Annotated in this window: 415 protein-coding genes, 1 tRNA gene, 1 other RNA gene and 6 pseudogenes (1 of these 423 running past the window's edge); 234 read left to right on the top strand and 189 right to left on the bottom strand. The window is 41.2% G+C overall.

The window, feature by feature from the left end:
• Window positions 1-139 precede the first annotated feature (139 nt).
• The 4 genes and pseudogenes from ACWIUD_RS02460 to ACWIUD_RS02445 form a co-directional block, all read left to right on the top strand.
• Window positions 140-697, top strand: coding sequence for a hypothetical protein (locus ACWIUD_RS02460; protein ID WP_454135987.1), 558 nt, complete (start codon window positions 140-142; stop codon window positions 695-697).
• A gap of 142 nt (window positions 698-839) precedes the next feature.
• Entirely contained in the window at window positions 840-1,433 is a 594-nt protein-coding gene (locus ACWIUD_RS02455) for a glycosyltransferase 61 family protein (protein WP_454146336.1), read from the top strand.
• A gap of 37 nt (window positions 1,434-1,470) precedes the next feature.
• Complete coding sequence (locus tag ACWIUD_RS02450; protein WP_454146334.1) at window positions 1,471-2,796, top strand: protoporphyrinogen/coproporphyrinogen oxidase; 1,326 nt, start codon at window positions 1,471-1,473, stop codon at window positions 2,794-2,796.
• A gap of 328 nt (window positions 2,797-3,124) precedes the next feature.
• Window positions 3,125-3,358: pseudogene (locus ACWIUD_RS02445) on the top strand (BRCT domain-containing protein); the annotation flags it as partial.
• A 53-nt stretch (window positions 3,359-3,411) separates the two neighbouring features.
• Here the strand turns inward: ACWIUD_RS02445 and ACWIUD_RS02440 are convergent.
• Window positions 3,412-3,594, bottom strand: a complete 183-nt coding sequence (locus ACWIUD_RS02440) for a hypothetical protein (RefSeq protein ID WP_454146332.1) — start codon at window positions 3,592-3,594, stop codon at window positions 3,412-3,414.
• Here ACWIUD_RS02440 and ACWIUD_RS02435 point away from each other — a divergent pair.
• Window positions 3,567-4,031, top strand: a complete 465-nt coding sequence (locus ACWIUD_RS02435; protein WP_454146330.1) for a hypothetical protein — start codon at window positions 3,567-3,569, stop codon at window positions 4,029-4,031. The two genes, ACWIUD_RS02440 and ACWIUD_RS02435, sit on opposite strands and share 28 nt — an antisense overlap.
• 321 nt (window positions 4,032-4,352) lie before the next feature.
• Here ACWIUD_RS02435 and ACWIUD_RS02430 read toward each other — a convergent pair whose 3' ends face one another.
• The 3 genes from ACWIUD_RS02430 to glmS are packed head-to-tail and all read right to left on the bottom strand — an operon-like array spanning window position 4,353 to window position 8,937.
• Entirely contained in the window at window positions 4,353-5,009 is a 657-nt protein-coding gene (locus tag ACWIUD_RS02430; protein ID WP_454146328.1) for an RBBP9/YdeN family alpha/beta hydrolase, read from the bottom strand.
• A 14-nt stretch (window positions 5,010-5,023) separates the two neighbouring features.
• Window positions 5,024-7,003 (bottom strand): GGDEF domain-containing protein, encoded by a 1,980-nt coding sequence (locus ACWIUD_RS02425; protein ID WP_454135977.1) that lies wholly within the window; start codon window positions 7,001-7,003, stop codon window positions 5,024-5,026.
• A gap of 35 nt (window positions 7,004-7,038) precedes the next feature.
• Complete coding sequence (gene glmS, locus ACWIUD_RS02420; protein WP_454146326.1) at window positions 7,039-8,937, bottom strand: glutamine--fructose-6-phosphate transaminase (isomerizing); 1,899 nt, start codon at window positions 8,935-8,937, stop codon at window positions 7,039-7,041.
• Window positions 8,938-9,008: 71 nt separating this feature from the next.
• Between glmS and pseH the strand changes: the two genes are divergently transcribed.
• A complete protein-coding gene (gene pseH, locus ACWIUD_RS02415) occupies window positions 9,009-9,635 on the top strand; it encodes a UDP-4-amino-4,6-dideoxy-N-acetyl-beta-L-altrosamine N-acetyltransferase (protein ID WP_454146324.1) in 627 nt (208 codons plus the stop codon).
• A complete protein-coding gene (gene pseI / locus ACWIUD_RS02410) occupies window positions 9,632-10,639 on the top strand; it encodes a pseudaminic acid synthase (protein WP_454146322.1) in 1,008 nt (335 codons plus the stop codon). The genes pseH and pseI overlap by 4 nt, the downstream gene beginning before the upstream one ends.
• A 122-nt stretch (window positions 10,640-10,761) precedes the next feature.
• On the opposite strand, the gene ACWIUD_RS02405 is transcribed toward pseI, so the two are convergent.
• From ACWIUD_RS02405 to ACWIUD_RS02390, 4 genes are all read right to left on the bottom strand, one after another.
• Entirely contained in the window at window positions 10,762-10,947 is a 186-nt protein-coding gene (locus ACWIUD_RS02405) for a hypothetical protein (RefSeq protein ID WP_454146320.1), read from the bottom strand.
• Between the two features lie 303 nt (window positions 10,948-11,250).
• Window positions 11,251-11,949, bottom strand: a complete 699-nt coding sequence (locus ACWIUD_RS02400; RefSeq protein ID WP_454146318.1) for a hypothetical protein — start codon at window positions 11,947-11,949, stop codon at window positions 11,251-11,253.
• Window positions 11,949-12,473: a hypothetical protein gene (locus tag ACWIUD_RS02395; RefSeq protein WP_454146317.1), complete on the bottom strand. Its 525-nt coding sequence runs from the start codon at window positions 12,471-12,473 to the stop codon at window positions 11,949-11,951. The genes ACWIUD_RS02400 and ACWIUD_RS02395 overlap by 1 nt, the downstream gene beginning before the upstream one ends.
• Window positions 12,474-12,531: 58 nt before the next feature.
• Complete coding sequence (locus ACWIUD_RS02390) at window positions 12,532-12,666, bottom strand: hypothetical protein (protein ID WP_454146315.1); 135 nt, start codon at window positions 12,664-12,666, stop codon at window positions 12,532-12,534.
• A gap of 39 nt (window positions 12,667-12,705) precedes the next feature.
• Here ACWIUD_RS02390 and ACWIUD_RS02385 point away from each other — a divergent pair, with 39 nt between their 5' ends.
• On the top strand, window positions 12,706-12,828 hold the full coding sequence (locus ACWIUD_RS02385; protein ID WP_454146313.1) for a hypothetical protein: 123 nt from the start codon (window positions 12,706-12,708) through the stop codon (window positions 12,826-12,828).
• Window positions 12,829-12,996: 168 nt separating this feature from the next.
• Here ACWIUD_RS02385 and ACWIUD_RS02380 read toward each other — a convergent pair whose 3' ends face one another.
• Window positions 12,997-13,944: a glycosyltransferase family 2 protein gene (locus tag ACWIUD_RS02380; RefSeq protein WP_454146311.1), complete on the bottom strand. Its 948-nt coding sequence runs from the start codon at window positions 13,942-13,944 to the stop codon at window positions 12,997-12,999.
• Window positions 13,941-16,979 (bottom strand): valine--tRNA ligase, encoded by a 3,039-nt coding sequence (locus tag ACWIUD_RS02375; protein WP_454146309.1) that lies wholly within the window; start codon window positions 16,977-16,979, stop codon window positions 13,941-13,943. The genes ACWIUD_RS02380 and ACWIUD_RS02375 overlap by 4 nt, the downstream gene beginning before the upstream one ends.
• Before the next feature lie 93 nt (window positions 16,980-17,072).
• Here ACWIUD_RS02375 and fliW (ACWIUD_RS02370) point away from each other — a divergent pair, with 93 nt between their 5' ends.
• Entirely contained in the window at window positions 17,073-17,450 is a 378-nt protein-coding gene (gene fliW / locus ACWIUD_RS02370) for a flagellar assembly protein FliW (RefSeq protein ID WP_454146307.1), read from the top strand.
• The gene (locus ACWIUD_RS02365) at window positions 17,451-19,970 is read left to right on the top strand and encodes an ATP-dependent helicase (RefSeq protein WP_454146305.1); all 2,520 of its coding nucleotides are present in this window, start codon (window positions 17,451-17,453) and stop codon (window positions 19,968-19,970) included.
• Here ACWIUD_RS02365 and ACWIUD_RS02360 read toward each other — a convergent pair.
• Entirely contained in the window at window positions 19,928-20,122 is a 195-nt protein-coding gene (locus tag ACWIUD_RS02360) for a hypothetical protein (RefSeq protein ID WP_454146303.1), read from the bottom strand. The two genes, ACWIUD_RS02365 and ACWIUD_RS02360, sit on opposite strands and share 43 nt — an antisense overlap.
• Window positions 20,123-20,142: 20 nt before the next feature.
• On the opposite strand from ACWIUD_RS02360, the gene ACWIUD_RS02355 reads away from it, so the two are divergent.
• Both ACWIUD_RS02355 and ACWIUD_RS02350 read left to right on the top strand, forming a co-directional pair.
• Window positions 20,143-21,114, top strand: coding sequence for a hypothetical protein (locus tag ACWIUD_RS02355; RefSeq protein ID WP_454146301.1), 972 nt, complete (start codon window positions 20,143-20,145; stop codon window positions 21,112-21,114).
• Window positions 21,115-21,384: 270 nt separating this feature from the next.
• Window positions 21,385-22,323: a methyltransferase FkbM gene (locus ACWIUD_RS02350; protein ID WP_454146299.1), complete on the top strand. Its 939-nt coding sequence runs from the start codon at window positions 21,385-21,387 to the stop codon at window positions 22,321-22,323.
• Between the two features lie 105 nt (window positions 22,324-22,428).
• Here ACWIUD_RS02350 and gltX read toward each other — a convergent pair whose 3' ends face one another.
• From gltX to ACWIUD_RS02280, 14 genes are all read right to left on the bottom strand, one after another.
• Window positions 22,429-23,805: a glutamate--tRNA ligase gene (gltX, locus tag ACWIUD_RS02345; protein ID WP_454146297.1), complete on the bottom strand. Its 1,377-nt coding sequence runs from the start codon at window positions 23,803-23,805 to the stop codon at window positions 22,429-22,431.
• 10 nt (window positions 23,806-23,815) lie between these two features.
• Entirely contained in the window at window positions 23,816-24,076 is a 261-nt protein-coding gene (locus ACWIUD_RS02340) for a type II toxin-antitoxin system RelE family toxin (RefSeq protein ID WP_454146295.1), read from the bottom strand.
• Window positions 24,073-24,288, bottom strand: coding sequence for a hypothetical protein (locus ACWIUD_RS02335; RefSeq protein WP_454135959.1), 216 nt, complete (start codon window positions 24,286-24,288; stop codon window positions 24,073-24,075). Before ACWIUD_RS02335 ends, ACWIUD_RS02340 begins: the two co-directional genes overlap by 4 nt.
• A 31-nt stretch (window positions 24,289-24,319) precedes the next feature.
• Window positions 24,320-25,003 carry a hypothetical protein gene (locus ACWIUD_RS02330; RefSeq protein ID WP_454146293.1) on the bottom strand — a complete coding sequence of 228 codons (684 nt, stop codon included), beginning with the start codon at window positions 25,001-25,003 and terminating at the stop codon, window positions 24,320-24,322.
• Window positions 25,000-25,812 (bottom strand): MlaD family protein, encoded by an 813-nt coding sequence (locus tag ACWIUD_RS02325; RefSeq protein ID WP_454146291.1) that lies wholly within the window; start codon window positions 25,810-25,812, stop codon window positions 25,000-25,002. The genes ACWIUD_RS02330 and ACWIUD_RS02325 overlap by 4 nt, the downstream gene beginning before the upstream one ends.
• Window positions 25,797-26,792 carry an ABC transporter ATP-binding protein gene (locus ACWIUD_RS02320; RefSeq protein WP_454146289.1) on the bottom strand — a complete coding sequence of 332 codons (996 nt, stop codon included), beginning with the start codon at window positions 26,790-26,792 and terminating at the stop codon, window positions 25,797-25,799. Before ACWIUD_RS02320 ends, ACWIUD_RS02325 begins: the two co-directional genes overlap by 16 nt.
• 3 nt (window positions 26,793-26,795) lie before the next feature.
• Window positions 26,796-27,920 (bottom strand): MlaE family ABC transporter permease, encoded by a 1,125-nt coding sequence (locus tag ACWIUD_RS02315; protein WP_454146287.1) that lies wholly within the window; start codon window positions 27,918-27,920, stop codon window positions 26,796-26,798.
• Window positions 27,901-28,563, bottom strand: a complete 663-nt coding sequence (locus ACWIUD_RS02310) for a hypothetical protein (protein WP_454146285.1) — start codon at window positions 28,561-28,563, stop codon at window positions 27,901-27,903. Before ACWIUD_RS02310 ends, ACWIUD_RS02315 begins: the two co-directional genes overlap by 20 nt.
• 1 nt (window position 28,564) lies before the next feature.
• The gene (gene plsY / locus ACWIUD_RS02305) at window positions 28,565-29,233 is read right to left on the bottom strand and encodes a glycerol-3-phosphate 1-O-acyltransferase PlsY (protein ID WP_454146283.1); all 669 of its coding nucleotides are present in this window, start codon (window positions 29,231-29,233) and stop codon (window positions 28,565-28,567) included.
• 185 nt (window positions 29,234-29,418) lie between these two features.
• Window positions 29,419-29,583, bottom strand: coding sequence for a hypothetical protein (locus ACWIUD_RS02300; RefSeq protein ID WP_454146281.1), 165 nt, complete (start codon window positions 29,581-29,583; stop codon window positions 29,419-29,421).
• Window positions 29,580-29,720: a hypothetical protein gene (locus tag ACWIUD_RS02295; protein ID WP_454146279.1), complete on the bottom strand. Its 141-nt coding sequence runs from the start codon at window positions 29,718-29,720 to the stop codon at window positions 29,580-29,582. Before ACWIUD_RS02295 ends, ACWIUD_RS02300 begins: the two co-directional genes overlap by 4 nt.
• A gap of 32 nt (window positions 29,721-29,752) precedes the next feature.
• A complete protein-coding gene (locus ACWIUD_RS02290; RefSeq protein ID WP_454146277.1) occupies window positions 29,753-30,649 on the bottom strand; it encodes an HTH domain-containing protein in 897 nt (298 codons plus the stop codon).
• Window positions 30,646-31,113 carry a hypothetical protein gene (locus ACWIUD_RS02285; RefSeq protein WP_454146275.1) on the bottom strand — a complete coding sequence of 156 codons (468 nt, stop codon included), beginning with the start codon at window positions 31,111-31,113 and terminating at the stop codon, window positions 30,646-30,648. The genes ACWIUD_RS02290 and ACWIUD_RS02285 overlap by 4 nt, the downstream gene beginning before the upstream one ends.
• Window positions 31,114-31,128: 15 nt before the next feature.
• Window positions 31,129-31,404 (bottom strand): DUF6150 family protein, encoded by a 276-nt coding sequence (locus tag ACWIUD_RS02280; RefSeq protein ID WP_454146273.1) that lies wholly within the window; start codon window positions 31,402-31,404, stop codon window positions 31,129-31,131.
• A gap of 178 nt (window positions 31,405-31,582) precedes the next feature.
• Here ACWIUD_RS02280 and ACWIUD_RS02275 point away from each other — a divergent pair, with 178 nt between their 5' ends.
• Window positions 31,583-31,813: a transcriptional regulator gene (locus ACWIUD_RS02275; RefSeq protein ID WP_454146271.1), complete on the top strand. Its 231-nt coding sequence runs from the start codon at window positions 31,583-31,585 to the stop codon at window positions 31,811-31,813.
• Window positions 31,794-31,973: a hypothetical protein gene (locus tag ACWIUD_RS02270; RefSeq protein ID WP_454146269.1), complete on the top strand. Its 180-nt coding sequence runs from the start codon at window positions 31,794-31,796 to the stop codon at window positions 31,971-31,973. Before ACWIUD_RS02275 ends, ACWIUD_RS02270 begins: the two co-directional genes overlap by 20 nt.
• 384 nt (window positions 31,974-32,357) lie before the next feature.
• Here ACWIUD_RS02270 and mfd read toward each other — a convergent pair whose 3' ends face one another.
• Complete coding sequence (gene mfd, locus ACWIUD_RS02265) at window positions 32,358-35,333, bottom strand: transcription-repair coupling factor (RefSeq protein WP_454146267.1); 2,976 nt, start codon at window positions 35,331-35,333, stop codon at window positions 32,358-32,360.
• Window positions 35,334-35,442: 109 nt separating this feature from the next.
• On the opposite strand from mfd, the gene ACWIUD_RS02260 reads away from it, so the two are divergent.
• Entirely contained in the window at window positions 35,443-36,162 is a 720-nt protein-coding gene (locus ACWIUD_RS02260) for a hypothetical protein (protein ID WP_454146265.1), read from the top strand.
• Window positions 36,104-36,337 carry a hypothetical protein gene (locus tag ACWIUD_RS02255; RefSeq protein WP_454146263.1) on the top strand — a complete coding sequence of 78 codons (234 nt, stop codon included), beginning with the start codon at window positions 36,104-36,106 and terminating at the stop codon, window positions 36,335-36,337. Before ACWIUD_RS02260 ends, ACWIUD_RS02255 begins: the two co-directional genes overlap by 59 nt.
• Window positions 36,338-36,496: 159 nt before the next feature.
• Here ACWIUD_RS02255 and ACWIUD_RS02250 read toward each other — a convergent pair whose 3' ends face one another.
• From ACWIUD_RS02250 to yajC, 11 genes are read right to left on the bottom strand one after another with little or no spacing between them, the layout of a single operon-like run.
• Window positions 36,497-36,868, bottom strand: coding sequence for a bactofilin family protein (locus ACWIUD_RS02250; RefSeq protein ID WP_454146261.1), 372 nt, complete (start codon window positions 36,866-36,868; stop codon window positions 36,497-36,499).
• Entirely contained in the window at window positions 36,772-37,719 is a 948-nt protein-coding gene (locus ACWIUD_RS02245) for a M23 family metallopeptidase (RefSeq protein ID WP_454146259.1), read from the bottom strand. Before ACWIUD_RS02245 ends, ACWIUD_RS02250 begins: the two co-directional genes overlap by 97 nt.
• A 30-nt stretch (window positions 37,720-37,749) precedes the next feature.
• Window positions 37,750-38,796, bottom strand: coding sequence for a M23 family metallopeptidase (locus ACWIUD_RS02240; protein ID WP_454146257.1), 1,047 nt, complete (start codon window positions 38,794-38,796; stop codon window positions 37,750-37,752).
• Window positions 38,735-40,312, bottom strand: a complete 1,578-nt coding sequence (locus ACWIUD_RS02235) for a Mur ligase family protein (protein WP_454146255.1) — start codon at window positions 40,310-40,312, stop codon at window positions 38,735-38,737. The genes ACWIUD_RS02240 and ACWIUD_RS02235 overlap by 62 nt, the downstream gene beginning before the upstream one ends.
• Before the next feature lie 2 nt (window positions 40,313-40,314).
• Complete coding sequence (gene lptE / locus ACWIUD_RS02230; protein ID WP_454146253.1) at window positions 40,315-40,818, bottom strand: LPS assembly lipoprotein LptE; 504 nt, start codon at window positions 40,816-40,818, stop codon at window positions 40,315-40,317.
• Window positions 40,815-43,409 (bottom strand): leucine--tRNA ligase, encoded by a 2,595-nt coding sequence (gene leuS, locus ACWIUD_RS02225; protein WP_454146251.1) that lies wholly within the window; start codon window positions 43,407-43,409, stop codon window positions 40,815-40,817. The genes lptE and leuS overlap by 4 nt, the downstream gene beginning before the upstream one ends.
• 10 nt (window positions 43,410-43,419) lie before the next feature.
• Entirely contained in the window at window positions 43,420-43,758 is a 339-nt protein-coding gene (locus ACWIUD_RS02220; RefSeq protein WP_454135937.1) for a DUF6394 family protein, read from the bottom strand.
• A gap of 8 nt (window positions 43,759-43,766) precedes the next feature.
• On the bottom strand, window positions 43,767-43,922 hold the full coding sequence (locus ACWIUD_RS02215) for a hypothetical protein (RefSeq protein ID WP_454146249.1): 156 nt from the start codon (window positions 43,920-43,922) through the stop codon (window positions 43,767-43,769).
• On the bottom strand, window positions 43,903-44,874 hold the full coding sequence (gene secF / locus ACWIUD_RS02210) for a protein translocase subunit SecF (RefSeq protein WP_454146247.1): 972 nt from the start codon (window positions 44,872-44,874) through the stop codon (window positions 43,903-43,905). The genes ACWIUD_RS02215 and secF overlap by 20 nt, the downstream gene beginning before the upstream one ends.
• Window positions 44,874-46,571, bottom strand: a complete 1,698-nt coding sequence (gene secD, locus ACWIUD_RS02205) for a protein translocase subunit SecD (protein WP_454146245.1) — start codon at window positions 46,569-46,571, stop codon at window positions 44,874-44,876. Before secD ends, secF begins: the two co-directional genes overlap by 1 nt.
• Window positions 46,572-46,593: 22 nt before the next feature.
• A complete protein-coding gene (gene yajC, locus ACWIUD_RS02200) occupies window positions 46,594-46,884 on the bottom strand; it encodes a preprotein translocase subunit YajC (protein ID WP_454146243.1) in 291 nt (96 codons plus the stop codon).
• Window positions 46,885-46,920: 36 nt separating this feature from the next.
• On the opposite strand from yajC, the gene ACWIUD_RS02195 reads away from it, so the two are divergent.
• A complete protein-coding gene (locus ACWIUD_RS02195) occupies window positions 46,921-47,220 on the top strand; it encodes a hypothetical protein (protein WP_454146241.1) in 300 nt (99 codons plus the stop codon).
• A 102-nt stretch (window positions 47,221-47,322) separates the two neighbouring features.
• Here the strand turns inward: ACWIUD_RS02195 and ACWIUD_RS02190 are convergent.
• Window positions 47,323-47,644 (bottom strand): annotated as a pseudogene (locus tag ACWIUD_RS02190) (helix-turn-helix domain-containing protein).
• A 122-nt stretch (window positions 47,645-47,766) separates the two neighbouring features.
• Between ACWIUD_RS02190 and ACWIUD_RS02185 the strand changes: the two are divergent.
• From ACWIUD_RS02185 to ACWIUD_RS02165, 5 genes are read left to right on the top strand one after another with little or no spacing between them, the layout of a single operon-like run.
• Entirely contained in the window at window positions 47,767-48,342 is a 576-nt protein-coding gene (locus ACWIUD_RS02185; protein WP_454146239.1) for a TerD family protein, read from the top strand.
• A 9-nt stretch (window positions 48,343-48,351) separates the two neighbouring features.
• Window positions 48,352-48,954 (top strand): TerD family protein, encoded by a 603-nt coding sequence (locus tag ACWIUD_RS02180; protein ID WP_454146237.1) that lies wholly within the window; start codon window positions 48,352-48,354, stop codon window positions 48,952-48,954.
• A gap of 7 nt (window positions 48,955-48,961) precedes the next feature.
• Window positions 48,962-49,276, top strand: a complete 315-nt coding sequence (locus ACWIUD_RS02175; protein ID WP_454146235.1) for a hypothetical protein — start codon at window positions 48,962-48,964, stop codon at window positions 49,274-49,276.
• 10 nt (window positions 49,277-49,286) lie between these two features.
• Entirely contained in the window at window positions 49,287-50,285 is a 999-nt protein-coding gene (locus ACWIUD_RS02170; protein ID WP_454146233.1) for a TerC/Alx family metal homeostasis membrane protein, read from the top strand.
• Between the two features lie 36 nt (window positions 50,286-50,321).
• Window positions 50,322-50,528, top strand: a complete 207-nt coding sequence (locus ACWIUD_RS02165) for a hypothetical protein (RefSeq protein WP_454146231.1) — start codon at window positions 50,322-50,324, stop codon at window positions 50,526-50,528.
• Between the two features lie 11 nt (window positions 50,529-50,539).
• Here the strand turns inward: ACWIUD_RS02165 and ACWIUD_RS02160 are convergent, their stop codons facing one another.
• The 13 genes from ACWIUD_RS02160 to ACWIUD_RS02100 all read right to left on the bottom strand — a co-directional run bounded on the left by ACWIUD_RS02160 (window position 50,540) and on the right by ACWIUD_RS02100 (window position 65,678).
• Entirely contained in the window at window positions 50,540-50,683 is a 144-nt protein-coding gene (locus ACWIUD_RS02160) for a type II toxin-antitoxin system RelE family toxin (RefSeq protein WP_454146376.1), read from the bottom strand.
• Window positions 50,684-50,794: 111 nt separating this feature from the next.
• On the bottom strand, window positions 50,795-51,016 hold the full coding sequence (locus ACWIUD_RS02155) for a hypothetical protein (protein WP_454146229.1): 222 nt from the start codon (window positions 51,014-51,016) through the stop codon (window positions 50,795-50,797).
• 39 nt (window positions 51,017-51,055) lie between these two features.
• The gene (nhaA, locus tag ACWIUD_RS02150; protein WP_454146374.1) at window positions 51,056-52,357 is read right to left on the bottom strand and encodes a Na+/H+ antiporter NhaA; all 1,302 of its coding nucleotides are present in this window, start codon (window positions 52,355-52,357) and stop codon (window positions 51,056-51,058) included.
• A gap of 109 nt (window positions 52,358-52,466) precedes the next feature.
• Window positions 52,467-53,906 carry an O-antigen ligase family protein gene (locus tag ACWIUD_RS02145; protein ID WP_454146227.1) on the bottom strand — a complete coding sequence of 480 codons (1,440 nt, stop codon included), beginning with the start codon at window positions 53,904-53,906 and terminating at the stop codon, window positions 52,467-52,469.
• Window positions 53,907-54,033: 127 nt separating this feature from the next.
• On the bottom strand, window positions 54,034-55,137 hold the full coding sequence (locus ACWIUD_RS02140) for a glycosyltransferase family 4 protein (protein WP_454146225.1): 1,104 nt from the start codon (window positions 55,135-55,137) through the stop codon (window positions 54,034-54,036).
• Between the two features lie 79 nt (window positions 55,138-55,216).
• Window positions 55,217-56,617, bottom strand: a complete 1,401-nt coding sequence (locus ACWIUD_RS02135; protein ID WP_454146223.1) for a phosphonoacetaldehyde reductase — start codon at window positions 56,615-56,617, stop codon at window positions 55,217-55,219.
• 42 nt (window positions 56,618-56,659) lie between these two features.
• Window positions 56,660-58,192, bottom strand: a complete 1,533-nt coding sequence (locus ACWIUD_RS02130; RefSeq protein WP_454146221.1) for a thiamine pyrophosphate-dependent enzyme — start codon at window positions 58,190-58,192, stop codon at window positions 56,660-56,662.
• Between the two features lie 20 nt (window positions 58,193-58,212).
• Window positions 58,213-58,956, bottom strand: coding sequence for a TylF/MycF/NovP-related O-methyltransferase (locus ACWIUD_RS02125; protein WP_454146219.1), 744 nt, complete (start codon window positions 58,954-58,956; stop codon window positions 58,213-58,215).
• Complete coding sequence (locus tag ACWIUD_RS02120) at window positions 58,953-59,117, bottom strand: hypothetical protein (protein WP_454146217.1); 165 nt, start codon at window positions 59,115-59,117, stop codon at window positions 58,953-58,955. Before ACWIUD_RS02120 ends, ACWIUD_RS02125 begins: the two co-directional genes overlap by 4 nt.
• A gap of 310 nt (window positions 59,118-59,427) precedes the next feature.
• The gene (gene aepX, locus ACWIUD_RS02115; protein ID WP_454146372.1) at window positions 59,428-60,723 is read right to left on the bottom strand and encodes a phosphoenolpyruvate mutase; all 1,296 of its coding nucleotides are present in this window, start codon (window positions 60,721-60,723) and stop codon (window positions 59,428-59,430) included.
• A 37-nt stretch (window positions 60,724-60,760) separates the two neighbouring features.
• Complete coding sequence (locus ACWIUD_RS02110; RefSeq protein ID WP_454146215.1) at window positions 60,761-61,486, bottom strand: class I SAM-dependent methyltransferase; 726 nt, start codon at window positions 61,484-61,486, stop codon at window positions 60,761-60,763.
• 66 nt (window positions 61,487-61,552) lie between these two features.
• The gene (locus ACWIUD_RS02105; protein ID WP_454146213.1) at window positions 61,553-64,285 is read right to left on the bottom strand and encodes a YidC/Oxa1 family membrane protein insertase; all 2,733 of its coding nucleotides are present in this window, start codon (window positions 64,283-64,285) and stop codon (window positions 61,553-61,555) included.
• Entirely contained in the window at window positions 64,275-65,678 is a 1,404-nt protein-coding gene (locus ACWIUD_RS02100; RefSeq protein ID WP_454146211.1) for a CDP-glycerol glycerophosphotransferase family protein, read from the bottom strand. Before ACWIUD_RS02100 ends, ACWIUD_RS02105 begins: the two co-directional genes overlap by 11 nt.
• A 100-nt stretch (window positions 65,679-65,778) precedes the next feature.
• On the opposite strand from ACWIUD_RS02100, the gene ACWIUD_RS02095 reads away from it, so the two are divergent.
• Entirely contained in the window at window positions 65,779-67,110 is a 1,332-nt protein-coding gene (locus tag ACWIUD_RS02095; RefSeq protein ID WP_454146209.1) for a ComEC/Rec2 family competence protein, read from the top strand.
• On the opposite strand, the gene ACWIUD_RS02090 is transcribed toward ACWIUD_RS02095, so the two are convergent.
• The 5 genes from ACWIUD_RS02090 to ACWIUD_RS02070 all read right to left on the bottom strand — a co-directional run bounded on the left by ACWIUD_RS02090 (window position 67,105) and on the right by ACWIUD_RS02070 (window position 72,696).
• Complete coding sequence (locus ACWIUD_RS02090; protein ID WP_454146370.1) at window positions 67,105-67,839, bottom strand: hypothetical protein; 735 nt, start codon at window positions 67,837-67,839, stop codon at window positions 67,105-67,107. The two genes, ACWIUD_RS02095 and ACWIUD_RS02090, sit on opposite strands and share 6 nt — an antisense overlap.
• Window positions 67,839-68,879 (bottom strand): AAA family ATPase, encoded by a 1,041-nt coding sequence (locus ACWIUD_RS02085; protein WP_454146207.1) that lies wholly within the window; start codon window positions 68,877-68,879, stop codon window positions 67,839-67,841. The genes ACWIUD_RS02090 and ACWIUD_RS02085 overlap by 1 nt, the downstream gene beginning before the upstream one ends.
• Window positions 68,876-69,994: a DUF262 domain-containing protein gene (locus ACWIUD_RS02080; protein WP_454146205.1), complete on the bottom strand. Its 1,119-nt coding sequence runs from the start codon at window positions 69,992-69,994 to the stop codon at window positions 68,876-68,878. The genes ACWIUD_RS02085 and ACWIUD_RS02080 overlap by 4 nt, the downstream gene beginning before the upstream one ends.
• Window positions 69,995-70,060: 66 nt before the next feature.
• A complete protein-coding gene (locus ACWIUD_RS02075) occupies window positions 70,061-70,927 on the bottom strand; it encodes a DMT family transporter (protein ID WP_454146203.1) in 867 nt (288 codons plus the stop codon).
• Window positions 70,924-72,696: a sugar phosphate nucleotidyltransferase gene (locus tag ACWIUD_RS02070; protein ID WP_454146201.1), complete on the bottom strand. Its 1,773-nt coding sequence runs from the start codon at window positions 72,694-72,696 to the stop codon at window positions 70,924-70,926. Before ACWIUD_RS02070 ends, ACWIUD_RS02075 begins: the two co-directional genes overlap by 4 nt.
• Window positions 72,697-73,007: 311 nt before the next feature.
• On the opposite strand from ACWIUD_RS02070, the gene ACWIUD_RS02065 reads away from it, so the two are divergent.
• The 4 genes from ACWIUD_RS02065 to ACWIUD_RS02050 all read left to right on the top strand — a co-directional run bounded on the left by ACWIUD_RS02065 (window position 73,008) and on the right by ACWIUD_RS02050 (window position 75,739).
• Complete coding sequence (locus ACWIUD_RS02065; protein ID WP_454146199.1) at window positions 73,008-74,435, top strand: hypothetical protein; 1,428 nt, start codon at window positions 73,008-73,010, stop codon at window positions 74,433-74,435.
• Window positions 74,420-74,554 (top strand): hypothetical protein, encoded by a 135-nt coding sequence (locus tag ACWIUD_RS02060; RefSeq protein ID WP_454146197.1) that lies wholly within the window; start codon window positions 74,420-74,422, stop codon window positions 74,552-74,554. The genes ACWIUD_RS02065 and ACWIUD_RS02060 overlap by 16 nt, the downstream gene beginning before the upstream one ends.
• A complete protein-coding gene (locus ACWIUD_RS02055; RefSeq protein WP_454146195.1) occupies window positions 74,547-74,732 on the top strand; it encodes a hypothetical protein in 186 nt (61 codons plus the stop codon). The genes ACWIUD_RS02060 and ACWIUD_RS02055 overlap by 8 nt, the downstream gene beginning before the upstream one ends.
• Window positions 74,733-74,845: 113 nt before the next feature.
• Window positions 74,846-75,739 carry a homoserine O-acetyltransferase/O-succinyltransferase family protein gene (locus ACWIUD_RS02050; RefSeq protein ID WP_454146193.1) on the top strand — a complete coding sequence of 298 codons (894 nt, stop codon included), beginning with the start codon at window positions 74,846-74,848 and terminating at the stop codon, window positions 75,737-75,739.
• Here the strand turns inward: ACWIUD_RS02050 and ACWIUD_RS02045 are convergent.
• From ACWIUD_RS02045 to rsmA, 5 genes are all read right to left on the bottom strand, one after another.
• Entirely contained in the window at window positions 75,699-75,932 is a 234-nt protein-coding gene (locus ACWIUD_RS02045) for a hypothetical protein (protein WP_454146191.1), read from the bottom strand. The genes ACWIUD_RS02050 and ACWIUD_RS02045 overlap by 41 nt on opposite strands.
• Before the next feature lie 40 nt (window positions 75,933-75,972).
• On the bottom strand, window positions 75,973-76,944 hold the full coding sequence (locus tag ACWIUD_RS02040) for a hypothetical protein (RefSeq protein ID WP_454146189.1): 972 nt from the start codon (window positions 76,942-76,944) through the stop codon (window positions 75,973-75,975).
• Entirely contained in the window at window positions 76,877-77,512 is a 636-nt protein-coding gene (locus tag ACWIUD_RS02035) for a hypothetical protein (RefSeq protein ID WP_454146187.1), read from the bottom strand. The genes ACWIUD_RS02040 and ACWIUD_RS02035 overlap by 68 nt, the downstream gene beginning before the upstream one ends.
• A 305-nt stretch (window positions 77,513-77,817) precedes the next feature.
• Complete coding sequence (locus tag ACWIUD_RS02030) at window positions 77,818-80,226, bottom strand: RNase J family beta-CASP ribonuclease (protein WP_454146185.1); 2,409 nt, start codon at window positions 80,224-80,226, stop codon at window positions 77,818-77,820.
• Complete coding sequence (gene rsmA / locus ACWIUD_RS02025; protein ID WP_454146368.1) at window positions 80,219-81,052, bottom strand: 16S rRNA (adenine(1518)-N(6)/adenine(1519)-N(6))-dimethyltransferase RsmA; 834 nt, start codon at window positions 81,050-81,052, stop codon at window positions 80,219-80,221. Before rsmA ends, ACWIUD_RS02030 begins: the two co-directional genes overlap by 8 nt.
• 144 nt (window positions 81,053-81,196) lie before the next feature.
• Between rsmA and hisF the strand changes: the two genes are divergently transcribed.
• The 11 genes from hisF to ACWIUD_RS01970 all read left to right on the top strand — a co-directional run bounded on the left by hisF (window position 81,197) and on the right by ACWIUD_RS01970 (window position 90,502).
• Entirely contained in the window at window positions 81,197-82,000 is an 804-nt protein-coding gene (gene hisF / locus ACWIUD_RS02020; RefSeq protein WP_454146183.1) for an imidazole glycerol phosphate synthase subunit HisF, read from the top strand.
• Window positions 82,001-82,070: 70 nt separating this feature from the next.
• Entirely contained in the window at window positions 82,071-82,700 is a 630-nt protein-coding gene (locus tag ACWIUD_RS02015; RefSeq protein WP_454146181.1) for a phosphorylase family protein, read from the top strand.
• The gene (rlmN, locus tag ACWIUD_RS02010; protein ID WP_454146179.1) at window positions 82,697-83,785 is read left to right on the top strand and encodes a 23S rRNA (adenine(2503)-C(2))-methyltransferase RlmN; all 1,089 of its coding nucleotides are present in this window, start codon (window positions 82,697-82,699) and stop codon (window positions 83,783-83,785) included. Before ACWIUD_RS02015 ends, rlmN begins: the two co-directional genes overlap by 4 nt.
• A gap of 135 nt (window positions 83,786-83,920) precedes the next feature.
• The gene (locus ACWIUD_RS02005; RefSeq protein WP_454146177.1) at window positions 83,921-85,015 is read left to right on the top strand and encodes an epoxyqueuosine reductase QueH; all 1,095 of its coding nucleotides are present in this window, start codon (window positions 83,921-83,923) and stop codon (window positions 85,013-85,015) included.
• A 45-nt stretch (window positions 85,016-85,060) separates the two neighbouring features.
• Window positions 85,061-85,378: a hypothetical protein gene (locus ACWIUD_RS02000; RefSeq protein ID WP_454146175.1), complete on the top strand. Its 318-nt coding sequence runs from the start codon at window positions 85,061-85,063 to the stop codon at window positions 85,376-85,378.
• Between the two features lie 5 nt (window positions 85,379-85,383).
• Window positions 85,384-85,713 (top strand): hypothetical protein, encoded by a 330-nt coding sequence (locus ACWIUD_RS01995; protein WP_454146173.1) that lies wholly within the window; start codon window positions 85,384-85,386, stop codon window positions 85,711-85,713.
• A 118-nt stretch (window positions 85,714-85,831) separates the two neighbouring features.
• Complete coding sequence (gene fabZ / locus ACWIUD_RS01990; protein WP_454146171.1) at window positions 85,832-86,284, top strand: 3-hydroxyacyl-ACP dehydratase FabZ; 453 nt, start codon at window positions 85,832-85,834, stop codon at window positions 86,282-86,284.
• A 56-nt stretch (window positions 86,285-86,340) separates the two neighbouring features.
• A complete protein-coding gene (gene lpxA, locus ACWIUD_RS01985; protein ID WP_454135893.1) occupies window positions 86,341-87,129 on the top strand; it encodes an acyl-ACP--UDP-N-acetylglucosamine O-acyltransferase in 789 nt (262 codons plus the stop codon).
• Window positions 87,130-87,144: 15 nt separating this feature from the next.
• Window positions 87,145-88,431: an ATP-dependent Clp protease ATP-binding subunit ClpX gene (gene clpX / locus ACWIUD_RS01980; RefSeq protein ID WP_454146169.1), complete on the top strand. Its 1,287-nt coding sequence runs from the start codon at window positions 87,145-87,147 to the stop codon at window positions 88,429-88,431.
• A gap of 10 nt (window positions 88,432-88,441) precedes the next feature.
• Entirely contained in the window at window positions 88,442-89,479 is a 1,038-nt protein-coding gene (locus ACWIUD_RS01975) for a rod shape-determining protein (RefSeq protein WP_454135891.1), read from the top strand.
• A 6-nt stretch (window positions 89,480-89,485) separates the two neighbouring features.
• The gene (locus tag ACWIUD_RS01970) at window positions 89,486-90,502 is read left to right on the top strand and encodes a rod shape-determining protein MreC (protein WP_454146167.1); all 1,017 of its coding nucleotides are present in this window, start codon (window positions 89,486-89,488) and stop codon (window positions 90,500-90,502) included.
• Here ACWIUD_RS01970 and fliI read toward each other — a convergent pair.
• A complete protein-coding gene (gene fliI / locus ACWIUD_RS01965) occupies window positions 90,495-91,811 on the bottom strand; it encodes a flagellar protein export ATPase FliI (protein ID WP_454146165.1) in 1,317 nt (438 codons plus the stop codon). The two genes, ACWIUD_RS01970 and fliI, sit on opposite strands and share 8 nt — an antisense overlap.
• 82 nt (window positions 91,812-91,893) lie before the next feature.
• Here fliI and tig point away from each other — a divergent pair, with 82 nt between their 5' ends.
• From tig to ACWIUD_RS01950, 3 genes are read left to right on the top strand one after another with little or no spacing between them, the layout of a single operon-like run.
• Window positions 91,894-93,267, top strand: a complete 1,374-nt coding sequence (gene tig, locus ACWIUD_RS01960; RefSeq protein WP_454146163.1) for a trigger factor — start codon at window positions 91,894-91,896, stop codon at window positions 93,265-93,267.
• Window positions 93,233-93,871 carry an ATP-dependent Clp endopeptidase proteolytic subunit ClpP gene (gene clpP, locus ACWIUD_RS01955; RefSeq protein ID WP_454146366.1) on the top strand — a complete coding sequence of 213 codons (639 nt, stop codon included), beginning with the start codon at window positions 93,233-93,235 and terminating at the stop codon, window positions 93,869-93,871. Before tig ends, clpP begins: the two co-directional genes overlap by 35 nt.
• Entirely contained in the window at window positions 93,868-94,965 is a 1,098-nt protein-coding gene (locus ACWIUD_RS01950; RefSeq protein ID WP_454146161.1) for a GGDEF domain-containing protein, read from the top strand. The genes clpP and ACWIUD_RS01950 overlap by 4 nt, the downstream gene beginning before the upstream one ends.
• Before the next feature lie 10 nt (window positions 94,966-94,975).
• Here the strand turns inward: ACWIUD_RS01950 and ACWIUD_RS01945 are convergent, their stop codons facing one another.
• Window positions 94,976-95,122: a hypothetical protein gene (locus tag ACWIUD_RS01945; protein ID WP_454146159.1), complete on the bottom strand. Its 147-nt coding sequence runs from the start codon at window positions 95,120-95,122 to the stop codon at window positions 94,976-94,978.
• A gap of 177 nt (window positions 95,123-95,299) precedes the next feature.
• Here ACWIUD_RS01945 and ACWIUD_RS01940 point away from each other — a divergent pair, with 177 nt between their 5' ends.
• The 6 genes from ACWIUD_RS01940 (at window position 95,300) to ACWIUD_RS01915 (ending at window position 100,039) form a co-directional block, all read left to right on the top strand.
• Window positions 95,300-95,530: a YdcH family protein gene (locus ACWIUD_RS01940; protein WP_454135886.1), complete on the top strand. Its 231-nt coding sequence runs from the start codon at window positions 95,300-95,302 to the stop codon at window positions 95,528-95,530.
• Between the two features lie 71 nt (window positions 95,531-95,601).
• Window positions 95,602-97,236, top strand: a complete 1,635-nt coding sequence (pyrG, locus tag ACWIUD_RS01935) for a glutamine hydrolyzing CTP synthase (RefSeq protein ID WP_454146157.1) — start codon at window positions 95,602-95,604, stop codon at window positions 97,234-97,236.
• Window positions 97,229-98,812, top strand: a complete 1,584-nt coding sequence (locus ACWIUD_RS01930; RefSeq protein ID WP_454146155.1) for a single-stranded-DNA-specific exonuclease RecJ — start codon at window positions 97,229-97,231, stop codon at window positions 98,810-98,812. Before pyrG ends, ACWIUD_RS01930 begins: the two co-directional genes overlap by 8 nt.
• Window positions 98,812-99,417, top strand: a complete 606-nt coding sequence (locus ACWIUD_RS01925; protein ID WP_454146153.1) for a DUF1796 family putative cysteine peptidase — start codon at window positions 98,812-98,814, stop codon at window positions 99,415-99,417. Before ACWIUD_RS01930 ends, ACWIUD_RS01925 begins: the two co-directional genes overlap by 1 nt.
• Window positions 99,335-99,616, top strand: coding sequence for a hypothetical protein (locus tag ACWIUD_RS01920; RefSeq protein ID WP_454146378.1), 282 nt, complete (start codon window positions 99,335-99,337; stop codon window positions 99,614-99,616). The genes ACWIUD_RS01925 and ACWIUD_RS01920 overlap by 83 nt, the downstream gene beginning before the upstream one ends.
• A gap of 51 nt (window positions 99,617-99,667) precedes the next feature.
• Entirely contained in the window at window positions 99,668-100,039 is a 372-nt protein-coding gene (locus tag ACWIUD_RS01915) for a hypothetical protein (protein ID WP_454146151.1), read from the top strand.
• Here ACWIUD_RS01915 and ACWIUD_RS01910 read toward each other — a convergent pair.
• Genes ACWIUD_RS01910 through ruvC form a run of 4 tightly spaced genes read right to left on the bottom strand, consistent with a single transcriptional unit; the run spans window position 99,970 to window position 101,446 of the window.
• Window positions 99,970-100,206 carry a hypothetical protein gene (locus ACWIUD_RS01910; protein WP_454146149.1) on the bottom strand — a complete coding sequence of 79 codons (237 nt, stop codon included), beginning with the start codon at window positions 100,204-100,206 and terminating at the stop codon, window positions 99,970-99,972. The two genes, ACWIUD_RS01915 and ACWIUD_RS01910, sit on opposite strands and share 70 nt — an antisense overlap.
• A 58-nt stretch (window positions 100,207-100,264) precedes the next feature.
• Window positions 100,265-100,642, bottom strand: a complete 378-nt coding sequence (locus tag ACWIUD_RS01905; RefSeq protein WP_454146147.1) for a hypothetical protein — start codon at window positions 100,640-100,642, stop codon at window positions 100,265-100,267.
• 21 nt (window positions 100,643-100,663) lie between these two features.
• The gene (locus ACWIUD_RS01900) at window positions 100,664-100,921 is read right to left on the bottom strand and encodes a hypothetical protein (RefSeq protein WP_454146145.1); all 258 of its coding nucleotides are present in this window, start codon (window positions 100,919-100,921) and stop codon (window positions 100,664-100,666) included.
• 51 nt (window positions 100,922-100,972) lie between these two features.
• On the bottom strand, window positions 100,973-101,446 hold the full coding sequence (ruvC, locus tag ACWIUD_RS01895; RefSeq protein WP_454146143.1) for a crossover junction endodeoxyribonuclease RuvC: 474 nt from the start codon (window positions 101,444-101,446) through the stop codon (window positions 100,973-100,975).
• A gap of 126 nt (window positions 101,447-101,572) precedes the next feature.
• Between ruvC and dnaA the strand changes: the two genes are divergently transcribed.
• From dnaA to gyrB, 3 genes are all read left to right on the top strand, one after another.
• Window positions 101,573-102,886, top strand: a complete 1,314-nt coding sequence (gene dnaA / locus ACWIUD_RS01890) for a chromosomal replication initiator protein DnaA (RefSeq protein WP_454135875.1) — start codon at window positions 101,573-101,575, stop codon at window positions 102,884-102,886.
• Window positions 102,887-103,043: 157 nt separating this feature from the next.
• On the top strand, window positions 103,044-104,156 hold the full coding sequence (dnaN, locus tag ACWIUD_RS01885; RefSeq protein WP_454146141.1) for a DNA polymerase III subunit beta: 1,113 nt from the start codon (window positions 103,044-103,046) through the stop codon (window positions 104,154-104,156).
• 63 nt (window positions 104,157-104,219) lie between these two features.
• Window positions 104,220-106,547: a DNA topoisomerase (ATP-hydrolyzing) subunit B gene (gyrB, locus tag ACWIUD_RS01880; RefSeq protein ID WP_454146139.1), complete on the top strand. Its 2,328-nt coding sequence runs from the start codon at window positions 104,220-104,222 to the stop codon at window positions 106,545-106,547.
• A gap of 326 nt (window positions 106,548-106,873) precedes the next feature.
• Here gyrB and ACWIUD_RS01875 read toward each other — a convergent pair whose 3' ends face one another.
• A complete protein-coding gene (locus tag ACWIUD_RS01875; RefSeq protein ID WP_454146137.1) occupies window positions 106,874-107,284 on the bottom strand; it encodes a PepSY-like domain-containing protein in 411 nt (136 codons plus the stop codon).
• Between the two features lie 137 nt (window positions 107,285-107,421).
• Between ACWIUD_RS01875 and def the strand changes: the two are divergent.
• The 5 genes and pseudogenes from def to miaA form a co-directional block, all read left to right on the top strand.
• Window positions 107,422-107,928, top strand: a pseudogene (gene def, locus ACWIUD_RS01870) (peptide deformylase); the annotation flags it as partial.
• 218 nt (window positions 107,929-108,146) lie between these two features.
• Window positions 108,147-109,664: a YifB family Mg chelatase-like AAA ATPase gene (locus ACWIUD_RS01865; protein WP_454146135.1), complete on the top strand. Its 1,518-nt coding sequence runs from the start codon at window positions 108,147-108,149 to the stop codon at window positions 109,662-109,664.
• 11 nt (window positions 109,665-109,675) lie between these two features.
• Window positions 109,676-110,140, top strand: coding sequence for a flagellar assembly protein FliW (fliW, locus tag ACWIUD_RS01860; protein WP_454146133.1), 465 nt, complete (start codon window positions 109,676-109,678; stop codon window positions 110,138-110,140).
• A 12-nt stretch (window positions 110,141-110,152) separates the two neighbouring features.
• Window positions 110,153-110,974, top strand: coding sequence for a pyrroline-5-carboxylate reductase (locus ACWIUD_RS01855; RefSeq protein WP_454146131.1), 822 nt, complete (start codon window positions 110,153-110,155; stop codon window positions 110,972-110,974).
• Complete coding sequence (gene miaA, locus ACWIUD_RS01850) at window positions 110,971-111,885, top strand: tRNA (adenosine(37)-N6)-dimethylallyltransferase MiaA (protein WP_454146129.1); 915 nt, start codon at window positions 110,971-110,973, stop codon at window positions 111,883-111,885. The genes ACWIUD_RS01855 and miaA overlap by 4 nt, the downstream gene beginning before the upstream one ends.
• A gap of 8 nt (window positions 111,886-111,893) precedes the next feature.
• On the opposite strand, the gene ACWIUD_RS01845 is transcribed toward miaA, so the two are convergent.
• On the bottom strand, window positions 111,894-112,151 hold the full coding sequence (locus ACWIUD_RS01845) for a hypothetical protein (protein ID WP_454146127.1): 258 nt from the start codon (window positions 112,149-112,151) through the stop codon (window positions 111,894-111,896).
• A 360-nt stretch (window positions 112,152-112,511) separates the two neighbouring features.
• Here ACWIUD_RS01845 and ACWIUD_RS01840 point away from each other — a divergent pair, with 360 nt between their 5' ends.
• The 22 genes from ACWIUD_RS01840 to ACWIUD_RS01735 all read left to right on the top strand — a co-directional run bounded on the left by ACWIUD_RS01840 (window position 112,512) and on the right by ACWIUD_RS01735 (window position 132,351).
• Complete coding sequence (locus tag ACWIUD_RS01840) at window positions 112,512-113,105, top strand: uracil-DNA glycosylase family protein (RefSeq protein WP_454146125.1); 594 nt, start codon at window positions 112,512-112,514, stop codon at window positions 113,103-113,105.
• Between the two features lie 11 nt (window positions 113,106-113,116).
• Complete coding sequence (locus ACWIUD_RS01835) at window positions 113,117-113,977, top strand: TM2 domain-containing protein (RefSeq protein WP_454146123.1); 861 nt, start codon at window positions 113,117-113,119, stop codon at window positions 113,975-113,977.
• Window positions 113,978-113,992: 15 nt separating this feature from the next.
• Window positions 113,993-115,189 (top strand): penicillin-binding protein activator LpoB, encoded by a 1,197-nt coding sequence (lpoB, locus tag ACWIUD_RS01830; RefSeq protein WP_454146121.1) that lies wholly within the window; start codon window positions 113,993-113,995, stop codon window positions 115,187-115,189.
• Window positions 115,190-115,267: 78 nt separating this feature from the next.
• Window positions 115,268-115,663: a hypothetical protein gene (locus ACWIUD_RS01825; RefSeq protein ID WP_454146119.1), complete on the top strand. Its 396-nt coding sequence runs from the start codon at window positions 115,268-115,270 to the stop codon at window positions 115,661-115,663.
• Window positions 115,664-115,751: 88 nt separating this feature from the next.
• Complete coding sequence (locus ACWIUD_RS01820; protein WP_454146117.1) at window positions 115,752-116,243, top strand: hypothetical protein; 492 nt, start codon at window positions 115,752-115,754, stop codon at window positions 116,241-116,243.
• A gap of 61 nt (window positions 116,244-116,304) precedes the next feature.
• Entirely contained in the window at window positions 116,305-117,753 is a 1,449-nt protein-coding gene (gene gatB / locus ACWIUD_RS01815) for an Asp-tRNA(Asn)/Glu-tRNA(Gln) amidotransferase subunit GatB (protein ID WP_454146115.1), read from the top strand.
• Window positions 117,754-117,760: 7 nt separating this feature from the next.
• A complete protein-coding gene (locus ACWIUD_RS01810) occupies window positions 117,761-118,810 on the top strand; it encodes a WlaTC/HtrL family glycosyltransferase (RefSeq protein ID WP_454146113.1) in 1,050 nt (349 codons plus the stop codon).
• A gap of 12 nt (window positions 118,811-118,822) precedes the next feature.
• Complete coding sequence (locus ACWIUD_RS01805; RefSeq protein WP_454146111.1) at window positions 118,823-119,104, top strand: hypothetical protein; 282 nt, start codon at window positions 118,823-118,825, stop codon at window positions 119,102-119,104.
• Window positions 119,091-119,249: a hypothetical protein gene (locus ACWIUD_RS01800; protein WP_454146109.1), complete on the top strand. Its 159-nt coding sequence runs from the start codon at window positions 119,091-119,093 to the stop codon at window positions 119,247-119,249. The genes ACWIUD_RS01805 and ACWIUD_RS01800 overlap by 14 nt, the downstream gene beginning before the upstream one ends.
• A 252-nt stretch (window positions 119,250-119,501) precedes the next feature.
• Window positions 119,502-120,233, top strand: coding sequence for an LEM-3-like GIY-YIG domain-containing protein (locus tag ACWIUD_RS01795; protein ID WP_454146107.1), 732 nt, complete (start codon window positions 119,502-119,504; stop codon window positions 120,231-120,233).
• Entirely contained in the window at window positions 120,230-120,646 is a 417-nt protein-coding gene (locus ACWIUD_RS01790) for a hypothetical protein (RefSeq protein ID WP_454146105.1), read from the top strand. The genes ACWIUD_RS01795 and ACWIUD_RS01790 overlap by 4 nt, the downstream gene beginning before the upstream one ends.
• An 80-nt stretch (window positions 120,647-120,726) precedes the next feature.
• Window positions 120,727-120,858 (top strand): hypothetical protein, encoded by a 132-nt coding sequence (locus ACWIUD_RS01785; protein ID WP_454146103.1) that lies wholly within the window; start codon window positions 120,727-120,729, stop codon window positions 120,856-120,858.
• A 79-nt stretch (window positions 120,859-120,937) separates the two neighbouring features.
• Complete coding sequence (locus ACWIUD_RS01780) at window positions 120,938-122,272, top strand: sodium-dependent transporter (RefSeq protein WP_454146101.1); 1,335 nt, start codon at window positions 120,938-120,940, stop codon at window positions 122,270-122,272.
• Between the two features lie 7 nt (window positions 122,273-122,279).
• The gene (locus ACWIUD_RS01775) at window positions 122,280-122,450 is read left to right on the top strand and encodes a hypothetical protein (protein WP_454135832.1); all 171 of its coding nucleotides are present in this window, start codon (window positions 122,280-122,282) and stop codon (window positions 122,448-122,450) included.
• Window positions 122,451-122,554: 104 nt separating this feature from the next.
• Window positions 122,555-126,181: a DNA polymerase III subunit alpha gene (gene dnaE / locus ACWIUD_RS01770; RefSeq protein WP_454146099.1), complete on the top strand. Its 3,627-nt coding sequence runs from the start codon at window positions 122,555-122,557 to the stop codon at window positions 126,179-126,181.
• Window positions 126,178-127,017, top strand: a complete 840-nt coding sequence (locus ACWIUD_RS01765) for a pseudouridine synthase (RefSeq protein ID WP_454146097.1) — start codon at window positions 126,178-126,180, stop codon at window positions 127,015-127,017. The genes dnaE and ACWIUD_RS01765 overlap by 4 nt, the downstream gene beginning before the upstream one ends.
• Window positions 127,014-127,724 (top strand): hypothetical protein, encoded by a 711-nt coding sequence (locus ACWIUD_RS01760; protein ID WP_454146095.1) that lies wholly within the window; start codon window positions 127,014-127,016, stop codon window positions 127,722-127,724. The genes ACWIUD_RS01765 and ACWIUD_RS01760 overlap by 4 nt, the downstream gene beginning before the upstream one ends.
• Window positions 127,709-129,262, top strand: a complete 1,554-nt coding sequence (gene thrC / locus ACWIUD_RS01755; RefSeq protein WP_454146093.1) for a threonine synthase — start codon at window positions 127,709-127,711, stop codon at window positions 129,260-129,262. The genes ACWIUD_RS01760 and thrC overlap by 16 nt, the downstream gene beginning before the upstream one ends.
• Before the next feature lies 1 nt (window position 129,263).
• A complete protein-coding gene (locus ACWIUD_RS01750; protein ID WP_454146091.1) occupies window positions 129,264-130,280 on the top strand; it encodes an NTP transferase domain-containing protein in 1,017 nt (338 codons plus the stop codon).
• On the top strand, window positions 130,281-131,351 hold the full coding sequence (gene flhB, locus ACWIUD_RS01745; RefSeq protein WP_454146089.1) for a flagellar biosynthesis protein FlhB: 1,071 nt from the start codon (window positions 130,281-130,283) through the stop codon (window positions 131,349-131,351).
• 166 nt (window positions 131,352-131,517) lie between these two features.
• A complete protein-coding gene (locus tag ACWIUD_RS01740) occupies window positions 131,518-132,018 on the top strand; it encodes a hypothetical protein (RefSeq protein WP_454146087.1) in 501 nt (166 codons plus the stop codon).
• 159 nt (window positions 132,019-132,177) lie between these two features.
• Entirely contained in the window at window positions 132,178-132,351 is a 174-nt protein-coding gene (locus ACWIUD_RS01735; RefSeq protein WP_454146085.1) for a hypothetical protein, read from the top strand.
• Window positions 132,352-132,354: 3 nt separating this feature from the next.
• On the opposite strand, the gene flgG is transcribed toward ACWIUD_RS01735, so the two are convergent.
• The 3 genes from flgG to ACWIUD_RS01720 form a co-directional block, all read right to left on the bottom strand.
• The gene (gene flgG / locus ACWIUD_RS01730) at window positions 132,355-133,146 is read right to left on the bottom strand and encodes a flagellar basal-body rod protein FlgG (protein ID WP_454146083.1); all 792 of its coding nucleotides are present in this window, start codon (window positions 133,144-133,146) and stop codon (window positions 132,355-132,357) included.
• A 29-nt stretch (window positions 133,147-133,175) separates the two neighbouring features.
• A complete protein-coding gene (locus tag ACWIUD_RS01725; RefSeq protein ID WP_454146081.1) occupies window positions 133,176-134,015 on the bottom strand; it encodes a flagellar hook-basal body protein in 840 nt (279 codons plus the stop codon).
• Between the two features lie 143 nt (window positions 134,016-134,158).
• On the bottom strand, window positions 134,159-137,749 hold the full coding sequence (locus ACWIUD_RS01720) for a type IIG restriction enzyme/methyltransferase (RefSeq protein ID WP_454146079.1): 3,591 nt from the start codon (window positions 137,747-137,749) through the stop codon (window positions 134,159-134,161).
• Window positions 137,750-137,911: 162 nt separating this feature from the next.
• Between ACWIUD_RS01720 and ACWIUD_RS01715 the strand changes: the two genes are divergently transcribed.
• The 14 genes from ACWIUD_RS01715 (at window position 137,912) to ACWIUD_RS01650 (ending at window position 147,779) form a co-directional block, all read left to right on the top strand.
• Window positions 137,912-138,475: a DedA family protein gene (locus ACWIUD_RS01715; protein WP_454146077.1), complete on the top strand. Its 564-nt coding sequence runs from the start codon at window positions 137,912-137,914 to the stop codon at window positions 138,473-138,475.
• Window positions 138,475-138,828 carry a hydrogenase/urease nickel incorporation protein HypA gene (hypA, locus tag ACWIUD_RS01710; RefSeq protein ID WP_454135809.1) on the top strand — a complete coding sequence of 118 codons (354 nt, stop codon included), beginning with the start codon at window positions 138,475-138,477 and terminating at the stop codon, window positions 138,826-138,828. The genes ACWIUD_RS01715 and hypA overlap by 1 nt, the downstream gene beginning before the upstream one ends.
• Window positions 138,825-139,349 carry a nickel-binding protein Mua gene (gene mua, locus ACWIUD_RS01705; protein ID WP_454135807.1) on the top strand — a complete coding sequence of 175 codons (525 nt, stop codon included), beginning with the start codon at window positions 138,825-138,827 and terminating at the stop codon, window positions 139,347-139,349. Before hypA ends, mua begins: the two co-directional genes overlap by 4 nt.
• Window positions 139,346-141,667, top strand: a complete 2,322-nt coding sequence (locus ACWIUD_RS01700) for a hypothetical protein (RefSeq protein WP_454146075.1) — start codon at window positions 139,346-139,348, stop codon at window positions 141,665-141,667. The genes mua and ACWIUD_RS01700 overlap by 4 nt, the downstream gene beginning before the upstream one ends.
• A 48-nt stretch (window positions 141,668-141,715) precedes the next feature.
• Window positions 141,716-142,498: a tetratricopeptide repeat protein gene (locus ACWIUD_RS01695; RefSeq protein WP_454146073.1), complete on the top strand. Its 783-nt coding sequence runs from the start codon at window positions 141,716-141,718 to the stop codon at window positions 142,496-142,498.
• Between the two features lie 9 nt (window positions 142,499-142,507).
• Window positions 142,508-142,993, top strand: coding sequence for a transcription elongation factor GreA (greA, locus tag ACWIUD_RS01690; protein ID WP_454146071.1), 486 nt, complete (start codon window positions 142,508-142,510; stop codon window positions 142,991-142,993).
• Window positions 142,990-143,418: a dUTP diphosphatase gene (dut, locus tag ACWIUD_RS01685; RefSeq protein WP_454135800.1), complete on the top strand. Its 429-nt coding sequence runs from the start codon at window positions 142,990-142,992 to the stop codon at window positions 143,416-143,418. Before greA ends, dut begins: the two co-directional genes overlap by 4 nt.
• Window positions 143,399-144,451 (top strand): hypothetical protein, encoded by a 1,053-nt coding sequence (locus ACWIUD_RS01680; RefSeq protein WP_454146069.1) that lies wholly within the window; start codon window positions 143,399-143,401, stop codon window positions 144,449-144,451. The genes dut and ACWIUD_RS01680 overlap by 20 nt, the downstream gene beginning before the upstream one ends.
• Window positions 144,448-145,074: a hypothetical protein gene (locus ACWIUD_RS01675; RefSeq protein WP_454146067.1), complete on the top strand. Its 627-nt coding sequence runs from the start codon at window positions 144,448-144,450 to the stop codon at window positions 145,072-145,074. Before ACWIUD_RS01680 ends, ACWIUD_RS01675 begins: the two co-directional genes overlap by 4 nt.
• Window positions 145,071-146,063: a hypothetical protein gene (locus ACWIUD_RS01670; RefSeq protein ID WP_454146065.1), complete on the top strand. Its 993-nt coding sequence runs from the start codon at window positions 145,071-145,073 to the stop codon at window positions 146,061-146,063. The genes ACWIUD_RS01675 and ACWIUD_RS01670 overlap by 4 nt, the downstream gene beginning before the upstream one ends.
• A gap of 2 nt (window positions 146,064-146,065) precedes the next feature.
• Window positions 146,066-146,686, top strand: coding sequence for a type III pantothenate kinase (locus ACWIUD_RS01665; RefSeq protein ID WP_454146063.1), 621 nt, complete (start codon window positions 146,066-146,068; stop codon window positions 146,684-146,686).
• On the top strand, window positions 146,683-147,294 hold the full coding sequence (gene hisG / locus ACWIUD_RS01660; RefSeq protein WP_454146061.1) for an ATP phosphoribosyltransferase: 612 nt from the start codon (window positions 146,683-146,685) through the stop codon (window positions 147,292-147,294). Before ACWIUD_RS01665 ends, hisG begins: the two co-directional genes overlap by 4 nt.
• Window positions 147,266-147,526, top strand: coding sequence for a hypothetical protein (locus ACWIUD_RS01655; RefSeq protein WP_454146059.1), 261 nt, complete (start codon window positions 147,266-147,268; stop codon window positions 147,524-147,526). The genes hisG and ACWIUD_RS01655 overlap by 29 nt, the downstream gene beginning before the upstream one ends.
• 91 nt (window positions 147,527-147,617) lie before the next feature.
• Window positions 147,618-147,779 (top strand): hypothetical protein, encoded by a 162-nt coding sequence (locus ACWIUD_RS01650; RefSeq protein ID WP_454146057.1) that lies wholly within the window; start codon window positions 147,618-147,620, stop codon window positions 147,777-147,779.
• Window positions 147,780-147,795: 16 nt separating this feature from the next.
• Here the strand turns inward: ACWIUD_RS01650 and ACWIUD_RS01645 are convergent, their stop codons facing one another.
• Window positions 147,796-148,047 (bottom strand): hypothetical protein, encoded by a 252-nt coding sequence (locus tag ACWIUD_RS01645; RefSeq protein ID WP_454146055.1) that lies wholly within the window; start codon window positions 148,045-148,047, stop codon window positions 147,796-147,798.
• A 57-nt stretch (window positions 148,048-148,104) separates the two neighbouring features.
• Between ACWIUD_RS01645 and ACWIUD_RS01640 the strand changes: the two genes are divergently transcribed.
• The 9 genes from ACWIUD_RS01640 to ACWIUD_RS01600 all read left to right on the top strand — a co-directional run bounded on the left by ACWIUD_RS01640 (window position 148,105) and on the right by ACWIUD_RS01600 (window position 153,976).
• Entirely contained in the window at window positions 148,105-148,236 is a 132-nt protein-coding gene (locus ACWIUD_RS01640; protein ID WP_454146053.1) for a hypothetical protein, read from the top strand.
• Between the two features lie 27 nt (window positions 148,237-148,263).
• Window positions 148,264-148,548, top strand: a complete 285-nt coding sequence (locus ACWIUD_RS01635) for a hypothetical protein (RefSeq protein WP_454146051.1) — start codon at window positions 148,264-148,266, stop codon at window positions 148,546-148,548.
• Window positions 148,484-148,840, top strand: a complete 357-nt coding sequence (locus ACWIUD_RS01630; protein WP_454146049.1) for a hypothetical protein — start codon at window positions 148,484-148,486, stop codon at window positions 148,838-148,840. The genes ACWIUD_RS01635 and ACWIUD_RS01630 overlap by 65 nt, the downstream gene beginning before the upstream one ends.
• The gene (locus ACWIUD_RS01625; RefSeq protein WP_454146047.1) at window positions 148,837-150,090 is read left to right on the top strand and encodes an EAL domain-containing protein; all 1,254 of its coding nucleotides are present in this window, start codon (window positions 148,837-148,839) and stop codon (window positions 150,088-150,090) included. Before ACWIUD_RS01630 ends, ACWIUD_RS01625 begins: the two co-directional genes overlap by 4 nt.
• Window positions 150,090-151,565, top strand: coding sequence for a GGDEF domain-containing protein (locus tag ACWIUD_RS01620; RefSeq protein ID WP_454146045.1), 1,476 nt, complete (start codon window positions 150,090-150,092; stop codon window positions 151,563-151,565). The genes ACWIUD_RS01625 and ACWIUD_RS01620 overlap by 1 nt, the downstream gene beginning before the upstream one ends.
• A 10-nt stretch (window positions 151,566-151,575) precedes the next feature.
• The gene (locus ACWIUD_RS01615; RefSeq protein ID WP_454146043.1) at window positions 151,576-151,956 is read left to right on the top strand and encodes a winged helix-turn-helix domain-containing protein; all 381 of its coding nucleotides are present in this window, start codon (window positions 151,576-151,578) and stop codon (window positions 151,954-151,956) included.
• A gap of 191 nt (window positions 151,957-152,147) precedes the next feature.
• Window positions 152,148-152,786: a superoxide dismutase [Fe] gene (gene sodB, locus ACWIUD_RS01610; protein ID WP_454146041.1), complete on the top strand. Its 639-nt coding sequence runs from the start codon at window positions 152,148-152,150 to the stop codon at window positions 152,784-152,786.
• Window positions 152,787-152,940: 154 nt separating this feature from the next.
• Window positions 152,941-153,108, top strand: a complete 168-nt coding sequence (locus ACWIUD_RS01605) for a hypothetical protein (protein ID WP_454135777.1) — start codon at window positions 152,941-152,943, stop codon at window positions 153,106-153,108.
• The gene (locus ACWIUD_RS01600; RefSeq protein ID WP_454146039.1) at window positions 153,083-153,976 is read left to right on the top strand and encodes a hypothetical protein; all 894 of its coding nucleotides are present in this window, start codon (window positions 153,083-153,085) and stop codon (window positions 153,974-153,976) included. The genes ACWIUD_RS01605 and ACWIUD_RS01600 overlap by 26 nt, the downstream gene beginning before the upstream one ends.
• Window positions 153,977-154,101: 125 nt before the next feature.
• Here ACWIUD_RS01600 and ACWIUD_RS01595 read toward each other — a convergent pair whose 3' ends face one another.
• Window positions 154,102-154,332: a hypothetical protein gene (locus ACWIUD_RS01595; protein ID WP_454146037.1), complete on the bottom strand. Its 231-nt coding sequence runs from the start codon at window positions 154,330-154,332 to the stop codon at window positions 154,102-154,104.
• A 98-nt stretch (window positions 154,333-154,430) separates the two neighbouring features.
• Here ACWIUD_RS01595 and ACWIUD_RS01590 point away from each other — a divergent pair, with 98 nt between their 5' ends.
• A complete protein-coding gene (locus ACWIUD_RS01590; protein ID WP_454146035.1) occupies window positions 154,431-156,752 on the top strand; it encodes an outer membrane protein transport protein in 2,322 nt (773 codons plus the stop codon).
• A 131-nt stretch (window positions 156,753-156,883) separates the two neighbouring features.
• Here the strand turns inward: ACWIUD_RS01590 and ACWIUD_RS01585 are convergent, their stop codons facing one another.
• Complete coding sequence (locus ACWIUD_RS01585; protein WP_454146033.1) at window positions 156,884-157,051, bottom strand: hypothetical protein; 168 nt, start codon at window positions 157,049-157,051, stop codon at window positions 156,884-156,886.
• Between the two features lie 99 nt (window positions 157,052-157,150).
• Here ACWIUD_RS01585 and ACWIUD_RS01580 point away from each other — a divergent pair, with 99 nt between their 5' ends.
• Window positions 157,151-157,318 carry a hypothetical protein gene (locus tag ACWIUD_RS01580; protein ID WP_454146029.1) on the top strand — a complete coding sequence of 56 codons (168 nt, stop codon included), beginning with the start codon at window positions 157,151-157,153 and terminating at the stop codon, window positions 157,316-157,318.
• A 19-nt stretch (window positions 157,319-157,337) separates the two neighbouring features.
• Here ACWIUD_RS01580 and ACWIUD_RS01575 read toward each other — a convergent pair whose 3' ends face one another.
• Both ACWIUD_RS01575 and ACWIUD_RS01570 read right to left on the bottom strand, forming a co-directional pair.
• Complete coding sequence (locus tag ACWIUD_RS01575; protein ID WP_454146027.1) at window positions 157,338-159,320, bottom strand: sulfatase-like hydrolase/transferase; 1,983 nt, start codon at window positions 159,318-159,320, stop codon at window positions 157,338-157,340.
• A gap of 19 nt (window positions 159,321-159,339) precedes the next feature.
• Window positions 159,340-159,427, bottom strand: a tRNA-Ser gene (locus ACWIUD_RS01570).
• Between the two features lie 204 nt (window positions 159,428-159,631).
• Between ACWIUD_RS01570 and ACWIUD_RS01565 the strand changes: the two genes are divergently transcribed.
• Genes ACWIUD_RS01565 through ACWIUD_RS01550 form a run of 4 tightly spaced genes read left to right on the top strand, consistent with a single transcriptional unit; the run spans window position 159,632 to window position 161,530 of the window.
• Entirely contained in the window at window positions 159,632-160,180 is a 549-nt protein-coding gene (locus ACWIUD_RS01565) for a hypothetical protein (RefSeq protein WP_454146025.1), read from the top strand.
• Window positions 160,181-160,197: 17 nt separating this feature from the next.
• A complete protein-coding gene (locus ACWIUD_RS01560) occupies window positions 160,198-160,869 on the top strand; it encodes a hypothetical protein (RefSeq protein WP_454146023.1) in 672 nt (223 codons plus the stop codon).
• A gap of 23 nt (window positions 160,870-160,892) precedes the next feature.
• Window positions 160,893-161,270 (top strand): hypothetical protein, encoded by a 378-nt coding sequence (locus ACWIUD_RS01555; protein ID WP_454146021.1) that lies wholly within the window; start codon window positions 160,893-160,895, stop codon window positions 161,268-161,270.
• 11 nt (window positions 161,271-161,281) lie between these two features.
• Window positions 161,282-161,530, top strand: a complete 249-nt coding sequence (locus tag ACWIUD_RS01550; RefSeq protein WP_454146019.1) for a hypothetical protein — start codon at window positions 161,282-161,284, stop codon at window positions 161,528-161,530.
• Here ACWIUD_RS01550 and ACWIUD_RS01545 read toward each other — a convergent pair.
• Together ACWIUD_RS01545 and ACWIUD_RS01540 are read right to left on the bottom strand one after the other, a co-directional pair.
• Window positions 161,527-161,724 carry a hypothetical protein gene (locus tag ACWIUD_RS01545; protein WP_454146017.1) on the bottom strand — a complete coding sequence of 66 codons (198 nt, stop codon included), beginning with the start codon at window positions 161,722-161,724 and terminating at the stop codon, window positions 161,527-161,529. The two genes, ACWIUD_RS01550 and ACWIUD_RS01545, sit on opposite strands and share 4 nt — an antisense overlap.
• An 11-nt stretch (window positions 161,725-161,735) precedes the next feature.
• Entirely contained in the window at window positions 161,736-162,467 is a 732-nt protein-coding gene (locus ACWIUD_RS01540; protein WP_454146015.1) for a TerC family protein, read from the bottom strand.
• 35 nt (window positions 162,468-162,502) lie between these two features.
• Between ACWIUD_RS01540 and ACWIUD_RS01535 the strand changes: the two genes are divergently transcribed.
• Window positions 162,503-162,685, top strand: coding sequence for a hypothetical protein (locus tag ACWIUD_RS01535; RefSeq protein WP_454146013.1), 183 nt, complete (start codon window positions 162,503-162,505; stop codon window positions 162,683-162,685).
• 184 nt (window positions 162,686-162,869) lie between these two features.
• Here the strand turns inward: ACWIUD_RS01535 and corA are convergent, their stop codons facing one another.
• The 3 genes from corA to ACWIUD_RS01520 form a co-directional block, all read right to left on the bottom strand.
• Window positions 162,870-163,832, bottom strand: a complete 963-nt coding sequence (corA, locus tag ACWIUD_RS01530; protein WP_454146011.1) for a magnesium/cobalt transporter CorA — start codon at window positions 163,830-163,832, stop codon at window positions 162,870-162,872.
• 108 nt (window positions 163,833-163,940) lie between these two features.
• Window positions 163,941-165,143, bottom strand: a complete 1,203-nt coding sequence (locus ACWIUD_RS01525) for a phosphoglycerate kinase (RefSeq protein ID WP_454136875.1) — start codon at window positions 165,141-165,143, stop codon at window positions 163,941-163,943.
• A gap of 29 nt (window positions 165,144-165,172) precedes the next feature.
• Window positions 165,173-165,937, bottom strand: a complete 765-nt coding sequence (locus tag ACWIUD_RS01520; RefSeq protein ID WP_454146009.1) for a methyltransferase family protein — start codon at window positions 165,935-165,937, stop codon at window positions 165,173-165,175.
• Between ACWIUD_RS01520 and ACWIUD_RS01515 the strand changes: the two genes are divergently transcribed.
• Complete coding sequence (locus ACWIUD_RS01515) at window positions 165,932-166,126, top strand: hypothetical protein (protein WP_454146007.1); 195 nt, start codon at window positions 165,932-165,934, stop codon at window positions 166,124-166,126. The two genes, ACWIUD_RS01520 and ACWIUD_RS01515, sit on opposite strands and share 6 nt — an antisense overlap.
• 53 nt (window positions 166,127-166,179) lie before the next feature.
• Here ACWIUD_RS01515 and ACWIUD_RS01510 read toward each other — a convergent pair whose 3' ends face one another.
• The 6 genes from ACWIUD_RS01510 to ACWIUD_RS01485 form a co-directional block, all read right to left on the bottom strand.
• The gene (locus ACWIUD_RS01510) at window positions 166,180-167,388 is read right to left on the bottom strand and encodes a hypothetical protein (protein ID WP_454146005.1); all 1,209 of its coding nucleotides are present in this window, start codon (window positions 167,386-167,388) and stop codon (window positions 166,180-166,182) included.
• Window positions 167,389-167,400: 12 nt separating this feature from the next.
• Window positions 167,401-168,261 carry a pantoate--beta-alanine ligase gene (gene panC, locus ACWIUD_RS01505; protein WP_454146004.1) on the bottom strand — a complete coding sequence of 287 codons (861 nt, stop codon included), beginning with the start codon at window positions 168,259-168,261 and terminating at the stop codon, window positions 167,401-167,403.
• Between the two features lies 1 nt (window position 168,262).
• Complete coding sequence (pyrF, locus tag ACWIUD_RS01500; protein WP_454146002.1) at window positions 168,263-169,027, bottom strand: orotidine-5'-phosphate decarboxylase; 765 nt, start codon at window positions 169,025-169,027, stop codon at window positions 168,263-168,265.
• Window positions 169,028-169,124: 97 nt separating this feature from the next.
• The gene (locus tag ACWIUD_RS01495) at window positions 169,125-169,247 is read right to left on the bottom strand and encodes a hypothetical protein (protein WP_454146000.1); all 123 of its coding nucleotides are present in this window, start codon (window positions 169,245-169,247) and stop codon (window positions 169,125-169,127) included.
• A 70-nt stretch (window positions 169,248-169,317) separates the two neighbouring features.
• Window positions 169,318-171,165, bottom strand: coding sequence for an aminopeptidase P family protein (locus ACWIUD_RS01490; protein WP_454145998.1), 1,848 nt, complete (start codon window positions 171,163-171,165; stop codon window positions 169,318-169,320).
• On the bottom strand, window positions 171,162-172,739 hold the full coding sequence (locus ACWIUD_RS01485) for a peptide MFS transporter (RefSeq protein ID WP_454145996.1): 1,578 nt from the start codon (window positions 172,737-172,739) through the stop codon (window positions 171,162-171,164). Before ACWIUD_RS01485 ends, ACWIUD_RS01490 begins: the two co-directional genes overlap by 4 nt.
• A 241-nt stretch (window positions 172,740-172,980) precedes the next feature.
• Between ACWIUD_RS01485 and ACWIUD_RS01480 the strand changes: the two are divergent.
• A pseudogene (locus ACWIUD_RS01480) lies at window positions 172,981-173,265 on the top strand (glycosyltransferase family 2 protein); the annotation flags it as partial.
• Between the two features lie 626 nt (window positions 173,266-173,891).
• A complete protein-coding gene (locus tag ACWIUD_RS01475; protein ID WP_454145994.1) occupies window positions 173,892-174,476 on the top strand; it encodes a hypothetical protein in 585 nt (194 codons plus the stop codon).
• A gap of 81 nt (window positions 174,477-174,557) precedes the next feature.
• On the opposite strand, the gene ACWIUD_RS01470 is transcribed toward ACWIUD_RS01475, so the two are convergent.
• The 3 genes from ACWIUD_RS01470 to ACWIUD_RS01460 all read right to left on the bottom strand — a co-directional run bounded on the left by ACWIUD_RS01470 (window position 174,558) and on the right by ACWIUD_RS01460 (window position 177,605).
• Entirely contained in the window at window positions 174,558-176,645 is a 2,088-nt protein-coding gene (locus tag ACWIUD_RS01470) for an RNA degradosome polyphosphate kinase (RefSeq protein ID WP_454145992.1), read from the bottom strand.
• 36 nt (window positions 176,646-176,681) lie between these two features.
• Entirely contained in the window at window positions 176,682-177,269 is a 588-nt protein-coding gene (locus tag ACWIUD_RS01465; protein ID WP_454136863.1) for a TetR/AcrR family transcriptional regulator, read from the bottom strand.
• Between the two features lie 141 nt (window positions 177,270-177,410).
• Complete coding sequence (locus ACWIUD_RS01460; protein WP_454145990.1) at window positions 177,411-177,605, bottom strand: hypothetical protein; 195 nt, start codon at window positions 177,603-177,605, stop codon at window positions 177,411-177,413.
• A gap of 210 nt (window positions 177,606-177,815) precedes the next feature.
• Between ACWIUD_RS01460 and ACWIUD_RS01455 the strand changes: the two genes are divergently transcribed.
• Window positions 177,816-177,974 carry a hypothetical protein gene (locus ACWIUD_RS01455; RefSeq protein WP_454145988.1) on the top strand — a complete coding sequence of 53 codons (159 nt, stop codon included), beginning with the start codon at window positions 177,816-177,818 and terminating at the stop codon, window positions 177,972-177,974.
• Between the two features lie 17 nt (window positions 177,975-177,991).
• Here the strand turns inward: ACWIUD_RS01455 and ileS are convergent, their stop codons facing one another.
• The gene (gene ileS / locus ACWIUD_RS01450) at window positions 177,992-180,853 is read right to left on the bottom strand and encodes an isoleucine--tRNA ligase (protein ID WP_454145986.1); all 2,862 of its coding nucleotides are present in this window, start codon (window positions 180,851-180,853) and stop codon (window positions 177,992-177,994) included.
• A 111-nt stretch (window positions 180,854-180,964) separates the two neighbouring features.
• On the opposite strand from ileS, the gene ACWIUD_RS01445 reads away from it, so the two are divergent.
• On the top strand, window positions 180,965-182,062 hold the full coding sequence (locus tag ACWIUD_RS01445) for a glycosyltransferase family 9 protein (RefSeq protein ID WP_454145984.1): 1,098 nt from the start codon (window positions 180,965-180,967) through the stop codon (window positions 182,060-182,062).
• A gap of 94 nt (window positions 182,063-182,156) precedes the next feature.
• Here the strand turns inward: ACWIUD_RS01445 and ACWIUD_RS01440 are convergent, their stop codons facing one another.
• On the bottom strand, window positions 182,157-182,585 hold the full coding sequence (locus ACWIUD_RS01440; protein ID WP_454145982.1) for a Dps family protein: 429 nt from the start codon (window positions 182,583-182,585) through the stop codon (window positions 182,157-182,159).
• A 203-nt stretch (window positions 182,586-182,788) separates the two neighbouring features.
• On the opposite strand from ACWIUD_RS01440, the gene ACWIUD_RS01435 reads away from it, so the two are divergent.
• On the top strand, window positions 182,789-182,914 hold the full coding sequence (locus tag ACWIUD_RS01435; protein ID WP_454145980.1) for a hypothetical protein: 126 nt from the start codon (window positions 182,789-182,791) through the stop codon (window positions 182,912-182,914).
• Between the two features lie 31 nt (window positions 182,915-182,945).
• Entirely contained in the window at window positions 182,946-183,077 is a 132-nt protein-coding gene (locus ACWIUD_RS01430; protein ID WP_454145978.1) for a hypothetical protein, read from the top strand.
• 3 nt (window positions 183,078-183,080) lie between these two features.
• Here ACWIUD_RS01430 and ACWIUD_RS01425 read toward each other — a convergent pair whose 3' ends face one another.
• The 8 genes and pseudogenes from ACWIUD_RS01425 to ACWIUD_RS01390 form a co-directional block, all read right to left on the bottom strand.
• Window positions 183,081-183,794: a R.Pab1 family restriction endonuclease gene (locus ACWIUD_RS01425; protein ID WP_454145976.1), complete on the bottom strand. Its 714-nt coding sequence runs from the start codon at window positions 183,792-183,794 to the stop codon at window positions 183,081-183,083.
• Entirely contained in the window at window positions 183,791-184,828 is a 1,038-nt protein-coding gene (locus tag ACWIUD_RS01420) for a hypothetical protein (protein WP_454146364.1), read from the bottom strand. Before ACWIUD_RS01420 ends, ACWIUD_RS01425 begins: the two co-directional genes overlap by 4 nt.
• Window positions 184,829-184,878: 50 nt before the next feature.
• Entirely contained in the window at window positions 184,879-186,171 is a 1,293-nt protein-coding gene (locus tag ACWIUD_RS01415; RefSeq protein WP_454145974.1) for a (Fe-S)-binding protein, read from the bottom strand.
• 80 nt (window positions 186,172-186,251) lie between these two features.
• On the bottom strand, window positions 186,252-187,619 hold the full coding sequence (hemN, locus tag ACWIUD_RS01410) for an oxygen-independent coproporphyrinogen III oxidase (RefSeq protein WP_454146362.1): 1,368 nt from the start codon (window positions 187,617-187,619) through the stop codon (window positions 186,252-186,254).
• Window positions 187,606-187,950 (bottom strand): DUF2603 domain-containing protein, encoded by a 345-nt coding sequence (locus ACWIUD_RS01405; protein WP_454145972.1) that lies wholly within the window; start codon window positions 187,948-187,950, stop codon window positions 187,606-187,608. The genes hemN and ACWIUD_RS01405 overlap by 14 nt, the downstream gene beginning before the upstream one ends.
• Window positions 187,947-188,882, bottom strand: a complete 936-nt coding sequence (gene argF / locus ACWIUD_RS01400; protein ID WP_454145970.1) for an ornithine carbamoyltransferase — start codon at window positions 188,880-188,882, stop codon at window positions 187,947-187,949. The genes ACWIUD_RS01405 and argF overlap by 4 nt, the downstream gene beginning before the upstream one ends.
• A gap of 212 nt (window positions 188,883-189,094) precedes the next feature.
• The gene (locus ACWIUD_RS01395; protein ID WP_454145968.1) at window positions 189,095-189,622 is read right to left on the bottom strand and encodes a hypothetical protein; all 528 of its coding nucleotides are present in this window, start codon (window positions 189,620-189,622) and stop codon (window positions 189,095-189,097) included.
• Window positions 189,623-189,985 (bottom strand): annotated as a pseudogene (locus ACWIUD_RS01390) (LPP20 family lipoprotein); the annotation flags it as partial.
• 573 nt (window positions 189,986-190,558) lie between these two features.
• On the opposite strand from ACWIUD_RS01390, the gene ffs reads away from it, so the two are divergent.
• Window positions 190,559-190,656: signal recognition particle sRNA small type (ffs, locus tag ACWIUD_RS01385), an RNA gene on the top strand.
• 368 nt (window positions 190,657-191,024) lie between these two features.
• Here the strand turns inward: ffs and ACWIUD_RS01380 are convergent.
• From ACWIUD_RS01380 to ACWIUD_RS01365, 4 genes are read right to left on the bottom strand one after another with little or no spacing between them, the layout of a single operon-like run.
• On the bottom strand, window positions 191,025-191,498 hold the full coding sequence (locus tag ACWIUD_RS01380; protein WP_454145966.1) for a hypothetical protein: 474 nt from the start codon (window positions 191,496-191,498) through the stop codon (window positions 191,025-191,027).
• Window positions 191,461-191,679, bottom strand: coding sequence for a hypothetical protein (locus ACWIUD_RS01375; protein ID WP_454145964.1), 219 nt, complete (start codon window positions 191,677-191,679; stop codon window positions 191,461-191,463). Before ACWIUD_RS01375 ends, ACWIUD_RS01380 begins: the two co-directional genes overlap by 38 nt.
• Window positions 191,680-191,689: 10 nt before the next feature.
• Window positions 191,690-191,890: a hypothetical protein gene (locus ACWIUD_RS01370; protein ID WP_454145962.1), complete on the bottom strand. Its 201-nt coding sequence runs from the start codon at window positions 191,888-191,890 to the stop codon at window positions 191,690-191,692.
• A 6-nt stretch (window positions 191,891-191,896) separates the two neighbouring features.
• Window positions 191,897-193,390, bottom strand: coding sequence for an SH3 domain-containing protein (locus ACWIUD_RS01365; RefSeq protein ID WP_454145960.1), 1,494 nt, complete (start codon window positions 193,388-193,390; stop codon window positions 191,897-191,899).
• Window positions 193,391-193,451: 61 nt separating this feature from the next.
• Here ACWIUD_RS01365 and ACWIUD_RS01360 point away from each other — a divergent pair, with 61 nt between their 5' ends.
• The 8 genes from ACWIUD_RS01360 to ACWIUD_RS01325 all read left to right on the top strand — a co-directional run bounded on the left by ACWIUD_RS01360 (window position 193,452) and on the right by ACWIUD_RS01325 (window position 197,590).
• Window positions 193,452-194,537: a metallophosphoesterase gene (locus tag ACWIUD_RS01360; RefSeq protein ID WP_454145958.1), complete on the top strand. Its 1,086-nt coding sequence runs from the start codon at window positions 193,452-193,454 to the stop codon at window positions 194,535-194,537.
• Window positions 194,538-194,540: 3 nt separating this feature from the next.
• Complete coding sequence (locus tag ACWIUD_RS01355; protein WP_454145956.1) at window positions 194,541-195,269, top strand: hypothetical protein; 729 nt, start codon at window positions 194,541-194,543, stop codon at window positions 195,267-195,269.
• Complete coding sequence (locus ACWIUD_RS01350) at window positions 195,266-195,640, top strand: hypothetical protein (protein WP_454145954.1); 375 nt, start codon at window positions 195,266-195,268, stop codon at window positions 195,638-195,640. Before ACWIUD_RS01355 ends, ACWIUD_RS01350 begins: the two co-directional genes overlap by 4 nt.
• A gap of 267 nt (window positions 195,641-195,907) precedes the next feature.
• Window positions 195,908-196,213 carry a hypothetical protein gene (locus ACWIUD_RS01345; RefSeq protein ID WP_454145952.1) on the top strand — a complete coding sequence of 102 codons (306 nt, stop codon included), beginning with the start codon at window positions 195,908-195,910 and terminating at the stop codon, window positions 196,211-196,213.
• Window positions 196,171-196,326 carry a hypothetical protein gene (locus ACWIUD_RS01340; RefSeq protein ID WP_454145950.1) on the top strand — a complete coding sequence of 52 codons (156 nt, stop codon included), beginning with the start codon at window positions 196,171-196,173 and terminating at the stop codon, window positions 196,324-196,326. Before ACWIUD_RS01345 ends, ACWIUD_RS01340 begins: the two co-directional genes overlap by 43 nt.
• Window positions 196,327-196,509: 183 nt before the next feature.
• Complete coding sequence (locus ACWIUD_RS01335; RefSeq protein ID WP_454145948.1) at window positions 196,510-196,665, top strand: hypothetical protein; 156 nt, start codon at window positions 196,510-196,512, stop codon at window positions 196,663-196,665.
• A gap of 21 nt (window positions 196,666-196,686) precedes the next feature.
• Window positions 196,687-197,196 (top strand): hypothetical protein, encoded by a 510-nt coding sequence (locus tag ACWIUD_RS01330; RefSeq protein WP_454145946.1) that lies wholly within the window; start codon window positions 196,687-196,689, stop codon window positions 197,194-197,196.
• Between the two features lie 13 nt (window positions 197,197-197,209).
• Window positions 197,210-197,590 (top strand): hypothetical protein, encoded by a 381-nt coding sequence (locus tag ACWIUD_RS01325; RefSeq protein WP_454145944.1) that lies wholly within the window; start codon window positions 197,210-197,212, stop codon window positions 197,588-197,590.
• Between the two features lie 241 nt (window positions 197,591-197,831).
• Here the strand turns inward: ACWIUD_RS01325 and ACWIUD_RS01320 are convergent, their stop codons facing one another.
• The 9 genes from ACWIUD_RS01320 to hemE all read right to left on the bottom strand — a co-directional run bounded on the left by ACWIUD_RS01320 (window position 197,832) and on the right by hemE (window position 204,493).
• Window positions 197,832-198,503: an MqnA/MqnD/SBP family protein gene (locus ACWIUD_RS01320; protein ID WP_454145942.1), complete on the bottom strand. Its 672-nt coding sequence runs from the start codon at window positions 198,501-198,503 to the stop codon at window positions 197,832-197,834.
• Between the two features lie 123 nt (window positions 198,504-198,626).
• Window positions 198,627-199,448 (bottom strand): SurA N-terminal domain-containing protein, encoded by an 822-nt coding sequence (locus ACWIUD_RS01315; protein WP_454145940.1) that lies wholly within the window; start codon window positions 199,446-199,448, stop codon window positions 198,627-198,629.
• A gap of 44 nt (window positions 199,449-199,492) precedes the next feature.
• Complete coding sequence (locus tag ACWIUD_RS01310; protein WP_454145938.1) at window positions 199,493-200,422, bottom strand: tRNA dihydrouridine synthase; 930 nt, start codon at window positions 200,420-200,422, stop codon at window positions 199,493-199,495.
• A gap of 19 nt (window positions 200,423-200,441) precedes the next feature.
• Complete coding sequence (locus ACWIUD_RS01305; RefSeq protein WP_454145936.1) at window positions 200,442-200,651, bottom strand: hypothetical protein; 210 nt, start codon at window positions 200,649-200,651, stop codon at window positions 200,442-200,444.
• 33 nt (window positions 200,652-200,684) lie between these two features.
• Window positions 200,685-201,506: a hypothetical protein gene (locus ACWIUD_RS01300; protein ID WP_454145934.1), complete on the bottom strand. Its 822-nt coding sequence runs from the start codon at window positions 201,504-201,506 to the stop codon at window positions 200,685-200,687.
• A gap of 29 nt (window positions 201,507-201,535) precedes the next feature.
• Window positions 201,536-201,826: a glycosyltransferase family 2 protein gene (locus ACWIUD_RS01295; RefSeq protein ID WP_454145932.1), complete on the bottom strand. Its 291-nt coding sequence runs from the start codon at window positions 201,824-201,826 to the stop codon at window positions 201,536-201,538.
• A complete protein-coding gene (locus ACWIUD_RS01290; RefSeq protein ID WP_454145930.1) occupies window positions 201,804-202,502 on the bottom strand; it encodes an ankyrin repeat domain-containing protein in 699 nt (232 codons plus the stop codon). The genes ACWIUD_RS01295 and ACWIUD_RS01290 overlap by 23 nt, the downstream gene beginning before the upstream one ends.
• A gap of 47 nt (window positions 202,503-202,549) precedes the next feature.
• Window positions 202,550-203,461, bottom strand: coding sequence for a radical SAM protein (locus ACWIUD_RS01285; RefSeq protein ID WP_454145928.1), 912 nt, complete (start codon window positions 203,459-203,461; stop codon window positions 202,550-202,552).
• Window positions 203,462-204,493 (bottom strand): uroporphyrinogen decarboxylase, encoded by a 1,032-nt coding sequence (gene hemE / locus ACWIUD_RS01280; RefSeq protein WP_454145926.1) that lies wholly within the window; start codon window positions 204,491-204,493, stop codon window positions 203,462-203,464.
• 120 nt (window positions 204,494-204,613) lie between these two features.
• Here hemE and ACWIUD_RS01275 point away from each other — a divergent pair, with 120 nt between their 5' ends.
• Both ACWIUD_RS01275 and ACWIUD_RS01270 read left to right on the top strand, forming a co-directional pair.
• Entirely contained in the window at window positions 204,614-205,411 is a 798-nt protein-coding gene (locus ACWIUD_RS01275; RefSeq protein ID WP_454145924.1) for an SIR2 family NAD-dependent protein deacylase, read from the top strand.
• 59 nt (window positions 205,412-205,470) lie between these two features.
• Window positions 205,471-206,367: a DMT family transporter gene (locus ACWIUD_RS01270; protein WP_454145922.1), complete on the top strand. Its 897-nt coding sequence runs from the start codon at window positions 205,471-205,473 to the stop codon at window positions 206,365-206,367.
• Here the strand turns inward: ACWIUD_RS01270 and ACWIUD_RS01265 are convergent.
• Window positions 206,362-206,655 (bottom strand): type II toxin-antitoxin system RelE family toxin, encoded by a 294-nt coding sequence (locus ACWIUD_RS01265; RefSeq protein WP_454145920.1) that lies wholly within the window; start codon window positions 206,653-206,655, stop codon window positions 206,362-206,364. The genes ACWIUD_RS01270 and ACWIUD_RS01265 overlap by 6 nt on opposite strands.
• Entirely contained in the window at window positions 206,645-206,965 is a 321-nt protein-coding gene (locus ACWIUD_RS01260) for a hypothetical protein (protein WP_454136173.1), read from the bottom strand. Before ACWIUD_RS01260 ends, ACWIUD_RS01265 begins: the two co-directional genes overlap by 11 nt.
• A gap of 95 nt (window positions 206,966-207,060) precedes the next feature.
• On the opposite strand from ACWIUD_RS01260, the gene ACWIUD_RS01255 reads away from it, so the two are divergent.
• Entirely contained in the window at window positions 207,061-207,816 is a 756-nt protein-coding gene (locus ACWIUD_RS01255) for a TSUP family transporter (protein WP_454145918.1), read from the top strand.
• Here ACWIUD_RS01255 and ACWIUD_RS01250 read toward each other — a convergent pair.
• The 3 genes from ACWIUD_RS01250 to ACWIUD_RS01240 all read right to left on the bottom strand — a co-directional run bounded on the left by ACWIUD_RS01250 (window position 207,813) and on the right by ACWIUD_RS01240 (window position 210,071).
• On the bottom strand, window positions 207,813-208,349 hold the full coding sequence (locus tag ACWIUD_RS01250) for a phosphatase PAP2 family protein (protein WP_454145916.1): 537 nt from the start codon (window positions 208,347-208,349) through the stop codon (window positions 207,813-207,815). The genes ACWIUD_RS01255 and ACWIUD_RS01250 overlap by 4 nt on opposite strands.
• A gap of 99 nt (window positions 208,350-208,448) precedes the next feature.
• Window positions 208,449-209,606: an alanine racemase gene (alr, locus tag ACWIUD_RS01245; RefSeq protein ID WP_454145914.1), complete on the bottom strand. Its 1,158-nt coding sequence runs from the start codon at window positions 209,604-209,606 to the stop codon at window positions 208,449-208,451.
• A gap of 24 nt (window positions 209,607-209,630) precedes the next feature.
• Complete coding sequence (locus tag ACWIUD_RS01240; protein WP_454145912.1) at window positions 209,631-210,071, bottom strand: GatB/YqeY domain-containing protein; 441 nt, start codon at window positions 210,069-210,071, stop codon at window positions 209,631-209,633.
• Between the two features lie 72 nt (window positions 210,072-210,143).
• On the opposite strand from ACWIUD_RS01240, the gene ACWIUD_RS01235 reads away from it, so the two are divergent.
• Genes ACWIUD_RS01235 through ACWIUD_RS01220 form a run of 4 tightly spaced genes read left to right on the top strand, consistent with a single transcriptional unit; the run spans window position 210,144 to window position 212,728 of the window.
• The gene (locus ACWIUD_RS01235) at window positions 210,144-210,848 is read left to right on the top strand and encodes a flagellar basal body L-ring protein FlgH (protein ID WP_454145910.1); all 705 of its coding nucleotides are present in this window, start codon (window positions 210,144-210,146) and stop codon (window positions 210,846-210,848) included.
• Complete coding sequence (locus ACWIUD_RS01230) at window positions 210,826-211,074, top strand: hypothetical protein (RefSeq protein WP_454145908.1); 249 nt, start codon at window positions 210,826-210,828, stop codon at window positions 211,072-211,074. The genes ACWIUD_RS01235 and ACWIUD_RS01230 overlap by 23 nt, the downstream gene beginning before the upstream one ends.
• Window positions 211,074-211,760, top strand: a complete 687-nt coding sequence (gene pseF / locus ACWIUD_RS01225) for a pseudaminic acid cytidylyltransferase (protein WP_454145906.1) — start codon at window positions 211,074-211,076, stop codon at window positions 211,758-211,760. Before ACWIUD_RS01230 ends, pseF begins: the two co-directional genes overlap by 1 nt.
• Window positions 211,761-211,786: 26 nt before the next feature.
• Window positions 211,787-212,728 carry a hypothetical protein gene (locus tag ACWIUD_RS01220; RefSeq protein ID WP_454145904.1) on the top strand — a complete coding sequence of 314 codons (942 nt, stop codon included), beginning with the start codon at window positions 211,787-211,789 and terminating at the stop codon, window positions 212,726-212,728.
• Window positions 212,729-212,738: 10 nt separating this feature from the next.
• On the opposite strand, the gene ACWIUD_RS01215 is transcribed toward ACWIUD_RS01220, so the two are convergent.
• The gene (locus ACWIUD_RS01215; RefSeq protein ID WP_454145902.1) at window positions 212,739-212,945 is read right to left on the bottom strand and encodes a hypothetical protein; all 207 of its coding nucleotides are present in this window, start codon (window positions 212,943-212,945) and stop codon (window positions 212,739-212,741) included.
• 171 nt (window positions 212,946-213,116) lie between these two features.
• On the opposite strand from ACWIUD_RS01215, the gene ACWIUD_RS01210 reads away from it, so the two are divergent.
• Window positions 213,117-213,257, top strand: coding sequence for a hypothetical protein (locus ACWIUD_RS01210; protein ID WP_454145900.1), 141 nt, complete (start codon window positions 213,117-213,119; stop codon window positions 213,255-213,257).
• A gap of 74 nt (window positions 213,258-213,331) precedes the next feature.
• Here the strand turns inward: ACWIUD_RS01210 and ACWIUD_RS01205 are convergent, their stop codons facing one another.
• The 5 genes from ACWIUD_RS01205 to bcp form a co-directional block, all read right to left on the bottom strand.
• A complete protein-coding gene (locus ACWIUD_RS01205) occupies window positions 213,332-213,763 on the bottom strand; it encodes a (R)-mandelonitrile lyase (protein ID WP_454146360.1) in 432 nt (143 codons plus the stop codon).
• A gap of 104 nt (window positions 213,764-213,867) precedes the next feature.
• The gene (locus tag ACWIUD_RS01200; RefSeq protein WP_454145898.1) at window positions 213,868-214,935 is read right to left on the bottom strand and encodes an aldo/keto reductase; all 1,068 of its coding nucleotides are present in this window, start codon (window positions 214,933-214,935) and stop codon (window positions 213,868-213,870) included.
• A 212-nt stretch (window positions 214,936-215,147) separates the two neighbouring features.
• Window positions 215,148-215,663, bottom strand: coding sequence for a threonine/serine exporter family protein (locus tag ACWIUD_RS01195; RefSeq protein WP_454145896.1), 516 nt, complete (start codon window positions 215,661-215,663; stop codon window positions 215,148-215,150).
• Between the two features lie 2 nt (window positions 215,664-215,665).
• On the bottom strand, window positions 215,666-216,496 hold the full coding sequence (locus tag ACWIUD_RS01190; RefSeq protein ID WP_454145894.1) for a threonine/serine exporter family protein: 831 nt from the start codon (window positions 216,494-216,496) through the stop codon (window positions 215,666-215,668).
• A gap of 17 nt (window positions 216,497-216,513) precedes the next feature.
• Window positions 216,514-217,020, bottom strand: a complete 507-nt coding sequence (gene bcp / locus ACWIUD_RS01185; protein WP_454145892.1) for a thioredoxin-dependent thiol peroxidase — start codon at window positions 217,018-217,020, stop codon at window positions 216,514-216,516.
• A 186-nt stretch (window positions 217,021-217,206) separates the two neighbouring features.
• On the opposite strand from bcp, the gene ACWIUD_RS01180 reads away from it, so the two are divergent.
• The 7 genes from ACWIUD_RS01180 to ACWIUD_RS01150 all read left to right on the top strand — a co-directional run bounded on the left by ACWIUD_RS01180 (window position 217,207) and on the right by ACWIUD_RS01150 (window position 222,672).
• Entirely contained in the window at window positions 217,207-217,971 is a 765-nt protein-coding gene (locus ACWIUD_RS01180; protein WP_454145890.1) for an MATE family efflux transporter, read from the top strand.
• Window positions 217,931-218,536, top strand: coding sequence for an MATE family efflux transporter (locus ACWIUD_RS01175; protein ID WP_454145888.1), 606 nt, complete (start codon window positions 217,931-217,933; stop codon window positions 218,534-218,536). Before ACWIUD_RS01180 ends, ACWIUD_RS01175 begins: the two co-directional genes overlap by 41 nt.
• Window positions 218,537-218,632: 96 nt before the next feature.
• A complete protein-coding gene (locus ACWIUD_RS01170) occupies window positions 218,633-219,631 on the top strand; it encodes a DNA adenine methylase (RefSeq protein WP_454145886.1) in 999 nt (332 codons plus the stop codon).
• A 10-nt stretch (window positions 219,632-219,641) separates the two neighbouring features.
• Entirely contained in the window at window positions 219,642-220,244 is a 603-nt protein-coding gene (locus tag ACWIUD_RS01165; protein ID WP_454145884.1) for a type II restriction endonuclease, read from the top strand.
• Window positions 220,245-220,248: 4 nt separating this feature from the next.
• A complete protein-coding gene (gene coaBC / locus ACWIUD_RS01160) occupies window positions 220,249-221,595 on the top strand; it encodes a bifunctional phosphopantothenoylcysteine decarboxylase/phosphopantothenate--cysteine ligase CoaBC (RefSeq protein ID WP_454145882.1) in 1,347 nt (448 codons plus the stop codon).
• Window positions 221,592-222,308 (top strand): hypothetical protein, encoded by a 717-nt coding sequence (locus tag ACWIUD_RS01155; RefSeq protein WP_454145880.1) that lies wholly within the window; start codon window positions 221,592-221,594, stop codon window positions 222,306-222,308. Before coaBC ends, ACWIUD_RS01155 begins: the two co-directional genes overlap by 4 nt.
• Before the next feature lie 88 nt (window positions 222,309-222,396).
• Window positions 222,397-222,672: a DUF362 domain-containing protein gene (locus ACWIUD_RS01150; RefSeq protein WP_454136191.1), complete on the top strand. Its 276-nt coding sequence runs from the start codon at window positions 222,397-222,399 to the stop codon at window positions 222,670-222,672.
• Between the two features lie 34 nt (window positions 222,673-222,706).
• On the opposite strand, the gene ACWIUD_RS01145 is transcribed toward ACWIUD_RS01150, so the two are convergent.
• Window positions 222,707-223,819: a hypothetical protein gene (locus ACWIUD_RS01145; RefSeq protein WP_454145878.1), complete on the bottom strand. Its 1,113-nt coding sequence runs from the start codon at window positions 223,817-223,819 to the stop codon at window positions 222,707-222,709.
• Between the two features lie 68 nt (window positions 223,820-223,887).
• Between ACWIUD_RS01145 and ACWIUD_RS01140 the strand changes: the two genes are divergently transcribed.
• Genes ACWIUD_RS01140 through ACWIUD_RS01110 form a run of 7 tightly spaced genes read left to right on the top strand, consistent with a single transcriptional unit; the run spans window position 223,888 to window position 230,199 of the window.
• Window positions 223,888-224,583 carry a triose-phosphate isomerase gene (locus ACWIUD_RS01140; RefSeq protein WP_454145876.1) on the top strand — a complete coding sequence of 232 codons (696 nt, stop codon included), beginning with the start codon at window positions 223,888-223,890 and terminating at the stop codon, window positions 224,581-224,583.
• A 4-nt stretch (window positions 224,584-224,587) separates the two neighbouring features.
• The gene (gene fabI, locus ACWIUD_RS01135; RefSeq protein WP_454145874.1) at window positions 224,588-225,418 is read left to right on the top strand and encodes an enoyl-ACP reductase FabI; all 831 of its coding nucleotides are present in this window, start codon (window positions 224,588-224,590) and stop codon (window positions 225,416-225,418) included.
• Between the two features lie 2 nt (window positions 225,419-225,420).
• Window positions 225,421-225,570 carry a hypothetical protein gene (locus ACWIUD_RS01130; protein WP_454145872.1) on the top strand — a complete coding sequence of 50 codons (150 nt, stop codon included), beginning with the start codon at window positions 225,421-225,423 and terminating at the stop codon, window positions 225,568-225,570.
• A 6-nt stretch (window positions 225,571-225,576) separates the two neighbouring features.
• On the top strand, window positions 225,577-226,449 hold the full coding sequence (locus ACWIUD_RS01125) for a carbon-nitrogen hydrolase (protein ID WP_454146358.1): 873 nt from the start codon (window positions 225,577-225,579) through the stop codon (window positions 226,447-226,449).
• Window positions 226,449-228,029 (top strand): MATE family efflux transporter, encoded by a 1,581-nt coding sequence (locus tag ACWIUD_RS01120; RefSeq protein ID WP_454145870.1) that lies wholly within the window; start codon window positions 226,449-226,451, stop codon window positions 228,027-228,029. The genes ACWIUD_RS01125 and ACWIUD_RS01120 overlap by 1 nt, the downstream gene beginning before the upstream one ends.
• A 42-nt stretch (window positions 228,030-228,071) precedes the next feature.
• Window positions 228,072-229,736, top strand: a complete 1,665-nt coding sequence (locus ACWIUD_RS01115; RefSeq protein WP_454145868.1) for a saccharopine dehydrogenase family protein — start codon at window positions 228,072-228,074, stop codon at window positions 229,734-229,736.
• 10 nt (window positions 229,737-229,746) lie between these two features.
• The gene (locus ACWIUD_RS01110) at window positions 229,747-230,199 is read left to right on the top strand and encodes a restriction endonuclease (RefSeq protein WP_454145866.1); all 453 of its coding nucleotides are present in this window, start codon (window positions 229,747-229,749) and stop codon (window positions 230,197-230,199) included.
• A 30-nt stretch (window positions 230,200-230,229) separates the two neighbouring features.
• Here ACWIUD_RS01110 and ACWIUD_RS01105 read toward each other — a convergent pair whose 3' ends face one another.
• Entirely contained in the window at window positions 230,230-230,412 is a 183-nt protein-coding gene (locus tag ACWIUD_RS01105; RefSeq protein WP_454145864.1) for a hypothetical protein, read from the bottom strand.
• A gap of 111 nt (window positions 230,413-230,523) precedes the next feature.
• Here ACWIUD_RS01105 and ACWIUD_RS01100 point away from each other — a divergent pair, with 111 nt between their 5' ends.
• The 8 genes from ACWIUD_RS01100 (at window position 230,524) to ACWIUD_RS01065 (ending at window position 236,827) form a co-directional block, all read left to right on the top strand.
• Window positions 230,524-232,278 (top strand): nitrite/sulfite reductase, encoded by a 1,755-nt coding sequence (locus tag ACWIUD_RS01100; protein WP_454145862.1) that lies wholly within the window; start codon window positions 230,524-230,526, stop codon window positions 232,276-232,278.
• Window positions 232,279-232,289: 11 nt separating this feature from the next.
• A complete protein-coding gene (locus ACWIUD_RS01095) occupies window positions 232,290-233,318 on the top strand; it encodes a sulfate ABC transporter substrate-binding protein (RefSeq protein WP_454145860.1) in 1,029 nt (342 codons plus the stop codon).
• A gap of 122 nt (window positions 233,319-233,440) precedes the next feature.
• Window positions 233,441-233,728, top strand: a complete 288-nt coding sequence (locus tag ACWIUD_RS01090) for a type II toxin-antitoxin system RelB/DinJ family antitoxin (protein ID WP_454145858.1) — start codon at window positions 233,441-233,443, stop codon at window positions 233,726-233,728.
• Between the two features lie 3 nt (window positions 233,729-233,731).
• Complete coding sequence (locus ACWIUD_RS01085) at window positions 233,732-233,998, top strand: type II toxin-antitoxin system RelE/ParE family toxin (RefSeq protein ID WP_454145856.1); 267 nt, start codon at window positions 233,732-233,734, stop codon at window positions 233,996-233,998.
• 17 nt (window positions 233,999-234,015) lie between these two features.
• Window positions 234,016-234,468 (top strand): hypothetical protein, encoded by a 453-nt coding sequence (locus ACWIUD_RS01080; protein WP_454145854.1) that lies wholly within the window; start codon window positions 234,016-234,018, stop codon window positions 234,466-234,468.
• A 3-nt stretch (window positions 234,469-234,471) separates the two neighbouring features.
• Window positions 234,472-235,320 carry a sulfate ABC transporter permease subunit CysT gene (gene cysT / locus ACWIUD_RS01075; RefSeq protein WP_454145852.1) on the top strand — a complete coding sequence of 283 codons (849 nt, stop codon included), beginning with the start codon at window positions 234,472-234,474 and terminating at the stop codon, window positions 235,318-235,320.
• Window positions 235,317-236,165, top strand: a complete 849-nt coding sequence (gene cysW, locus ACWIUD_RS01070) for a sulfate ABC transporter permease subunit CysW (protein WP_454145850.1) — start codon at window positions 235,317-235,319, stop codon at window positions 236,163-236,165. The genes cysT and cysW overlap by 4 nt, the downstream gene beginning before the upstream one ends.
• 101 nt (window positions 236,166-236,266) lie before the next feature.
• Window positions 236,267-236,827: a L,D-transpeptidase family protein gene (locus ACWIUD_RS01065; protein WP_454146356.1), complete on the top strand. Its 561-nt coding sequence runs from the start codon at window positions 236,267-236,269 to the stop codon at window positions 236,825-236,827.
• Window positions 236,828-237,040: 213 nt separating this feature from the next.
• On the opposite strand, the gene ACWIUD_RS01060 is transcribed toward ACWIUD_RS01065, so the two are convergent.
• Window positions 237,041-237,166, bottom strand: a complete 126-nt coding sequence (locus tag ACWIUD_RS01060) for a hypothetical protein (RefSeq protein WP_454145848.1) — start codon at window positions 237,164-237,166, stop codon at window positions 237,041-237,043.
• Between the two features lie 24 nt (window positions 237,167-237,190).
• Here ACWIUD_RS01060 and ACWIUD_RS01055 point away from each other — a divergent pair, with 24 nt between their 5' ends.
• The 14 genes from ACWIUD_RS01055 (at window position 237,191) to ACWIUD_RS00990 (ending at window position 247,414) form a co-directional block, all read left to right on the top strand.
• Window positions 237,191-237,772 (top strand): acyloxyacyl hydrolase, encoded by a 582-nt coding sequence (locus ACWIUD_RS01055; protein WP_454145847.1) that lies wholly within the window; start codon window positions 237,191-237,193, stop codon window positions 237,770-237,772.
• 109 nt (window positions 237,773-237,881) lie between these two features.
• Window positions 237,882-238,346, top strand: coding sequence for a MerR family transcriptional regulator (locus tag ACWIUD_RS01050; RefSeq protein ID WP_454145846.1), 465 nt, complete (start codon window positions 237,882-237,884; stop codon window positions 238,344-238,346).
• 139 nt (window positions 238,347-238,485) lie between these two features.
• Window positions 238,486-238,992, top strand: a complete 507-nt coding sequence (locus ACWIUD_RS01045; protein WP_454145844.1) for a hypothetical protein — start codon at window positions 238,486-238,488, stop codon at window positions 238,990-238,992.
• A gap of 146 nt (window positions 238,993-239,138) precedes the next feature.
• On the top strand, window positions 239,139-239,375 hold the full coding sequence (locus tag ACWIUD_RS01040) for a hypothetical protein (protein WP_454145842.1): 237 nt from the start codon (window positions 239,139-239,141) through the stop codon (window positions 239,373-239,375).
• Window positions 239,372-239,632, top strand: a complete 261-nt coding sequence (locus tag ACWIUD_RS01035) for a type II toxin-antitoxin system RelE family toxin (protein ID WP_454145840.1) — start codon at window positions 239,372-239,374, stop codon at window positions 239,630-239,632. The genes ACWIUD_RS01040 and ACWIUD_RS01035 overlap by 4 nt, the downstream gene beginning before the upstream one ends.
• 41 nt (window positions 239,633-239,673) lie before the next feature.
• On the top strand, window positions 239,674-241,044 hold the full coding sequence (locus tag ACWIUD_RS01030) for an ankyrin repeat domain-containing protein (RefSeq protein WP_454145838.1): 1,371 nt from the start codon (window positions 239,674-239,676) through the stop codon (window positions 241,042-241,044).
• Window positions 241,041-241,379 carry a hypothetical protein gene (locus tag ACWIUD_RS01025; RefSeq protein WP_454145836.1) on the top strand — a complete coding sequence of 113 codons (339 nt, stop codon included), beginning with the start codon at window positions 241,041-241,043 and terminating at the stop codon, window positions 241,377-241,379. Before ACWIUD_RS01030 ends, ACWIUD_RS01025 begins: the two co-directional genes overlap by 4 nt.
• Window positions 241,380-241,392: 13 nt before the next feature.
• The gene (locus ACWIUD_RS01020) at window positions 241,393-242,376 is read left to right on the top strand and encodes a hypothetical protein (protein ID WP_454145834.1); all 984 of its coding nucleotides are present in this window, start codon (window positions 241,393-241,395) and stop codon (window positions 242,374-242,376) included.
• Window positions 242,373-242,603 carry a hypothetical protein gene (locus ACWIUD_RS01015; RefSeq protein WP_454145832.1) on the top strand — a complete coding sequence of 77 codons (231 nt, stop codon included), beginning with the start codon at window positions 242,373-242,375 and terminating at the stop codon, window positions 242,601-242,603. The genes ACWIUD_RS01020 and ACWIUD_RS01015 overlap by 4 nt, the downstream gene beginning before the upstream one ends.
• A gap of 12 nt (window positions 242,604-242,615) precedes the next feature.
• Window positions 242,616-243,683 carry a sulfate/molybdate ABC transporter ATP-binding protein gene (locus ACWIUD_RS01010; protein ID WP_454145830.1) on the top strand — a complete coding sequence of 356 codons (1,068 nt, stop codon included), beginning with the start codon at window positions 242,616-242,618 and terminating at the stop codon, window positions 243,681-243,683.
• Complete coding sequence (locus tag ACWIUD_RS01005) at window positions 243,673-244,404, top strand: phosphoadenylyl-sulfate reductase (RefSeq protein ID WP_454145828.1); 732 nt, start codon at window positions 243,673-243,675, stop codon at window positions 244,402-244,404. The genes ACWIUD_RS01010 and ACWIUD_RS01005 overlap by 11 nt, the downstream gene beginning before the upstream one ends.
• A gap of 64 nt (window positions 244,405-244,468) precedes the next feature.
• Complete coding sequence (locus tag ACWIUD_RS01000; RefSeq protein WP_454145826.1) at window positions 244,469-245,641, top strand: restriction endonuclease subunit M; 1,173 nt, start codon at window positions 244,469-244,471, stop codon at window positions 245,639-245,641.
• Window positions 245,641-246,198 (top strand): hypothetical protein, encoded by a 558-nt coding sequence (locus ACWIUD_RS00995; protein ID WP_454145824.1) that lies wholly within the window; start codon window positions 245,641-245,643, stop codon window positions 246,196-246,198. Before ACWIUD_RS01000 ends, ACWIUD_RS00995 begins: the two co-directional genes overlap by 1 nt.
• Window positions 246,199-246,211: 13 nt before the next feature.
• Window positions 246,212-247,414, top strand: coding sequence for a DNA-methyltransferase (locus ACWIUD_RS00990; protein ID WP_454145822.1), 1,203 nt, complete (start codon window positions 246,212-246,214; stop codon window positions 247,412-247,414).
• 106 nt (window positions 247,415-247,520) lie between these two features.
• Here the strand turns inward: ACWIUD_RS00990 and ACWIUD_RS00985 are convergent, their stop codons facing one another.
• From ACWIUD_RS00985 to ACWIUD_RS00955, 7 genes are all read right to left on the bottom strand, one after another.
• Window positions 247,521-247,781: a hypothetical protein gene (locus ACWIUD_RS00985; RefSeq protein WP_454145820.1), complete on the bottom strand. Its 261-nt coding sequence runs from the start codon at window positions 247,779-247,781 to the stop codon at window positions 247,521-247,523.
• A 45-nt stretch (window positions 247,782-247,826) separates the two neighbouring features.
• The gene (locus ACWIUD_RS00980; protein ID WP_454145818.1) at window positions 247,827-250,640 is read right to left on the bottom strand and encodes a hypothetical protein; all 2,814 of its coding nucleotides are present in this window, start codon (window positions 250,638-250,640) and stop codon (window positions 247,827-247,829) included.
• A gap of 213 nt (window positions 250,641-250,853) precedes the next feature.
• On the bottom strand, window positions 250,854-251,009 hold the full coding sequence (locus ACWIUD_RS00975) for a hypothetical protein (RefSeq protein ID WP_454145816.1): 156 nt from the start codon (window positions 251,007-251,009) through the stop codon (window positions 250,854-250,856).
• Window positions 251,010-251,142: 133 nt separating this feature from the next.
• Window positions 251,143-251,706, bottom strand: a complete 564-nt coding sequence (locus ACWIUD_RS00970) for a hypothetical protein (protein WP_454145814.1) — start codon at window positions 251,704-251,706, stop codon at window positions 251,143-251,145.
• A gap of 7 nt (window positions 251,707-251,713) precedes the next feature.
• Window positions 251,714-252,289 carry a hypothetical protein gene (locus ACWIUD_RS00965; protein WP_454145812.1) on the bottom strand — a complete coding sequence of 192 codons (576 nt, stop codon included), beginning with the start codon at window positions 252,287-252,289 and terminating at the stop codon, window positions 251,714-251,716.
• A gap of 13 nt (window positions 252,290-252,302) precedes the next feature.
• Window positions 252,303-253,523, bottom strand: coding sequence for an NAD(P)/FAD-dependent oxidoreductase (locus tag ACWIUD_RS00960; RefSeq protein ID WP_454145810.1), 1,221 nt, complete (start codon window positions 253,521-253,523; stop codon window positions 252,303-252,305).
• Window positions 253,524-253,593: 70 nt separating this feature from the next.
• Window positions 253,594-253,797, bottom strand: coding sequence for a hypothetical protein (locus ACWIUD_RS00955; RefSeq protein ID WP_454145808.1), 204 nt, complete (start codon window positions 253,795-253,797; stop codon window positions 253,594-253,596).
• 26 nt (window positions 253,798-253,823) lie between these two features.
• On the opposite strand from ACWIUD_RS00955, the gene proB reads away from it, so the two are divergent.
• The 15 genes from proB to thiF all read left to right on the top strand — a co-directional run bounded on the left by proB (window position 253,824) and on the right by thiF (window position 268,514).
• Window positions 253,824-254,621: a glutamate 5-kinase gene (gene proB / locus ACWIUD_RS00950; RefSeq protein WP_454145806.1), complete on the top strand. Its 798-nt coding sequence runs from the start codon at window positions 253,824-253,826 to the stop codon at window positions 254,619-254,621.
• The gene (locus tag ACWIUD_RS00945) at window positions 254,603-255,589 is read left to right on the top strand and encodes a methionyl-tRNA formyltransferase (protein ID WP_454145804.1); all 987 of its coding nucleotides are present in this window, start codon (window positions 254,603-254,605) and stop codon (window positions 255,587-255,589) included. The genes proB and ACWIUD_RS00945 overlap by 19 nt, the downstream gene beginning before the upstream one ends.
• An 11-nt stretch (window positions 255,590-255,600) precedes the next feature.
• Complete coding sequence (locus tag ACWIUD_RS00940) at window positions 255,601-256,263, top strand: biotin--[acetyl-CoA-carboxylase] ligase (RefSeq protein ID WP_454145802.1); 663 nt, start codon at window positions 255,601-255,603, stop codon at window positions 256,261-256,263.
• Between the two features lie 114 nt (window positions 256,264-256,377).
• Entirely contained in the window at window positions 256,378-257,919 is a 1,542-nt protein-coding gene (locus tag ACWIUD_RS00935; protein ID WP_454145800.1) for a flagellin B, read from the top strand.
• Window positions 257,897-258,028 carry a hypothetical protein gene (locus ACWIUD_RS00930; protein ID WP_454145798.1) on the top strand — a complete coding sequence of 44 codons (132 nt, stop codon included), beginning with the start codon at window positions 257,897-257,899 and terminating at the stop codon, window positions 258,026-258,028. The genes ACWIUD_RS00935 and ACWIUD_RS00930 overlap by 23 nt, the downstream gene beginning before the upstream one ends.
• Window positions 257,985-259,865: a motility associated factor glycosyltransferase family protein gene (locus tag ACWIUD_RS00925; RefSeq protein WP_454145796.1), complete on the top strand. Its 1,881-nt coding sequence runs from the start codon at window positions 257,985-257,987 to the stop codon at window positions 259,863-259,865. The genes ACWIUD_RS00930 and ACWIUD_RS00925 overlap by 44 nt, the downstream gene beginning before the upstream one ends.
• 112 nt (window positions 259,866-259,977) lie before the next feature.
• Entirely contained in the window at window positions 259,978-260,970 is a 993-nt protein-coding gene (thrB, locus tag ACWIUD_RS00920; protein WP_454145794.1) for a homoserine kinase, read from the top strand.
• Between the two features lie 27 nt (window positions 260,971-260,997).
• Window positions 260,998-261,249 (top strand): DUF448 domain-containing protein, encoded by a 252-nt coding sequence (locus ACWIUD_RS00915; RefSeq protein WP_454145792.1) that lies wholly within the window; start codon window positions 260,998-261,000, stop codon window positions 261,247-261,249.
• The gene (gene infB, locus ACWIUD_RS00910; RefSeq protein ID WP_454145790.1) at window positions 261,231-263,978 is read left to right on the top strand and encodes a translation initiation factor IF-2; all 2,748 of its coding nucleotides are present in this window, start codon (window positions 261,231-261,233) and stop codon (window positions 263,976-263,978) included. Before ACWIUD_RS00915 ends, infB begins: the two co-directional genes overlap by 19 nt.
• Window positions 263,938-264,768, top strand: coding sequence for a 30S ribosome-binding factor RbfA (rbfA, locus tag ACWIUD_RS00905; protein WP_454145788.1), 831 nt, complete (start codon window positions 263,938-263,940; stop codon window positions 264,766-264,768). Before infB ends, rbfA begins: the two co-directional genes overlap by 41 nt.
• The gene (locus ACWIUD_RS00900) at window positions 264,761-265,189 is read left to right on the top strand and encodes a ribosome maturation factor RimP (protein ID WP_454145786.1); all 429 of its coding nucleotides are present in this window, start codon (window positions 264,761-264,763) and stop codon (window positions 265,187-265,189) included. The genes rbfA and ACWIUD_RS00900 overlap by 8 nt, the downstream gene beginning before the upstream one ends.
• Entirely contained in the window at window positions 265,180-266,202 is a 1,023-nt protein-coding gene (gene ribD, locus ACWIUD_RS00895) for a bifunctional diaminohydroxyphosphoribosylaminopyrimidine deaminase/5-amino-6-(5-phosphoribosylamino)uracil reductase RibD (RefSeq protein ID WP_454145784.1), read from the top strand. Before ACWIUD_RS00900 ends, ribD begins: the two co-directional genes overlap by 10 nt.
• A complete protein-coding gene (locus tag ACWIUD_RS00890; protein ID WP_454145782.1) occupies window positions 266,184-266,990 on the top strand; it encodes a tRNA1(Val) (adenine(37)-N6)-methyltransferase in 807 nt (268 codons plus the stop codon). The genes ribD and ACWIUD_RS00890 overlap by 19 nt, the downstream gene beginning before the upstream one ends.
• A complete protein-coding gene (locus tag ACWIUD_RS00885; protein ID WP_454145780.1) occupies window positions 266,987-267,676 on the top strand; it encodes a YkgJ family cysteine cluster protein in 690 nt (229 codons plus the stop codon). The genes ACWIUD_RS00890 and ACWIUD_RS00885 overlap by 4 nt, the downstream gene beginning before the upstream one ends.
• Before the next feature lie 37 nt (window positions 267,677-267,713).
• Window positions 267,714-268,514 carry a sulfur carrier protein ThiS adenylyltransferase ThiF gene (gene thiF / locus ACWIUD_RS00880; protein ID WP_454145778.1) on the top strand — a complete coding sequence of 267 codons (801 nt, stop codon included), beginning with the start codon at window positions 267,714-267,716 and terminating at the stop codon, window positions 268,512-268,514.
• A gap of 65 nt (window positions 268,515-268,579) precedes the next feature.
• Here thiF and ACWIUD_RS00875 read toward each other — a convergent pair whose 3' ends face one another.
• From ACWIUD_RS00875 to ACWIUD_RS00835, 9 genes are all read right to left on the bottom strand, one after another.
• Window positions 268,580-268,762, bottom strand: coding sequence for a hypothetical protein (locus tag ACWIUD_RS00875; RefSeq protein WP_454145776.1), 183 nt, complete (start codon window positions 268,760-268,762; stop codon window positions 268,580-268,582).
• Window positions 268,743-269,108, bottom strand: coding sequence for a hypothetical protein (locus tag ACWIUD_RS00870; protein ID WP_454145774.1), 366 nt, complete (start codon window positions 269,106-269,108; stop codon window positions 268,743-268,745). The genes ACWIUD_RS00875 and ACWIUD_RS00870 overlap by 20 nt, the downstream gene beginning before the upstream one ends.
• A gap of 31 nt (window positions 269,109-269,139) precedes the next feature.
• Window positions 269,140-269,694, bottom strand: coding sequence for a hypothetical protein (locus ACWIUD_RS00865; RefSeq protein ID WP_454145772.1), 555 nt, complete (start codon window positions 269,692-269,694; stop codon window positions 269,140-269,142).
• A gap of 5 nt (window positions 269,695-269,699) precedes the next feature.
• Window positions 269,700-270,050, bottom strand: a complete 351-nt coding sequence (locus ACWIUD_RS00860) for a glycosyltransferase family 2 protein (RefSeq protein ID WP_454145770.1) — start codon at window positions 270,048-270,050, stop codon at window positions 269,700-269,702.
• On the bottom strand, window positions 270,037-270,405 hold the full coding sequence (locus ACWIUD_RS00855; protein WP_454145768.1) for a hypothetical protein: 369 nt from the start codon (window positions 270,403-270,405) through the stop codon (window positions 270,037-270,039). The genes ACWIUD_RS00860 and ACWIUD_RS00855 overlap by 14 nt, the downstream gene beginning before the upstream one ends.
• Entirely contained in the window at window positions 270,386-271,303 is a 918-nt protein-coding gene (locus tag ACWIUD_RS00850) for a glycosyltransferase family 2 protein (RefSeq protein ID WP_454145766.1), read from the bottom strand. Before ACWIUD_RS00850 ends, ACWIUD_RS00855 begins: the two co-directional genes overlap by 20 nt.
• Window positions 271,300-273,114, bottom strand: coding sequence for a translational GTPase TypA (gene typA / locus ACWIUD_RS00845; protein ID WP_454145764.1), 1,815 nt, complete (start codon window positions 273,112-273,114; stop codon window positions 271,300-271,302). The genes ACWIUD_RS00850 and typA overlap by 4 nt, the downstream gene beginning before the upstream one ends.
• 87 nt (window positions 273,115-273,201) lie before the next feature.
• Entirely contained in the window at window positions 273,202-276,627 is a 3,426-nt protein-coding gene (locus tag ACWIUD_RS00840; RefSeq protein ID WP_454145762.1) for an Eco57I restriction-modification methylase domain-containing protein, read from the bottom strand.
• Window positions 276,624-278,279: a C-terminal helicase domain-containing protein gene (locus ACWIUD_RS00835; protein WP_454145760.1), complete on the bottom strand. Its 1,656-nt coding sequence runs from the start codon at window positions 278,277-278,279 to the stop codon at window positions 276,624-276,626. Before ACWIUD_RS00835 ends, ACWIUD_RS00840 begins: the two co-directional genes overlap by 4 nt.
• Window positions 278,280-278,628: 349 nt before the next feature.
• On the opposite strand from ACWIUD_RS00835, the gene alaS reads away from it, so the two are divergent.
• Genes alaS through ACWIUD_RS00810 form a run of 5 tightly spaced genes read left to right on the top strand, consistent with a single transcriptional unit; the run spans window position 278,629 to window position 284,666 of the window.
• Complete coding sequence (gene alaS / locus ACWIUD_RS00830) at window positions 278,629-281,217, top strand: alanine--tRNA ligase (RefSeq protein ID WP_454145758.1); 2,589 nt, start codon at window positions 278,629-278,631, stop codon at window positions 281,215-281,217.
• Between the two features lie 12 nt (window positions 281,218-281,229).
• Window positions 281,230-281,484: a cbb3-type cytochrome oxidase assembly protein CcoS gene (gene ccoS / locus ACWIUD_RS00825; RefSeq protein ID WP_454145756.1), complete on the top strand. Its 255-nt coding sequence runs from the start codon at window positions 281,230-281,232 to the stop codon at window positions 281,482-281,484.
• Between the two features lie 41 nt (window positions 281,485-281,525).
• Complete coding sequence (locus tag ACWIUD_RS00820; RefSeq protein WP_454145754.1) at window positions 281,526-282,497, top strand: NAD(P)-binding domain-containing protein; 972 nt, start codon at window positions 281,526-281,528, stop codon at window positions 282,495-282,497.
• Window positions 282,498-282,499: 2 nt separating this feature from the next.
• Window positions 282,500-283,390 (top strand): DUF2156 domain-containing protein, encoded by an 891-nt coding sequence (locus tag ACWIUD_RS00815; RefSeq protein ID WP_454145752.1) that lies wholly within the window; start codon window positions 282,500-282,502, stop codon window positions 283,388-283,390.
• Between the two features lie 16 nt (window positions 283,391-283,406).
• A complete protein-coding gene (locus ACWIUD_RS00810; protein ID WP_454145750.1) occupies window positions 283,407-284,666 on the top strand; it encodes a tetrahydrodipicolinate N-succinyltransferase N-terminal domain-containing protein in 1,260 nt (419 codons plus the stop codon).
• Here ACWIUD_RS00810 and ACWIUD_RS00805 read toward each other — a convergent pair.
• Genes ACWIUD_RS00805 through ACWIUD_RS00780 form a run of 6 tightly spaced genes read right to left on the bottom strand, consistent with a single transcriptional unit; the run spans window position 284,663 to window position 287,141 of the window.
• Window positions 284,663-284,800, bottom strand: coding sequence for a hypothetical protein (locus tag ACWIUD_RS00805; RefSeq protein ID WP_454145748.1), 138 nt, complete (start codon window positions 284,798-284,800; stop codon window positions 284,663-284,665). The two genes, ACWIUD_RS00810 and ACWIUD_RS00805, sit on opposite strands and share 4 nt — an antisense overlap.
• Window positions 284,801-284,823: 23 nt before the next feature.
• The gene (locus tag ACWIUD_RS00800; RefSeq protein ID WP_454145746.1) at window positions 284,824-284,961 is read right to left on the bottom strand and encodes a hypothetical protein; all 138 of its coding nucleotides are present in this window, start codon (window positions 284,959-284,961) and stop codon (window positions 284,824-284,826) included.
• A 45-nt stretch (window positions 284,962-285,006) separates the two neighbouring features.
• A complete protein-coding gene (locus tag ACWIUD_RS00795) occupies window positions 285,007-285,693 on the bottom strand; it encodes a tetratricopeptide repeat protein (protein ID WP_454145744.1) in 687 nt (228 codons plus the stop codon).
• Between the two features lie 20 nt (window positions 285,694-285,713).
• Complete coding sequence (locus ACWIUD_RS00790) at window positions 285,714-286,457, bottom strand: hypothetical protein (RefSeq protein WP_454145742.1); 744 nt, start codon at window positions 286,455-286,457, stop codon at window positions 285,714-285,716.
• A complete protein-coding gene (locus tag ACWIUD_RS00785; RefSeq protein WP_454145740.1) occupies window positions 286,454-286,585 on the bottom strand; it encodes a Sel1 repeat protein in 132 nt (43 codons plus the stop codon). The genes ACWIUD_RS00790 and ACWIUD_RS00785 overlap by 4 nt, the downstream gene beginning before the upstream one ends.
• Window positions 286,575-287,141, bottom strand: coding sequence for a tetratricopeptide repeat protein (locus ACWIUD_RS00780; protein WP_454145738.1), 567 nt, complete (start codon window positions 287,139-287,141; stop codon window positions 286,575-286,577). Before ACWIUD_RS00780 ends, ACWIUD_RS00785 begins: the two co-directional genes overlap by 11 nt.
• A 202-nt stretch (window positions 287,142-287,343) precedes the next feature.
• Here ACWIUD_RS00780 and ACWIUD_RS00775 point away from each other — a divergent pair, with 202 nt between their 5' ends.
• The 3 genes from ACWIUD_RS00775 (at window position 287,344) to ACWIUD_RS00765 (ending at window position 289,468) form a co-directional block, all read left to right on the top strand.
• Window positions 287,344-287,955 (top strand): tetratricopeptide repeat protein, encoded by a 612-nt coding sequence (locus ACWIUD_RS00775; RefSeq protein WP_454145736.1) that lies wholly within the window; start codon window positions 287,344-287,346, stop codon window positions 287,953-287,955.
• A 105-nt stretch (window positions 287,956-288,060) separates the two neighbouring features.
• Window positions 288,061-289,110 carry a glycosyltransferase family 10 domain-containing protein gene (locus tag ACWIUD_RS00770; RefSeq protein WP_454145734.1) on the top strand — a complete coding sequence of 350 codons (1,050 nt, stop codon included), beginning with the start codon at window positions 288,061-288,063 and terminating at the stop codon, window positions 289,108-289,110.
• A gap of 1 nt (window position 289,111) precedes the next feature.
• Complete coding sequence (locus ACWIUD_RS00765; RefSeq protein ID WP_454145732.1) at window positions 289,112-289,468, top strand: hypothetical protein; 357 nt, start codon at window positions 289,112-289,114, stop codon at window positions 289,466-289,468.
• On the opposite strand, the gene ACWIUD_RS00760 is transcribed toward ACWIUD_RS00765, so the two are convergent.
• Both ACWIUD_RS00760 and ACWIUD_RS00755 read right to left on the bottom strand, forming a co-directional pair.
• A complete protein-coding gene (locus ACWIUD_RS00760) occupies window positions 289,452-289,616 on the bottom strand; it encodes a hypothetical protein (RefSeq protein WP_454145730.1) in 165 nt (54 codons plus the stop codon). The two genes, ACWIUD_RS00765 and ACWIUD_RS00760, sit on opposite strands and share 17 nt — an antisense overlap.
• The gene (locus tag ACWIUD_RS00755) at window positions 289,617-290,648 is read right to left on the bottom strand and encodes a glycosyltransferase family 2 protein (protein WP_454145728.1); all 1,032 of its coding nucleotides are present in this window, start codon (window positions 290,646-290,648) and stop codon (window positions 289,617-289,619) included. It abuts the gene before it with no gap.
• Window positions 290,649-290,729: 81 nt separating this feature from the next.
• Between ACWIUD_RS00755 and ACWIUD_RS00750 the strand changes: the two genes are divergently transcribed.
• From ACWIUD_RS00750 to ACWIUD_RS00730, 5 genes and pseudogenes are all read left to right on the top strand, one after another.
• On the top strand, window positions 290,730-292,229 hold the full coding sequence (locus ACWIUD_RS00750) for a TolC family protein (protein ID WP_454145726.1): 1,500 nt from the start codon (window positions 290,730-290,732) through the stop codon (window positions 292,227-292,229).
• A gap of 1 nt (window position 292,230) precedes the next feature.
• Window positions 292,231-293,499 carry an efflux RND transporter periplasmic adaptor subunit gene (locus tag ACWIUD_RS00745; protein ID WP_454145724.1) on the top strand — a complete coding sequence of 423 codons (1,269 nt, stop codon included), beginning with the start codon at window positions 292,231-292,233 and terminating at the stop codon, window positions 293,497-293,499.
• Between the two features lie 49 nt (window positions 293,500-293,548).
• Window positions 293,549-294,220 (top strand): annotated as a pseudogene (locus ACWIUD_RS00740) (ABC transporter ATP-binding protein); the annotation flags it as partial.
• 448 nt (window positions 294,221-294,668) lie between these two features.
• Window positions 294,669-294,893 (top strand): hypothetical protein, encoded by a 225-nt coding sequence (locus ACWIUD_RS00735; protein ID WP_454145722.1) that lies wholly within the window; start codon window positions 294,669-294,671, stop codon window positions 294,891-294,893.
• Window positions 294,890-296,119, top strand: coding sequence for an ABC transporter permease (locus ACWIUD_RS00730; protein ID WP_454145720.1), 1,230 nt, complete (start codon window positions 294,890-294,892; stop codon window positions 296,117-296,119). The genes ACWIUD_RS00735 and ACWIUD_RS00730 overlap by 4 nt, the downstream gene beginning before the upstream one ends.
• Window positions 296,120-296,239: 120 nt before the next feature.
• Here ACWIUD_RS00730 and ACWIUD_RS00725 read toward each other — a convergent pair whose 3' ends face one another.
• The 7 genes from ACWIUD_RS00725 to mqnP form a co-directional block, all read right to left on the bottom strand.
• The gene (locus ACWIUD_RS00725) at window positions 296,240-297,238 is read right to left on the bottom strand and encodes a methionine ABC transporter ATP-binding protein (protein WP_454145718.1); all 999 of its coding nucleotides are present in this window, start codon (window positions 297,236-297,238) and stop codon (window positions 296,240-296,242) included.
• Window positions 297,239-297,277: 39 nt separating this feature from the next.
• The gene (locus tag ACWIUD_RS00720) at window positions 297,278-297,817 is read right to left on the bottom strand and encodes a queuosine precursor transporter (RefSeq protein WP_454145716.1); all 540 of its coding nucleotides are present in this window, start codon (window positions 297,815-297,817) and stop codon (window positions 297,278-297,280) included.
• A gap of 112 nt (window positions 297,818-297,929) precedes the next feature.
• On the bottom strand, window positions 297,930-298,085 hold the full coding sequence (locus tag ACWIUD_RS00715; protein ID WP_454145714.1) for a hypothetical protein: 156 nt from the start codon (window positions 298,083-298,085) through the stop codon (window positions 297,930-297,932).
• A gap of 168 nt (window positions 298,086-298,253) precedes the next feature.
• On the bottom strand, window positions 298,254-298,709 hold the full coding sequence (locus ACWIUD_RS00710) for a hypothetical protein (protein ID WP_454145712.1): 456 nt from the start codon (window positions 298,707-298,709) through the stop codon (window positions 298,254-298,256).
• 20 nt (window positions 298,710-298,729) lie between these two features.
• Window positions 298,730-299,032, bottom strand: coding sequence for a hypothetical protein (locus ACWIUD_RS00705; RefSeq protein ID WP_454145710.1), 303 nt, complete (start codon window positions 299,030-299,032; stop codon window positions 298,730-298,732).
• Complete coding sequence (locus ACWIUD_RS00700) at window positions 299,029-299,550, bottom strand: hypothetical protein (protein ID WP_454145708.1); 522 nt, start codon at window positions 299,548-299,550, stop codon at window positions 299,029-299,031. The genes ACWIUD_RS00705 and ACWIUD_RS00700 overlap by 4 nt, the downstream gene beginning before the upstream one ends.
• Complete coding sequence (gene mqnP, locus ACWIUD_RS00695; protein ID WP_454145706.1) at window positions 299,547-300,440, bottom strand: menaquinone biosynthesis prenyltransferase MqnP; 894 nt, start codon at window positions 300,438-300,440, stop codon at window positions 299,547-299,549. Before mqnP ends, ACWIUD_RS00700 begins: the two co-directional genes overlap by 4 nt.
• A gap of 91 nt (window positions 300,441-300,531) precedes the next feature.
• On the opposite strand from mqnP, the gene ACWIUD_RS00690 reads away from it, so the two are divergent.
• From ACWIUD_RS00690 to ACWIUD_RS00675, 4 genes are all read left to right on the top strand, one after another.
• Complete coding sequence (locus ACWIUD_RS00690; RefSeq protein ID WP_454145704.1) at window positions 300,532-300,984, top strand: hypothetical protein; 453 nt, start codon at window positions 300,532-300,534, stop codon at window positions 300,982-300,984.
• Window positions 300,926-301,435, top strand: a complete 510-nt coding sequence (locus ACWIUD_RS00685) for a hypothetical protein (RefSeq protein ID WP_454145702.1) — start codon at window positions 300,926-300,928, stop codon at window positions 301,433-301,435. Before ACWIUD_RS00690 ends, ACWIUD_RS00685 begins: the two co-directional genes overlap by 59 nt.
• 175 nt (window positions 301,436-301,610) lie before the next feature.
• On the top strand, window positions 301,611-302,150 hold the full coding sequence (locus ACWIUD_RS00680; RefSeq protein WP_454136553.1) for a DUF502 domain-containing protein: 540 nt from the start codon (window positions 301,611-301,613) through the stop codon (window positions 302,148-302,150).
• 150 nt (window positions 302,151-302,300) lie between these two features.
• The gene (locus tag ACWIUD_RS00675) at window positions 302,301-302,441 is read left to right on the top strand and encodes a hypothetical protein (protein WP_454145700.1); all 141 of its coding nucleotides are present in this window, start codon (window positions 302,301-302,303) and stop codon (window positions 302,439-302,441) included.
• On the opposite strand, the gene ACWIUD_RS00670 is transcribed toward ACWIUD_RS00675, so the two are convergent.
• Window positions 302,421-303,506: a bifunctional chorismate mutase/prephenate dehydratase gene (locus tag ACWIUD_RS00670; protein WP_454145698.1), complete on the bottom strand. Its 1,086-nt coding sequence runs from the start codon at window positions 303,504-303,506 to the stop codon at window positions 302,421-302,423. The two genes, ACWIUD_RS00675 and ACWIUD_RS00670, sit on opposite strands and share 21 nt — an antisense overlap.
• A complete protein-coding gene (gene lysA, locus ACWIUD_RS00665; RefSeq protein ID WP_454146354.1) occupies window positions 303,490-304,881 on the bottom strand; it encodes a diaminopimelate decarboxylase in 1,392 nt (463 codons plus the stop codon). The genes ACWIUD_RS00670 and lysA overlap by 17 nt, the downstream gene beginning before the upstream one ends.
• Before the next feature lie 107 nt (window positions 304,882-304,988).
• Here lysA and ACWIUD_RS00660 point away from each other — a divergent pair, with 107 nt between their 5' ends.
• From ACWIUD_RS00660 to ACWIUD_RS00650, 3 genes are read left to right on the top strand one after another with little or no spacing between them, the layout of a single operon-like run.
• The gene (locus ACWIUD_RS00660) at window positions 304,989-305,825 is read left to right on the top strand and encodes a pilus assembly FimT family protein (protein WP_454145696.1); all 837 of its coding nucleotides are present in this window, start codon (window positions 304,989-304,991) and stop codon (window positions 305,823-305,825) included.
• Between the two features lie 6 nt (window positions 305,826-305,831).
• Window positions 305,832-306,608, top strand: a complete 777-nt coding sequence (locus ACWIUD_RS00655; RefSeq protein ID WP_454145694.1) for a hypothetical protein — start codon at window positions 305,832-305,834, stop codon at window positions 306,606-306,608.
• A gap of 13 nt (window positions 306,609-306,621) precedes the next feature.
• The gene (locus ACWIUD_RS00650) at window positions 306,622-308,877 is read left to right on the top strand and encodes a heavy metal translocating P-type ATPase (protein WP_454145692.1); all 2,256 of its coding nucleotides are present in this window, start codon (window positions 306,622-306,624) and stop codon (window positions 308,875-308,877) included.
• Between the two features lie 160 nt (window positions 308,878-309,037).
• On the opposite strand, the gene ACWIUD_RS00645 is transcribed toward ACWIUD_RS00650, so the two are convergent.
• Window positions 309,038-309,283 (bottom strand): hypothetical protein, encoded by a 246-nt coding sequence (locus ACWIUD_RS00645; protein ID WP_454145690.1) that lies wholly within the window; start codon window positions 309,281-309,283, stop codon window positions 309,038-309,040.
• Between the two features lie 7 nt (window positions 309,284-309,290).
• Between ACWIUD_RS00645 and ACWIUD_RS00640 the strand changes: the two genes are divergently transcribed.
• Window positions 309,291-310,313 carry a cytochrome-c peroxidase gene (locus ACWIUD_RS00640; protein ID WP_454146352.1) on the top strand — a complete coding sequence of 341 codons (1,023 nt, stop codon included), beginning with the start codon at window positions 309,291-309,293 and terminating at the stop codon, window positions 310,311-310,313.
• Here ACWIUD_RS00640 and ACWIUD_RS00635 read toward each other — a convergent pair.
• Window positions 310,282-310,431 (bottom strand): hypothetical protein, encoded by a 150-nt coding sequence (locus ACWIUD_RS00635; RefSeq protein ID WP_454145688.1) that lies wholly within the window; start codon window positions 310,429-310,431, stop codon window positions 310,282-310,284. The genes ACWIUD_RS00640 and ACWIUD_RS00635 overlap by 32 nt on opposite strands.
• 89 nt (window positions 310,432-310,520) lie before the next feature.
• Here ACWIUD_RS00635 and ACWIUD_RS00630 point away from each other — a divergent pair, with 89 nt between their 5' ends.
• Genes ACWIUD_RS00630 through ACWIUD_RS00620 form a run of 3 tightly spaced genes read left to right on the top strand, consistent with a single transcriptional unit; the run spans window position 310,521 to window position 313,713 of the window.
• A complete protein-coding gene (locus ACWIUD_RS00630; RefSeq protein WP_454145686.1) occupies window positions 310,521-310,670 on the top strand; it encodes a hypothetical protein in 150 nt (49 codons plus the stop codon).
• A 32-nt stretch (window positions 310,671-310,702) separates the two neighbouring features.
• Window positions 310,703-311,326 (top strand): NAD(P)H-dependent oxidoreductase, encoded by a 624-nt coding sequence (locus ACWIUD_RS00625; RefSeq protein ID WP_454145684.1) that lies wholly within the window; start codon window positions 310,703-310,705, stop codon window positions 311,324-311,326.
• 11 nt (window positions 311,327-311,337) lie between these two features.
• Window positions 311,338-313,713 (top strand): ribonucleoside-diphosphate reductase subunit alpha, encoded by a 2,376-nt coding sequence (locus ACWIUD_RS00620; protein ID WP_454145682.1) that lies wholly within the window; start codon window positions 311,338-311,340, stop codon window positions 313,711-313,713.
• Window positions 313,714-313,987: 274 nt separating this feature from the next.
• On the opposite strand, the gene ACWIUD_RS00615 is transcribed toward ACWIUD_RS00620, so the two are convergent.
• Both ACWIUD_RS00615 and ACWIUD_RS00610 read right to left on the bottom strand, forming a co-directional pair.
• Window positions 313,988-314,146, bottom strand: a complete 159-nt coding sequence (locus ACWIUD_RS00615; RefSeq protein WP_454145680.1) for a hypothetical protein — start codon at window positions 314,144-314,146, stop codon at window positions 313,988-313,990.
• Window positions 314,147-314,309: 163 nt separating this feature from the next.
• Window positions 314,310-314,459, bottom strand: coding sequence for a hypothetical protein (locus ACWIUD_RS00610; RefSeq protein ID WP_454145678.1), 150 nt, complete (start codon window positions 314,457-314,459; stop codon window positions 314,310-314,312).
• 172 nt (window positions 314,460-314,631) lie between these two features.
• Between ACWIUD_RS00610 and ACWIUD_RS00605 the strand changes: the two genes are divergently transcribed.
• Together ACWIUD_RS00605 and fumC are read left to right on the top strand one after the other, a co-directional pair.
• Window positions 314,632-315,297, top strand: coding sequence for a hypothetical protein (locus ACWIUD_RS00605; RefSeq protein WP_454145676.1), 666 nt, complete (start codon window positions 314,632-314,634; stop codon window positions 315,295-315,297).
• Window positions 315,298-315,747: 450 nt separating this feature from the next.
• Window positions 315,748-317,148 (top strand): class II fumarate hydratase, encoded by a 1,401-nt coding sequence (gene fumC, locus ACWIUD_RS00600; protein ID WP_454145674.1) that lies wholly within the window; start codon window positions 315,748-315,750, stop codon window positions 317,146-317,148.
• A gap of 421 nt (window positions 317,149-317,569) precedes the next feature.
• Here fumC and ACWIUD_RS00595 read toward each other — a convergent pair whose 3' ends face one another.
• Together ACWIUD_RS00595 and ACWIUD_RS00590 are read right to left on the bottom strand one after the other, a co-directional pair.
• Complete coding sequence (locus tag ACWIUD_RS00595; protein WP_454145672.1) at window positions 317,570-317,761, bottom strand: hypothetical protein; 192 nt, start codon at window positions 317,759-317,761, stop codon at window positions 317,570-317,572.
• Window positions 317,762-317,781: 20 nt separating this feature from the next.
• Window positions 317,782-318,150, bottom strand: a complete 369-nt coding sequence (locus tag ACWIUD_RS00590; protein ID WP_454145670.1) for a hypothetical protein — start codon at window positions 318,148-318,150, stop codon at window positions 317,782-317,784.
• 140 nt (window positions 318,151-318,290) lie between these two features.
• Here ACWIUD_RS00590 and ACWIUD_RS00585 point away from each other — a divergent pair, with 140 nt between their 5' ends.
• Together ACWIUD_RS00585 and ACWIUD_RS00580 are read left to right on the top strand one after the other, a co-directional pair.
• Window positions 318,291-318,572 carry a helix-turn-helix domain-containing protein gene (locus tag ACWIUD_RS00585; RefSeq protein WP_454145668.1) on the top strand — a complete coding sequence of 94 codons (282 nt, stop codon included), beginning with the start codon at window positions 318,291-318,293 and terminating at the stop codon, window positions 318,570-318,572.
• A 28-nt stretch (window positions 318,573-318,600) separates the two neighbouring features.
• Window positions 318,601-318,744: a hypothetical protein gene (locus ACWIUD_RS00580; protein ID WP_454145666.1), complete on the top strand. Its 144-nt coding sequence runs from the start codon at window positions 318,601-318,603 to the stop codon at window positions 318,742-318,744.
• 174 nt (window positions 318,745-318,918) lie between these two features.
• Here the strand turns inward: ACWIUD_RS00580 and ACWIUD_RS00575 are convergent, their stop codons facing one another.
• Window positions 318,919-319,434, bottom strand: a complete 516-nt coding sequence (locus ACWIUD_RS00575) for a hypothetical protein (protein WP_454145664.1) — start codon at window positions 319,432-319,434, stop codon at window positions 318,919-318,921.
• 75 nt (window positions 319,435-319,509) lie between these two features.
• Here ACWIUD_RS00575 and ACWIUD_RS00570 point away from each other — a divergent pair, with 75 nt between their 5' ends.
• From ACWIUD_RS00570 to ACWIUD_RS00515, 12 genes are all read left to right on the top strand, one after another.
• The gene (locus tag ACWIUD_RS00570; RefSeq protein WP_454145662.1) at window positions 319,510-320,418 is read left to right on the top strand and encodes a 3'-5' exonuclease; all 909 of its coding nucleotides are present in this window, start codon (window positions 319,510-319,512) and stop codon (window positions 320,416-320,418) included.
• A 22-nt stretch (window positions 320,419-320,440) separates the two neighbouring features.
• Window positions 320,441-321,061: an imidazole glycerol phosphate synthase subunit HisH gene (hisH, locus tag ACWIUD_RS00565; protein WP_454145660.1), complete on the top strand. Its 621-nt coding sequence runs from the start codon at window positions 320,441-320,443 to the stop codon at window positions 321,059-321,061.
• A gap of 21 nt (window positions 321,062-321,082) precedes the next feature.
• Window positions 321,083-321,796 (top strand): 1-(5-phosphoribosyl)-5-[(5-phosphoribosylamino)methylideneamino]imidazole-4-carboxamide isomerase, encoded by a 714-nt coding sequence (hisA, locus tag ACWIUD_RS00560; RefSeq protein ID WP_454146350.1) that lies wholly within the window; start codon window positions 321,083-321,085, stop codon window positions 321,794-321,796.
• A gap of 40 nt (window positions 321,797-321,836) precedes the next feature.
• Window positions 321,837-322,217, top strand: coding sequence for a chemotaxis response regulator CheY (locus ACWIUD_RS00555; RefSeq protein ID WP_454136529.1), 381 nt, complete (start codon window positions 321,837-321,839; stop codon window positions 322,215-322,217).
• Entirely contained in the window at window positions 322,204-323,607 is a 1,404-nt protein-coding gene (locus ACWIUD_RS00550; RefSeq protein WP_454145658.1) for a 50S ribosomal protein L11 methyltransferase, read from the top strand. Before ACWIUD_RS00555 ends, ACWIUD_RS00550 begins: the two co-directional genes overlap by 14 nt.
• 78 nt (window positions 323,608-323,685) lie before the next feature.
• Window positions 323,686-325,596, top strand: a complete 1,911-nt coding sequence (ftsH, locus tag ACWIUD_RS00545) for an ATP-dependent zinc metalloprotease FtsH (protein WP_454145656.1) — start codon at window positions 323,686-323,688, stop codon at window positions 325,594-325,596.
• A gap of 40 nt (window positions 325,597-325,636) precedes the next feature.
• Complete coding sequence (locus ACWIUD_RS00540; RefSeq protein WP_454145654.1) at window positions 325,637-328,150, top strand: AIPR family protein; 2,514 nt, start codon at window positions 325,637-325,639, stop codon at window positions 328,148-328,150.
• Window positions 328,151-328,186: 36 nt separating this feature from the next.
• The gene (locus ACWIUD_RS00535) at window positions 328,187-329,191 is read left to right on the top strand and encodes a hypothetical protein (protein ID WP_454145652.1); all 1,005 of its coding nucleotides are present in this window, start codon (window positions 328,187-328,189) and stop codon (window positions 329,189-329,191) included.
• A 30-nt stretch (window positions 329,192-329,221) separates the two neighbouring features.
• Window positions 329,222-329,941, top strand: coding sequence for a CDP-diacylglycerol--serine O-phosphatidyltransferase (gene pssA, locus ACWIUD_RS00530; protein ID WP_454145650.1), 720 nt, complete (start codon window positions 329,222-329,224; stop codon window positions 329,939-329,941).
• Window positions 329,938-331,455, top strand: coding sequence for a 2-isopropylmalate synthase (locus tag ACWIUD_RS00525; RefSeq protein WP_454145648.1), 1,518 nt, complete (start codon window positions 329,938-329,940; stop codon window positions 331,453-331,455). The genes pssA and ACWIUD_RS00525 overlap by 4 nt, the downstream gene beginning before the upstream one ends.
• Before the next feature lie 174 nt (window positions 331,456-331,629).
• Window positions 331,630-331,836 carry a hypothetical protein gene (locus ACWIUD_RS00520; RefSeq protein WP_454145646.1) on the top strand — a complete coding sequence of 69 codons (207 nt, stop codon included), beginning with the start codon at window positions 331,630-331,632 and terminating at the stop codon, window positions 331,834-331,836.
• Window positions 331,837-332,118: 282 nt separating this feature from the next.
• A complete protein-coding gene (locus tag ACWIUD_RS00515; RefSeq protein ID WP_454145644.1) occupies window positions 332,119-332,721 on the top strand; it encodes a BspA family leucine-rich repeat surface protein in 603 nt (200 codons plus the stop codon).
• 116 nt (window positions 332,722-332,837) lie between these two features.
• Here the strand turns inward: ACWIUD_RS00515 and ACWIUD_RS00510 are convergent, their stop codons facing one another.
• From ACWIUD_RS00510 to ACWIUD_RS00490, 5 genes are all read right to left on the bottom strand, one after another.
• On the bottom strand, window positions 332,838-333,260 hold the full coding sequence (locus tag ACWIUD_RS00510) for a hypothetical protein (protein ID WP_454145642.1): 423 nt from the start codon (window positions 333,258-333,260) through the stop codon (window positions 332,838-332,840).
• A gap of 10 nt (window positions 333,261-333,270) precedes the next feature.
• A complete protein-coding gene (gene pflB / locus ACWIUD_RS00505) occupies window positions 333,271-335,520 on the bottom strand; it encodes a formate C-acetyltransferase (protein ID WP_454145640.1) in 2,250 nt (749 codons plus the stop codon).
• A 204-nt stretch (window positions 335,521-335,724) separates the two neighbouring features.
• Entirely contained in the window at window positions 335,725-335,895 is a 171-nt protein-coding gene (locus ACWIUD_RS00500; RefSeq protein ID WP_454145638.1) for a hypothetical protein, read from the bottom strand.
• Between the two features lie 6 nt (window positions 335,896-335,901).
• Window positions 335,902-336,882 (bottom strand): DUF6056 family protein, encoded by a 981-nt coding sequence (locus ACWIUD_RS00495; protein WP_454146348.1) that lies wholly within the window; start codon window positions 336,880-336,882, stop codon window positions 335,902-335,904.
• A gap of 43 nt (window positions 336,883-336,925) precedes the next feature.
• Window positions 336,926-337,426, bottom strand: coding sequence for a DUF6056 family protein (locus ACWIUD_RS00490; RefSeq protein ID WP_454145636.1), 501 nt, complete (start codon window positions 337,424-337,426; stop codon window positions 336,926-336,928).
• Between the two features lie 2 nt (window positions 337,427-337,428).
• On the opposite strand from ACWIUD_RS00490, the gene ACWIUD_RS00485 reads away from it, so the two are divergent.
• A complete protein-coding gene (locus ACWIUD_RS00485) occupies window positions 337,429-337,596 on the top strand; it encodes a hypothetical protein (protein WP_454145634.1) in 168 nt (55 codons plus the stop codon).
• Between the two features lie 170 nt (window positions 337,597-337,766).
• Here the strand turns inward: ACWIUD_RS00485 and aspA are convergent, their stop codons facing one another.
• A complete protein-coding gene (gene aspA / locus ACWIUD_RS00480) occupies window positions 337,767-339,173 on the bottom strand; it encodes an aspartate ammonia-lyase (protein WP_454145632.1) in 1,407 nt (468 codons plus the stop codon).
• Window positions 339,174-339,291: 118 nt separating this feature from the next.
• On the opposite strand from aspA, the gene ACWIUD_RS00475 reads away from it, so the two are divergent.
• A complete protein-coding gene (locus ACWIUD_RS00475) occupies window positions 339,292-339,981 on the top strand; it encodes a hypothetical protein (RefSeq protein WP_454145630.1) in 690 nt (229 codons plus the stop codon).
• Window positions 339,982-340,242: 261 nt separating this feature from the next.
• On the opposite strand, the gene ACWIUD_RS00470 is transcribed toward ACWIUD_RS00475, so the two are convergent.
• The 3 genes from ACWIUD_RS00470 to ilvC all read right to left on the bottom strand — a co-directional run bounded on the left by ACWIUD_RS00470 (window position 340,243) and on the right by ilvC (window position 341,704).
• Window positions 340,243-340,410, bottom strand: coding sequence for a hypothetical protein (locus tag ACWIUD_RS00470; RefSeq protein ID WP_454145628.1), 168 nt, complete (start codon window positions 340,408-340,410; stop codon window positions 340,243-340,245).
• 84 nt (window positions 340,411-340,494) lie between these two features.
• Window positions 340,495-340,656: a hypothetical protein gene (locus ACWIUD_RS00465; RefSeq protein ID WP_454145626.1), complete on the bottom strand. Its 162-nt coding sequence runs from the start codon at window positions 340,654-340,656 to the stop codon at window positions 340,495-340,497.
• Window positions 340,657-340,681: 25 nt separating this feature from the next.
• The gene (gene ilvC, locus ACWIUD_RS00460) at window positions 340,682-341,704 is read right to left on the bottom strand and encodes a ketol-acid reductoisomerase (RefSeq protein ID WP_454145624.1); all 1,023 of its coding nucleotides are present in this window, start codon (window positions 341,702-341,704) and stop codon (window positions 340,682-340,684) included.
• A gap of 100 nt (window positions 341,705-341,804) precedes the next feature.
• Between ilvC and ACWIUD_RS00455 the strand changes: the two genes are divergently transcribed.
• From ACWIUD_RS00455 to rpsR, 7 genes are all read left to right on the top strand, one after another.
• Entirely contained in the window at window positions 341,805-342,623 is an 819-nt protein-coding gene (locus ACWIUD_RS00455) for an HDOD domain-containing protein (protein ID WP_454145622.1), read from the top strand.
• Window positions 342,620-342,823: a hypothetical protein gene (locus tag ACWIUD_RS00450; protein WP_454136717.1), complete on the top strand. Its 204-nt coding sequence runs from the start codon at window positions 342,620-342,622 to the stop codon at window positions 342,821-342,823. The genes ACWIUD_RS00455 and ACWIUD_RS00450 overlap by 4 nt, the downstream gene beginning before the upstream one ends.
• Window positions 342,824-342,826: 3 nt before the next feature.
• Window positions 342,827-343,102, top strand: a complete 276-nt coding sequence (locus ACWIUD_RS00445; protein ID WP_454145620.1) for a type II toxin-antitoxin system RelE/ParE family toxin — start codon at window positions 342,827-342,829, stop codon at window positions 343,100-343,102.
• Window position 343,103: 1 nt separating this feature from the next.
• Window positions 343,104-344,096, top strand: a complete 993-nt coding sequence (holA, locus tag ACWIUD_RS00440; RefSeq protein WP_454145618.1) for a DNA polymerase III subunit delta — start codon at window positions 343,104-343,106, stop codon at window positions 344,094-344,096.
• A 124-nt stretch (window positions 344,097-344,220) separates the two neighbouring features.
• On the top strand, window positions 344,221-344,655 hold the full coding sequence (rpsF, locus tag ACWIUD_RS00435; protein WP_454145616.1) for a 30S ribosomal protein S6: 435 nt from the start codon (window positions 344,221-344,223) through the stop codon (window positions 344,653-344,655).
• Window positions 344,648-345,103: a single-stranded DNA-binding protein gene (locus tag ACWIUD_RS00430; protein ID WP_454145614.1), complete on the top strand. Its 456-nt coding sequence runs from the start codon at window positions 344,648-344,650 to the stop codon at window positions 345,101-345,103. The genes rpsF and ACWIUD_RS00430 overlap by 8 nt, the downstream gene beginning before the upstream one ends.
• A gap of 13 nt (window positions 345,104-345,116) precedes the next feature.
• Window positions 345,117-345,371: a 30S ribosomal protein S18 gene (gene rpsR, locus ACWIUD_RS00425; RefSeq protein WP_454136723.1), complete on the top strand. Its 255-nt coding sequence runs from the start codon at window positions 345,117-345,119 to the stop codon at window positions 345,369-345,371.
• Here rpsR and ACWIUD_RS00420 read toward each other — a convergent pair.
• Window positions 345,368-345,589 (bottom strand): hypothetical protein, encoded by a 222-nt coding sequence (locus ACWIUD_RS00420; protein ID WP_454145612.1) that lies wholly within the window; start codon window positions 345,587-345,589, stop codon window positions 345,368-345,370. The genes rpsR and ACWIUD_RS00420 overlap by 4 nt on opposite strands.
• A 136-nt stretch (window positions 345,590-345,725) precedes the next feature.
• Between ACWIUD_RS00420 and ACWIUD_RS00415 the strand changes: the two genes are divergently transcribed.
• The 3 genes from ACWIUD_RS00415 to ACWIUD_RS00405 all read left to right on the top strand — a co-directional run bounded on the left by ACWIUD_RS00415 (window position 345,726) and on the right by ACWIUD_RS00405 (window position 348,151).
• Window positions 345,726-346,550, top strand: coding sequence for a radical SAM protein (locus tag ACWIUD_RS00415; protein ID WP_454136726.1), 825 nt, complete (start codon window positions 345,726-345,728; stop codon window positions 346,548-346,550).
• On the top strand, window positions 346,541-346,741 hold the full coding sequence (locus ACWIUD_RS00410; RefSeq protein ID WP_454136727.1) for a hypothetical protein: 201 nt from the start codon (window positions 346,541-346,543) through the stop codon (window positions 346,739-346,741). Before ACWIUD_RS00415 ends, ACWIUD_RS00410 begins: the two co-directional genes overlap by 10 nt.
• Before the next feature lie 120 nt (window positions 346,742-346,861).
• Window positions 346,862-348,151 carry an O-acetylhomoserine aminocarboxypropyltransferase/cysteine synthase family protein gene (locus ACWIUD_RS00405; protein ID WP_454136728.1) on the top strand — a complete coding sequence of 430 codons (1,290 nt, stop codon included), beginning with the start codon at window positions 346,862-346,864 and terminating at the stop codon, window positions 348,149-348,151.
• A gap of 13 nt (window positions 348,152-348,164) precedes the next feature.
• Here ACWIUD_RS00405 and ACWIUD_RS00400 read toward each other — a convergent pair whose 3' ends face one another.
• The 11 genes from ACWIUD_RS00400 to cysN all read right to left on the bottom strand — a co-directional run.
• Entirely contained in the window at window positions 348,165-348,380 is a 216-nt protein-coding gene (locus ACWIUD_RS00400) for a hypothetical protein (RefSeq protein ID WP_454145610.1), read from the bottom strand.
• A 140-nt stretch (window positions 348,381-348,520) separates the two neighbouring features.
• Window positions 348,521-348,694 (bottom strand): hypothetical protein, encoded by a 174-nt coding sequence (locus ACWIUD_RS00395; RefSeq protein ID WP_454145608.1) that lies wholly within the window; start codon window positions 348,692-348,694, stop codon window positions 348,521-348,523.
• A gap of 11 nt (window positions 348,695-348,705) precedes the next feature.
• A complete protein-coding gene (locus tag ACWIUD_RS00390) occupies window positions 348,706-350,331 on the bottom strand; it encodes a M48 family metalloprotease (protein WP_454145606.1) in 1,626 nt (541 codons plus the stop codon).
• A gap of 66 nt (window positions 350,332-350,397) precedes the next feature.
• Entirely contained in the window at window positions 350,398-350,994 is a 597-nt protein-coding gene (locus ACWIUD_RS00385; RefSeq protein ID WP_454145604.1) for a LemA family protein, read from the bottom strand.
• A 203-nt stretch (window positions 350,995-351,197) separates the two neighbouring features.
• On the bottom strand, window positions 351,198-352,565 hold the full coding sequence (cobA, locus tag ACWIUD_RS00380) for a uroporphyrinogen-III C-methyltransferase (RefSeq protein ID WP_454145602.1): 1,368 nt from the start codon (window positions 352,563-352,565) through the stop codon (window positions 351,198-351,200).
• Between the two features lie 10 nt (window positions 352,566-352,575).
• Window positions 352,576-353,208, bottom strand: a complete 633-nt coding sequence (locus ACWIUD_RS00375; protein ID WP_454145600.1) for a hypothetical protein — start codon at window positions 353,206-353,208, stop codon at window positions 352,576-352,578.
• A 3-nt stretch (window positions 353,209-353,211) separates the two neighbouring features.
• Window positions 353,212-353,829: a hypothetical protein gene (locus ACWIUD_RS00370; protein ID WP_454145598.1), complete on the bottom strand. Its 618-nt coding sequence runs from the start codon at window positions 353,827-353,829 to the stop codon at window positions 353,212-353,214.
• 4 nt (window positions 353,830-353,833) lie between these two features.
• Window positions 353,834-354,526 carry a hypothetical protein gene (locus ACWIUD_RS00365; protein ID WP_454145596.1) on the bottom strand — a complete coding sequence of 231 codons (693 nt, stop codon included), beginning with the start codon at window positions 354,524-354,526 and terminating at the stop codon, window positions 353,834-353,836.
• A 46-nt stretch (window positions 354,527-354,572) separates the two neighbouring features.
• Window positions 354,573-355,463, bottom strand: coding sequence for a hypothetical protein (locus tag ACWIUD_RS00360; RefSeq protein WP_454145594.1), 891 nt, complete (start codon window positions 355,461-355,463; stop codon window positions 354,573-354,575).
• A complete protein-coding gene (locus tag ACWIUD_RS00355; RefSeq protein WP_454145592.1) occupies window positions 355,423-356,157 on the bottom strand; it encodes a hypothetical protein in 735 nt (244 codons plus the stop codon). The genes ACWIUD_RS00360 and ACWIUD_RS00355 overlap by 41 nt, the downstream gene beginning before the upstream one ends.
• A 140-nt stretch (window positions 356,158-356,297) precedes the next feature.
• Window positions 356,298-357,419, bottom strand: the 3' portion of a protein-coding gene (gene cysN / locus ACWIUD_RS00350; protein ID WP_454145590.1) for a sulfate adenylyltransferase subunit CysN. The gene runs 345 nt beyond the window's last position; the window shows 1,122 of its 1,467 coding nt (coding positions 346-1,467); the start codon falls outside the window, past its right edge; its stop codon occupies window positions 356,298-356,300.

Here is a 357,419-nt window from a genome sequence, read left to right as displayed (position 1 = left end):
CAAAAACTCCGCGCCATTAAAATTTGCGTTTGTGTATGGAAAATTAGCGGTTTTACTCATTTTAAAAGTCCTTAAATGTAAAATAAAATTTGGATTATATTATAATTTCGCCTTAAATTTAAAATAAAGGAAGGTAAAAATGGAAACATTGAAAGTTCGCATTTCGCCCTTAGTGGCGGATGATTCGAGGGAATTTGCAAGTATATTTGATATGCAGAAATTTGGCAATTTGGCGCATTTTAATGAGTGTGTGCTAAATACACGAGGGACGCCAAATGCGCCTGTTAAAATGGCGCGGGAAATGGAGTTTAAGTTAAGTGCGTTTGATATTTTGCATTTTGAAAATATTGAGATTGTGACAACGAGTGGCGGGGCGTTTAAGGATGGCGAGATGATACAGGAAAATGCCGCTGGATTTGGCAAACATACATTTGTGCGTAAAAATTATAGCGATTTTAAGAGATTGGCAAGGCGATTTTTTATCCCGCTAAATTTTGTGGAGTTTAAGCAAAGTGTAAAGGTGCTTTTAAGTGCGATTTTTGGCGCAGAATCTAAGCGATTGCAAAATAATCATCCAAAGATTTTATTCCACTCGCCAAATTGGGATTGTTTTAGTCATTTTAGTTTTGAGGAATTTCCTAGACTTTTAGCGACACTTAAAGCATTTTCTAAAATAGGGGGGGGGCAGCACAAGTAAAAACGCAGATTTTGAAAATCTCATAATAATCGCTCCCATCCGCCACTCTTGGCAGTTTAATCAATACATTTATCCCGCACTTCTTTCTCTTACAAAAGAGCATAATCCCACTTGCCCATTTGCCATAAAAAAGGAAAATATTGTGTGCGTGAATAATGCCAAACTCCCGCAAAAAGCGGTGCTAAAAGCAAAAAATGTCTTTATCCCCACGCCTGTAAAATGCAATAAAAAATATTTGGTGGATGCGATGGAGTTTTTACGCGAATTTTATTTTGATGAAAATTTCACGCGTGGAGTGGAGCGCATTTACATTTCACGGGCAAAAAGTGCAAAGCGATTTTTGGTGAATGAAAATGAAGTGCGAGAGATTTTGGAGCAAAAATATGGGTTTAAAACGCTTTTTATGGAGGAAGTTAGTTTCAAAGATAAGATAAATTATCTCTCCCGCGCAAAGGTGCTTTTAAGTGTGGATGGCACTTCTGTGATGAATTATGGATATATGAAGGCAGGTAGCAAAGCAGTTGCGTTGCGTCCATTTAATATGGCGGAATATCCCATCGAAAATATTTTTGGCGTGGAGTTTTTACCCATAATTTGCGAGATTGATAAAAAAACGGAAAAAGATACCGACCATTTGGATGGATTTATCGGGTCGTGGTGGGCGAGTAATTTAATCGTGGATATTAAATATTTGGAGGATAGATTGAGTGCTTATGGAATTTGCCCCATAAATTAGTTAAAATCGCAATTTTATTTCAACAAATGGAGGATTTATGAAAAAGCAAAAGGCACTTGTGCTTGGCGCGGGGATTGCCGGGATTTCTGCGGCATATCACTTGCAAGATGGCGGAAAATATGAAGTTTATGTGTATGAAAAAAATAGCGATTGGGGCGGATTATGCGGAGGGTTTTGGGTAGATTCTGCGAAGGGGAAATTTTGGTTTGATAATGCTGTGCATTTAAGTTTCACAAGCGATAATTACGCAAAATCCACCTTCCACACAAACGCCCCACCCCTAACGCACATCCCAAATCCCATAAATTATTACGAAAATATCGCAATAAAGCACCCCGCGCAAAATAATCTCTGCCACCTCCCGCTTGATATCAAAATAAGTGCGCTAAAAGATATGATTGAAAACAAAAATAAAAAGAAAATTTGCAATTATGAGGATTGGTTGAGGGCGCAATATGGCGACTTTTTCACGGAAAATTTCGTCAAAAAATACACGCGAAAATATTGGACGCTTGAAGCGAGGGAGTTAAGCACGAGTTGGGTGGGTGGGCGATTTTATATGCCAAATTTGGAGGAAATCTTGCGTGGAGCGATGAGCGATGAGACGCCAAATACCTACTACGCCCAAAAAATGCACTATCCAAAAGAGGGGCAATATCGCTCTTTTGTAAAAAATCTAGCGCGAAATTTAAATATCGCATACAAAAAAGAAGCAGTGGAAATAAACGCAGAATCTGTGACTTTTAGCGATGGCAGTGGCGCGAAGTTTGATAAACTCATCTCCACGCTACCTATAAATGAGATTGTAAAACTGCTAAAAAATGTCCCGCAAAAGGTTAAAAATGCAGCGGCAAAATTGCACGCCACTTCGGTTGCAATCGTTAGTTTTGGATTTCAAAAAGCGGATGTGGCGAAAAATCTTTGGTTTTATTCCTATGATGAGGATAAATTATTCGCGCGGGTGTATTCGCCATCGCTAAAAAGTCCAAGCAACGCGCCCAAAGGTTGCTCATCATTACAAGCAGAAATTTATTTCTCCGCATTTAAACCGCTGGAAAATATGCTTGGCATTTATAAAAATCCCCCCCCCCAATTCGATTATAAACAAATCTTAATTTTCCACACAAAAGAGCAATTTGTAAAATTAGACATTTGCAAGGATAACGATATAATTTGCGAGGATTGCAGAATCTTACCCTTTGGCAATGTCATTTTCACGCACAAAATGGAGCATTATCGCAAAATCGTATTAGACTTTATCAAATCTCGTGGCATAATCTCTTGCGGGCGATTTGGCGCGTGGGATTATTTATGGAGCGACCAAAGTTTTTTAAGCGGGAGGGATGCGGTGAAAAATCTTTAATTTTGTAGAATTTTATTTAGATTGTCATTACTAGCGCGAGGCGAAGAATCTCTTTTTAGATTCTGTGATTTTGGCATTAGATTCTGCGTTTTTCGTGCAATTCGCAGAATCTCGCACGAAAATTGCAGAATCTAGCACGAAAATTTCCCTTGCGGAGGGCAATCCCAAAAATCCCCCCTCCCCTGCGGAGATTGAATCGAATTTTTCCCCATCCCTTGCGGAGGGGGTTAGGTGGTGGGTATCAAAATCCCCCGCAGATTCTGCGAATTTTGAAGGCAAACCAAATTTAGATTCTGCTGATTTTTGTCATTTTGACGAAAAATCTCAAAAAAATACTTCGGCGATTGCAGGGAAAATTTTTGTGATAACAGGCACGCTTTCTCGCCCACGAGATGAGTTTGTGGAGATTATCGAGCGTTTAGGCGGGAGGGTGAGTTCGGCGATTTCATCTAAAACGCATTTTTTGCTTTGCGGGGCAAACGCGGGTAGCAAACTCACAAAGGCGCGGACTTTGGGCGTAAAATGTATCGATGAAAGCGAATTGTTTGAGATGATAAAATAGCGCAATGGCGTTAATGCGCCAAATTCGCAGAAACTACGCTAGATTCTACAAAATCACACGCAATTCGCAGAAACTAAAACAATACAATTATTTCGCAGAATCTGCTCGTTTATGATAACGAAATGCACCAAAATCGCAGAATCTGCCACCACTTCGTCATTGCGAGATTTTGCGAATCTTGGATTAGATTCTGCGATTTGCGTGTGATTTGCAGAATCTGCATTGCGTTCCGTCATTGCGAGATTCTGCGTTAGCAAAATCGTGGCAATCTATGCTAGATACTGCGATTTTTGTGAGATTCTGCGCCATACTTCACGCTAGATTCTGCGAAATTTGGATTAGATTCTGCGATTCTGCGATATTTTTGCTATCGCAAAAATTTTGGATTGCCACGAAAATCCTTGCGGATTTTCTCGCAATGACGAAGTGGGGGCAGATTCTGCGAATGAAGTTTTTACGCTATTATTTTTTTGATTATTTTACCCACCCCTTTAATCCCCCTCCGCAAGGGAGGGGGAGCAAGTTGATTCAATCTCCGCAAGGGAGGGGGAATTTTTTGGAATTGTCCTCCGCAAGGGGTTTTGGAGTTAGATTCTGCGGAGCAAATTTCGTGCGAGATTCTGCGTTTTTGTGCGATTCGCAGAATCTAGCGCAGAATCCCTTTTGTCACTGAGTGAATGCGAAGTATCTAAAAAATAAAAGAGATTCTTCGCTACGCACTTCGTGCTACGCGCGAGAATGACAATATTATAGATTGCCACGAAAATCCTTACGGATTTTCTCGCAATGACGAAGTGGTAGGCAATTCGCAAAAACTACGCTAGATTCTACAAATCACACTCAATTCACAGAATCTGCTCGTTTATGATAACGAAATGCACCAAAACGCAGAATCTACGCTAGATTCTGCAAATCTCACGCCATTCGCACAATCTAAAACAACGCAATTATTTCGCAAAATCTGCGAATAAAATAAAAATCGCAGAATCCACCCTTATTTCTTATCGCTTTTTTCCTTTGGCAAGTCCGCGTCAATCATCGCCTTTGTCTCGCTGTAAATTATGCGCGGACTTACATAATCATCCTTGCCTTGCTTGATTTTCCCGCCTTGCTCTAAAATAAACTTCGCATTGAGCTTATTTGCCAAATCCTCGCTTAATTTATAGGGCGCGATTTTATCATCGCGCGTGGAAAGAAGCGTAATGTGGCGGATATTTTTCATCAAATTTTTGTAATCTAACTCCACCGCATTAAACGCAGAAGCACTCTGCCCCTGCGGTGCTTGCCCGACAAATCCACTCACAAGCACAATCCCGCCGACTTTTTTCCCGCTCTCTTCGATGAATTTCAGCACCGCAATCCCGCTAACCCCGTGCGCCACGAAGTAAGTCGCCTCATCAATCTCCCCTGCGACTTCCTTAATCTTATCTTTCCAAAGTTGAATGTCCGCACTTTTTGGCATATCCGGCAGTGCGATATTTTCCGCCTTTATCGCCTTGCCAATCTCGCTGCTTAGCTCGCTTTTTAGCCACGGATACCAATAAGATTCTGCATTCGCCTCGAATCCGTGAATGATATAAATCCTTATATCCTTCGCAAACGCCCCACTCGCAAGTCCAAACGCCAATAGCGCAATTCCAAAAACTCTCATTTTTGTTACCTCCGTTAAATTAAATTATTGAGTTTCAAACTCTCTATAAACTCGTCATCATCGCTAGATTCTGCGTTTTTATCCGCAGAATCTCCCAAAATCGCAGAATCTGCGTCTTTTTTCGCGTTAGATTCTGCGAGTTTCTTACTTTCCGCCTTTTTTGCATCGGCATTTGCTTTTAAATCCAAGTTGTAGGTTACCACTTGATTTCTACCGCCTTCTTTTGCCTCATACAACGCCAAATCCGCTTGATTTATGCACTCCCACACATCGTGCGAAAATTCAGGCATTGCACTTACGCCAATACTCACGGATTTGCTGAACTTCAACTCACCGCGCGAGCATTTTTTCGCCATTGCAAAGGCATTGCGGATTTTATCAGCAACTCTTGTCGCTTCATCAATATCGGTTTCATCCAAAATTACCACAAATTCCTCACCACCATAGCGGATGAGTTTATCCACCGGGCGAATGATTTTGCGAATAGTCTCCACTAAAAGCACAATCCCCGCATCGCCGATTGCGTGTCCGTAAGTGTCGTTGATATTTTTAAAGTGGTCGATATCAAGCATCAAAATGCCGAAATTCGCGTGCTTTTCTAGCTTCGCCTTAATCTCGCTAGAATATTTATCCAAAAAGAAGCGGTTAAATGCCTTTGTGAGCGGGTCTGTGAAGGAATTTTCCTCGATTTCTTTCATAAGGATTTTTGTATTTATAATGTGCCGTGCCTCGCGCATATAGTTGTAAATTCGCGTGATTGACTTTTCTTTTTCAATGAGTTCTTTTTTGGAATCTAGCGCGATTGAGTAGAGCACCTCTAATTTATTTGAGATGACAAACTTCAAATCAATCACATTTAGTCCGCCAAGCGAGGTTGAGACGAAAACGCTCCCCTTGTCATCGTGGAAAATGATATTTTTATTATCCGCGTTTAGTCGCTTTTGAATGGTTGTGATTTCGCCTGAAATGATTTTCATCGTCACATCATTTTCGATTTTATATCCGCTAACCACCTCGCCATTTGATATTTCGGCGAAAGTGAGATTTTTGTATTTGATATATTTTTGGATTACGAGTTGTATTTCTTTGTAAATGTCCGCTGTTTGCTTGAAAGAATCAATCTTATTTTTGAAAGAAAACAGCACGACAATTTCATTTATCACCTCGCTCAAACGAATAAGCGGATTTTTATTATACACAGAGCGATTGTAGGTGAAAATTTGGGCGATTTTGGTGTCGATTGCCGAGATATTTTTATCTAACCCTTCAAGTAGGCGGTTTGTAAGCTTTGTAATCTCACTCATCCCCACAAGGTGCGTTTTTACCCGCAGTGTGAAGTCTCCATTTATCGCTGCTAAAATCGCAGAGCGGATATTTGCGCTAAGGCGCGTAAATTGCCCGATGCTAATCATCAGCATAATCATCAAAAATAAAGTCGCCATCCCCAAAAATACCAAAAATTCATTTTGCATAGTTGTGGCGATATCGACAATGTTATCCGTCAAAAGCAAGCTAGCATTCACCGCGCCGATGACATCGCCGGACTTTATTTGCGAATGGCAGGTGACACACTTTTGATTTGCGATGATGGGGATGGAAACCCTAGCGGTGTGATTATTTGTGCCTTCATTTTTTTGCAAAGAGATTTCGGCGCGATTTTTGGAGAGGTAGATATTTCGCTCGATTTGGTCGCGCAGTGTGGATTTTGGCTTTTTTAGTGCGGCACTAAACTCATCACTGCGACTAATCCACAAATCTTTGACTTGCCTTTGATATTTTATGGAGTTGATAATGTCATAAATATGCGCATTTACTCCCTGCCCTGTGGTGTATGCAACATCAAATGCAGCAGATGAAGTGCTGATAAGTTGCGTTTTGATTAACTCTAAATCTTTTTCTTTGTTATACAAATCCACTTTGTATAAGATAAATCCGCTACTTGCGATAATCGCAATCGCTGATAACAAAATAATTTTTATGCGTAAAAGTAACATTTTTCCCCCTTATTTTTTGCTAAATCGCAGAATCTTTACTCAACCGTTACGCTTTTTGCCAAATTTCGTGGCATATCGACATCATTGCCTAACCTTATCGCCACTTCTAATGCCAAAACCTGCAAAATCACCATCATCGCAAAAAATTCCTCCATATAGCTATCAAATTTTTTGATTTTCACCATATCATCAGCCAAAGCGCAATCCTCTTGACTAATGACACAGATTGTCGCATCGCGGGTGCTTAGCTCGGCGGTGTTGTTTTTGATTTTGTCAAAAAGCAAATGTTTTGGCATAAGGCTAATGGTAAAAAGCTCGGAGTCCGCCAAAGCAATGGGTCCGTGCTTCATCTCTCCGCTTGGATAGCCCTCAGCGTGTAAATAACTCAACTCTTTTAATTTTAGCGCACCCTCTAATGCAAGTGGATAAAAAATATCGCGCCCGATAAAGAAAAAGCCGTGTCCGTGCAAATATCGCTTGGAGAGTTTTTTAAGTCTATCGTGCATTGCTTCATCGATTTTTGCGGCATTTGTGGCGTCTTTCATATTTTTAATGTGGGCTTTTAGTTTGTCGCCTGAAATCACTCCGCGTTTTTTGCCCAAATACACGCCCAAAATCCATAACAACATTACCTGCGTGGCAAATGCTTTTGTCGAAGCCACGCCCTTTTCAATCCCCGCACGGGTAAGCAAACTACACTGCGCCTCTCGCACGATTGAGCTATCCTCCACATTGCAAATCGCTAGGGTTTTAAGATTTGCTTTTTTGGCAAGTTTGAGTGCCTCCAAAGTGTCCGCCGTTTCGCCACTTTGTGAGATTACGATAAAAAGTTCGTTTGGATTCATCACAGGCTCTGCGTAGCGAAATTCACTTGCAATCGCCACGCTAGTTTTGATTTTTGCTTCTCTCTCAAAAATGTATTTTGCCACTAGTGCGGCATTGTGGCTTGTTCCACAGGCGCAAAGTGTGATAGATTCAACACCTTCTAAAAAATCATCATCGATTTCAAGGTTTATTTTATCATTTGTGATTCGCCCTGCCAAAGTGTCCTTTAACACCGCACTTTGCTCATAAATCTCTTTTTCCATAAAATAGCGATAGCCCTCTTTTTGCGCAGATAGCTTTGTGCCGACTAATTTTTGGATTCGCGGTAACGCGCTAAAATTTGTAGTGTCCATAAAGCCACATTCGCCGTCCTCCAAATAGCAAACTTCATCAGCGATACCCAAAAGTGGAGATGAACTAGACGCAAAGTAAATATCTCCCACATTGTCATTGCGAGATTCGGCGATAGCCGAATCGTGGCAATCTATGCTGTTTTTTTGGATTGCCGCACTCGCTTCGCTCGTTCGCAATGACGAATCTTGTGATTTTGCTCGTCCTATAATAAGCGGTGAGCCATTTTTCGCATAAAAAATCTTATCATTCTCGCCCTTTGTGATTAAAAGCAACGCATAAGAGCCAATTAGTCGCTCAATAGTTGCCTTAAACGCGCTCAATGCAGAATCTGCGCCATTTAGATTTTCCTCAAATAAATGCACGATGATTTCAGTGTCTGTTTGCGAACTAAATTTATGCCCTTTTTGCTCCAAATCCGCGCGAATTTCGCTGTAATTTTCGATGATTCCATTATGCACCACCGCGCTAAATTCCGCGCTTTGCGGGTGTGCGTTTGTATCGCTAACTTTGCCGTGCGTAGCCCAGCGCGTATGCCCGATTGCCACACCAAAGCCACTACTTTGAAAATCAGCGCATTTTGCAGTTAGATTTTTTAGCTTTCCCGCACTTTTAAAAACGCTCAAATCGCCGCCATTTTCTCCGCAAAGCACCGCGATTCCCGCGCTATCATAGCCACGATATTCTAATTCGCTAAGTCCATCTAATAAAATCTGCTTTTTCTCGCTATTGCCTATGTAGCCTATGATTCCGCACATTTCATCTCCAAAATTAAGCAAAAATTTTATAAAATTCGCAATTTTAGCCAAATTTTATTTAATGGAGTCAAATGTTGAATTTTGCGTTTGAAAATTTGGTTGCGGTGAATTTTGTGAATTTGGATAAATCGCGTGCTTTGGCGGTTTTGGAGGCGCGAAATATGGTGAGAGAATTTATGCTAACTTCGCGTGAGATAGGCGAAGCGGAGCATTTTAGATTTATCGAATCCTTGCGTGATGACAAGAAAAATGCCTATTTTGCGGTGTATGCAATAGATTCTGCGAACGCAGAATCTAGCGCATTTTTAGGCGTAATCTGCCTAAATCAAATCGACTTTGCAAACAAAAACGCATTTTTGGGGATTTATGCGAATCTAACCGCGAATCCCGCCACGAATCACACCACAAATCACACCACAAACAACGGCGCGAATCTACTAAAAATCCTAAAATTCATCGCATTTGATGAGCTAAATTTACACATTTTATACGCCAAAGTGCTATCCACAAACTCCCGCGCATTGCGATTTTATGACAAAAATGGCTTTGTGCGCTGTGGCAAACTCATCGAAGCAATAAAGCGCGGTGATAAATTTTTGGATTTGGAGATTTTGGCATTGAAATCACAAGTCCCGTCATTGCGAGGAAGTCCGCAAGGACTGACGAAGCAATCTAAACAAATTAAGGAATTAAAATGAGCGTTTTTATAGTCGCTGAACTTAGCGCAAATCACGGAGGCGACTTGCAAGTCGCAAAGGACACGATTAAGGCTGCCAAAGAATGCGGAGCAGACGCAATCAAACTCCAAACCTACACGGCGGACTGCCTAACGATTGATTGCAAAAGCGAAGTTTTCAAAATCACCGATTCGCCCCTGTGGAGCGGAAAATATCTCTATGATTTGTATAAAGAAGCCGCGATGCCTTGTGAGTGGAATGCCGAGCTTTTTGCTTATGCGCGCCAAATTGAGATAGAGTGCTTTTCAACGCCATTTTCGCGCGGTGGCGTGGATTTATTGGAGTCTATCGGCAATCCCATCTACAAAATCGCAAGTTTTGAAGTGGTGGATTTGGATTTGGTGGATTATGTCGCAAGGCAGGGCAAACCTGTGATATTATCAAGCGGAATTGCCACAAATGACGAGCTAAAAACGGCAATAGAGCTGATAAAATCGCGTGGCGTGAGTGATATAACGCTTTTAAAATGCGTGAGTGCCTACCCTGCGAACATTGCGGATATGAATCTCCGTGAAATGCGCTTTTTGGGCGAAAAGTTTGGCGTGAAATTTGGACTAAGCGACCACAGCTTGGGCAATATGGCGGGGATTATCGCAACTAGCTTGGGTGCGAGTATGATTGAGAAGCATTTTATTTTGGATAAGAGCATTCGCAGTGCTGATAGCGCGTTTAGCTTGGATAGGGCGGAGTTTGCGGAGTTTGTAAGGGCGATTCGAAACGCAGAATCTGCTTTAAACGCAGAATCTACCGCAGATTCTGCGAATCAAAAGCAAGGCAGGACATTTGCGCGAAGCCTTTTTGTGGTAAAGGACATAAAAAAAGGCGAGATTTTAAATGGCGAAAATATTCGCGCGATTCGCCCAAATGCTGGACTGCCTCCGAAATTTTTAAATGAAATTTTAGGCAAAAAAGCAACGCATAATTTACCCTTTGGCAAACCGCTAGAATGGAGCGATTTTGAGTAGATTCTGCGATTTTCGCACGAATCGCAGAATCTGTGCTGTTTTCTGTCATTGCGAGATTTGACGAAGTCAAATCGTGGCAATCCATTTTGTCGTTCTGAGCGAGTGAAACGAGCGAAGAATCTCTATTTAGATTCTGTGATTTTTGTGCGATTCGCAGAATCTGCAATAGTTTCGCCATTTTTATCATTTGATTCGATAGTTTTTTCTCGCAAAAGGGCTGCGCCCCCCCGCCCCGCTCCCCCTACGCGCCAAAAAGCAGCCGCTTTTTCGCTTTTAGGGGGAGAGCCTCGCTTTTCCGCTTCTAGCAAAAAATCGGCACTCGCACTACTGCTCGTTTGCTCCCGATTTTTTGCACCACGAAGCGGGCGAGATTTTGGTGCTTCGCACGGATTATTTTTTATGGATTGCTTCGCCTTGCTGTCGCAAGGACTCGCAATGACGAATCACTCGCTAGATTTGCCCTTATTTCAATCGCATTTTTAGCGAGGGATATAATTTGTTGTGCGATTGCCAAGAATAATGCGATTAGAATCTACTTTTTGACTTAAAATCTTGCACACAATAATAAAAGGCTTGTTTTTCTTTGTCGCTCAAAGTTTGCTCTTGCAATGCTATACTTTGTGATTTGCAAATAGGTTTAGTGGCTTTTTGCCTAATATTTGCTGATAATATGGATTTTCATCGCTAATGCCAAAATAAAATCCACAGCCATTAGCCATCTCTCTAAATTCCCATTTTAACAGATTGTAGATGACTTCGTGCAACTCTTTGTGCTCCCATTTTCTAATCTTTATTTTTTTAGGTTTTATGCGATACATTGCTAGGATTTTTTCTCGTTGCTCTTTGATTGTAAGCCCATCTAAATTCACACTTTCCCAAGTATTTTCCAAGCCTTCATTTTCTAACTCATACTTTGCATCACTGATTCGCAGATACCTTAAAACATAAACATAATCTTTAAATCTAAGTCGCTTTCTATACATAGCAGTGTGCGAAATACCACTATTTAGATTATCACACTTGCAGTGGATATTGTTTAGATAAATATTAGCTTCTGCTACCCATTGCGCTATCTTTTGCTCTCTATTAGATTCATCATAAATAGCGATTTTATGCAATGCCAATGCTATTTTATCCAAATACGATTCCACATACTCTACGCCCCTTTGCCTACCTGTGAGCGTTAATCCCAAATCATACACAAACAAGCTAGGCGAATAAAATAGCCAATCAGGCAATTTATAATATATATTCCAGCGATACCAATGGCAAATTCGCTTAAAAATGTTGCTTTTGTTGTTTGTTTTCATTATGGCATCCTTAACTTCAAATCTAAATATAAACAATAGCGCGTGAATGTCTTTTCTGCCCACTGCAACTGACACATTTCACAAAATTGATGACTTAAAATAAGCTTTATGTGATATATATCGCGCTCATTATGCCTTATATAGGTAATCCTTTTATGATTGTAGCCATCATTGCTGTCGTGCAAGTCTTTATCGCTCTCATATAAATCCCTATCATCAAAGCCATATAACGCAGTTTCATACACAATCTTTGGATTCCAAAAGGCATTTTTAATCGCCTCATCATACTCACCATAAGTGATTTTGCCATCATATTTGAGATTTTCACATTTGCGGTAAATCTCGCCTAACCACGCGACAATCTCACGCTCCCACACCGCGAATCGCGCCTCTTTGTCGCGCTCTATGACTGAAATTCGCACTAGGTTTGTAATGATTTTTGCTGTGTTTTCATCTAGCAATTTTAAGGCTTCGTTTTTTGCTTTGATACGCGCTCTGCGCTTTTGTAAAAAGTCAAATATCATTTTTGCCTCCATTTGTTTGAATGCTTATCGTCTAAAAAATGGACAGATTTTTGTCTATTTAAAATGGCAAGTTGCTTTTGTGTGAATCTAATCGCAATAAATCGTCATTGCAAAGAAATGCGTAGCGACTAACGAAGCAATTCACACCCACGCCGTCATTGCGAGGAAGTTTGAGCGAAGCGAAATATCTCAAAAAACAAAAGAGATTTTTCGCTCACTTCGTTCGCTAAGAATGACAAAGTTGTATTGCCACGAAGTCGCCCAAAGTGCGACTTCTCGCAATGACGAATCTTTTTTAGATTCTGCGATTCGCAGAATCTTGGATTGCCACGCTCGCTTTGCTCGCTCGCAATGACAAATCTAACGCAGAATCTGCAAGCGTAGCGAAGCAACAATCGAAGTAATGGCGGTGGAGGTTTTGTAGTTTTTGCTAATTTTTGGGAGCGAAGCTAGACTTGCGGTCTGTGAGCCTCCCAAAAATTAGCAAATCTACGAAAGATGCACCCCAGAACAAATTGCCACATTAAGATTCATATTCCACAATATAATGCGGTCTCCCCTTGCCCTGCTCATAAATCCGCCCTATATACTCGCCGATAATGCCTAACATTATGATTTGCAGTCCGCCAAAGAATGATATTAGCACCATTAGGCTAGGATACCCTTTCACAGGGTCGCCGAAAATCAGTGCTTTTAGCAAGATATAGCTTCCCCACGCGCCTGATAGCGCAAAAATCACAATGCCGATGATTGTGATTGCGCGAAGTGGCGTGATTGAAAAGCTCACAATCCCGCCAAGCCCGTATCGTAGCAACTTTAAAAAGCTCCATTTAGATTCGCCACCCTCTCTTGCGACATATTCATACTCCAAATACCGCTTCTCAAAGCCCACAAACTCAAAAATCGCCTTTGAAAAGCGATGATATTCATTCATAGCCAAAATCGACTGCACCACTTCGCGCTCCATTAGGCGAAAATCTCTCACGCCAGAGACAATCTTTACGCTTGATAACGCATTATTGACTTTGTAGAAAATCTCGCTCAAAAATGCGCGGATTTTACCCTCGCCACTGCGATTTGCGCGTTTGGCGACTATCATTTTGACGCGCCCATTTTGGTTTGAAGTAACATTTGCATTATAAATCTCAATCATTTTGCTTAAAAGATTCGGCGGGTCTTGCAAATCGCAATCCATAAGCGTGATAAGCTCATTTTTCGCGCCTTTTAGCCCTGCAAGTATCGCGCCCTCTTTGCCAAAATTGCGCGAAAATTTGATAAGGCGGATATTTTTATCGCTTTTTTGTAGCTTTTTGATTTCATCAATCGTGGCGTCCGTGCTACCATCATCAATGAAAATCATCTCATAATCGCTCACCATTTCACGCCATTTTTCGCCCATTATTGTTTTATAAAATCTCGCGACATTTTGCGCTTCATTAAAGCAAGGGATTATGATGCTAAGGGTTTTCATTGATTTCCCCCTAAATTGCGTAGATTCTGCAACTCTTCGGTGATTTTATTTAGGCGCGAATTTGCTTCATTGAGCGCGTTTTGGTTTGAATCTACCAAATTTTTGGGCGCATTTTTGATAAAATTTGCGTTATTTAGCACAAGTTCTAATTTGGTGATTTCTTTTTGTGTTTTTAGCATTTTGGCTTCTAATTTCGCAGTGAGTGCGCCCAAATCCACAGCATTTGCGGGGATATAGACTTCGCAGGATTCGCCTATTTCAAAAATGCAATTTGGCATTTTAGACTTTACAAAGTCGATTTTATCGCATTTTGCGAGTTTTTTGATGAAAATTTCAGCTAAATTTGTATCATTTAGATTCGCTTTGATAAATGCCCTTGATATAGGCTTATTTGCCAAATCAATGCTAATTTTTGCGCGTCTAATGGTAGTTACAATATCTCTAATCACTTCAAAGTCGCTATTTACGGATAGATTCGCGCTAACACTATTTTCACATTCGGGGAATCTTTCAATCATAATCGAATCCGCATTTTCAATCTCACTGCCACGCAAACTCTGCCACACAAACTCACTCACAAAGGGCATAAATGGGTGAAGCAATTTCATAGTCTCTCTCAAAACCGCGCCCACTTCAAAAACTGCCTCTTTTTGCGCCTTTACCGCCTCAATACCAAAATCGCAAAAATCATTAAACAAAAAGCGATAAAGCGCGTTTGCGCCGTCATTGAAGCGATATGAAGTAAGCGCATTTTGCACTTCTTTTGCGCAAATGTTGAATTTTGCGTAGATATAAAGCCCAAGCGGAGATTGTATCGAATCAAGCGTGGCAAAGGGGCGTTTTGCGTTAGATTCGGCGTTTTGTTGCTCTTTATACATTTGCAAAAATGACAGCGCGTTTATGATTTTTATAACAAGCGCATTGCCGATAGTTAGGCTATTTTCGCCGATTTTTATATCTCGCCCTTGAATGCAATTATATGCAAGTGAAAAGCGCAAAATATCGCTACTATGCGTCTCAATCAGCACTAGCGGATTTATGACATTGCCCCGTGATTTGCTCATCTTTTTGCCATTTTCATCACACACTAGGGCGTGGAGATAAATATCCTTAAAAGGCAGTTTGCCAAGCAACGATTCGCCACTAAAAAGCATTCGCGCTACCCAAAAGAAGAGAATATCAAAGCTGGTGATGAGAAGCGAATTTGGGTAGAAATCCATCAAGTCTGATTCGGTATAGAGCGCGTTTTGCGGGCAATTTGTTCTGGGGTATTCATTTGCGTTGTTTTGATACGAAACTTCGCTCAATGGACTTTTTTGTCCTATTTTCGCTCGTTCCGCATCAAAACAACGCAAAGCAACACCGCCATTACTTCGATTGTTTGATTGTGAATCGTGCGCTGTGGGAGATTCTGCGATTTTCGTGCGAATCGCAGAATCTGTATTATTCTCCGTCATTGCGAGATTTTGCGTAGCAAAATCGTGGCAATCTATATGATTATTTTTTGTGGATTGCTTCGTTGTGGCTTCGCCACTGCCTCGCAATGACGAAGTGGGGGTAGATTCTGCGATTTTTGTGCGATTCGCAGAATCTAGCGCAGAATCTGCGGAATGACTACCCGAGAACGAATTGCCAAAGCCCAAAGACAAATTACCCCAGCCTAATGTGCTAAACGCCCACAACCCCGAACTAAACCAAGTATCCAGCACATCTTCATCTTGCCTCATCTCCGCGCCACATTTCGCACAAATTTCAGCGTCCTTTTCACTAGCCACCTTAATCCCGCATTTATCGCAGTAAAACACAGGGATTCGATGCCCCCACCAAAGCTGCCTAGAAATGCACCAATCGCGCAAATCATTCATCCACGCATTAAAATTATTTAGCCACGCATTTGGATAAAACTTGCATTCTCCCGCATTCACGCGCTTTATCGTCTCTTTTGCAATGTCCTTTTTCACAAACCACTGCTTTGAAATATAAGGCTCTACGACATTTCCGCAACGATAGCATTTGCCTATTTGATTTGTATAATCCTCTATTTTTTCTACAAATCCACCGCTTTCAAGTCGTGCTACGATTTTATCTCGCGCCTCCAATCGCTCCAATCCCGCAAACTCCCCGCAGTGGCTATTTAAAATACCATTTTTATCAAAAATCGTTATAAATTCTAACTTGTGGCGCAATCCCACTTCGTAGTCGTTATTATCGTGTGCGGGGGTTACTTTTACCGCGCCCGTGCCAAATTCCATATCCACGATTTCATCAGCGATGATTTCAATCTCTCTCCCAATCAAAGGCAACACCACTTTTTGCCCGATGAGATGGGCGAATCGCGAATCATTTGGATTTACCATTACCGCCGTATCGCCAAAATATGTCTCAGGGCGCGTAGTTGCCACCACCACGAATTTATCGCTATCTTTCAAAAAATATCGCAAATAATACAACTTGCCCTTATTTTCCTCAAACTCCACTTCTATGTCGCTAAGCGCACCATCGTGGGTGCACCAATTCACCATATAATCGCCCTGAAAGATTAGCCCCCTATCATACCACGCGACAAATGCCTTTTTCACGGCATTTTGCAAGCCTTTATCCATCGTAAATCGCGTTCTACTCCACGCCGCACTTGCGCCCAAACGCTTTAATTGCGCGATAATATCGCCACCGCTTTTTTCTTTCCAATCCCACACTTCGGCTAAAAACGCTTCTCTACCAATTTGCTCTTTTTTTATCCCCTTTGCTAAAAGTTGCCGTTCAACTACATTTTGCGTAGCAATCCCCGCGTGGTCGATGCCGGGCTGCCAAAGTGTGCGAAAGCCCTGCATTCGCTTGAATCGCACGATAATATCTTGCAGAGTGTAGGTTAGCGCGTGTCCTATGTGAAGCGAACCTGTGATATTTGGCGGTGGCATCATAATGCAAAAATTTTTGCCATTTGCGATTTTGGCATTTGAATCTACTTCAAAATATCCCCGCTTCTCCCAAATCTCATAGCATTTTTTCTCAAAATCCTGCGCATTGTAATCCATAGCATAACCTTTTAACGATAAATTTGTGGCATAAAATTTGCTTTTAAAAAAGTAGGATTTTATCCAAAATATATTAAATTTAGGATTAGCAAAGTGAAATTTGAAGTCGTTGCGCCCATAATGGGCTTTGAGGATATTAAGGCGTTGGAGTTTATGCGAATCGATGATAACTTTGCCACGATTCGAGCAGAAAATGGCGTAAGTTGGAGTTTGGCAAATCCTTATGCCTTGCGCGATTACAAACTTGCGCTCTCTGTCAGCACACAAGCATTGCTTGATGTGGCGCAGGATTCGCATTTAGAAGTGTGGTGTATGATGATAATCCAAAAGCCACTAGAAGATTCGCGTGTGAATTTTTTGTCGCCACTAATTTTAAATTTTAGCAACAAAAAATTATTGCAATTTCACTGCCATCTAAGCGACTATCCGCAGTATTTTAAGTTAGAATCATTACGCGCTTTTATAAATTAAGTGCCGTTACGCAATCTAAATGCCGAGCAGCTATCGGCGGTAAATGCGCCATTTGGGCATAATCTAATCATCGCATCCGCTGGCACGGGCAAAACTTCAACGATTGTAGGGCGCATCGCAAAATTGCTAAATGACGGGATAAATCCGCGTGAGATTTTATTACTGACATTCACAAACAAAGCTGCAAATGAGATGATTTCGCGCTTGGAGCGACATTTTAGCCCTACGATTACAAAGCAAATAAATGCGGGGACTTTTCACGCAGTGGCTTATCGCTACTTAAAAGAGCATGTCCATATCACGCTAAAACAGCCCCGAGAGCTAAAAACGCTACTAAAATCGATTGTAAATGTTCGGCGATTTGATGAAAGCGTGGCGCATTATAAGGCGGAGTATTTATACGACTTAATGTCGCTATATGTGAATACAAATGCGCCCCGTGCGGACAATTCGTCTTTGGAGTCGCGCAATTCGCTCCGTGGTAGTCATTCCGCAGATTCGCTAGATTTGGAGCGTTCGCAGACCGCTAGTCTAGTCTCACGCCCCAAATCTAGCGAAAACTACGAAAGCACTACTGCGATTCCTTCCGTTGTAGATTCTGCGAAAATCGCAGAATCTAATGAAAAAAATGTAGATTCTACGACAGATTCTGCGATTCGCACGAAAAACGCAGAATCTAATGAAAAAAATCCGTCATTGCGAGAAAATGAGCGTAGCGAATTTTCGTGGCAATTCGCAGAATTGAATAAAGAAACTTCGGCTTCGCCTTGTTTTGCGAGCAAAGCGAAGCAACCATCCAAAACAAATTGTCATATTGAGCGAAGCGAAATATCTCAAAATAAAAGAGTTTCTTCGCTTTGTGCTTCGCACTCCGCTCAGAATGACAAAATAATCGCAGAATCTCAAAATCCCCCCTCCCTTGCGGAGGGGGCTAGGGGGTGGGTAGATTCGCCACAATCCTTCTCCGACTTCATTACCGCACGAAACGATGACCAATCAATCCACAGCGCAATCTATGACGACATTTTCGCCGAATTTATGGAGGTAAAAAAGCACTATCACTATGCAAGTTACGATGATTTATTGCTTTTGTATAGAGAGCAGATTTTAGCGCGTGGCGTGGGATTTTGCGAAGTTTTGGTTGATGAATACCAAGATACAAATCCCTTGCAAAATAGCATTATTAGCGCGTATTGCGCAGATTCGCTATTTTGCGTGGGCGATTATGACCAAAGCATTTATGCCTTTAATGGCGCAGACATCGGCATTATAGCTAGTTTTTCTGCGCGTTACAAAGATGCGCAGATTTTTAGCCTAAACAAAAATTACCGCTCCACGCGCAAGATTCTAAATGTCGCAAACAAAGTCATCGCAAACAACCCGCGAATCTACCCAAAAAGCCTCCAAGTTGTCCGGAAAAGCGATGATTCGCGCGTGGAGATTTTGCGCTTTAAGCAAACAAAAGAGCAATATAGCTTCATCGCCAAACATATAGCCGATTCTGCCTTGCACGGCGCAAAACTCGGCGATATTGCGGTAATTTTTCGCAACAACACTAGCTCGGATTTGATTGAAGCAGGATTGCGCGAATATGGCATTGCGTGTCGCAAAAAGGGCGGACGCAGTTTTTTTGAAAGCCGTGAAATCGCCCTATTTATCGATATTTTGAGCCTTTTTAGCAATCGCGCCGATATGATGGCATTTGTGAATATTATCTCAAATGGTGCGCAAATCGGGGAAGTTATCGCAAAAGAGATTTATGAAGCGTTAAGTTTTTTAGGCGGTGGCGATATTATTAGCGGTTTGATTCACCCAAATATCACACAGGGCGCAAATCCTTACAAAAGCCGTGCGCGAAATGCGCAACTTGGGCTATTTGATGAGATTTTTGTCAAAGAAGATTCGGCGCGATTTAATAGCGCAATTAGCAAAAATTTTCACTCTCACCCCATTCTTTGCCACCCAAAGCTAAATAAAAAAAGTGCGATTTTTTTAAATAATTTTTATCAGTTATTTGAATTTAAAAGCAGAGATTTAAACGCGCTTTTTGCCCACATAGAAAAGTCTGCATTTTGGAGCGATTTAAAATCACAAATCGCCACTACTCGCGCAAAGGGCGCAGATTCAAGCGCAATCGATGATTTTACCAAAGCCATCGACAAAAAATTATCCATTTTGCAAAACTTGTCCCAAAAATACGACACTTTGACGCATTTTTTAAACCAAATTATCCTAAATAGCGCGGAATCAAGCAGTGGCGATGGCGTCCATCTACTTACAATCCACGCCTCCAAAGGATTAGAATTTGAGAGCGTTTATATCATCGATTTGATGGACGGACGATTCCCAAACTTTAAGTTAATGGCTAAAACAGGGAGTTTGGAGGAAGAGCGCAGACTTTTTTATGTCGCTACCACACGCGCAAAGCGCAATCTCTACTACTGCTTTGCGTATTTTGATTCGGCAAAAAATACAAATTATTTGCCATCGATTTTTTTAAAAGAAGCGGGATTGATTTGAGATTCTGCGCTTTTTGTGGTGGTTTCTGCGAAATTGTCGCCATTCGCAGAATCTGCGATAGATTCTGCATTTTTTGCGGTAGATTCTGCAAATTGAAGTAAAATCGCAGAATCTACCTTTATTTTATTTTTAATTTCGCTATAATTTCGCATTTTTTTAAAAAGGAATATTTTTGCAAAATAGTTTGATTTCCCCAGCACCCATCGCACTTTTTGCCTACAATCGCCTTTGGCATTTGAAAGAGACTTTGAGTGCATTAGCGCAAAATAATCTTGCAAAAGATTCTGCGCTATATATTTTTTTAGACGCGCCAAAGGCAAATGCCTCGCAAAAGGAAGTCCAAACGCATTGCAAAATCACCGCATTTTTAGAGCATTTCGCAGAATCTAGCGCAGATTTTAAGCGCATTATTTTAGTTAAACGAACGCAGAATTTTGGTTTGGCAGATAATATTATCGATGGCATAAGTGCCGTGATGAGCGAAAATAACAGGGCGATTATTTTGGAGGATGATATTGTTGTTAGTCCTGCGTTTTTGGAATATATGAATTTAGGACTTGCAAAATATCAAAGCGAACCAAAGGTTTTTAGTATTGATGCGTGGGTGCCAAAGATTTGCGATGATAGTTTAAGTGACTGCTTTTTCTCTCGTGCGTTTTACTGCTGGGGATGGGCGAGCTGGGCGGATAGATGGCAGTTGTTTAAGCGAGATATTGCGTGGATTAGGGCGAATTTTAATGAAAATGACATTTATGGCGCGAATTTAGATGGATTTACAAATGCGTATGGCGACTTTATTTTAAATGAAAAGGGGAAAATTAAAAGCTGGGCAATATTTTTTTACCTCATCGCATACAAGCATAGCGGACTTCATCTAGTGCCAAAAGTGCCATACATTCGCCAAATTGGATTTGATGGAAGTGGAGTGCATTGCGGAAAGAGCGATATTTATGAAAATGACGCGCTAAATCTTGCGCTTCCGCAAACTTTTCCCCATTATTTGGAGGAAAATAAAATCGCTCTAACTCGCTTTCAAAACTTCTATGCAAGTCTTAAAAAACCACTGCCTACGCGTATTAAAAATAAAATCATCAAAGTCGCTACTAATTTAGTTCGCGCAACGAGAGAGAGAGAGAGAGAGTAGGCGCGCCTGCGCAAACTGCCGCTTAAATCCATATTTTCTTAACTTCCATTTTTTTGCTTCATATTTTGCTTCCCAAAATTATCTTAAAACCTTAAAAAACGCAGAATCTACGGAGATTTCATTAGATTCTGCGATATTTGCCAAAATCTATTTTAAAAATTCTCCCATTTTTCACACTGCAAAGCAAGCAAAGTTTTTAGCATATTCACGCAAATTATCTTTAATAGATTCTTGCACACATCATTTTTATCCCATTAAAAAGGTCGCATAATGAGTTATTTAGTCCAAAATCCCATTTTGTTTTTAATCTTTAATCGCATTGAGACCACAAAAAAAGTCTTTGAAAGCATCGCAAAGGTCAAGCCAAAGAGATTATACATCGCGGGCGATTCTGCGCGAAATCACGCAGAATCGCAAAAAGTCACAGAATGCAGGGACTTTGTATTGCAAAATATCACTTGGGAGTGCGAAGTCAAAACACGCTTTTTAGAGCAGCACTTGGGGTGTAAGCACTCGCTAAGTAGCGCGATATTGTGGTTTTTCTCCCACGAAAAGCAAGGCATAATTTTAGAGGATGATGATGTGGGGAATGAATCTTTTTATAGATTCTGCGATGAGATGCTAGAAATATATAAAGACGCACCTCAAATCTCAATGGTTAGCGGGTGGAGCGCGCTAGACTTCGCGCCAAAGGCAAAGGAAAGTTTGAAAGAGAGTTATTATTTCTCAAAATATAATCACATTTGGGGATTTGCCTCGTGGGCGCGTGCGTGGGAAAAATATGAGTTAGAGAATGCAAACTTTGAGTGTGACTTTGCAAAACTTACATTTGATAGCAAGGCGGAGCAAAAATATTGGCATAAAACCTTTAAAAGTTACTACGCTGGGGAGATTGACACTTGGGACTATCCTATGAGCTTTTGCAACTGGCAAAATGAAATGCTTTGCATTTATCCAAAACATAATTTAATCCAAAATATCGGTCTAAATCGCGCCGATGCAGCGCATACCACAGGGGAAAGCAAGTTTGAAAATATGCGCGTAGAAGAAATGCCATTTCCCCTAACGCACCCTTGCGAAATCAAGCGCAATGTAGAGATGGATAAGGCGAATTTTAAGGCGGTTTTCGCTCCGCCAAATATCCTTGTGCGTGTGATAAATAAACTCTCGCGAATGATTTTTGGGCGAAATGCGATTAAGGTGAGCTGAGATTCTGCGATATTTGATGTATTTCGCAGAATCTAGCAGAATCTATTTGCAGAATCTTAAAAAATCTCGCAAAATCTCGTAGAATTTGGCGCAAAATCGCAGAATCTAGCGGGATTTAAAGCAGTGGATTCTGCGAAGTGCCTCATTTTTGCCGATGATAAACAAGCATTCACGGACGCCAATCCCGCTACTTGTCCCTAGCATTATTAAGCGCAAACTCATCATAATTTTGCCAATTTTTATGTTGCTTTTATCGGCGTAGGCGTGAAGCGAATCGCTGATAGCCTCCACGCTACCAAAATCCACGCACTCAATAATCGCGCCAAAATCCAAATTATTGTGGTGCAAATCGCATTTTTTCATCATCTTTTCATCGTAATTTTGTGGCGCATTTAGCACCGAATCTATCATCGCACCAAAATCTTTTAGTGTCTCAACACGCGGTTTGATTTCGCTAAAAAGCACCGCTTTTTTCGCAGAATCTAATGCAATTTCACAGCCCAAAAAATCCCCCAAAAGTCGCTCCAATCGCGAATCATCGCACTCTTTTATGTAGTGATTGTTTAGCCAATGCAGTTTTGAGAGATTATACGCGCTAGGCGAGTGGCTTAACGCGCCTAAATTAAACAGCTCTATCATTTCGTGCAAACTAAAAATCTCTTTGTCGTTGTGGCTAAAACCAAGTCGCAAGAGAAAATTTAGCAACGCTTCGGGCAAAAATCCCATAGCCTTGTAATCCATCACATTCATCGCACCATCGCGTTTGCTTAATTTATGCCCTTTTTCATTTAAAATCATCGGTATGTGGCAGAATCTTGGCACTTTAAAGCCTAACGCATTGTATGCAATCACCTGCTTTGGCGTGTTGCTTAAATGGTCATCGCCACGAATCACATCGCTAATCCCCATCTCCGCGTCATCAATCGCCACGACAAAGTTGTAAGTGGGCGTTCCATCGCTTCGCATAATGATATAATCATCGATTTCTTTTGCACTAATCGCCACTTCGCCTTTTAGCGCGTCATAAAAGCGCACTTCGCCTTCCATCGGAGCTTTAATACGAATCGCGGGGGCAACCCCCTTTGGTGGCGTCCCGCTAAAATCGCGGTAGCGATTGTCGTAACGATAGATTTTGTTTTGCTTTTGCGCCTTTTGTCGCTCGGCGTCTAACTCATCCTTTGTCATATAGCAAAAATACGCCTTGCCATTTTTTACCAAATCCTCCGCATATTTGCGGTAAATCTCTAACCGCTTGGATTGAAAAACGACTTCTTTATTGTCATATTCTAATCCCACCCAGCTAAACGCCTCCAAAATCGCACCCACCGCCTCATCGCTATTGCGCGAAAAGTCTGTGTCCTCGATTCGCAAGAGAAATTTTCCGCCGTTTTTTTTGGCGTAGAGATAGTTAAAAAGTGCCGTGCGAAGCCCACCGATATGCAAAAATCCCGTAGGGCTGGGTGCAAAACGCGTTGTTGTCATTTGAAGTCCTTTATTTATAGATATCGCCTCGTGAGCCTATTTTGTATGCGTAAATTAAAATTTGCTGTTCGATAATCTCATAAAGCAAGCGATATTTGCCGATTCGCAAGCGATATTTGTGCGTTTCGCCTTGCAGTTTTTTAATATCAAGCGCATTTTCATAAGGATTTTGCGCGATTGTTTCTAATGCAGATAAAATTTTCGCCTGCAATTCTTTGTGGCTGTCTAAAAATTTTTCTACCTGCTTTGAATATTGTATTGTGTAACTCATAGTCCATACTTCTTTTTCAATGCTTCGTGGCTTATCGCTTCGCCGCGTTCTAATTCCTTTCGTGCCTTTTTCCACGCTTTGTAATCCGCCTTTGTTTCGATGGGTAGTTTTTCATCATCGCTCTCTTTTACTTCGCGCACACCGCGCAAAAGGCGAATTGCACTCATAATCTCGCTTTTATTTTTATCGCTAATTTGGACGCTCAAAGTCATATTTTCCCCCTTAAATTTTTAGAATTTTACACTATTTTGGAATGATTTTATTTGCTAAATTTGCAATTGCGCTATTTGCCGAATCTTGCAATGCTTTGACAATCGCTTCGCTTTTAAAGTCGCTAATTGCGCTAGATTCTGCGATTATGTCGCTTTGCAAAATACTGCCATTTTGGTGTAGCAAAAAGGCAAAATTTACATTTGCATAAGATTTTGCATTCGCTGAATCTATCGCCGAATCCGCCCCATTTTTCGCTGAATCTACCGCCGAATCTTCATTAGATTCTACGATTTTCGTGCGATTCGCTGAATCCACCGCTGAATCCACCCCAAAATCAAGCACCTTTATTCGCAAAAATTTCTCCACTTTTATCCCGCTAAAAGGCGGTGTGATGATTTTTAGGCAATGTTTTGCAAAAGTCTTTATTAGCATTGATTCAAAGCTAGATTTTATGCCTTCATTTAGGCGCACACCATCCACGCTCCGCACCAAATCGCCATTTTTTCGCAAGATATTTTTACCCGCCAAGCTCTGCGGGATTTCAATACCTTCAAGCGCGATAATCTCCCACGCACCGCACTTTGGCACTTCAACGCGGACATTATCTAGCTCATAATACTCCACCTTTGGCAACTCGCTTTTTAGGTTTATATCCACGCACGCGGACATTAGAGCCGCGCAAAGTGCCATAAAAATCATCGCAATTTTTCTCATTTCTCATCCTTTCGATATCCAAAAATCGTGTTATACGGGTCATTATCCAATCGCTCGACAAACGCATTGCCATTTTTGGCAAACGCGCTAATATCATTCATCGCACTCTCAATCGCCCCAAGCATCGGCATAATCGTAGTTTTCAAATCATATTCGCCATTTGTAATTTTGGCATTTAGCAAGTCTGTGATTTTGCTGATATTTGCGATGATTTTATCGATGTCTTGCGTGTTTTTGCCTAGCGTCTGTGCCAAAATGTTGATATTTTTTGTCGCTTCATTTATGGAGAGCAAAATCGCGGTGATATTTTTGGCATTATCCTCGCTTAAAACCTCATTTGCGTTATTTAGCAAGTAATCAACTTTGCCTGTGATACTTGGGATAGCCTCCATAATTTGTGATAGCGAATCACCGCTAATCTTTAAAGTCGCGCCAGATTCTGCGATTTTAGTGCTTTTTTCATTTTGCATTAGCGTTAAGAAACTCGCCCCCAAAATCCCGCTTTGCTCGACTTTTAGCGCAGAATCTACTCTCACCGGCAAATCTTTTAAAATCTCTACAATTATCTCAATCTCGCTAAAACTCTCATCGCGAAATCTCACCGCACTCACGCGCCCGACATTTATGCCCTTATATTTCACCGCTGAATCTACCTTAATATTTAGCGGTTGCATCGTGTAACTTTTATAAATTTTTGTCGAATCTTTAAAAATCCCACTATCGCTAAACCAAAATATAAACACCACAAACCCCACAAGCGAGAGCATAAAACACGCGCCGATGAAAATATAATTTACCCCTCTCTCCATAATCGCTCTCCTCTTTTTGATTTTAAAAGTGTCTCTTTGTGTGCGACTTCGCTCATCTTAAAATCCTCCAAACTGCCTTCAAACAGCACTTTTCCGCTATCAAGCAAAATAAATCTATCCGTTGCATCTTTGATTGAATCCAAATCGTGCGTAATCATAACGATTGTTAGGCGAAACTCATCTTTTAGTCGCTTTATAAGTTTATCGAAATTCTCCGCACTTTTGGGGTCAAGTCCGCTTGTGGGCTCATCTAAAAATAAAATTTCAGGGTTATAAACTAATGCCCGTGCAAGTCCCACGCGCTTTTTCATACCGCCACTTAACTCGTAGGGATACATTTCTTTCACGCTTTGGGGCAGTCCTACGGCGTTAATGTAATATGCGGCGATTTCATTTATGACGCTTTTTGGATAGTTGCTATATTCTTCAAGCATAATGCCGACATTATCAAGCACACTTAAACTTGAAAAAAGCGCACCAAATTGAAACAAAACGCCACAGCGATTTAGGATTTTATGGTGCGCGGAGGTTGAATCAACTTGTCCCCCCTCCCTTGCGGAGGGGGTTAGGGGGTGGGTAGAATCGCTATTTGAAAATTTCGCACCACTATTTTTTTGTGAATCAACCCACCCCCTTTGTCCCCCGCGCGCATTTGGGAGGGGGAAATTTTGAGAACAATCGTCTCCGCAAGGGAGGGGGATAGATTGAGATTTATTCTCCGCAAGAAATGGAGATTTAAAATTGCCACCCCAAATATCCTCCCCAAATATGCGAATACTCCCGCTTTCAGGCTTTTTTAGGCGAATCATCGCACTCAAAAGCGTGCTTTTACCGCTCCCACTACCGCCCAAAATGCCAAAAATCTCGCTTTTAGCGACACTAAAACTCACATTTTCTTGGATAAAAGTATCCTTATATTTCGTGTAGAGATTTCGCACTTCAATAATATTTTGAATGTTTTTTTGCGTATTTTTTTGCATTTTTTAAAACCTTAACTCCGTAAAAATCAGCGAAAAAAGCGCGTTTATTATTATCACGCCAAAAAGTGCGCAAACCACGCTTGTGGTTGTTTTCTCGCCCACGCTTTGCGTATTGCCCTCCACGCGAAACCCGATAAAACAGCCAATTATCACCACCGCAGCGGCATAAAACGGCGCTTTGATAATGCCTGTCCAAAAGCTATTCATCCCCACAGAACTCTTAATCTGCGCCACATACTCGCCAAATCCAATCTCAAATCCAAAATGCAAAAACACCATACACCCAAAAAGACTAATCAAATCCGACAAAAACACCATCAGCGGGAAGCTAATCACAAGCGCGTAAAATCGTGGCAGAACGATAAAATTCATCAAATTTAGTTGCATTGTTTTCATCGCGCTAATTTCTTCTGTCATTTTCATAACGCCAATTTGCGCCGTGTAGGCACTTGCACTACGCCCCGCTACAATCATCGCCACGACAAATGGACCAATTTCGCGCAAAGTGAGCTTTGCTGTCATCTCTACGCTTAGATTCACAAAGCCCATTCGCTCCAAAGTCGCCGCCCCTTGATAGGCGATAACCCCGCCCACGACAAAAGAGACGATAAAAATCACAGGCATCGCGGCAATTACGCTATTAAAAATATGGTAATTTATCGCGCGTAGGCGGATTTCTTTTGGGTGCAAAATGGACTTTGAGAGAAAATAAAGTAGCACCCCCGTGAAGTTTAGAAACTCTACAAACGCAGCCCACCAGCCATAAAGTAGCACGCCAATCTCGTGCGCGGATTTGATGAAAATATTTTCTTTTGGCGGGGGTATGATTTGCGCTTCTTTTATCTCGATTTCGCGCAAAAGATTTGCGATGTGCTTTGCCTTGTCAGTGGTGGCGGTGAGCGTGATTTCGCCCCCGCGCTTGGTGATATCCTGCCCCAAAGTGTAGATAAAAATTAGAAATGAAAAATCAAAAGAGTTGATAAAATCCAAATTTAGCGCATAGTGCTTTAATTGCAGATTCTGCGATAGATTTTGCAAGGCTTCGATATCGGCTTTTGGGATATTTTTACCAAAATCGCCGTGAAGTGTGATATTTGCGGAGTTATTTTTAATCGCTGAATCTATCATTTGCACTCCACTTCAAGCGCACTCTTGGCACACAATCATCAAAAATCTCTAACTTCGCAATGCCTATCTCTAATCGCAGAATCTGCGGATACTTCGCCAAAATCGCTTCTTTTATCGCCACCAGCGCATTTTCTAAATAAAAAAATTGATTTGCTTTCAAAGTCGCCAAAATCATCTCACGCAAGATGGCATAATCGATGATATTTGTAGAATCTAGCGCAGATTCTGCGGATTTTGGACTTTTTTTGCTAGATTCTGCGTTTTTCGCAGAATCTACATTTTCTCCCCCCTCCCTTGCGGAGGTTGAATCAATTTGTTCCCCCTCCCTTGCGGAGGGGGTTAGGGGGTGGGTAAAATCGCTATTTGAAAATTTCGCACCACTATTTTTTTGCGAATTAACCCACCCCCTTAATCCCCCTCCGCAAGGGAGGGGGAGAGATTGAGACTTGCCATCCGCAAGGGAGGGGAGATTATTTTCTCGCAATGACAAATATAGCGAATCTGCGGAATGATTACCCGAGAACGAATTGCAAAACTCTACCCTTAAATCCACTTTCAGATTCTGCGCTTTTGTCCGCTCACTTGGCAATATGCCTATAATCGCACTTACCCTAAAATCCTCCAAGCAAATCTCAAAGCGCATTTTAGAGTATCTTGCCCTCTTGCCGCTTGATTAGTCGCATAATATTTGGCGCGTGCGTGTATAAAATGAGCGCCAAAAGCACGATTAAAGGCGTGTGTGTGCCGATTTGGTGCATTATCGAAATGCTCGGCGGTAAGTCCATATACGGCGTGATAAAAGTCGCCAAAATCCCCACACTCACGCCAATCAGCGATGAAAGCGAACTCACCTTAAAAACCTTGCCGATGAGATACCACGCCAAAAGTCCCACCGCCCCTTCAAATGGCACAAGCAAAATCACCGCGCCAATGCTTGTCGCCACGCCCTTACCGCCGTTAAATCCCAAATACGGGCTATAACAATGCCCTAGCACGGATAGAAGTGCCACTGCCCACTGCGTTTCAAAGCTCAAATCCGCGATTTTAGCGCAAAACACGATGATTAGCCCCTTTGATGAATCTAGCAAAATCGTTAAGATAGATAGCGTTTTTGCGCGGGGCGTGATATCTTTGAGTGCGCGATAGACATTTGTCGCGCCAATGCTACCGCTGCCGATATTTAGCAAGTCGATTTTATAGCCCCACCGCACGATGATATAGCCAAATGGTAGCGCCCCAATCAAATACGCCAAAAGGTAAAAAATCACATTTATGTTGCTAAATGCGTTTGTGAAAAAGTCGATTACGCCCATAGATTCTGCCTTTTTTGGATTTAAAATGCGTATTTTAGCAAAAAATATTTAGATTCTACGATTTTGTTATGATTCGCAGAATCCAAAAATTCCCCCTCCCTTGCGGAGGGGGATTAAGGGGGTGGGTTTCGTCATTGCGAGATTCGGCAACGCCGAATCAAAGCAATCCACGAATCGAAATGGCATCACCACGCCGTCATTGCGAGAAAATGCGTAGCATTTTCGTGGCAATCCAAAACACGCGAATCTAAAAGATAGAAAAAATCAATGACCCAAAAGCGAATCAATAAATTATTTTTAGAATCTACCCACAGATTCACCTTAAAGTCCGCGATTCGCATTTGATTCACAAGTCCCCTAAATAGATTGCTTCGTTGTTTTCGCTACGCTCAAACTGCCTCGCAATGACAATGTTTTCACGCAAATCAAAGCAATCCGTAGGATTTACTAAAGAAACTTCGTTTTGCGAGCGTAGCGAAGCAACCATCCAAATCACGCGAATCTAACCGCACCTAACCCCTAATCATATTTATCCCTAGCGATTCGTGCCGTATCCCCCGAAGCCAAATAAGTTTCTATGTCCTTATTTACATTTTCGATAAATTTCCTAAAATCCGTATTTTTCGCCACAAGCATATTTAGCGTTCTAATGTCTAGCTCCCTCTCTCGCGCTTCAAACATAATCTTTTCACTTTGTAGCTCAATCACGCCTATCCCAAAACTCGCATTTAGTCGCTCCAACTCGCCCTGTGCGCTCTCATCTATTTGATATGCTACCAAATAACCCCAATTTGCCCAGCTAGAATTTGAGACAGCTTGAAAATAGCATTCTTTTAGATTTGCATTGTTTATCACGCGTTTCAGTTCAAAAGAGTAGAGTTTATAGTCTGCCTTGCTAAATTTGCCTAGCAAGTCAAATGTGGCACTCTCATAGTCATCAAAGGGAAAATAAATGCCCACAATATCAGGGTGAATCCACTCATTTAAGCCCTTTTGTGTGGATTTGCTCGTGTTTGCATTGATAGTTTTGCAATAAAGTCCAAAATTTTCACTCGCAAACTTCACAAGCAACGGGTGCAAATCAATCTCCAAAAAGCCCTTTTCTTTGCTTTGCAACTCTTTTGCGTAAGATTCTTGTCGTTTTTGCTCAATTTCGCTCTCTTTATCCACAATCTCACTTTTGCGCGAATCTAGCCAAAATGTCATAGGGTGCTTACTGACAATGCAAAATGGCGAATCGGCGTGGTTTTTTATGTCATTTGTGAGTGCCACGCGTAGCGTATGCTGTGGCGTTTTTCCCTCGCTATTGATTTGCTTATCAAGTCCCATAGCCTTTGCGGTTTCCCATATTTCGCTATAATTCAGCGGAATCTCCGCCTTTGAAAGCACTTCTTTGGCTAATGCTAAGAATGTCATTTTATGCCTCCCCTTAACATTTGCTCTATGTCTATGCCTAAACTATCTCTACTAAACCCATCTATTTTGTATCTAACTTTACCGCTACCACTTTCGCCACATTCTTTGCAACGCCAATACACCATTACATTTCCTTCAACGACCGTATCTGTATCGCTTGATGAGATAAAATCGCTTACTATTTCTTTGTCTGTATGCTCAATACAAAATGTCTTTTTGCAACTTGGACACATTGTGTCTTGTTTAAATTCATCAAATCTTTTTATTTTTTTCTTTATCAAAAATCTAGCTTCCTCTTCGGTGATAGGCGATGGCACTCCCTTACTTGCATCATAGGTGCAAAGTGGCATCCAAGTTTTGCTTTTAGACAACGATGGACTCATAAGCCAAAAAATGTATCCACTAATGCCCTTATTCCAACCAAGCACTTCACATTTTTCCATAAAACAACTTACTGCGCTCATTTTATCCTCCTTATATTAAAGCTGATTTTGTAGATTGTGTGGTTTATTCCACTTTGCTTTATTTTCTCTATCCACAAAAAACACTTTAAGTTGCGCTTTATTTTCGCTACCAACCCAGCAAATAGTGCTAGTTGCCTTACTATCCTTTTGCTCCATATACCAAATCGCATCGCCCTTTGCCTTTGTGTCTTTATCAACCACAAACACAAGCAAATCCGCTTTATTGTCCCTATCAACCTTAAAGGCTTTAATTTTCGCCTTTCTCTCATCTACTACGCAAATTTTTGCCATAATTTTCTCCTTTTGTTTTAAAAATAAAATAAAATCATATTAGATTTTCTCTTAATTTTTACTAAAAAATAAGAAAATATTACTTAATATTTAAATTTTATCGGTAATAATTCCTTTGTTAGATTTTATAAGAAATCCTACTACATTCCTTAAAAAATTCACATTTTAAGGAATCACAATGGCGACAAAAAATTTCAGCACCGCACCCAAAAAACTCTCACAGCGCGACATTGCAGGGATTTTGCAAATCGATACAAAGACGCTTTATAATTGGCGCAAAAACAAGCCCGAACTCTACAAAATCGTGCTACTAGGCTTCCGCTTCAAAGAGCTAGTGCGTTTGAGCCGCGAAATCTGCGATGAATTAGAGAGCATCGAAAAAGAGTTAGATGATAGATTGCGAATGTGAAGTCGCAAATCTTATCGTCATTGCGAGATTTGGCATTAGCCGAATCGTCATTGCGAGGGCAAATACCCAAAGCAATCCACGAATCACGCTCCACCCTGTCATTGCGAGGCAGTTTGAGCGAAGCGAAAACAACGAAGCAATCTATTTAGGGGACTTGTGAATCAAAAGGCGAATCGCGGACTTTAAGGCGAATCTGTGGTTAGATTCTAAAAATTATTTATCGATTCGCTTTTGGGTCATTGATTTTTATATTCTTTTAGATTCGCGTGATTTGGATTGCTTCGCCTTGCTATCGCAAGGACTCGCAATGACGGGCGGTGGCGATTCACTTTTGATTCGTAGATTGCTTCGGCGAATCTACGATTCGCCTCGCAATGACGATAATTTTACACTTTGATTCGCCTTGCGAATCACAATCGAAGTAATGGCGGTAGTGCTTTGCGCCGTTTTTATGCGAAACAAGCGAAATAGAACTAATGGTTCATTGAGTGAAGTTTTGCGTGAAAACGGCGCAAATGATTACCCCAGAACAAATTGCCACGCATTACCGCAAATATGTCAAAATCGCCTCCATTATACTCTCATCATCGCGCTCCTCCGCCTTTAAGCTAACTTTTTCGCCATTTTCAAGCGTTAGCGTGATATTTTCATTGTAGTTTGTAATAGCCCTTAATCCACGCGCATTTGCAAGGATTTTCACTAACATTAGTTGCAAAAATCGCCGTGTGTAGCTATCGATTTTGCCAAATCGCTCCGCAATCTCGCCTTCAATCTCATAAATCTCGCCCTTATTTGTGGCGTTTGAGAGCCTACGATACAAATCAAGCCTTATCCTATCGCTATTTATCAGCTCGGAGTTCAAAAACGCCGAAATATTTAACTTCAAATCCACGCCCTTTTGAATCGCCAAATCGCCCTTGCCACTTAAAAAATTGATACTATCCTCTAACATTTTTAGATACAAACTATACCCGATATTTTCGATATGTCCGCTTTGCGCCTCGCCCAAAATGTTCCCACCACCGCGAATCTCCAAGTCATTGTAGCTCAAAATCCCACCCGCACCCAAAAATGAGTTTGATTCAAGCGAAATGAGCCGTTTTCGCGCCTCTGCCGTGATATTTTCTTTGCTATCCACAAAGAAATAACAATAGCCCTCTTTGTCTCCGCGCCCGATTCGCCCACGAAGCTGGTGCAAATCCGCCATACCAAAGCAATCCGCGTTATCGACAATAATCGTATTTGCGTTTGGCAAGTGAATGCCCGATTCGACAATCGAAGTGGAGAGTAGCACATTAAACGCGCCATTTGCGAAGTCTATCATTATGTCCTCGCTTTGCGTTTGCGGGATTTTGGAGTGCAAAATGGCGATTTTTAGGTTTGGCATTAGCTTTAAAATATCGCGCTTTCGTTGCTCCATACTTGCGATATTGTTGTGAATGTAAAAAATCTGCCCATTTCGCTTTAATTCACGCAAAATCGCATCACGCAAAACCTCATCGCTGTAATTTTTCACAAAGGTTTTTGGCGCGATTCGCGAATCTGGCGGGATATTTAGGTGCGATTGCGTTTTGATTTTGGATAGCGCGAGATTTAGCGTGCGCGGGATTGGTGTCGCACTCATCGATAAAATATGGACATCTTTTGTGAGATTTTTTAGCTTTTCTTTTTGCTTTACGCCAAATTTATGCTCTTCATCAAGCACTACAAGGGCTAGATTTTTAAACTCCGCATTTAGCAAACTATGCGTCCCCACGACAATATCCACGCCACCATTTTTCAAACTATCCAAAATCGCGCTTTTTTTAGTGGCAAATCTATCTAATTTGGCGATTTTTAGCCCGTGTGGTGCGAATCGCGCCGATAAAGTTTTAAAATGCTGGTTGCTTAAAAGTGTCGTAGGCACGATTAGCGCGGATTGAAAGCCACTTTTTGCACACGCAAAAATCGCATTCATCGCAACCTCCGTTTTGCCAAAGCCCACATCGCCCACAAGCAGTCTATCCATAACCCTCCCACTACCCAAATCACGCAAAATCTCATCAATGCTCTTATCTTGGTCTGCGGTTAGCTCAAATCCCGCACTTTGCTTAAAAATCGCTAATTCGACATTGTCTTTGTCAATAATCTTGCCTTTGATTAGTTCGCGTGCTGCGGCAATATCGATGATTTCTTGCGCGATTTGAAGCAGTTTTGGGCGAATCTTTTCTTTGATTTTTGCAAAACTGCCCTTGCCTAGCTTATCCAAAGTCGGCACACTTGCGGTATTTGCGATATATTTGTCGATTAGATTTAAGTTATGCACAGGCAACAGCAACTTATCATCGCCCAAATAAATAATCTCAATAAAATCGCTGATATTGCCAAGCACTCGCGTTTGTGTGATACCACTAAATCGCCCGATACCATACTCGCTATGCACGATATAATCGCCCACATTTAGCTCATTTAGGCGGATTGTGGTGGGTTTTTTGGCGCGTTTTTTAGGTAGTGAATTTAGCGATAAAATGATTTCATTTGGCGTTATGATATTTAGGGCGATTGATTCGCGCAAAATTGTCGTGTTTGGCGGGATTTGAAGCGAATCTAAAATCAGCTCATTTTGGCTAATAATAGTGATTTTTTTGTCTTTGTGAAGTGGCAAAATTTTGTTTATAATCTCCGCACCACTCGCGCTAATGTCGCTAAATGATGGATTTAATGCTATCAAATCTAATGCTTTAAACGCGCTAAAATCTATGTAATTTAACGATTCAAGCGATTCTAATTCAGCGATTTCATCAAGCGCAGTGGGCGAAATAATGCTTTTATATTGCGCAATCAGTGGTTTTTGGCGGATAAACCAAAATCCAAGCGAATGAATATCCTTTGTAAATGCGTCAAAGGGCGATTCAAGTGCCAATCGCTCCAAATCCGCATATTCGCCTGAATCAAGCGAAAACAGCGCGGGGAAAATTTCAGCAGTTTCGATTCGCTCAATGATTTTTTGCGTCTCCGCGTCAAAGGACGCAATATCCTCAATCTCATCATCAAAAAATGAGATTCGCAAGGGATATGGCGCATTTTGCGGAAAAATATCGATTATATCGCCGTGAATCGCCATTTCTTTTGGCGCATACACCAAATCCATATTTTCAAATCCAAAATTTAAAAGCGTCTCTTTTAGCTTTGCAAAGTCGCATTTTTGCGCCTTTTTTAGCGATATGGATTGAAGCCATTTTGGCGGTGGAAGCGGGTGCAAAAGCGAATGAATTGGCGCAAGTAAAATGCCGTTTTTGTTATTGTAAAATCGCGCCAAATTTAGCAAAAGTTCGCCCAATTCAAAGGCGTAGCTACGCAAATCATCGCCTTTTTTTGCACGAAAATCATTTAGTAAATACGCATTTGGGAAGTGTGAATCTTTGATTTTGCAAAATCTGCACACTTCACGCGCTTCTAACGCTTCGCCGTAGTCCTTAAAAATGGCGATTTTAAAATCAAATTTGCTTTGCAAGATTTTATAAAAATTTGAGTTTAACAAATGGTATCCTTATAAAAAGTGCGAATTATATCTAAATTTATGAGTTAGATTCTGCAATTCGCAGAATCTGCTATAATCACACTTTTAATTTTAATGTAAGGGAGCAACAATGAGACAAAAAATCAAGCAGATTCTGCTAAAAATGAAGTTAGGATGGGTGATTGCGCTAAAAAATCACATTTTGGCGTATTTGAATGCGGATACTCTAAAAGTGCCATATCCGCAAACTATGCGAATTAGCGCAGAATCTAGCGATGAAAATACGGCAAAAAAGGCACTTGTGCGGGAGATTTTATGGACGGAATATAATGAAAATATCGATAAAACTCTGCATAATTATTTTTTAAACAACAAGCACGAGGCGATTCATAAATGGTATGGGTATTTTGATGTGTATGAGAAGCATTTCTCGCGTTTGCGCGGGAGAGATGTGAATATTTTAGAGATTGGTATTCAAAATGGCGGAAGCACGAAAATGTGGAAGCATTATTTTGGCGTAAATGGCGCAAAGGTAAATATTTATGGCGTTGATATTGACCCCAGATGCAAAAAGATGGAGGATGAGAATATTAAGATTTTTATCGGTTCGCAAGAGGATAGGGGATTTTGGCGTAGTGTAAAAGAGCAAATTCCAAAGGTTGATATTTTGATTGATGATGGCGGACATACGATGCGACAGCAAATCGTTACTTTTGAGGAAATGTATCCACATATCAAACACGATGGAATTTATTGGTGTGAAGACTTACATACAAGCTATTGGAATGCTTATGGGGGGGGGGGCAAAACGCAAAACTTCTTTCATAGAATACACAAAACACTTAATTGACGAATTAAACGCATATCACGCTACAAAAAGCGATAATCTAAATATTACCAAATTCACAAATACCACATTTTCGATACATTACTACGATAGCATTATAGTGATAGAAAAGCGACTACGAGATAAAAACTCGGTGGCAACAGCAATTATAGGCGATGATAAATTTTGTTTTGTATGAGATTTTTTTAGTGTTGCAAAAATCGCAGAATCTAGCGGAGATTCTGCGATATTTTCATATTAGATTCTGCGATTTTAGTAATTTTTCACACTAGATTCTGCGTTTCCCGCCAAATTTCGCAGAATCCAAGACAAAATCCCGCCAAATTTCGCAGAATCTCTATTCGTAATTTTTTGCCTTTATTTTGCTCTCTCCAATAAATACGCCCTTTTTCTCTACATAAAGTTCGTTGCAGATGATTGTGCCTTCGATTTTCCCCTCCGGCAAAATCTCTATAAACTCCGAATCCACCACCCCTTTTGTGATACCGCCTACGATTACGCGTTGCGCGAAAATATCGCCATTTACAATGCCATTTTTGCCTACCATTACGGTGTTTGTCGAGTGGATATTCCCGTCAAACTCGCCATCGATGTGAATGTGGCACTCGCTATTTAACTCGCCTTTGATTTTTGTCCCAGCAGCGATGATTGTTGCGCCATTGGCGTGTGCTGCATCAAATTGTTTATCGTTTGAAGTAAAGATTGCCATGCTATGTTTTTCTCCTTTTTGAATATTATATCAAAATTTCCCATATTCCATTCCAAGAAATTTTTAGGATTGATATGCGCTCCTAAAAATCGCACTTCATAATGCAAATGATTGCCCGAACTCGCCCCCGTGTTCCCCACATAGGCGATTAACTGCCCCTTGCGGACAAACTCGCCTTTTTTCACAGCGATACCATTTAGGTGCGCATAATAGGTGCGAAATCCAAAACTATGGTCGATTTTTACAAGCGTCCCATATCCGCCATTCCACCCACTTTGCGCGAAATCCACCACGCCATCGGCGGTGGCATATACAGGCGTATCTTTATCCGCCGCCAAATCCGTGCCCGTGTGAATCTCGCGCGTGTTTGAAAGCGGGTGAATGCGGTAACCATAGGGCGATGAAATGCGCTTATATGAAGTTAGCGGGATACCATTTGGGATAAACTTCATAATAAAAAGTTTTTGTAACCCCGTGATACTCGCCGTCTCAACCCGCCCTTTTAGTCCGTAACCTTCGCTTTTGCTAATGCCAATCTCGCCTTCTAACTCTTCGATTTTATCTGAGACAAGTAGCGTTTCTTCTTTTTTTGCCGTGATTTGCGCGGTTAAGTCGATGTGGTGGGAGACTAATTTCGCGTATTCTTCTTGAATATATTTGTATTTGTAATCAATATCCTTAATCTCCGCGGAGAATGAATACAGCACCACAAGCGATAAAAACGCCATCGAAGCGATAAATACCGCAAGATAAATAAGTGAGTGTTTGAAAAATGCGTTGATATTGTAATATTTATATCCATACGGACTTGAAATCATCAAAATCAGTCTATCATCAATCTTGCTTTTCATTTTAAACCTTTTGTCGCCCCTTTTTTCGCGCTACTTTTTCATTTTTGGCGCAGAATCTGAGAGCACCTTATGCGAACTAATCTGCACCATATCATTGAATGTCCATAGCAAACTATCCCAATTCACGATACTTGGCGCATTCATCATATCATCAAAGTTGCCAATATCCCACTTCAAAAACGCCTCCATATTCACCTTGCTCCCAAGAAAGCGGATATCGTAATAAAGCATATTTTTGTTGTTGTGCGTCCCGCTGTAACCGATGATTTGCCCCTTTTTCACGACATCGCCCCGCTTTACGCTAACCTTTGAGAGATGCCCATAGATTGAGTTAAATCCAAAAGTATGGACGATTTTGACAAATTTGCCAATGCCCTTTGTATCATTGCCCCGCGTTAAATCCACGATACCATCGGCGGCAGCGATGATGGGAGTTGATTTTGGCACTTCAAAAAGGACGCCGATTCGCTGAAATTGCGCTTTTGTAGAATCTTTTTGATTCGCAGAATCTGTGGGCGATTTTTTCGCAGAATCTTTTGGATTTTTCGCTTCAGAATCTACGCTAGATTCTGCGTTTTTATTTTTAAATGGCGTAGAGTGTGGGATTATCTGTAAAATCATCTTTTTTTGCGCGAGTGTGAGTGTGCTAATGTCAAATGGATTTGTCTCTTTTGCCTCAATTATCGCATTTTTCATCGAGATGACATCCTCCAAATCCACGATTTTTTGATTTATCTCTTCTAAATGCTCTTTGCTTTTTTTAATCTCGCCCTTTAAAGCGAGATTTTCTTTATACACTTCGGCGTATTTATCGAGCGTATCGTCCTTGTGCCCTTGCATACTTTTGAGCTCATCTGCCAAAAATCGAATGGTGAAAAACAGCACCACAGAGGCAATCACAAAAAATCCCACAAAATACGCAAAAACCTTTGTGATAAAGCGATGCACATTAAACTGCCTAACGCCGTCATTATCGATGATTGAGATGATGAACTTTTCGCGGATATTTTTCATTTTAGATTCGCTTTGCCTTTGCAAAATCACGCATAAATGCCTCCACCACGCTAAAACTACCAAACACCAAATAATTTTGCGTTAAATCTTTGATAGATTCTACGCCACCAAACTCGCAAAATTTGATTTTTAGATTTGTCAAAATGCCCTCCAAAATATCCCTTTTTATAATGCGAGGATTACCCGCCACAGGCAAAATCTCCACACGCAAAATGTTATCTTTCAAAATGCCTAAAATCTCGCTAATATTTTTTTGAAAATAGCTATTATACACTAAAATCACTTTTTTGTCGCCCAAAAGTTGCTTAATCGCAAATGCGGCGTTTTCATTATGCCCCACATCGATTGTGATATTTGGCGCAATGCGCTCGAATCGCCCGCGCAAGTCGAGCTTTGGGAGTGTTTTGAGATTTGCATTTATGCCAAAAATCTGCGTTGCCTTTAAGGCAAGAGCGAGATTCTGCGCCAAAAACGGGGCGAGATTGTAGCGGGTGAGATATGAATCTATTGTCATTGCGAGATTTTGCATAGCAAAATCGTGACAATCCAAAAATCCCCCCTCCCTTGCGGAGGGGGTTAGGGGGTGGGTAAAGTCGCTATTTACAAATTTCGCGCTACTATTATTTTGTGAATCTACCCACCCCCTTAATCCCCCGCGCGCATTTGGGAGGGGGAGAGAATTGGAGTTACCCTCCGCAAGGGATGGGGAATTATTGTATTCACGCGAATCTAGTGCAAAAATCTCCACTCTGTGCGCCTTTGCAATAGATTCTGCGATTTGCTCTACAATCTCATATTTTTGCGCTCCCAAAAGCATTTTTGGCACTTTGTTTGGGTAAAAAACGGCATTTAATTTTGTCGTGGCAATCGCTTCTATGCAATCGCCCAAAATATCCGTGTGGTCGCAGTCAATCACGCTAAACACACACAAATCACGGCGAACAACGCTAGTGCTATCCAACTCCCCGCCAACTCCCGCCTCCAAAATCGCAAAATCCACGCCCTGCGCTAAAAAGAGCGCCAAAAATGTCGCATACTCAAAATAACTGCATTCACTTGCAAACGCAAACTTTTGCAAAAATCTATGCGCTTTTGTGAGATTTTCATCGCTCACAACGCCAAGACTTTGTTCTATATTTGCGTAAAATCGCTCATTAAAGCTAAAAATATGCGGACTTGTAAAATGCAAGATTTTATAGCCACTTTGCGCCAAAATCTGCGCAATAAATCGCCCCGTGCTACCCTTGCCATTTGTGCCAAGCACTTGAATGACACGCTTTGGCGGGGCGATATGCGTTTTTAGCTCCGCATAAATGCGCCCCGCACGGCTTTTATCGATTGTGCGATATTCTTGCCCTTTTTTTGTCATATAAATTTCAACTTCGTTTAGATTCTGCGAATCTGCCACAAAATTCGCAAAATCTACCCACCCCCTTAATCCCCCTCCGCAAGGGAGGGGGAGAGAATTGGAGTTGCCCTCCGCAAGGGAGGGGGAGAGAATTGGAGTTGCCCTCCGCAAGGGAGGGGGATAAGAATTTGATAGCGCATTTCGCGCAAAATCTACCCTATTTTTCGCCATTTTCATTGCCAAAATGCCACTTGCGCGATGAATTTATCAATCGCGCTAATGGAGGCTTCTTTTATCGCGTTGAAGCGGGTTTCATCGGTGATTGTGGAGATTACATCGACAGGGAAGTCATAAAAGCCGTAGTTTTGAAATCGCCTTGCATTGCCGTTTTTGTCCGTGTAATCAAAGCTCATAGTCACACTTGCGCGATAAAAGTTCGCAAATCCCGCGTCATTATCAGCGATTGAATCCACGCTAACGGCGGTAATCTCCGTGCGAATAATGGTGTCGGCACTTTCTTTATCCACAAGGCGCAAGTGAAATTTTTGTGCGATGGCTTGATTTAGCGCGTCTTTGGCGATTAGCGAGTTTTCAGGGTCGGATAGATTTACCACAGATTCGACATAGATATTTTCGCCAAGCGATTTTTTGACAAAATATGACATTGGGTAATATCCGCAACCAGCGAAAATTATGGCGGTTGTGGCGATAAAAAGTGCGAATCTAACAGCTCTCATTTTAGGACGAAATTTATTAGTTTATTTGGGACGATGATTTCTTTTGCGATTTGGGCGTTTTCAAGCCACTTTGCCACCGCGCTTTTTGCCGAATCTAAAATGACTTCTTTTGATGAATCCGCGCTAATGCTAATTTCAGCGCGGCGTTTGCCGTTGATTGAGACGGCAAGGGTGATTGTGTCGCTTTTTAGCGCGGATTTGTCGATTGCAATATTGCGAAAATTTTTGCAACCAAAATATTTATCGCTTAATTCATAGCAAATATGCGGGATTATCGGCTCTAAAATGTTTAGCAAAATGTAATATGATTCATACCAAACTTTCACAGATTCTTGCCAAACTTTTTGCGATTCGGCGTTAGATTCGTTTGAATCGCACTTTGAATCCGCATTTGATTTAGCCGTATCCATCGCAACTAGCGCATTTAACGCCTCCATACAAGCAGCAATAAGCGTATTAAATGGATAATCTTTATTGCTAAAAACGGCGTTGCTTTTTTGCAAAGCCTCATAAACCTTGCGCCGTGCGAGTTTTTGAGCATCATTTAGATTGTCAAATTTAAGCGATTCAAAATCCGCATTTTTTAGCAAATCCAAATGCGAAGCGTTATTATAAAGGCGATTTAAAAAGTTATACGCGCCTTTTAGCGCATCATCATTCCATTCTAGCTCTTTTGTCGGTGGCGCAGCAAAAAGGATAAAAAGTCGCGCCGAATCCGCGCCATAGCTCTCAATAATGCTTTTTGGCTCAACGACATTGCCTTTGGATTTGCTCATTTTCGCGCCACTTTTTAGCACCATTCCTTGCGTAAGAAGCCTAGCAAAGGGCTCATCAATATCCAAATATCCCAAATCGCGCAAAACTTTCGTAAAAAACCGCGCATAGAGCAAATGAAGCACCGCGTGTTCGATGCCACCGATATATTCATCGACATTTAGCCAATATCGAAGCGAATCCGCATCAAACGCGCTTTTTTCCCACAATTCACGGGGCGTTGTGTAGCGCAAAAAATACCAGCTAGATTCGACAAAAGTATCCATCGTATCTGATTCGCGCTCCGCGTCTGCGCCACATTTGGGGCATTTCACGCAAAGCCACTCTTTGTTTGACAAAAGCGGATTGCCCTCCGCACTAAAATCTACGCGCTCTGGCAAAATCACGGGCAAATTTGGCTCTTTGACAATGCCACATTTGGGGCAGTTTATCAGCGGTATGGGCGTCCCCCAATATCGTTGCCTAGAAATGCCCCAATCGCGCAGTTTGTAATTTATCACGCGCCGTCCCAAATCGCGCGCTTCAAAATGCGCTATGATTTTCTCTTGCGCCTCTTTTACGCTTAAATTGTCAAACTCAAAGCTATTTTTTAGAGTGCCATTTGCCTCGAATCGATTGTCATTTTCGATTACATCAATGATTTTAAGTCCATATTTTTTGGCAAACTCAAAGTCTCTCTCATCGTGCGCGGGGACGCACATAATCGCCCCGCTACCATAATCCATAAGCACGAAATTTGCCACAAAAATCTCTAACTTTTCATTTGTCAGCGGGTGAATGGCGTGAATCCCTAACTTAATGCCGATTTTTTCTTTGCTCAACCTATCCCGCGCACTTGTGTTTTGAATGGCTTTAATCTCTGCGATTTTTGCTAAATCAATCGCATTTTTTTCAATCAAATGTCGCACTAGCGGGTGTTCAGGCGAGAGTGCGCAATAAGTTACACCATAAATCGTATCAGGGCGCGTGGTAAAAACGGGCAGTTCGGTAAAAAATTCGCTAGATTCGCACGAATCTGCATTTAGATTCGCACTAAAATCCGCGCCATTATTCGCATTATTAGCATTTAGATTTGCGCCAAAATCCCCAAAATCGCCAAAATCCAATTTAAAGCTAAACTCCAAACCACTAGATTTGCCAATCCAATTTTTTTGCATTGTTAGCACTTGATTGCTCCACTCCAGCTTGTTAGATGAAGTGTCGTCCAAATCGCGAAGCAACTCATCAGCATAATCCGTAATTTTTAAATAATATTGATACATCTCTTTTTGCACCACAGGGCTATCACAACGCCAACATTTGCCTTCAATCACTTGCTCATTTGCAAGCACCGTCTTATCCTGCGGACACCAATTTAGAGGCGCCTTTTTGCGATATACAAGCCCTTTGTCCCACATTTGGCAAAAAAACTCTTGCTCCCATTTTGTGTAAATATTATCGCTTGTGGCAAATTCTCGTTCTTTTGAAAATGAAAATCCAAGCGATTGAAGCACTTTTTGCATAGCAGCGATATTATCATAAGTCCAAGTTTTTGGGTGGAGATTGTGCTTTATTGCGGCATTTTCGGCGGGCAATCCAAACGAATCCCACCCAATGGGGTGAAGCACATTAAAGCCCATTTTGCGATAATGCCTTGCAATCGCATCGCCAATCGTGTAGTTTCGCGTATGCCCCATATGGATATTTCCGCTAGGATAGGGGAGCATTGAGAGAATGTATTTTTTTGGTTTGCTAAAATCATCATTTGGCTCAAATGCGTTTGAATCAGCCCAAATTTTCTGCCATTTTTGCTCGATTATTCTTGCGTTGTAGCTCATTTTACGCCCTTTATTGATAATCTTTTGCCTTTGCGCTTTCGATTAAAATTATCATAATAGAAAACGCATTTGCCGCCAAAGCACCGATAGCAAGGGCATACGCCACTTGCAAGTCGCCCAAAATTTGAAACCACAAAAACGCAGGGATTAGATGAAAATCCGCCACAATCGAGCTTGCAAAAAGCTCCGCGCTCAAAAGTTTGCGAGTGCCGATACGCAAAGTCGTAGAGATGAAATTTATCGCCGCTGCCAAAAACAAAAGCACGATATTTGGCTCATACAAAAAGCCGATGGTTGAAGTTAAACTCATCAGCGTGAAAAATATAAAAAAGATTCTACCCCAATCCATTTTGCCCCCTAATTTTGGTTAGATTCTGCGAATCGCAAATCTACGAATCGCAAATCTGCGATAAATTCGCGTGTGAGATTCTGCGAATTTAGCGAAAAATGCGCTAGATTCTGCGAATCAAATATTAGATTCTGCGATTTCATTTTAGATTCGCCCGCTTTCATACATTTTTCGCATTCGCTCTTTTTCTTGCGCTTTGGCTTGTTTTCGCGCTTCTTTTGCGTAGTATTCTTTTATGTCAAAGCCAAGCATTATGGCAAGTTTTGGTGCGACAAACATCGAGCTATAAGTCCCTACAATCGCCCCCACAAGCATTGGCAAAGTAAATCCTTTCAAAATCTCACTGCCAAACGCATACAAAATCGCAATCACAAAAAACACCGTTAGCGAAGTTAGCAAAGTGCGCGAGAGCGTGCGCGAAACGGCGTCATTTATCACTAATTTCACATCATTAAAGCTCCGCGCAATCATCTGCTCCCTGATTCTGTCAAAAATTATAATCGTATCGTTAATTGAATATCCAATGAGTGTGAGAAGCGCGGCAATCACATCTAAACTCAAATCCACATCAAAAAGCATTATCGCAGCCCCGCTAATCGCCACATCGTGGATTAGCGCGATGATACTAGCAAGGGCAAACCGCCACTCATAGCGAAAACTCACATAAATCATCATCGCAACAAGCGCGAGTGCAATCGCAATAATGCCCTTTTTGGCGAGCTCGCTACCCGCCTTTGGACCGACATTTTCGATTCGGCGAATCTCAAAGTCGCCCGTGTTTTTCAGTGTATTTTTCAGCTCATCATCGATTTTCACACTTGAATCTTGCACAAAAGCAAACTTTATAATAATCTCATTTTTCGCGCCAAACTCGGTGATTTGCGCGTCTTTGAAATATGGATTCGCACTCAAATCTTCGCGGATTTGCGATATTGGCGCTTCAACTTGCGCGTATTTTATCTGTGCCACGCTACCGCCGGCAAAGTCTATGCCTAAATTCACGCCCTTTGTGAAAAACACCACCACAAGCGCGAGTATAACTAGCGCACTTGCGATAATGCCATAATTGCTATATTTTACAAAATCATAAATTTTATCGTGTTTAAAAAAATCCATTATTTTGCTCCATTTTTAGTGGGATTTGTGGGGCGATTTTTGGTGCGATTTGCGGCGTGATTCGTGGATAGATTCGCGCTTTTATCTTTTGGATTTGCCCCTTTTGGATTATAATTTTTTAGGCGAATCCCAAACCAAAAATTGATATTTTTCGTATTATTTATTTTTTCGCCTAGCCATATATAAATGCCCTGTGTGCCGATGATTGCCGTGATTATTGACGCCAAAATGCCAATCCCCATCGTAACCGCAAAGCCCTTAATGGGACCTGTGCCGTAAATATAAAGCAATAGCGCGATAATCAAAGTCGTATTATTTGCATCAAAAATCGCGCGTGTGGCGTTAATGTAGCCAAATGAAATGGATTGCACGATATTTTTGCCACTGCGCAAAGCTTCACGAATGCGCTCATTTATGATGATATTTGCGTCAATCGCCATACCAATCGTTAGCACAATCCCCGCCATACCGGGCAAAGTTAGCGTTGCGCCAAAAAGGCTCATAACTGAAATAATCGCCAAAATATTCACAAATAGCGCACTTACCGCAATCACACCGGCAAATCCATAATACACCACCATAAAAGCGATAATAATCCCAAATGCACCAAATAGCGCGATTAAGGACGATTTAATCGAATCTGCGCCCAAAGATGGACCAATGCTTCGCTTTTCTAGCAATTCTAATGGCGCAGAGAGCGCACCAGAGCGCAAAGCGATGGCGATATTTTTCGCCTCTTCTGCGCTAAAAGAACCGCTGATTTGTCCGCTGCCTCCGCCGATTCGCTCCCTTATCACAGGCGCAGAATAGACTTTGTTGTCTAACACCACTGCCATTCTCTTGCCGACATTTGCGCCTGAAAAATCGCCAAAAATTTTCGCCCCGATTGCATTTAGTGAAAAACTAATCACAGGTTGCCCCCGCTCATCATACGCCACACGCGCATCGGTAATCATACTGCCATCTAAAATGGGGATTTCTTTTAGCAAAATTTTATCATTTGATTCGCCACTGACAAAATCCACAAAAGGCAAAATCACATCGCCATAGCTACTTGCCTCCGATTCGGTAATCACGCTAATTCGCGCATTTCTATCCTCATCAACTGCCATCATTTTAAGCTGTGCGGGGCGGATAATCAAATCTAGCGCGTTTTGCTCTTCTTCTTGATTTTTAATGCCGGGTAGTTGCACCAAAATATTTTCTTCGCCCTGCTTTGTAATGCTAGGCTCGGTAAGCCCGTAAATATCAAGGCGATTGCGAATCGTATCGATTGCTTGGTCGATTGCGGAGTTTTTGATTAAAATCATCTCTTCTTTGCTAAAAGAAATCTCATAAACCCCGCTACTCTCCGCAATTATAATGCCTTTGATATTGTCTAAAAGTTTCTCTAACTCATCTCTTTGCGCCGAATCCAACAGCTCAAATCGTATCCCATCATCAAGCGTTTTTAGCGAATCAATAAGGATATTTTTATCGTGTGTCTCGTAATTTATCTGCGTGGCGATGAGTGAATAGCGCGATTTTATGGCTTCATTTGCATCAACGCCCAAAAGAAAATAAATGCCACCTTGCAAATCAAGTCCTAGCGTGATTTTATAGCCCTTCGTGTCAAAAATGGATGGGATGCTAAAAATCGCGCCAAACACAAAAAGTGCCAAAAAAACAAGTGTGCGGGGATTAAAAAACTTTTTCATTGTGCTTTGTGAATCCTTTGCGCTATTTTTTGGCGTCCGCCTCTGTGGGCTCTTCCCACTTGTATGCGACAAATTCTTTTGCCAAGCGGACGATTGTGTCATCGTTTAGTTTGATTGTGAAAAAGTGATTTTCAACTTTGACAACCTCGCAGATTAAACCGCCGTTTATGACGATTTTGTCGCCTTTTTTTAGGTTTGCAACCATTTCTTTATGCTCTTTTTGCTGTTTGATTTGTGGGCGAATGATGATAAAATAAAAGATTGCAAATAGCACGATTAAGGGCAGAAGTTGCATCAAAATGTCGTTATTCATAATGTGTCCTTTTGTTGATTTTTAGATTTTAAAAATGTGGATTGTAGCATTTTTTGCTTAAAAATTTGCGATTTTAAATTTTTAGGATTAGATTCAGGCGAAACTAATAAAAAATCCCCCTACCCTTGCGCGAGAACCCCACCCCAAACCCCTCCCGCAAGGGGAGGGGCTTTCTCTATATCCCCCTCCCTTGCGGAGGATATTTTTTTGAACTCTCCCCCTCCCAAATGCGCGCGGGGGATTAAGGGGGTGGGTAAAAATCCAAAAAAATTTCGTCATTGCGAGAAGTCGCACTTTGGGCGACTTCGTGGCAATCCAAAAAAATTGTCATTCTGAGCGAAGCACTTGTGCGTAGCGAAGAATCTCTATTTTAAAATTTTAGAGATATTTCGACTTTTTCAAAGTCTCAATATGACAATTTTAAGTAATTCGCAGAATCTAATCAAATCTCTCTCCACCTTCTCCAAGCAAAGCGCAAATTTCGCTCGAATCGCAGTCTTTGAAAAGCTCACATATCGGCACTTGCAGGGCTTTTGCAAGTTTAGTAGATATGCTCCAAATTGAAGTGTTTGCCGTAGCGATTGCACTCGCAGTTTGAGTAGAATGCTACGGATTTTATGCCGATTTCTAACGCCAAGTCAAGCTGTGAAATGCCCTTGCCCTCGCGCAAGATTCGCACATTTCGCGCAAGATTTGCATAAAACCTTGCAATCTCATCGCTACTCGCATTACCGAAATTTTTATCATCTTTGTCATTCACGCCTTTTATCCTATGGGATATTTATTTTGAAAATTTACAAAGATAAAATGCGTTTTTATATATCCTATGGGGTAATTCTACTTCTTGGGATATATAAATTTTTATTTTTTAAGGAGTTTAAAATGGCAGTAGCATTAACAAAAGGCGGAAGAGTTTCGCTAAACAAAGAAGCACCGGGATTAAAGAAAATCTTGGTTGGTTTAGGCTGGGATACAAATGCCGGCACGGGAGCAGAGTTTGACTTGGATGCAAGTGTATTTTTGCTTGACGAAAATGGCAAGGTAAAAAGTGATAAAGATTTTGTGTTTTACAATAATCTAACTAGCGCAGATGGTAGCGTAGTGCATTCAGGCGATAATCGCACGGGTGAAGGCGATGGCGATGATGAATCCGTTAGGATTGATTTAAGTAAAATTGCGTCATCTGTAAAAGAAATCGCAGTTGTAGTTACAATCCACGATGCAGTGCAAAGAAAGCAAAATTTTGGAATGGTGCGAAATGCTTTTATCCGTTTGGTAAATGATGAGACAAATGCCGAAATCGTTCGCTATGATTTGGAGGAGGACTATTCAACAGAGATTGGGTTGCTTTTTGGGCGACTTTATTTTAAAGACAATGAATGGAAATTTTCCGCAGTAGGCAGTGGGACAAAAGATGGCATCGAAGGATTTTGCAAGCAATTTGGCGTAAGCATTTAAGGGCATAAAATGGCAGTTAATTTAACAAAAGGACAAAAAGTCTCGCTTAAAAAAGATGACGGCTCGAATTTGGTTGAATTTTGCGTTGGTGCAAATTGGGGTGCTATAACACAAAGTGGGCTTTTTAGAAATAAAGTCGTGCCTGTGGATTTGGATTTAAGTGTGGTATGCGTGGGTGCAAATAAATCAATACAAAATATCGTGTATTTTGGCAACAAATCCGCACCGGGAATCGTCCATAGTGGCGATGATTTGACGGGTGATGTGGATGGCGATGATGGATTGGATAATGAGATTATTTCAATCAACTTAAATAGAGTGGATAGTAGCGTAGAGCAGATTGTATTTGTGATTAACTCATATAATCAAATCGACTTTGACAAGATTCCATTTGCAAGTATTAGACTTTATGAAGGCACTCCCACGCGCGTAAATAAGATTTTTGCATCGTATAATATCGCACACGACCACAATTTCGCATATAAGGTTGCGATGATTTTGGGGAAACTTTATAAACGCAATGGCGAGTGGAAATTCTCAGCCATTGGCGAACCTACGGCGGATAGAACGCTCAATGATTTGATTGCGCTATCAGTTGTGAAGTATTTATAGGTGGGCTGTGATGATAAAAATTGCATTATTATTTCTATGTGTTGCAAGTTATATTTTTGCAAACAATGGATATAAAGTTCCGCCTAGCAGTTCTACATTTGGATATGTGCCTGTCATTAGTGATAGGCAAATGGAGGAATGTGTGAGAGTCTATAATAACATATTGCGTATGGAGCGTAGTTTAAGCGGTTCAGCATCACAATACAATAACTCTGTGGATTGGTATAACAATAATTGCGCAGGTAAGCAATCTCAATCTGCGTTCGAAGCGACAAATAGGCTAAATAGAGCGCGTGGGTTGCCTACGCAAAATTGTTATTAGGGGGTGCGAAATGTCAGACATTAAAACTGCGATAATATTTGCAATTTTTGTGATAGTTGCCCTAATGATTGACTTTTTTGCTCATAGAAAAGATGAGAAAATCTCTTTGAAAAGCGCAAGTATTTGGTCGGTCTTTTGGATAGCGGTATCAATCGCCTTTGGAATCTACTTATATTATGCAAAAAGCGCAGAGATGGCGCATCTATTTTTCGCAGGATATATATTAGAAAAGTCACTATCTGTGGATAATTTATTTGTCATAATGGCGATTTTTTCTTGGTTTAAAATCCCGGATGGTTATAGGCATAGAGTGCTTTATTTTGGGATTTTAGGGGCGATTGTATTTAGGCTGATTTTTGTTGTGATTGGTAGCGAACTCTTTGCTTTGAGTCATTGGGTGCAAATTATCTTTGGCGCAATTATTTTATGGACTGCGTTTATGATGCTAAAATCAAACGATGATGATGAGGAAATAGAGGATTATTCTAATCATTTGGCGTATAGATTCGTGCATAAATATTTTAGCGTTTTTCCTAAAATGGTGGGGCATAATTTTTTTGTCAGCAAAAAAGTCGTAGATTCCGAGTTAGCAAAAAATCCATCGTTAAATTTCGTCAATAAAGGCACATTTTTAATCGCCACGCCGTTATTTTTGTGTCTTTGTGTGATAGAAGTTAGCGATGTAATGTTTGCCTTTGATAGCGTGCCGGCGGTAATTGCAATTAGTCAAGAACCACTTATAATCTACTCGGCGATGATTTTTGCGATACTTGGATTGCGAACGCTATATTTTATGCTTGAAGCATTAAAAGACTATTTGGCATATTTGGAAAAATCCGTAATAGTTTTGCTGTTTTTTATCGCTGTAAAGCTTATAAATAACGCACTTCATTCAATCTATGGCATTAGCGTTGAAATCTCATCATCGGTTAGTTTGTATGTAATCGCTGGTGTGCTAATATGTGGCGTCCTTTTAAGTATTTTTGCAAGAAAAAAGGAAGTTGCGTAGTGGATTTTTGAGATTTTATTTAGATTCTGCGTTTTTTTGTGTGAATCGCAGAATCTCACACGAAAAAATTCGTCATTGCGAGACTTGCGAATGCAAGTCGTGGCAATCCACGATTCTGTGAAATTTGGATTAGATTCTGCGTTTTTTATATTTTTCACACTAGAATTCTGCGAATCGCCCAAATTTCGCAAAATCTCGCAAAATCCCGCACTAGATTCTGCGATTCAAATCAATTTCGCATAATCTAGCGCAATTTATTTATAAATCTTATCTCGTTTGTCTAATTTGATACACAAAATAAGCATTTGAGTATCAAAAATTTCGCACACAAGGCGATAATCTCCCACACGATAACGCCAATATTCGCTTAACTCTCCCTTTAATGCCTTGCCCTTTATGCGTGGATTTTCTATTTTCTCTCAATTCGTTTGTAAAGTCTGCTATGCGCTGTTTGGTGGCGTTATCAAGCTTTGAAAAAGATTTTAGAGATTGCTTCGTGTAGGCAAATCTCATTTCAATCCCAAATCGCCATAAACTTCACTCGCCAAAAAAATCTCGCCATTTTGTATGAAATCTCTATGCGCTTTATCGGCGTCCTGCGCGTCTTTGAAGTCTTGTATCCACTCGATTATCGCTTCTTTTGCTAGCAAATCCTGTGTGATATTTTTTTCTTGCGCGATGGCGATAAAAGTGCTTTGCAAATCCTTTGGTAAATCTATGCTTAAAGTCATATTATCCCCTTTGGTGGTTTAGATTCTGCGATTCGCATTTTACGATTTTTTTCTATGCTCTATAATATGCTCGATGATTAAGAAAAGTGAGCCTAAAATCCCCGCCGTTAGCGAAGCGATGATGATTGAGAGCTTCGCTAAATCCGTGCTTGGGATATTATTTGGAAATGAAAGATTTGCCACGAAAATCGCCATCGTAAAGCCAATCCCCCCTAGCATACCCGCGCCAAAGATATTTATCCAGCTCACAGATTCAGGCTTTTTGGCGATTTTGATTTTGTCACAGATGAAGGTAAAAGTCGTAATGCCGATTGGCTTGCCGATGACTAGCCCCAAGATTATCCCAAGCATTATGTGGTCGATGTGAAAGTTTATGTCGCTACTTATCGCCACTCCCGCATTCGCAAAGCCAAAAAGTGGCATAATGAAAAAGTTACTCCACGGCGCGATTGCGTGCTCCAAGCGTAAAAATGGATTTTGCACGGCGTTTGCATTTTTGATAATATCGTGTGCGCACTCCATCTGCTTAGCGCAAAGCATAAGATTTTCTCGCTCTTTTTCTTTGCCTAAAAAGCGCGCCACAGCGTCATTTACCGCCACGCCAAAGGACTTGCTTTCTATCTTTGGGCGCACGGGGATGGTAAATGCGAGTGCCACAGCGGCGATTGTAGCGTGTATGCCTGTATTATGCACCGATAGCCACAGCAAAACGCCCACCGCAAGGTAGGGGAAAAGTGCGCGAATATCAAGCTTATTAAACAAAATCAGCACCAAAAGCAACCCAAGCGACAATCCAAACCACATAAACGAAAAGTCGCTCGTGTAAAATAGCGCGATTACGATGATTGCGCCCAAGTCATCGGCAACTGCCAGCGTTACCAAAAAGACTTTTAGCGCGACAGGCACGCGTTTGCCTAGCAACATCATAACGCCAAGCGCAAAGGCGATGTCCGTTGCCATCGGTATCCCAAAGCCATTTTGAGACGCCGTGCCAAAGTTTAGCGTGAAATAAATAATGCCCGGTGCAATCATACCGCCAAGTGCCGCAAACACGGGGAACGCCGCCTTTTTAAAGCCGACTAACTCGCCAAAGAGAAATTCTTTTTTGATTTCAAGTCCTACCACAAGGAAGAAAAACGACATCAAAATATCATTTATAAAGTGGTGCAAACTCATACCGATGAAAGTTTCGCCGATTTTCACGCCCACAGGTATCTCCCATAGGTGAAAATATCCGCTAGACAAAGGCGAGTTTGCCACTATCATCGCCAAAACCGCGCACACAAAAAGTAGCACACCCCCCGCAATCTCACTACCAAAAAACGCCTTAATCTTACTCATAAACTGCCTCCAAGAAATGTAAAAAATGGGAATTTTATCATAAAATACGACAGATTCTGCGAAATGTGTGGGGATTCTGCGAAATTCACGCAAATCGCAGAATCTAAAATCACTCACAAGATATTTTGCGCCACATTAGTCCTATTAAAATGCCTTGAATTATAAAAATAGTCTCCAAAATATTATGATAAAACCCATCAAAAAAACTCTGCGCACACATTCCACACACAAAAATACACAATCCCAATCCTATAAATTTTGTTTGATTATCGCTTGTTTTAATCGCCCTTGTGCCACTATAAAACAAAAATCCCTGCAAAATCGCAATGCAAAGCAATCCAATAATGCCATAGCACAGCGCAAGACTTGCGACAAAATTATGCGGATGATTGTATCCATTTTGCTGATAATTTGAATTTTCATTTGAGAAAATAATATATGAGCGATTTTGCGGATTGTATAAATTATAATAATGCCATAAATATTCGCCCACTTGAAATGGACCTACAATATGCGGTTTGAATGGATTATCCCAAAATGCCAAAAGCGTGGATTTTGTCATATTTAAGCGAGAAAGTGTGGAGTGGTCTAAATTGATTTCGCTAAGTCCGTTTTTCGTGCTTTCTTCCTCGCAATCTAACCATTTTGCACCAAAGCAAAGCGGGTCATATTTCCCCATCTCAACGGGCGTAGTTTGCCACACTTCGCTGACATTGCTAATAATATTATAGGCATTATACCGCATCGGCAAATCCTTGCTAAAATGCAACAAACCATAAATCGCAACACTTGAAATCCCCAAAAACGCAAGCAAAATCCACTTTTTATAATGATATTTATAAACAATAAATGGCACAAAAATCATCACGCCAAACGCCACAAAAAAACTTCGCTCACCATTGCCAATCATCGCCACTATGCTAAAAATAAAGCACAGCACAAAAATCCATCGCCATAAATTTTTAAACACAAAAATCCCCGCCAAACTTATCGCAATCGGCGCTAAAATCCAAATATTATAAGTAAAAATCGCCTTAAAGAAAAACGGAATATTTTGGATAAAACTCTCGTGATAAAATCCATTTTTACCAATCAAATAACACATCGCAATCACATTTACCACGCACATCAGCGCGAAAAAATGCACCGCCCTCCACGCTACTTTTTGACTTGCATATTTGCCAAAAAAATAGCACAGGCAAAATAGCGCAAAATATCCCACAATATGCTGATTTATCGCTCTAAGCAGTGCGCCAAAATTCTTTGGCGGCAATACGGAGTTAAAATAAGTTATAAATCCAAGTGTAATCAAAATCCCAATGCAAATCGCTGGAATTCGCAGAATCTGCCAATCTTTTTTAGAAAATCGCCTAAAATTACACAGCGCAAAAATCGCCCCAGCGATAAAAATAAAACTTTGCGCGCGAAAATTATTCAAAATTTTGCTAACGCCGATAGCATAGAAAAATATACCCACGCAAAGCAAAGTCAGCACAATAATTTCATTATGATTTTTTATAAACTGCAAAGTGCGTTTTAGACTATCCAAGCAATGCTCCCAAAATTGAATTTTATGAAAATTGTATCAAAAATTTAGTGATTTTTCACCCATTCGCAGAATCTGCTTTAATTTGTCATTATGAGCGAAGAAACTCTGTCATTGCGAGGCGCAGAATCTAATGGATTTTTTCGCTAGATTCTGCGAATTTTCGCAATAATTCCTCCCACTTCTCCATCACCACCTCTTTGCTAAATCTCTCCCCCACAAGCCTTTTGGCTTTGCCTCCAAATGCAATGCGCATAGATTCATCACTCATTAGCGCAATTAAGTGCTTTGCGTAAGCCTCCAATTCATTATCGCTCACCAAATAGCCACTTTTATTATGCTCTATAATATCGCTAGGTCCTGTGGCGATGTCAAAAGCAATGCAAGGCAAAGCATAGCTACTTGCCTCCGCCAAAACCATACCAAAGCCCTCAAAGTGCGAAGCCATCGCATAGATACTCGCGCCCAAATATTCGCGCTCTATTTCTTTGGTAAATGGCTTTAAGATTATAGAATCTTGCAAGTTTAGGGATTTGATTTTGGATTGTATCTCGCTTTTTAGGGGACCATCGCCTACGATAATAAGTCGCCATTCTTTATCGGTGAATCCTTTGTCTTGTGCAACAATGTGCCAAATATCAATCAATCGCAAAAAGCCTTTTTGGTCGCCATTATCCATTCGCCCCACGCTTAACACCACTTTTTGCGCAGAATCTGTGCTTTTTTGCGGGATTTGTGGCAAAAAGTTTGGGATTACAAAGACATTTTTATGATATTTTTGCCAGATAGAGAGTTCATTTTTGCTTAAAATGATAAGAGAGTCAAACATATCATTTCGCTTGTTATATTTTGCAAATCGCAAATGATGCAATTTAAGATATTTTGTCCGCTTTCGCCTAAAAAACGGCGCATAAGTCCAATCATTTGTGATAATCATATCGGCGCGTTTGTATCGCCTCCATATCTTAAAGCTGATGAAAATCTTATGAAAATTTTTAAAATACAGCTTCAAAAGTGGATTTTTGCAGAATCTATCTCGCATACTATTTTCATCGCACTCATATTCAAAAGAACACTTCGTTTTTATAGCATAAGGCAGGGATTTATGCGCCCTATAAAAACTCAAAATTTCGACATTGTGCCCAGATTCTGCGAGGGCATTTGCGAGATTGACGCACACGCGCTCCGCCCCGCCTGTGATAGAAATGTCATTTATGGTGAGTAAAATTTGCATTTTTGTCCTTTTCAAAGGCGCGATTTTAGCACAAAATTTGCCATAATCGCAAATGAAAATGCAAGTAGATTCTGCGAATTTATAGATTTTTTACGATTGCCTTTTTCGCAGAATCTATATCAAAAATGCCATTTTTTGCTCTGGCGTTTAGCGTGGCGAAAATCTCATCGATAAAAGTAGAATCTAGCCCATAATCTTTTGGATTTGTAGAAATTTCTAGCTTGTCAAAAAGATTTAAAAGTCGCTTTTTAAAAGGCGATAAAAGCGCGTTCGCATTGCTTGACTTTGGCAGACAATCTAGTAGCAAAGGCAGACTAAAACTACACGCCAATCCGTGTGGTGTGCCAAAGCGCATAGTGAGCGGATAGCTTAGCGCGTGTGCTAGGGCGGTTTGTGTGTTAGAAAAGGCAAGTCCTGCGTAAATGCTAGCTTGCATTATGTTTGTGCGTAAGGGCAGCGAATCTAAATTGCGACTTAAATCCACCAAATCACGCAAAATAATCTCTATCGCATTTAGCGCGTAATGCGTGGATATGGGATTTGCATTATTATTCCAAATAGATTCAAAGCTATGACTTAGCGCGTCAAGTGCTGTGTGTATAGTGGTTTTGCGTGGCAGACTTAGCGTCAAGTGCGGGTCATAAATCGCCTCTTTTGGATAGAGAATTTCATCGCTTAAAGAATGCTTAATAAAGGCGTCATTGTCCCAAATGGTCGCCCAATGCGTGAGCTCGGAGCTAGTGCCGGAGGTGGTGGGGATGGCGTAGATGGGTATGTTTTGTGTTTTGTGGCAATTTGTTCTGGGGTATTCATTTGCGTTGTTTTGATACGAAACTTCGCTCAATGGACGATTCAGTCCTATTTTCGCTCGTTCCGCATCAAAACAACGCAAAGCAACACCGCCATTACTTCGATTGTTTGATTGCGAATCGTGCGATGTGTGAGATTCTTTGTCTTTTAAATTATTCGCAATTCTAGTATCTTGCGCGAGATTGGATAAAGAAACTTCGGCTTTACCTTGTTTTGTGGGTTGTGCCGAAAAATCCGTGCAAGATAAGGCTGGACGCCTATCGAGTGCGGATTTTTCAATCTCCCGCAAAGATGGTTGCTTCGAGCTTTCGCCCTCGCAAATTCTACGCTTTGCTACGAATTGCGTAAGAGACGAATTGCTTTTTAAAAATTTCGCGCTATCAATTACGCTCCCTCCACCAAGCGCAATAATCGCGTCAAAATCTGCTAATTTAGATTTTATATCTAGCAAATGCTTTAACTGCGGATTTGGCGTAATCTCATCGACAATGTCGACAAGTTGCGTCCCTAGCGCGTTTGCAATCTTATCGCTTAACCCCCTTTTGCTAAATCCCTTGCTTGTAACGAGCAAAAATCGCACACCTTGCAAACGATTCGCCACGCCTTTAATCGCCTCTAAATAATCCACGCCAAAGCGGATTTTCACGGGATTAAAATAAGTAAATTGCATTTTCTTCCTTAAAATAAGCCTAAATTTAACACGCTTTAAAATTTAAACTTCTTTATTATTTAGCCACGCGCCAAATCGTTGTGCCACTTGCTTTGGGGTGATTTTTGGGCGTCCTAAATCCTTTTTGCTCCCCTTTGCAATATCAAGGTAAATAAAATATGCCCCGCCATTTTGTGCGTCCAAAAATTCACCCAAAATCGCGCTAAATTCATCTAAATTTTGCGCCCTTTTTGCCACTTCGTAGCCACAGGATTTTGCGATTGCCACAAAATCCACAAATGGCGAGAGATTAAACTGCCCACCCGTGCTATCGTGGCTTTGATTATCTAGTAAAATATGACAAAAATTTCCTTTATTTGTAATCTTTGCATAATACGCATTGCCAGCAAGTGTGCCAAGTCGCATTAAAAGCGCGCTATCGCCATCGATGGCTATGACTTTTTTGTGCGATTTTAGCGCGATTCCAAGCCCTAACGCGCTTACACAGCCCATAGAGCCTACCATATAGAGCTGATTTTCTTTGTCGCCTAGCTCGTAGAGTTCGCGCCCCGCTTTGCCTGTGGTGGCGAGTAGGGCGCAATTTTGCCCTAAATTTTGAATGATTTGCAGGGCTTGCAATCGTGTGGGTTTGGCGTCGTGCCTTATTTTGTCATTCTGAGCCGTAGGCGAAGAATCTCTCTTGTTTTGAGATATTTCGCTACGCTCAATATGACAAAGTATAGGCGAATTTGTCAAAGCGACTTTTTCAAAGCAATGATTTCGCACGATAAAAAAGAAACTTTTATTAGATTTTAACACGGCTTTTGCGTGGGATAACTGCTCACACGCCACTTCTAAATTAGAATCCAAAAACGCACATTCCACCTCGCAAGTTTGTAAAAGTTTATCGGTGATTTTTCCTAGCAATTCGTGCTGTGGCTCATCGGTATTAACTCCGCTCTCATTTGGCTCACCACGCAGGGAGACAAAGCCAAGTATAGGGATATTAAAAGTGTGATTTAGGCTTGTAAGCGGAGATAACGCATTGCTTAATCCGCTATTTTGCATTAGCACCACGCCAAATTTTTGCGCGTTTGTCTCTTTGGCACTTTCGCGGGATTCTGCGCACTCAACTGCTCGATGAACCTCTAGTTCTATCTCGCAGTTTCGTGCTTGAAAACCCACGAAATTATCCAAAGATACTTCCGCGCAGTCGCTGGTTGTTTTGGATTGCTTCGGTGAATCTTGCGATTCGCCTCGCAATGACGAATCGTTTCTAGATTCAGCATTTAAAACAATTCTAGTATTTGCGGTAGTGCTTGTGGAGTTTTTGCAAAATTTTGGGGCTGAGACTAGACTAGCGGTCTGCGAAGTCTCAAAATTTTGCAAATCTACGCAATGGTTACCCAAAGACGAATTGCCCACAAGGCTAATCCCGCTAGCAATCGCCACCGCCTCGCCTTCATTATTTGCCATTATAAAGGCATTTTCATTGATTGCCCAATTTATCAGTGGCGCAAGATAGCTACACGGCACACCTGCAAAATCGCTAAATCCTAGCCTTTTTAGCTCCGCTCCAAAATCCTCTGTCCGCATTTTGTCCCTTTTTTGAAATGTTAATTTTTTATTATCGCTATGCTTAGATTATCGCCTATGGGGAGTTTTTGGGCGTTTGATAAGCCACATTCACTCATAAACTCGCTCACCGCTTCTCTCACGCCCACATATCCAGCCGAAAAATATTCGTGGATTAGTATCACGCCACCGCGCACCATTTTGGGGTAGAAAAATCTTAGCCCCGCCAAAATCGGCTCGTATAAATCCGCATCAAGATTTACAAAGCAAAATTTCTCATTTTCTAAACTATTTTCTGCGCTTTGTGGAAACCAGCCCTTTTTTACCACGCATTGCTTTGGGTAGGGCATTTTGCCTAGCACGAGTTCTACGCTTGTGTTTGAAAAGTGCTTTTTGCCTAGACTTGCGCCCATTGCGCCATCTTTGCTTTGCGCTAAATCTTTGTCCTCAAAGCCCTCAAATGTATCAAATAAATACAAAATTTTGTCCTTGAAGCATTCATTTATACGCCGTGCAAAATCCCCACGATAGACGCCTAGCTCTGCGACATTGCCTGCTAGATTTTGCGCTTTTATTTCTTTGGCGAAATTTTCTAAAAATATTTCTCTTGCGCGAACGCTTAGCTCGATATGGCTTACATCGATTTTATCCCGCGCTATGCCTAGCGATTCAAGCTGTGCGCGGATTTCATAAAATCCCGTGAAAGTGCCGATGACAATAGAATCAAAATCTAGTTTTTGTAGCACTTCGCTTGGGTGGATTTGAAAGGTTAATGGCGCACTCAAAGCACTATTCCCCCCCCCCCGTTAGAATCTAGCTTTATACTAGAATTTGCTTTTAACGGGTCATTATCAATAAAGCACAAAATTTGCTCACCTTTTTGGGCTAGATTTTGCGCGATTAGCCGTCCGCAGTTGCCTGCACCAAAAATTACTATTTTACTCATTGTATGTCCTTTCGCGCTTGTCTTTTAGGCTAAAATCGTGGATTTGCAAGTGTGGGTCGGTGCTACGCACAGACACTTCAACTCGCTTCCTCGATGGACTATCTGTCCTATCTTCGTTGCTCGTTTCGCAAAACCCCGATTTTATCTCTAAAATACTTCGCGCACTTGCTTTTATAGATTTTTAGTTTTACAAGTTTTCGCTTGTGAATCTAAATTACCCACCCCCTTAATCCCCCTCCGCAAGGGAGGGGGAGATAGAGAAAACCCCTCCCCTTGCGGGAGGGGTTTGGGGTGGGGTATTTTTAATTTGTCATATCGTGCCCGGGATTAGTGAGAGAATCTCTTTCACACTCATACATTGCCCCTCTACCTCTGCGCTTCTATCATTTTCCAAAATCCCCTGTGCGACTTGCTTCATCGCTACAAAACTAGCTCTAAGCAAGTGATTTGCGTAAATGATGATATTTGCCCCAGCCTCTCCCAACTCACGCGCAGTGATTTCATTAAAACTTGTCGGCACGACTACGATAGGCGTTAGGCTATTTTTGGCGCGAAATTTAGCGATAAACTCCAAAATCTCATTTGGGCTTTTGTGGCGCGAGTGTATCATTATCCCATCAGCCCCTGCATCGACATAGGCAAACGCCCGATTTAGCGCGTCCTCCATTCCTTTATCCAAAATCAGCGATTCAATCCGCGCGATAATCATAAAATCGCTTGTGATTTGGGCGTCTTTGCCTGTGCGAATCTTGTCGCAAAAGTCATTGATATTATCCTGCGTTTGCGCCACTTCATTGCCTAAAAGCGAGTTTTTCTTTAATCCTGTCTTATCCTCGATGATACACGCACTCACCCCCGTGCGCTCCAAGCTCCGCACCGCAAAGGCAAAATGCTCGATTTTCCCACCCGTATCGGCATCATAAATCAGCGGTTTTGAAGTAACCTCAAAAATCTCATTTATCGTATTTAGGCGACTTTGTAGCTCCACAGCTTCGATGTCTGGCTTCCCACGCGAAGTAGAATCAGTGAGCGAACTACTCCAAAAACCATCAAATTCGATTTTTGTGCCGTTTTGATTCACAAAGGCATTTTGCGCGATGAGTGCCGAAATCGCCGAATGGGTTTCGATAAATCGCAATGGCGTTTTAGCGTGAATCAATCGGCGCAGTAGCGATAATCTAGCATTTGTGCTAATGCCTATGGCACGGGCATTTTCGTTTAGCTGCGTGGAGCTAATGCCCTGCGTGTAATGAGGCTCAACTAGCTCCCCGTAACCTAGCTCATTTAGCGTATCTATCACATTTTGGCGCGTTTTTGCCTGTGTGCCACTTCGCCAATCATCGCCGTGAATGACAAATGCGGGTCGCAAAGCGCGGATATTGCCCTCATAGCTTAGTGTGTCTTGCGGGATTACTCTATCGATTAGCGCAATTGATTCTAGCACGGCTTTGCGCTGGTCGTAGTTCATATAGGGCAAGCGTTTGTAAGAGGCGATTGCTTTGTCTGTGAGCAGTCCCACGACTACTTCACCACACACTTTGTCGGCGTAATCTCTGGCGATTTTTAGGATATTGATATGTCCGGGGTGGATTAAATCTGCGCTCATTGCGACATATACGGATTTTGCGTTATGGTTGCTAGATTCACGCGACATAAGAAACCCTTTTGTCGCTAGAATCTAGCTTGATAAAGGCAATAAAGACTACAAATCTAGTGGCGCGTTTTACTCTCTCTCTCTCTCTCTCGTGGCGCGTTATGCCAACTATGCGGAAAAAGTAATCATCTTCGCCATTAAATGGTGCAAAGCCCTTGTCCTCTTTGGCAAAAAGCACTTCATAATCATCGCTTAAAAACTCGCACAACGCTTCAAAATCCACAAATCGCCTATAATGATTGTCATAAATAAATGCGTCTTTTTCTACCATTTCACCGCGTCCATAAAGTGAGTTTTTGTATCCTCTGCATTCGATTGCCAAAATCCCGCTTAGATTCTGCGCTATCCATTTAAAGAGATTGCTTTGCTGTGTGGCGTTTATCGAGTGAAGCGTAAAGCGTGAGTATATTGCGTCAAATGCAAATTCTGCGTTTGGCAATGCCGTAAAATCCCCGCTTTGAAACGATAGATTTGCGCTTTTGTGGCGTTTGTTTAGCGTGGCAATCATATTTTCGCATTGGTCTATGCCTAGAACGCTTATGCCTTGCTTTGCGAAATACACACTATCGCGCCCATTGCCACAGCCTAATTCGATAAGTTTTAAATTATTACCACGCAATGCTAGGTAATTCTCCCATACAAACTCCGCGAATAATGACGGCTTTTCGCTCCCGCTGTGCTTTGCATAAAATTTACTCCAATAACTTTTGTCCATATTTACCCCTATTCTCTCACATTTACGATTCCATAAGATTCATCGCTAATGTCAGTCCAATTTTTCTCAACATAAATCCCCCCCCCCCGTTACGCTATTGCTATTTATTTTGTAAGCACCATAAATTAGCCATTTATTTGGCTCGTGTTTGAAGCTGTCATCTGGTCTTGCGTGGATTATTTCGCGTGTTTTGGGATAGTTTTGCAAGATATTTTTTCCGACTTTTTGGCAACCATTTGGCAGATTTTCGCAAAAAATGGTAGAAATATCATAGTTTGCCATTAGGCGATTATCCACTTTTAGTGCGCCTTTTGCGTTAAAATCTTTGAATAAGAAAATTATATCCGGTCCTATGGTGCGGGGTTTTAGCTTATCCATCGGTATATTTATGCTATCATCCCCAGCGTGGTCGCTTACAATAAAAATCTGCGTGTTATCATAAATGCCCTCATCTTTTAGCCACGCGATGTAGCGTGAAATATATTGCAGTGCGCAAACTTCCGTATCAAAATGCTGATAGGAATAACGCCCTTTTTGCATTGATGGCTTGTGGGGATTATTATTTTCCCAAATGGTATTTTGATTTAGATAGTTGCACTCTCCATTATTTGCATAAATTCCATAAGGTGCGTGCGTCATAAAACTATGAAAAAATTTAAATGTAGGTTTTGTAGCGTTTGTATCGCCTATGTGCGTGGCAGCATAAAGTGTGGAAATGTGATTTATAACCGTATTATTATCTATGCCCTTTTGCCTATGAGATTGCATTCTATTATAAATACGCACTCTAAAATACGCCTCAGGCATAAACTTAAACAGCCCAAAACCAAACATCTGCCATATATCAAAGTATTTGCCACTATTTAGCTTTTCGCTCAAAGATGGATTTTGCGATAAAAAATACTTTTTAAAATGCTCGTGATTGTCTAACCAAAATATATTAGATTCTGCGATTAGCGCATTTCTATTTTGGATGTGAAACATCAAAAATCCCACCAAATATCCCGCATCCGCGAAAGATAATCCTATATTTTTATAGGCGTTTGCGCTAGATTCTGCGGTATTATCGCCACGCGCATTCATATTATAAATCGTATAGTAGGGACCCGCCACAAGCGAAGGTAGCGAATAAATCGTAGCATTCGCACTAGAAATCGCATTTGGAAAAAGTGTAAATCCATCAAGCGCGGTGTTAAAATGCGGAAATCGCTCCAAAATATAAGGCATATGCGACCCGCTAAACATATCCAATACAAAAATTACGATGTTTTTTTGCGTTTTGGAATACGAAAAAAGTTCGTTTTGATATGGCGCAGTAGGAGATTCTGCGAAATTATTTGCAGAATCTTGCGTAGATTCTGCGATGTTTGATTGAAGTGCAGAATCTAATCGCTTATTTAGGATTTGCGCCACATTTAGCGCACTTACAACAAATAGTGTGGCAAAAATTATTTTCATCGCAAGGCGTAATTTTTTTAGCATAAACAGCAAAAATATCGCCCCCACAAACGCCACAATGCCAAACTCCACAAAGCGTTTAAGGCGCATTTGCGGGTCATTAAATGGCAATAATGTTTTTTGGAAGACAAATCTATCCATCGCGCCATAATCGCCCACCAAAACAAAACTATACACAATGCCGACAAACAGGGCAAAACTCATCATAAAAGCATAGATTTTGCAAATGCGCTTTGGGATGAAATTAAGCACATAAATCGCAAAAACACTAATTAACGCAAATGCCCCAAATAGCGCGGAGAGCGTGGCAATCGTTTGCGATGAATCAAACTGCGAAACATCGCTTTTATAAAGTGTGTAGGGATTAAAAACGCAAATAAGAAACGCAATGCAAAGGACGGCGTAAGTGGCGATTTGGCGGTATATTTTGTAATCATCGCCATTAAATAAAATGCGAAAAATAGCAAGGATTTTCCTAAAAAATGTGGTAGATTCTGCGATATTGCGCGTTTTTTCGTCATTGCGAGATTCTGCGAATTTTTCAATTTTGTCATTCTGAGCGAGTGAATCGAGCGAAGAATCTCTATTTAGATTCTGCGTTTTTGTGCGAGATTCTGCGAATTTTGTGCGATTCGCAGAATCTGCGGAATGATTACCCGAATTGCTAGAATTGCTAGAATTGCCACGCCATTTCGCCCACAATGCCCGTAACAACGAAAACATCATATTTGTCGTCCAATATAACACTAATGCACTAGGCATTTGATAAAGTAGCACCAAAAATATTAGCGCAATCACCACACCTTGAATCTTCGCACCCCTATCTTTTGCCACAATCCACACATTTACAAGCGAAATGATTGTCATTAAAATAGGGAGCAAATGCACGCCAAGCACATTATCAGGCGCACTTAAATCAGCAATCCAAAGAAATGAAACGCCCCTAATCCCATCAAATTCATTCAACAAACACAGCACTGCAATAAAAAACGGCACTTGCAATGCCAAACCACCAAGCGCAGATAGCGCGAAAATGGGGTGATAATGCTTTTGGCGATAAAGCGTGCGGATATAGCTTTGCAACTCCGCGCCCTTAAATACGCGCTTAAATTCAGCGATTTTTTTGTCGCATTGCGCTTTGAGTGCGCTAAATTTACCTGCCTTTTTATCCGCCCAAATGAAAATTTTTAGCAAAAAAATATTGACAAACAAACTCAAAAGAATAATGCTTATCCCCCACGACTTCACAAACGCGAAAATATAACCTAGCGCGAGATTTAGAGTGAATTGCAATGGGAAAATAAATAAAAAATATAACGCTTCAATAATATCAAACTGCATTTTTGTCCTTTAATGTAGAAATGGCGGTATTTGCAAGGTCGCGCTGTGCTAAAATGGATGGATTTAGTTGCGCCTCTAAAATCTCTTTTTGGATTTGCAGAATCTCTAATGCGGCGTTTTTACCGGCGCAAAATGGATGCTTCCAAAGTAGATTTGCGATGGATTTTTGCGCTAGATTCTGCGAAAGCGCAGAATCGATGATAGTTTGCAAGTTTGCAAAATCATTTTCATTTATTTTGCCACCGATTTGCTTCAATGCCTTAAAAGTCCAAAATTCGCCTATATTAGTCGAATCATAAATATCTGCCAAATCATATCCCGCGCTATCAAAGGCAAAATCCATCGTAATCACAGGCTTGCCCTCCAAACACACAAAATCAAAAATCACACTTGAAAAATCACTAATCATTAAATCCGCTTTTGCGAATGCGATGACATTTGGCGTGCCGATGTCCCATTCGACATTTTTGTAGTTTGAGAGTGTGCTTTGGAGGTGTTTGATATTTGCGCTTTCAGTTTCGCCTATTAGGCTTTGTGGGTGAGGGCGGATAACGATATTATAGGGGGATTTTGCCAAAGGCTCTAAAAGTCGCATACCATATTTGCTAAGTAGCGTTTCTTTGCCCCAAGATGGCGAAACTAAAATGGTAGGTTTGCCTTTTTTGTGTGCTTTTTCTTTGATAGATTCACGCAAAATCGCTAATTCATCTAAATATGTCGAGCCGACAATGGCGATATATTTGCGTTTAATATTATGTGCCTTTTCAACTTCGCGCACGAAATTTTCTTGCACTTCATTTGTAACTAGCACCGAGTCAAAATAATCCACCCCAAAGGTGCGATAAGTCATCGGCGTAAGTGAATGCACGATATGGCAATAATGCTTTACGCCACGACTGCGCTTAATCTGCAAGACTTGGAGGCTAGGCGTTGTGAGAACGCAAATATCGGCATTTAGCATATTTAGGCGCGTATATGCCTTATTGCCAACGCCGATAAATTCTTTAATGCTAAAATTATTAGATTCGCGTTTGAATGCGGGGTCGGATTCATCGCTGGCGAGATAAGTATAAGGGTGATTTAACGAATCTAGCGTGTCTAAAATGGGCTTAAAAGTGCCATAATATCGTGCTCCCTCGCAGTAAAAAGTGATAGATTCTGCGTTTAGCGCAGAATCTGCGCAATTAGTGCTTCGCCCCCCCCCCGTTTTAGTTAGCGAAAATCTCAATCCCTGTGATGAAAAACTAGTGATTTTATAAAATAGGTTTTTGAAAAAATAAATAGCAGAGGCAAATATCGCCACAAGCGAACTCAACAAAAGCGAACCCGTCCCCGGGTCCAAATATGCGTGTAGATTCTGCGAAAAAAGCAAGATTGCAAAAATTAATGGCAAAATATGTCCTTTTTTTGAAAAATAAAAATCAAAATTGTAGCATAAAAATTTTTAATGTAAAATTCATATTTTTTTAAGCGAGTTTTTCAAGCGAGGCAAAATGACATTTTTCAACTCTTTCAAATCCAAAAAGCGCGGAAAGTCAAAGGATTCGCCTTACAATATCCCGCTAATTAGCGGGGCGAAGCAGTGGATTGCCACGATTTGCGTGATTTTGCTAGTTTTCATCGCTAGGGTAGGGTGGGAGTATCACAAATACGCAAATCTGCCCTTTGAAAATCCCGCCGAAATCCAAGCGCAGGTGCTTTTGCAATATCAAAAGACAAAGCCTGATAAGCCTGATAAGCCCTATTTTGTGATGAAGCTAGATTCGCAAGGGCATATTTTTTATATCACTTCGCGCGATGATTTGAAGGATTTGCAGGGGCGATTCGTGCGTGTGTGGGGCAAGGTGGATAAAAAATGCGACTTTGTGGATTATTTTAAATCCTGCTTTTTTATCGCGTTTTCGATTTCTCTAATGCCACAGCGCGAGTTTAGTGCGCCTTTGAAAGAGTATTTTGCCACGCAGCACGAAAATGTAATTCAAGCAAGTCTCTTTGGTGCGCTATTTTTCGCGAATTCATTGCATAAAAAGTGGCGCGATGTCGCAAATCGCTTGGGTTTAGCGCATATCATCGCTATAAGTGGCTATCATTTGGGCGTTTTGAGTGCGTTTTTGTTTGCGATTTTTGCGCCTGTGTATCGATTTTTTCAGGCGCGATTTTTTAGCTACCGCAATGAATTTTATGATTTAGGCGCGATTATTTTGCTTTGTATGTGCGGATATTTGGTGCTTTTGGATTTTACGCCTAGCTTTTTACGCGCGCTTGTGGCGGGGATTGCTGGATTTTTATTGCTATTTTGGGGATTAGAGCTTATTAGCTTTAAAATGCTAGGGTTAGTGGGGCTAATCTGCGTTGCGATTTTCCCCACCGCGCTTTTTAATATCGGCTTTGCGCTATCGATGGCGGGGGTGTTTTATATATTTTTATTCGTGCGCCACTGCCCAAAAATGCCTATCTTGCCGTATTTTGCGCTATTTAATTTGGCAATATTTTTTACCATAACGCCAATCGTGCATTATTTTTTCCCCTATTTTTCGCCATATCAATTAGTCAGCATTCCTGTAAGCGTGGCGTTTGTGGTGTTTTTCCCGCTTGTGATTGTGCTACATATTTTTGGATTTGGCGGGATTTTTGATAGATGGCTTGATATGGTGGTAAATGCGGAGATTCCTAGCATTGATTATTATCTGCCCTTGCCGTTTGCGCTAATTTATGTGGCACTCAGTTTTTGCGCGATTGGCTCTAAAAAAATCTATGTGATTATGCTACTTTGTGCGCTAGGCTTTTGGGGATTTCTTTTGGTGCGATTTGTGCAGAATTTATAGATTCTGCGTATTGACGCTATTTTTGTGTGTTCTAACAATATATGTAAAATCTTTGTTGTTATCCATTAGATATTCTATCCCGCTTGTAAATATTATTTCAATTTTATCATCAATTATCAAATATCTATCGTGTAAATTTGCAAAATTATGATGAATCCTATCGGCTTTAAATCTCCATTTTGAATTGCTGATTTGACTAAATTGTGGGGTTCGCCCCATAATTGATTGCGGATAAAATATATTTAAGATTTTGTTTGGAAAGCATTGTGTGGCAAAATCAATAAATGCACTCCATACATTGTCGCTAAAAAGATAAGCATCGTATATAAAAATACAATTTGCATTTTTAAGTAAGGCACTTAAATGTTCTAATGCTTTTTGTCTAGATTCTCCAATAAAAAAAGTTGCTGTAAAATTATTTTCTATTTTATCAGTATAGATAGAAATATAGGGAAAATCTACACGCTTTTTGCTGGATAATATGACTTTATAAATAGTGCTTTTAGCGATTGTTTCTATGGAATCCCAATTTATAGATGAGTTAGACTGCAATAATGCTTGCTGTGTATCGCGTGAATAGTATTGCAAAAAATAGTTTTTTGTAAAAATTGGGTAATCTTTATAGTAATGCAGTATTTTTTCTATTATTTTTACATTACAGTGTTGATTGTTTTTAAATTTGCAAAGTTCGCTAGCTAAATCATCATCTATTGCCAAAGAAAAATTCATCACATCATCTCTAATAATTCATCTAAATCGCTATCGAAAAATCCAGCTGGAAATTCTATAATTTCATTGTTTTTATTGATATATTTACCACTATCATTGATTTTTATACAATCAAAGGGCATATCAAAATTTTCTTTATAATAGATTTGTATATCATCTTTTGAAATTTGCTGTTTAAACACGCAATATCTTATTTTGTTGATTATATGCTCGGAGTGTGTTTCTAAAATCACTTGAATTCCACCATTAACCAAAAATACAAAAAACTCTGCAAACTTAGAAATAGCTTTTGGATGCAAATGCACTTCGGGATTTTCTACGATGAGTATATCCCCCTTTTGTAGAGATAGTCCTAAAATAAGAATTTTTGCAAGATAACTCACGCCTGCACCGAGATTAAATGGAGATAATCTAAATTTTTCTAAATCTATATTTTCATATACAAGCTTAATGTTTGTGTTGGTGATTTTTTCCGTTCTTGGGATTAAATTCAATGCCAAAATTCTCTTTAACCAATAATTAACTTGCAATTCTAATATGCTTCCATCTGCTTTATTTGATATTAGAGATTGATTTTGCAATGATTGACCTTTTTGCTGTTCATAAAAGCCGAAAATATATTCCCCATTAACACCACATTTTTCATCATTGTCGTTTTTGGGTAAATTTTCTTGTCCAATACGATTTGCAGAGATATAATATAAGGTTTGCTCAAAAGCGATTAAAGATGTTTGCTTTATTGTGTTCCATTGCTCATTAAATATCAATGCTTCCATATTTTTATTATTAGTTTTGGGTTGAATTTTTATTTGTTGATTTTGACTAGATTTTTTAATGAGAGATTTACTATCGCCAAGTTCTTTGATGTATTCTTTTAGGGAATTATTATTTTTAGCAGAATGATAAGAATACAATAATATAGCTTGTATTACACTTGACTTACCTGATGAGTTTGTGCCTGTAAGTATAGTTAGTGGTTTAAGGTCAAAAATTTGTTTCTCTATGCTTTTAAAATTTTGTATATTTACACTTTGAATCATTTTATATTGCCTATTAGATTTTTTGCTTGTTTAAAGCGGTTTTCTACATTTGTGGTCACATCAAGACCACTTTTAAAGTTGCCAGATTTATCAAATGTATCTTTTAAGGCATCTAGTGCTTTTGCATCTATTTTTAAATTATTTTGAACGCATATAGCAAAAGCAAATCCTAAACATTCAAACAACGCCATATTAACGGGACGCTTATTTTTATTATCATCATTATTAAAGCGAAAAACATCACTTCCAAAATATTTATAGGCAAACTTCATAGTTTTATCAAAAATATCTTTTAACTCTACAAGAATCGCAGAATCTGCTTTATTTAAAAACTGCATCGTATCTGCTAAAAAATCATCTATATTGCCTTTATATTCAATGTCGCCAAGCTGTTTTGAAAAATACAGATAAAAACTAATAAATCTTAGAGCCACATACCTATCTTTCATTTGTTTTGGATTTAACGAATTGCCGGTAGCTTTTTTAAAACTATTTAATTCGCTTAATTCTTTTATCAATTTTGTTGATTGTCCATAATATAAAGCATTACGCATTTCTTGGTTGTTTAGCTTTGTTCCGCCACGATTAACTCTATCAAATATGTCAAATTTTACTCGTTCGGGTGTTGGCGGCTGTATTATATATATGTCTATTTGATAATCTTCTATTTTTCGTTGTTGTATAGGCTCTAATTCTTTAAATTTGGCTTCCTTTTTTATGTTTTTCATTATTGATAATTTAATTAACCCAAATTTATTATTCATAAAATCAATTGCTGTTGCAATTCTCTGTCTTCCATCGACAACTTGAATATACCCATATCGTGCTTGAAAAAGATATATAATCGGTATAGGAATGCCCATTAAGATAGATTCTATAAGTTCAGATTCTTGTTTTTTATCCCAAACTTTATTTCTTTGAAATTCTGGATTGAGAATAATATCGCCTCTCTCACAACGCCTTTTGATTTCAAAAAGACTCATTCTACCCTTTTCTATGCGAATAGATTCTAATGGATAAACTTCATCGCTATAACAAAAATCATTATATAGAGTTTCCTCACCTTCAAGTTCTTTACTCGCAAGTTCTTTACTTGCGCTAATATTTTTACCCATTAAAATTCCTTATTTTTTTAATATCATATCATAATTTTATCAACTTTCACTTTTGTTTTTAAATTGCTAATGCGATTTTTGGCGTAGCTCTGAGATAAATACGCCAAATAAAACTAAAACAACCCCCGCAAATGCGACAGCTCCAAGTCGCTCATCCAAAATCAAAATGGACGCGATTATGGTAAAAACGGGCGTGAGATAGACATAGATATTTGTGCGAACAACGCCAATTAGTTGTGTCGCTTTATTCCACATTATGAAGCATAGGGCACTTGCAAAAAGAGCGACAAAAAATAAATTTAGGGCGATTGTGGGATTTTCTAACGCGTGAAAATTGGGCGAAAAATCTAACCACAAAAAACTAGGAATCATAAAAACAATCCCCCAAAATAAGATTCTACGAGTGGTGAGAAAAATATCGTATTTTAGATTCATCACTTTTGCTACAAGCACCGCATACGCGCCCCACCCAGCCGCAGAAATGATAGCCAAAATATCGCCTAAAATGTGTATTTTCACGCCCCCGCTTAACAAATACACGCCAATAATCGATAACGCAAATCCTGCGAAAAAATTTAAATATGGCTTTTCTAACTTAAAGCAAAAGCTAAAAATCCCAGCAAATAGTGGCGCAGTGGTGATGATAACGCTGACATTTGAAGCGAGAGTGCGCTCCATTGCGAGATTTAAAAAGAGATTATAAATCGTAATGCCAAATAAACCGCACAAAGCGAAATACAGCTCATTTTTTAGTGGGATTTTTAGGCGTTTTGGCTTCATAATCCACAAAAACACATATCCCAAAATAGATTGCAAAAAGAGCAATTCAAGCGGATTGAACGCTTCTAGTAAGATTTTCACACTCACATAAAGGCTAGACCAAATCCCCACACTCCCTAGCGCAAGGGCGTGTCCTAATGTTTTGCCATTCACGCTAAATCCTTTAAATTTTTATCAAATCTCGCCAAATAATCCCTTCCTAAGTCGATTCGATGATATATCCAGCTCCACAACGCCCAAATGTAGTTTGAGAGCAACTGCCCTTGCAGAATCTCAACTTCGCTTATGTCGCCATAGATTGTTGATAGAGTTTTGATTTGCGATTCACTTAAAAGAAGTTCCGCACTAAAATTGCCTAATTCCCAAGCGATGGGAGAGAAACCAGCATATTCAAAATCAACGAATTTTATTTGCGGTGCGCTCTCTTGCGTGCAATGTGATTTTGCGTGTAGATTCTGCGAAATTGCGCTAGATTTTGCGATTTTCTTGTCATTGTGAGACTTGACGCAGTCAAGTCGTGGCAATCCAAAATTTGATTCGTGGATTGCCACGCTCGCTTCTCTCGCTCGCAATGACGATAAAGTGGCACGATTCGCAGAATCTCCCAAAACAATTCTAGTATTTGCGGTAGTGCTTGTGGAGTTTTTGCAAAATTTTGGGGCTGAGACTAGACTAGCGGTCTGCGAAGCCCCGAAATTTTGCAAATCTACGCAATGATTACCCAAAGACGAATTGCCACTTACCATAATATTTGGCAGTTGCAAGTCGCGGTGGCACAGCACAAATTCGCTTTTATCCAATTCCCTTGCGATATTGAGCAAAATTTTATGCTCTTTTGGCGTGGTAAGTGGGATTTTGCATAGATTTTCATATTTTTGGATTTCGCCTAGCATTGTGATTCGTGGGATATTTAGATTTTTGTCGTATTTTATGGCGTGGAGTTTTTTCATTTGTGCTACCACCGCGCGTAAAAATGCGTCATTTATATCGCTAAATTCCGCACTTCTAAACTCGCTTAGAAAATCACTCATTTTTATATCGCTTGCATAAAAGTCGTTTTTTGGTGTGAGATTTAGCGGTGCGATAATCTCTAAAATGCGTTTTTCTGCACTTCTATCGATACATTTATCCGTGTTTGGACTTGGGATTCGCAAGACTTGTTCTTTGCCATTGAAGTTTATTTTGTAATTGATATTTGTAATGCCCTTTAATCGCTCTGCCTTGCCGTCCGTAGCGCATTGCTGTGCGATTTCTTCGGGTGTGAGTAAATTTGCATTGAGTGCGTCTTGAATCGAATCAATTTCTATATAAAATGGCATTTGCGATTTGAATGCGTAAAAATTGATTTTATCCAAAATGCCTAAAATGCACGATTCCCAATACTGCTTATCATCGCATTTATTTAGCGAATCTTTGATAACGCCTAAATCTGCTTCATTGTCAAAAAATGCGATTCCATCGCCAAATCCGCTTGTCGCATTTGTGTCAATATCCATCAATTTGGCATTTTCATCGGTGATATAACCCCAAAAGTTCCCTTGCTTGATTTCTTGTCCTAAAAATTGCGAGTAGCCAAAATGCAGATTCTGCGTGAAGTCTTGCGTGATAAACAAATCACCATTTAGGATAAGCGTCCCTTTGGTGATACAATCGCTCACAAATTTTAGACTTGCCGCACTATTTTTGGTAGCAAAATGCGGGAAAATTACTTGTTGAAATTTGAGCTTTTCGCGCAATGGCTCAAACAGCTCAGCCTTATAGCCACAAACGACAATAATATCATCGATATTTGCGCTATGCAGGTGCTCGATGGTGTTTTGCAAAATGCTTTTACCACGAATTTCAAGCAATGGTTTTGGTTTAGTTAGTGTGATTGGCGTTAGGCGTGTGCCAAGCCCAGCACAAAGGATTATCGCTCGCATTTGTGCTGTCCTGCAAATATATTTTTAAAACGCAGATTCTGCGATTCGCAGAATCTATCGCATTTATCGCAGAATCTAATAAAGGCGCAGAATCTTGCTAAATCAAATAGGGGGGGGGGATTTATAGGAATTGGTATTTTTGTAATCAAAGTCTGCCTTTTTTTGGAAAAATAAAAGTTGAATTTTAGGGAAAATAAACTTAAAAAAACGGATTTTTGATTGAATTTATGGCGATGAAGTTTGGGTGGATTCTGCTGATTTAATATTTTATGACGATTTTATTATAATTTGTAAAAGTTAAGGTTGGTGCTATGCGATGGATTTTTATGGCGATTTTTGTTTGTCTTGCAAACGCAGAATCTTCCGCAGATTCTGCACCAAAAATCACATTAGATTCTGCAAATCAAAACGCAGAATCCACATTAGATTCTGCACCAAAAATCGCAGAATCTCCCACAAAATTCGCAGAATCCACGCTAGATTCTGCGCTCTATAATGATTTGCAATGCCCATTTATCCCGACAAAATATTTTATCCATAATTTCATCTTCGCTAAAAACGCGCAATCCTCCCAAAGCGCACTAGATTCTGCGCCTAAAAAACCAAATTCCACTTTTTTGATAAATCCAAACTTAATGCCACTAAAACCACGCCGTGCGAGCGTCAAAGTGCGTGGCAAAAGCAAAAATGGCGTATTTTTGAGCGACATTGCGCTAGATTCTGCGCGTAGAGCGGCATTTTCACGCATTGATGAGGTTAGCATATCCCAAGCATACACGCTTCCCTTTCAGCAACTGCAATTAACAAGCGCATACACAATGCTTTCAAACACCGAGCACCACATAAAGGCAAACCTCGCGCGTAGTTTTTACAAATGGGATTTTTTGCTTGGGTATGATTTTAGCAATGCGGATTTGTCATCAAATGCAATCTACACAAACCACGCACTCCGCGCAAGATTTGGACTAAATCATAACAAAAAGCACAAATACAGCATAAACTTCACCTACCAAAAGGGCGAAAAAAGCGGACTTTTAAAAACCTACGGCGACTTCCAAAGCGTGTGGCACACGCCACATTATGACAAAATATCTGCGTATATTGCCGGAGATTCTGCGATTTTGCCATCCGTCCGCTTGAAATCAAAACTTTACTATAATAGTTTTCTTAACATCTCTCGCAATGAGCGCATTATCGGCGGGGGCGAAGGGCGCATTTACGCAAATATCCCGTATCAAAATAGCACGGATAATTATAGTTGGGGATTTATAGGAAGTGTGGCGTTTATGCCGATGGATGGGATGGAACTGCGACTTGGCGTAAATGGACGGAGGGATAATCTCAAATACACAAGTATGAAATGGGGCGAGGAAAGGGAGATTTTGCGAACTAGCAGTGCCACTAGCGACATTAGCACAACTATTTTTGCCGAATATACGCAGCGCGTGAATAGCAGAGTGCGATTTTTGCTAAATGGCAGTTATGATAGAAATGACTTGTTTCACTCGGTGGTGAATAACACTATTTCGCAGAATCTCGCCACGCAGGATTGGTCTTTGCAGGGCATTATTTACTTTGATATAAATAATGCGTGGTTGCTTTATCTAAACGCGATGAAAACCTCGCAAGTGCCGACACTAAAAGACAGCAATATCGGTTCGTGCGCGATAAAAACGACAATCCCATATTCACTAGAATCAAACTTCATTTACAGCGTAGGCGCGTGTATGCAGTGGTAAATGGGATTTGGTTCGTGGGGAATGTGGTAGATTCTGCGATTTACCTAAATCCGTCATTGCGAGAATTTGTGCGTAGCGCAAATTCGTGGCAATCCAAACGAAATTGTCATTTTGGGTGACAGCGAAGAATCTAAAAAAATTCGTCATTGCGAGATTCTGCGAATCGCCACAAAAACGCAGAATCCATCAAAAATCAACGCAGATTCTGCGATTTGCGGTGCTTTTTCCACGCTAGATTCTGCGAAATTCTTGTTTTCCTGCGCTAGATTCTGCGAATTTCATTTTGTTACCACTTAACACATAGTTTTGATTTTTTCGTGTGCGATTAAGCGCGATTAAGTGAAAATTTTTATAACTTTATGCTAAAATCTCAAAATACGATATGTAAATTTAAAAAATAAGGATTTTTTATGCCAATTATTATCCCAAAGGACATTCCTGCGTTTAGTGAGCTAGAAAAAAGCGCGTTTGTGATGGATACGGCGCGTGCCAAGCACCAAGACATTCGCGCGTTAGAGATTCTCATCATTAACCTAATGCCTACCAAAATCCAAACCGAAAATCAGCTTTTATCGCTTTTGGCAAATTCGCCTTTGCAAATCAATATCACGCTTCTTACCACGCAAAGCTATGTGGGGAAAAACACGCCACAAAGCCATTTGGATAAATTTTATGTGCATTTTGAGCGCGTGAGGGAGCGCAATTTCGATGGTGCGATACTCACAGGTGCGCCTATCGAGCATTTGGAGTTTGAGGAAGTGAAGTATTGGGCTGAGCTGCGTGAGATAATGGACTTTTTACGCGCTAAATGCACTTCTACGCTCTATCTATGCTGGGGGGCGATGGCTGGGCTCTATCACTTTCACAAAGTCCCAAAAATCGCGCTAAGCGCGAAGCTATCAGGCATTTATGAGCACTCTATCATCACGCCAAATGTGCTACTCTCGGGGCTAGGCGACATTGTGAAAATCCCGCACTCAAGGTATAGTGGCGTAGATGAAGCAGTGGCGGAGCGCGTGGCTGGGGAATCAAACTTAGATATTTTGCTAAAAGGCGCGGAATCTGGCATAAGCGTGCTAAAAGATGAAAAAGACATCTTTATGCTAGGACACCCCGAGTATGGCAAACTCACATTGCAGGGCGAATATGAGCGCGACAAGGCAAAGGGCATAGAGATTAGCGCGCCGATAAATTATTTTGACACAAACGGCGCGGTGCGCTATGATTGGCGAGCAGATTCTAGTGTGATATTTGCAAATTGGCTCAACTTCTGTGTGTATCAAGATACGCCTTATGTGCTGTGAGTTTGTGAAAAATTTGTGCGGTGAGATTCTGCGAAATTTGTGCTTTTTTTGTGCTTTTTGTGCGGTGAGATTCTGCGATTTGCGCTTTGTAAATCGCTTCGGCTTTGCTTCGCATTTCATTAAAAGAAATTCGCGCCTTTTCACGCCCCACTCGTGCGTTCGCAGAATCTAAAATCTTTCTTAAAAAATCCATAATTTTCCTTGTGATTTTGGTGTGCGATTGTAGCGTAAAATTATTTTTCTTTGGCTGTGCTAGATTTGACAAAGCGCACTTTTAGGCGTTTTTTGGTGATGCCATAAGTGTAAAGCGTGCGCGAGAAGCTATCCCAAAGCCACGATTGCTGGTGCAAATGTGCAAAATTATCTGGCACTTCAAAATCCACAACATCAAATCCCGCACTATCGGCATTTTTCGCAGAATCTAGCCACTTTTGCACCCACTGCCTATGCGCCTCATAAGACGCCCTTGGACGCTCATCATACGCCTTAAATCCACCTTGCAAAAGCGCGTAAATTAGCAAAAATGGAATGATAAAAGAAAAGATTTTATGCACTCTAAAACAAATGCCAAGCCACACGCCAAGCGCATAAAATAGCGATAAAAATAATCCACTAACCAAATGATAAGTCGCCCCACATTTACTGCAAATCCCCAAAAACGCCACGCACAGCAAAATAATCCACGCTAGGCTCATAAAAAATATAATGCGCTCCCACGCACTGCGCTTTATCGCAAAATAAATTGCCATCAAAATGGGAAATGCAATCAAAATAATGCGCCAAAATCTGCTGATTTTTCTAAATTGAGCGATTAGAAACTCCGCCCCAAAGGCAAAGTTCATCCCGCTAAACTCGCAGTAATCCGCCCTATCGCTTTTGATTTCGCCCAAAATCGCAAACGCGCTAAATGCCAAAATCGCCACGCACACCGCTTCAAATGCGCCAAAATTTGCGATGGATTTAAAGACTGCTTTTATAGAAACGCCATTTTTAAAAGCGCAAAAAGCAAGGCACACAAAGGCGAAGCACGCGCCAATCACACTTGCAGACGCGATTGAGAAAGCGCAAAAATATACAAAATAAATAATAACGCTTAAAAAAAGATATTTGTGCGATGAAAAAAGCGAGTAAAACGCGCTAGATTCTGCGATATTTAGCGAATTGGGGGGGGGCAGAATGAGTATTAAAGGCGCAGAATCTAACACGATAAATTAGCGCAATCATAAGTCCGCCCACAAGCACCAAATTACACAAATAAGGCAAAAGATACCAATTTGCAATATTCATCGAATAATGATTTTGTGTGTAATTTTCCGCTGGGAGCAAAAGTGGCATTGCGCTAGGTTTCATCGCAAATGCCACGCAAAGCATAAACACAAAAGACGCAATCAGCGCATAAACACGCGCACAAAGCGATGAAGCGACCTTATATAGGCAAAAATGCGCCACCACAAACCCACCACTGGTAAAAATCGCGTGTGAAATATTTAGCGCATCTAGCAAATTTAGCGCAAATAGCGGAGACAAAAGATACGCCGCCACAATCCCCACAAGCGCATCAAAATAGCTCGGCAGCACGCGCGTAGGCACCCATCCGCTCATCGTAAAGCGAATTTGCGCTTGATTTCCCGCATAATCGCTCAAATGTTGCAAATCATCGCCCCAAAAGGGAGTGTATGGATACAAATACGCATAAAATAGCATAAGCAGGGCAAATTCAAATGCAAAGATTGCAAAAATGGCGTATTTTGCGGATTTATTTGTGTGCTTCAAAGATTGTGCCCTTTAATTTTATTTGCGAAATTTTAGCAAAAAATATTAGAGATTCTGCGAAAATTAAAATAGATTCTGCGATTTGCAGAATCTTGCAGAATCTCGCGTAAATTCGCAGAATCTGCCACATTTTGCAATTTAGATTCTGCGATTTTCGTGCAAAACGCAGAATCTAATACGAAAAATACTTACCCTAGCCCCATCTGCAAGGGATGGGAATAAATCACAGATTCTGCAAATTAAGCGCAGTTTTATGCAAAATCATTCAAACGATTGCCAAAAAGACTTAAATAACGCCCCAAAATCTACACAAAATACACATTCAAAATAATTGTCGGGTAGCGTTTAAATTTCTTAAATGCAAATTTACGCAAATGCTGTTTTAGTCCCATTTCAAGCGTTTTGACAATCGATTCGGGCTTCGCGCCCGTGATATAGAGCTGAATCTCATTTTCGACTTCTTTGGCGAAAAATCTATCATCAAGCCCCATTATTTGAATCCTCGCGTCATATTTTAGAGTGGATTTTTGCACCTGCATTGCGATGACGATTAGCCCGTCTTCGGCTAGTTTTTGCCTATCTAAAATCGTCATATTATCCACGATTTTATCAGCTTGATTATCCACAAAAAGTTTGCCCGTTTTCACGCTACGCACCTTTTTCATATACGCGGGGCAGACTTCAATCTGGTCGCCATCCTCCATAAGCAAAATGTTGCGTTCAGGCACACCGCACTTTATCGCTGTGTCTTTGTGCTTTGCGATGTGGTTGTATTCGCCGTGCACGGGGAGGAAAAATTTGGGTTTGATTAGGCGAAGCATTAGTTTTTGCTCTTCTTGGGCGGCGTGTCCGCTTACGTGAATCTCGCTAAAATCCTGATATGCGACTTTTGCGCCACTTTTCATTAGAAAATTTATGACTTTTGAGACAGAGCCTTCGTTGCCCGGGATTGGCTTCGCGCTTAAAATTATCGTATCGCCCTCGCGGATTTTGATGTGGCGATGCTCATCAGTTGCCATTCGATAAAGCGCACTCATCGTCTCGCCCTGCGAACCTGTGGTAACGATAAGCACTTCATTGTCGCTATATTTCTCCACTTCGTGTGCTTCGATGAAAACATTTTGCGGGATATGAATATAGCCTAACTGACGGGCAATTTCTAAGTTTTTCTCCATAGAACGCCCGATTACGCACACTTTGCGATTGTATTTTATGCCGTGCTCGATTGCCTGATAAACGCGGTGGATATTTGAGCTAAAAGTGCTCATAATTATCCTATCTTGCGTGTTTTTAAAGACATTTTCAAATGATGGTCCCACGCTTGATTCGCTTGGCGTATAACCTGCGCGGTGCGAATTTGTCGAATCGCTTAGCAAAAGCATAACACCCTGCTCCCCATAATGCGCGATTCTATGCAAATCTGTGGGAAAATTATCCACAGGCGTGTGGTCGATTTTAAAATCGCCCGTGTGAAAAATCACCCCCGCCTCCGTGCGAATCGCAAGCGCACTTGCATCAATCACAGAGTGCGTGATATGAATCCACTCCACTTCAAATTCGCCGATTTTTATGGGCTTTCGCTTCTCAACGATACGAAACGATGAGCGGAATTTTTTTAGCCCACATTCATCAAACTTATTGCCAATCATACCAAGAGGCAACGGCGTCCCATAAATAGGGAATTGTAGCTGCTTGAAAAGGTGCGGAACTGCGCCTATGTGGTCTTCGTGGGCGTGAGTTATGATAAGCCCCGCGATTTTATCCTTTATGCTATGCAAATAGCTAAAATCAGGCACTAAAATATCCACGCCGTGCATATCCGCATCAGGGAAGCTCATACCCGCATCCACGATAATCGCGGAGTTTTGGCTCTCAATGACCGTGATATTGCCCCCGATTTCGCCAAGCCCTCCCAAAGGCGTAATGCGAATCTTTGCCTTTGTGTTTAAATCCAGCTTGTAGTGAGGATTTAGCGATGATTTGTGGTTTTTGCTATTTAGCTCGACAACCTTTTTCAAATCCTTATGAAGCCCCAAATTTGACTTCTCGTTTAGCCCCTCGCTCACGCTACTAATGCCATCTTGCAAGGTTTGCGATTCGCCTAAATTTGTGCTTTGATTTGCATTGTGATTCGTGGCAAAATTCGCATTTGTATCCCTAAAACTCCGCGAATTGCGATTAGATTCGCGATTTGATTCGTGTGTGAAATGTTGCGAATCGCGCCCTGCCCTATTATAAGGTTTGCGATTTGCGCTGTGCGAATGTTTGCCATCTGCATTTTGCGCTAGATTCTGCGAATTTTTATGATGGGGCTTGAAATGCCTTGCATTGCTTCTAGATTCGCCTAAATTCGCAGAATCTGCCTTTGAATGTGGCGCAGAATTCGCAGAATCTGCGGATAAATTCAAACCTCCCCTTGCGGAGTTTGAGCGTGCTTCTCCCCCCTCCCTTGCGGAGGGGGCTAGGGGGTGGGTATTTTTATTATTTTGAGATTTTAACCCACCCCCTTTATCCCCCTCCGCAAGGGAGGGGGAGATTTTAGATTCTGCGTTTTTCGCAGAATCTCGCCCCATCGCAGAATCTATCGCAGATTCTGCGCTATTTCGCCTCCATCGCCCAAAAAATGACTTTTTTTCGGGTTTTGATTCGCCTTTTACTTCGCGAGAATCGTTATTTTGCGCCCCATTTGGCGCGTTGTTTCCATTGTTATCCATAATTCAATCCTTTCATTTTTATAAAAATTTTTTGGTAATTTTCTGTGCTAATTTGATGCGCCCTTGCGTTTTGAGAAATCCCCAAATCCGCAAAAATCGTGCTAATTGCGCTAGATTTGCCATTAGATTCGCCAAAAATTTCGCACCCATTAGATTCGCCAAAAAGCAACTCCAAATTTTTCATCGCTCTTTTGCGTGGCGCAGAAAATGCGATTTTTAGCATTTTTTCAAAATCCGCGCTCCATTTTTTGTCATTTTTTTCTACGCAAAAAACGCTAGACTCCACCTTTGGCGGTGGCGTAAATGCGCTTGGCGGGACATTTGCCACAAGATGAACGCTTTTGCTTAAAGTTTGCGTCATCACAGATAGCGCACAAAACTCGCTATCCCCCACAGAAGCGCAGAATTTCTCCGCGACTTCTTTTTGCGTCATCACCACGAATCCTGCGCATTTATCGTCTTTTAGCGCGTTTAAGATGATTTTGGTAGCGATATAATAGGGCAGATTTGAAACCAAAATATATGGCATCTCACAAAGCCACCCGCTTTTTAGCGGAATCTCCAAAACATCTTTGTTTATCAATTTTGGGATTTTATCCGCCAAATACTCGCATAATTGCGCATCAATCTCATAAGCTATCAAATCAAAATGATTTAACAGCTTTGCACTTAAATCACCCAAGCCGACTCCAATTTCGACAACTTCTGGCGCGAATCCCGCGCTTTGTGTGATGTCGCTTCGTAATTTGGAAGCAGATTCGATGATTTGATTTAAGTAAAATTCATCTTTTAAAAAATTTTGTCCCAAGTGTTTTTTTGGTTTAATAGCATTTTTGCTTTTGTGTAAAAATTTGGATTGCGATTTTATAGAACGCCCCCTTAAAACTATGCTTTGGGAAAAATTTCGCGCATTTTATCTTTTTTTTGATAAAATATCAAGTCAAATTTTAAAGGAATTTTTGGAGATTTTATGGAGCAAAAAAATTGCGATTCAAGCAAACACAATAATAGTAATTTAGCCTTTCGCATAATCCCCTGCCTTGATGTGAAAAATGGTAGCGTGGTAAAGGGTGTGAATTTCGTAGATTTGCAAAGCATAGGCGACCCTGTGGCAATCGCAAAGGCGTATAATGACAAAGGCGCAGATGAGATTGTGTTTTTGGATATTACGGCGAGTGTGGAAAATCGTGGCGCGATTTTGGAGGTGGTAAAAAAAGTCGCAAAAGAAGTTTTTATCCCTTTTAGCGTGGGTGGCGGTGTGCGAAATTTAGATGATATTTACGCGCTTTTGAATGCGGGGTGCGATAAGGTTAGCATTAACTCTGCTGCGATTAAAAATCCGCATTTGATTGAAGAGGGCGCGAAGCGATTTGGCTCTCAATGTATCGTGGTGGCGATTGATGTCAAACGCGTAGATTTTGGCGAATCGCAATGGAGCGTTTTTATAAATGGTGGGCGAATCGATACGGGGATTGATTATTTTAAATGGGCAAAGCAAGTCGAATCGCTTGGCGCAGGGGAGATTTTGCTAACGAGTATGGATAGCGATGGCACGAAAAATGGCTATGATTTGCCCTTGCTACAATGGAGCGCAAAAAATGTGAAAATCCCGCTGATTGCAAGTGGTGGTGCTGGAAAAATGGAGCATATTTTGGAGGCATATCAAAATGGCGCGAACGCAGCATTGGCTGCGAGTATATTTCACTACAATGAAATCCAAATCGCTGATTTGAAAAAATATTTGGCAGACAATGGTGTGCCGATTCGGCTGTGAAAATTTTGGTGCAAAATCTGTGAATCTTGGTGGCGCGAATCTAAAATCACAAATCTAAAAAAGGACAAAAATGTTTATCTGTGCTAGGGGTGAAAATTTTAACTTTGCCAAAGATATTGGCGTGGGCTTGGTGGAATCTGCCATCGAGCTAACGGCGATTATTTTGCGCGAAAATCCGCAATATTTGGTTTTCATCGGCAGTGCGGGAGCGTATAGCAAGGATATAAAATTACTAGATATTTTTGTAAGCAACTCCGCCACGCAAATCGAATCATCATTTAGCAAGGGCGAATCTTACACGCCATTAGATAACAAAATCGAAATTGTTTCATATGAAACATTGGGCGAATCTAATGGCAAAAATTTGGGTGCGAATTTTGGCGCGAATCTAGCTGCGATTTTGGATTCACGCCCCCGTGCGATTGTCAATAGTAGCAACTACATTTGCACGGACGAAATTTTAGCACACAAAATGACAAATGCGGGGATTTTACTAGAAAATATGGAGTTTTTTTCCGTGCTCAAAGTCGCAGATTATTTTAAGATTCCCGCGCTTGGAATCTTTTGCATTACAAATCACTGCGACAAAGACGCGCATAAAAATTTCATCGCACTTCACAAAGACGCGCATAAAAAGTTAGAGGCATTCGCACGAGATATTTTGGCAAATTATGGGGCGAATCCAAAGGCGATTTTATGACAAAAAATATCTTTGATTTCACGCTTGATGAGCTAAAAGTAAATCTAAATCCGCCCTTTCGTGCAAAGCAAATTTGGCGATGGCTTTATGTGAATTACGAAAATGATTTTGACAAAATGATAAATATCCCAAAAGATTTGCGTGAAAAATTAAGCCAAAATTTTAGCGCGAAAAATTTGCAAATCGAGCAGATTCAAAAAAGTAATGACGGCACAAAAAAATATCTTTTTAAAACGATTGACAATCAAACCTTTGAATCCGTGCTAATCAAAATGCGCGAATCGCAAAGCGATGAAAATGGCAAAATTGTGTCAGGCGAAAAATGGAGCATTTGCGTTAGCTCACAAATCGGGTGCAAAATCGGGTGCAGATTTTGCAAAACAGCGGAGGGCGGATTTAAGCGAAACCTTGCCACAGGCGAGATTGTAGAGCAGATTGTCGCAATCAAACGCGACAACTACATTCCGCCCCAAAAGCGCGTAAATATCGTGTATATGGGTATGGGCGAACCGCTGGATAATTTTGAGTGCGTAACAAAGGCGATAAAAATCATCAGCGACATTGATGGGCTATCCATTTCGCCAAAACGGCAGACGATTTCTACAAGTGGCATTTCGCCGATGATTGAGCGGCTTGGGAGTTTGGATTTGGGCGTAAATCTTGCAATTTCGCTACACGCGGTAAATGACGCTGTGCGCGATAAACTTATGCCGATAAACAAAAAATACAATATTGAAAGCATAATTGAGAGTGTGCGAAAATTCCCAATAAATACGCGCAAACGCGTCCTTTTTGAATATCTAATGATAAAGGACATAAACGATGATTTGGCAAATGCGCGGGATTTGGTGCGACTGCTAGATGGCATAAAGGCGAAGGTGAATATCATTTTGTTTAATGAATTTAGTGGCGCGAGATTCGCGCGTCCGTTAAAAGAAAATGCGGAGAGATTCGCGGATTTTTTAATCAGCAAGGGCATAATGGCTACGATAAGACAATCAAAAGGCGCGGATATTGACGCGGCGTGTGGGCAGTTAAAGGCAAGGCGAGATTTGGATTTGCGTGTGGATTCGCACGAATCTTAAAAATGTTTCATATGAAACAAAATTTTAAATGGAGTGAAAAATGACATTGGATTATGGTTTGTTTATATTTTTGGGCGTAGTTTTTGCGGTGGGCATCGCTGGATTTTTACTCTATGCGTATAAAAAGGATTTGTAATGCTAGTGCATATTTGTTGCTCTGTGGATAGCCACTATTTTTTGCAAAGACTGCGCGAAATCTATCCGCACGAAAATCTCATCGGCTTTTTTTACAATCCAAACATTCACCCAAGCGATGAATACGATTTGCGCCTACAAGAAGTCCACCGCAGTTGCGAAAATCTGCAAATTCCGCTAATTTGTGGCGAATATGAAATAGATTCGTGGCTTGAATCCGTAGCGGGATTTGAATGCGCTGACGAAAAGGGCGAGCGTTGCAATATTTGCTTTGAATCGCGCCTAAACAAAACCGCGCTTTTAGCATTAAATTTAGACGAATCCAAAATCACAACCACACTTCTAACAAGCCCGATGAAATCCCAAAATGAGCTTTTTGCGCTAGGCGATAATGTCGCCAAAAAATACGGATTAGAGTTTATCAAAGTGGATTTTCGTAGCAATGGTGGGACGCAGATTCAGGCGGATTTGGCAAAGAGCGCGAATCTCTATCGGCAGAATTACTGCGGGTGTGTGTTTGCGCTTACCAAGCAAAGGGAGCGCAAAGGTGCAATCGCGCTTGAATTATTTGATGAAATCGGGGGCAGGGCGTTAAAAGGGAGCGCGAAATATCATAGTGAGATTTTTGCCAAAGTGTGGGATTTGGAGCGCAAGGGTAGGGCGTTTATCTTACAAAAAAATACCATAAATGCGTGGCGATTATTAAGCGGGAGCGTAAAAAAAATCGGTGGCGAAGTGATAAATTCATATATTTTTGCGCATTCAAAGGCAATGAAAAATCAAAAGATTCACAATATAAAATGGCACGAAATTAGCGTGGATAGCAAAAAGATTTTAGCGGGATTCTCCGATAACGCGCTATTTTTGAGTGTCGAATCTGTAAATAAAATCTTTGGCACAAATCACAAAAACACGCTTTCTTTGCGCTACAATCCGCCAAAATTTGATGATGAGCTAAATTTGCGCACAAAACTTTTGGGGGTAGATAGCATAAAGCCCATAATTGCGGTGGATTTGGCAACAGCTGAAAATCTCACTATAAACATAAATGCCATTTTTCAAAGCACAGATATATTTGAAGTGGTGGAGTTGTGAAGCCAAAATTTTGCGCTATAATTTGGCTTTTTTAAGGAGTGAAAAATGAGTGATTTGGTTACAGCTATAATGTTTATTGTATTTTTATTGTTTGTCGCTATCGTGCCTTTGATTATAGTCTTTGGTGAAAATCTACTCAAAGCAAAAAGTTTCGCTTCTCGCGTAGCTGGGTGGATAATCATCGTAGCTTCAATCATCGCCATCGCTTCGTTTGTCATATCGATTATTGCTACATTTGAAGTGCAATCGGGCATTGCTTTGGCATTAGGTTTGGTTAGTGTGCCGATAATCTCGTGGGGCGGGGCATTCATTGCGTGGATTGTATATCTAATTATGCCAAAAGATTTAGGCACGAAAAAGTAAAAAATATGGAAGAAATATTTAATTTAATAGTCGGTATATGCCTTATATTGCTATTGTTTGGGACGATTTTTTATCCATTTTTTATGGGTAGAAAACTCGCCAAAAGCGACAATCCATCAAAGCAAGAAGAGGGCAAAATAATAATGGGATTTGCGATTGTAGCGATTGCCTTGCCTATCGCGATATTTTTGTATGGTTTTACCTTTGGCACAAGAGCTGGTGGCGATGGCAATGTCTATGCTTTTGCGATGGCTTATGTTTTAATAATACTCTCCCCGTTAATCTCGTGGGGCGGGGTAGTAATCGCTAAAATCTTATCCAAACAAAGCAAATAATGCTTTGATTCGCGCAAAATCGCAGAATCTGCGACAAAAATCCGCAATTTTAGCGCAATTTAAGGATTTTATGCTACAATTACCCTTTTTTGCAAAATATAATTTTGGAGAGTGAATTATGGAGAGGACAATCGATATTCAAGAGATTATGCAGATTCTGCCCCATCGATATCCCATTTTGCTCGTGGATAAAATCACGCATTTAGAGCTTGGCAGGTGCATTGAAGGCTACAAAAATATCACTTTTAATGAGCCGATTTTCGCGGGGCATTTTCCCACAAGTCCCATTTATCCGGGCGTTTATATCATTGAAGGGATGGCGCAAACAGGCGGGATTTTGGCGTTTAAGAGTGCGTTTGGCGAAGATTCTGTGAATGATGGTTCGCGCTTGGTGTATTTTATGAGTATCGATAGGGCGAAATTTCGCTCAATGGTAAAGCCGGGCGATAAGCTCGTATATAAGGTTGAAGTGCTAAAAAATAAAGGCAAGGTTTGGGTGATTGACGGCAAGGCGTTTGTGGATGATAAACTCGTAGCAGAAGCGGAGCTAAAAGCGATGATTGCGGATTAGGCAAAATCTAGGGCGAAAATCGCAGAATCTAAACACAGAATCTTTTAAGGACAAATATGACAAAAACTTCGATTATAAAATCAAAAAATATCGGCGAAGGCACGGAGATTGGGAATTTTTGCGTGATTGGCGAAAATGTCAAAATCGGCAAAAATTGCAAGATTTATGATGGCGCCATCATCGATGGCTACACGACAATCGGCGATGGGACGAAGGTTTTTTCTCACGCCGCACTTGGCAATGAACCGCAGGATTTGAAATATAAAGGCGAAAAGACAGAGCTAATCATCGGCAAAAATAATTTGATTCGCGAATTTACAATGTTTAGCCCGGGCACTAGCGGTGGCGGGGGCAAAACCATTATTGGCGATAATAATTTATTTATGGCATACACGCACATTGCGCACGATTGCATTATAGGCAATAACTGCATTTTGGCGAACTGCGCGACTTTGGGCGGACATATCACAATCGGCGATGATGTGAATATCGGCGGGATGAGTGCCATTCATCAGTTTGTCAAAATCGGCGATGGAGCGATGCTTGGCGGGGCGAGCGCGCTAAGTCAAGATATACCGCCATTTTGCATAGCGCAGGGCAATCACGCCGTGATTCGCGGACTAAATAAATATCGTTTGCGAAAACTTTTTAAGCGAGATGAGATTGATGAAATTTCGCAAACTTATAGAGTGCTTTTTTCGGGTAAAGCACCAATAAAAGAATTGGCACAAGATTTGCTTAAAAACGCAGAATCTGAAAGCATAAAAAAAATATGCGAGTTTATAATTAGCACCAAGCGGGGGATTCCTTTCGTGCGTGGCGAGTTAAATGACGATGACAACTAAAAAAGGCGAGATTTTATGAAAAAAGAATGCTATTTTTGCCACTGCAAGGATTCAAACAACAATCCAATTTATTTCAAAAAAGGCGTTTTTGTTTGCAAAAGTTGCTATTCAAATAAAGAAATCGAGGCGATTTTCGCAAGCGAGGATACGCTGCGAATGTTTATGGCGCAAATCGCAATGCAGGGTAATTTTCGCACACACGAGCACGAAGAAGTTGATTTTAGCACCATTTCGCCAAAGGATTTGAAAGCTGCGCTAGATGATTATGTAATCGGGCAGGATAGGGCAAAAAAGTTGCTCTCAGTCGCCGTTTATAACCACTACAAGCGAATCTCACAAATAGACGCAGAATCTAGCGCAGAAGACGATGTAGAAATCGCAAAATCAAATATTTTGCTTCTCGGTCCCACAGGCAGTGGCAAAACGCTTATGGCACAGACTTTTGCGAAATTTTTAGATGTTCCTATTGCAATTTCAGACGCTACGAGCTTAACTCAGGCGGGATATGTGGGCGAAGATGTGGAAAATATCATCACACGCCTTTATCAAGCGGCAGATTACGATATAGAGCGCACAGAAAAGGGCATAATTTTCATCGATGAGATTGATAAAATCGCGCGTGTTAGCGAAAATCGCTCCATTACCCGCGATGTCTCTGGCGAGGGCGTGCAACAAGCATTGCTAAAAATAATTGAAGGCAGTTTGGTAAATATTTCTCCGCAAGGTGGGCGCAAACATCCGCACCAAGAGTTCGTGCAAATAAACACCGAAAATATTTTATTTATCTGCGGAGGCGCGTTTGATGGGTTAAATGACATTATCAAACGCCGTTTGGGTAGCAATATGTTAGGATTCACCACTGAGAAAAAGGCGATTAACAATGACGAAAATTACTTTCACTTGGTAGATTCAAGCGATTTGATGAATTATGGAATGATACCTGAGCTAATCGGGCGACTTCACATTATCGCTACGCTTGATGAGATTGATGAAAGGGCAATGCTAAATATTCTCTTAAAGCCCAAAAACTCGCTCATCCGCCAATATCAAAAGATTTTTGCGTTGGATAATGTCGCGTTGGAGTTTGAGGAAAGCGCGCTAAAACTAATCGTCCAAAAGGCAATCGAACGCAAAACGGGCGCAAGGGCGTTGCGTGCGATTATGGAGGGCTTAATGGTTGATTTAATGTTTGATATTAAAGACTACGCAAATGCGAAATTAGTCATTACAAGCGACTTTGTGACGGGCAAAAGTGCGCCTACGCTCATAAAAAACAAAGCAAAGAAAAAAGAAATTATTTGAAAGGAAAAAGATGATTTTAGATAGTATCATAGGGCTATTTTCACAAGATATTGCGATAGATTTGGGGACGGCAAATACGATTGTTTTGGTGCGCGGCAAGGGCATTGTGATAAACGAGCCTAGCATTGTCGCGGTGCAAAATAACAAATATGGGCGAAGCAAAGTCCTAGCAGTCGGCAAAGAAGCAAAGGAAATGTTAGGCAAAACGCCAAGTGGCATTGAGGCGATTCGCCCTATGCGAAATGGCGTGATTGCGGACTTTGAGATGACAGAAAAGATGATTCGCTATTTCATTGAAAAGACGCACGATAGAAAGCGATTTATCCGCCCTCGCATTGCTGTTTGCGTCCCTTATGGACTTACAAGCGTGGAAAAAAAGTCCGTCATTGAGTCCGCTATGAGTGCTGGTGCTAGAAAAGTAGGAACGATTGATGAGCCGATGGCAGCGGCAATCGGCGCGGGTTTGCCTATCAAAGACCCGCAGGGAAGTTTGATAGTGGATATCGGCGGGGGGACTACTGAAATTGGCGTGGTTTCGCTTGGCGGACTTGTTATAAGCAAATCTATTCGCGTGGCAGGGGATAAAATGGATGAATCGATTGTCGATTATGTCCGCAAAAAGTATAATCTTTTGATTGGCGAGCGCACAGGCGAGGAAATCAAGCTGAAAATCGGCTGTGCCTACCCACTTGAAAAAACCATCAGTATGCAGGTAAAGGGGCGCGACCAAGTTAGCGGACTGCTAAATACGATTGAATTAACTAGCGAGGACATAAGAGACGCGATAAAAGAGCCACTGCGCGACATTGTCGATGTGCTAAAATCTGTGCTTGAAGTTATGCCACCGGATTTATCGGGCGATATTGTGGAAAATGGCGTGGTGCTAACGGGTGGCGGGGCTCTTATTCGCGGACTTGATAAATACATAAGCGAGATTGTGAAACTGCCCGTTTATGTCGCAGATGAGCCACTTTTAAGCGTGGCAAAAGGCACAGGCAAGGCGATGGAGGATGATGAGATTTTCGAGCAATTATTCTATGAGGACTAATGACGCTTGAAAAAACGGAGCAGAATCTGGCTGTGGAGCTGTATTTTAGCTGTTTTTATTTTATTTTTGGCGGGAGTGAATAACGATATTTTTCGCTACGGCGTGGCGTTTGGGAACAAAATTAGAGACAATATAAATGACGCCACCTCCGCAATCGGCGAGACTTTCGCCACCTACAAAAATCAAAGCGCGCAAATTAGCGAACTTAAAAACATAAAAATCCAAAAAGAGCAAAACGACATAATCATCGCAAATCTACAAAGCGAAGTGGCGAAAATGCGCTCCCTAACGCAAACAAACATAAAGCCACTCGAAGTCAGTGCAACGCTCGTGCGCGCGTATTCATTCGTAGAGATGGGGCAGTATTTGCGAGTGTGGCTAAAAGTGCAAAATCCCACGAAAATCGCAGAATCTGCGGTAGATTCTGCGCCAAAATTAGATTCTGCGAGTGCGCGAGATTCTGCGAATAATTTTTCGGTAGATTCTGCGAAATCAGATTCTACACCAAAAATCGCAGAATCTAGGCAATTTTTCACGCCAAACACGCTAAATTCTGCGAAAAACCCCACACTAGATTCTGCGAAAAACCCCACACTAGATTCTGCGAAAAAAGTTTCCACACCAAATCCCACAAAACCCCCCGCAAAAGAAAAGATTTACGGACTTATAAAAGACGGCTACACCGCCGGTATCGCCCTTTACAAAGATGGATTATTGCAAGGGATTTTGAATGGCGACTCAAAAGTCAGCTACGGCGTATTTGTGGGCGAAAACAAAAATATAGGCATTTTACAAACCGACATCAGCGGAAATGTCGTAGTGAAATACATCGCCGCGTGGCAGGACATAAAAGAGGGTGATGAAATCATCACAAGCGGATTGGATGGCATTTTTTTTGAGGGCATTGGCGTGGGGAGAGTGAAAAATGTGCGCGATGAGTTTAGCTATATCGTGGCGGAGGTGGATTTGTATAATCAAAATGATGAAATTGGGTATTTTTGGATGGTGGATTTATCTAACTAAAAATCGCCTCTAACTGCCTATAAATCTCATCAAAATCGCTGAGATTCTGCGAATCTTGCTCTAAAAATCGCTCCATCCTCTCTTTTTTCTCAATCGCAGAATCTAGCTCTTTGTCGCTGCCTTTTTGATATGAACCAATGCGGATTAAAATCTCATTATCCTTCAAAAGTGCGTAATTCTTGCGGAATTTCGCCACGCTCTCCAAATGCTTTTGCGAAACCAAGTCTTTTGTCATCACACGCGAAGTTGAAGCGAGAATGTCGATAGGCGGGTAAATTCCCTTTTCGCTTAACTCACGCGATAGCGCGATATGCCCATCCAAAATGCTTCTGCTATGGTCGGCGATTGGGTCGCTCAAATCATCGCCCTCAACCAAAATCGTAAAAAACGCCGTAATCGAACCTTTGCCCCTTTCCTTTCCCGCTCGCTCCATCAACTGCGGAAGCAAAGAAAACACCGATGGCGGATAACCTTTACTCGCAGGCGACTCGCCTAAAAATAGTCCAATTTCCCTCTGCGCTTGGGCAAATCGCGTGACGGAATCCATCATAAAAAGCACATCGTGCCCTTTATTTTTGAAATACTCCGCAATCGCCATCGCGCTAAATGCACCATATTTTCGCATAAACGCAGAATCATCGCTAGTCGCCACGACAATTATTGTGTTGCTTAAATCTCCGCCCAAATTTCGCTCTACAAACTCAGGCACCTCCCGCCCTCGCTCGCCGATGAGCGCGACAACTTTGATTTGCGCTTTGCTTCCGCGCACTATCATTCCCATAAGCGTGGATTTCCCCACGCCACTTCCCGCGAAAATCCCCATTTTCTGCCCTTTGCCACAAGTCAATAATCCATCAATGCTTTTTATCCCCACGCTAAAAATTTCATCGATTAGTCCGCGCTTCATCGCCATTATCGGTGCGCTTAAAATGGGGACAAACTCATCTTTTTTAATCTCGCCTTTGCCATCGATGGGATTTGCAAAAGTATTTACAATTCGCCCTAAAAGCGCGTCTCCCACGCCGATTTTAAGTCCTTTTTGCGAGAGAAAAACCTTATCGCCGATTTTGTATCCGTGCGTGGAGGTAAATGGGATAATGGAAAATGTATCGATATTTATCGCACTTACAATGCCATTTAGCGCGTCACCTGCGGTAGATTCTGCGTTTTGAATGCGGATTATATCGCCGATTGAGGTTCTCAAACCTCGCGCTTTGATTACATCTTCATTTATTTGCACGACTTCCCCAAAATAGGGCGATAAGTCGATTTTATCTTGCAGTTTTTCTTTTAACTTTGAGAGTGGCATTGAAAATCCTAAAATATTTTTTGGAATTATAGATAATATTTGTGATAAAATGCCACTTTATTTTTAAAAATAGGATTGAAATATGATTGAGAAAATAGACAGCGCAAATATCGCAATTAAGGACAAAATCGATTGTAGCATAGTGGATTTAAAGCGAAATAAAATCGCGCAAAATCTCGCAAAAAATCTAAAAATCGATGGTTTTAGAAAAGGCAAAGTTCCCCTAAAAGTCGTAGAATCGCGCCACAAAGAGCAAATCACGCAAGAGGCGCAAAACGAAGCATTAAATGACTGCATTCAAAAGCACCTAAAAGACGCAAATATCGCGCAAAATAGCGTGATTGGCAGTGCGATTTTTGATAAATTTGAAGTGGCGGATGGAAATATTGAGTTTGAGGCGAAATTAGGACTTTTGCCTGAAATAAATTTGGCAGATTTGAAAAAGTCCATCCCGCAAATAAATCTCAAAAAAATCGACAAAAAGGCGGTTGATGAGCGATTAGCGATTTTTGCAAAAAATAGTGGCGAGTTAATCGAAGTGGATAAAAACGCAGAATCTGGCGACATTGCAAATATCGACTTTGAAGGATTTATCGATGGGAGCGCATTTGAGGGCGGAAGTGCGAAAGGATTTGATTTGGAACTCGGCAGTAAATCTTTCATCGATGGATTTGAAAGCGGACTGCTTGGCGCAAAAAAAGGCGATGAAAAAACGCTAAATTTGGAGTTTCCAAAGGATTATGCGGAGCATTTGGCAGGGAAAAAATGCGAATTCAAAGTCAAAATCAACGCCATTAAAAAGCGAGATTCTGCGCCGATAGACGATGATTTAGCAAAAAAAGTGCTTTCAAATAACGCAGAGGCGAAGTTAGAGGATTTGGAAGCGTTTATCAAAACGCAGTTAGAAAGCGAGGCGAAAAGCACCGCATTTAACGAGGCAAAACCCGCGCTTGTCGAAAATCTGCTAAAAGATTTCACATTTGATTTACCGCAAAATATCATCGAGCAGGAAATGGATATAGTGTTTAGAAACGCCCTGCACAAACTAAATGAAGGCGAGTTAAAAGAACTGCAAGAAAACAAGCAAAAGGCAAAAGAGAAGCGCGAGACGCACCGCGCGGAGGCGGAAAAAAGCGTGCGATTGACTTTCATAGTCGATACCTACGCAAAGGCGAATAATATCAAAGTCGCGGATGGCGAACTTTATCAAATGCTTTATTACGAAGCGATGATGAGCGGGCAAAATCCAAAGGATTTGGCGGATAGTTACGAAAAAAGCGGAATGTTTCCGGCGATAAAAATGACGATTTTGGAAAATAAAGTGCTAAATCATATTTTAGATTCTGCGGATTTGGCGAAAAAAGCAGATTCTGCGAAAAGTGCGAAAAACGCAGAATCTAGCGCAGAATCTCGCACGAAAATTGCAGAATCCACCGCAAACGCAGAATCTAAATAAAAAAAGGGGCGAAAAAATGAATTATATTCCTTATGTGATTGAGAAAACTTCTCGCGGGGAGCGCAGTTATGATATCTACTCGCGACTTTTAAAAGATAGGGTTGTAATGCTTAGCGGGGCGATTGATGATTTTGTGGCGAGTTCGATTGTCGCGCAGTTGCTATTTTTGGAGGCGGAGGACCCGCAAAAAGATATTTTTCTTTACATAAATTCGCCCGGTGGCGTGGTTACAAGCGGATTAAGTATTTATGATACGATGAATTATATAAAACCTGATATTTCGACAATTTGCATTGGGCAGGCGGCGTCAATGGGCGCATTTCTTTTGAGTAGCGGGACGAAGGGCAAGCGATATGCTTTGCCAAATGCTAGGATTATGATTCATCAACCGCTTGGCGGAGCGAGCGGACAGGCAAGCGATATTCAAATCCACGCACAAGAGATTCTGCGAATAAAGGGCGAGTTAAATAAAATTTTGGTGAAAAACACGGGGCAGAGCATTAAAAAAATCCAAACCGACACCGATAGGGACTTTTTTATGAGTGCCAAAGAGGCGAAGGATTATGGCATAATCGATGATGTTTTGGGAAAAAGTTTGAAATGATTAGACTGCAAACGGAAGTAGATTTAGGCGCAGAATCCACCGCAGAATCTGCCGAAATGGCGGATAAAGTTTGCGAGTTAGATTCTGCGGATTTGGCGAATTTAGATTCTGCAAATGGCGGAGATTCTGCGAATTTTAGCGCAGAATCTCCGCAAAACGCAGAATCTATCGAGGACTTTTCTACCCAAGTTTTCAAAACGCTTCTTAGCAAAAATATCCCGCCACTTCCGCTAAATTATCAAACTTATTTTGAGACGCTTTTAAATACGAAAAGCATCGAGTTTCAAAAACAAATTAGCGCGATGACTGAAAGTGGCGTGGAGAATGACGAGCGGAACATAACCTTTGAAAAGAGCATACACAGCGCATTTGCAAACACTCGCGATATTTTGAAATGCACGCAAAACATCTATAAAAATCTCATCATTATGAATGATATTGAGAAAAAGTGGAGTTTGGATTTAGCGCACAATAGAAGCGCAAATCACTTTTCAAAGGAAACTCAAAGCATTCAAAATGAGATTGATTTGCAAATAAATCAGTTGAAAAATCTCTACCAAAAATGCAATCAAATTTTGGAAAATATCAATACAAACACGATGTATGACCAAAATTTCGACACTTATAACAAGCGATATTTTATTTATTTAGTGCAAAATGAGCAAAAAATGGTGGAGAAGTTCGCCCACGCGAGCACGATTATAATGATGTCGCTTCCGCTTGGCGTCACGAGATATTTGCAAAACGACCAAACAACCGCCCTTGTGGTGATGAAAACCGTCGCAAAACTACTGCTAAAAACCTCCCGCCGAAGCGATATTATTGGATATATCGGCAATGGGATTTTTGCTATGCTGCTGCGCAACTGCGATATTTTGGCGAGTAAAAACGCGAGCGAGCGACTTCTTGCGCTAATGCAAAATACGAATGTATTTTTGGGGAGGCGAGAGATTTGCTTGGATTTGAATATTGGCATTGCAAAATTACTCCCAAATCGCAACGCAGAATCTACGCTAAACTTCGCCATAAACGCCCTACGAAAGGCACAAAGGGAAAATGCACCTTATAATATTTATGAAGAGGATGGCGGGTAGATTCTGCGAATTATTCCCCCTCCCTTGCGGAGGGGGTTAGGGGGTGGGTAGATTCTGCGAATTGCCCTAACTCCGTCATTGCGAGAATCGCGAAGCGATTCGTGGCAATCCGCAGAATTTGCGAGCGAAGCGAAGCAACCATCCAAAACCTTGTCATTCTGAGCGAAGCACGAAGTGCAAAGCGAAGAATCTCTTTTATTTTTTTTGAGATTTTTCGCTTCGCTCAAAATGACAAACAAAGTAGATTCTGCGAATTTTATACGAATCGCAGAATCTACAAATATTTTTAAGTTTCACAAAGTATAATTTCGCATTTTAAAAATTGGAGGTAAAAATGCTACACGAATATCGAGAAGAAATCGCGCAATTAAAGGCGCAAAATCCACATTTTGCTAGGATTTTTGAAGAGCACAATGAGTTAGATGATAGGATTAAAGAAGTCGAAGCAGGCGGGGGCGAATATGTCGATGAGTTTGAGTTAGATACGATGAAAAAGCAAAAATTGCGCCTAAAAGACGAAGCTTACGCGATGGTGTTAGAGTTTAAGAAAAATCAGGGCAAGTAGATTCGCGCTAGATTTTAGTAAAGATTCGGCACTATTTAGGCAAGATTCGCGTTAGATTTGGTTAGATTCAAATGCAACCCAAATATATTTTCGTTACAGGCGGTGTGCTTAGCTCTCTTGGCAAGGGCATATCCGCTTCGTCAATCGCCACACTTATCAAACACGCAAATCACAAGGTTTCTATCCTAAAAATCGACCCTTACATAAATATTGACCCAGGCACGATGAGTCCGCTTGAACACGGCGAAGTTTTTGTAACTTATGATGGCGCGGAGACGGATTTGGATTTGGGGCATTATGAGCGATTTTTGGATATAAATTTAAGCGCGAAGCACAATTTCACCACAGGGCAGATTTATCTATCCGTCATCGAAAAAGAGCGCAGTGGCTTTTATTTGGGCAAAACGATTCAAATCGTCCCGCATATCGTTGATGAAATCAAAGAGCGCATAAAAGACGCAGGGAAAAACAGCGAGTTTTTGATAGTTGAGCTTGGCGGGACGGTTGGCGATATTGAGGGAATGCCATATTTGGAAGCGATGAGGCAACTCAAACACGAGTTAGGCTCATCGATGGTGATTAGCATTCACGTAACGCTAATCCCGCTTATCAAAGCCGCAGGTGAGCTAAAAACAAAGCCAACACAGCATTCTGTGCAGGAACTTCGCCGAATCGGCATTAGTCCGCAAATCATTTTGGCGCGGTGCGAACGCCCACTCTCACGCGATTTAAAGCAAAAGCTATCAATGTCTTGCGATGTGGATAATGACTGCGTTATCGTGGTAGAGGACGCCGATAGCATTTACAAAGTCCCGCTAAATCTAATGAGAGAAAATATCCTAACGCCCATTGCGCGTTACTTTAATATCCCACCGATTGAACCACAAATGCAAAATTGGGATTTGCTAGTAAAGCGAATCATCGCCCCAAATAGCGAGGTTCAAATCGCATTTGTCGGCAAATATTTGGATTTAAAGGAATCCTATAAAAGCCTAATCGAAGCTCTCACGCACAGCGGGGCGCACACGGATACAAAAATCAACATTAAGTGGATTGATAGCTCTAATCTTAAATCCAAAAATATCGATGATGAAATGCGCGATATTGACGGGATTTTAATCCCCGGGGGCTTTGGAGAGCGCGGGATTGATGGCAAGATTTTGGCGATTGAATACGCTAGGACGCACAATGTGCCGTTTTTGGGGATTTGCCTTGGAATGCAACTTGCCTTAATCGAATTTGCTAGAAATGTGCTAGGGCTAAAAAACGCTAACAGCGCGGAGTTTGACAAAGGGACGAGCGAACCTATCATCTACCTCATTGAAGATTTCATCGACCAAAATGGCAAAAGTCAATTTAGGACGCACAATTCGCCTATGGGAGGCACTATGCGACTTGGCGAATATCCCTGCCACCTAAAAAAAGGCACAAAGATTCATAGCGCATACAATAGCGATTTGATTAAGGAACGCCACCGCCACCGCTATGAAGCAAATGTCAAATACCGCGAGATTTTTGAAAAAAATGGCGTCATCATTAGTGGCGAATCAAATGGGCTTATTGAGGCAATCGAGCTAAAAAATCACGCTTGGTTTGTCGCCGTGCAGTTTCACCCCGAATTTACCTCCAAACTCCAAAGCCCAAATCCTATCATTTTGGAATTTATAAAGCAGGTAAAATCCCTAAAATGCGACAAAAATGAGTGATTTAAAAGATAAAATTTTAAGCATTTTCAAATCGCGCAATTTAGGCGAACTGCAATCCAAAAATATCCCCGCCCCTGCCACGATGAGCGGTATCGCTGAAGCTAGTGAAATAATCGTTAGCGCGATTGAATCAAACAAAAAAATCGCAATCATAGGCGACTATGATGTCGATGGCGTAAGCTCATCTTGCATAATGGAGGGCTTTTTTAAGGCTTTGGGCTACCAAAATTTCATCATAAAAATCCCAAATAGATTCATTGATGGCTATGGAATCTCCACGCGAATGGTAAAAATTTACAATGCAGACATTTATATTAGCGTAGATAACGGCATTACCGCATTTGAAGTGGCGGAATTTTGCGCGGAGCGTGGCAAGATTCTAATCATAACCGACCACCACAAGCCTTTGATTGAAAATGGCGTTGAGATTCTCCCAAAGGCAAGCGTGATTATAAACCCAAATCAGCGCAAATGCAACTTTTTGCAAAAGGAAGTCTGCGGGGCGGTTGTGGCGTGGTATCTTTGCGCTGGGATTAAGTGTGAGTTCGCAAAGCGCGGGATTTCACGCGCAAAAAATATCGATTTACTCGCATTTACGCCGTTTTTGAGTTTGGCGATTATTAGCGACATTATGCCTTTGACTTCGCTAAATCGCACACTTTATAAATTAGGTGTGAAGCGAATCAATAGCGAAAAAAACGGCGTTTTTGCGCTTTTGCGAAATGAGTTTGGCAATAAATTCGCAGAATCTAGAAAAACTATCGATTCGCAGAATCTTGCCTTTTATATCACGCCCCTTTTAAACTCCGCTGGGCGCGTAAAAAATGCGCGTTTGGCATTTAAATTTCTAACCGCCAAAAATCCCAAAATCGCGCTAAATTTGCTACAAATTTTAAGAAAAACAAACGAATGGCGCAAAAAACTAACAAACGAAGTTTTCACCGAATCTTTGCAATGCGCCGTTGAGCGCGAAAAAATCGCCTACGCCATAGGACAATGGAATGACGGCGTCATAGGCATTGTAGCAGCGCGAATCGCCGATAAATTTGGCAAAAGCGCGTTTTGCTTCAATCTAAAAGACGGCGAGTTAAAAGGCTCTGGACGCGCAAGAGATGGCGTGAATCTCATCGCTTCGATTCAACAATGCAGTGCGCATTTATTGCGATTTGGCGGACATAGCGGGGCGGTTGGGCTAAATTTGAAATGCGAAAATTTGGAGTCTTTCATAGATTCGCTTGAATCAAATCTAATTTTTAGCGAAAAAAATGCCGAATCCGCCACAATAAGCGCGAATCTAAATGAAATAAATATGGAGATTTTAGAGATTTTAGAGAGATTTGAGCCGTTTGGCAATGAAAATGCGATGATTAGCTTTGAATCGATTGCTGTGGTGCGCGATTCGCAAATCATCAAAGATTTGCACCAAAAGTTAAGCTTTAAAAATGCGACATTTAGGGCTATTTTGTTTAATAATACGCAAGATTTTATCGGGCAAAAAGTGCGAATCCGCTACCACATAAAGCGCAATTTTTATAACGAAATCGAAGCGCAAATCAGCGATATAAGGCAAATATAATGAATCCATATCCTTTTTTGCTCTCAATCACGCTTAAAATTTTTAAAATCATCTCCGCACTCATTCCAAATGCAAATCTACGCCGAAATGCGCGAAATCTGCCCTTTATCATCTCACGCCACGCTTACCAAATATCAAAGCAAAATCTAATCAAAGCAGACATTTTTATAAGCGTAGGCGATGCGTGCAAACCCGCACTTCATTTGAGAGAATATGGATTGCGAAAATTATCATCTCCGCTTGATTGGATGTGGAATTATTCGCTAGATGAGGCGCATAGGTGCTTTTGTGTGGAATTTGGCGACTTTTTTGAAAAATGCTATGATAGTGGAGGGGCGGAGGGCAAAGAGCGCAATGTCGTTTCGATTAGCAATGATGAAATGATAAGCATTCACGCATTTCCTAAAAATGTCGCGTTAGATGAATATTTGCCGACATTTAGGGCAAAAATGCAAAGGCGATTTCAAAAAATCAAAGCAAAGATTTTGGATTCGCAAACCATCGCTTTGGTGGCGTCAAGGAATGATAGCGTGGATAAAATCGCTGATTTTGGGTGCAAAATGCAAATGTTGTTTAAAAATTGGGGGGGGGGAAAAAATTTGTAAAAAATCGCTCATCATTGTAAATATTTGCCACAAAGATGATTTTGCAAAAAATCGCGTGGAGCGAAAAATACACAATATTTGCGATGGATTGTGCGTGGTGGAATTTCTTTGCAATGATACAACTATCAATGGCAAACGCCCACATTTGGGCAATACCCTTGCGTGGCACAAAATAATGTGCCAAATGGCGATAAATTAAGCAATTTTTATTAAAATCTGCGTTGATATTTTTTTACAAAAAAGGGGATTTATGAGATTTTTTGGGGCGATTTTGGCGGTATTTTTTGTTGCGTGTGGGGGATTGTCGCCTTTGGCGGAGAATATTTTGCTTTTGAGCGAGAAGCCAAATGACTGCAAAATGCTTGAAAGCGCAAAAGGTGCGATTGTGGATGTCTCTGGCGCGATGAGCGATGCGGCGATGAAAGAAAAAGCGATGAATTATTTAAGAGAGCGAAGTGTAAAAGTGGATGGCGATGCGTTGCTGATTTTAAGTGCGGAAAAAAAGTGGGATTACGCGCTTGGCGGATGGGAGATGGAGATAAAAGGCGAGATTTATAAATGTGCGGGGGATTTGGCGGAGAATGAGATAGATTCTGCGCTAGAAACTAAGAATCTACAATGATTTTTTTGGATTGCTTCGCCCTTGCCTTTGGCAAGGACTCGCAATGACGGAGATATTAAAGCTGATTTGCTATCGCAAATCACAATCGAAGTAATGGCGGTGTGGCTTTCGTAGTTTTTGATAATTTTTGGGAGCGAAGCTAGACTAGCGGTCTGTGAGCCTCCCAAAAATTATCAAATCTGCGAAATTGCATACCCCAGAACAAATTGCCCCAAAGATTCTGCGTTAAATTAACTTAATCATCGCTAGCAGCAACCCCGCAATCGCAAGTTGTGCCGTTACTAACCACTTTAATAAATCATATTTTGATTCGATGATTTTTAATTCTAACTTTTTGATTTCATCTTTTGTCTCGCTTCGCACAAGCGCAATTTCGTCTTTTGTTTCGCTTCGCACAAGCGTAATTTCATCTTTTAACATCGCAATGTCGCCCTTTGTGGCGAGTTTATCCAAATCCTTATTGTTCTGCTCCAAAATCGAATCTGCGATTTCTACGACACTATCTCTAATTTTCGCGCGATTATCGTTTGAGACGCTAGAAAAATATGTGCTTACGAAATTTTCTATCAAAATTTGAGTGCTTCTACTTACCGCCACTGCCATTTTAAAATCCTTAAAATTTTTTTAAGATTTTAGCATAAAAATTTTGAGATTCTGCGAAATTTGAGATTCTTCGCTCACTTCATTCGCGCGAGAATAACAATTTTTTTTGGATTGCCACGAGAATTCGCTTCGCTCATTCTCTCGCAATGACGGAGATTTTTCGCTTCGCTCAAAATGACAATTAGCGTTAAAAACAATCGAAGTAATGGCGGTGTGGCTTTCGTAGCTTTTGATAATTTTTGGGAGCGAAGCTAGACTTGGGGTCTGTGAGCCTCCCAAAAATTATCAAATCTGCGAAATTGCATACCCCAGAACAAATTGCCACACCACCTAACAGAATCGCACATTGTAGTAATGCGTTATCGCCACTGCTATCGCGTCTGTAATGTCTAGCGGTTTTATTTCTTTGCTAATCCCCAAAATCTTTTTTACCATAAATGCCACTTGAATCTTATCCGCTTTGCCGTTGCCTGTGAGCGTTTTTTTGACTTGCAAAGGCGTGTATTCGGCAAAATTGCCTAACTCTTGGATTATTTTAAAGCTAATTGCGCCACGAAATTGCGCAAGTTTTATGACAGATTTTGGATTATACGCGTAGAAAATGTCCTCCATCGCCACTGAATCAATCTTATGATTTGCCAAAATGAGATTAAATCCTTCGTTAAACTCAGCGATTTGGTGTTGTAACTTGGTTTCTTTCATTTTTATTAGTCCCGCTTCTAAAAGTGATAATTTATTTTTCTCCCCGCAAATCACGGCATATCCGCAGTTTTTCGTCCCCGGGTCAATGCCTAAAATATTCATACCTATCCTTTTTTTAAACTTATTTCACATATAATTCACATCAAATTCAACATAATTCACATCAAATTCACAGGTTTTTCACATAGTTTGGATTGTGAATTTTATCGAATATTAGCGGAGATTCAAATGATTTGGGATATTATTTTAAAAGATTTGGGTAAAAAGTTAGATTCTGCGATTTTCAATCGTTATATTAAGAATATAAAATATAACGAAGAGCAGTCAAATGCCAATGTGCGCGTGTTAGAAGTGGATAATGTGTATTTGCAAAATTGGCTAAAAACGCATTTTGCAAATCGCATTTCGTTACTTTTTGAAACACATACGGATATCAAACCAGAAATCAAATTTATTTTAAAACAAAATTTCGCTGAATCTACCGCAGATTCTGCGATTTTCAAAGAAAAAATTATGTATAAAAATTCCGTTTTGAACGCGAGTTTTACATTTGATAACTTTGAGATTGGCAAGTCAAATGAGCACCCGCTAAAACTCGCAAAACTCGTGGCAAAAGAGCAGGGCAAAAATTACAATCCGCTTTTTATCAGCGGTAACACGGGCGTTGGCAAAACGCACTTGCTAAACGCCATCGGCAACTACAACGCCGGGCAAAAAAATGTCATTTTAATCACAAGCGAAGAATTTTTGAATGATTATATGATACATTTGAGTAACAAAACTATGGAGCGATTCCGCGAGAAATACCGCAAGTGCGATTATTTGCTGATTGATGATATTCAATTTTTCAGTGGTAAAAGTAAGATTCAAGAAGAATTTTTTCAAACATTTAATATTTTGAAAAATAATAATTCGCAAATCGTGCTAACCTCCGATAAACCCATAAAAGAGCTAAATGGCATCGAAGAGCGACTAAAATCCCGCTTTGAATCAGGCATAATTTCGCGCATAAATCCGCCTGAATTTGAGCTAAAAAAATCCATCATTAAGAAAAAATGCGAGTTAGATTTGATAAAAATTAGCGATGAAATCATCGAATATATCGCAATAAATATAAATGACAATATTCGCACGATTGAGGGCATTTTAACCACTATAAATTCATTTTCATCGATTATGAATCAAGAAATCACCATCGATTTGGTGCGAAATGAGATTGAAAACAGCAAGCGAAGTAGAATCGGGCGAATCACCCTTGATGAAATCATCTTAAACACCGCAAAGCACCTAAATATCAAACCAAGCGACATCAAAAGCAAAAAGCGCACAAAGGACATTTTACTAGCGCGAAAAATCGTAATTTATTTAGGGCGCAATATCTCATCAAACTCGATGCCCGAGCTCGCCAAAGCATTGGATATGAAAGACCATAGCACAATCAGCAAAGCAGTCAAAAAAATCCAAAGCGATATTGAGAAAGATTCTGCGCTAAAACAAAAAATTTTAGAAATTCAATCAAAAATTAAAGAAATTAAAAAATAATCAAGCAAAATTATGCCAAAATATGCACATTATTTTCACATAAATAAAAACAAAAGATTCTGCGTATTTAGCGGTAGAAATTGATAGAAACGATGAGATTTTCACATATTTCACATCTCTACTACTATTACTAAGAATCTTAAATAAAGGAGAAAAAATGAAAATAGAAATCGACAAATCCACCCTTGAATCTGCCATCAGCAACATTCAGCCATTTTTAGAAAAGCGAGATAATAGCACGATAACTTCTTGTATTCTAATCATCGCTGAATCGCAAAATTTAATCCTAAAAGGCACAGATTACGAAATGGGACTTGTTATAAAAATAGAGTGCGATGTGAAAGAAGAAGGCATTTTAGCGATAAATGGTAAGAAATTTTTAGATTCGCTAAAAAGTCTAAAAGATGAGATTATCAAAATCGAAAAGAAAGATTACGGCGAAAAGGGCGAAAAATTAGAGATTAAGCAAGGCAAATCTACGATAAAATTGCCAAGCTTTATCGGCGATAATTTCCCTGAATTTCCGCAAAATTACGAAAAATCAAAGCTAAATATTGATTCAAAAAATCTCATAGATTCGCTAAAACGGCTACTTCCTGTAATTGAAATCAACAATCCGCGCACAGAATACCGCAACGCGTTAATTGACATCAAAGAATACAAATTCAACTTCGTAGCCACCGATACAAAGCGACTTGAAGTCATTAGCTTTGATAGCCAAAGCGTGGATAAAATGAATTTTATGTTCCCCAAAAAGTCCATTATGGAGGTTCAAAAGCTTTTTAGCGAAGATTCAAATATTTATTTTAATGACAAACATATCATAATCGAAAATGAAAAATTCACCTTTTGGACAAAAATCCCAAATGGCAACTTTATCGATTATGAAAAAGTCATACCAAAAGACATAAAATACCGCGTCCATATTGACAAAGACAAAATCGCAGAAGCGTTAAAAATCATCAACTCCGTGTGGTTTCAAGCGCGTCTTACATTCAAAAAAGACAGCATTTTCTTTGAAGTGGTGTATAGCGACAAGGATTTTGAAGCAAATGCGGAGATTGAGCTTGATAGCGAACTAAATAAAGAATTTGCAGAAAAATTAGGCGATGAATCATTCTCAATAACGGTCAATTCAAAGCATATTTTGGATTTTGTAGCGCATATCAATACGCAAACATTTGAATTTGGCATAAATGAAAATTTACACGCCGCTTCAACGCTAAAAAGCGATAATTTCTTACTGACATTTATGCCTATTATTGATTAGATTCTGCGATAGATTCTGCGATTTTGGCGCAGAATCTAAATATTTTTAAAGGACTTTGCAAAGATGAATGAATACAGCTCAAAAAATATTAAGGTTTTAAAGGGTTTAGAAGCGGTTAGAAAACGCCCGGGAATGTATATCGGCGATACGAATATCAACGGACTTCATCATATGGTTTATGAAGTGGTGGATAACTCTATCGATGAAGCGATGGCGGGATTTTGTAGCAAAATTAATATTACCCTTACAAAAGATGGTAGCGTCATAGTCGAAGATAATGGGCGCGGAATCCCTATCGATTTGCACGAGGGCGAAAATCTCCCCGCTGCAACCGTTGTGCTAACCGTGCTTCACGCTGGGGGTAAATTTGACAAAGACACTTACAAAGTCTCTGGCGGACTTCACGGCGTGGGCGTTAGCGTTGTAAATGCTTTAAGCAAAAAGCTCATTATGACAATTCACAAAAATGGCAAAATCTACCGCCAAGAGTTTGCCAAAGGAATCCCACAAACACCCCTTGAAATCATCGGCGATTCGACTAAAAACGGCACGACAATCGAATTTTTCCCAGATGGCGAAATAATGGAAATTACAACATTTGATAGTGATATTTTATGCAATCGATTCAAAGAAATGGCGTATTTAAACAAAAATATTGAGATAAATTTTAGCGATGAGATTGCGGGGCGAAGCGAAAAATTTCACTTTGAGGGCGGATTAAAACAATTTGTAGAGGATTTGAATAACAATGAGCTAATCTCACAAGTCATCTTTTTTAGCGACCGAGGCGATAATGGGGATGGCGAAAAGGGCAATGAAGTAGAGATTGACATCGCATTAGCTTACAATAGCTCATATAGCGAAAAATTGTTGAGTTTTGTGAATAATATCCGCACGATTGAGGGCGGGACGCACGAAGCAGGGTTTAGAATGGGGCTTAGTCGTGCGATTATGAACTACATAAATCTAAATAGCAAAGAAAAAGACTCTAAGATTCAAGGTGATGATGTCCGTGAGGGGCTTGTGGCGGTGGTGTCAGCGCGAGTTATGGACCCGCAATTTGAGGGGCAGACAAAGGGCAAATTAGGCAATTCATTTGTGCGAAATATCGTGCAACGGCTAACTTATGAAAAAATCTCTAAATTTTTCGAGGAAAATCCAAATGACGCAAAGGCGATTATTCAAAAGGCACTTTTAGCGGCAAAAGGGCGCGAGGCAGCAAAAAGAGCGAGGGAACTCACACGCAAAGAAGTAAATAGCTTTGGCACTCTCCCGGGAAAACTTGCAGATTGTCAAAGCAAAGACCCGACAATTTCTGAAATATTTTTAGTAGAGGGCGATTCGGCTGGGGGAAGCGCGAAAACAGGCAGAGATAGGGCTTATCAAGCGATTTTGCCACTGCGCGGTAAGATTTTAAATGTCGAAAAAAGCAATATCAACAAAATCCTAAAAACCGATGAAATTATCAATATGATTACCGCATTTGGCTGTGGCATCGACAATGAATTTGATTTGGCGAAGCTCCGCTATCACAAAATCATCTTAATGACGGATGCCGATGTCGATGGTAGCCACATACAGACGCTACTTCTTACATTTTTTTACAAATATTTGCGCCCACTAATTGACAATGGGCATATTTATATCGCGCAACCGCCACTTTATCTTTTTAAAAAGGGTAAAAAATCCATTTATTTGAAAGATGAGCGACATTTGAGCTCATTTCTCATCGAAAATGGCATTGAAAATTTCAACTTTGAGGGCATTGGCAATGTCGAGCTAATCGATATTTTGAAAAATATTTCGCATTATCGCGCGATTTTGAAGCGATTAGAAAAGCTGTATTTTTCAAGCAATATTTTGCGCTTTTTTATCGAAAATGATGGATTGAGAGATTTGAGTTTGGGTGATTTATCCGCGCGTGTGGAGAAATTTTTAGGCGAATCAAATTGCAATATTTTAAACAAAATGCAAGGCGAATCTTATATTATGCTTTATGTGCAGACAAAATTAGGGCTAAATGAGCTAAAAATCAGTTATGATTTGTTTGATGACAAATATTTTTTGGATGCGCAAAAAATCTATGGGCAAATCAAAGATAGAGATTTAGAATTTTTGGCGAATCGCGACATAATCGAATTTTTAGAGGAAATCGAAAATAGCGCGAAAAAAGGCGCAACGATTCAACGCTATAAGGGGCTTGGCGAGATGAATCCCGAGCAACTTTGGGAGACTACAATGACAAAGGAAAATCGCACTTTACTTCGCGTCCAAATCGGCGATGAGGTAGAGAGTGAGGATAAGATTCGCCTATTTATGGGAAGCGAAGTCGAACCGCGCCGAAATTTTATACAGGCACACGCCAAAGAAGTTAAAAATTTGGATATTTAGATTCTGCGTTTTTATATTGAATCGCAGAATCTGCACTATAAATTATTTAAAATTTGCAGAATCTGTGCTAAATTTTGTCATTGCGAGATTTTGCGAAGCAAAATCGTGGCAATCCATTAGATTCTACGATTCACACGAAAATCGTAGAATCTAAAAAGAGATTTTTCGCTCATTTCATTTATTCAAAATAACAATTTTAAAATAGATTCTGCGATTCGCAGAATCTAAATCAAAATCTTCCCAAAATCGCAGAATCTAGCGTGTGAAAATAAACATTTATTTATTGTCATTGCGAGATTCTGCGAAGCAGAATCGTGGCAATCTATCTAATCATCATATTTCTGTCCCATCAAATTCCCATTCGCATCAAAATACGCTTTTATGCGGTTTGCTAATTTGACTTCAAAGTTATTCCACTCTTTTTTTACTTTGATGATTTGCGCACCAGCAAAGGATTTTGCGATTCCTGCTGCCACAGGCGCAGGGAGCAAAGCGGGATTCACACCTGCATAGCTTTTGATTTCCTTCCATTCGCCATTTGTAAAAAACTCGATTTGGACGCCGTTGCTTAACATTGCCTCAAACTCATCGTAGTCCATTTTCACATACATTATATTCGCGCCTTTGAAATTTTGGGTGATGAAACTTTGCGCATTTGGCGGTAAATTAGTCGCAGGGACTACCATATCCGCAAACGCCACGCCCAAAAATGCTACTAACAAAAACAACTTTTTCATTGTTTCTCCTTTAAAATTTAAGATTTAGCTTAAAAAAGCGATGAAATTTTATGTGCCAAAAGTGAAATATTTGTGAAATTTTTAAATTTTATAGTAGAATCGCGCAATTTTTTCAAAGATTTTTTTTAAGGTTTTTTATGCTTTTAGAAATCATAACTTATCCAAATTCGCTCCTGCGCCAAAAATCAAAGATTGTTGAAAATTTTGACGCGAATCTGCACGAGATTTTAGACAATATGTATGAGACGATGTTAGAAAAAGGTGGCGTGGGTTTGGCTGCGATTCAAGTAGGCATCGCTAAACGAATGCTTGTAATAAACCTGCCACGCGATGATAAAGAATTTCACAAAGATGACTTGCTTGAAATCATAAACCCAGAGATTTTGGAGGCAAAGGGCGAAATTTTATTTCAAGAGGGCTGTTTGAGTGTGCCAAACTTTTTTGAAATGGTGCAACGATTTAGCAATATTGTCTTAAAGTATTGCGATAGATACGGCGTTGAGTGGATTTTAGAGGCGGAGGATTATTTGGCTGTTGCAATTCAGCACGAAATTGACCATTTAAATGGTGTGCTTTTTGTGGATAAGCTATCGATTTTGAAGCGCAAAAAGTTTGAAAAAGAATACAAAAGATTGCAAAAAGAGGGATTCCAAAGCGTTCATTTACCCGAAATGAGCGAGGATTTCCGCGAATCTTATGAGTTAAAATTACTCCACAAACCGCCAAAGATTTACAAAGCAAAGGATTTGGACGAAAAAAAGGCAAAGATTCGCGCCAAAAAGGGTGATTTAAAGGGCGATTCAAAGGGCGATTCGCACGAATCTAATCGCAACAAAAAGAGCGATTCAAAAGGCAAATCCTAATGGTAAAAAAGCTGCGTTGTGCCACAGCTTACGGCGTGGGCGCAAAGGTGATTCAAGTAGAAGCGACATTTTCGCGCGGACTGCCTAGCTTTGTGATTAGCGGTTTGGCTGGGAGTGCGATTCAAGAGGCAAAGCAACGAGTGCAAGGTGCGTTAGCACACAACAATTTTCAAACGCTAAATTTTAAAATCACCATAAATTTATCGCCATCGGATTTATCCAAAAATGGCAGTCATTTTGACTTGCCCATCGCCCTTTTAGTCGCACTCCAAAAGCAAGAAGTGGATTTAAAAAATTGGTTTGCCTTTGGCGAATTGGGATTAGATGGCTATATCAAAAACACAAATGCGATTTATCCGCTTTTGCTTGAAATATCCAAATCCTATCCAAAAAGCAATGTTTTGCTCCCAAAAGAGGGCGAAAAACTCTACTCAAACATACCAAATCTAAATATTTATTATGCAAGTGATTTGATGGAGGCAATCGCAATCCTAAAAAATCCCCACAACAAAGCAAAGCAATACGAATTTAGCTTTAAAAATGTCGAAATTAAGGGCGAAAAATATTATTATGATGAATCGCAAAATGGCGCAATGGATTTTAGCGATGTCAAAGGGCAGATTGTCGCCAAAAGAGCCGCGCTAATCGCAGCTGCGGGGTTTCACAATATCATCTTTGAAGGTAGCCCGGGCTGTGGTAAGTCAATGATAGCTAAACGAATGCGCTATATTTTGCCTCCAATTAGCTTTGCTGAAATGTGCGAGTGTGCTAGTATTAGCGCGTTAAATAATGCCGAAAACTCTTACACTGCGCTTCGCCCATTTCGCAATCCACATCAAAGTAGCTCAAATGCGTCCATTTTAGGCTCTGTCATTCAAAATGATGCCAAACCGGGCGAGATTTCACTAGCGCATAATGGCATTTTGTTTTTTGATGAATTGCTAAATTTTCAAAAAACTGCATTAGAATCATTGCGCGAACCGCTAGAAAACGATGAATTAAGCATTTCGCGTGTGAATATTAAGGTAACTTATCCTGCCTCCGTGCTATTTATTGGCGCGATGAATCCCTGCCCGTGCGGGAATCTTTACAGCCTTACCAAAGAATGTCGTTGCAAGGATATGGAGATTCGCAAATATCGCAATAAATTAAGCGAACCACTGCGCGATAGGATTGATATTTTTATCAAAATGGATGAGAGCAAAAGCGAAGAGCGCGTGAGTTCGGCTGAGCTTTTCGCGCAAGTGCTAGTTGCGTTTAAAGCACAGATTTCACGCGGACAGCGCAAGCTAAATGGCAAATTAGATGACAGCGAGATTGAGCGATTTTGCGCTTTAAAAAATGCGGAGGCAGAATTGCTAGATTTGGCTACGCAACGATATGGTTTAAGCTATCGTGGGCGACAAAAGATTCTAAAAGTAGCGCGAACGATTGCCGATTTGGAAACGAAAGATTGTGAAAACAGCATTAAAAAAGAGCATTTATTAGAAGCGTTAAGCTATCGAATCATAAATTAAGAGGACGCGCAATGGAAACAAGCGAATTTATCGTAAAATCGCCCATTTTAGGCTTTGAAGAAGTTACCAAAATGAAGTTAGAAAAAATCGATGATATTTTTTTGAAATTAAGCAACGCCGATGCGCCAACGCCCTGCTTTACGCTGGTAAATCCATTTGCGCTTTGGGATAAATATAGCTTTGAGATTCCTAGTGCTATTCAAGTTTTGCTTGACTTGCAAGAGGGCAAAACGCAAGACATTTTAATCGCAAATATTATGGTTGTGTATAAGGAAATCATCGATTCGACTATCAATTTTATCGCGCCTATCGTATTTAACTTTGATAATAAAACAATGGCGCAAGTGGTGTTAGACGCGCCAAAATATCCGCATTATAGCATTGCTGAGCCAATAGCGACATTTTTAAAGGGCGATAATTCAAGTGGCGAATCTGGCGAATCTAGCGCAGATTCAAGCGCGAATCGCACAAAATAAAGGGCAAAATCAATGCAAAAAATCTCAATCATCGGCTATGGCAAAATGGCAAAGGCAATCGCAGTCGCGCTAAATGGCAGATTCGCCCTTGAAATCATCGGGCGCAACGCCAAAAAAATGGAGCGATTTATCCGCGAAAATGCCTTGCAAAATGCCGAAATTACGCCTTGCGCCGAATCAAATGCGATTGACATTGCAAATAGATGCGTGATTTTGGCAATCAAACCTTATGCGTTCGATTCGTTTCGCTATCGTGGCAAAGCACACGCGATTTATAGCATAATGGCTGGGATTAGCATAGAGCGACTGCAAAAATGTGCGGAGGCTGGGATTTTCGTGCGTGTAATGCCAAATGTCGCTTCGCTTGTGGGGCAAGGCGTGAGCGTGATTTATGCCAAATCTGCCAAATCGTGCGAATCTAGTGGCGAATCCGCCGAATCTAAAAGCAAAAATTTAAAGCAGATTCAAAGCGAATGTGAATCCATTTTTGCCCCGCTTGGCAAGTGCATTTTTGTGGATAAAGAGAGCTATATCAATCCATCGGGCGCAATTTCAGGCAGTGGGACGGCGTATTTGGGCTTAATCGCGGAGGCGATGATTGATGCCGGAGTGCGCGAAGGATTGAGTTTGGAGGTTAGCAAAGAATTAACGCGTGGGCTTTTTAGCGGATTTAGCGCACTTTTTATGAGCGCGGAGGCGCAAACCATTCGCACAGATACCACAAGCCCCGCTGGGATGAGCGCTGAGGCGTTAGCGATTTTGGAAAATAGGGGCGTTCGTAGCGCATTTATGGACGCAATTCACGCCGCAAACAAAAAAGCAAATAGCATTTGACAAAAAAGATTTACAAAATCCCCGCAATAATAGGCACTACGGCAAGTGGCAAAAGCGCGTTAGCCATTCGCCTAGCGCGAAAATTTGGCTTAAAAATCTTTTCGCTAGATTCACTTAGCATTTACAAAGGCATAGACATTGCCTCCGCAAAGCCAAGCGTGGCAGAACTGCGCGAGATTCGCCACTATGGCATAAATGTGCTAAATCCAAGCGAAAAATGCAACGCTGGGATTTTTTTAAAGCTTTTGTGTGAAGCTATGGAGTGCGAAAATCCCCAAAAATTGCTAATCGTAGGCGGTAGTAGCTTTTATCTAAAAAGCATAATTGATGGCTTGTCAATCGCACCAAAGGTAAGCGAAATCGTTGAGCGATTCATCGCAAAAATGTCGCAAAATAGGGCGCAATCTTACGCGCTTTTGCGACAAATCGACAGAGATTTTGCCGACAAAATTAGCCCAAATGATAGATTTAGAATCGCAAAAGGTTTGCAGATTTATTTTGCCACACGCCAAGCTCCAAGCGCGTTTTTCGCGCAAAATCTGCGCCAAAAATTGCCTTGTGAGATAAAAATCTTTGAGCTAATAAAGGCGCGTGAAATTTTGCGAGATGACATACAAACGCGCACAGAGCGAATGTTTCACGCAGGATTAGTAAGCGAAGTGCAAAGTTTGCGCGACAATTTCTCACACTCACAGGCACTAAAAGCAATCGGCATTAAAGAAATTTTGCCGTTTTTAGATGGCAAAATCACGCAAGATGAAGCAAAGAGCGCGATTATCAAAAATACTTTGGCTTTGGCAAAGCGACAGCGGACATTTAATCGCACACAATTTGGCGAAATCCCGCATTTAGACGAATCCACACTTGAATCTGCGCTGATAAAGCATTATGAATCGCTAGGTTTTGCGTAACAATTTATCTAAAATTCCGTCATTGCGAGAAAATGTGTAGCATTTTCGTGGCAATCCGCAGGATTGGATAAAGAAACTTCGACTTCGCCTTGTTTTGCGAACGAAGTGAAGCAACCATCCAAAAAAAATAATAGATTGCCAAGATTCTGCGAATCGCAGAATCTCGCACGAAAATCGCAGAATCTTGCAATGACTGCGTGGGGCGTTTTTAGATTCTGCGTTTTTTGCGATTCGCGTAAATCTAATATTTTTTCGCAGAATCTCACAGCATTTTTCTTTAAGTTTATTTTTTATAAAATTTCGCATTTTTTTAAAAAGGGCAGAGTTTGAGCGTATTTAGCAAAATATTTAGCGAACTTCGCAAAGCACTTATTGCAAGGCGTTTTAGGCAAATCCCCCCCCCCCGTTTTTAACTACACACTTAATTAGATTCTACGAATCTTCGCGCAATTTCATCTTTTCATTACCACGATTTTTCTCACAAACTAGGCAGATTCTGCGTTTTCACATTTTTCTAAAAGGCGTGAAAATAAATATTTAGATTTTTTCACGCGAGATTCTGCGCTTTTATTCGCAGAATCTAGGATTTTTAAGCAAGCAACAATTCAATAAAAAAGGATAAAAAAATGAATACAAAAGCACAAAAGCACCCGTTTGCGCCTGTGTTTGAGAGCGATTCAAAGGTGCTGATTTTGGGCTCATTTCCGCCCAAAAGCTCGATAGAAGCGGGATTTTATTATGGCGATTCAAGCAATCGCTTTTGGGATATTTTGGGCGCGTTATTTGGCGATAGCGATTTAAAAAGCAAGTCAAAAGATGACAAAATCACATTTTTGAAGTCGAATCGTATCGCGCTTTGGGATATTTGGGGACATTGCTACAAAAATCCACAAGATAGCGCATACGATAAGCATATTTTGCCCGAGCCTGAGAGCGAAAAAGTGGATTTAAGCGAGATTTTGCGCACGGCAAAAATCCAAAAGATTTTTACGACAATCGGCGGTAGCGAAAATAGCACAGAGCCACGAGGCAAAAACTTTAAAAAGTGGGGCGTAGAATCTTGGCTTTGGGAGAATTATGCGAAATATTTTCCGCATTGCAATGATTCGCGCCAAATCGTTTGTCCGCTTTATTCGACTTCGCCATTGTCAAAGTTGCGCGTGAGCGATGAAAAAATGCTTGATGATTACAAGCAAATCAAAGAAATTTTAGAAAAATAAAGGAGACAAAAATGAGCGAAAATGTAAAAAATGAAAATGTAAAAGTAGTCGTGGCGAATCTAAAATCCCCTGTGATAGGCTTTGTCCTAGCAATCTTTTTGGGCGGATTTGGGATTGATAGGTTTTACAAAGGCGGGATTATTAGCATTTTGCTTGGGATTATCAAGCTTTTTGGGATAATCGGGGCGTTGGTGGTGTTTTTTGCCGTTGGCACGGAGGCTGGAATCGCGTATGCTATTTTATATGGCATTGTTTATTTTTTGGATTGGTTTTTAGTGCCACTTGGCATTGTGCTTGACAATAGGGCAAAGCTCAAAACCGCACAAGACGGACAAAAGCGATTTTTAGGGAAATCGGATTTGATTGGATTTGCGATTGTTTTGCTACTGCCCTTATCGGCAATTATTGTGCCTAGATTTGTAGCAACAAAAAGCGATGCGCAGGTGGCGGTAGCTAGAAGCGATATGGCAAGTGCGCAAAAGGCGATTGTGGCAAAAATATTCGCAGATAGTATCAATCCAAAAGTTGCAAAGCCAACCGACCCAAATATGGCGTGGGGCAAAGGCAAAAGATTAAAAGGCGGCTGGGGCGAGTGGATTATAAGTGTCGCGGGACTTGATAGCAATAGATGGCATTACGAAAATAACGGCGTTTATCCCATTTATAAAGATGGCGCAAAGGACAAGCTATGTTTTAATGAAAGCAAACTACCATTGCTTTGGATAAACACGCGCACGGGGAATTTGCACTTTAATCCTAGCAAATTAGGCGATGGCGAATTTTGCCAAAAACTGCGTGAGAGTTATGTGAGCGATAAAGGCAACGGCGATAAGATTATCCCACTACAAAGCACAGGCGTAGTTGAATTTTAAGGCACGGGGTGAATTTTGCGAATCTATGCGATGATTTTATCCGCCCTTTTCTTTGTCGCGTGTAGCACAAATCAACCGCAATATGTCGATTCGCGCGATTTTGTTACCTTTGGGCTGGATAATCACGACATTGGCGATGTGTTGCAAAAGCAAGTGGATTCATTGCTAAATCACCCCACCATAAAAAAGCAAAATGAGCCAAAAGTGCTAACAATCGGCGCGATAGAAAACAAAACCAATGACAACATTGACATTGAAATCATCTCAAATGAGCTGACAAGGCATTTAAGCAATAGCGGGAAATTTGTCATCGTAAATGCGGGGCGAGACAAAAAAATCGAGCAAATTATCACAGATTCGCGCACACTGCGCCAAAACGCCGAGTATAATCAATACACCACAATCGAGCAAGGCAACCTAATCGCGCCACATTACGCGCTCACAGGGACAATCACGCAACGAAATAAGCGAATAATCGATGATGAAATCAACGAATATGTGTTTTCATTCACACTCACTGACTTGCAATTAGGCGCAGTGCGATGGGTAGGGAGTGAGCAAATCTCTAAAAAATTACCCAAAAAAGAAGTGGCAAAATTCGCAGAATCTAAATTCGCAGAATCTCACAAAAGCGCAGATTCTACGAATCGCACAAATCCCGCAGAATCTCCCACAAAAAGCAACGATAAATCCAAAAATCACTTCATCTTTGGCTTTGACTTTTCGCTTTTAAATGTGGGATTTGTGGATATTGGGACGATTCGCACAAATGCAAATGGCAAAAACTACGCCATCATCGCAACGCACAAAAAGGCGGACGGAGGCGAGTTTAACCCCACCTATCCGCTAAATTTTCGCATTGGATATTTGCGCGACTTGGGTGAGCACTTTGGCATCGCGCTAAATGCGCTCTACCACTTCACCTACAAAAAGGCGGGCAAAGAGCATTTCACGCTAGAAAATGTGACAGATTACCACAGGCGCGAATATATGAGCGATTTGGATATTAGCGGCGAGTTTTTGGCGCAATTTGTGTCTTTGGTAATCTTTACGCGTTATTTTGGCACAAAATTTCGCTCGGGTGTTCCCATTAGTTCTATCTCGCTCATTTCGCGCCAAAACAACGCAAGCACCACCGCCATTACTTCGATTGTTGCTTCGCTTCGCTCGCAAATTCTGCGAATTGTAATTTGCTGTCGCAAATTATTTTAATATTCTCGTCATTGCGAGGCGAATCGCAAGATTCGCCGAAGCAATCCAAAAAATTGTCATTCTGAGCGAACGAAGTGAGTGAAGAATCTCAAAAACTCTCCCATTCCCTTGCGGAGTGGGACAAAGGGGGGGGGTGGGTTAGATTCTACGAATCGCAGAATCTTGCATAAAATCCCGCTTTGTCATATTGAGCGTAGCGAAATATCTCAAAAATTTGTCATTGCGAGACTTGCTTGCAAGTCGTGGCAATCCACTAATGCGACTTGTGAATCAAATGCAAATCGCTTACTTTTTGCGAATCTAAATGCAACTTATTTATCGATTCGCTTTTGTATCATTTATTTTCATTTTCTTTTAAATTCACTTGATTTGGATGGTTGCTTCACTTCGTTCGCAAAACAAGGCAAAGCCGAAGTTTCTTTATCCAATCCTGCGGATTGCTTCGATTCTGCGAATCGCAGAATCTCGCAATGACAAAATGCGGTGCGATTCGCCTTTGATTTGTGTAGATTTATGTTACAATTTCGCCTTTGAAATTTTGCATTTTTAAGGATAGATTATTTTGGCGCAAAAAAATAAACATTATGATTTATTGCTAATTAGCGTGGATTCGCCCATAATGCTTGGCATTTATGAGGACAAAATGCTAACGCGCTCTTTTGCAAAAGAGGGCAAATTTAGCGATACTCTGCCAAAACTTTTTGGCGAGATTTTGCGCGATATAGGCGAAGATTTTGATATTTATTATGCAAATGGACCGGGCAATTTTAGTGCGCTCAAACTCACGCATATTTTTTTGCAAAGCCTAATCATCGCGCGAAATAGTGTGAATCAAAATCGCAAAATACGCCTTTTTTGCGCGGATTCGTTTCATTTTAGTGATAGTGAGTTTATAAACGCTTATGGCAAAATCCACTTTTTTAAGGAAAATGGCGCAATTCGCACCACCACGCTTGAATCCAAACGCCAAAATGCTTTTACGCTCCCGATGAGGCTAGATTCAAGCATTTTTAGCGACAAATGCGAACCGCTCTACATTCTACCTGCTGTATAAATTTGTGATTTTTGGCGCAAAACCTGCTATAATCGCGCTATTTTTTTGATAAGGAAAATCAATGGAATTTGAAACAATCATCGGGCTAGAAGTCCATGTCCAGCTAAATACCAAAACCAAAATCTTTTGTAGTTGTGCGACAAGCTTTGGCGAAGAGCCAAATAAAAATGTCTGCCCCACTTGCCTTGCACTGCCCGGGGCACTGCCCGTGCTTAACCGCGAGGCGGTAAAAAAGGCTATTCAATTTGGCACGGCGATAAATGCGGTTATTAACCAAAATTCGATTTTTGCGCGAAAAAACTATTTTTACCCCGATTTGCCAAAGGCGTATCAAATCAGCCAATATGAGATTCCAATCGTGGGACGGGGAGAAATTGAGATTGAGCTAGATTCTGAATCCACCCGTAAAATTATCGGTGTAACTCGCGCACATTTAGAAGAAGACGCGGGCAAAAATATCCACGAAAGCACATACTCCAAAGTCGATTTAAACCGCGCCTGCACGCCATTGCTAGAAATCGTAAGCGAGCCAGATATGCGCAGTAGCGATGAGGCGGTGGCGTATTTAAAGAAACTCCATTCAATCGTGCGCTTTTTAGGCATTAGCGATGCGAATATGCAGGAGGGGAGCTTCCGCTGTGATGCGAATGTCTCAATCCGTCCGCGTGGAGATTCTACGCTTTACACACGCGTGGAGATTAAGAATCTAAACTCGTTTAAATTTATCCAAAAAGCGATTGAATACGAGGTGCAAAGGCAAAGAGAGGCGTGGGAAGATGGCAAATATGAAGCCGAAGTGGTGCAAGAAACGCGCCTTTTTGACACGCAAAAGGGGCAGACGCGCTCTATGCGGGGCAAGGAGGAAGCGGCGGATTATCGCTATTTCCCCGACCCTGATTTGCTCCCCGTGTTTATCGATGAAAATCTAATGCGCGAAGGGCAGCAAATCGCTGAAATGCCTGATGAGAAGCGCGCGCGATATATCAATGACTTTGGATTGAAGCCAAAAGATGCGCAAATGCTGACAAATGAGCTAGAACTCGCGCAATACTTTGAATCTATGATAGAAAATGGCGCAAGTGGCAAGGGGGCGTTTGTGTGGCTTGGTAACGAGCTTTTGGGGCGATTAAAGGGAGAGAATACTCTGCAAACTTGCGGGGTGGATTCTGCGACTTTGGCAAATCTAGTAAAAAGCGTAGAATCTAACGCCATAAGTGGCAAAAGTGGCAAGCAGATTTTGGATTTGCTAGTAGAGAAGCGTGGCGTAGATGAGAGTGGCAAAAAGCTAGAAGTAGATAGCCTTATACAATCACTTGGACTTGCGCAAGTAAATGACGATGGTGCGATTTTGGGCGCGATTGAATCCGTGCTAAGCGCAAATGCCGATAAAGTCGCGGAGTATAAAAGTGGTAAAGATAAACTTTTTGGCTTTTTTGTAGGGCAAGTGATGAAAAACGCCAAAGGCGCAAATCCTGCGAGGGTAAATGAATTACTAAAAGAGAAATTGTGAGGCGAAAATGACAATAATCACGGCATATTACAAATTAGACTTAGCAAAAACTAGCGCACAATCTTACAAAGCAAAGCGCACAACGGCGGATTATTTGGCATTTTTTGGCTTTTGGGCGGGGCTGAAAAATGACATTGTGATTTACACGGATTTGGATATTGAAGATGAGATTTATATGATGAGAAGTGCGCGAGGTGGGGGTAAAACGCAAATTATCAAAAAGTCGCTTTTAGATTTTGCGCCAAATGATTATGAGGCGATTAAGGGCACATTTGCGAGATTTAATCAAACGCAGGGGCGATTTGACCCTACGCATCCGCCACATACGAGCGCAGAGTATGATTATTTGATGTATTGCAAGTCGTTTTTTGTGTGCGATTTTGTGCGAAATTATGCAGAATCTAGGGACGGCGTATTCCTTTGGTTAGACTTTGGATATAACTTTAATGGATATTATTTTGCAGATTCTACGCAGTTTGACTTTGAACTTGCGCCAGATTCTGCGATTTGTGCGACTTTGGCGGAGGATAAAATCCATCTTTTTTCGCTTGGTGCGATTGACTCGAATACAATGCCACATATTTTAACGCAGGGCACGGAGCATTTTCTAATTGGCAATGTTATGGGGGGGGGGGGAAATGCTTGGTTGAAGTTTAACTCCCGCCTAAAAGAAGCACTCCGCGCGTTTGTGAGCTTTCAAATAATGGATGATGACCAAAAGCTGTATTTGTGGGTGGCAAGAAACTATCCAAAAGAATGCGCGATTTATGCGGTGGATGGGTGGTTTGGTGCGCTATTTTATTTTATCCCGTCACATTTGCGAAAGGCGATTAAGACAAAAACGCCTTCGATTTTTCAATGCGAAGTGCTAAATGTGGCGGATTTGGCGGGCGAAGTTTATGCGCCAAAGTTTTTAGAATCGCCAAAAATCGCAGAATCTCCGCAAAATAAGTCATATTCGCAGAATCTGCGAGAGAATTTTAGGGCGATTAGGGCGAATGCAAAAGAACTGCGAAGGGCGATAAAGCGATTTATAAAGGCGATTTTTGGGCGATAGATTCTGCGAATTTTGGTATTTTTTATGGCAGATTCTGCGATGTTGCGAAAATCCGTCATTGTAAGATTCTGCGAAAATCACACGAAATTCGCAGAATCTACCACCACTTCGTCATTGCGAGGCACGAAGTGCCGAAGCAATCTATGTATTTTGTTTTGTAGATTGCCACGATTTGCATTCGCAAATCTCGCAATGACGGAATTAGGGCAGAATCTCGCGCAGCATTTTTTCTTTAAGTTTATTTTTTATAAAATTTCGCATTTTTTAAAAATGGTAGAGTTTGAGCGCATTTAGCAAGGCATTTAGCAAAATATTTGACAAACTTCACAAAGCACTCATCGCAAATCGCAAAGCATTTGGCGAAATATTTAGCGAATATCTAGCAAAACATTCAGCGCATTTTAGACATTTTAGGCAAATCCCCCCCCCCCGTTTTTAACTACACACTTAATTAGATTCTACGAATCTTCACGCAATTTCATCTTTTTACTTCTACGATTTTCACCACCACGATTTTTATTATTGCGATTTTCTCCGCAAACTAGGCAAATTCTTTGCATTTTTCTAAAAGGCGTGAAAATGAATATTTAGATTTTTCACGCAAAGATTCTGCGCTTTTTAAGGCGTCGGTTAGGCAAGATTCGCCCCAAAATCAAAAGGGGCAAAAAAATTTAATTTTAAGGAGCAAAAAATGACAATCGATAGATTCAGCAATGAAGTGTGCGAGAAATTAGGGCACTATGTCTATGGACTTATTGACCCGCGCAATGGGCGATATTTTTACATAGGCAGGGGGCAAAATAATCGAATCTTTCAGCACATAAAAGAAGCGCAAAATATGGGCGAAAATGCCGAAAAAGATAAGCACAAAATCATCAATCAAATCAAACAAGAAAATTTAGAGGTAATGCACCTTATTTTGCGACACGGATTAAGTGCGAAAGAAGCCGAAGTTGTAGAAGCGACTTTGATTGATTTTTATGGTTTAGAGTTTTTGGCAAACGAGCAAAGTGGCGCAGATAGCGATGATTATGGTATTGCTAGGGCTGAAACCTTGCAAAAAGTGTATTCTTGCGAGGAATTTAGCGATTGCGACAAACCGCCTTTTATGATGATTAAAATCAAGCAAAGATTTTTAGATGAGCGCGGAAGCTATTATGAAACCTGTCGCTATGCGTGGAAAATCTCGCCAGAAAAAGCCAAAGATAGATTTGTGCTATGCGTGATGGATGGCATAGTCAAAGAAGTCTTTGAAGTGGAAAAGTGGCAAGAATCAAACCTAAAAGGACGCTATGAATTTGACGGCAAAGTCGCAAGGCAAGAGATTCGCGAACTTTTTATAAATAAGCGAATCCCCGAGCATTACCGCACAAAAGGTATGGCAAATCCTGTGTTGTATTCTAAAAATGGAGGTGAAAAATGAGAAAGTTATGTTTGATAATGGCGATATTTGTAAGTTTTGCATTTGGAGAAAAAGTTACCATATCAGATAGAATTTTTGGTTGGGAAGCAAAAGATGATAAAAATAAGGTAATCTTAAATGTCAAAGGTAACAATAAAAGAATAATGAGCGAAGAATTAGTGGTTGGCTGTATCAAATATTATAAAAAGAAAAAAAGATACAGAATTGGTGAAGAAATAAAATATTATGTTCGCTATTCTGACAATGACGATACGATAGCTGATTGTAATTTGGGAGATTCTGATAGAGATGCTAGTATTTATAATATAATAATTAGGTGGTATGATAAGTATAGCGTATATCATTTTAGAGCGTGGGAGGATAAACAAACCAAAAAGTTAGAAATAGAATTGATAGATGCGGATTGGTTATAAATATCAATTCAATTTTTTGTCATTGATTTTCTTTGCTTTTTAGATTTGTGCCCTTTGGATTACTTTAATGTGATGAGATTTTGCGATTCGCACGAAAATCGCAGAATCTCACAATGACGAAATTGAACGCAGATTCTGCGTTTTTAACAAAAATCGCAGAATCTATCACAAAACCACCCAAATTTCGCAGAATCTACACGCAGAATCTATAATTTTTCATCCACTTAACGCAAACTTAAAATATTTACAATAAAATTTCACTCTTTTTTATCAAAAATTGCAAGGCGAATTATGAATAATTTCAGCAAAATCGGGTTTATTTTGGCGACTTTGGGGAGCTCCATTGGGCTTGGGCATATTTGGCGGTTTCCGTATATGGCGGGAGAATACGGCGGTGGCGCGTTTGTGGTGCTGTATGTCGCGCTAACCATTGCCATCGGCGTGCCAATCCTTGTGGCAAAGATGATTATCGGCAACAAAACGCAGAAAAACGCCGTAGCCGCGTTTAGAGAGCTTGATAAAACCACGCGCGGACATTGGAATAAGGCGGGACTGATGATTGTAGGCGGTCCTATCATTTTGACATTTTATGCTGTGGTGCTTGGGTGGGTGTTTTACTATCTTTTTGTGGGTAGTTTTTCTCTGCCACAGGACGCAAAGGCGAGTGGAGAAATGTTTGCTAATCTTACCGAGCATAATTTTTTGGCGTCTTTGATTTCGTTTGCATTTTGTATATTTTTCACAGGATTTATCGTCTCAAAGGGCGTAAAAGATGGTTTGGAGAAGTATAATTTGGTGCTTATGCCCTTGCTTTTTATCATCTTTATCGGGCTGTTTTTTTACGCGATGAGTATGGATAAATTTGTAGATTCTGCGAAGTTTTTATTTGAATTTGAGTTTAGCAAAATCACGCCAAGCGTGGTGATTATCGCACTCTCGCAGGTCTTTTTCTCGCTGTCTTTGGGCGTAGGGACGATTATCACTTATAGCTCATCCGCCAAAAAGGGCGAAAACTTGCTAACAAGTGCCATTTGGATTGCGCTATCTGGCATTGTGGTCTCAATCATCGCGGGGTTGGTGATTTTCACATTTTTATTTGAAAATGGACAGCCCGCAAGCTCGGGTCCGGGGATGCTTTTCATTAGTCTGCCGATTGTCTTTGGCGATATGGCGCAAGGGTGGATTATTTCTGTGTTATTCTTTTTGGCGGTGCTTTTTGCGGGTATCACTTCGACAATCAGCATTTTAGAGCCGCCTGTGGCATATCTCTCAAACACCTACAAAATCTCGCGCACAAAGGCGTCTTATGCTTTGTGTGTGATGATATTTTTGGTAGGGGTTTTGGTGATTTTATCGATGAATGAAGGGACAAAGGCGTATCTTACATTTTTTGGTAAGAATTTTTTTGATTGGATGGACTTTATCACAGCGGCGATTATTATGCCTTTGGGGGCGCTTTCTGCGTTGATTTTTTTGGCGTATTTTGTGCGAAAAGAAGTCGTGTATAAATTTGCGCGTGGGTTTATGAGCCGAAAGCTATTTAATGTGTGGTATGTGATTGTGAAATATGTCGCGCCGATAGTAATCGTAGCGGTGTTGATATGGAAATTTATCGATAGCTTTTAGGGGCAATTTGTTCTGGGGTATGCAATTCACACGAAGTTTGCCCCATTGCGTCGTCAATGAACCACTAGTTCTATTTCCTAGCAACGGGGCAAACTTCGTGCAAAGCCACACCGCCATTACTTCGATTGAGATTCTGCGAATGCAGAATCTAATACAAAAAACGCAGAATCTGCGCTAGATTCTGCGTTTTTTGTTTGTTTCGCAGAATCTCGCATAAAATTCGCAGAATCTAATAATGATTTTGCTAAAATTCGCAGAATCTAAAATCAAAAAGGACACAAAATGAGCAATTTTTCAGGCAATTTCACGCATTTACACTTGCATACCGAATATTCTTTGCTTGATGGCGCAAATCAAATCAAAAAACTCGCAAAACAACTCAAATCTTTTGGTATGGATTCTGTGGCGATTACCGACCACGGCGTCCTTCACGGCGCGATTGATTTTTATACCACAATGCTAAAAGAGGGCATAAAGCCCATAATCGGCATTGAAACCTATATCCACAACGGCGAATCGCTTGACACCAAAGACCCGCAATCCCCCGCATTTCACTTGTGCCTTTTTGCCAAAAACGAAGTGGGCTACAAAAATCTAATGTATTTAAGCTCGATGGCGTGTTTAAAGGGCTTTTATCGCAAACCGCGAATCAACAAAGCGATTTTAAGGCAGCGTTGTGAGGGGCTTATTTGCTCATCGGCGTGTTTGCAAGGCGAAGTGAATTATCACCTAAACACAATCGGGCGCAAAAATACAGGCGCAAAAGGCTATGACTACGCAAAGCAAGTCGCGTTAGAATACAAAGACATTTTTGGCGATGATTTTTACATAGAGATTATGCGGCACGGCATTGCAGAGCAGAAATTTATCGATGAGCAGGTGATAAAATTATCGCGTGAATGCGACATTAAACTCATCGCCACAAATGACGCGCACTACACGCAAAAAGAACACGCATTTAGCCAAGAAATCCTAATGTGTATCTCCACAGGCAAAAAACTCCAAGATTCAAACCGCTTGAAGCACTCTGTGAATGAATTTTATGTGAAATCCCAAGCAGAGATGCGCAAAATCTTTGCTGACATCCCCGAAGTCCTAGAAAATACGCAAGAAATCGCAGATAAATGCAATCTCATCATTGACTTAAAAAGCATTGAGCTTAAAAATGACAAAGGCGAAGTGATTATCCCATACTCCGCGCCCACGCCACCTAGCTTTAAATTCACAAGCGAATACGCCAAAAATGATGGGTTAGATTTTAGCGATGATGAGCCATATTTTCGCTACAAATGCCTAAAAGGGCTTGAATCGCGCCTAAAAACTATCGATGAATCTATGCACGAAACCTACAAAAAACGGCTAGAATATGAAATGCAAGTCATTGCGACAATGAAATTTTGCGGATATATGCTTATTGTGTGGGATTTTGTAAGAGAAGCAAAGGCGCGAAAGATTCCTGTGGGACCCGGGCGCGGTAGTGCGGCTGGGAGTTTGGTGGCGTTTTGTTTGGAGATAACGGACATTGACCCATTGAAGCACGATTTGCTTTTTGAGCGATTTTTGAACCCTGAGCGCGTGAGTATGCCTGATATTGATATGGACTTTTGCCAAAGTAGGCGGGGCGAAATCATCGAATATGTCGAGCAAAAATATGGCAAATACAATGTCGCGCACGTGGTTACCTTTAACTCAATGTCGGCAAAGTCTGTGATTCGCGATGTGGCGCGGGTTTTTGATGTGGAGTATAAAAAGGCGGATGAATTTGCAAAGCTAATTCCAAATGAGTTGAAGATTCACCTAAATGACGCCTTTGAAAAAGAGCCAAAAATCGCAAATGCGATAAATGGCGATGAAGTTTTGCGCAAAGTGTGGGATATGAGCCTAAATTTGGAGTCCCAAAAGCGCAACACAAGCACCCACGCCGCAGCGATTGTCATCGATAGCGAAAATGAGCTTTGGGACAAAATCCCACTTTGCCTAATCAATAACGAAGTCGTTACGCAGTATTCGATGGATTATTTGGAGAAGGTGAATCTCATCAAATTTGACTTTTTGGGACTAAAAACGCTAACGGTGATTCAAAACGCACTTGAAATTATCCCGCAAAAGATTGACTTTAACAATGTCGATTTGAATGACAAAAAAGTCTATGATGAAATTCAAGCGGGCAATACGCTAGGTATGTTTCAAATTGAATCAAGCGGTATGCGCTCGGCGGCAAGGATTCTGCGTCCTAATACTTTTGAGGATATTTTGGCGATGATTGCGCTCTATCGCCCCGGACCGATGGGGACGATTGATGAGTTTAGCGCACGCAAGCACGGACGGCAAAAAATCGAATACATTTTCGATGAGCTAAAACCCATTTTAGAAAAGACTTATGGCGCGATAATTTATCAAGAGCAAATTATGCAAATAGTCCAAGTCATTGGCGGATTTTCACTTGGAGAGGCGGATTTGATACGCCGTGCGATGGGGAAAAAGGACGCCAAAATTATGCAGGACAATAAAGAGAAATTTCTAAATGGCGCAGAATCTAAGGGCTTTGCACGGCAAAAATGCGAATCTCTTTGGGAGCTAATCGTAAAATTCGCCGAATATGGATTTAACAAATCTCACTCCGCAGCTTATGCCTTTGTCACCTTTCAAACGGCGTATTTGAAAACTTACTACCGCTATGAATTTATGGCAGCGTTGCTTACAAGCGAAAAAAACAAGCCCGATAATATCAACAAATATATCGAAGAGTGCCGAAATATGGGGATTGAAGTGCTCCCACCGCATATAAATTATTCAAATAGAGATTTTAGCGTGGTTGAAATCGATGGCACTAAAAAAATCATTTATGGATTTAGCGCGATTAAGGGCATTGGCGAGAAGCCTATCGAAAATATTTTGGAGGCACGGGCGAAAAATGGCGGTAAATTCAATAATTTAGAAGAGTTTTTAAGCAAAATGGATAGCAAAGTCATAAATAAACGAGTGCTTGAATCTCTCGCAAAATCCGGCTCTTTGGGTAATTTGGGCTACAATACGCGCACGATTATTGAAAACTTAGATTTACTCGCTGACAAAGTGCGCGAAAATTCAAGCTATGATACTTCAAACGCGCTATTTGTGGAGGAAACGCCAAGCATTTCGCTTGATATTAAGGCGGTGGATGAGTTTAGCAAAGCGGAGCTTTTGGACTTTGAATACGATATGATAGGCATTTTTATGAGTGGCAACCCGATGGAGGATTACAAGGACAAAATCAAAAAAATTAAAGGCGTGGTGCTTGGGTATCAAATACAGGATTTGCAAGACCGCTCACGGGCGTTTATCGTGGGCGTGATTAAGGATATAAAGTTTCGCATAAGCAAAAAGGGGACGCGATTTGCCGAAGTGCTGATAGTTGATAGCGTGGGAAATGTGCAAATTAGCGTGTTTGAAAAGGACTTGCCCGTGATTGAAAACGCCGCGCAGGGAGTGCCGCTGTGCTTTTTGTGCCAAGCAGGGGAGGATAGCAGGGATAAAAGCATTTCACTGCGACTAAGCGGTGTTTTGAGCTTTGAAGAGGCGCAAAAGCGAAAGATTATCCCTGAGTTTAAAAAAGACGCAGAATCTAGCGCAGAATCAAACGCGCAAAACGCAGAATCTAGCGTAGATTCTGCGAATTTGGCAGATTCTGCGATAAATGCAAATGCGCTAAATGCAAATGCCTTAAATGATAGTTGCCTAAACTTTACTTTTGCCTTGCCCTGCGATATTTCGTATGCGAAGCTAAAAGAGATTCAAAATCTTGCGCTAAATAATGTCGGCGATGAAGTGCTGATTTTTATGGTAAAGGACGGCGCACACACGCACAAAATCACCACTGCGCTAAAAATAAATGATAATTTTAAAAGCAAAGTGAAAGAAATCGCGTGAGAATAAATCAATTTTTATCGCACAACACGAAGTTTTCTCGCAGAGAAGCGGATATTTTGGTGCAAAGTGGCAGGGTAAAAATAGGGCGCAAAGTCGCGGTTTTAAGCGACAAAGTAGGCGAAAATGACAAAGTTTTTGTCGATTCGCGCCAAATTAAGCCACAAAATCAATACACCATAATCGCATACAACAAGCCAAAGGGCGAACTTGTAAGTCGCAAAGATGACAGAGGGCGCAAAGTGATTTTTGATTCGCTTGAAACTCGCTTCAAGCATTTTACGCCTGTGGGGAGGTTGGACTTTGCGAGTAGTGGGCTTTTGATTTTAAGTGATAGCGTGAAAATCGCCACCGCGCTTACAAAAAGCGATTTGGTGCGAATCTATAATGTCAAAGTGAGTGGAAAAATCACGGATTCTACGCGCTCAAAGATTTTGGATTCGGCGCAAAATGGTTTGAGTTTGGCGGATGCTAGGGCTGGAGGGCATAAAAATAGCAAGATTGTGGGAATGGATTTTGCGCCATTTGCGTTTTTTGAGATTGTGCGGACAAGTGGCGGATACACGAAAATCAAAGTCGGCATAAATGAGGGGCAAAATAGGGAATTGCGCCGATTTTTCGCGCACTTTGGGTTGGAAGTGGTGGATTTAGAGCGCGTGAGTTTTGGCTTTATCCACTTAAATGCCCTGCCTTGTGGCAAAAGCCGCTTTTTGAATAAAAAAGAATATAAAAAAGTGCGAGAGTTTTTAAAAGATTCTGCGAATCAAACAAAAATCGCAGAATCTAGCGCGAAATCCCAAAAAATCGCAGAATCTAGCGCGAAAAAGGCAAATAAATGAATGAAATATTGTTATTAGATTCTGCAAATTGCAGAATCTTGCGTAAAATCGCAGAATCTGCCAACACTTCGTCATTGCGAGGCGCACGAAGCGAAGCGAGTGCAACGAAGCAATCCAAAAAAAATAATTTGTGCGAAGCACCCAAAACTCGCCCGCTTCGTGGTGCAAAAAATCGGGAGCAAACGAGCAGTAGTGCGAGTGCCGATTTTTTGCTAGAAGCGGAAAAGCGAGGCACTCCCCCTAAAAGCGAAAAAGCGGCTGCTTTTTGGCGCGTAGGGGGAGCGGGGCGGGGGGTGCAGCCCTTTTTGCTAGAAGAAACAAGCGAATCTAATCTAAAAAATGGCGTAGATTCTGCGATTTTTGCGTCAAAAATCGCAGAATCTAATGTGAAATCGCAGAATCTGAATTTAGATTGCCACGATTCTGCTACGCAGAATCTCGCAATGACGGAAAATGACGAAGATTCTGTGAATCGCAGAATCTCGCACGAAAACGCAGAATCTAAAATAAAAAATACCCACCCCCTAACCCCCTCCGCAAGGGAGGGGGGACAAAAGGTAGAATCTGCCCCCACTTCGTCATTGCGAGGCAGTTTGAGCGAATCGAAAACAACGAAGCAATCCACGCTCATTTCGTCATTGCGAGGCGATTCATCGCCGAAGCAATCCAAACAAAACACACGGAGGCAAAAATGCAAAAAATGTTAGTAGAAACACGCGGAAATGACGGGATTAGAGATAAAAAGAGCGATTTTTTTAGTGCGGTGCTAAACCCAGAGGCGAGTTTTGGCGGATTATGGACTTTACCAAATGAGCCAAAATCGCTCCCAAAAATCGACTTAAACGCCATTAAAAATCTAAATTATAATGAGCTAATTTCTTATATTTTTGAGCGAATCGGCATTGATTGGCGCAAAATTAGCCTTGAATCTTACAAGAATTTTGACAATCCAAACTTGCCTTTAAGCTACACAAAAATCGAGCCAAATATCTTTTTGCAAAACCTTTTCACAGGACCTACACGCGCATTTAAGGATATGGCAATGCAACCTTTTGGTGCGCTTCTTTGCGATTTAGCCAAGCGTGAAAATAGTCTGCAAAATAAAAGATATTTGATTTTGAGCGCAACAAGTGGCGACACGGGACCAGCGACTTTGGAGGCAATCAAAAATAAACCAAATATTTTTGGAATATGTATGTTCCCAAAAGATGGCACAAGCGCGGTGCAACGGCTTCAAATGACTACAAATGACGCTAAAAATATCGCCGTTTTGGAGGTTGATGGCAACTTTGATGACACGCAAAACGCGCTAAAAAATTTGCTAAATGACAGCGATTTTCGCGCATTTTTGAGCGCAAAAAACTTGCATTTAAGCGCGAGTAATTCTGTGAATTTCGGGCGAATCGCATTTCAAATCATTTATCACATTCATAGTTATATTTTCTTGCGTGATTTGGGTGCGATTACAGAGAGTGAAAGCTTTGATATTGTCGTGCCTAGCGGGAATTTTGGCAATGCTTTGGGTGCGTTTTATGCCAAACTTATGGGTGTCCCTATTGCTAAAATCATCATCGCCACAAATGCGAATAATGTGCTTGAAACGCTAATGGCGCGGGGCGTTTATGATATTTCAAATCGCACACTGATTAAGACAAACTCCCCTGCGATGGATATTTTGAAAAGCTCAAATGTCGAACGGGTGCTTTTTGCGCTATTTGGGGCGAATCGGACAAAAGATTTGATGAGCGATTTAGAAGCCAAAAAATGCTATAAATTAAGCGATAATGAACTCTCAAAAATACAAGAAATTTTTGACGCATTTAGCTTTGATGATGAATCTGTGCTAGAAATCATCGCGCATTATGCAAAGCAAAATATTATCATCGACCCGCACAGCGCAAATGCGATTTTGGGCGCAAAAAAGGCGGATTCAAGCCGAAAAATTATCGTCTGTTCTACGGCAGAATGGTGCAAATTCGTGCCGACAATCAAAAGCGCACTCGATTCGGCAAATCTAATGAATCTAAACGCCGAATCCACCCCTATTTGTCATTCTCGCCGAAGCGAAGAATCTAAAAAATCCGAAAAAGATGCAATGCTAAAAATCAGCCAAAAATTCAACCTAAAAATCCACAAAAATATAAGAAATTTATTTGACAAAGATGAAGTGAATTGCACCCAAATTAGCAAAGATGAAATAAAAAATGCTATCGTTTCAATCTGCAATAAATTTTTAGAGATTTGATATGGCGCAAAATATCGATACTTGCGTGATTTTATGCGGTGGGGCAAGCAAACGCATAAAGACGAAAAACGCAGAATCTAAAATCTTTTTGCCTTTTGGCGGTGCGAGTTTAGTCGCATATCAATTTAAAAAAATGCAAGAAATTTTCCCAAAGGTATTTATTTCGTGCAAGGAAAATCAAAGGGAAAATATTAAAAAAAGTTTGGTGGATTTTGCGATAAATTTGGCGGGAGATTCTGCGGAAAACGAGAAAAACGCAGATTCTGCGAATTTTGATTTTACCCACCCCCTAACCCCCTCCGCAAGGGAGGGGGAACAAAAGGCGAAAACCTCCGCAAGGGAGGGGGAATCTAATTTGTCGTTGATAGATTCTGCGGATTCGCAGAATCTAAATGATATTTTTATTTTGGAAAATGGCGATATTTTCGCGCCGATTTTTGGCATTTATAATGCGCTAAATCATCTTTTTGACGCAGAATCCACCGCAGAATCTAGCACGAAATTCGCAGAATCCACCGCAAAAATTTCAGATTCTGCGAATTTTGATTTTACCCACCCCCTGCGCCACCCTAGCGCAAGGGAGGGGGAACAAAGGGCGAAAACCTCCGCAATGGAGGGGGAACAAAAGGCAAATCCCGCAGATTCTGCAAAAATCGCAGAATCTCCCACAAACCCCGCAGATTCTGCGGATTCGCAGAATCTAATCGCAGAATCCAAAAAAGCATTTTTCATAAGCTGCGATTCCCCGCTCATTAGGGCAAAAACCATCGATATTTTATGTAAAAACTCAAAGGATTATGAGATTACTTGCGCGAGAGATTCTTTGAATGTGCATTATTTGGTGGGCGTGTGGAGTGCGTCATTAGCGCAGATTCTGCGCCAAATGATTGAAAAAGGCGACTTTAAATTGCAAAATATTCCTACCCACATAAAGTCGATTTTTTTCGACAGGGCGGAGTTTTTGAATATCAACACAGCTAGCGATTACAAAGTCGCGCTAAAAGCGTTAGGCGCGTAAATGGCGCAGGGCGAAGAGCGCACCGAGCTACCTAGCGAGCACAAGCTCCAAAAGGCGCGCGAGGAAGGCAATGTCAAAAAGTCCCAAGAAGTCGTGGGATTTTTGGCACTGCTTTTTGGATTTGGCGCGATTTTTGCCCTGCTTCCCTACCTTGCGGGGCGCGTGCGAAATTTATTTATTTTGGTGATGGATTTTAATTTAGAGGATTTTGATAGTGGCGGGATGGCAAATCTCGCGCTTAGCGTGATTGGCGAGAGTTTGCTAATCGTTGCGCCGATATTTTTGGCGTTGATTTTAGTCGGCATTGGCGGGAATATTTTGCAGTTTGGATTTTTAGTTACCATCAAAACCATCATTCCAAAATTTTCAAAAATAAATATGATAAATGGACTAAAAAATCTCTTTTCGGCGAAAAAACTGCTCGATGGCGCGCTCATCACGCTAAAAGTCGGCATCGCGCTGTGTCTTGGATTTTTCATCTTTGCGACATTTTTGAGGGAGTTAGAGGGCGTTGCGTTTCTAAATATTTTTAAGCAACTTTTGTGGCTGAAAGATAAGGCGTTAATCCTCGCATCCGCGCTTCTCGTGCTGTTTTTCTTTATGGCGGTTGTGGATTATTTTGTAAAGCGAAGGCAATATATAAATTCGCTAAAAATGACAAAGCAAGAAGTCAAAGATGAGTTCAAACAACTGCAAGGAAACCCGCAAATCCGCGCCCGCGTGCGCCAAATGATGCGTAAGATGGCATCATCAAAAATGCTTTCAAGCGTCAAAAAGGCAAAGGTTGTCATCACAAATCCCACGCATTATGCTGTGGCGATTTATTTGGATGTGAAAGAGGGCATACCTCCGCAGGTGGTGGCAAAGGGGACGGATTTGCTCGCCGTGCGGATAAAAGAGATTGCAAGGGAGAATAATATCCCCATTCGCGAGAATAAGGAACTTGCGCGCGAACTGTATCGCCTCGTGGAAGTGGATGAGTTTATCCCGCGAGAGTTTATGATGGCACTCATCCGCGTGCTTCAAACGATTGAAGGATTTAATGAGGATATGAGGCGATATGCGAGGTAGATTCTGCGAAATTGCGTGAAAATCGTAGAATCTCGTGCGAAAAATCGTAGAACCTCATTTGAAATTCGCAGAATCTGCCATAAAAACACAGAATCTCGTGCGAAAAATCGCAGAATCTAAAAAGAGATTCTTTGCCTACGGCTCAGAATGACAATTTTGTTGTGGATTGCCACGATTTTGCTTCGCAAAATCTCGCAATGACGGACAACAACGCCCCACTTCGTCATTGCGAGGCAGTTTGAGCGAAGCGAAAACAACGAAGCAATCCAAAAATGATAAAAATCAATCGTGCGATAGCACCAAATCTCGCCCGCTTCGTGGTGCAAAAAATCGGGAGCAAACGAGCAGTAGTGCAACCGCCGATTTTTTGCTAGAAGCGGACAAGCGAGGCTCTCCCCCTAAAAGCGAAAAAGCGGCTGCTTTTTGGGAACACAATTTAAATGAAGTCGGGGGGAGCGGGAGCGGGGTGCAGCCCTTTTTGCGAGAAAAAACAAGCGAATCAAATCCAAAAAACGGCGAAAATGACGCAGATTCTGCTAATCAAATAAAAAACGCAGAATCTTGCACGAAAACGCAGAATCTAACAATGGATTGCCACGATTTTGCTTCGCAAAATCTCGCAATGACGGACAAAAACGCCTCATTTCGTCATTGCGAGGCAGTTTGAGTGAAACGAACACAACGAAGCAATCCAAAATTTTGCGAATTAAAGGGACAAAATGACAAAAATCTCGCAGATTCTGCGAATCAAATAAAAAACGCAGAATCTAAATGCAGAATCTAAAAAACCCACCCCCTAGCCCCCTCCGCAAGGGAGGGGGGATTTTTGAGAATTTTCTCTGCAAGGTATGGGGGATTTTTGGATTGCCACGATTTGACTTCGTCAAATCTCGCAATGACAGCAAATATCGCAGATTCTGCGAATTATATTAGATTCTGTGAATTTCGCGCGAGATTCTGCGGAGTGTTAAGGCATTTTTTATTTAAGATTCTGCGTTAAAATCTATACTCTTTTTAGCGTATTTATCGTTTGCAACATTGAGTCGGCGGTTTGGATGGATTTTGAATTTGCCTCATACGCCCTTTGTCCTGTGATTAAGTCCGTCATTTCCTCTACTAACTTCACATTGCTCATCTCAATAAATCCCTGCCGAAGCGCGCCAAATCCCTCCATTCCCGGCACGCCATTTATCGGCTCACCCGAAGCATTTGTGTTTAGGTAGAGATTATCGCCTAGTGAGTGAAGCCCCGCTGGGTTTATAAAAACGGTCGTTTCAATCTGCCCAAGCGTATTTATCTGCGTAGAGTTCGCCTGCACCACGCTTACAATTCCGTCCGTGCCGATATTTATGTGTGTGGCGTCTTCGGGGATTGTGATATTTGGCACAAGGCGGTAACCCTCGCTATTTACGATATTGCCCTCGTTATCAAGCTTAAAACTCCCATCGCGCGTGTAGGCAATCGTCCCATCTGGCAACTCGATTTGAAAAAATCCGCGCCCTGTGATTGCGATGTCTAAATTATTTTCCGTCTCTTTTGGGTTGCCTTGCGAGAAATGCTTTGCGATGGCGACATTTCGCACACCAAGCCCCATCTCAATGCCTGTTGGCGAAATCGTAGTCTCGCTTGTCGAAGTCCCCGCGTATTGCATTGTCTGGTAAAACAAATCCGCAAACTCCGCGCGCTGCTTTTTGTAGCCGATGGTATTGACATTTGCGATATTGTTTGAAGTGGTATCCACTTGCGTTTGCATTCCTATCATTCCCGTAGTAGCCGTGTATAATGCTCGAATCATATTATCCTCCCTTTATTTATGCTCCAAAATTATGCTCTGTGTTGCGCTAGTTTGTTTATCGCCTCTGGAGCCAAATCATCTTGATAAGTTTTCATCACCTTGCTATAAATATCCACAAGGCGGTTTGTGGTGATAAGCGCAGTCATCTCTACCACAGGATTTATGTTGCTTTTTTCGATAAATCCACTCGCCACGACATTGTCATCGTTGATATTTACGCGCTCATCTATGCGTTCAGTTGGCAATTCGTAGAGATTGTCGCCGATTTTTTTCAAATATTTTGGATTCACAAAGCTCACAATCGCAACCGCACCGATAGGCTCAGCAACGCCCACGCTGTCATTTGTGATACTTCGCACGAAAATATCGCCATTTGGATTCACCTCAACATTGCTAACCGCCAAATCAATGGTGATTGTGCCACGCTCATCAATGCCCTCGCGTGAAAGCACGGGGTGTCCTTGCTTTGTTACAAGGACGCCGTTATTATCTAGCGTGAAAGCCCCATCTCGCGTGTATTTCACGCCATTTGGGGTAAGAATTGCAAAAAATGCGTCCTTATTTTTAAGTGCCAAATCTAGCGGATTGTCCGTCTTCTCAAAGCTCCCCACGCTCATATCGCTGTATTCTTCAACTACGCCGGGCACACGATTTATCGTGCGATTTAAAAATTTGGACGCCTCGCGTGTGTGATTATGCAATGGCAACTCGTGCTTAAACTCTTGGTAAAGGCGCAAAAAGTCGCCGATTACGACATCATCGCGCTTGTAGGCATTCGTATTTGCGTTTGCAAGGTTGTTTGAGATGGTATCAAGGCGGTTAAATTGCGCTATCATACCGCCTGTCGCGCCGTAAAATCCATTTAGCATTTATCAAATCCTATAAAAAAATGTGAAAAAAATATGAAAAAATTTGTAGTTTTTAAGCAAGATTCGTGCCATTCGCGCGATTTGTGCTAAAAGTGCGTGGATTGCTTTACGCGAAACTAGATTCGCCAAAGCAATGACGAAAATTATTTAGATTCGATGATTTGGATTTCGTGCGAATCTAGGGCGTAGAGTTTGTAGATTAAATCATCGATTTTGGATTCAAATGCGGATATTTCTTTGCCTTGCGCTTTTAGTGCTAAAATTTTATCCACTAAATTTATGATTTCATTTGTGATTTTTTGATTTTTGGCGGTGAGTTTTGGGAGCGGTATTTTATCGGTGGCTGTGGTGTTTAAGTGCATTGTCCTAATAGAATTTGAAAAGATAAATTTATAAACATACCAATTTATCAAAGTTGAGTTAAAAAGTGCCCAAGCAAAGCGCGAATCTAACTCCGTAAATACAAGTTGATTTATCGTATTTAGTAAAAATACTTTTTGCGAATCAGGCAATGTAGCGATAATTTTTATATGCGGTTTTGGGTTTTGAATGTGTGCGACAATATCTTGCACCAAAATCGAATTTGGCACTATTCTAGCGCAATTTGGCAATTTTGAAATATCATTGCAAAATCCTTTAAAAGATTTGATTCCATATCTGCCGATTTCTTTTCCGCCAATAAATGCGTGTTTGCCACGCTTTTTTAGTTTGTTTTGATATGATGAACCGCCGATATTTTTACAATATTTCCCCATCATTTCCCCTGTATTGCGAATCTTTACGCCCAAATCGATTTCCTTTTGGCTCAAACCATTCACAAAAAGCCCAAATAAATCAATGAGATTCTTATCCACGACAATGCCCAAATCTCGCTCATTTACGGGCTGATTTAGCGGTGGCAAAAATGTATTTGTATAAGATTCATATTTGTGATTTTTGCGAATCGCATAAATCACCATTTCAAGCAAAACATAGCTCCACGCCTTGCCACAATCGGTCAGCAAAAAGAGATTTGGTTGCAAAAAATCGCGCAGTGGCTTCCATTGTGCGACATAGACAATGGATTTTGGCACGATAAAGGTATTTATGCCGTTTTGACTTGCGATTTTGTCGGCAAGTAGGATAAAAAGTTGCGCTGTGTTTGTAGAGATGAGATTGTAGATGGCTTTATATTTTTGCCTATCCTCCGCGCTTAAATCCACGCCATAGGGCGGATTGCCGATGACTAAATCAAAGCCCATAAAGTCGCCATTTTCATTTAAAACTTCGGGGAACTCAAATCGCCACTCAAATGCGTTGCCATAGCCATTGCCATTCGAATCTAATTTGTCGCGCAAAAAATTGATATTTGCGGCACTTGCGAATGCTGCTCTTTTTTCATTTTCGTTTAGATTCACACCCGCAAATGAATTGCTAATGCCACAATCCAATCCCACAAATAGCGATTCGCCCTCCAAAGCAAATAGTCCATAAAGCGCGGTGTGATTTTTTATCGCCTTTTCTAACTCTTTTTTCGTCTTTGAATCTTTTAGCGTTAGGCGAAATGTCGCTTTTAGATTGTCAATCTTTTTTTCTATGTCGTTTTTGTTTGGCTTCAAAATCGCGCTGTCGGCGTTTTTGTAATCAAAAACGAGCTTTTTGTATTCGCTAATTTGATTTTTGATATTTTGCGTAGTGGGGAGCGAATCATTTAGGCTAAAACGCGATAAAAGCGAATTGCCGCATTTGATATTTATGTCAATGTTTGGGAGTGTTTGCATTTGGTGAATCTTATCGCTTAGATTCGCATCAAATCCCTCCGCCGAATCCACCAAATAATAGCTATTTTTTAGCAATTCTATCCAAAGGCGGAGCTTGCAAATCTCCACAGAGTTTGGATTTATATCCACGCCAAAGAGATTATTTTCGATTATGGATTTTTTGAGATTAAAAATGGCGACTTGAATCTTGTGATTTTCACTATTTACACGGGGTTTTTGATAGGTGAAAATTAGCCCCAATCTATCGCGCACAATGATTTCATCGCCGATAATAGCAACATTGCCCGAAGCGATATTTTCAATAAGCCCAAGTGCGTCATAAATCCCTATCATCGCATTTAGGGCGGATACCAAAAAATGCCCACTGCCCACCGCAGGGTCGCAAATCTTTACTTCGCGCAAAATTTGCAAAAAATCATCTTTGTGTTTGTTGAAATTTCTATCCACTTGTATGCGCAAATCAGTGAGATTCGCGCAATCCCACGCGAATCTTTCATTAAACTTTTGCACTACGATTTTTTGCAATCCAACTTCGCACATATAGCCTGTAATCGCGTTTGGCGTGTAAAAAGAGCCTTCTTTGTAGGCGTTTATTCGCTCAAAGACATTGCCTAAAATACTCGCATTTATGAGCGTATCGGCTTCGTATTCTTCGCCACTGCCAAAATCATAGCTATTCAAAAAATCCAAAAGATAGCGCAAAAGGTTGATTTTGGTTTGCGATTTGTATGAAAGCAACTCTTTGTCATTGCTTAAAGCGCGAATGTGGATTAGATTTTGCTCGATTTGACTTGGTGAAAAAAGCGATGAGTTAAGATATGGCAAGGCAAAAAATGGCGAATCCTTGTCGCGCTTGTCGTGCGATTTTGCAAAAACTTCAAAAAACAAATGCTCCAAACTTTGAAAATCTTTTATGTTTGCGTTGGTTAAAAATTTGTTTGCATTTTTGTCAATCCTATTTGTGCTAAAACGCACCAAATTTGCTTCAATCAGCTTTAAAAATAAGATTCGATTAAGCCACACGATGATTAGTGAGATGATATTTTCTTGCGTTTTATCAGCGTCATTTGGTAGCGAATCAGCGATATTGTGATAGAGCGTTCCGCTTACATTATTTGGGATAATTTTGTTTCTATCCTTGCCAGATTCGATAGTTTTTAGCCCCAAAATGTAGAGTAATTCTTTATAAAATGCTTCGTTGATTTCATCTTTGTGGATATATCTATCAAGCAAAAAATCAGGCGCAAACGCCTTTATAAAGGGCTTAAAATCGCTTGAATCTGTGGCATTTGCAATATTTCGCAAATTTAGGTGCAAGGGCATTAGATTTGCGCCAAAAGATTCAGCCCCAAAATACGCCTTTAACTCGTCATAAAAGTCGATATTTCGCTTTGAATCGTGCGCCAAATCACTTTTGATTAGCGATTTGTAGCGCGAATAAAGGCTTTTTATAAACTCATCTTTGTAAAAAACGCGCTCAAATTCGCTCTCTTTGAAAAAGAAAAATTCATAAAAATCGGTGATGATGATATATTTTAGCTCGAATCTTTTGCCTTGCAAAATCGCGCGTTCTTTTTCTCTCAAATAATACAAAATCGCTTCGTGCAATGCGGTTTTGTTGGGATTGTCCGCGCTTATCATTTCGGTATTTTGGGGCTTTTTTGCTTCAAAAATCACAGCGACATTATTTTCTTGATTGTTTTCTTGTGTGATGATTAAGTCAATCTCGCTTCTGCCTTGCGATTTTTGCTTTATTGCGGTGGTGAATCCTAGCGATTGCAAAAGCGGATTTAGCGCGTTTGCGACTAAATAATCTTCGTTTTGATTTAAGTCTAATTTGGGCAAATAATCGTTGATTTTTTGTCGAAAATCTTCGCACTGCTCGGGCTTGATTTTAGAGCCATAATACAAATCGCCACCCAAAAAACTTTTGATTTCTAATGGCGCATATTGCGGATTTAGTGTAATCATCATTTGTCCTTAAAAAAGCGAAATTGTAGCATAAAATATTAGATTCTGCGATTTTCGTGCAATAAATGCGAGTTTGCAGAATCTATGCCAAAAATTCGCAGAATCTATGCTAAAATCCGCGCTTAAAATTTATGTAATTTTATGCAATTTATGCAAAGGACTTTTATGGATTCACTTTTGCAAACTTTAAGCGAATCGCTTGGCTTGTGGGGCTATGTGATTTTGTTTTTTTACTCGCTTGGCGGGGGATTTGTCGCGCTTTTGGCAGCGGGGATAATTTCTAGCGCAGAATCTCTAAATATTTTCCTTTGCATTGTTGTGGCAGGATTTGCAAATCTCATCGGCTCGTCCGCACTTTTTTATCTCTCGCGCTATCAAAAAAGCGAAGTTATGCGATTTCTAAAAAATCACCGCCGAAAGATTGCTTTAAGCCACATTTGGATTAAGAAATTTGACTTTTGGATTATTTTCATTCACAAATATTTATATGGCATAAAGACGATAGTGCCGATGGTTGTGGGGTTTAGCAAGTATAGCGGGAGAAAATTTATGGCGTATAATATCCTTGCGTCATTTCTTTGGGCGGGGGCGATTGGCGGGAGTGCCTTTGTGATGGGCGAGACTTTGCGCCGTTTGTATGAGAAATATTCAAATCCTTATATTTTCCCGGCAATAGGCATTTGCGTGATTTTAATCATCATTTTTCTAGCAAAAAAAGCGACAAAATAATGCACGAATACTCCATAGTCCAGCACTTAATCGAGCTGAGCGAGCAAAACGCCCGCCAAAATAACGCAAAGAAAATCCACAAAATCACAATCGCCGTAGGCGAGCGAAGCGCGGTGGAGGTGGAGTTATTAAAAAGCGCGTTTGAGGTGTTTAAAAAAGAAAGCGAAATTTGCGTAGATTCTGCGTTAGAAGTCCGCAGAATCGCAGTTGAGTTGCGCTGCCAAACTTGCAATGCAAACTTTAAGGCAAAGGGATTAGAATACGGACTTTGCATTTTTTGCGGAAGCAGAAGCGTTGAGATAGCAAAAGGGATGGAGTTAGATTTGCTAAGATTAGAAATGGAAGGTGGATGATGGGTAATCAAAAGTTTGATGGTGTGTTTGAGCGATTTATACAAAATGTCGAAAATATCCGCGAGTCGTGGCAGATTGTCGAGTTTTTTGAAAATGAGATGCAGAAGTTTAAAGATGAGTTAAATGACTATGAGTTCAACATTAGCAAAGAGCAAAACGCGCTAAAAGACTTGCGAAGCGAGTATTTGGCACTGCAAGAGGAAATAAAAAGCGCAAAAGATGAGTTAGAATTGCTAAAAGATAGAAGCGAGAAAATTAGGGAGAGCGTGCCGGACTCGATTGATAACCTGCGGAAAAATCTCCCGCTTACGCCACTTGCAAAGGTTGATATTCGCTTGAAAGATGGCATTGTCGTGAAGGCAAATCCCGCCGATGATGTGTATAGCAGGGAGATTGCGGAGAAATATTTGCAGTGCCTCTGGGAGTTGAAGTCCATAAAGGCGCAGTTAGTTGATAGCGATTTGGAAAATACGAAGTTGCGGAAAGAAATTAGGGATTTGAAAGATAAAAGTGCGAAATGAAGCTATTTGTAAGCGCGCTTGAATACTCGGCAAATGTGCATTTGCGATATTTGCTGATGGAATTGGCGAAGTATGAAAATGTCGAACTATGCGGGATTTTTGATGAAAATATTTTAGATTCTGCGACTCGTGCGGGAGATTATAAAAACGCAGAATCTCAAAATCCCCCCTCCCTTGCGGAGGGGGCTAGGGGGTGGGTAGATTCTGCGTCTCAAAAAACATTCGCAATCAACGGCAAATCCATCTGCGATATAAACAAAGTCGCCGTGATGGGGTTTGTGGATGTTTTGAAAAAAATGCGATTTTTTTTGGACTTGCGGAAAAAGTGCCTAAATCTCGCCATTTCCGCCGATAAAATTTTGCTTATGGATAGCAGTTCGTTTAACCTCCCCCTTGCAAAAAAGATTAAAAAAATCGCTCCGCAAAGAAAAATTATGTATTACATTCTCCCGCAGGTGTGGGCGTGGAAGGCTTGGCGTGCGAAGGCGGTGGAGCGATATTGCGATAAACTTTGCGCGATTTTGCCCTTTGAGGTGGAGAGATATGCGAAAAAAGCGGAGTTTGTGGGGCATCCGCTGATGGATGAGATAGAATATTTTAGAGATTCTGCGAATACAGAATCTAATACAAAAAACGGCGAAAATCTCGCAGAATCTGCTTCACTTCGTCATTGCGAGGCACAAAGTGCCGAAGCAATCCACGATTCTGCGAATGCAGAATCCAAAATAGATTCGTCATTGCGAGGCAGTGGCGAAGCCACAACGAAGCAATCCAAAAAAAAATGTCATACTGAGCGAAGCGAAGTATCTCATTTTAGATTCTGCGATTCTGTGAATCCGTCGCCAAAACACTTTTTGAAGTTCATTTCTTTTTCGCAAAAAGGGCTGCACCCCCCTACCCCGCTCCCCCCTACGCGCCAAAAAGCAGCCGCTTTTTCGCTTTTAGGGGGGAGAGCCTCGCTTAATCCGCTTCTAGCAAAAAATCGGCACTCGCACTACTGCAACCTTGAATCCGATTTTTTGCACCACGAAGCGGGCGAGATTAAGGGTGCTTCGCACGGATTAGATTTTAATGTGGATTGCCACGATTCTGCTTTGCAGAATCTCGCAATGACGGAAAAATCGCAGAATCTAGATTCTGCGAATTATGCAAAAAACGCAGAATCTACCGAGATTTTTGCCTTTATGCCCGGCAGTCGATTGAGTGAAATTCGGCGCATTTTCCCCATTTTTCGGCAGGTAAAGGATATTTTAAAAAAGCGAGCAGATTCTGCAAATCAAGCGCAATTCGCAGAATCTAAAATAGATTCGTCATTGCGAGGCAGTGTGAGCGTAGCGAACACAACGAAGCAATCCAAACAAAATTTAGTCGCGCAAAGCGCACCCGAATCTCGCCCGCTTCGTGGTGCAAAAAATCGGATTCAAGGTTGCAGTAGTGCGAGTGCCGATTTTTTGCTAGAAGCGGAAAAGCGAGGCACTCCCCCTAAAAGCGAAAAGCGTGAGCTTTTGGCGCGTAGGGGGAGCGGGGCGGGGGGTGCAGCCCTTTTGCGAAAAGATTCAAGCGAATCAAATGATAAAAATAGCGAAACTATTGCAGATTCTGCGATTCGCATAAAAAACACAGAATCTAACGCAAAATCGCAGAATCTAAAAAGAGATTCTTCGCTTCGCACTTCGCACTTCGCTCAGAATGACAAAAATCCTATGGATTGCCACGATTTTGCTACGCAAAATCTCGCAATGACGGAAAATGACGCATTAGATTCTGCGAATGAAACCAAAATTGCCAAATCTTGCAATGACGAAAAAAATCAACAATTCGCAGAATCTAGCAACAAAAATCAGCATTCCCCCCGCCGCGCTCCGAAGTTTTATTTGATTATCCCACACAAATTCGCAGGGCAGAATCTCGCCGAAATTTACGGCGATTTGAGCGATTTTGAGATTAGTTTTGATGCGCATAGGACGCTTTTTCAAAGCGATTTTGCCTTTATTTGCTCGGGCACGGCGACTTTGGAGTGCGCGCTCATTGGGACGCCATTTGTGCTTGGGTATAAAACTCGCGCATTTGAGGCGTTTATCGCGAGGTGCTTTTTGAAAATCAAATACATTGGTTTGGCGAATATTTTGTATGAGAAAATCGCGGAAGATTCTGCGTTTCACACGGAATTGGTGCAGGATGAGATGAGCGCGGAAAATCTGCTAAATGCGCTAGATTCTGCGAATAAAGATGAATTTTTGCAAAAATCTATTGCACTGCGAAAATACTTGCAAAAAGGTAGCGCACAGGCGGTTGCAAAACTGCTTTATGATTTATAAATGAAATTTATGCTATAAATCTCATAAATTTTTGTGAAGGAAGTAGAGATGGAGTCAAAAAAGAAGATAATTTATGCGGTTGTTTTAGTTGTGGTGCTGGGCGTTGCGGGGTTTTTGTATAAGGATAGTTTGCTCTCACTTGTGGGATTTGGCGGTGGAAGTCAAATAGTGGAGGATTTGGAAATGCCACTGCCACAAGCACCGCAAGGCTCAGAATCTGCGGATTTTACGCCAAATGCGATGGATTCTGCGCCAAGTGAGACTTGCGCGATTGATGAGTGTGGGGCAGATTCTGCGACACAAACACTTGCCCCCTCCACAAATAAGGGCGGACAAAGCGCAGATTCTGCGAAAAATCCACTAGAAAAAAAGTCTCCCGTAAAAGACAGCACAAAAGAAGCGAAAAAACCAAAAAAGTCCCCAAAACAAGCAATAGATGCGATAAAATCGCTACTTGAACCCTGCCAAAATAAGGACGCAAAATCTTGCGCGAATATTGCTGAAATTTATGGCGATGATTTGGGCGATTATGCGCTTGGCGTGGCGTTTGCCAAAAAGGCGTGTGATTTAAAATCGCTTGATGGATGCTATGTGCTTGGCGTGAAATATTATCGCGGAGATGGCGTTAAGCGCGATGTAAAGCAAAGTTTTTCGCTATTTAAGCAAGTGTGCGATGGCGGGAAAATGCAGGGGTGCAATAATTTGGGCGTGATTTACAACAACGATGAGGGTGGTATAAAACGCGATAAAAAGAAAGCACAGGCACTCTTTAAAAAGGCGTGTGATAGCGGATACAAGCCAAGTTGCGAGAATTTAGCGAAAATCAAATAAGGGACAAAAATGCGACAAGAGCCAATGACTGAGCGCGGATACAACGCGATTTGCGCGAAATTAAAGGAATTAAAAGAGGTTGAGCGACCAAATATCGTAAAAGAGATTGATATCGCGCGCTCACACGGCGACTTGAAGGAAAATGCCGAATATCACGCGGCGCGCGAGAAGCAGGCGTTTATCGAAGCGCGGATTGCCGAGCTGAGCGAGATTTTGGCGAATATTAAGATTATCGACCCATCAAAGAGCGCGCATAAAAGCGTTAGCTTTGGGAGCACGGTGCGGTTAGTGGAGGTTGAGAGCGAAAAGGAATTTGAATATACGATTGTAGGTTCGTATGAAAGTGCGCCGGAGAAGGGCTACATTTCCTTTCACTCGCCCATTGCAAAAAGTATCATTGGGAAAAGTGTGGGCGATGAGGTGAGTATCAAACTGCCACGCGGTGAGAGTGAATTTGAGATTGCGGAGATTTTTTATAGGGAGATTGAGCTGTGAAAATAAAGGTGAAAAAATTGGTAGATTCTGCGATTTTGCCAAAGTATCAAAGTGCGGGTGCTGCGGGATTTGACTTGCATAGCGTAGAATCTAGCGAGATTTTGCCCGGCGGATTTTGCGCGGTGAAAACGGGACTTGCCTTTGAAATCCCGCAAGGTTACGAAGTGCAGGTGCGCCCACGAAGCGGACTTGCGTTTAAAAACGGCATTAGCGTTTTAAACACGCCCGGCACGATTGATAGCGACTATCGCGGGGAAATTATGGTGATTTTGTTTAATTTTGGCAAAGAAAAGTTTGAGATAAAAAAGGGCGATAGAATCGCGCAGGCGGTTTTGGCGCAGGTGTTTTTGGCGGACTTTGCGTTAAGCGATGAGCTAGATTCTACGAAAAGAGGGGAGGGCGGATTTGGTAGCACGGGGATTTAGGTGTGCGCCGTTTGGGACGCTTAATGTGTCTTTATGGGACACTGCGCCTTTTTTGCTTTTATGGAAGAGTTTGGCAGATTTTGCGAATCGTGCGAAAAACAGCGACTTTATCGCAAAATCGCAGAATCTCATAAAAATCGCAGAATCTGCGCTCAATTCGTCATTGCGAGTGAGTGAAGCGAGCGTGGCAATCCATAATACAGATTCTGCGAATTTAGATTCTGCGACTCGCACGGGAATTTTTGCGAATACTTTGTCATTGCGAGATTCTGCGTTTAACGCAGAATCGTGGCAATCCAAATCAATTTGTCATTTTGAGCAAAGCGAAAAATCTCTTTTTAGATTCTGCGATTCTGCGAATCTATCGCCAAAACCTATTTCAAAGTCTCTTATTTTTTCGCAAAAGGGCTGCACCCCCCACCCCGCTCCCCCTACGCGCCAAAAGCTGCCGCTTTTCGCTTTTAGGGGGAGTGCCTCGCTTTCTCCGCTTCTAGCAAAAAATCGGCACTCGCACTACTGCTCGTTTGCTCCCGATTTTTTGCACCACGAAGCGGGCGAGATTAAGGGTGCTTCGCACGAATTAGATTTTAATTTGGATTGCCACGATTTGACTTCGTCAAATCTCGCAATGACGAAAAAAATACAAAAAAACGCAGAATCTAGCACAGAATCGCAGAATCTCAACGCAGAATCTAATTCGCAAATTACCCACCCCCTGCGCCACCCTAGCGCAAGGGAGGGGGAACGATTCGATTCAAATTCCGCAAGGGAGGGGGATTTTTGGATTGCCACGAAGTCGCACTTAAACGCGCGACTTCTCGCAATGACGGAAAAAATCCAAAAAAACGCAGAATCTAGCACAGAATCGCAGAATCTCAACGCAGAATCTAATACAAAAAATACCCACCCCCTAACCCCCTCCGCAAGGGAGGGGGAACAAAAGGCGAAAACCTCCGCAAGGGAGGGGGAACAAATTGCAGAATCTGCCACAAAAACGCAGAATCCAAAAATCACATTTAAGGAACTAAAATGAGCATAAAAAATAATCTAAATTTCATAAAAAATGAATTTAGCAGTGATGAGAAAATCATCGAAGGTGCGTTTAAATTAGAGATTTTGTATCGGCGGTATCGGCATATTATTTGGGGCGCGGTAATTGCGGTAATTGCGCTGTTTGCTGTGCTTGGGATAAAAAATTATATCGCAGAATCTAATGCAAAAAAATCAAGTGCGATTTTGGAAAAACTGCTTGAAAATCCAAGCGATGAAACTCTCCGCGCGGACTTGCAAAAAAGCAATAAAAATTTATATGAATTATTTTTGCTAAAAGACGCGCTAAATAATGGCAATATCGCGCAACTGCAAGAAGTCGCGCAAAATGCGGACAAGAAAAACGCAAATGAAAGCGATTTGGCGCAGTTTTTGGCGAACTATCATTTCGCCTCTTTTGAGCGAGATGTGGAAAATCTAAGCAAAAGCGGGAAGTTTGCCATCGGCGATTTTGCCAAAGTGCAGGAAGCATATCTCTTGCTAAAAGATGGCAAAATTAGCGAGGCGAAAAATATTTTAAGTGCTATCCCAAGCGATTCTACGTTAAAAGAATTGGTGGATTTGCTCTACCACTCGACAATCAACTTGCATAAGGAACATAAATGAAAATAGTTTTTTTGGCGATTGCGCTTTTGTTTTTTGGGTGCAGCGAAAAGCAATATTTCACGCCACAAAAGGAAATGATAAGTGGCGAATTTGAGATTTATGACAAACTGCCAAGCGATATTATTTTGGCAAATAAAAATGGCGCGGTTTTGGAAAATGGCGCACTTGTGACAAAAAAAGGCATTGTTGAGGCGAGATTAAATGAAAACTATTTATTTTTAAATGTGGCAGATTCTGCGATAGTTGTGGGAGATTACAGCAATAATAGTGTGCATTTTTTAAGCAGTGATGGGAAGATTTTGAAAAGTTTTGAATTTGAGTTTATGCCGTTGAGTGCGAGTGTGAAGGGCGATATTTTGGCGGTGGTGCTTGCGAATAATACTGCGATTTTGTGGGATACAAAGACAAATGAGCAACTTTTCATCGATAAAGGCGGAAGCGTTTATGCCATAAGTGCGAAAAATGCCTCGCCGTATTTTTTGGATTCTACGATTATTTTTCCTATGTTAGATGCGAGACTGCTCGTGGTGAGCGCGAATAACTATAAGATTCTGCGAAATATTACGCTAGGCGGGGGAAATTATTTTGGCAATGTCATTTATTTAAGCGTAAAGGGCGAAAATCTAATCGCCGCGACAAATAGCAAGGTTAGCACGATAGTGAGCGGAAAAGAGTTTAATTACGCGGTGAATATCAATGACATTTTGCATAAAAATGACAAAATTTATATTTTGAGTTTGGAGGGCGAAGTGATTATGCTAGATTTGCTTTTAAATGAACTTAATAAAAAGAAATTCCCCTTTGCCACGCTATCTTCGCTTACGGTGAATGAATATATTTACGCATTAGAATCGCAGGGATTTTTGATAAAAATCCATCCAAAAGATTTTAGCGATAGCATTTATAAAATCAACATTGGCGCGTATAAAAGCAGTTTTGCGACTGATAAAATCATCTATTATGATAACAAAATCATAAAAGTGAAGTAGCGATGCTTTTGTGCGATATTGGGAACTCATTTTTTCACTTTTATTACAAAGGCAGAGTTTGGAAAGAGGGATTTAACGCCCTAACCAAAAAAAATGAAAATTACCGCATTTACTACATTTCCGTAAATCCTAGAAGTGAAAAAAAGTTATTAGAAACGCACAATAATTGCGAAAATATCGCCCCGCTGATTGCGCTTGATACGATTTATGAAGGTTTGGGGATTGATAGAAAGGCGGCGTGCTTTGGCGTGGATGAGGGCATAATAGTGGATGCCGGAAGTGCCATCACAATTGATATCATCCGCAAGGGAGTGCATTTGGGCGGATATATAATGCCCGGCATTGAGAGTTATAAAAGAATGTTTTCAAAAATCGAGGTGCTGAGCGTTGATTTTAATTTAGGTGTTTCGCTTGATTGCATTCCGCAAAATACGCGAGATGCGATTAGTTACGGGACGCTAAAAAGCATTGTGCTAAATATTGGCGATATTGCAAAAGATTCTGCGATTTATTTCACAGGGGGCGATGGGAAATTTTTAGCGCAGTTTTTTAGCAATGCGATTTTTGATAGCACGCTAATTTTCAAAGGGATGACAAAAGCAATAAACAAGGGGAAAAGATGACTACAATCGCACTGCCAAAGGGCAGAATCGCAGATGAAGTTTTGGCGATGATTGGGCGGATATTTGATGATGAATTTTGCTTTTTGGATAGGAAACTCATTTTGCAAAAGGGCGATTTTCGCTTTTTGCTCGTGCGAAATCAAGATGTGCCAAGTTATGTTTTGCACCAAGCGGCGGATTTAGGCATTGTGGGATTGGATGTTTTGGAGGAAAATAAATGCGATATTATTCGCCTTTTGGATTTGGAAATCGGCAAATGCAAGGTTGTGCTTGGTTCAAAAAATGGCGAAGTTTTGGACTTTAACAAACCGCAGATTAAAATCGCTACCAAAATGCCAAACATAACTCGCGAATTTTTCTCCAAAAAGGCGGTGGCGACAGAGATTATAAAACTTTATGGTTCGATTGAACTTGCGCCACTTGTGGGATTGGCGGATGCAATCGTGGATATTGTGGAAACCGGAAGCACGATGAAACAGCACAATCTAAAAGTCGATGAAGTTATTATGGAGTCAAGCGCGTATTTAATCGCAAATCAAAATAGTTTTTACGCGAAAAAAAGGGAGATTTTGGACTTATATGAGAAATTGGAAAATGCAAAGAGATGATTTGTTTTTAGATTCTGCGAACGCACAAAAAACGCAGAATCTAATGCAAAAAATCCGTCATTGCGAGATTCTGCGAATGCAGAATCTAAAACTACCCACCCCCTTAATCCCCCTCCGCAAGGGAGGGGGAATTTTTGGGAATTTTCTCCGCAAGGGAGGAAAAATATATTCGTCATTGCGAGTGAGCGAAGCGAGCGTGGCAATCCATAATTTTTGCGATAGCAAAAAATGATAAAAATCAATCGTGCGAAGCACCCAAAACTCGCCCGCTTCGTGGTGCAAAAAATCGGGAGCAAACGAGCAGTAGTGCGAGTGCCGATTTTTTGCTAGAAGCGGAAAAGCGAGGCACTCCCCCTAAAAGCGAAAAAGCGGCTTCTTTTTGGCGAGTAGGGGGAGCGGGGAGGGGGGTGCAGCCCTTTTTGCGAGAAGATTCAAGTGAATCAAAGGGACAAAACGGCGAAAATCTCGCAGATTCTGCGATTTAAGCGCAAAACGCAGAATCTAATCAATTTTGTCATACTGAGCGTAGCGAAGTATCTCATAATTTAAAAAAAAGAGATTCTTCGCTTCGCACTTTGTGCTACGCTCAGAATGACAAAATGGATTGCCACGATTTGGCGTTGCCAAATCTCGCAATGACGAAATGGAAAGCGAAAATTCGCAAAATCTCGCAATGACAGAAAAAGGGCGTAGGCAATGACGGCGCAAGTGAAATTCGCAGAATCTTACGCAAAATTCGCAGAATCTACCCACCCACTTAATCCCCCGTGCGCATTTGGGAGGGGGAGAATTTGCTAGATTCTGCATTTTGTGATAAAATCGCAGAATCTAAAAAGAGATTCTTCGCTTCGCATTTCGACTTCGCGCGAGAATGACAAAATGGATTGCCACGATTTGGCGTTGCCAAATCTCGCAATGACGGAAAAATGGCGTAGGCAATGACGGCGCAAGTGAAATTCGCAGAATCTTATGCAAATTTCGCAGAATCTTTTGGCAGATTCTGCATTTTGTGATAAAATCGCAGAATCTAATAAATCTTGTCATACTGAGCGAAGCGAAATATCTCAAAACAAAAGAGATTTTTCGCCTACGGCTCAAAATGACAAAATAATGGATTGCCACGATTTTGCTACGCAAAATCTCGCAATGACGGCGCAAGGGAATTTCGCAGAATCTTTGGAGGAACATTATGAAAATATTGATTTTTGTGGCGGTGGTTTGGACGCATTTATTTGGCGCGTGGGTGATGTTTAATGATGGCGAGGACACTTACATTTACAACAATATAAGTGGCGATATTTTCATCCGCCATAGGGGCGAGGGGAAAAATTATGAGGATAAATTCATCAAAATGCCTGCGGGCGAAATTCCGCCAAATCTTAAAAATTCGCAGAATCCGCCAAAAGATTCTGCAAAAAAGTCGCAAAATTCATCTACAAATAGTTATAATAACACACAGCAACCCATCCAAAAAGAGCAAGTTGATGCGATGCGAATGCGATTTCAAGAGTTAGAAAGCAATCTTTTAAATAAGGCGTTAGAATGATACCATTTAGGCAGGGCGTAAAAGGGCGAGAATTTTTTGATTATTTGTTTGATAGGCAGGCGTTGCTGCATTATTTGGCGGACTATCCGCGCGATAAGGAAGTAATGCTGCTACTTTTTGAGATGGAGGATTTGGATGAGTGGTTTTCCATCTATGCGCCAAATATCGTGACAAAAGCAGGTGAAGAGATTTTGGGTGTGATAAATGAAATCTTGCCTTTGGGGGCGAAGTTTTTCCAAATTTCTGATGATAAATATTGCATTTTGTTTGGCGAGGTGGATGCGAGGCGAGGCATCGAATTTGCGCATATTTTAAAGACGCTAATAATCGAGCGAAAGTCCTGCACGAATTTAAGTGAAGTGGATGTGACGATTTCTAGCGGACTTGTGATTGGTGGGGCGGATATCATTATGCCAAAGGCGTTTAGCGCGATTAAATATGCCAAAAAGTTATTTTCAAAAGTGTATTTTTTGGATATAAATGATGAGATTTTCAAAGAGCAGCAAAGCAAAGAGATTGAGTATAACGCACTTATAAAAAATGCCGTGCAGAGTGGAAATATCATCCCATTTTATCAACCGATTTTCGATAATGCTTTGCAAAAAGTGACGAAATTTGAGTGCTTGGCAAGACTGCTTGATGAGAAAAATGATAGAGTTTTGTATCCATTTGATTTTTTGGAGCAAGTGCGGAGAATGGGATTTATGCGAAGTATTACATATTCGATTATAAATCATAGTTTTCAAACTTTTTCAAAAAATAATTTTGAGTTTTCAATCAATATCACAGAAGAGGACATCCGCGATACGCAGATGATTGACTATATCCGCAATCGTTGCAAAAAGCACGGCATTAACCCAAAACGCATAATTATTGAGTTGCTTGAAGATATTGAGTTTGATGATGATGATTTGATAATTAACAATATTTTGATTTTGAAAGATATGGGATTTAAAATCGCGGTGGATGACTTTGGGTATGCAAACTCAAACTTTGGGCGGTTAATCAAAATGCAAATTGACTACATAAAAATCGATGGGCGATTTATCAAAAATATGGACGCAAATCCCATCAGTCACAAAATCGTCCGCTCGGTTACGGAGTTTGCGCGAAATATCGGCGTGCAGTGCATTGCCGAGCACGTGCACTCAAAAGTCACGCAGAATCTAACGCAGAATCTAGGCATTGAATTTTCGCAAGGATTTTTCATCGGCGAAGCAATCAGCAATCCCATCACAAAAGGCGCATAATGAGACGCTCAATCGCAAGGCAATATATTCATATTTTAATGTTTATCCTAACGGCATTTACGATTTTTTATTTGATTTTATTTTACATAAATCGAACTGACGCAATTAAGGCGGAGCTAAACCGCAAAGAGCAGTTGATATCCACTCACATTTCCCGCACGACAAATATCGCAGAATCTGTGAATTTCCGTCAATTGCGATATTTTATAGACACTGCGCGATTATTGGAGCATATTTACAAAAGCGATAAAGAGAAGTTGATTAAGTTTTTGCCAAAAAGTGTGATGTATGATTTTGTCGGTATTATGAATAATGATGGGAAGTTCATCTACTCAAACAACCCAAATCTAGCGAAAATCTTTACTTTCAAACCACATAAAAAAACGCAAACCATAAAATCCACCATTCTTTATGACACACACACGCTTACAACTTACCGCATTTTGAGTTATCCAATCGTCACAAATGGCGCAATTGAAGGATATATCGTAGGATATTTGGATGTGAATGCGTTTATCGATATTAGCGATATGTATCTTATCTCGCAAGATAGTTTTGTGCTAAATAATAGCGATATAAACAGCATTTATTTGGGGAATAAAACATTTGGATTTTTATATCCAAAAGAGTGGGAAAAAATACAGGAAAAAAATGAAGGGCAGTTTAGGACAGATTCTGCGCTTTTCACATATAAACTGCTCGTGCCGGAGAAAAAGGTAAATGAATTTGTAATCGAAACGGGGGATTTGTATTTTTTATCGATGATGACGATTGATAAAAAAGATAGTCCATATCACATCGATAGCATTCGTGCGTTTGTGAAATATGTGGATTTCAAAGATAGGATTTCATATTGGATTATTGGATATTTTTTCATAACATTTACAAGCGTTGTGATGTATATTATCATCATCGGGCGGATTAAAAATAGTCTGCTTGTAAACACCGACCAGCTCACCGGCGCATATAATCGCAGACGCGGATTTCAACTATTAGAAAAACTTACGCATTTTTATAGTTTGGCAAATAAAAGTGCGCTAAATCGCTTTTTTGTAAGGGGGATATTTTTTAGGCGATTTTTCAACTCTCTTCATATTTGCCTAGTGGATATTGATAATCTAAAAAAGACGAATGATAAATTAGGACATAAATTTGGCGATGAACTCATCTCAATCACCATTGCCACGATAAAATCGCATATTAAAAAAGATGAGATGATAATCCGCATCGGCGGAGATGAATTTTTGATTATTTTCATAAATCGCAAGATGAGCGATATTGAGCGCATTTGGAAGGCAATCCAAAGCGATTTTGACAACAAAAATGTAAAAGGCAAGTTTCCATACACAATCAGCGTAAGCAAGGGCGTGATTGAATATCGCAGTGGCGCAAATATCCAAGACTGCATAATCGAAGCAGACGCACTAATGTATAAAGAAAAAAAGCGACACAAAGTCAATTTATTTTTCGACTAAAAGGCGCAAAATGCAAGTTTGTAGCAGAATCTGGGTGAAAAAAGATAATAAAAATTATTTAGGCGTGGGGCGAGTTGAGATTCTGCGAGGTGTGGCGCAAATGGGTTCAATCTCCCAAAGTGCCAAAAAAATGAAGATGAGCTACAAAGCGGCGTGGGATAGTGTTGATGCGATAAATAATCTAAGCGACGATGCGCTTGTGGAGCGATTTATCGGTGGGAAGGGCGGCAGCGGAACGAGGCTAACAAAAGATGGCATTAAGGCAATAGAGGCGTTTGATGCGCTAGATTCTGCGAAAGAGGCGTTTTGCGAGTATTTTGGCGAGTGCAAAGATTTGGATGAGTTAAAAAAGTGCGCGATGAGATTGCGCGAGTTGATTAAGAAAAGTTGATTGAAAAAAGTTGATTTGGTAGGGGCGAGATTCTGCGATTTATCGTGCATTTTCGTGTGCGAAATTGCAAAATTTTGCAAAAAATTATCGCATTTCAAAGAAAATGCAAGGAATTTTGCCTATAATTGCAAATTTTAGTCGCAAATCTTAACGCGCTAAAAAAATATTTTTTAAAGTTAAGGAGAAAAATAATGTTTGAACTACGAAAATTACCCTACGAAAAAGACGGCTTTGGGGACTTTTTAAGCCCCGTTACCTTTGATTTTCACTACGGCAAACACCACCAAACTTATGTCAATAATCTAAACAACCTTATCAAAGGTGGCGAGTTTGAGGGCGCAGAGCTGTATGATATCATCAAAAAGGCAAGTGGAGGCGTCTTTAACAACGCGGCGCAGGTGTATAATCACGATTTTTATTGGGATTGTATCGCACCAAAGGGCGATTTGGCGATGAGTGCGGAGCTAAAAAGCGCGATTGAGGCAGAATTTGGCAGTGTGGAGGCGTTTAAAGAGAAGTTTTTGAACGCTGCCACTACGCTTTTTGGCTCTGGCTGGTGCTGGCTTGTGTATAATGTGGCAAGTAAAAAGCTAGAAATTATCCAAACTAGCAACGCGCAAACGCCCATCACAGAGGACAAAATCCCCGTGCTTGTGGTAGATGTGTGGGAGCACGCATACTATATCGACCATAAAAATGCGCGTCCTGCGTATTTGGAGAAATATTTTGCGCACATAAATTGGGCATTTGTAAGCAAATCTTATGAGTGGGCGCAAAAAGAGGGCGTAGAATCTGTTAGATTCTACACAAATGAGGTTCATAAACGATAAAATTTTTAGATTCGCGCAAATGCGTGAATCTAAACGAAATCTAAACGAAATCCAAACCAATCCAAACCGCGCGTTTGGTGGTTTTTAGATTTGCGTGAAGTTTTGCTTATTGTTGATAAAATTGCCATTTATTTTTTTGAATTTGGAGTGTTGTATGAAATCATTTTTAATGCGTATAAAGCGCAGAATCTACCATTTTTTCACCCGCGAAATCAATGCTAAATTAGACAAAATTATAATGTTAGATTCTGCGATTTTGGCGCGAAAAAATATGGAATTTTTGCATAATTTTTTAAGTGCAAATAGGGGGGGGGCAGAATAGATTAAAAAACGCAGAATCTAGCGCAGAATCTCCCGCAAAATCCACCAAATCCGCAGAATCTTCCACCAAATCTCCCGCAACAATCAGCATAGAAAACTTCGAATTTAGCGCGTATTCACAAAATGGCGAGGATGGCATAATCGACTTTTTAATCGAAATTTTGGATTTGGAAAATAGCGCGTATCCAAGGGCGTTTGTGGAGTTTGGTGTGCAAAATTACAGCGAAAGCAACACGCGATATTTGCTTAAAAAGCGAAATTTTATGGGATTAGTCATCGATGGGAGCGCAAAAAATATTGATTTTATACGGAATGATGAGATTTATTGGAAGTTTGATTTATGCGCGAAGTGCGCCTTTATCACGCGTGAAAACATAAATGAGATTATAAAAAATTGGATGGACTCTGCGAAATTATCAAATGTCGCGGTTTTGAGTGTGGATATTGATGGCGTGGATTACTTCGTGTGGGAGGCGATAGAGTGCGTCCGCCCTGCGATTGCGATTGTGGAATATAATGCGCTTTTGGGTAGCGCAGAATCTAAAAGTGTGCCTTACAGCGCGAACTTTGAGCGATTTAGCGCGGATTATAGTGGATTGTATTTTGGGGCGAGTATTTGCGCGCTTATCGCACTTGGCGAGCAAAAAGGGATGAAATTTATCGGCGCAGAATCTAGCGGAACAAATCTATTTTTTGTGGATTCTGCACTCGCGAAAAAGGTGGATTTTTTGCAAATTCATAGTTTGGAGGAATATTGCAAAAGGCACAATGCAAGGCAGAGCAGGGACAAAAATGGCAATCTTAATTTTATGGGTGGCGATGAAAGGGCAAAATATTTGGCGGATAAAAAATTTGTAGATTTGAGTTAGAAAATATCGCAGATTCTGCGAATTTGCGCGAATCTAATCCTTTAAATCCCCGCCCACAGCGTAAGCGATATAAAATAGCGACCAAGCACACGCCACAAACGCAAATATCAAAACAAAAATTCCAATCATTTTAATTTCCTTAATTTCTTTGTATATTGCAAAAATAATTTCACAAAAATCCAAATCGCAATAGATAATAGGACAATGCCTATTGCAACGCCTATTCCTAACGCCAAGTCAAATTCTTTGTAATGTGTCGCCGTGTAGCCAAATATCGCAAACAGCGTGGCTACAAACAACATAATAAAACCTTGAAAAAATTTGACTTTCGCCTTAACATCGTCTTTTTTACTCATAACTGCGGATTATAGCGAAAATAATTTTATTTTGCTATAATGCTTAACTTTTTTGCAATTTTTTTGGAGATAAATTTTTGGGGAGATAAAGCGCAAAAATGTTTCGAATAGCTCTTGTGATACTAGCTTTATTGTCGGTGCAACTTCACGCTTCTGGCTTTAAGATAAATGAGCAAAGTCTGCGCTCTATCGCGCTTAGTAGCGCGTATGTGGCGGCTGCTTATGGGGCGGATTCGAGTTATTTTAATCCCGCGAATATGGGCTTTTTGGACGGGATTCGAAAAGACAAGCACGATTTGGAGGTGAGTTTAACTGCGATTTATATTCCCGGCTTCAACTTTACCACTGACACGCGCACAAAGCAAATCGGGGAGGGTAGCATAAATTGGGGGCTTACTTCAAGCACTTATATGGGCTATTTGCAAAATGACGGCTCTATGAAGCCCCCAATAGATGATAATCTGGCGGCGGTTGCGAAGTTTTTTGGGATTAACGGATTGGATACGCTGAAAAATCCCATTGTCGTGCAACACGCCGTCCCAAATCAGCACGGCACATTTGGTTACAGCGCAAATGGTGCGATGGTCGATGGGAGCGCGGATACGACTATTTTCCCCGTGCCAAAGCTATTTTATAAGAGCGAGAGTTTTTTAAACTACGGCGGGGGCGGATTCAACGCTGGACTTGCATTTACTGCGCCTAGTGGCTTGGCGATGACTTGGAATGGCGAAGCGGGGGACTTTCTAAAAGATGTGATGATTGCGATTTTGGAGCTTAGCCCTGCGATTTCTTATCAATTTCGCGAGATGATTTCGATTGGTTTTAGCCCGCGAATCTTATATGGAATGGGGAATTTTAATAACACCGTTTATGTCCCACTGCAAGGCGATGTGTTGCTGAAATTGCAAGACTTTGAATCCATACCTGACGCGCTAATCCCGCCTGTGATGAAAGAGCTGATTGACAATATCAACAACGCGCAAAATATGGGCGGATTCGCGGGATTTTTTGTCGGTGGCGGGGCGCATTGGAATAATAGAGAGCGATATAATAATCCTACGCTTTTTAGCCCCGAGCGGTGGTTTGGAATCCCTGCGCCTGAGTATATGGGCGATTATAAAAACATTTCATCATACAATAAAAAAGTGCGTGAAGCAAATGCGATAATGAAGGCAAATTGGAATCATTATCAAAACGAATGGGCAAATGGGCATTTAGAATGGCGATATAATGACAAAACTTGCGCAAGTCAGGATTCGATTTGTTTGCCTACGGTATTCAATCCCGTGCCAAATCAAACATATAAAACCACCTTACCAAATGGCATAGAAACCACAGGATTCAAATTCGTAAATGGCATAAATTATTGCATAAAAAATGGCTACACAACTTCTTGGTTTTTTGGCTGTCAAAATATGAATTATGGCGAACTAAATAAAATTAAAGCTAAACACGGGCATACGGGCGATTTATATGTGAATTGCTACACGGGGACATTTTATAATTTTGATGGCACTTTACAAACGACAAATCCGGGACCTTGCAACTATCCAAACCCCACCGAAAAAGATGAAAACGGCGCACCGCGCGGATATAATTATCTATGGGGCGCAAAAGAAGTCGCAAACGCCTTTGGTATGGGCGATATGGATATAAAGACGATTTTGCAAGGCTCTACCAAAGTCGAGCAGCGAAGCAATGGAGCGGATTTGGCGTTTGGCTATCGCGCTGGGATAACATATCGCCCGATAAATACCAAAAACTACGCGCTTACGGCAAGTGTGGTGTTTGATTCGCCTGTGAAGTTTAAATTTAAGGGCAAATTGGACGCGGATACTTACATAGGCGACCCCATTGGCGATGTGAATATGAAAGCGGATTTGGCGTTAGAAACGCAACTCCCCGCACAGCTCAAAGTAGGCATTGCACAGCGAATCTACAATCTAACCATCGAATTTGTCTATGAAAAAATCTGGTGGAGTGGCGGGAAAAAGTTTGATTTTAGTTTCAGCAATCCCACATTTACCGCGCTAAACCCCGATAGCCTTGTCGCGCAACTCATAAAGGCGGGGAAAATCGATAGTATGATGGATATGGCAAATTACAACGCAGTTGCGATGGGCAACGGCTGGAAGGATACAAACGCCTATCGCTTGGGATTTACATATCGAATGGATAATGGCATCACAATGATGTGGAGCGTGGCGTATGATGAAAGCCCCGTCCCGCAAGAGCAAATCGGTATCCCTGATAGCACTGCGTATATCGTGGGCGGTGGCATAAACTTCCCCGTTACAGAAAATCTCACGCTTGGCGCAAGTGCGACAATGTATCTAAAAGACGGCTCAAAGAGTATTTATCAGTCAGGCGATTTGGGGAGGTTGATATTGGCGAATCTATCAATGGGGTATTCGTTTTAGTTTGGCAATTTGTTCTGGGGTAATCATTTGCGTTGTTTTGGCACAAAATTTCGCTCAATGAACCCATCAGTTCTATCTCGCTCATTTCGCGCCAAAACAACGCAAAGCACTACCGCCATTACTTCGATTGTTTAAAAAGACATAAAACGCAGATTCTGCGACTCGCACGAAAAATTATAAAATCGCAGAATCTGCCCCCATTTCGTCATTGCGAGGCAAATCGATAGATTCGCCGAAGCAATCCACAATAAAATCAAATCCGTGCGAAGCACCAAAATCTCGCCCGCTTCGTGGTGCAAAAAATCGGATTCAAACGAGCAGTAGTGCGAGTGCCGATTTTTTGCTAGAAGCGGAGAAAGCGAGAGCCCTCCCCCTAAAAGCGAAAAAGCGGCTGCTTTTTGGGGACACAATTAAATGATTGGGGGGAGCGGAGCGGGGGTGCAGCCCTTTTGCGAGAAAAAATAAGCGAATCCAAACAAAAAAATGACGAAAATATCGCAGATTCTGCGAATCAAACAAAAATCGCAGAATCTAATGCAAAAAATCCAAATTTTCGCAGAATCTAAAAGCAAAATCCGCACAAATCTACTTCATATTCACAAACTCCCAATTCTCCGCCTTATAAATATCGCCCCGCACTTTGAGCGCATCGCTAATTATCCACCGATTTGCCTCATTTTGCTCCAATCGCCACGAATACAAAATCGTGTGAAGTAACTCCCGATTTTGCGGATAATTTTGCAAAATATTTGGCGGCACATTTGGACATCCGCCTTTTAGATTCGCACAAAAAATGCTCGCCACATCGAAGTTTGCCATCAAACGCTTATCCACCTTCAACTCCCCACGCGCCCCAAAATCTTTGAATAAAAACAGCACATCCGCATTGCCGCTTGGCATATTTATCGCATCATATCCCCCGTGGTCGCTCACAACCAAAATCTGCGTGTTATCATAAATCCCCGCATTTTTGAGATTTTTCACGAAATCGCGCAAATAATGCAGGGCACACGCTTCGGTGTCATAATGCTGATATGAATTTCGCGCATCCATCGCATTTTCATAATTCATCTGCGCTGTGTGCGGATAATCATCCCACGCCGTTTTTGTGCTAAAAAAGTCGCAACTCCGCCCATCAAAATACCGCGAGAGGGGATAATGCGTAATTAGCGAGTGGATAAACTTAAAAGTCGGTTTCGCAGAATCTACGCGCAGATTTTGCGTAAATGCGTAAAAACTAGCAGAGTAACTTATCGCACTCATCGCATTTAGCGTCCTTTGCTTCGCAGAATCTACCATCCAACCATCCACATCTCGATAAATTTTTGCGCGAAATGGATACTCTGGGGCGAATTTGAATAGTCCAAAGTTCAGCAGTAGCGCGATTTGCGTCCCTAAAACGCTTCGATAAATATCTTTTTTAAGCAGATTTTCTCTGCGCTGATAATACTCATCAAACGCCCTGCTACTCGCACTAATGGCGAAAACCTCACTGCGAAACTTTGGCGCAATATTTTGAATATTTGTCGCTACAAATGGCAAAAGCGAAGTTTGAAATCCGCCCTCCGCAAAGGCATTTGCAGTGCTTATAAACGCAGAATCTATTTGCTCTGCGAGATTCTGCGCCCTTTTATTCATATTATAAACTGCGTAATGCTCCCCGCCGATGAGCGTTGCCATCGTTTGCATTGTCGCATTGCCCGAAGAAATCGCGTTTGGATAGAGCGTCCATCCATCTAACGCGCTTTTTAGGTGTGAAAACTGCTCAAAAATAAAAGGCGTATGCGAACCGCTAAACATATCAAGCACGATTACCACGATATTTTTGCCCGTTTTGGAGTATGAAAAAAGCGGAGATTCTGCGTAGGGTAAATTTGCGTTATTTACGATTTGGGGGGGGGCAGAAGTGTTAGATTCTGCGATTATTGCTTGATTCGCAGAATCTACATTTTGTTCCCCCTCCCTTGCGGAGGGGGTTAGGGGGTGGGTAGATTTTATTTTAGATTCTGCGAAATTCGCAAAATCTATGCGTTTTTTAGCGATTTGCACCGCATTCACGCCACTTACAACAATCAGCGTAACAAAAATGATTTTCCACACAAAGAGCAAATATTTTAGCGCAAACGCCACAAAAAGCGCACCCCCGCAAAGCACCAAAACAAACTCCCTTGCGGCACTCACAAGCGCATTTTTATCGTCAAATGGCGTCCTTTGAAACACAAAGTGGTCCATCGCGCCATAATCGCCCGTTAGAACAAAACTATACGCAATGCCGATAAAAAGTGCCACACTTAACGCAAAGGCGGGGATTTTCTGCCACTTTTGCGGGATAAATGAAAGGGCATAAATCGCGCTAAAACTCGCCAATAAAAACGCCCCAAAGAGCGCACCAAGCGTCGCTTTTGTCTGCGTGCTATCAAACTGCGTAATATCGCTATTATAAAGCGCGTAGGGATTAAAAACGCAAATTAGAAGCGCAATGCAAAGGGTAGCAAAAATGGCGATTTGGGGGTAGGGATTCGCAGAATCTAGTGTGGGATTTAACTTCGCTAAATTTGGTAATTTCAACTAAATGCCTTGTGTAAAATGGCAGAGAGGAAGGGATTCGAACCCTCGAACGATTGCTCGTTACACGCGTTCCAGGCGTGCTCCTTCAACCACTCGGACACCTCTCTATCCTCTAAAAAAAATGCGATGATAGCAAAATTTTGTTAAAAATTTATGTTTTCTACGCTAGATTCTGCTATTTTCGCATATTTCGCAGAATCTACCCACAAAAACACCAATTTAAGCAAACTTTAATATTTTTTTAAGAAAACTTTAAGGGGGGGGGGCAGTTATAATTTTCTCTTTTTTAAATCAAATTTAGGGAGAAAAAAATGCAAGATTTGCTAGATTGTTTTAAGAAATCAGAGATAAAAAAGATGCTTAAATACGCCCCATTAGCCTTTATGGCGTATGGATTTGTGGGCTGTGGTGGAAGTTATGCTATCACCTATAATACTAGCCCAATAGGTGCAAATATTGTTTGTAGTGGCGTGGGTAAGGGGCTTTCGCCACTTACGCTATACTATGATAGAGATGGCATAAATGATGATGGATTTTTATATACTGAGCCTTGCAAAGCTGTGTATTCTAGCGGATATGAGGAATCTTTTAGCAATAAATGGAATACAAATCAATTCCCAAATGGTGTCCAGCAAACACTCACTAGACCGCAAGGCAAAGGCTATAAACAAGATGTAGCTTTTGGTATGGAACACCAAAGAACGCTAATTATGCAGCGACAAGCGGAAATGCAAATATTGTTACAGCAACAGCAAATACAGCAACAACAAATGCAATATCAAAATCAGCAAATGCAAAAATGGCTACCAAGACAACCCGTTACTTGTTTTACAACGGGCAATATAACAACTTGTCATTAGATTAAAAAGAGGCGATTATGAAAAAGATAATTTGCATATTGTTAGTTTTATTTGCTTTTAGTGGCGAATGCTTTGGCGTTGAGTATGCCTATGGGAGCAAAAGTAGCGGATTTTTTACAGGTGAGCAATCGGGCTGGATTGTAGGGGCTGGGCTTGGGATTGCAAATGTGAAGTATAAAGATTATGTCTATGAGCGATATAGCTATTATGGCAATCAAGCTTTCATTGAAACACTTGCAACAAATACCGATAAGGCAAATAGATTTCAAACGGAGCTACTAGCTGGAATGCAACTATTTTTCAGCGATAATTACGCAAATAGAATGTATTTCACATTTGCATATTTGCCAAATGATATGAGTTTTGGACTTAGCTATGACCCTATCGTAGTAAATTTTGTGAATAAAAGTCGCTTTAATATGGGATTTTATATCGGCGTTGCACTCGGTGGCGATATATTTTCAGTTAAACATATTGACAAAAAATCTGGCGATACAATAAAGAGCGTAGAGACAGGCGGTATGTATGTCTCGCCAAATCTTGGTTTAAGATTCGTTATAAGTAAAGTTCATCAGTTAGATTTATCGTTTCAATATAGATATATAGTGGTAATTGGCGATTACGAAAGCGATGTGGGGCGACAAACAATAGCTGGTTCATTGCGCTATATCTATAACTTTGCGTGGTAGATTTATTTAGGGGAGGTTAATTTATGCAAAAGATATTTTTAATAATTCTGTTTATAATATCATTTAGCTACGCTAAAACCATTGGCGATTCGACAACAATATTAACCGATGCTATGATAGATTGTTTTAATAAAGACCCAGCAAAAGGGTATTTGATATTTTCAATCCCTAATGTTTATGATTATAAATCTTTGGATATTTCTATGAAAATCGTAAGCGAGTATATGTTTCAAAATTGTCGTTATCAATCAAATATAATGGTAGATGAATTGGCTGAATGGGGCAATCAAAGTGATAGATATATTATTTATCTTTATGCAACAGGTAGAATGTTAAGAACTATTGCCGATAAATTAAGAGAAAAGGCTAATAGTTTTATTGAGTTAGGAAATAATTTATAGCGGAGGATAAAATGCTACGAATCTTACTTTTAGTGATATTTATGCTAAATGCGGCTATTGCAAGAGATGTTTATATCAAAGGCTACACGGACAAAAACGGCAGATATGTGCCACCGCATTATAGGACAAAGCCAAATAAATCACAAATGGATAATTACTCAACCAAAGGCAACACAAACCCATACACAGGCAAAAAAGGCACGATAGAACCATACAAAAAGCCAAAGAGCAATAAACAAAAGCGATATTTGGGCTTTTAGGGAGATTTATGCGCTAGATTCTGCGAAATCGCACGAAAAACGCAGAATCTGCCTAAAACTTCGTCATTGCGAGGCGTGGCAAAGCCACAACGAAGCGTCTGTGCGAAGCACCGACCCACACTTGCAAATCCATAATTTAAAAATATGGATTGCCACGAAGTCGCCCTTAAACGCGCGACTTCTCGCAATGACAACGGCAATCCCGCTAATTTCTCCGACTTTTCTTGCTAATATAAATATTGATTGATTCGACAGCCAGAGAAAACGCCATCGCAAAGTAAATGTAGCCCTTTGATATGTGAAAGTCAAACCCATCGGCAATCAGCGTCACGCCCACCAAAATCAAAAATGCCAGCGCGAGAACCTTAATGCTTGGATTGTCATCGACAAATCGCGCGATATATTTGCTTGCAAACATCATCACAAAAACCGCGATAATCACCGCTAAAATCATCACAGGCAAGTCCTTTGCCATCCCCACCGCCGTGATAACTGAATCAAGCGAAAACACAATATCCAAAATCGCGATTTGCACCAAAATCCCCGCAAAACTCGCCTTTTTGGCGGTGTCGAAATTATCGTGCGCTTCGCCTTGCGTTTGCGCGTGAATCTCGTGTGTGCTTTTCCAAATGAGAAACAACCCGCCACCGATTAAAATCAAATCTTTGCCCGAAATCTCATTGCCAAAGACGCTAAATAGCGGATTTACAAGCTTCATAATCCAAAAGATTGACGCAAGAAGGGCGATTCGCGTAATCATCGCTAGTGCAAGTCCCAAAATCCGCGCCCTATCCCGCTGCTCGCTAGGCAGGCGCGTAACCAAAATGGCGATAAAAATGATATTATCAATGCCAAGCACAATCTCTAAAAGCGTCAGCGTAACAAGCGCAATCCACGCTTCCGCCGAGAAAATCCAAGAGAAATCAAGTAATTCCATTTTTGTCCTTTTTTTAAAAATGCAGATTCTGCGATTTGGGGCAAGATTCTGCGAATCAAACAAAAACGCAGAATCTAAATGCAAAATTCGCAAAATTCGCAGAATCTGCCTCAAAATTCGTCATTGCGAGGCGATTCAACGAATCGCCGAAGCAATCCATAAGTTTCAAAAATATGGATTGCCACGAAGTCGCCCTAACGCGCGACTTCTCGCAATGACGAAAATTCGCCAAAATTCGCAGAATCTAATATGAAAAATCTGCCAAAATTCGCAGAATCTAATATGAAAAAACACAGATTCTGCGTTTAGATTCTGCGATTCTGCGAAATTCGCAGAATCTATCGCGAAAAATTGCCATTTTTTAGATTACCACGAAATCACTCAAAGAGACAATCGCGCCCCTCACAACCACCCCTTTTTTTTAAAATACACGATTGGCAAAATAGTCGAGATTATCATCACAAGCACGACTATCGGGTAGCTGTAAGTGAGTTTCAGCTCGGGCATATGCTCGAAATTCATCCCATAAATCGTCCCAATTAGCGTAGGTGGCATCATCGCAACGGTTACAACGGTGAAAAGTTTGATGATTTTGTTTTGCTCGATATTGATTTGTGAGGCAAAAAGCGCGTGGATATTATCTAGCGCATTCATATTCACCACGCAAAAGTCAATGAGCGAATTTAAGTCTTTAACAATCGTAGTGATATTGCGCTTGACATCGGCGTCTGGCTTGTTGCTTGACAAAAGCGCACTTAACGCACGCCGTTTGTCAAAGAGCGAATCGCGCAAACGCGTGCTGACATCTTGCAGATTTGAGAGAGAGCCTAGCACTTCGTTATAGTCGAATTGATTTTCAAAAACGCCTTTTCGCAGACTTCTAATATCACGCGTGAAATTCTCAATCATATCGGCGTCCTTTTCGATTCGCACTTCAAAGATTTTGGCAATCAAATCATATCCATCCTCAAAATTGCGCGGAGACGCCAAAACGCGCCTTTCAATGTCATCAAACACCTGAAATTCGCTGTAACGAATCGTAAAAAGCATATTTTTGCAAAGCAAAAAAGTAATCGTCTCATCGCGCGAATTGCCATCCAAATCGCCCTGCCCTAGCTTTACCAAAAAGCGCGTGTTTATGGTAATCGAATCCTTATCCTCCCAATACCTCGCCGATGATTCAATCTCTTCGCGCTCTTCTTTTGTAGGGATTGCAATGTCATAAATATTTGAAATCGCGCCAATTTCCTCAATGCTAGGATTTAGCAAGTCAAGCCAAAGGATATTTTTGCCCTCAATGTCCTCCATCGAATCATAAGTGTATTTTGAAACTAGCGAATTGCGCTTTGCAAAGATATTTATCATTTTTCGCCCCTTCGCAAAATTTAGTATGATTTGTCATATTGAGCGAAGCGAAATATCTCAAAAAATAGAGATTCTTCGCTATCGCTCAGAATGACAAAATGCAAAAATCTATTTTCTATCCAAAACTTCAAATGCGGGTAAAATTTTGCCCTCCAAAAGTTCAAGCGAAGCCCCGCCACCTGTGGAAATAAAGCTCATATTATCAATCTCACCCGCCTTATCCACAGCATCTGCCGTATCTCCACCGCCAATTAGGCTAAATGCGTAGGTATCGGCGATATAATGCGCTAGGTTAAAAGTCCCACGCGAAAATTGCGAAATCTCATAAATCCCAATCGGTCCATTCCAAATAATCGTCTCACTATCGCGAATCACCTCGCCAAATAGCTTAATACTCGCAGGTCCCGAATCTACTGCCATAAAATCTTCTGGTATGTCTTGTGCTGGGGTGATTTTGATATTTTTGTGCGTTTTTATATCATCGGTGCTGACAACATCGACAGGCAAGTAGATTTTTACGCCTTTTTCTTTGGCGTGGCGGAGGATTCGCCTTGCTTCTTCTAGTAAATTGTCCTCTGTGAAACTTTTTTGCATATCATAGCCTACGGCTTTTAAAAAAGTATTGCTCATCGCCCCGCCGATGATGATTCTATCTACCACTTCCAAAATATTATCTAGCAAAGTTAGTTTTGAGCTGACCTTAGAGCCGCCGACTATCAAAAGCACGGGGTGAAGCGGATTTGTGAGAGCCTTTGCAAATGAATCAATCTCTTTTTTTAGCAAAAGCCCTGCGACTTTTTCTTTTGCAAAGCTGGCGATTCCAAAAGTAGAGCTATGTTTGCGGTGGCTTGTGCCAAATGCGTCATTTACGAAAATATCGCAAATTGATGCAAGCTGTTTGCTTAAAAATTCCTCGTTTTTTTCCTCGCCCTCATAGTAGCGGATATTTTCTAGCAAAATCACTGATTTCATTTCAAGCGTGGCGATTATGCTTGGCACACTATCGATTCGCTCGGTAAATACGATGGATTTATCAAGCAATCGCTCCAATCGTTTTATGATATGTTTTAGCGAATACTTTGAATCCTTGCCCTTTGGACGCCCTAAATGGCTAACCAAAATGATATGCTTTGCGCCATTGTCAATGCAATAATTTATCGTAGGTATCGCCTCGCGAATCCTCTTGTCATCGGAGATATTAAAGTCCGCGTCCATCGGCACATTAAAATCCACGCGAATCAAAATCCGCTTATCCTTCACATCTATATCGCGCACGGATTTCACGCTTTGCATCATCTGTATATTTTTCATTTCTTCCCCTTTTTTAAAAATGTGAAATTTTATCTATTTTCTACTGATAAAATGCTTGTTTTTTTCACTAAAAATCGAACGATTATAAAAATCACTAGGCAGAGTGCGAAAAACGCGCTAATAATCGCACTTGGCATTATGATTTGCCCCCCCCCCCCTATTTGCAAATTTTTAATGGCGCAAAATAAAATATTTGTCGCAAATAGCGAGCTTGCCAAGCCAAAAAGCGAGTTATATTCTCTGCGCAAGGTAGATTTTAGCGAAAATGGCAGAGAGTTTTTGCTGTAACGCGCTAAATTTGGCAAAAAGCAGGGCGTAGAATCGCACCATTTTTGATATGCCTCGCCAAACTTTTTGCTTAAAAATGCCTCTTCTGCGTAGATGATTCGCTCATAATAAAGCCAAAATGCAAGACAAAATAACAAAGCAAAAATCCAATTACCAAGCATTAGCACAGGGGAGAGCATCATCAAAAAATTGCCAAAATAAAGCGGATTGCGACAGGTGGCATATAAACCGCTTGTGTTTAAAACCTCCGCTTTTTGCTCTTTTGTATTTCGCCCTGAAGTGTCCTTTGGCGCATATCCCACGACAAAAATGCGCCAAATCTGCCCCGCAAGTCCCACAAAAAGCGCGAAAATAATCAGCGCGTTATTATAAGATTTGCCATCAAAAAGTGGTAATTCAAAGCAAAAAATAACCGCCACAATAAAAGGCACAAGCACCAAAGGCAAGTAACTGCGCCACCGAAACAAAAAATCGCCTTCGTTTTTCAATCTATCTTTTAATTGCATTTTCTCTCCCCTTTTAATTTTGCGCTAGATTCTGCGAATCGCAGAATCTGCTTTAAAATTTGCCCTAGATTCTGCGTTTTTTACCAAAAATCACCCCTAGATTCTGCGAATTTTATGAAAATCGCAGAATCCAATCCGTCATTGCGAGACTTGCAAAGCAAGTCGTGGCAATCCACATTTTCGCCCTAGATTCTGCGAATCGCAGAATCTCGCAATGACAACGAAATAAAATTCGCCAAATCTCACAAACTCAATTTCAGCATAAAGCCAAATTTCGTTTCATTTGGCACAGATAGCTTCGCGCCGTGCGTGTTTATCAAATATAAATTTATCGCACTCCACTTGCTAAACCGCCAATCAAAATACAAATCCACTTCGCCTTGCGCGTTTCTAACACTCCCATTGCGCGAAAAATCGCCCCTAAAAAAATTATATCCATACGCCAAATAAATATCTAAAAAATCGACTTTAAAGCCCAATTTGCCATAGATTAAATGCACATCACGGGCATTTTCAAGCGCATTGCCACTGAAATAAAAAAATGGATTAAATGAATCTCCAAGCGTATTTAGCGAGCCAATGCCCGCTTCGCTATGAGTGTTTCGATACCCCGCAGTGGCGTAAAATAGCCCATATTGCGAATCATATCTCCCGCCAATATCCGCGTGAATCAAGTGACTTGTCGCAGAATCTCTAAATGCCGAGTATTTATCTTCAAATCCCCCGACAAATCCCGCATCCATCACAAAATACCGCGTTTCAATCTCCGCTTTACCCGCCACAAAGGCATAGATTCGTGGCGCGTAAAATCCATACGCCTTAAAGTGCAACCACTCCCACGCTTCAAAGGTTGCCCCCAAATAATATCCGCCACCATAGCCCGCATTTTTGCCATCATATCGCTTGAAGCTTTCAAATCCGCTTAACTCTCTATCCAAAACTCGCCCAAATTGATTGACATAAATCGCATCAATTAGTAGCCACCCCACGCTATTATTGCTAATCCACACGCCATCAAAGTGCTTATCAATCATATCGGTTTTACTCTCAATCCGCCCCGCTTTTATCGCTGTATCGCCATCAAAATACTCTAAATAACTCCGCGCAATCATCGCGATATTATTATCCCAAAAGTCCTTTGACGCGCTACCTTTGCCACCTTGCGTTTGAAAATTTCGACTTTGCTCCCAAAGTGGCAACGCCCCGCGAAATCCCAAATGCAATCTAAAATATCCATAAAAATCGCTTTTATAATAAAGTCCAAACGAAGTCGCCAAATATGAATCTGTCCGCTGTGATGAGTTCGCAAAGTCAAAGAGCAAGTTTATATCACCGCTTTTTTCTCCGCCTTTTAGGGCTTCGATAAATTTATTTTCGCTACTATCGCTAGCAGAATCTTCCGCATTTAACAGCGCAAACACCGCAAACACCGCAAGTAAAATCTTTTTCATCTCTCAATCCTTTCAAAACCAAATATTATCAAGCAATCGCACTTCGCTTATCTGCCCCGCTCTGTGTGCGCTAGGGACTGCCACACGCACCGCAAGAAGCAAAATTGTAGCATTTCTAAGTGCCTTTTTTGCTTTATGCAAATTAAAATCCACGATTTTGCAATAATCAATCGTTAGGCTTTCAATGTGTGAGAGCGCGATATTTTCTAGCACCTTTGAATCGCACTCGCCATTTTCATAAGCCACTCGCACAGCGTTAATCGCACTAGGGATTTTTAGGGCGTTTTGGTAAGAATTTGCATTTAAATATTTGTTGCGTGAGCTTAATGCCAAACCATTTTTATCTCTCACAATCTCGCAAGGCACGATATTTATAGGCATAAACAAATCGCTAACCATTTTTTTGATGATGAGAAGTTGCTGTGCGTCCTTTTGCCCAAAATACGCGCAATTTGGGCGAATGAGATTAAAAAATTTCATCACCACGCGAAGCACACCATTAAAATGCCCCGCACGAAGTCCGCCCTCAAAGGCGTTTGCCAGATTTTTGGGCGGGATTATGTTAGTTTCATTGCCACTATCATACATTTCAGCGATAGTGGGCAAAAACACCGCATCTACGCCGTTTTTCTCGCATAGCTCCAAATCCTGCGCTTCACTTCGCGGATATTTATCAAAGTCCTCATTTACCCCAAACTGCGCGGGATTTACGAAAATCGAAGCAATCGTTTTTTCATTATCGTGCTTACTTGCGCGAAATAGCGATAGATGCCCATCGTGCAACGCGCCCATCGTAGGGGCAAATCCAATCCGCTTATGCGCCAGATTCTTGCGCCACAAGCGCAAATCATTTTTTGTGCGTAAAATGTCCATTTTAATATTCTCCATTTTTATGATTTTGTATTTTTTGTAAGATATGTTTTGTAAGCAGTGCTGGGCTTTCGTGCGTGTAAATAGGACGCCCGATGACTAAAAAATCGCTTTTTTGATTTAGCGCAAAGGATAGCGTGGAGGCGCGATTTTGGTCATCTTTTTGTGATGGCAAATCTAGCGCAAAATCCGCGCCAAAATCATCAAAATCACTTTTCACAGGGCGAATCGCAGGTGTGAGCGTCAAAAGATTGAATTTTTCTTTGACAAGCGCACTCTCAAAAGGCGAACACACAATGCCATCGATTTTGCATTCCGCCGCGATTCGCGCAAGATTCGCCACGCCTTTTTCAATGTCGCAGTTATAAATCTCGCTAAATCCACCATTATCAAAGCTAGTAAGCGCGGTTACAGCAAAAATAAGGGGCGTATTTTTCGTGCTATGCGTAAATTTTGCAATCTCACTCATTACGATTCGCCCAGCTGATGCGTGAATCGTAACTATATCCACGCCCAAATCCGCTATTTCACGGAGCGAATCCATCATCGTATTTGGAATATCATAGAGTTTCAAATCCAAAAAAATCCTAAAATTTAAACTTTGCATTTCTCTTACAAACGCCACGCCATCGCGGATAAAGCTACGAAGCCCGATTTTTAGGTAGAGATTTTGCAAATCGCTTTGCGTGAGAGTTTGCGCTAGATTCGCACAGAGTGCCATATTTTGCGCTTTTGTCGGCATATCAAGGGCGATGATTAGGCTAGGCATTTGCGTCCTTTATTTGTTGTCATTGCGAAACTTGCGAGTGCAAGGCGGGCAATCTAAATTTTGCAAAACTAAAACGCAATTTTAGCAAAATTTGAATTTAGAATGGGATAGATTCTGCGATTAAGACAACCACTCTTTGTGCGAAAATGCCAAATTCATTTTCCTTGTCAGCGATTTTGGATACGAGTATTTTTGGCGATGAGTGCGCTCCGCTATACACTCTCTTGGCGGTGTAGATTCTGCGAAATTCGTATCAGATTCTGCATTTCGCAGAATCTAAATCAGTTTTTTTATTCAACTTGCCTTTTTAGCCATTCTAATGCGTGTCCTTTTAGGTGTGGGGATAGGGCGGTGAAAACTTTGGCATTGTAGTCCTTTAACCACGCAGATTCTGCGCTATCTAGCATTTCAAAGTTGATTAAGTCCTTTTCAAACGGGCAAAGTGTGAGCGTCTCAAAGCGCAAAAACTCGCCAAACTCCGTGCTTTTATCACTCACAATCGCCACCAAATTTTCTAGTCGAATGCCCCATTTGCCCTCGCGATAAATGCCCGGCTCAATCGATGTAACCATCCCCACCTGCGCGATATTCTCCGCATTTGGCGGGGCAAAATGCGAAATTGCCACCGGCGCTTCGTGGACATTTAGAAAATATCCCACGCCGTGCCCCGTGCCGTGCATATATTCGATACCTTCACGCCACAAAGGCGCGCGTGCAAGGCAGTCAAGCAAAGGCAAAGCAATCTTTGGTGTGAAAACTGCGCGAGACAAAGCGATAAGCGATTTTAAAACAAGCGTATAATCGCGCTTTTGCGCTTCGCTCACACGCCCCACGCCCACCACACGGGTGATATCGCTCGTCCCATTTTGATACTGCGCCCCTGAATCAATCAGTAGCAATCCATCGCCAGAAATCTCGCTGTGATTGTCCTGCGTGGCGCGGTAGTGGGGCAGTGCGCCATTTGCATTAAACCCTGCAATCGTGGCAAATGAGTTGCCTACAAAAAGCGGATTTTTCGCGCGAAATGCGGTGATTTGCGTATCGATGTCTAATTCTGTGAGATTTATGGAGTCTATTTTGTCATTCTGAGCGAGTGAAGTGAGCGAAGAATCTCTGCTATTTTTGAGATTTTTCGGTCGCTTTGCTCCCTCAAAATGACAAGTGATTTTTGATTTTATCCACACTTCAAGCCACGCGAAAAACTCGCACAACGCCACGCCATCGCTTATCATCGCATTTTTTATGTGCGCTAATTCAGCTTCATTTTTCATCGCCTTTAAAGTCGTGCTTGGATTTGTGCGCTTGATAATCTTATTTTGCCCTGCTTTAAGCACTTTTGCGATATAAATGCTCGTTTTTCTCGCGTCTAGCAACACTTTTGCATTTTTGATTTTGCAAAGTGCGGATTTGGCGCGATTATATTCGCAAATCGTAAAACCTTGCTTTTTTAGATTCTGCGATAATTTGGGGGCGAGATTTTGCGCAAATAGCACCGCCTCCGCCTTTGATATTAGCAAAAAGCTCATAAACACGGGATTATACTCGATATCGCTCCCGCGCAAGTTCGTAATCCACGCAATATCATCAAGCGCACTTATGAAGTGGCAATCCGCGCCAAACTCCGCCATTTTCGCGCGAATCTGCGCTAATTTTTCGCTAGATTCTGCGCCGATGAATTCGCGCTCTTGCGGATAAATCGCATTGCAAGGCAAGGGCGGACGCTCCCAAATTTCGCTTACCAAATCACAAAATCTAATCTTTGCGCCTTTTAGCGCGGTTTTCAACTCTTTGTGTGCGGAGATTGAGAGCGTCTTTGCATTTATCCCCACGCAATCGCCTTTTTTCACAACGCCACGCAAAAATTCTGCATAATTTGGCGACTTATGCAAAGCAATGCCACTGCCTTCTAACTCGCGCTGTGCTTGGATAAAGTAGCGTCCATCGGTGCATAAGTGCGCCTTTTTTGGCAAGATAATGAGCGTCCCAGCCGACCCGCTAAATCCGCTCATAAACTCCCTATCTTTAAAGCAGGCAGGCAAATATTCGTTGTTATGAATGTCGTTGCTTGGGATTATAAATGCGTTTAGATTCTGCGAAGTCATCAATTTTCGCAAGGATTTTAGGCGAGATTCAATCATTTTGCAAGTCTCTTAACAAATATTTTGATACCAAACATAACCCCCGCCACGATAAATAGCACCCACGCACACTGCGCAAATAAATCGGGCAGTGCGTGAATATTATCGCTATGGACGCCCCCGCCGATAAGTCCAGCGATGACATTGCCAAGTGCCGAGCTGATAAACCAAAGTGCCATCACAGATGAGCGAATGACATTTGGCGCAAGCTTCGTCATAATCGATAGCCCCACAGGCGAGAGACACAGCTCACCCATCGTTAAAAACCACATACTTATCACAATCCACCACATTGAGACGCTTTGCCCGCTTGCAATCACCGCCTTTGACGCAAAAATCATTATGGCAAATCCCACCCCAGCGCAGATAATCCCAAGTGCAAATTTCGTGATAGAGCTTAGCTCACAGCCCCGCCTTGCCAAAAATACCCAAAGCATACTCATTAGCGGGGCAAATGCGATGATAAAAAGCGGATTTAGCGACTGCGACCACGCGGCAGGGACTTCGTAGCCAAAAATGACTCGATTTGTGAAATCGTGGGCGAAGAGATTAAATGAAGTCGGCTGCTGCTCAAATGCCGACCAAAAGAACGCCGATGCGAGATATAAAATCGCTAGTAAAATAAGATTTTTCTTCTCTGCCTTGTTTAAGTTACATAAAAAATAAAGGTAAAAAAAGTAAAGCCCTGACGCCACTGCGATGATTAAAATCATATTTTTTGATAGCGAAATGGGATTTATCTCCAAAATCCCACTTGCCACAAGCAAAAATGCCCCCGCAAAAATCACAATAAACCCAAAAATAAAAGGCAACGCGAATCTATGTCGAATCGGCGGTGCTTCGATACTATGCTCAAAGCCGACTTTTTTATCAAACTCGCTAAAATCTTTTAGCGTTTTAAAATAAAAAATCACTAGCGAAATCAGCATACCAATCCCGCCCACGCCAAATCCCAAGTGCCACCCAATCTCTTTTTGCGCTAGTCCGCAAAGTAGTGGCGCGACAAATGCGCCCAAATTTATCCCCATATAAAAAATCGTAAATCCGCTATCCCGCCGTGCGTCGCCATCTTTGTAAAGCATACCCACCATCACACTCGCGCAAGTCTTAAACAACCCAGAGCCGATGGCAATAAAGCAAAGTCCTAAAAAGAACGCAATTTGCGTGAAATACGACAGCGCGATAAATAAATGCCCAAGTGCCATAATCACCGCGCCAACGAGCACCGCCCGTTTTTGTCCAAAAAAGTTATCCGCAAGCCATCCGCCCGGTAGCGTGGCAAGATACACGCACCCGCCATAAATCCCGACAATCGCAGAAGCACTCTCACGCGCAATCCCAAGTCCGCCATCCATAATCGCCGCTGCCATAAAAAGCACAAGAAGCGGACGAATCCCATAAAATGAAAATCGCTCCCACACCTCCGTCATCGATAGCGAAAAAAGTGGCTTTGGATGCCCGATAAACGCAGAATCTAATGGGTTTTTTGAGTTTTTTGCCGAATCGTTTGTTGCGTTATTTTTTGCTGAATCGTTTTTTGTCGAATCGTTTTTTATTGAGTTGCCTTTTGCCATCGAAAAATCCTTATAATTTTACAAATTTTAAAAGCGATATTTTAGCGACAAAATACGCCACATTGCAAACAAAGCAATGAAAATTTACGATATTTTTGCAAAAATTACGCAAAGATTCTGCGAAATTTCGCAGAATCTAAAATATGATTTAAATCGCAGAATCTAGCACGATTTTGGCAGAGATTCTGCGAATTTTGGCTAAAATTGCAACTTTTAATTTTATAATAAAAAGGAAATATTTATGCAAAACAATCCCAAAATCGGAGTCGTGATACCCATCTACAATGTCGCGCCGTATTTGCGTGAGTGCTTGGATTCGGTAATCGCACAAACTTATGGCAATTTTGAAGTGTGTTTGATAAATGACGGCAGCACGGATATTTTGGAGGGCGAATCTAAAAGTGAATCTCTAAAAATTGCATTAGAATATGTCGCAAAAGATGAGCGATTCGTGCTGATTGACAAGGCAAATGGAGGATTAAGTAGCGCAAGAAATGCGGGGATTGATTATTTTGGTGGCAATTTTAACGAATCGTCATTGCGAGGCAGTGGCGAAGCCACAACGAAGCAATCCAAAAATAATCGTCATACTGAGCGTAGCGAAGTATCCAAACCACGCGAATCTAATAAAATAGCTGAATCAATGACAGAAAAAAGAATCGATAAATCAGATTCGCCTTTGCAACATTGCGATTCATATAGTTTAGATTCGCGTGATTTGGATGGTTGCTTCACTGCGTTCGCAAATCCTGTGGATTGCTTCGGCGATAAATCGCCTCGCAATGACGAATCTTGTTCCCCCTCCCTTGCAGAGGGGGCTAGGGGGTGGGTAATTTCCCCACAAATGACTTTTTACACCCACCCAAATCACACGAATCTAACCCCACCCAAAATCGACTACATTATATTTTTAGATTCCGATGATTTTTGGGAGGCGGATTTATTAGAAAAATGCGTAGATGATATGAAAAATGCGGATGTTATGATATTTGACATCGATACTATTTATGATGGTCTGCCCCCCCCCAACAGCAAAATCGCATAAAAACAGAAATCGAGCATTACAACTACGCCCACCCCACGCAACTAACCACGCCACAATGGTTACAGAAAATCAAATCACTGCGATTTGAGTGGTTTTGCTTTGGACCGGTGGGGATTGTAGATTTTCACTTCCTTAAACGCATAAAACTTAAATTTTATGAGGGCATCATCCACGAAGACCACCTTTTTGGCAAACTACTTTTAGCGCAGAGCAAAAGCATTATAATTTCTCCAAAGAAACTCTACAAACGCCGTGTGCGCATTGGTAGCACGATGACTTTTAAGAGCAATCCCAAACGCAAGCTTCCTGCATTTATCAATGATTTAAATGCGACTTTTAGTAATGTGGATTTGGCGTGGGAGTATTTTCGTGCGTATAGCTGGTGTGTGATGGCGCAGGAATTTATAAAATTTATCGAAACTTATGAAAATAAAGAAATTTGCCAAAATTTTAAAGAGCGATTTTTGAGGCATTTGCTTGGCGAATCTTGCAATATTATGAATTTCAAAAGTGACCCATATAAAATGCAAGGCGATTTTTTGGCGATGGCGGGGCGATTTGGTGGTAAATATTTGCCAAAAAGCAAAAGGCGATATGCCTATTACAACTCGCCTATTTTGTGGAGAAACTATGGTATTTACACAATGCTAAGTGCGATAAAATGGAGAATAAAAAAGATTTGGAAATCGTAGGGGGTTTTAGATTTTTGTAGATGGCGAGATCTGCGATTTTCGTGCGAAGCACAGAATCTAAACACAGATTCTGCGAAATTCTCACGATTCGCCCATCATTTTTTTGACTAATTTCTTTGCTTTGCTGTCCTGCGTGCTTGCCGATGAGTTGTAAAGCAAATTGATATATTTTTCGTATTCATCTTGCGAATTTAGCGCGTTTTCGCCATCTTTTGGCGATAATTTTATGTATTCGCCATCCGCCCCTAACTCGTGCGCTTGGCAGTTATCGGCGATTTGCGCTTTTAAAATTTCTAGCAATTTTTCAGCGATATTTTTATTTTTCACAGGCGTCATAATTTCCACTCGTTTTTCCAAATTTCGTGGCATCAAATCCGCACTAGCAAAGTAAATCTGCGGGTTTGCGTGTTTGAAATAATAGATTCGCGCGTGCTCCAAATACTTGCCGATGATTGACACCACGCGGATATTGTCGCTAACGCCTTGTAGTCGCGGGATTAGACAGCAGATTCCTCGCACTATCATATCGATTTTTACTCCCGCCTTACTTGCCGCATAGAGTGCCTCAATGACATCGACATCGACTACGGCGTTTGCTTTTAGGATAATGTAGCCATCCTTGCCCTTTTTTGCCTCATCTTTGATTAGCTCTAAAATTTTGGGCTTAATCTGCGTAGGTGCGACAAATAGCGAATCTAGGCGCGCTTGGTGCGAATATCCTGTGGATAGCGTGTGAAAGAGTTTGATAGCGTCATTTGTGATGCCAGAATCTGCGGTAAAAAAGCTAATATCAGTGTAGATTTTCGCGGTGGCTGGGTTGTAATTGCCCGTTGAGAGATGGACATATTTTTTAAATTCGCCACCGATTTTTTTCACTACAAGCGCGATTTTGGCGTGAACTTTTAAGCCCGGGATTCCATAAATCACATGCGCCCCTGCGGTTTCTAACGCCTTTGCCCAATAGAGATTGTTTTCTTCATCAAAGCGCGCTTTTAGCTCCACTAGGACGCTAACTTGTTTATTGTTTTCCGCTGCTTGTGCGAGTGCTTTGACAATGGGCGAATTTTTCCCCACGCGGTAGAGCGTCATACGAATGCTATACACATCTGGGTCGTTTGCCGCGCTTTGTATGAAATTTACCACAGGGTCGAAGCTTTGATATGGGTGATACATCGCAATGTCGCCTGAATCGATACTTTTAAAAATGTCGATTGTGTTATTTAGTGGTGGGAGCGTTTTTGCGTTGAAATTTGGCAATCTTAAATGCGCGAATCGATTCGCCCCTACAATCTGCCACAACGCGCTTAGATTTAAAGGTATTTTATAGCTATAAATGTCATCTTTATCGATTTTGATATGCTCAGAGATAAAATTCACCAAACTATTATCCTCTGTTTCGCCTATTTCTAAGCGGACAATTTCGCCTTTTCTGCGCGATTTTAGCCCCTCTGTCATAATCTCCAAAAAGTCATCGGCTTCCTCTTCCTCAATCTCCATATCCGCATTTCGCGTAACTCTAAATGAAGTGTAGCTCAAAACTTCGCAACCTTCAAAAATATCGCCGATAAATTCGCCCACAACCATTTCAATCGGCACATAAATGCCCTCAGTTACTTCGATGAATCGCGGGAGCATTCGTGAGATTCGCACCATTCCAAATTTGGTTTTGTTTTTGTTTGTGGTGTCTTTTAGCTTAATTGCCATTCCAAATGATAGATTGTTGAAATGCGGAAATGGGTGCGTTGAATCCACGATGATTGGGACGATTATAGGATACAAATCGCTAAAAAAGAACTCTTTTAGGTGCTTTTTTTGGCTCTCATTTAGTTGTGAAAATGATTTGATAAACAAATGCTCTTTTTCAGCCTCTTTGCGAATCTCTTCAAACAACGCCTCTAATCGCTCTTGCTCTTTGTGGATATAGCTACGAATCGCAATTAGTTGCTCACGCGGCGTGAGTTTATCCGCACCACAATCTGTAATCCCCGCTAAATAAAGCCGTTTTAGCCCCGCCACGCGCACCATATAAAATTCATCTAAATTCGTGCCATAAATGGCGATAAATTTTAGTCGCTCAAAAAGCGGGATTTTTTTGTTGCTTGCTTCATTTAGCACACGGGTATTGAATCGCAACCACGACAACTCACGGTTAAAAAATAATTTTTTCATACTTTTTTCCTCCAAAATTTAAAGTTGCAAATTATACTATTTTTTATCAAGCATTTTGCATAGCATATCAATAACGCTAATAATCTCGCGGCGTGGGGACTTACCATTTAGCTTTTTATGATAAATGTGATAAAAAATCATCGTTTCAATAATATAATCCACCAAAATGCTAATGTCCTTTGTGATTTTGATATTATAGTAGCGAATCTGCTGATGAATGAGCGTTTTGCGGGATTTGATGATTTCATTATGAATATTCTTAAACGCCTTCAACTTGCCAATATCGCTACTCTCAAAGAAAAAGTAAATGGTAAAATTCTCAACCGCCTTTAACTCTTTCTCCAATTTCTCATTTTCATACAGCTCAAACATAAAGTGCAATCGCTCTTTTAGCGTGGGGAGCGTTGCAATGTGCTTGCTTATCTCCGCCTCTTTTTTGCGAATCTCAGGTATCATCACCTCATAAAGCAACTCATCTTTATCTTTGAAATGATAATAAAACACACCCTTTGAAATGCCTATATATCGCAGAATCGCGCATAAACTAATGCTTTTCAAAACGCCAAGCGATTTTAGATATTTGCGCGTTTTCTCGATAATCTGCTCTTTTGTGACTTTTGCCATTTTTGCCCCCATAATCAAATCATAGATTTTAGCAGATTCTGCGAAAAAATGGATTAAAAAGTTGTGATTTTAGGTGGATTTGGTGTGAATTTTGCGTGAATTTGGTGGCAGATTCTGCGATTTTTGCGCGAGATTCTGCGTTTAGATTCTGCGAATTTTGCGCGAAACGCAGAATCTAATCAAACAATACAAAATTCGCAGAATTTGCGATTTGTTTGCGGAGGGCAAATCCAAAATTCTCCCCCTCCCTTGCGGAGGGGGATTAAGGGGGTGGGTAAAATAATCCGTCATTGCGAGGCACGAAGTGCCGAAGCAATCCACACCTTTTTTTGTCATTGCGAGTCCTTGCGATAGCAAGGCGAAGCAATTCGTAGAATTGGATAAAGAAACTTCGGCTTTGCCTTGTTTTGCGAGCGAAGTGAAGCAACCATCCAAATCACGCGAATCTAAAAGGCAAAACGAATCAATGACTTAAAATTGAATCAATAAATTGCATTTAGATTCGCCCAAAGTAAGAGATTTGCAAGTGATTCACAAGTCGCATTAGTGGATTGCTTCGTTGTTTTCGCTTCGCTCAAACTGCCTCGCAATGACGAAAAATACGCGAGATTCTGCGTTCAGATTCTGCGAATTTTGCGTAAGATTCTGCGTTTTTTATGTGAATCGCAGAATCTAATCAAACAATACAAAAAACGCAGAATCTAATATGATTTTCGCAGAATCTATCCCACCACCTTTTCGCATCGCTCACAGATTCCGCCCTCAATCTCTGCCAAATATCGCCAACAGCGTTCGCATTTATGTGCGGTGGCTTTGGCGATTTTCACACACACGCCATCGATTTCAATGCTAAAAAGCGGATTTTCTACGCATTTTTTCGCGCCACTTACGATTAAGAGATTTGCCAAAATTTCGCTATCAATCTGCGCACTAGATTCTACGCTGATTTCTAACTCTAACGCGGATTTGATGACTTTGTCTTTTTTAAGTTTATCGATTTCTATGCCAAAGGATTCGCGGATTTTTAGCAAAAGCGCGAAGTCCGCACTCAAAGCATACGATTCAAAGGCATCATCATATTTGCAATCAAACACACTTTGCAAATCGCCTTTTAATGCGGGATTTGCGCACTCAATCGCTTCATTTATCGTGTAAGTCAGCACGGGCGCAAAAAACGCAAATAATTTTTGCGCGATGATACAAAGCGCACTTTGAATCCCCACACGCGCCTTTGATTCGCGCCCATCGCAGTATAAAATGTCCTTTGTCAAATCAAAATAAATCCCGCTTAATTCATTTGCCACAAAGCTCATAACCACGCTAAAAGCCTTTGAAAACTCATACTCGCTAAAAAGCGCGTTTGCACAAGTTAGCGTCTTTTGCGCTTCATTTAAAATCCACTTGTCAATTTCGCCAAGCGCGTTTAAATCGATTTGCGCCAAATCATTTGTATTTGCAAGGATAAAGCGCAGTGAATTGCGAATCTTGCGATACTGCTCGGCGATTTGCTTCAAAATATTTTTAGAGATTTTCAAATCGCCTTGATAATCGCTCAACGCCACCCACAAGCGCAAAATCTCGCTACCATATTCTTTTAGCACCGATTCAGGGGCGACTACATTGCCCTTTGATTTGCTCATCTTTTCGCCATTGTCATCAACGGTGAATCCGTGCGTCAAAATGCTCTTAAATGGGGCTTTGTGATTGATGGCGCACGATATTAGCAAAGAGCTTTGAAACCACCCTCTATGCTGGTCGCTCCCCTCCAAATACATATCCGCTGGGTAGCCTCCCGCATTGTATTTTGGCGGTGGCGGATTTGTGCTCTCAGTCTCATTTGCCCCGCTCAAAACCGCGCTCCAAGTGCTTCCGCTATCAAACCACACATCTAAAATATTGTCGCATTTTTCTAGCTCATCTGCCCTATCACGCAAAAGTGGCGGGAGCAAATCCACGACTTTTTTGCTCCACCAAATATCGCAACCCTCCCGTTCAAAAGATTCGGCTAAAAATGTAAGGATTCGCGAATCTAGCACGATTTCGCCACTTTTTTTATCCCTAAAAAATGCTAGTGGCACACCCCAATCTCTCTGCCTAGAAATGCACCAATCGGGGCGATTTTCAATCATCGACTTTAAGCGATTGTAGCCAGACTTTGGATAAAAGGCGATTTTTTCGATTTCATCTAATGCGATTTGGCGCAGAGTTTTGCCCGAAAAAAACGGCTTATCCATCAAAATAAACCACTGCTTTGTTGCGCGGTAAATCACAGGCTCGTGCGAACGCCAACAATGCGGATATGAATGCGTGATTTTTGTGTGTTTTAGCAGGTTTTCGCCAAGCAATTCTAAAATTTTTGGTTGCGCTTTAAAAATGTGCATCCCCACAAAATCATTTGCAACTTCTGCCCTTAAAAGCCCAAGATTCGCCAAAGATTCATCAAAGCAACCCCTATCATCGACAGGCATTAGCACTTCTTCAATGCCAAATTTGCGACATACAAAATAGTCATCTTCGCCGTGTCCGGGCGCAGAATGCACTAGTCCGCTACCATTATCCATAAGCACGTGTTCGCCAAAGATGATTTTGGATGTCCGCCCATTTAGCGGATTTATCGCGCTTGTATCGCTTAAAAAATCCGCTTCAAATTCTCTCACAATTTTGCCCTTTGTAATGCCCTCGCTCACCATATTTTCTACCAATTTTTTAGCAAAAATGTAGCCCTCACTTGTGAGCGCGTAAGTCTCATTTGGATTTAGCGCGATTGCTTGATTTGCAGGGAGCGTCCAAGGCGTAGTTGTCCAAATCACAGCCTTTGCATTTGGCGCACCCAACTTATCTTTCGCGCTATCACTCATCTCAAACGCCACGAAAATTGAATCAGAGACTTTGTCCTTATACTCGACTTCTGCGTCCGCTAACGCCGTTTTACACGCCCAACTCCAATAAATAGGCTTACTTCGCTCACTCAAAAGCCCCTGCCTTGCAATCGCACAAAGACAGCGATAAATGTCCGCCTCAAAGGCAAAATCCATCGTTTTATATGGATTTTTAAAGTCCCCCAAAACGCCAAAATTTTGAAATTCATCGCTTTGAAGGCTCACAAATTTTTTGGCGTGTTCCCTGCAAAGGGCGCGAATCTCTTTTTTTGGCAACGAATCTTTTTTGTCCTTGCCAAGTGCCACTTCGACTTGCTGCTCAATCGGCAATCCGTGGCAATCCCAGCCCGGCGTGTAAAAAACGCGTTCTCCTTGAAAATAATGATATTTCACCACAATGTCTTTTAAAATCTTATTTAGCGCGTGTCCTATGTGTAAATGCCCATTTGCATATGGCGGTCCATCGTGGAGCGTGAAAGATTTTGGCGAATTTGTGGTAGATTCTGCGTTTTTTGCGGGAGATTCTGCGTTTTTGGTGGCAGATTCTGCGTTTTCGCGCTTTTGTGCCATAAATGCAAACGAATCATTTTCGCGCCATTTTGCATAGATTTTTGGCTCATTTGTGGGGAGATTGCCTCTCATTGCAAAGGGTGATTCGGCTAAATTTAGCGTGTCTTTGTAGTTTTTTTGCTCGGTTTTTTCCATAAAATGCCTTTAAAATTTGGGATTAAAAAAGATTGAAATTTTAGCGAAAAATTTTTAATATGCTATAATTGCCCCCAAAATGGCGTTAATATTTCGTAAAAAAGGGCAAAAATGACAATTTTACTTCATAGAGCGATAAAAATCGGTGATAATGTCGTGGCGATTCGCGCAATTTACGCAATTAAGGCACTTTTCCCAAGCGCGAATCTAATCGTAGCGACAAACAATATCGGTGCGAATCTCTACGCAAACCTCCCATTTATCGACACTCTGCTAAATGTGGAGGCAAATCCAAACGCGATTTATGATATCCCAAATATCGATTTTTTTATCATCACACACCGAAACACCGCAAATATCGCCATCGCCAAAGCCACAAACGCAAAGAAAATCATCATTCGCGCACATTTATTGACTTTGCTATCCCCGCGCTTTATAAACGACTATAATTTTTCTACCAAAATGCGCCCCGAAAGTGATAATCTACTGCGCCTTGTGCGACTAATCGACAAACGCGCATTTGATAGCAAAATCAAAAGCGTGGATTTTAGTGGGGCAAAGTTGCGATTCACGCGACAAAATAGCGATTTTGTGGAGAAATTTTTAGCGCAAGTGTGGCAAAATCAAATGCGCCAAAATGCAAATGGGGGGGGGCAAAATAAGAATGTTGCAAATGTTAGTGAGCGTGATTTACGCGAATCTTGCGAATCGTGCAAACCAAACGAATCTTATAAATCGCACGAATCTAGCAAATCTCACAAATCCCGCAAACTCATCGGCGTAAATTTCTTTGGCTCGGGCGGTGTGGGATATTTTTCACTTGAATCGTGGCGTGAGATTGTCGAATCGTTGGCAGGTGAATTTAGCGATTTTGATTTTGTAGTGCTTTGTCCGCCAAATGCGCATTTAGAGCCATTTATTGCGCCAAATGTGGCGATTTTTAAAAATAACGCAGATTTGCTAAATATCATAGCGATGACGGCGCATTGCAACGCGTTAATTAGCGTGGATACGGGCAATGTGCATATTGCCGATAATCTGCAAGTGCCTACGCTTGGCATTTACACGCGCAAAATGTTAAAGCGGTGGCGTGGCGGGACTTATGGTGGGCGATTTTTGCCGTTTGTAATGCCATTTCACAGCGATGAAAATGACGCAATTTACAAGCAAAAACTTTTGATATTTTTAAAGGGGCATTTAGATTTGTAAGGTTTTGAATTTGGGGGCAAAAAATGGAGTAAAAAAGTCGGCAAAACAAAGATTCGCCACGATTTTTGGCTTCGCAAGCGAATCTTAAAGGCATTTAGCTTAATTGCGCTTTTAGCATCCAAATCTCTTTTTCTAACTTCGCAACAACGCCATTTGCGTAATCCGCACTTGGCGTATCGCCCGCCTTTTCGCCCGCCTCTGCGAGGTTTTTAAACGCCTCCAAAAAGTATTCAAAGTCCGCCAAAATGATTTTTAGCACTTCCTCGCCACGAAAATCGCTTTTGCTCTCCTCTTTGATTTTCGCAGTTTTCAGCGCAGAATCTAGCGTCACAAGCGGTTTTCCGCCAATTTGCAAAATCCGCTCCGCCACCGCATCAAAAATCTCCGCAAATTCATCATAAATCCGCTCCGTGCTCTCGTGTATGGGCTTAAAAAGCGTCCCCTTCACATTCCAATGCAGGTTGTGCAACTTCATAAAAAACACAATGCTATCGCTCTGAATTTGCCTTAAAATCTCTATCATTTTTCATCCTTTAAGTTAAAATTTAGCTACCAAATAATAATTTTTATTATTTAGGTGCAGAAAAATGGTAGCATAAAAATTTAAATTTTGATTTTCAATCATCAAAAATAGCAAATTTTCGCAGAATCTACGCAAAAATCTTGCATTTTGGTAACATTGTGTTTGCAATAAAGTTACATTGTATTTTTTAAAAGCAAGGTGCTATGAAGCCTATTGTTAAACAATATCAAGGCAAAAAACGCAAAGCAAACCTAAATATATCTTTGGCGAAGTTATCGCAAATACGGCGCAATCTCTCACAAATCCACCCCAAAATCTTACGCCTTTGATAGCAACTTTAACCCCACTACGCCTATGAGTATGAGTGCAAGGCAGAGGATTTTTAGCGCGCTTGGTGCGCTAATGCAGAGCTTTGGGGAGGGCGGATTTGTGTGGTTCTATATCGCAAACTTGGTGTTTCTCATCGCCTTTGCGGTAAATAAAGCGCGATAGGGTTTAAGATTTAAGTATAAAATTTAAAATTTCAATCACATCGTGCTTATGATTTTGGCTTAAAATGCCAAAAATTTGAAGCATTTTTAGAAAAATGTGGATATTGTTTTGATTGATTTCCAAAAAGCCCATTTCTTTGCTATTTATGCATCTACCTAAAAAATCGCTGTTGCCATTTGCGTTTTTTAGCAAATATACAGGAAAGCAAAAATATAGCATTGCCTGAATCCCTACTGCCCTTTGTTTTTCGCGCACGACAATTTCGCTTAAAAATTCATCATTTTCAAATTTATGCACAAGCAATGGATAAGAAATTTGCGATTCCAAAAAATCCATATTTGCAATCTTTCGTGGCACAAAATTAGAACGCATTATTTTCATCACATTTTCGATGAGTTCGCTATTTTGCTCCACATTGTCTTTTAGCGCAAGTAAATCGCTTTTTTTAATTACACCATTTTGGTAAAATTTTTGCACAATTTGGCTTAATTCAAAAAGATTTTTAGGCTTACCATTTGCGCCCATAAAGTGAAAATCATCTTTTGCCACCACTTCATCATAGCCAATTTGCCACTCTATGTAGTGTTTAATGGTTATGCGTGTTTTTGTCGGTGCTATGGGCAAACCATAGTCGCTAAATGTGTTGCGCTCTTTGATGCGTACTTTCCCAGCTACTGCCGTTAATGGCAATGCGTAATTTACGCTAAAATCTCTCATTTATCCACCTTAAATTTCTCAAATAATCTCTCAAAATATGCTTGAATCTTAGATTCATCAAATGGCTTTTGATAAAACCACGCCAAAAATTCATTTTCGATTTTCAAAAACGCTTCATTGTAGATAAAAATATCCAAATTTCCCAAAAAATAGGGCAGATTCGCGCAATATTTTTTGAAAAAATGGATATAAATGTAATATTTGAGATTTTCGCTAAAAACCTTTATCGCGTTTGCGCTTTGGCTTGGCAAAAAAGTTTTGTTGCGTTTAAGTGCGTTAATATCACGCAGCGTGTAAAAAAACGCCACCGCATTGCGTTTATCGCGTGGATTTGGATATTTGCTGACATAATTTGTGATAAAATCAAAATCTTTTAGGCAAAAATGCTGATTTTCTATCGTTTGAAAATGATAATTTTGGATAAAACTAAAATCCATTCCCGCCGAATCTTGCCTATACAGCGCGATGATGATAGGGAAAAATCCGCTTGAATGTGGCGTAAAAAATTGCGATGAAACAATCACACTATCAAGTAACAAATAATGCGCTCTAAATTCGCGCAGTGCGTCAAAATTCGCCTTTTTGATAAGATATGAAAGCGGGTGTAAAACGCACACAAATTTAGGGCGCAAAAGCGCGTAAGAGCGCAAAAACGAAATGCCTAAATCCCTGTGTTTTAGCGCACTATCGCACTCAAAAATAGGCTTTTTGATTCGCGCTTGAAGTTGCGAAGTTTTGTCGTTATAGGGTGGATTGCCGATGATTATGAGATTTTCAGTTTCGCTAATGCCAAATTTTGCCCTGCAAACGCCTTCAAGCGAATTTGTGTGAATTGTGGTGGAGTTTTGCACTTTTTGCAAGGCGATTTTGTCAATATCTGCGCCGATATATCGTAAATTTTGCGTGAAAAAGTCTCCATATCCGCAAGAAGTATCCAAAAAAGTGTATTGATTTAAATGTGAAATATGCTTTTGCATTAGCGCGTAAGCCTTTGCCACAAGCACCTTTGGTGTATAAAAACTGCCAAGATTTATAGTGTCGTATTTGTCTAAATGTGTGTTTGTAGCGTATGTAAGGGCTAAACTCATCGCAACGCCTCTGCGATTAGTTCAATGGGGTGTTTGAATCTTGTGGGGACACTCTCCGCGTCCATTGCGTTATTTAGTTGCATTCGACACGCGCTACATTCCGCGCTTACGATTTGTGCGCCAGAATCCGCGATATTTCGCGCCTTTGCAATCCCTGCGTCCCTTGCAAAGCGATATTTTTGACTTTGCATTGTAACCCCGCCAAAGCCACAGCACCTATCGCACTCGCTCATCTCGCGTATGTCGTAGTTTGCGCCAAGCAAATCGCGTGGTTCTTTATAGACGCCTAGCACCTTTTTAGCGTGGCAAGGGTCGTGGTATGTGATAGATTCGCGCTTTTTGGGCGAATTTACAAGCAATTCGCGCAGATTCGTATGCCGATAGAGATAATCACTCGCCATAAAAATCTTTGGCAAAAGTCGATTTAGTCGCGCAATCCACGCATTTTTATCGCTTAAATCGCTCATAATAAGCGCGTGTCGCCAATCCACCATAATCATCGCAGCGCAAGTCGCCTCAGGGATTATCATCGCATCAATTTCGCTCCAAAAGCCCTCAAATAGCGCGATATTTTTTTTCACCAAATGCACGACACTTTTAATATCGCCCGTAAAATAGGCAGGTGCGGCGCAACACTCTTGCTTTGGAATCACCGCTTGGATATTTAGTCGCTCCAAAATGCGGATTAGCGAATCGCCCACTTCGGTGTAGTTGTAATTGCTTAGGCAACCGATAAAAATGGCGACTTTTTTGGGATTCGTGCTTGAATCTATACCCAATTCGGCACGATTCGGCACAAATTTATAATTTTTATATTTATTTAAAAAACTCTTTTTTGCAAAGGGAAAAATCGTTCGCGCCCCAAATTTCGACAAAGGAAAGCGGGAGCGCAATCTATCGCCATTGCTTTTAAAAGCACAGGGCGCGACAAAATGCGTGAATGCAAACACAAAGTCCATTATTTTTCGGTGGCGGAGCAGAAAAAAATACGCTCTTTTATACCACGAAATGCCGTATTTTTGGGCGATTTTAATGCGCGATTTGATAATCATCGTGGCGGTATCGATTTTTGCGGGGCATTGAGTGGTGCAAGTGGTGCATAAAAAGCAGGTTTCAAAGATATTTTTTAGGTTTTTGTCTAGCTTTAAATCGCCTTTAGCGCAAAGTGCGAGTAAATCCACAAATCCGCGTGGCGAGGTGGTTTCGTCTCTATGGATTTGATAAATCGTGCAAGACGGGACGCATTTGGCGCATTTCACGCAGGATTTTGACATATCAATTATATTCATTTTGCCCCCTTTTGTTGAGATTTAGCGCGAATCTGCGACTTTTTAAGGTGCGAATCTTTAAAAACGCAAATCTTAAAATTTCACACGGTTTTAGAAAACCGCTTTTCACCGCTATTTTGCGCTAAATATTTATCAAAACTCATCACAATATTTCGCACAAGCATTTTGCCCTCGCTGCTTATTTTTATCTCATTTTCCCGAACGCTAACAAGCCCCAAATCCACATATTCGCGCATTTTCGCCAAACTATCGCTAAAATATTGCGCGAAATTTATGTTGAATTTTTGCTCGATTCGGCGCGTATCAAGGCGCAGATTATTCATTAGGCGCATAATGACATTTTTGCGTATAATGTCATCTTGCGTTAATGCAATACCGCGCTCAACGGGCAGTTTGCCCGAATCTAACGCGTTTTTATATCGCTCCAAATCTTTAAAATTCTGCACATAATAATCGTGCCCTTCGCCAATGCTTGTTACGCCAAATCCAATAATTTGAGTGTGTTTTTTTGCCGTGTAGCCTTGAAAATTGCGCTTTAAGTTGCCATTTTGCGCGGCAATGTAAAGCTCATCGCTTTTTAGCGCGAAGTGGTCCATTCCAATCATTTCATAGCCATTTTGCGCCAAAAAGTCGATTGTAAAATTTAAAATGGCAAGTTTTTCTTGCGGTGTGGGCAAAATCGTCTCATCAATTTTTCGCATTGTTTTTTTTATCCACGGGACATGGGCATAGTTAAAAATCGCAAGGCGCGTGGGTTTTAGGCTAACCACTTGGCGCAAAGTCTCTTTAAATGTATCTAATTTTTGCAAAGGCAGTCCATAAATCAAATCAAAATTGATATTTTCTACGCCAAATTTTCGCGCCAAATCTATCGCGGATTTGACAATATCAAATGGCTGATAGCGGTGAATCTTGCCCTGCACCGCGCTATCAAAGTCCTGAATCCCAAAGCTAAGGCGATTAAATCCATAATCTTTTAGCACCGACATTTGGGATTCATCAAAAAAGCGCGGGTCGATTTCGCAACTAATTTCAGCATTTTTATCAAAATTGCCAAACACATTTCTTATATTTTTGATGATTTTTTCTAAACTTTTTGCATTATAAAATGTCGGCGTCCCACCCCCAAAATGAAACTGCAATACGGGACGATTCGTATCCAAATATTTGCGAATCAAATCTAGCTCTTTTTGCAAATAACTTATATATTCTTGCTTTTTGTCCTCTTTTGAAGTGTAAATCACATTGCACCCGCAAAAATAGCACGCACTCTTGCAAAAAGGCAAATGCGTGTAGATTGAGAGTGGCAAATGCGAAAATCGCGCTAAACTTGCTTTATAGGCGTTTTCATCAAAAGATTCGCTAAATTCTAATGCGGTGGGATAGCTTGTGTAGCGCGGTCCGGGTTTGCTAAATTTGGCAAATTTTTCAAAATCAATCATCAAAATCCCTTACATTCTTAAAATATTCGTTCATATCGATAAAAAGATTTGGATATTTTGCTTTGATTTCTCGCACCGTGCGGCGAATCTCGGTTGCGTTTGGGTGCGGATTTAGCATAGATTTTGCCACGATGAAAACATCATCAAAGTCCTTTGGCATTTCTTTTGCAATCTCTTTTTCAATCAAATTTTGCGTGATTGTGGCGTCCATCTTTTCGCAAGTATCAAGTAGATTTTTATACTCTGATTCTTCGATTATCACATAGTCTTTATTTTCAAAATTTATATGTGAAATGCCCTTTTTTAGGGCGGATTCGGCGGTTTTTGTTAGATTCATTTGTTTGCCCCCATTTCTAAATATGACATTATGCCTTTTTGCGCGTGGAGGCGATTTTCTGCCTCTTCAAAGACTTTGCTTTCATTTGACTCCATAACCTCATCGCTCACTTCATAGCCACGATAGGCAGGTAGGCAGTGCAAAAAGATTGCATTATCGCCTAATTTCATAATCTCACTATCCACGCAAAATCCTTGAAAATCCCGCACTCGCGTCTCTTTTTGCGCCTCTTGCCCCATAGAAGTCCAAGTGTCCGTAGTGATGACATTTGCGCCAGAAACGGCGATTTTGGGATTGTTTGTAAAAGTGATATTCGCAGAATCTACCTTATATTTTGGCTCATAGCCCTTTGGCGTGGCAACTCTAAGCTCAAATCCTAGCTTTTGCGCCATACAAATCCACGAATTTGCCATATTATTGCCATCGCCGATATACGCGACAATAGGCGTTCTTTGCGTTTTAGATTTTGCATAAGGGGCGATTAGCTCCGTGCCTATGCCATTTTCAATCATCGTAAGATAGTCCGCAATTAACTGCGTGGGGTGAAAATCATCGCTTAGCCCATTTATCACAGGCACGCGCGAAAATTTCGCAAATTCTTCGATTTTGCTTTGCTCGAATGTGCGAATCATCACCATATCAACCATTGAGCTAATCACTCGTGCGCTGTCTTTTACGCCTTCTCCGCGCCCAAGCTGAATGTCCTTGTTGCTTAAAAAAATCGCGCTCCCGCCCAGCTGATACGCGCCCACTTCAAAGCTAATGCGGGTGCGCGTGGAGCTTTTTTCAAAAATCATCGCCAAAATTTTATTTTCAAAATGCGGTTTAATCCGCACTCCACGCAAAAAATCGCTTTTGATATCAATGCACCTTTGCAAAATCGCCACAATCTCATCTTTTGAGAAGTCCCGCAAACTCAAAAAATGCTTCATTTTCTCCCCCTTAAACGCGAAACGCACGAATAAACGCACGATTTTAAGCAAATTAAAAATGCGGATTTTAGCGAAACTAAATAAAATTAAAGTTTAAAATGAGTGAATTTGCGCTAGATTCTGCGATTTTTACGCAATTCGCAAAATCTCACAAATTCGCAGAATCTCACACATTCGCAGAATCTAAACAAAAATTCGCAGAATCTCCCGCATTATTTTTTATAATCCTCAATCGAAACAATTACGCCGTTTGTGAAGTTTTTAAAATAGATTCGCCCACCGCTTCGCTCGTAATAAATTTTATTGCCGCCATAAGTGAATTCTTGGATTATCGCGCCATTTTCGGTAAGTCTTTTGCCCTGCCCATCGAAAATATCGCGCTGTAAAAATATATCTTCAAAAAGTTCGCCATAGCTCACATCGCCAAAAAAACTCCGTGCCGCAACCCACTTTGGCGCGCAATCATCGACTTTCACAAAGTCTGTGTAGCAAATCTCGCCTTTTGTCACCACAAAACTACCTAAAAATTTGCCTAATTTAAAGACATTTAGCTTGATTCGATTGGTGTTTTCATCAACATTTAGCGTCCCAAAGTCATAAAATCTAATATTTTTGCTTTTGATTAGGACTAATTTTAGCTCGCCTTCGTCAATTTTTTGCGCTTGGGGGGCTGGTTTGGGTGTGGCACACGCGCTAAAAATTAGCGCAAGCGCGAAAAGTGGCAAGAGAAATCGGCGCATTTAGTTTGTCGCTAGGACTTTGCTCCACGCCCTGCCATCGAGTTTGAGTTCCATTGTGACTTGGCAAAGTCCATCTTTATAAATCGTCTCAACGATGTCGGCATTTTTGATAAGTGCCTCCACACGCGCTTTTACGACTGAATTGCTAAGCACCATATCTTTTAGCGTATCTTGTGCGTTGATTTTGATACCATACATTTTCTCGCCAATCTGCCTATATGCGTCAATTATCGCCGCTCGTTTCGCAAGGGCGAGTGCCTGTGAAGGCGAAATCGTGCTCTCTGGCGCGACACCCATACCCACCGCGCTTAGCTCGATAATGCTTTCAGTGGCGATAACGGGCGAATTTGGGATAATGTTTGGCTCTTTTGGCTTGGGCGTAACCTCAACTTGCTTTTCTTGCTCGTCATAAGGGATAATTTCTGGCACGATTTCAGGCGTTACAGAATTTGGCGCAATGTATCCGGGCACGAAATCATTGCTATAATCGCCTGAATATTGTGGCGGATAGGGTGTTTCGTAATTATTTGGATACGCATTTTGCGGAAAATGTGGCATTTGTGGCGTTTGCTGTGGCGTAGTTTGCGCTACTTGGGGGATATTTGAGGGGATATTCGCCTCGCCGACATTTAGTCTATCGATATTTAGCACACGAGAAGTGCTATCATCATTTAGCAAATTTGGCGAATATGGCTGATTTAGCGGCGGATAGACGGGTGCTTGGATAGGCGAATAATTTGCCGAAGGCGGTATCATCCCATCATCCTCGCCCACACTCGCACATCCCGCAATCAACGCAAAACTACCGATTATCGATAATATTTTCCAATTCATTTCATACACCTTTTTGTGAAATTTTGCAGAATCTAAGCAATAAGCATTCCAAAGCACATTAAAACTTTTTTAAGGAAAGTTCTACTAATATTCCACCGCCTCTTTTTAGACCTATGCAATGTGGATTTTAGGCAATGCTTCAGGGTGGGAACACAGCAGAGCACTTGAAGTTTATATGTGCCATAGCAATCTGAAAGGGGGTAAAATTCTAATAAATTCTGCGTTTTTTACAAGGCAATTTGTGCCTTTGGTAATCATTTGCGCTGTTTTGGCACAAAATCTCGCTCATTTCGCGCCATTGCTATTTTATACATTTTTTATCCTTTTTAAAATTTAATTTGTTTTTACAGATTCTGCGATTCGTGCGAAATTCGCATTAGATTCTGCGAATCGCAGAATCTAATGTGCTTTTTCCGTCATTGCGAGGCAGTTTGAGCGAAGCAAAAATCTCAAATCCCCCCTCCCTTGCGGAGGGGGTTAGGGGATGGGCAGATTCTGCGGAATTTAGAGATTCTGCGATTTTTCACGCTAGATTCTGCAAAATTTGGTGTAATTCGCAAAATCTACATTACTCTCCGTCATTGCGAGATTCTGCGAAGCAGAATCGTGGCAATCCATTAGGGAGAATCTGCATTTTAGATGAATTGCTTACTTGCAACGAATCTGCATTGATTTGCTTTTGGGTTATTGATTCGTTATTTTTATTAGATTCTGCAATTTTTACGCAATTCGCAGAATCTGCCAAATTTTCGTCATTTTGATTTTTAGATTCACTTGAATCTTTTCGCAAAAAGGGCTGCACCCCCCTTCCCGCTCCCCCTACGCGCCAAAAAGCAGCCGCTTTTTCGCTTTTAGGGGGAGTGCCTCGCTTATCCGCTTCTAGCAAAAAATCGGCACTCGCACTACTGCTCGCTTGCTCCCGATTTTTTGCACCACAAAGCGGGCGAGTTTTGGGTGCTTCGCACGGATTTGATTTTGTTTTAAATTGCCACGATTTGACTTCGTCAAATCTCGCAATGACGAAATGGGGTAGATTCTGCAATTAGCATAAAAAACGCAGAATCTAAAAATAGATTTTTCGCTACGCTCAAAATGACAAAAAATTGTGGATTGCCACGAAGTCGCCCAAAGTGCGACTTCTTGCAATGACGGGATTTTCTACCCACCCCCTTAATCCCCCTCCGCAAGGGAGGGGGAAATTTGAGATTCTTCGCTCGTTGCACTCGCTCAGAATTACAAAAATAGCAAAATAATTTGCGTTAGCAAATTACAATCCGTAGGATTTGCGAACGAAGTGAAGCAACCATCGAAGTATTTGCAGTGTTGCTTTGCGCCGTTTTTACGCGAAACAAGCGAAATAGAACTTGGGGGTTCATTGAGCGCAGTTTTGCGTGAAAACGGCGCAAATGAATACCCAAAGACAAATTGCCCCACAAAACCCTATTTTATGATATTTATCGCTTCTATTCTATCTAGCAAACTCCGCTTTTTCCCTCCGCCCTCATCGCTAAAATTTGGACTATTTATGTCTATTTGCGGGGTTAAAGTGGTGATTGAGACGCCACCTAAAATCTCGCTTCCCGCCTCGCCACTAATGCCCCACACTTGGTGGGCGACAATGGGAGTGCCATCCACCGCGCCAACATACAGCATTATGTGCCCTTTTAACCAAATAATCGTTCGAAATGGTTTGGCAAACTTCGCAATAAATGCGAGTTTCGCGTCATTATCCTTTGGTAAGTCCAAATATTGACTGCCTTGCGTGATTTGCCCGTGCAAAACTTGTGCTTTTGAGTTTCGTGGCAACCAAATGCCGACATTTGCAAACACATCACGGATAAATGATGAGCAGTCGCGATTATCATACATTCCGCCCCATCCGTAGTTTTGTGCGCCGATTGCAGTAATCATCTTTGCGATATTCACCTCACTAAAAGGCAGTGGAAACGCCACAAAATCCCCCGCCTCAAAATCGACCTTTACTTTCAGCGCATTGCCGTTTAAGTCGCGTTTGTAGGCGATGATTTGTGGTTTTTTAATCTTTTTATTTTGGCGCGAAGTGATTGTAATCTCGCCTTTTTGAAGTAGCATTCCAATAAAGGCATTTTGCAAAAACTGCCCTTTGTGATGAAGTGCGATATTATCGCGCATTGGGAGCAAAAACTCGGCATTTTGCATTTCTCTTATCTCTTTTGTGCCCATAAATGCGACTTCATCCGCCTTTACCCATCCCGCCACAAAGGAACTTTGCACCAAAAACCACTCTTTATTCTCCGTGCTATGAAGCACCAAAATCGGCGTATATGCGAAAATAAGCGAGTTTTGCCATCTATCAAATGGAAATCCATCATTTTTTGAAAATCGCGGTTTGTTTGTCGGCAGGGCGCGCATATTTGTGGTTTTTACCATAATCGCCTTTTTTCGCATCGATGGGTAGGAAGCGATATTCATCGACTTTATCAGCGCATCGAAAAACGCCTCATTTATCGCCCTTTTCGTCTCATCAAATCCCTTTTTTGTGTTTGCCGCCCAAAAAATATCATCCCTTTTTGGCGTGGGATATTCCTCGCTCCACACGCTAAAATGCTTTTTTAAATACTGCTTTTTTAACTCGCTTTGTGCTTTGGATTCTGCGATTTTTGCAGAATCTGCTTTGGATTCTGCGTTTGTAGATTCTGCGATTTGTGGCGCAGAATCTGCGGAGATTTCTTTATTTTTTGCGGTGGATTCTGCGATTTTTGCAGAATCTGCTTTGGATTCTGCGTTTTTCGCGCTAGATTCTGCTGATAAAATCGCAGAATCTATTTTCGCAGAATCTTTCACATAAATCATCGCATTTTGCGGGAGATTTGCCATATAGTTTATCGAGTCCGCCCGCTCCACCGCACACGCACTAAAAATCAATCCCGCCAAAATAAAAATAAAATTTTTCAAAAAAATCTCCGTAAATTAAATTATAATTTCAAAATTCTAACTAAATTTTTTGGATTTAACTTTGACAAAATTTATGATTGTAACTCTGTGCTTTTTCCTTGCGTTTCATTTGGTGGCGTATTACGCGCTAATTCGAGCGATTTTTATCACTGCAAAGGGGAAAATCATCGCTGGGTTTTGCGTTTTGGCGCATTTTGCCCTCGCGCTAATTTTTGGATTTTTAATGCTCTTCCGCGCCGAAATCCCGCATTTTTTATACGCATCACTATCAATTACAATCCTAAATGCCGTGCTTTTCTTTACCTTTGGCATTTTAAATGTGCCGTTTTTACTCGCTTTGAAGGGCAAAAAACGCGCATTTATCGCAGAAATATTATTTTATATTTGCATTGTTTGCATTTGTGCTTCGATTTTTAACGCCGCTCGTTTGCCAAATGTCGTAAAAACCGACATTTATCTGCCAAACCTAAACGCAGAATCTACCATTTTGATGATTAGCGATTTGCATCTCTCAAATCTCATTTCGCTTGAAAAAACGCAAAAAATAATCGATTTAGCACTCGCGCAAAACGCCGATACCATCGTGCTTGTAGGCGATATAATCGACTCCAAACCAAGCGTAATGGAAAAGTTTCTACCCGAACTTGAAAGATTGAGCGCAAAAAACGGCGTATTTTTCGCACTTGGCAATCACGAGTTTTTATTTGACGCAGATTCTGCCCTATCTCAACTGCCAAAAAACATCACGCCACTCGTAAATCAAAGCAAAATCATTGATGAAAATTACAATCTACTTGGCATTAGCGATTTGAGTGCGGAGCGGTGGGGGAAGCATTTGCCAAGCATAGATGACGCGCTACAAGGCACAAATGCGAGTTTGCCAAAGATTTTATTATCTCATCAACCAAATATCATAAAAAACGCAGAATCCAAAAAAGCAGATTTGATTTTGAGCGGACACACGCACGGCGGGCAGATTTTCCCTTTTAGCGTGGGGGCATATTTTGCAAATCCGTTTCTTTATGGAGTGAAAAAAATTGACGGGACGCAACTTTACATTTCGCAAGGTGCGCATTTGGCGGTAACCTATGGGCGATTTTTAAGCAGAAGCGAGATAAATTTAATCACATTAAAAAAGGGGGAATGAGTTATGAAAAAGTTAGTTTTGTGCGCTGTGTGCGTGATTTTAGGGGCAAGCGAGGTAAATATCTCAAAGTCATTTATCCAAAGTGGCGTGGTGAAACCTGCTTTGCTTTATGCAAATATCCGCATTGAAAGTAGCGCGAAACTCCGCAACATAGGCGAATTAAAGGAAAAAGACAGAGGCGCAATCACAACCGCGCTAAATGCAATCATCCAAGAGGCAAAAAAAAGCGAGATTTGCACGGGCGGAAGTTACAGCATAAATCCAATCATTAGTTACAAAAACGAAGCGCGAAACACCATCGGGCAGAGCGTGGATTTCTCGCTAAATTGCAAATTTACAAATGAGAGTTTGGGCGAATACAACGCCTTGCTAAAAAATATCAATGACAAAATCAAGCAAAATCCGCTTCTATCCCTCCCGCAACCGCAAGTGCAGTCACAAATCACGCAAATTGAAATCAATGCAAAAAAAGAGCGACTTTTCGAGGATTTTTTGGCGAAAAGTAGCGAGATTAGCGCGCATTACTCGCAGATTCTGCGAAAGAAATGCGGGGTGGCAAAGATTAGCACGAATGATATTGCCACCATCCAAAAACCGCGCCTTTTGATGGCAAAGTCCGCGCTAAATGCGAGCGCAGAGGCGGACACCACGCACACGAAAGCACCCATTAGCGATGAAGTGGAGGTGGAGATTGTGATAAATTTAGTGCTAAACTGCAAGGATGAAGCGTGATAATAATCGGGCATAACGCGATAAAATGCGCGAAATTCCGCGAGATAAAGAACATTAAAGATATCGCAAAAACTAGCGCGAGTGATATCGTGTATTTCCCGCACAGCGTGGAGTTTGCGAGGCATTGCGCGGAGAATGAAATCGCCTTTGGCGTGATTGTCAAAAATATCTTGGAGTTAGTGCTAAATGCGAACTTTGGCGCGAAATATCTAATCATAAAGTCGCCAAAACTCGCACGAAAATGCCAAAAACTCGCAAATGAATATTTTTTTGACGCAAAGATTTTGCTTGTCATTAAAAGCGAAAAAGAAATCGCCAAAACCGCAGAATCTGGCATCGATGGCGTGATATTTGAGGGCGTGATGAAATAAATTTGAGATTTTGTGATTGCCAAATTCCGTCATTGCGAGATTTGACGAAGTCAAATCGTGGCAATCTAAATTTTTGTCATTCTGAGCGAAGCGAAGAATCTCTTTTTTTTTGAAATTTTTCACTTCGCTCAATCCGTAGGATTTGCGAACGAAATGAAGCAACCATATGACAATTTGGATATTTTGCAGAATCTGCGATATTTCCCCCTCCCTTGCGGAGGGGGATTAAGGGGTGGGTAGATTTTTACATTAGATTCTGCGTTTTTTTTGTTTCATTTGCAGAATCTAGCGTTGTTTATTCCGTCATTGCGAGGCGCACGAAGCGAAGCGAGTGCAACGAAGCAATCTATAAAAAAATCAAATCCGTGCGAAGCACCCGAATCTCGCCCGCTTCGTGGTGCAAAAAATCGGGAGCAAACGAGCAGTAGTGCGAGTGCCGATTTTTTGCTAGAAGCGGATAAGCGAGGCACTCCCCCTAAAAGCGAAAAGCGTGAGCTTTTGGCGCGTAGGGGGAGGGGGGTGCAGCCCTTTTGCGAAAAGAAACAAGCGAATCTAATCCAAAAAATGGAGTAGATTCTGCGAATCAAACAAAAAACGCAGAATCTCACGCAAAATCGCAGAATCTAAAAAGAGATTCTTCGCCTACGGCTCAGAATGACAAAAAAATTTGGATTGCCACGATTTGACTTTGTCAAATCTCGCAATGACGGAAACCACGCTAGATTCTGCGAATTTATCATTTGAGTTTGCGCCAAAGCACTGACAAAGCACTTACAAAAATATCAAAAAATAAATTACTTTTTTATTGACTTGCGTTTTTTTTTTTTTTTGTATTATGCGCGAAAATTTTTAAAGCAAAGGTGGAAAAGATGAACCAAGAAGTAATTATAGGATTGGTTATATTGGCGATTGCCGTTGGGATATTTACAATATGTTTTATGTATCCTGTTGTAATATTGAAAGTTTTGTTTGGTTTGGGTATGGTAGCATTGATTGGATATTTAGTTGTTAGGTGGGCTAATTAGCTACATTTATTGGGGGTTAATATGGTATTTGTTATTATATTGCTTATTGCTGGTGGTATTTGGTGGCTTGTTAGCTTAAATATAAAATATAATGCTACTCGAACCGAAGAGGCTTTTTTAATGGCTGATATGACAACGGGCAAAAATGTCTCACAAGCTTTTATAATAGGTTGCATAGAAATAACTGCCAAACATAGAGAACGATATAAGTATAATAGCGTTTTTTCGATTTTTGATGAACAAAGTTTTGTCAAAAATGCTTACAATATAGCTGATATATTGTTAGACAAGGTTAGAATATGGACTATTGATAAGTATGGCAAAGATACATATAATAGTATAATCGATAGCTGGAAACGCAACGGCAATCACAAATTAGCTGGACAATATATTTTAGATGGCATAAGAGAAATTCTCAATCAATGCGAAGCGCATAGGACTTGCGATATGTATAAAGTTAATGGATTAGTATTTGATACTTATAACAAAATTGTCAAACAAATATATAACGATTATCTAACAAGTCATTAATCGTAGAATCTATGTGGATTGCTTCGATTCGGTGTTGCCGAATCTCGCAATGACAAAGTGGGGCGAATCGTCATTGCGAGAAGTCGCACTTTGGGCGACTTCGTGGCAATCCATCTCAAAATCGCAGAATCTAAATGTGGATTGCCACGAAAATGCTACGCATTTTCTCGTAATGACGGCGTGGGAGCGATTTGCTTTAAGGTTTGGATTGCTTCGATTTGGCAATGCCAAATCTCGCAATGACAGCGTGGGCTTTTTTGATTCGCCTCGCAATGACGATTTTGATAGATTCTGCGTTTTTTATGTGATTCGTAGAATCTACCCACCCCTAACCCCTCCGCAAGGTAGGGGGAAGTTTTGGATTCAAACTTCGCAAGGGATGGGGGAATTTTAAGATTTAAGTGAATTTAGCACAGATTCTGCGAATACAAAATCTAATAAACAAAATGGCGAAAATATCGCAGAATCGCGGAATCTAAATGTGGATTGCCACGAAAATGCTACGCATTTTCTCGCAATGACGAAATGTGTGGATTGCTTCGTTGTGGCTTCGCCACTGCCTCGCAATGACGGAAACCGCGCTAGATTCTGCGAATGAAACTAAAATCGCAGAATCTGTCTCAATTTCGCAGAATCTAAAATCGGCGGGGCGCTCTTATGCGATTTATTCGCAAGGCGCGGTAGAATCGATTTAGCGCGACTTTGCCTTTGGGTGTGATTTTGTAATGAATGTGCGTTAGATATTCTAAAATATCATTCTTTGCCACACTTGAATTTTTCGCGTAAATTTCTAACAAATACTGCGGAATTTTCACGCGTGAGGCGTTGAACCGCGCCGAAATTTTATTGTAAAAATCCGCATTTTTATTAAAACACAACAGCCCAAAAACAAAGGGCAGGTGGTGCTTTTCCCACCACGCCAAACCCAAATCGACATATTTTCCGCCACTTAATTTATATCGCAATGCCCTATCGCCGATTAGCACTTCGCCTTTTACGCCCAAAATCTGCGCCAAAGCATTTGAACTAGCGGACTGATAGTCGCTTTTTGTCGCCTTTGGGAGGACAATCACGCTCCAAACTGCCCCATAAGCCACAATTCCGCTATTTGTCTTTTGCGCGTTCACCCCCGCAATAGATGAGATGAATCCCGCGTCAATGCGCCTAAAAAGAAAATCTTTATTGAGTTTCGCGGGGTAGCTTTTATGATGATTTAAAAACGCCTTAAATGCGCTTGGGGCGGGATATTTTTTGATAAAAATATCAAAAGGCACTAAATTTAGGTAGCTGATTTTGCCAAAGCGCATTTAGATTCGCCTAATTTGCGTGAGATTCGCACGATTTATCGCAAAATTCACGCAATTCGCCACACGATTCGCGCATTTTGCGCTAAATTCACTCTTATTAGATTCGCACGAATCAAACAATTTTCACTCTCTCACAATCTCAATGCGCGTATTTGCCTTGATTTTGGCAAAATATTCATTCAAAATCTCACTCTCCCTAGCTTGCGAATATTTCTGCATTACCATCGTTTTTGCACTCTCAAATGGCAAAATCTCTTTGCCACCCTTTGATTTGATAAAAAAGACAATTAGCGTATTGCCCGAGTTTAGCACAGGCGTGAAACTCCGCTCAGGCGTGTCTAAAAAAATCCCCATTATCTGCACGGGCAGAGTGCGAATGTCGATTTCCTCGTCCTTTGATTGAATGTTTGGATTTAGCATCATTGGATTTTGCAAAAATCGCTGCAACTCCACATCGCTATTTGAAGCGTAGCTCGTAACTTTTATCTTTGTAGGGATTGCAAAATCGCTCTTATTTTTCTCATAAAACGCCATCAAATCGCTCTCACTTGCGATGTTTGAGTTTGTCTGTAAAATCTTTTGCATTAACTCACGATTTACAATATGCTCTTTTAACTGCGCTTTGTATTGTGTCAAATCGATTTTTTGCCCTTTTAGCGCGTTTTCAAGCTCTGCGCGTGTGATTTTGTTTGCTATTGCGATACTATTCATCTCGCCTTCTATGCGCGAATCATCGACATTGATATTTAGTCGGCGAATCTCATTTTCGCGCAATTTTTCGTTGATAAGCTCATCGATTGCCTTTTGGCGCGGGATTTTTTTGCTCTTTTGCAATTCGCTAATCTCAAAAAGCGTGATGATATTGCTATCGACTTTGATTGCGATTCCATCGATTGTCTCAGCGTTTAAAATAGCGCAAATTGCGATTAAAATTAGTTTTTTCATAATCACTCACTTTATAAAATTTTAAAGCGCGATTTTAGCACAATTTAGCCAAAAAATCGCATTATTGATTCGCGCATAATTTTTGAATCGCTAATATTATTTACAATTCCGCGATACTCGCTTGAATCGGGCAATCCACGCGCATAATTATGCAGATTTTTACGAAACATTATGCACCCGCGCTCCCCATAAAAATCAATCATATTATCAAAATGCTCCAAAACAATGTCGCGTTTGATGAGATTTGGCGGATTTGCGTCATTGTGCTTTATTTGGTAGAAAATCCAAGGGGTTTTTAGCGCGGCGCGTCCTATCATAAGCCCATTTGCGCCTGTGATTTTAAGCACTTCTTTTGCCTTTTGATATGAATCAATCTCGCCATTTGCGATTAGCGGGATACGGATATTTTCGCGCATTAGCGCGATTGCGTCATAATCAATGCGCTCTTTTTTGTAGGCATCGACTTTTGTGCGCCCGTGAGCTACGACAAAGTCCGCTCCGCTGTCATTTATGGCGTGTGCTAATTCAAGCGGGATTTTTTTATCAAAGCCCAAACGCACTTTTAGGCTTGTATAGGGCTTGTTTGAATGCTTTTTGATTGTATTTACAAGGCGCACAAGCAGATTCAAATCCTTTAAAAGTCCGCTTCCATTGCCGTGTGAGCTAACTTTTGGCGCGGGGCAACCGCAATTTAAGTCGATTATATCAATGCCATTTTGTTCGTTTAAAATCTCCACGCTTCGCTTTATCACTTCCTCTTTGTTGCCAGAGATTTGGACGCTAAAAGGCGATTCAGCGGGGGATTTGGCTATCATTTTTAGCGTTTTTTGTGTGCTATAATTTAGCGCGTAAGAGCTAATCATCTCGCTAACCGTAATATCCACGCCAAATTTTTTCACCACCGCACGAAATGGCAAATCACTCCACCCAGCAAGCGGAGCAAGCATTAGGATATTGTCAAAATTTATTTGCATATTTTCCTCGAAAGATTTTTTAAAAATTATGGAAAATTATAGCAGATTCTGCGAAGTTATTAGATTCTGCGATTTTTGGGCGATTCGCAGAATCTCGCATATTCGCAGAATCTGATTTGTTTTCCGTCATTGCGAGAAGTCGCACTTGGGCGACTTCGTGGCAATCTATTTTTTGATTTATGGATGGTTGTTTCACTGCGTTAGCAAATGCTGTGGATTGCTTCGGCACTTCGTGCCTCGCAATGACGAAGTGGAACAGAATCTACCACTCTTTTTTAGGGGAAATCATCAGTCTAATGCGCTTTGGAAGTCCATAAATGCGCGGAAAATACGAGCAAACTCTCCGTTTGAAATCCATAAAAGGCAGAAATTTCTCTAAATCCTTTTTGCTAAAAATAGTCTTTTTATAACCGCATTTTTGCAGGTGGATTAGCGCGGTGCGGACACTTTGCATAATATTATGCCTATAAAATTCGCTGAAATTTTTGTCATTTTCGCTTTGCAGTTTTGCGTAGAAAAATTCAGCGATTTTATACATTGAGTTTGCCTTGCTGATAATTTTGTCATAACTTTCATCGCGGAGCGCGGAATTTAGGCGAATGCGATAATTATAAATAGGCGCAGAATCTATATAAATCGCTTTGCTTTTTAGTGCCGCACTCGTGCAAAAAATGACATCTTCACCCAAAGAAACACCCCGCACAAAGCGAATATCGCGCAAAATCTCCGCGCCAAACACAAACGCGCAAGTGGTGGTAATGATTGAGCGAGGCACTTCCTCCACTATGTCTTTTACGCTAAGTGCGCGATTTTCAAGCGCACAATCAAAAACGCGGTAATGAAAAATGCCCTTATTCTCGCCCTTAATCTCAAAAAATCGATTGCTACAAAATGCGTCTGTTTGGTGCTTTTGCAAAATCGCATTTATGTGAGAGAGCGCATTTGCCTCCAAAAAATCATCAGGGTCCAAAAATGCGATATATGCAGAATCTAGCGGATTTTTTGGGGATTTTGTGAGAATCGCAGAATCTGCGATTTTTTCCGTCATTGCGAGATTCTGCGAAGCAGAATCGTGGCAATCCATTACATTCGCAGAATCTAGCGTATTTTTATCTAAATCCCCCCCCCCCCAATTAGATTGTTGAAAATATAATCTAATGCCTTATTTCGCGCGGTTGAAACTCCATCATTTCGTTGCGAGAGATAAATGAAGCGTTTATCATTTTTCGCATAAATTTGTGCGATTTCGCCACTTTTATCACTGCTTCCATCATTTACCAAAATCGCGCAAAATCGCCCATAGCTCTGCGCTACAAGCGAGTCTAAACACTGCCTTATATATCGCTCAACATTATAAATCGGGATGACAAAATAAAAAATATTAGTTGTGTGTGCGCTTTTCATATCCGTTTGCTTCGATGCTCTCTAATAGCTTATAAACCTCGCTATCCGCGCTGATTTTGCCCTCATCTTTGATAATCTCAAACGCCGTTTTCCCCTGCAAATCCTGCTTTGTATAATCCGCGCCAAAGTCTAGCAAAAGTCGCAGAATCTCGGCATTTGGGTTATTTAGCGCAGCATAAATAAAAACCGAGCGACTAAATTTATTCGTAAAGTTCGCATTCGCACCCGCCTTTAAAAGGCGGAGCGTGAATTCGGCGTTTGGATTATACGCAGCAGCGTAAATTAGGGGTGTGAAACCAATATCGTTGATTTTATTCACATTCGCCCCCGCGTCAATTAACGCCTGTAAAACTTCGACATTCTTATTTTTCTGCGCTGCGCCCATAAGCGGGGTTGCGCCGCCTTTTGTGGGTGCTTCCAAAATCGCACCCGCCTCCAAAAGCACCTTTATCACGCCCGGGTCGCCATTTTCCTCCGCAGCAAACATCAAAGGCGTGCAATGCGCGTCATTTTTGATATACACACTCGCCCCATCCAAAATCGCGCTTTTCACATCATCCGCGCTTCCTCTGCGCGCCACGGTGAAGAAATTGCCTTCATAAACCTTTGGCGGTGGCGCTACTTCCTCTTCCTCTTTTTTTATAAATTTATCTTTCAATCTATCAAACAAACCCATTTTTTCCCCTTAATTGTGTAAATTTTTGCGATTATACTACAATTTTTCTAAACTGCGTAAAATTTTAGCACACCTACGCTTTTTATTTTTACTTTATTTACCTTTACCAAATCTCTCAAATGCGCCAAACTTCGCGCACAAAACGCAGAATCTGCCTCATTTACCTCAAATGGACGCCGTTTTAATAAATCCAAAATTTCGCTTTTTTGCAAATCTAACTTTTCATTTTGGCGCAGAATCTCGCGCGTAGGAATGCTTACAAAAAGTCCCTCAAAATACTTCGCAAACTCGCTAATTTGCGCCACTTCGACAGATTCTGCGTTATATGCCGGCGGTCTATCAATGCTCCCCAAATCCACCCTATCGACTTTGATTTCCCGCAAAAACTCCGCCAAAGGGCGCAAGGACTTTTCATTATCATTGATATTTTTCACTAGCAAAACCTCGCAAATTAGCAGGTTTTGGCGCACTTTTGCGTAAGATTTAATGCCATCTTTTATCGCTTCAAAATCCAAAGATTTGTGAATTCTATCGATTTTTTTATACGATTTTTCATCCGCAGAATCTAAACTAAATTTTACGATATCGAAGTGTTTTAGGGCGTTTTGGACGCTAGATTCTGCGAATTTTGAACCATTGCTTAAAATTAGCGTTTTTACGCCCTTTGGCAAAAATGCTTTAATCTCCAAAATGAAATCCTCCAAATGCGGATAGAGCGTGGGTTCGCCGTTTGCCGTGATTGTCAAAACATCGATATTTTTATGCTTTTTTAGCGCATCTTTCGTAGAATCTAGCAAAATTTCAAGTGGCAAAATCTCGCTAAATCGCTCCACACTCTTTGCACCGCGCAACTCGCAGTAAATGCAATCAAAATTGCACTGCTTTTTATTTGGCGATAAATCCACGCCAAGCGAGATTCCAAACCGCCGTGAGCGCAGCGGTCCAAAGATGATATTCATCTATCGCGCCGTCTTTTCTCGCAGAATCTGCACTAATTTTGCAACATTTTCGCGGGGCAAGTCAGGCAACATTCCGTGCCCTAAATTAAAAATATGCCCACTTTGTGCGCCAAACACCTCCAAAATCGCCTCTACGCCCCGCTCCATCGCGCATCCATCATATAATCTCGCAGGTTCTAAATTCCCCTGCAAGACAAATTTATCGCCCAAAATCACCCTTGCACCTCCAAAATCACAACCCCAATCAATCCCAAAAACCTCAAACTTCCCGCCAAACTCGCCAAATCTCTGCAAATATCCGCCCACGCCCTTTGGAAAGACGATTATGGGCGTTTTTGGATATTTCGCCTTTAAATGCGAGACAATCGCCAAAATGTATTTAAATCCAAACTCCAAATACGCACTGCCCTCTAACGCCCCTGCCCACGAGTCAAAAAGCATCACGGCATCCGCCCCAGCACGGATTTGCGCCTCCAAATACGCGCTTAGCTCATCGCTAATTCGCGCCATAAGGGCGTGGAGCAACTGCGGATTTTGATAGAGCATTTTTTTAGAATTCGCATAATTTTTACTGCCCTGCCCCTCAATCATATAAGTCGCAAGCGTCCAAGGTGCGCCACAAAAGCCAATCAACGCCTTGTCTTTTGGCAGTTTTGCGCGAATGGCACTCACAGCATCATAAACATAATTTAGGCGCGTGTGTGCGCCACTTTTTAGGGATTTTAAGTCAGATTCTGCGCGGATTGTGGTGCTAAATTTCGGTCCTTCATCTTTGATAAATGCTAAATTTAGTCCCATTTCAAGCGGGATTAGCAAAATATCGCTAAATAAAATCGCCGCATCAAAGTCGAAAATTTCCACAGGTTGAAGCGTTACGCGCGTTGCCAAATCTACATTTTTACACAAATCTAAAAAACTCCCCGCCTCTGCGCGAACTTCGCGGTATTCGCTCAAATATCGCCCCGCCTGACGCATAAGCCAAATGGGCGTATATGGCGTCTCTTTCCTAAAACAAGCATCGATAAAAATCATCGCTTCCCCCTTTTTCTTAAATAAATTCTTAATAAATTTTGGCGTGAAAATTCGGCATTTTAGCACAAAAATGATTTTGCTATAATCGCGCTTTTAAAATAATTTTTAGGGCGTATCCAAATGAATTTCAAAAATGGCAAAATTATCATTTTTAGCGGTGCGGGAATCAGCGCGGAGAGCGGGCTTGCGACATTTAGAGATAGCAATGGACTTTGGGCAAATTATGACATAAATGTCGTTTGCAATTACCATTCGTGGCGACAAAATTACGAACTTGTGCATAAATTTTATAATCTGCGGCGCGAGGAATTAGCGCGTGTGAAGCCAAATATCGCACATCAAATCGCCCAAAAATTAGCGCAAAATTTTGAAGTCATAAATATCACGCAAAATGTCGATGATTTGTTTGAACGGGCATATTTGGGGCTTTTGGGGGATTTTAATACTTTGGATTGCCACGAATCGCAAAGCGATTCTCGCAATGACAATTTAGATTTTTCACAATACGACAATGCAAATATCTTGCATTTACACGGGAAATTATGGGAGATTCGTTGCGAAGATTGCGAAAATATTATCAATATCGGCTACGCGCCTTACGACTTTTCGCCCTGTCCTAAATGTGGAAATGCCATCTTAAAGCCAAATATCGTATTTTTTTACGAGCAAGCTCCCAAATACGCGCAAATGTATGAGATTTTTGAGCGTGTGAGTGATAATGACATAATCATCGTAAGTGGCACTAGCGGGGAGGTTGTGAATGTTTGTGCTATGATAAATAAAGGCTACAAAATTCTAAATAATCTTAAACCTGCGCGTGGAATCAATGAAAATCTGTTTGATAGTGTGTATTTAGAGCCTAGCACAAGCGCGTTTCCAAAGATTTATGATGAGATTTTAAGGCTAAAAAATGGTTAAGATTCGTAGATTTTGGTGCGAATCTAGCGCAAATCCAAAGCGCAAAGCACAAATCTAAAATGCAAAAAACTTTTATTTTTTTACTATTTGTCGCAATGTTTTTTTGGGGATTATCGTGGCCTATTTCAAAGATTTTATCTGCGAATCATTCGCCTTTTATCGTGGCATTTGGGCGATTCGCGCTTGTGGCGGTGTGCCTTTTGCCTATCATCAAATATTTGGGTTTAAGCCTAAAAGTCCCGCGCTCTTGCTTTGTGCGACTTGGCGCAAATATCGCTTCAAACGCGCTTTATTCGCTTGTATTTTTCTACGCGATAAATTTAGGCAACGCAGGGAGCGCAGGTGTGATAACCACGACTTTATCGCCTATTTTGGCGACTTTGTTAAGCGTGATAATTTTTGGCGCGAAACTCAGTCGATTGGAGTGCATAGGGCTTGGAATCGGGCTAATATCGGGCGTTTTCTTTATCTCTGGCAAGGGTGCGATTTTTGATTCATTTAATCTATTTTTTATGTTGGCGGCGTTTTTGTGGGCGTGTGTAACTTTAAGCGTCCGCAAACTCCCGCTCCACCCGCTTGTGATAAATTTTTATAGCGCGTTTTTTAGCGCGGTGCTGTTTGTGCCATTTTTGCAAAGCGCGGATTTTGCGATATTTAGCGAGGGCGAATCGCTTGGATTTTTGCTAATTATCGCGCTTTTATCCACCGTCTTTGGCACAAGCATTTATTACAAAGGCATTGAAGTGGTAGGCATTACCAAAAGCGCGAGTTTCACGCTACTTGTGCCGTTTTTTGCGGTGCTTTTGTCATTTATCATTTTGGGCGAAAAGCCAGAGATTAGCACGGCAATCGGCGGGATTTTGGCAATCATCGCCATTTATCTAATCAGCCTTTATAACAAAAAGCATTTTAGATTTTTGGGGCGATTTTTGCGCACTTTGCGGGATAAATCATAGCCTTTTATAAGTGCCATCATCGCGCTTGGCGATTTTAATGATTTGGATAATTTTGTAAGTGCCATTTTCGATAATGCCTATAATGCGATATTCGCCCACGCGCCACCGATAGCGATTATCATCAAAGCCCTGCAAACGCTTCGCATTTGGCAAAAGGTGCGGATTTTGGGTGTTTGGGAGCTTGTCATCTAAAAACTCGATAATCCGTAAATGTGCTTTTGGCGCGGATTTTTGCAGTTTTGATAGGGCTTTATCGGCTTTTTTATCTACAATTATCTCAAAACTCATCGCCATAATCCCTATTTATCTCTTCGTCTAACTCTCTCTCAATCTCTGCTAATTCTTGCGGGGTGAGCGTTTTTTTATACTCCATTGCTAACTTGTAAGATTGTGTTTCTTTTAGTGGCACAAACTCATACTTTGGCTCAAAGCTATCTTTGATTTTTGCTTTTAAAAACGCTATCAAATCCCGCGTATCGCTTAACTTTTGATTTGTCCGCTCCATAATATCGCGTTCTTTTTTCTCCGCATTTAATAGCGAGTTAAAAAGCTGTTTTTGCGACATACGCGCATATTTTTCATAATTTATACTTGCCATTTTTTGTCCTTAAAGTTAAAATTTCGCAAAATTATAGCAAAAGTTTTAATGTAGATTCTGCGATTCGCAGAATCTAGCGCATACAAAGGACAAAAATGGATTTTGATTTGAATCTAACCACTATTTTAATTTTAAGCGTGGTGGCGTTGGTGGCGGGATTTGTCGATAGTATCGCAGGTGGTGGCGGAATGATAACAATCCCCGCGCTAATGTTTGCAGGAATCCCGCCACACGAAGCACTTGGCACAAACAAATTTCAGGCGGTTTTTGGCTCTTTTAGCGCGACTTTGCATTTTTGGCGCAAGGGATATTTGCAATGGCGAAAATGTGCGCTTTTTGCTACCTTTGCCTTTGTATTTGCGCTAGGCGGGACACTTGCGGTGCAGGTGATAAACGCGGATATTTTACGCAAGGCAATCCCATTTTTGCTAATGTTTTTCGCGCTGTATTTTCTTTTTTCGCCAAAAGTGAGCGAAGAATCAAGCAAAGCGCGAATCGGCAAAATCGCACTTGCCTTTATCGTCGGGGGAATCGGCTTTTATGATGGCTTTTTTGGACCGGGCACAGGCTCATTTTTGATGATTGCGCTAATCTCGCTTGGTGGCTTTGGTATAAAAGACGCCCTAGCACAGGCAAAACTCTACAATTTCGCCACGAATTTTGCCTCCGTGCTTGCGTTTGCGGTATTTGGACATATTATCTTTGCGGTGGGCATAGCGATGGCAGTGGGGCAAATCATCGGCGGATATTTGGGCGCGAAAATGGCACTAAAATACGGCATAAAAATCATAAAGCCACTTGTCGTCGCCGTATCATTCGCAATGTGCGTGAAATTGCTATTTTTTAGCTAGATTCTGCGATTTTGCAAAAATTTAATCACAAAATAACTTACAAAAAATCCAATAATCCCCCCACAAATCATCTGCAAAATCGTGTGATACTCGCTATAAATGCGCGAAATCCCGACAAGAGTGGCAAGGCAAAAAAGCAATATTTTCCATCGCAGATGAAAATACACAAAGGCAAACGCCACCGCGATAAACGCACCTTGCGTGTGTCCGCTTGGAAACCCTGTGTATTTGCCATTTATGGGACGCCGTGCAAAGCTCAAAATCTCCGCCACATCGTAATTTGCCACCATATACGAAATACCAAATTTTGCCACATACACGACTAAACTGCTGATTAAAATAGCAAAAATCAACTCTTTTAATTTCTCAAAATCTCTTTCATAAAATGGCGCAAAAGCGCACAAAATAGGCAAGATGAAGCGAAAAATATCTCCATAAATCTTAAAGTCCCACGCAATTAGCGCGATTGCGGTGAGTATTAGCGCGATAAATGCCACGATTTGGGCGATATTTTCTATTTTTGAATTTGGCATAATGTAACCTTTAAAAAAACTCATAAAAAATCTAAAAAGTCAAAATTGTAGCGAAAACATATATTTTTTTGCAAAATCGCAGAATCTCACACGAAAAAATCAAAGAGACAATGCGCCCTTATAAACCCGTGGCACTCTATTTGACACCGCGCAAATTATTTCATAACTTATCGTGCCGATTTTTTGCGCTAACTCATCTGCGCTAATCTCATTGCCCCATTCATCAACACCAAAAAGCACCGCGCTATCGCCGATTTGCGCGTCTTTAATGTCGCTAATATCCACGCACAGCTGGTCCATACACACGCTACCTACGACTTTTGCGCGAATCCCGCGAATCAAAACTTCGCCTTTATTTGAGAGAAGTCTGCTATATCCATCGGCGTAACCTGCGCAAATCGTGGCGATTCGCATAGTTTTTGGTGTGATAAATGTCCGCCCATAGCTTATCGCGCAGTCTTTTGGAAGCGTTTTGATATGCACCACACGGGCTTTTAAGCTTAATACAGGTTTTAGATTCACGGGCAGTGCGGGAAGCGGAGAGATACCATAGCTCACAATCCCCACGCGCACCATATCAAATGCGCTTTTCGGATAGCTGAAAATCCCCGCAGAGTTTGAGCAATGCCTTATAAAGCCCTTAATCCCGCGTGATTCTAACGCTTTCACAAAGTCGCAATATCGCGCCACCTGCATTTGCGTGTAGCCTAAATCCGCCTCATCTGCGCTTGAAAAATGCGTGAAAATCCCTGCGATTTGGATATTTGGCAGTTTTGAGATAGATTGGGCATCATTTAGCAAATCATTTGCATTTGATTCATCGCACAAAAAGCCGATTCGCCCCATTCCTGTGTCGATTTTGATATGAATCTGCGCGGTTTTGTTTTGCCTTTGCGCCTCGCGTGAAATTGATTTGGCAATGTCCTTGTGATAGACGCAAAGCTCGATATTATGCGCGATTGCGGTGTTTAGCAACTCTTTTGGAGTGTAGCCTAAAATTAAGATTTTTGCCTCTGGCAGGGCTTCGCGCACGATTAAGGCTTCATCCATCCTAGCCACGCCAAGCGCATAAACTCCGCATTTATACGCGCTTTTTGCAATCTCTGCGATTCCGCAACCATAGGCGTTTGCTTTGATGACTGCTAAGATTTTCGCATTCAAAGGCAAATGCGCTTTGATTTGCGCCAAATTATGCGCGTAATTTGCTAAATTTACCTCCGCAAAGCAAAAGGATTCGCACTCCCCAAAATCCGCCATTTTAGCCCCCAAATTAGCCTAAAATCAGCCTAACAACTCTTTTGCAATTTTTGCGATTTTTGCGCCATCTGCCACGCTTTGCAATGACTTACACGCGCCCATAACCTTGCCTAAATCCTTTGCGCCATTTGCGCCCACATTAGCGATAATTTCAGCGATTTTTGTGCGCAATTCATCATCATCAAGCTGTTTTGGCAAATATTGCAAAATAATGTCTAATTCGCCCTTTTCTTTTGCTACCAAATCATCGCGTTTCGCGCTCTCATAAGCCGCAATCGAATCTAATCGCTGTTTTTTTGCGCCAAGCAAAATTTTCATCACGCCTTCATCGTCCAAACTCACGCGCTTATCGACTTCTACTTGCTTAATCCCCGCATTTATAAGGCGAATCGTATCGCGCCTAAAAATGTCATTTTCTTTCATCGCAGACTTCAAATCCGCGCTTAATCGCTCTTTTATCGTCATCGTAACAATCCTTTTTGGAATAAACTTTGCTTTAAAAATGCGCGAATTATACCAAAAATTTAAGGCGATTTTATGAAAAAGATTTTTTTGTTTGTGTGCGCGAATCTTGCGCCATTTGCGATATTTGCTGACCCGATTATGGATTTTTCTCCGCCAAAATATGTCGAAGAGTTGCCTGAGAAAGATTTTATCGAAGAGTTTCCCAAACTTGGTTCGCTATTTGGGCAAGGTGAGCGTCCTATGTTTGCCGATAGACGCGCTATGCGGGTAAATGATATTTTGCTTGTCCTTGTTGATGAGAGTTCAAGTGCGAGTTTTAACACGCAAAAGGCATATACGGGCAATCAAAACGGCACACTTACCGCGCCTAGCGTGGATTATACGGGCAATGACGCGCAAATCGCGCAAAATATCAACTCTTTCAAAGATGGTAGCGCGTTTAATATGAATTTAGCAAATTCTGCGACAAATTTCAGCGGTGGCGGTTCGCAAAATCGCACAGAGCGCGTGAATTTTGAGCTTATGGCGCGAGTGATAAAGGTGCTAGAAAACGGCAATTATTACATTGAGGGGACGCGCCAAATTATGGTGGATGGCGAAAAAAAGGTAATGCTTTTAAGTGGCGTGATTCGCCCCTATGACATTACTTCAAATAATACGATTGCTTCGCGCTACATTTCTGAGCTGAAACTAAACTACACAAGCGAGGGCGATATAAGCGATAAGAGGCATAAAAATTGGGGGAGCAAAGAGATTGAAAACGCGTGGCCTTATTAGTGGCAATTTGTCTTTGGGTATGCAATTTGCGCACGATTCGTCATTGCGAGGCGCACGAAGCGAAGCGAGTGCAACGAAGCAATCCACACCGAATCGTCATACTGAGCATAGCGAAGTATCCAAAACACGCGAATCTAATGAAAATGGCGAATCAATGACCCAAAAAAGAATCAATGGATTAGATTCGCCTATCAATGACAAAAATCTTGCGTTAGAGATTTGCTGATGAATTTCGCCATAATCCCAGCGCGGGGCGGAAGTGCGCGAATCCCGCGTAAAAATATCAAAGATTTTTGTGGCAAACCCATCATCGCATATTCGATTAAAACAGCACAAGATTCGCAAATCTTTGATAAAATCATCGTTAGCACCGATAGCACGGAGATTGCGCAAGTAGCGGTGGATTTTGGCGCAGAAGTGCCACATTTGCGCGAATCTTTTTGCGATGATTTTGCTACGACTTTGGAGGTTTTGGCGTATGAGGCGAATCGCCTAAATTTGCAAAAAAATGACAATATTTGTTGCATTTATCCCACTGCGCCGTTGCTAAAAGTGGATTTTTTAAAAAAGGGCTTTGAGAAATTTTTGCAAAATCAAAAATCTTATATTTTTAGCGCGTGTGAGTATAATGCAAATCCATTGCGGAGCTTTTTTGTGAGAGATGACAAGATTCAAATGTTAGCCGAGCGATTCGAGCTATTACGCTCACAGGATTTAGAAGCGTTGTATTATGACGCGGGGCAGTTTTATTTTGGAAGCGCAGAAAATTTCTTATCAAAAAAGCCTATTTTTAGCGAGGATTCGCGAATCATAAAAATCCCGCAGATTTTTGTAGCGGACATAAATACGCCTAGCGATTGGGAAATCGCCGAGCTAAAATACAAGATTTTGGCGGATTCGCACAAGATTTAGGCGCAATTCAAAGCAAAGGGCGAAATTTGAGCATCTTAAAAGCAGTGATTTTCACAGAAGCGGGGAAAAACTTTGGCTTGGGGCATTTGAGCCGTTGCATTGCGCTAAAAAGCTACCTACAAAATGCGGATTTTGCGGTTGAGATTTACAATAGGGGCGATTATGAAAGCGCAAATGCGACAAATGCAAATTGGCTAGAAAATCCGCACGATTTGATAAAAAATGCCGTGCTAATCGTGATAGATTCGTATTACGTGCCTTTTGAATTTTACGATTTCGTATTGCAAAATGCCAAAATCTGCGTTGCGTTAGATGATTTTAGTCGAATAGCCTATCCAAAGGACTGCATTATCCTAAATCCCGCGCTAAACGCAAAGCGACTTTACAATGACAAAATCCCAAATGAGATTTTTGCGGGCGTGGAATATGGGCTACTTAGAAAAGAATTTCGCACCAAAGAGCCAAAAAAAATCAGCAAAGAAATAAACAAAGTGCTAATCACACTAGGTGGCAATGACTTTGCAAACAACACGCAAAAAGCCCTTGACATCGTGCAAAAAGAGCTGTCATACTCGCAAATCAGTGTCGTTTTGCCACGATATTATGAACCGCTAAATTGTGGCTTTGGGACGCAAATACACGCAAATCTCTCCGCAAGAGAGCTAAAAGATTTAATGATTGAGAGCGACTTAATCATCTGTGGCGGGGGCGTAACGGCGGTAGAAGTGCAATCCACGCGCACACCAAGTATCGCGCTAGAAATCGCGCCCAACCAAAGCTATCAATTAAGGCAGTGGCAAAAAGTAGGACTACGAATAGCCCAAAATCCTTATGCCCTAAAACCGCTCATCAAATCGCTTGTCCGATTAAAGGATAGAAACAAAGTCTATAACTTGCTAAACAAAGTCGCCATCGGCGCGGAATTGCCAAAATTTGTAGAAATGCTAAAAAGGCGCGTTTTGGCGTGATTACGCGAATCTAAATGCGTGTGTGAATCGCGTGCGAATCGCAGAATCTTATTAAAAATCGCAGAATCTTATTAAAAATCGCAGAATCTAGCGCAGATTCTGCGAATCGCACAAAAACGCAGAATCTAAAATAGAGATTCTTCGCTTTGTGCTTCGATAAGAATGGCAAAATAAAGGTAGATTCGGCATTAAATTTTGTCATTGCGAAGCGAATCAATCGCCACTCTCCCCGTCATTGCGAGATTCGCATAGCGAATCGAAGCAATCCACTAATGGGACTTGCGAAACAAATGCAAATCACTGACTTTAGGCGAATCTAAATGTAATAATTTATTGTTTCAATTTTGGGTTATTGATTTTATCTAGCTTTTAGATTCGCGTGATTTGGATGGTTGCTTCACTTCGTTCGCAAAACGAAGTTTCTTTAGTAAATCCTACGGATTGCTTCGCCTTGCTAACGCAAGGACTCGCAATGACGGGAGAGTGGATTCGATTGCTTTGCGCAAATCTACGATTCGCCTTGCAATGACGAAATTTTTATTTTAGATTCGCACGAATCTTGCGCGAATCGCAGTAATGCAATTCCACGCAAATTCCACGAATCTACTTTGCCTTTTTTAGCGCGGATTTGTATTCCTCATCGCTTACTTTTTCAAGCCAATTTACATTATTGCCGTCCTTTACGCCTGTAAGTGCGATATGTGCGCCGTTTTGCTTATCAGTCGCGCCGTGCCAATGCTTCAAATCAGGTGGGCAAAGAATTGTATCGCCCTTGTGTGCGAGTTGCACCACGCCATTTTCCGTGCCTGTGATGATTGTGCCCTCTGTTACGATTAGCGTTTGTCCTGCTGGGTGTGTGTGCCACGCAGTCCTAGCTCCTTTGCTAAACTCTACTAATCCCCCGCCAAACGCCCGATAAGGTGCGTCTTTAAAAAGCGTTGTTACTTTGACTTTGCCACTGAAAATCTTATCACTGCCTTCAAATCCGCCCAAACTCCCCGCTTTGACTAGCTCTTGCTCTGCCGCATTTACCATACTCAAACCTCCTAAAATCACGCATAGCGCGATAAAATTTGCTATTTTTTTCATTTTTTATCCTTTCAAATTAAAAATTATACAACTTTCATCAAACAAAATCCCTATCGCGTAAAGTTCTCCCCTGCTGTGCGCTCGTTAAACCACTTGATTCGCGCGGGGTCTTGATGGTCTAGCAAAGGTTTGCCCGTCTCTAATTTGGCGATTTTTGCCAAATCCGCGCTTGTTAGCTCAAAGTCAAAAATAGCTAGATTCTCTCGCATTCTCGTGGGCTTCGTAGTCTTTGCAACGCTAATAATGCCTCGCTGATAAATCCAGCGCAAAATTACCTGCGCCACGCTCTTTTTATGCGCTTTGGCGATTTTGCTTAAAGTTTTGTCATTTAAAATATTATCACGCGCCTGTTTTAGCGGACTAAACGCCTCCATTTGAATGCCTAATTCTTTTAGATTTTGCAACGCTTTTTCGTTTTGAAAATGCGGGTGGCACTCGATTTGATTGACTGCGGGTTTGATTTCGTTGTTTTGCGCAAAATCCATAATCCGCGCGGGATTAAAGTTGCTAACACCAATCGCACGGACAGCTTTGTCCTTATAAAGCGCACTCATCGCCCTCCACGCGCCATAAGTGTCATTTACGGGCTGGTGGATTAGGTATAAATCCGCGTAGTCGATTTGGAGCTTTTTTAGGCTCTCAAAGTAGGCTTTTCCCGCCAAAGCTTCGTTTGCGTAGGGGCGAAAAAGTTTGCAAGTGATAAATAATTCATCGCGTTTTACCCCTGTGGCTTTGAATGCGTAGCCTATGGCTTCCTCGTTTGCGTAGCTTTGCGCAGTGTCAAATAATCGATAACCCGCTTCTAGCGCGTCCTCTACGGCTTTTTGCGTGGCTTTGGTATCGCCAAGTTTGAGTGTGCCAAATCCCACTGCTGGCATAATAACGCCGTTATTTAGCGTGAATGTGGGGATTTTTGCGGGGTTTTTAGTCGAATCTGTGTTTAGATTCGCGCCCTTTAAATCCGCGCTTTTCGCACTTGAATCGCTTGAATCCGCGCTCTTTGCCAAAAGAGTTGAATTGCCAAATGTCGCTAATGCGCCCAAAGCTACGCTCATTTTCGCGCTATTTTTGATAAATTCGCGCCTTTGCAAATCGCCTGTCAATGTTACATTTTTCATTTTTTATCCTTTTAAAATTAAATTTGTGGCGTTTAGATTCGCACTTTTAATTTGGCGATTCGCGCCTATTTTGCGCAATATTATCGCGAATCTAAATGCAAATCCAAAATCCACGATTGAAATTATAAAACATTAGAGTAGATCTAAGTCAAGGGTGAATCGCAAAAATTTATAAAAAAATCGCAAATTTTAGATTCGCACTTACGAATCCCTCACAGCCCCTTTAAGTTCTCATTTACGCTTTTGCGTGTCATCATAAAGCTCTGCTCATAAAAGATTACCAAGCTTATCGAAATGCCTACGGCGATGGCAAGAGAGACGGAGAAAGTGGTGATTAGATTATTTGTGATTTGGACTAAAAGGCGTCCTTGCGCTTCTAAATCGCCCTCGCTTGAAAAGTTAGCGATGGATAATATCGTGCGGTAGGCATACATACCCGGTATCATTGGCAAAATCGCGGGGAATGTGATGATTTCAGTGGGCGTTTTTAGGCGTTTGGCGAGCATCATACCAAGTATCCCGATGATAAATGCAGCGCAAAATGTCGCACTTGTGATGTCAAATCCGCTTTGTTGCAGGTAAAATCTCGCGCCGTGCGCCACTGCCGCAAGTAGCGCGGAGACAAATATCGTCCGCATAGGCGGATTACACCCGTAGGCAAATCCAAGTCCCGCCACTGCGGCAAATCCCGCGTCAATTAGCGAATTTATAAGCAATGCGCTATCCATTTTCAATACTCCATCGGTAGCTTTGAGAAGCTAAGCGTGGCGTATAATCCCACAGCTATGCAAGATATGAGAATTGTCACGCGGATTAGGCGAGAAAGTCCATTTAGCGAGTGTCCGTCCAAAATGTCGATAACGCCGTTGATTAGGTAAATGCCCGGGATTAGAAATAGCACACTGCTACCGATTGCGACATCTGGCTTGCTTGTAAGTCCCATCACTCCGCCAAAATAGGCAATCATCGATGCCACAAACGCGCACAGCGCGAAAATTATGCGTGCATCGATTTTGATTTTTACCAAAATATGGCGCACCAAAACGCCAATAAAAGTCGATACAAAAATCACGCCAACCGCCCCAAAGTCCCCGCCAAAAATCCTGCAAAACGCCGCAAATGCGAAGCTTGACAAAATCAAATTGCCAAAAAATCCATAGCGTTTTTGGCGCATTATCCGCTCAAAGTTCGCTTTTAGTGCCTCAAATGTGATTTTATCATCATAGGCGTGCCACGAGAGCGCGGAGAGCGCGGAGATTTTGTTAAAGTCAAGTGCCAAATCGCTGTATCCACGCACGAAAGTTTTGCTTTTGGTGTAGTTATCGTGCGCTAAAATGCTGATATTTATGGTGTGCGAGAAAATGGCAATATGCACATCGTAGCCAAACGCCTGTCCTATGCGCTTTGCGCACTTTTCTACGCGCGAAGTGTAAGTGCCGATGGATAGCATCGCCAAAGTGTAATCCATCAAAAACTCCGCGAGTGCCTGAATCTCGGCACTTTTTGCGTGAAATTCGGGTGCTTTTGGTGTGTAAAATTTTGTGAATTTATTAAAGTGCATTGTGCGTAAAATCGCCTTTATTTCGTGCTTTTTGTGCTTTTTTTGTTTGGATTCGCAGAATCTATGATATTTTTAAGCGATTCAAGCACTTTTTGTGCGTGATTTGCGGCTTTGACATTGTAAAATGCCTTTAAAATAATGCCATCTTTTATGATAAAAGTTGAGCGGATAATGCCTTCGTATTCTTTGCCGTAATTCTTTTTTAATCCCCACGCGCCGTAAGATTCGGCGATTTTGTGGTTTTCATCGCAAAGCAAGTTTATTTTTAGATTTTCTTTTACGATGAATTTTTGGTGCGATTGCTCGTTATCTGGGCTAACGCCTAAAATCTCCGCGCCTAGTTTGCCAAACTCCGCGCTTAGCGCGCTAAAATCATTTGCCTCAATCGTGCAACCCTTTGTCATATCTTTTGGATAAAAATACAAAATGACAAATTTGCCTTTGAAATCGCTAAGTTTAACTTTTTTGCTATTTTGATTTGTGGTGGTAAAATCTGGGGCTTTTGTAGTTGCTTCTAATCTCATTTTTGCGTCCTTTCAATTTATAAATCGCAGAATCTTTAAAAATGAAATTTTAGCGAAAAATTTAGTAAAATCGCGCTATTTTTTTGTAGATTCACACAGAATTTTGTGGCTTTTGAATCTAAATTTTTGTGATTGTTAAATCGCAAAAATGCGCATTTTACGCACGAATCCAAAAAAAGGCACTTTATGCAAATCTATCAAAACACAAATTTCGCCACGCTTTTTGGGCGATTTATCGCGCCTAGCGTGATTTCGGCGGTATTTTTTAGCATTTATACAATCATCGATGACATAAGCGTAGGGAGCTATTTAGGCAACGAATCTCTCGCAGCTATGGGGCTTGTAATGCCTTTTATATTCATCGCATTCGCGCTTGCTGATATGATAGCCATAGGCTCATCGGTGCAAATCTCCCTGCATTTAGGCAAAAATGCGCTCAAAGAAGCCAGAGAAATTTTTTGCGCTTGTGTGCTAGCGATAGTGGGAATCTCGTGCATAGTGGGCTTTTTGGTGTATTTTGGGCTTTCATTTTTGCTAGATTTTATGGATGCAAGTGAGAACATAAAGACTTTAAGCGCGGAGTATTCGCGTGTGATTGCCATATTTATGCCATTTATCGCGCTATCTTACGCGCTTGATAATTATCTGCGGATTTGCGAAAAGGGCGTTTATGTGATGTGGGTTGGGATTTTTGTGGTGATTTGCAATGTGGCTTTGGTGTGCCTTTTTGTGATTTGGCTTGAAATGGGGATTTTTGGTGCGGGTTTGGCGATAAGTTTGGGACTTAGTTTTGGGACGATTTTAAGTGTGTTGCCGTTTTTTTACGCAAGATTTAGTGCTAAAATTTTGCGCCCCAAAACTAACGCTCAAAAAATTTTTAGGCATTTTATACAACGGAAGCTCCGAGTTTTTGGGCAATATTTCAGGCTCACTACTTGCGATTTTTGCTAATGTAACGCTTTTACAACTAAGCGGTGCGCTTGGCGTGGCGGTGTATGCGGCGATTGTGTATATCGATGAGTTGGCAATGTCTGCGATAATGGCGATAAATACCTCGCTTCAGCCTATTTTAAGCTACTTTTTCGCACAAAGAAATCGCGCCGAAATTATGCGAATCCTCCGCTTTTTGATTTGCGTAAATGCGATTTTTTCGCTTGTCGTATTTGTGATTTTAATCGTATTTCGCGCCGAATTTGCGGGACTTTTCGCACCAAATGCCACAAAAGGCGAGGGTATAGAATTTGTCACATTTATGTCAGTCGCATTGTTGCTTTATAATCTAAACTACCTTGTAATGTGGTTTAACGCCCTTGTCAGCGAACTTTTGAGCGCATTTGACAAGCCGACATTTTCGATGATACTCTCGCTAATGGCAAATCTCATCGCGCCACTTGCATTTTTGCTGATTTTGCCACGAATCTTTGGCGTAAATGGCGTGTTTTTGGTGGGATTTTTCGCTGAAATTTGCGTGGTAATATTAAGCGTGATTTTGCTAAAAAAGTGCTTGCGATTTTAGAGCTGAATCTTTAAAAAAATGAATATAAGATTTTGTCATTTAGCATTAAGTCAAATTTTGTATAATCACAAAATTTTGTTTTAAGGAAAAATGACTATGTCAAATTTGGCTTACAACTTTTCTAATCAACCCGCGCTTTTTGAGGTGGATTCTAGTGTGGATTTGGTAGAGAATCTAGCGGAGAAAAAAGCGCGATTTTTAGATTCACTCAAAGGCAGAAATCTCACTTACAAACGCTACACCAAAAGCCCTTTGCGCTATGGAGGGGGCAAAAGCCTAGCTGTGGGGCTAATTTTGGAGCATTTCCCAAATAATATAAAGCGCGTAGTAAGCCCATTTATCGGTGGTGGGAGCGTGGAGGTGGCAAGTGCATTAGAGCTAGATTTGGAAGTCAAAGCCTTTGATATTTTTGATATTTTGGTAAATTTTTGGCAGGTTTTGCTTAGTGATTCAAAAGCCTTGTGCGAAATCCTCGTGAATCTAGAGCCAAACAAAGAGACTTATGAGCGTATAAAAGCCGAACTAAAAGCGCATTATAAAAATGAAGCAACGCTAGATTCGCTTAACTTAGCGCGGGATTATTATTTTAATTTTAATCTTAGCTATGGACCGGGATTTTTGGGGTGGATGAGCAAAATCTATGAGGACAAAACGCGCTATGGCAATATGCTAAACAAACTGCGTGATTTTGGGCGCAACAAAAAAGCGCGAAATCTTAGCGTGGAGTGCGCGAGTTTTGAGCGCGTGTTTGAGCTATATCCAAACGACTTTTTCTACTGCGACCCGCCATATTTTCTCACAGGGGATAGCAAAATGTTTAAGGGAATCTACCCTATGCGAAATTTTCCCATTCATCACAATGGCTTCAAACACGAGCTTTTGGCGGAGTGCTTACACGCACATAAGGGCAAATTTGTGCTAAGCTACAATGACTGCGAATGGGTGCGAGAGGCGTATAAAGACTTTAAGATTTTAGAGCCAAAGTGGCAATACACAATGGGACAGGGCGAAACGCGCATCGGCAAAAATCGAATCGAGCGAGGCGACACGGATAATATCAAGCAAAGCCACGAGCTTTTAATCATCAAAGAATGAGGGTGTAAAAATGAAAATTAGCGAAGTCAAAACGGCGTTTAAAATCGCAGATGTGGAGTTTGTGGCAGGTAGCACGAAGCTAAATTTTAATTATCTTAAAGATTTACGAGATGAAAACGGCAAATCATTACCACAAAGCATTTTAACCCAAAATGTTGCGCGGGTGTATTTAATCGTGGTTGATGGAGTGATAAAGAAAATCGGCGGTTCTCAAGCAGTGGGCGGAATCAAAAATACGCTAGAAATCTACAAAGACGGCGGAGTCAAAGGACGCCCGGGTATCCGTAGTTTTGGCGTGTGGTATTTTCTCTATCATACGATTTTAAGCGGGGCAAAAATCGAATTTTATATGATTTATCAAGAGAATTTTGAAAAAGAAATCAAAGGGCTTTTTGGGCTAAAAAATGTCAAAAATGCGTATATTTCGTATAAACTGATTGAGGAATGTTGCGTGGCGGATTATTTAGAGCGTAAAGGTGGCAAACACCCTGATTGGAATGTGCAAGAACAAGGCAAAGACTGGCCACTAGAAATCAAAAACGAACACGCAGAAATCCAAAAAAATGCACAAAGTAGAGCGAAAAAAGTCGTGCGAAAAGAAGCAAAGAGGTAGAAAGATGATTTTATCAAACAAACGCATTTTGTTGCTTGTAAGCGGGGGGATTGCGATTTATAAGTCGCTTGATTTAATCAGTGCGCTTAAAAAAGAGGGCGCAGAGATTTTTGTGGTGATGAGCGAGGAAGCCACAAAATTCATCGCTCCGCTCACATTTGAGGCGATGAGTGGCAACAAAGTCCTTTGCAAATCAACCGAATCTTTTCCCCAAATATCGCATATTTCTTACGCAAATCTTGCTGACATCGCGATTTTAGCCCCTGCAAGTGTGAATAGTATCGCCAAGCTCACACACGGAATCGCCGATAGTTTGATAATTGAGACGCTTTTGGCGTGTAAATGCGCCGTTTTTATCGCCCCTAGCGCAAATGTCAATATGCTTGAATCTGCGCAAAATAGGGCAAATATGGATTTGTTAGAGCAAATGGGCTACCACATAATCCCGCCCCGCACTAGCCTTTTGGCGTGTAATATCATCGCAAATGGCGCGATGGCGGAGGTTTGCGAAATTATATTTCATCTAAAACGCGCTTTTTGTGTTGAAACAAACGGCTATTTTTGGCGTGATAAAAATGTCATAATATCGGGTGGCGGGAGCGTGGAGAAAATCGATGCGATTCGCCATATCTCAAATGATTCAAGTGGCAAACAAGCGTCAAATTTGGCTTTGGCGTTTTATTTTTTAGGTGCAAATGTGAGTTTAATCTCATCAAAATTTCCGCTAAATCTCCCGCTAGGCGTGAAAAAAATCGCTGTGAAAAGTAGTGCGGAGTTTCAAGAAAAAATAGAAAATGAGCTAGATTTGTATGCGAATCGCACAAAAAACGCAGAATCTGCTCCATTTTGTCATTTTGAGCGTAGCGAAAAATCTCAAAATAGAGATTCTTCGATTGCTTCGCAATCTCAGAATGACAAAAACCAAAACACAGAATCTAAAAACACGATTTTCATTTCAGCTGCGGCAATTAGCGATTATTTAGTGGCGAAACCAGCGCAAGGCAAGTTAAAAAAAGAACATTTAGGCAAAGAGTGGGATTTGCATTTAATTCAAAATACTGATATTTTAGCGCAGATTTCTAGCAAATTTGGCGATTCGTGCTATATTGTGGGATTTAAGGCAGAATCAAACGCAGATTCTGCGATTTTAAACGCCAAAAAAATGCTTGATTCAAAGGGTTGCGATATGGTGGTGCTAAATGTGATTAGCGAATCTAATCAAATCGGCAGGGATAGCAATGAAGTGCGCATTTTCACACGCGAGTCTAGCGCAAAAATCCCACAAGATTCAAAGCTAAATATTAGCTTTAAAATCGCGCAAAATATCGCCAAAAATCTTGTAAAAAAATGATTCAAAAGATTTTAAATATCGCCAAAATCGCCCAAACCACGCAAAATAATAGCATTAAAAATTTCAACACCACGCTCCCATTGCTTTTAGAAATCTTGCAAAAAACGCAAAAAGGATTTTTATTAAAACTCGGCAACACCACAATAGAGGCAAAAAGCAATGCAAATTTGCAACTTGGCGCGAAATATTGGGCGATTGTGAGAGACTCGGGCGGTGAGTTGCTGATTTCAAAGCTAAAAATGCGCCCCAAAATCGCAGAATCTGCCAAAAATTCGCCCATTTTTTTCACGCCAAAAGATTTGGAGGCGATGGCAAAAAATGCGGATTTCGTGCGAGAATTTAGGGATAAATTGATAGATTCTGCGCTAAATACGCATTTGAAAGATGAGTTTGATTTCATCTCAAACTCGCTGTATGCGCTAAATCAGGGCATTTTAAATCTTGTGATAAAAGAGCAAAATCGCCACATTTTACTCCAAATAAAAAGGCAAAAAAACGAGCAAATTACCTTCTGCGCGGTGTTTCATAATTTAGGGATTGTAAGTGGCAGCATTTATCAAAATAAAATTTTGCATTTGAGTGTGAATTACGAAAATGTCAAAAAACTGCTAGAAAAAAATACATATAAATTAGATTTTAGCGAGGTTAATATCGTAGTGCGGGACAATTCGGTGCTTTATGAGATGATGGAAGATTTGTTTATACAAGCATAAAATTTGCAAAATTTATGGTATTTTTTGCAAAAAACACACTAAAATTTCAACTTGGCTTTTGCCAAAATTTAAATTTAAGGGAGATATGATGGCTGTTTTGATTACGGATATTTGCATTTCGTGCGGTTCGTGCATTGATGAGTGTCCTGTGAGTGCGATTGTCGATGATGATGATAATCCCACAGGCGAGGGCATTTACTATGTGTATGGCGATAAATGCGTGGAGTGCGTAGGGCATAATGACGCTCCGGCGTGCGCCACTGCGTGCCCGACTGATGGGTGCATCGTGTGGAGTGCGCTAGGAAGCACAAATCGCGATGATATCGGCGAAAATATGCGAGGTGGCGACACCGCCTGCGTGTAATTTTCAGTGCGCTATTTGTCCGCAAGTAGCGCATTCAAAGTATATTTTTCACACTCCCACTACCTACAAATCGCTTCTCTACGCCACCTACGCTGTAAATTAGCTCTAATTTATGAGCGATTTTGCCATCTTTTGCCTTATTTTTTATCGCCAAAAGTGCGGTGTTTTTTAGCGTAATTTTGTCATTTATGATGATTTCGTTGTTTGAATCAAATGTAGATTCTGCGTTTTGTGCTTTTAGATTGCTCTTTATGCTGTGTAAAATAACTTGTATTTTTTGCAAGTTTATAATTTCTATATTTTCGCCACTAAATGCGATTTTTAAATCCGCATTTGCATAGTTGATTTCTGGCGCACCGATGAGAAAAATATCATTTATAAAAACCTTTGAATCTATAAATATTTTGCCCTTAATATTTGTGCTTAAAAAAATATTTTCAAAAAAATAACTTATAAAAAATCGCATTTTGTTTAGTTTTATTTCAAGCGATTTTTGAATATTATCACTTAGATTTGAGCGATTATAATATCGCTTGAAAATATCGCGCACGGGGGCAGATTCAGCGATATTATCAAAATCATAAATGCCATTTTCAAAGAGCACTTCAAAAATATGCCGTTTTGAATCGATGATATTTTCACTCGCAATCTCGCAAACAAGGGACTTTATCGCACTTTCAATCTCCCATTTCAAATCTTCATCAAATACCTCGCCCACAAACTCCACATTGCAAATCGCATTTTGCATTTTTAGCTTGTAAAGCATCGCAGAATCTACGATTTTCTCCCTAAATTGCGTGATTTTAGCGTGAATCGCACTTGCAATTTCGCTCAAATTATTCTCCAAAATTAACTCGACAAATCTATAAGTATCAAGCTCAAAATCGCCCTTGAAATAGGCAGATTCTGCGTTTTGCGGATAGAAGATAAACTCATCATTTTCAAATCCCACTTTTACCACTTCATCGATGACAACCTCGCTAAATGCGATATTTTCGCTATGTGAAATGTGAAAAATATCGCCATTCACAAAATACGCAAAAAACAGCGGATTTTCCACCTCACACACGCTAAAATCGGGCATTTTGTTTGGGATAATTGTTTGGAGCGTTTTTTTAAGATTTTTTTTAAATTTTTGATAGAGCATTTTTTGCGCGAAATCCTTAAATATTTTTGTTAAAATTCTACAATTTTTTTTATTAGGATTGTAGAAAAATGAAAATTATCGCTGGTAATTTTAAGAGCAACAAAAATCGTGCCGATTCGATTGGCTACCTAAATGCGCTGGATTCGCGCCTAAATGCCGCGACAAAAGAGCTTTTGGATTCGCGAAAAATTTATATTTTTCCTGCGATTACTTCGCTTGTGGCAAATGATTTTGCGAATCTCACGCTTGGCGCACAAAACGCGCATTTTGCCGAAGGCGGCGCATTTACGGGCGAAATATCGCTTTGTCATTTGAGCGAATTTCACATAAAAACGATTTTAATTGGGCATAGCGAACGGCGGACGCTTTTTGGTGAAAGCGATGAAGTTGTGGCAAAGAAATTTGCGTTTTTTGCTGAGCAAAATTTTGAGATTTTTCTTTGTGTGGGGGAAAATTTGGCGATTCGCCAATCTAATAAAACAAAGGATTTTTTGCAATCGCAACTAAAAAATATCGATTTAGATTATCCAAATCTAATCATCGCTTATGAGCCTATTTGGGCGATAGGCACGGGACAAAATGCAAGTTTGGAGCAGATTAGCGAAGTCTATGAATTTTTGCAAAATATCGCCAAAAAGCCCATACTTTATGGCGGGAGCGTGAATGCAAACAATGCAAAAGAGATTTTGTCCGCGACAGACGGCGTTTTGGTGGGCAATGCGAGTTTAGAAGTAGAGCATTTTTATCAAATCATAAGGAGTTAAGATAATGCAAGGGAATATTTTAGAAGGTAAAAAAGGGCTAATTGTAGGCATCGCAAACAATAAGTCCATAGCCTATGGCATAGCGAAATCTTGCCACGAGCAAGGGGCGAATTTGGCATTCACTTTTATGAATGACAGCATAAAAAAGCGCGTAGAGCCGATAGCTTGTGAATTTGGTAGCGATAAGATTTATGAGCTAGATGTGGGGAATGAATCGCATTTTGGCGCGTTGCGTGAGAGTTTGAAAAGAGATTTTGGAAAAATCGACTTTATCGTGCATAGCGTGGCTTTTGCGCCAAAAGAAGCGTTAGATGGCGAGTTTTTGGCGACTTCAAAAAGCGCGTTTAATACGGCGATGGAGATTTCTGTGTATTCGCTTGTGGAGCTTGTGCGCGAAATGCTGCCTATAGTGAGCGAAAATGGCGCAATTCTTACCCTTAGCTATTTGGGAGCGCAAAAATATATCACACATTACAATGTGATGGGCGTGGCAAAGGCTGCGCTTGAATCCTCTGTGAGATATTTAGCTTATGAGCTTGGAGAGCGAGGGATTCGCATAAATGCCATTTCTGCGGGTCCCATTCGCACTTTGGCGGCAAGTGGAATTGGCGATTTTAGAATGATTTTAAAGTGGAATGAAATAAATGCGCCACTCAAAAAAAATGTCGGCATTAGCGAAGTTGGCGATTCGGCTATGTATTTGCTATCTCCGCTTTCGAGCGCGGTTACGGGCGAAGTGCATTATGTCGATTGCGGATATAGCATAATGGGAATGGCTGCCACAGAGGAAAAAGACGGCAAAATCCACATAGCGTGGGAAAATAAGGGAGAATAAAAATGAGCAATTTTGACGAAAACGAAAATGTTGGCGAAGAGGACTTTGATGATGATTTCGACTTTGATGAGTTAGATGACTTTGATGATGAGGATTTCGACTACGATGAGGATGATTACACTTACAGCGATGATGACTATGAGGATGAGTAGGCGATGATAGAACTCGCACTAATTCAGCACAGCTTCAAAGGCGAAGCGACAAATGACTTCATCGCAGAATCTATCGCCAAATCCGCAGAATCTGGCGCGAATTTAGTCGCATTGCAAGAGTTGCATTCATTTGAGTATTTCTGCCAAAGCGAAAATGTCGAGTTTTTCAAATACGCAGAATCTTTTGAGAGCCAAAAGGCATTTTTCGCGAAACTCGCAAAAGCGCATAAAGTCGTGCTTGTCACTTCGCTCTTTGAAAAGAGAGCAATGGGACTTTATCACAACACGGCGGTGGTGTTTGACAAAGATGGTAGCATAGCAGGGCAGTATCGCAAAATGCACATCCCCGATGACCCGAGCTTCTATGAGAAATTTTACTTTACGCAAGGCGATAATGACTTTGCGCCGATTAAAACAACGCTTGGTAAAATCGGCGTTTTAATTTGCTGGGACCAATGGTATCCCGAAGCGGCGCGTTTGATGGCGTTAGGTGGGGCGGAGATTTTGATTTATCCTACCGCAATCGGGTGGGATTTGAGCGATTCAGATGACGAGAAAAAAAGGCAACTAAACGCGTGGATTGCGGTGCAAAGGGGACACGCTATTGCAAATGGCATTTTTGTTTGCGCGATAAATCGGCACGGGATTGAAACGCAGAATCTATCAAATAACACGCAAAGTGCGATAAATTTTTGGGGGCATAGCTTTGCCTTTGGACCGCAGGGCGAGGAAATAGCGATGGCAAGTGCGGATAAAGATGAGATTTTACGCATTTGCATCGATAGGCGCAGAATCTCGCAAGTCCGCAATATATGGCCCTTTTTGCGCGATAGAAGGATTGAATATTATCATAATTTGACAAAACGATTTATTGACTAATGCCACGCAAAAAAATCGCAGAATCTAAAGCAATTCGTCTCTTACGCAACCTTCGCGGGAGCTTGAAAAATTCTCGCTTAATGGACTTTATGTCCTATTTTCGCTCGAATTTTTCAGCGCAACCCACGAATCTCGCGCAAGATACTAGAATTGCAAATGATTTAATTGTAGATTCTGTGAATCAAACGCAAGATTCACCGAATCAAACAAAAATCGCAGAATCTAATGCAAAATTCACAAAATCTAGCAACATTTCGCAGAATCTAAACGCACACTCCACCTTCAAATCTCGCGCAAAAAAAATCCTTCGTATCGCCATCCCTGCGGGATTAAACTCGCTTTTAGATATCGCAAACATCATCATCGGCATATTTTTGATGGGGCAACTCTCGCAATACCATATCATCGCCGTAGGACTTGGACTGAACTTCTTTATGATGCTTTTTGCCATCACAAATATCTTTTTTGTCGGCACAAATGCGCAAATTTCGCGCCTTTATGGTATGGGTGATTTTAGCGGGATTTGCGCGGTTTTATCAAGTATGTTTTTTGGCGTGTGTGTGCTGTCGCTGCCGATTTTTTTAGTCGCCGATTCGCTTCAACGCACCTATTTTGAGTGGATTGGCGTGGATGGCACTTCGCAGATTTTAGGCGAGATTTTCACCACCATCATCATCGCCACAATCCCCGCAGTTTTGCTCCGCACAATCATTATCGCCGCATTTAACGCCATTGGCAACACAAAAACGCCCTTTTACATAAAGATTTTCACCACCGCCCTAAATATCGCGCTAAATTTAGTGCTGATTTTTGTCGCAAATCTCGACATCGTAGGCATTGCGCTTGCAAATCTCATCACGGCGTATATGGAGTTTTTGATTTTACTATGCCTTTTAGCGCGAAAAAATGCGGTGCTAAAACTGCGCTACACTCTCAAATGGCGACTTTTCAAAAAAGGACTAATCATCGGCGTGCCAATCGGCGTTGAACGCGCATTCACCATCATTTCGCTAATGCTAATCGCCAAATTTGTCGCAAACTACGGGAGTGACTATCTCGCAGGACTTCAAATCGGCAGTCGAATCGAATTTATCGCAATAATGCCATCATTTGGATTCGTAGTCGCTTCGATGGCGCTCACAGGGCAGTTTTTAGGCGCGGGGAGGGCGGATATGGTGCGAAAATATATCCACACCACAATCATTTTGGCGTCCGCATTTATGGGCGTTATGGGGATTTTGATGGTTGCCTTTGGCGGGGGATTGAGCGCGTTTTTTAGCGACAGAAGCGAAGTGGTTTATAGTAGTTACTTGTATTTAGTATGCGTGGGATTGTCGCAAATCCCGCTTGTGTTTATCTTTGTCATCGATGGGGCGTTTCGCGGGGCAGGTGCGACAAAAATCTCGCTTTTTGTAAATACGACTTGTATTTGGATTTTACGAATCTTGCCAATGTATGTTTGCTTACAGCTAAAAATGCCTATCCTTGCGATATATCTCATCATTTTGATTGAGACATTTTTGCGTGGATTTGTGTTTTTTTATATTTTTAGAAAATATTTTGGCAGGATTTTTAGGTAGCGATTTTGCTAAAATTTGATTTTAAAATAATGGAGGTGCAAAATGGCGTGTGTATTGCAAATCGGAGCAGGTGGCGTAGGTGGCGTAGTCGCGCACAAAATGGCGATGAATCGGGGCGTATTTTCAAAAATCATATTAGCTTCGCGCACTTTGAGCAAATGCCAAGCAATCGCAGAATCTATCCGCGCAAAAGGCTTTGGCGAGATTGAGATTGACGAAGTAGATGCTAATAGCGTGGAATCTGTGGTGGCTTTGATAGAAAAATACCGCCCAAAACTCGTGGTAAATGTGGCGTTGCCTTATCAAGATTTGGCGATTATGGAGGCGTGCTTGCGCACGAAAACGCATTATTTAGACACGGCAAATTATGAGCACCCAGATAGCGCGCACTTTGAGTATAAAGAGCAGTGGGCTTATGATACGCGCTACAAGGAAACGGGGATTTTCGCGCTTTTGGGGAGTGGCTTTGACCCGGGCGTTACGAATGTCTTTTGTGCGTATGCGCAAAAGCATTATTTTGATGAGATTCATAGTATCGATATTTTGGATTGCAACGCAGGCGACCACGGATACGCGTTTGCGACAAATTTTAACCCCGAAATCAATTTGCGTGAGGTGAGTAGCAAGGGGAGATTTTGGGTGAAAAATGGCGTGGATTTGGCAAATCCCCCCTCCCTTGCGGAGGGGGCTAGGGGGTGGGTGGATTCTACAAGCCTAGAATCAAACCTTGCTTTAAATTCTGATTTGCAAGAGGATAAAATCTATCGCAAATTTGAGCGAAGCGAAAAGCATTTTGCATTAGAATCAAACACGCAAGATTTGCAAAATCAAAATTATTTCGGCGGGCAGTGGCGCGATGTCGCACCATTATCACTGATGAAAGAGTGGGACTATCTGGGCGTGGGCGTGAAAAACAGCTACTTGCTCTACCACGAGGAGTTAGAATCGCTTATCCGCAATATAAAGGGTTTGCGCAAAATCCGCTTTTTTATGACATTTGGCGAATCCTACCTAACGCATATGAAATGCCTAGAAAATGTCGGCTTACTTCGCATCGATGAAGTCGCGCACAAAGGGGGCAAAATCATTCCTATCGAAGTGCTAAAAACGCTACTGCCAGACCCAGCGAGCCTAGCCCCGCGCACCAAAGGGCAAACGCACATCGGCTGCTACATAAAGGGCATAAAAGATGGCGCGGAGCGGACAATCTACATTTACAACATTTGCGAGCACGAAAAATGCTACGAGGAAGTGGGCGCACAGGGGGTTAGCTACACCACAGGCGTGCCTGCGATGATAGGGGCGAAGCTGATATGCGAGGGCAAATGGGGCGTGGGGTGTGAGAAAACGCCAAATGACGCAAATAATGATGATATGCCAAAAGGCGGGGAATGGCAGGGGGTTGATAATGCGGTGGAATTGCAATCAAAAAAGGGGAATCCTGCGGAAGTATCTTGCGGGAAGTTCGTGGGTTGTGAAGCCACGAGCGAGGAAATAGAACTAAATCGTTCATTGACGAAGCGAGTGGCAAACTCCCGCGAAATTACCCAAGAGACAACGCAGGGTGCGGGGGTTTGGAATATGGAGCAAAACAACCCCGACTTTTTTATGCGCGAACTAAATACGCAAGGTTTGCCCTATGTTGTGGTTGAGTTTGATTCAAATGGAAATGCAAAAGTTTTGGAGGACGGATGCGAATCTAAATAAGGAAAAATAAATGATTTTTCAGCTTATGAAAATTTTGCGAATCTTTACAAAACCGCACAAAAAGCGCAAATCAAAGCAATTTTTAGAGATTGCAAATAAACAAAAAGGCGATAATTACGAATTTCAAATCGGTGAATCTTACAAGCGCAAGGGCTACAAAATCCACTACAATGGCATAAATATGGGCGTTGCTGATGGTGGCATTGACATAGTCGCACACAAAGGCGATGAGACGATTTTGATTCAATGCAAAAATTGGGAGCATTCGCAAGTCAAACAAGAGCATTTGCGAATCTTTTTAGGCGACTGCACGGCATATATCAAGCGCAATCAAAAATACCTTGCCAAGCGCAAGATTCGCCGTGTGTTTGTAACGAGCTGTAAGCGCACGGACTTTGGCGTAAAGCGATTCGTGGCAGAAAATAATGTAGAATATAAAATTGTGCCTTATAAAAAACGCTAAGCAGTTGCGAACCTAACGCAAAATTTCTTACTAAAATCCTATGAATTTATTTATAGGAATCACAAACAAATTTCGCAATGAAAAATTAAGTAGATTCTGCGATTTTTGCGTGATTCGCAGAATCTGCCACGAAAATTCTGCGAGATTCTGCGATTTTATGTGTAGATTCTGCGATTCGCAGAATCTATGCAGTTTTTGCCATTTTTGCCCCAAAATTTTGCGAATTTTTACAAATACAATATGATTTTAAAAATTTATGCTTGATTTTTTGAAAATTTATGCTATATTTTCGCTTTTAAAAATCACAAAATACAAAGGACAAAAATGAGCGGATATAAAATCCCAGATTCGGTTACCAAAGGCGACTTTGAGTTTTTTAAAAAATCGCTTGATGATTTGAAAAATGGCATAATCACAAAGGACGATTTTAAGGGCATTCGTGTGCCTTTTGGCGTATATGAGCAAAGGGAGCGCGAGACTTATATGGTGCGCGTGAAAACTTATGGCGGGGAGATAGAGCCAAAACAACTTGGTATTTTAGCGGACTATGCGGACAAATATGCAAACAATCAGCTTCACATTACTACGCGTGGCGGGATTCAGTTGCATTATACAAAGTTAGATGATTTATGCGAGATTTTGGAGAATCTGCACTCTATCGGGCTTACTTCGCGTGGTGGCGGAGGGGCTACGGTGCGCAATATTAACGCAGACATTCTCTCAAATGTCGCAAGTGATTGCGTTTTTGATGTGATACCTTATGCAAATGCGCTCACAACCAAAATGTTAGGGCTTAAAGATTCCTTTTACTTGCCTAAAAAATTCAAATTCGCCTTTTCTGCTTCAAGCGCGGATAGAGCGATGGCAACGATTACTGATGTGGGATTTATCGCTAAGATTCAAGGCAAAGAGCGCGGTTTTGAAGTGTGGGTAGCAGGCGGAATGGGCGCAAAACCACTGCTTGGATTTAAGCTAATGGACTTTTTGCCCGAATCGGACTTGTTTGTTTTGGCACAGGCGGCAAAGCAGATTTATGATAGGCACGGCGATAGAGAGCGCAAAAATCGAGCGCGGTTTAGATTCGTGGCTGAAAAGTTTGGCGAATCAGAGCTTTCAAAGATGATTTTTGATGAGATGAAAATCGTGCGGACAAATTTTGATTGCGCTTTGAGTGTCGAATCTAGCCCAAAATTGCCCGAATTAAGTGGCGCGGATTTAGAGATTCCACAAATGAGCGAAGCGCAACAAAAATGGTGGAATCGCTTTGTGATAAAGCAAGTGCAAAATGGCTATTTTTGCGCCAAAGTGCCTTTGAGTTTGGGCGATTTGAAATCCACTCACGCAAGGGAGCTTGCGCAAAGACTTGAAAAAATCGGCAATCACAGCTTATTTTTCGCACCAAATCAAAATATGTATTTGCGAAATTTAAGCGCGAAAAACTTGCTTAGTTTGCACGATTTGATTACGCAGTTTTCAACTCAAAGTGCCAAACCTGCCATTATCGGCGATATGGTGGCTTGCACGGGTGCGGCGACTTGTCAGCTAGGCATTGCGCGTCCGCGTGGCGCAGTGCTAAAAATCGAGGAATATTTGGAGGACAAGGGGTTAGATTTAGACGCGCTTCAAGAATTTAGGATTCAGCTCTCTGGCTGTCCAAATTCGTGTGCGAATCATTTTAGCGCGAATTTGGGCTTTTTTGGCAAGTCTAAACGCAATGGTGATTATAGCTATCCTGCGTATAATGTCGTAATCGGCGGGATTGTGAGTGCGAGTGCGGAGAAAAAATCGCGCTTTGCGAAAAAAGTCGCGGATATTTCGGCATTTCACTTGCCTGAATTTATCTATCGTGTTTTGGCAAAATATATCCCGCAAAAAGCGCAATATCCGCTATTTGAGGATTATGTCGATAGCGTGGGTGAAGCGGAAATCATCGCAATCGCAGAATCATTGCAAGAGATTCCTAGCTTTGATGAAAATCCTGCGCCATATTATGACTACACGAGCGATAAACTCTTTGGCGAGACAAGCAAAGAGCGAGGCATTGGCGAAGAGCATTTTAAAGAAATTAAACCACATTAAAAGGATAAAAAATGAAAAAACTAGCATTCAAAATCGTGGCATCGATTTTAGGATTTGTAAGCGTGGTGTTTGGGGCAAATTATGAGATTTTAAATGTCTCTTATGACCCCACAAGAGAGCTTTATAGGGCATATAATGCCGAATTTAGCGCGTGGTATGCAAAGCAAAAAAGCGATAAAGTATCGATTCGTCAATCACACGGGGGCTCAGGCGCACAAGCGCGCTCTGTCATCGATGGGCTTGAATCTGACATAGTTTCGCTTGCGTTGGCGTTTGATATTGACGCGATTGCGGAGCGTGGATTGCTAAAAAAAGATTGGCAAAAAGCGTTTCCAAACAACTCTACGCCATATTACTCAACAATCGTTTTTCTCGTTAGAGCTGGCAATCCAAAGGGCATAAAAGATTGGGACGATTTGGTAAAAGACGGCGTGAAAGTAATTACGCCAAATCCCAAAACTTCGGGCGGTGCGCGGTGGAATCACCTAGCAGCCCTAGCTTACGCTCTTAAAATGGAGAAAAACAACGATAAACCACAGGCGCAAAATTATATAGCGCGAGAATTTTTGACAAAACTTTACAAAAATGTGCCTGTGCTAGATTCAGGTGCGAGGGGCGCGACAAATACCTTTGTGAAGCGCAATGTGGGCGATGTGCTAATCGCGTGGGAAAACGAAGCCCTTTTAGCGCAAAAGCAACTTGGCAAGGGCAAATTTGAGATTGTCATTCCTAGCATTAGTATTCTCGCTGAACCACCTGTGGCAATCGTAGATAAAGTCGTGGATAAAAAAGGCACACGCGAAGTGGCAAAGGCGTATATCACGCATTTGTATGATGAAAGTGCGCAAGAAATCATCGCCAAAAATTTCTATCGCCCCATAAATGAAGCGGTGGCGAAAAAATATAGTGCGAATTTTCCTGCGCTAGAACTCGTAAAAATCGATACCTTTGGTGGCTGGAGCAAAGCACAAAAGACGCATTTTAGCGATGGCGGGGAGTTTGATAAGATTTTTGAAGCGATTAAAAAAGAGAAAAAATAGCGCGGATTCTGCGCTTTGCAGAATCTAACACAAAAAACGCAGAATCTGAGCCTAGATTCTGCGAATCTTAATATATTTTATGGTAAAATGCCATATTTTAATTTCAAAATAAGGATAAAGCAATGCAAACCATAAATGTAACTTTTAGAATGGATAAAGACGACAAGGCGCAATTTGAGCGAATCATAAGCGATATGGGGCTAAATCTTAGCTCTGCGTTTAATGTATTTGCCAAAGCCGTGATACGCGAAAATGCGATACCATTTAGCTTACAAGGTAGAAGCGAGATGCCAAATGATAAAACCAAAAAGGCGATAGAAAACGCACGAAAAGGCGAGAATTTAGAGAGTTTTACTTTGGAGCAGTTAAGGGCAGAATTTGAAGCAATGAAGTCGCAAAATAAGGCATAAGCGATGAATTTAAAACGCGAGAAAAAATTTATCAATGACTTATCAAAGGTGCGATTAAGCGATAGCGAGTTTAATAAAATGGTGGAATATTTTTCATTATTAGCAAATGATAAACCACTGCCACCAAGCGCAAACGACCACGCGCTAAAAGGGGAATATGCAGATGCTAGGGAATTTCATATTTGTGGCGATAAGCTAGTGATTTATTTGATTGAAAATGATGAGATTCGACTATTGCGAATCGGCACACATTCGCAACTTTTTAAATGATTTGGAGTAAAAATAAAATGAAAAAACTACTAGCATTTATATTTTTAGCGTGTGGCGTGGTGTTTGGTGAGCAGATTCGTATATTTATAGCACAAGATGATAATATAGAGATTCGCTATAAATTTATACCGCCAAATGTTAAGACGAGAATGTATATAGCATTTGAAATATATCATAATGGCGTGTTGGTGTTTAAGGATAAGGCTTGGGCTTGGACGGCAGCTGAAAAAGAGGACATAGCCGAAAATGGTGAATCTTATAGAGTGTATGTTTATAACAATGATGGCAAATGCAAAGTAAGCCTTAGAGAGCAACAAGGCTCTTTATTAAAAAGCGAATATAAAAATCCACCAAAGCAAAGCAAAGAAAGAATGCAAATAAGGATAGAGAACAAACAAGACAAAGTCTGCGATTCGCTTAAAAATATCGCGCTAGAAAATAAAATCTTTTATAAAATCAATAAGGATTAGCAAATGAATCTCTCACAACTATCACAAAAAATCATCGCCAAAAAGCCCTCGATTTTGCAGGGCTTTGGGCTTAGCTTCGGGCTTGGTATGACATATTTTAGTCTGCTTGTGATTATCCCGCTAATCGCGCTTTTTGCGTTTAGCTTTAAATTAGAGTGGGCAAAATTTGTAGAAATCATCAGTGATTCACAAGTGCTAAGTGCGCTTAGATTCTCACTCTCCACCGCGCTCATCGCCGCGCTAATAAATCTTATTTTAGGATTTATCGTGGCGTGGAGCTTGGCGCGATATGACTTTTTTGGCAAACGACTTTTAGAAGCCCTAATCGACTTGCCTTTCGCGCTCCCCACCGCCGTAGCGGGAATCGCAATCGCTTTTTTGCTATCAAGCAATGGTATCGTAGGCAAGGCATTTTTGGCAATCGGTGTAGATTTGGAGGGGCGCAGTTTTGTAGCCGTTGTCGTGGCTTTAGTGTTTGTAGGGATTCCCTTTGTGATTCGCACACTAGAACCCGTCATCAAAGATTTAGACAAAGAGAGTTTAGAAGCCGCAGGGAGCTTGGGGGCGAACTTTTATCAAAGTTTTTATTTTGTGATTTTGCCTTCTTTAATCCCATCTGCGCTCATTGGATTCGCCCTAGCCTTTGCGCGGGGGCTTGGCGAGTATGGCTCAGTGATTTTTGTCTCAAACAATATCCCATTTGAGAGCGAAATACTGCCACTTTTAATCGTAAAAAAGTTAGATTCGTTTGATTATTTGGGCGGAAGCGCGGTAGGTGTGCTAATGATAAGCGTGGCATTTGTGATTTTACTTGCTATCAATCTTTTAGGGCAATGGAGGAAGCGCGTATGAATGGCAAAAATATGGCGCAAAAAAACGCGCAAATGATAAAAAACACAGAGCCAAAGGCGTTGCGCTACATTGGCATTGGCATTAGCTTTGCGTTTTTGGGCATTATGGTGGCGTTGCCTTTGATTATCGTCTTTGTGGAGGCGTTGAGTGAGGGTGTGGGCGTGTATGTGGAGGCGTTAAGCGATGAATACACGATAAAAGCACTGCTTTTGACGCTTACTTGCGTTGTCATTGTCGTGCCGATAAATGCGATATTTGGGACTTTTATCGCTTATGCAATCGCAAAGTTTGAATTTCGTGGCAAGTTTATATTATCAAGTCTTATTGAGATTCCCTTTGCCGTATCGCCTGTGATTGTGGGGCTTTGCTTTGTGCTTTTGTTTGGCAATAGCGGATTTTTTGGCGAGATTTTAAACGCGTGGGATATAAAAATCATTTTTGCCATCCCCGCGATAATCCTAGCAAGCGCGTTTGTAACATTCCCCTTTGTCGCAAAAGAACTCATCGCGCTAATGCAAGAGCAGGGCAAAGAGGAAGAGGAAGCCGCCATAAGTTTGGGCGCAAACGGGTGGCAGAGCTTTTTTAAGGTAACTTTGCCAAATATCAAATGGGGGCTTTTCTATGGTATCGTGCTGACAAATGCGCGGGTTATCGGCGAGTTTGGCGCGGTGGCGGTGGTGAGCGGGAAAATCATCGGGCTTACTACCACGATGCCTTTATATATTGAGATTCTCTACAATGACTATCTCTACACGGCGGCGTTTGCAGTGGCAAGTGTGCTAACGCTACTTTCAATCATCGCGCTTATTTTGAAATGTATCATTGAGAAATATGAGAGAGCGTAAAAACGCAGAATCTAGTGGCATAAATCAGCGCAAGGTTTTTTAAGATTGCTGCGAATACAAATCAAAATAATGGGAGTGCAAAAATAAAAAAATTAAGTTTGGTGATTGTAATTGTCGGGGCGGTGTGCGCTGTGGCTTTGGGTGTGGGTATAAGCGCGAAAATTTTAGGCACAAACCAAAGCGATTCGCATTCGCTATACTTCGCGCTCAAAGGCAATGCAATCGATTCATTGCTTGTCCAAAAAAGCGATAGAGTGCTAAAAGTGTTGGCAAAAGATTCTACAAATGGCGAAATCTATGTCGCCAAAACCTACCATATCGCGCTAGGTGGCAATCCACAAGGGCACAAAGCGCAAGAGGGCGATAGCAAGACTCCTGAGGGAGAATATCTCATCGATAGCAAAAATCCAAAATCGCGCTTTTTTCTAAATCTTGGCATTTCTTACCCAAATAGCGCGGATTTGGCAGATGCAAAGGCGCGTGGCGTGAGTGCTGGTGGGGATATAAAGATTCACGGATTGCGTAATGGGCTTGGATTTTTGGGGAAGTTAAGCTATGTTGCGGGTGATTGGACAGATGGCTGTATCGCGGTGCTAAATGATGAAATCAAAGAATTGTATGAGAGTGTCAAAGTCGGCACAAAGATTATGATTGTGCCATAAGCGTGAATCTGCAATTTAGATTCGCGTGAAGTTGGCATTAGATTCGCGCTAAATTTCGCTTAAAATTTTTATGATTCGCATAAAATCGCCCTAAATTTTTGCTACAATTTCGCTTTTTTTAAACGCACGATTTATAAAGCATTTGTCACAAAGGGCAAACTTTTGGGATTTTTCTTAATCGTTCGCGCAAAAGCACAAAAGGTGGCACAATGATTAGGGCGATTTTTGCACTGCTTTTATAAGCGCGTTAAATGCGCAATCCACGCCAAAATCTACACTAGAATCTAACCCGCAAATCGCAGAATCTAGCGCAAAACAAAATGTAGATTTGACAAACAACTCTATTACCCCCCCCCCCCAAATTTGTCGCATTCTGCAAAAACTAAGTTAGATTCCACAGCGGATTTTGCAAGTTTAGATTCCGCACCGCAAAAAAATCTAACCCAATATTTTGCCACAAATCCCGCATTTGGCGATAAACAAAATGCGATTCGGTTAGAGTTTGGCGCAAGTGTGCGAAGCAAAGGCTTTGAAAATCAATATCAAGTCGAATTTATCTACTCGCAACCAAACCGCTTTTTTCGCATTCACGGGCGACTAAATGTCGAAGTGGGCGGATTTTTTGGCTTTGGGCGTGGCTTTGGCGAAGTGAGTTTAGGCGCGATAAATCTCGCATTTGCAGGGGTTAGCGAGGATATTTTGCTCCCGCTTTTTGTGAGCGAAAATGGCAATCTTTACGCAGGGGTTGGCATCGGCGCGTATATCAAAAGCAAGGGCGAATCGCGCGTGGGTTCAAATTTCACCTTTGGAGAGCGCGTGTTTGTGGGCTATCTGTGGCAAAATTTTAGCTTTGAAATCTTTGTCAAGCATTTTAGCAACGGCACTTTGAGTTTGCCAAATAGCGGACATAATTTCTTTGGAATCACAAGCGGATATGTGTTTTAGGCGCGAATCTGGGATTGATTCGCGCAAGATTCGCACAAAGATTCGCGCTAAATTTATGCAAATTTTTTTATAATTGCGCCAAAAATTTTTGCATAAATGGAGGCGCAAAATGGCATACACGATTAAGCAAGTCGAATCCATCACAAAAGTGAGTTGCCACACACTGCGATATTGGGCGAAAATGGGGCTTTTCTCACATATAGAGCGCGATGACAACGGCTACCGATATTTTAGCGAACGCGATTTGCAGTGGGTTGGGCTAGTGCAATGTATGCGACAGACAGGTATGAGTATCGCAAAAGTGCGTGAGTTTGTCGAGCTAAGCAAAAGGGGCGATTCAAGCCTAAATGAGCGAATTGCAATGTTGCAAACACAAAGGAGCGAGATTTTATCCGTGCTTGAATCTTACCAAAACGCCCTAAATTGCATTGATAAAAAGATAGCGATTTTGGAGGCAAAAAGCGACTTAATGACGCCGGGCAAAAGCAAGGGACTGCGCAAATACTACGATAAAGACAAGCAATACAAAAGCCTAAAAGACAATGCAAGTAGCAAGGTGCGAGTGCGAAAGTGAAATGTATTAGGCAAATATAGCATTATGGGCGAAAATCGCTAAATTTTTAGGATATGTGGCGCACGAGATTTGCTTTGTCGTTATAAAAATTTTCTTTTTTATGGGATGCGAATCTGTGGATTTTTTGGCTTTAATTTTTTTGTTATTTTTCGTTGTCGCTGGGGCTTGGACGCTTTACACACAAGGGCGAAGCGCAAAGATTTTGCTTGGCATTTTTTGGGGCTTTTGGCTTTGTATTTTTGTCTCCGAGATATTTAAGATATTTTTACTCACTCAATTTAATGTGATAAAATTAGAGGATTTTTTTGCTTTATCATTTGCGATAATGCTTTGTATCGTGGGTTTAGCAAGTATTATTTTCCATAAAAAATTCCCAAATTTTTGGCTTTTTTATCCTTATGTGTGCTTTTTTGTCGGCATTGTGGCGTCTAATATTTGGGATTTGTTTAATGAAGCACCGCGCAACAAAGGCACTTATGTCGATGATGATGAAATCTATCTTTGGCGCACACTAGCGGGGCTTTTTGTGGTATTAAGTTTGGTGGGACTTTACACACTTTTTAAGCGCAAAAAACTCATCTGCACGCTTATTTTTGTGGTGATTTGTGTGCTGTGGGCGTGGAGTTTTGTGCGTTTTAGCACTTAAATTCGCGCTATTGTAAGTCGCCTTAAACGAAACGCAACGCAAAATCCACAAAACAATAATCCAAAATAGCCACAAATCTAGCCAAAACAAAAAATATAAATTTGCTATAATTGCGCGTGAATCTAATCAAAATAAAAGGATAAAAAATGACAATCCAAGTGCAAATCAGCGATAAAAATAAAAGCGAGATTATAAGCGCGATTCGCCTGCTAAAGGGCGTGCGTGAAGTGCGCGAATCTAGCAAAAACAAAAGCGAAAAATTGCCCCAAAAGCTTCCTATGGAAACCAAAGCGGACTATAAAGCGTGGAAAAAGGCGCGAAAAGAGTTGAAGCGCGGGGAAACTTACAGCCTAGAATCTGTCAAAAAAGAGCTTGGGCTATGAGCTATAAAGTAGAGATGAACAAGGAAGTGCGGAAGTTTTTGCACTCACACCCTGAAGTAAGCGCGAAATTTATTCACGCATTAGAGCAAATCGCGCAAAATCCATTTGAAAATAACCTTGACATTAAGCGTTTGCAGGGTGAATCACACAAATATCGATTGCGAATCGGCAAATATCGCCTTTTGTATGAAATAATCGAATCACAAATCCTAATCTACGCCTACAAGGCGCAATCTCGGGGCGATATTTATAAATAAGATTCACGCGAATCGAAATTAAAATAATGGAGCGATAAAAAATGAAAAAGTTAAGTTTAGTATTTTTAGTGGTGGGGCTTTTAGTGCAAGTGGCGTTTGCTTTTCCGCCAGATTTTTGCTATGAATGTAAGCCATATTTAAGCAATAAAGGCGTGATGAGTAAAAACACACTTAAACGCATAAATTGCGCTGATAAATTTGCGAATATGGCTTGTTTTAGTGGCGAAGTAGAACTTACAGGCGTAGTTGTAAGCGCGTATCATAACGAATATGATGAAAACTTTTTTCAAACGCGCTTTTACCCTGATAAGAATTTGGATTTGCCTTTTTTGCGTTGGGGTTATTGCGATGGTGGCGTGTTTGATGAGAAAATGCAAAGATTGGATTGCAGTAAGGTTAAAGTCAAATTTGAGCGATTAGATTTTGGTGTGCTTTTAAAAATCGATAGCAAAAAAGTATTTTTACCCAAAGCGATTGCGGATAAGCATTTGGGCGAGAGTAGGATTCGCGCTAAAGTGCGCTTAAAAGATTATAGCTTTTATGGCGAGGGCGAAGCGGGACACGATGCTTACGCTACGCTTATAGAATTTAGCCCACTTGGCAAGGTATATGAGCATTACGAAGACGGCGGAGAGTTTATATCGCTTAAATACGGCTCAAAAGATAGCTTTGTAAATCTACGCGATAAGCCAAATGGCAATATCATCGCACAAATTAAGCGCGAGGATATGCGCTGTGGAGCTGAAAATGATGAGATTTTATGGGCGGATTATCCACCTGATACAAAGATTGAAAAATTGCCACAAAATAAATGGTTGGAAGTCTTTTACTACCCACTAAATGCCAAAAAGCCCCAAGAGGCAATCTATGGCTATATCCACAGCTCACAGCTAAAATTGTCGTGCGATTCGCAGGTTTTAAGTGAATCTGCGCAAGATTTAAGCAAAAATCAATCATTATGCGAAGCAATATGGCAAAGTGATATAAAGGCAACAAAAAGCGATATTGAGGCAATAAAGCAAGCGTTACAAAGTGGCGCAAATGTCAATACGGCGGATTGTAATGGTCGCAGTGCATTTGACAAAAGCGTGTATAGTGGGCGTTTTGATATAGCACTATATTTGGTGAAAAATAAAAATTTCAATGTCAATATGCGTGATATAGATAATGGCGATACGCCACTGATTATAGCAGTAAATATGAATTGTGAGATTAAGTCGTCTGAGTGTAAGGGCAACGATAAGATTTATGAAATTGCAAAATTGCTTATGCAAAAAGGTGCGAATCCATATATGAAAAATAAAGAAAGAATAAGTGCGATTTCACTAGCTGAAAGTGAAGGCTGTGGTTGCGAATACAAACCTGATAACAAAATGCTTAAAATTTTGCAAGGGAGAAGTAGTAAAAAATGAAAAAGTTAGGTTTGATATTTTTGGCAAGTATTTTATGGGCGGATTTTGTGCCATTTGGCGAACAATGCACCTTTCAAAATGACACATTTTGGATAAAAATCATTGAGCTTTGTGGTGAGGGCGATATATCCTGCGATAAAGTCGCATATATCGGGCTAAATAAACAAAGTGGCGAATTTATCACACTTAAAGGAAAGGCGATAATAGCTTACAAATATGCTGGATATGAGTTTGCAAATCAAGGCTACACTTACCATATAACGCACGATGAGTCGCTAGTGATTTACAAAGGCGATAAACTTATACAAACAATGAAATTGCAAAGTTGCAAATAAAAGGAATGTGAAAATGAAAAAGTTAAGTTTAGTGTTTTTGATTTTCGTGGCGATTTTGGGATTTAGTGCGTGTGGTGATTCAAAGGATTCAAAAGCTGAATCTAGCGCAGATTTAGGCGAATCACAAACGATAAATACTAGCGATTCGCAGAGCGAATCTAACGAATCTAGCGCGGATTCAAGTGCAAATTTAGACAAATCCGCGCCAAAAGATTCACATATAGATTTCATTGTAGATTGCGATAAGTGCGTGATTCGAGTGTTTGCTACTAATTATGAAATAGATAGATTTAAAAAAGAATGGGGAGAAGATGATTTTTATGTAATTGCAGATGACGCACATTGGTATGCTGATATGCTAGACGAATATCTTAAAGCAAACGGCATAGAAACCAAGTATATTTCACAAGATAGGGTGAATTACACAAAGCTTGTTTTTCCAAATGAAAGCATAGATATTGCAAGACTTGATTCGCTCTATGAATTTTATCTATACCAAAAAGGCAAAAAGCCCAAAGAGCTACAAGATATTGTGGTGTTTGAAGATGAAATCAACGAATATTTTGGTATCACAAATCCAAAAATTTCGCAAGATTCGCAAGATTTGCGTAGAGATTCAGGCGATTCTGGCGCGAATCAACAGCTAGATTCGCTATGGCAAGGCAGATATACTTTGTCGCGTGAAGGATATATCGGGTGGATTGATATAATGCGTTGCGAGGGCGATTTGTGTGCCTTTGCTTATGAAGCTAGCGCGGGGCAAAGCGTATGCAATATTAGTGGCAAAATCCGCCTTATAGATTCCGCTAATGCGCGAACAACGAGCATTATTAGCGATGGTGAGGATTTTAGCAGGTGCGAGATACAAATCGCCAAAAATGCGCAAGGTATCATTCCAACGCGAGATAGGGCGATATTTGATTTTGATTGCTATGCAATGTGTGGGGATAACGCAGAATTTGAATGGGGCGATACTTATAAAAAGGATAAAAAATGAAAAAATTAAGTTTGATAGTTTTGGTGGCGTTTATGTCGATTGCGTTTGTGGCGTGTGGGGATTCAAAGGATTCAAAAGCTGAATCTAGCGCGGATTCGCACGAATTACAAACGATAAATGCTAACGATTCACAGAGCGAATCTAACGAATCTAGTGCAGATTTAGGCGAATCTACCCAAAAATCCACGCAAGATTCGCAAGATTTGCGCGAATTTAAATCACAATAAAGGAAGGACAAAATGAGCATAGAAATCCGTAATTTAAGTAAGCACTTTGAGAGTTTTCACGCGCTGAAAAATATCAATTTGACATTGCAAGAGGGCAAACTCACCGCGCTTTTAGGACCAAGTGGCAGTGGGAAAACTACGCTACTTCGCATAATCGCAGGGCTTGAATCTGCCGATAGTGGGGAGGTGCGATTTTTTGGCGAGGACATCACAAGCCAAAGCCCCAAAAATCGTGGCATAGGCTTTGTATTTCAGCACTACGCGCTTTTTAAGCATATGAGCGTGTTTGAAAATATCGCCTTTGGATTGCGTGTGCGCCCCAAAGCCACGCGCCCAAGCAAAGAAGCGATAAGAGACAAAGTCGCCGAACTGCTAAAAATGGTGCAGTTAGAATCCCTTGCCAAACGCTACCCAAGCGAACTTAGTGGCGGACAAAAGCAACGCGTAGCACTTGCAAGGGCTTTGGCAATCGAGCCAAAGGTGCTGTTGCTTGATGAGCCATTTGGTGCGCTTGATGCAAAGGTGCGCGTGGATTTGCGAAAGTGGCTTCGGCGATTGCACGATGAGATTCACATCACTAGCATTTTTGTAACGCACGACCAAGAGGAAGCCCTAGAAGTGAGCGATGAGATTGTGATAATGAACGCTGGGGCAATCGAGCAAGTAGGCACACCCGAAGCCGTCTATGAGCACCCTGCAAATCCATTCGTATATAGCTTTTTAGGCAATGTCAATCTTTTCAAAGCGCGAATCAAAGAGGGCGTAGTGGTAACGGAGAGCGGAGCAAACGAGGAATCAAATCAAACATTTTTCGTCCGTCCGCACGACATTGAGATTTCATTTAGCAAAAAATACGGCTCACACAAGGGCAAAATACTGCATTATCGAATCTTAGGCGATAGGATTATCTTAGAAGTGCAAATCGGCGTAGGTGTGGACGCGCAAGTGATAGAGGCGCAAATCGACAAGGGGACGCTAAATGAGATTCGCACCAAAAACATTGAGACAATTTATGTGAATTTCTTAAATCTTAAAGCTTATCGAAGCGATGAGCAATCTTGGAGTGAGTATGTCATATAATAGCGATATAGCGCGATTGCGCGAGGTTTTGGACGAGGTTTTGGGCGGAGATTCTAGCAAAAATTCTAGCGGTGGATTTGGCAGTGGATTTGGCGGGGGCAAAATCGCCCTAGCGTTTTCACACCAAATCGAGGATACAATCGCGCTAGATTTGACGCTAAAAGCGGGGATAAACAGGGCAAATTTGGAGGTTTTCACGCTTGATACAAAGAAACTTTTTGATGAGAGTTTGGCATATCAAGCGGAGGTGGCGCGATTTTTTGACATTGAGATAAAGGCGTTTAGCGCGGAGGATTCGGCGATTATCACGCTAGAAAATGAGCTTGGCGAGTGGGGAATGCGCGAGAGTGTAGAAAAGCGCAAACACTGCTGTGCCGTGCGAAAAATTACGCCATTAAAAGTGGCGTTAAGTGGCAAAGTCGCGTGGATTAGCGGAATCCGCATCGCACAATCCATCACACGCGCACAAACGAAACTCATAGAAAATGATGCAAACTTCGCGCTAAAAAAAATCAATCCGCTTTTTGATTGGGAGGATAGCAAAATGTGGGATTACGCCAAAAGCGCGAATCTCCCCATAAATGCGCTGTATTCGCAGGGATTTAGCAGTATCGGGTGCAATGTCTGCACCCGCGCAATCAAAGAGGGCGAAGACATACGCGCAGGACGCTGGTGGTGGGAAAACCCCGACCACAAAGAATGCGGATTGCATAGAAAATAGTGTAAAATGTGTGGATTTTTTCGCTATAATCCCGCAAAAATTTTATAAGGCATAAAGGCACAAAATGACGGCAACTGCGACTAATTTAGCCCAAAATATGACAGCCACAAGCGTGTATAACGAACTTCGCTCATCATATTCGCTAAAATCAATCGCTGATAAATTATACTTACACACAGGCACTCTCAAACGCTGGGAGGCAACACAAAAAATCCCAAATGAATATCTCTACGACTTAAACTTTTTGCTTGGCAACAAATACGACTTGCAAAAGGTGGATTTTCGCTCACATAATGAATTTTTCACCAAAAAAGAAGTGGCAAAATATTGCTTTGAATCATTTTTGAAATTCTTAAATTTTCACAAATTAGATTCTAGTCAATACACATTTATAGAGCCTAGTTGTGGGGATTTGAGCTTTTTTAATCTAATGCCAAAAGATAGGCGAATCGGCATTGATTTGGAGGATAAAAAAGAGTATGAAAACAAAGGCATTTTGTGTGAGAATTTTTTAGGATTCACGCCAAAAGATTCGCACCAAAAATATATCGTGCTTGGCAATCCACCCTTTGGACTGCGCGGGAATCTCGCACTAAGATTTATCAATCACGCGGGGGATTTTGGAGATTCTAAGGATTTGCAAAATGGCGCGGATTTTGTGGCGTTTATACTGCCTCCGCTTTTTGATAGCGATGGCAAAGGTAGTCCAAAAAAACGCGTGAAAAACTATGAGCTAGTCCATAGCGAAAAACTCCCGCTAAATAGCTTTGTCTATCCAAACGGCAAAGAAGTCGAAGTAGCGACACTTTTTCAAATTTGGGCGCATAAAAAATTACTTGACAATAAAACGCTAAATATCGAATCTAACGCGCATAAAACCTGCAAAGACTTTATCAAAATCTACTCACTAAGCGATGGCGGGAGTAGCTCTAGCACACGCAACAAAGCAATGCTGTATAAATGCGACCTGTATTTGCCTAGCACTTGTTTTCACTCCGCTGGCAAACCACAGATGAAAATCTACTATGACTTTGAATCGCTCCCACATAGGCGCGGTTATGGCATTGTGATTTTGCGTGAAAATCCGCAAGAGAGGGCGCGTGTAAAATCCGCGCTAGAATCAATCGATTGGGTGCAAACTAGCTTTTTAGGGACAAATTCTAGCCTAAATTTGCGCACTTCGCTTATTGAAAAGGCGTTGATTGAAAAGGGATTTTATGATAAGGGCTTAATGTAATGGATATTTTAGAGATTGCAAACGCCGTATTTAGCGAGATTGAGCGCGAAGTAAATGCGACTTCAAAATGGAAAAGCACGAGCAAATACGCACGGATTCGCCACTTGCAAATTGATAAGCGCGGGAGTTTTGGCGAACGGCTTTTGCGCGATATTTTTAGCAAAGAGCGCAATATTTCACTTGCATATCAAGACGGCGACCAAGGCGATTGGGATATAAAAATCAACGATATTCGCGTGGAAGTAAAAACTTCAAGCCTTGATGTGAATGATAAATTTCAAAACGAACATATCAAAAACACGCCAAATTGCGATTTTATCTGCTTTATCGGTGTCGCACCTGATAATCTTTATATGCGGTTAGAAAAAATTAGCGAAATTGATTTTAGCAAGTTACACAATCGAGGGGAGCGTGGCACAGGCGCGGGATATAAATGGGATTTTAAAAAAGAGCAAATGATTGAGGTAAAAACCCGCGAGGAAGTTGTCGCACTATTTTATGCCAAAATGGGACTTGATAAAAAGAGCATTAAGAAAAGTTTGAAATCGCAGAAGTAAAAATCATTAAAAAATGAATCTAAAATCCCAAATTCTCCCCCTAAACACAATTTTACACGGCAATAGTTTAGAATTGCTAAAAACGCTCCCTGATTCAAGCATTGATTTAATTTTCGCTGACCCGCCGTATTGGATGCGTGTGGAGGGGACGCTTAAACGCCCTGAGGGAAGCGATTTTAGCGGGTGTGATGATTTGTGGGATAATCAATTTGACTCGACACGCGATTATAGCGACTTTACTCGTGCGTGGCTTACGGAGTGTCGGCGCATTTTGAAGCCAAATGGTAGCATTTGGGTTATTGGTGCTATGCAGTGTATTTACACCATTGGCGGGATTATGCAGGATTTGGGTTTTTGGTTTATCAATGACATTGTGTGGCATAAAAGCAATCCCACGCCAAATTTTATGGGGACGCGCTTAAATAACTCCCACGAGACGCTGATTTGGGCGACTAAAAACAAAAAAAGTCGCTACACATTTCACTACAAAACCGCCAAAGAGCTAAACGCTGAAATCATAGATTTTGCTAAAGGTGCGCGAAAACAGCTTGGCTCAGTGTGGAAAATCCCCGTATGTAGCGGAAATGAGCGACTAAAAAATGCGCGTGGCGAGAAGCTCCACAGCACGCAAAAGCCCGAATCTCTGCTGTATCGTATCATCGCTATTAGCTCAAATTTAGGCGACATTGTGTTAGACCCATTTGGTGGGAGTATGACGACTGCGGCGGTGGCAAAGAGGCTTGGGCGAAGCTACATAATGTGTGAGCAAAACGAGCAGTATATCCACGCAGGGCAAAGGCGCGTAGATTGCGTGGCGTTTGAAAATAGCGATATTGCAAGGGCGAAATTTGATGAAAAGCCCTTGCGTGTGAATCTTTGCGATTTGATAGAGTGTGGGCTTTTGCGCGTGGGGGAAACACTCTATATCAAAGGTAGCGAATCTAAAAGCGCGAATCTCACCGCAAATGGCAAGGCACAATACAATGGCGAGATTTTTGACATTCACTCACTTTGTGCGAAACTTAAAGGCGTGAAGGCGCAAAGGCTAAATGGATTTTTATGGTGGGAAGTGGTGCGAGAGAACGCAGAATCTTATCAAATTCGCAGAATCTCGCACGAAAACGCAGAATCTAGCGCAAAAAAAGAGCGAATTTTGCTTAATGATTTAAGAGAATTTTATAGGGAAAATTATGCTAGATTCTGCGAATTTAGGTGATTTGCAGAATCTAATGCGAAAATTACCCACCCCCTTAATCCCCCTCCGCAAGGGAGGGGGAAATTTTTAGATTCTGCACTAGATTCTGCGATTTTTGTGCGAGATTCTACGAATAGATTCTGCGATTTTTTTGATGAGATTCTGCGATATTTTGTTGTTGTAAAATAAATTTTGATTTGCCAAAGCAGTATATAAATTTAAAAATAGATTGCCACGAAGTTGCCCAAAGTGCGACTTCTCGCAATGACGGAGTTTTTTTGAGATTCTTCGCTAGTTTCACTCGCTCAGAATGACAAAGTTTGGGGTAGATTCTGCGATTTTGATAAAATTTCGCACGAGATTCTGCGTTTTTGATAAAATTTCGCACGAGATTCTGCGATTTTCGTGTAAATTCGCAGAATCTAAAATGCCTTTAATATTTCCCTGTCCTTCCGCCGCTTCGCGTGTTTTTCGCTCCGCCGGTGTCTATGCCGTAGTTGCGCTGCTCATCTTTTGCCTCGCCTTTGATGTAGATAAATGCGCTTGTGTTCCACTTTACATTTGCATTCCAATAGGCATTATAGAGCAAGAAGTTCGGCATAGAGGCGGGTGTCGCGCCATTTACGAAGTTGCCGTGCAAAATGTTTAGTTTATAAGTCCCCGCACTTAAAAAACTATACGCAATCTCTTGCATTCCGTTTGTCACGCCACTAATCATTCGTATTTGCGTATTGCCTAAGTTTTCAATCTCGGAGCGATTTTTTTCCACCTGCACGGCGTTATACTCGCTAAAAGTCCTATCAATCCACCATCCTTGCTGCGTTGGACTTCTATCTTTTTTGTTATCATACGCACCGCGTCCGATGATATTATAAACCCTGCCAATGTCGCAATACTCGCATTGAAACTCATAAAGCACCTTGCTATTATTTGCCGTGCCGAATTTTGGCGCATTGTCCGTATCGATGGCATTTATTCGCGCACGCAAAATCACCATATCCAAATTTGCATTTGCGATATTTGTGTATTTTGGATAGTAACTATTCTCAAATCCAAAAAATCCCATATCATTTTTCAAGGTATTTTTATCGATGATGATGGGTTCGCTTTTCATATTTGGCGTAAATGGCGTGTTATTTTTAGTGACTTTTAGTATCGCGTCATCTAGCGTGATTTTGCCATTCACAAAGGAACTATACGGCACTTTGGCGGTTTCAACCTTTCCGCTTTTATCTACTAACTCGATTTTAATCGTCCCATTTGCCGCATTTAGGGCAAAAGTCATATCTTGCGCGGCGCAGTTGTTGCTAAATGTCGTTGCAATGTCGTTATTTGGATTATTCGCGTCAAATTCATTTTTTAGCGCGGTTATCACAAGTTTCACGCCTTTTTCTACCGCCGGCGTGTATCCCTGCCCCAAATACAGCACTTTCAAATCCGCACCTTTATGGGTTTTTAGCTCCACTTGAAAATCGCTTGGCACGATTTGATAGTCAAACTCCGCCTTAATCGCTCCGGGATACGGGCAGGGGAACTTCCCGCCATTGCCATCGCAAAGTCCGGATGCCTCTTGCTGTTTTATTTGCTCTTGCAAAACGCTATCTAAAATCAGCACTTCCGCATTCGCCACTAGCGCATTATCCGCGCTAAGTGTGGCGATAGATTCTGCGTTTGCGATGAGTCCTTTTGTCATTTCTGCGTTATTTGCAGTGATTTGTGGAGTGATGGCACACGCACCACTTGCATTGCTAACGCTTGGCGTGCCACCTTTTAGTGGCGTCTCGCTTGTGATTGCCTGTGTGGTGGATTTGCTCTTATCTTGCTGCATACTGATTACACCATTCACATCGCTTGATACATCCACGCCTTCATCCACTTTCCCATCGGCAGTATAGGCGATGACTTCTTTTACTTGGAGTTTTAGCTCTTTGTTGATTTTTATCACGGGTTTTCTTTTCCAATTGTCATTGCTGTGTTTTAGCGTTTCGACTTTTTTATTTTCCACTCTTATTGCTTGTGCGTTGAGTGCCTCGCTGATAGGATTTCCATCTTTGTCAAAGTTCAAGCTAACCACGCCGAATTGATACAAATGTGGCGCTACTAAAAAATCCACCTCCGCCTCCGCAGAATCTCCATCTTTATTTTTCCCACTGCATTTGATTGTATATTTGCCACTTTTGGGGAAGGCGGATTTTGGTGCGCTGTATTTCATCGCCCAAAGACTATTCCAGCTAAATGCACTTCCAGCATTCCCAGAGTGCAAAACTTGTGCGCCAGAATCGGTTATTTGACAGGTGGCAGATTGCAGTCCGCTATCGATACTGCCAGATTCTGCGTAGATTTTAAAGTCATAAGAGTTGCCAGAGACTTTCGTATGGACTTTTGAAATCGCTTGCTTGCTATCCTCCCAGTCGATAATGACAAGTTTGCCAAGTGGCTCTTTTGGCTTATCAGGGTCGGGTGGTGGTGTGCCACCGCTAGTGATTGGCAGTGCCATCTGCTCGCAAGGTCCGCTTTTCCACCCCATATTATTGGTAAATCCTCTAAAACGCACGGTTTGTCCGCCTTGATTATCCAAAAATACTTTTATGGTTCCGCCACCGGGTGCTCCACCTTCCCACGGGCGATAGCAAAAGCGCATATTCCAACTTTGCGAATTGCTTATTTTAAGAAGTTTTTCATTGCAAGTTTTTTCATCATCGCCCGCATCGCATTTGGGTTTGTAATAATAGTTTTGCCCCATTGCGTCCGCATCGCAAAGACTTACGGGCTTTTCCTCGCCTGAGTTTTTCTCTACGCATTTTGCCATTTGGAGAAATTCATTTGGTGAGCCGTGTCGCTCATCTTTCTCAATCGCGCAGTAGGAATATGTATTTATGGGATTCCAGCTACCAGCACCATTTATGAAAACATGGGCATTTGGGTCGTTGCCACCGCCATTTAACTTGCAGCTTGTAAATTGACATTTTTTGCTCTGCTCTGTTTCCTCGACTTTGTCATCCTTGCCATCCACGCTCCAATGCCAAGATTTCAAGCAATGTGTGGGGCGATTTGGCAGACAATATGTGCCGTGACCTGCCCACTGCGAGTTATTTTTAGCATAGCTTAATGAATGCCCCAAATATTTGAAGCAACGATAGATTTTGCCATCATATTTCACATTATTATCGCCATCGCCGGGCGGATATCCGCCACCATTTGCCAAAATCATAATGGGAAGCGCACATAATAAAAGCAACTTTTTCATCTTAAACCCCCTTTTGAATTTTAAAATCTCTAATTATTGCATAAAAATATAAAATAAATATTAAATGGGTTAAAAAAATTTTTGCGTGGTATTTTTGGGGGTGATTTTGCGGGGAGATTCTGCGCTTTTCTGTATTTTTTCCGTCATCGCGAGATTTGACAAAGTCAAATCGTGGCAATCTATTAGGGAGACTCTGCGTTTTGGGTGAATCACTTACTTGTAACGAATCTGCATTGATTTGCTTTTTGGATATTGATTTTTTGTGGATTGCTTCGTTGCACTCGCTTCGCTTCGTGCGCCTCGCAATGACGAAATGAGCGTGGATTCTGCGTTTTTCTGTATTTTTTCCGTCATTGCGAGATTTGACAAAGTCAAATCGTGGCAATCTATTATTTTGTCATTCTGAGCGAGTGAAACGAGCGAAGAATCTATTTTTAGATTCTGCGAATCGTTTGATTTTTAGAGATTCTGCGAAATTTTAGAGAAAAACGCAGAATCTGCATTACTTTCCGTCATTGCGAGACTTGCTTGCAAGCCCTGCATTTGCGTAGCAAAATCGTGGCAATCTAAAAATTCCCCCTCCCTTGCGGAGGGGGCTAGGGGGTGGGTATTTAATTTTTTTAGATTCTGCGTTTTTCGCACAAATCGCAGAATCTATGATATTTTCGCCATTTTCAGCATTCGATTCGCTAGTTTTTTTTCGCAAAAAGGGCTGCACCCCCCTCCCCACTCCCCCTACTCGCCAAAAGCAGCCGCTTTTCGCTTTTAGGGGGAGGGCTCTCGCTTTTTCCGCTTCTAGCAAAAAATCGGCACTCGCACTACTGCAACCTTGCTCCCGATTTTTTGCACCACGAAGCGGGCGAGTTTCGGGTGCTTCGCACGGATTTTTAGATTGCTTCGGCGATAAATCGCCTCGCAATGACGGAAAATAGCGCACTAGATTCTGCGATTTTCGTGCGAATCGCAGAATCTTAATGGATTGCCACGACTTGCTTCGCAAGTCTCGCAATGACGAAATTAAGGCAGATTCTGCGATTTTTGCACGATTCGCAGAATCTAACGCCATTTTCGCACTAATTTCGCACGACGCCTTTTAGCGCGGATTTTACATAATTTGGCATTGCGAAGCACCCTTCATAAATCCGCGCATTGCAAAATTGCAAATCCCCGCACATATCTAACTTTTGCAGTGAAAAGTCCGCCAAAGGGTGAAATTTATTTGAGGCAAAAAGATAGCATTTTTCGCGCCCACTCTCTTGCACTCTAAACGGCACTAGCACGACAAAATCCGCCTTTTTTTGCAAAATCTCATCTTTGCTTAAATCGCGCAAATCCACTATCAAAATGCCGTTATTTTTTAGCAACTTTTGATAATGCTCGGTGTTTGCGCTTTTTAAGTCGATTATCAAATCAAATTTTTGCACTTTTAGATTTATCGCCAAGTCATAAAATTTCACGCCCTCCGCGAATCTATCACGCTCCACGCTTGAATTTAGCGCGTGAATTTTCGCGCCAAATTTTAGCAAAGAGCTGAAAATCTCCGCATTCTCAACGCCCACTAGCAAAACTTCTTTTTGTGCGCTACCAAAGTCATTTACACAAAGTCCAGCACACGCCAAAATCTCAGATTCTGCGATATTAAAGTCCATTTTAAATCCTTTTTTACGAACTACTTCTAAACCGAAACTGCCCTTTTTTAAGGACATTTTTCAACCCGCCAATGCTTAAAATCCACTTATTTTCAATAATATTTTTGAAAAACGCCGCAAGTTCGCCCCACACATTGAAGCGAAACACAAATCCCACGCCATCGGTATGCCCGATAGAGCACACCGTCCCACGATGATTAAAGGCAAATGGCGCATTTGGCGTCACTCCACGCGCTAAATTTATAAGCTGAAATGCCACAAATTCGCCCATTTGATTTGCTAGCTGCGCGGTGGGCGCGTGGATAATATCGCGCTGTGTGGCAAGCGCGCAATCGCCGATGACAAAGATATTTGGCGCACTTGGCACTTGCAAAAATTCATTGACTTTTATGCGATTATTTTTGCACTCAAAGGCACTTTTGCCAATGACTTCATTGCCCTGCACGCCCGCGCACCAAATGTTTGTATTCGCGCTGACTTTTATCGCTGAATCTACCGCTGAATATTTCGCCGAATCGCATTTTACCATCACGCCGTCTTTTTGCACTTCGATTACTTCGCCTACGATTAGATTTATGCCTAATTTTTTGAGTTTAGATTCAGCGATATCGCGCAGTTTGTCGCTAAACATCGGCAAAACTTTGGGTGCTTTGCTGATGATATTTATTTGCACCAAATCGCGCGAAATCCCGCAAATATCGCATAATTCTTTGCTTTGATTGGCGAGCTCAGCGGCAAACTCAACGCCCGTAAATCCGCTCCCACAAATATTAAAATGCAAGTCAAACTTATCATCGCTAAACTTAAAATCTTTAAATTTATTTTCGATGTGTGAGCGGATTTGAAGTGCCGTATTTGCGCTATGTAGGACAAATGCAAAGTCATTAACCCCGCGAATATTAAAAGTATTTGGTTTAAACCCAAGCGCAATCACCAAATAATCAAAGTCGTATTTGGCATATCGCGCGATGACTTTGTCCCGCTCTATGCGTAAAATCGTATCTTTCACAAAGGCGATTTTGCCTAAATCAAGGATTTTTCGAAAATAAATGCGCGCCTTTCGTGCGTTGTAAGTGCCAATCGCCACTTTGTGAAGCAGTGTGGATTGATAATGGTAGTCGTGCTTTGAAATTAGCGTGATTTGCGCTTTGCCACGCAGTTTTGCGAAGTGCTTTTGCAGTGTGATAGCGCATTTCAGCCCGCCATACCCGCCACCTAAGATTAAGATTTTCATTATTCTCCCTTAAAAAAAAGCGGAATTATAATCTTTAAAAAGGCAATTTGCAAGGGAATTTATTTAGATTCTACAAATCGCAGAATCTGCAATGAAAATAATGCAAGATTCTGCTAAAATTATGATTTTTATAACTTGAAAAGGCAAATTTTATGAAACAATCGAAGTAATTGCGGTGGTGCTTTCGTAGTTTTTGGTGAATCGACACAAGGATAGCGGACTTTTGCGTCCGTGCCTTGTGACGATTCGCCAAATCTGCGGAATGATTACCCAAGAACAAATTGCAAAAGGTTAATTTTTATGAAAGACACTAAACGAATCGTCCTAAAAGTCGGCAGTTCTATTATCTCTGATGGCAACGCCCTAGCGCAAGGGCAGATTGAAAATCTCTGCGCATTTATCGCAAAACTCCGCACAAAATTTGAAGTGATTTTGGTAAGCTCGGGCGCGGTTGTAAGTGGCTACACACAGCTAAAAATCGACAAATCACTCATCGAAAACAAGCAAGTTTTGGCAAGTATCGGGCAACCGCTTTTGATGGAGGCATATCGCAACGCATTAAGAGCGCACGACATAATCCCCGCGCAGTTGCTTGTGATGGGCTTTATATTTGATTCGATAAAGCGCAGACGATACGCTAGGCGAACGATTGAGACGCTTTTGGCAAATCAAATTTTGCCAATTATCAACGAAAATGATGTGCTAACGCAGGGCGAAATGGTGTTTTTGGATAATTTTGGCGACAATGACAATTTGGGCGCAAGCGTTACGGAGTGCTTTGATGCCGATATGCTGGTGATTTTGAGCGATATTTATGGCTATTTTGACAAAAATCCGCTTGAAAATAAAAATGCTAGGCTAATCAAAAATGTCCGTGAGATTCGCGCTGAAACTTTGGTGGGCGACAAGCAAGGCGGGAGCGCATTTAGCACGGGCGGAATCGTTACAAAGCTAAATGCAGCGGACTTTTTGCTAAAAAAAGGGCGCAAAATGTTCTTATGCTCGGGCTTTGATTTAGAGCCGACACTAGAATTTTTGCTAAATGGCAAACACGAAAAGGGGACGCTTTTTTGCGCTGAATGTGGGGAAATTATATGAAAATCGCAGAATCTAAACCCCTAAAAATCGCATTTTTTGGCACTCCGCTTTTTGCAAAAAATATTTTAGAAACGCTCATTTGCGAATCAAAAAAGTCCGAATCTCTCAAACGCGAATCCCAAAAGCAAAAATCCTTTGAAATTATCGCACTTATCACGCAAGAGGACAAACCCTTTGGGCGCAAAAAAGAGCTAAAAATGCCAGAAACCAAAGCTTTTTTGGTGGAAAATGCACCGCAAATCCCCATTTTTCAGCCACAAAAAGTTAGCGATATTTTAGGCGATTTGCGCACTTTGAAGCCAGACATTGCGCTTGTGGTGGCTTATGGAAAAATGCTCCCAAAGGCAATCACTGATGAATTTTACTGCATTAACATTCACGGCTCGATTTTGCCGAAATTTCGCGGGGCAAGTCCCATAAATGCGATGATTTTAAATGATGAAAAATTTTTGGGCGTTAGCGCGATAAAGATGAATGAAAGGCTTGATAGCGGGGAGATTTTAGGCATTAGTGCGATGAAAAATGGTGGATTTGGGTTTGAAAAATTAAGTGAGATTTTGAGCGTTATGGGCGCGAATCTTGCGCTAAAAGTCATAAATCGCCTTAACCAAATCGCACCTTTAAGGCAAAATGACTGCGATTCATCACACTGCCACAAACTCGCAAAAAGCGATGGAATCGTGCGCTTCATAGACGCAAAAGAGATTTTTTTAAAATCCCTTGCCTTTGAAATTTACCCGCAAATCGCGCTAGAAAACGGGCTAAAACTCTTTGGCGTGGAAATCAATGAGATGGAATTATCGCACAATGCGGGAGAGATTTTGGAAGTTTGCAAGTCTTGCGTTGTGGTGGGCTGTGAGAGCGGTAGCATAATCATCAAATCGCTTCAAAGCGCGGGTAAAAACAAAATGAGCGCGGTTGCCTATCTCAACGGAGCGCGGTTAAAAGTGGGCGATATTTTGCGGTAAATGGGCGCAAAATGCAAATAAAATTTTTTGATTCACTACCCTCCACGCAAGAATACTTAATCGCCCAAATCAAAAGCGGTGCGGTAGATTCGCCACTTTGCATTGTCGCAAAGGCGCAAAATGCGGGGATTGGCTCTCGTGGTAATGAATGGAGGCAGGTAGAAAAAGGGCTATATTTTTCTTTTGCATTGCCGCTAGATTCGCTACCGCAGGACTTGCAAGTGCAATCAAGCGCAATCTTTTTTGCCTTTAATTTTATGCGTGAATTGCGCGATTTGGGTTCGGCAATTTGGCTAAAATACCCAAATGACTTATTTTTGGGGCATAAAAAAATCGGTGGCGTAATGTGTGGAATCGCTGGAAACTTCGCTGTGTGTGGCATAGGGCTAAATTTGGAGGCGCAGAAATTCGCGCATTTAGAAAGCAATGTCAGCGCGATTTTGCAAGGGGATTTAAATGGATTTTTGGGCGCATTTTTTAAGCGTGTGAAATCCGCCTTTTGGAGCGAAGTTTTTAGCGCGTATAGCGCGGAATTTCACAAAAACTACGACTTTTCATTTCATAGCGAAAATGGCAAAATTTTATCGCTAAAAAACGCCACATTGCAAAAAGACGGCGCAATAAAGGTGGGTGGCAAACTAATTTACAGCACACGAGATTCTGCGAAACTATAAAGATTCTGCGATTTTATTAAGATTCTGCGAATATTTCACAAAAATTCCTAGTAGATTCTGCGAAATTGGAATACATTTTGCTTAATTTTGCAAAATTCTACACAAGGAACGGATATGAGTTTTAGGATAAATACCAACATTTCGGCGTTAAATGCGCATACTATTGGGGTGCAAAACAATCGTAGCATTCACAATTCACTTGAAAAATTAAGCTCAGGCTTGCGCCTAAACAAGGCGGCTGACGATGCTTCGGGGATGGCGATTGCCGATTCACTTCGCTCTCAAAGTGAGAGTTTGGGACAAGCGGTGCGCAACGCAAATGACGCCATCGGTATGATTCAAATCGCGGATAAGGCGATGGATGAGCAATTAAAGATTTTGGATACGATTAAGACAAAGGCGATTCAAGCAGCACAGGACGGGCAAAGCACCGAATCGCGCCGTGCGCTTCAAAGCGACATTCGCCGTCTTTTAGAAGAGCTTGATAATATCGCAAGCACCACGAGTTTTAATGGGCTAAAAATGCTCTCTGGCTCATTTTCAAACAAAGAATTTCAAATCGGCGACTTTTCAAATACGACTATCCAAGCCTCCATCGGTCCCACAAGTAGCGATAAAATCGGACATATTCGAATGGAGAGTTCAAGCTTCGCAGGGGAGGGTATGGAGCCTGAAAATGGCAAGGAAAATCTTACCGAAGTCGCGCTCAATATGATTCAAGTCGATGGCATAAATAGCTATGAGTTAGAAACGGTGAAAATCTCGCACTCTGCGGGGACGGGCATTGGCGTCCTTGCTGAAATCATCAATAAAAACTCCGATAGACTTGGCATTCGCGCGGCGTGGAGCGTAATGGCGACAGGCAGTAGCGCGGTGATGTCAGGCACAATTCGCGGACTTACCATAAATGGCACACAGATTGGCAATGTCAATGATGTGCGCAAAAATGACAGCGATGGACGGCTAATTCAAGCGATAAACACGGTGAAAGAAGACACGGGCGTTGAAGCATATACCGATATCACGGGGCGATTAAACCTGCGAAGTCTTGATGGACGGGCGATTAGCATAAAAACGCTTGAAGGGCACGAAGTGCTAGGCGGTGGCAACTTTGTAGGCGTAGAGGATGATAATCACGCAATCGTGGGGCGACTGACTTTGATTCGCACGGATGCGCGGGATATTATCGTCTCTGGCACAAATTATAGCCACATAGGCTTTCACTCCGAGCAAGGTATCGCCGAATACACCGTGAATCTTCGCGCTGTGCGGGGAATCTTTGATGCAAATATCGCTTCGGCTTCTGGCGCAAACGCCAATGTCGCCCAAGCGCAACTCAACATAAACGGCATAGGCGCAGGGGTTACAAGCCTAAAAGGCGCGATGGTGGTTATGGATATGGCGGAATCTGCGCGTATTCAGCTAGATAAAATCCGCGCAGACATAGGCTCTGTGCAGATTCAGCTAGTCTCAACGATTAACAATGTCTCCGTTACGCAAGTGAATGTCAAAGCCGCCGAATCGCTAATCCGCGATGTGGATTTCGCTGCGGAGAGCGCGACATTTAGCAAACACAATGTCCTAGCACAAAGTGGAAGTTTTGCGATGGCACAAGCGAATTTGGTGCAACAAAATGTGCTACGATTGTTGCAGTAGATTCGCGCCTAAATTTGCAAAATATAGCGCACGATTCGCAGAATCTCACATAAAAACGGCACAAAATGACCATTTGGGAGAAAAATTTAGGGGCGATTGGCAAGGTTGATTTAGCTCTATATCAAACCTTGCAAAAAGTTACGCCAAATACGGACTTTGAGGTTTTTATCGGAGCAGATTCGGCTGATATAAATATTTTGGATAAAAGGCGCGAATCTGTCCTATTTAGCGGCAATAGTGTCGAATCTACCACGCAGATTTTTAACTCCCTTGCGCCCTATCAGCTTTATCCATATCTTTACTTTTTTGGGCTTGGCAATGGGATTTTGTATAAAATGCTTCTCTCAAACCCCGCGCACAAGCAAATCTTAGTCTTTGAGCCAAATGTGGAGATAATTTTCATCGTGCTAAATTTGATAGATTTTAGCGATGATATTTTGACAAAAAGATTCATTTTATTTAACGCAAATGTGGCGACTATGGAAAATCTCTCCCCATTTTTTAGCCAAAATCGCGATGCTTTGATGCACGGCAAACTTTACAATCTGCATTTTTTTAACGCGTATTATGATAATTTTTTGGATTTGGCAGGGCAAATCAACAAACTTTTTGTCTCCATAATCGAGCATTGTGTGGTGAGTTTGGGAAATGACAGCAATGACGCGATTACGGGCATAAAGCACCACATTGCAAATCTCCCGCTAATGCTAAAAAATCCCACGCTTTATGAGCTAATCTCAAAGGCAAAAAACACCGACTGCGCGGTGATTGTATCCACAGGTCCTAGCCTTTATAAGCAACTGCCTTTGCTAAAAAAAATGCAGGATTTTGTTAGCATTTTTTGCATTGATGCGTCTTTCCCAATTCTTTGTGAACACGGCATAAAGCCAGACATCGTGCTTTCAATGGAGCGCGTGGAACTTACGGCGAAGTTTTATGAAGTGGTGGATGCGCAATTTTTTAAAAATGTCATTTTTGCAATCACTTCGATTGCGCATAAAAAATTGCTTGGTGAGATTGTCAAAAAGGGCGGAATCTTGCAAATCTCACAGCGTCCATTTGGCTATACGAGCTATTTTGAGCTTGAATCTTATGGTTATGTCGGCATTGGGTTAAGCGCGGCAAATATGGCGTATGAAATTGTGGTGCATAGCGGATTTGAAAAATGCGTGTTTATCGGGCAGGATTTGGCGTTTGCAGAGGACGGCACAAGCCATAGCAAGGGCGCGGTTTATGGGGAGAGCGAGATTGGGAAGGAGCGCGCGGTGGTGCGACTTGAAAAATACGGCGGGGGCGGATTCGTGCAATCCACGCAGGTTTGGGATATGTTTTTGAAATTTTTTGCAAAAGATATTTTTGATACAAAGGATAGGATTTGCGTGATTAACGCCACAGAGGGCGGTGCGCGAATCCCGCACACTATCGAAATGCCTTTTGAAAAAGCGATGAGTAGCGTAAATCAACGCACAAAAAAAGCCCAAATTGTGCTTGAAATGCCAAGCGAGAGTGAAACAAAGGCAAATCTAAAAAAAGCAAAGCAAAAAACGCAAGAATTACTAAAATATGGCAATGCAAAAAAGGCAAAAATTGAGGCATTATTTTTAGAAGTGGCGGAGCTTTGCGAGGCATTAGAAAATGCAAATAAAGAGGGCAAATTAGAGGAATTTGACTTTAAAAAGCTGGATTCAACGCTTGAATCGATTGAAAAAATTAAGGGGCTTTTTAAGGCGCAAAAATTTTTGCAAATCTTTAATGAAGCCACGCAGAGCTACATTTTTCACCAAGAAATGGAGCTTGTCAAAATCACCACAAAAATCGCAAATGATGAGATTAGCCAAAAGGCGAAAAAATTAGAGTGGCTTTTTGCGCATAAAATGTGGCTGTTTTCGCTTGCGGGGTGTATGGATGCGGTGCTGTATTGCGCGAGTGAGAGCAGTAAATATTAGATTCTGCGAATTTTATGTGATTCGCAGAATCTTGCAATAAAAATCGCAGAATCTGCCTATAAAAAATGCTACAATTTCACTTTTTTACTTTTATCATCTAAAAAGGCGTTTTATGATAGTTAGGATTCCAGCAACTAGCGCGAATTTGGGACCGGGCTTTGATAGCTTGGGACTTGCTTTGTCGCTTTATAATGACTTTCAAGTAAAGCCCTCCATTTTGCAAAGTATCAAAATCAAAGGCGAGGGCGAGGGGATTCCAAAGCTAATCAAAGACAATAATTTCATCAAAATTTTCAAAGAGACTTGCGAATCGATAGAAAGTGGCGATTTGGCGCAAAATGCGCGTAAAAATTGCGCGAATCTTCCAAAAAATCCAAAATCTACGAATCAAATCACAAATCCCAAAGATTCGCCCAAACCTCCAAAGGCAAATTTCTTGCAAAAAAATTTTAGCTTTTATTTGGAGAATCAAATCCCCATTTCACGCGGACTAGGCTCATCATCGGCTGTGATTGTGGGAGCGATTGTAAGCGCATTTCAAATTCTTGGCATAAAATACACCAAAGATATGATTATAAATCGTGCTTTGAAATACGAAAAGCACCCTGATAATATCACACCAGCGGTAAATGGCGGGTTTAATGTCGCTATGCTAAAAAATAATCGCGTTTTTTATGTGAAAACGCGCATTGCTAACGATATAAAGGCGGTTGTGGTGATTCCAAATAAGCCCATTTCGACAAAGCACTCACGCAGGGCGATTCCACGCCAAATCGCTTTGCAAGATGCGGTTTTTAATCTCTCGCGCGCTTCGATGATTGCGTCAATTTTTGCGCAAAAGCGGTGGCAACTTTTAAAAGTCGTAGGCGATGATAAGATTCACCAAGATTTGCGTATGGGGCTTTTTCCCGCGCTTTTTTCGGTGCGAAAAGAAGCGATGAAAAATGGCGCGCTTATGAGCGTTTTATCGGGCAGTGGCTCGACATTTTTAAACATTTGCTACCGCGATGATGCGCCAAAAATTGCTTCGGTTTTGGCAAAAAAATTTAGCGAATTTCGCGTTTTGGAATTGGAATTTGATAATAATGGCATAAGCATTTTATAGTATAATTGCAGGATTTTTGGTGCAAAGTTGAGTAAAGTTTTGAGCAAAAAAGCGATAATGCAAAGAATGTGCGTGGCGTGTCGTGGGCGATTCGCGCAAGATTTGCTTAAAAGATTGCAAATAGAAAATGGCGAAGTTGTCGCATTTCGCGGGTTTGGGCGGAGTTTTTATTTGTGTGATTCGTGCATAGAGTCCAAAAATTGCGAGAAAATTTTGCAAAAAATCTTTAAAATAAACATCACAAAGGAGAATGCGCAAGTATGGCAGAGCAAAAAGTAAAGGTAGCAGACATTGCATTGGAATTAGGAATGCAAACAAAGGAGATTTTGGCAAAGGCTGCTGAAATTGACATCACAATAAAAAGCGTCCAAAGTAGCGTCTCGCAGGGCGATGCAGAGATTATTTATAACTATATTGCGCTTGGTAAAATGCCACCAAAAAAAGAAGTGAAAGAAAAAAAAGCACCCGCAAAAAAGAGCACAAAAGATTCTACCGCAGAATCTAGCGCGAAAAAAACCGCTAAAAAATCCACAAAAGACGCAGAATCTACCAAAAAATCCACAGCAAAAAAAGCACCCACAAAAAAGAGTGCAAAAGATTCTGCGGATTCTGCGAGTGAGACAAAGGCGGATTCTGCGGTAGATTCTGCGACAAAAGCGAAATTAGATTCTGCGGATTCTGCGAAAATCGCAGAATCTAGTGAAAAAAAGGCGGATTCTGCGGTAGATTCTGCGAATAAGGCAAAAGATTCTGCGATTTCACAAAAACCAATCAAAACTATCGAATCACGAAAAATCATCATCGTTTCAAAAGGCGCAAAGCCCGAGCCCAAGCCGACTTCCAAAGAGCAATTAAGCAAAGCACGGGATTTAAGAGATAAGATTTTGCACCCAAGTGCGGATTTTGGCGATGATGAGACGCCAAAATACAAATCCAAAAAGGACAGAAAAAAAGAAGTCGCCAAAAAGATTCACACAAATGAGCAAAAAATCGATTTGAACCGCAATTTGGGCGATACGGCGATGATGGATGATGACGATGAGGTAATGCTAGTTGATTTTAACGAAATAGAGCAAAACGACAAAAGCGAGGATAGATTAACCGAGCAAGTTCGCATACAACGCAAAAATCCGTGGTTTTTTGATAGCGTTTCAAGGGAGCGCAAGAAAAAAGGGCGCGGATACCACAAACGCGAAGCGCAAAAGGCGCAAAGCGAAGCAAGTGCGAAAAAAGATGACATTATCAAAATACCTGAGGGGATTCGCGTGTATGAATTTGCCGATAAGGTGGGGCTAAAAATCACGGATATTATCTCTACGCTCTTTAAGATGGGCGAAATGGTAACCAAAAACGACTTTTTAGACGAAATGCGCGTGGAGATTTTGGCGGAGGAATTTGGGCTAAAAATCGAAACCACAAAGGAAAATGAAGCGTTAGAATATTTGGAGGCGCAATCAAGCGCAAATGGGGCGCAAAATCTCATCACTCGCGCACCTGTGGTAACGATTATGGGGCACGTAGACCACGGCAAAACTTCGCTTTTAGATTATATCCGCGAATCGCGCGTTAGCAAAACTGAAAGTGGCGGAATCACCCAGCACATAGGCGCGTATATGGTAGAGAAAAATGGCAAGGCAATTACTTTTATCGACACGCCCGGACACGAAGCATTTGCTGCTATGCGCTCACGCGGTGCGCAAGTAACAGACATTGCCATAATCGTAATAGCCGCTGATGATGGCGTAAAAGAGCAGACAAAAGAAGCACTCGCTCACGCCAAAGATTCGCAAGTGCAAATGATAATTGCGATGAATAAGATGGACAAAGATGGCGCAAATCCCGACAAACTCAAAACCGAAATGGCAGAGTTGGGTTATTTGCCTAGCGATTGGGGCGGGACACTTGATTTTGTCCCTGTGAGCGCAAAAAGTGGAGCGGGGATTGATGAGCTGTTAGATACGATTCTTATTCAAGCGGAGTTGATGGAGCTCAAAGCAGATACGCTCATTGCGCCAAAAGCAGTCGTGTTAGAGGGAAGTTTGGATAAAGGCAAAGGTCCTGTGGTAACGGCAATCGTGCAAGAGGGTATTTTAAAAGTGGGCGACAGCGTGGTAGCGGACACTGCCTATGGCAAGATTCGCGCACTTATAAAAGACAATGGCGAACGCGTGAGCGAACTAAAACCCTCCGAAGTTGCGATTTTAACGGGGCTAAATGAAGTGCCAAGCGCAGGGGCGATTTTGGTAGGGATTGAGAGCGAATCAAAGGCAAAAGAATACGCAATGAAGCGCAAATCATACTTGCGAACCAAAGAACTCTCCCGTAGCACGAAAGTATCCTTAGATGAGTTAAGCTCCGTTGTCGCAAGTGCGCGTTTAAAGCCACTGCATTTGATTATAAAAGCCGATACGCAGGGCAGTTTGGAGGCTATCAAAGTCTCACTTGAATCGTTAAGCAACGATGAAATCAAAGTCAATATCATCGCTTCAAGCGTGGGAAATATCACAGAGAGCGACATTGACATAGCCCAAAGCGTCCAAAGTCAAAATATGAACGATTGCTATATTTTGGGCTTTAATGTAAAACCGCTTGGCAAAATAAAAAGCAAGGCAAAAGAGCAAAGCGTGGCGATTCAAAGCTACTCGGTGATTTATGATTTGATTGATTCAGTCAAAGGCATAATCGCAAATATGATGAGCCCTATTGTGGAGGAAGAAATCATCGGTAATATCGAAGTGCGCGATATTTTTAGCGTTGGCAAAGGCAATGTCATCGCAGGGTGCTTCGTAGTTGAAGGCATAGTCCATAGGGGCGACAAAGTGCGCTTACTGCGGGGCGAAAAGGTGCTACATTTAGGTAATATCTCATCGCTAAAACGCTTCAAAGATGATGTCAAAGAAGTCGGCAAAGGCTATGAGTGCGGGATAATGTTGGATTCATTTAACGACATAAAAGTCGGCGATAGCTTTGAAATCATCAAAGAGATTTTCAAAGCAAAAGAGCTGTGATTGGGCTTTTAAGATGAATGTAAAGATTTTAAGGACGCAATCGCTTTTGCAAGAGGCATTGCAAGAAGTGCTGTTTGATTTGGAGGATACGCGACTAAAAAGTATTGCCATTACGCGCGTGGAATGCAGCAAAGGGAAGGAAGTTGCAAAGGTTTTTTTGGATAAAAATTCGCTTGGCGATTTGAGCGCAAATGATGCTTTGAAGTTGCTAAAAAAGGCTAGTGGGGCGATTCGCGCGAACTTACAAGCGCAATTATCGTGGTATAGGACGCCAAATCTTAATTTTGTGATTGATGAGAGTTTGGAAAATATCAATAGATTGGAGGGCATTTTTAGAAAAATCCACGCAAAAGAGCATTTAAACGAATCGTCATTGCGAGATTCGCAACGCGAATCGAAGCAATCCACAATAAATTTAGTAGCACGAAGTGCAACCAAATCTCGCCCGCTTCGTGGTGCAAAAAATCGGGAGCAAGGTTGCAGTAGTGCAACCGCCGATTTTTTGCTAGAAGCGGAAAAGCGAGGCTCTCCCCCTAAAAGCGAAAAGCGGCAGCTTTTGGCGCGTAGGGGGAGCGGGGCGGGGGGTGCAGCCCTTTTGCGAAAAGATTTAAGCGAATCAAATGGGCAAAATGGCGAATCTAATGCGAATTCAACTTTGCAAAATTGCGATTCATATAATTTAGATTCGCGTGGTTTGGATTGCTTCGACTTTGACAAGTCAAAGTCTCGCAATGACAAAAAAGTCGCGCAAACAAACACAAATCCAAAAAGAGAGAATTTAAATGATTGACTCCAAACTATCCGCCCAAATCGCGCAGATTGTCGAATCTAGCGGTTATGATTTGTTTGACATTGAAGTGGTGCGCGAAAATGACAATCTCATCTTGCGCGTTTGCATTCACAAAGAAAGTGGCATTACGCACGATGATTGCCAAAAGATTAGCGAGATTTTATCCCCGTTGCTTGATGTTTATGAGCCTTTTGAGAGAGAGTATAGTTTAGAAGTTAGTTCGCCCGGATTAGAGCGAATCCTAAGCAAACCGCGCCATTTTAAGTGCTTTTTAAATCAAAAAATCCAAATCACACTAAATGACAAAAGCAAAATTTGCGGGACTTTGCAAAGTGCCGATGAGACGCATTTTAGACTAGATTCGCGCACTTTTTCATACAGCGACATTAAAAAGGCAAAAAGCATTTTTGAATGGAATTAGATTTTTATATGGACTTGGCACTGCGCAAGGCGTGGGAAAATCAGCTTCTTGCCCTGCCAAATCCTAGCGTGGGTGCGCTTATTTTGGATAAAAATGGGCGCATTTTGTCGCTTGAAGCGCATAGCAAATGTGGCGATTGCCACGCCGAGCTAAAAGCTGCCAAATCCGCCTATATCGCGCTAAAAGGCGTGGATTTTGAGATTTTGCAAACGCTAAAAAATGCAAATGAAATTTTTGATTTTTTGGTGGCAAATCATAGCGGAATCTTGCGTGATTCAAGCATTTTTGTAACGCTAGAACCTTGCAATCATTATGGCAAAACGCCCCCGTGCGCCGAGCTTTTAAAGGCTTTGGGATTTAGACATATTATTTTTAGCGTTGATGAGAGTGGCGAAAATTCGCGTGGTGGCGCGGAAAATCTATCAAAATTTGGCGTTAAAATCACGCGTGGAGTCTTGCAAGATAAGGGCAGAGATTTGCTCTATCCCTTTGAGCGATTGCGCAAAAATGGGCGTTTGAGCGTTTTTAAAATCGCCCAGCGTTTAAATGGTAGCTTTGAAGGTGGCATTATTTCAAGCGAAGATTCGCGCATTTTTTCGCACAAACTGCGAGAAATTGCAAAGCGCATTATCATTTCTGCCAAAACGATTTTAAATGATAATCCGCTGCTAGATTCGCGCCTAGCAAAAAGCGCAAAAGCCCCAAATGTCTGCATTTTTGGGAGCGAATCTAGTCTAAAAAAATGCGAGGACAAAACCCTAAAAATTTATAGTGTAAAAAACCGCCAAATCACGCTTCATAGCGACATTTGCGACATTTTGCAAGATGGATTTAGCATAATTGAGGGCGGGGGGAAAAGCTTCGCGCTGTTTAGGGATAAAATCGATTTGTTGCTTGTTTTTATATCGCCAAAAATCACGGCAGGACGGAACTTTCATAGCGATTTTGGTGGGCGGATTTTGCATAGCACACAAATTGGAGAGGACATAGTGCTATGGATAAAGCCGTTTTAAGCCTATATCAGCTACAAAATGGCTATTGCTACAATAGCGATAGTTTGTTTTTGTATGCGTTTATTGCAAGATTTTTGAAAAATGGTGTGAGCGTGGTAGATATTGGTGCGGGTTGTGGAATACTAGGACTACTCTGTGGGCGGGATTTTGGCGTGAATTTAACGATGATTGACATTGATAGTCGCAATGCGAAATTATGCAAGAAAAATGCGGATTTTAATCATATAAGCGCGAACATTTTTTGCGAAAATGCGATTGAAATCTTTGGGCGCGAATCTAGCGTAGATTTTACTAAATCGCGCATAGATTTGCCAAATCAAAATTCATTGCAAAATCTATCCAAAAAAAAGTTTGATTTTATCATCTCAAATCCGCCTTTTTATGATAGATTTTCGCCCCCACCGCGCAAAAATCATCTATTTTTGGCAAAAAAAAGCGAAAATCTACCCTTTGAATCGCTTGCCAAAATCGCCAAAACCGCGCTTAACAAAAATGGTAAATTTATTTTTTGCTATAAAAGTAGCGCGTTGGCGGACATTTTTAGTGCGTTGCAAAAAAATGGCTTTAATGTCAGCGCATTGCAGTTTGTCTATCCTAAAAAAAATGCGCGAATTGAATACAAAAAAAACGCCACTTTGGCGATGATAAGTGCTGATTTTAGCAAAAAATATTTGGAGGTTTTGCCTCCGATTTTTAACTTTGTGGATATTGAACATAGCGCGGAGGCAAGGGAGATTTTTGCATTTTGCAAAACGCAGAGCATAAAAATAAATGAGAGTGAATTATGAAAGAAGGCAATTCGTCTTTGGGTATGCAATTTGCGCCGTTTTCGCATAAACTTCGCTCGGGTGTTCCCCAAGTTCTATCTCGCTCGTTTCACGCAAAAACGGCGCAAAGCCACACCGCAAATACTAGAATTGTTTTAAATGCTGAATCTAAAAACGATTCGTCATTGCGAGGCGCACGAAGCGAAGCGAGTGCAACGAAGCAATCCAAAAAAAATTGTCATATGGTTGCTTCGCTACGCTCGCAAATCCTACGGATTGAGCGAAGCGAAATATCTCAAAATAATCAAAAACTCACACAAAAAAATATCACAAAAGACGGCTTTGATTTTAGCTTCAATCCATCAAAATGCGCAGAGTGCGGGGGCAAATGCTGTATTGGAGAGAGTGGATATATTTTTTTAAACAAAGATGAGATGGGCAAAATCGCAGAATTTTTGGGGCTAAATTTTGGGGATTTTACAAGCCGATTCGTCCGTCAAGTGGGCGCAAAATACTCACTTATCGAAAAGCCATACCAAAACGGCTTTGCGTGTATTTTTTTTGATGAATCCACTAGGCAATGCCAAATATACCCCATCCGCCCCGCGCAATGCAAAGAATTTCCCTTTTGGGATATTTTTAAAAACAACACTGATGGCGCAAAGCGCGAATGCGAGGGCGTGGAGATTCACAGCGATAAAATTTAGTATAATTCACGCCAAAATCTTACCACAAAGGACAACTATGCAAATAAGATTTAACAACGAGCTTTGCGAGACGGACGCAAAGACTAGCGCAGAGTTTTTGAGCGCAAAAAGTGAGAGTGAAAGCGATGTGTGGATTGTCAATGGCTTTTGCACCCGCGAAGCGATTGCGCTAAAAGATGGCGATGAGCTATTTTGCATACCGCGCGGGATTATGCCACCTAGGGCGGCTTTGGAGGCGATGATGAGTTCGCGCCACACGCCAAAGGTGCATAACAAGCTAAAAAAGTCCTGCGTTGCGATTTGTGGGCTTGGTGGGCTTGGCTCAAATATCGCTGTAATGCTTGCGAGAATAGGCGTAGGACGGCTTGTGCTGATTGATTTTGATGTGGTTGAGCCTAGCAATCTCAATCGCCAAAGCTATTTTATAAGCGATTTGGGGAGGTTAAAGACGGAGGCATTAAGTGCGCAAATCGCGCAAATAAATCCATTTATCACCACGAATGCGCACAATCTTCGCATTACGCCCGAAAACCTGCCCACACTTTTTAAGGATTGCGATATAGTGTGCGAGGCGTTTGATAGCGCGGTGGCAAAGGCGATGATAGCGCAGAATTTTCACGCGCATTTTCCGCAAACGCCACTTATTTGCGCATCGGGACTTGCAGGATATGGGCAATCAAATGCGATTAAAACGCAAAAAATCGCGCAAAATTTCTATGTGTGCGGGGATTTGGTGAGCGAAGCAAAGGTGGGCAATGGGCTAATGTCGCCCCGTGTGAATATCTGCGCTGCGCATCAGGCAAATTTGGTGTTGGACTTGCTAGTGGCGATGAAATAGTGATTTTATGCGCTAGATTCTGCGAATCGCACTTCAAATTGTCATATTGAGCGAAGCGAAATATCTCAAAATGCTTCACACAAAAGAGATTCTTCGCTTCGTGCTTCGACTTCGCGCGAGAATGACAAAATAATGGATTGCCACGATTTTGCTACGCAAAATCTCGCAATGACGAAAAAAATGCAAAAAATCGCTGAATCTAGTAAAAAAATCAAAAATTCGCAGAATCTAATGCGAAAAATACCCACCCCCTAACCCCCTCCGCAAGGGAGGGGGGATTTTTGAGATACTTCGCTTCACTCGTTTAACTCCGCTCATAATGACAATTTGGAGGCGGATTCTGCGTTCGCAGAATCTTGGATTTGCAAGTGTGGGTCGGTGCTTCGCACAGACGCCACGCTCGCTTCGCTCCCTTGCAATGACAAAAAATGCAGAAAAACACTGAATCTCACATAAAAACGCAGAATCTAAAAAGAGATTGCCACGATTTTGCTTCGCAAAATCTCGCAATGACGGAGAGTAATGCAGATTCTGCGAATCGCACGAAATCGTAGAATCTGCGATAGATTCTGCGATTTTAATATTTTCCCGCATTAGATTCTGTGATTTTAATATTTTTCCCGCACTAGATTCTGCGAATCTTTGCCACGAAATGCCTTTGTTTTAATCGCAAAAATTTCTTATAAAAACTCGTTTTTAGGTAGTTTAGCGTGGATTTGTTTAATGCCCGTTTTGCAAAGTTGATATTTGAGATTTCTAACTCAATGCAGATAATTCGCGCTAGATTCTGCGATAGGGGCGATAAGTTCGCACTTAAATGCAGTAGCGTTTTTATCACCAAATTATGATTTTGCGCGGTTAAGTGGAGTTTTTTAGCGTCCGTCCTTTGCATTATAGAGTTTTGATTTTGGCGGTAAAAGTATAATTTATCATTTATGCAAGCATAATTTTTAGCGTGGAATAGCAGGTTTGCGAAGTTTAAGACATCCTCTGATACCAAAATCCGTTGATTTAAATCTAAATTTTGCAGTGATTTTGCGTAGGTTTTTCGTAAAATCGCCTTATTTGACAGCGCCCAATATCTGCCAATGCCGTTTTTTGCAGCATACAGCGCGAAATCTTTGATAGAAAATAGCGCGTTTTGCGGATGCAAAATCTTATGCGTGTAGTTAAACGCCACAATATCTAAATCCCCCCCCCCCCGTTTATAATCGCAGAATCTACCCTTTCACACGCATTCAATGCTAATTTATCATCGCCATCTAAAAATAGCAAATACTCGCCTTTTGCATTTAGTACGCCAATATTTCGCGTGGCAAAAGTGCCGAGATTGCGCGAATTTTGCAGAATCTTCACACGCGAGTCACTTAGCGCAAACTCTTTTGCAATCTCCACACTTCTATCGCCTCCGCAATCATCCACGCAAATAATTTCAATATTTTCGTAACTTTGATTTACCGCACTTTGCAGGGTTTGGGCGATAAAATTTTCCACGCGAAAAATGGGGATGATGATAGAAAATCTAGGATTTTGCATTTTTACCCTTTAATGCAAATCGCCGTAAATGTTTCTCTAAATCCCGCACGCGCGACTTTATCGCAAAATAATAATGCCAAAATGTGAGATTTTTATATCCCATCGCAGAGAGATTTTCCCTTGCTTTGGGTGCGTAGAAATTTTTTGCGTTATAAAAATTATCTATGTAATTTTTGGCATACCAAAGAGTGGATTTTTTGAAATATGTTTCATCGCCTCCAAATGCCCTCCAAAAATCATAGATTCTGCGTCCCATCGCCACTAAACAATAACTTTTAAAATACCCCCGCAAATCTTTATAATCATCAAAGTCCGCCCTCAAAGGTCGCAAGAAATTAGGCAGTTTTGTAAGCAAATCCCCCCCCCCCGTTTGCGTTTTGCGTATTCATTATAGATTCTGCTCTTTGGCGATAGATATAAAGTGGCGCGTTTTGATATGCCACCTTGTGCGCCAAGCAAAAAAGTAGCGTCCCAAAGTCGTGGTCCTCGTGATAAATATTCTCGCTAAATCGCAAAGCATAGCGGTTCAAAATCCTCGCGCGAAACGCCCCCTGCCACGCAAAGAAAAAGGCATAATACTTATTTGCCACAAGCATTTCTAATCCGCTTTCATAATTTTGCTTTTTGATATCGCTCAAATACCATCCATTTTTGCGCTCCCCGCACTCGCTTAAATCACTCCAATTATGCGCGAAAATCTCCAAATTTTTTGCAATTAGATTCTGCATACAAATCTCAATGCAATCGTGCGCCAAAAAATCATCGCTATCCAAAAAGTGAATAATCGCAGAATCTGGCAGTTTTTGCGTGATGAAAGAATTTATTTGCACTAAATCGCTTTTGATAAAATTTGGCGATATTTGCGTGAAATGGGCGTTTATCTCGCTTGGCGAAATCTCTTTTGTGGGCGCGTTTTTAGTGTGGGTTTGGGTAAATGATGGTATTTTATCGCTTATATTCTGCGATTTGAAAAACTCACGCAACGCGCTTCCTTTGATGAACTCTAATCCAAAATTCCGCGCAGAAGAAAGTCCGCCATTTGGTTTTGACACCACAAAAATGCGCTCATCTTTTTTCGCAGAATCTAGCGCGATTTGCAAACTCTCATCACTACTCCCATCATCTACCAAAATTATGTCTAAATTTGCGTAACTTTGATTTAGCGCAGAATCTACGCATTCACGCAAATACGGCGCGACATTGTAGATTGGGATGATGATTGAGACAATCGCAGAATCTGTGGCGTTTTTCATTTTTTGCTATTTGCCCTTTTGCGCAAGTTTGGTTCTAAAATCTTTTTTCGGATTCGCAAGTTCAAAGGCGTAATTTCTAAAATCTCATCTTCTTCTATCCACTCTAATGCCCTCTCCAGCGTTAAATCTCGCGGTGGCACAAGTTTTATCGCCTCATCTGCCCCGCTAGAGCGCATATTAGTGAGGTGCTTTGCTTTGATGGGATTGACATCTAAGTCATTGTCCCTGCTGTGCTCGCCTATCACCATTCCCACATAGACTTTTGCCTGTGGCGCGATAAATAGCACCCCTCGCTCTTGAATGTTAAAAAGCGAAAATCCTGTCGCCTCACCTGCCTCCATAGAGATGAGCGCGCCATTTTTGCGCGACTCCACGCTCCCGCTAAATGCGCGAAACTCTAAAAAGCTGTGATTCATCACCCCCTCGCCCTTTGTATCGGTCAAAAACTCACTTCGATAGCCGATAAGCCCTCGCGCGGGAATCTCAAACTCCAATCGCGTAAATCCGTCATTCATAGGATTCATCGCTTTCATCTCTGCCTTTCTGCGCCCAAGTCGCTCGATAATCGTCCCGCTAAAGTCCTGTGGCGTGTCGATTACCAAATGCTCAAATGGCTCTTTTTTCACGCCGTCTTCCTCTTTGATAATGACTTCGGGGCGTGAAATGCTAAACTCAAAGCCCTCGCGCCGCAGATTCTCTGCTAGGATTGTGATTTGGAGCTCACCTCTCCCGCTCACGCGGAATTTACCCTCGCCCATTTCCTCGCACCGCATTGCGATATTTGTCTGCATTTCTTTAAGCAATCTATCTTTGATTTTGTTTGCGGTGATATGTTTGCCCTCCGTGCCAGCTAGCGGGCTATCATTCACCGCGAAATACACGCTCATCGTGGGCTCTTCTAAGTGCATAGGGTCTAGGGGCATAGGATTGTCTTTATCCACTATGGAGTCGCCCACATCTACGGCGTTAAAACCCGCAATAGCGACAATGTCCCCCGCTCCCGCGCTCTCAATCTCGGTGCGGGCAAGTCCCATAAAGCCTATCAGCTTAGTGATTTTGCCTACTTCTTTTGTGCCATCGCCTTTTGCGAGCATTACGGATTCGCCCTTTTTGACAACGCCATTAAACACCCGCGCGATGCCGATTTTGCCGACATAGTTGTCATAATCTAGCGTGAAAACCTGCATTTGGAGCGGATTTTCGCTACTGCCACTAGGTGCGGCGACAGATTGTAAAATCGCTTCAAAGAGTGGCTCTAAATTCTTTTTTTCGTCCTCTAGATTCACAACCGCGTATCCGTCCCGCGCCGCTGCATAAATCACGGGGAAATCTAATTGCAAATCCGAAGCCCCCATCGCTACAAATAAATCAAACACTTCATCTACCACTCTATCGGGCTCGGCGGCGGGTTTGTCGATTTTATTTACCACGACAATGGGGCGGATTCCAAAGCCTAGTGCCTTTTTTACGACAAATTTGGTTTGTGGCATCACGCCCTCTTGCGCATCGACAAGCAGTAGCACGCCATCGACCATTTTTAGCACGCGCTCGACTTCGCCGCCAAAGTCCGCGTGTCCGGGCGTGTCGATAATGTTGATTTTTGTGCCTTTGTAGTTTATGGCGGTGTTTTTGGAGAGGATTGTGATACCGCGCTCTTTTTCTAAGTCGTTGCTATCCATTACGCGCTCATCGACTTTTTCGCGCTCGCTAAATGTGCCTGATTGGCTTAAAAGCCCATCTACTAATGTCGTCTTGCCGTGGTCTACGTGTGCGATAACGGCGATATTGCGGATATTTTGGGTATTTTGCATTGTGAATTTGTCCTTTAAAATCGTGGATTAAAAAGCGCGGATTGTAGCGAATTATAGCTAAAAATGCAAATGCGTTGGTGGGGTGATTCACATTTGATTCACATAAGAGCCAAAATGCGTGAAATTGCATTTGTTATTGCAAGATTCTGCGATTTGGATTTCATTAGAATCTAGCGCGTAGAGGGCATAGATTAGTGAGTTGATTTGGGATTGTAGTTGGGTTGTGTCTTTGCCTTGTGATTTGGATTCTAAAATTTTATCGACTAGATTCACAATCTCATCGGCGATTTTTTGCTTTTCTTTTGAATCTAGATTCGGGATAGGGAGTTTTTCGATATATTGTTTTATCCATCTAAATGCGCCATCGCCTAATCCACTAGCGATTTGTTGCATATAAAAATAAATCAATTTTGAATTTAGTAAAGCCAAAAGATATTTATTTGCATTGGGGATAAAATAGCAAGTTTGATTTATGAAAAATCCGCTTGTATCATAAATAAAACACGATTCTTTTGTCATTTCAGCCCACACAATCTTTTCTTTCTCAAAATCCTCCAAATATGCGCAATTTCGCAAATTATACGGCGTTGCGCCTTTGTCGGTGCGTTTTTCTAATTTTGGATAAAAGTTATCTAAATATTTTTTGAGTGTTAAATAATCGTTTATGTCAATGGCTTGGATTTGTTTGCCATTTTGCGAAGTGTAGCCGTTGTGCGTATTTATCAACCACAGATTCGCCCATTCATAGCTATATCTTTTAATGTCGCGTCCGCGCAAAATGGGCTTTATGATTTGCTCTGTGCGCTCTCGCTCTGTCAAACCCACCCCCAAACCCCCTCCGCAGGGGAGGGGGCTTTTTATGCTATTATCGCACGAATCTAAAATCGCTTCTTTTGTCGCGCTATCGATGATAAAGGCTTCATTGTAGCCCGTTAAAACGCCACGATAGATTTCAATATCCCATTCTTTAAGCGGTGTGCCGATTTTTTCAATCTTTTGTTTTAAAGCTAGGGTGTGCGAATCTACAAAGATAAAGGCTTCGGCGTTTAAGCAATCTTGGGGGATACAATCGCAATTTTTAGATGATAAATCTTTGGCATAGCGGATTTGGTTGCCTTGTGGTGCGGACTTTGATACTTGGAGTATGCACGAATCTACGATAGCGTTTTCAAAGATTTTTATACCATTAAAATCTGTGTAGGATTCAATGGTGTGGCGCAATAATAATGAGCGCAAGTTTTTGCCATAGCCTGCGCGGGCGAATTTGTTGCTAACGATGTAAGTGAGAATGCCTTGTGGTGCGAGCAAATCTATGGCTTTGGCAAAAAAGTAGGTGTAAATATCTGCGGTGCTACACGCAAAATCTGCAAATGCGGATAAAATCGCTTGTTTGTTGGGGATAGATTCTTGGCGGATATAGGGCGGATTGCCGATGACAATGTCAAAAGATTCTACGCCAAACATATACGCACTATCGAAAAATTGCGCTATATCGTTGGGATTAAAGGGATTCCATTTGGTGAGTGGCATCTCGCCCTGCGCTTCAAAAAATAAATCCTTTGCGATTTTGTCTATCGTGGCTTTGTATTTTGATTGGAGGGCGATTTTGTCGTGGCTAGTAAATGTTTCAGCGCGGATTTGTTGCAATTCTATCAAGCCTTTTTCGTAAATATCGCTGCCAAGCTGTCTGCCACGCGAATCTTGCAATGAAGTCTGCAAAGGCAAAAGCGAATTTGCAGAGATGAATTTAAATTCTAAATTTGGGAGTGGATTTGGCTCTTTGCTATGGCTAAAATCCTCATCGATGATAAGGGAGAGAAAGCACCGAAGTCGCACGATTTCGGTAGCCATAGGCTGAATATCCACGCCATAAATGCAATTTTGCAAAATCTCTAATTTGCGCGTATAAGGTGGGCGTGTGTCGCCTAAATCGCTTTGGAGGCGGATAATCTCACTCAAAATCCCCATAGGAAATGCGCCACTGCCACAAGCGGGGTCTAGGATTTTTAGGGTGCTTAGCTCTTGTAGGATTAGCGCGGAATCTTTGGGATTTACCCACCCCCTAGCCCCCTCCGCAAGGGAGGGGGGACAAGTTGATTCAACCTCCGCAAGGGAGGGGGAAACAAATTCAAGTCCCCTCCCTTGCGGAGGGGATTTAGGGGTGGGTGTTTTATCAAATACAAGATTTTCTAAAAATTGTGAATCTACTTTGTCTTTTAGTGTGGTTTGCAAATGCGATAAAATCGCGCTACGCACCATATAGCGCACGATTTCGCGGGGCGTGTAGTAGCTCCCTGTGGCTTTGCGAAGTGTGTTTTTATCTAGCTTTTCTAGCTTATTATCCGTAAAAAGCTGGGATAAAAGACTCTCAAAAATCTGCCCCAAAAGCTCGGGGTCTAATGCCACTTCCTCCGCACTCTCATCTGCCTCATCGATAGTGAAATGATAGCGATTAAGCGTGGCAAAAAGTTCGCTAAATAGGGCGTTTGAAATGTGTAGCGAATTGATATTTACATTTGGATTTTGTGAATCATAAAAGTCATTGTCCTGTGGGCTAAATAATCCGCCATTTAGGTAGGGAATCGCGCTTAAAAGGCTAGTGATTTGCGTGGGCAAAAATCCATAATCGCGTGAATCTTTTGGCGTGTTTAGCGTGGTAAAAAAGAGTGGCTCTAACACTTCGTGATAATAATTTGCACTCAAAGCACTATCCCAAATCGCAGAATCTATAATGCTCTTTTTCTCCAAAAATTTACAAAACAAAATGCGTGAAAATAGGCGCAGGACAAAATCACGCTTGGTTTGCTCATCGCTTGTGTTTGGCAATGTGAGATTTTCTACAAAATCCGCAAAATGCGCGAAAATTTCTTTGTAAAATGCTTTGTTTAGGCTTGAAATGCTTAAAGTTTCTAAAATCTCGCTGTAATAAATATCTACTTCTTTTGGTTTGATTTGGGCGATTTGCACTAAATTTTTGCAGTGAGCGTGGCTTGGGTGGGCTAAATCTATGTCTTTTATGAGTGTGATTTTTTGGATAATGTCTGTATGGATAATGCGCTTGGCGTGAAATCGGCGTGTGGCAAAGGCTATGGATAAATGCGTAGGGCTTACAAAAAAGATAATGTTATAGCTTGGGATAGCGGAGTTTATCGCACGGGTGGCGCGTATCAAATCGGCTTTTTTGTGTGAAATGGATTTTGGATTGCCACGATTTGCCGTTGGCAAATCTCGCAATGACGAATTAGGTTGTAGCTCTATAAGCGTAAAGGCTAGATTTTTATGGTTAGTTTTTTCGCTAGGTTTTAGTGCGCCCTCTCTATCGGCGTTTGTAGCGTAAATAATGGCGTTTGCAAAATCAAAATCGCTTAGATTTTTGATTAGATTTTCGTCTTTTGATAGTGGTGCGTTTGAAGCAAGTCCTAGATTTTGCAGGGCAAAGTTGCTATCCAAAAATGCTTTAAAATGCGCTTGATTCACAGGATAGAGATTTGCTAAAAGGTTTTGTATGCTCATTTTGTGCCTCCGTTTTGTTTTTGTGGATTTTGGAATTGTGGATTTTGAAATTGCGGTGCGCTAAAATCTGGGTTGATTAAAAGCCACGCGATTAGGCGAAATCTTTTGGATTCGACAAAAAATAATCCGCCATCGCTTTGCTTGCTCCCCTCTATGAGCGAATCATAGCTTTGAATCTGCTCGTTTAACTGCTTTGTCAAATCTGCAAAAATACGCTTTAACACGCCAATATCTCTGTAATCGTTGGTAAGCGTTTCAAGAGAAGTGATTGCTTCTTGTGGTGGCTTTTGCGTGAGTTTTTTTAGTGGGAGGATTTGGAAAAGATTTGCGTATTTGTCAGTTTGGCTCACGCTTGGGTGCAAAATCTCGCTTGAAATATCATAAATGCACGGATATAGTTGCTCGATAGATTTTGTGTGTGAATCTATATTTTCTAAAAGTGCGAAAAGTAGGTTTTGGGAATCTAGATTGCCACGATTTGCCGTTGGCAAATCTCGCAATGACGAATTGAGCGCAATCGAAAAAATGCCATTTTGCAAATGGCTAGGCGGTGGAGTGGTAAAATCAAAGAGATTTGAGAGATTGGCAAAGGCGTTAGATTCTGGCTCTAATGCGATAAATTCGCTCTCCATTGCTTTTAGCTGTTTTGCGCGTAAATCTTTGTGCGCGCTGTATTTTTTCTCATTTATCGAAAATGGATTTTCTAGCGCGGTTGCGGAGTTTGCCGCTTCTAATTTGTAGCGGAGCTTTGCTTCTAAATCGATATATTCTTCTAACTTCATATCGGGGAAAAAATGCGTGATATTGTTTAGCTCGTGCTTTGAGCCAATGCGCCAAATCCGTCCGATTCGCTGAATCGCACGAACAGGATTAAACGCAATGTCCCAATTTAGCAAGTTTGCGCAATCTTGCAAGTTTTGCCCCTCGCTTAGACAATCTGTGGCGACTAAAATGTCGATTTCACACTCGCCATCTTTTAGCTCATAATGCAAGGATTTTGGCGAAAATCGCTTTTTAAAATTGCTAAAATCCTTTGAGCTTGTGTTGCCTGTGATAGATTCGATACTTAAATGCGAAAAAGTCGCTTTTAGTGCGTCTGTGAGCGCATCTGCGGTAACTATGCTCTCTGTAAAAATGATGAGCTTTTCACTCTTTATGTCGTTGCAAGAATTTATGAGTTTTTTTAGGGCTTTGAATTTTTTGCTTTTTTGGAAATCGCGCTTTGAATTGTATGAAGCTAACTTTGATTTTATGCGTTGTAATTTATCCAAATCGCTTTGAACGTCGCTATAAAATTCATCACTTAAATCGCTAGTGTAGTTTGAATCTATAATGCTTTGCAATCGCTGTGGGAATGCGCTAGATTCGTCTAAATCATCGCTAGATTCGCTAAAATTGCCATCCAAAAAGCTCGTGTGGTAATCAATGATTTTATCTAAAATGCTACTAAACGCATCGACACTAGATTCTAATGCTTTGATAAGCGACATACATAAAAATCCTCGTGGCGTGGAGTAATCGCCTAAATTTGAAAGATTGTCGCTTTTTAGCAATTCGATAATTTCGCGGGGCAAATACCGCTCACTATAAGGGTCATAAATGCAAAATGTTAGGCTATTTTTGCTTGGATTTACGCCCAAAATTTCTAGCAATGAATCTATGCTAAAATCTATATGTGTGGGGATTGATGAGCAATATTCTCTCTTGGGTCGTTTTTTAGCATATGGAGCTATGAGATTTGATAGGCGATTTATGAGAGTGTTTTCGTTCTCGTTTGTGATGAGATAAGTGAGATTTAAGGCTAATTTCGCAGAATCTATCGCATTTTTCGCTGAATCTAATTCGCCATATTCGCTACGGGGGGGGGGGATTATACATTATGAAATCCTTTAAATTTTGAAATTTAAAAGCGCAATTATACATAAAAAAATTCGCCTTTTTTAAGCAGAATCTTAACACTTTTTTTATACAATCCGTGCTTTTTTAAAGAAGGATTATCGTTTGGATATTAGAGAGAAATTTTTGGATTATTTCAAGGCGCACGGGCATCAAGTCTATGATTCGATGCCGTTAGTGCCAAATGATGCGAGTTTGCTTTTCACAAATGCGGGAATGGTGCAGTTTAAGGATATTTTCACAGGCAAAATCCCTGCGCCAAAAATCCCCCGCGCCACGAGTTCGCAACTCTGCATTCGCGCTGGTGGCAAACACAATGACTTAGAAAATGTCGGCTACACGGCGCGTCATCACACGCTTTTTGAAATGCTTGGGAATTTTAGCTTTGGAGATTATTTCAAAGAGGAAGTGATAGAGTTTGCGTGGCAGTTTATCACGCGTGAGCTAGGATTTTCAAAAGATAAGATTTATATTAGTATCCACCACAGCGATGATGAAGCGTTTGGCTTGTGGAAAAAGTTCGTGGAAAAGGACAAAATCAAACGCTTTGGCGATAAGGACAATTTCTGGCAAATGGGCGAAGTAGGACCTTGCGGACCTTGCAGTGAGATTTATATCGACCAAGGGGAGGCGCATTTTGGGGGTGCGGAGGATTATTTTGGCGGTGATGGCGATAGATTTTTAGAGATTTGGAATTTGGTTTTTATGCAATATGAGAGAGACAAAAATGGCAACTTACGCCCACTCCCACGCCCTAGCATTGATACGGGAATGGGGTTAGAGCGCGTGATTGCGCTAATTGAAGGCAAACTAAATAATTTTGATACTTCGCTTTTTGCGCCTTTGATGAGTGAGTGCGAAAATCTCACGGGTAAGCCTTACAGCAATGAGTTTAAGGCGTCTTTTCGCGTGATAGCCGACCATATAAGAAGCATTGCGTTTTTATTAGCGCAAGGCGTGAATTTTGACAAAGATGGGCGCGGATATGTCTTGCGCCGAATCTTGCGCAGGGCATTGCGACACGGATATTTGCTAGGGCTAAAAGAGGCATTTTTATACAAGCTAATCCCCGCGCTTTGCGAATCTATGGCGCATTATGCGTATTTGGAGGACAAAAAAGCGCACATTATGGAGCAGTGCAAGTTAGAGGAAGAGCGATTTTTAGCCACAATCGAATCAGGAATGGAGCTATTTTCTGCCGAGTTAGATTCGGCAAAAAAGCGCGGTGTGAGCGTATTTAGCGGAGCTAGTGCATTTAAACTTTACGACACTTACGGCTTCCCATTAGATTTGACGCAGGATATGTTGCGTGAGTGCGACATTGCAGTGGATATGGACGCATTTAATGAATGTATGGAGGCGCAAAAATCGCGCTCCAAAAAAAGCTGGAAGGGCTCTGGCGATGAAGTCAAAAATGGCGATTTTGGCGCGTTGCTAGAAGAATTTGGAGAAAATAAATTCATCGGCTACGAATCAGATAGCGCACATAGCAAGATTTTGGGATTGCTTGATATAAATTATCGGCGCGTGGAGTGTTTGGATGGCGATGGATATATTTTCTTAGATTCAACCCCGCTTTATGCGGAGGGTGGGGGACCTGTTGGCGATAGTGGCGAGATTTTTATGCGTGGCAAAAAAGTCGCAAATGTCATTTATACCAAAAAATATTTTGGGCTAAATATCAGCGAGATTAGCACGAGTAGCGAACTAAAAGTGGGCGATTTGGTGGAGGTGAGAGTTAGCGCGAATCGCATAGAAATCGCCAAACACCACAGCGCAACACATTTGCTTCATTCTGCCTTGCGAAAGATTTTGGGTTCTCATATCACACAAGCTGGGAGTTTGGTAGAGGCGAATCGTTTGCGCTTTGACATCACGCACCCAAAGGCGTTAAGCAAAAATGAGCTAAATGCTATCGAAGCGGAAGTGAATAATATGATTTTCTCCGCGCTTGATTCAAAGGTGGATTTTATGTCGCTAAATGACGCTAAAAAGGGCGGCGCAATCGCACTTTTTGGCGAAAAATATGGCGAAGTTGTGCGCGTGGTGAGCTTTGGTGATGATGAAAACCTTGCAAGTTGTGAGCTTTGCGGTGGGATTCATATCAAAAATACCGCGCAAATCGGCAATTTTTACATTACAAAAGAGAGTGGCATTTCAAGCGGAGTGCGCCGAATCGAAGCTGTGTGCGGAAAAGCAGGATATAACTACACCAAAGAAAATTTGGCGATTTTGACAAATGCCCGTGAAGTGCTAAAAAATAGCGATATTATGGGCGGAATTGCCAAATTAAAAGAAAATATCCAAAAATACAAAGATGCCAAAAGCAAGACAGATTCAAGCGTAAAAAGCCTAAATTTTGAGATGATTGATGAAGTGAAACTGATGATTGTGGAAGTAGCGGCAAATCTAAACATTAAGGCAATCATCGATGAAGCAAAAAAGGAAAATCCAAAAGTCGCCATTATGCTTATTGCAAACGACAATGGCAAGATTAGCATTAGCTGTGGCGTAAATGGCGTGGCAAATCTATCGGCAAAAGAGTGGATTAAGGGCGTTTGTGCGATTTTGGGCGGTGGCGGTGGCGGCAGAGATGACTTTGCCACTGCTGGCGGGAAAAATCCGCACAAGATTAAAGAAGCCCTGCAAATTGCGCGAGATTTTGCGCTAGATAAGATTCGTAGCGAATCCTAAAAGGTGGCAAAAATGAATAGCGGAATGATTGCCGTAATGCTTGGCGTGTCCTTGCTAATTGGGCTTTTGGGGCTGATTGCATTTATTTGGGGGCTACGCAGTGGGCAATTTGATGATGAAAAAAAATTCACACAAGGACTTTTGATGGATAGCGTAGATGAGCTAAATGACGCATATCGTAATGAATTAAAGCGAAATTCGGCGAAATATACCAAAAACGCAGAATCTAGCGCAGATTCTGCGAATTTTTCGCCAAAATCGCATTAGATTCTGCGAAAATATTAAATTTAAATTTGAAAGGATAACAAATGAAAATTCACAATATCGCCATTATCGGCGGAGGACCGGGCGGAATCGCAGCAGCGGTTGAGAGCGTGATTTGCAAAATCGATGATGTGATTTTGTGCGAAAAGGGCGAAAATCACTCAACTACCATTCGCAAATTTTACAAGGACAACAAGCGCGTAGATAAGGACTACAAGGGCAAAAAGGTGGATTTGAATGGTAATATTTATTTTATGGATGGCACAAAAGAATCCACGCTTGATTTGTTTGATAAGATTTTGGCGACAAATAATATTGATGTCCGCTTTAAGAGCGAGATTGAGAGTGTGAGTAGCGAAAATGGGATTTTCACGCTTCATTGCACAAGTGGCGATGAGCTAAAAGCGCGATTTGTGGTGATTTCGATAGGCAAAATGGGTGTGCCAAATAAGCCAAGCTACCCTATCCCGCTTGAAATTCGCGATAAAGTCTTTTTTAACGCAAACTCCATAAATCAAGGCGAAAAAGTCCTAATTGTCGGTGGTGGCAACTCTGCGGTAGAATATGCCTACTTTTTGGCAGAAAAAAATGACGCGACTTTGAATTATCGGCGCACAGAATTTAGCCGAATCAACGACACAAACCGCGAAATGCTTTTTAAAAGCATAGATTCGGGCAAATTAAAGACAAAATTAGGCATTGACATTGAGAGCCTTGAATCTTGCGACATTAACGGAGCTAAAAAGCCCAAAGTCAATTTCACAGACGGCACAAGCGAAGTTTATGACAAAATAGTCTATGCAATCGGCGGTGTCGCGCCGATTGATTTCTTAAAAAAATGCAATTTGGAGTTAGATGAAGCGGGAGTGCCTATTGTAAGCGATTCGTGTGAATCAAGCGTGAAAAATATCTTTGTGGCAGGGGATTTGCTTTTCAAAAGTGGCGGTTCAATCGCAAGTGCGCTAAATAACGGCTTTGATATCGTGCTTGAAATCCAAAGGCGTATGGGGGCGTAGGGGTGCAATTTTTTGACATTAGCATCGATAAAAAGGGCATTATCGCGGATTTTTTCCACGCACAGCGCGTGGAGGCGAGTGATATGCTCTTTGGCAATCTCTACATTTGGCACTTTTCGCGGAGCATAAAATACGCGATAATCGATGATTGCCTTGTGGTGCTGACAAAATTCCCTAACGAATCCTATCCATTTATCTTTTATCCGCTTGGGCGGGGCAATCACAAAAACGCAATTTTAAAAATGAAAGAGTATTTTTTGGATAATCAAATGCCCTTTTCGCTTCGCAGTTTAGAGCAAAATCAAAGCACGGAGTTAGAAAATCTCTTTCCAAATGCCTTTGAAATCACCCCAAACCGCGATAGATTCGACTATATTTATAATGTGGAAGATTTGATTTTATTAAGCGGACGGGCGTTACACAAGAAAAAAAATCATCTAAATCGCTTTTTTAATCTCTATCCAAATTTTAGTTACGAGCGCATAGATTCTGCGAATGCGCTAGAAGTGCTTGGCGCGTATCAAAAGTGGTTTGAAAATAGCGATAAAAGCGAGGGTTTGCAAAATGAAATGCTTGGCATTAAGGCGAGTTTGGAGAATTTTACGCAGCTTGATATGAAGGGCGGGGCAATTCGCATTGATGGCAAAATCGCGGCATTTTCGCTTGGAGAGCAAATCAACGCGGATTCGGTTGTCATTCACATCGAAAAGGGCAACACCTTTTATGCGGGGATTTATCAGGCAATAAATCAGCAGTTTTTGAAAAATGAATGGGCGCATTTGCGTTTCGTAAATCGCGAGGAGGATTTGGGGATTGAGGGGCTACGCAAGGCAAAAATGAGCTATAAACCAGCTCAATTCGTAGAAAAATCTACCGCGATTTTGAAAAATTAAATTTAAGGAGTAAAAAATGACAAAAGAAGAGTTTAAGAAGTTTGTGAAAAGCGAGGGCGCGAAGTTTAGAGAGCCGCTTGGGTTTGGGATTGCGCGGGTGGATTTAGGCGAATCGTATGGCGATTTGCGCGAATCAAATGGCAAATCTTGCGGTTGCGAATCAAAGGGCGATTCAAAGGTTTTACAGGCGACTTATCCCGTGCTAAATTGGCGCGTGGGCGAAAAGTGCGAGAATTTGGGCTCTTATGCTGTGCTATGCCACGCGCTTGAAAAAGCACCACAAAATCTAATCGCAAAAAGCGAAAATGAAGCGATTTACCGCGTGGATTCGGCTGTGGTAAAAAATGCGTTAGAGCTTTTTACGCCATTTTTAGCCGAATCACTAGCCGATAAATCCGCGCACAAAAATATTCAAGTGCTATTAGAGTTGCAAAAACAGGCGAATTTGGATTGTTGCAAGTCGCCGTTTCGATTTGTGGTGCTTTATAATGACGCGCAGTGCGAGAGTGTCGAATCTAGCTATATGAAGCTACTTGCGCTGTCGCTAGGCAAGGCGAAATTGCGCTCTTTGAATTTGGATGGCATTTTTGGATTGCTAGAAAATATCGCGTGGAGTGGCAATACGCCATATCAGTTAGAATATTTGCGCCAAAATGAAATCGCACTCAAAATCGCTGGTAAGTTCCCGCGAATCGACTTTGTAGATAAATTCCCACGCTATTTAATGCAGGTAATCCCGCAATATGACAATATCCGCCTGCTTGATTCGGCGAAAACCCGCTTTGGTGCGTATTTGGGTAGCGGTGGCTATACGCAAATGCCCGGTGCTAGCTATGTGAATTTCAATGCTGGTGTTGTCGGCAAATGTATGAATGAAGGGCGCATAAGTTCAAGCGTGATTGTGGGCGAAGGCACAGATGTGGGTGGTGGCGCGAGTATTTTGGGCGTGCTAAGCGGTGGCAACGCAAATCCTATCAGCATCGGCAAAAATTGTCTGCTTGGTGTGAATAGCTCCACAGGGATTTCGTTAGGCGATGGGTGCGTGGTAGATGGCGGAATCGCCGTCCTTGCTGGAACGATTTTTTATATTTCGCAAGAAGAAGCGCAAAAAATCCTCGAGATTAACGATGACTTTGAGATAAAGGAAAGTTGCCTTTACAAGGGGCGTGAGCTATCTGGCAAAAACGGCGTGCATTTTAGGCAGGATTCAAAGAGTGGGGCGATGACGGCATTTCGTAGCAAAGTCCAAATCGAGCTAAATACGGCGTTGCATTAAAAAAAGTGCGTTAGATTTGTGTGAATCAAAGGAGAAATGTGATTGTGGTATTGCGAGATTCTGTGAATCGTAGAATTTGGCGTGATTATGTCGTCATTGCGAGCGAGTGAAACGAGCGTGGCAATCCAAAACACGCGAATCTAAAAGGCAAAACGAATCAATATCCCAAAAGCGAATCGATAAATTTTACATTTAGATTCGCACAAAGTCCGCGATTCACCTTTGATTCACAAGTCTCATTAGTGGATTGCTTCGGCGAATCTGCGATTCGCCTCACAATGACGGGATTTTTCACGCGAATCTACAAAAATTTTCACGCCTCGCAATGATAAACGCCAGCTTATCTCACACCCCTTTCATTTAGCTTTTTATAATAATCACAGCCAACTTGTTCGCCAAAATCACAGGCTTTGCCAAAATATTCTTTTGCTTTGGAGAGATTTTTTGGGACACCTTCGCCATTACCATACATTACACCTAGCCCCCAGCAACCCAAACCATTTTGCATTTCACAGGACTTTTCAAAATAGCTTTTTGCTAATTTTAAATCCTGTTTTACATTTTTACCAAAAAAATACTCTCTACCAGCCCAAGCACAAGATTCTGCTTCGCCCAAACCACAAGCCTTTTTATTATATTGCAATGCTTTGCTTTTATCTTGCCTAACGCCAAAGCCGTTAGAATAATACTTTGCTAACACACCACAAGTAAGTTGCATTGCTTTAATAGCGGGGTGTTTTGGAGTTAAACTACCATCGATTAGCTCAAATTGAAAACTATCTTTGCTATTTGCTTTATCGCAAACTAATTCAAAGTATTTTTTAGATTCGCTATATTGCTCTAATTCATAGTGCAAAATTCCCACCGTAACACAAGCACCATAATTTTTAGCATCGCATTGTTTATCATAGTGCTTTATGCAATACGATAAACTCTCATCTTCGCACCAAAAATCTTGCATCTCACCAGCATTTACAGCACACACGCCACACATTATCGCCACAAGGGCGAATATTATCTTTTTCATCATTATTTCCCCTTTCAATGTTAAATTTTATCTTTTAGCGTTTTTGCCAATATGATTCGCACTGCTTCGGATTCACCCTTGCCATCAGGGTGCGAGAAACAATCATCTGCACTTAACTCTAAATGTTTTTTAAGATTCCCAAGCAAATATTTATAGCTAGATACGCTTGGGATATAAGGCAAATTTAGATTATAAAACTCTATAAAATGCACATCAGAGCATTCTGCACTTGGCTCATCGCTGTGTTCCTTTCGCATAAACCAAACTTTGCTAAAACTAGCGCAATCTACAAATGATTTGTATTTGGTAAATATGCGTTGCAATTTTTGCTCAAATCTATCTTTAAAGCCTACAAAATCATCAACGCTTAAATTTTCGCACGGATAGCAAACGATTCCAGCAAAGATATTGTGATTTATCTGCGCTTTGATTTTGCAAAGATTCGCAATTATGCTGTAAAATTTATCGATTTTAAACTTATCAATAAGCGTAAAAATTGCCTTAATTTGGTGCGATTCTATGATAGCAAACTCATCATTTTTATAAATCTCATTGCCACTATAAACTATCAAATCCATCAAAGGGCTGATTTTATCGTTATATATTACATAACCCTTGCTAATTTTGTATCGCCCATCAAGTTCGCTATGCAATAAATTGTTAAGCGATTTATATAAAATTATCTTTTTGTCTTTGTTTGGCGAAAAACTTTCACATTCTACCAATACATTTAATAAGTCGCCATTCATATCTTCTCTATTCATCTCACACCCCTTTCATTTAGCTTTTTATAATAATCACAGCCAACTTGTTCGCCAAAATCACAGGCTTTGCCAAAATATTCTTTTGCTTTGGAGAGATTTTTTGGGACACCTTCGCCATTACCATACATTACACCTAGCCCCCCAGCAACCCAAACCATTTTGCATTTCACAGGACTTTTCAAAATAGCTTTTTGCTAATTTTAAATCCTGTTTTACATTTTTACCAAAAAAATACTCTCTACCAGCCCAAGCACAAGATTCTGCTTCGCCCAAACCACAAGCCTTTTTATTATATTGCAATGCTTTGGCAAAATCTTGCCTAACACCCCAGCCGTTCAAATAATGCTTTGCTAAATCACCGCAAACAAGTTGCATTGTTTTAATAGCGGGGAGTTTTGGACCCAAACTACCATCTATTAGCTCTGCTTGAAAGGTAGATTTACTATTTGCTTTATCACAAACTAATTCAAAGTATTTTTTTGATTCGCTATATTGCTCTAATTCATCGTGCAAAGCTCCCACAATACCACAAGCAAGATAATTTTTAGAATCGCATTGCCTATCAAAGTGCTTTATACAATATGATAAACTCTCATCTTCGCACCACAAATCTTGCAATTCACCAGCATTTACAGCACACACGCCACACATTATTGCCACAAGGGCGTAAATTAACTTTTTCATCCATTATCCTTTTATTTAAAATTTCCGCGCATAATACAAAAAAAACGCAAGTTAATAAAGTCGCCTTATTTTTTCATATTTTGTCGCAAATTTATGGCGTTGCGGTGCTTATCAAAATCGCTAAATTTCGCAAAATACAGCATAACGCCGATTTAGAAGCGCGATTAGCGATATTGCAAAATATGTGATTTATGGAGAATTTATGCTTTTTGGCTTGGCACTTGCGCAAGGTGCGATGATTTTGGCGATGCAAGCAAGCGATGACGCGCTAACGCTTGAAGCGTGCAAGGGTGGCGATGTCGCGCAGTGCGAGCAAACCATCGATTTTCTTAAAAAATCCTGCGACAAAAAGGGCGCGCAGTCCTGCTTTACGCTTGGATACATTTATGAAAATGGCGTGGGCGTGGAGGTGCGAGTGGATTCTGCGATTGCGTATTATAAGCGCGGGTGTGATTTGCGAAGTGCGCTTGGGTGCGTGAATGCGGGGGCAATCTATGCGAAAATCAAAAATTTTGAAGTGGCAAATACTTACTTTTCTCGTGCGTGTGAGTTGCGAAACGCCGATGGGTGCTTTAATTTAGGCATTTCGTATCTTTACGGGCAGGGCGTTAGGGAGAGTGCGTTTCTCGCCAAAATGCGCTTTAATGACGCTATCGAACTCTACGAAGAGGCGTGTGCTAGGGGCGATGCGAATGCTTGTCAAAGCGTGGCGGGGATTTATGCCTCTGGCGAGGCGGTGGAGGCGGACTTGCAAAAGGCGGAGGATTTCGCGCAAAGGGCGTGTGAGATTGATGAGCGATTTTGCGAATCGTGAGATTTGGCGAAATATGAGATTCTGCGAATCTAACGCAAAATCGCAGAATCTACGCTAGAATCTAGCACGAAAATCGCAGAATCTAAAAAACTAAAAGGACAAAAAATGAAACAAATCAAAATCGCATTTATAGATGGATGCGGGGGCGATGACTTGGCGTTATTTTCGCGAGTGCTGAAAGAAAATAGCGAAAATTGTGGCGATGAGTTTGAGTTTATCATCGATGAGAAAAACCCGCAATTTATCGTGTATAGCGTGTTTGGCACGCGCCACATTCACTATGATTGCGTTCGCATTTTTCACACGGCGGAAAATTGTCGCGCCGACTTTAATTTCTGCGACTATGCGATAACTTACGATTATTTGGACTTTGGTGCGCGGCATTTGCGCTATCCGTATTACCTGCGAAATTTAGTTGGCGTGGATAAAAATAGCGCGATTTATCAAAAAAGTGCCTTTGACGCGGAGTTTGCCAAGCGCAAATTTTGCAGTTTTGTAGTTAGCAATGGCAAGGCAGATGAGTTGCGAAGCGCGGTATTTGAGGCGTTAAGCGTGTATAAAAAAGTCGATTCTGCGGGGCGTTTCAAAAACAATGTGGGATTTTTGGCGGATGATAAAATCGCATTTTTACGCAAATATAAATTCAACATTTGCTTTGAAAACTCCGACACAGCGGGATATGTGACAGAAAAAATCATCGATGCCAAAAAGGCAGATTCTGTGCCTATCTATTGGGGGGGGGGATTTCATAGTGTAGATTCGCAGAATCTTGGGCGTTTTATCGATGATGGCGCGATTTTTAACAAAAAGGCATTTGTGAATTTTGCGGATTTTGCGAGTGTGGGCGAGTTTGTGGAGTTTATCAAATATTTGGATAGCGATGAGAGTGCCTATCTTGCGATGTTAAATGAACCTTTGATTTTGGACTCAAATGTTGTGGAGAAGGGCGAAAAGAGATTGGCGGAGTTTTTGCGAGAGATTTTTAGCGCGGATAATCCCTACGCGCGCGGTTTTGGGCAGTGGCGGATGAATTTAGAAAAGCGATATGTGCGATTTCAAAGGGCGCGCGAAGTGGTGAATAAAATCATCGATTGCTACCGAAGGGCGATATTTTTGCGCTTTTGGCAAGGACTTGGGGCGAAAAAACGGCGATAGATTGGGCGGGATATGCGTGGATTTTGTGGTAGATTCTGCGATTTTTGTGCGAATCGCAGAATCTGCATTACTCTTCGTCATTGCGAGATTTTGCGTAGCAAAATCGTGGCAATCCAAATCTTTTAATTGCGCCATAGATTGCCACGAAAATTCGCTACGCTCATTTTCTCGCAATGACGGATTTTTTTTAGAGATTCTTCGCTTCGCTCAGAATGACAAAATTGCGATAGATTCTGCGAATCGCACGAAAATCGGAGAATCTGTGATTTTGGTTGTTTTTTACCCACCCCCTTTGTCCCCCTCCGCAAGGGAGGGGGAGAATTTGAGATTTTTCGCTTCGCTCAGAATGACAAAATAATCGTAGAATCTAAACAAACAATCGAAGTAATGGCGGTGGTGCTTTGCGCCGTTTTTATGCGAAACAAGCGAAATAGAACTTGGTGGTTCATTGAGCGCAGTTTTGCGTGAAAACGGCGCAAATTGCATACCCCAGAACAAATTGCCATCTATTCCACGATTTCTTCTACAAAATATAGCGGTCTTCGTTTGGTTTCGCGGTAGATTTTGCCTATGTATTCGCCGATAATCCCAAGCCCAAGCAGTTGAATCCCGCCTAAAAAATACATCGAAATTACCATTGATGTCCACCCGCTTACCGCTTCGCCTGATATTTTTGTGATGAACGCCCACACGCCCACGCACAAGCTAAAAAATGCGATTAACGCACCCAAAAGCGTTAGGATTCGCAGTGGTTTTATGCTAAAACTTGTGATTCCATCGATTGCAAAACTTAGCATTTTGAAAAATGGATATTTGGAAACGCCTGCCACACGCGCGATTCGCTTGTAATATAGTTTTGTGGATTTAAATCCTATCAGTGGCACGATGCCTCGCAAAAATAGATTAACCTCGCTAAATTCTAGCAAATGCCCCAACGCGCGATTTGAGAGAAGCCGATAATCCGCGTGATTATGCACGATGTCCGCGCCCAAAATTTTCATAAGTCCATAAAACGCATTTGCCGTGCTTCGCTTAAAAAAGCTATCCTCTTTTCTGTCGCTTCTCACGCCATAAATCACCTCATAGCCTTGTTTGTAACTCTCCACGAATCTATCGATTAAATTTATATCATCTTGCAAATCGCAATCCAAACTCACTACGCAATCGCATTTGTCTTTTGCATAAGAAAGTCCCGCTAACAGCGCGTTTTGGTGTCCTTTGTTTGTGCTTAAAGAGACAATTTGCATTTGCTTTGTTTTGTGCTTTTTTAGCAAAGATAGCGTTAAATCTTTGCTTCCGTCATTCACAAAAACAATTTTGCTTTTTTTGCTAATCGCGTTAGATTCGATTAAATCGCGCATTTTTTTATCAATAGTCTCAATGCTTAATTTAATGACTTCTTGCTCGTTATAGCAAGGGATAATCAAAAATAGCACGGGATTTTTCGCAGAATCTAATGCGGTTTTTTTCGTAGAATCTTTTAAAATTTTCGCAGAATCTAACGCCGATTTTTTCGCATTTTTCGCAGAATCTTTCATAACTTCGCCTTTATTTCACAAATATTTCACAATTATTTTATTAAAATTTCGCTTTGAGATTTACAAAATTAAAGGCATTTTATGAAAAAAGTCATCTTTTGCGCCATTTTTGCTTTGACAAACCTTCTTTTTAATGCGTGTAGCGCGACTTATACCGCAGAATCTTTAAAAAGCGACTTTGAAATGGGCGATTTTCGCAATATTTATTCGCAAAATGCGGAGCGCACGGATTCGCTGTTTAAAGTTTTTAATGATGATAATTTAAAAAATCTAATTCATAGCGCATTGTCGCAAAATAGCGATATTTTCATCTATGAGACGAGAATAAAATCTGCCGAATCGCAAGTGCGATTAGCCATTTCAAAGCAGATTCCAGATATTAGCGCAAGTGCGAGTTATAGCTACAACGGCGATTCGACTATCAATACGAATCTTATGGCATCTTGGGAGTTGGATATTTTTGGCAAATATGCCTCCGTAACGGACGCACAATATCAGCAATTAGATGTCGCAAAAAGCAATCTAAAATATTTTCAAATCTCCCTAATTAGCGACATTGCACTAGCGTATTTTAATCTCAAATATTTGCAAAATAATATCGTTTTGACAAAAGAGCGCGTTATAAACTACCGCGAAATGCTTGAAATTATGGATTTTATGTATAAAAATGGGTTGGTTTCTTTTAGTGATTTTTTGGAGAAAAAAGCAGATATGCAAAGCGAAGAGCAAAGCTTAAACACGCTACTAAACGACTATGAAGCCAAAAAAAATGAGATTCGCACTTTGATAAACAATCGCAATTTTGTTTTTGAAGATTCGTATATCACAGATGAAGTTTCGCAGGACGCGCAAAAAAGTAGCTATTTTGTGATAATGCCACAATCCTTTGATATTCCAAATTTTAGCGTGAATCTAAATTCTAGCGCAAATATTATCCTAAATCGCCCTGATATTTCAGCGCAAATCGCGTCTTTAAATGCCGCTGTGCATAATCTCAACTCCGCCAAAGCGCAAATGTATCCCACGCTAAATGTGAGCGGTTCGCTTGGCAAGGCGTTTTTGCAACCTGCGGATTTTGTGTATAATATTTTGGCGTCCCTTGCAATGCCGTTATTTTCGCGCTTTGAGATTTATGAAAATATCAAAATCAGCGATTACACGCGCCTAGAGGCATATTATTCGTTGCAAAAGGGCGTGAATACGGCGTTTAGCGAGATTGAAAATGCCATTTATTCGCTTGAAACAAATAGGGCGAATCTTAAAACGAGTTTAGAGATTCTCTCCCAAAATGACGAGGTTTTGGAGCTTTTGGAGCAGAGCTATTATGCTGGGCTAATTGACAAGGCAGAATATTTACTTGCCACAAACAACAATTTGGCGATGATAAAATCAAGCAATACAGCGCATTTTAATGCGATAAGCGCGATAATTTATCTATATCGCGCCGTTGGAGGCAACGATGATGATATAATAGCAAAAGATTCGCCCGATTTGTCATTGCGAGGCGCACGAAGCGAAGCGAGTGCAACGAAGCAATCCACGAACGAGCAAAATAACACATTAAAATTACAAGGAAAATAAAATGACAAACATTTACAATACAATCAAACCAAACAAAAAAACAAACACAAAAAAAATCATTGTGGTGGTAGCAATCATCGCAGTGGTAGCGATTATGGTGGCGCTTTTTATAAACGGATTTGGCAAAGGCAATGTGCGCTATATCACGCAAAATCCTACGCGTGGCGATATTAGCCAAGATGTAAGCGCGACAGGGACACTTTCGCCCACAGACACGGTTGAAGTCGGCTCACAAATATCAGGGACGATTTATGAAGTGCTTGTCGATGTGAATGACGAGGTGAAAAAAGGGCAGATTTTGGCAAAAATCGACCCAGAGAAATTAGACCAAGCAGTCGATAACTTTGAAGCGCAGTTGCAAAGCGCAAAGGCGGAGCTTACAAGCGCACAAGTTACGCTTGAAAACAAAAAATGGACTTATGAAAATTATAAGGATTTGTTTGAAAAAACGGACGGCAAATCGCCTTCGCAGTTGCAGTTAAAAACCGCTGAGTTAGAGTATAAAAGTGCGCTTGCAAATATCGACATACGAAAGGCTTCGATTCGCCAACTTGAAACTTCGCTAAAATCCGCCAAAATCGATGTAAAAAACGCCATAATCACAAGCCCTACAAATGGAATCGTGCTTGTCCGTTCAATCGACCCAGGGCAAACCGTTGCGGCTAGTTTTTCAACGCCGACACTTTTTACAATCGCACAGGATTTAACCAAAATGAAGCTAATTTCTAGCGTCCTAGAGGCAGATGTCGGCAAAGTCAAAATAAACCAAGAAGTCGAATTTAATGTCGATGCCTATCCAAACGAAAAATTCATCGCCAAAGTTGCAAAGGTAAATTTCGCCGATTCAAGCTCTACCACTAGTAGCTCATCAAGCTCAAGCACAACAAGCTCAAATATCATAAGCTACGAAGTTACAACTTATGTGGATAATTCAAAACTTCTACTTCGACCCGGAATGAGTGCCACAGCGACAATCAAAACCGCCGCTGTGAAAAACGCGCTAATTATCCCATATCAAGCATTGCTTTTCAATCCAAACGAGGTAGAAAAAAAGGGCAACGCAATGTCTATGATGGGACCGCCCAAGCGCAATAAACGCTCGTATTCAAACATCGGCAACAAAGGCACGATTTGGATTTTAGAAAACGGCGCACCAAAAGAAATCGAAATTGAGATTGGCATTACAAATGGCAAAAGTGCGCAGATTTTAAGCGACAATCTAACCACAGATTCGCAAGTCATTATCCAAAAAGATGATAGCAAAAAGTAGCGATTCGCGTGGGATTTAGGCAAAGATTCACAATAAAAAAGGCACAAAAATGTTTATAAAATTAAGCAATATCACAAAAACTTATGGCGAGGGGCAAAGCGCGTTTCGTGCGCTTAAAGGCGTGAATTTGGAGATTGAAAAGGGCGATTTTGTCGCGCTTATGGGACCTAGCGGCTCTGGCAAAAGCACGATGGCAAATATTTTGGGTTGCCTTGATGTCGCCACAAGCGGGGAATATCTCTTTGAAAATGTGAGCGTTTTTTCGCTTGTCCGCAATGAACGCGCACTTTTACGGCGACATTTTATCGGCTTTATATTTCAGGGATTTAATCTACTGCCCCGCACAACTGCGCTAGAAAATGTCGAATTGCCACTTTTATATCGTGGGACGCCAAAGGCGCAGCGACAAAAAATCGCATTTGAAGCGTTGAAAATGGTAGGGTTAGAGGCTTTTGTAAATCACACTTCAAATAAACTTAGTGGCGGACAGCAACAGCGCGTGGCGATTGCACGGGCGATTGCAAGTAAGCCTTTGTTTTTACTAGCTGATGAGCCCACAGGTAATTTGGATACGAAGCGCAGTGTGGAAATTATGAAGATTTTGCAGTGGCTAAATAAGGATTTGGGGATTACCATTTTGATGGTAACGCACGAGCCTGAAATGGCTTCTTTTGCAAATAGAGAAGTGCATTTTTTGGATGGCAATATTGATGAATCAAAAAGCAATTTAGGCAATTCGCCTTTGGGTAATCATTGCGTAGATTTAGAGAAAAACGCAGAATCTAGCACAAAAATCGCAAATAAATTCGCAGAATCTACCCCCGCTTCGTCATTGCGAGATTTGCCAAAGGCAAATCGTGGCAATCCATTAGATTCTGCGAATGCAAAATCTAGTAAAAATCAATCGTGCGAAGCACCCAAAACTCGTCCGCTTCGTGGTGCAAAAAATCGGATTCAAGGTTGCAGTAGTGCAACCGCCGATTTTTTGCTAGAAGCGGAAAAGCGAGGCACTCCCCCTAAAAGCGAAAAAGCGGCTGCTTTTTGGCGCGTAGGGGGAGCGGGGCGGGGGGTGCAGCCCTTTTTGCGAAAAGATTCAAGCGAATCTAAACAAAAAAACGGCGAAAATGACGCAGATTCTGCTAATCAAATAAAAAACGCAGAATCTAACAATGGATTGCCACGATTCTGCTTCGCAGAATCTCGCAATGACGGAAAATGACGCAGATTCTGTGAATCGCAGAATCTCGCACGAAAACGCAGAATCTAAAATAAAAATTACCCACCCCCTAGCCCCCTCCGCAAGGGAGGGGGAACAAAGCGCAGATTCTGCGAATCGCACAAAAATCGCAGAATCTCCCGCAGATTCTGCGCTTCACAAAAAGGACTCCCAATGATTTTAAACGCATTTATGTTGGCATTTCGGCAGATTCAAAGAAACGCACTTCGGGCATTTCTCACAATGCTAGGCATTATCATCGGCACGGGGAGCGTCATTGTGATGATTACGCTAGGCAATGGAATGAGTGCGCAGGTAAAAGAAAATATTTCGCAGCTTGGCAATAATCTCATTATGCTAACCCCCGCGCACGGGCTTGACACCGCAGGGCAGAGCCTTAGGCGGTATTTTAATGAGCAAGAAGTGGAGATGATTCGCAATCGTATTGTAGGCATAAATGCGTTAAGTAGCGTAGGGCAGGGCAACTCGCTCGTGCAGTATAATCAAAATGCCCGTGAGAGCGAGACTTTGGGCGTGGAGAGTGAATATTTTATCGTGGCAAATTGGGAGATTGAGAGTGGACGGGAGTTTAGCGAAAATGAATATAAAAGTGGCGCAAATGTCTGTATCATCGGTGCTACCGTGCAAAATGAGCTTTTTGGCGCAGAATCTCCGCTAGGCGCGAAGCTAAAAATTGGCAATCGGCACGGCGCACTGATTTGCGAAGTCATCGCCACGCTAAAAGGCAAGGGGCAGGTGGGGCACTCAAACCAAGATGAAATCGTGCTTTTTCCGCTAAAATCGTATTTGCGGACTTTGGGGCGTGAAAAAAGCTCGATAAATAATATCAATCAAGTGCTGATTTCGCTAAAAGATGGCGTAGATTCAAAGCAAAAGACAAGCGAGATAAAGTCGCTATTGCGCGAGATTCGTGGCATTGATAAAAGTGGGAAGGTGGATAATTTTGAGATTCGCGACACAAAGCAGTTTGAAGAGGCGATGACTAGCACGATGGCGATGCTAACGCTATTTATTGGCTCTATTGCGGGGGTAAGTCTTATTGTCGGGGGCATTGGCATTATGAATATTATGCTAGTATCAGTCACCGAGCGCACAAAAGAAATCGGCACACGCCTTGCAATCGGTGCGTTGGAAGGCGAAGTTTTGCTACAATTTTTAATCGAATCTGTTGTCCTATCCGCGCTAGGCGGGATTATTGGCATAATTTTGGCATTTTTTATCGCGCTAGGATTGTCAATAGTGATGAATATACCCTTTGTTTTTAGCACGGGCATTGCGATTTTGGCGTTTTTATTTTCGTGCTTTTTGGGAGTGCTGTTTGGATACCTCCCCGCAAGGCGTGCTTCAAAGCTAAATCCAATAGACGCATTACGGCACGAATAGATTCTGCGAGATTCGTGGATTTTTCGTGCGAGATTCTGCGATTCGCAGAATCTGCCATAAATTCTATCCCAAATTCTGCCCCAAAATCGCAGAATCTGCCCCCAAACTCCGCCCCAAATCCTACCCCAAATTCTGCACTTCAACCCCTTGTGATTTTAGCCAAACTATCGCCCTTTCTTTTTGCGCCACATTACCCAAAATTTTCACCACCAAGTGCCCAAACTCCGTGCTTTGCACCTCATCGATATTTCCGCTTAAAATATTCACATCCACGCCAAACTCCCTAATCATCTGACTAATGAGCGGATTATGCGCCTTTGTGCCCGTGAAAATGACGCGATACACATCGCTTCTATCATCAAGCAACTCCACCAAATTTTCGTCCTTCGTGGGCGGGAGAAATGCGATGAGCTCCCTTGTGATTTCATTTTGCGGATTTATGAAAATCTCGCCCACGCGCCCAGATTCTACGATTTGTCCGTTGCTTAACACGCACATTTTATCGCAAATGGAGCGGACGACATCGATTTGATGTGTGATTAGGATGATTGTGAGATTTAGGCGTGTTTGAATGTCCCTAAGCAGCGTTAAAATCGATGCTGTCGTTTTCGTATCAAGCGCACTTGTCGCCTCATCGCAAAGCAGTAAATGCGGGTGATTTGCGAGGGCACGGGCGATTGCCACGCGCTGTTTTTGCCCGCCACTAAGCTGACTTGGGTAAGAGTGCGCCTTATCGCTCAACCCCACAAGTGCCAAAAGCTCATCCACGCGGGACTTTATCGCGCTTTTCTCCCACTTTGCAATCTCTAATGCAAAGGCGACATTTTCAAACACGCTTTTTGAGGTTAGCAAATGAAAGTGCTGAAAAATCATACCGATTTTTTGTCGCTCTATGCGCAAATCTTTGGGCGATAACCTCCGCAAATCCTTGCCATTTACGATAACTTCGCCACTGCTTGGGGTTTCAAGCAAATTTATGATGCGAATAAGTGTGCTTTTCCCCGCGCCACTAAACCCGATAATGCCGTAAATCTCGCCTTCATTTACCTTTAAATTGATATTTTTTAGTGCGTGAAATCCGTTTGGATAGATTTTTTGAATATTTTTTAGCTCAACCATATTTTGCCTTTTGAAATTTAAAGGCAAAATGTTAGCAGATTATTTGAGTTTAAAAATAAAAGTGCGCATTTTGATTGCCAAAATGTAGAAAAACGGCGTGTTTAGCGCACTTAAAAGCACTTTTATAAAAAAATCAAAAAGTGCCATCAAAGTGCAAACCGCAAAACTTTTTTCGCCCAAAAATGCAATGTGAAAAAATATCATCGTATCAAAAAACTGCGCGATGATGGTGGATGCGTTGTTTCGTAACCACCAAAGGCGGGGGAAGGTTTTTTTAAAAAAGAAAAATAAATGCACATCGAGCGGTTGCGCGATTACAAATGCGCAAATTGAGGCGATTGCGATGCGTGGTTCGCTTATAAAAAGCGATGGGATGAAGGCGAGGATTAGCCCGTAGCGCAGGATTTTTAGGACTTCTTTTTTGGAGTTTTTCTCGCTTAAAATATCAAGCAGTAAAAATGACAGCGGATAAATAAGTGCGCCGTAAGTTAGGTAACTTGCGCCGATTTGAAACTGCACGGCGAAGTTTGAGAGGATGACTAGCAAGGCAAAAATGGCAGAAAAAATCAAAATCTGCAAAGTGAAGTCCTTAAAAATGAGATAGATTCTGCTACGAGTTTCTGCGAAAAATGCGCGAGATTATGCGAAAATCGTTAAAATCAAGCGAGATTCTGCGAATTTGGCGCAGAATCTAAAACGCAGAATCTAGTGCGAAAATTTCCACGCCGTCATTGCGAGAAGTCGCACTTGGGCGACTTCGTGGCAATCCACGCCTTTTAATTGTCATTTTGGATTGCCACGATTTTGCTACGCAAAATCTCGCAATGACGACTCTAATTCTCGCCAAATCGCAAAATCTCGCAATGACGGAGATATTTCGCTTCGCTCAATATGACAACAGATTCTGCGAAATTTTACCCACCCCCAAACCCCCTCCGCAAGGGAGGGGGGATTTTGGTAGCAGATTCTACGAAAATCTAAAAATTCGCAGAATCTCGCCCATTTTTCGCAGAATCTACTTTATATCCGCGAGTTTTAGCGTGAATTCCACTTCACTTTTGGTAACCATCAGTTCCCGCGCGATATTTTCGATACTCCATCCATCCTTAAAAAGCGCGATTATCCGCCGCTCATCGACATTTCCCGCACTCGCATTTGGGTAAAAACTATTTTCTTTCAATCTATCCTCAAAAATGCTAAATTTGCTATCGACATATTCTCTGTCCTTTTCGATGATGGCATAAATGTCATCAAGCGACTTGCGGAAGTCTAACTTTATCTCGGCGGTGTCGATTTTTGGACCATTTTTTAGCGTCTTTTGCAGTTTAAAAATATCTTTGTTTAGCTCATCAAGTGCCCTTTCCACTCGCAATAATCGCTTTTGCGTGTCGCTATCTTTGATATAAAAATATGCAAATATCAGCACGAAAAGCACGATAATGCCGACATTTATGAGAAGCATTTCATCCATAATTTCCCTTTGATTGCAGTTTAAAATTGTAATTTTAGCAAAAAATTCGCATTATTTTTTAGTGTTTGCGGATTTATGATTTTTTTACTCTCAAACAAATAAAAATATCCATAAGATTGCGTGTGCAACGCACTTTGGCTAAATCTTTTGGGTGTTTTCAGCGGATATTCGCTAATGACATAAAAAGCATTTAGATTCTGCGGAGTAAATTTAGGAAATTCCCCCTCCCTTGCGGAGGGGGCAAGGGGGTGGGTAAAATTTCGTAGATTCTGCGAATATGGCGAATCGTGCGCTAGATTCTGCGAATTTGACGAATTTTTCATTGCTTTTTGCTCTCCCTTATGATGCTTCGTTCTCTTGCGGCGATATAGCTATCAAAATCCACTTCGTCTCTGCCGTGCATTAGGCAAATTTCGGCATTTTTGGTGTCCTTTGCGATAAAAAAAAGCGGGATTTTGCGCGGTGGAAACACGGCAATATCAAGCCGTCCGTAGTATTTCGCGCCCACTTCAAGTTCGTCTGCCAAATCCTCGCCAAAAATTAAAAGATTATGCCCGATTGCTTCAAGCACCGCGTTAGATTCAAGCGATATGTAATTTTTGGATTCGTTGTTTATTTGCGCACATAGCGCGTCAATCTTGCGGTGCAGTTCGATTAAGAGTTGCAAAATCGGCTCATTTTCATCCACCACACGCCCACGCGCCCGTGTAGCGCGAATCCACGCCGAAATCGGGTCATCGTTATTTTCACTCAACCTATCAAACTCCGCCCTAAAAATCGCCTCATTTTCCGCGCTCACCTTGCCAAAGTCAATTTTCAAAGGCGCACTAATAATTCTCACAAAAATCCCCCCGCTATGCAATCCACCGCGATAAATGCCAAAAATATCACGCCCAAATAGCCGTTTGTTTGAAAAAACGCTTTGGGGATATTTAGCAAATCTTTGGCGACTAAATAATGCTCATAGATTAGCATTGCAAACGCGCTTAAAACGCCCAAATACGCGAAGACTCCGCCTTGCGAATCTACCACAAAAAGCACCCAAAAAATCACTGCCATTATATGTGCGAATCGCGAGATAAAAATCGTAGCTTTTAGCCCGTAGCGCGAGGGGATTGAAAACAATCCATTTGCCTTATCAAACTCAATGTCTTGCAATGAGTAGAGCAAATCAAATCCCGCCACCCAAAACGCCACGCCAAGCGACAAAAACACGCTCCACAAAGGAATCGCACCCAAAACCGCCACAACTCCCGCAATGGGCGCAAGTGCAAGGCAAATGCCAAGCACAAAATGCGCGAGTGCGCTAAATCGCTTGAAATACGAATACGCGCCGATGATTAGCAAAAATGGCACGGAGAGCGCGAACGCAAGGGCATTTATGCAAAATGAAGTGATGATAAATCCAAGCGCGTTTGCGATAGTAAAAAACAAAACCGCACGGGGCGATATGCGCCCATCAACGCTAGGGCGGGAGCTTGTGCGGGGATTTAGCGCGTCAAATTTGGTGTCGCAAAAGCGATTGAATGCCATCGCAAAATTTCGCGCAAATATGAGTGCTAGGGCGCATAAAATGAGCGTTTTTGCCACAAATGACGCATTTATCGTGGTGCGAATCTGCCAAAATGCCACGATTACCGCCACTAGCAAAAATGTCGATGAAAAAATCGTGTGCTTAAAAACGACTAATTCGCCGAAATTTTTTAGCTTTTGAAGCAGTTTTTGAAGCATTTGCATCCTTTAAAAAATTTTCAAAATTCTATCATTAAATTAGAAAAATTATGCTACGCTAACAAAATTTTTTCACAAAAAGGACGCCATAATGAAAAAGCAAATCAAAGACATTTTAAGAAAACCATATCGCAAACTTCGGCAGATTTTTTCGCAAGTGGATTTCGTGCCAAGTGGGCATTTTTACTCGCCCATCGCAAATGATTTTGAGATAAAAGAGGGCATTGCAAATTTGGATTATAAAAGCGTGGCGGGAGTGAATTTGCGACTAAAAGAGCAATTAAAAATGCTTGAAATTTTTGGCAGATTCTACGAAACGATGCCTTTTGGTGAGACAAAGAAAGCAAATCTCCGCTACTACTTTGAAAATGGCGCATATTGCCACAGCGATGGGATTTGCCTTTATGCGATGATTAGATATTTGCGTCCAAAGCGGATTATTGAGGTTGGAAGCGGATTTAGCTCCGCGTTGATGCACGATGTAAATGATAAGTTTTTTGGCGATAAGGGGGGGGGCAGAATCGATTTGCATAACGCATATTGAGCCATATCCAAAAGTCTTATCGCAGCTTTTCTCCACACACGATTTTCAAACGCTAAATCTCCACCAAAAACGCCTCCAAGAAATCCCGCTTTCAATGTTTGAAAGTTTAGAGGCAAATGATATTTTATTTATCGATTCTACGCATATTAGTAAGATTAACTCCGATGTGAATAAAATCTTTTTTGAGATTCTGCTCTGCCTAAAAAAGGGTGTTTTTGTGCATTTTCACGATATTTTTTATCCATTTACTTATCCAAAAGATTGGTTAGAAAATAAGATTTCGTGGAATGAAACTTACATCCTGAGGGCATTTTTGCAATATAATGAGAATTTTGAGATTGCGTTTTTCAACACTTATCTAAATTATTTTTACAAAGATTTATTTGCAAAAACTCTGCCATTAAGTCAAAAAAATACAGGCGGGAGCATTTGGATTAAAAAAGTCAAATAATTGCAGAATCTGGCTCGGTTTTTTGGTAGATTCTACGAAAATTTTTGGTAGATTCTGCGAAGTTACGGCTATGCGAAGATTTATCGTAAATTCTGCGGTGCGCTAGATTCTGCGAAATTGCAAATCTTAAATTTATGTTAAAATTATCGTTTTAAAAAATCAAAAAAGGATTTTTATGAAGGTTTTTCATCTCGTGTTTAAGGGGATTGTGGCGGTTTTGCCTATCATTATTTTGCTTTGGATTTTAAAAATCATTTACGGATTTTTCGCAAATATTGTGGATTCCATTTTTTTCCTAACGCAAAGAAGTCTCATCTCAACCATCGCTATTTGCGTGCTTATGCTGTTATTTTTCCTAATTTTGGGATTTGTGGTGGAGCGAAACAAAGAGGCGATTTTCCTAAAAGCAGCGGATTTAATCATCGGCAAAATCCCGCTAATCTCCACCATTTACGCCACGATTAAGGAAATCGTAAATTTATTTAGCGCAAAGGGCACGGACAACTATTTAGGCGTGGTGTGGGTGAAAATCGGCGATTACAAAGTGATGGGATTTATCACAAAAGAGATGGAGGACGAATATTTCGTATTCATCCCCACCACGCCAAATCCGACTTCTGGCTTCCTTTTAAAAGTCAAAAAAGACGAGGTTGAAAAAAGCGATTTAAGCGTGGCAAATGGATTTAAAAAACTCGTATCGCTTGGGATAAAGTGAGATTTCGCAGAATCTAGATTCTGCGTTTTTGTGGGATTTTGCATTAGATTTTCGCAGAATCTTGTGGATTTTTTAAAACGCAGAATCTCGCGCGGATTTTCGTCATTGCGAGACTTGCTTACAAGTCGTGGCAATCCAAAAGTTTAATTTTTGCGTTTATTTTCGCAGAATCTAATGAATTTTGTGCTAGATTCTGCGTTTTTGTGCGATTCGCAGAATCTACCGCCAAATTTCGCAGAATCTCGCGGACTTTTTAATAAATCGCAGAATCTACTTTGGATAACTCCCTAGCCACTTTAAAATATCCCCTTTTTGCTTGAAAATCGCATTTATATGCAAATCATCGATATGCCCTTCTAACTCCATATAAAACCAAAAGCTAAAATCCTTTGACTTCCGCACGGGGCGGGATTCTAACTTTACCAAATTTATCTTTGCGCTATTAAACTCATTTAGTAATTTTGCCAAAGTGCCGGGCTTATTTGAGTCATTTATAAACGCGCAAAATGAAGTCTTATCCGCGCCACTTTTTGGCAGTTTGAAGTCGCTGATGATAAAAAATCGCGTGATATTTTCAACGCTATCTTGGATATTTTCAAACATTATAGGGAGATTAAAGCAATCTGCCGCGACTTTGGAGCAAATCGCCGCGCTATTTTTCTCGCCACTAGCGATTTGGGCGGCTTTTGCGGTTGAATCAAGCGGGATTAGCTCGGCATTTTGAAGCGAATAATTTTTCAAAAACTCCCTGCATTGCCCAAATGCGACATCTTTTGAATAGATTTTTTTGATATTTTTAAGCAATTTTTCATTTGAAGCAAGGCTATGGTGAATCGCCAAACTCGCCTCCGCGATGATTTTGACATTGTATTTTGATAAAAAGTCCAAACTCTCGCCCACAATGCCGTTGCTATTGTTTTCGATGGGGAGGACGCCGTATTTCACGCTTTTATTTTCCACTAGCTTAAAAATGCCCTCAATGTTTGTCGCAGAGACATATTCGCTGATTTTTCCAAAGCGACTAAGTGCCACTTGGTGCGTGAAACTCCCCATAGGTCCTAAATACGCCACGCGCTCTGGCAACTCCAAATGCCTACTTGTCGCAAAAATCTCACTATAAATGGCATCGATTGCGCTTGGCGTGATGAATCGCGGATTTAGAGCGTTAAGTCGCTCTACAATCTCGCGCTCCCTTTTTGGGTGATAAATAAATGCTTTTTCTTTTAGCTTCACTGCGCCTATTTCGCGCACGATTTGCATTCGCTTATCCAAAAGCTCCAAAATTTCATTGTCGATTTTATCGATTTTTTGGCGCAGTGGTGCTAGTTTTTTGGCTGTGTCATTTGGTTTTTTCATCGATTGTCCTTTTTAGATTCTGCGATTTTAGGCATTTTAGCTCGTTTTCGGTAGATTCTGCGAATGTTTCCCGTGCGCGAATCAAAAAATCATCGCCGTTTTCAATCGCTACTTCGGCGCATTTTAGGCGTGAATTGTAACTACTTGCCATACTAAAACCATACGCCCCGCAATCCAAAATCGCAATAATATCGCCACGATTCGTGCGTGGGAGCGCAATATCCTTTGCCAAATAATCGCTTGATTCGCAAATCGGTCCCACAATATCAGCTTTTTCTAATAAAGGCGCATTTTCGCGCAAAAGTTCGGGGATTTCTAGCGAATCATCATTGCGAGATTCGGCGAACGCCGAATCGTGGCAATCTACAATAGATTCGGCGTTTGATTTGTGGATTGCTTCGTCAGTGCTACGCACTTCCTCGCAATGACGGATTGGGATATAGCAAACCCTATGCTTTGCGCCATAAAGCGCAGGGCGAATCAAATCATTCATCGCCGCATCAACAATGCAAAATCGCTTAAATTCATTTTGCTTTTCATATAAGATTCGCGCCAATAAAACGCCACAATCCCCCACGATTCGCCTACCTAACTCACAGATAATCGTCAAATCCACTCCCTTTAACGCGCCTAAAATCCCTTGCGCATAGTCGTTTAAATCAATGATTTTTTCATCATTATACGCGATTCCTAGCCCACCGCCCACATCGATGAATTTTAAATCAATTTTTAGCGCAAGTAAAGCGCGAATCAAAGCCACGATTTTTTCCGCGCTTTGTGTGATTGGCTCTAAATCCAAAAGTTGAGAGCCGATATGAAAATGCGCCGCGATTGGTTGTAAGTGCGTAGATTTTTTTGCGTAGATAAACATTTTTTTTGCGCATTCAATATCCACGCCAAATTTATTTTCCCGCAGTCCCGTTGAAATGTAAGGGTGCGTTTTTGCGTCAATGTTTGGATTTACGCGAATGCTAATTCGCGCCACTTGTTTTGAATCGCTTGCGATTTGCTCCACACGCAAAAGCTCTTCTGTGCTCTCTACATTGATAAACAAAATGTCATTTTGCAACGCTTTGCGCAAATCATCATCGCTTTTTCCCACGCCACTATAAATGATTTTATACTTTGGGATTCCAGCAAGTAGTGCGCGTTTGACTTCGTTTATCGATACGCAATCCGCCCCGCAGTCTAAATGTGCCAAATGCTTTAAAAGCGAAAGATTTGCATTTGCTTTAAGCGCGTAGCAAAGAAGCGATTTTCTTGCGTTAAATGCGCATTTGAGCGCATTTACATTTTGAGTGATTTTATCAAAGTCATAGATATATGCGGGAGTGCCGTATTTTTGGGCTAAATATGGATAGAGATTTTGCAAAATTGTGCCTTTTAAAGTGAAATTTTGTGCGAATTTTACCATAATGATTGTTTGAATAAATAAAGATTCTGCTAAAATTGTGCGATATTAGAGAATTATGGAGGCACGAGATGAGAAAAGCATTTACAATGGTTGAGATTGTATTTATTATCGTGATATTAAGCATTTTATCAGTGGTGGCGATTTGGAGTATGCCCCGCACGGAGCTAAAACAAGCCGCCGAATCTATGATAAACAACCTAAAATACACAAAATCACTAGCGCAGTTAGATGATAGGTTTTTTGCGACAAAGGATGTGAGTTATTTTAATAAAATAAATGGCATCGCAGATAAAAATGAGGCGGCGTTGAAGCAGATTGAAAACTATCAATGCGGAATGTGGCAGTTTCAGTTTCATCAATCAGCAGGGAAGCAGGACGCCACCACGACAAATACTTACAGCATTTTTGCCGATAGTGCCGGCTCCGGAGCAAAAAGCTTTGATGGAAAGCCGATGGATGGCGATATAATCGCGCGCGACCCGATGACAAAGGCGTGTATGAGCGGATATAATGAAAATAATTTGAAAGAATGTGAAAATAACTTCTCCCCCGAAGTGCGCTTTGGCGATACCTATGGCGTGGAGTTAGATACTATCGTAACTGCTGAAAATGCCTGTGCGTATAAGAAAAACTCAACTTTTAGCATAGTATTTGATGGCGAGGGAATGCCATATTGCAAAGTCGGGCAAAATCAATGCACTAGAACGCAGAATCTCCCCACACGCCTTACAAAATCCGTCACGATTAAATTAAAGCGTAAAAAAGAGACTGCCTATATTTGCGTCACAAAGGGCGGAATTATCGACATTGGCATACCTGTGGATAAAAACGGCACCCCCGCAAAAGACAAGGACGGCAGAAATCGCGGCATTCCTGTGGAAAATGATGCGTGCAAAGATATTTAGCGATTTATGCGATATTTTTTAATCTTATCGTGCGTTTTTTCGTGTGTGGTGGCAGATTCTGCGTATCGATTGCAGGGATTTGACGCCGAATATAATTTGCTAAATGACGCCCCGATAATTCAAAAGGGCAAGGCACTAAAATCGCACAACGCGCAAAATCGCACTCCCCGCCCACCAAAAAAGCAAAGCAATAAGCGCATAGAGCCTCCCAAATCTTCAACTCGCGCGGTAAATGCGAGGGATTTTGATGGCTCTCGTTTGAGCATTTTAGAAAATGAACCCGCAAGAATCCGCTACGGATTTCCGCCCTACCCGCCACAGCACTTTTTGATGATTGGACTAAATGGCGGAGCGGATATTTTCAGCGCAGAATCTAGCGCAGATTCTGCGAAAAAACTCATCGGCGTTGAGATTATGGGGAAATTTGGATATTTATATTTTTTCACACGCGATGCAAACTCACACGCCTTGCGGATTTACGCGCACTTTGGCACTGCCATCCCCACAAACAAGGCACTTGCTTGGAATGTCGCATTTGGCGGAAATATCGATTTTTTAATCAATGTATTTTATTTTGACTTATTTTTGGGGGTGGGATATGGCGGCGAGTATTTCACAAGCGGACTTTTAAAGCACGGCACTTTGCTAAACACGGGCATTTCAAGGCGCATAGGCAATCATCAAATCGAGCTTGGCGTCCGCGTGCCGTTTTATTTTTTGCCAGATTCTGCGATTTTACGCCACAATATCGATATTTTACTTGGATGGAATTATCGATTTTAAAGGCGAATCATAATTGAAAAATATCAAATTAAAGATTAGCGGAATGAGCTGTGCGGCGTGCTCTGCGTCTATTGAGCGAAGTTTGAAGCGCAAGGATTTTATTAAAAGCATCGAAGTTGATTTAATCAGCGAGTGCGCAAATGTCGCCTTTGATGAATCGCGCACCGACACAAAAACCATAATCGCGCTTATTGAAAAGCTAGGCTATGGTGCGGAGATTTTTAGCCAAAAAGCCACGCAAAAACCACAAAACCGCGACTATCTCATCGCAATAATCTTTGTAATCCCGCTATTTTGCGTGAGTATGGGGGCGATGATTTGGGGCGATTCGCTTACTACAAGTCAAGCCCTAATTTGCGCTATCGAAATCGCCTTGCTACTGCCAATCCTATACGCTGGGCGCAAAATCTACGCAAAGGGCTTCAACGCGCTTATTAAACTCGTGCCAAATATGGATTCGCTTGTGTTTTTGGGGAGTGGGAGTGCGATTGCGTTTAGTGCATATATGGTGGCGCGACTAGGCTTTGAATCTCCGCACCTGCTTCACAATCTCTACTTTGAGAGTGCTGGGGTGATTATCGCTGTGATTATGCTAGGCAAAAAGTTAGAAAATATCGCCACTAGCAACGCAAAAAGCGGGATTGAATCGCTTATAAATCTAGCCCCCAAAACCGCGCTAAAAGTGCAAGGCGAATCTAATCTTGAAGTGCGCGTAGAATCCTTGCAAATCGGCGACATACTCGCAGTCCCAAAAGGTGCGGCGTTTGGCGTGGATTGTGAGCTTTTGGGCGAATCTTGCGAAGTTGATGAAAGCGTCCTCAGTGGCGAATCCAAGCACAAACGCAAAACACAAGGCGATTTGATTTACAGCGGGAGTGTGAATTGTGCTGAAATGGTGCGTGTGCGCGTGAAAAATGTGGCTTCTGATTCGATGATAAGCAAAATCATCGCATTAGCGCAAAATGTCAAAAAAGCCCCCATTGCGCGAATCGCAGACACAATATCCGCGTATTTCGTGCCTTGCGTAATCGCAGTGGCTTTGTGCGCTGGGATAGCGTGGGGCGTGGCTAGTGGCGATTTTCACAAGGCATTTATCATTTTTAGCTCGACATTGCTAATCTCTTGCCCCTGTGCGCTGGGACTTGCCACGCCTTTAAGCATAATGGTTGCCACAAGTATCGCCGCAAAACGCGCATTTTACTTCAAAAATGCGGAGAGTTTGGAGGTGTGCGCCAAAATCACCACGATGATTTTTGATAAGACAGGGACGCTCACAAGCGGGGATTTGCGCGTGGTGGAGTGGATTTGTGGCGATTCAAATGTGAATCAAAGCGATATTTTTGCGCTAATCTACGCGCTTGAATCCCAAAGCGAACATTTAATCGCAAAGGCAATTTTGCGCTATATCCGCGAATCTAGTGCGAATTTGGGCGTGGATTTAAGTGCAAAAATCACCGAAGTGCAAACAATGGCAGGGCAGGGCATTAGCGCAAGTGTGAATGATAAGTGCGTAAAAATCGGCACAGCGGATTTTGTGGGCGAAACACACAATGGTAAATCGTGTGCGATAGATTCGCGTCTTTTAGAAAAATCCGCGCAAATACCGCACACGATTTGCTTTGTGAGTGTGGATTCGCAGTGCGTGGGCTTTTTTGTCATCGCTGATGATTTGCGCCCAAATGCCAAAAATTTGGTGGCAAATCTCCGCGCACAAGGCATAAAAAGCATAATTTTAAGTGGCGATAACGCAAAAAGTGTGCAATCAGTGGCGAATCTGTGCGCAATCGATGAGTTTTATCACTCGCAACTGCCACAAGATAAGCTAGACTTCATCACAAGGGCGCAAGAGCGTGGCGAAATCGTAGGCTTTGTGGGCGATGGCATAAATGATGCACTTGCCATTACACGCGCAAATATCGGCGTTGCGCTAAATTCGGCTAGTGATATTGCAATCAAACAAAGCGACATAATTTTGCTAAATGGCGACTTGGGGAGCATTGCGGAGGCGATTGCGCTAAGTCGGCGGACGATTCGCAACATAAAGGAAAATTTGGGCTTTGCGTTTGTGTATAATGTGTGCGCGATACCGCTGGCTGTGGGGATACCGCAGATTTTGGGATTTAATATCGCGCTAAATCCGATGGTTGCGGGGGTGGCGATGGGGTTGTCATCGATAAGTGTGGTGATGAACGCCTTACGACTTGAAGCGCGTTGTCTCGTGGCGGATTTCGCGGGATTCTGCGCTCTCAAACGCTCGATGAACCGCTAGTTCTATCTCGCGTTTTCGCGCTTGAAAACCCACGAACTCCACTCACGATACTTCCGCGCGAATGTTTTTTGTTTTTTAAAACCACCGCCATTACTTTGATTGTTTATAATTTGATTTGCGCCATTTTGTCATTTTGAGCGTAGCGAAAAATCTCTAATCGTCATTGCGAGAAGTCGCACTTTGGGCGACTTCGTGGCAATCCAAAAAAATTGTCATTCTCGCGCGAAGCACGAAGTGTGAAGCGAAGAAACTCATTTAGATTCTGCGATTCGCACGAAAATCGCAGAATCTGCGGGGAGATTCTGCGATTTATGGCAAAAAATATTGACTTTAAGATATTAAGATAATAATTTTTATCAAAAACTATGCTAACATTGCACCTTGCATTTTTTGCAAAATTCAACATAAAGGAAATTTCGATGAAAAAGCTACTTTTATCATCAATGGTTAGCGTTGCAATCAGTTTAAATGCGGCGAATCTCGCCCAAGAGGCAAAAGATTTTGGGCTTTTGCCACTGCCAAGCACACAGAGCGAAATCGATGCTTATTTGAAGGCAAATGGCATTAAGGCAAGTAAATTTAGCACGGCAAAAGCGGAGCTAGGCAAAAAGCTATATTTTGAGCCACGCCTTAGCAAAAGTGGGATTATTTCGTGCAACACCTGCCACAATTTGGGGCTTGGTGGGACGGATGGCATAAGCGCGGCTGTGGGGCATAGATGGAGTGCAAATCCGCACCACCTAAACTCGCCCACCGTGTTTAACTCTGTCTTTAACACTTCGCAGTTTTGGGATGGGAGAGCGGGGCATTTAGCCGACCAAGCCAAAGGACCGATTGAAGCAGAGCCTGAGATGGCAACTCCCGCAAAACTTGCGGTAGAGAAAATCTCATCTTTGCCTGAATATGTCGCAGAGTTTAAAAAGCTCTATGGCAAGGTAAATTTTGACAATATCGCCGATGCGATTGCAAACTTTGAGCGCACACTTATCACGCCATCGCGCTTTGATAAGTTTCTAAATGGCGATGAGCGCGCATTAAGCAAAGACGAACAAGCAGGATTAAAAACCTTTTTAGACAAAGGCTGTGCATCTTGCCACAATGGCGTGAATTTGGGCGGAACTATGCAGGCATTTGAAGTGGCTGGTAAATATAAATTTGCCAATTTAGGCGACTTTAAGGGCGATAAAAATGGTATGGTAAAAACGCCCACATTACGCAATGTCGCCGAAACTGCGCCATATTTTCACAACGGCGCGATTTGGAGTTTGCGCGATGCGATTAAGGAAATGGGGAGCATTCAGCTAGGCATTGACATTAGCGATGCGGAAGCAAAAAGCATTGAGATATTTTTGCACGCTTTAAGTGGCGAAAAGCCAAAGATTGAGTATCCGCAACTGCCGATTTCTACGGAAAAAACTCCAAAACCGCAGTTATAGATTCTGCGCCTAGATTCTGCGAAATTTTGCGTGAATCGCAGAATCTAGCGTGTTTTTTTGTTATTGCTTTGGCGTAATCGTAGATTCGCGCAAAGCAACCATCCACATAAATTGTCATTCTCGCGCGAGTGAAACGAGCGAAGAATCTTAAAAATTCTCCCCTACCCTTGCGACAAATACCCCACCCCAAACCCCTCCCGCAAGGGGATGGGCTTTCTTTCCCCCTCCCGTGCGGAGATTTTGCATTTTCTCCCCCTCCCTTGCGGAGGGGGACAAAGGGGGTGGGTAGATTTTAAATTAGATTCTGCGATTTGTAGAAATTTAAGCAAGAAATTTATAAAATTTCGACTTTTTTAAAACAATCATTTAAAACACTCAAAGGACAAAATATGAATGACTTTCAAAAGGCTTTGCAATTCCGCCACGCGTGTAAAATTTTTGATGAGACAAAGGCGATTCCAAGTGAGCAATTTAGCGAAATACTTGATGCTGGGCGAATGAGTCCTAGTTCTATGGGCGTTGAGCCGACTAGGTTTCTTGTGGTGCGCGATAAAAATCTACGCCAAAGACTAAAAGAGGCGTGTTGGGGGCAGATTCAGCTAACTAGTGCAAGTGAAGTTGTGGTGCTAAAATGCCTACTTCAACCCATTGTCCCGCCGTCAAATTACATAAATTTTATGTCATTTCGGCGTGGCAAAACCGATGAGCAGCGCAAAAAGTGGATTGAGATTTACAAAAATATGCTTGATAGCAAAGAAGCAAAAGGCATTTCGATTCGCCATTGGGTAGAGAAGCAAAGCTATATCGCTGGTAGCACGATGATGAATTATGCGGCGTATTTAGGCATTGATTCGTGTGCGATTGAGGGATTTGAGATAGATGCGCTAAATGACGCGCTAGGAATCGACACATTTAAGGAATGTGTGAGTATGATTTTGACTTTTGGCTATCGCATAAAAGAGCAGCAAAAGCGTTATCGATTAAGTTTAGATGAAATTGTAGAATATAAGTGAGGCGTGGAAAAATGAGCGGTTTAAATGTAATCAAACGAAACGGGCGAATCGAGCCACTAGACATTACCAAAATCCAAAAATACACAAGCTCCGCTGTGAATGGTTTGAGCGGGGTTAGTCAAAGCGAGTTAGAAGTCGATGCCAAAATCCACTTCCGCGATAGAATCACAACCGAAGAAATCCAAATCACGCTGATAAAAACGGCAGTTGATAAAATCGATTTGGATACGCCAAATTGGAGCTTTGTGGCAGCAAGGTTGTTTTTGTATGATTTATATCATAAAGTTAGCGCATTTACGGGCTATAAACATTTGCGCGATTACCTTAAAAAAGGGCAAGATGAGGGCAAGATTTTAAAGGGATTCACCGATAAATTTGACTTGGATTTTCTAAATAGCAAAATTATGCCGAATCGCGACTTGCAGTTTAATTATTTGGGTATAAAAACGCTTTATGATAGGTATTTGATAAAGGATAGGGACAATAAGCCAATCGAGTTGCCACAGCATATGTTTATGGCAATCGCAATGTTTTTAGCGCATAGAGAAAAAGAGCCAAACGAATGGGCGGCGAAATTTTATGATGTCATCTCCAAATTTGAAGTAATGTGCGCTACGCCGACTTTGGCAAACGCTAGAAGCACCCGCCATCAATTAAGTTCGTGCTATGTGGGAAGTATGCCTGATAATATTGAGGGCATTTTTGATTCGTATAAAGAAATGGCGTTACTTAGCAAATATGGCGGTGGAATCGGCTGGGATTTTAGCAAGATTCGTGCGCTTGGCAGTTTTATCGATGCGCATAAAAATGCCGCTGGTGGCGTTGTGCCGTTTTTAAAAATCACAAACGATGTTGCAGTGGCAGTTGACCAGCTAGGGACGCGAAAAGGCGCGATTGCGACATATTTGGAAGTGTGGCACATTGATGTGATTGATTTTATCGACTTGCGAAAAAATAGTGGTGAGGAAAGGCGCAGGGCGCACGATTTGTTCCCCGCGCTTTGGATTTGCGATTTGTTTATGAAACGCGTGGAGGCAAACGCGCTTTGGACGCTTTTTGACCCCTATGAATGTGGCGAGTTAAGCGAATGCTATGGCGAGGAATTTGAGCGCAAATATTTGGAATTAGAAGCGCGTGAGGACATTATCAAAGAAGTCATAAACGCAAAAGAATTGTGGAAAAAGATTTTGACAAATTATTTTGAGGCGGGAATGCCCTTTTTGTGCTTTAAAGATAACGCAAATCGTGTGAATCCAAATATCCACGCTGGAATCATTCGTAGCTCAAATCTCTGCACAGAGATTTTTCAAAACACAAATCCCACGCATTACAAAGCGCGTGTGGAGTTTGAGGACGGGAGCTTTGAGCTATTTGAGGAAAGCGATGAGGTGAAGTTAGATTCGGGTGTGGTAAAAAAGGCAAACAAAATCACTTCGCTTGATAGCGTGAATGGCAAAGCGGTTTTTATGACAGAGCGCGTGGGATTTGGCGGTGATACGGCGGTTTGCAATTTGGCAAGTGTGAATCTTAGCAAGATTAACACCAAAGAAAATATCGAGCGCGTAGTCCCCATAGCCGTGCGAATGTTAGATAATGTCATTGATTTAAACTTCTACCCCACGCGAAAAGTCCGCGTTACGAATCTAAAAAACCGCGCAATCGGGCTTGGCGTAATGGGCGAGGCAGAAATGCTAGCCACAAATCAAATCGAGTGGGGCAGTGATGAGCATTTCGCAAAAATCGATAAGATTATGGAGCTAATTAGCTTTAATGCGATAAGTGCGAGTGCGGATTTGGCAGTGGAGAAGGGCAAATACGCGGAGTTTAGTGGCAGTAATTGGAGCAAGGGCGTTTTCCCCATTGATTTGGCAAATGTGGAGGCGTTGAAGCTGACAGAGCGCACTTTGCTAGATATGTGCGATTGGGAATCTCTTCGCGCAAAAGTCAAAGAGCAGGGCATTCGCAACGGCTACCTTATGGCGATTGCGCCGACAAGCTCTATAAGCATTTTGGTAGGCACTACGCAGACTATTGAGCCGATTTATCGCAAAAAGTGGTTTGAGGAAAATTTAAGCGGAATGATACCAAATGTCGTGCCAAATCTTACGCTTGATTCGTTTAACTTCTACAAAAACGCCTATGAAATCGACCAAATGAATATCATCAAAGCCGCTGCGATTCGCCAAAAGTGGATAGACCAAGGGCAAAGCGTAAATATCTTTATGGATTTATCAAAGGCAAGTGGCAAATATCTAAATGACATTTACACGCTTGCGTGGAGACTAGGGCTAAAAAGCACATATTATCTGCGCTCTCAAAGCCCCGATGCAGAGAAACAAACGCAAGGCGTGATGGATAGAAGCGTGGAGTGCTTTAATTGTCAGTAACTTTGGGGCAATTTGTGTCTTTGGTAATCATTTGGATTATTTTTGCATAAAACCGCGCTCGATGGACGCATAAGTCCCATCTCGCTTGATAAGCGCAACTAACGCAAGAAGCCACACCGCCATTACTTCGATTGTGATTGCGCTAACGCGAATCAAATTGAAAAATTTTTGTCATTCTTGGCAAGTGAAACGAGCAAAGAATCTCAAAAATAATTCGTCATTGCGAGTTCTGCGAATTGTGATTTGTTGCACGAATCAAATTAAAAAAAACTCATCATTGCGAGACTTGCGAAAGCAAGTCGTGGCAATCTATTAGATTCTGCAATTCGCAGAATCTCGTGCGTTTTTCGTTATTGCGAGGCGAATCGCAGAATCTAACAAAAAACGCAGAATCTACCCTAAAATTCATTAGATTCTGCGATTTTTTTGTCATTCTGAGCGTAGCAAAGAATCTCTATCATTTTAAGATATTTCACTTCGCTTGATTATGTAAGTCATTTTAGGCAATCCGCCAATAATTCTTTGGCATTTTTGTAGCTAGGATATTTATGCGGATTTTTGGCGATATCCTCGCTCTCTTTTAGTGCCCTTCTCATCTATTTTGTCATTTTTGGCGTGTAATTATGCGCCTTGCAAATGGGGCATTCGCTGTCATTTTTTGTGATGACTAAATCTTTATTCAACCCCTTCAAGCTCTCAATCACTCGCAAAGTCTCCACATTCGCATTTTCCACAATCAAAGTCATTTTATCGCTCCATTAAAAATTTATCGTGCGATTATAGCGAAAATGTGTTTTATGCCACCACATAAAAATTTCATAAAATTTTTATTGCAATTTAAATAAATTAAGTAAAATTTAAGTTTGGGGGGGGGGGGTAAAATATATTTTTATTTTAAATATTAAGAGAGGTAAAACAATGAAAGCAATTAAAATAAAAAATTGGACAGCATTGGCGGTTTGCGTAGCGGTAGTATTTGGATTTAGCGGTTGTTTTAGTGTTTTTAACGATGGATACAAATTCAATCTAAATGCTAATGAAGTATTTGGCGGTAAAGATAAATCTCAAAAAAAGCCTAAATATGAGCCGGAGTTAGGTAAAAACACCATGCTTCACATAAAAAAAGAAGGTGTATTGGAAATACAGATGGGTGAGGTAGAAGGTGAGGGTGGAGGGGTAGTTCCTTTGGCGAATGCTACACTTTATGGTGGCAATGGTAAGTGCCAAACTTATCATTATTTCAAAAGAGGCACTAGCAAATATGCAAATGATACAGTTAATAATTTGACGCCTGCTAGAGGAGAATGGAGTTTCGCGTCAGAAGATACTTGGGCTCCAAAACTCATTACACAAAGTGAGTATGATAAACTTACCACAAAACAAGCAAGTGAATATGAATCTATTTTTGGTAAAAATAATAGCGAGCTAGGTTACCCTCGCTTTCTATATTTTAAATCCAAAGGTTGCCCTCCAAGGAGAGATGGCACATATAAGCTTGAAGTTGAAGTGTATTTTCCGGATGGTTTTAATGCTAGTGGAAAAGAAAGAAATTTTACTTTTGAACTATTGGGCGATGATGAATAGTTAATTTATAGATTTATGTTGTTTGTTGTGCATAAGTTTATTAAATAATTCCTTGCAATGACGGAGAGATTTGCGATTAGCTTAATTATCGTCATTGCAAAAATCATTTTAGCATTTCAAAGCAAATTCAAAAATCACTCGCAAATCTAAATAATTTTCGCTATAATTTCGCTTTTTTACAACGCTACAAATTTTACAAGGGGCAAATTTTGGGATTTAGCATTTTTGGCATTCGATTCTTTCCCCAAACTTACTTTATATCCTCTTGTCCGCTTTCCTTTTTGCTATAAACCTCCACTGACATTTCTACAAAAAGTGTATTTTTTTCTTTGCGGATTGTGAGCGGATATGTGTTTTAGCGCAGAATCTGCACTAGATTCTGCGATTTTAATCAAAATGCAATGAAAATTATGTAAAAATTACCTACATTTTATTTTTAAAGGAGCAAAAATGGCATTTCGAATCGAAAAAGACACGATGGGTGAGGTAAAAGTGCCCGATGATAAGTATTGGGGAGCGCAGACGGAGCGGAGTTTTGAGAATTTCAAAATCGGCGTTGAGAAAATGCCACGAGAGCTGATTTATGCGTTTGCAAATCTTAAAAAGGCGTGTGCGATTGTGAATCATCGCCTAAACAACGGACTTGATGAAGTGCGAAGAGATGGCATTATCAAGGCGTGTGATGAGATTTTAAGCGGTAAGTTTGATGATAACTTCCCCCTTGCGATTTGGCAAACGGGCAGCGGGACGCAAAGCAATATGAATGTAAATGAAGTGGTGGCAAATCGCGCAACTGAGATTTTGGGTAAGGACTTTCGCGTTGAGAAATTCGTCCATCCAAACGACCACGTGAATCGCGGACAAAGCTCAAATGACACCTTCCCTACGGCGATGAGCGTGGTTGCGGTGGCGCAAGTTGAGAAAAAACTACTCCCCGCGCTAGATGAGCTAATAGCGACTTTTGAGACAAAAACGCGCGAATTTGATGGCATTATAAAAAGTGGGCGCACACACCTACAAGACGCCACACCGCTCACTTTGGGGCAAGAATTTAGCGGATATCTCTCAATGCTAAAACACAGCAAAGAGCAAATAATCGCGTCCCTACCGACTTTACGCGAACTTGCAATCGGCGGGACAGCGGTAGGCACGGGACTAAACGCCCCTGCAAATTTTAGCGATGAGGTAAGCGATGAGTTAAGCAAACTTGTCGGCGTGAAATTCATCGCAAGTCCAAATAAATTTCACGCGCTAACTTCCCACGATGCGATTGTATTCACGCACGGCGCGATGAAGGGACTAGCGGCAAATTTGATGAAAATCGCAAATGATATCAGGTGGCTTGCAAGCGGTCCTAGATGCGGGCTTGGCGAGCTAAATATCCCTGAAAATGAGCCCGGTAGCTCCATAATGCCCGGCAAAGTCAATCCCACGCAGTGCGAGGCAATCACAATGGTCGCCGTGCAGGTGATGGGTAATGATGCGGCAATCGGTATCGGCGCATCGCAGGGCAATTTTGAGCTGAATGTCTTTAAACCTGTGATTATTTATAACTTCTTGCAAAGTTTGGATTTACTAGCGGACTCTATGCACTCATTTAACGCGCACTGCGCGGTTGGCATTAGCGCGAATAGGGAGAAAATCGAGTATTATTTGCATAACTCGCTAATGCTTGTAACCGCGCTAAATCCGCACATCGGCTATGAAAACGCCGCCAAAATCGCCAAAAACGCGCATAAAAAAGGCATTTCGCTAAAAGATTCTGCGATGGAGCTTGGATTGGTTAGCGAAAGCGATTATGATAAATTTGTCGTGCCAAAGGATATGATTCACCCGCTAGGCGCGAAATAAAGAATGCAAGATTCTGCGATTTTGCGTGTTTTGTGAATCGCAGAATCTAATGCGGGGATTTTGTTAAGATTCTGCGTTAAAAACGCAGAATTCGCAATTATTTTGTCATTCTGAGCGAAGTGCGAAGCACGAAGCGAAGAATCTCTCTTTTTTAAATTTTTGAGATATTTCTACTTTTTCAAAGTCTCAATATGACAAAATTTATTTCGTCATTGCGAGAAAATGCGTAGCATTTTCGTGGCAATCCAAAACATACGAATCTAAAAGAAAATAAAAATCAATGACTTAAAATTGAATCAATAAATTGCATTTAGATTCGCCAAAAGTCCGCGATTCACGCTAGATTCACAAGTCCACTAAATGGATTGCTTCGTTGTTTTCGCTTCGCTCAAACTGCCTCGCAATGACGATTTAAGAATATTTATTTGATTTCATACACATACGCTTTATCGCCGACTATTTCCCATCTATAACGGCGATTTTTGCCTTTTTCGTTTTTGCAATTCCTGCATTCTTGTGTGCCACTAGGTTTGCCATAAGTAGTTTTACTGACAGGCCTAGTTAGCAAGTAGTGTCCATAGGGACATACAATATCAATGCTTTCTTTTGCCATATTTTCCTCCTTCCACATATTTAAAAATTAAAAGTCCAAGTGCCTTTGTCGGTAACAACCTGCGCTTCTTTGATATCGCGCGATGAACAACCACTGCCACTATAACCTTCGAAGTTGCTGCCGATTTCTATATTAGTTACTTCTCCAAATTTGATAGTTTTATCCACCGCATATTCACCACAATTACCCCTATTTACGATAATTTTTTTGATGATAACAGAATCTACCATAGCCCTTATTTGCGCATAATGTTTTTCATATATCATCGTTCCAAACGGGTGATCTTTCGTAAAAGTTTTTACCTCAATAGGCGATTTGCCTCCACCACACGCTACGAATCCTAACGCTATAAACGCTAGGGCTACCATTTTTAAAAATGAATGTTTCATTTTTTATTCCTTATGAGCCTAAATTTAAGCCCTATCACACGGATTATTAACAAATACAATCCATTATAATAGAGTGAAATAGAATTGTAATCAAACTAAACTTAAAAAATCTTTAAAAAAATCTAACATAATAGAGCAAAATGGCACGGAAAAATACGCAAAATTTAGATGACACCAAAGAGCCTTTGAGTGATAAGGCGATTGCGGAGTTTCATCGCGCTGTGGCAAATCGCGTGGCTATTTTGCGAAAAGAGCGGGGGCTCTCGCAGTTGGATTTGAGCCTTGCGATAGGCTATAAGTCCGTCTCGCTTGTGGCTGGTGCGGAGGCTGGGTATAAAAATATACATTTTAATTTGGAGCAACTTTATCGCATTGCAAGTGCGCTAGATGTGGATATGGCGGAGTTTTTTAAGTTTGAGTAAAAGTGCGGTTTGAATCGCTTGGATAAAAATGCTTGTTGTTTTGAAACAAATCAAAGGGCAAATTTTTTCGTCATTGCGAGTCCTTGCCAAAGGCAAATCGAAGCAATCCAAGATTCTGCGATTCACACAAATCGCAGAATCTGCCCCAAATTTGTCATTCTCGCGCGAATGAAATGAGCGAAGAATTTCTTTTGCTGTGAGTTATTTCGACTTTTTCAAAGTCTCAATATGACAAAATTTATTTCGCGCAAATCACAGAATCTGCCAAAAATTCACTAGATTCTGCGCCAAGATTCTGCGAAAATCACTTAAAATTCGCAGAATCTACCGCAAAACGCCAATATTTTTAAAACTCCAAAGGCATTACGACTTTTTTGTAATTGCCTTCGTTATCTTTATAGGATTCGCGCAAGTCGCCGCATTTGCCGTTTTTGGAGAACTTTTCAGCGTTGAAAAATATCTTTTTGCTATGCTGACAAATCCAAAGCACCGCACCGCAGTCATTTTTGCCATCGATGATTGGCGAAATGCCCCACATACTCGTGCCTTTGATTTTCACGGCGCGCCATTTTGCCCTATCCATCGCATTTTCAGCGATAATCCACTCGCCCCAATTTTTGTGATTTTTGGGCGTGTCGCTTATCGCAATATTTTCGCTAAAAATCTTTGCCACGCTACTTTTTTGCGCTTTTGTAATCTCGCTTTTTATCGCATCTAGCGCAGAATCGCCCGTGCTTTTATCCGCGATATTTTTATGCTCGTGCGTATGCGTATGCCCCGCGCTTTTACCATCACAATGTGCCAAAAGTGGCGCACTCACCGCCAAAATCCCAATAATCCCGCTTACAAATATTTTTTTCATACTACCATCCTTTCATAATTAAAAATAAATCTTAATTTTAATTAAAAAAACTTAATTTTTCTTAAAATCCGCATTTTGCGTGAAATTTTTAGCAGATTCTGCGAATTTAGCATTTTTTCACTACAATCGCAAATCACAAAAATCACAAAATTTTTAGGGGGCGAAATGCTGTGCGTATTTGACTGCGAGAGTGTGCCAGATTCTGCGTTGTTGCGGGAAGTTTATGGATATAGTGGCGATGATTTGTCGGTGTGTAAAATGGCATTTGCAAAGCAAAAAGAGTTCAGCGGGAGCGAGTTTTTGCCCCTGCCGTTTCATAAAATCATAATGATTTCGGTTTTGGAGTGCGATGATGGCGGATATTTCAAGCGGATTGGCAATTTTGGATATGATGAGGCAGATTCTGCGATGCCAAATGAGGGCAAGATTTTGGAGCGATTTTTGTATTATTTAAACAAACAGCAACCAAAATTAGTGAGTTTCAATGGGCGAAATTTCGATTTACCCGCGATTATGCTTCGTGCGATGAAGTATCATCTAAGCGCAGAATCTTACTTTGAGACGGACAATGCGGCGCATAATAAAAACAAATGGGAGAATTATCGCTCGAAATTTAGCGAAAATTTTCATATCGATTTGATGGATGCGCTGAGTTCGCACGGCGCGGTGCGGGGATTGAAACTTGATGTTGTCTGTAAAATGGCGGGGATTGTGGGGAAGTTTGATATGAGTGGCGATGATGTGTGGCGACTTTATTTTGATGGCGAATACCAAAAAATCGCGCATTACTGCCAAAGCGATGTGCTAAATACTTATTGGCTATACTTGAAATATCAGCTGTTGCAGGGTAAAATCGCACTTTTTGAATATGCGGACTTGCTAAATGTATTTTTGGAAAAAATGCCAAAGGATAGGGATTATAGCGAGATTTTTGAGAGTGCATTAAGGGCGGAGATGGAGAAAATAACGCAGAATCTACGCTAGATTCTGCGCTTTGGAGGGCGAAATGGGGCAAAATTTGAAAATCGCAATTTTGAATTACAATATTGGCAATCTATCAAGCATTCAAAACGCGCTAAATGCGCTTGGTGCGGATTGCAAAGTTATTTGCAATGCCGATGAAGTGGCGAAATTTGACAAGCTCATTTTGCCCGGTGTGGGCGCATTTGGCGATGCGATAGCGCACCTAAATCAAAGCGGTATGAGCGAAGCGATAAAAGATTTCGCAAAAAAAGGCAAATATTTGCTTGGCATCTGTCTAGGAATGCAACTTTTGATGGATAAAAGCTACGAATTTGGCGAGTTTGGCGGACTTGGGCTAATCAAAGGCGAAGTGGTAAAATTTGAGTGCGAATCCCTAAAAATCCCGCAAATTGGGTGGAATCAGATTCATATTTCACGCGAATCGCCTTTGATTTTTGGCGTCCAAAATGGCGCGTATTTGTATTTTGTGCATAGTTTTTATGTGAAAAACCGCGAATCTACCGACATTGTGGCAAGTTGCGATTATGGCATAAATTTTAGTGCGATTTTGCAAAAAGACAATATTTTTGGCATTCAACCACACCCCGAAAAAAGCGCAGAGATGGGCTTAAAAATATTAGAAAATTTCATAAATTTAAAATAACGGAGTTTTAAAATGAATGCGATTCAAATAATCCCCGCGATTGATTTAAAGGATGGCAAGGCGGTGCGCTTAACCAAAGGCGATATGCAAAAATGCAAGATTTATGGCGAATCGGTTGATTTTGCGCGTAAGTTTGAAAAAATGGGCGCGGAGTGGCTTCATATCGTGGATTTGGATGGCGCATTTGCTGGAAGTCCAAAAAATTTGGCGCAAATAAAGCAAATCCGCGAATCTTGTGGCTTAAAAATCCAGCTAGGCGGTGGGATTCGCGATGAAGTTACTATCAAAAAATATGTGGATTTGGGCATTTCGCGTGTGATTTTAGGCTCAATCGCGCTGAAAAATCCAACATTTGCGCTTGAAATGGCACAAATTTATCCTATCGCAATCGGCATTGACGCAAAAAATGGCAAAATTAGCGTAAATGGCTGGGCGGAGGATAGTTCGGTAAATGCGGTTGATTTTGCTGTGCGATTCAAAGGTAGCGCGATTCAAGCAATAATATGCACGGATATTTCGCGCGATGGGACATTGCAAGGCGTAAATATAAATTTTAGCGCAGAAATTGCCGATATTTGCGGAATCCCAACCATTGCAAGTGGCGGGTTTGAATCTAGTAGCGAAATCGAAATCCTATCACAAAAAGGCATCAGCGGAGTTATCGTTGGCAAGGCATTTTATGAAGGAAAAATCGATTTAGAGCAAACTTTTAAAAAATACAGGAAAAAATTATGATATTATTTCATATTTTATTTGCTTGTAAAAGGAGAATAGTTTGAAATTGCTTGTCGTTGATGATAGCTCCACTATGCGCCGAATCATCAAAAATACACTCCAACGGCTCGGTTATGAGGACATTTTAGAGGCTGAACACGGGCTTCAAGCGTGGGAAATTATGGATTCAGTTGAGGGGATAAAAGTGCTTATCACGGATTGGAATATGCCTGAAATGAATGGATTGGATTTGGTGAAAAAAGTCCGCGCTGATGGGAGATTCGTAGATATTCCTATCATTATGGTAACCACAGAGGGCGGAAAAGCAGAGGTTATAACCGCGTTAAAGGCTGGTGTGAATAACTATATCGTAAAACCTTTCACGCCACAGGTGCTAAAAGAGAAATTAGAAGTGGTTTTAGGCGTAAATGACGGAGCGTAAGGGACATTACTTTGAAGTTTGCATTGCGTTAGATTCGGCTGAATTTAGCGAGATTTTTACAAGCGAAATTATGGATTTTTGTGGCGAGGCGGTGGAGATAGCGGACAATAAAATCATCGTTCGCACAAGCAAGGATAGGGATTTTATAAGCGCGCTTTTGGGGCATTTGAGTGATTTTGGCGCGAATCTTAAAGCAATTTGGCAAAAAAGCGTTACATTTTCTCACAGCATAGAAAAAAAGCAAAATAGGGATTGGATAGAGGAATATAAAAAGGGGATAAAGCCGATTCGGTGCGGGAGGTTTTATATTTGCCCACCGTGGAGCAATTCGTCTTTGGGTATGCGATTTCGCACTTGTGAAAATTTTGGGGATTTCGCAGACACAAAGTCTAGTCTCAATCCCCAAAATTTTCACAAATACAAAAGCCACACCGCAAATACTTCGATTGTGATTCGCGATGCGAATCAAAATGCAAAAAATCCGTCATTGCTAGGCAGTGGCGAAGCCACAACGAAGCAATCCAAATCACACGATTTAAAAAGGCAAAACGAATCAAGGACAGAAAAACGAATCAATAAATCAAATCAAACCACAGATTCGGCTTTAGCTCATTGCGATTCATATAATTTAGATTCGCGTGGTTTGGATTGCTTCGGCGATAAATCGCCTCGCAATGACGGAATAAATGTAAAATCTGCCACGCAAGATAAACAATCGAAGGATTTGCGGTGTGGCTTTGCGCCGTTTTCGCGTGAAACAAGCGAGATAGAACTTGGGGTTCATCGAGCGCAGTTTGATGCGAAAACGGCGCAAATTGCATACCCAAAGGCAAATTGTGCGCAAGATGACGCAAAATTGATAAATATCATTTTAGAGCCGTCTTTGGCTTTCGGCACTGGTCACCACGCCTCCACTTTTATGTGTATTCAAGCTATCGAATCGCTTGGCGAAAATGGCGGTTTAAAAAACAAAACGCTTTTAGATTTTGGCTGTGGAAGTGGAATCCTTGCACTTTGTGCCTACAAATTAGGCGCAAAAGTCGATTTGTGCGACATTGACGAGCTTGCCATAGCTGAATCAAAGAAAAATTTTTGCAACAATAACGCCACCATTTCGCACATTTGGCAGGGCGAAATCCACCAAAAATCCAAAGGCGACATAGCGCAAAAGAGCGTGAAATACGACATTATCACCGCAAATATTATCGCTTCTGTTTTAATAGAGCAAAAAGAAAATATCGCTTCTGCCCTAAAATGCGGGGGAGTTGCCATTCTCTCTGGCATTTTAGATATTTACAAAGATGAAGTTTTGGCGCGATTTAGCGACTTTGAAGTGCTAAATATCGCCCAAAAAGATGAGTGGATTTGCATAATGTTGCGGAAATTTTAACAAAATTATAGTAAATTTGCGAGTTTATTTTGGCGCGAATCTAAAAGCAAAAATTTTCATTTAAAAAAAGGAAAAATGATGAATCAAAACAACCCCAATCAACCAAAGCCAAATAGCCCGATGGGTGGCAATCCACTGCTAATCTTTGCGATTTTTACAATCGCTGCGATTTTGCTTTTTAAAGCACTCTCAAATGGCGGTAGCGAGGGCGTTTTTGGCAATAGTAGCATTCAGTCAATTAGCTATTATGAGCTAAAACAAAAAATCGAAGCAAAGGAAATTAGCCAAGTTAGCATAGGGCAGACGATGATTCGCGCCATAGCCGAGCAAAACGGACAGCGCGTAACTTATAATGTCCGCAAAGTCGCCGACAACTCACTTGTCCCGCTACTAGACGCAAACAAAATCCCGTATTCTGGTTTTAGCGAATCAAATTGGTTCACCGACTTGCTAGGGTGGCTACTCCCCGTATTTATCATTTTGGGGCTTTGGATGTTTATCGCTGGGCGAATGCAGCGCAATATGGGCAATGGAATCTTTGGAATGGGAAGCTCCAAACGCCTTGTCAATGCCGAAAAACCAAAAGTGCGATTCGATGATATGGCAGGAAACAAAGAGGCAAAAGAGGAAGTTGTCGAAATCGTGGATTTTTTGAAATACCCCGATAGATATTCTGCGGTGGGCGCGAAAATCCCAAAAGGTGTGCTTTTGGTAGGACCGCCCGGCACGGGAAAAACGCTACTTGCAAAGGCGGTGGCAGGTGAAGCAAATGTGCCGTTTTTTTCGATGAGCGGAAGTAGCTTTATTGAAATGTTTGTGGGGCTTGGGGCAAGTCGTGTTAGGGATTTGTTTGAGATGGCAAAAAAGGACGCACCTAGCATAATATTTATCGATGAAATCGATGCGATAGGCAAATCCCGCGCCGCAGGAAGTATGGTAGGTGGCAATGATGAGAGAGAGCAAACGCTAAATCAGCTACTAGCCGAAATGGACGGATTTAGCTCCGATGCTTCGCCTGTGATTGTCCTAGCAGCGACAAACCGCCCCGAAGTGCTTGACCCTGCGCTTTTGCGACCCGGGCGATTTGATAGGCAGGTTTTGGTGGATAAACCAGACTTCAATGGGCGCGTTGAGATTTTAAAAGTGCATATCAAAAGCGTAAAATTAGCGCGTGATGTGGATTTGCAAGAGATTGCAAAGCTAACTGCGGGGCTTGCTGGAGCGGATTTGGCAAATATCATAAACGAAGCCGCCCTTTTGGCAGGACGCGCAAACAAGCAAGAAGTGGCGCAAAGCCATTTTAGAGAGGCTGTGGAGCGAAGCATTGCAGGATTAGAGAAAAAATCGCGCCGAATCTCACCCAAAGAGAAAAAAATCGTAGCCTACCACGAGAGCGGACACGCCGTAATCGCCGAAATGACAGAGGGTTCGCACCCTGTAAGCAAAGTCTCCATTATCCCGCGCGGAATGGCGGCACTTGGCTACACGCTACATACGCCCGAAGAAAACCGCTACCTTATGCAAAAACACGAGCTTATGGCGGAAGTCGATACCTTGCTAGGCGGTAGAGCGGCAGAGGAAGTCTTTTTGGGCGAAATCTCCACAGGTGCTAGCAACGATTTGGAGCGCGCCACAGACATTTTAAAGGCGATGATTAGCTATTATGGAATGAGCGAAGTTAGCGGACTAATGGTGTTAGAAAAGCCACGCAACGCGTTTTTGGGCGGTGGATTTGGCTCTGCGCGTGAGTTTAGCGAAAAAACCGCAGAGGCGATGGATAATCATATCAAATTCACGCTAGATTCGCGCTACAACGCCGTGAAACAAATCCTTACCGACTACAAGGACGCAATCGAAGTTATGGTAAAAGAATTGTTTGAAAAAGAAGTTATTGATGGTGCGCGGGTAAGAGAGATTTTGACAAATTTTGAAAAAGAAAATGGGCTAGATTCGCGCCTAGTTCAGCGCAAAAGCGAAGAAGATTCGTAGGTTTAAATTTGAAATATAAGCACTTAAAAAAGGAGGCATTATGCAACAATTTGGAGATATAGCGTTTATTCCGTATTTTAATAGGTTTGATAGTTCTGCTTTTAAAAATGTTGGCTTTAAAACAAATATAGAGCTATTAAAACATCTAGCACAAATTTTCAATGAAAACCCTACTGCTTTCATTGAAAAAGAAAATTTTTCATATATAAATACAGGAATTAAAGACAGTTTTGGTGATTTAGTTTATGCTTATTTTGAATTAAACGATAGGGGCGTGCAGAAATGGAAACTAATTTCTAGCAAAACCGAACAAGAAATTTTAAGTATATGCCAAAACCCTCCAAAATTTCAAAGCAATGTAAATGTGCAAAAAAATAATTCCACTATGCATACTCAAAAAAATAACGAAATTTTTAAGAATAGGTTAAACCCTATAATCAAAAACAAAGTTGATGAATATCAAAAGATGCACTGTCCAAATGAGAAAAAATATGGCGTTGTGTTTAGTAGAATGGTAAATCAGGCTATTTTAGAATATTATGACCCTGGTTGTCTTAATAATGATGAAAGTCTGCTTGACGCAGTATGTGTAGATGGTAGTCTTGATACAGGGCTTGATGGTATTTGCATTAAAGTTAATGGCAAGATAGTGACTAGTATAAAATATCTAAATTCTGTCATTGAAATGGATAGAGATATTATAAACGATGTAGAAATATTTTTTATTCAATCAAAATATAAATGTGAAAGCGACAATAATGGCAAAGAAGGTTCGTTTAATACTGCCGATTGGTCTGTATTTTCTGATGCAATACGGAACTTTTTGGGCGATGAAGGTTATATGAGAACAAATCCAAAAGTTAAAAATTGGTTTGATATAAAAAATAAAATTACAGGCGATTATATTAAATACTTTTCAAGAAGTAAAATTATTAACATTAGAATATTTTATGCTGCTTGTGCTAAATGGAATGAAAAAAATCATCCTGATATTTTAGGCAAACTTGAAATGCTAAAAAGAGATATTGAAGAAAGAGAAGAAGTAAGAGGATATATTGTAACGCCCACTATATTTTTGGATGATGATAAACTTATCTCATATATTAAAGAAAATGCAAAATATTATGAAGCCAAAATCAACATAACAGGAGAAATTCGTCTTGAAAATAGTTCAAATTTGGATTTTGAAGGCATAGCTGTCAAATTAAGCGCAAAAGATTTACTAAATATCCTTATAGACAAAGAAACGCAGCTACTTCGTAAAGATTTATTTGATGAAAATGTCCGCGATTATCAAGGTAAAACGAAAGTTAATGAAAATATGAAAAAAACACTTAAAGAGAATCCAGAATCTTTTGTTATTAGAAACAACGGCATTACTATTTTGGTTTCCGATGCCCATAAAGATGGTTTTGCTGAATATACATTAAAAAACCCTCAAATTATCAATGGTTGTCAAACTTGTAATGTTATTCATCAGATATATAAAGACAATAATGATAAACTCGACACTTTAGAAAAAGTGGAAATTTTTGCAAAAATTATCAAAATAAAGTCGAATGATTATCAAGTAACTACAAATGTTGTTAGTGCAAATAATAGCCAAAATGTTGTGTATGATTTAGTAGATGAAATTTCTAAAGAATATCATAAAAAATTAGAGGAATTTTTTGATGATTGTTATAGTGTTGATGAAAAATATAGAGTCTATTATGAACGCAGGTCAAAGTCTTTGCAAAATCGCCAAAACTTATTGTATTATCAAAAAATCAAATTCCACGATTTAATATCTAGCGTTGTTTCAATTTGGTTTGATGAACCACATAAAGCAAGAATACACGAAACAAAACTATTGACAGAATATAAAAATAAGATATTTCAAGATACCCATCAGTATAATGTTTATTATATTGCTACATTAATATCTGCAAATTATGAAAAACTCATATTTGATAATATAATTGACAATAAACACAGAAAAGATAAATTTCATATATGTTTTATTGTAAGTGCCACTATGAGGTTACAATTTTGCAATAAATATTTTATAGGAATAACGGGGGACGAAAAACAAATTGATATGGTTGGCAAAAAAATTATATCTCTTATAAATAACATTAAAGAATTTGAGGGTATCATTAAAAAGGCAATCGGTACATTTGAAAAAGCCCGTGAAAATTATATATTAGATAATGGCGAAAATTACCGTTATGCTATCTATGATAATGAAAAATTTACTAAATATCTTTTTGAATATTTACGCAATAATATGCCACAAGAACAGATTAGGGCAAAAGAATCCGCAACAAATGAAAGCTGGACAGGTAAGGTATCTTTTAAGGGCAAAGATAGATATGGCGAATTATTTATTAAAATAGAAATGTCTGATGGAAATATTATATTTGCGCCACAAAAAGCTAATAACAGTTGCAATTTTAGCACATTAGAAAAAAATGACGATGTGATTTTTGTATTAGCAGAAAATAAAAAAAGTAAAGATAAAAATGATTATATTGCAAAAAGAGTGCATAAACCAATCAAAATTGATTCGTAAAAGCAAATATCAAAAAAAACATAAGGTGCACCAAAAATGAATAAGCCAAAAGAGTTGCAAACTACCACGCAAATCATCGCGCGGGAGGGCTTTAAACCTGTGGGCGTTTGCGTTGCGCTAATGCTACTTTTTATATTTTTGCATTTTGAATTTTTGGCGATTTTCGCGCTGATTTGCGCTATTTTTTGCGCCTTTATCTTTCGCAACACCGAGCGAATCGCACAATATCGTGGCAGTGATGCGATAATCGCCCCTTGCGATGGGATTATCAAAGATATTTCTTTGAGCGGTTCAACTACTGCGATTTTGTTTAAAATAAATATTTTTGATAGCGGAATCTTTCGCGTCCCAGCCTATATCACGCGAACGAAAAGTGCGTTTCGATTTGGGCTTTTTATAAAAAGCGATAAAAATTTGCAAAGTATTTTAAACACAAAGCATAAGGTTAGCGGGTTTTTGGGGGATTTGCAGGTTTTTACAATCACGCTACTACCAGAAGCGTGGAATAAGGCGAATATTTATGCTTTGGACAATTTGTCTTTGGGTATGCGATTTCGCACTTGTGAAAATTTTGGGGATTTCGCAGACTTCAAGTCTAGTCTCAATCCCCAAAATTTTCACAAATACAAAAGCCACACCGCAAATACTTCGATTGTGATTCGCAATGCGAATCAAGGTGCAAAAAATCCGTCATTGCGAGGCGAATCGCAAGATTCGCCGAAGCAATCCAAAACACGCAAATCTAATAAAAATAGCGAATCAATGATAGATAAGCGAATCAATAAACTAGATTCGACTTTGCAACAAGGCGATTCAAGTAATTTAACGCCGTGTGATTTGGATTCTTCGCTCGTTGCACTCGCTCAGAATGACAATATGAGGGCACACTCCACCATTTTCATCGGCGATAGATTAGGCTTTATGAAATACGGATATTTATTGCTTGAAATTCACGCGCCTTGCAAGTTATTAGCCCAAAGGGGCGACAATCTTTTTGCGGGGGAGAGTTTAATCGGCAAATTTCAAGCAAATTTATACTAAAATCCCGTAATTTTAAACAAAAGGCGGACAATGAAAATAAATCCACTTTATATCGTGCCAAATCTTTTCACCGCAGCAAGTGCGTTTTTGGGCGTTTCAAGCATTATTTACGCGATAAATGGGCGCATCGAATTTGCGTGCTGGCTTGTCATCATCTCAATGATTTTGGACGGATTAGATGGGCGCGTGGCGCGAATCACAAATACGGCAAGTAAGTTTGGCGTGGAGTTTGATTCGCTATGTGATTTGGTGGCGTTTGGGTGCGCCCCTGCGATTTTGATTTATGTGGCGTTTGGGCATAATTTTGGGCGATTTGGGCTTGTGGTGAGCTGTCTTTTTGTGGTGTTTGGGGCGATTCGCTTGGCAAGGTTTAACATTATCACAGGCAATGAAACTAGCCACTTTTTTATCGGTTTGCCAATCCCATCTGCTGCGATATTTGTGGTAACTATGCTGATTTTAGAAAAGCGATACAATGTGCTATCCACGCACAATTTTTGGTTGCTAATCTTTACTTTTATCGTAGGAATCCTAATGGTTAGCAATATCCGCTACCCAAATTTTAAGCACATTCGGTGGAATCTCTTTAAAATGATAACCTTAATCGTGCTACTCTCCGTGCTATTTATTCGCCCCATTGATGGCATTTTTAGCGCGATTAGTGCGTATATTTTGTATGGGATTCTGCGATATTTTTATTTAATCATCGTAAGGGTAATTTTTAAACGCAAAAATGGAGGCACAAAATGAGTGAAACGATAAAAATTTTTGATACAACATTGAGGGACGGGGAGCAAAGCCCGGGCGCATCGATGAATATTGAGGAAAAGATTCGCATTGCCTTGCAACTTGAAAAACTAGGCGTAGATATTATCGAAGCAGGATTTGCGGCAAGTAGTCCGGGTGATTTTGAGGCGATTCACAAAATCGCACAAAGCATCAAAAAATCCTGCGTTTGTTCGCTTGCAAGGGCATTGGATGGCGATATAAAAGCAGCTTTTGAGGCAATCAAACCCGCCAAAATCAAGCGCATTCACACTTTTATCGCAACTAGCCCCATTCATATGGAATACAAGCTAAAAATGAAACCCGAAGCCGTCATAAAACGCGCTGTCGAATCCGTGAGCTACGCCAAAAGTTTGGTAAGCGATGTGGAATTTTCTTGTGAAGATGCCTGTCGAAGCGACATTGGCTTTTTAAAAGAAATCATTAGCGCGGTGCTAGAAGTGGGCGCAGGGACAATCAATATCCCCGATACCGTGGGCTATCGATTGCCTAGCGAAATCGCGGGGATTTTTAGCGAAATTCACAAAATCACCGCGAATCGCGCCATTTTATCGGTGCATTGTCATAATGATTTGGGACTTGCAGTGGCAAACTCTATCGAAGCCATCAAAAATGGCGCAAGGCAAGTGGAATGCGCGGTAAATGGTTTGGGCGAACGCGCAGGAAACACCGCGCTAGAAGAAATTGCGATGATTATAAAAACGCGTGGCGACTTATTTAAGGGGCTAAAAAGCAATATCAACACAAAAGAGATTTACCCCACAAGTAAGCTAATCGCCGATATTACGGGGATTCGCCCACAGCCAAACAAAGCCATTGTCGGTAAAAACGCCTTTGCGCACGAAAGCGGAATCCATCAAGATGGCATTTTGAAGCATAGAGAGACTTATGAAATCATAAACCCCGCTGATATAGGCGTAGATTTGGATTCAAATTTGGTGTTAGGCAAACACTCTGGGCGTGCTGCCTTTAAAAATAAGGCAAAGGCTTTGGGATTTAACTTGCAAGATAGCGAGATTGAAGCGGCGTTTGCGAAGTTTAAGGTGCTTTGCGATAGCAAAAAAGAGATTTTTGATGATGATTTACGCGCGATTTTGGGCGAACAAGGGCGCGGAATTCCGCAGATTTTTAGCCTAAATATGCTTCAAGTTAGCGCGTGTAGTGCGGGGCAGTTTTGCGCTGCGATGAGTATGACAAAGGATGGCGCGGTGATTAGCGACTCTGCGCTAGGCAATGGCGCGGTGGATAGTGTGCTAAAAAGCGTGGATAGGATTAGCGGGATTAAGGGCAATCTCAAAGAATACCGCGTGGAGAGCGTAACGAGTGGCAAAGACGCCCTTGCAAAAGTCATCGTAAAAGTGGAGTTTGACAAACGCGTGCTAATTGGGCACGGGCTTGATATTGACACGATGAGCGCGACAGCGAAGGCGTATATTAGTGCGCTAAATAACTATTTGAGTATGCGGGAGTTTTTGTAATTAGTGCGGTGTCTCTTTGACGCTTTTGCGGGAGTTTGAAAAATTCTCGCTCAATGGACTTTATGTCCTATTTTCGCTCGAATTTTTCGGCACAACCCACAAAATCGCCCAAAGATACCTCCGCACGAATGCTTTATTTTTTTATTTTGCTATCGCAAAATCGCCATTATTTCGATGGTTGCTTCACTTCGTTCGCAAATCCTGCGGATTGTGATTCGCTGTCGCGAATCAAATTTTATTTTTTGTCATTTTGAGCGAAGCGAAAAATCTCAAAACTTCTCCCCCCTCCCTTGCGGAGGGGGACAAAGGGGGTGGGTAAAAATCCGTCATTGCGAGGCGAATCGTAGATTCGCCAAAGCAATCCAAACCACACGAATCTAAACACTAGATTCGCACAATACTCTAAAAAAAATCAAATCTTTTACTTTACGCGAATCCAAAATCCAAATTTTTATGCTAAAATTTGGCTTTTGATTTTTGGATTTTGCGGGGGTTGGCGTTGGGCGAATTTGACTATTACGAAATACTTGGAGTTTCTAGGGACAGCGACAAAGAAACCATCAAAAGGCTTTTAGAAAATTAGCCTTTCAATATCACCCCGATAGAAACAAGGCAAAGGACGCAGAGGCGCACTTCAAGCGCATAAACGAAGCCTATCAAACTTTGAGCGATGATTATAAACGAAGCATTTATGACAAACGCTACAAATCACAAAGCGACACAAGGCACACAAATAGCGGATTTTCTAGCAACCAAAGCCACAAAAACACAAATCAAAACACCCAAAAATACAAGCCCAAAACAAAATCCGAGCTAAAAAATCTCATAGACAAAAACATAAAATTATCTATGATAGATACGAGTTTGATTACGGATATGAGTGATCTTTTTGAGAATAGCAATAGAAAAGATTTTAGTGGCATTGAGCATTGGAATGTAAGCAATGTAACCGATATGTCGAGTATGTTTAGTGGTGCAAAATCTTTCAATCAACCATTAAATTCGTGGAATGTGAGTAATGTAACAAGTATGTCATTTATGTTTGGTTTTGCAGAATCCTTTAATCAACCATTAGATTCGTGGAATGTGAGCAATGTAACTGATATGGAATGTATGTTTGAAAATACGAATCTAAAATCTATACCAAAGTGGTGTAAAGAATTTAATGTCAAAGAAAAACCTGTTAATGTTAAAGAAAAACATAAAACTTGGCTTTATTTTTTTATTTTCATTAGTGGAATAATATTAGCAAAACTATTAAGGTAGACCCCATAAATCCGCCCTACCTTCACAAAGTCTCACAATGACGCATTTTTCGCAGAATCTAAAAAATATAAAAATCGCAGAATCTAGTGTGCTTTATTTGTCATTTGGTTGCTTCGCTACGCTCGCAAAACGAAGTTTCTTTTAGTAAATCCTACGGATTGAGCGAAGCGAAAAATCTCAAAACTTCTCCCCCTCCCTTGCAAGGCATTTCTTTGAATTCTCCCCCTCCCTTGCGCTAGGGTGGCGCAGGGGGTGGGTAAAATAAAAAATAATCCGTCATTGCAAGATGCACGAAGCGAAGCGAGTGCAACGAAGCAATCCACTCTTTCTTCGTCATTGTGAGATTTTGCGCGTTTAAGGGCGACTTCGTGGCAATCTATATTTAAATCTATGGATTGCTTCGTTGTGGCTTTGCCACGCCTCGCAATGACGAATCTAGCGCAGATTCTGCAAAATCGCAGAATCTTGTGCGTGAAAAAAAGGCAGATTCTGCGATTTGCAGAATCTAACAAAATCTCACAAAATCTCCCCACTCTCACAAACGCCACTTTACATTTTCTCGTGAAATGTGCGTGAAATCACATCTAATTGCTGTTCTTTTGTGAGTTTTATGAAATTCACCGCATAGCCACTTACGCGAATGGTTAGCTGTGGGTATTTTTCAGGGTTCTCCATCGCGTCTTTTAGCATTTCGCGTTGCAACACATTGACATTTAAATGATAACCATTATCAGCGAAATATCCATCCATAAGTTGCACCAAATTGCCCTTTTGTGCGCTATCATCGCTACCTAACGCACTAGGCACGATTGAGAATGTATTTGAAATGCCGTCTTTTGAGTATTGAAACGGGATTTTTGCCACAGAGCAGAAGCTCGCCACGCACCCGCTTGTATCGCGCCCGTGCATAGGATTTGCGCCCGGTGCAAATGGCTCGCCTGCCTTGCGTCCATCGGGCGTAGTGCCTGTTTTCTTGCCATAGACGACATTTGAAGTGATTGTCAAAACGCTCATCGTAGGCACAGATTCGCGGTAGGTGTCGTGCAAGTTTAGCCGTTGTGAGAAGCTTTTGACGAGCTCTACGGCGATTTCATCTACGCGCTCATCGTTGTTGCCGTATTTTGGATACTCGCCCTTGATTTCAAAATCCACAATCAGCCCCGCTTCGTTGCGTATGGGCTTAACTTTGGCGTATTTTATGGCTGATAGCGAATCGGCAATCACGCTAAGCCCAGCGATACCACCTGCCATCGTTCGCATTACTTTTTCATCGTGCAACGCCATTTGAATGCGCTCATAGCAGTATTTATCGTGCATATAGTGAATCACATTTAGCGTATTTATATAAAGTCGCGCAAGCCAATCTAGCACGATATCTAGCTTTTCTCGCACTTCATCATAGTCTAAATATTCGCCCTCCACTGCGGCGATATTTGGTCCCACTTGCAATCCGCTATTTTCATCTTTGCCCTCATTTATCGCGTAAAGTAGTGCCTTTGCCAAGTTGCACCGCGCACCAAAAAATTGCATTTGTTTGCCGACTTTCATCGGGCTCACACAGCACGCAATCGCATAGTCATCGCCAAACTCTTCTAGCATAATCTCATCGCTCTCATATTGCACCGATGAAGTTTTGATACTCACCTCAGCGCAGAATCTTTTGAAGTTTTCAGGCAATCGCGTATTCCACAAAATCGTCATATTTGGCTCTGGCGCGGGTCCTAGATTATAAAGCGTATGCAAAAATCGATAGCTCATTTTAGTCACCAAATGCCGTCCATCAAGGCACATTCCGCCAATGCACTCAGTCACCCAAGTGGGGTCTCCGCTGAAAAGCTCATCATATTCAGGTGTGCGGAGAAAGCGAATCATTCGCAGTTTCATCACAAAATGGTCTATCATCTCTTGAATCTGCGCCTCGCTGTATTTACCACGCTCCAAGTCGCGCTCCGCGTAAATATCCAAAAATGTCGAGATTCGCCCGATGCTCATCGCCGCGCCGTTTTGCTCTTTTGTCGCCGCCAAATACGCAAAATAAAGCCACTGAATCGCTTCTTTGACATCTACCGCAGGGCGCGAAATATCAAATCCATAGCTTTGTGCCATAGTTTTTAGCTCATTTAGTGCCTTAATCTGTTCGCTTAACTCTTCTCGTGCGCGGATGGTGTGTGAATCCATCACATCAGGTATCATTTCTTTTTTTGCTTTTGTTTTCATCTCAATTAGCTTATCCACGCCATAGAGTGCCACACGGCGATAATCGCCGATGATTCGCCCTCGTCCATAGGCATCAGGCAGTCCTGTGATAATGCCTACCTTTCGCGCCAAAAGCATTTCATCAGTGTATGCGTCAAAAACGCCATCATTATGCGTCTTGCGGTATTTGAAGACATTTGCCACATTTGCGTCCTCCGCCTTGTTGTAGGCTTTTAGCGAAGTTTTCACCATTCGATATCCGCCAAATGGCATAATTGAGCGTTTTAGCGGCTCATCAGTTTGAAGCCCCACTATCGCCTCCAAATCCTTATCGATATAACCTGCCTTGTGCGCGGTAATCGTAGAGATGATATCCGTGCTAACATCATACACACCGCCTCTCTCGCGCTCGACTTTCATCAAATTGCACACCTTTTGCCAAAGTGCCTTTGTCGCGCTTGTAGGCTCACTCAAAAAGCTACTATCGCCATCATAAGGCGTGTAATTTTTCACGATGAAATCACGGACATTGATTTCATCACTCCACAATCCATCTTCAAACTCGCTACCAAAGGCGATTTTACTACTTTCTACATTGCTCATTTTTACTCCTTAATGTTAAAGTATCGTAATTATAGAATATTGCAAATTTTATGTTGCTTAAAAAATGCTTAAAAATGTAAGATTTTTGAAAATTTTTGAAAAAAATGTGTAAATTCTTAACTAAAACTTAAAATTATGAAAATTTTTGGTAGATTCTGCGAAATTTGGCGAAAATTTATTGACTTTTAAGAAAATAAAATTATGCTATTTAAAACGCCAAAAATTAGCTAGATTCTGCGAATTTTTTAACAATGATAAAAACAAACGAACTAGATTCTGCGATTCACGCGAAAAATTGCCAAATTTTCGCAGAATCTGCCACGCCAAAATCGCATTTTTCGCAGAATCCAAACTCAAATTCCACAAATTCTCCACACGATTTTATTCGCAATCCCCTTCTTTTGCCCTCACACACAAACTCTCCACGCCGAAATATTTCGCATAGCTTGGGTTTGGCCACGCGTTTGGATTATTCCCAGCGTTGCCCCAATTCATAAAATTTTTGTAGCGGGAGTGGAAAATGTCATCGATAACTATTTGCATTTCCCCGCGCTGCTTACTTTGCGCGATAAAATCAAGCATATTGTTCCACTTTATGCGATATTCGATAAACGCAAAACTCACAAACACCGCATATCCAAAGCATAGCGCAACTATAATCTTTTGCAGATTCTGCCCCGCAAATCGCTCAAATAATATCGCAACCATCGCAATGGCAATCATACTATCACCCAAACGAGCGCGGGGCGGGAGTGCGGGGAATTGTATCGTGGAGAGCATACAAAGGCAAAACGCCACAAAAAGCACAAGTGGCGCGACAAAAAACCCATCCCTTTTGCAAAGCAAAGTCAGTGCGACAAACAGCACACTTAAATGCGCGATAAATCCCACGCGCATTCCGCCAAATTTCAAATTATTATTCAAAACTACCAAAATCACCACGAGCAACGCAAATAGCGCGATATTTTTCACACTCGCCTTTTTAAAGCATAAAAACCACAAAAGCGGAATGCTAAACAAAAGCAAAATATCATTTCTAAACGCACCCGCCGTTTGCGCCACGCGCTTAATTAGCGCAAAAAAATCTAGTGCCAAAATCTGCCCCAAACTCATATAAACCCCATCAAAAACATCTAGCGACGCCCTTTTTGCGTGTCCGGGCGAAAAATAAAGTGCTAACCACCCAAGCACAAAAAATAGCAATGCAATATTTAAAAACACAAGCGATTTCGCAGAATCGCGCAAGATTCTGCGTCCATAAAGCGCATTTAGGCAAATTATGGCGATGATTACCAAAATGCCGATTTGCTCACTTGCCATCCCAGCGAAAAAACTAAATATGAAAAATGCAAGATAAAAAATGACTTTTAAAAAATATGGAATTTGTGAGAAAAATCGCAGAATCTTATCGCAAAACTCTTTCTGCCCCCCCCCTAATTGCGATTTTACTTGTTACAATAAATCGATATGGAAGCAAAAATAGCATTATAAAGCAAAGTCCCCAAAGGTAGTTCAGTGCGCCACTCCCCCACGCAAAGTTTGACCCAAAGGCGGAAAAATGAAGTAAAATTAGCATAGTTAGGCAGATGAGCGAAATATCTCTAAAATCGCGTGGCGCACGGCAAAATAGCAAAATAAAAAACGCGCCAATAAAAATCATCCCGACAGCAGCATTTAAAAAATCAAAAAGATATGGATTTATCCGCGCAATAAAGGCGGTGAAAAGCAGCTCGCCAATGCGCCCATTCCAATGCAGATACGAACTTTTCGCGCTTGCAAGTCCATTTAGCGCGCTGAAATAGTGATTAAAATCATCGCTTTGCAGTGGCAAAAGAGCGTTTATAAAGAGCAAAAACGCAAATAATGCGAGGAAAATCGCAAGGGTAGGGTGGATGAAGTGCCGCATAAGTGTCCTTTTTTTGTGAAATAAAAGTGGGAATTGTAGCAGATTCTGCGAATGAAATCAAAAGTGCAGAATCTAGTGCGAAAATCGCAGAATCTTGTAAAATCAAATCCAAAAAATCGCAAGAATCTCGCACGAAAAATATTTTAGATTCTGCGAATCGCAGAATCTAGTGCGAAAAAATCGTCATTGCGAGGCAGTTTGAGCGAAGCTAAAACCACGAAGCGTCTGTGCGAAGCACCGACCCACACTTGCAAATCTATAAATTAAATTTTGGATTGCCACGACTTGCTTTCGCAAGTCTCGCAATGACGAAATGATTTAAATTCGCAGAATCTACGCCTTATTTTTTGCTTACCATCTTTGGAATTAGCATATTTTGTGGCGTTAAAATATTATCCAACTCTTCTTTGCTTAAAAGTCCCTTTTCTAACGCCAAATCATACACGCGTTTGCCTGTGTTTAGTGCTTCTTTGGCGATGCTAGCGGAGTTTTCATAGCCGATGTAGGGATTTAGCGCGGTAACGATACCGATAGAATTATACACAAAATCACTGCAAATCGCCTCATTTGCGGTGATTCCGTCAATGCACTTATCCGCGAGCGTTTTCATCGCTTTTTCAAGCATTACGATACTATTAAAAAGACTATACGCAATCACAGGCTCAAAGACATTGAGTTGAAGCTGTCCGCCCTCACTTGCGAAAGTCACCGTAACATCAGAGCCGATGACAAAAAAGCATACTTGATTTACCACTTCGGGGATTACGGGATTGACTTTGCCCGGCATTATCGAGCTTCCGGGCTGCATTTTTGGGAGGTTGATTTCATTTAGCCCGCATTTTGGACCGCTACTTAAAAGGCGCAAGTCATTGCAAACTTTGGAGAGCTTCGCGCTCACGCGTTTTAGCACGCCACTTATTTGGACATACGCGCCTGTGTCTTGCGTGGCTTCGATTAAGTCACTTGCTACGATGTAGTCTTTGCCACTTACCTCGCGGATTTTTCGCTCGATAACTTTTGGATAATCGGGGTGCGAATTTATCCCTGTGCCGATTGCCGTGCCTCCCATATTGATTTCAAGGACTAGCTTTCGTGCCTCCAAAACGCGCTCGATATCCTCGCCCATCATCACCGCAAAGGTTTGAAATTCTCTCCCCAAAGTCATAGGCACGGCGTCTTGGAGCTGTGTGCGCCCCATTTTTAGGACGCTTGCAAACTCTTTTGCCTTTTTTTCGTAGGCAGATTTTAAATGCTCCATAGCCTTTGCCAAATCGCTCAAATAATCGTGCAACGCCATACGCAACGCCGTAGGATAGGCGTCATTGGTGCTTTGGCTTAGATTGACATGGTCATTTGGGTGGAGATATTGATACTCGCCCTTTTTATGCCCCAAAATCTCTAAGCCGATATTAGCGATGACTTCATTTGCGTTCATATTGGTGCTTGTGCCTGCCCCGCCTTGAAACATATCCACGACAAATTGGTCGTAATATCCGCCTTCGATAATCTTATCACACGCACTCACAATGGCATTTTTGATTTTCTCATCTAGCAAGCCTAGCTCAAAATTCGCTAACGCCGCCGCTTTTTTCACCCGCGCGAGATTGCGCACGAAGCGGGGGAAATTCCCCAACTTATCGTGCGAAATGTTAAAATTCTCAACCGCCCTAAAAGTCTGCACACCATAATATACGCTATTATCAATCTCTAACTCTCCGATAAAATCGTGCTCTTTTCGTGTCGCCATCATTCAATCCTTTTTATTAAAATTTGAAATGGCAATCATATCACAAAATGCGCTATATTTTGCTTGATTCAAATCCAAAATGCGCCGATTTGCAAAAAATATCACATTTGGAAGCATAATGGAAAACTACATAAATGACTTAACGCAGAATCTTAAATCCACAAACAAAAAATTATCCGCCGAAAATGACGCACTGCGCGAAGAAAATATCAAATTAAAAGAGCATATCAAAGTTTTAGAGAAAAATGAATACATCGATGAGCTTGAATCAAACCTAAAAACCTTGCAAAATGCCCTGCAAGATGAGCGCGAAACGCAACAGAGCTTAAAAGAAAATGTCGAAAATCTCTCTCATCGATTAGATGAGTTTCTCGCGCTGTTTGCGACTTATATCGATGATGGGGCGCAGGATATTTACAAGCTAAATGGCGATAAATCCCTTATGTTTGGGGTGAATATCGATTCTGCGTTTTTGCAAAGTTCGCCACTAAAAACGATTTGCAACTATCTAAATATCCTAAAATGCACGCAGATTCAGCACTTTGCAATCGATGATTTTCACACGCAAAAAAAGAGCGATATTGCGCTGATTGGGGAGGTTTTCGCGGATTTTGTGCGACTTGCAAATATCACAAAAGAAGCGCATATTTACGGACTTGTGGAGATTGCGATGCCAGATATTATCAATCAAAATACCATCACAATTAGCTTTTATGGTAATAAAGATGTAAGCGGTGAATTCGCGCAATTTAGGGAGATTTACTCAAAGCAGTTAAATGTAAAAGAGAGTTTGAGGATGGAGGCGTAGATTCTGCGTTTTTTATTTGATTCGCAGAATCTAGTGTGAAAAATGCAGAATCTTGTAATGAAACGCAGAATCTACGCTAAATTCGTCATTGCGAGCGAGCAAAGCGAGCGTGGCAATCCATACTAGATTCTGCGAAAACGCAGAATCTCGCGGTAGATTCTGCGAAAATATTTAGATTCTGCGATTTTTCGCTAGATTCTGCGACTATTTTGTCATTGCAAGATTTGCATTAGTGGATTGCTTCGTTGTTTTCGCTATCGCTCAAACTGCCTCGCAATGACGGATTATTTTTGATTTTACCCACCCCCTTAATCCCCCTCCGCAAGGGAGGGGGAGAATTTGAGATATTTCGCTACGCTCAATATGACAAAAAATCGCAGAATCTAATATAGATTGCCACGATTCTGCGTAAAACGCAGAATCTCGCAATGACGGATTGAGATTCTTCGCTCGTTATACTCGCTCAGAATGACAAAGTTTTTTATATTTTTTGTTTGGATTGCTTCGGGCTTTTTACAAAAGCCCTCGCAATGACGGATTTTTAATTTTAGATTCGTGCAAAGCACGAATCACAATCGAAGTAATGGCGGTAGTGCTTTGCGTTGTTTTTATGCGAAACAAGCGAAATAGAACTTTGGGGTTCATTGAGCGTAGTTTTGTATAAAAACAACGCAAATGATTACCCCAGAACAAATTGTCCCTAATTTTTGTCTTTATTGATTAGCTTCCCCTTCCCAATCCACGGCATCATTCCGCGTAATTTCGCGCCCACTTGTTCGATTCGATGATTTGCCAAATTTTTGCGCTCTGCATTCATTCGCGCATACCCTGCCTTGCGCTCTAAAATGAAGTCTTTTGCAAAGCGTCCCTCTTGAATATCGCGCAGAATCTCTTTCATCGCCTTTTTAGATTCTGCGTTTATTACGCGTGGTCCGCTTACCATATCGCCGTATTCTGCGGTGTTTGAGATGGAGTAGCGCATATCAGCCAATCCGCCTTGATAAATCAAATCAACGATTAGTTTTAGCTCGTGTAGGCACTCAAAATACGCCATTTCTTCGGGGTATCCCGCCTCCACTAGCGTCTCAAATCCCGCTTTGACTAGGCTTGTAACGCCACCGCATAGCACGGCTTGTTCGCCAAATAAATCCGTTTCGGTTTCATCTTTGAATGTGGTTTCGATGATTCCACTTCTACCGCCGCCAATCGCACACGCATAGCTTAATGCAAGCTGTTTTGAGTTGCCATCAAAGTCATTTGCCACTGCGATTAAGTCTGGGATTCCCCCACCTGCGACAAATTCGCTTCGCACGGTGTGCCCGGGAGCTTTTGGAGCTACCATTATCACATTTACATCTTTTGGCGCATTTATTTGCCCAAAATGCACATTAAATCCGTGTCCAAAGGCAATCGTTTTGCTTGGCGAAAGATTTGGCAAAATTTCAGCCTTAAACACATCGCTTTGCAACTCATCAGGGATTAGAATCATAATCACATCGCTTTGCTTTGTCGCCTCACCTACGCTTAAAACCTTAAAATTTTTCGCCTCCGCTTTTGCCCGAGACTTTGAGCCTTCTTGCAAACCGATGACGACTTCCACACCTGAATCGCGCAAATTTTCCGCGTGTGCGTGTCCTTGTGAGCCAAATCCTATAATTGCGACTTTTTTCTTTTTTATCAACTCTAACTCGCAATCTTTGTCGTAATAAATGCTTAATGCCATTTTGCACCCCTTTTATTTGAAATTAAAAAGTGCCAATTATAATAGATTTTGTTTAAAAATATGCTAAAATTTCGCTTTATTTTTTAAAAAGGGGGCATTTATGCAAGATAAAGAAATTTATAACTCGCTAATCAAAAACATATCATCATTTCCAGCCATTTCATCAATCGTAGGCGATGTTTGTAGCGTCTGTCAAGACCCAAATTCAAGCATTGCGGATTTAGTCAAAGTCATCGAGCGCGACCCGGGCATAATTATCGATATTTTGCGGATTTCAAACTCGCCTATTTATGGATTCACACGCGAGATTTTAAATATAAATCAAGCCGTTTCACTCTTTGGTATGGGGACGATTAAAGGCTTTGTGATAAGCTCTGTGGTGCGAAAAAATATGAAAATAGAGCTAGACGCCTACGCCACAAGCACCACAAGCTACCTTGATACCTGCCGTGAATATAATCGCTTGCTTATGGAGGCGTATAAAAAAGCGCCAAATACGATAAAAGAAGTGATTTTCCCGGCATCTTTTTTGATGACTTCTGGCGTAATGCTACTTGCAAATGAAGCCGCAAAGCTCGAAAATATCGATGATTTTAAGGCAAAAATCAAAGAAGCGGATTGCTTTTTAGATGTCGAAAATGAATTTTTTGGCGTGAATTGCATTGATGTAACGGCGTTGCTTTTTGAGCATTGGAACTTTGAATCCGCGCTAATTGAGGCGATTCGCGGGATAAATAGTAACGATGGATTTAGCGAAACCTCCGCGCCTTTGCGATTTGCGCTAAATTGCATTAGCTTGCATAAGCAATACGCGCCCACGCAGCTTGAATCTGCGCGAAAATTTATCGCAGATAATGCGCTAGATATCGATAACAAGGCATTTGAAGATTTTGTGAATGAGCATAAGGCAGAGCAATGACACTAATAATAGAAAATGTAAAAGAAGAGTATCTCCCCGCATTTAGGGAATTTACAGATAAAATGAATGTTAGTTTAAGAACCGAAGTTGAATCAATAGACTATCCCACGCAAGAGACCATCGATGCTTTGGAAAATTCACACACGGTGCTTAAAACAAGCGATTACGCAGAGTTTGAAAAAATGATGGAAAATGAGTAATTTATGCGCGAAATTCATTTTCAAAATACTTATGAAAAGGATTTTAAGCTCGTTAAAAAGCAAGGTTGGAATTTAGAAAAAATCAAAAGCGTAGTTATTCAACTGCAAACTTGCGATATTTTAGAGCCACAGCTAAAAGACCACGCACTTTTAGGCACATACAGCGGTTATCGTGAATGCCACATTTATGGCGATTTGGTTATTGTTTATAAGCGCGACAAAGAGACGCTTGTGCTTTATAGAATAGGCAGACACCAAGATTTATTTAAAAATTATTAAAATGTATAAAAAAGACTTTGATTTATTCTTGAAAAATGCCGTGCCAAAGGCAAGTTTGCTTTGGGGCGAATGCGATTTTTTTATAAATTTTTATGCCACAAAAATCAAAAATCTTATAAAAAATAATGGCGCAGTGGATATTTTTCCGCTGTATTTTGAGGAATACAACGCAAATCAAATCATTGAGATTCTATCGCAACAATCGCTATTTTCAAACGCATCTTTGGTGGATTTGAAAATCAACAAGATTAAAGAATCCACCAAAAAAGATATTTCAAAATTCTTGCAAATTTTAAAGCGCAATCCACATAATTATCTCATAATCGAATTTTACAGCGATGATTCGATGGATTATGGCAAGAACGCAAGGGCACTCTCCGCGCTTTTTAACTCAAATGAATTCGCAAATGCGCGCTTTTTTAATCCATCGCAAAAAGAAGCAATAGAGATTCTGCGATATTTTAGCGCAGAATCTGCCCTAAAAATCAGCGATTTAACGCTAAATCATTTATATGAAATGCAAAATTATAATCTCCAAATTTGCGCAAATGAATTGCAAAAATTTGCCGTGTTTGATGGCGAAATCACCAAAGAATTAGTCGATAAACTATCCTACGGACTTCACGCAAAGGGCGTAGATGAGCTATGCGAGGCACTTTTAAATAAAAATGATTATTTGGAGATTTTATCAAAAATGCAAGAGGAAGGATTGCAGGATATGGATTTGATTCGCGCATTGCAGGGATATTTTTATCGATTATTTCAATTTTTTGCCTATATCAAGGCAAATGGGCGCGTAGATTGCGCCAAAATCTTAAAATACACTTTGCCAAAACACATTGAGACAAAATACACAAATTTTGCTATGCGTTTGCGAGAACCGCAGTATTTGGGGATTTTCGCGCTTTTAAATGAATGGCGCGTGAATGCAATTAGTGGCAAAGATAAAAATTCTTTTGCAAATTTAATAAAACTTCAAGCAATTTTAAGATAGAATTCCGCTTTTTTAATTCAAAAATCCTTGCTTTAAATCATAAAAGTCCTGTTGAATCGAGTGAAACGCTTGATTTGCAGGGCTAAATCGCAAAGATTTAAGGCGGAATCTAAAAGGAGCAAAAATGCGATTTTATGAAACTATGTTTATTTTAAAGCCCACTCTCACGCAGGAAGAAACCACTGCCAAAATCGATTTTTTCAAAAGCGTTTTGACAAACAATGGCGCGAGTATCGAAGCTACAATCGATATGGGCATCCGCAATTTGGCGTATGAAATCAAAAAATGCAAACGCGGATATTATTTTGTGATTTATTTTAAGGCGAATCCTACGCTTGTCGCGGAGTTGGAGCGCAATTACCGCATAAATGAAGAGGTGATTCGCTTTATTGTGATAAATTACAAAAATAAAACCGAGCAGAAAAATTGGGGCATTTTGGTGGATAAGGCAAATGGCAAATATGTCGAGCCAAAGCGCAAAAAGAAAGCAGATTCAGCTGAATCAAACGCAGATTCTGCGGTAGATTCTGCGAAGCAAAGCGAGGGTGATAATGTTTAATAAAATAATTATCGTAGGCAACCTAACGCGCGATGTCGAGCTAAAATACTTGCAAAGTGGCTCAGCTGTGGCGACAATCGGACTTGCTAGCAATCGCAAGTATAAAAAGCAAGATGGCGATTGGGCGGAGGAAACCTGCTTTGTGGATGTGAGCTTGTTTGGACGCACGGCAGAGGTGGCGAATCAATATTTGAAAAAAGGCTCACAGGTGCTAATCGAAGGGCGATTGAAGTTAGATACTTGGAATGACGCAAACGGACAAAAGCGAAGCAAACACACCATCACAGCCGAATCTATGCAAATGTTAGGCAAAAAAGATGGCGGAGATTCTGCGAGTTATTCAGGGCAAAGTTACAGCACACCAAGCGCGTCAAGTGCGCCATCTAGCGCACCAAAGGCACAAGAGAAAGTGCCAGAGATTGACATTGATGATGAAATACCATTTTAGAAAGGATTAAATAATGGAACGCAAAAAATACTCAAAACGACACTGCAAATACACAGAGGCGAAAATCGAATTTATCGATTACAAGGATATTGATATGCTGAAATATTCGCTTAGTGAGCGATATAAGATTATGCCACGCCGTCTCACAGGCAATACCAAAAAGTGGCAAGAGCGCGTAGAAGTGGCAATCAAAAGGGCGCGTCAAATGGCGTTAATCCCATACATTGTCGATACGAAAAATGTGGTAGAAAATCCATTTAAGATTTAATTTTGGAGGCATTTATGACACACAACGGGGGGGGGGGAAACCTCTAAAAACACGCTAGATTCTGCGAAAAACACATTAGATTCTGCGAGTTTTTCAAATTTAGATTCTGCGAAATATGTGAAAATCGCAGAATCTACGCAAGATTCTGCAAATTTCGCAGAATCTACGCCAAATCCATCGCATAAAAATTCGCAGAATCTAGATTCTGCGAAATCCACAAATTCTCCAAAACTCCGCACGCCAGATTCAAGTAAATTTGCATTTTTTATTCAAAGCATTAAAAATCAAATTAAGGCATTTTTAAGATTTGCGCTGAATTTCTCGCCCACAGGTTATAAATTAAAGCAAGTTGAGATGAAATTCAATCAAAAAATGGACGCACTTTTGAAGTTCAAACCGCAACCTTGCTTGCAGTATTTGGAGGTTTATATCACCGAGCATTGCAATCTAAACTGCAAGCATTGCGCGCCATTTTCGCCAATTGCGGTAAAATCATTTTATGATGTTGAAATCTTTCGGCGCGATATGGAGCGATTAAGCACTCTTAGTAATCAAACTCTTTGCAAACTCCGCATTCTTGGCGGAGAACCACTTTTGCACCCAAAATGCGAGGATTTTCTAAAAATCGCACGGCAGAATTTCCCGCACACAAGCATTCATTTGGTTACAAACGCAATAATTTTAGAGCGACAAAAGGATAGTTTTTTTGAGACTTGCAGGGATTATAAAATCGCCATTACGCCGACAAAATATCCCGTAAAAATTGACTTTGAAGCGATTGAGGCAAAGGTGGCGAAGTTTGGCATTGAGTATTTCTACAACAACGCAGGGCAGATTGAAAAGACGATGTTTCATCAACCGCTTGATTTAAAAGGCGAGCAAAATCCAAACCTTATGTTTGCCAAATGCGCGTGGGCAAATGGATGTATTGGATTAGATAACGGCAGACTTTATACCTGCCCATATCCGCGCAGTATTAAGAATTTTAATATGTATTTTAAGCAAAATCTGCTTGTCTCGCCAAAGGATTCCATTGATATTTACAAAGCAAAGTCGATGGATGAAATTTTAGAATTCCTCGCAAAACCCATTCCATTTTGTCGTTACTGCGATTTAAATCGCCTAAGCTGGGATAATAAATGGGAGAAAAGTAAAAAAGAAATTAGCGAGTGGATTTAGACACCGCCAAAATCTCACACGAAAAATCAAAATATTTTCGCAGAATCTATGGCAGATTCTGCGGTATATGTCAAATGATTCGCAGAATCTTTCGTGGATTCTGCGATTTTTGGGGTAGATTCTGCGTTTTTGCGTCAAATATTTTCGCAGAATCTATGCTTATTTTATCAAACACATATCGTATTTGTTAAAAAAATGTATAAAATCGTAACACGAAACATAAAATTTTTCATATTTTTTTGCAAAATACAATACGAATTTGAAAATTTATGCTATATTTTCACTTCAAATTTCAATTTAAAGGACAAAAAATGGCAAATTTAGAAAGCAACAATTTCAGTAGCGAGACTCTCGCACTTCACGCGGCGTATAACTACGATTCACAGCGCACTTTGAGCGTGCCTATCTATCAAAGCACGGCATACAGCTTTGAATCTATCGGGCAAGCAGCGGCGCGATTTGGCTTGCAAGAGCTAGGCAATATCTACTCACGGCTTACAAACCCAACGGTTGATGTCCTAGCACAGCGACTTGCAGCGGTTGAAGGCGGTGCGTTTGGCGTGGCGACTTCTAGCGGGAGCGCGGCTTTGTTTTATACATTTGTGAATCTCGCGCAAAATGGCGATAATATTTTGTATTCAAACAAAATTTATGGCGGGACACAAACGCTTTTGGTGCATACTTTGAAGCGATTTGGCATTGAGGTGCGATGCTTTGATGTCGATGATATTTCCACTATCGAGCCACTTATCGATGATAAAACAAAGGTGATTTTCTTTGAATCACTCTCAAATCCGCAAATCGCAATCCCAGACATTGAAGCGATTACCGCGATTGCTAAAAAGCACAAAATCATCACCGTATGCGATAACACAGTGGCGACACCATTTTTGTTTCGCCCATTTGAGCACGGAATCGATATTAGCGTTTCAAGTCTTACCAAATATGTCAATGGGCACGGCGCGGGGCTTGGTGGCGTAGCAGTGGAGCGAGATGGGCTAAATGCGCTTATCAAAGACAATCCACGCTATCCAGCGTTCAACACGCCTGATGAGAGCTATCACGGGCTTGTGTATAGCTCACTGCCACTGCCAAACTTTGGCATTCGCCTAATCACCGAGTGGCTACGCAATATCGGTGCGACACTTGCACCGCAAGTTGCGTGGATTCACTTGCAAGGATTAGAGACGCTAGAGCTTCGTATCAAACGCCATAGCGATAGCGCGCTCAAAGTCGCGGAATTTTTAGAATCTCACCCAAAAGTTGGCAAAGTGGATTATCCCGGACTAAAATCAAACCCATACAACGCGAGATTGAAAAAATACTTTGTAGATTCACGCGCTAGTGGGCTTTTGAACTTTGAAGCGCAAAGCTATGATGCGGCGAAAAAAATCTGCGATACGCTTAAACTCTACTCTATTACGGCAAATATCGGGGATTCCAAATCGCTTGTCATTCACCCCGCTTCCACTACGCACTCACAACTTTCAGCCAAAGAGCTTGAATCTGCGGGGATTACGCCCACAGGTGTGCGCCTAAGCATAGGGTTAGAAAATGTCGATGACTTAATCGCAGACCTAAAAAACGCGATAGAGGCGTAAAAATCACATAAGTTTAGATTCTGCGAAATTGATTAGATTCTGCGATTTGTAAAAAAACGCAGAATCTTGGCACGAAAATCGCAGAATCTAGTGTGAAAAAAATATAAAAAACGCAGAATCTCGCACGAAAAACGCAGAATCTAGTGTGAAAAAATGCGAAAAACGCAGAATCTGCGCTCACTTCGTCATTGCGAGGGCTTTTAAAAAAGCCCGAAGCAATCCAAATCAAGCAAATCTAAAAGACAAATAAAATCAATGACACAAAAAATGAATCAATAAATAATTTGCATTTAGATTCACTTTAAAGTAAGAAATTCGCCCTTGATTCAAGAATCCACTTTATGGATTGCTTCGTTGCGTTCGTTTCACTCACGCGCCTCGCAATGACGGGATTTTTGCACTAGATTCGCATTTTTGCGCCTCGCAACGACGATTCGATTTGGATTGCTTTGTTGTTTTCGCTTCGCTAAAACTGCCTCGCAATGACGGAGTGAGGCTTCGCACTTGATTTTTGGATTGCTTTGTCACGCCTCGCAATGACAAAAATTAAAATTCTATCCAATCTTATTTAACGCCCTTATTCGTTCTTCCAAACTCGGATGTGTGGCAAAGATTTTGCTAAGAAATCCGCCCACATTTAGAAACAACATATGCGCACAAGGCTCTGCATTGACATTTTCCATAAATCCCGCGTTGCCCTTTTTTATGCCCAAATCTTGCGCGTTTTTCGCACTATTTTGCAAATCCATTATGCGCTTTAATGCGGATTTGATTCCTGCGACATTGCGCGTGTATTGCACACTTGAGGCGTCTGCCAAAAATTCCTTTTGGCGTGAGATGGCGGATTGGATTATTTTGGCAAAAATCTGCCCCAAAAATCCTAGCACAAAAAATACTAGCGCAATTAGCACAAGGGCGATAGCCCCGCTGCCGTTGTTTTTGCTACTGCGGGAGCGATTTGACTTTGCTGCGGAGCGCAAGAGAAATTCGCCTATCATCATCGTAAAAGTTAGCCCAAAAATCAGCGAAAAAATCTTTAAATTCAACGCCACATCGCCGTGAAATGCGTGTGAAAATTCGTGTGCGATGACGCCTTGCAATTCATCGCGGGTGAAATTTTCTATCGCGCCTTGCGTTACAAAAATCGCCACGCATTCATCGGCACTGCCAAATCGCTCTCCGCTACACATCGCATTTACGCCCGATTCGCCACTCATCACAAAAACGCGTGGCATAGGCATATTTGAGGCAATCGCCATTTCTTCTACCACGCTAAAAAGCATTTTGTATTTTTTGGATTCGCCACTATTTGCGCCTTTTAGATAGCCGTGAGCGAAAATTTCATCGGCTTTTAGGGCTTTTGCTAGTTTGTCAATGCCGTCATTTCGCATTTGAAAATTTTTGAAAAGATAGGCAAACCACAATGACAGCGCAAAAAACGCACTTAATCCAAATGACGCTTTAAGTGTATCAATGCGATTTGCGATAAAAGCTTGATTGTTAAAATCCTCGATAAATCTGTCATAATCAAAATTTTCTCTCATCGTTATTATCGCATTTGTCATCGCAATGAACCTGTCTGTTGCGATTTCAAATTCACTATTAAACTTCGCATCAAAGCCCAAAAAAATCATTTGAAATAGGCTAAACGCGCACACGCAAATTAGCACAAGCATTATAAAAAATAGCACATTTAGCCACCACACCTTGCGTTTTGCCAAATTTTGGTGCTCCCAAAAATCGCCACGAATCTCCACTTGTCGCCCCAAAATAATGCGCGTGGCGAAAAATAGCGCAATGCTTACATAAATCACAATCCCTAGCGTTCGCGCGTGAAATGAGACATTTTGCATTGCCAAATATAGCACGATTCGCGAGAGTGTCGAATCTTTCTCATAGATTCGCGCTTCAAAATTGCCAAATGCCCCAATTAGCGCAAATATCGCAAGTGCAGTTAGCATTAGCGCGATAAAAAGTTTGATGATTGTGAAAAAAATATTGCGTGATTTTAGATTCGCAAGTATGAAAAATACGCCCACCGCGCAAATAATACCAAAAATCACAAACACGATGGGCGAAAAACTGCATTTAATCGTGTAAAATATCGTAAAAAGCAAATCCACAAACCCGCGCACTTCGCCACTACGCGCTAAAAATGTGGTGCAAAAATCATCACTCAAAATTCGCCCTTTGATTTTGATAGTAGATTCTACGAAATCGCATAAAATTCGCAGAATCTAGCATTGCTAAAACTCCACCTTTGGGGCAATTTCGAGCACTTCACGGCTTTCGCTAAATTCTAGCAATCCCATATCATCGCGGTATTGCGCGAAAAGTCCCGCAATGATATTGCACGGAAAAGTCTGTTTGAATACATTGAAATTCATCGCGCCATCATTATAACTCTGCCGTGCAAAGGCGATTTTATTCTCTGTGGCGGTTAGCTCTTCATTTAGCTGAATCATATTTTGATTTGCTTTTAGCTCAGGGTATGCCTCCATTTGGATATTTAGCCCTTTTAGCGCGTCCATCAAGCCAGATTCGGCACTATTTAGCTTTGCGATATTTTTCATATCTGCGTTTTGCGTGGCGGATTCAAGCGCGTTTCGCGCCGTATTTCGCGCATTTGTAACGCTTAAAAGCGTCTCTTTTTCGTGCTGCATATATTTTTTTGCCACTTCGATTAGATTTGGTATCAAATCATAACGCCGTTTGAGTTGCACATCGATTTGTGCGAACGCATTTTGAGCGCGGTTAGACAGCGCGACAAGGCGATTATAAACGCTCACCACATACAGCCCAACTATCACCACAACCACCGCAACGATTATTCCTGCAATCATTTCGTCCCCTTTTGATTTAAAATTTTAGATTCTGCGAATCTTATGCCAAAAATTGTAGCTTAAAAATTATTAAAATTTTATGATAAATTTGGCGCAAAAATAGTTGCTTTGCATTTTTTTGATAGGGGTAGTGCAACGCACACGGCAATCCAAATTTAGATTCTGCGAATTTGCTTTGAAAATAGTGCAGATTCTGCGAATTTTTATATTTTCGCAGAATCTAGCACGATTCGCTCCCCCATAAATGGCATATTGAGGCTTTCTCTCACTGCCTTGCCTAAAATCAAAATGCTTGGATTCTCACACATTTGCGCCATTTGTGGCAGTTCGCCTAAAGTGCCGATGATTGCCTTTTGGTTGGGGGTTGAGACTTGCGATATAAACGCAGCGGGGAGATTTGCGTCTATGCCCTGTGCCAAAGCCTCATCGCGGATTCTCTCCGCAAAGCTATGCGCCATAAGCACGATTAAAGTATATGGCGAATCTTTTAGCCACGCAATCCACTCCGTGTGAAACACGCTCTCACGCAAATGCGCCGAAACGATAAGCGCACCAGAACTCACCCCGCGCAAAGTCGGCGCAACCCCGCTATACAGCGCACCACAAAGGCTTGAAGTAATCCCGCTGATATACTCCACCTCGACATTATGCGCGTGGAGGAAACTCGCTTCCTCCCACACGCGCCCAAAAATCACAGGGTCGCCACCTTTGAGACGCCCTACGATTTTGCCCTGTTTGGCGTATTGTAACATTAGCTTGTTGATTTGCTCTTGCGTGAAATTCGCCGCTCCCTTGCGTTTGCCGACATTTACGCACTCAATGCCAAGCCCCTTGATATGAGAGAGAATCTCCGCGCCGATGAGATTATCAAAGAGTGCGACATCAAGCAAGGCAAAGGATTCAAGTGCGTTTAGCGTGAGAAGCCCAAAGTCGCTCGGTCCGCAACCAATGATAAGCACCTTGCCAAGCGCGGTTTGACACTCTTTGGCGATAGCGTCTTTGTCGCTTTTGCTTTTGGGTGGGGCGATTTGTCGTAGATTTTTTAGGCGGTGAGATAGTGCGCCAAGTGTGCGGGGCAAAATCGCGCTAATCTTATCGCGCAAAACCTGCGAAAGGATAGGGCTTGCGCCATTTGTGCTCACCATAACGCTTACATTTTCACGCCTCACAATGCTCCCAAAATAAAAATCACACAAATTTGGCGTATCCACGACATTAAGCAAAAAGCCACACTCTTTACGCACACTATGCAAAAACGCGCCAAGCTGTGAATCGCCACTTGCATCAATGATAATCTCAAAGGCTTTAAGCGCGTGTAAATCGATATTTGCGTCAATGGTGCGGATTTGAAAAAGTGTAGAATCTGATATAGATTCTGTGATTTTTGTCTCAAAATACGGCGTGAATCGCTTATCGGCGATTTCTCGCGCCCATACGCATACTTCCCATTTTGCGCCCATTAGCACTTCAAACTTCTGCCACGCTACCGCCCCCGCACCGATAAGCAAAGTCTTTTTTGCTCTAAATGCGATAGGCAGAGAAAAAGATTCGTTAGATTGTTTAGGATTCACGCATTTGCCTTTATTTACATTTCCCATTTTTATAGCATTTATCGTTCAATTCTATTATTAACTCATCAGTTATAGAATCTAGCGGGATTAGATTCGCCATTTTAGGGTCATCGCGTGGTTGGCGGTAGAGAATCTTCATTTTATCAAAAACATATTCACTAGATTGGGCGTCTTTACCATTGAGTTTGAAATCTTCTACACTGCGTTGATAGAGATAAAACCCATCGTTGATAAATTTAAATGTATAATAGGATTTCCACACTGCTTCATATTTAAAATCATTTATACCAAAGACAATGGTAAAATAATCGCCCTTAAAATCTATGCGTGATTCTATAGAGTGTGTCCCATCCGCACAAAATATATTTAGCAACTTATCCGCATCTGCAATAGCTACGCAATGGTTTTCTTCGTGGTGTAAGTATCCTTCGCTATGCCCTTCAACCTCTGTGCGAATAAAAATATATTGTTTATTGTGAAAAGTTTTTTCATAAACATTTGTATTGTGGGAATCTACAATTTCTACATACTCTTTGGCTGTGGCTTTCTTTAAAGTTTCTTTTTTAAGTTTTTCTATATCAAGCGCATTTGCATTTGTGAGTGTTAGCACATAAAGCATAAAAAATAAACTTAATGTTTGCATTTTTTACTCCCATTCCACATAGCACGGTGGTATCGTTTTTACAATCTTAAATGTGCCATTGCCTAAATCAGACAATATATGTTTTTGTGTGCCACACTCAGTAATATATGATGTGATTGTAAGCTGTTTTTTATTCTTGCTCCACTCATATTGCGCCCACGGAGGCACACACATATATTGATAACATTCGCCCTTGTATTTATGATTTTGCTTTGGTAGTTTATCCAAAAACCCAATCTCATAAAATGTGTATGATTCTAAATATCTCGTTTTATCAGAACTTTCTACCCAATATTTCGCAGAACTTCCTACCCAATATAAAACCTCTTGCGCCTCTTTTAGTTTATCGTGTGCCTCTTGCATACTTTTGGCTTCTATTATGGTAAATTGAGGGTAACCGCAAAATTCTATATTATATTTTTTAGGTATTACCACAACTTGATACGCATAAGTCTGCCCATTACTTAATTTCTCATATTTATACCGCAACTCCATCATCTTGCTATTATCAAGTTTCTCAAACTCACAATCCACGCTCTCCCATTGCCAATCACCTTTTGCATTTCCTGCAAACGCAATCGACACAAACGCCACGAAAAATACCAAACTTAATTTTTTCATTGTTTTACTCCCTTTTTAAATTGTCGCTAGATTCGCGTGAATCGTTATGTAAATCGCCCACAATCGCGCCGTTTTTGTCGATAAGATTATCTTTCGCAGCTTTTTTAATAATATAGCTTAATGCGTTGTAGTCATCTTCTTTTCTTTTTGTCATAATAGATTCATAATATTCCTTTGGATTTGGATAAAAGATTTTCTCAAATATGGACTTATGTGCGGGAATATTGTAGATAAATTGCGTGATTTGCCTAAAGGTGTTTATATATTCATCTGTTATGCAATCTTCTTGTGCCATTTCAAAATGAATAGGATTTCCTCTCATTCCCTCTTCCTCCATTTCTGTATGTGCTTTTGCGATACGCTCCATACTCTCATCGATACATTTTCGTCTATTTTTTATCATATCAAGCGAGACTTGCTTGATTTTGGGTTTATCTTTAGAATCGATATTTTTCATCACAAGTCTATAATAGCTTGAGTAAAAATTATCTTGCAAGGCAAGATTGGCATTAGAATCTATATGGCTAAAATCGCCACAAATTGCGCCCTCATCGATATATTTCGCTTTATCACAATCAAAACTAGGCACGATAAATCTTTGTGCTATCATCTCATCATAATTTAAGGCATTAAGGCTTGTGAGCGCGATACTTGCCATTACAAATAAACTAACTAAAATCTTTGAAAATGCCTGCATTTTTTATTCCCTTTATTTTTTAGATTCGTGTGAATCTATTACGCTTTTATTTACGCGAATGTTTTTGCACCACTGCGCGAATCTGCGCATCTAACTCATCGCTATGATACACAGATAGGCATTTGGCAAAGGCGTTTTCCCCTTGTGCTTTGTCAAATAGCGTGGCAAAGTGCTTCTTGCTACCACTTGACATTTTATCAGTGATTTTTGGATAAAAATACAATATGTATGGATTAAGTATATCAAATGATTTTTTGCCACTTTTTAGCTGTATATCGCCCACACATTCGCTTAAAACAAACTCTTTTAATTTATAGACTTTGCCATCAGTTGAGTCGTGGAATTTATTCGTGTTGCTTGGTGGCAAGGTGGCGTATTTGTCTTTTGGCAGTGTGCATTTGGTGCAAAGGGCGCGGATTTCATCATCGATAAATGCCTTATATTCTTTGGATACATAAGCCCTCAAACACCCTGCAAAAAATCCCAAAGCACCAAGAGCATCCCCTCTTTTGTAGCCCTTAACATCAAGATTTTCTCTTTTTAGAAAATCTTTTATATGCGTGTAAATCGTGGCATTTGATTTCACTTTATCTTGCGAAGTGAGCGCGACTTGATGATGCGCATTTAGCAGGGCTAAAATCTCATCTGCCCTCTCATCGCCATTATTTTTATGTTCCACTATGCAATAATTTAGCCCAAAATCCCTAAAATATTGCTGTAATGGTAGTTTATTTAGCGAATCTATAACACTTTGTTGGCTTTGCGAATCATTTGCATTGCCAAACGCCACCGCGCTAAAAGCAAATGCTAGTGCTAATAAGATTTTGCTTAAATTTTGCATTTTCTCACGCTCCGTTTTGAATCTAAAATCTAAAAGCATAATTTTAGCAAAATTTTTAGTGAGATTCGTGCAAATCGTTATGCAAATCGCCCACAAGTGCTCCGTTTTTATCGATTAAGCCATCTAAATACAAAGCCGCCCACACTCTATCATAGTTAAAATTGCCATTAGATTCACCTAAAATCATTCTATAAGATTGTGTATGCTTATGAAATATTGCCTCAAAAAGTTGTGGATTTTGCTCCAAAAGATAATTTGTAAGATTGCTTATGCCAATAAGATACGCGCTATCAATACGCATTCTTATCTCAAAATAAGGGTCTTCTAAATTTCTCCAATACACTCTACGACTTGCATCTGCTTCCTTATCGCCATTTTCTGCTTCTCTATCAAGTTTGGCAAGATAATTATTTACCGATTCTATGTCCTTTTTGACATTTTTATCGCGCAATTTCATCGCTTCCTTTGCTATGGCTTTAACTTTTGACTTTTGGGCTTTGGGGGTATGGCGCATAATGAGATTATAGTAACTTGTAAAAATATTATCCAAAAAAGCATTGTGATTGTAGCAAAGTAGCCACTCACTCGTATTTTCTTGCACTTTTTCACACGAAAAGCTAGGCTTTACACATTCATTTGTTTCGATAATAGCTGGGCGACAACCTTGCTCATAGAGCCATTCAACCTGCTTATCTAGTGTCTCTTTTGACGCGATTGTAGCAAATGCAGAACCTAAATCTGTAGAGCACACAATATCGCTAATTAACAAAAATAATATAAGTTTTTTCATAATTCAACCTTGCTCTATTTTGTTTTTAAAATCCTTAAAAATGTTTGCATTTTTTACTCCATTTATTTTTTAGATTCGCGTGAATCTATGAATCATTGTGCGAATCAGTCGATTCGCGCAATTAGCAAATGCAACAATCCCTAAATCTCTTTACAGCCCCATTCTGGGTAAAATTCACGGATAAAGGCATTTAGTGCCTTTTCTTGTGGGCTATATTTGCGCTTTGAATCCACCGCAAGATTCGCCGAATCGGCATTGGATTCCACCACTTCGACAATCATTCCCGCGCCCAAAGTCGCATTTGTGTATTTATCGATGATGATGAAACTCCCTGCCACGCGGTTGTTGTTATACGATTCAAGCCCCAAAGCCCTATCAAACTTCACCACGCACCGCGCTATGTCATTTAGGTGCAAGTTATGCGCGGGGTGCTCGGTAAAGTCGTTTATATCCTTTTTGTAGAGGATTTGCTCCACACTGCCTTTGAGCGTGGAGGTGGCGCGTTTGATGACATAGCTAGATTGCAATTCAAGCGCGACTTCATCAAACCACACAATGTCCGCCACCACGCATTTGCCAAGTTTCAAACTATGCTCTTTTTTGGCGATAATATCACCCCGCGTAATGTCGATTTCATCTTCTAGCACAAGTGAGACACTCTGTGGGAATCTCGCGCCTTTCACCGCGCCTAACGCCTTTTTGTCAAACTTTTTGCAATCCAAATTCGCAATATCTTGGCTTACAATCGCCTTAATTTTGCTTGTCTTCTTTGATGGCAAAGCCACGATACTATCGCCTACTTTGATTTCGCCACTCTCTATATTGCCACAAAATGCGCGGTAATCTAAATTCGGGCGATTGACAAACTGCACGGGGAGAATGAAATTTTGACTTTGTTGCTTGTGAATCTTTGCGCTATCTAAAATCTCCATTAGCGATTTGCCTTTATACCACGAGATTTTCTCACTTTTATGCAAAATATTTTCGCCTTGCAGGGCAGAAATGGGGATAAAGTCAAAGACAATGTCGCTATGATAGGCAAGTTGCGGGATAATTGCTTTATAATCACGCACGATAGATTCAAAGACTTCGTTTGAATAATCCATCAAATCCATTTTATTTACCGCGACAATAATGTGCTTAATGCCAAGCAGACTTACGATATATGAATGCCGTTTGCTCTGTGTCAGCACGCCCTTTCGCGCATCAAGCAAAATCACGGCAATATCCGCTGTGCTCGCACCTGTCGCCATATTACGCGT

It is taken from the genome of Helicobacter sp. 23-1044 (assembly GCF_053654695.1).
The sequence above is the reverse complement of the archived record's forward strand: the minus strand, read 5'-3'. Positions and strand labels throughout refer to the sequence as shown.

Excerpts from the sequence above, each read along its gene's own strand:
- ACWIUD_RS02460 (WP_454135987.1), top strand. The coding sequence starts at position 140 with ATGGAAACATTGAAAGTTCGCATTTCGCCCTTAGTGGCGGATGATTCG.
- ACWIUD_RS02450 (WP_454146334.1), top strand. The coding sequence starts at position 1,471 with ATGAAAAAGCAAAAGGCACTTGTGCTTGGCGCGGGGATTGCCGGGATT.
- ACWIUD_RS02440 (WP_454146332.1), bottom strand. The coding sequence starts at position 3,594 with ATGACGGAACGCAATGCAGATTCTGCAAATCACACGCAAATCGCAGAA.
- ACWIUD_RS02430 (WP_454146328.1), bottom strand. The coding sequence starts at position 5,009 with ATGAGAGTTTTTGGAATTGCGCTATTGGCGTTTGGACTTGCGAGTGGG.
- ACWIUD_RS02425 (WP_454135977.1), bottom strand. The coding sequence starts at position 7,003 with ATGTTACTTTTACGCATAAAAATTATTTTGTTATCAGCGATTGCGATT.
- glmS (WP_454146326.1), bottom strand. The coding sequence starts at position 8,937 with ATGTGCGGAATCATAGGCTACATAGGCAATAGCGAGAAAAAGCAGATT.
- pseH (WP_454146324.1), top strand. The coding sequence starts at position 9,009 with ATGTTGAATTTTGCGTTTGAAAATTTGGTTGCGGTGAATTTTGTGAAT.
- pseI (WP_454146322.1), top strand. The coding sequence starts at position 9,632 with ATGAGCGTTTTTATAGTCGCTGAACTTAGCGCAAATCACGGAGGCGAC.
- ACWIUD_RS02400 (WP_454146318.1), bottom strand. The coding sequence starts at position 11,949 with ATGAAAACAAACAACAAAAGCAACATTTTTAAGCGAATTTGCCATTGG.
- ACWIUD_RS02395 (WP_454146317.1), bottom strand. The coding sequence starts at position 12,473 with ATGATATTTGACTTTTTACAAAAGCGCAGAGCGCGTATCAAAGCAAAA.
- ACWIUD_RS02385 (WP_454146313.1), top strand. The coding sequence starts at position 12,706 with ATGACAAAGTTGTATTGCCACGAAGTCGCCCAAAGTGCGACTTCTCGC.
- ACWIUD_RS02380 (WP_454146311.1), bottom strand. The coding sequence starts at position 13,944 with ATGAAAACCCTTAGCATCATAATCCCTTGCTTTAATGAAGCGCAAAAT.
- ACWIUD_RS02375 (WP_454146309.1), bottom strand. The coding sequence starts at position 16,979 with ATGGATTACAATGCGCAGGATTTTGAGAAAAAATGCTATGAGATTTGG.
- ACWIUD_RS02360 (WP_454146303.1), bottom strand. The coding sequence starts at position 20,122 with ATGCGAAATTATAGCGAAATTAAAAATAAAATAAAGGTAGATTCTGCG.
- ACWIUD_RS02350 (WP_454146299.1), top strand. The coding sequence starts at position 21,385 with ATGAGTTATTTAGTCCAAAATCCCATTTTGTTTTTAATCTTTAATCGC.
- gltX (WP_454146297.1), bottom strand. The coding sequence starts at position 23,805 with ATGACAACAACGCGTTTTGCACCCAGCCCTACGGGATTTTTGCATATC.
- ACWIUD_RS02340 (WP_454146295.1), bottom strand. The coding sequence starts at position 24,076 with ATGAGTTACACAATACAATATTCAAAGCAGGTAGAAAAATTTTTAGAC.
- ACWIUD_RS02335 (WP_454135959.1), bottom strand. The coding sequence starts at position 24,288 with ATGACTTTGAGCGTCCAAATTAGCGATAAAAATAAAAGCGAGATTATG.
- ACWIUD_RS02330 (WP_454146293.1), bottom strand. The coding sequence starts at position 25,003 with ATGAGAAAAATTGCGATGATTTTTATGGCACTTTGCGCGGCTCTAATG.
- ACWIUD_RS02325 (WP_454146291.1), bottom strand. The coding sequence starts at position 25,812 with ATGGAGAGAGGGGTAAATTATATTTTCATCGGCGCGTGTTTTATGCTC.
- ACWIUD_RS02320 (WP_454146289.1), bottom strand. The coding sequence starts at position 26,792 with ATGCAAAAAAATACGCAAAAAAACATTCAAAATATTATTGAAGTGCGA.
- ACWIUD_RS02315 (WP_454146287.1), bottom strand. The coding sequence starts at position 27,920 with ATGATAGATTCAGCGATTAAAAATAACTCCGCAAATATCACACTTCAC.
- ACWIUD_RS02310 (WP_454146285.1), bottom strand. The coding sequence starts at position 28,563 with ATGCGCTTTGAGATTTGCTTGGAGGATTTTAGGGTAAGTGCGATTATA.
- plsY (WP_454146283.1), bottom strand. The coding sequence starts at position 29,233 with ATGGGCGTAATCGACTTTTTCACAAACGCATTTAGCAACATAAATGTG.
- ACWIUD_RS02295 (WP_454146279.1), bottom strand. The coding sequence starts at position 29,720 with ATGGTTGCTTCGCTACGCTCGCAAAACGAAGTTTCTTTAGTAAATCCT.
- ACWIUD_RS02290 (WP_454146277.1), bottom strand. The coding sequence starts at position 30,649 with ATGACATTCTTAGCATTAGCCAAAGAAGTGCTTTCAAAGGCGGAGATT.
- ACWIUD_RS02285 (WP_454146275.1), bottom strand. The coding sequence starts at position 31,113 with ATGAGCGCAGTAAGTTGTTTTATGGAAAAATGTGAAGTGCTTGGTTGG.
- ACWIUD_RS02280 (WP_454146273.1), bottom strand. The coding sequence starts at position 31,404 with ATGGCAAAAATTTGCGTAGTAGATGAGAGAAAGGCGAAAATTAAAGCC.
- ACWIUD_RS02275 (WP_454146271.1), top strand. The coding sequence starts at position 31,583 with ATGGCGACAAAAAATTTCAGCACCGCACCCAAAAAACTCTCACAGCGC.
- ACWIUD_RS02270 (WP_454146269.1), top strand. The coding sequence starts at position 31,794 with ATGATAGATTGCGAATGTGAAGTCGCAAATCTTATCGTCATTGCGAGA.
- ACWIUD_RS02260 (WP_454146265.1), top strand. The coding sequence starts at position 35,443 with ATGAGACAAAAAATCAAGCAGATTCTGCTAAAAATGAAGTTAGGATGG.
- ACWIUD_RS02255 (WP_454146263.1), top strand. The coding sequence starts at position 36,104 with ATGGGGGGGGGGGCAAAACGCAAAACTTCTTTCATAGAATACACAAAA.
- ACWIUD_RS02250 (WP_454146261.1), bottom strand. The coding sequence starts at position 36,868 with ATGGCAATCTTTACTTCAAACGATAAACAATTTGATGCAGCACACGCC.
- ACWIUD_RS02245 (WP_454146259.1), bottom strand. The coding sequence starts at position 37,719 with ATGAAAAGCAAGATTGATGATAGACTGATTTTGATGATTTCAAGTCCG.
- ACWIUD_RS02235 (WP_454146255.1), bottom strand. The coding sequence starts at position 40,312 with ATGGCGAAAAATAGGGTAGATTTTGCGCGAAATGCGCTATCAAATTCT.
- lptE (WP_454146253.1), bottom strand. The coding sequence starts at position 40,818 with ATGAGAGCTGTTAGATTCGCACTTTTTATCGCCACAACCGCCATAATT.
- leuS (WP_454146251.1), bottom strand. The coding sequence starts at position 43,409 with ATGAGCTACAACGCAAGAATAATCGAGCAAAAATGGCAGAAAATTTGG.
- ACWIUD_RS02220 (WP_454135937.1), bottom strand. The coding sequence starts at position 43,758 with ATGGATTGGGGTAGAATCTTTTTTATATTTTTCACGCTGATGAGTTTA.
- ACWIUD_RS02215 (WP_454146249.1), bottom strand. The coding sequence starts at position 43,922 with ATGAAAGCGGGCGAATCTAAAATGAAATCGCAGAATCTAATATTTGAT.
- secF (WP_454146247.1), bottom strand. The coding sequence starts at position 44,874 with ATGGATTTTTTTAAACACGATAAAATTTATGATTTTGTAAAATATAGC.
- secD (WP_454146245.1), bottom strand. The coding sequence starts at position 46,571 with ATGAAAAAGTTTTTTAATCCCCGCACACTTGTTTTTTTGGCACTTTTT.
- yajC (WP_454146243.1), bottom strand. The coding sequence starts at position 46,884 with ATGAATAACGACATTTTGATGCAACTTCTGCCCTTAATCGTGCTATTT.
- ACWIUD_RS02185 (WP_454146239.1), top strand. The coding sequence starts at position 47,767 with ATGGCAGTAGCATTAACAAAAGGCGGAAGAGTTTCGCTAAACAAAGAA.
- ACWIUD_RS02180 (WP_454146237.1), top strand. The coding sequence starts at position 48,352 with ATGGCAGTTAATTTAACAAAAGGACAAAAAGTCTCGCTTAAAAAAGAT.
- ACWIUD_RS02170 (WP_454146233.1), top strand. The coding sequence starts at position 49,287 with ATGTCAGACATTAAAACTGCGATAATATTTGCAATTTTTGTGATAGTT.
- ACWIUD_RS02155 (WP_454146229.1), bottom strand. The coding sequence starts at position 51,016 with ATGACTTTAAGCATAGATTTACCAAAGGATTTGCAAAGCACTTTTATC.
- nhaA (WP_454146374.1), bottom strand. The coding sequence starts at position 52,357 with ATGAGTAAGATTAAGGCGTTTTTTGGTAGTGAGATTGCGGGGGGTGTG.
- ACWIUD_RS02140 (WP_454146225.1), bottom strand. The coding sequence starts at position 55,137 with ATGCAAATTTTACTCACCATAAATGACATTTCTATCACAGGCGGGGCG.
- ACWIUD_RS02135 (WP_454146223.1), bottom strand. The coding sequence starts at position 56,617 with ATGCAATTTACTTATTTTAATCCCGTGAAAATCCGCTTTGGCGTGGAT.
- ACWIUD_RS02130 (WP_454146221.1), bottom strand. The coding sequence starts at position 58,192 with ATGCGGACAGAGGATTTTGGAGCGGAGCTAAAAAGGCTAGGATTTAGC.
- ACWIUD_RS02120 (WP_454146217.1), bottom strand. The coding sequence starts at position 59,117 with ATGAGTAAAATAGTAATTTTTGGTGCAGGCAACTGCGGACGGCTAATC.
- aepX (WP_454146372.1), bottom strand. The coding sequence starts at position 60,723 with ATGAGCGCAGATTTAATCCACCCCGGACATATCAATATCCTAAAAATC.
- ACWIUD_RS02110 (WP_454146215.1), bottom strand. The coding sequence starts at position 61,486 with ATGGACAAAAGTTATTGGAGTAAATTTTATGCAAAGCACAGCGGGAGC.
- ACWIUD_RS02105 (WP_454146213.1), bottom strand. The coding sequence starts at position 64,285 with ATGCAGTTTGATATTATTGAAGCGTTATATTTTTTATTTATTTTCCCA.
- ACWIUD_RS02095 (WP_454146209.1), top strand. The coding sequence starts at position 65,779 with ATGACATTTTTCAACTCTTTCAAATCCAAAAAGCGCGGAAAGTCAAAG.
- ACWIUD_RS02090 (WP_454146370.1), bottom strand. The coding sequence starts at position 67,839 with ATGAATTTTTCTTTGGCAATAGATGATGATTTAGCTAGCGAACTTTGC.
- ACWIUD_RS02085 (WP_454146207.1), bottom strand. The coding sequence starts at position 68,879 with ATGATTCAAAGTGTAAATATACAAAATTTTAAAAGCATAGAGAAACAA.
- ACWIUD_RS02080 (WP_454146205.1), bottom strand. The coding sequence starts at position 69,994 with ATGGGTAAAAATATTAGCGCAAGTAAAGAACTTGCGAGTAAAGAACTT.
- ACWIUD_RS02070 (WP_454146201.1), bottom strand. The coding sequence starts at position 72,696 with ATGCGAGCGATAATCCTTTGTGCTGGGCTTGGCACACGCCTAACGCCA.
- ACWIUD_RS02065 (WP_454146199.1), top strand. The coding sequence starts at position 73,008 with ATGCGATGGATTTTTATGGCGATTTTTGTTTGTCTTGCAAACGCAGAA.
- ACWIUD_RS02050 (WP_454146193.1), top strand. The coding sequence starts at position 74,846 with ATGCCAATTATTATCCCAAAGGACATTCCTGCGTTTAGTGAGCTAGAA.
- ACWIUD_RS02045 (WP_454146191.1), bottom strand. The coding sequence starts at position 75,932 with ATGGATTTTTTAAGAAAGATTTTAGATTCTGCGAACGCACGAGTGGGG.
- ACWIUD_RS02030 (WP_454146185.1), bottom strand. The coding sequence starts at position 80,226 with ATGGATAACAATGGAAACAACGCGCCAAATGGGGCGCAAAATAACGAT.
- hisF (WP_454146183.1), top strand. The coding sequence starts at position 81,197 with ATGGAGCAAAAAAATTGCGATTCAAGCAAACACAATAATAGTAATTTA.
- ACWIUD_RS02015 (WP_454146181.1), top strand. The coding sequence starts at position 82,071 with ATGTTTATCTGTGCTAGGGGTGAAAATTTTAACTTTGCCAAAGATATT.
- rlmN (WP_454146179.1), top strand. The coding sequence starts at position 82,697 with ATGACAAAAAATATCTTTGATTTCACGCTTGATGAGCTAAAAGTAAAT.
- ACWIUD_RS02005 (WP_454146177.1), top strand. The coding sequence starts at position 83,921 with ATGCTAGTGCATATTTGTTGCTCTGTGGATAGCCACTATTTTTTGCAA.
- ACWIUD_RS02000 (WP_454146175.1), top strand. The coding sequence starts at position 85,061 with ATGAGTGATTTGGTTACAGCTATAATGTTTATTGTATTTTTATTGTTT.
- ACWIUD_RS01995 (WP_454146173.1), top strand. The coding sequence starts at position 85,384 with ATGGAAGAAATATTTAATTTAATAGTCGGTATATGCCTTATATTGCTA.
- fabZ (WP_454146171.1), top strand. The coding sequence starts at position 85,832 with ATGGAGAGGACAATCGATATTCAAGAGATTATGCAGATTCTGCCCCAT.
- lpxA (WP_454135893.1), top strand. The coding sequence starts at position 86,341 with ATGACAAAAACTTCGATTATAAAATCAAAAAATATCGGCGAAGGCACG.
- clpX (WP_454146169.1), top strand. The coding sequence starts at position 87,145 with ATGAAAAAAGAATGCTATTTTTGCCACTGCAAGGATTCAAACAACAAT.
- ACWIUD_RS01975 (WP_454135891.1), top strand. The coding sequence starts at position 88,442 with ATGATTTTAGATAGTATCATAGGGCTATTTTCACAAGATATTGCGATA.
- fliI (WP_454146165.1), bottom strand. The coding sequence starts at position 91,811 with ATGCCACTCTCAAAGTTAAAAGAAAAACTGCAAGATAAAATCGACTTA.
- tig (WP_454146163.1), top strand. The coding sequence starts at position 91,894 with ATGATTGAGAAAATAGACAGCGCAAATATCGCAATTAAGGACAAAATC.
- ACWIUD_RS01950 (WP_454146161.1), top strand. The coding sequence starts at position 93,868 with ATGATTAGACTGCAAACGGAAGTAGATTTAGGCGCAGAATCCACCGCA.
- ACWIUD_RS01945 (WP_454146159.1), bottom strand. The coding sequence starts at position 95,122 with ATGACAAGGTTTTGGATGGTTGCTTCGCTTCGCTCGCAAATTCTGCGG.
- ACWIUD_RS01940 (WP_454135886.1), top strand. The coding sequence starts at position 95,300 with ATGCTACACGAATATCGAGAAGAAATCGCGCAATTAAAGGCGCAAAAT.
- pyrG (WP_454146157.1), top strand. The coding sequence starts at position 95,602 with ATGCAACCCAAATATATTTTCGTTACAGGCGGTGTGCTTAGCTCTCTT.
- ACWIUD_RS01930 (WP_454146155.1), top strand. The coding sequence starts at position 97,229 with ATGAGTGATTTAAAAGATAAAATTTTAAGCATTTTCAAATCGCGCAAT.
- ACWIUD_RS01925 (WP_454146153.1), top strand. The coding sequence starts at position 98,812 with ATGAATCCATATCCTTTTTTGCTCTCAATCACGCTTAAAATTTTTAAA.
- ACWIUD_RS01920 (WP_454146378.1), top strand. The coding sequence starts at position 99,335 with ATGATAGCGTGGATAAAATCGCTGATTTTGGGTGCAAAATGCAAATGT.
- ACWIUD_RS01915 (WP_454146151.1), top strand. The coding sequence starts at position 99,668 with ATGAGATTTTTTGGGGCGATTTTGGCGGTATTTTTTGTTGCGTGTGGG.
- ACWIUD_RS01905 (WP_454146147.1), bottom strand. The coding sequence starts at position 100,642 with ATGGCAGTGGCGGTAAGTAGAAGCACTCAAATTTTGATAGAAAATTTC.
- ruvC (WP_454146143.1), bottom strand. The coding sequence starts at position 101,446 with ATGAATATTTTAGGCATTGACCCGGGGACGAAAAACTGCGGATATGCC.
- dnaA (WP_454135875.1), top strand. The coding sequence starts at position 101,573 with ATGATTTGGGATATTATTTTAAAAGATTTGGGTAAAAAGTTAGATTCT.
- dnaN (WP_454146141.1), top strand. The coding sequence starts at position 103,044 with ATGAAAATAGAAATCGACAAATCCACCCTTGAATCTGCCATCAGCAAC.
- gyrB (WP_454146139.1), top strand. The coding sequence starts at position 104,220 with ATGAATGAATACAGCTCAAAAAATATTAAGGTTTTAAAGGGTTTAGAA.
- ACWIUD_RS01875 (WP_454146137.1), bottom strand. The coding sequence starts at position 107,284 with ATGAAAAAGTTGTTTTTGTTAGTAGCATTTTTGGGCGTGGCGTTTGCG.
- ACWIUD_RS01865 (WP_454146135.1), top strand. The coding sequence starts at position 108,147 with ATGGTAAAAAAGCTGCGTTGTGCCACAGCTTACGGCGTGGGCGCAAAG.
- fliW (WP_454146133.1), top strand. The coding sequence starts at position 109,676 with ATGGAAACAAGCGAATTTATCGTAAAATCGCCCATTTTAGGCTTTGAA.
- ACWIUD_RS01855 (WP_454146131.1), top strand. The coding sequence starts at position 110,153 with ATGCAAAAAATCTCAATCATCGGCTATGGCAAAATGGCAAAGGCAATC.
- ACWIUD_RS01840 (WP_454146125.1), top strand. The coding sequence starts at position 112,512 with ATGAATACAAAAGCACAAAAGCACCCGTTTGCGCCTGTGTTTGAGAGC.
- ACWIUD_RS01835 (WP_454146123.1), top strand. The coding sequence starts at position 113,117 with ATGAGCGAAAATGTAAAAAATGAAAATGTAAAAGTAGTCGTGGCGAAT.
- gatB (WP_454146115.1), top strand. The coding sequence starts at position 116,305 with ATGGAATTTGAAACAATCATCGGGCTAGAAGTCCATGTCCAGCTAAAT.
- ACWIUD_RS01810 (WP_454146113.1), top strand. The coding sequence starts at position 117,761 with ATGACAATAATCACGGCATATTACAAATTAGACTTAGCAAAAACTAGC.
- ACWIUD_RS01795 (WP_454146107.1), top strand. The coding sequence starts at position 119,502 with ATGACAATCGATAGATTCAGCAATGAAGTGTGCGAGAAATTAGGGCAC.
- ACWIUD_RS01790 (WP_454146105.1), top strand. The coding sequence starts at position 120,230 with ATGAGAAAGTTATGTTTGATAATGGCGATATTTGTAAGTTTTGCATTT.
- ACWIUD_RS01780 (WP_454146101.1), top strand. The coding sequence starts at position 120,938 with ATGAATAATTTCAGCAAAATCGGGTTTATTTTGGCGACTTTGGGGAGC.
- dnaE (WP_454146099.1), top strand. The coding sequence starts at position 122,555 with ATGAGCAATTTTTCAGGCAATTTCACGCATTTACACTTGCATACCGAA.
- ACWIUD_RS01760 (WP_454146095.1), top strand. The coding sequence starts at position 127,014 with ATGAATGAAATATTGTTATTAGATTCTGCAAATTGCAGAATCTTGCGT.
- thrC (WP_454146093.1), top strand. The coding sequence starts at position 127,709 with ATGCAAAAAATGTTAGTAGAAACACGCGGAAATGACGGGATTAGAGAT.
- ACWIUD_RS01750 (WP_454146091.1), top strand. The coding sequence starts at position 129,264 with ATGGCGCAAAATATCGATACTTGCGTGATTTTATGCGGTGGGGCAAGC.
- flhB (WP_454146089.1), top strand. The coding sequence starts at position 130,281 with ATGGCGCAGGGCGAAGAGCGCACCGAGCTACCTAGCGAGCACAAGCTC.
- flgG (WP_454146083.1), bottom strand. The coding sequence starts at position 133,146 with ATGATTCGAGCATTATACACGGCTACTACGGGAATGATAGGAATGCAA.
- ACWIUD_RS01725 (WP_454146081.1), bottom strand. The coding sequence starts at position 134,015 with ATGCTAAATGGATTTTACGGCGCGACAGGCGGTATGATAGCGCAATTT.
- ACWIUD_RS01720 (WP_454146079.1), bottom strand. The coding sequence starts at position 137,749 with ATGATGATTACACTAAATCCGCAATATGCGCCATTAGAAATCAAAAGT.
- ACWIUD_RS01715 (WP_454146077.1), top strand. The coding sequence starts at position 137,912 with ATGGATTCACTTTTGCAAACTTTAAGCGAATCGCTTGGCTTGTGGGGC.
- hypA (WP_454135809.1), top strand. The coding sequence starts at position 138,475 with ATGCACGAATACTCCATAGTCCAGCACTTAATCGAGCTGAGCGAGCAA.
- mua (WP_454135807.1), top strand. The coding sequence starts at position 138,825 with ATGATGGGTAATCAAAAGTTTGATGGTGTGTTTGAGCGATTTATACAA.
- ACWIUD_RS01700 (WP_454146075.1), top strand. The coding sequence starts at position 139,346 with ATGAAGCTATTTGTAAGCGCGCTTGAATACTCGGCAAATGTGCATTTG.
- ACWIUD_RS01695 (WP_454146073.1), top strand. The coding sequence starts at position 141,716 with ATGGAGTCAAAAAAGAAGATAATTTATGCGGTTGTTTTAGTTGTGGTG.
- greA (WP_454146071.1), top strand. The coding sequence starts at position 142,508 with ATGCGACAAGAGCCAATGACTGAGCGCGGATACAACGCGATTTGCGCG.
- ACWIUD_RS01675 (WP_454146067.1), top strand. The coding sequence starts at position 144,448 with ATGAGCATAAAAAATAATCTAAATTTCATAAAAAATGAATTTAGCAGT.
- ACWIUD_RS01670 (WP_454146065.1), top strand. The coding sequence starts at position 145,071 with ATGAAAATAGTTTTTTTGGCGATTGCGCTTTTGTTTTTTGGGTGCAGC.
- ACWIUD_RS01665 (WP_454146063.1), top strand. The coding sequence starts at position 146,066 with ATGCTTTTGTGCGATATTGGGAACTCATTTTTTCACTTTTATTACAAA.
- hisG (WP_454146061.1), top strand. The coding sequence starts at position 146,683 with ATGACTACAATCGCACTGCCAAAGGGCAGAATCGCAGATGAAGTTTTG.
- ACWIUD_RS01655 (WP_454146059.1), top strand. The coding sequence starts at position 147,266 with ATGAGAAATTGGAAAATGCAAAGAGATGATTTGTTTTTAGATTCTGCG.
- ACWIUD_RS01635 (WP_454146051.1), top strand. The coding sequence starts at position 148,264 with ATGCAAATTTCGCAGAATCTTTTGGCAGATTCTGCATTTTGTGATAAA.
- ACWIUD_RS01630 (WP_454146049.1), top strand. The coding sequence starts at position 148,484 with ATGAAAATATTGATTTTTGTGGCGGTGGTTTGGACGCATTTATTTGGC.
- ACWIUD_RS01625 (WP_454146047.1), top strand. The coding sequence starts at position 148,837 with ATGATACCATTTAGGCAGGGCGTAAAAGGGCGAGAATTTTTTGATTAT.
- ACWIUD_RS01620 (WP_454146045.1), top strand. The coding sequence starts at position 150,090 with ATGAGACGCTCAATCGCAAGGCAATATATTCATATTTTAATGTTTATC.
- ACWIUD_RS01615 (WP_454146043.1), top strand. The coding sequence starts at position 151,576 with ATGCAAGTTTGTAGCAGAATCTGGGTGAAAAAAGATAATAAAAATTAT.
- sodB (WP_454146041.1), top strand. The coding sequence starts at position 152,148 with ATGTTTGAACTACGAAAATTACCCTACGAAAAAGACGGCTTTGGGGAC.
- ACWIUD_RS01605 (WP_454135777.1), top strand. The coding sequence starts at position 152,941 with ATGAAATCATTTTTAATGCGTATAAAGCGCAGAATCTACCATTTTTTC.
- ACWIUD_RS01595 (WP_454146037.1), bottom strand. The coding sequence starts at position 154,332 with ATGAGTAAAAAAGACGATGTTAAGGCGAAAGTCAAATTTTTTCAAGGT.
- ACWIUD_RS01590 (WP_454146035.1), top strand. The coding sequence starts at position 154,431 with ATGTTTCGAATAGCTCTTGTGATACTAGCTTTATTGTCGGTGCAACTT.
- ACWIUD_RS01565 (WP_454146025.1), top strand. The coding sequence starts at position 159,632 with ATGCAAGATTTGCTAGATTGTTTTAAGAAATCAGAGATAAAAAAGATG.
- ACWIUD_RS01560 (WP_454146023.1), top strand. The coding sequence starts at position 160,198 with ATGAAAAAGATAATTTGCATATTGTTAGTTTTATTTGCTTTTAGTGGC.
- ACWIUD_RS01555 (WP_454146021.1), top strand. The coding sequence starts at position 160,893 with ATGCAAAAGATATTTTTAATAATTCTGTTTATAATATCATTTAGCTAC.
- ACWIUD_RS01550 (WP_454146019.1), top strand. The coding sequence starts at position 161,282 with ATGCTACGAATCTTACTTTTAGTGATATTTATGCTAAATGCGGCTATT.
- ACWIUD_RS01540 (WP_454146015.1), bottom strand. The coding sequence starts at position 162,467 with ATGGAATTACTTGATTTCTCTTGGATTTTCTCGGCGGAAGCGTGGATT.
- corA (WP_454146011.1), bottom strand. The coding sequence starts at position 163,832 with ATGATAAATATCTTTGCAAAGCGCAATTCGCTAGTTTCAAAATACACT.
- ACWIUD_RS01525 (WP_454136875.1), bottom strand. The coding sequence starts at position 165,143 with ATGAAAAATATACAGATGATGCAAAGCGTGAAATCCGTGCGCGATATA.
- ACWIUD_RS01520 (WP_454146009.1), bottom strand. The coding sequence starts at position 165,937 with ATGCAATTAAAAGATAGATTGAAAAACGAAGGCGATTTTTTGTTTCGG.
- ACWIUD_RS01510 (WP_454146005.1), bottom strand. The coding sequence starts at position 167,388 with ATGAAAAAGATTTTACTTGCGGTGTTTGCGGTGTTTGCGCTGTTAAAT.
- panC (WP_454146004.1), bottom strand. The coding sequence starts at position 168,261 with ATGGACATTTTACGCACAAAAAATGATTTGCGCTTGTGGCGCAAGAAT.
- pyrF (WP_454146002.1), bottom strand. The coding sequence starts at position 169,027 with ATGCCTAGCCTAATCATCGCCCTTGATATGCCGACAAAAGCGCAAAAT.
- ACWIUD_RS01490 (WP_454145998.1), bottom strand. The coding sequence starts at position 171,165 with ATGATTGAATCTCGCCTAAAATCCTTGCGAAAATTGATGACTTCGCAG.
- ACWIUD_RS01485 (WP_454145996.1), bottom strand. The coding sequence starts at position 172,739 with ATGGCAAAAGGCAACTCAATAAAAAACGATTCGACAAAAAACGATTCA.
- ACWIUD_RS01470 (WP_454145992.1), bottom strand. The coding sequence starts at position 176,645 with ATGAAAAAATTATTTTTTAACCGTGAGTTGTCGTGGTTGCGATTCAAT.
- ACWIUD_RS01465 (WP_454136863.1), bottom strand. The coding sequence starts at position 177,269 with ATGGCAAAAGTCACAAAAGAGCAGATTATCGAGAAAACGCGCAAATAT.
- ACWIUD_RS01460 (WP_454145990.1), bottom strand. The coding sequence starts at position 177,605 with ATGACAAAAAAAGGTGTGGATTGCTTCGGCACTTCGTGCCTCGCAATG.
- ileS (WP_454145986.1), bottom strand. The coding sequence starts at position 180,853 with ATGGAAAAAACCGAGCAAAAAAACTACAAAGACACGCTAAATTTAGCC.
- ACWIUD_RS01445 (WP_454145984.1), top strand. The coding sequence starts at position 180,965 with ATGACAATTTTACTTCATAGAGCGATAAAAATCGGTGATAATGTCGTG.
- ACWIUD_RS01440 (WP_454145982.1), bottom strand. The coding sequence starts at position 182,585 with ATGATAGAGATTTTAAGGCAAATTCAGAGCGATAGCATTGTGTTTTTT.
- ACWIUD_RS01435 (WP_454145980.1), top strand. The coding sequence starts at position 182,789 with ATGAAGCCTATTGTTAAACAATATCAAGGCAAAAAACGCAAAGCAAAC.
- ACWIUD_RS01430 (WP_454145978.1), top strand. The coding sequence starts at position 182,946 with ATGAGTGCAAGGCAGAGGATTTTTAGCGCGCTTGGTGCGCTAATGCAG.
- ACWIUD_RS01425 (WP_454145976.1), bottom strand. The coding sequence starts at position 183,794 with ATGAGAGATTTTAGCGTAAATTACGCATTGCCATTAACGGCAGTAGCT.
- ACWIUD_RS01415 (WP_454145974.1), bottom strand. The coding sequence starts at position 186,171 with ATGAATATAATTGATATGTCAAAATCCTGCGTGAAATGCGCCAAATGC.
- ACWIUD_RS01405 (WP_454145972.1), bottom strand. The coding sequence starts at position 187,950 with ATGAATCTAACAAAAACCGCCGAATCCGCCCTAAAAAAGGGCATTTCA.
- argF (WP_454145970.1), bottom strand. The coding sequence starts at position 188,882 with ATGAAGCATTTTTTGAGTTTGCGGGACTTCTCAAAAGATGAGATTGTG.
- ACWIUD_RS01395 (WP_454145968.1), bottom strand. The coding sequence starts at position 189,622 with ATGCGCCGATTTCTCTTGCCACTTTTCGCGCTTGCGCTAATTTTTAGC.
- ACWIUD_RS01355 (WP_454145956.1), top strand. The coding sequence starts at position 194,541 with ATGAAAAAGTTAGTTTTGTGCGCTGTGTGCGTGATTTTAGGGGCAAGC.
- ACWIUD_RS01335 (WP_454145948.1), top strand. The coding sequence starts at position 196,510 with ATGAACCAAGAAGTAATTATAGGATTGGTTATATTGGCGATTGCCGTT.
- ACWIUD_RS01330 (WP_454145946.1), top strand. The coding sequence starts at position 196,687 with ATGGTATTTGTTATTATATTGCTTATTGCTGGTGGTATTTGGTGGCTT.
- ACWIUD_RS01320 (WP_454145942.1), bottom strand. The coding sequence starts at position 198,503 with ATGCGCTTTGGCAAAATCAGCTACCTAAATTTAGTGCCTTTTGATATT.
- ACWIUD_RS01315 (WP_454145940.1), bottom strand. The coding sequence starts at position 199,448 with ATGAAAAAACTAATTTTAATCGCAATTTGCGCTATTTTAAACGCTGAG.
- ACWIUD_RS01310 (WP_454145938.1), bottom strand. The coding sequence starts at position 200,422 with ATGCAAATAAATTTTGACAATATCCTAATGCTTGCTCCGCTTGCTGGG.
- ACWIUD_RS01300 (WP_454145934.1), bottom strand. The coding sequence starts at position 201,506 with ATGGATTGCCACGATTCTGCTTCGCAGAATCTCGCAATGACGGAAAAA.
- ACWIUD_RS01295 (WP_454145932.1), bottom strand. The coding sequence starts at position 201,826 with ATGAAAAGCGCACACACAACTAATATTTTTTATTTTGTCATCCCGATT.
- ACWIUD_RS01290 (WP_454145930.1), bottom strand. The coding sequence starts at position 202,502 with ATGGGTTTGTTTGATAGATTGAAAGATAAATTTATAAAAAAAGAGGAA.
- ACWIUD_RS01285 (WP_454145928.1), bottom strand. The coding sequence starts at position 203,461 with ATGAATATCATCTTTGGACCGCTGCGCTCACGGCGGTTTGGAATCTCG.
- hemE (WP_454145926.1), bottom strand. The coding sequence starts at position 204,493 with ATGATTTTTATCGATGCTTGTTTTAGGAAAGAGACGCCATATACGCCC.
- ACWIUD_RS01275 (WP_454145924.1), top strand. The coding sequence starts at position 204,614 with ATGAATTTCAAAAATGGCAAAATTATCATTTTTAGCGGTGCGGGAATC.
- ACWIUD_RS01270 (WP_454145922.1), top strand. The coding sequence starts at position 205,471 with ATGCAAAAAACTTTTATTTTTTTACTATTTGTCGCAATGTTTTTTTGG.
- ACWIUD_RS01265 (WP_454145920.1), bottom strand. The coding sequence starts at position 206,655 with ATGAGTTTTGAGATAATTGTAGATAAAAAAGCCGATAAAGCCCTATCA.
- ACWIUD_RS01260 (WP_454136173.1), bottom strand. The coding sequence starts at position 206,965 with ATGGCAAGTATAAATTATGAAAAATATGCGCGTATGTCGCAAAAACAG.
- ACWIUD_RS01255 (WP_454145918.1), top strand. The coding sequence starts at position 207,061 with ATGGATTTTGATTTGAATCTAACCACTATTTTAATTTTAAGCGTGGTG.
- ACWIUD_RS01250 (WP_454145916.1), bottom strand. The coding sequence starts at position 208,349 with ATGCCAAATTCAAAAATAGAAAATATCGCCCAAATCGTGGCATTTATC.
- alr (WP_454145914.1), bottom strand. The coding sequence starts at position 209,606 with ATGGCGGATTTTGGGGAGTGCGAATCCTTTTGCTTTGCGGAGGTAAAT.
- ACWIUD_RS01240 (WP_454145912.1), bottom strand. The coding sequence starts at position 210,071 with ATGACGATAAAAGAGCGATTAAGCGCGGATTTGAAGTCTGCGATGAAA.
- ACWIUD_RS01235 (WP_454145910.1), top strand. The coding sequence starts at position 210,144 with ATGAAAAAGATTTTTTTGTTTGTGTGCGCGAATCTTGCGCCATTTGCG.
- pseF (WP_454145906.1), top strand. The coding sequence starts at position 211,074 with ATGAATTTCGCCATAATCCCAGCGCGGGGCGGAAGTGCGCGAATCCCG.
- ACWIUD_RS01210 (WP_454145900.1), top strand. The coding sequence starts at position 213,117 with ATGGTTGCTTCACTTCGTTCGCAAAACGAAGTTTCTTTAGTAAATCCT.
- ACWIUD_RS01205 (WP_454146360.1), bottom strand. The coding sequence starts at position 213,763 with ATGGTAAATGCGGCAGAGCAAGAGCTAGTCAAAGCGGGGAGTTTGGGC.
- ACWIUD_RS01200 (WP_454145898.1), bottom strand. The coding sequence starts at position 214,935 with ATGAAAAATGTAACATTGACAGGCGATTTGCAAAGGCGCGAATTTATC.
- ACWIUD_RS01195 (WP_454145896.1), bottom strand. The coding sequence starts at position 215,663 with ATGGATAGCGCATTGCTTATAAATTCGCTAATTGACGCGGGATTTGCC.
- ACWIUD_RS01190 (WP_454145894.1), bottom strand. The coding sequence starts at position 216,496 with ATGCACTTTAATAAATTCACAAAATTTTACACACCAAAAGCACCCGAA.
- bcp (WP_454145892.1), bottom strand. The coding sequence starts at position 217,020 with ATGAGATTAGAAGCAACTACAAAAGCCCCAGATTTTACCACCACAAAT.
- ACWIUD_RS01180 (WP_454145890.1), top strand. The coding sequence starts at position 217,207 with ATGCAAATCTATCAAAACACAAATTTCGCCACGCTTTTTGGGCGATTT.
- ACWIUD_RS01170 (WP_454145886.1), top strand. The coding sequence starts at position 218,633 with ATGTCAAATTTGGCTTACAACTTTTCTAATCAACCCGCGCTTTTTGAG.
- ACWIUD_RS01165 (WP_454145884.1), top strand. The coding sequence starts at position 219,642 with ATGAAAATTAGCGAAGTCAAAACGGCGTTTAAAATCGCAGATGTGGAG.
- coaBC (WP_454145882.1), top strand. The coding sequence starts at position 220,249 with ATGATTTTATCAAACAAACGCATTTTGTTGCTTGTAAGCGGGGGGATT.
- ACWIUD_RS01155 (WP_454145880.1), top strand. The coding sequence starts at position 221,592 with ATGATTCAAAAGATTTTAAATATCGCCAAAATCGCCCAAACCACGCAA.
- ACWIUD_RS01150 (WP_454136191.1), top strand. The coding sequence starts at position 222,397 with ATGGCTGTTTTGATTACGGATATTTGCATTTCGTGCGGTTCGTGCATT.
- ACWIUD_RS01145 (WP_454145878.1), bottom strand. The coding sequence starts at position 223,819 with ATGCTCTATCAAAAATTTAAAAAAAATCTTAAAAAAACGCTCCAAACA.
- ACWIUD_RS01140 (WP_454145876.1), top strand. The coding sequence starts at position 223,888 with ATGAAAATTATCGCTGGTAATTTTAAGAGCAACAAAAATCGTGCCGAT.
- fabI (WP_454145874.1), top strand. The coding sequence starts at position 224,588 with ATGCAAGGGAATATTTTAGAAGGTAAAAAAGGGCTAATTGTAGGCATC.
- ACWIUD_RS01130 (WP_454145872.1), top strand. The coding sequence starts at position 225,421 with ATGAGCAATTTTGACGAAAACGAAAATGTTGGCGAAGAGGACTTTGAT.
- ACWIUD_RS01120 (WP_454145870.1), top strand. The coding sequence starts at position 226,449 with ATGCCACGCAAAAAAATCGCAGAATCTAAAGCAATTCGTCTCTTACGC.
- ACWIUD_RS01115 (WP_454145868.1), top strand. The coding sequence starts at position 228,072 with ATGGCGTGTGTATTGCAAATCGGAGCAGGTGGCGTAGGTGGCGTAGTC.
- ACWIUD_RS01110 (WP_454145866.1), top strand. The coding sequence starts at position 229,747 with ATGATTTTTCAGCTTATGAAAATTTTGCGAATCTTTACAAAACCGCAC.
- ACWIUD_RS01100 (WP_454145862.1), top strand. The coding sequence starts at position 230,524 with ATGAGCGGATATAAAATCCCAGATTCGGTTACCAAAGGCGACTTTGAG.
- ACWIUD_RS01095 (WP_454145860.1), top strand. The coding sequence starts at position 232,290 with ATGAAAAAACTAGCATTCAAAATCGTGGCATCGATTTTAGGATTTGTA.
- ACWIUD_RS01090 (WP_454145858.1), top strand. The coding sequence starts at position 233,441 with ATGCAAACCATAAATGTAACTTTTAGAATGGATAAAGACGACAAGGCG.
- ACWIUD_RS01085 (WP_454145856.1), top strand. The coding sequence starts at position 233,732 with ATGAATTTAAAACGCGAGAAAAAATTTATCAATGACTTATCAAAGGTG.
- ACWIUD_RS01080 (WP_454145854.1), top strand. The coding sequence starts at position 234,016 with ATGAAAAAACTACTAGCATTTATATTTTTAGCGTGTGGCGTGGTGTTT.
- cysT (WP_454145852.1), top strand. The coding sequence starts at position 234,472 with ATGAATCTCTCACAACTATCACAAAAAATCATCGCCAAAAAGCCCTCG.
- cysW (WP_454145850.1), top strand. The coding sequence starts at position 235,317 with ATGAATGGCAAAAATATGGCGCAAAAAAACGCGCAAATGATAAAAAAC.
- ACWIUD_RS01050 (WP_454145846.1), top strand. The coding sequence starts at position 237,882 with ATGGCATACACGATTAAGCAAGTCGAATCCATCACAAAAGTGAGTTGC.
- ACWIUD_RS01040 (WP_454145842.1), top strand. The coding sequence starts at position 239,139 with ATGACAATCCAAGTGCAAATCAGCGATAAAAATAAAAGCGAGATTATA.
- ACWIUD_RS01035 (WP_454145840.1), top strand. The coding sequence starts at position 239,372 with ATGAGCTATAAAGTAGAGATGAACAAGGAAGTGCGGAAGTTTTTGCAC.
- ACWIUD_RS01030 (WP_454145838.1), top strand. The coding sequence starts at position 239,674 with ATGAAAAAGTTAAGTTTAGTATTTTTAGTGGTGGGGCTTTTAGTGCAA.
- ACWIUD_RS01025 (WP_454145836.1), top strand. The coding sequence starts at position 241,041 with ATGAAAAAGTTAGGTTTGATATTTTTGGCAAGTATTTTATGGGCGGAT.
- ACWIUD_RS01020 (WP_454145834.1), top strand. The coding sequence starts at position 241,393 with ATGAAAAAGTTAAGTTTAGTGTTTTTGATTTTCGTGGCGATTTTGGGA.
- ACWIUD_RS01015 (WP_454145832.1), top strand. The coding sequence starts at position 242,373 with ATGAAAAAATTAAGTTTGATAGTTTTGGTGGCGTTTATGTCGATTGCG.
- ACWIUD_RS01010 (WP_454145830.1), top strand. The coding sequence starts at position 242,616 with ATGAGCATAGAAATCCGTAATTTAAGTAAGCACTTTGAGAGTTTTCAC.
- ACWIUD_RS01005 (WP_454145828.1), top strand. The coding sequence starts at position 243,673 with ATGTCATATAATAGCGATATAGCGCGATTGCGCGAGGTTTTGGACGAG.
- ACWIUD_RS01000 (WP_454145826.1), top strand. The coding sequence starts at position 244,469 with ATGACGGCAACTGCGACTAATTTAGCCCAAAATATGACAGCCACAAGC.
- ACWIUD_RS00995 (WP_454145824.1), top strand. The coding sequence starts at position 245,641 with ATGGATATTTTAGAGATTGCAAACGCCGTATTTAGCGAGATTGAGCGC.
- ACWIUD_RS00990 (WP_454145822.1), top strand. The coding sequence starts at position 246,212 with ATGAATCTAAAATCCCAAATTCTCCCCCTAAACACAATTTTACACGGC.
- ACWIUD_RS00980 (WP_454145818.1), bottom strand. The coding sequence starts at position 250,640 with ATGAAAAAGTTGCTTTTATTATGTGCGCTTCCCATTATGATTTTGGCA.
- ACWIUD_RS00970 (WP_454145814.1), bottom strand. The coding sequence starts at position 251,706 with ATGGCGTTAGATTCTGCGAATCGTGCAAAAATCGCAGAATCTGCCTTA.
- ACWIUD_RS00965 (WP_454145812.1), bottom strand. The coding sequence starts at position 252,289 with ATGGACTTTAATATCGCAGAATCTGAGATTTTGGCGTGTGCTGGACTT.
- ACWIUD_RS00960 (WP_454145810.1), bottom strand. The coding sequence starts at position 253,523 with ATGAAAATCTTAATCTTAGGTGGCGGGTATGGCGGGCTGAAATGCGCT.
- proB (WP_454145806.1), top strand. The coding sequence starts at position 253,824 with ATGAAAGACACTAAACGAATCGTCCTAAAAGTCGGCAGTTCTATTATC.
- ACWIUD_RS00945 (WP_454145804.1), top strand. The coding sequence starts at position 254,603 with ATGTGGGGAAATTATATGAAAATCGCAGAATCTAAACCCCTAAAAATC.
- ACWIUD_RS00940 (WP_454145802.1), top strand. The coding sequence starts at position 255,601 with ATGCAAATAAAATTTTTTGATTCACTACCCTCCACGCAAGAATACTTA.
- ACWIUD_RS00935 (WP_454145800.1), top strand. The coding sequence starts at position 256,378 with ATGAGTTTTAGGATAAATACCAACATTTCGGCGTTAAATGCGCATACT.
- ACWIUD_RS00930 (WP_454145798.1), top strand. The coding sequence starts at position 257,897 with ATGTGCTACGATTGTTGCAGTAGATTCGCGCCTAAATTTGCAAAATAT.
- ACWIUD_RS00925 (WP_454145796.1), top strand. The coding sequence starts at position 257,985 with ATGACCATTTGGGAGAAAAATTTAGGGGCGATTGGCAAGGTTGATTTA.
- thrB (WP_454145794.1), top strand. The coding sequence starts at position 259,978 with ATGATAGTTAGGATTCCAGCAACTAGCGCGAATTTGGGACCGGGCTTT.
- infB (WP_454145790.1), top strand. The coding sequence starts at position 261,231 with ATGGCAGAGCAAAAAGTAAAGGTAGCAGACATTGCATTGGAATTAGGA.
- ACWIUD_RS00900 (WP_454145786.1), top strand. The coding sequence starts at position 264,761 with ATGATTGACTCCAAACTATCCGCCCAAATCGCGCAGATTGTCGAATCT.
- ribD (WP_454145784.1), top strand. The coding sequence starts at position 265,180 with ATGGAATTAGATTTTTATATGGACTTGGCACTGCGCAAGGCGTGGGAA.
- ACWIUD_RS00890 (WP_454145782.1), top strand. The coding sequence starts at position 266,184 with ATGGATAAAGCCGTTTTAAGCCTATATCAGCTACAAAATGGCTATTGC.
- ACWIUD_RS00885 (WP_454145780.1), top strand. The coding sequence starts at position 266,987 with ATGAAAGAAGGCAATTCGTCTTTGGGTATGCAATTTGCGCCGTTTTCG.
- thiF (WP_454145778.1), top strand. The coding sequence starts at position 267,714 with ATGCAAATAAGATTTAACAACGAGCTTTGCGAGACGGACGCAAAGACT.
- ACWIUD_RS00870 (WP_454145774.1), bottom strand. The coding sequence starts at position 269,108 with ATGCGGGAAAATATTAAAATCGCAGAATCTATCGCAGATTCTACGATT.
- ACWIUD_RS00860 (WP_454145770.1), bottom strand. The coding sequence starts at position 270,050 with ATGCAAAATCCTAGATTTTCTATCATCATCCCCATTTTTCGCGTGGAA.
- ACWIUD_RS00850 (WP_454145766.1), bottom strand. The coding sequence starts at position 271,303 with ATGAAAAACGCCACAGATTCTGCGATTGTCTCAATCATCATCCCAATC.
- typA (WP_454145764.1), bottom strand. The coding sequence starts at position 273,114 with ATGCAAAATACCCAAAATATCCGCAATATCGCCGTTATCGCACACGTA.
- ACWIUD_RS00840 (WP_454145762.1), bottom strand. The coding sequence starts at position 276,627 with ATGAGCATACAAAACCTTTTAGCAAATCTCTATCCTGTGAATCAAGCG.
- ccoS (WP_454145756.1), top strand. The coding sequence starts at position 281,230 with ATGAATAGCGGAATGATTGCCGTAATGCTTGGCGTGTCCTTGCTAATT.
- ACWIUD_RS00820 (WP_454145754.1), top strand. The coding sequence starts at position 281,526 with ATGAAAATTCACAATATCGCCATTATCGGCGGAGGACCGGGCGGAATC.
- ACWIUD_RS00810 (WP_454145750.1), top strand. The coding sequence starts at position 283,407 with ATGACAAAAGAAGAGTTTAAGAAGTTTGTGAAAAGCGAGGGCGCGAAG.
- ACWIUD_RS00795 (WP_454145744.1), bottom strand. The coding sequence starts at position 285,693 with ATGAAAAAGATAATATTCGCCCTTGTGGCGATAATGTGTGGCGTGTGT.
- ACWIUD_RS00790 (WP_454145742.1), bottom strand. The coding sequence starts at position 286,457 with ATGAATAGAGAAGATATGAATGGCGACTTATTAAATGTATTGGTAGAA.
- ACWIUD_RS00785 (WP_454145740.1), bottom strand. The coding sequence starts at position 286,585 with ATGTATGGTAATGGCGAAGGTGTCCCAAAAAATCTCTCCAAAGCAAAA.
- ACWIUD_RS00780 (WP_454145738.1), bottom strand. The coding sequence starts at position 287,141 with ATGAAAAAGTTAATTTACGCCCTTGTGGCAATAATGTGTGGCGTGTGT.
- ACWIUD_RS00775 (WP_454145736.1), top strand. The coding sequence starts at position 287,344 with ATGCTTTTTGGCTTGGCACTTGCGCAAGGTGCGATGATTTTGGCGATG.
- ACWIUD_RS00770 (WP_454145734.1), top strand. The coding sequence starts at position 288,061 with ATGAAACAAATCAAAATCGCATTTATAGATGGATGCGGGGGCGATGAC.
- ACWIUD_RS00760 (WP_454145730.1), bottom strand. The coding sequence starts at position 289,616 with ATGGCAATTTGTTCTGGGGTATGCAATTTGCGCCGTTTTCACGCAAAA.
- ACWIUD_RS00755 (WP_454145728.1), bottom strand. The coding sequence starts at position 290,648 with ATGAAAGATTCTGCGAAAAATGCGAAAAAATCGGCGTTAGATTCTGCG.
- ACWIUD_RS00750 (WP_454145726.1), top strand. The coding sequence starts at position 290,730 with ATGAAAAAAGTCATCTTTTGCGCCATTTTTGCTTTGACAAACCTTCTT.
- ACWIUD_RS00745 (WP_454145724.1), top strand. The coding sequence starts at position 292,231 with ATGACAAACATTTACAATACAATCAAACCAAACAAAAAAACAAACACA.
- ACWIUD_RS00735 (WP_454145722.1), top strand. The coding sequence starts at position 294,669 with ATGGATTGCCACGATTCTGCTTCGCAGAATCTCGCAATGACGGAAAAT.
- ACWIUD_RS00730 (WP_454145720.1), top strand. The coding sequence starts at position 294,890 with ATGATTTTAAACGCATTTATGTTGGCATTTCGGCAGATTCAAAGAAAC.
- ACWIUD_RS00725 (WP_454145718.1), bottom strand. The coding sequence starts at position 297,238 with ATGGTTGAGCTAAAAAATATTCAAAAAATCTATCCAAACGGATTTCAC.
- ACWIUD_RS00710 (WP_454145712.1), bottom strand. The coding sequence starts at position 298,709 with ATGGATGAAATGCTTCTCATAAATGTCGGCATTATCGTGCTTTTCGTG.
- ACWIUD_RS00705 (WP_454145710.1), bottom strand. The coding sequence starts at position 299,032 with ATGAAAAATTCGTCAAATTCGCAGAATCTAGCGCACGATTCGCCATAT.
- mqnP (WP_454145706.1), bottom strand. The coding sequence starts at position 300,440 with ATGCTTCAAAAACTGCTTCAAAAGCTAAAAAATTTCGGCGAATTAGTC.
- ACWIUD_RS00690 (WP_454145704.1), top strand. The coding sequence starts at position 300,532 with ATGAAAAAGCAAATCAAAGACATTTTAAGAAAACCATATCGCAAACTT.
- ACWIUD_RS00685 (WP_454145702.1), top strand. The coding sequence starts at position 300,926 with ATGATAAGTTTTTTGGCGATAAGGGGGGGGGCAGAATCGATTTGCATA.
- ACWIUD_RS00680 (WP_454136553.1), top strand. The coding sequence starts at position 301,611 with ATGAAGGTTTTTCATCTCGTGTTTAAGGGGATTGTGGCGGTTTTGCCT.
- ACWIUD_RS00670 (WP_454145698.1), bottom strand. The coding sequence starts at position 303,506 with ATGAAAAAACCAAATGACACAGCCAAAAAACTAGCACCACTGCGCCAA.
- ACWIUD_RS00660 (WP_454145696.1), top strand. The coding sequence starts at position 304,989 with ATGAGAAAAGCATTTACAATGGTTGAGATTGTATTTATTATCGTGATA.
- ACWIUD_RS00655 (WP_454145694.1), top strand. The coding sequence starts at position 305,832 with ATGCGATATTTTTTAATCTTATCGTGCGTTTTTTCGTGTGTGGTGGCA.
- ACWIUD_RS00645 (WP_454145690.1), bottom strand. The coding sequence starts at position 309,283 with ATGTTGAATTTTGCAAAAAATGCAAGGTGCAATGTTAGCATAGTTTTT.
- ACWIUD_RS00635 (WP_454145688.1), bottom strand. The coding sequence starts at position 310,431 with ATGACAATTTATGTGGATGGTTGCTTTGCGCGAATCTACGATTACGCC.
- ACWIUD_RS00630 (WP_454145686.1), top strand. The coding sequence starts at position 310,521 with ATGGGCTTTCTTTCCCCCTCCCGTGCGGAGATTTTGCATTTTCTCCCC.
- ACWIUD_RS00625 (WP_454145684.1), top strand. The coding sequence starts at position 310,703 with ATGAATGACTTTCAAAAGGCTTTGCAATTCCGCCACGCGTGTAAAATT.
- ACWIUD_RS00620 (WP_454145682.1), top strand. The coding sequence starts at position 311,338 with ATGAGCGGTTTAAATGTAATCAAACGAAACGGGCGAATCGAGCCACTA.
- ACWIUD_RS00615 (WP_454145680.1), bottom strand. The coding sequence starts at position 314,146 with ATGACAAAAAAATCGCAGAATCTAATGAATTTTAGGGTAGATTCTGCG.
- ACWIUD_RS00610 (WP_454145678.1), bottom strand. The coding sequence starts at position 314,459 with ATGACTTTGATTGTGGAAAATGCGAATGTGGAGACTTTGCGAGTGATT.
- ACWIUD_RS00605 (WP_454145676.1), top strand. The coding sequence starts at position 314,632 with ATGAAAGCAATTAAAATAAAAAATTGGACAGCATTGGCGGTTTGCGTA.
- fumC (WP_454145674.1), top strand. The coding sequence starts at position 315,748 with ATGGCATTTCGAATCGAAAAAGACACGATGGGTGAGGTAAAAGTGCCC.
- ACWIUD_RS00595 (WP_454145672.1), bottom strand. The coding sequence starts at position 317,761 with ATGGCAAAAGAAAGCATTGATATTGTATGTCCCTATGGACACTACTTG.
- ACWIUD_RS00590 (WP_454145670.1), bottom strand. The coding sequence starts at position 318,150 with ATGAAACATTCATTTTTAAAAATGGTAGCCCTAGCGTTTATAGCGTTA.
- ACWIUD_RS00585 (WP_454145668.1), top strand. The coding sequence starts at position 318,291 with ATGGCACGGAAAAATACGCAAAATTTAGATGACACCAAAGAGCCTTTG.
- ACWIUD_RS00580 (WP_454145666.1), top strand. The coding sequence starts at position 318,601 with ATGCTTGTTGTTTTGAAACAAATCAAAGGGCAAATTTTTTCGTCATTG.
- ACWIUD_RS00575 (WP_454145664.1), bottom strand. The coding sequence starts at position 319,434 with ATGAAAAAAATATTTGTAAGCGGGATTATTGGGATTTTGGCGGTGAGT.
- hisH (WP_454145660.1), top strand. The coding sequence starts at position 320,441 with ATGGGGCAAAATTTGAAAATCGCAATTTTGAATTACAATATTGGCAAT.
- ACWIUD_RS00550 (WP_454145658.1), top strand. The coding sequence starts at position 322,204 with ATGACGGAGCGTAAGGGACATTACTTTGAAGTTTGCATTGCGTTAGAT.
- ftsH (WP_454145656.1), top strand. The coding sequence starts at position 323,686 with ATGAATCAAAACAACCCCAATCAACCAAAGCCAAATAGCCCGATGGGT.
- ACWIUD_RS00540 (WP_454145654.1), top strand. The coding sequence starts at position 325,637 with ATGCAACAATTTGGAGATATAGCGTTTATTCCGTATTTTAATAGGTTT.
- ACWIUD_RS00535 (WP_454145652.1), top strand. The coding sequence starts at position 328,187 with ATGAATAAGCCAAAAGAGTTGCAAACTACCACGCAAATCATCGCGCGG.
- pssA (WP_454145650.1), top strand. The coding sequence starts at position 329,222 with ATGAAAATAAATCCACTTTATATCGTGCCAAATCTTTTCACCGCAGCA.
- ACWIUD_RS00525 (WP_454145648.1), top strand. The coding sequence starts at position 329,938 with ATGAGTGAAACGATAAAAATTTTTGATACAACATTGAGGGACGGGGAG.
- ACWIUD_RS00520 (WP_454145646.1), top strand. The coding sequence starts at position 331,630 with ATGGTTGCTTCACTTCGTTCGCAAATCCTGCGGATTGTGATTCGCTGT.
- pflB (WP_454145640.1), bottom strand. The coding sequence starts at position 335,520 with ATGAGCAATGTAGAAAGTAGTAAAATCGCCTTTGGTAGCGAGTTTGAA.
- ACWIUD_RS00490 (WP_454145636.1), bottom strand. The coding sequence starts at position 337,426 with ATGCGGCACTTCATCCACCCTACCCTTGCGATTTTCCTCGCATTATTT.
- aspA (WP_454145632.1), bottom strand. The coding sequence starts at position 339,173 with ATGGCGACACGAAAAGAGCACGATTTTATCGGAGAGTTAGAGATTGAT.
- ACWIUD_RS00475 (WP_454145630.1), top strand. The coding sequence starts at position 339,292 with ATGGAAAACTACATAAATGACTTAACGCAGAATCTTAAATCCACAAAC.
- ilvC (WP_454145624.1), bottom strand. The coding sequence starts at position 341,704 with ATGGCATTAAGCATTTATTACGACAAAGATTGCGAGTTAGAGTTGATA.
- ACWIUD_RS00455 (WP_454145622.1), top strand. The coding sequence starts at position 341,805 with ATGCAAGATAAAGAAATTTATAACTCGCTAATCAAAAACATATCATCA.
- ACWIUD_RS00450 (WP_454136717.1), top strand. The coding sequence starts at position 342,620 with ATGACACTAATAATAGAAAATGTAAAAGAAGAGTATCTCCCCGCATTT.
- ACWIUD_RS00445 (WP_454145620.1), top strand. The coding sequence starts at position 342,827 with ATGCGCGAAATTCATTTTCAAAATACTTATGAAAAGGATTTTAAGCTC.
- holA (WP_454145618.1), top strand. The coding sequence starts at position 343,104 with ATGTATAAAAAAGACTTTGATTTATTCTTGAAAAATGCCGTGCCAAAG.
- rpsF (WP_454145616.1), top strand. The coding sequence starts at position 344,221 with ATGCGATTTTATGAAACTATGTTTATTTTAAAGCCCACTCTCACGCAG.
- ACWIUD_RS00430 (WP_454145614.1), top strand. The coding sequence starts at position 344,648 with ATGTTTAATAAAATAATTATCGTAGGCAACCTAACGCGCGATGTCGAG.
- rpsR (WP_454136723.1), top strand. The coding sequence starts at position 345,117 with ATGGAACGCAAAAAATACTCAAAACGACACTGCAAATACACAGAGGCG.
- ACWIUD_RS00415 (WP_454136726.1), top strand. The coding sequence starts at position 345,726 with ATGAAATTCAATCAAAAAATGGACGCACTTTTGAAGTTCAAACCGCAA.
- ACWIUD_RS00405 (WP_454136728.1), top strand. The coding sequence starts at position 346,862 with ATGGCAAATTTAGAAAGCAACAATTTCAGTAGCGAGACTCTCGCACTT.
- ACWIUD_RS00385 (WP_454145604.1), bottom strand. The coding sequence starts at position 350,994 with ATGATTGCAGGAATAATCGTTGCGGTGGTTGTGGTGATAGTTGGGCTG.
- ACWIUD_RS00375 (WP_454145600.1), bottom strand. The coding sequence starts at position 353,208 with ATGCAAACATTAAGTTTATTTTTTATGCTTTATGTGCTAACACTCACA.
- ACWIUD_RS00370 (WP_454145598.1), bottom strand. The coding sequence starts at position 353,829 with ATGAAAAAATTAAGTTTGGTATTTTTCGTGGCGTTTGTGTCGATTGCG.
- ACWIUD_RS00365 (WP_454145596.1), bottom strand. The coding sequence starts at position 354,526 with ATGCAGGCATTTTCAAAGATTTTAGTTAGTTTATTTGTAATGGCAAGT.
- ACWIUD_RS00355 (WP_454145592.1), bottom strand. The coding sequence starts at position 356,157 with ATGAAAAAACTTATATTATTTTTGTTAATTAGCGATATTGTGTGCTCT.